The sequence below is a fragment of the Providencia sp. PROV024 genome, from assembly GCF_032709665.1.
Lineage (GTDB): Bacteria > Pseudomonadota > Gammaproteobacteria > Enterobacterales > Enterobacteriaceae > Providencia > Providencia huashanensis.
In genome coordinates, this window is sequence record NZ_CP120545.1 from 4,037,004 (window position 1) to 4,498,376 (window position 461,373).

The window sequence follows — 461,373 nt, forward strand, 5'->3', positions numbered from 1 at the left end:
GTTTAGTTTCGACATTATTAAACCAAGCGTATTCAACACCTTCGCGGCTGGTCCACACGTTTTTACAGGTCACTGAACAAGTGTGACAACCAATACACTTATCAAGGTTTAATACCATGCCGACTTGAGAACGAATTTTCATTATGCTTTCTCCTTTCCGCTCAAGGTCTGCTGGTAGTCATCACCTTCACCATCCAGCCAGTCAACCTGTTTCATTTTACGAACAACCACAAATTCATCACGATTAGAACCCACGGTTCCGTAGTAATTAAAGCTATAAGCAAGGTGCGCATAGCCGCCGATCATATGGGTCGGTTTCGGGCAAACACGCGTGACAGAGTTATGAATTCCGCCACGTTGAGCCGTAATTTCAGACCCGGGTAAGTTGATCAACCGTTCTTGGGCGTGATACATCATGATCATGCCATCAGGAATACGTTGGCTAACGATCGCTTTGGCGGTTAATGCACCATTACTGTTAAACGCTTCAATCCAATCGTTATCTTCAACACCCAGTTCGCGGGCATCTTCTTCGCTAAGCCAAACCACTGGCCCACCACGCCCTAATGTCAACATCAATAAATTGTCACTATAAGTTGAGTGGATACCCCATTTTTGGTGCGGAGTTAAGAAATTCAGTGCTTTTTCAGGGAAGCCATTAGGCTTTTTGCCCATTAATGGCTGAGCCGCCCGCGTATCAATTGGTGGGCGATACACGACGAGGCTTTCCCCGAAAGCACGCATCCATTCATGGTCTTGATAAAGTTGTTGGCGACCACTTAGCGTACGCCAAGGGATCATTTCATGAACATTGGTATAGCAAGCATTGTAAGACACATGTTCATCTTCTAAGCCTGACCATGTGGGGCTGGAAATAATTTTACGTGGTTGTGCAACAATATCGCGAAAACGGATTTTTTCATCTTCTTTATAACGCGCTAAATGGGTGTGGTCACGCCCAGTCACCTTACCTAACGCATCCCACGCTTTCACTGCAACTTGCCCATTGGTTTCCGGCGCTAAGGTTAGAATGACCTCTGCGGCATCAATTGCCGTTTCAATTTTAGGGCGGCCTTGATTTGCACCTTCTGGCTGGGTTTTATTTAATTTTTTCAGGAAATCAATTTCATCTTGTGTATTCCAATTGATGCCTTTACCCCCATTACCCAATTTATCCATGAGTGGGCCAAGAGAGATAAAACGTGCATAAGTACTTGGATAATCACGTTCAACACACATAATATGCGGTGCTGTTTTACCTGGGATCAGGTCACACTGGCCTTTTTTCCAATCTTTAACATCCAAAGCTTGGGCCATTTCTGCCGCACTATCGTGCTGAATAGGCAGAGTCACCACATCGATTTCCTGACCTAAATGCCCCTCACTAACCACCGAGAAGGCTTTAGCAATACCCTTATAGATTTCCCAATCGCTTTTTGATTCCCAAGCTGGGTCAACAGCAGCTGACAACGGATGAATAAACGGATGCATATCTGATGTATTCATATCGTCTTTTTCATACCACGTCGCTGTAGGGAGAATGACATCAGAAAATAAGCAAGTACTCGACATTCTGAAATCTAATGTCACAACAAGGTCAACTTTTCCTTCAGCAGCTTTATCTTGCCATTCAACTTCTTGTGGTTTTACGCCACCTTGTTGACCTAAGTCTTTGCCTTGAATACCGTTTTCAGTTCCCAATAAATATTTCAATAAATATTCATGACCTTTCCCAGCAGAACCAAGTAAGTTAGAGCGCCAAATAAACAAGTTGCGAGGGAAATTTTGTGAGTCATCCGGTTGTTCCGAAGCAAAGCGGATCTTTCCTTCTTTCAACTGGTTAACAGTAAAATCAACGGGAGAAAGCCCCGCTTCTTGTGCTTGTTTGGCAATCTTCAGTGGGTTCACATTCAACTGGGGTGCTGAGGGTAGCCAGCCCATACGTTCGGCACGTACGTTCATATCCACCAAGCTACCATTAAAGGCTTTTTTATCTGCTAAAGGCGATAATAATTCCTCAGTACTTACCGTTTCATAGCGCCATTGGCTTGAGTGATTATAGAAAAATGACGTGCTGTTCATATGGCGTGGTGGACGCTGCCAATCAAGTCCAAATGCTAATGGCAACCAACCTGTTTGTGGACGTAATTTTTCCTGCCCAACATAATGTGACCAGCCGCCGCCGCTTTGCCCAACACAACCACAGAAGATCAACATGTTGATAATCGCACGGTAGGTCATATCCATGTGATACCAATGGTTAATCCCTGCCCCCACAATCACCATCGCACGGCCATGGGTTTTCTCAGCAGTATCTGCAAATTCACGGGCAATACGAATAATGTTTTGGCGGCTAACACCGGTGACTTTTTCCGCCCAAGCAGGTGAATAGGCTTTCATATCATCGTAATCAACCGCACAGTTTTCATCACCAAACCCGCGGTCGATACCATAGTTAGCAAGCATCAAATCATAGACACTGGTCACCAAAGACTCACGACCATCGGACAGCTGAATACGTTTCGCGGGTAATTTGTGCAGTAAGACGTCTTTCAGTTCAACGCTTTGGAAATGTTCACTTTCTAAACCACCAAAATACGGGAACCCTACATTCACCAACTCATCATGCATATCTGCAAGGCTAAGTTTCATTTTAATGTCATGAGCATCTTGCCCTGCCCTAGGTTCTAGATTCCATTTCTGACTACCATCCCAACGAAACCCCATCGACCCTTGTGGTGCACACAATTCGCCTGTTTCTTCATCAAAGGCGATAGTTTTCCATTCGGCGTTTTTTTCTTCTCCCAAAGAATCAACTAAGTCAGATGCTCGCAGCATCCGGCCTGCCACATAAGAGCCATCATCACGTTTATCGAGCATAACCAGCATTGGCATATCCGTATATGTGCGTATATATTCACGGAAATACTCGGCTTCACGCTTGACATGGAATTCATTGAGGATCACATGCCCCATCGCCATTGCCATGGCGCTATCTGTCCCTTGTTTTGGGTTCAACCAATGGTCACATAATTTGGCAATTTCCGCGTAGTCTGGCGTCACTGCGACCGTTTTTGTTCCTTTATAACGTACTTCTGCAAAGAAATGGGCATCTGGGGTCCGAGTTTGCGGAACATTAGATCCCCAAGCAATAATATAAGACGAGTTATACCAGTCAGCGGATTCTGGTACGTCTGTTTGTTCACCCCACGTCATGGGGGATGCAGGCGGCAAGTCACAGTACCAGTCGTAGAAGCTCAAACATGCACCACCGATCAACGATAAATAGCGCGCTCCCGACGCGTAAGAAACCATTGACATCGCAGGTATTGGAGAGAACCCGACAATGCGATCGGGACCAAACTCCTTGATAGTTGCCACATTTGCTGCGGCAATCAGTTCATTCACCTCTTGCCAACTTGAACGCACAAAGCCCCCGCGTCCCCTCGCCTGCTTATAGCTTTGCGCCTTTTGCGGATCACTGATGATAGAAAGCCATGCATTGACAGGGTCTTGATGTTCAGCTTTTGCTTCGCGCCACAGTTTAAGTAAGCGCTTACGCATCATCGGATATTTCACGCGATTAGCACTATATAAATACCATGAATAGCTCGCGCCACGCGGGCAGCCTCTTGGTTCATGGTCGGGTAGATCTGGGCGAGTGCGAGGATAATCAGTTTGTTGCGTTTCCCACGTGACAAGACCATTTTTGACGTAAATTTTCCAACTGCAAGAACCTGTGCAGTTAACGCCATGAGTAGATCGCACCACTTTATCGTGCTGCCAACGGCTACGATAACCATTTTCCCAGTCACGGTTTACGTTTAACTCTTGGCCGTGTTCACCTGAGAAGGTATCACCTAATTGCTTGAAATAACGAAATCTATCTAAAAACTTGCTCATTCGGATTGCCTCCAAAGAGACGGCGACTCGCGCCGTACATTGCTTAAAATTAATCTTTATTGCTTGTTATTATTTATGTGTACGCCCATAAACTAGCCAGGTGATAAACACACAGGAAAGATAAAACACAAAGAACACTTTCATTGCATCGGCGGGAGACCCAGTCAACGTTAAGGAGGTACCAAACGCTTTTGGAATAAAGAAACCACCGATGGCGCCTATTGCTGAGATAAAACCCAATGCTGCGGCACTTTCTGTTACTGCTTCTTTTTGTGCTTCTTGCTCTGAAGCACCTCGGGCAATGGCTTTATCCATAGTTAATTTACGAAAGACCACGGCTATCATTTGAAAAGTAGAGCCACTGCCTAACCCAGCGGTTAAAAACAGCACCATAAACACCCCATAAAAAGCACCAAAAGAACCACCTTGTCCGTTTTCAGGCAGGGTGAAAAATAGCAAGCCAGAGAAAATCGCCATCACAATAAAGTTAAGGAAAGTCACTTTGACTCCACCAAAGCGGTCTGACAGCATGCCGCCTAATGGACGAGCTAATGCACCAAGGAAAGGGCCAAAAAAGGCAAATTTGAGGATAATAATGTCGGGAAACTGGGTTTTAGAAAGCATGGCAAAACCAGCAGAAAAACCGATAAATGAACCGAAGGTAGAAAGATACAACAGGCTCAAAATCCATAAATGGCCGCGTTTAAGCACTGGCAACTGCTGTTTTAATGACGCTTTATTCGCCGCTAAATCATTCATGCCAAACCATGCCATCACTGTAAATAACAATAAAAATGGCACCCAAACCCAAGCGGCATTTTCTAGCCATAAGGTTGAACCATCGGGCTGTAATGCCCCAGTTCCACCCGCAAAGGCAAAAACACCCACCCCGACGATAAATGGTGCTACCAATTGCATTACGCTTACACCTAAGTTACCTAACCCCCCATTCAGACCTAGTGCTCCCCCTTGACGCGCTTTTGGGAAAAAGAAACTGATATTCGCCATGCTCGATGCGAAATTAGCCCCAGCAAAACCACAAAGAAGGGAAATAATGACAAATATTTGATAAGGCGTAGTTGGGTCTTGGATAGCGTAACCAAGCCAAATACAAGGGATCACCAAAAATAGCGTACTAATGGCTGTCCAGCGTCGCCCACCAAAAATAGGAATAACAAAAGAATAAGGTACTCGTAATAAAGCCCCTGACACTGAAGGCAATGCTGTTAATAAAAATAATTGGTCAGTGGTAAAGTTAAAACCCACTTTGTTTAAATTCACTGCAACGGCACTAAATAACATCCAGACGCAAAATGCGAGCAACAAACAAGGGATAGAAATCCACAAATTACGCTCTGCAATTCGTTTTCCTGTTTGCTGCCAAAATTGCGTTTCTTCAGGACGCCAGTCCTGAATAACACTATTGGCATTTTGCTGTGCAACTCCACTATTAACATTATCTCGTTGAGACATAAATCACCCCGATAAACACAATTTCTTATCGCAGTGTGTGGCGAATATGTCGCCACGAAGCTGATCTAAATCAAGACAGATTTAAATCAAATTTTGTGCGTTTTTTGGATAAACCACCAGAGGAGTATGGGGAGTACAACCATTTAATCATTTGAATTAAATAAATAAAATTCGTTAAATGGCCGTTTTTACTGTTTGAATTTAGGCTAAATGACTCAGCGGGATATTAAGGAGTAACACCGAAGTGGCATATTCAATTTTGCACAATAGAGGAACAATACACACGTTATAGAAAAGAATGAATAACCAAATAAAAAGGAACGAATTATTTATGCCAACGACTTATCACCGATTTTCAATCATTAACCAAGTCATCGGGTTAATGCTATTGATTGCCGTACTCGGTATTATTGGCATGGCTATTTCTAATAGCATGATTACCAGCGTTCAAGGAAATGCTCACGCAATTAATAAATCAGGCGCATTACGAATGCAAAGTTACCATTTGCTTTCTCTCACCCCATTAACCCCATATTCCGATACCTATTTAAACGAACTCGAAAACAACTTATTAAGCCAGGAATTAACTCAAGTGATCGAGGTAGAAAATTTAACAGACCAATTTACTCAGCTTTATCATTATTGGGAAACAAATTTAAAACCCGCACTTATTAATGCAACGTCACCAAATGATGCCCGCTTTGAAGTCATTACGTTTGTTAATAAACTCGACGAGTTAGTCCGTAATATTGATGAAAAAACAGAGAGAAAAATAACTTATGTCTCAATAACACAAATGGTTTTTATTGCCCTCGTCGCATTTCTACTTTTGCTTACCATATGCCATCTTAGAAAAAAAATTTACTACCCTTGGCTGAAACTATTAAATATGGTCAATGCCATTAGCCATAAGGACTTTAGTCAGCGTTTTTCTGCGGGTAAAAAACAAGATGAATTAAGCTCCCTTGGGCAAACTTTAAACCAAATGTCAGACGAGTTAGCACAAAGTTACCACCAGCTAGAATCACGTGTCGAAGAAAAAACCGCCGATCTCCAAAGTAAAAACAAAGTGCTACTGTATTTGTATCAATCTAATCGCATATTACATTCCATTGAACCATTAGCAAACCGATTAGAAAAAGTCTTGGTTGAACTCAAGAACCTAACACCATTGCAAAATATTAGTTTACGATTATATGAAGAAGATAATGACCGTTGCTTTCATGAATTCCATTGTGGCAGCCTTCTATCACCAGAAACCATACAACCTACAACAATAATGTCTTGGGATATCTCCGATAACTTACACCGTTACGGTGTGATATTGGCGGAGATCGCAATAGATCAGCAATTATCTGATGAACAAAATAATTTAGTTCTCATGCTAGTAAAGCAAATCGCGGGTATGTTAGCGATGGAGCACCAACTAGAACAACAGCAACAATTGCTCATTATGGATGAACGTTCCGCTATCGCAAGAGAACTGCATGATTCTATTGCCCAATCATTATCTTGTTTAAAAATGCAAATTAGCTACCTGCAAATGCAACCCGGACCACTCCCCAAACAGCATCAAGATTTACTTCATGAAATGCGCAATGAAATTAACTCGGCTTATAGCCAATTACGTGAATTACTCACAACCTTTAGGTTAAAACTAACAGAGCCTGGGTTACTGCCCTCTTTAGAAAGCACCATTCAAGAATTTAGCCAACGCATTGGTTTTGACATTGGTTTAAATTATCAGATCCCAGCAAAAAGTATTTCACCACATCAAGCTATCCATATTATACAAATAATTCGAGAAGCCTTGAGTAATATCCTAAAGCACGCTAATGCTAATTGGTCTCAGGTTTCATTAGTCGAAAATGCAGGGCTAATTACGGTAATGATTGAAGATAATGGGGAAGGCATTCAACTTCAGCCTGCAAAAAATAATCATTATGGGCTGATTATTATGAGAGAAAGAGCCCTAAGCTTAAACGGGGAATATTCTATTACCCCAAGAGCTCAAGGGGGAACCATTGTTAATGTCATATTCCCTGTGAGTGTGTCTTAACCAAATTGGAGCAACTCGTTCATGAAAAATAAAAATACCACCATTGGGCAATCCACCATTTTACTTATTGATGACCACCCAATGCTACGTAACGGAGTTAAGCAATTAATCAGTTTAGAGCCCACATTACGGGTAATTGGTGAAGCTGATGACGGGGTGACAGGTATTAAAATTGCCGAAGAACAAGACCCTGACTTAATTTTATTAGACCTCAATATGCCCGGTATGAATGGTTTTGAAGTACTTGATGATTTGCGTAGCCGAGAACTTTCTGGCCGAATTATATTGTTTACTGTCTCAAACTACAGCGAAGACTTAATTAATGCTTTAAAGCGGGGGGCGGACGGTTACTTATTAAAAGATATGGAACCTGAAAAACTGATTGTTGCCTTAAAAGAAGCCGCCAGCGGTAAAATGGTAGTTAGCCCTACTCTTGCCACCGTATTAGCTGAATCATTAAGAGACAATCGAACCTCTGCGGACCATAATTTGTCGTCGTTGACCCCAAGAGAAACCCGTATTTTAAACTTAATAGCACAAGGCCTTTCAAATAAACTGATCGCTAATAAATTGCAAATCACAGAAAGTACAGTAAAAGTACATGTAAAACATTTATTGAAAAAACTAAATTTAAAGTCACGGGTCGAAGCTGCAATATTTGTTTTACAGCAAAAATAATGCCTATTAAGATCAAGTTAACGCATCCAACCATGGCTGTTGTTTCGGATAACGCCGACGATAGCCATGCATAGCAACAGACAGTTGAATAAGGTCAGTAAACTTTGTCGGGTCTAAGCCTGTTTGCTTTTTAATTTGTTGTAATCGATAACTTAATGTATTTCTATGAATACCTAACTGTTGCGCCGTGCTGCCAACCTCGCCATTTTGCGATAAAAATAACTCTAGGGTTTCAAGCAAGATATCCCCCGAGTCATGTAATAATATTTTATTGCAAATATCTAAGAAAAAATTAAATAAATAGCTATTCTCCAACTCATTAAATAAACACAGAGAGGCCATTTCTTTAAATAAAAAAACTTGTTTCTCAGGAACTGTTAACCGCCCTACATCAATGACTGAACGTGCGAAATGAACAGCATCTCTCACATGTTCTTCCGTATCAGCTTGAACCCCAACACCAATATAGTACTGGCTAAGTTGACTATCTAAAATAAAATGTAGATGAGAAATAAAGGATTCGTTTTTATAAAATGTTGATGGAAATAACATCAAAATTTCACGGCTATTTAATAGTAATACATCACTTTTTTCCATTGCTGACAATTCAGTAATAATGGAATCCAGAATTTCTGGCCGATATTGAATCGCTTCGATATTAATAATGACCGGGATTGTAGGCAACGAAAATGAAAAGCCCGAATTGTGTAATTTCAATAAAGCACTACGACCTTGCATTGGCGTAGTACTTTCAATAAATTGCACAAATAGCATATCACGTAAACGATGCTGCCAATTAATACTACGCCGCTCAATTTCCTGTTTAATTAATAACTCTGCAGTGAGTATTGCTAATTCGGCATAACGTTGAATAATAACCGGGTCACCACTGACACCAATCACTAATTCAACGTTATCTGCCACCATAATTGGATGATTAATACCAGGCGCGACATTGGAATAGCGACTCGCCTCATTTTCATTATAAATGGTGATCCGTTTACCACAGCGAATAACTTCCACCGCGACTTCATGAGTCTCACCAATACGTTTTTTTTCACCTGAGGCGATAATTACACCCTGACTATTAATCACATTGACGTTGTGATGGATTATCCCCATTGCACGAGTGACAATATCATTAGCTAATTTTTCAGTCAGTAGCATATTACCGCCTCATCTTAATGTTTTATTTGCTTACTATGGCTAGATAATACAGTACGTAACAAATTTTCAGCCGTATCAGCTAAATAACGTTCTCCATTAACCATTGCCTGCTCAAGGGAAACTGGCCCCGGACAAAGTGACCACATGGCAGTGATACCATGTTGATATAAAATACGGCTATCTTCACTGTACCCCCCACATAGTGCGATTGTTGGTACCCCATAATGACTTGCCATACGAGCGACACCAACAGGAGCTTTACCATTGGCACTTTGGCTATCAAGCCGCCCTTCCCCAACGATAACAAGGTCGGCTTGCTGAATATACGACTCCGCACCAAGTAGCCCCAACACCAAGTCGATCCCCTTCTCAAGCTTAGCGGAAACAAACCAACGTAGCCCAGCCCCTAATCCGCCAGCAGCGCCGCTCCCCGCATCCAATGAGAAATCCTTCCCTGTAATTTTTGTCATTAATTGAGCGTAATGAGCCATGCCTAGCTCAAGCTTATCTAACATCGCTTTATCAGCGCCTTTTTGTGAGCCATAAATATAGGTTGCGCCATTTTTACCTAATAACGGGTTTTCAACATCACAAGAAACATTAAATTCGACATCCGCTACACGAGGATCGAATTTATCAAAGTTAATCTTTGCGATATTTATCAAATTTTCGCCATTAATGGGAAATTCGATAAGCTGTTGGTCATTATCATAAAACTCTGCGCCTAAAGCTTGTGCAAAACCCGCACCACCATCATTAGTTGCACTTCCACCAATACCGATAATAATGCGTGTGCACCCTAAATCGAGTGCATGTTTTACCATTTCACCTAAGCCATAAGTCGACGCTTTTTCAACTTGACGATGTTCTGCTTGAACCAGTTCTAAACCACAACATTGCGCCATTTCAATAAAGGCCGTCTTTCCTTCTAATACTAATAATCGTGCATCAACCTTACTTCCATATGGGCCAGTACAACTAAAAGTATAAGGTGTGACACCTGATAATACTGGGCTGTGCTCTAGTGACTCCAACAAACCTTCTCCACCATCAGAGATAGGTAATAACGTCACATCCAACTCGGAGGATACACGCTCGAAACCCTCTGCAACAGCCTGACACGCAAGCTGTGCTGAACAACTTCCTTTAAAGGAATCAAGTGCGATAACAATTTTCATGCAGACTTTCCTATTGTAAATGGCGATGTTGTATTACTTTACTTGTATTGAGGTAGTAGCTTCCACTTTTGCACTATCCCCTATACTACCAGTATTGACCCGTGAGGCGATAATGGTGCCGATAACAAGTAAACCAACACCAAACCATAATCCAGATGTAGCAGTACCAGTATAGTCCTCAAAAAATCCGAGAATAAATGGGCCAAGAAAACCACCAAATAACCCCAGACAATTTAACAATGCCAAGCTACCTGCCAGCATACTGCCACTCATATAGGTTGGTGGAAGCGAGAAAATAATAGATTGGACAACAAAAAACATAAATGCGGTTAAACAGAATCCAATTAAACCGACAACAGGCCCGCCCATAGCGCCAATCACTAGTCCGATAGCCATAACAGCATAACCTGAAATTAAAATGCGCGATGAACGACGAGGTGTATTGGCTTTTCTTGCCACAAAAATGCCACCAATCGCTGCTGAGATCCAAGGTATAGCTGTTAATAACCCAATTTGAATTGGTGTTAACTTGCCATATTCTCCAATAATTGTTGGTAAGAAATAACTTAAGCCATAAACTGAAAATTGATGAGTAAAATAAATTGCGACAATCATCATGAAGGCTTTATTTTTAAATGCTGCCATCAGTGAAAATTTACTATTACTCACACTAATACTGTTTTTATCTTGTTCATGTTTATATTTAATATAATTGCGATCATCCTCATCTAACCATTTTGCATCTTCAGGTTTATTGGGTAAAACAAACCAGACAACAAAAGCTAAGATCACCGCAGGTAAACCTTCAATAACAAACATCCATTGCCAACCATGGAAACCTAATAAGCCATCCATACTTAATAATAAGCCACTTAACGGCGCACCGATAATATTGGCTAAACAGACACCAAGTAAAAATAGCCCTGTTGCTTTGGCACGCTCTTCTTGGCTAAACCAATATGTCATATACAAGATAACACCGGGATATAACCCTGCTTCAGCCGCACCAAGTAATAAGCGTAAAATATAAAATGAGGTAGGCCCGGTCACAAATGCCATCGCAGCAGATAATAACCCCCAAGTGATCATGATCCGTGTGATCCAAAACCGCGCTCCCACTTTTTCCATAATCAAATTACTTGGGATCTCAAGAATCGAGTAGGTCAGAAAGAACAGCCCTGCACCAATACCGAATGCAGTTGCTGACAGCCCTAAGTCAATTGACATGGCGTGCTTTGCCATCCCAATATTTGTTCGGTCAATAAAACTAATAATATAAGCTAAGATCAGTAAAGGCATCAGGTTGCGATATATCTTTGCGTTCGTTTTTTTACCCTGCGCAACATAATCTAAATTTGCATTTGTAGAAAACATAGATAAGATCCTCATGTTGTGGTGAAACAGGTATAGTTCTTCGTCATAAGTGACTTACCTGTTGTTATTACTTCAGCAACAGCCCGACGCCCCACGTCGGGCTTTCTGCTTGCAATATTTCTTATTCTTTTTCAAACAACATTGATATCCCTTGACCACCACCGATACACATGGTCACTAGCCCAGTAGAAACCTGACGACGCTCCATTTCGTACATTAATTTTACAGGTAGGATTGCTCCACTAGCGCCAACAGGGTGACCAAGGGCAATTGCGCCGCCATTCACATTGACTCGAGAACTGTCTAACGACAAATCATTCATCACTGCGATTGCTTGTGCGGCAAAAGCTTCATTTAACTCAATAAGGTCAATATCTTTGACGTCCATCTTGAGTTTATCCATCAAGCGGCGTGTTGCAGGTGCTGGGCCAAACCCCATAATGGCAGCCTCACAGCCCGCAACGGCCCAATCAACCACTTTCATTCTAGGTTTCAAACCCCGTTTTTCAGCTTCTTCGCGTCGCATCATGACTAACGCAGCGGCTCCATCATTAATCCCTGATGAATTAGCCGCAGTAATCACGCCATCTGCCTTAAATGCGGGACGTAATTTGGCAAGCTTCTCACGTGGTGTATCGCGCGGGTGTTCATCCGTATCAAAAATACGCGTTCCCTTACGCCCTTCTGCGATTTCAACTGGCAAAATTTGCGTTTGAAAATAGCCTTCTTCAATGGCTTTCAATGCTTTTTGCTGACTGTTCCATGCGAAATCATCCATTTCTTCACGGGAAATATGAAATTGCTCGGCCACATTTTCTGCGGTCATACCATTATGATATGGGCCTTCAGGCCAAGTAAGAATTGATGTTAAGCCATCTTCTAAAACATCATTCCCCATGCGATAACCGTAACGCGCTTTGCGCAGGTAATAAGGCAGCATGGTCATATTTTCTGTACCACAAGCCACAACCACATCTGATTGACCAGTTTGTAACAACATCATGCCATCAGCTAACGCTTGTAACCCTGAACCACATTGGCGATTAACAGAATACGCGGTCGTTTCTTTTGGTAAGCCTGCTCGCAATTGGCAAATACGGGCAATAAACCCACTTTCTGCGATTTGCCCCACATTCCCCACAATCACTTCATTAACATCTTCAGGGGCGATCCCTGCACGCTTTACCGCTTCACGAATAACTAACGCACCTAAATCATGTTGGTGAGTGTTCGCAAAGCTACCACCCATCGTCCCAATTGCCGTTCTCACACCACTTACAATCACAATGTCATTTGCTTGTTTCATATTTCCTCCTACAGCACCATGCCGCCGCCAACATTAATCACTTCGCCATTGATATAACGCGCTTTATCGGAAGCCAAAAATGCCACACATTGGCCGACATCACGCGGGTCGCCTGCAAAGCCTGCTGGAATTTTACTGATCATGATGTCCCACACTTTTTCGGGAACACCACGAGTCATATCGGTATCAATAAACCCTGGGCAAATCGCATTCACAGTGACCCCTTTACGTGCCAATTCGCGGCAGGCCGTTTTCGTTAGGCCAATGACACCTGCTTTCGATGCCGCATAATTTGCCTGCCCAACATTCCCTAACCAGCTTGCAGATGAAATATTTACAATGCGTCCGCTGCCTTGTTCGCGCATGAGTTTTGCAGCCTCTTGCATGCAATTAAACGTACCTTTTAGATTGATATCGATAACTTTATCCCAATCATCATCGGTTAATTTATGCAGCATGCCATCACGATTTATCCCTGCGTTATTGACTAATACATCAATGGTGCCAAAATGTTCTTTTGTCTTTGAAAACAACTCATTAACCTGGTCACGCTTCGATATATCGCATGGGATGAAAACAGCTTCATAACCCTTTTCTTGTAATTGCTTCGCACTTTCTTCGCCAGAGGACATCGAAAGGTCAGATATCACCACTTTTGCACCTTCTTCTGCCAATACTTGTGCAATGGCAAACCCTATCCCTCTCGCTGATCCTGTAACAATGGCAACTTTATTTTTGACTAACATGCGTAAATCCCTCTTTAATATTGAGACTATAAATATGAAATCAGATCAAAAGGCGCTTCTTTAAATAATGAAGAGCACATCACTTTTAAATCAGGGGAGATTTCTGGTACAAAATCCATATGAGCAAGAATGTCACGCTCAAGGTCAATTCCCGGGGCGATTTCTACTAACACAGGGACTTTCTCACCCAAGGTAAATACCGCACGCTCCGTGACAAAATGCATAGTTTGGTTAATCTGACGCGCCACATCTGCGTTCCAAGAAATCTGCCTAACGTTATCCACCAACTTGCGGATATCACCTTCACGAATAATCTTTAACTGCCCATTTTCACAACGAATATCTAACCCTTTAGCCGTAAATGTTGAGCAAAAAACGACGTGACGAGCATTCTGCGTGATATCGATAAACCCACCTGCACCCGGGCAAATATTGCCAAGCAAAGTAGCATTAACATGGCCATTGGCATCCATTTCCCCCGCGCCCATATAGGTGATATCTACCCCTGCACCGTTGTAATACAACATTTGGTCTTGGTGGCTGATCATGGCAGAAAGGTTGCGGCCAATACCAAAATCGATTCCCCCCGCTTGAACACCGCCCCAAATACCAGATTCCACAGTGATATCTACGCGTTTGGTCGCATTTTCTTCTTGGATAATTGAACCGATCACATCGTTAGGTATCCCTGTTCCTAAGTTGATCACACAGTTTTCCGTGAGATAACGGCAAGCGATGCGCCCGATCAACTTACGAATATCAAGAGGTAACGGCGTGGTTTGCTGCACTGGCGTTCGAATATCGCCGCACAATGTGGGATCAAAGAACCAACTTGAGGACTGACGATGATCTTCTTCAGGGTTATCACAAACCACAATATGGTCAATAAAACTGGCTGGAACAGTGACACGCTTCGGGTGCAAAGTCCCCTCTTCAACACAATACTTCACCTGAGCAATGACTTTCCCACCAAAGCGTTTTGCCGCTAAAACAGCATGCAATACCTCCAACGACATGGCTTCTTCATCTGTGGTCAAATTACCTTTAGTATCCGCATGTGTACCGCGGATCACGACAACATCCAATGGAATTTCGGGATACCATAACCACGCTTCCCCTTTGAAATTAACTTTCTCCACAAGGGACGGAAGCGCTAATGTTTTCGCATTCATTCTTCCCCCCTCTAAGTCAGGGTCGATAAAAGTCCCTAGCCCAACTTTGGACAAGCGCCCCGGTAGACCAGCCGCCATCGCACCATATAAATGCACCATCTGCCCTTGAGGAAGGCAGTAAGCCTCAACCTGATTATCGTTGATCATCTGCATCCAGCGAGGGGCTAACCCCCAATGTGAACCAATAATGCGTTTCACCATTCCTTGATGAGCAAAATGTTGATTACCCCGAATACGGTTACATTGCCCTGCCGCATGGACTAAAGTTAATTGTTTTGGAGAGCCTTCAGATAAAAAACGTTGCTCAATTGCCGATAAAATAGATTCAGCAGCACTCGTTAAGGTCATTCCCACAGTACAAACTGTATCGCCATCATTAATTAATTTAGCGGCTTCCTGTTTAGAGATAAATTTATTATTCATGATAAAAACCTGCCTAAAGGCTAATATTTCGTAGCCTTTTATTTGATTAATTAAAAACTAATTTAGATGTTAGTTATTTAAAGAGTAATATCGTTTTTTCAAATCTTTTTTACTTATTTTCCCATTCCAAGTTCTAGGAAAATTACGTGTAAATATAATTTTTACAGGAACTTTATAATTTGGAACCCGCTCCTTTAGCCATTCAATAACTTCTTTACTGGTTAAACACACTTGCATTTCTGGAATAATAAATGCGATCGGTTCTTCACCATAAATTGCGCTTTCTATAGGGATAACAGCAACCTCATTGACACCAGGGTAATTAGAAATAAGGTCCTCCATTTCAATGGAATATATTTTTTCACCACCTCGGTTAATCATATCTTTGATTCTATCTTGAATATAAAGGTAGCCCTCATCATCCATATAACCGATGTCCCCAGTAAAAAACCAACCATCTTTAAATGAAGATTTATTCGCAGGGCAATCAGGCCAATAACGCTGGATCACAACATCCCCTTTAACCCAGATATTACCGGTACTATTTGCGGGTTGATCATCACCTTTTTCATTACGGATCGCCACTTGAATCCCCGGTACCGGCGTACCAGAACTTGCTTTTTTATTACTGCTACGAATATCGTCACGGTAAACTGTTGCAGGAGACGATGTTTCCGTTAAGCCATATATAGAATGAATAGATGTCTTTGAAAAAATATATGATAATTCTTTAATTGTGCCTTCATTTAAATGGCCCGCACCACATGCAATCATTCGCAATGTATTAAATCTTTCTAAATTGATACTTTTATTTTCTTTTATTTTTTGAATTAATAATATAAATACTGTTGGTGAACCATGTAAAAATGTTATATTCGACTTCGCAATTGAGGAAATAATCTCTTGTGCATTAAATTTTTTATGTAGATAAATTGTCCCACCAATATGAATAAATAAGGCTAAAATAGCTGAAAGCCCTGTAATGTGGTAAATAGGCACAGCAAGTATTGTTTTATCTTTCTCAGATAACTGTAATGTTTCCTGATATGCATATATTGCAGATAATATATTTTTATGGGTAATAACAGCACCTTTAGGGGCACCCGTTGTACCTGAAGTAAAAATAATTACAGCAGGGTCATCATTGTCAACCTGATTAATAAAGTTAATTTCATCAGTTAATGTTAAGGCACGCCATTGTGAAAGGCTCATACCTTTTACACTTAATGGAGCTAACCAAGGTTGATAACTGTCATCCCAAAAAATTGCCTTCGCATTGATATTCAGTACATGTTCTTTTCCTTCAAACTCTTTCATTTTAGTACTTAAAGGAATAACTTGCAGCCCTAACCCCACAGCAGCATAAAATAATTGGCAGAATTCAATGGTATTTCCCCAACCTAATACAATGCGGTCACCTTTATTCAATTGCAAACTGGATGTTAACCAATGCATCGTTTGGTTTACTTTAACCAGTAGCTGGTGATAACTCCAATTTTGCTCTTCAAATACAATGGCTATAGCATCTGGTTGTATTTTTGCTCTATTTAATAAGCTTTGATAAATATTTGAATTTGATGCAAGCATGAGACACTCCAACACAACTGAATATGGCTGATATACTATCAATGTATAAAATGCCACCTCATAAATTAGTGCCAATGTTCACATATTGTTCACACCTTTTTTTTATTTAAGTTAGCTATCTGCACAATCGGTTTGTTAATTATTTTTTACTTAAGTGCCTTTTTTGGCGTTAAAGATGATGATAAATTGAACTATTTGACTTTGGGTATGATTTTCAAACCTCAGTCTTAAGTATATTCATCCCATTTATTGACTCGCTATTGTGCGCATGAACAATCCCCCCACCTAAAGGTAATCTTTGTGTAAATGACTAACTGACTTTCTTAGGTGGCTATTTCATGCATTCTGTGCGGTTCAAGCACCTCCCGCAGTAAAATACGATAAAAAGGTGGCGAATTCATCGCAGATTGCTACAGTGAAGATCATTCAACATAAGATTATTGAAGAGAAAAATCGCCCCCTTTAAAACGGTTAAGGAGATAACTCATGGCAAACTCCCCTTATGTTCCCCCTAAAGTCTGGCAATGGGAACAAGGCAATGGTGGAAAATTCGCGAATATAAACCGCCCAATTTCTGGTGCTACTCACGAAAAGGCATTACCTGTAGGTAAGCACCCACTACAGCTATATTCCTTAGGAACGCCGAACGGACAAAAAGTCACTATCATGTTAGAGGAGCTACTAGCCCTTGGCATTAAAGAGGCTGAATACGACGCTTGGCTAATTAATATTGGTGAAGGCGACCAATTTAGTTCTGGTTTTGTTGAAGTTAACCCTAACTCAAAAATTCCCGCATTAGTAGATAGAAGTGGCGAAGAACCTATTAGAGTATTTGAGTCAGGTTCGATTCTGACGTATTTAGCCGAAAAATTTTCTGCGTTATTACCGACAGCCCAACCAGAGCGTGCCGAAACCTTCTCATGGCTATTTTGGCAAATGGGTTCAGCGCCTTTCGCAGGTGGCGGTTTTGGGCATTTCTATGCCTATGCTCCTGAAAAATTCGAATACCCAATTAACCGTTTTGCGATGGAAACCAAGCGCCAACTCGATGTATTAGACAAGCGCTTAGCCAACCATAAATATGTCGCCGGTGACAGCTATACGATTGCAGATATTGCAATTTGGCCATGGTATGGTGCTCTAGTAAAAGGCTGGTTATACGATGCGGCTGAGTTTTTATCTGTCCATGAATATAAAAATGTTATTCGTTGGGCTGATGAAGTTTATGCACGCCCAGCCGTGCAACGTGGACGCCGAGTGAACCGTCTACAAGGTGACCCGGCACAACAAGTCCGCGAACGCCACGATGCGAGTGATATTAGCGAGTAATGTATTAAATGACTCTTGCGTGCAAGTAAGCACTCACAAACTTACTTGCGCTTAATTTTATGACTTTCTGCTATATCGCTGTTCTACCCATTGTGCGCACAGCATTAAGCTTAAGCTAATTAATACCGCCAAACAGGCCATTGCCATCCCACTACCTATCGAGCCTTGTTCAAACTGACGCCAAACAAAAATAGATACGGTTTGCATACCCGCTGGGGCTAGCAATAATGAAGAAACTAACTCTCGAGAAGCCACGGCAAAAACTAACATCATGGCTGCGACTAAACTCGGTAATACCAACGGGAAAAGTACCAAACGTAATGTCGTGATAGCTGAAGCACCATGTACCCTTGCAGCATCCGTTAAACTTCCGCCGATTTGGGTTAATGCGGCACTGCAATAACGTACAGGGTAAGGAAGAAGCAAACAACTATAAGCAAGTAGTAAGATCCCCCATGTATGATAGGGTGTTATAGGCCAAAAGGGCTGGTTCCAAGCCAAAATCATCCCTACCGCAATAACAATGCCAGGAATAGAAATTGGCAGTAAAGAAAGCGCATCGATAACAGCAGCACCACGAATACGTTGTGATACAACGATCCAAGCCGATAAGAAACCTAATATCCCTGTCAATATTGCTGTTACAGTCGCTAAAGAAACGCTGGTCAACAATGCTGAAAGAGCCTCTGTTTGCGAGTCAATTAGCCCTGAGAAATGCCTTAACGTCAGGTTATCCCAAGCCAATCCACCTGAAACCGTGGCGGAAAATGCAGTACCAAACATCGCTAATAAAGGCATTCCCACCGCCAAAAAAGCAGTAAATGTAAATATCCCAACAACTGGCCAACGCCAGCCACCTAACGAGCGAGTCACTTGTGCTGCCGCTTTTCCTGTCGTCGTGACAACATTTTTCCCAGAAACAATAGAACGCTGTAAGGTATAAGCCAAAATTGCCATACTCGCCAGCACCAGTGATAACGATGCTGCACCGGGTAAATCAATTGGCCAATCCGCTAAGCGTTGTTCAATATCCGTCGTTAATACTCGAATACCATTAGGCGCACCAATTGCTGCTGGGATACCGTATTCTTCAATCGCTAGAGTAAAAATGAGTAGTAACCCAGCAGCAATCGATGGTAATGATAACGGCAACGTCACTTTAAAAAAGGCCTGCCAAGGGGTAGCGCCATGAACCTGAGCCACATCAGCAAGTCTATTACCATTCGCAGCCATGCTTCTCGATACGGCAAAATACAATACGGGGAATAAATTTAAAGCCATAATCCCCATCATGCCACCTAATGAGAAAATGGCACTTCCTGGGCTCAGACCAAAAAGCTGCTGAGAATAGCCATTGGGTTGCAGAGTTAACATCCATGATAACCCCGCAATATAAGGTGGTATCAAAAAAGGGATTAGAAACAGTAAATCCCAGCCTTTTGCGAAAGGGATATTAAATAAGCCTCGTAGTGCCCCTAAAGGGATAGCAATCATTGCGCTGATGACAGCGACCCCACCACCTAACAACAAAGTATTTTGCAATAACAGTGGAAGCTCTGGCTCATTCAGTAAATGAATAATTGGTTCGAATGGTTGTTCAAATATTCCCTGCCCTAATTGGGGGAAAACTGCCTGTAAAATAATGAAGCTCAAAGGGATCACGACTAAAATGATTAATGCAATGAGCACCAATAAAGGTAAAAAACGAATTTTTATCATTAGAAACAACACTCCTGCCGGGTATTATGCATACCCAGCGGTTTGCTAATTAAAATTACCTTGTTGCATTATTTAACGGAAAAGTGCGCTTAAACGCGTTAGCACTTCACTACGTTCTGCGTTATCTACTGTTGCTTCTGGTAATAATTTGAGTGTTGAAAAATCAGGCCGCTTCCCTTCAATATCAGCCCTAGCAGGCATTAACCAAGCGTTAGCGACTATCGTTTGCCCTTCTGGAGATAATACATAATCAATGAAGGCTTTGGCTTCATCAGGTTGCTTAGTACTGTTTAAAATCATCATCGGGCGAGGCGCAATTACCGTACCGCTACTAGGGAAAATGACTTCAATCGACTCACCATTGGCAATACTGCTATATGCCACATAGTCTACCGCACCAAATACTGCCGCTTTTGCCCCTTGCAATACAGGAGTAAGCGCCTGCGCATTCGGCCCAGAAATCACCATTCCATTGGCTTTTAATTCAGAAAATAATGTCCAAGCAGCCTGTTGTTTGGCATTTTGTAACCCTAAGACTAAATCTAATGATGCACCAGAAAGTGCAGGGTCAGGCATCGTGACTTTATCTTTAAAAGCAGGTTGAGCAAGATCCTGCCAATCTGTAGGTTTTGGTGTGCCACTTTGGCTATTCCACACAATACCCAATGCAGAAACACCTTGGGCGACATAATAAGGTGTTTTAAAACGTGCAGGCACTTGCTGGGCATTTGCGCTTTCATAAGGCAACAACCAACCTCTTTGTTGCAAATCCTCTGCCGTATCCCATGATGCAGAAATCAACACATCAGCACGGGGATTCGCTTGTTCAGCTTCAAGCCTTGCCATTACTTTCCCGGTTGTAGCTTGAAAAACATTCACTTTAGTGCCTGTTTGTTTTTCAAACCCCGCCGCCAATTGTTTCGCCATAGCGCCAGGCCCTGCGGTATAAACCGTAATTGCTTGGGAAGGAATGGAAAATAATGCACAGGAAAGGCCAAGACTCATTGTGATACCCTTTAGTGAAAATCGGTTCTTTGACAGTAAATTTTGCATAGCGGTCTCTCTCTTCATAATGTGGTCAAACTTTCAATATTTCCATTGCGCATATGTGCAACTTGATGTGCTAGTGCATTAGCCTCTGCGGGGTCATGTGTTACGTATACAGCGGTAGTCCCTAATGCTCTTAGTAATTGAGCCATTTCTGCGCAAAGTGATTGGCGTAATGCAACATCAAGATTTGACAAAGGCTCATCGAATAACAAAATTTTAGGCTCAGCAATAATGGCACGAGCTAAGGCAACACGTTGTTGCTGCCCCCCTGATAAATCAGCGGGTTTCCGCTTAGCAAAATCCACTAACCCCACACGCTTTAAAGCTTCCATAACATGATTTTCGATTTCTAGACGACTGAAACCGCGCATACGCAAAGGGAATGCCACATTTTGAAATACGCTCATATGCGGCCATAACGCATAATCCTGAAATACCATGCCAAGATTGCGCTTTTCAGGAGGAACAAGGCGTTGAGAATTCGCCACCAGTTGATCACCAAAATAAATCGCACCGCCAGAAGGTTGTAATAAACCCGCTAATAATTTAAGCAAAGTACTTTTACCGCAACCAGAAGGCCCTAGTAGCGCAAGGATCGTGCCTTTTTCTACAGATAAATCGATGCCATTTAGTACATATTGGTGTGAAAATGCCTGAGATAAACGTTGAATTGAGATCATCGGTAAGCCCCCCGTTTCCTGCCTACATGGCAAAAGACAGGGAGACTCACTCAAGGAAGAGAGAGTTTGTCGCATAACTATTTGTATCCTCTTTGGGACTTAATCGTTATGGATGATGCTACGGCTTGAATACGTCAAATTGATGACAATTTTATGATTGGATGATGACAGCCTAATTCATGCAAAGATCGCATTTTCATATGGCATCATAAAAAATTAATATTCCATTTTGACAGAATAAAAGTACTTTTTACGAATTAAAAGAAACATAAAAAACACAGTTAAATAACAATAAGAAAACACGAAATTTGATATTAATCACAATTTAAACATTATTATTTAATGAGAGTAATATTAACTCTAATGAATTTTTTACAAACCATCTAAAAACAATATTAATTTCTTATTTAATGATGTTAGCAATCACATAAAACCTTGTTTATTGAAAAAAGATCAACAATCACCCACCTTATTGATGAATTAATTTCAAATGGATTCTATTCACTACTGACTATTGATATGCTTGATTTATCATAAAAAAACCAAGAAAAACATTTTTATTACAAGTTAATAAATTTATTTATTAACAATAGATTCTATTTCGCCATTATTAATAAACCATAAATATTAGAACAATAAATATTTAAAAATTTATTTTTATAGGTACTCCAATTATTTTTAATAAAATGAGGTTCACCTAATATGTCAAATAAAGAAAAAGAAAATGCTCTATTAGATTCCGAATATGAACATGTCCCAGTCCCTATTGAACATCGAAAAAGCTTTGCCTCCGTTTCTGCCGTTTGGTACAGCTTCCCTCTAGTATTAACCAGCGCAGTGATTGGCGGTGTCGTTACAGCAATGCTCGGTTTCAAAATGGGGGTCACTGCAATCCTCGTGGGTAATTTACTTTTATGTTTAGTTATTGGTTCCTTAAGTTATTTAGCAGGAAAAACCGGGGAAAACTTTGCTATTTCGGCTAAAAAAACATTTGGACAGCGTGGATATATTGCAGTTTCAGGGTTGCTGGCAACCGTCGTTATAGGTTGGTTTGCTCTGATGGTTGGCCTAACTGGCGACACAATGTTTCGTTCATTTGGACAGAACCTATTACTGATGACTATCTTAGGTGGTGTGCTTTATGTTGGAGCCACATTCATAGGCATAAAAGCATTAGCCTTTCTAGGCTATATTGCAGCCCCGATGTATTTAATCCTCGGCATTATTTCTGTTGTTATTGCTATGAAAAATGGCTCATCAGATATTATTAATTATCAGCCTGCGGTTGGTGCTGGCGTACTTTCATTCGGTGTCGCTGTAACGATGATCTTCTCCACCTTTACCGATTCAGGTACTATGACCGCAGATTTCACCCGCTGGGCAAAAAATGGTAAACAAGGTTTTTTAGCTGCATTTACCGCCTTCCCAATTTCCAAGTTCTTTGCAGAAGTGATTGGCGCAATAATTGTAGCCACCGGAGTGGTATTGCACCCAGAAGTGACTGGCGGAGATTTTATTACTATCCTAGCCAATGCTAGCCCGTTACTTTCTATTTTGGCTATCATTTTTGTTTTTGTTAACTTAGGCGTGGGCTGTACTCATTGTTTATACAATGGTGCTGTTGGTTGGTCACATATTACAAAAGGAAAAATGAGAACCTTAACGATTATCCTTGGTGTGATTGGGATTATCGTTGCGGTGACAGGGATTTGGAATGCATTCCAAACTTGGTTAAATTTACTTGGATTGATTGTTCCACCTATTGCGGCAATTATTATCATGGACCAATTAGTCTTAAAAAGAAAAAACGATGAGTCAAAAAATTGGCAACCTTTAGCTTTTATCTCTTGGATATTAGCATCAGGAATTGCATTAATTGTGAATGCCTACGCTCCTGAGTTATCAGTCGTGGTTGCAGGGTTAATATCTTCTTCGCTCATCTACCTTATTGGCCATAATTTCACTAAATAGATAAACACAATTGGGGGAGAACTATTCCCCCAATCCCCCTCTCAAATCGGATTCATTTAATTATGATTCATTACAATGATGTGGCGACTCTTTTCCCTGTTAAATGTCCCCCCACATACCGTTGATAGCGTGTAGGCTTTAATTTAGTTAAGTCGACTAATATCAAACCATCAACACAGTCATTAAAAGCTGGGTCTGAACCAAAATCCATAAACTGTACGCCCCCAGGCTCACACAGTTCTGTATATTGCTTATAAAGTGTCGGAATCGAACAACCGATATTATTGAGTAAGCTCTTTAATTTAATTAAATCTTCTTGGTAGTTATCTCCCGCAAATTGGGCAAGCACTTGCGGTAAGGAAGCGGGATAAGGCTGGCGTGATTGTGCCATTGTCTGTTTTGCAGAAAAATAGAGCCGATAAAATGCAATTAATAAATCCCTTGCAGCTACTGGCATCGCACCAGAAATAGACACTGGACCAAATAAATAACGATATTGTGGGTACTTGGCTAAATAGGCGCCTATTCCCAACCATAAATAATCTAAACCTCGTTTGCCCCAATATTTAGGCTGAATAAAACTTCTTCCTAACTCAATCCCTTGAGCAAGAATAGGTAACATTTTTTGGTCATAGTGAAATAAGCTATAACTGTAAATACCGGCTAACCCTTTCACAGCCAATTGTTTCTCAGTTGGGATAAAACGATAGGCACCCACAATATCCAGCTCATCTTCATCCCAAAGGATCAGATGACAATAGTCATCATCGTAGCTATCTAAATCACGACGTTTTCCAGACCCTTCACCGACAGCGCGAAAAGCAATTTCCCGTAATCGGCCTAACTCACGAAGTATAGGCGACCTGATATCTTGATTTCGTTGATAAAGATAAATCATTTTGCCATCAGGCAATGTCCCCAAATGCTCGCAAGCAACTAACGCTTTTTTTAATTCTGAACGGTCTTCAGGTAGTGCAATGGCTGATTCACTAGTAAATAACCCCGCTTTACCCTTACCCAGTAAATACACATGACGACGAAATCGTTCTGCTAATTCATGAGCCTTCATATGCCCATTATGCCAATGTGTAAATGGTATACGCCCACCAATCCGTATTTTTATTTGTTTACCTTGTTGCTTAAACATTTCCCTGACTAACATTAACGTTGATAAAGGGCGATAAACCATCGAGGTGAGATAAAATAAATAACTATTACGCCCTTGAACATGAATGGGAACAATAACAGCCCGGGCTTTCGCTGCTAAACGCAAAAAACCACTACGCCAATGTCCATCACGTATACCTTTGCGGCTAACCCTAGAAACCTCCCCCGCAGGGAAAATAATCAAAGCCCCTTGGTTATTCAAGTGTTGTTGCATATTGGAAACTTGTTGGCGACTAGTTCTACTCTTTATATTGTCAACAGGAATAAACAAGCTACTTAGTGGCTCAATATAACTCAGAAATTGGTTAGCTACGATTTTAACGTCGGGACGAACTGTAGCCACCGCTCGTAATATCGCGAGGCCATCCAAAGAACCAATCGGGTGATTTGCCACTAAAACAACTGGCCCCTGAGTAGGGATATTTTCTAAATCTCTTTCGGCAAATTCACTGCGAATATCAAAGTACTCCATAACCTGTTCTATCAGGTCAAAACCTTTTAAATGTGGGTAATTAAGCGCAAATTGATTAAATTCCTTTTCGAAAAGCAAGCGCTTCAATATACGACGCTTCCATACTGAAGGTAGCTGCTGTGGGTAAATATCGTGGAGCAAGGTATCGACACTAAACATAATGCTATCTCCTAGCTTAGTTACAAGGAACTTAAGTCAGGCTCATGACAATGAAATGTCTTTTTTATGACAAAATAATGAAGCGATAAAAAAAGATAATGTCAGTGGGGGTTAATAAATATATTTTACAATTATTCCGATACAACAATAACGAGAGAAAATAGAATTTATTTTAAAAATTAGAAAAAATTTACATATTATATTCAATATTAAAATATGCATTTAATTTACAACAATATCAAAAAAGCATAAAAATATATTTTTCTACTTGCATTTACTTAGATTAATTAAAAATAAAGGGGAAGCCATCATTAAAGGTAACTTGTTTTTAAAATTTAGACTTTCTCACATCATGATGTAAGCCACAAATTAATTCACATATAATTCAATCAAGTACAATAATTAAAATTGATTATTTTTCTTTTTAGTTTGATTGATAGGCAAATCTTATTTCAGCAATCGTTTAAACCGATGGCCATCGTTGATAAAAATCAAGAACCTTTCAGCTTTATTTATCCATCATAGTCCGGCTGTAGAATTATATTAATTAAAAATATTTAAATATATTTGACCGCAATCTTTCAAGGATAGTGTAATGAAAAAGCTTACTCGCATTACGGTCGCTGTCATATTTTTGCTTTTACTCGGATATTTTGGGTTATCTGGTTACGTTTGGTATCACGATAATCAACGTAGACAAAATAATGACATTCAGACATCTAAAATTGCAGAAAATAATCAAGTCCTCCGTTTTTTTGACGAAAAAGGATGCGATTACTGCCATACTCCATCAGCTGATTTACCCGCCTATGCATCATTCCCCATCGCAAAACAATTGATGGAATATGATATTCAACTCGGCTATAAATCATTTAACCTCGAAGCCGCACGCGCTGCTCTTATCGCTGGAGAACCTGTTCCACAAAGTGAATTAAACAAAATTGAGTGGGTTATGCAGAACCACACGATGCCGCCAACTCGCTATGTCGCACTTCATTGGGCGAGCAGTGTCAGTGATGAAGAACGAACTAAACTTCTTGATTGGATAGCCAAGCAACGAGCAGAACATTACGCAAGTGAAGATATGGCTGCTGAACATCGTAATGAACCAATCCAGCCTATTCCCAAATCACTGGAAGTCGATGACAAAAAAGTCGCTTTAGGTTTCCGCCTCTACCATGATGCGCGTCTATCTGGCGATAGTACTATCTCTTGTGCCCATTGCCATGCGTTAAATGCCGGCGGGGTTGATGGTCGTAAAACATCAATTGGTGTTGGCGGTGCAGTAGGACCTATCAATGCACCAACGGTATTTAACTCCGTATTTAACGTTGAGCAATTCTGGGATGGACGAGCACCTGACTTACAAGCTCAAGCCGGTGGGCCGCCATTAAACCCCATTGAAATGGCCTCAAAATCTTGGGATGAAATCATTGTTAAATTGGATCAGGACCCTGTTTTAAAAAGCGATTTCAATGCCGTCTATCCTGAAGGTTTTACAGGCGATACCATTACCGATGCCATTGCCGAGTTTGAGAAAACATTAATTACCCCGGATTCTCCATTCGATAATTGGTTAAGAGGCGATAACGGTGCACTGACCACTCAACAATTACATGGCTACCAACTATTTAAAGAGAATAAATGTGCAACTTGCCATGGGGGAATTATTCTCGGCGGTCGCTCTTTCGAACCTCTAGGCTTGAAGAAAGATTATGAATTCGGTGAAATAACTGCACAAGATATTGGCCGTATGAATGTGACTTCCGATGAACGCGATAAGCTACGTCAGAAAGTCCCAACACTGCGTAATGTCGAGCTAACCGCACCTTATTTCCACCGTGGTGATGTGGCAACCTTAGACGAAGCCGTTAAACTGATGCTGCGTTATCAAGTGGGTAAAGAACTCCCACAAAAAGATGTCGATGATATTGTGGCCTTCTTGAAAAGTTTAACGGGTGTGTATACACCTTATGTACAACAAGGCGAAACAACACCCTAAGCTACAATAACAATTAATAGAAACCAATAGCACCAACCCTATAACTGGGTGGTGCTATTTTTTACTCGGCGTTTTCCTTGTAATACACTGTTTTTGCTAAAACAGGCTGTGTGATTTGTTGCTGATAACCAGCAAGCGTCTCTTTGGTCAATTTCGCTACTGCAATATAAAAAGCACTGTCTGCTGTATCCGCTAAAGTATCCAAAAAATGTTCAGACCAAGGTAAAAGATGCCACGCGAGTAGCTCTTCAAGATCGTCTCGCCTATTTTGCTCTGCTAACCAAGCCGCTAACATCAAGACCAAGCCAATATGGTCTTCAGGCTCTTTTTGGGTCGTCACAGGTTCAATGCCTTTTGTACGCATCCATTGACGAAGCTCAACAGTTGAATCACCGAAAATAATATTTTCTTTATCTAACCAAACTGAGCCCCAAGGGGGAGCTGGTAAAGCATAAGGCCCGATAAATAAACGCTGCCAGGCCTCGTTCAAGGGTTCTTCATCGTGAATACTGGACTGAAAAAATTGACTTATGGTAGTTAAAGACGGTAAGTCAAATGGCCATTCTTCATGCCATGTCGGTTCCTGCAAAATAGCAACAATATCCGTATTATTTTCACTATCTGGGGCGAAATAAAATAAAGAACCGAGAACGCGTCCAGTAATTGCTACCTGTTCAAGAAATCGCGTGTCTTGCATATTCATTGTCTCTGCGGTGGTCAGCGTAGGGACCCCCCTACGCTGAAAAGTTTACTATTAAGCAACAGCCATACCGACTGTCATATGTAAACCATAGAATAGTCCACGTCCAATCAATTCACCAAACAACACCAATAATGTGCCGATCAACAAACTTACCGCAGAAGGTTGACTTTGACGGAAAATTGGCAAGATCCACAACAACAAGCCAAGGCTTGTAGCCACTAAACGGATCATTTGCAATAAGCCGTAGTCAGGGACTAAATCACTCGCTTTTTGTACTGAGCTAGCGATTAGCGCTATTTCACCACTTTGTAGTAACACCGATGCGATAGTCACAATATAGGCAATAATACTGATTGCCGCTAACTTACCGCTATGAAGGGGAAATTTAGCGATTCGCAGTAACAATGTCCCTAAGATAGGCCCCACCACAAACACCGTCATAAAGAAGCCGATAGTGGTATGTGGCGTGTCCCATGTCGGTACAGTACTAATCATATAGACGCGAGTCATAGCCCAGACAAAGACTAACCCCATTAGCATTGTAAGGATCAACCAAATTTTACCTAACCCCTCAGGCATTTTCTTCAGCGCAGATAGCAGCCACCAAAGCCCCCCGAGGGCAAAAAAGATTGAACCAAACAGCACTTCATTACTTAATGAAGATGCAAATACACGGTTCATCGAGTTAAAGGCCCGTAATGGTGACCCCATATGCATCATAGAGGCTAAGAAGCCTAGCCCCATTAGCACCCATAGCACTAGCATGGCATTAACAATGCGCTGTTTTTGCTGTTTATCATCAGTCGATAGCCATGCAAGTCCGGTCACAATCGCACCACCTGCTATACTTTGGCCTAAAACGGTGAATAAAATCAGCGGCCATTCATGTAATCCGTTGCCCATCTTAGACCTCCCGTGGATTGGCTAAATGACCCGTCGTATCATTGACAGGGCGACTATTGGCGTTAGGTTTAATCACAATATTTGGCTTGGTATAATGCGCTTCAGGTAATGGCGCTATCTCAGCCAAATTGCCGTGAGTTTTACGTAACTCGTCAATAGGACCAAAATCGAGGGCTCGCAGTGGGCAAGATTCTGCACAAATCGGTTTTTTCCCTTCTGCCACTCGCTCATAACAGCCATCACATTTTGTCATATGACCTTTTTCCGCATTAAACTGCGGTGCACCATAAGGACAAGCCATATGGCAATAACGGCAGCCAATACAGACACTTTCATCTACGACCACAAAGCCGTCTTCACGTTTATGCATCGCACCACTCGGGCACACCTTGACACACGCAGGGTCTTCACAGTGGTTGCAGGAGATTGACAGGTAGTAACTAAAGACGTTTTGATGCCATACACCGTTATCTTCTTGCCAATCTCCCCCTGTGTACTCGTAAATACGTCGAAAATTCACTTCAGGAGATAAATTTTTGTAATCTTTACAGGCTAATTCGCATGTTTTACACCCCGTACAACGGGCTGAGTCAATATAAAAACCATATTGGGTTGTCATGATTTATCTCCTCCCTATACCCTAGCCACTTCAACAAGATTACTGTGCTGAGGGTTACCCTTTGCCAGCGGTGACGGACGCTGCGTGGTCAATACGTTAAGGCTCCCACCGTGGTCTATCTTGTTTTCATCTGGTGCATACCAAGCCCCTTCCCCCATCGCCACCACCCCCGGTATAATCCTTGGTGTTACTTTGGCATTGATATGAACCTCACCCCTATCATTAAAAATACGCACCATATCGCCATTTTTGATGTTGCGACGTTTTGCATCAATCGGGTTAATCCACATCTCTTGTAAACAAGCTGCCTTAAGCACATCGACGTTGCCATAAGTTGAGTGAACTCGTGATTTATAGTGAAAACCACTAAGTTGCAAAGGATACTTATCCGTAAGTTTGTCATCATGGCTTTCAAAGCCAGGAGAATACATTGGGAGAGGAGAAATCAGGTCGCCTTCATCCAATGTCCATGTCTTCGCGATATCCGCTAAGCGTGATGAATAGATCTCAATTTTGCCCGATGGCGTATTTAGTGGGTTAGCAATAGGGTCTTGTCGGAAGGCTTGGTGTGCCACCACATGTCCCTGCGGATTCATTTTTTTGTAGATCCCTTGTCGCTGGAAGGTCTCAAAATCAGGGAGTTCTGGCAGTTTTTCTCTTGAAATTTCATATAAATGGCGTAACCACTCTTCTTGTGTTCGCCCTTCGGTAAATTTCTCTTCCACCCCCATACGACGTGCAATTTGCGTACACATTTCGTACACAGTTTTACTTTCAAAGCGAGGTTCAATTGCCTGACTGGCAAAAATGACATAGCCCATATTACTGGCAGCACCATCTAAACAAAAATCCATTTGTTCCGAGGCCGTACAGTCTGGCAGGACTAAGTCTGCATATTTTGCCGAAGCCGTCATATGATTATCAATCACAACAATCATTTCACACTTTTTATCATCCTGAAGAATTTCATGTGTTTTATTAATATCTGAGTGTTGATTGATTAAACTGTTACTCGCGTAGTTCCAAATAAATTTAATTGGCACATCTAGTTTGTCTTTACCCCGAACACCATCGCGAGTTGCGGTCATTTCAGGGCCGCGTTCAATAGCATCTGTCCATAAGAATACAGAGATACTGGTTTTAACTGGGTTTTCAAGGGTTGGCATGCGTTCAAATGGAATATCGTAATTCCCTTCGCGGGCCCCTGTATTCCCCCCGCTAATTCCCACATTGCCAGTCAAAATCGGCAACATCGCAATAGCTCTCGCTGTCTGCTCACCATTTGAATGGCGCTGAGGCCCCCAACCTTGGCTAATATAAGCTGGTTTTGCTGAACCGATTTCACGCGCGAGTTTAATGATTTTATCAGCCGGAATACCGGTGATTTGCGCAGCCCATTGTGGTGTTTTTTCTACACCATCATCCCCTTGACCTAAAATATACGCTTTATAGTGGCCATTTTTCGGCGCATCCGCAGGGAGGGTTTTCTCATCATACCCAACGCAGTATTTATCTAAGAAAGGTTGGTCAACCATGTCTTCTGTGATTAACACATGAGCAAGCCCCGCGACCAATGCAGCATCAGTACCAGGTCGGATCGGTATCCATTCATCTTCGCGCCCTGCTGCCGTATCAGTATAGCGAGGGTCAATAACAATCATGCGTGCATTCGAACGCTCACGCGCTTGCTCTAATTGATAAGTAATACCACCACCGCTCATTCGCGTTTCAGCTGGGTTATTACCAAATAGCACCACTAACTTAGAGTTTTCGATATCAGAAACACTGTTTCCTGCCCCACTGCCATAGGTATAAGGCATCGCACAGCTAATTTGTGCCGTACTGTATGTGCCATAGTGGTTTAAATAACCACCTGTACAATTCATTAGGCGTGCAATAGGTGAGTTGGCCGGCGGCCACGAACGAGCAACCGTCCCCCCTAGAGTCCCCGTACCATAGTTCAAATAGACTGCTTCATTACCGTAATCGGCAATGATACGTTTTAGATTGTCACTGATTAAATCGTAGGCCTCTTCCCAACTAATTTGCTTAAACTTCCCCTCACCTCGCGCACCAACACGCAACATTGGGTATTTCAAGCGGTCAGGGTTATACACACGGCGTCGCATAGAGCGGCCACGTAAACACGCTTTTACTTGATGTTTGTCCCCGTAAACATCATCGCCTGTGTTGTCGGTTTCGACATACTTAATTTCACCGTCGACCACATGCATCCGTAACGGGCAACGGCTACCACAGTTAACCGTACATGCGCTCCAAACAATTTTTTCCTTGGGTGTCATTGTTTGTGATGCAGTTTCATTCGTATTCGCGGCACTGCAAAAGGGTAAACTTAATGCACCACTGGCAAGCGCTAGCCCACCTGCAGTACCTGTTTGCATTAATTTCCTACGGCTGATTTCCGATTGGAGCAACCTATCAGATAATGCTTTATCCATATCTGCCTCACTTAACATTGCTTCTTAAAGTTTAAATAGCTTTATTAAAATTTTTTTGTATTTAGCTAAGTTATGTAATTTCAATGGTTATTCTATAGACAGGTCAGAATGGAGCCTTGTGCGCGATCAATAATCCATTACAAAATGTAAGGTTTATTGACACAAAAAATAACTAAAGTTAAATTTATAAAGTTAATCCACTTTCTGTTAAAAAGTTAATTTAATCTCGATTAATCTATTACCTTTATTAAGAAGTATTAGTTAATATGCCTAACTATACATTTAATTTAAGTCAATTGATTTTATTTTAGATAACTATTAGAATAAAAAAATATAAGAACCCACCTCAATATTAAATTTTATTTCATTGTGCAAATGAACAAATGATTTAACAATTGAATATATAATAAACATTGCCATCTTCACATTATTCCAGCGTTATTCCCCTACTATTAAGATTCTCTATAACTAATTAACCCAATCGTGTAAGTAATCACACTCCCGAAACCCATTAAATAACCCTAGTTTAAATAATGTTATTAGTAGGATTTGAAAAATGAAAATAAATATATTATTGGATTTAAAAAACAATTTAGGGGAAGGCCCTATATGGGATGTAGAACAACAACGTTTATATTGGATTGATAGCTTAGATGGACGAGTATTTTCATGTACAGAAAAAGGAACTGAAATTAAATGTTGGGATGTTAGGCAAAAAATAGGCTCAATGGCTTTATGCAAAGACGGTCATTCGGCTATAGTCGCCCTAGAAAAAGGAATATATATTCTTGACTTTATAACAGGTGAAACTCATCTTCTGCACGCACCTGAAAGTGACAAACCTAACAATAGGTTTAATGATGGAAAAGTCGATAGACAAGGACGCTTTGTTGTCGGCTCTATGGACATGCAAGAAGATAACCCATCAGGGGCGTTATATCGATTAAATACAGACCACTCACTCCATAAAATAGAACAAAACATTATTGTTTCTAATGCACCTTGTTGGTCACCAAACGGTGATATTTTTTATTTTGCTGATACATGGACAGGGGAAATATGGAAATATGATTATGACGTATCGACAGGTAATATTAATAATCGCCAGACATTCTGCAAAGTCGATACATCAACAGGAGGCGCTGCAGATGGAGCAACTGTTGACAGTGAAGGCTACCTTTGGAATGCACTCGTTTATGCAGGGAAAATCGTGAGATATAACCCCGACGGCGATATTGACAGAATTATCGAAATGCCAGTTAAAAAGGTCACCAGCGTCGCTTTTGGCGGCGAAAATTTAGATATTTTATATGTTACTTCAATGGCAAGGCCACCATTACCTCGCTTCCCTGAAGATGGTCAATTAAGAGGAAGCGTATTCTCAATACATAATCTTGGTGTAAAGGGCATAGCTGAAAAAAGATTTGGTGGGTAGATAAACAATTTGCTAATCAAAATTTAATATCAATTAACCTCAAATTATTATACTTATAAAAGAGCTATAATTATGATTAAAAATAATGTTTCAAATAATAAAATATCCTTTAAGAATATACATCGCTATTCATGGGTTTCATTATTCATATGTTGGCTTATTTGGTTATTGAATGCTTATGATAGAGAAATGATTTTAAGGTTAGGTCCGGTTATTTCTCAAGAGTTTAATTTAAGCCCTGAAGAGTGGGGTAATATTGTTGCTATTATCATGATAGCTCTCGCTATTCTTGACATACCAGGTTCTGTATTAAGTGACCGATATGGCTCCGGTTGGAAACGAGCTCGTTTTCAAGTTCCTTTAGTTTTAGGTTATACCGCAATTTCATTTGTTTCAGGTTTTAAAGCAATTAGCCATAACTTAACCTATTTTATTCTATTGCGTTTTGGGGTTAATTTAGGTGCAGGCTGGGGTGAACCTGTTGGCGTCAGTAATACTGCTGAATGGTGGCCTAAAGAAAAAAGAGGGTTTGCTCTCGGTGTACATCATACGGGCTATCCTATTGGGGCTTTATTAAGTGGCGTTGTCGCAAGCTTTATTATTTCTGAATTTGGCGAAGCAAATTGGCGCTATAGTTTCTTTATTCCATTAATCGTCGCACTGCCTATTATGATTTTTTGGGCAAAATATTCTACCGCTGCAAGGATTTCAATATTATATCAACATATTGAAAAGTCAGGGATGACAAAACCTGCTGAGAATAGCAGTACTCAAGTTCAAAAAGGTGAAGGGTTAAAAATTTTCCTGAAAACACTAAAAAATAGAAATATTGCCTTAACCGCCGGGAATACCCTATTAACTCAAATCGTCTATATGGGGATAAGCATGGTATTACCTTCTTATCTATATCATGTTTCGGGGTTATCTTTAGCGGCTTCTGCGGGTTTGAGTATTATTTTTACATTGACTGGCGTGGTTGGGCAAATTGTTTGGCCATGGTTATCGGATATCTTAGGCAGAAAAAGAACATTGATCATCTGTGGTTTATGGATGAGTATCGGGATTGCTTTATTTTACTTCGCAACCTCAATGCCAAAAATCATCGCAATACAACTGTTTTTTGGCTTAGTCGCTAACGCTGTTTGGCCTATTTACTATGCCATGGCATCAGATAATGCAAATGACCAGTCCATATCCACAGCAAATGGTATTATTACCACATCAATGTTTATTGGCGGTGCGTTATCACCGTTATTAATGGGCTGGTTAATCAATTTAGGCGGGGGTTGGAATAGTTCTTTAGGCTATATTTATACCTTCTTTGCGATGGCTGCATGCGCATTATTAGGCGTTATATTACAACTCTTTACGACCCATGCACCATTAAATAACAACCATCAAACCCCAGTAGCAAGTTAACGCTTCATTTTTGACAATAGTAAGTATAGAACCACTTTGTATATAAGTGGTTTTGTACTTAAACGACATTAAGTTATTTCTTCAATCAGTTTTAACTATACGTGAAACGCTTTTTTAGTGGCGTCTAAATAAGGCGCCATTTTAATTTTATTCCCCCTCTTCTCTCACCCCCCATTCTCTCACATTTTCTAACACGACCAGCTTAGTCTGCACTTTACTCTGCGTATGTCAGCTTGAGTTTCTTATATGAAACAAAACATCATCATAACCTAGACACACCCCACATACAACTCGCGACCATACAAGCCCATAAAAAACGCTTATTCCAAAATAGCCATTTTTGGATTATCTGCCTGTTTAACATCGCTTTTCTTGTTTATCTTTGGGGGATGAATGGCTGGTTACCAAGCTATTTAATTAAAGGGAAATCAATCCACTTAGAGCATGCAGGGGTCTTATCCTCTCTCCCCTTTATCGCCATGTTGTTTGGCGAAGGAATAGGCGCATGGTTGTCTGACCGCTATGACCGTAGAGCTTTAGTGTGTTTTGTATCTCTCTTAGGTGCGGTATTGGGCTTAGCTGGAGTGCTATTCCTCACTGATACCTACAGCATCATCCTCATGATGGCATTTAGCATGTTTATGTGGGGAGCAGGTGCTCCCAATATCTTCGCTCTACTCGCTAAAGTCACACAAAAACAAGTCAGTGCATTGGCCGGTGGCATATTCAATGGCCTAGGAAACCTCGCTGGCGCGGCGGCACCTCTGCTGATGGGGGTGCTGATCACCGCCACTCACACTATGGATAGCGGGCTGTTATTTATCGTAATTATTGGTTTAGTCGGCAGCCTACTACTTCTGCCTCTACTGAAAAAATACTAATCACTCTGTGTAGGAGATAACGCTATGTCACAACCTCAAATCAAACCCCAAGATATCCCAATGGCACAATGGATAGAATCACGAATTGCTCGCCTTGAAGGCCGTAAATATGACTGGAACGCCTTGAAATTCCAAGCTGATTACGACCCTAAATATCGTCGTGCCCAAATGCGCTACATCGGTACTGGTGCAACAGGTGTTGCTAATGACGTGAATACCGTCCCCGCAGAGAACTTCACTTTCTCCACCATGGTATTACCTGCCAAATGTGAAGGCCCCTTACATTTACATCCTGATGTTGAAGAAGTGTTTTTCATGCTGAAGGGCACTATTACGCTATTTGTTCGTGATGGTGACGAAGAGTATGAAACGGTTCTCAAAGAACGTGACCTAATTTCTGTTCCAGCGGGGATTTACCGTGGTCTATTTAATCATGGAGAGGAAGAGGCATTAATGTGCGTGATGATTGGCACACAAAAGCCTGCAATCCCGACTTACCCAGAAGACCACCCGTTATCTAAAGTGAAACGTAACTAACCGGAGTTATCAGTGATGAATTTGCCAATCGAAAAACTTCCTGCACAACAACTGGCTGATTTTGGCCAATACCGCCTTAATTGGCGCTGTTCAGGTCATGGGCATGCCGTCGTTTTATTGCACGGGATCAGCTCTGGCTCAGCCTCATGGGTAAGCCAACTGGCTTCTTCATCACTGACCGACCACTATCGACTGTATAGCTGGGATGCTCCCGGCTATTCGGGCAGCTCAATGCTCAACACAGCGAAACCAACTGCTGTTGACTATGCTACAGCATTAAAAGCTTTTTTAGATAGCCTAAAAATACAACAGGTCGTTTTAGTCGGGCATTCACTCGGAGCCTTGATGGCTAGCGCTTTTGCCGCACAATATTCTCAGCAAGTAAAAGGGTTATTTTTAGCTAATCCAGCTCAAGGCTATGCCTCTAAAAGCCCTGAACAGCAAGCTTCCGTGTATCAACAACGGCAGATGATTGTAACTAATTCAGGGTTACAAGCCTATGCTGAAAACCGAGCCGCCGCCCTACTATCACCCAATGCAACCCCAGAAAAAATCGATTGGGTGAAACAAAATATGGAAAAACTTAATCCCCAAGGCTTTCTTGCGGCAGCATGGATGTTAGCCCATGACGATATTAGTTTGTATTTAAAGGGTTATAACGGGCCAATCGAAATACTGGCAGGCGCTGATGACACCATTACGCCACCACAACAAGTACAGCAGCTCGCGATACAACAAGAGTGCCCTTTTTGGTTGATTAAACAAGCGGGACATGCCAGTTACCTTGATACCCCCACACAGTTTAATCACCATTTGAAACAATTTTTAGAGACGGTATACAACCCAGTCGAATAAAGGAATCCTTATGAATTTACAGTTAAATAACCGTATTGCTGTCGTGACTGGAGGGAGCTCTGGTATTGGTTTTGCAACAGTCAAACTGTTACTCGACGAAGGTTGTAAAGTTGCTTTTTGTGGTCGAGATACTGAAAAACTACAACACGCTCTCAATACATTACGGTCTCTCTACCCTCAAGGGGAATTTATCGCACAGCGCTGTGATGTCCTCGATAAGGCACAAACAGAAAACTTCGCTCAACATGTTTATCAACACTATGGGCAAGTTGATCTTCTGATTAACAATGCGGGTCAAGGCTATGTTGCAAGCTATGCTGACACTCCTGAAGCCGCTTGGTTACATGAAGCACAATTAAAATTATTTGGTGTCATTAACCCAGTAAATGCTTTTTTACCTTTCTTAGAACAATCCAATATTGCGTCAATTACCTGTGTTAATTCGTTATTAGCGTTACAACCCGAGCCCCATATGGTCGCCACATCTGCCGCACGCGCTGCTCTGTTGAACATGACATTAAATTTATCGAAAACATTGCTACCCAAAGGGATACGCGTTAACTCAATTTTGCTCGGTATGGTCGAATCAGACCAATGGCGGCGTCGTTTCGAAAACCGGAGTGATAAAAGCTTGGATTGGCAGCAATGGATTGGCGATATCGCTAACAAGCGAGGGATCCCGATGCAACGTTTGGGGAAACCAGAAGAACCAGCCCGTGCCTTAGTTTTTTTAGCTTCACCGATGGCTTCGTTTACCTCCGGTGCCGCTTTAGATATTTCGGGTGGCTTTAGCCATCACATTTAAAGGGTTAATTATGAAAACATTAATGTTGATTGGTTATGGTGCAATGGCACAAGAAGTGATTGCTCGTTTACCTAGTGGAATAACCCTTCGCTGGGTTGTGGCTCGCCCTCATCACCATAACGCAATACAAGAACGCTTCAAGGGCGCGGTGCTCCCTATTGATAGCCTTGATGACTTTAACGAACACCCCGATTTAGTGTTGGAGTGTGCTGGTCATCAAGCGGTACAGCAGTATGCGCCAACCATTTTACAAAGGGGCTGGACTCTTGCCATTATTTCCACTGGTGTACTGGCTGATGCCACTTTCGAAAACACACTAACCACATTAGCAAAGCGTCATCAAAGCCAACTAATTCCTCTCTCAGGCGCGGTTGCTGGGCTTGATGGTTTACGAGCAGCCAAAGAGGCGAACATTACCCACGTCATTTATCAGTCACGTAAAAGCCCTGCCAGTTGGCGCAATGGTGCTGCTGAGCGTTATATCGACTTATCGAGTGTCTCTGAAGCTACCGCCTTTTTTAGTGGTAGTGCGCGAGAAGCTGCCTTGAACTTCCCAGCCAATGCTAATGTTGCCGCTACCGTTGCACTGTATGGCATAGGTATGGATGCAACTCAGGTACAACTCATCGTTGATCCGGACACCACCAAAAATTCGCATCAAATTGATGTAAGAGGGGATTTCGGGCATTTTTCTATTGAGTTAAATGGCAACCCCCTACCTTCAAACCCAAAGACATCTATGCTTGCAGCCCTAAGTGCCGTTGAAATTTGCCGCCGTATTGCTGAGCAACAGGTAAGCTAATAGGAGCCTAATCATGAATAAAATGGATATTTTTGTGGGGGGAAAATGGCAACAAGGTCGTGGACCTGAAATGCAATCACGTTTTCCGGGTGATAACCATGTCGTTGCTACTCTCAACAGTGCCAGCCTTGAAGATGTCCAAGACGCCGTAAACGCGGCGGACAAAGCTTGGCGAGAACCTACCTGGCGCAATATGCCTGCGCATCAACGCGCGGCTATCTTATATAACGTCAGCGCATTGATTGATGAGCAGCGTGAAACCTTAACGCAATTACAAACTTTGGACAACGGGAAGCCGTGGGCTGAAGCGCGTGGTTTAGTCATGAGCGCAGCCGCCACCGCACGTTATTTTGCCGCCGTTTGTGAGGTTTCTGGAGGGGAGCTTCCACCTCGACGCCAACCAGACTTGATGACAATAAGCACTTACCAACCCATCGGAGTGATCGCCGCCATCACACCGTGGAACTCCCCCATTGCCAGCGATATGCAAAAAATTGCTCCGGCGCTTGCCGCAGGTAATGCGGTTATTTTAAAACCTGCAGAAGCCACGCCACTAATTTCATTAAAATTGGCAGAACTCTTTGAACAAGCAGGGTTACCAAGTGGCTTACTCAGCGTATTACCGGGAAAAGGCTCTATTGTGGGTGATGCATTGGTTCGCCACCCGTTAGTGCGAAAAATCTCTTTCACCGGGGGGACAAACACGGGTCGCCAACTGGCTCATATTGCGGCTGATAAACTGATCACGACCTCCCTCGAACTGGGTGGGAAATCCCCAACAATTGTGCTAGCAGATGCTGACCTAGACATTGCCGCTCATGGAGTCTGTTACGGTATTTTTAGTTCAATGGGGCAAGCTTGTATCGCAGGTTCTCGCTTATTTGTTGCCCGCGATATCTACCAACCTTTTATGGAAAAATTAACCCAATTAACCCAGAACTTGATTATTGGCGACCCAAGGCAAGAACGCATCCATGTGGGGCCTTTAATTTCAACGGCTCACCGTGATAGCGTCAAAACCTACGTTGAACAAGCCGTCCAACAAGGCGGTCATATTCGCCTTGGCGGTACCGTTCCCACAGACCCCGCACTACAAAATGGCAATTATTTCTTACCGACCATTATTGAAGGCCTCAGTAATCAATCTAGTGTTTGCCAAGAAGAAATCTTCGGCCCCGTCTTAGTGGTGATCCCCTTTGATGATGAAGCCACATTGATCCAAGAAGCTAATGATTCCGTTTATGGGCTGGCTGCGGGGATTTGGACTCGCGACTATACTCGCGCCTTTAAACTGGCGGATGCCCTTGATGTAGGAACAGTTTGGGTCAATACCTACAAAGTTTTTTCCATCTCAACCCCATTTGGGGGCTTTAAAGAAAGTGGCATTGGCAGAGAAAAAGGCTTAGAAAGCCTAAAAGCCTATATGCAACAAAAAAGCCTTTTTTTGGCACTTAACCCACAACCAAACCGTTGGTGTGAATAGCTTATCCGTTAAAGGATTACGGCTGCATTTAGGAGAATACAATGTCTGAAATGATTACAGTTGGCGAAGCTATCGCCAGAACACTTGAACAATACCAAGTCACAACGGTTTACGGGATTATTTCTATTCACAATTTACCTATTGCCGATGCGATTGGCCGTCGTGCTAAAATTGACTTTACCCCAAGCCGTGGAGAAGCCGGAGCAGTAACTATGGCCGATGCACACAGCCGTTTTAGTGGCTTAGGCGTCGCGCTAACGAGTACGGGGGCTGGAGCAGGAAATGCAGTGGGGTCAATGATTGAAGCTATGAATGCTTGTTCACCAATGCTCCACATTACTGGGCAGGTTGAAAAAGCCTATTTAGATATGGATGCAGGGTTTATTCATGAAACAGCGGATCAACTGGGTTTCTTGCGTTCAAGCTCTAAACAAGCATTCCGTGTACATACACCAGAACAAGCGGTGGCGACACTGCATAAAGCAATCCAAGTTGCGCAAACCGCCCCATGTGGCCCTGTTTCGATTGAAATCCCCATTGATATTCAAAGTGCTCAAGTGCCATTGTCCTTATTAAGTGCCCCACTTTCTGTGCCAACTTTGCCCGCAATTTGCTCATCACAGATAGAAGCCATTTGGGACAAACTTCAGCATGCACAGCGCCCATTATTGTGGGTCGGTGGCGGTGCATTGCAGGCGGTAGAAGCCGTTAAACGCTTGGCTAACCAAGGTGTCGCCGTAATCAGCAGCACCCATGGAAGAGGTATTTTATCGGATGATCACCCGTTCAGCCTGCGTGCTTTTCATAATGCGGACTCAATTGATACATTAATGCGTGAATGTGATTTGACGCTGGTCGCGGGCTCCCGGTTACGCAGTAATGAGACTAAAACTTGGTCATTACCATTACCTCACCCCATCATCCAAATTGATATTAACCCGTTAGCGGCAAACCGCAATTACTTAGCCGACCTCAATATCACAGGGGATTGTAAAGGCCTGCTTAATGCGCTTGCCGATAAAATTGAGCAAGCTAACCGCCCAGTTTCTTCTGCATGGAAACAGCAAATACAACAAGCCGTTCAGTTGGCAGAACAGCAATTAAGGGCACAATGCGGGCCATACAGTGAACTCAGTGATGCTGTCGAGCAAGCCTTACCCGAACATGGTATTTTTGTGCGGGACATTACTGTATCAGGCAGCTTATGGGGCAGCCGTTTATTAAAAGCTACACAGCCGATGCACAATATTCATTCCTTAGCGGGTGCCATTGGCTTAGGCCTTGCGATGGCCATTGGTAGTGCGAAAGCCAACCCAAATACCGCAGTGATTGGCTTAGTTGGGGATGGCGGCTTGATGTTAGGGGTCGGTGAGCTTGCGACTATGGCTCAAGAACAACTACCGATTGTGTTGATAATCATGAATGACCAAGGTTATGGTGTCATGCGTGGTATTCAGGAAAAATATTTCTCAGGTCGCCAATATTATAATGAGTTATTAACACCATCATTTAGCCAACTAGCACAATCGATGGGGATCACCGCCCTAACGGTAGATAAACCCAGCGAATTCCAACCTATACTTCATCAAGCTGTTGCTTTAAAGCGGCCAGTTGTCGTTGAAGTATTAATGAATCATATCGGTAAAATGAATTTCTCGGGCCCCCCGCAGAAAAAACTATTTTAACCTCTAACTTCTTATCGAGCGCGGCACTCCGTCGCGCTTTACAAATCCATTAAACAAAAAACTCTCCTATGTCTGATACAAATTACTTTCCTAGCTGATTCACCACATTTTGCTCAATATGGCAAAAAATCCGCTCCTGACAACAGGTTAGTATTTGTTAGGTTATTATGTATTTTACATTGAGAGTGGATAGTGGAAATTATATTTAAATAGAAGTTAGGGCATCACCATTTTTTTCCTTATAATACAAAGCATCGTTTCTAAATTTTATTGTTCTATTCACGAATTAACCCAATAATGATTTGCCCGCTCAAAAAAGCAAACAACCTTGAGAAAGACTGGCTGTAATATTCTTATAGTTTAAACTAGGCTTTTCCAAATGATGCCAGGAGACAATAATGAGTAAAGAGCAAGTAAACAGCAGCTTGTTCAATGATGATCCTGTATTACACGCAACATGGCTATATTATCAGGAAGGCAAAAGCCAGACTGAAGTCGCTGCCCTAATGGGCCTTTCGCGTGTCACCGTCATCAAATATCTACAAACTGCTAGAGAAAATGGTTTAGTTCAGATCAATTTAGATACCAATGTCTTTGGCTCAATTGATGCCGCTTTACGTATTCGTGATAAATTTGGTTTGTATCGAGTTATCATTGTGCCTGATGGCGAGCATGCCGGAAAACGAACAGACTCAAAATTGATGCGTTCCAGACTTTCCCGTGCTGGAGGGATGTATTTAAACCAAGTTATCGAGAACAATGACGTTCTTGGGGTTGCTTGGGGAAGAACCATCCATGAGATGAGCAAAACGATGACACCAAATTCATGTAAAAATGTCACCGTGATCCAGATGCTAGGTTCCATGCCTTCTCAGCCAGACCTGACAATCCTCGAATCGTCGTCACAAATAGCGTTTAAACTGTCAGGGAAAGTGGCTTCTCTTCATGTCCCAGCGGTTGTCTCCAGTGCAAGGTTAGCCATGGAATTACAAGCTGAACCCATCATTCGTGCTAATTTTGAAGTATTAACTCACTGCACAAAAGCCTTCTTTGTTGTAGGAAGCGCACTGGATGAAAACCCGTTAATTCAAGTCGGTGTCCTAAGCAAAAAAGAAATGCAAAACTACCGAGATGCAGGGGCCGTCGGCGTCATTTGTGGCCGGTTCTACGACAAAAATGGAGTACCTGTTATTGCTGAAGTTGACCAACGGATACTAGGAATAAGCCTTGCCCAATTAAGGCAAATTGAGCGTAAAATATTTCTGGCTGGGGGCGAGAACGGCTATGCTGCAACCTTAGGGGCATTACTCGGCGGCTATGTCACAGACCTTATTGTTGATGAAGGAACAGCTGAGTTTTTATTATCCTGCGAGCTGCCCAACGTTGATTCATCCCCATCCTAAAGAGCAAGGTGCCGCACTTTTTACGGCCCACCTAATAAAAAAGAATATTTACCCCACTATAGACATAATGGGGCAAAATATTTACTGATTTGCCGCTATGATAAGGACAATACCGGCGATATACAGCAAAAACATAGCTAAGAGTAACTTATTCGTGCCAGCTGGTGCGCTGGCGAATTCACGCCAAACAAATACCCCCCAAATCACGGCAATCATAGTAGCTCCTTGCCCTAATCCATAGGATATTGCATACCCTGCTTGCCCTGATGCGATTAGGCTCAGCCCTAAACCAATACACCAGATGATTCCGCCCAACCAACCACAGAGATGGTCCCTTAAGCTACCAGAGAAATACATTTTCCCTTTAACTGGTTCTCCTACGATTGGTTTTTTCATTACCAGTGTATTAAGGACAAAGTTAGATAAAAACAAACCTAAAGCAAATAATACAAGTGCAGAATAAGGTGTCATCAACCCCGCTTCTGGTTCACTTAAATTACCTGATATCGATTGAGCGAGGAAACGGAAAAATGACCCCATAATGATACCGGCAAAAATAGCAGTTATCAGGCCTTTATTACGGCGACTTTTATCCGATGATTGAGTAACACGGCTGTAAGTAATCGCAGTTAGGATGATTGCGGCGACTACACAAGCAACCCCTAAGAACAAAATAGTTGGGTCCCCCTGAGGGCTACCAATATAAGTTGTGATAACACCGAGAACTAATGCAAGCCCAACACCGACAGGGAATGCAACAGCCATACCAGCTAAACTAATTGAAGCAACAAGAAGAATATTTGAAACATTAAAAATCATACCTGCCAATATAGGAAGAAAGATAATATTGATATCCGCCTGCTGAATATCAGAAATAAAACTACGGCCTTCTTCACCAATTGACCCGAGAGTAAAAGCAAATAATAGAGAACAGAATAAAACACCGAGAGAATAGTCCCAATAAAAGAGAGGGAACTCCCATTTCTTATTACTGACTAGTTTTGTTGTGTTAGCCCATGACCCCCAACAAATCATCGTGATAAAACACATAATTATTGCTATAGGATATGATTCCACGATAAACATGAATAACTCCTTGGGATAATTATAATTAATCGTTATAGGTAGAGGTTGGCAGCCATTTTATAAAATGGCTGCTATCGATGAGAACAAGTTGAATTTAAGCGTCAGTTTTTAAACCGTACGTTTTAAATTTACCGATGACTATTGTCATTTCTTCTTTAGATAAAGTGGGAACTTTGCTGTGTAGTCCGCCTATTTTGATGTAGAGATCTGCTAGAGTTTCTGTTTCTCCAGCAAGCCACAACGCTTTTTCCAGTGTTGTTTCCATCGCTATCATGCCGTGGTGTTGCATCAAAAGTGATTTGCTAGATTTAATTCCCTCAAACACACTGTTTGCAAGCTCAGCACTACCAAATGTATGGTATGGAATACAAGGAATATGGTCCGTCCCTGTCACCGCTATCATATAATGAATTGCGGGGATCGCATGGTTCATTATGGATACCGCGGTACAGTTCACCGCATGTGTATGAATAACCGCATTTAATTCAGGTCTGGCTTGGTAGCAAGCCAGATGAAAGAGCCATTCACTTGATGGTGTTTTTCCAGACTCTGATACCCCCTGACCATCAACAAAAACAATCATATCGGGTGTCATTTTCGAATAAGGTATACCACTTGGTGTAATGAGCATTCCATCAAGATACCTCACGCTGACATTACCCGACGTCCCTTGATTCAACCCAGAAGCATTCATTTCCTGGCAAGTAACGATAATATCTGCCGCTAATTTGAGTCTTTCCATCTTAGTTCCTTAGAAAGCGTGCATATACCCCATGCGCACTCAATTAAATAACCGAATTTTTTAGGTCGGCGAACATGTTGGTTAATGCAGGTTCATTCGCTGCACAAACACCACGCTCCGTGATCAATCCAGTAATATATTTAGCAGGCGTGACATCAAAGGCGTAATTACCACATGTGGTGCCTGCCGGCGCAGTATTAACCCAACTTAGTTCACCCTCGGGGTTGATCCCATATACATGTGACTGTTCAGCACCATTGCGTTGCTCTATGGGGATTGTTTTCCCATCCTTAAGCGTCCAGTCGATAGTTGGAGATGGGAGCGCAACATAAAATGGAATTTGATTATCATAAGCCGCCAGCGCTTTTAGATATGTTCCAATTTTATTACAGACATCCCCCTGCGTTGTGGTTCGGTCAGTACCAACAATGCATAGGTCCACTTCGCCATGCTGCATCAGGTGACCACCGGCATTATCAGCAATTAATGTGTGAGGAACTCCGTGTGAACCCAATTCAAATGCAGTAAGGCCACCTTGATTACGCGGGCGAGTTTCATCTACCCAAACGTGAATACGAATCCCTTCTTCATGAGCCTTATAAATTGGCGAAAGTGCGGTCCCCCAATCGACCGTGGCAAGCCAGCCTGCATTACAGTGAGTCAATATATTTACGACACTGCCTGCCGGTTTTTTACTCGCGATTTCCCGAATAATTTCTACGCCATGGAGCCCAATTTGCTCACACAACTCGACATCTTCATCGGCCAGTTTTCCGGCAAGCTCCCAAGCAATGTCCCTACGCGTCTGTTCAGGAGCATCCTTCAAGCTTTCCATCATTCTATCGAGTGCCCACTTTAAATTGATAGCAGTAGGTCGGGTCTTGATTAACAAGTCATAACTTGATTGTAGATTTTTATCACTCGGGTCCTGTTGCATACCTAGTGCCATTCCGTAAGCAGCAACAACCCCAATCAAAGGCGCCCCACGCACCCACATTTCTTGAATAGCAGTTGCTACTTTTTGTGCGGAATCGAGCGTGAGTACTTCAAATTTAAAAGGCAGTTTAGTTTGGTCGATAATTTCTACTGATTTTCCATCTTTAGAAACCCAAACTGTACGATAGTGTTTCCCTTCAATATTCATGAATTCCTCTTACTGTTTTTTAGCTAATTGGATAACTGAAGCCATCTCTTTATAAAGACTGGCATTGACAATAAGCTCGCGAGCCATGGTAAGTGCGCGTTTTTCGCATTCAGCACGAAGAGCAATGTCTTTAATTTGTTTAAACTCTGCCACCCCTGCGAATCCAATTATGCGGCGGTTCATTTCCATTCCCGCATTGACTAAGGAATCTTCAAGTAGTGTGGCAAAGAATTGGTCTTGGGCTTCCTGTAAAGCTTGGCGGCCGAGTTCATGTTGATAGAGTTCTGAAGGCCACGCGTCCCCTTGTGTTTTTGTATTCCATAATTGGCGGAATTCTCGAACAAAAACAGACCAAGTTGAATCGACTTGGTCAAGTAACCAGTTTTGATATTCAACACGACTTGATGGATTTTCATCCCATGCTGGTCTAGAAAAGAAAGCCATCAGTAAATTGCCAATATAGTTACCAATATCAAACGCCATTGGTCCCATAAATCCAAATTCAGGGTCGATAACTTTTGTATCACTCTCGGTGACCATTACTGAGCCTAAATGCAAGTCACCATGTAACAATGATTGTGCTTCAGTCATAAATTTATATTTATAACGCATGGCAACTTGGATCATTTCTTTATCTTGCCACATCTTTTCTACTGCTTGGTCTAGCTCAGGGGATAGCCAATTATTACGTTCGGCATTGAAATATGGCTCAGTGAAGATCAGATCTTCAGTAATTTTACAAAGCTCATGATTCAGAGAGAATTGAGCGGTCAGCGCTTTTTTCTGATCGGCTTTCATACCGATATCTGAGGTATAAAAAAGAGTTTTGGCAATAAATGTCCCAATATCTTCAGCAAGTTTTGGGAATTTTTTACCTGCCATCACTTCTTTACGCAGGATGATATGAGGTGAAAGGTACTCCATCGCAAACAGTGCCATTTCTTGGTCATAAAAATAGACTTCAGGAACTAATTCATGGCCTGCACAGCGAGCTTCTTGAGATAAAATATTGTATTCAAAACCTGCTCGAGTCAGGGACAATGGCCAGCTTTCCCCTCCAGCCCTGACCCATGGTAGTGCCTGTTTTACCACAATTGTTTTTTGTGTCCCTTCAACAAGAAACACCATATTCAAATTACCATCACCAACTTCATTTACTTTCCATTGATTAGGCTCTCCACCTAACTCGCATGACGAAGTCAGTTTGGAAGCTAAATAAATTGGTAGTGTTTCACACGTCAGCGGCTTGTAGCCTGCTGGAATTGAGTCCAACATAACAAATCCCCTTACTGTTGTTTAATCGCCTTATGCTTTACATATGCAAAGTATACATTATCAATTGTAAAAGTTAATGTGATCTATGTTCACTTTTTGAAAGCCAATAAATTGAGACACAGGTAAGATTTAGCCTAAAGACGATAAAAACCACCCTAAGCATGATTATCTTATGTTTTATATACAGTTCATTTGTATAGTTATATAGAGGATAATCCTCACTGCTACAGTGGTTAAATTTTCTCAGTATTGAGCGCTAAATATTTCTTATCTAATTTACGAACGCTTCATTTTTAAGGATAAAACTGAATTTGATTTTAAGGCGGGGTGGTCATGGCTAGGTATATATAGGTTATTAGAGTAAAAAGAGGGGCTTTTAGCTATATTCATTCAGAGTATTTGCTATTTAAATACTCTATTTTTAGTCATTATTTTTATACCCACAAATCTCCCTATATTGAAAATTCATTAGCTACATAAATACACAACAAAATAAATGATTAAGTACTGATATACATCATCCTCCCTAATGAGGGATTTCACATTCCCCCCTCATCAGGAGGGGATGGTAGGTATATTTAGGCAGGGCTGGTTTTGAATTGCATTCAATTTTCTAAATAGTGTTTTTTCTCTAAACTAAACAATATTGAATACAATTACTGTGCTACCTGAATGCTGTCCTGCTGTTGGAGCTGTGCCGCTTAATACCGATTTAATTTTTAAGGCCACTGAATTGGCAACCGAAATACGACTACCGTTTGTGACACTAACACGAGATTTTACACCGCCACCTAAATCAATATCTGGAGATGGGACTTCAATTGAAACTGTTGCGGCTCGATTACAGCTTAGTTGAATAGTAGCTTCTGCTGTATGCCCATTAACTTGCCCAGCATTTAAAGTACCGTGTGTAATATTAGCATCACCATTTACGTTACATTGGACATTAACAGGCGGTACTGGTGTACAAGGGGAACTATAAATTGAAAAAGGCCTCCCTATTCCTCCGAATCCACCTGACCTTACAGGGATTGCGCCTATACAAACATCCCATTGGCTTGGTTGCCAATTCCATTGCCATGCTGCTATTCCTGTTGCACCAAATCGGCGAACAAAAGCATCATTCGCCATCTTCCAAGTCATTCCTGCTGTAACAGGTATACTTCGACCATTAAAATCAATAATACTTCCATTTTGATAGTATAAAACCACACCATAGCTACATTGAGAACCTGCACAAGGTATTACTGTATTTTCAGCAGGATTATTGCTTCCAGTTGTAAACCACGAAGCGGTAACTAATAAAGCGGCTGATTGACTGACGTTTGAAAGCATCGTACGATCAGCGTGAGCGATGCTCGAAAATAAAAAAATAAGAATAAAAATAACTTTTGGCATAATAAATATTACCTTCAATTTTCAATAACCATTTAATTATTATTGGTATTCAACCACCAAAGTGGCGCTTGCAGTAAACGTGCCGCCAGTCAATGTGCTATGGCTCATTGTAAAAGGCGCGGCTGTCAACTTGGGTCTTAAGCTGTAATTAAAATTAGCCCAGCCATTTAAATTTAATATATTATTTCCAAATCGGAATATAATTGATAAATTATCTCTACTTGTCCCTAACATTGTGGAATATATGCCATCACTCCCAACTATTCGTAGCTTTAATGCAGGGTTATTTGCACCATCAGAACAATTTAAATTAAAAGGAATTTCCCTTTGATATTCTAAACCATTAATTTTAGGTACAGAAATATCACCAAAATCAATAGTAATAGGTTGATTTGGATTTATCGATGATGTGATATCACAAGTCTGCTGTAAAACAATCACACTAACATTCGTATTAAATATTGCAGCATTAACGTTAAAATTAACAAGAAATATAAGTATGGATGTTATACCATTTACAAATCCCCTTTTACATTTTCTAGATTTATTCATTTAAATCACCTATTGGTCTTTCATTAGAATTCAAATACGACATTTTTAAAATTTACTTGTATATTAATTGAAATCCAAGGTGTAATAGAGCATAGCCGTAAACTCACCAGGTATTATTTTTGTTTCATTTTGACTTTCAATTTTAACAAAGGCATTCAATTGAATCGCCATTGTTCCATTTGAAATGGCAATAGGAGATAACACTGAATTCATAGGTATCTTTTTCCCAGAGCTATCCATTAAACCTATGACAACACCTTTCGCTGTACTACTAGGATTTAGCATTAAATAGCCATCCGAAGTTACATTACCAGCAGTACCCTGAACTGATAGTGAAATTGTATTGGCAATAGATACATCACAATCTTGTAAAATAATAGAAAATGGTTTTAGTGATGTTTTTTCATGTAAATAAAGCTGTTTATCAACAATAACACCAAACTCAACTACAGTTGGCGTACTCTCATCTATTGTACAAGGTAATGAAATTAACGTGCCTTCATACTGAACTGTATTATTATTATCTCCAAATGAGGCTGCGCATAGCATCATTAGAAAACCCCAAAATAGGCCAGAGTTTATTTTTTTCATATTAATTTCCTTAGGGGTAATTAATGGAAATTGTTGCTGTTGCTGTAAATTTCCCTTCTATTATCGGTGTAGTAGGCTTGGCTATTTTTACGGGTATAGAATATAGCGGAATCTGTAATTTACCATTATTTGTCATAGTAAGTTTTTTCTTATCATTCGGTGCAATAACGGTACTATCTGTTGCGTTATATAAACGAATCCCTATACCAGCTCGGGAAGTTTCTAATGCTTTTTCATCAAATAATACTGGGTTCCCCATATAATTTAGCTCTAAAGACACGTTACTGCCTAAATTAGCTCCACAGTCAATATTTAAAGACCAATTTTTTTGGAACCGTTTACCATCAATACGTTGAATCGCTATCTTACTAAATTGAATATTAACTGGTTTATTGATGCCTTCTGTTCCATAAATATCGCATGGAGGTGTATCAATAAGATTTCCTTTAAATGATAAGCTCGTAGAGTTATTAGAAAAAACATTAGGGCTATTTAATATTAAAAATATAAATAAGAAATAGTTTATCATCTTAGCAAAAATGTTAACTTTTTTTATCATAGGAAAACCTTTATAGATACACTGAATAATAAATTTTAACCTTATTCATACTCCGCTAAAAGCGTTGCAGTTGCAGTAAAACTACCCGCTGTAATATTAGCTGCTTTAGCATTAATTACTGGATTAGCATAGATAGGGTCTCGACGGCTATTTGGAAACTTTATAGGATCAAGATTTACACGAATTGTAGATAAATTTGTAGATCCACTATAAAATGAAATACCTAAATTTGTATTGCTCGTTGTAAGTAAATTTGTATTAAAACTAGCAGCAGTCCCCTTTATACTTAATGAAAGCCCTGTATTATTTGGCGCATCACAAGTCAATTTATATTTAATCTCCTGCATATAATTCATTCCAGTTATATTTCTAATAACCATATCTTGAAAGTCAATAGTAATTTCATTACCATTTAACCCTGTAATTTCACAAGGTGGGTTTTGAATTAAGTTTCCTTTGAAATTAATCCTTACAGAATTCGCTGCTAATGCAGATGGAATTTGTATACTCAAAATAGATACTAGTGTCGAAATTATTAAAATACTTATACTCTCTTTCATATGAATTTTACTCAGAGTTAATCATAATTTAATTGGAAGCTAATAACCGATGAAAATTTACCTGGCGTCATATTCATCGAGGTTCTAACAGGAATCACACTGTAAGTTAAAATACTTTGCCCTTGTGGAACTAATTTAGGTTTTGTATATTCCCCTAGAGTAATAGTATTTCCTTGTTTATCTTTCAGTACTAAGCCTAAGCCTTCAATACCTCTAATTGAGATATACTTCGACATATTTTCACTTTTAGTTGTGACGAACCTTATTGAAAACCCAGGTTGGTCATTACTCCATGTCATATTACCAGAGTACGGATCTAACATGTTAACGGGTGTTGCAAGGCAATCAAGTAGTTCAATATAAAACGGATACTCATTTCCCATAGAATGAATACTGGGAAAATCTGCTGTTTTTAAATCGCTAATTTCAATATCTTGATACATTGAATGCATTGCAATACGACACGGACTTTCTGTTAGTATTCCTTTCACATGCACTTGCCCATGCTGCCCATCAACATCCCAATGATTAATTGGAAATTGATTTTCTGCAAATGTCATTCCGGATATAGAAAATAGTAATAGAACAGGATTCCATTTTTTTTGAAAGACATTCATCTTATATTCCTTTTCTTAAAGAGTATCAGGATTTCTGTTCTTCTACTTGACAGTTCATTTCTTGGCAGCGGAAATGTAATTCAGGTCTACCACCGTAATCATTGATATAAATCAGTACGGGGTTATTACCTAAAACACTTGTACTTACACCTAATTTTTCGCTACCAAATGGTGCGATCATTATTGGAGCAAAATCATTTGGATCGGTTTTTAATCTGTCTGAAAATGCATTTAAAATTGTGACGTAATATGCCGTTGGATTTTTGACAATGACCTCATGTCCTGATTTCTCTAATGTGATTTTTTCTTGCCATGGTTTTTCATCATCTTTTGGAACGATAGCTGCTGGGCGATAAAATAATTTTATTCGCGTTTGTAACGCAATTTGCAATACATTATCTTTATCACTTTTAGGTGGCACTTCGCGCAAGTTAAAATAGAATAGGCTTTCTCTATCTTGTGGTAACTCGTTTATCGTTGGCATTAAATCAATTTTAATTTGGCTAGATTTACTAGGCTCTAAACGTTGAATTGGTGGCAACGCAACTAATGGCTTAGTAATTTTCTCACCAGTTTGGTTTTCTAACCAACCTTGAGCTAAGTAAGGTAGCTCAGGATTATTATTGTTTATATTTAAAGTGACAGATTTTTGATTACCGTCAAAAATAATGCGAGTGCGATCTAAAGAAACACCAGCGAAAGACATGTTTGCCAATAAAATGCTGGATAGCCCTATTAATAAACTGTGGGATAATTTATATTTCATAATTTATATACCTTTACTTTTTCTTTATTTAGACATTAGATTATTGGTGATTTTCTCGAACACAAAGTGCCAATAACCCTCCCGATAAGTCATCCAACTTTTTGGGAAAAACAATTTTACATTCTTGGTTAGAAGATAAATTTACTCGCATTACTTCATCGGCATTAATTCCACTCAAATAGGTATTCCCTTCGTCGCCGACAATACCGGTGTTTTGCCCTTTACTATTTTTAACTTGGGAACCAAAAGCGGGATATGTCCCATCTTCTAACCTGATAACGACCATACCTTTTAATCCTGATAACACATCAAAGTGTCTATAACCGACGGCTCCTTCCGTTAATGTTGCTTGTTGCACTGACTGCTGCGCATCTGCATTATCGGGTAAGTTATTTAAATCAATTTGTATATTATTTCGGTTGTAATTACTCATGTCGCTAATGACTGCTTTACCAAATAAATTCGTTTTAACTGCAATACCTGAGCCACGAATAGGAATATCAGGAACACCATCTGTATCAACCAAGAGCCGAGTTCCCCCTGCAAGGCTAGAACCATGGAATGCCCCACCTTCTGGTGTTATTGTTAATCCGCCATTTGCACTAAACCCAGCGGCACGATACTGATTCATCGCATAGCTAACGTTAGTAGAAAGCCAAGCATCATTTCCTTGATATGAAAAGTACCCACTTGTTGTCGCGCCTTTACGATTGTTTCCGATGTTAAATTGATAATTCATTCTTTCTGTTAATGTATCGAAATAGGATGCATTATTTGAAACATTGTCATGACTTATATCCATCGAATAACCGAGGCTTGCAGAGCTTCCCCAAGGTATAGAGACTGAAAAATAAATGCTATCGTCACTTTTTGAGTCTGTTTGCTGCCTATTTGCGGAAACAGTTGCACTAATATTTTTCCAACTGCCTATATCAAAATATTTTGATAGCATTAAGCTGTAATAATCATTGGCTGGTCGGTCCCAATAGGTTTGGTGGTTATAGTTAAAGTACAAAGAAAGACCACTTTCAATAAAGTTCTTATTAATTGATAACGTATATAATTCTTTGCTAGAGCCATAACGCATACCTGTTACTCGAAAATCTAAAAAATCACTCATATTCATAAAATCTCGTTCTGAAAAACGATAACCAGCAAAGTTAATTTGACTGTTATATTCCTCAAAACGCTTTGAATAATTCAGACGATAAGATTTACCTTTTAACGAACCATCGTTAGGAATATTTGCAATAGACTGCGTGATATCAAATGAAAGCGCGCCAAAAACCAACAGGTCACGACCAATACCAATAGATGTTGATTTATAGTCTTGACTACCTAATATTCCACCAAATAATGACCAGCCATTACTGACTCCCCATGAAAATTCTCCCATACCGAAGCTCACGCCTTGACGGTGGCCTTGGTTATCAATAGGTTTTCCCGTTGCAAATTTATATTGAACCTGACCTGGCCGTGTTAAAAAGGGCAGACTGGCGGTATCAACATCAAATGTTTGTGTGGTCCCATCTTGCTCAGCAACTGTAACATTCATTTTTCCTGTAATTGCATCACTGAGGTTTTGAATACGAAATGGGCCTTGAGCGACCTGTGTTTCATAAATCACTCTTCCTTGCTGACGTATAGTAATTGTGGCATTTGTCTTTGCTGTTCCAACTATTTCTGGTGCATAACCACGTAAGTTAGGCGGCAGCATGTTCAAATCAGATTGCAATCCAAGCCCAATAAACTTAAATGCATCAAATACACCTGAATTTAAAAAATCCTCACCTAGAGTTAATTTTGCTTGCAAAGCGGCTATCGCTCGATAAGCATAGATACGATTCCAATCAAAATTATGTTGAGTTGTTTTTTGTTCTCCAGTTGTACGATTGATTTGAGATTGCCATTCACCACGGAATCTCCATGCACCTAAATTAATACCCGCTACACCATTTCCACTTAAAGATGATGATGTTTGATCTTGTTCAAGCGAATCGTTAATTGCTCCATTTATATTGTAGTCAAATAATAAAGCCGAAATACCATGATCCCAACGACTAGGAGGGTCCCAGTTTTCATAAATTTGTTCTAAATAGGCCTGAGGGACATTAATATTAAGTGAAGAGGTAGATAGATCCCCTTCAACAGACATCCCATCTAAACTATTTAAATTTAAGCATTGGCCACCCTGTTCCCATAATGCTTTATTTAAGGCTTCTTTTGTTAACCCTAATCTTTCGACAATATCTGGGGAAAGGCAAGCCACACTACCTGAATCTGAAGTTTCACTTTCATTAAATACAACTGACATTTCAGATAATGAATGACCATTAATATTAATTTTCAAGTTATACGTACCAGGCATAATAAATCCAATACGATTAAACTGTTCTAAATCAATATTGTTTCTATCTTCTACATCTAATACATCAGTATTAAATTCAATTACCCTAGCAAATGTGGTAGTCAGCATACTGCTATAGAGCATTGATATGATCAAGCCTTTTAATATATATTGTCGTATTTTACTTTGCTTAATAGGCATATTAATTTCCTGACTACCCAAAAATAAATGTCAAATATCTTCAGTGATAATCAACTTTAAATTTTATTGTTGTTCTATATCCACCTGACTTTAGAGATAAACCATTTCTCATAAGCTTCACACCATATTTTAAGTTTGATTCCCCAGGTATTATTGAGTGTTCTTTAAGAGGAACACTGGGATATATTAAATTTCCTTTTTCATCTTCTAGAGACAACGATATTCCTTTTGCGTGACCAAATAATTCGAACAAATTATTTTTGGCTGGTCCATCGAATGTTAATGTGAAATAATTCCAATGCTTTCCTGATAACGTTTCTAAATGGCAACCAATTAATTTAATTGAAAAATACTTTATTGGACTATGACCATATTGATTTATAAGACTCATTGGAATTACACCCATATCTATTGATTGGTCATAAGAGTCCATTGAAATAGCACATGCTGTTTCTAAAATGCTTCCTTGCATATTTACCTTACCAATAATAGTATTGTTATCAGCCAAAGAATTATTGGCTCCTATAATTAATAAAATTAGGAAGCCCGTGATTTTCCTGATAACAATCATTGGTGGTATGTCCTTTATTTAGTATTTAGCGTTTTCCTGATAGGTCAGCACTTAATATTTTGCAGAAACTTAGTTATAAGAAAGAACAAAGTTTGTAGTTGCTTCAAATTTGCCTGGGTTAACTTGTGCACCTGAAACACCTTGCAAAGCAGCTTGGAATCTTAGTGAATTATCCCCTGCAACAAAGTTTTGGGTTGTAGAGCTATTCAGGTCAATTTTATTTCCTGAAACTGTCATTAATTTAACACCAGCACCTTGTCCATCACCAGTAATTTGAATTAAACCAGTATTATTACCAGAATTAACCCATTCAGTACCGGTGAATTTTACATTAACAGTATTATTGTAAGTTAATTCAACTTCTTCACCATCTTCATTTGTACCTTTATATTTTGCATTTAAAGTACAACCTTCCAGTTTAATTGCGAATGGTTGAGCTGAAGACATACCACCTGATTCAAGTGTTGTATTAGAAATTTGTCCTAATGGTACTTCTTGGTTTTCATCACCTGGTGCAATTGAACATGGCGCTGTAATAATTGAACCACTGAAATGAACTTTACCAGTACCTGCATCAACTGCTAATGCTGACGCACTCATTGCACCAAAAACCATTGTTGCGATAACTAACTTTTTCATATATTTACCTATATAAATTAAAATAAATTAATAACCGAATGATTATTAACATTGACACTAAGCTCATACCTATTTATAGGCATGAGTAAAACCCTTAATTACTCTAATTAAGGAAATCAGTTTTAAAATTTAAAATTAGACAATTAAATTTTGTTCGAAAAATTATTTGCAATAACGTAGTAATAATAATCAGACCAATCCTTGCCAAGTGCATGCAAATAGTTATTTAGCATATCGATCGATATATTACACAACCCATTCTCATAACGAGAAACTTGCTGTTGACTCAGGTATAATAATTTTCCAACTTCAGTACCAGACAAACATTTTTCTATTCTAGCTGATTTTAAAAACTTACCTGTTTCTTTTGTAATATCTAATCCATTGATATATTTAACTTCACTTTTTATCTTATCTACATTTTCTACAAACATAGCCAAGTCTCCTAAAAATATATTTTAATCAATAATCGATTAGCTTAAAACCATAGCCAGATTCTAAATAATAAATTCTAATATAATAATAAGTCATTTAACGGAGGAGTATTTTTTAACTCAACTCATTTGATGTCGCTTACTATAGATTTATCCAATATTGGAGTAAAAGTGTTTTAAGCAATGAAAAGCGAGCTTTTAGATAGGCGCGACCTATTGAAAAATATAAAAACATATATTATAACCTATTAAAATTAATTATAAGTTATTATAATCTTATATATCAATGGGTTGAATAAATTTAGTTAATCACGTTATAAATTATGTTTTCGTTAACATTGTCAAATTTAATATTTAGTACTCATATCTTCACCTATCATACTTGCAATTTGTTACAGTTATTCAATAAAAGATATATGATAACTTTATTAAAATAACTTATATAGATAGTCAAAATATGACAATTACACTATAGAATAAATATTACCTTTAGTTTTAGTTGATAAAATAGATATTTGTTTTAAGACTACCTACAAAGAAACTGAAGGGGTAAATAAGACTTTTGCTTTTCTGTCATATTAGTACCGTAGCTAAATTTTAAAGCCTAACAAAGCTCATCTATAAAGGTGATTTTACTTGCTCGTTCTTTCTGTCTAAAGAAAATAAGGAAATGGAATAAATGAATCATTTCAACGGAAATGTTGGAATGTAGAGGGGATTATTTAGTGTAACTCAAAGTAGATACAAACACGGAAAACAGGTAACCCATTGTTTATTAAATTTTAATTATCCCCAGAGTAGGATCATATGACTATAGTATTCTAGGTGTAAAAAAGTACTTCTTATAAATCGAATTAAAAAACCAAACTTTATTAAAACTTAAAACTATTAGTCTAAAAAATTTATTTTTTTAGACTAAACAGCTAGCTAACCTCTTTGAAAACCTTCCTTTCTAACTGACACCACTCCATTTTCGTGTAATAATTTGGTTGTTATTCATATTAATTGTTAAATCAATCATTCATGCTTTAGATTAAGAAAACCACAAATCAATGTGTTGTAAAATCGTGAGGTAGTGCTTAATATAATTAACAGACTGACTGTAAGTGAAATTTATAAACTTAAAAATCATTTTTAACAGAGTAAAAATTATAAACAATGATATATATATTGAACAATTGTATAGAATATGATTCTGAAACTGGTGAGATAATTCAGCTAGGCTCAAACAGCGAAGTGGCCAAGCTTACACCTATTTTAAATCGTATTTTCAGAGTATTAGTCGAAAATAATAACATGATCATCCCAAGAGAAGAGCTTTTAAAAAAAGTTTGGGATGAGCATGGTTTGACTGCCTCAATTAATACATTAAACCAATATATCAGTGCTCTGCGAAAACTACTTTATCAGCACCTTGAGATAGATAATGCAATTTTAAATATTCCTAAAAAAGGTGTTATTTTATCTTCAGAACTCATTATTACACAACGTAACACCGAGCTTGTTCGCCATAGTGAAGAAAAAGGAGATACAGAAAAACTTGATGGAAGGGATAAACTACCTTTAATTGAGCTTAATACACATAATCAAGTCGCGGTATCTTCCGTTATAGCTAAACCCCGAGTATGTTATACGTTAAAGCGTAATTTCTCATTGAAAATTATACTTGGCTTCAGCGTCATTTTAACACTGGCTTCAATGTATAATTTATTTTTTGGTGCATTAAGCTTTGACAAAGTTAATACGTACCTTGTCAGTACAATAGGGTCATGCCCTGTTTATTCATTTAACAGTAATTTTGACGATAAAAATAATTCAAAAGATATTGATAAACATGTAAAAGAGTTTAATTTACAATGTAATAACAGCGCCATTTTTTATTACTACAGTAACCATAGTAATGCTCAAGTAGAAAAACAAACCCTACTGACTAAGTGCGAAGATAATAAAATATGTATTTCAACTCGAATAAATTGGTAGGTTAAGAATGAGAAAAATTACTATTTTATTGTGTGTCATTGCATTATTGTCAGTTGGCCTATTTTTTTATTCTGTGACTGTAGAGGACAACAAATACTGTAGTGCACAAATTAACTCAAATTTTGAGTCTCCCTTATACCCTAAAGCTGGATATGAAATTGACTTAAGGATCGTCCATCAAAAGGATAATAGCGGCTATATAAAGTTGGTTGGTTCAATTTCCACGGATAAAACCTATTCCGTGAATAGAGTCGTTCACTATACTAACTCGACTATTGATGAAATCGATAATATCAAAACGAAAATTACATTAGTGAGAAAGGCAAAAAATGATAATGTGAGTGATGAAGTATTCAATCACTATTTAAAAGCATTTTCTTTTGGTACAACCAGTTACTCGAAGATTAATCAAATCTCCCCTGGAAGGTATCTCTTTTCCAGTGCATTTGGCCCTTACTTTATTTGTGGGGAACAAAAAGAAAACGAGTTGCCTCCTATCTGATATCAATAAAGCATATTGAGAGAAGATATACGGACTGAAGTGTCATAGTCAATTGGCTACCTGAATAGAGGTGTTATTAGTTCAAGGTGACCTATATGACAATGCAAACTCGACGTAATTTCAGTGCAGAATTTAATTTGAGACTAGTTTTTCCCTTGACCAGAGCTATTCCGTGGTCAAAGCTACTAACACTATAAGTGCTAGTAAATTTACTATGGATAAATGAGTTAACCAGTTAAAGCAAAGTTTATTTCAACAAGGCAATTGCTGGGACAATGCGCCAATCAAACGTGTTTTAGGTGCTTGGGTATGATAATAGGCTATCGAAGCTTTGTTGAAACTCAGCACCAAATCACCCGATACATGATTGGGTATGCAGGTAATCGATCTGAGTTGATCTTAGCGTCAAAAGTAAGGACAAGCCTTGCAAGCACTGGATTTCAGATACAAAAAAAGACGTCTGTTGATGCCTCTTGGTGTTCTTATGGTGCGAAGGCCGGACTCGCATTTTATAGGCAATGCATTGTTTTTATTTGCTATAAATTTATAGGGAATTTTTTGTATACTTATATGTATACTCACCGACTAAAATCATTAAAGAGCAGGTATAAAGTTTAAGATTATGTGACCCGCTTTTTAATAACTTAAATACAACGATTGTTTGGCATAATTACTAGCTCTTGTATGGTAAAATGATATCACAAGGAAATACCTATGATAATGACTAGAGGATTCTTATGGATATCAACGAGCTTCAGTATAGTACCTTAACTGATGAAAATGGTGTACCCATTATCTATGCAAAAGAGTGCTTATCTTTTCCTGATGAAATATCGTTTCCAATCGCAAAAAAAGAAGATCTAAGTAAGATTAGTAACTTAGTCTCACAATCTATGCAAGGGGTTATCAATACAAGTGGACGTACCATTGAGCTTGTATTTAAACCTGAAATTCAAAAAGGCCTAAAAGATGGCTCACTAAGAATGATGCGAACTAAAACTGGTGAAGTACTCGCTGATGCAGTTCACAGTAGTGGAGCTAAAGTTGGGAGGGTGGCAGGAAAAGGACGAATAGTCGAGGCTGGAAAACTAAAACAACTAGCCACAGGATCTTTTCAGTTAATGAGTTTAATTGTAGCTCAAGCTCATCTAGCAGATATCAATAAAAACTTAACAGATATAAAACTAGCGGTTAATAGTTTAAGAGACAAAATTGATAGTCATAATGCAGCAGAAGTCGAAGGCCGCATTGATTACCTTCAAGGAATTATTGAAAAGATGCAACGTGGTGATTTTGACTATGAAATGTCTTTGCAGATAAAGGTTAAGATTGAAGATATTGTTGCTGATGCCTTTGTATTACAAGCTAAGTTATTAGCTGACCTACAAAATATTAAAAATGAAGTAGTTAGCTTAACGAATTTAGATACTTTTGGGACAGGTGGTACTTACCAGAAATTGAAGGAAATATCAGAACAGATCCCCCCTTTAATTACTCGCCGTAATGTTTTTCTTAAGATGGCATCATTGTTGGCATATATACAAGCCTGTATTGATCCATTAAGTAAAGATTTTAGCCAATTTGATTTAAAGAAAGACGTTTGGAATGCTGCTTTAAGTAACCTTATTGAAATAATAGCCACCAAAGCTAATAATTTGTTATCTAAAGCCAAGTTTAACAGTGATGAAATTCTTAGCCTTCGCCGCAGCTTTATTCTTAACACGCTAGAACTTATTAATAATAATGCAACCAATAATTACGAACAATTTGAAAATTCATTAATTAAGCTTAAAAATAATCATCAAAAAGTCTTATCACAAAATGGTAAATTACGACTTGTCGTTAGTCATGATGATAGTGGACATATACAACGGGCAGCTATTGTTGATTAATAATCAACAACTTAAATTCTAATGCTGTTTTATTTTATCTAAGTCCTATGCACAAAGTGACATTCAATTATAAAGGCATACCATCGATATTTTAGTCGACGTCATGCCTTTTATAATGTCATGAATATAAATCAATCTCCAAAATACTCGTACATTTTTTCAGTCATCACCCATAGCGCCTTATTTAATTTAATATCCCCATCAATGCCATTCACCGATCGAGTGCGAGCTCGCTTGCCTTTAGCATTCCTGCCTGATAATCCCCCTTTGATTAAATTCTCCTGCAAACGTTGGTAGACGGTCCAAAGATCATCTTTCTTATCTTCCCGGCGACGAGGCTGTAATACTTGCTCCTCTGTAATTGGTTGATATTCCGCACCAAAACGATAAGTTAAAGCCGCATGTGCCAAGGCTTGTTGCGCTGGTGGCGGTAACAATAATGACTGCATTTGTTCTCGCTTCTCTGCTACCGAATCAAACGTTTCAAGTACTTCATAAGCCCCCTCAATCACCTTCCCTACCACATCGCCTTTATGGGGTACACGCACTTCGCCAAACGTATCGCCGCAAACTAAACCGTTGGAGCATACAGCTCTAAATAGACCCGGCAACATTTGATAACTACTTGAGCCATCATGACTATTAAGTAGGATAATTTCAGGCACTTGGCTACCTGTAATTTGATCATGGCGTCTGAGGCGCAACATATGCTTAGTATGATCGCGACGGCTTTCATCCCGCACACGAGTTTGACAAGCAAAGAACGGGTAGAAGCCTTCCTTTTGAAGACTATCCAATAAGGTAATGGTTGGGATGTAAGTATAACGTTCACTTCTGGATTCGTGTTTCTCTTCTGAAAATACGCTAGGTACTGTGCGGAACAATTCTTCAATGGTTAACGGGCGGTCACGACGAATGCTATTTGCCGCACCAAAGCGAGAAGCTAAACGAGACATAGGGGGACTCCTCAGTGATAACACTGATAAATTAAAATAAGATAAAGGAAATAAGTGAGGTGATAAGCTGGTGGACGCTGTATTAAAGCGTTATCAATAACTTAGTCAATTAGGTGAAAGATTTGTGCTTGCTCGGGATGTTGCATCGCATAGTCACGAAGTTGGTAAAAATACTCTACCAGCACAGCACTCTCGGTTTTAAACGACCAGATGCTATACACCATTAGACAGACTGCGATACCGGCTGCTTCAGGGCTTAACTCAGCTTCATTTCCGTTATGCGGGTTAAACATATGCAGGGAGGTTTCGAGCATATCAGGCCAGATAAATGCGCCGCCATTAGACAGCATACTGAACTCCCAGAAAGCACCTTGATAGACCTCACACATCTTATCCATCAGATTAAAGATATCGCCTTCAATACGTTGCCAATCAGGTACTGTGCTGAAATAGAAACGCCAGAAGGTACTACGACCACGGGAATTGACGAGGTTGGTTTTGATAACAGTTGATTTTTGCTCTTGTAAGGTAAACATAATAGAACTCCAATTCAGTCGATATTGATAGACAGTAATAAGCAAAAAAGCCCTACACCTTGCGGTGCAGAGCTTTCTAGAAATGATAGGTATATTGAGTATCATTTTTAGTGACTCATTCTGATGATTGATTCACTAAAATAATATAGATATAAAAATAAATGTAAGTTAATTAATGGGTTAATCTGATGATGCTTTTATAATGAATCAGATTCGGGGATCCCTTCATCTGCTAATTGATAACCGATGTTATTCACGACGGTTTTGGGATCTAGTTTAATCTCAACAAGGTGCTTTCCTGTCTCTACGGTTCCTTTATAGACATCGAGGGTGCTAAAAGGCTGACCTTCTTCATTACTGCCATCACTGACAAGATAGGTAGTATCACCATTACGTATAGTAAACTCACTGATGCTATAAACCCGATTACTTTGACTAGCAAATGAAGTTCTGTTTGCAGGTACAAAGATATCCATCTCTTTTTTTTCTACCCCCACTTTACCAAAAGAATAAGATACAGAAGGTGAAACAATGCAGATCTCAACTTCCTTCTTATGGTTCGCTGTTTGAGCGTAAAACACAGGTTTAGCACAACGAGATAGATGAGCTTGGCGTAAGTCCTTATGAGGAGTTGCATAGCTCAATGGAATAACCAATAAAGAAGTAAGAACAATTAACGGTAGTTGGATTGATCGTTTCATACATTTTCCTTTTCGTAGATACCCTGTCAGAATAACATAGTGGATCATAAATAATTCTACCATCATACTATTTGCCGCACCAAAGCGGGATGCTAAGCGAGCCATAATGAATTTCCTTTAAAATAAAGTAGATAGATAAGAAGTCGGCGTAAATAAGGGCGAGGTTAATCGATTAAATGGAAAATAGCGGAACGTTCAGGATGTTGCGCCGCATAATCACGCAATTGATAAAAGCGATCGACGAGGGTGTCACTTTCCGTTTGAAAGGACCATAAACTGTACATCATCAAACACACAGCTATGCCCGCTGCTTCAGGACTGAGTTCCGCTTCGTTACCATTATGCGGATTGAATAGCATAAGCTCCTCTTGATTCAAATCGGGATAAATAAAAGCGCCGCCATTAGATAAAGTGCAATATTCCCAATACCCGCCGTGGTAGTCCTCACAAAACTGGCCCATGGTAGTAAAAATCACCACTTCAAAGGTTGAAAAGCCTTTAACGTTGCCAAAATGAGTTTGCCAAAAATGCGTGCGCTGGCGGTTGGAAGCGGGTGTTGAGATGATGGGTTCAAGTGTCATAAAAAAGCCCTTCTGTGGATGTTACGAAATAAAAAAGGCAGACCGATTGGTCTGCCGTTATGTTGAATTTACATTGAAATAGTTGAGTTTTAGTGGTCACTAAATAGCCCGTTGAGTAGTCGTTCAATGGCTCCCCCCAATAAGGTTGTGCAAGCAAGCGTCGCCCCAAGTCGAGCCGCTTGAATTTCCGTGTCGGAATACTCGCCTTCAAGCGCAAGTTGTTCATTGACCGTCTTCTGGGCGTAGTAGGTGATAGACACCAGTGTCACAACACTCACAGAGGTGGCGATAAGTTTAAAAATGGACATAGATTACCCTTTAGTCAGGCGTTCACTGAATATGAACGCCGAATAGTGTGTGAAAACTCAGTATTGATATCGGGCGATATCCGGTTTTTGAAAGGATTGTGTTTGGTAGTAAAATAACGCTTTTGCTATTCCGTTAATAATTTTAGGGGTTTCAAGTTTACCTTGATACGCCCATGCGACGGCATCTGTTCTTGCTAAACGGCTCAATGTTTTTTCCATCATAGGGGTAAAATCCTCCTGCCCTTGTTTATCCTCTAGGTTATACAGAACATGCGTTAGAACAGGCTTTTCAGGGTTAACGAGGCTCCAAATAAAAACTTGGGTGATTGACCAGTCATGTGCATTTTGTTGTGCACGTTTTAGGTCTGTGATGTATTGCTCCGTGATTTGAATGGCTTCATTTTGCTGGTGTCTAAATTGTGTTAACGCATTGGCATTGTGTTGCTGAAGCTCAGAGACCTTTTTCCGGAGCATTGCCTCGACATTTTCCGTTTGGTTTAACCACGGTAATAAATACAGACCAACATCAGGGGCGTGGTCATTCAATGTCTCCGTTAACGTATTCCACGCTTTAAGCTGGCGCTCTGCTTCCTCTGACGTAGTATAACCGGCATTAAATGCAATCGGTGTCGTCATTGCATAGGGCTGGTCAACATTGTCACGGAGCAGTGACCAGTCATGTTGAGACAGTGTTGTGATGACCTGTAAAACCTGTGTAAGCCTCTGCTCCTCAAGGGTTGAATCTGTTTTCGGTGTTTCCGCATTGGCAAAGCGCGGTATGAATTTAGTCATACCGTCTATTGTCGTTTGATACCAGTTATTTAAATCGTGGTTAATGGCGTTTTGTAATGCCCCTTTAGCTAACTGACACTTATAGACCACCAAGGGCCTTTCTTGTTCATCCGTTAAGGTTTCCCATGTTGGCGAAACACAATCTTTACGATGGTTGAGTACCCCGCCGAGTGTGACACTGCGGTCGTAATCATAAATCAATCCTTGAACACGCAAAATGTCTTGGGAAACAGTTTTAGCAGTCGTTGAGGTTGCATCATCACATCCCAGCAAGAGTGCGCTGCTGATGCAGACGGTATAAAAAATAGTTTTCATCTTAATACCTTATAATTTAACGAGTGATTGAATATATTGGTAATGGGGCAAGGCTTGAATAAACGCCTCTTCACATAACCGTTGGTTGAGGTCTTCACGATAACGAAAGCCCCGCGCCGTCATGACCACGTCTTGCAAGGCCATCACATCAAAGACATGAATGTGCTGCGCGATATCAGCGGCGAGATACCAATGACCGTGGTAATAAATCAACTTATACGGGGCGACGTTCGTGATGCTTTTTCCTTGGTGGGTAAATTGCAGTAAACGCCGTTTTACAATGGCTTGTGTCAGGATATAAAAGCCCCCGAACAGCGAGGGACGCTGCTCAGGAGGCGTATGATAGACAATGAACGGTGAATCAATTGTCGGGTCGAGCAGAACCGTTAACAGCTTCCTGTCTAAGGCCGGAAACAGTGAGGTGATATGCGTAATGGCGGCAAAACGCAATATGTCCTTATCGGTACGAAAGGGACGCTGTGACGCGGCTAATCGATAGCCACCTTGGTGATATTCCAAGTCCAGATACTGAAGGCGTTCATTAAAGTCACGCCGTAGGGTACGGGTTGAGACATTGAGCTCTTCTGACAGCTCGGATAAATAGACGGTTTCTCCTCGAAATAATTGACTAATAATAAACGCCAACCGAGACGCAAGCCGGTCATGGCGAGACACAGAAGTCGACATGATGTTGTCCTTATTAAAATAGCTCCGGCAAGCGGATAGAATGGGATTGATAAACCTTATTGCGATAAGGCTTTTTGTCGTAAGTACGCCACAATGATGCAGGCGGGAACGGTGACCCGATAAGCGGGTCCCGCTAAGTCAGCGACAAGCCATGCCGAGCTCACGGCAAGACCAATCGGCCCCGCAATCAAGGAAAGTGCTCGGTGTGCGGCAAAGAGTGTGCCAATGGTGGCAACCCCGCCGAGCGCATTAATTACACCAATGGCTGAGAGTGTGGCCACTTCCAGTGCGGCAATGCCAGAGGTACGGATAGCCGCTTGAACCGCAATCAAAATCAGTTGAGGTGTGGGGTTGGTGAGGTTAAGTTGCATATCACGAGAGAAGGCTTGTAGCTCTTCTGTGGTCAGCTCATTTAAGCTTTTTTCTAATACTTTCAATAACAAATTTAATTCCAAGGTTTCGGTACTTCCCTCCTTCGGATAATTGACATCAAGGTGGTCACAGACATCCTGTAAGATTTCACGGTACAACACGCCCTTATTGCCTCGAACGAGACTCATCAAACTGTTAGCTCCAAAGGCTTGCAACTCTGCCGCAATCGACATCCAATATTGCTGGTGCTCCGGATGGTAGAGTTGATATTCAGGCGAGCTGGTTAAGGTTTCAGTCCAACGCTTTTGCCCGTCTTTGCTGTCGTGAGTCAGTACAGACACAAGCAAGCCTAGTTCTTCATTGCTGCATTCACGTAAAAACGCTAAATCGGTATCTAATCGGTAAGTTGCCATCAGTGTTATTCCCTAGCTTGAAAAAGAGAACACCACGATAACAACCTCACCGGACAGGTTATGTCCGGCTATTTGACTTTTTTTCAAGAGAGAAATGAAGGGAAATGACAGGGTGTGTCACTACATCTATGTAATTTATTGATATATCTGTTATTTTTTAATATCATGGCAGTACTGTATATTTGAAATTTTCTTGAGTTAACACCAAGTACAACGACTAGGATAAATCAACTAAAGAAAGCTTCTGAATAATTAGTTGGTTGTGTTCATCATTTTTGACCATGATATTCTTTCTCAATTAACTCCGTAACCATATCGACAATGGTCTTATTGTAGGTTTGGGCTAACTCATCCAAGTGATTTTTTACATCAATGTCCAGCTCACAATTTAATATTTTTATATTGCTTCGCCCTTTTCGGTATGCACGCTGACCCCACGCTTTTTTCATATCCGATAACAACATTCTTCGCTCACTACGATGTCTAAAGCTCCATGAGCGTAGTGCGGCATAAATAACCAATGGTAGTTCACCTTTACCACTTGGATTAAATAATTCAAGGGTATTAATCCCCCCGTAACTACGCTCAGCTCTTTCTTTATCATCATATTTTTTTAAGTATTCCCATGTCCAAATAGCCGCATCTATTCCTCCATCGCTTAGCCAAGACATCTCTTTGACTTTTTGAGACTCCTCATGCCATTTTTTCTTAGCCTCGTCCATGAGCATTTTTTTTGTATTTTCCAAGAAAATAGAGCAATCTAAAAAATAGGTAATAGCATAAAATCTATCTAGATGAGAAGATTGCATATCTTCAATAGAAAGTAGCTCAAACCAATTTTTACGTCTGTTACCATTAAATTTTGACAAATAAAAGCCAGAATTCATTTCATCAATATCATGGATATATTTATTGATATCACGGTTTCGCAATATACCCCAAAAAAATGCACATGCATTTTCATCATTAGAAAACCAAGAAAGATTAGAACTTGGAAGTATATTTTTTTCTGTAGACTCTATGGCTATTCGCAAATATTCATTATCACTAAAGTCTCTTTCCTTAATAAGAAGGTTCAATGCAGTTTTAATCAGTGTGAAGTTACTAGCATCTAAGCCATACACATTTAAAAAATTAAATCTTTCATTACCCAGTAACAATCGAATAAAGAAAACTGCTTTTCTAGCATCTTTATTTTTTATTAAATCTTCAATATAAGCATTAATATCCATTTAAATTAAATCCCCTACAGTGTAGTTAGTATGATTTTATTATGTATTAAAATTGGATTTTATTATGTGATGTTGTAGTCAACTTGAGATAATTATGAGTAATAATATGAAGATTTATTGTAGTAAAATTGTAGTTAAAAAAGACCTTTTAGCACAGAAAGAAAAGCAAGTTTCTTAGTTCAAAGGGGACTAACTTGCTTACCTTAATAGCTAAGAAATTGAGTCATAATTCCGTGTGTAGAATACGCTTTTGTGTTTAATTGACCTTGAAGTAACGGTGTTAAAGCTAGGATTGTTTATTATTATGTAATTATGTAATTATGTAATTGATTTGATGTGTTCAATCAGTGGCTTGATATACATGAAATAGCTTACATATAAGCGTATTGATTTTAATGAGCAAAAAGGTAAATCCATAGCTAAGTAAAAAAATCAGGTTGTTTACAATCACAAAGCTAGACCTGTGTTTTAAATATACGTATCATTTAATAAAACCATTAAACCAACCTTGCTTTTTCACCTTTAAATACTAATCCTAACCTTAAAAATACCTATGTAAGCGATCCTCGTAAAACTTCTCCCCCCTTTTAAGCCATTCACTAACTATCATTATCAATCATTACTTCACGACTTGGACAAATTAAAAATCAAAAATAACTTTCCAGCCTGATGATACGAACCATTATTCGATCACAGGCAAATAAAATGACAAATCGTGCACTACACTTAAATCAAGTTGTTCTCTCAACCACGTTTGAACATGACCGTTTAACGCTCACTCGAGACCACTCGCTGCGTGAGTTAGTGTCTCTACTCATGGGAAATATTAAACACCTTTCAAAACGTCTAACTCATAAATTAGATTTATATAAAGGCATTCCCTTGTCGCCCAATAACCCACGATTGCAGCTCACCTCGACATCTCCCAAAGGTGAGCTCTTTTTAGAAACACTCAAGTTCACCCGTTACATTCAATCAATGAAAATATCGCAAATACAGCACTTGCATCCCACTCTTGTGCTCTTGGTCTCTCTTGTCAGCAAATACCGCCTAAGCGATATACTCATAGACAAAGATAAATACTGGTTGGTAGATACCCCTGAACACCTTCAGTGGCTTAACGAGGCCTTCCATGAGTTCCAAAGCACGTTAAAGAGCCCTGACTACAAAAAGCAAATCCGTACCTTTGAACAAGGCGCTCAGAAGAACTACCGACGAGCTCAGCAATACATTGACTCGTTGTATCAACGTTACTCCAAACTGTTAGTTGTACGAGTAGATCTGTCTTACAAAAGTGGTATTTGCCACAGAGTCAGAGCTCACCACCTGCGCCAGCATCGCCAAGCCCTGTACAAAGCCATTAATAGCAACCCACTCTTTTCATGCTGCGTCGGGTATATCTTGAAATTGGAATTCGGTATGGAAAAAGGCTTTCATTACCACGCCTTGTTTTTCTTTAACGGTCAGAAAGTGAGGCAGGACATCACGCTGGGCAAACTCATTGGTGAATTCTGGCAAGAACGTATTACAGACATGGCAGGCTTATACTTTAACTGTAATTACCAAAAAGAAAGATATCGCGAACTGGGGATTGGTTTACTGAAACGTACTGATGAGGGTAGCAAGAAAGGATTGCTCAATGCAGTGAAGTATTTATGTAAAGCCGACGCATGGATCCGTCTGGCTGTGCCTGAACTTAAACGCACCTTCTGGCGAGGAGAAATCAAACCGAGAAAACGTCAGTAGTTAACAGACAAATTATTTTTTACACATCCGGTTAATGATGTGGAGTGATATCCACATCCCATTTTTCGATATCGCTCCTGCTTTTTATCCACATTAAAAACAGGAGTTTTACCATGAGCACGCAAACTGAAAATATTGCATTACTTGATGACCAATTTATTGACATGAAATTTATCACCACACTAACGGGGTTAACGGATAAGTGGTTCTACAAATTAATCCAAGAGGGTGAGTTCCCCAAACCTATCAAGTTTGGTCGTATGTCGCGCTGGTTAAAAAGTGAAGTCGTACAATGGCTACAAGCACGCATTGATGAATCGAGAGGAGCCAACACAACTCTTGAATCCTAAGGCGCTAGAGCTAGTCGCCGTGCATTTTCCATAGCATACCCACCCATTACCCACTAACTCACTTTCAACCACACCTGGTGCGATTGAATGCGTTCTAGGCAACGTTGCATCCTAAACATACGAACCTGACTCGATACGCATGCAGCCTATGCTCAGTGGTCTTCTAAGTTTCAAGGTGGGTTGCCGAGTGTGGATCCTGAATGTTAGGTACTCAGAACGTTTAGTTTAAATTTTACAGAAGGAGCACAACCATGCTTAAATTACATGAAGTCAAAATGTCTCTCGCCCTAACACAAAACAATCGATTCGCCGGAGCCACCCAAGAACCGAGTTATTCACGAGAAAACTATTACTGTGCTCACTGCGGTGAGCCCGTCACACTGCACAAGACGCCAACGGAGTCATGGTTTACCCATTTTGATCCTCAGACCGCAGAGCACTGTCCGCGGGTCATCAGTAAGATCAAGAGCTTAGAAGACAAGGCACGACTGAGCACACAGGTTCGATCAGTGTCCCCTATTTTAAAGATCACGGATTGGTTTTGCGTGCAGTGTCGTGAGTATTTTACAAGTAATCAAAAATGTTGCCCGAAGTTCCATGAGGGGATTTGGTGTATTCCTGCCCAGAATGTAACAGAGGAACATCAGCCTAAAACAGAAAAATCGTTTCCATTATGACCTTTTAATGCTCATGGTGTTAGGTTAATCAATCACGCTTTCGCTAAATGTGACCACGGTACTGCCACCAAAATTAAGCCTACCCTGATAAGCTCACCGAAGAAGAGGAGTTAAGGAAGAATTTTCATATCGAGGAACGGCTGTTACGCTATCACACACGGCCAATAATTATTTATCGCCAGTGGTGTATGAAAATTCCTTAAGAAAAGTGTCCTGATTTAGTTGCGCAGAACAACCAGCCTAGGCAGAAGTTGCTAGACGTGTTCGAGAGAATGAATTGCGTCAGTTAGCATTCTAGCGTGAGCTTCTAGCAAGGCCAAAAAAGAAACATTCGAACAATGTCAAGCCAATTTTTATAGCCAACAAGACGACTTGTTGATACTATGAGACCTACTGAAAAACAGTAGGTTGCTTGATGGCATTCAATCGATGGCTTCCTAGTTTTAGATGATTAGGGCTTGTCCCAAATGGATTGAGAGGCTGACAGTGCAAGACAACACTGGACTTGAAGAGCTTAGCCAAGCACAGAGAGAACGACTCGCTCATATTGATTTCACTTTGTTATTTAAAGGTGAAGCTGGGCGTAGTTATTTAACCGAGCGCTTTAGCGTAGCGCCGTCTGTGGCAACACAAGATTTTGCGCGGTACAAAGAGTTGGCTCCTAACAACGTTATGTATGACGAAAAGCGCAGAGTGCACTTGAAGACGAGCACATTCCAGCCGTTGTTTGATTATGACATTGTTCGAACTCTTGCGACGATAAGCCAAGGGTTCGGTGATGGCTTTCTTGGCAAGGTTAGGCCACCTATGGCTTGTGAAGCACCATTTCATCTCAATAAGCCGAAATTGGAAGTGGTAGCGGCGATTAGTGAAGCCATACATAAACGCGCGGTGATTAATATTGAGTACACCTCATTGTCGAGTGGTCATGGGAGCAGGCAAATAGTTCCTCATACCTTGATTGACAATGGCTTGAGATGGCATGTCCGAGCATTCGATAAAAAGCATAGAGAATTTAGGGATTTTGTGTTAACCAGAATAAGTGAAGTTGAGTTGTTAGAAGATGAGGTTAACGACGAAGTTGAGACTCTTCAGTGGGATAAGCAATGGAACCGAATCGTTGAACTAGAGCTGATACCTCATCCAAAACTAGCACATCCAGAAGCTGTATTGATAGACTACGCAATGGAAAACAATAGGTTGCGTGTAGAGGTAAGAGCTGCGTTCGCTGGATATTTACTGCGTTTATGGAATATCGATTGTTCAAAGAATAGCAAGAGCAATGGGCGAGAGTTCCATTTAGCGCTTAAAAATCCAGAAGCACTATACGGCGTTGACAATGCTGCACTCGCTCCTGGATATAGCGAATCGTGAGATGAATTTATGAATATAAAAGAATATTTAGGCGATCTTATCGGAGGCAGTTTATTGATAACTGAATCTAGAATAATCGCAGAATCGCTACTGAAAAAACTTCCAGAAGATGAGTGGAAGTCGCTGATCGTTGAGCAAAATGTTCTTCAGAAAAAATCCGGTCAGACGGCTATTCGTTATGCCAGAACAATCCGTTGGCGTATTGAAGTCCTGGGTGATGAGTTTATGACTGATCTTTTAGCCGCGAGTGAACGTGCCTATGTCCAAATGCTGATGATGTCATTACTCATTCATTCTCCGGTTGTCGCTGATTTTATGCGACATACCTTAGCCGAGGCTCGTCGCACCTATAAACCCTCTTTAACCGCTGATGCATGGTCTGAGTTTTATGACACGAGAGTGCGGACATATGCCGAACTTGGCGGTTTTTCTGACTCAACTGTCAAAAAAATGGGTAACAACGCAATTAAGGCATTGGTTGATAATGGCTACCTGAGTGATAGCAGGACAAAGAAAATACAACCTGTTTACCTAATGCCAGAAGTTAAAGACTGGTTAGTTCGTCTGGGCCGGGAAGATTTGATTGAGGTAATGGAGTGCACAATATGAAGGCTCTCCAGACCAGGCTTGATCTTATACAGGAACGAATTGAAAGCCCTAAGTTTTTGAAAAACGATGGCTTGGGCAATGAAATTGGATTTTGGGTATTTGACTATCCAGCCAAGTATGAACTGCTTGTACGAGAGCACCTTAAGCACGTTGACGAAAAACTCAACAAGCGTGGTTACCGCTTTGTCCATCTCAATATTTTTGAAGTCTTGATAGATATGCTTGAGGAGCGAGGCCTTTTCGACCGAGCTTGCCAGCGTGAATTGCAAGTCGGTGTTGATGGTCTTCGAAAAACACTAGCCGGGCCTCTGAGCCAAGAGAAAGTGGCAAGGTATATCGCGGACAAATATAAGCCATCAGAACTTGAGTTTGTGTTGCTGTCAGGCTTAGGCAGTGCGTGGCCTCTTGTCCGAGGACATGAGTTACTTAGTGCTCTGCAAGACGTTATGGGTAGCACGCCATTAGTGCTTTTCTATCCGGGTGAATATAGCGGAAGGGATTTGCATCCTTTTGGCATGATCGAATCTAAAAACTACTATCGCGCTTTCAAACTTGTGCCTGAAGACGGTAAAAAAATTTAAGAGCAGGGAGCCTCCCGAATGAAAATTGAACAGATTTTTTCCAAGAAGTTGACGCGTGACATTAATGGCGTTGTTAAAGCGGAACAAAAAGACAATGACAGTGTGTATGTCGAGCTTGATGAGTATGTTGTAACCCGAGAGCTAGATCGTCACTTTCGTGCGTTCTTTGAAGCTTATGTACCATCTGTTGCGAAAAGCCACGGTGATATGTCAGGTAAAATTGGCGTATGGATTTCTGGCTTCTTTGGCTCGGGTAAATCGCACTTCCTGAAAATTTTATCTTATTTGCTTGAGAATAAATCTGTTGAAAAAGATGGCCAAGGCCGACAAGCGTTTGAGTTTTTCAAAGACAAAATCAACGACGCCATGCTGTTGGCGGACATCCAAAACGCTGTTACCAAAGACACTGATGTTATTCTTTTTAACATCGATTCGCGAGCCAATACGGACGACCGAGAAAATGCCATTCTTAAGGTTTTCCTCAAAGTCTTTAATGAGCGTGTAGGATACTGCGCTGACTTTCCTCATATTGCGCACTTAGAACGCGAGCTTGATAAACGTAATCAATACGCATCTTTCAAGGACAAATTTGCTGAGTTGACTCAATCAACTTGGGAAAAGGAGCGTGACGCCTATGACTTCTATCGAGACGAACTTTCAGAAGCACTCGCTCATGCCAGTGAGCAATCATTAGAGTCTGCCAAAGCGTGGGTTGAGCAGGTTGAAAACAATTTCCCGCTAGATATCCGAAACTTCTGTAAGTGGGTTAATGAATACTTAGATCGCACTGGGGATCGTAACCTTCTTTTCTTAGTCGATGAAGTCGGTCAGTTTATCGGTAAGAACACGCAAATGATGTTGAAGCTTCAGACCATTACTGAAGATCTTGGCACATATTGTGGTGGCAGAGCTTGGGTCGTTGTTACCTCTCAGGCAGACATTGATGCTGCCATTGGTGGTATGGATAAGCGCGATGGCGATGACTTCTCTAAAATTCAAGGGCGTTTTAGTACCCGCTTACAGCTGTCGAGCTCGAATACCTCGGAAGTTATTCAAAAGCGTTTGTTGTCCAAAACGGAAGAAGCTCGTACACACCTCATCGATGTCTTTGCTGAAAAGGGCGACATTCTTCGTAACCAGCTGACATTTGATAAAACGACAACCGCGTCTCTAAAGGGCTACACCGACGCTCCGTCTTTCGTGGACAACTATCCGTTTGTGCCTTACCACTACACGCTGGTTCAAAAAGTGTTTGAGTCAATTCGAACAAAAGGCGCGACGGGTAAGCACTTAGCCATGGGTGAGCGTTCATTACTTGATGCTTTCCAATCAGCTGCAAAACAGATGAAGGACTCTGGCCTTGATGTGTTAATCCCGTTTTACAGTTTCTACGCACCGATTGAAAGCTTTTTGGAGCCAGCGGTTAAGCGAACGATTGACCAAGCCTGTGAGTTGGATTCCTTAACAGAATTCGATGGCAAGATTCTAAAAACTCTTTTCTTGATCCGTTATGTGGACGTTGTCAAAAGCACACTAGACAACCTTGTGACGCTGTCAATTGATCGAATCGATGCAGATAAAATTGCGCTGCGTAAACAAATTGAAGAGAGCTTGAATCGTCTTGAGCGCCAATTGCTGATTGCGCGTAATGGTGATGAGTTTATTTTCCTGACCAACGAAGAAAAAGAGATCGAAAACGAGATCCGTCACACTGACGTTGAAATGTCAGAGGTCTCTAACAAGCTTTCAGCAATCGTATTTGACGGTATTTTGAAAGGTAATCGTGCCTATCGATACCCGATTAATAAGCAAGACTTTGCGGTGAGCCGTTTTTGCAATGGTCATCCAAAAGATGGCACCACGCTGGAAGACCTAGTCATTAAAGTCATTTCACCTTTGGATTCGCACTTTGAAAATTACTCCCACGATCAAGCGTGCATCAATCATACGCTTGAGGCTGATGGGTGCGTGCTCGTCAAGCTGGGCGAACATAAGCGTCTTTGGGATGAGCTGACAACCTTTATAAAAACTGACCGATTCTTAAAACAAAATTCAGGACAGCGACCAGAGCAAGAACACCTTCTCCGCGAAAAGCAGATGGAAAATATTGAGCGTGAAAAACGCTTAAGAACGGATTTTGAAGCTTTGTTTGCAGAGGCTGACGTTTACGCTATCGGCACAAAACTACCGAAGAAATCAGCAACGCCAAGTGCCATCGTCGAAGAAGCATACAAATACGTTATCGAAAACACCTTCGCTAAATTGAACATGCTCAAGGCAACGCCTGGTGAAGTTTTGCGTGAACTACAGGCGGTTCTTGTTGCTGATGATATTGCTCAGATTGGACTGGATCTTCAAGCGGATGAATGTAACCCAGAAGCTACGCGTGAGGTTGAGCAGTACGTAACGCTAAAAGTCGAGCGTAATGAGCCTGTTTACTTACGTGACATCGTTGCCCGCTTCGGCAAGCGCCCGTATGGCTGGCCAGACAATGAAATCTTATTGCTCACTGCAAGGCTGGGTTTGGCTGGAAAGGTATCTTTTAGTACCCAAGGCACAGATCTGGCGTTGAAAAAAGCTTACGAGCCGTTTACCAGCGTGCGTAAACGCGGCGAGATCCGTGTACATAAAATCAGGCAACATGACGAGCGCCAAATTAAAAAGGCTGCTGGTCTTGTTAAAGAGATCTTTTCAAAAACCTTTACCGGCTCTGGTGAAAAGGAGCTCTACGAATTAGTGCGCGATGAATTACTGGCTTGGAATGAAGAGCTTAAATCATTCAGAACCAAGTCACAGACAGGCCATTTCCCAGGTAAATCTCAAATTGACGATGGTCTTGCATTGGTCGCGGGTATTCTTGAGCAAACTTCAAGCTTCGCTCTTATCGCCCGATTCTTAGAAGACGCTGATGCCCTTGAAGAGTTTGCTGAGGACTTTGAGGATCTTGATGACTTCTACAATAGCCAATTTCAAACTTGGCAAGCCCTTGCGGGCGCATTGAACGAGAAGTTTAAGGCCAATAGACCCGCGTTAGAAAAAGACAGTGAAGCATTAAAAGCGCTCACTGAATTAGAACGCATTTACAATATGCCCTCACCGTATGAGCAGCTGCGCCACATTAATCCGCTTATCGAGCAGGTGGCAAAAGTTAACTCAACATTGGTTGAAGAAAAACGCACTCATGCCTTAGAGCGTGTTGATCTGCGCATCGGACGTGTAAAAGAAGCGCTAGCTGAAGCTCATGCACCGTCTGAACTACAGAACCAAGCACTACGCCCGTTACAAATGTGCAGGCAGTGCATTGAAGCAACCTCTTCAATACCACAAGTTATCAGTGAGCAAATTGAAGCGGAAGGTTACGAGGACGAAGCCTATGAGTTGCTGAATGGCTTTATCGAAGATCAACGCAAAAAAGCTGAAGCTGAGCAAAGACGTCGTGAACTCGAACAGGAGAAACGCGAAGAAGAAGCAGCGAAAGCCGGTAAGGCAGCTCCAGCACCTGAGCCAGCCTCTGAACCAGTGCAGCCACAGCCGGTTGCAAAACGTACCGTAACGATTAACCCAACTGATGCCATGGCAAAATCAGTAACAACCGGATTCATTGAAAGTGAAGCCGAAGTTGATGCCTATCTTGCCGCTTTAAGAGAACAGCTGATTGCTGCTGTCAAAGCTGGCGACCGAGTGAGAATTAAGTAAGAGGCAACGGATAGCTATGTATCAAGCGGGTGGAACAATAAGATCATTACTCGACAAGGTTGCTGAGCAGGAATACCTGTTACCGGCCATCCAGCGAGAGTTTGTATGGCGACCAGAACAGATCTGTCGTCTATTTGATAGCCTGTTGCAAGGTTACCCGTTTGGGACCTTTCTATTCTGGAAGATAAAACCAGAGAACCGGGTTAGCTATCAGTTTTATCAGTTCATGCAGCATTACCATGAGCGAGATAACTACCATTGTGAAAATGTCACTCAGTTACCGGAACGTGAGTTTATTGCCGTCCTAGATGGACAGCAGCGGATTACTGCTTTGAACATCGGCCTACGCGGCTCATTTGCGTGGAAGCTGACAGGTAAATGGTGGAGCAATGATGACGCCTTCCCTGTGCGCAGGCTTCACTTAAATCTGTTAAGCCAGCCCGACTTAGAAACTGGGTCGATGTATGACTTTGAGTTCCTGACCGACGATAAAGCCTCTCTGGATGCTTCTGAACAATACTGGTTCCGTGTAGGCCGGATCATGGAAGAGGAAGAAGATGCACTTATCGATGAAGTTGCTGATGATGCCCGGTTGAGCTCGGAGCAACGCAAAGAGGCTCGCTCAACTCTTCGTCACTTGTATCGAACCATCCATGACAAAGACAAGATTTCGTTTTATGAAGAAAGTGATCAGAGCCTAGAACGTGTTCTGAATATCTTTATCCGCATGAATAGCGGCGGTACTACCTTGTCCTACTCAGACTTACTACTTTCAATAGCAGTAGCCCAGTGGAGCTCGTTAGATGCCCGTGAAGAAATTCATGCATTAGTGGATGAGATGAACCGTGTTGGTGATGGATTCAACGTATCAAAAGATCTCGTGTTAAAAGCAGGCTTAATGCTCTCTGACATCGGTAGCGTGGGCTTTAAGGTTGAGAACTTTAACAAGGAAAACATGGCGATTCTGGAAAAGAACTGGATGCCAATTCGTGATGCGTTATTGCTCTCAATGCAGTTGCTGGCAAGTTTTGGTTTTAATGCACAAAACCTCAGAGCAACAAGTGCCATCCTCCCGTTGGCCTATTACCTGCACCACCGAAAGTTAACGGCAAGCTACCTTTCTAGGGTTGAATATGCGGTCGATAGAGAATGCATCAGAAACTGGCTTATTAGGTCGTTGTTGAAAGCGTCAGGCATCTGGGGAAGTGGTTTGGATACTCTGCTTACTATGCTTCGCTCAGACATCAAACAATCGGGTGATACGGGTTTCCCGCTAGCGAAAATTGAAGCGACCATGCAACAGCGTGGTAAATCGTTGCGCTTTGACCCAGAGGAAATCAGTGAACTAGCACAGTTGGATTATGGTAATCCGCGTACCTTTGCCTTGTTGACATTGTTGTTCCCTGGATTCGATTTTTCACGACACTTTCATGTGGACCACATCTACCCCAAAGGTTTGTTTACACGTAACAAGCTTGCAAAAGTTGGTGTCCCAGCTGAACAGCTAGATGAACTCATCGAAGCATCTAACAAGCTGCCAAACCTTCAGCTGTTGGAAGGGACTATCAATAATCAGAAGCGGCAAAAAATGCCCCATGAATGGTATGCGCAGCAGTGGCCTGATGTGAATGCAAGACAAGCACATCTGCAATCACAAGCCATAACATCATTACCTGAACAACTAAACCAGTTTATGGATTTTTACCGTGAGCGTCAGGAAACACTGCTTGCCCGCATTAGAACTGCATTACAACCCGCAAGCAGCATAGAGACATAGTAAGAGGCGCAAGATCATATGAATACGAACAACATTAAAAAATACGCACCAAAAGCGCGCCGCGAATTTATGGATGCGGTTGCTAAACGATTAAACACCTTTGGTATCACCGCGAATAAAAAAGGCGAGCTACAAATTGCAGAGGCGAATCTACAAGGTTCTGTACTTCAAATCGCCGGTAACAGTTTTGACGGTAAACTGGCTGAGCCCAGAAAACGCATAGTGGCCAGAAGCCAGAAGCTGGGGTATGCACAACTTATTGAACAAATAGCTTATACCTGGTTCAACCGTCTGTGTGCTATTCGCTATATGGAAATCCATGACTATCTAGGCCACGGTTTTCGTGTTTTATCGCACCCAGACAATCCTAAAGGCTTTGAAATTATCGACCATGCGCAAGATGCTGCGGATGAACTCGGATTAGATAGAGCTCGCATTATCGAACTCAAGCTTGCGGGCAACAAAGACGAAGAGCTTTATCGTGAACTGCTGTTGGGCCAGTGCCATAAGCTTCATGAAGCGATGCCTTTCTTATTTGACGCATTGGACGATGAAACTGAGCTTCTTCTACCAGACAACCTAACACGTACCGACTCAATTCTGCGTGGGTTGGTAGACAGCATTCCTGAAGAGGACTGGCAACAAGTCGAAGTGATTGGTTGGCTTTACCAGTTTTACATTTCTGAAAAGAAAGATCAGGTAATGGGTAAGGTGGTCAAGAGTGAAGACATCCCTGCCGCCACCCAGCTATTTACACCCAACTGGATTGTGAAGTACCTGGTACAAAACTCAGTCGGTCGTCAATGGCTGCAAACCTACCCAGACTCTGCCATTAAAACGCAGATGGAATACTACATTGAGCCTGCTGAACAATCTGACGAAGTTAACCAACAGCTAAAGGCTATTACGCCAGAATCTATTGAACCTGAAACCATCAAAGTACTCGATCCCGCTTGTGGTTCGGGCCACATATTGATTGAAGCCTACAACGTACTAAAAGCGATCTACGAAGAACGTGGTTTCCGCTCTCGTGACATTCCAAAGATGATTCTGGAGAACAACCTCTACGGCCTAGACATAGATGATCGTGCAGCACAGCTATCTGGCTTTGCGCTGATGATGATGGCTAGAGATGACGATAAGCGTATTTTTACCCGTAATGTGCGACTCAATGTACTTTCATTGCAGGAAAGTAACCATATTGACCTGCCGACCTTATGGAAAGCACTCAATCTATCGGGAAGTTGGCAAAGCGGCACATCACAAGGCTTGTTCTCAGATGATAATCAAGATTTAAGCTCCTTCAATGCAGACAACCGCTACCAACTGCTGAAGCGAACGTTGGCAAGGTTCACTCAGGCCAAGACCTTCGGTTCTTTGATTGATGTTCCAAGCGATGAGCATGAGCAGCTAAAAGAGCTACTGAGCACGCTTGTCGAGCTTCAAGAGTCAGGTGACTCAATGCAAAAGCCTGCGGCGAAGCAATTGATTGAAATTGTGCATCAGGCATTGGTTCTGTCCATTCGTTACGATGCTGTTATTGCGAATCCTCCGTATATGGGCAGCAAAGGTATGAATGCAGACCTTAAAGACTTTACTAAAACGCAATACCCTAATAGTAAATCTGACTTATTCGCCATTTTCATGGAGCGAGCATTCACATTACTATTTCGAAATGGGTATAACGCTCAAGTCAATATGCAGTCTTGGATGTTTCTATCTAGTTATGAGCAACTAAGAAGTAGTTTATTAGAAGAGCAAACTTTCATCACTATGGCTCATTTAGGGCCACGGGCTTTTAGTCAAATCAGTGGTGAGGTTGTTCAGACTACAGCTTGGGTTATTAAGAATAATCACGTAGAGAAATATCAACCTATATTTTTTAGATTAGTTGACGGAAACGAAGAAGAAAAAAGAAAGGCGTTGTTGAATCGGGAAAATAAGTATTCGTCATCCGTTCAGTCTGATTTCAAGAAAATTCCTTGTAGTCCTATTGCTTATTGGGTTAGTGAGAAATTTAAAAAGATATATGAAAATGATTCTGTTAGTAGCGTAACCATATCTGATGGCCAGAATAAGACAGGGAATAACGATGTATATTTACGATGCCACTGGGAAGTTAATTCCAATGATGTCGGAATAGACCGTAAATGGTTATTTTATGCTAAAGGAGGTGGTTTTAGGCGTTGGTATGGGAATTTAGTTGAGGTGATTGATTGGTCGGAAGGTGCAAGACTACATTATAGACGAGATAAAATTTGTAGAATTATTCCTGATTATCTTTGGTATGAACCAGGAATCACATGGGGTTTAATCACATCCTCAAAACCAACATTCAGAACGCTACCTGATTTCGCTACATTTGACGTAGGTGGTTCATCGATATTTTTTAAAAATCACGATGATATTGACTTTTTCCTTGCGTTATTCAACTCGACTGTTGCACTTAAAGCTTTGCTAATCAGCAATCCAACACTGAATTTTCAAGTGAAAAACATTCGGGATCTTCCGATAATGGCAGCAAAAAGTAGAGCTGATTTAATTTCATTATCTAAAGAAGCCCAATCAATTTCAAAAATTGATTGGGATTCGAAAGAGACCGCTTTCGAATTTAGTGGTTTTCCTGGAATTAGTGAAATCATAGAGAAAAGGAAATGCGGCCTAATAGCTTCCTACATGAAGGAAATTGAGTTGCGAGGGAATAGGTTAGTTGAAAGATTAAAATTTATTGAAGAAAAAATAAACCTAGTTATAGCATCGGAGTATGAATTAGTTGATGAAATAGATTGCTCCGTTAGTAATGAAGAAGTTAGTTTGAATTGCAATCCAAGTTACATTGGAATAAGCCTTGCTAGCGGTTATGATTCAATGAGAGCGATAGTTTTACCTGAATTGATAAGCTATTGTATTGGTTGTCAGATGGGTAGGTTTACACTTAACTCAGTAGTTAAGGATAATAGTGATGAATTGCAAAATGTAGATCCATATTCAGTTGATGATGACGGTATCATTCCTTTAACCGACCAAGAATGGTTTAGAGACGACGCAACCAATCGTTTCCGTGAGTTTGTTCAAGTCGTTTGGGGTGATGATCATCTGCAAGAAAACTTGGATTTCGTTGCCGAATCACTATGCCTAAATGCCATTAAACCGAAAAAGTCTGAATTAGCGTTGGAGACGATTCGCCGTTATTTATCGACTCAGTTCTACAAAGACCATCTGAAGACTTACAAAAAACGCCCTATTTATTGGCTGTTTAGCTCAGGCAAACAGAAGGCTTTTGAGTGCCTGGTTTACCTGCACCGTTACAACGAGGGCACGCTTTCACGTATGCGTACCGAGTATGTCACCCCGTTACTAGGCAAATACGATGCTTATGCAGAGCAGCTTGAGAAGCAGATTGAAACGGCAGATTCAACCAGTGAAGCAAACCGCTTCAAGAAAGAGTTGGATGCCTTAATCAAGAAACAGGTCGAACTACGAGAGTTTGATGACAAGCTAAAACACTACGCTGATATGCGTATTTCACTGGATCTCGATGATGGCGTGAAAGTGAATTACGGCAAGTTTGGCGATCTGTTGGCTGATGTTAAGGCCATTACTGGTTCGGCCCCGGAGGTTAACTAATGCAGATTAGCGAATTGGCACAAGGTGTCGCTGCCAAGCTCGAACAAAGCCGCATTGTGTTTTGGTACGACCCAGAGCAAAGCTTTACTGAAGAGCTTGAGCATTTAGCTAATTCTTTATCGCTTGCAAAAGAATCAGGTGATAAAGCGGCAGATATAACTGCTAGGGTACTGCCAAATGATTTGACCATCCTCAATATGGGCAATGAGTCTGTATTGGCAGTGAAAAAACGCATTGAAGTAGATGAGCGTGAAGCTAAATTCCTTATCTATTTTCCAAGCGTTGAGCCAGAGCCTGATCGTGATTGGTTGCTAGACGTGCGTTTGTATAGCGAGCAGTTTTTTGCTGATCACAGCTCAATGATGCTTAATGAGCTAGGTATCCCGAAAATGGCGCTTCGCACGCACATTCGTAAGCGCCAGAGTTTTTTTGCCAATAAACAGCGCATAGCCGGTTTAAAAAAGTGGGTGACTGAGAACGAAGACGAACTGTCGTTAGACAGGAAGATGATGGCAGTGGTTGTAAAAGCTGATTCTGCGTCTTTGTCGGACATTCTGCTTGGGTTACTACGCGAGTATGCGGCTTATATCGAAGATGAAAGCCTTGGCCAACCTTTATGGAGCCAGCTAAGTAAGTTTGATCTTGAGACCTCACTCTGGGCATATCTGAGTGAAGGTTTTGGCTATACAGTCGAGGAACCAACCTTCTCAGACTTCGTGTTGAAATTATTCTGTACTGAATTCTGGAGCCAAATTGAAGGTGTTGAACGCGATTGGTTGCTTAACAATGTTCTAAAAAGCGCATCAGGCCGGGCGACAGCCTTGGCGTTTATGGTGAGCTGGCGCGACAGCCGGTCTTTCGCCGTTTACTACGAAAGCATCTCTAAGGTGCTTAGCCAACAGTTGGAAATTTCGACTCGTGCTGGCCAGTACCATCCGGTTGAGCTTATCGAATGCGAAACGTTCGAAGCTGTGGAGCAGGCCATAATCCGTGGTTTAGTTCGTGATTTGCTCGATAACAGTAAAGCGCTAGACCGGGTTCAGTTTGATACGGTCTTATCAAGACGTCTTGCTAGCCACTGGACATTGTCACGCAAAGAATACTTCGCAATTTATGAAGCTATCCGCAACGCTGAAGAGTTAATGCACTTGCGAAATCGCTATGTGGACGGGTTCCACTTTGATAACGCGAAAGCAATATACGACGCCTATACCACAGACATTTATCGTTTTGACCAGGCTTACCGTTTGTTCAATGAGCATGTGCACTCTGTATTGAGTAAAGGTGCAGACATACTGCGTCAGCTCGACGACGAAGTCGAAAGCATTTATACCAACTGGTACTTATATGAGCTTGGCCTTGCCTGGGATCGTCACTTGGCTAATGAGAAATTACTTGAAAAGTGGCAGATTTCTGGCGTACCGCACCAGTATGACTTTTATGAAAAAGAAGTTCGCACACGACTGAGTCTGAAACAGACAAAACGCGTGTTTGTGATCATCTCTGATGCCCTGCGTTTTGAAATTGCGAATGAGCTTGGCGCTATCATTAACAACGAGAAGCGATTTAAGGCTGAGGTGTCTACGCAGTTGGGCGTTTTGCCGAGTTATACCCAACTTGGGATGGCGGCATTATTGCCTCATAAGGCGCTCAGTTACCAGCCAGAGCAAGGCACGGCTGTTTATGTGGATGGTATTTCTTCACAGGGTCTAGACAATCGCAACGCCATCCTACAAAAAGTAGGTGGTATGGCAGTGAGTTCTAAGGAACTGATGAGCTGGAGTAACCAGGAGGGGCGTGACAAGGTTCGAGACGTAGAAGTCGTTTATATCTATCACGATACCATTGATGCGATTGGTGATAAGGCTGCAACTGAAGAGAAAACGTTTGAAGCCTGTCGTAGTGCCATTGAAGAGCTAAAAGACCTCGTTGGGCGGGTCATCAACCGTCTAAACGGCAGCCGAGTTGTGATCACCGCTGACCATGGCTTCCTCTTCCAACAGAAAGCACTTGTAGCGGCTGATAAAACCTCATTGAAAACTAAACCTGCTGGCGCGATAGAAGCCAAGAAGCGTTACATCGTTGGTAATAACTTGCCTTCAGATGAAGCCTGTTGGAAAGGTTCAATTAGCGATACGGCTCATGGCTCTAGTGATACCGAGTTCCTGCTTCCAAAAGCGGCTCAACGCTTCCACTTCGTTGGTGGTGCCAAGTTTGTGCACGGTGGAGCGATGCTACAGGAAGTCTGCGTACCGGTACTACATGTGCGAGAGCTACAGAAAGAACAAGCAGCAAAACATGAGAAACAACCGGTAGGTGTTGTAGCAGCCACTCAGCCCATCAAATTAGTAAACAATATCGACAAGGTCAGATTTATTCAGACAGACCCTGTAGGCGAGCGTTTTGTCGCACGGTTGTTGGATGTCTATATCGTCGATGCACAAGGTAATGAAGTATCCAGTCGTGAAACGATTAACTTTGATAGCGTGAGTAAAGTGATGGATGAGCGTACTCGTGAAGCTAGGTTAAAGCTTATTGGCTCTCAGTTCGACAGGAATGCTCAATACACATTAGTACTAGAGAATGCGGAAATGAGAACGCGCTATAGCCAATACGCGGTAACCATTGATTTGGCATTCCAAGATGATTTTTTCTAAGGCTGGGGTGAAACATGACAACTGATTTTTCACAAGATCATAAAGACGAAAAAAATCAGGTGCAAAGCGCCGACTTAGACGCATTGCTCAATCAATATTTTAAAGGCCGTGTCGTTCGAAAAGATCTGACAAAGCAATTGAAAGAAGGCGCTAACGTCCCTGTCTATGTGCTTGAGTATTTACTAGGCATGTATTGTGCGTCCGATGACGACGAAGTCGTAATGCAAGGCCTTGAGAATGTGAAAAAAATCTTGGCTGAGAACTATGTCCGACCAGATGAAGCGGAGAAAGTGAAGTCACTGATCCGTGAACGCGGCACGTTTAAAATCATCGACAAAGTAAGCGTTAAGCTCAATCAGAAAAAAGACGTCTATGAAGCTGCGTTGTCTAACCTGGGGATCAAGGATGCCCTTGTACCGACCAAAATTGTACAAGACAACGAAAAATTATTAACTGGTGGTATCTGGTGCATTATTACCGTGCAGTATTTCTTTGAGGAAGGTCAGAAGACATCACCTTTCTCCATTATGAGTTTAAAACCGATACAAATGCCGTCCATGAACATGGATGAGGTGTTTTCAACCAGAAGACATTTTAGTACCGATCAGTGGATGGATGTGTTGCTTCGTTCCGTGGGTATGGAGCCAACCAATTTAGAGCATCGGGTGAAGTGGCATCTTATTACTCGCATGATCCCATTCGTTGAAAACAACTACAACGTTTGTGAGCTCGGACCAAGAGGGACAGGTAAAAGCCATGTCTACAAAGAGTGCTCACCAAACTCATTGCTTGTCTCGGGTGGACAAACAACTGTGGCGAACTTGTTCTATAACATGAGCTCACGCCAAGTTGGGTTGGTCGGAATGTGGGATGTTGTCGCCTTTGATGAAGTAGCGGGTATTAATTTTAAAGACAAAGATGGTGTCCAAATAATGAAAGATTATATGGCGTCAGGGTCTTTTGCCCGTGGTCGTGATTCAATCGAAGCGAAGGCTTCCATGGTATTCGTCGGTAACATCAATCAAAGCGTTGAGACACTGGTGAAGACTAGTCATCTATTGGCACCTTTTCCTGATGCCATGATTGACACTGCTTTTTTTGACCGTTTCCATTCCTATATCCCTGGATGGGAAATACCGAAGATGCGTCCTGAGTTTTTCACCAATAGTTACGGATTAATCACAGACTATCTTGCTGAATACATGCGTGAAATGCGCAAAAGAAGTTTTGCGGATGCTATCGATAAGTTCTTCAAACTCGGTAATAACCTTAATCAGCGTGATGTAATTGCTGTACGCAGAACGGTTTCGGGCTTGTTAAAGCTACTACACCCCGACGCACAGTACACAAAAGATGATGTAAGAGCCTGCCTGACCTATGCGCTGGAAACTAGACGTAGGGTCAAAGAGCAATTGAAAAAGCTTGGCGGAATGGAATTTTTTGATGTGCACTTTAGCTACATCGATAACGATTCATTAGAAGAATTCTTCGTCAATGTTCCGGAACAAGGTGGCAGCAAGCTAATTCCTGAGGGCTTACCTCGCGCTGGTGTTGTGCACTTGGTTACTCAGGGAAGCACTGGGCAGCTTGGGTTATATCGCTATGAAACCCAGATGATGGCTGGTTCTGGTAAACACTCAGTGTCTGGCCTTGGTTCGAATACCGCAGCGAAAGAAGCTGTGCGTGTTGGCTTTGATTATTTCAAAGGTAACCTGAATAGAATCAGTGCGTCGGCGAAGTTTTCTGATCATGAGTATCACCTCCATGTTGTTGAGCTACACAATACAGGGCCAAGTACAAAGTCATCGCTCGCTGCATTAATTGCGTTCTGTTCAATTCTGATGAACCGACCGATTCAAGAGCAGATGGTTGTTTTGGGTGAGATGACATTAGGTGGTGTCGTCAATCCTGTTCAAGATCTTGCAGGAAGTCTTCAATTAGCTATGGACAGTGGCGCAAAGCGTATTTTACTCCCAATGGCCTCAGCCTCAGATATTCCAACGGTTCCTGCTGAGTTGTTCTCAAAATTCCAGATCAGCTTTTATGCAGATCCCGTCGATGCCGTGTTTAAGGCGCTTGGGGTTAATTGATTAGGTGTCGTTTGACGCGCCATTTTATGGAGTCATTACAGGTATGTTTACCAAAGCTCGTTTCTTTAAATGTGCATTGCAGGTGAATCCGGCAGGATACATAAAATATCGTGGGCAACAGCAGACCATCACGGAAGATGAATATAACCAAAATCTGCTTGCGGCATCACTGGAAGCGGGCATAGAGGTCATTGGATTAGCTGATCATGGTTCAGTAGATGGTGTTGATAAAATCCGCAATCTTTTTGTTGAGAATGGGATTGTTGTTTTCCCCGGATTTGAGATTGCGTCAAGCGAGAAAATTCACTTTGTTTGTCTGTTTGATGAAAACAAAACTTCGCAAGAACTTGAACGGATTTTGGGGCGTCTCGATTTACTTGATCCAGAGGATGGTATATTGCCGACCAACCTCACAGCAATTCAGCTGATTGATAAAGTGAATGAGATAGGTGGATTTATCTTTGCCGCACACTGCATAAATGATGATGGTGTGCTCAGTCGAAAAATGAACCATGTTTGGAAACATAAAGGTTTGATGGCAGCTCAGATACCAGGCGACAAGTCGATTGAAGATCTCAAAGGAATAGAAAATGATTTCTACCGTAAGGTCTTCCTCAACAAAGATCCTAACTATAAGCGCGAGCGCGAAATGGCTGCTATTAACTCCTCAGACGTTGCAAAACCAGAGGATATCAAAGCATCGGGGGCTTCTTGTTTGATTAAAATGACCAACCCTTGCTTTGCTTCCTTTAAGCAAGCCTTTTTAGATGCAGGTTCGAGGGTTCGTTTGAATTCAGATAAGCCAGAAAGCTATGCTTCGGCAATTGAGCGTATTCGATTTGTTGGTGGCTATCTGGATAGCGTCGATATTGAACTATCGGACCATCTCAATGCTGTGATTGGTGGTCGTGGCACTGGTAAGTCAACCTTGTTGGAATGTATTCGCTATGCTTTCGGATTAGAACCTAAAACACCTAACGCAATCAAACAGCACAAAAGTGTCATTGATACTAACCTTGGGAAAGAACGAGGTTTAGTTGAAATTACGTTGCGTTCATCAGTTATGCACGCTCGCAGATTCAAAGTAAGCCGAAAACACGGTAGTGATCCGGTGGTGGTTGACTCCCAAGGAAATATATCCCCCTATCTTCCAACGGATCTTTTGCCTGGTATAGAGCTTTACGGGCAAAACGAAATCTATGAAATGACACGAGATGAACAAAGTCGTCATCAGCTCATCGAACGTTTTCTTGAGGGCGAACATGAAAAGTTTGATGCAGATATCGCTGACGTTTTAGCAAAGTTAAAAGATAATCGAGAATCCATCAAGCGAGTCCTAGGTCAGAAAGATGACATTGAAGCAGAGGTCGAGCGCTTACCTAAGTTATTGGATCAGGCAAAACAGTATCAAGCATTAGGTATAGATGAAAAGCTGGAGCTTATTCCAAAACTTGAAAAAGAAAAACAATTGAATGATCAGATTGGTGAGGATGTTGCAAGCGTCCAACTGGCTATCGATGCGCTCAAAGACAGTTTGCAAGATACCTTGTATTTAAGTGATACCAATTTGGATGGCTTACCTCATGCTGAGCTCTTGAAGCAGCAGCGTGAAGTTTTGAATGCCCTGAAAACGGGCGTTCAACAGACATTAGTACAGTTAGAACAGCTAACTTTAAATGCAAATCAACAGTTGTTACCGGTCAAGCAATCTTTATCAGGAAAGCAGCAGCTTGAAGAGCAAAAACTTGAGTTGGCTTTTAAGGATATACCTGTAAGCCAGGGTAAAACTGGCCGACAAATTGGTGCTGAATATCAGACTCTGTTAAAACAAATTGAGCAGATACGCCCTAAACAAACCACCTTGCAAGATCGCCAGACACAAATTGACGAATTGTACAACTCGCGAAAGAAGCTGCTTCTGGAGTTAGAACAACACACAAGTGCGCGTGCGAGTAGTATTACTAAATCTGTTAAAAGGTTAACAAGAAAACTGGAGCAGAAGGTACGGCTTACCCTACAGCCAGAAGGTGGCCGCCAAGAACTTGTGAATTTTCTGACTGGGTGCAATTTAGAGGGGGTTGGGCCTAAACGTCTCGCCTGGGTATTAGAAGGGAACTTCTCTCCAAGCAGTTTAGCCTCGACTATCCGTCAAGGAGAGTCGGAGCTAGGACGAAAGTTTGGCATATCAGGCACTGTTGTTTCAGCTTTAATTCGTCTTCCAGAAGTAAAACTAATGGAACTGGAAGAATTGCAGTTACCGGATACCATGGCGATTGAGTTAAATGTGACTCATGGAGAACGAGAAGCTGTATTTAGGTCAATTGATGAATTATCGACGGGACAGCAGTGCACTGCTGTTTTGCACTTATTGCTGTTGGATAATCAAGACCCATTAATCCTTGATCAACCTGAAGATAATTTGGATAACGCATTTATAGCTGAAAGGATAGTCGCAGAACTACGTAGGGCTAAACTGAGTCGTCAGTTTCTATTTGCAACCCATAATGCCAATATTCCTGTTTTCGGTGATGCTGAATGGATTGGCGTTTTGAGCGTAGAAGAAAATAAAGGGCTAATTCTTCCAGAGCAACAAGGTGCGATCGATGTTCCCAATGTTCAGGCTTTAGCCGCAGATATATTAGAGGGCGGGAAAAGTGCATTCAATCAGCGTCGTGAGAAATATGGATTCGTGTAAGCATTGGATTGAAGCTCTGCAATTATACCGTCAGGTAAAGTCTATTTAATCTCTGACGTCACCGACATGCGTAACCCTATGATCATCTATGATTACCAACCGAGCCGCAAAGTGCAGTGCGTCCAAAACTTTTTAGCCGATTACTCTGGCTATTTACTCTCGGATGGCTACAGCGCATACGACAAGCTGGAAAACGTTACTTAAGCCGCTTGTATGGCGCATGTGCGCAGAAAGTTTACCGATGCCCAAAAAGCTTCACCATCGAAAAAAGCGGGTAAGCCCGAGAAGGCGCTTAACTTTATTAGCAAATTATATGGTGTAGAAAAGAAGGCAAAGGGACTCAATACGGAGTCTCGTCATAAACTAGACAAGAAGAAGCTAAGCCCATTTTAGATGAGTTCAAGCAGTGGCTTGAAGATCAAAACGTTTTACCAAAAGGATTACTCGGAAAAGCGATTACCTACACTAAAAACCAGTGGCCTAAACTACTCACTTACCTAGCAGATGGTGATATTAGTATCGACAACAACGTGACTGAGCGAGATATCAGACCGTTCACAACGGTCGAAAAAATTGGATATTCTCAATTTCGGTCGGAGGAGCAAACGCCAGTGCAAACTTGTATAGTCTGGTGATGACTTGTCGCGCTAACGATATAAATCCGTATTATTACTTCCAGCACCTGTTCACTGAGCTACCAAAGCGTAGCCCGACAGATGAAGTGTCGGATCTTATGCTGTGGAACGTGAAAATTAGTGGAACGGGGTAAGGCTTCACTGGTTCATTAACCGCTTACAAGATAAATATCCATTTAATGGTTTGAATTAAATAAAAAAAGAATACCATAATAGCCATCTTCACGGATATCCGTAAAGATGGCTTAAAATAGAGTTTAGTTTGATTAACGTTCTAGCTTATGGATGTCATTGGGGTACCTCGACATTCTTTATTTCCCGCCTTGAGGGATGAAAGCGGTTTGACTCTCATGTTGTTGTCCTATCTACCCACCCGTATGATAAACATATCCTCCACTGTGAAAAATTCCGCCTTGTTCAAGACAAACATCACGTCCATAGCGTTCATAGTCAAAGTAATGGGATAAATGACCCAGTTGTGCTAAATCATAACAACCACTTTCTTCTATCCAGTAATAACCTAAATCATATTCATTATTGACCCCCGCTAATTGCTGGAAAGAATCCAAGTTATCCGCTAAATGAATTAAATCATGGATTGAACTCGTTGAAGAACCGATTTCAATTGCCGCCTGATAAAGGTCAATTTCATCAGGCGATAACATGGCTAATTGCGTGGCTAACTCGTTCAACTCATCTAAAAGACTGTATTCTGAAATGTAAGAAGAAAGGCCATCAATGGAGGATTCATAGTCGGTCAAAAAATACTCTTCATAGTGAATACCATCAATGCCAATCCGCATTAAACAGTGTTCGATCTCTTTTGAGGTTGCCGGAAGTTCAAGCCACTCACCAACTAGTTCACCTTCGTTATATTTTCCTAAGTTAGTAATAAAAACAGAAATCATTCCCGATTTTAGGCATGGGGAAGCCGTCGCAGTTATACGCATATTCGTGTCCTATTATTGATGTATTGTGATTTAATTAATGGCGATATTTTGATAAAGGGATCTATTTCCCTTTAGAAGATGATATTGATATAAAAAGCCAATCAGCTGAAAAACAGGCAACTCGCTTTAAAAATGATTAATGACGTTTTAGAGCAGGATAATGAGTTGCCTTACAATCCCGATAAGATGTTATGCTTTTTACCATGATTTATTTTTGCGCGGGTTAAAACGAAAAAAGCCCCTGTCCAATAAACTAGGGTCAGTTCAATCATCACGCTATGAGGCTATTTTCAGCAAAATGATGAAATGTTTTTGGCATGATTTAGACTTTATGGAACAATTGGGTATTATAGTCAGATTAGACCGCATCAATATAACGGTGGCTTAACGCCCAATGAATCAGAACGATTATATTGGGAAAGCTCTAAAACTGTGACCAATTTTTGTTGACCACTACACCCAGACGACCGTAAAATTCAGGATTATCGTTCAGCCTATAACGATATTCGTGATTGGCAGCGAAAAGAGCGAGCAGCGAATCAAAAAATATCGCTATCAACCAAATGTATATTCACACTCGATACATTCATAACGATCAAATACCACGCATCTAAGGTTGCACCAGTGACAGCCCCAGCAGTAGCTCCAGCTACTAAACGTCCAAATAGAGCGCCTACCGCAGCACCAGCAATCGTCCCTACAACAGGAACAGCAGAGCCGATAGACGCTCCAGCTAGTGCACCTGATACGCCACCAGCAACAGCTCCTGTCTTTTTCCCTATATGACGTTCACGAATGCGAGTTGAATCGCAGGCCGGGCAACGAATGTAATTTTCCATGATAATTTCCTTTTAGGTTGATTTAAAAGCAAAAAAGCCCCAGTCCGTGAGGACAGAGGCTTTCAGTGATAAAGCTTCTTTATTGAATGAGATGTATTACGATAAATCGTGGTTAGTTATCATGCGTTTTGACGATTAAAATTCCCATGAAGAATATTTCCACCATTTCTCAATGAATCGATATAGTCGGCATACCACTGCATCATTTCTCGTCTACCTTCAAGATATTGCGCATGGTTATAGGTTCCACGTATCGCATTTTTATTGCTATGCGCCAGCTGTGTTTCAATCCAAGCGCTGTTAAAACCTTTCTCACGATAATCCTCATCTCGTGGCGGAGACCGTGTCCTGTTAGCCTTCCTTCATACCTAAGCAATTAAATCGCTTTCTTGACTAACCAGCTTTTGATGAGTATCTAGCAAGGTATGCAAAACTGTATCTGCAAGCCTCACACTATCTCATTGCCTAATTTAGCAAAACTAAACGGCGAAATTTCCCTTTCCCTATTCGCATCCAGATAATCAGCCCACCATTGCACCATCAGTCGTCTTTCCTCAATATGCTCAGCCTTATGAATATAAGCAGCTCTTACTGAATTGCGTTCTTGGTGGCTCATTTGCCTTTCTACTGCATCCTTCGACCATAGCCCTGACTCAATCAACGAGCTACAAGCCATCGTTCTGAAACCATGTCCACAGACTTCGGTCTTAGTGTCATAGCCCATCACACGTAACGCGTTGTTAACAGTGTTTTCACTCATTGGTTTTCTAGGATTGTGATCGCCGATAAAGATCAGTTCGTGGTTGCCACTGAATTGATAGATCTGTTTTAAGATCTCAATGGCTTGTCGGCTTAAAGGGACTAAGTGAGGAGTACGCATTTTTGATCCACGATGAGAGTGCTTAACCCCTTCTATCGCTTCGCGTTCAGCAGGGATCGTCCACATGGCATTATCAAAATCGATTTCATCCCAGCGAGCAAAGCGCAATTCACTGGAACGAATAAAAACTAACAAGGTAAGTTTGACAGCAAGTTTAGTTAAAGGTCTTCCCTTATAATCATCGATACGTTGTAAGAACTCGGGTAGACGTTTAAGCTCTAAAGCGGCTCTGTGGACTCGTTTACCTGTCGCAACTGCACCCGCCATGTCTTGCGCTGGGTTATAGTCGATTAAACCGCTTTGTACGGCATAACGCATTATGGCTGTCACACGTTGTTGTAAACGTGCTGCAACCTCAAGACGTCTAGACATCTCTACGGCTTTAATCGGTTCAAGGAGATCACGAGTGTTTAGTTTGGCAATATTGCGTTTACCAATAGCAGCAAAGATATTGTCCTCAAGGCTTTTAAGGACTCGATGGCTATGCCCTTCTGACCACTTTTTATTGGTCGCGTGCCAATCACGAGCTACCTTCTCAAAGGTGTTAAATTCCTTTTGCTGTTCTTCCTTTAATTCTTTCTTGAGCTCGCGAGGATCGATACCTAAAGCGACTTGCTTTCTGGCAGCATCCCTTCTTTCTCTTGCATCCGCTAAAGAAATTTCAGGGTATACACCAAAAGCCATCAAGTGTTGTTTACCGCCAAAGCGAAAACGGAAACGCCAATATTTAGAACCATTGGGGTGAATATAAAGAAACAAGCCATCACTGTCTGTCAGTGTATAAGCTTTATCTTCAGGTTTAGCTGCACGAACTTTTGTATCGGTTAATGCCATATTCTTTATCCTCTTCACCCCAGAGTGAGTATATAAACGAGATATCTCAGATTACAGTCGATGATTTCGAGTTACATAAACAACTAAGTATCTACGCCAAAGGCTGCGCCTGCATTGCTTTAGCATTGGTAATTCGAGATATAATGAGTATACAAACATTATCGAAGCGAAGATATACTCAGTTATATACTCACTCGGAGGTTGATGTGGGTTGAGTTAAGTTGACATACATTGACTGAAAACGCGGGGGAAGCCTTGCAAATACTGGATTTTAGATACAAAAAAAGACGTCAGTTGACGTCTCTTGATGTTCTTATGGTGCCGAAGGCCGGACTCGAACCGGCACACCCGAAGGCGGTTGATTTTGAATCAACTGCGTCTACCAATTCCGCCACTCCGGCACTGAAGTGATGTGTTTCTTGGAAAACGCTGCCATTATACTTGCCTTGTGTCTACTGGCAACACTTATTCTTGAAGATCAAGTCTGTTCGATTAAAAAAAACGCATATTGCTAAAATCACATGATAAGAGAAAGAAAGCTTCTTTTGTTTATATCTTCATTAGCCGATATGGTAGCTTTCCCTAACTATTTTTCTTATCACAACGCTGGGTCACTGGCGATAGACAATTATTTTTGTTAGTTTATCCGCAATCTAATACAAACATTAAGGCTTTATCATGGGTTTTGTTGGGTGGATAGCGACAGGGATCTTTATTGGCATCTTAATTGGTGTGGTAATGAAAATTTTCGCTAAGAAAAAATAAGATTGGCTGAATAGCCATTTGCAAACAATCATATCGGCTGGCTTCAAACATGAAGAAATCATTACTAAAAATTCTGTCAGTATCTGCGTTGTCTTTAGCCTTGATGGCATGTTCAACAACGACCAAAAAAACACCAAAATTTCTGCAAACGAATGATATTGCATCTACTGACTGGCAGGTTTTTGAAGGAGATAGAAGGACCTACGAACGCGTTGCTAAAATTGTCGATTTATATGCCAATCGTATTTTTAACGAAAGCGACGCCAGAGGTATGGCAATAATTGTTATTGATAATAACCAAGTTTTATCCCGTTATTATGGCGAAACAGCACCCGGCAATGGTAAAAAACCGGGGCCAAATTCACTCATTCGCATAGCATCAATTACTAAATTGATGACGAGTGAAATATTAATCAAGCTTGAACAAGACAAAAAGTTATTAATTACTGACCCGCTGCAACAATATGCCTATCATGGTGTTACTGTGCCTGATAACGCCAGTGGGCAGCCGATTCGCCTCTACCACCTTGCAAGCCACACCAGTGGCTTACCTCGTGAGCAACCAGGCGGAAAATGGGGGCGTCCTGTATTTATTTGGCCAACCCAAGATAACCGCTGGACATGGTTAAAAACAGGCAAATTAGATGCGACGCCAGGCACTGAGGCATCCTATTCTAACCTTGCATATGACTTATTAGCTGATGCCATGGTGAAAGCATCAGGTCATTCTTACCCACAATTGTTTAGTCATTATGTCACCTCCCCAGCCAAAATGACCAATACCACCTATACACCCAATAAAGCTCAATGTGCACGTTTAATGGAAGGCACTAAACCAAGCCCTTGCCATAATACACTTGCAGCAGCAGGAAGCGGTGGTGTGTATTCAACCCCAGCAGATATGCAAAAGTGGATGCAACAATTTTTATCGACAGATAAGAGCTTAAGGAAAGTCACCGCGGCTCGTGAGCAAGGCATCTATTTCCCTCGCGAAAAATTGTTAGAAATTAAAGGAATGGACGTCGCTGGCCATGCGGATGGGTTAGGCCTTGGGTGGGTTTATATGAAACCGAAGAATGGCACTCCAGGAATTTACCAGAAAACAGGCGGCGGCGGTGGGTTTAATACCTATATGGCGATGATCCCACAGCAAAACATTGGGGTATTTGTCGTCATGACCCGAAAAGATAGCAGCAAATTTAGTAAGTTAACTATTGGCGTTAATGAACTCGTCGCTTCGCTATCTTCTAACCACGCATATGGAAAACATTGAAGGAGTACCGCCAAAGCATTACAAACAATGGCGAGTTACACCCCGACCCTAAAACGTGGATTTACCCGCATTATCTCATTAATTGCGACAACAGCCTGATATATTCAGGCTGTTTTTGATAATTTTACTACCCATTTTTAAAATCAATTCATTCAAATTCCCGATAATCTTTTAGCCTTCCATTAACACATCCAGAGCTAAAATGAAAACAAAAAACCACGCGATAACATTAAGTTGTCAGGCTACACAATGCCCAAAAATTAGCCAATTTGAATTGATAGAAATTTTGAATAGTATTAAAGGCCATTGTACTAAAAAACCAGAGTACGTAGAGAATAGGTCTATTGCTACTCAATACCCCTACAAATATTTAGATGGCTCAGAATTACAAGCTATCAAAGCTTACCGACAAGAAGAAAGGCGAATATATCGGGAAAAGTGCCAAACGGCTTTTAAATTTAAACGACAAAATAGTATGAAAGGTGGTTTTTTTTCACTTGCTCAGCAATTAGCAAACCGGAGTCGCCAAAATATTTTAGCTATTGATAACCAAAGTCATATCTCAGGAGCCAGAAAAAAGTTATTTCAACCCCAAACAAGGGTAGTCGCCTTTATCAGTGCATTAGGTTACGCAATAGTTGGTTAATAATAACAGTATTAATGCCTTATTATTCAAGCTATTTCTTATATTTATAATCGTTTTATGCAATGTTGTAAGCTGATTCAAGGCTAATCTTAATCCCTCTTCTACTTGATGAATAGGAATTAAAATGCGTACTTCTCCATTTTTTTTACATCATATAACACGGCCCTGTACCATTAAACAGGGCAACGTTTCTGAGTTGGTTCTCCAACTTAGAAGAATCCATAACCACCAAAACATATTCCCTGCCCCGCAGAAACCGACATCAGTAGAAATAAATCTTGGATCACTCAATTCTCATCCTTTAAAAAACAATCAAAAGAAATTAGAACAAACACCTGAATATAAAAAACTTGTCTGTGAAGCACGAAAAAAAGTACAAACCTCATTCACAGAGCAAGAATGGAAAAAAGCTTATCTTATTCGCCAGTCATATACGGCGAATGGCGGTATTTTTTCTTGTGCTCAACAGTTAGCGAATAAAAGTCGATTGAATGTTATTGGGATTAAAGGTGAATATATCAGTACATCTGCAGATAATAGGCAACAACAAGTTTTATTCCGTCCTCAGAATAAACTATTAAGAATTATCAGTAAGTTAGGAAACTTATTACTAAGTAAATGACGACAAAGAAAAAGGCTGTGATACCCGAAGATACACAGCCTTTAATGACCTATAAAACGCTATTTTCGTTTCACTAATAAAACAATACTGACAATTAGGAACAATAAGCTTGGCAAGATAGCTGCAATAATCGGTGGTACTGAATAAACAAGGCTCCAGTTACCAAACCCTTGGTTTAGTACATAAAATAAGAAGCCGCCCACAATACCTGAAATAACACGTACCCCCATTGGTACAGTGCGTAATGGCCCGAAAATAAACGAAACGGCCATTAACATCATGACAGCGGCAGAGAGTGGCGCCAATATTTTTTTCCACATACTTAATTCATAAACAGCAGCAACTTGACCACTTTCTTTCAAGTAAGAAACATACTGATATAAGCCACGAATAGATAACGAATCCGCATTCAAAGAAACTATCCCTAGTTTTTCTGGGGTAAGGTTAGTTTTCCAGTCAACCGTCAACCGCTGTGAACCCGTAATTTTTTTCTCACTGCTTAATATTGACTCATCCACTTGAGATAACACCCACTGTTTATTTGCCGTGTCATACTCCCCACTTGAAGCAAACATCACCGAGTTAAGTTTTTGTTGCTTATCAAAACGGTAAATCGATACATCTTGAATCGATGTTGCGTTATTAATACGCTGAATGTGTATAAAGTCGCGGCCATCTTTTGCCCACATTCCCTCGTCAGTAACCACTAATGAATTACCAACGATTTTTTCTGCACGGTAGTTTCTCGCCCATTGCTCACCGGCTGGTGCAATCCATTCACCAATGAACATCGCCACGATAACCAGAGGGATAGCCGTTTTCATCACCGCAAGGGCAATCTGTAAACGGGTAAAACCAGAAGCTTGCATGACCACCAGCTCACTACGTGAAGCGAGTGCACCTAAGCCCATTAACGCCCCTAATAAGGCCGCCATCGGGAAGAAAACATCAATATCTTTTGGTACCGTAAGTAAAGTAAAAACCCCCGCGCTCAACGCAGTGTAATCACCATCACCCACTTTACGCAGTTGCTCGACAAATTTAATAATCCCAGCGAGTGAAACCAATAAAAAAAGCGTCACCAAAATAGAATTTAGGATGGTCCGACCGATATACCTATCTAAAACACCAAACATCAGGCAACCCCTTTACTCAATTTAAGACGCATACGGCGCATAGGAACAGTGTTCCATGCATTGAGGATCACCGCTAAGACTAAATACCCTAAGTTCACTGCCCACATGGTATACCTTGGGTCAATATCACCTTTATCTGCACTATTGCGTAACGTACTTTGCAGCAAAAAGAAGATGAGGTACAACAGCAGCGCAGGTAACATACTTAGCACCCGACCTTGACGTGGGTTCACTTCACTTAGAGGTACCACCATTAAAGCCATGACGATAACCGAGAAAACAATCGTTAAACGCCAATGAAACTCTGCATTCACTTCAGGTGTATTTTCATTCCACAATTGCAGCATATTCTTTTGCTCAACGCGGTCATTACGAGCCTCACCTGTTTGATGATCGACTATGGCTTGGTAATTGACAAAGTCAGTGATACGAAAATCACGTAATAATGCCGTCCCCTCGTAACGGGTCCCTTCATTAAGAATGACCACTTGACGGCCATCAGGGTCTTCCTTCATATAACCACTTTCGGCAACCACTACAGAAGGGCGCTGTTCATTCGCAGCACGTAACTGCGCTAGGAAAACATTTTTGAAATTACTCCCTTTTACATCACCAATATACAAAACATAGTTGCCGTCTTTTGTGGTTTTAAACTGCCCTTCCACCATTGCGGCTAAACCTGGGTTAGCTTTAGCATCCGCTAACACTTGTTCTTGATATTGAGATGACCACGGTAGCATCCACGTAATATTGGCAACTGCCACCATGGCGGTAATCATGGCCAGCACTAACGCCGCTTTGACCAAAACACTTTTCCCTAAACCGCAGGCGTGCATTACCGTAATTTCACTTTCAGTATAAAGCTTACTGTAGGTCATCAATAGCCCAAGAAATAGGCTTAAAGGTAAGATAAGTTGCGCCATTTCAGGCACACCTAACCCCAGTAAAGGAAGTACTAAGTTTGATGGAATATTGCCCTGAACGGCAGCGCCCAGAATATCTATCGACTTCTGGCTAAAAAAGATTAGCATCAATACAAAAAGTATGGCTAACTGACTTTTCAGGGTTTCCCGTACCAAATATCTAATAATGATCACGCTTATTACGCCTGTGAAAACTTGTCTTTTGGGTAGAAAATGGCTAAGTTCGTTCAATGTCTGCCATTTACTAACATATACTCTAGTTTATTGTATGGCTAGAATGATATAAAAGCATTCTCTATACTGATTAAAATATCAGAACATGCTTAATATTCGCGAAACCAAATATACTCGCCATACTTCGTAGTTGTATCGCGATAAACAGCATACAACTTGGTTTATTTCGCGTATAGATGGTCAGTTTAACATAAAGAGTTCATTCTCTATGAGGTAGATCATGCGAAACGCTAATTCTAGCGGGAGCATCGGCCTTTGTCTTTAAGATTCAGGAGAACGCATGGAGTTTAGTGTAAAAAGTGGTAGCCCGGAAAAACAACGCAGTGCATGTATTGTTGTCGGAGTCTTTGAACCACGCCGTCTGTCCCCAATTGCTGAACAGCTGGACAAAATTAGTGACGGATATATCAGCGCCCTGCTGCGCCGCGGCGAACTTGAGGGTAAAGTAGGGCAATCCCTGCTACTCCATCATGTACCAAATGTTCTGTCTGAACGCATTCTGCTTATCGGTTGTGGTAAAGAGCGCGAATTAGATGAACGCCAATTTAAACAAATTATTCAGAAAACAATTAGTACTCTGAATGAAACAGGCTCAATGGAAGCCGTATGTTTCTTAACTGAATTACATGTAAAAGGCCGCAATAACTACTGGAAAGTACGTCAAGCAGTCGAAACAGCAAAAGAATCGCTGTATGTGTTTGACCAACTAAAAAGTAATAAAACAGAGCACCGTCGCCCACTACGCAAACTGGTGTTTAATGTCCCAACACGCCGTGAATTGACCAGTGGTGAGCGCGCGATTTCCCATGGCTTAGCCATTGCTTCAGGGGTTAAAGCTGCGAAAGACTTAAGTAACATGCCACCAAACATTTGTAATGCCGGTTACTTAGCCTCTCAAGCTCGTCAACTAGCAGATATTTCAGATAGCAAACTAACCACTCGTGTGATTGGTGAAGAGCAAATGAAAGAGCTGGGAATGAATGCCTATCTAGCAGTGGGTCAAGGTTCACAAAATGAATCACTGATGTCCATTATGGAATATAAAGGCAACCCAGATGCGGACAGCAAGCCAATTGTTCTGCTCGGTAAAGGGTTAACCTTTGACTCAGGTGGTATTTCAATCAAACCAGGCGAAGGCATGGATGAAATGAAATACGACATGTGTGGTGCGGCAAGTGTGTATGGCGTGATGCGTTTTATCACTGAATTGCAACTTCCAATCAATGTGATTGGGGTACTAGCAGGTTGTGAAAACATGCCTGGTGGTCGCGCTTATCGTCCCGGCGATATTTTAACTACCATGTCAGGGCAAACCGTTGAAGTACTTAATACTGATGCGGAAGGTCGGTTAGTTCTGTGTGATGCACTCACCTATGTTGAACGCTTTGAACCTGAGCTGGTTATTGATATCGCTACCTTAACAGGGGCTTGTGTAATTGCGTTAGGTAGCCATTATACAGGGTTGATGTCAAACCATAATCCACTAGCTCATGAGCTGTTAAATGCCTCGGAACAAGCGGGTGACCGTGCATGGCGCTTACCACTAGCGGATGAGTATTTTGACCAAATCACCCCTAATTTTGCTGATTTAGCGAATACAGGTGGTCGTCCAGCAGGTGCAATTACCGCTGGCTGCTTCCTATCTCGCTTTGCCACTAAATATAACTGGGCACACCTTGATATTGCAGGTACCGCTTGGCGTTCAGGTGCCGCGAAAGGGGCTACTGGTCGTCCGGTCGCGATGCTAGCGCAGTTTTTACTAAACCGCGCGGGTTTAAATGGTGATGAGTAATCCCATTTAAATGATTTAGCTGTATCTCGTCCATAAAAATATCCCGATGAGCAATAGTGATTCGGGATATTGTTTTTTGGTTTTCAAGGCACTGAGAAAGCCATTTTGAGGCAGCTATAAAAAAGGATATAATTAAGCATAGATATATACTGCGCTTGGTTACCAAAATACACCCCTGCAAATTGAAGGGTAGCGATTTAAACTATACCCTAGATAATTCAGTTTGTAGGTAGGCGGCAAGCGACTGAGACCTTAGGAGCATACCTAAGTAGGTGACTAAGGCGAAAGAGCGTAGCCAACACCCCTACAAACTGAAGTATGACGGGTATAATGGGTATATGAAAAAAGGTACATTTTACCAACTAACACAAGCCTCACCGCTTCCTGATCTTGAAGCCCATGAATGGCTAGCTTGCGAGCTTGCTGCTCAATTGTGGCGTAATGGGAAGCGAGTTCTGATTGCTTGCGAAACGCAGCAACAGGCAGAAAAAATAGATGAAACCTTGTGGCAGCGTGACCCACATCAGTTTGTTCCCCATAATTTAGCGGGTGAAGGCCCTCGTTATGGTGCGCCTATTGAAATTTGTTGGCCTGCCAAACGGGGAAATACGCCACGTGATATACTGATTAATTTACAAAATCAGTTCGCAGATTTTGCCACGGCTTTCCATGAAGTGATAGACTTCGTACCTATTGATGAAACTTTAAAACAGTTGGCGCGTGAGCGGTACAAAATATACCGTAGCGTCGGCTTCAATTTGACTATGGCGGCGCCGCCAACTTACTGAATACAAAAGATAATGGAAAAGAAACCAGATAGCCCAATGAATGAGCCTTCGCTCGATAAAACCTATAACCCCGCAGAAATTGAGCAATCACTGTATGCTCACTGGGAGAAAAGCGGTTATTTCAAACCTAATGGGGATACCACCCAAGATAGCTTCTGTGTCGTCATTCCACCACCGAACGTCACTGGTAGCCTGCATATGGGGCATGCCTTCCAACAAACCATCATGGATACCATGATCCGTTACCAACGTATGCAAGGTAAAAATACCTTATGGCAAACAGGTACTGACCACGCAGGTATCGCGACTCAAATGGTCGTTGAGCGTAAAATTGCGGCAGAAGAAGGCAAAAACCGTCACGATTACGGCCGTGATGCATTTATTGACAAAATTTGGGAATGGAAAGCAGAATCTGGCGGCACTATTTCTCAACAAATGCGTCGGCTAGGCGACTCTGTTGATTGGGAACGCGAACGCTTCACCATGGATGAAGGCTTATCTAAAGCTGTTAAAGAAGCTTTCGTTCGTCTCTACAAAGAAAACTTAATTTACCGTGGTAAGCGCCTTGTTAACTGGGACCCAAAACTGCACACCGCAATTTCTGATTTAGAAGTCGAAAACCGTGAAGTTAAAGGTTCTATGTGGCACCTGCGTTACCCATTAGCTGACGGGGCAAAAACCGCCGAAGGCAAAGACTATTTAGTCGTTGCTACTACACGTCCTGAAACCATGTTGGGAGATACTGGCGTTGCTGTTAACCCAGAAGATCCTCGCTATAAAGATTTGATTGGTAAAGAAATTATTCTACCAATTGTTAACCGCCGTATTCCTATTGTTGGTGACGAGCACGCCGATATGGAAAAAGGCACGGGCTGCGTGAAAATCACCCCAGCTCATGACTTTAATGACTACGAAGTCGGTAAGCGCCATCAGTTAACGATGATTAACATGATGGATTTAGATGGTAACGTACGCAGCGAAGCTGAAGTTTTCGATACTAACGGTAACCCATCAACCGCTTATAGCAGCGAAATGCCTGAAGCATACCGTGGCATGGAGCGCTTTGCAGCACGTAAAGCTATTGTGGCAGAGTTTGAGCAATTAGGCCTACTCGTTGAGGTGAAACCTCATGACCTCACCGTCCCTTATGGCGATCGTGGTGGTGTCGTTATTGAGCCAATGCTAACTGACCAATGGTATGTACGTACTGAGCCTTTAGCCCGTGATGCCATCAAAGCTGTCGAAGACGGTCGTATTCAGTTCGTTCCTCGCCAATACGAAAACATGTATTTCTCGTGGATGCGTGATATCCAAGATTGGTGTATTTCTCGCCAATTGTGGTGGGGTCACCGCATCCCCGCGTGGTATGACGAAAAAGGCAACGTCTACGTAGGTCGTGACGAAGACGAAGTTCGCCGTGAAAACAACTTAGGGGCAGATATCACACTACGTCAAGATGATGACGTTCTAGATACTTGGTTCTCTTCCGGCTTGTGGACATTCTCCACCCTCGGCTGGCCAGAAAATACAGATGCACTGAAAACTTTCCATCCAACCGATGTATTAGTCAGTGGGTTTGATATTATTTTCTTCTGGATCGCCCGAATGATCATGATGACCATGCATTTCATTAAAGATGAAAATGGCGAGCCACAAGTTCCATTTAAAACTGTTTACATGACAGGCCTGATCCGCGATGAAGAAGGCCAAAAAATGTCGAAATCCAAAGGGAACGTTATTGACCCACTGGATATGATTGACGGTATTTCTCTGGAAGATTTACTCGAAAAACGCACAGGCAACATGATGCAGCCACAATTGGCTGAAAAGATCGCTAAACGCACCCGTAAAGAGTATCCAGAAGGAATTGAAGCCCACGGAACCGATGCACTGCGCTTTACTTTAGCGGCATTAGCGTCAACAGGTCGTGATATCAACTGGGATATGAAACGCCTGTCTGGTTACCGTAACTTCTGTAATAAACTCTGGAATGCGAGCCGTTTCGTGTTGATGAACACGGAAGGTCAAGATTGCGGCCAAAACGGCGGAGAGATGAGCTTTTCACTCGCTGACCGCTGGATCATGGCACAATTTAATCAGACAGTGAAAGCTTACCGCGATGCGTTAGACACTCACCGTTACGATATCGCAGCGGGTATTCTGTATGATTTCACATGGAACGAGTTCTGTGACTGGTATTTAGAGCTGTCTAAACCTGCGGTTCATAAAGGTAACGAAGCACAAGTTCGTGCGGCTCGTTTCACTTTAATTGAGGTATTAGAAGGCCTACTGCGCCTTGCACATCCTATCATTCCGTTTATCACTGAAACCATCTGGCAACGCGTCAAAGTAGTGAAAGGTATCGACGCTGATACTATCATGCTACAAGCGTTCCCTGAGTTCGATGCGGCTAAAGTGGATCAACTCGCGCTGAGTGACCTTGAGTGGATCAAAGAAGCGATTATCGCCGTGCGTAATATTCGTGCTGAAATGAATATTTCTCCAGGTAAACCGCTCGATGTAATGCTGCGTGGTGCTTCTGCCGATGCGAAACGTCGTGTCGATGAAAACCAGAACTTTATCAAGTCAATGGCTCGCTTAGAAAGCATCTCAGTATTAACTGAAGGTGAAGAAGCGCCTATATCTGTCACCAAACTAGTTGGTGGTGCTGAGTTACTGATCCCAATGGCGGGTCTAGTAGACAAAGACGCCGAACTGGCTCGTTTAGATAAAGAGCTGGAAAAGGTGGTTAAAGAGATCGAAACCATTGAAAACAAACTAGCAAATGAAGGTTTTGTAAGCCGTGCACCTGCTGCGGTAGTGGAAAAAGAGCGTGAGCGTTTAACCGCTAATATTGAAGCGAAAGCGAAAATTGAAGCGCAAAAAGTGACAATTGCCTCTTTATAACGGTTCATTAATTTAGCCGACTTGAAAGCCCTTATTGGTTTACTAATAAGGGCTTTTTCTTGCTGAATAATTCGAGTATCATCAAACGACTGCGTTCGCAGTTCTCAGATTGAAGTTCCCTTCTGGTTCTCTCTACACTGAGTTGTACACAATAATAATCAAGAGTTTCACATGACAACACAAAACTATAACGTTCGACTTATTGAACAACAAGATAATGCAGGGATTGCCGCGGTGATCCGTGAAGTTTCTGCTGAACATGGTTTAACTGCAGATAAAGGCTTTGCCGTTGCAGACCCCATCTTAGATACCTTATTTGAGGTATACAACAAACCCCGTAGCGCTTATTGGGTGGTAGAAATGGATGGGGAAATTGTCGGTGGCGGCGGTGTTTCACAACTGGCAGGCGGCGATAACGAAACAGCGGAATTACAGAAAATGTATTTATCTTCCGTATTACGTGGCAAAGGCTTAGCCAAAAAAATTGTGCAGATGTCACTGGAGTTTGCGAAACAACAAGGTTATACCCGTTGCTATTTAGAAACCACCAAAGACTTACAAGCCGCAATTAAGCTATACGAAAAGTTAGGTTTTGAATTTATTGATGCCCCTTTAGGTAATACAGGCCATAGCGACTGTGAAATTCGTATGTTAAAAGCGTTGTAATTATAAAGCTTATAAGGGTAGTCAATATGCTATCCTTATTTATCTAATATTCTTTAGATAATAGATTTTTTATGATCCCACATTTATATCGAGAACCTATTTCATCACTATGTTCTTGTAAAATAATTAGTTCCTTCTCTAAGTTAATTAATTTTTCAATATTTTCTCTCACATTAATTAAATGCGTATTAATAACAGATTCAACTAATTGGCAATCATTACTATTATTATCCAATAAGTCTAATAGTTTTTTTATTTCGCGATGAGACATATTAAGACTACGGCAGTTTTTAATAAACCTTAGTCTCTCAATGTGATTTTCACTATAGCTTCGATAGTTATTATCATTTCTATTAGGAGGAATAATTAACCCCTCTTTTTCATAGAAACGTATAGTCTCCCTTGGAATGTTGAATAGTTTTGATAATTCACCTATTTTCATTATTGACCACCTAAAAACGGATACAGCCCATTGTAAACTTTCAATAATACTAATCCTTACCATCATTGTAATGTCAAGAAAAAAACATATTTTTTCATTTGTCCACTATATTATTAAAATATATAATTAAATTTATTAGTATCGTATTTTTTTGGTTCTTTTGGTATATAGAATTAGCCAGATGACTAGCTAATTCTATTCCTTCTTCTAAAACCTATTCACTAAACTATGCATGATATCTTAGCATTGTTTCTCTCCTATATTTAGCAGGGGTCACTTTCAATTCTCGCTTAAATGCTCGTGTTAGCCCTTGCTGACCATCAAATCCATACCTGAAAGCGATATCAATGATTTTATCATTGGTTTCTTTCAAATCTGTTGATACCCTTAACAAGCGGCTGATTAAAAGATATTGTCCTAAACTCACACCAACCGTATTTTTAAAAATACGTTGGAAATACCACTTTGAATATCCTGCTCTATCAGAGATTTCCGCTATCTGTAGTGGTTTATCTACATTCATATCGATCCACAAAAGAATATCTTGTATTACATTTTCTCTAATGGTTTGATGACTCATCGCTCATCTCCTTAATAAAACCGAATGGCTTTACTGATAAAATGTGACATGTCCTCGAAGTTGATTTTCACCGCTTGCGCCAACAATTTTATAGCGGCTCGCTCCTAACTTTTTAGCTTCTTGCTGAGCCTGCATTTCAATTGATGACAAACTAGCATCACCAACAAAAGTCTTTGTTACTAATATTTTTCTGTGAGGTTCTGTTGAGGAATTATTTTCAATTATTTTATTTGATACCGGCTGAAAGTTAACCTTATTACCGGAAGCCAAACCCTGGTAACTAAATAAACTTAACGCTAATAAAACTATCATCTTCTTCATCATTAACCCTTATTTAAGTATGTATTTAAATTAATGATTATTATTAAAAACCTTAAAGTAGATACAAGGTCAATAGCTTATTTCTATTTTTTCACAGTATATTTTAGTCAATTAATCATAATTGAATTAATTAAAGGTTCCTTTTCGATTTTTAATATCCTATTAAAGCCTTATTAAATTAAAACGGTTGACCTTACAACTACTGTAACCTTTACCCTGCCCAAATATTTCTTATTCAAGTTTTAAGCTAACAATGAGATCAATTAATTAGGTAAGGTTTATTATGAAAATAAAAATCGGGATATACGCTACATTTGTTGTAGCTATGGGCATAAGTGGTCTAGTTATTGCTCAAGACGCAAATAATGATAACAAATCAGAAACAGCAAGTTCCACCATACTTCCCAAAGTGCCTGTAGCAGAAGTTATTCAACAAGAAATTGTCCCTTCCTCTGAATTTACAGGCTATTTAGCGTCTCCCAAAATCGTGGATTTACGCCCTCGGGTTGGTGGACGCATTAATTCGATAGAAATTCCAGAGGGGAAACTGGTTGAAAAAGGGGATTTACTCTTTCATATAGATCCGCGACCCTTTCAAATAGCACTACTTGATGCAGAAGGAAAATTAAGCCAAGCAGAAGCTTTAGCCATACAAGCTCAGCGAAATTACCAGCGCCTCAAAGGATTAGTCAATAAAGGGGCGATTTCCCGTAAAGACTATGACGATGCCCTTTCTATACTTTCGGCTAATAATGCGCAAGTAAAATCCGCCAAAGCAGCCGTAGAGTCCGCTAAATTAAATTTATCTTATACCCAAATTCGTTCACCGATTGCGGGTCGAGTTGATAGAGCATTTATTACTGAAGGTAATTTAGTGACTGGTGGGGATACGAATGAGGCGACTCGCTTAACCACGATTGTTTCTATTGACCCAATATATGCTTACTTTGATATTGATGAAACTACCTTTCATAAACTAACAAGTTTACAGCCGTCAACAATAAAAAATAGCGCGACAGCTTTACCTCCAGTGACCATACGGTTACCAAATGAAAAACATACGCAATATACTGGCACCCTTAATTTTATTGGCAATCAAATCGAGAGAACGACTGGCACAGTAAAAGTCAGAGCGGTTATCGCCAATAAAGATGGCAAATTGATACCCGGTACGTTTATTCGTGCACAACTGCCTATAGGAGAAAAAACACCTTCAATTTTAATTGATGACCAAGCGATTGCTTCTAATCAAGGGCAGAACTACGTCCTCGTTCTAGATAAAAATAATAAGGCAGAATATCGCCCTGTGGAACTAGGCGCCATGATTGGCGGCCTCCGAGTCATTAATCACGGTTTAACTGCTGGTGAGAAAATTATTATTAAAGGCCTTATTAGACCGGGTATGGAAGTCATGCCTAATCCTATTCCTATGCATCCCTCATTAGCAGCAGAAGCAACTCAGTCAACCACGAACAACAAACATCTGACCGTCAATGAAGTCGAGGAGAAACAATAATGAAGTTTCCTCATTTCTTTATACAGCGCCCTATTTTCGCTATGGTTTTATCAATATTTATAGTGATAGCTGGGGTATTAAGCTTTTATAAGCTTCCCCTAAGCGAATATCCATCGGTAACACCGCCGACAGTTCAAGTTATTGCGAGTTATCCTGGTGCCACCCCAAAAGTGATTGCAGACACCGTTGCCTCCCCCATTGAGCAAGCAGTAAATGGCGTCGAGGGCATGCTCTATATGAGCTCACAGATGTCAACCGATGGAAAAATGGTGCTCACAATCTCGTTTAGACAAGATGTTGACCCCGATATCGCGCAGATACAAGTACAAAACTTAGTATCACGCGTTATTCCCCGTTTACCCCAAGAAGTTCAGCAAATTGGCGTTACCACAGAGAAAACTTCACCGGACGTACTAATGGTTGTCCATATGTACTCGCCTAATAATGTCTACGAACCTCTGTTTGTTTCTAACTATGCATTACTCAATGTCCGTGATGAAATCGCAAGACTACCTGGAGTGGCAAGCGCATTAGTATGGGGTGAAGGTGAATATGCGATGCGAGCATGGATTGACCCAACAAAAATAGCCTCATTAGGGCTAACCGCAAATGATGTCGTTGCCGCTATTCGAGAACAAAATGTCCAAGTTGCTACAGGCTCTATTGGGCAACAACCGAATGCAACATCATCATTTCAAGTTAGTATAAACGCCCTTGGACGACTCACAACTGAAGAACAATTTGGCAATATTATTATTCACTCAGGAGAAGATGGACAAGCCACCTATTTAAAAGATGTCGCTAGGCTAGAGCTAGGTGCCGATAATTATTCACTTCGTAGTTTGCTGAATGGGCAAAATGCAGTCGGGCTACAAATTGTGATGAGCCCAGGGGCAAATGCATTAGAGGTTGCCGAATCAGTCAGAGAAACTATGGCGCGTTTACAAGCTAACTTTATCGAAGGAATCGATTATAAAATCGCCTATGACCCAACCATATTTGTCAGTGCTTCTTTAAAATCTGTCGCCATCACACTGCTTGAAGCCACCATATTAGTTGTCCTGGTTGTTGTTTTGTTTTTACAAAGTTGGCGTGCTTCTATTATTCCATTAGTCGCTGTACCAGTATCCTTAATCGGCACATTTGCCTTTATGTACCTGTTTGGTTTTTCTCTAAATACGTTATCTTTATTTGGTTTAGTTATCTCAATAGGAATAGTTGTCGATGATGCTATTGTCGTCGTCGAAAACGTTGAAAGGCATATTTCAGAGGGCTTAGCCCCAAAAGAAGCCGCATTTAAGGCAATGAAGGAGGTTACAGGCCCAATCCTTGCGATTACCTCAGTTCTAGCCGCCGTTTTTATTCCCACCGCATTTTTGTCTGGCCTACAAGGAGAATTTTATCGTCAGTTTTCATTAACCATTGTTATTTCGACAATTATTTCAGCAATTAACTCGCTAACGTTATCCCCTGCCCTTAGCGCGATTTTGCTCAAATCCCATGATAAAAATACAAAGTTAGATTGGCTTACTCGTATTATCAATGCAATATTTGGTCGTTTCTTTACAAAATTTAATATTTTTTTCAATACATTATCTAACAAATACGTTCTAATCGTACGCCGTTGTATTCGAGGAAGCTTAATTGTTCTAGTGCTATATCTGGGGTTTGTTGGGCTAACCGCATTAGGCTTCAAAGTAGTGCCTAATGGTTTTGTTCCCGCACAAGATAAATACTATTTGATTGGCGTTGCTCAATTACCATCCGGTTCATCTCTCGATAGAACAGAAGCCGTTGTCAAAGAAATGTCACGCCTTGCATTGATGGAACCAGGAGTTGAAAATGTAGTGGCTTTCCCTGGCCTCTCAGTGAATGGGCCTGTTAATTTGCCTAACTCTGCCCTCATGTTTGCCATGCTCAAGCCTTTTGATGAGCGAACTGACCCCTCCTTGTCTGCAAATGCGATTGCAGAGCGCTTAATGGGCAAATTCAGCCAGATACCTGACGGATTTGTTGGTATATTTCCTCCACCTCCTGTGCCTGGACTTGGTTCAATGGGGGGTTTTAAAGTACAAATCGAAGATAGGGCTGACCTAGGTTTTGATGCATTAGCACAAGTGCAAGAACAAATCCTTATGAAAGCGATGCAATCACCCGAGTTAACAGGAATGATGGCTAGTTTTCAGACTAATTCCCCACAAATAGATGTAGATATTGACCGTGAGAAAACCAAGTCTCAAGGAATAACACTGACCGATATCTTCGATGCTTTACAAATCAATTTAGGTTCTCTCTACGTCAATGACTTCAATCGCTTCGGTCGTACCTATCGTGTTGTTGTTCAAGCTGATACTCCATTTAGAATGGACCCAAAAGATATTGAACTGATCAAAGTGCGTAATAAACATGGCGAAATGATCCCTTTAAGTGCATTAGTGACTATTACTCGTACAAATGGCCCAGACCGCGTGATCCATTATAACGGCTATCCTTCCGTTGATATTACTGGCAATGCAGCTCCAGGCTATACCTCTGGTCAAGCAACTAACGCAATGGAGAAAATCTTACGTGATACCTTACCTGAAGGAATGGATTTTGAATGGACAGATTTAACTTACCAAGAACAATTAGCGGGTAATTCTGCTCTCTATATTTTCCCATTAGCAGTACTATTTGCCTTCTTAATATTAGCTGCCCAATATAACAGTTGGTCGTTACCATTCTCAGTATTACTAATAGCCCCAATGGCACTACTGTCAGCAATTACGGGAGTCTGGTTGCTCGGCGGGGATAATAATATTTTCACACAAATTGCCTTTATTGTACTGGTCGGTCTTGCGGCGAAGAATGCTATCTTGATTGTTGAATTCGCAATAGTGCAAGAGAAGCAAGAAAAAGATCCACTAACCGCTGTATTGGAGGCTTCGCACCTAAGATTGCGCCCTATTTTGATGACATCTTTCGCCTTTATTGCTGGAGTTATTCCACTGGTACTAGCCACTGGAGCAGGCTCTGAAATGAGACAAGCAGTGGGGATCGCGGTATTTTTCGGCATGTTAGGCGTCACCTTCTTCGGCTTATTGCTAACCCCTGTATTTTATATGACGATACGGAGATTAACGTCCAAGAAATCAACATAACGTATATTTTATCCGATAAGGAAGCTCACTAAGCACAAGTAGTTTGGTGAGCTTTTTATTTAATCACCAAATAAAATTCATTATAAAACAAAAAAATAAAGGAAATTATCATTAATATAAATAAAAATTAAAAAATAGCACTTGACCTTACCCTTAAGGTAAACGTTAGTCTTTACTCAATAAAGACATTCAAGAGGGTAGGTCCATGACAACAAATATCTCTAATACCTCAGTCAATAGACTGAGCTTGCCAGTAGAAGGCATGACCTGTGCATCCTGCGTTGGTCGTGTTGAAAAGGCATTAAAAGCGGTTACAAATATTGATACGGCTGTGGTGAATTTAGCAACAGAACGTGCTGATATCACCTTTAAAGGTTATGTTGATCCAGACGTAGCAATCCGCGCGATAGAAAGCTCAGGTTATAAAGTGCGGGAAGAAACAACCGAACTGGCGATCGAAGAGATGACCTGCGCATCGTGTGTCGGTCGCGTTGAAAAAGCATTATTACAAATACCGGGTGTAATTGAAGCGAATGTTAACTTAGCAACAGAACGCGCCCGTATTCGCCATTTATCTGAAGTGGTCACTATCGCCACTTTGGAAGAAGCCATTGTTCAAGCTGGCTATAAACCTCGCCGTTTATCAGATACAACGACCAATGCAAATGACCAAGCCAATGAGCGCCGTGAAAATGAAGAGCGCTCTCTACGTCGTGCGTTGTTCACTGCGGCTATATTTACCTTACCAGTATTTATTATTGAAATGGGTTCACACTTTATTCCAGGTATTCACCACTGGGTATCAGAAAACCTTGGGCAGCAACTCAATTGGTATATCCAATTTATATTAGCAACCCTTGTTTTGTTTGGTCCTGGTTTGCGCTTTTTCCAAAAAGGGGTTCCAGCACTATTACGCGCTGCGCCTGATATGAACTCACTTGTTGCTGTAGGTACTGCCGCGGCTTATGGGTATTCAGTAGTAGCAACGTTTATCCCCCAAGTTCTCCCAGCTGGCACCGCAAATGTGTATTTTGAAGCAGCTGTCGTTATCGTAACGTTAATTCTACTTGGTCGCACATTAGAAGCGCGAGCGAAAGGAAAAACCTCCCAAGCGATTAAACGCCTTGTAGGGTTACAAGCTAAAACGGCTCGTGTAGAACGCGATGGAAAAATGATTGAGATCCCTCTGGATCAAGTTATAACGGATGATATTGTTTTCGTTCGCCCTGGTGAAAAAATCCCTGTAGATGGTGAAGTCATCGAAGGCGCTTCCTATGTTGATGAAAGCATGATCACAGGAGAACCTGTTCCTGTATCTAAAGAAGTAGGTTCTGAAGTTGTTGGCGGCACAATAAATAAAACAGGCGCGTTTAGTTTTCGCGTCACTAAAATTGGTTCAAACACTGTATTAGCCCAAATAATTCGTTTAGTTGAAGAGGCACAAGGGTCAAAATTACCTATTCAAGCGTTAGTTGATAAAGTCACGATGTGGTTTGTACCTGCCGTTATGACAGGTGCCGTGATCACATTCTTTATTTGGCTAATATTTGGCCCAGACCCAGCCCTGACCTTCGCATTAATTAATGCTGTTGCTGTACTCATTATCGCATGTCCATGTGCAATGGGCCTCGCAACACCGACATCTATCATGGTTGGAACAGGAAGAGCGGCTGAATTAGGTGTTCTATTCCGCAAAGGCGAAGCATTGCAAGCTCTACGCGATGTCACTGTAGTTGCTCTTGATAAGACGGGGACATTAACAAAAGGACGTCCAGAGCTCACTGACCTAGTCCCTGCAGATGGCTTTGAATATGATGAAGTTTTATCCTTGGTCGCTGCAATTGAAACCCGTTCTGAACATCCGATTGCGGAAGCAATTGTCAACGCAGCAAACGAAAAAGGTCTGACATTTGCGGCAATTGAAGAATTTGAAGCTGTCCCAGGATTTGGTATTTCAGCCAGAGTAGATGGTCGAGCAGTCTCTGTTGGCGCCGATCGCTTTATGAAACAACTCGGATTAGATGTCAGTCACTTCCAGCAATCTGCGCTACGACTAGGAGAGCAAGGAAAAAGCCCATTGTACGCAGCTATTGATGGTCGCTTAGCTGCAATTATCGCCGTAGCTGATCCCATTAAAGAAACAACACCAGAGGCTATTAACGCGTTACACGCTTTAGGTTTAAAAGTTGCCATGATCACTGGTGATAATGCAGCGACTGCCGCAGCTATCGCTAAACAGCTTGGGATTGATGAAGTTGCCGCAGAAGTATTGCCAGATGGTAAAGTTTCAGCCCTAAAACAGTTCCGTAACAATGGTAATAAAGTCGCATTTGTTGGTGATGGTATCAACGATGCCCCAGCATTAGCCGAAGCAGATGTTGGATTAGCAATTGGTACAGGAACAGATGTCGCTATTGAAGCCGCAGATGTCGTATTGATGTCAGGAGATCTACGCGGTGTTGTTGATGCCATTGCATTAAGCCAAGCAACTATTCGTAACATAAAACAGAATCTGTTCTGGGCATTCGCTTACAATGCGCTATTGATCCCAGTAGCCGCAGGCTTGCTATACCCAATTAACGGAACTTTGCTTTCACCTATTTTAGCAGCCGCCGCAATGGCACTTTCTAGCGTATTCGTATTAGGTAATGCCTTACGTCTAAAACGCTTCCAAGCCCCTATGAAAGATAGTATGGCTCAAACTCAATAAAGGACTTAATCGCCAGACTTTATAAAGTCTGGCTTTACTCGTAGAAAGGAGTTAGCTATGACACTTTCATCAAAAGAACAAATATTGATTTACACCACGCCAACTTGCCCTGACTGTCAACAACTTAAGGATTGGTTAGCTAAAGAACAGCTCTCTTTTGAAGAACGAGACCTTACCGACCCCAAAATTATGGCTGAAGCTAAAGCTCGAACAGGTGTACGTGTTGCTCCCATTATCATCATTGGGGAACATATTTTTTACGGTACTTTTTCATCGCAAAAACCAAACATATTAGCAGCACTCAAACTACCTAAAGAAAATAGCTAGGTATTTTATTTCTAAAATACCTATTCTATTGAGGAGATAAGATTATGAATATCGGTCAAGCCGCTAAACTTTCTGGCATCTCAGCAAAAATGATCCGCTATTATGAGCAGACTGGGTTAATCCCCAAAGCAAAACGGACTAATGCAGGGTATCGCTATTATAGTCAAACAGATATTGATAGCCTAAACCTCATTCGTCGCGCCCGAGCCCTAGGTTTCCCGACTGAACAGATTTCAGTTCTACTATGCTTATGGCGCAATAGAGAACGTGCTAGTGCTGATGTTAAAAATATGGCACTTACTCATCTTCATGAATTAAAAAGAAAAATTAATGATCTACAAGGTATCGCAAATACTCTCGAAGTACTGACAAAACATTGCCACGGTAATAGTGATCCTGACTGCCCTATCATTGAAAACTTAGTGAATCCAGCCGAATACCTTGAAACTCCAGTCACTAAAAAAGGACAACTCGCAAATTATTCAGTAAAAAACTGATTGACCTTCCAATAGGGTAAAGCTGTATATTTATCAAAATGTTAATAATAGGAGTTAGAAAATGATTAACCTTACAATACCTAAAATGGCTTGTGGTGGCTGCGCTAAATCAATTACCAAAACTGTGTTAGATATTGATGCTAATGCACAGGTAGAAACGGACCCAACGACAAAAAAAGTGCTAATTACCAGCCATATAGATGAAAGTATTTTCCGTACAGCGCTCAGCACCGCGGGATACCCGGCAGATCCTAAATAATTTAGTAGGGAGTAATAGCTAATATATTTCAGACTGCAGACAAACATATTATGTTTGGCGAAAAATCGAATAGGTTATTGAATATTAGTCAATCTTCAAGGGCATGAATAACAAACGCCTTGTTGAAATAACCTTTTGTACATCCAGTTCAACTATTTTATTTTAAAATGCCTGCTTTTGGTCATTTTTCAAAGGCAGGCTCATTATCACAGTCTTAGATGTTAGAATTAATGAACGCGATCTTCGGGCTCGATATCATCACCGTCTTCGTCATCATATTCTGCGTCTGGGTCTTCAAAATAAGTGCCCCAACCATCATAGTTGACACCCATTTTTTCCGCCAGCTTCATTAGCTGTTCAACTTGTGCGTCAATAAGTTCTGCGTTTAATGCGCTTTCGCTGATCACATCGCAACACATCAACGTTTCACCTGTTTCAATTTCTAACTCTTCCGCATCCGTCACTTCATAACCTAGCTTGAATGCTTCAACTGCTGCTTTTTCTAATAACGCAAAGTTGTCCGCAGAGAAATGATGCTCAATTGCATACAATGCATCAGGATCGCTACCATCTTCTAACAGTTCCTCGATAATTAACCGAGTTTCTTCATACTGCGCATCGAGTTCAGCTTTATCTACCATATCCACACCCCTTGTTCCATTATCGCTAGTCTCGCCCCATTCTCCCATAGGGTTGACAGTGAAACCATACATTTAAAAATAATTTCTTTTTCACTTGGGGTTGATTTTGAATTTTTATGGATATAAATTGAATATTAATTCAACATAAAAAGGCCGTAATTTATGAACCTCTTATATAGCAAGCATTTTTTAAGGCTACTTGATTTTACATCTAGCGAAATTCATTCACTGTTAAAACTCTCAGCTTGGTTAAAATCAGAAAAAAAAGCCGGTACAGAACACCCTCTCCTCGCAGGTAAAAACTTTGCCCTCATTTTTGAAAAAGACTCTACTCGCACACGTTGCGCATTCGAAGTTGGTGCGTTCGACCAAGGCGCTAGAGTGACCTATTTAGGGCCTTCGGGTAGCCAAATCGGTCATAAAGAAACCATGAAAGATACCGCACGGGTGCTAGGGCGGATGTACGACGGCATTCAATATCGGGGATTTGCTCAATCAACCGTAGAAGTATTAGCCGCGCACTCGGGAGTGCCTGTATGGAATGGATTAACCAACGAATTCCATCCCACACAGTTATTAGCCGATCTGCTGACCATTCAAGAACACCGACCAAATACGCCATTCTCAGAAATTAAATTTGCCTATTTAGGCGATGCACGCAATAACATGGGCAACTCGATGTTAGAAGCTGCGGCTCTCACAGGTTTAGATTTGCGTTTAGTCGCCCCGAAAAGCTGCTGGCCGGAAGAAGAGCTGGTCAATGCTTGCCAAGAGATAGCGAAAAAAACAGGTGCAAAAATTACGCTCACTGAAGATGTGGCTGAAGGCGTTAAAGGAGCTGACTTTATCTATACTGATGTTTGGGTCTCGATGGGAGAAGCCAAAGAGGCTTGGGCGCAGCGTATTAATTTATTAAAGCCGTACCAAGTGAATATGGATGTGATTAAGCTTACAGGCAACCCGAATGTGAAGTTCCTGCACTGCTTACCCGCTTTCCATAATGAAGATACCACGCTTGGGGCTCAGCTAGCGAAAGAGTTCAATATGTATGGTGGGCTAGAAGTCACGGAAGAAGTCTTTGAATCCCCTTATAGTATCGTCTTTGACCAAGCAGAAAACCGCTTACATACTATCAAAGCCGTAATGGTCGCAACATTAGCCCCTGAACTACCGGTAAATATCTTCTAAGATTGGCAATCACCATCGGCACGAATATCATGCCGATGGTGCCATAATCAAGCGTTAAGGGCGCTCACCTTTTGCTAAACGCTGGTTAATGGAATCGATAACTGAAGGTAAATCGTTTAAAGTATCAATAACATAATGAGCTCCTGCGGCAAAAAGTTTATCAGCCGCCTGCTGTTTCAGTTGGCTAACGGCCTCTTCTGGCATACTTTGGTACTCCTCCCATGTTTTGCCAAATTCATTACCTGAAACAGACAACCCAACACTCCACATTCCTGCATTGCGGCCTTCTTCAATACCGGGCACTGCGTCATCAACTTTTATACAGGAAAATACTGCTTCTACGCCTAGTTCAATCACATTTTGCAATGCCATCCAAGGCCCCGGACGCCCTCCCGCTGGGATATCATCACTTGCGACCCAGTAATCAGGGTGATAACCGAGTTTTTGTGCTGCAGGTACTAATTTCTCCATTACTGCGCGAGGGTAACCAGAACAAGAACCAATTTTAATATTTTGCTGGCGTAAAGTAGTGATTGTGTCGGAAACTCCAGCTATTGGTGCTGCAAAGTCGACAACTTTGGCAATCTGCAATGGCATAAATGCCGCATAGATTGTATCGATATCTTCACTGGTCATTGAGCGCCCAAATTTCACCTTCCATAAAGTGTCAATTTCAGGTAATTTCCCAAGTGCTTCAATATGTTGCCACTTACCTAACCCCATAGGAATACGGGCTTGTGCTAAGGTGATCTCAATATCAAACACACGCTTAAATGCTTCAATAAAAATTTGCGTGGGGGCAAAAGATCCAAAATCCACCGTAGTACCTGCCCAATCCAGAATAACAGCCTGAATGCGGTTCATAATTCTTCCTTATTGTTTCCAGTAAATGGCTTTTTCTATCGCTAACAATAATGCGTCAATATCTGTTTCATACACTTCGCCAATGTTTCCAATACGGAAACAATCACTCTGTGACACCTTACCTGGGTAAATAACAAAACCTTGCGATTTTAATCGCTGATAGAACTCTTTAAATTGGTAATTAACTGAACTTGGTGAGTAAAATGCGGTGATAATCGGTGAATGGTTGCTATCATCTAATAATGTTTTAAATTCGAGAGCTCGCATACCTGCGACTAGTTTTCGCTGATTTTGCCGATAACGTTGGAAACGAGCGGTTATCCCCCCTTCAGCTTCAAGCTCTTTAAGAGCCTGAGCAAAAGCTAATACCGTATGCGTTGGTGAGGTAAAACGCCATTTACCATGGAAATCCTCCATACAACGCCACTGGGCATACAAATCGAGAGATAATGAGCGAGAGCACCCCTTACAATTTTCAAGTGCTTCAGTGCGTGCTATCACAAATGCAAAGCCCGGTACTCCTTGAATACATTTGTTTGCCGAACTTATCAAGAAATCAATATTTAGTTGCCCAATATCCATTGGGATACCGCCAAAGCTACTCATGGCATCAACGATATAGCGTTTTTGATACTGCTTCGCTAGCGCGGCGACTTGCTCTATCGGGTTTAAAATCTCCGTCGTCGTTTCACAATGTACCATCGCAATGTGTGTGATCTGGCTATCTTGTTGTAGTAATTGTTCTATCCATTCAATATCTGGCTTTACCACCTCACCACAATCATAGAGATGATGTGTAATCCCTAAACGCTGTGCCATTTCAGCCATCCGTGCGCCGTATGCACCATTACTGATAATCAATAATTTATCTTCTGGGTGTATCGCACTTCCTAAAACCGCTTCCACCGCATAGCTGCCACTGCCCTGTAATAATACCGATGAGTAGCCTGACTGCGCCGTTGATAGGGCAACTAGCTGTTGGCGGACCTTTTGTACTACCTCTAAGTTATAGTCGTCATCCCATGTACAACTATCAAATAACATGGCCTGCTTCACCGTTTTAGAGGTAGTTAGCGGACCCGGTGTTAACAGCAAATAATTTTTGGTTGTCATTCAATTCACCTATTGGTCTATACCAGATTTCTATTATAATGGTCTTAGGGAGATCAAAAGGTCAAAGGAAAAGTGCCCGTGCAACAAAAAATTCATATAACTATGTATAATGTGGAAGAAATAATCAGCGGAAATAACAATGAAATTATCAACGGATGAAATGCCTCAGTACCTGCTAATTAAGGCTCAATTACAAAAAAGAATTCAGAATGGGGAACTAAAAAGTGGCGATAAGCTCCCTTCTGAGCGCGAGCTTTGTGCTATTTTTGGTACCACGAGGGTCACTATCCGTGAAAGTTTGGCGCAATTAGAATCAAGCGGCGCAATTTATCGTTCTGAACGCCGTGGCTGGTTTGTCACTCCTGAACGCCTTTGGTTAGACCCAACACAAAATACTAATTTTCATAAACTTTGCCTTGAGCAAAACCGCCAGCCTAAAACGACCTTGTTAGATGGCCGAGTTGTCACTGTCCCCCTTGACGCCATGAGTCCGTTGCAGCTCCAACCTTTCGAGCAAATATACTTACTCACACGCCTACGCTTTGCCGATGAAAGGCCTGTTTGTTATTGTGAAAATCATTGCCTACCAGCCCGAGTCCCCGAGTTACTACGCCATGATCTCAATGGCAGTTTAACCGAGGTATATGAAACCCATTTCGGGTTGATATATACCAGTATGCACTTGTCATTCTACCCAACAGCCATGCCTCCTCAAGCCGCTTATGCACTCGGGGTCGCGGTGGGTCGTCCCGCATTACTACTGCAGCGTTTGAACTATGATCAATACGGAAGAGTTCTAGATTACGATGTGGAATATTGGCGTCATGACAGCCTGAGAATTGAAGTCGATACATTGTAAAACCAACATCAGTAAAATATTTTCACTATTTAGCTCTGTTTCATCTTTTTGTCATATAAACCCGTTAGCGTAAAAGAATCTGGTATATACCAGAGTGCATTTTACCCTAACAGGAGAAGACAATGAAACAAACTCACTTAGCCTGCCTATTGATGGCAACCTTTTGTTCAACAACAGTATTTGCCGATAATGTTGTCACGGTTTACTCAGCTGATGGCCTACATGACGGTAATAATAGTTGGTATAAAAACCAATTTGCAGCTTTCACCAAACAAACAGGCATCAAAGTGCAATATGTTGAAAGTGGCTCTGGTGCAATAGTTGAACGCTTAGCGAAAGAACGTACCAACCCACAAGCCGATGTGCTAATCACTGTTCCTCCGTTTATCCAACGCGCCGCTAAAACTCAACTGTTAGCAAAATTTACTCCAGAGGCTGCGGCCAGTATTCCAACTTCAAATCACTATTACACGCCATTGGTCAATAATTATTTAACCTTTATCTATAATGCTAAGTTACTAAAATCACCACCAGAAAATTGGGCTTCTCTTCTCGACCCGCGTTTTAAAAATAAGCTGCAATACTCTACGCCAGGGCAAGCCGGTGACGGTACGGCTGTCATGCTGCAAGTTTTTCATAGTTTTAATGGCAAAGATGCAGGGTTTGATTACCTCGGTAAATTACAAGCTAATAACGTAGGCCCATCCGCCTCTACCGGTAAACTGACCGCACTAGTTAACAAAGGTGAGCTTTATATTGCCAATGGCGATTTACAAATGAATTTATCCCAAATGGCGCGCAACCCAAATGTACAAATTTTCTGGCCAAAAGATGATAATGGGGAGCGTAGTGCGCTCGTTTTGCCTTATGTTGTTGGCCTAGTACAAAACGGGCCTGAAACAGAAAATGGCAAAAAATTAATTAACTTTTTGTTAGATAAACAATCACAAAGCCGTGTGAGTGAGTTGTCATGGGGAATGCCTGTTCGTTCCGATATCACGCCTTCCGATAAACAATACCGTACAGCTGTGAAAATGCTTGAAGGTGTTAAAACATGGCAACCAAATTGGGATGAAGTCGAAGTTTCACTTTCCAGCGATATTTCACGTTGGCAAAAAGTCACTGATGGTGAGTAATTTGTGATGCTAATGAAACATAAACTCACTGCCGCAATGCAGCAAACAGAACACTCAGGGATCACACTAGAGTCCTTGCGTGTTTCCTATCATAACAATGTCGTGCTTAAGCCGTTAAGCCTAACCATTGACCCCGGAGAAATATTAGTACTAATTGGCCCATCAGGGTCAGGAAAAACCACTGTATTGCGTGCTATTGCAGGGTTTGCTCAACCCGATAGTGGAAGGATATTATTAGGTGATACCGATATCACCCACCTCCCTCCCTATCAACGCGGGCTTGGGATGGTGGTACAAAACTATGCACTCTTTCCTCATATGAAGGTGGAGGATAACGTAGCGTTTGGATTACGCGCCCAGAAACAACCTAAAGTCTTGATCAATGAACGGGTCACCGAGGCTTTGAAGATTGTTGGGATGACAGATTATGCGACTCGCTACCCTCATCAATTATCGGGAGGGCAACAACAGCGGGTGGCGATTGCGGTACGTCCTCGCGTTTTATTACTCGATGAACCTCTCTCTGCGCTTGATGCACAGATTCGCCATAATATGGTAGAAGAAATTGCACGCTTACACCGTGAACTACCTGAATTAACTATTCTTTATGTCACCCACGACCAAACAGAAGCCCTCGCCCTAGGCGACAAAATTGGTATCATGAAGGAGGGCTATCTCGTCGCCCATGGTGAAAAGAATGCCTTATATCACCGCCCACCAAACCGTTTTTCCGCTGAGTTTTTAGGCCGTGCCAATATTTTAAATGCTACCGCCCTCGGTTTTTCAGCCAACCCAGCAATTGTCAATGTGAGCTGTAGTGGTACATTGCTGGAAGCTTATACCCCCGGTATGCGAGCAAGCACACACAAATGGGTATGCATCCGCCCACAACATATTACGCTAACGCCAAGAAACGAAACGAGCAATCAATTGCAGGCTGTTTTACGATCAATTCGCTGGCAGGGGGACTTGACTCATTTAGTCTGTGATGTTGCGGGCGAAACAGTCAGTGTTGCGGTAACGCACTTAGCTTCACAGCCCAAAGTAGGCGATAAACTCACCTTATGGTTTTCGCCTACTGATACCGTATTGATTGAGGAATGACATGTCATATATCAGTGTGCCAAAACGGTCAAGTATCTCTCTAAAACCCATTTATTGGATAATACCGCCATTGCTGGTGTTAGCCACACTCTTTTTCTATCCGTTATTGTTAATCGCCCAACAAGCACTACAAAATGAAACTGGTGTCTGGGGGCTAGATGCACTCTGGCAACTAATTGAATCTAAACGTTTCATTAATGGTCTATGGAACACCCTGCAAATCGCGTTTTTTGCTACCTTAGGCTGCCTTATCGTAGGGAGCATACTTTCCCTGATATTAGTGTTTATCCCCTTTCCTGGTAGCCGTTTTATTACCCAAGTTATTGATACATTTATTGCATTACCCACCTTTTTGATTACTCTCGCGTTTACTTTTATTTATGGTTCCGCTGGGCTACTAAATGGCACGTTAATGGCATTATTTGATTTCGAACTACCGCCAGTTGATTTCCTATATTCTATCAATGGGGTCATTTTAGCCGAGATCACCGTATTCACGCCGTTAATTATGCGCCCATTGATGGCTGCTCTACGGCAAATAGATAAAAGCCAATTAGAAGCTGCGAGTATTTTAGGTGCGCACCCCGCTCGTGTTATTGCTCAAGTGATTTTTCCAGCCGCACTTCCCGCCTTACTTGCTGGCGGCAGTCTTTGCTTACTATTAACCACCAATGAGTTTGGGATCGTTTTATTTATCGGCGCAAAAGGCGTGAATACCTTACCTATGATGGTGTACAGCAAAGCCATACTAGAGTCTGATTATGCGGTTGCCTGTATGATTGCTTTAGTAAACATCTTACTTTCTCTCGGGTTATTTTTTCTCTATAGAATGGCTACAACTCGCCTCGGAGTAAGGAATTAACTATGTTGATTTGGTCTAAACAAGGTCGAGCCGTCGCAACCTTGATTGCTATTAGCTTGTTTTCACTATTATTTTTGCTGCCGTTAGTGATGATTTTAATGTCGAGTTTCAGCCAGCAATGGAATGGTATCTTGCCTTCAGGGTTTACATTTGAGCATTTTGTCAATGCATTCAGTGGCCCAGCTTGGGATGCTATTCTTTCTAGTTTAATTATTGGGTTTTGTGCCAGCCTATTTGCCCTATTTTGTGGGCTTTGGGCCGCATTGGCGCTCAGACGACAGAGCGGGAAATGGCAAAAATTACTCGGTATCGCATTTTACTTACCAAGCGCAATACCTTCAGTCTCTATTGGTCTTGGTATCCTTGTTGCATTTAGCCAAGGATATCTACAAATGAACGGGACATTTTGGATTGTATTCAGTGCCCACTTTGTATTAATTTCAGCCTTCACATTTAGCAATGTTTCTACTGGGCTAACCCGCATTTCCCCTGATATTGAAAATGTCGCCTTTAGTTTAGGTGCTTCACCTTGGTATCGACTATGTCACGTCACTCTACCACTCTTGATGCCTTGGATGATCTCAGCATTAGCATTAAGCCTGTCCCTATCTTTAGGGGAGTTAGGCGCAACGATGATGTTATATCCCCCCGGTTGGGCCACCCTGCCCGTCTCAATTTTTAGCTTAACCGACCGTGGTAATATCGCAGATGGCTCAGCACTGACCATTGTACTGGTCGCCATCACCTTATTATTAATGTTCAAGCTAGAAAAAATAGCGACTAAGTTAAGTCAAAAATAAGAGCAACCCCCAATAAAAGCTCGCAATGAGCTTTTATTCATTTTTCAATATTTTGATATTACCAAAGTTATAATTATATATTCAGCTCACCATTTAAATTAACATTAATAACAAATTCATTAACATTAAAATGGTTATTAACCAAAAAATACAAATGCAATATTAAATATAATACTTAAGTAAACAAACATAGTTATTAAAATATAAATCATTTATATCAAAATATTACCTAAGCATTTACTCTTAAAATAATTAAACACATAAACCACTACAGTTTAAAAAGAGTCTTTTAATGGGAATTATTTTTTAAAACAAAATTAAATGTTTATTTAAATATCGTCTATTTAATATTTTTAATAACTTCATTAAAATAAAATACTTCTCAAAATCAATAAAAGGATTTTTATTATGCACTTGCTAAAAAAAAGTGGTTTAGCGCTATTACTGTGTGTTTCTTTACCTGCGTTATCAGCTGTTCAAAATATGCCAATTAATATTAAAGGCACCTTCTCAAATGTCACCCAACCTTGTAATGATGCAAAGCTTGAAAACAGAACAGATTTTGGTGCGATCAATACACTAGAAAAAGTCGGCGATGAAACTGCATTCCATAGTTCTGGCTATTTAAGCTTCACATGCCAATTCCCTGCTAATGCTAAACTCACTTTTGTCGCAAATAACGCACCAAATTCACCTGAAACATTTAAAACATCAAGTGATGCATTCGGTGTAAAATTAAAATATAACAATATTATAGTTAAACCTGGTCAAAGTGATGACTTTAAAGTGGTAAAAGGTGGGAACGGTATTTCATTTTCTACCAGCCTAACCCGTTTAACCGCTAATGGTCCCAATGACTTTGGTAATCATACCTTTGACATTACGGCTAACTTAGCAATTACCTATCAGTAATATTTATTACTCCTCTATATGATTGTGGCTGGGTTAATTCATTACTCAGCCACGTAATAATAATTTATATGAAAATAGATAAAATGCATGATTTATCATTTGAGAAACATTATGAATTCCGTTATTTTTTTTAAAGTTTTCATCTCTTTTGGGCTACTCCTCAGCGCTATTTCTATTTCACAAGCAGCAACGCAAAATGTACCTATCCATATTAGTGGCTCATTTTCAATGACACCCACTATATGTCATATTTCTGACAACACAATCGCAAGCCATCGCTCATTATCTGTTAGCCATAGTAATCGTATAGGCGAAGAAACCGCACCACATAAAATCGCACTCAATATTGACTGTAATGCTACCGTCAACGCGAAGCTATCGTTTAACGCAGCACCGGCCGCCAATTCAAATACACTATTTCAAACTTCAAGTCATGCGTTTGGTGTGAAATTAAGTTGGCAAGGAGCACCTATTCTCCCGAATAAAAGCGTTGATATTACGATGATAAAAAATCAAAAAAGTTATTATATCGATGCCACTATAATCAGGGTTGCGCCTAATGATACCGGCGACTACGGTGAGCACTCATTTAACATTGCAGGGAACTTAGCGGTAGATTACCCGTAATACAAAAACAATAACTACAATCAGTAACTCCACCCTCATCTCGCTGATTTTTCCGCTTTTATTCAGTAGGCGAGTTTTCGCTCTAAATGCAAAAATTAAAAAAATTTATTTTTCTTTATGCAAACGCTTGCGTCAAAGAATGAGATGCGTATAATGCGCCACAATTTGCCGGGAGAAACTATGAACGCTGCTGCTGTATTTTTTACAGAGAACACCTCCAACACACTGCCTTCAGGCGGTTTGGACAGCCTGTTTTTCCCCTTCGTATTTCCAAGAAAGCCCCTCAATTGAGGGGCTTTTTTTTGGCCTATAGACCTAACATGTCTTGCTGACACAGGAGAACAACAATGCCGAACCCTTTATACCAACGCGATATCATTTCAATTAATGATTTAGATCGTTCAGACCTTGAACTCGTACTCAACGTCGCCGCTTCCCTGAAAAAACAGCCACAACCTGAACTTCTAAAACATAAAGTCATCGCAAGTTGTTTTTTTGAGGCTTCAACGCGGACACGTTTATCATTTGAAACCGCTATTCACCGCTTAGGCGCTTCGGTTGTTGGTTTTTCTGACAGTACCAATACATCATTAGGCAAGAAAGGCGAAACGCTGGCAGATACCATTTCGGTGATTAGCCAATATGTTGATGCAATTGTAATGCGCCACCCACAGGAAGGGGCATCTCGACTAGCCAGCCAGTTTGCAGGGCATATCCCTGTCATCAATGCAGGGGATGGCTCGAATCAACATCCTACTCAAACCTTACTCGACCTGTTCACTATTCAAGAAACACAAGGTAGGTTAGAAAATCTACAAGTCGCCATGGTTGGTGACCTCAAATATGGCAGAACAGTGCATTCTCTGACCCAAGCGTTATCAAAATTTGAAGGCAACCACTTCTATTTTATTGCACCTGAAGCTCTGTCTATGCCAAATCATATTTTGCATATATTAGAAGAGAAAGGCGCAACTTATAGCCTGCATAATAATATTGATGAGGTCATGCCAGAGCTCGATATTCTGTACATGACACGCGTACAAAAAGAGCGTCTGGACCCATCAGAATACGCCAATGTTAAAGCCCAATTTATTCTTCATGCTGCTGATTTACATTGTGCGAAACCGAACTTAAAAGTATTACACCCTCTGCCACGAATCGATGAGATCACTGTCGATGTCGATAGCACACCTTACGCTTACTATTTCCAACAAGCTGGCAATGGGATTTATGCACGACAAGCATTGTTATCACTGGTTTTAAATAAAGAATTAGCTATCTGAGGAGGAAATCACCATGACACACGACCATAAATTACAAGTTGAAGCGATCAGCCACGGCACCGTTATCGACCATATTCCTGCTCAAATTGGTTTCAAGCTCCTGAAATTATTTAAACTGACAAAAACCGATGAGCGTATCACTATTGGCTTAAACCTGCCTTCTAGCAATCTGGGCAAAAAAGATATTATTAAAATTGAAAATACCTTTTTAACTCCAGAACAAGCTAACCAATTAGCAATGTATGCCCCTGAAGCCACTGTCAATCGTATTGAAGACTACCAAGTGGTGGAAAAATTAGAACTCACCTTGCCTGACTATATCGATAACGTACTGATTTGCCCAAACAGTAACTGTATTAGCCATAATGAGCCGGTATCCAGCAGTTTTCGTGTGAAAAAAATCGACAAAGAAGTGGCTCTGACCTGCCAGTTTTGCGAAAAAGAATTCGATAGAGACGCTGTGATCAATAACCAATAGGATATTTCAGCGTAGACTGCGGTGTTGTTCAGGCGTGATCCATGTTTATAATAGCGCCTGATGACCCATACAGTTATACTCAAATTATATTCAAATCCGCACATATAGCCGCAGGTTGAAATAACATGAGTATCTTCTCTTTACGTGATGAAACGGAGTAATTATGTCATTCGAAATCAATACAGAAAATGCACCAGCAGCGATCGGTCCTTACGTTCAAGGCGTAGATTTGGGCAGTATAGTGATGACATCAGGCCAAATTCCTGTTGACCCTAAAACAGGTGAAGTCCCGGAAGATATTGCCGCACAAACACGTCAATCCCTAGCTAACGTCAAAGCTATTTTAGAAAAAGCGGGCTTAAGTGCAGCTAATATCGTGAAAACAACGGTGTTTGTAAAAGATTTAAATGACTTTGCGACAGTGAATGCCACCTATGAAGAATTTTTCAAACAACACAATGCGCCATTCCCTGCTCGTTCTTGCGTCGAGGTAGCCCGCCTACCTAAAGATGTCAAAATTGAAATCGAAGCTATTGCTGTTCGTAAGTAACCGCTAATTTGCTTTAAACACCCCATCATCTTTATATGGGGTGTTATTTTGATAATACCGATACAGCTTATCCTTTCTTAAGTCTAGCGAACAAAACTATAATTTAAGTTAAATTAGCACTCCCTGATGATAAGTATTTATTTTTAACTTCCCCGCTTTTGATATTCATACAATTAATTTTTTTCCTTGTTTTGGATCAAACTTATTGCTGCTAAAAAAAAGCAATATCCTACATATTGTGCTTTAATTATATCAATTGGCACAATATGTAGTATTTATTCACATTTTATCCACAGAAGAGTCGTAATAATCAAGATCAAAAATACTTTGATTAACGCTGTGGATAACTTAGCAAGGAGAATGACAGTGGGAACGGTTGTGATTAAAAGAGATGGTTGTCAGGTCAACTTTGACCTTCCACGAATTCAGGAAGCCGTTAAACGTGCTGCTGCCGCAGTAAATGTTAAGGATGACGATTACTGTCTTCAAGTTGCAACTATAGTTAAAGAGCAACTTTGCAGCCGAAACCAAGTGGATATTGCCGAGATCCAAGACGCCGTAGAAAACCAATTGATGGCTGGGCCGTATAAGGACTTAGCACGCGCTTATATTGAATATCGCCACGATAGGGACAGCGAACGCGAAAAACGTAGCCAGCTGACTCATGATATTCGAGGCCTTATAGAACAAAGTAACGTCTCGTTACTCAATGAAAACGCAAATAAAGACAGTAAGGTCATCCCAACTCAGCGTGATTTACTCGCAGGGATCGTCGCAAAGCACTATGCTAAACAACATATTTTACCTCGTGATGTCGTGATTGCCCATGAAAAAGGCGAAATCCACTATCACGACCTCGACTATGCCCCTTTCTTTCCAATGTTTAACTGTATGTTAATTGACCTTGAAGGCATGTTAACTAACGGCTTTAAAATGGGAAATGCCGAAATAGAACCCCCGAAATCTATTTCTACCGCAACAGCAGTAACAGCACAAATCATTGCACAAGTTGCGAGTCATATTTATGGCGGTACAACAATTAACCGTATTGACGAAATTTTAGCGCCATATGTCGCAATCAGCTACGAAAAACACCTAAAAGTCGCCAAAGAATGGGGAATTGCAGACGCAGAAGGCTATGCCCAAAGCCGTACCGATAAAGAATGTTATGACGCCTTCCAATCATTAGAATATGAAGTTAACACACTACACACCGCGAATGGCCAAACCCCATTTGTCACCTTTGGTTTTGGTCTTGGCACATCAAAAGAAGCCCGATTAATTCAGCAATCTATCCTCAGAAATCGTATTGCAGGGTTAGGTAAAAACCGTAAAACAGCCGTTTTCCCTAAACTCGTATTTGCGATTAAAGATGGCTTAAATCATAAGCTAAGTGACCCTAATTACGATATCAAACAACTCGCTTTAGAATGCGCCAGTAAGCGCATGTACCCCGACATTCTTAATTACGATCGTGTTGTTGATGTCACTGGCTCATTTAAAACACCAATGGGTTGTCGCAGTTTTCTGGGTATATATGAAGAAAATGGGCAACAAATTCATGATGGACGCAACAATCTAGGAGTTATCAGCCTCAACTTGCCTCGTATTGCTATCGAAGCACAAGGCAGTGAAGATGCATTTTGGGCATTACTGGATGAACGCCTCGCTATCGCGAAAAAAGCCTTAATGACTCGTATTGCCCGCTTAGAAACAGTGAAAGCCCGCGTTGCCCCAATCCTCTATATGGAAGGTGCTTGTGGTGTAAGGTTAAAAGCTGATGATAATGTTGCTGAAATATTTAAGCATGGACGAGCATCAATTTCCTTAGGTTACATTGGGTTACATGAAACAATCAATGCACTCTTTGGTTCAGAAACGCATGTGTATGACAGCGAAAAACTGCGCGAAAAAGCAGTGGCTATCGTCAACCGCTTACGCCAAGCTACTGATGAATGGAAAGTTCAAACAGGCTACGGTTTCAGCTTATACAGCACACCAAGTGAAAACCTGTGTGACCGTTTTTGCCGTATCGACACCGCTGAATTTGGGGTTATTGCTGGTGTCACAGATAAAGGCTACTACACCAACAGCTTCCACTTAGATGTTGAAAAACAAGTCAACCCATACGACAAAATTGACTTTGAAGCCCCTTACCCTGCTCTCGCGAATGGCGGTTTTATCTGTTACGGCGAATACCCGAACTTACAACATAATGTTAGGGCGCTGGAAGATGTGTGGGACTATAGCTATCAGCACGTCCCTTATTATGGAACCAACACACCAATAGATGAATGCTATGAATGCGGCTTCTCTGGTGAGTTTTCCTGTACCAGTAAAGGGTTTACTTGCCCTGCTTGCGGAAACCATGACACCAACCGAGTTTCTGTTATTCGCCGAGTTTGCGGTTATTTAGGTAGCCCAGATGCTAGGCCCTTCAATGCGGGGAAACAAGAAGAGGTGAAACGTCGTATTAAGCATCTAGGTAATGGTCAATTAGGTTAATATGATGAATTACCACCAATATTACCCCGTTGATGTTGTTAATGGTCCAGGTACCCGCTGTACACTGTTTGTTTCTGGCTGTGTGCATCAGTGCCGCGGTTGCTATAACCAAAGCACATGGCGGGTGGATTCCGGCGTACCATTCACCCAAGAAATGGAAGATCAAATCATTCAAGATTTGCAAGACACGCGTATTCGTCGGCAGGGCTTGTCCCTGTCCGGTGGAGACCCGCTACATCCCGCCAATTTGCCAGCGATACTCAAGCTAGTGAAGCGAGTAAAAACAGTCTGCCCAGATAAAGACATTTGGGTATGGACGGGATACAAATTGAATGAGCTTACCCTTGAGCAACAAAAGGTGGTCAGTTTTGTGAATACCTTGATTGACGGTAAGTTTGAGCAACATTTGCACGACCCACGTTTAATTTGGCGTGGCAGCGCAAATCAGGTGATCCACCATTTGCGCTAAGCTTCTCGGGTCCAATGTAATTTTGTACCAAATCCCAATTTATTATCCACCATTTTGACATTGTCTAAGTGAAGCTGCCAAATAGGCAGTTTCGCTGTCAATGCCACAGGAAAACGACGGCAGTACTCTGTTCTAGCTAGTTGTTCTGGTTTACTTTCCAACCTTGCTATTTTGCCGATAAATTGAATACCTTGTATCTGATTGACCGTTTTCGATTGTGTCGAAATCGTCCCAGCGACTTGTGGGTTAGCTACCATCAATTGTCCATGTTTCGAACTGGCATCAGTCATTAAAATCAACGACATAGTTTTCGCATCAAATGCATAATAACAACTGGCAGGCCAGATATCATTGTGATGATGAGCAAATAAGGAAAAAACGTGTTGGCGGGCGATATAGCGCTGGATGTGTTGTAAGGTTTGTTCAGGGGTCATAGCGGTTTCCATATAAACCCGTTCAGAACAAGCTCTTGGAGATAACCCCGTGAGCTTGCTTAAAATGTTCTGAACGTAGGCGTAAATTCGCTATTACTATAGCCTAACTAATTAGAAAATGGTTCTAATTAACTTGGCTTTTTAGGCTATCTCACCTAAGTCTTTACTCTAAATAATTCAAGTTGTAGCTAGGCGGCAAGTAAACGAGGCGCTAGAGGCATACATAAGTATGTGACTAGTGCGAATAAACACGGCCAACAACGCTACGGCTCGAAGTATGACGAGTAAATTTATTTATAGATAGCTGCTGTACCACTCATTGAATTCTCACCGCCAGCAGAAATGACACGGAATGAGGTCGCACCAGCTTCATCAGCTTTTTTGGCTAATTGTGCGGTAAGGTCATTTACGCTCACAGCACCTGTTACAGATACATAACCTGCAGCCGGTTGGCTAGAATGTTGAACTTCATCAGCTGCCATTGAACCAAATGAAACAGCACCTAAAGCTAAAGCAGCAGCGAATAATGTTGATTTTTTCATGGTATGTTCCTTTTAACAAACTTGATTTTTAGTTGGGATTTTTACTGTCCCTCTGTGATATGGATCATATTATGCGCTTTAACTCAGAATGAAAATTAGCTAATTTTGCTATAGTTATTCAAATTATTTGAATCAAAACCTAACTTGAGGTTACGGATTTGTGACAGTTTTATATCATTTTTCATTTAAAATTTAATATGTTATAAACATCTTTCTTAACGAATATATTCGTTGTTAACCTATTGTTTTATCTCAACACGCCAGCACAAAATGATAAAAAATACATCAAAAAAAAGCGAAGATCAGCAAAGTAATTGGTATCTTTACTTAGTAAGAGAGAAAAATAATGCCTTGTATTGTGGTATCACGACAGATGTGCAACGCCGTTTTGAACAACATAAAGCGGGTACAGGCGCAAAAGCATTGAAAGGGAAAACGCCACTTATATTAGCTTTCTCGTGTTTTGTCGGTTCACGATCAACTGCCTCACAAGTGGAATATCAAATTAAGAAGTTGAATAAAAAGGTAAAAGAAAGGCTGGTCATTGACCAGCCTGATAATCTCATTGATTACTTAGCTAACTATAAATTACTGAAGTGTGAAGAATAAGTCACTAGGCCTTGATGAGCCCCTATTTCGCCATTTTCGAGCCCACATATCAGGAAATGGGGTTGTTGTTCAGGCCATTGGCAATTCACTCCTTGTTTTGAGGCTGGTTCAAAACCAAAACGTGAATAGTAACGCTCATCCCCTAAAACGACGACAGCACCATAACCAAATTCATTCAGGCTATCTAACCCTTCATAAACCAATTTTTCACCAATGCCTTGGCCTTGGTGAGCTTTACTAACCGCTAAAGGAGCTAACCCAACCCATTGTACGTCTTCACCATTGACATCAACAGGTGTAAAGCCTACATAACCAATGACTTCGCCGTTGTCATTGGTCGCAACAACACCAAGCGTTAATAAGCCGTCTTCTCGCAAGTGCTGAACAAGGTTAGCTTCCGCTTCTGTTGGAAAAGTTTCACGCAATAGCTTATCAATTCCCATTGCATCGACTGGGATTTCAACTCGAATTAACATGAAGTTAACGCAGGCGATTTTTGCTCTACGTCCTCGCTATCATGAACCGTTTTAATCACCTCAGCCAATTGCAGTAAAGCAAAACGCAGCGGAGCCGGCATATTTTCCAATTCAAAAGCATCCATTAAGTTTTTAACGTATAAACCTAATTCGGTGTCCCCTTCAATCACCAAGCGACGTTGGAAAAATAAAGTATCGGGATCTTCTTTACGTGCTGCTATCAAAATAAGGTCGTTTGCATTACCACTAACGCTGACATCAGCTTGTGCGTTCTGTTTAACGGCTAATTGGCCATCTTGCAAACTGATAAACCACACCAATGATAAGTCACGAACTTCAACTTTTAGCCATTTATCCTCGAGAAAATCGAGTTCCCCTTCTTTGACTGACTCACGAAATTGCCAACTTAGTAGCTGTTCAAGCACATGGCGTTGCACAGCAAATGGGGTCACTTTTAAAGGTAATTTCAAAAATGAAGGACCTTTTGTGATGAGTTGAGAACGAATTTTACCTAGCACAGTACTGACTCCCGTCTTAATTGTCTGCCCGTTTTCGGGTAACTACTCAACAACAGTAGCAGCTCGAATTATTTAGGGTAACATATTGTATATTCAATTAGTTAAACAAAATATTTGTAGTTAATAACCCCAATTACTGAGATCATCAATACACTATTTAGCTCACGATGAGTTATCTTGCCAAAAAAACACCTTATTGGTCTGATCCTATATCAATTTTTGCCCATGTCACCCATATTTATTTTTAACAAAATGGATGGTTTCTATTGGTGGCTTTTACCACAAATCATGATCAATAAATAACCAAAAATGACTTAATATCCAGATTTATGAAACGGGTCTCATTTTATTCTTTAGTGCCCTAACTCACAAAAAAGTCACTCACTAATTCAGTCACCCACAGCCTTAATTAACGAATACTGATATCCATTAACAATTTCTCTGCTCTAAATCAAAATCTATAACAGTTCCCTTGACTAGAATGTCCGTTGTTAAATTTTATACAGGGATAGGCCAATGGAATTACTCTGCCCAGCAGGGAATTTGCCTGCGTTGAAAGCCGCTGTCGATAACGGCGCAGATGCTGTTTATATTGGGTTAAAAAACGATACCAATGCGCGCCACTTCGCAGGGCTCAATTTCACTGAAAAAAAGCTGCATGAAGCAGAGCGCTACATTCATAACCATAATCGCAAATTGCATATTGCGATTAACACATTTGCACACCCTACCGGTTATGAACGTTGGCAAAACTCCGTCGATCTTGCTGCGGATTTAGGGGCTGATGCGTTAATCTTAGCCGATATCGCGATGTTAGAGTATGCAGCAAACAAGTACCCGCATATCGAAAGACACGTATCGGTTCAGGCTTCAGCCACCAATACAGAAGCGATCCGCTTCTATCAGCGAAACTTTCAAGTACATCGTGTTGTCCTTCCACGCGTTTTATCTATTCATCAAGTAAAACAACTCGCTAGAAATAGCCCTGTGCCGCTTGAAGTGTTTGCTTTTGGTAGTTTATGCATCATGGCTGAAGGCCGTTGTTATTTATCTTCCTACTTAACGGGCGAATCACCAAACACCGTAGGCGCTTGCTCACCAGCTCGTTTTGTTCGTTGGCAGCAAACAGAAAATGGTATGGAGTCTCGCCTGAATGACGTCTTAATCGACCGCTACCAAGAACATGAAAATGCAGGCTACCCTACTTTGTGTAAGGGGCGTTACCTTGTCGATGGTCAAAAATACCACGTCCTAGAAGAACCAACTAGCCTCAACACGATTGAACTGTTACCAGAACTCATGGCCGCTAGTATTGCTTCGGTTAAGATTGAAGGCCGCCAGCGCAGCCCTGCTTATGTCACGGAGGTAACACGGATTTGGCGCCAAGCGATTGACCGTTACAAAGCCAACCCTGATAACTTCACCACCGACCCTAAATGGCTAAAAGTATTAGGTGGGCTTTCAGAAGGCAGCCAGACGACTTTGGGTGCTTATCATCGCAAGTGGCAGTAATTGAAAAGGTAAATATTATGCAGTACTCATTAGGATCGGTTCTTTATTACTGGCCAAAACACACATTAAGTGAATTTTATCAGTGCGCAATCGAAAGTGAAGCCGATATTATCTACCTTGGAGAAACGGTTTGCAGTAAGCGCCGAGAAATGAAACCCAATGATTGGATAGAGCTCGCCCAACAACTGGCCAAGAGCGGCAAACAAATTGTTCTGAGTACCCTTGCCCTTCTTCAAGCCCCTTCCGAACTTAAAGAAATCAGCAAGTTAGTTGATAATGGTGAGTTTCTCGTTGAAGCCCATGATTTTGGTGTGGTCAACATGTTAGTCGAAAGAAACCTTCCTTTTGTCGCTGGGCACGGGTTAAATTGCTATAACGCACAAACTTTAAATATTTTATTACGCCAAGGTATGACGCGCTGGTGTATGCCTGTAGAGCTATCTCGTGATTGGCTAATTAATTTGCTCAATCAATGTGATGATATTGGTATCCACGGTAAATTTGAGGTGGAAGTGATGAGCTACGGTCATTTACCTCTGGCCTACTCTGCCCGCTGTTTTACGGCTCGTTCAGAAAATCGGCAAAAAGACGAATGTGAGACTTGCTGTATTAACTACCCCCAAGGGCGCAAGGTTCTTTCTCAAGAACAGCAGCAAGTATTTACCTTAAATGGTATTCAAACACTCAGTGGCGCTTGCTATAACCTCGGCAATGACCTGTATTCAATGCATGACCTTGTGGATATTGTGCGCATTTCACCTGAAGGCATTGAGACCCTTGAGGTAATCAAGCAGTTTAAAGCCAATGAAAATGGGGAGATCCCGTTGAATATTATCAACCAAAATTGCAATGGTTACTGGCGACAAATTGCAGGGTTGTCGATGGTGCCTTAAGCCTATTACCCACCTCATAACCGCCTATCCTCAGTGTAATGCAAATGCATTGCACAATGCATTTGCATTACACTGAGGATAGGCTGGAAATTTTTGAAGTAAATAAAATGATTGATATAAACCCAAGCACTGTTTCTTTACGTGCAAAATCCCGCCTTACCGAACGCAGTCAAACAACTATCCCTGCGGCCATACATGATGCTTTACACTTACAACCTGGTGAAATAATTGAATATTCGCTATTAGCAGATGGTAATGTCATTATTTCTAGGCAAACAAACGCCCATGAGGACCCTATAGTTTCTCAATTTCCTAGAAAAAGATATGAAAGAAAATCCACGACACATTTATCCTGTGCCTGTAGCATTATGGAATAAGGTCAATGAGCTTACTGCGGATATCGACATTGATTTAGATGCACCACTTACTGATAGTTAATCATGGAGTCACAGGGAAAGTTAGAAATTAACGGATGGAAAATTTTTTTCACTCATGTTTCTTAGAACAGTTAGTTGCATTAGTCAGTACAGTACAAACCTTAAAAAAATCTGCCCCAATAGGCTATAAAAAGAAAGCTCCCACAAAATTACTCGCTGCAATTAATAAAGTGATAACAGAACGAATTGCAGTCAACCCACTTGACCCAATTTTTTACCAAGGCAATACCTTAGGAACGAAACACAAACATTGGTTTCGGGCTAAATTTTTACAGCAGTTCCGTTTATTCTTTCGTTGCAGTGAAAAAGATAAAATCATCATTATTAGTTGGGTAAATGATTTCAGTACATTACGTTCATATAGTTCCAAAAATGATGCCTATCAAGTATTTGCCTCAATGCTAAGCCCTCCTGATGACTGGGAAACCTTAAGCCAAGAAGCAAAAATGGCAACAAAAGCCGTTGATCCTAACTCAGCAATAGGTTTCCTACTCAAAAATAACGATTAATGCCGATGCCTACGCCAACGGTTAAACATATGGCTAATATGGCGTAACTCTCCATCTCTTAGCATGCCAATAAACACACCAATAACCGTATAAATTACACCAAGTGTTAGCATCATAACGATATCCATCAACACCTCACTAAACGGCAATCCCATTTGGTTAAGGCCTGCCATGGCGTTTGTGGCCCATGTTGATGGCAATGCTGAAGCAATCATACGTACCCAATCTGGCATCGCTTGTAATGGCCAAATAGTGCCTGACATATAAAACACTGGCGTAGTGATAAACGCTAACGTTAAATAGATCATTTCAACACTGCGCAAGCATTCTGTTACCAACTTGCCTAGGCCAATAACCGCTAATAGGAACGGGAAGGTAAATATCCAAATTAAGTACAGCGGTGCTTCTTGCCGGAAGCCCAATACCCATGGCCAAAGTGCAAAAAAGACCGTAGATAAAAACAACCAAATGGGAATTAACGCAGATAATGCTCCCAAATAAACGGCTAAAGGCGGTTTACCTTTCGGTGTTGAACGGATCGCAATACTGACGCGCACACAAGCGATCAACAAGGAGTGCTGTAACAACATCACCAATAAACCTGGGAAAACAATGGCCGCAAAGCTGACTCCGGGGTTATACAACGGCTCAGTTTCACTGCGGACTGGGGTAATGATAACTTTGGCTTGTTCTTTGCTATAACCTGCTTTTGTTAGTAATTGCGTATTATAAGCGTTTAAAAGAGTTTGATATGCTTTTGAAAGCTCTTGTTGAATTTGGCCGCTAGCGAGGCGGTTAGTCGCATCACCATAGACAGGGACAGTAATGCTTTTACCACTTAGTAAATGCTGCTGAAAATCGGTTGGAATGATAATTATCGCAAATAATTTTCTAGCGATCATATCCTGACGAGCCTGCGCAAGGTTATCATAACCATGCAATTGTACTTTTGGCGTCGCGTCTAAATCACGGATTAGTTCGCGGCTAGCAGTGCTATGGTCCATATCAATCACGGCAACAGGCAAATCCCATAAAACAGGTTTTGCATAGACCAAACTCATCACGCACAATGAGACTAAAAGTAGTAGCCACATCGGCTTTTCTAACATACCCAGTAGCACTTTACGGAAAGTCGCAAAATAGACCGCCATTAAACTTCCCCTCCTTGAGTTGCAAGCCGCTTAACCAAGCGTTTACGAACTAAAAAGGCAATTACGACAGGGTAAATTAATAAAAACAAACAAACTTCTACAATTCGACCAAACGAAATTTCCCGTAAGAAAATATCGAACATTGCATTAAGTGTATGCGTAAGGGGTTCAATATTAGAAATAATTCGCGCGGGTAAAATCATCGATAATTCAGGCACAGCCATTCCTGAGAACGCTAAAGCGATACTCACTAGCATCCCTATTAAGCTATAAGCCATAATAGCACTAGAGGTAAAGCTAAATAGTAATACCCCAATACTTTGTGCCGCTATCACATAAAAGAAGCCTACCACCAGCATATACAATGGGTTACCCACCACTTTAGCATCAAAAATGGTCACGAGTGCAGCAAGTTCAATTGCCAACAATGTCGTGAAAAATAACGTATACGGGGCCATCTTCCCTAATAGGGCAGTAGCGAAAGGTTTAACGCTTTGTAAAGTGCTCCCTCGCGACATAGTATAAATAGTCGCTGTGACGACAAACAGCTGTAACATATGAATAGTCGCAGCAAACTGCTGGTAATAAATATAACTACCACTCGGATTGAACAAGCTGTCATAAGAAAGTGTCACTTGCGCCAACGGCGGTAGTGCTTTCCCCATCGACCTCGCCAGTTCTTGGCGATACTTTGCATTTAGCTCCGCAACTAAGCCGCTAAAGTCTTGAATTGCATAACTTCCCGATGCGTAAAATAAAGCGTTGTAGTACATACGCAGTTCAGGTTGGCGCCCTCTTAACACATCCTCTTCAAAATCATGGGGGATGTACAGTAATGCATAATCTTTTGAGCTGCCTAATCTTTTTAAGGATGTATTCAGATTGTCATCGATAGTTTTTACATCTGCGTGAGGGCCTGAATTCAAGTCGCGAATAATTTGCCGAGATACTGGACTATGGTTGTCATCTACCACTGACACAGGCAAATCCATCAGCGTTCCTTCTGAAAAGTTAGAACTCACCAACGTAAACAACATCAATGGAAACAACCAGCTCAACCAGTGAAAAACAGGGCTACGGATAGCCATTTTAGTTTCACGGCTAAAAGCATGCTCGAAGCCTTGCCAAGCGAACTTTAATTTCATGGCAACACCTTTTACTTATCCCAGTGCCATAGCACACTCATACCGGGCCGCAGCCCATCAATTGGCTCTAATGGATATAAACGAATTTCAAACGTTTTTAAATCAAAGTCACCAGTTGCACGGGTTGCACGCTTTGTTGCGTAATCACCTTTTGGTGCAATATAACGAACCTCAGCCTCAATCACCTTATTGCCTAATGCGGGCACATCAAGTTGAACTTTATCGCCTTTTTTCACATTGACTAAAATATCTTCTCTCAAGTTATAAATGAAATAAGCCTGAGGTAAGCGAATTAATGAAATTAACGGGCTGCCTGCATTGAATAGTTCACCTATTTCTGCTGGGATAGGGCCGACTTCACCGTCAACAGGCGCTCTAACTTGTAGGTCATCAACCTGTACTTGTAGCTCTGTAAGTTTTTGTTCTGCTTGATTCAGAGCTGCTTCGTATTGTTTTCGTAACTCAACACGATCCCCATTCTGCCCCTCTTCTAACCGAGCTTTTGCACCTTGTACTTGAGAATATGCAACATCTTTAGCTTTACGGGCATTATCAAGTTCATTTGCTGAAACATACCCTTTGCTTTTTAAATTACTCAAACGCGCATATTCGCGAGAAGCATTTTGATATTGTGAGTTTGCTTGCGCTAATGTGGCTTTAAGGTCCCGAATAGTCTCTGCTCGGGTCCCGTTAATCGATTGTTCGAGCTGAGCTTTTGCTTGGTCCCTTGCCGCTTTTGAGGCTTCGTATTGCGCTTGCAACTCAGGGCTTTCTAATGTTAATAAAAGCTGCCCTTGTTTGACATCGTCCCCACGCTCGACATGGCGTTCAACCACTCGCCCCTTCGCTTTTGAGGTGACAATAACTTCAGGTGCATCCACTTCTCCCTGCAACAATAAATATTGATTATGGGAATGAAAAAGTGCAGCTGCTGCTATTAAAATGAGCATCAGCAAAATCAGTACTATTGTTCTTTTTTTCATTATTTATGTGAACCTTAAATAATAACGGGGGAAACTATCATCCCTAGAGTATGACAAGAAAATTAAATACAGCGTTAATAAATTCGTGCGCAAGATCACGAAAAGGTAGGGCATTGTCTAATATTGAATCGATTTTTTTCTTATGTCAAATAATGATGAATGTCCTTTACTCAAATGTCGATTACTTAACCAATGACTTACGGTATAATCACTCGCCAAATAAAGACTAAAAATAGACGCTAAAGTGAATAACTCCCGCAATGCAAAATATAACGAGCCATGTTCTAAATAGTTCACATTGTGGGTAGCGACAAGAGAAGACATCTTGGGGAGCGTACATCAGTATATGACCCAAAGAGCTGAACGTAGTCAACCTCCCATAACGTGCACATGACGAGCCATGCTCTAAATAGTTCACATTGTGGGTAGGCGACAAGAGAAGACATCTTGGGGAGCATACATCAGTATATGACCCAAAGAGCTGAACGTAGTCAACCTCCCATAACGTGCACATGACGAGCCATGCTCTAAATAGTTCGCATTGTGGGTAGGCGACGAGGAAACGAGACCCTAGGAGCATACAAAAGTATGTGACTAGGGTGAGATGACAAAGTCAACACCCCCACAATGTGAAATATGACGAGCATGTACGAATTTGATTTAATATTACTCCTACTCCAGCAAATGTGCGTCTACCTTGTTATCGCATGGGCGCTCAGCCGCACCCCACTCGTCATTCCCTTATTGAAAGTCACTATCCGCTTACCCCACAAGGTGATGTGCTACCTGATTTTTTCCGTATTTTGTATTATCGGGACATATTTTGGCTTACATATCAATGATTCCATTGCCAATACTCGGGCAATTGGTGCGGTATTAGGTGGGCTACTTGGCGGCCCTGCTGTTGGGTTTGCCGTTGGTTTTACTGGCGGAATACACCGTTATTCATTAGGAGGGATGAGTGCATTTGCTTGCATGGTTTCGACCATTGTCGAGGGGCTCATTGGTGGCTTAGTCCATCGTTACTATATGAAACGTGGCGAAATTAATAAAATTTTTAACCCAGTTACTGCCAGTTGTGCGACTTTTGTAGCTGAAGTCCTACAAATGCTGATTATTCTATTACTTGCGCGCCCTTTCGATGAAGCCCTTGAGCTGGTGAGAAGTATTGTCGCACCGATGTTAGTCGCTAACACCATTGGTGCAGCCATGTTTATTCGTATTTTACTTGACCGACGCGCAATTGTTGAAAAATACACCACCGCTTTTTCCGCACAGGCCCTTAAAATTGCCTTAACGACCGAAGGTATTCTACGTAAAGGCTTTAATGCGGATAACAGCATGAAAGTTGCCAAAATTATTTACCAAGAACTGGAAATTGGAGCTGTTGCCATTACCGATCGCGAAAAAATACTCGCCTTTATTGGTATTGGGGCAGACCACCACCGACCTGGAACACCAATCTCATCGACACAATCAAGACAAGCCATTGATAATAATGAGGTTGTCTATGCCGATGGGAATGAAACACCGTATAAATGTTCCCTCAGCCCAACTTGTAAACTTGGCTCGGCACTCGTCATTCCCCTACGAGGCGAAAATGACCGAGTGATTGGGACCATAAAACTCTATGAAGCCAAAAATAGCCTATTTAGCTCAATCAACCGTACATTAGGTGAAGGGATTGCCAGCTTGTTTTCAGCTCAAATTTTGGCAGGGCAATACGAACGCAATAAACAATCGCTGCTACAATCAGAAGTAAAATTGCTCCATGCCCAAGTAAACCCTCATTTTTTATTTAATGTACTCAACACGTTGCAGGCCGTGATCCGCAAAGACAGCCAACAAGCGGGGCAATTAGTGCAATATATTTCGACCTTTTTCCGTAATAACTTAAAACGTCCGGAACAAAATGCCACTTTGGGAGAAGAAATTGAACATATCAATGCTTACTTACAAATAGAAAAAGCTCGTTTTCAAGAAAACTTACAGATTTACATCGACATTCCAGAGGAAGTTAAACATGTTGAACTCCCTGCATTTACCTTACAACCTCTTGTTGAAAACGCAATTAAACACGGTACCTCACAGTTATTAGAGACGGGATATATTACAATACGTAGTTATATCGGTAGCGAACACGTCTATATTGAAATTGAAGACAACGCAGGGCTCTACCAATCTGCGAAGCAAAGTGATGGCTTAGGGATGGGCTTGGTCGATAAACGTTTGCGTTTAAAATATGGCGAACAATACGGCATTAGCGTAGAGCATGAGCCAGAAAAATTCACACGAATGAAAATCCGCCTACCGTATTTGGCGGCACCATAATAATGATAATGTAACCCTATGAATGTATTAATTGTTGATGATGAACCACTTGCGCGGGAAAACGTCCGTTGCCTCCTCGAAGAACACGATGATATTGAAATCATTGGCGAATGTGCCAATGCGATAGAAGCTATTGGGATAATCCATAAAAAAAAGCCTGATGTGGTCTTTCTCGATATCCAAATGCCGCGCCTAACTGGCCTTGAAATGGTGCGCATGTTAGATCCTGAAGACCGCCCCTATATTGTCTTTCTAACCGCTTTTAATGAATTTGCTATTCAGGCTTTTGAAGAACATGCTTTTGATTATTTATTAAAACCCCTTGAACCAGAAAGATTGGAGAAAACATTAAGCCGGCTCCGTCAAGGTAAACAAAAACAAAACCTTGAGCTACTGGGTAATAATGAACCACTTAAATTTATTCCGTGTACTGGTCATAGCCGTATTTATTTGATGAAACTCGATGAAGTATTGTATGCAACTTCTCGTTTGAGTGGCGTCTACGTCATGAGTACACAAGGGCAAGAAGGCTTTACTGAACTCACATTACGCACCTTAGAAACTCGTACACCGCTAGTGCGCTGCCATCGCCAATACTTAGTCAATATGACCCAATTAAATGAAATTTTATTTGGCGATAGTGGGCAAGCCGAGTTAGTGCTTAGCTCTGGCGAACGCATCCCCGTTAGCCGCCGTTACCTCAAACCACTAAAAGAGGCATTGGGTTTGGTCTAAATGGCTCTTCGACTTCTCACACATGCACTTGGTGTATAAATTAATAATAAATTTGTACATCAAAACAATTTTTCTATAAACAGAAACATAAGTTTAAAAAACACACAATACGTTATTCTGTATTCCGTGTTGTGTGTTCACCATTTATAGGAACAAAATATATCTAATACAATGTCGCAAAAAGCAGCACGTGAAGGCCTTGGTAACCCTGAGCTCTTTAAGGGGAGCGTTTTTGTAACAAAAAATGGGCAGTCTGAGCTTTTTATTCAAACTAGTGTGGAACGTGAAATAGAGCTAAAAGAAAGAGAGCGCCAAGCAAATGCACTGCTAAAATTGGTGATGGCAGCAAAAGATGATGTTAAAAATAAAAGAACCTTATCACCAGAAGAAGCGCTAGAAAAATTACGTGCAGCAAGAAAATAATGAAAGGAAATTGTGATGGAACAACCATATACGGTCACCCTCGCAGAAACTGCATTATGGTCACTACAGGATGTAGAATCGTTTAAAAAACAATTTTATGAGTAGTATTCAAGCTGCAGCGTTTGTTGATGAGCTACTTCTATCATCCGTAAAAGCAATATCAGAAGATCTTAAACCTTATCGCCCAAATCAAATGTTAGCCAATAATGGTCTACTTATTCGAGAGTGAATCGATATAACTAGCCAATATCGCTGTTTATATGAATTTGATAAGCAAACAAATAACGTCGTTATCCTACTTTTTATTAGCACAGCACAAGATTTAGAAAAAACGCTTTATCGCCACTATATACTTAAATAAAAATGACTAATAAAAAAACCCGCACTTCAAAGTACGGGTTTCGTTTTATTGGGATTAAACTCCCCAAAACCTAGCTATTACGCGTTATGGCTGCTGCTACGACGACGAGGTGCCGCATTAGTACCATCTTGGCGAGGTGCTGCATTGCCACGGTTACCACCGCCACGGCGTTCACCACCACCGTTGCTACGACGCTCACCACCACGGTCATTGCGACGACCTGCACCGAAACCTCCCTCGCTACCACCTTCACGACGAGGACCACCACGACGCTCACCACCGCCACGACGCTCAAACGGTTGTGCATCACCAATCAGTTGCATTTGCATTGGTTTATTTAATACACGTGCACGGCTTAAGTGAGTTAACACTTCGCTTGGCATACCTTTTGGTAACTCAATGGTTGAGTGAGTACCAAACAGTTTGATATTACCAATATAACGGCTACTGATGTCCGCTTCGTTAGCAATCGCACCAACAATATGACGAACTTCCACACCGTCATCGCGACCAACTTCGATACGATACATTTCCATATCGCCAACATCACGGCGCTCACGACGACCCCCACGCTCCCCACGCTCTGCACGGTCAAAACCATTACCATTGCTATTGCGGTCACGACGGTCACCACGGCGATCATCACGGTCGTTGAATTCACGACGCGGACGACGAGGTGCATCTGGTGGTAGGATCAGGGCGCGTTCGCCTTGAGCCATTTTCAGTAACGCTGCTGCTAGAGTTTCCATATCAACATCTTCTGATGGAGACATTTTCGCTAACAGTGAACGATATTGGTCTAAATCGCTGCTTTCTAATTGTTGCTGGATTTTTTCAGCAAATTTTTCCTGACGACGTTGACTTAACAAATCTGCATTTGGCAGTTCAACTTCAGGAATAGTCAGTTTCATCGTACGTTCAACGTTACGTAACAGGCGACGCTCACGGTTCTCAACGAACAGTAAGGCACGGCCCGCACGACCTGCACGGCCAGTACGACCAATACGGTGAACATAAGACTCAGCATCCATAGGGATATCATAGTTAACGACTAAGCTAATACGCTCAACGTCTAAACCACGAGCTGCCACGTCAGTCGCAATCAAGATATCTAAACGACCATCTTTCAGGCGCTCTAATGTCTGCTCACGCAGAGCTTGGTTCATGTCACCATTCAGCGCTGCGCTGTTATAGCCGTTACGCTCTAATGCTTCTGCGACTTCTAATGTTGCATTTTTAGTACGGACGAAAATAATCGCCGCATCAAAATCTTCTGCTTCTAAGAAACGAACCAACGCTTCATTTTTACGCATACCGTAAACAGTCCAGTAGCTTTGAGCAATGTCAGGACGTGTGGTAATGCTTGCCTGAATACGAATCTCTTTAGGTTCTTTCATAAAGCGACGCGTAATACGGCGAATTGGCTCAGGCATTGTCGCAGAGAACAATGCGGTTTGGTGCTCTGCTGGAATTTGGCTCATGATGTTTTCAACATCTTCAATAAAGCCCATTCGTAGCATTTCATCAGCTTCGTCTAAGACTAAGCCTTTTAATTTAGAAAGATCTAAAGTACCACGCTTCAGATGGTCAAGAAGACGGCCAGGTGTACCCACAACGATTTGTGGACCTTGGCGTAACGCGCGCAATTGCACGTCATAACGTTGGCCACCGTATAGAGCAACGACGTTAACGCGGCTCATATGTTTAGAGAAATCGCTCATCGCTTCAGCTACCTGAACAGCCAACTCACGAGTTGGTGCCAGAACTAAAATTTGCGGAGCTTTTAAATCTGGGTCAATGTTTTGCAGTAATGGCAAACTAAATGCAGCGGTTTTACCACTACCGGTTTGTGCCATACCTAATACATCGTTACCATCCATTAACAATGGAATACATTGTTGCTGGATTGGTGATGGTTTTTCGTATCCCAGGTCGTTCAGTGCTGTCAAAATAGATGCTGATAAACCTAAATCAGCAAAAGAAATATCGGTCTCAGTAGTCATGTAAAGGTGCCTCATACATAATGGCAGCCAGTTTACATAACCATGCGAAAATCATTTCGGTCATTTTCATTTAAAATGTGAACTGGCTCAAATTGTGTTTATTAAACGAACAAATAGGCCGTCACCCCGAGGGATGATGACTTAAAAATTAATCATGAAATGTTCGTCAGCTATTGCTGGCCCGATTCTAAAAGGTCGTCTTGTTCTTGGCCTAACAGCGCCAATTCCAACAATGCATAGCGGTGTTCAACAAAGCTGTGAGCGTTGTTAGCTACCGTCAGTTTGAATAACGCAACTGCGCTATTCTTATCCCCCAGACTTAGGTAATGCTTACCTAAATAGAAGTTAGTTTCACTGAGATGCTCAGCGAGCGAAGTGTTATCCGTAGACGTTTCTTTCAAACGCTCCATCAATGTTGTTTCATTGATATTGCCAAGATAGAATTCTACGATATTCCAGCCCCATTGCCCTTTCTCCGCTTGGTTGTAACGAGCAGCAAGATTATCTTGTGCCGTACGCGGGTCTATGTCTTTTTCTACAAGATAAAGCCATAAAACACGAAAAGGATCATTTGGATCTATCTGATAATACGCCAGCAGATCATCCTGCGCTAGTTTGTACCGTTCACCGTAATATAAAGCGATGCCACGATTCATCCGCGCGAAATTGTAAGTTGGATCAAGCTCTAAAACAGAATCAAACGCTTCATAGGCAGCATCATAGTTCCCTGCCTGCGTAAAATATATCCCTAAAAAATTAAAAACTTCAGGAATATCAGGACGTATGGCTAACGCAGTTGAAAAATCATTACGCGCCAGCGCCCTTAAACCTAGACTATCATACAACACACCGCGCTCATATAAAAGCTGTGCGTATTCGTCATCGGTTAAAGACCGGCTCGCAAGGATTTGTTCCATACGAGCCAATATCACTTCTTGTTGCAATGAAGGTTGAAGTGGAACGGCAAAAACCTCGTTCTTTCGCCAATCTTTGCTGCTACATCCAATAATAACAAAAAAGATAAGCGCCAAGAGCACACGCGGTAACGTGCGATAATCTCTTACCCGAAGACAGATACTGTTCAACATACTCCGCCCTTACATTACCACGCATTTACAACAAATTATGGTTTCAGCAAATTTAGGCTGATAGCGCTCTAAACAAATAGAGCGCAGCTAGGTCAACTTATTCTGCTGAGTCCTGAGGTTGCGAACTTGGTTCCTCAGTTGCTACCGCTTCTTTCATGCTAAGGCGGATACGGCCTTGACGGTCGATTTCTAATACCTTAACTGGGACTTCTTGACCCATTTGCAGATAATCAGTCACTTTCTCAACACGCTTATCTGCGATTTGAGAAATGTGTACTAGACCTTCTTTACCGCCACCAATAGCAACGAATGCACCAAAGTCAACGATACGAGTCACTTTACCTGGGTAAATACGACCAACTTCAACTTCAGCAGTAATATCTTCAATACGGCGAATGGCTTCTTTCGCCTTGATACCATCAGTTGCAGCAATTTTCACTGTACCATCATCTTCGATTTCAATCGTAGTGCCTGTTTCTTCCGTTAATGCACGGATGACAGAACCACCTTTACCGATGACATCTTTAATTTTGTCTGGATTGATACGAATCGTATAGATACGTGGTGCAAATTCAGAAATTTCTTCGCGAGGACCATTAATAGCTTGTTCCATCGTCCCCAAGATGTGCAAACGTGCGCCTTTCGCTTGGTTCAGAGCAACCTGCATAATTTCGCTGGTAATCCCTTCGATTTTGATATCCATTTGCAGTGCACTGATACCATCACGGCTACCGGCAACTTTAAAGTCCATATCACCTAAGTGGTCTTCATCACCTAAAATGTCAGATAGGACAACAAAATCGTCACCTTCTTTCACCAGCCCCATTGCAATACCAGCAACAGCAGCTTTAATTGGCACACCTGCATCCATTAATGCGAGTGAAGCGCCACAGACAGAAGCCATAGATGATGAACCGTTAGATTCAGTAATTTCAGATACAACACGGACAGTATATGGGAAATCTGCGTGATCTGGCATTACAGCTAACACACCACGTTTCGCTAAACGACCATGACCAATTTCACGACGTTTCGGTGAACCTACCATACCAGTTTCACCAACAGAGTATGGAGGGAAGTTATAATGGAATAAGAAACGGTCAGTGTATTCGCCCATTAACTGGTCGATAACCTGTGCATCACGCTCTGTACCTAAAGTTGCAGTTACCAGTGCCTGAGTTTCACCACGTGTGAACAATGCAGACCCATGAGTACGTGGCAGAACACCGGTACGCACATCAAGTGCACGAACCATGTCTTTTTCACGACCGTCAATACGAGGTTCACCACGGATAACACGGCTACGTACAACTTGTTTTTCTAAGTTACCTAAAATATCAGCAACTTCAGAAACATCAACGTTTTCATCTTCAGCAACTAATGTAGCAATGACTTCATCTTTGATTAAATCAACTTGCGCGTAACGTTCTTGTTTCTCAGTAATGCGGTAAGCATCACCCATACGGCTTTCTGCTAATGCCGCAATGCGGTCATTTAATGCTTGGTTAACTGGCTCTGGCTGCCAATCCCATTTTTCTTTACCTGCTTCTTTGACCAACTCATTGATGTTTTGAATAACAATTTGTTGTTGGTCGTGGCCAAATACGACCGCACCTAACATTTGTTCTTCGCTTAACAAGTCAGCTTCAGATTCAACCATTAAGACCGCGTTATTGGTACCTGCAACCACTAAATCTAAACGGCTGTTTTTCAGCTCATCAGCTGTTGGGTTAAGAACATATTGGTCATTGATAAAACCAACACGAGCAGCACCGATTGGGCCATTAAATGGCGTGCCAGACAGCGCAAGAGCTGCAGATGCACCGATCATCGCAACGATGTCAGGGTTAACTTGTGGGTTAACAGACACAACTGTAGCAATGATTTGAATTTCGTTTAAAAAACCTTCTGGGAACAGAGGGCGCAGTGGACGGTCAATTAAGCGTGCGATTAACGTTTCGCCTTCACCAGGACGACCTTCACGACGGAAGAAACTCCCTGGGATACGGCCTGCTGCGTATGTACGTTCTTGATAGTTAACAGTTAAAGGGAAGAAATCTTGACCTTCTTTAACTTTCTTCTGAGCAACCGCAGTAACAAATACCGCAGTGTCATCCATGTTAACCATAACAGCGGCTGTCGCTTGACGCGCCATCATTCCCGTTTCAATCGTAACGGTATGTTGACCATATTGGAATTTACGAACAATAGGATTTAACACAATATTACCCTTTTTGTAAGGCTATCTGAGCATCTCGGATAGCATTGGCTTATTCTTCCTACAGCCTCGCGACTAATGAGAAGATTGATATTCAAGTCATCAATGTTCTCATTAGCCGCGCGAATCGGATGTAGCGAAGAGGCATTATTAAAACAACTAATTACAAACCATAGCTTAACATTTAAGTTAAGAACAATTCGAGTATTACTTCAACTTTCAAAATAACTTTTAGAAGAAAAGGGGCCTGTGGCCCCTTTTCTCTGAAACTGACTCTACTCGTCATACTTCAAGTTGCAACGTTGTTGACTACACTCACTCGTACTAGTCACATACTGATGTACATTCCTAGCCACTCACTCATTGGTCGCCTAGCCGCAACTGGAATTATCTAGAGTAAGATTAGCGGCGCAGACCTAAACGCTCAATCAGAGCAGTGTAGCGTGCGATATCTTTACCTTTCAAGTAAGCTTGTAAGCGACGGCGTTGTGCAACCATACGCAACAGACCACGACGGCTGTGGTGATCTTTTTTGTGCTCTGCAAAGTGGCTTTGCAGATGGTTGATTTGTGCAGTCAGCAGAGCGATTTGTACTTCGCTTGAACCAGTGTCATTTTCACCGCGGCCGAACTCAGCAACGATTTTAGCTTTCGCTTCATTACTTAGAGACATAATAAACTCCAAAATGATTAATGTAAGTGATGAGAGCCAATCTCTAATTTAGCATCTCAAGATTAAGCGCCGCTATTCTACGCTGCTTATAACAGCAAAGCAATAAGCGCCACTATGCGGATTGTTCATTTTCCACAACCAAACGCTTTGGTGCCACACGGCCATCTTCGCTAATCAGAGCAATACCGATAAAACGCTGCTCTTCACCGCAAGTCACTCGGACCATGTCCCCTTCAATGAGACCTTCAACATTCGCCCTAACAGGTTGACCCTGTTTAAAGTAAGCCGCTGTTTCTTCAGTAATATTGATAGCTGGGAAATGAACAACCGCGGTATCCATTGGCAATAACAAGCTATCCAGTAATGATTCAAAAGAACCTTCTCCTGCATCTACTTGTGCCCGCAAAGCGGCTAATTGCTCTAATGTTACCATGCGCTCATATGGGTAATTAGCGACTTGAATACGCCGTAGATAAATCACATGAGCGCCACAGCCTAACATTTCGCCTAAATCATCAACAATAGTACGAATATAAGTCCCTTTCGAGCAATGAATTTCCAGTTCTAACTCATTATTTTCTAAACGAATAAACTGTAGTTCATACACAGTAATTGGACGAGCTTCACGCTCAACCGTAATCCCTTTACGTGCATATTCATACAATGGACGACCTTGGTGTTTTAATGCGGAATACATCGAAGGTACTTGCAGTGTATCGCCTCGGAAAAACGCTAAGGCGTCATCTAACTGTTGCGGCGTAAACTCAACGTTACGCTCGCTGATGATTTCGCCATGAGAATCCGATGTATCAGTACGTTGACCTAAACGAGCTACTACACGATAACGCTTATCTGAATCGAGTAAAAATTGGGAAAACTTCGTTGCTTCACCAAGGCAAACGGGCAACATACCTGTTGCTAACGGATCAAGCGCCCCTGTATGCCCAGCTTTATTAGCATTAAAAAAGCGCCGCACTTTTTGCAGCGCATCATTAGAAGAAATATCCGTAGGTTTATCCAGCAGCACTACACCGTCGATATCACGGCCGCTACGACGACGCCCCATTATTTTTCCTCTTTATCATCTGCATCAGCACGACGTTTTTCATCATCGCGAATGACATTCGAAACGAGGTTAGACATACGCATACCATCAACCAAAGAACTATCATAAGAGAATGTCAGTTCAGGAATAACACGTAAGCGCATGGCTTTACCTAATAAAGAACGAATAAAACCTGAAGCTTCATTCAGCGCTTTAATGCCTTCTTTTACCATATCAGACTCATGTTCTTCATGAGAGATATTTAAAAACGTAACGAATACTTTACCGTATGCCAAGTCCCTAGACAGTTCAACACCAGAAACCGTTGCCATACCAATGCGAGGATCCTTCACTTCACGTTGCAAAATGATTGCAATTTCTTTTTGCATTTCTTGTGCAACGCGCTGAGAACGACTGAATTCTCTTGCCATTGTTCTATCTCCTGACAAATTGGGGGGCTAAGCCCCCCAATGGAAAATAAAGTATGAAGATATTTACCCGATTCGCTTTATAACAAAGTGATATTACGGGTATCTATAAAATTAACCGTCGATCGAACGCTTAACTTCAATAACTTCGAAGACTTCAATCATATCGCCGACACGAACATCGTTGTAGTTCTTAACACCGATACCACATTCCATGCCGTTACGAACTTCAGCAACATCATCTTTAAAGCGACGCAGAGACTCTAACTCACCTTCGTAGATAACCACGTTGTCACGCAGTACACGAATTGGGTTATTACGCTTGATGGTACCTTCTGTAACCATACAACCTGCAACAGCACCAAATTTCGGTGATTTAAATACATCGCGGACTTCTGCAAGACCAATGATTTGTTGTTTGTATTCAGGTGCCAACATACCGCTCATTGCTTGTTTGATTTCATCAATCAAGCTATAGATAACGGAATAGTAACGTAAATCAACGCTTTCACTTTCAATGACACGACGCGCAGATGCATCTGCACGGACGTTAAAGCCAAGAATGATAGCATTTGATGCCGCTGCCAATGTTGCATCTGTCTCAGTGATACCACCAACGCCAGAACCGATGATTTTAATTTTAACTTCATCAGTTGACAGTTTCATCAGAGAGTCAGTGATCGCTTCACAAGTACCTTGAACGTCAGTTTTCAGCACGATATTCAGTTCAGAAACTTTACCTTCTTCCATGTTCGCAAACATATTTTCCAGTTTAGATTTCTGCTGGCGCGCTAATTTAACATCGCGGAATTTACCTTGACGATATAGAGCAACTTCACGGGCTTTTTTCTCATCACGAACTACTGTCGCTTCATCACCAGCAGATGGGACGCTTGATAGCCCCAAAATTTCAACTGGCATAGAAGGGCCTGCAGATTGAACTTCTTTACCTAATTCGTTACGCATTGCACGAATACGGCCATATTCAAACCCACATAAGACGATATCGCCTTTGTTCAGTGTACCTTCTTGAACTAAGATAGTTGCCACTGGGCCACGACCTTTGTCTAAGTAAGATTCAACAACAACACCGCTTGCCATTCCTGCATAAACTGCTTTCAGTTCTAAAACCTCAGCTTGCAGTAAGATAGCATCCAGTAGGTCATCAATACCTGTACCTTTCTTAGCTGATACGCTAATGAACTGAGTATCACCACCCCAATCTTCGGAAATAACACCGTATTGAGATAACTCATTTCTGACGCGGTCTGGATCAGCTTCTGGCTTATCGATTTTGTTGACTGCAACCACAATTGGTACACCCGCTGCTTTCGCATGCTGAATAGCTTCAATTGTTTGTGGCATAACACCATCATCGGCAGCAACAACAAGGATAACGATATCCGTTGCTTGTGCTCCACGAGCACGCATAGAGGTAAACGCGGCGTGACCTGGGGTATCTAAGAAGGTAATCATACCTTTATCGGTCTGTACGTGGTACGCACCGATATGCTGAGTAATACCACCGGCTTCACCTGATGCCACTTTCGTTGAACGAATGTAGTCAAGTAAAGACGTTTTACCATGGTCAACGTGACCCATAATAGTAACAACTGGTGCGCGTGGTTCTTGTAATGCAGAGCCTGTATCACGGTCATTCATTACCGCTTCTTCTAGCTCATTTTCACGACGCAGAATAACTTTGTGACCCATTTCTTCTGCAACAAGCTGTGCAGTTTCTTGGTCAATCACTTGGTTGATAGTCGCCATAGCGCCCATCTTCATCATTGTTTTGATGACTTGAGAGCCTTTAACCGCCATTTTATTAGCAAGTTCGCCTACAGTGATCGTTTCACCAATGATAACATCGCGGTTTACCGCAGCAGCTGGCTTAGTAAAGCTTTGCTGTAAGGAACTGCCTTTACGTTGTTTACCTTTAGTACGACCTGAACGACCTGCTGCACGCTCTTCTTCGCGATCAGCTTTCTCTGAAAGCTTGTTACCTTTTTTCTGGCGAGGTGCTTTAGCGGTACGGTTACGAGAACGACGGCCTTCTTCTTTCGCATCATTTTCATCTTCAGCGGCACGAGCGTGCGTAGAAGTGGTTGTATGATAATCGCTGTCTTCTTCAGTTTTAGTTTCAGCCGTCCATTTTTCGCCATTTTCTTCAGCCATTTTACGGGCTTCTTCAGCAACACGACGCGCTTCTGCTTCAACTTTACGTTGAGTTTCTTCTTCAGCTTTGCGTTTTAGCTCTGCAGCTTCAGCTTCACGGCGTTGTTTGTCGGCATTAGTTTCAGACGATTTGCCTGCTTTTTGATGATTTTCGCTTGGTTTCACTTTTTCTCTTTCCGCTGCTTCGCGCGTAGCTTTATCTGCTGCTTCACGTTTTGCTTTATCTTCGGCATCACGTTTTGCGTTTGCTTCTGCTTCGCGTTTTGCAGCTTCTTCTGCTAATCGCTTAGCTTGTGCTTCACGTTGTGCCAGTTCTTCAGCTTCGCGCTGTGCCTGCTCTTCCGCTTCACGCTGTGCCTGCTCTTCCGCTTTCGCTTCTTCAGCGTCACGGTTCACATAAGTGCGTTTTTTGCGGACTTCAACATTTACCGATTTGCTTTTGCCACCGGTGACCGGAACACTCAACGTACTACGAGTTTTACGTTGTAGTGTTAACTTACTTGGCTGACCCGCCGCCCCGCCTTGTTCGCGGTTTAGGTGGTTCAGTAAAGCTTCTTTTTCTGACTGGCTAACAGAGTCATTCTCACTTTTTTTGATCCCTGCTTCAGCAAATTGCTGTACCAGGCGATCAACTGTGATTTGAATTTCCGTTGCCAATGTTTTTACAGTTTCTGTCATGCCGTTCCTTCCTGCTACAGTGTTTACGCATCGTTACCGAACCAGCAAATATTACGTGCGGCCATGATGAGCGTACCTGCTTTCTCATCATCCAGACCTTCAATATCAATCAGGTCGTCGATGCCCTGCTCAGCAAGATCTTCCAGTGTACAGATTCCACGAGTAGCCAAGTTATAGGCAAGAGTACGATCCATACCGTCAAGATTCAACAAATCTTCTGCTGGCTGATTATCACCTAGGCTCTCTTTTTGAGCCAACTCAATTGTGGTGAGGGCAGCTTTCGCTCTTTCACGTAGAACTTCAACGGTATCTTCATCAAGACCGTCAATTTCCAGAAGTTCATTAATAGGCACGTAAGCCAGTTCTTCTAACGTAGAGAAGCCTTCTTCAACAAGTGCAGTGGCGAACTCTTCATCAATATCAAGATGCTTGGTGAATGTATCAATAGAAGCATGTGCTTCTGCCTGATGTTTTGCATTTAGCTCTTCTGCGGTCATGACATTCAGTTCCCATTTGTCATCACCACGGTGTTTTTTCAGCAACTGAGCAGCTAGACGAACGTTTTGACCGTTACGCCCTATTGCTTGTGCCAAGTTACTGCTTTCTACGGCAACATCCATCGTGCATTTGTCTTCATCGACGACGATAGATGCAACATCAGCCGGAGCCATTGCATTAATAACGAACTGAGCTGGGTTATCATCCCATAACACAATATCGATTCTCTCGCCGCCTAACTCACTAGAAACGGCTTGAACTCGCGCACCACGCATACCAACACAAGCACCAACTGGGTCGATACGTTTATCGTTAGTTTTTACAGCGATTTTTGCACGAGAACCTGGATCACGCGCAGCGGCTTTAATTTCAATAATTTCTTCGCCAATTTCAGGCACTTCAATGCGGAATAATTCAACCAACATTTCCGGGCGAGAACGCGTAACAAAAAGTTGTGCGCCGCGAGCTTCAGGACGGACATCATACAGGACTCCGCGTATGCGGTCACCTGGGCGGAAGTTTTCACGTGGCAACATATCTTCACGCAGAATAACCGCTTCAGCGTTATTACCTAAGTCTAACGTGATGTTTTCACGGTTAACTTTCTTCACTTGAGCAGTGATAATTTCGCCTTGTTGCTCACGGAATTGGTCAACAACCATAGCACGTTCAGCTTCACGAACTTTCTGAACAATAACTTGTTTTGCAGTTTGTGTTGTAATGCGGTCAAACACAACAGATTCGATCTGGTCTTCAACATACTCACCTAGTTGCAGTGAAGGGTCTTCGTATTGCGCTGCTTCTAATGTGATTTCGCGAGTTGGCATTGTCACTTCATCGACAATTAACCAACGACGGAACGTATCAAAATCACCGGATTTACGGTCAATCTCAACACGAACATCGATTTCTTGCTCATATTTCTTTTTGGTTGCCGTCGCTAATGCCGTTTCCAGAGCCTCGAAGATTTTTTCACGAGGGAGGGATTTTTCGTTAGAAACCGCTTCTACAACAGCCAGAATTTCTTTATTCATCCTAGTTGCCTCATTGAACTTTATTAAAAGTGGGGTACCAAGTTAGCTTTCTGGATGTTGCCGAGGGCGAACACCTCATCCTTACCATCTACAGTAACCGTAATCATTTCACCGTCTACGGCTTTGATAATTCCTTGCCATTTACGGCGGTTCTGCATTGCTATACGCAAAGTTAACGCCACCTCTTCACCAACAAAACGCTCGTAATGAGCGACTGTGAATAATGGGCGCTCAAGCCCAGGTGACGATATTTCAAGGTTATAAATAACAGAAATTGGATCTTCGACATCCAATACTGCACTAACCTGATGGCTGACATCAGCACAATCGTCAACAGTGATGCCTTCTTCACTATCAATGAAGACACGCAGTGTCGATGTGCGACCACGGACAAACTCTAAGCCAACAAATTCAAAGCCTAGCGCCTCCACAGGTGCTGAAATCATCTCTGTTAATTGCTGTTCTAATGTGGACAAGCCCACCCCCAGACATAAAAAAAGGGCTATAAAAGCCCAGTTAATTCGATTGTCAAATAACAAAAAACCCCGAAATTCGGGGCTTTATGCAACTGGACCCTGTAGTGCACGGGTTCACCATATTCTTATTATACCTGCAAAGTCTAGAGAAATCGATGAGAAATTTTGGGAGCTATTAGATAACTACACTTGATTGCTACATCTGACAACAACTCTGACTACGATACTGACAAGGTATGTTGAATAAGAAATGGTTGCGGGAGCCGGATTTGAACCGACGACCTTCGGGTTATGAGCCCGACGAGCTACCAAGCTGCTCCATCCCGCGTTCGAAAACGTGACATATTCTACACTGATAACTCGTAAACTACAAGCTATCAAAATAATGGTGCCGAGGACGGGACTTGAACCCGTACGCCCGTTTTGTAGGCACTACCACCTCAAGGTAGCGTGTATACCAATTTCACCACCTCGGCACTGAGGCGAGGTTATCAATTTAAAATCAATAACCTCAAATTTTTAACTTCTTGCTCATTTCTGAGCTTACTACTTAATGATGACAATAACTGCCTTCATTCGGAATCTTTAACACTTAACGAGGAATATCGCTCGTTGGTGTAGCTGGTGCTGCCGGCACGTCTGTTGGTTGCTCGACTTTCGCAGGTTCACTAATGTTTTCCCACTTACTACCACTACCAGTTCCATACTTATTTGCAGTCATATTGCCAAGTATTAAACTGATGATGAAAAACACAGCAGCCAAGATTCCAGTCATACGAGTCATGAAGTTACCTGAACCCGATGAGCCAAACAGTGTTGCAGAAGCACCCGCACCGAATGATGCACCCATGTCAGCACCTTTACCTTGCTGTAACATAATCAGAGCAATAAGTCCGATAGCTGCTAGCAGGAAAATAATTAAAAGAGCTATGTACATTTGAGTTACCTATTCAGTTACGGTGCATAGCCTAATGCTATGACCTTTATCACTGCACACCCGCCCAATTCCCCGCAAAAGGACACTCTTACAGGATTGAGCAGGTGCGAATACTACCCAAAGCTGAGCCGACAAGCAAGTCTATTTTAAACTCTATCGATTATTTGCGGAAAAAAACAACAAATTTTCGAAATATTGCTCAGCTTTATTTATTACAATCAACCTGCGGCTTTAACTGCATCCGCAATACGATTCGCCATTGCAGTTACATCCGCTTCATTTTCGCCTTCAACCATGACACGAATTAACGGCTCTGTACCCGATTTTCTGAGTAACACGCGGCCTTTACCTGCCAGTTGCTTTTCAACTTCTTCATTAGCAGCAATAACCCCCTCATTTTGTAGAGGGTCGTGTGTGCCTTTGAACCGAACATTAACCAGCACTTGAGGTAATAATTTCATACCACTACATAAGTCATGCAAACTCATATGGTTACGTACCATAGCGCTCAAAACTTGTAGGCCAGCAACAATACCGTCACCCGTGGTGGTTTTATCCAGTAAAATTACATGGCCTGAGTTTTCCGCGCCCATGCGCCAGCCTTTTTCCTGTAATTTTTCGAGCACATAGCGGTCACCCACTTTAGCTCGTTCAAATGGAATGCCTAACTGTTTCAGGGCTATTTCTAAGCCCATATTGCTCATTAATGTACCGATTACCCCGCCTTTTAATTGACCTTGGCGTAGAGCTTCTCTAGCGACAATAAATAAGATTTGGTCGCCATCCACTTTTTCGCCCATATGGTCAACCATGATAATACGGTCACCATCACCATCAAACGCTAGGCCGACGTCTGCTTTTTCTTCTAATACTTTTTGCTGTAGTTGTCGAACATCAGTAGCGCCGCATTCTTCATTGATGTTGATCCCATTCGGGTCACAACCAATAGTAATGACTTCCGCACCTAACTCACGAAATACATTGGGGGCAATGTGATAAGTCGCACCATTAGCACAGTCAATAACGATTTTTAGGCTGGATAAGCTTTGCTCATTTGGGAACGTCCCTTTACAGAACTCAATATAACGCCCAGCAGCGTCTACAATCCGATTAGCGCGACCCAATTCTGCTGATTCGACACAAGTGATCGGTTTTTCCATTTCAGCTTCAATGGCTTCTTCGACTTCATCAGGTAACTTAGTCCCATCAATTGAAAAGAATTTGATGCCATTATCATAATAAGGGTTATGGGAAGCGGAAATAACGATCCCCGCTTCAGCGCGGAAAGTACGTGTTAAATAAGCCACCGCTGGCGTCGGCATTGGCCCTGTAAAAGATGCTGATAGCCCAGCGGCCGCTAGCCCAGCTTCTAGAGAAGACTCCAGCATATAACCAGAAATACGCGTATCCTTACCGATAATAATTTTACGTGAGCCATGACGAGCAAGGACTTTCCCTGCTGCCCAACCTAATTTTAAAACGAAGTCAGGAGTAATTGGGCTATCACCCACTTTGCCACGGATACCATCGGTACCAAAATATTTACGCTCACTCATACGCTTACTTTTCCTTTTCTGACAGAGTCATCTGTACCACTTGCATCGCTTGCACTGTTTCTTTGACATCATGAACTCGAATGATGTGCGCTCCTTGCATTGCAGCAATAACTGCGCAAGTAAGGCTGCCTGCGAGACGCTCTTGAGGTGGAACATTCAATAATTGCCCAATCATAGATTTACGTGACATACCAGCCAATAGCGGTAGTCCGAAATTATGAAATTGTTCTAAGTTTGCCAATAATTGATAATTATGCGACAAGTTTTTACCAAACCCAAAGCCTGGATCAAGGATAATTTGCTGCCTATCGATTCCAGCATTCACACAACGTGCAATTTCGGCCTCTAGATAGTCTTTAACTTCGCGCACAACATTCTCATAATTTGGGGCGGCTTGCATTGTTCGTGGCTGGCCTTGCATGTGCATAATACACACAGGTAACCCAGTTTGAGCAGCAACATCTAATGCTTCCGGCTCATGAAGTGAGCGAATATCATTAATCATATGCATCCCTGCCTTTGCCGCTTCAGACATCACTTGCGCTTTCGAAGTGTCAACAGAAATCCACACATCAAAACGTTGGGCAATAGCCTCTACTACAGGGATCACCCTATCGAGTTCTTCGCTAACAGAAACTTCAGCTGCCCCAGGACGAGTTGACTCACCACCAATATCGATAATGGTTGCCCCTTCTTGCACCATCCTAGCTACATGCTCTAATGCATCATGATAACGATTATGAGTGCCACCATCTGAGAACGAATCAGGAGTAACATTCAGAATCCCCATCACTTGCGGTGTGGATAAATCAAGGACACTGCCTCTCGCTTTGATTTGCATTGTTATTTTCCTTAACGAAAAAAACCCCAGCGAACTGGGGCTCTCGATTACCTTACTTTTCCGATAACTTATTGTGGCTTGTTATCGTTATTGTCTGATGGGTTTGATTCATCAGTATTGTTGCTTGGCTCTTCAGCATTATTTTTTGGTTCTTCAGTTTGAGGTTTATCAGCAACTTTATCGCCATTTGACGCACCTTTGCCAAATGTTCCAGTCACGTTACTGACTTTTTTGTCCTCATCCCAACCTGCTGGTTCACGTACTGGACGACGATTCATTAAATCATCAATCATTGGCATATCGATAGTTTCGTATTTCAACAATGCGTCTTTCGTTGCATGCAGAATATCAATATTGTCTTCCAGTGTTTTATAAGCCAATTGGTAGCAGTGGTCTAAGATTTTCTTAATTTCTTCATCAACAATACGTGCTGTTTCATCAGAAATACCTGAACCATTACCCGCAGAACGACCTAAAAATGCAGGGCCTTCTTCTTTTGAGTATTGCATTGGACCTAAACGGTCTGAGAAGCCCCACTGAGTCACCATGTTACGCGCTGTATTCGTTGCAAACTGAATATCAGAAGAGGCACCCGTGGTGACTTTATCTCGCCCGTAAATCAGTTCTTCTGCGATACGACCCGCATATGCTGTCGCAATCATCCCTTCCAGTTTTAAGCGGCTACGGCTAACTTCATCACCTTCTGGTAAGAAGAATGCCACACCCAGCGCTTGACCACGTGGAACGATTGTGACTTTGTGAACAGGGTCATGCTCTGGCATTAAATGACCGATAATCATATGGCCACCTTCATGGTAAGCCGTTGATTCTTTTTGTTCTTCAGTCATCATCAGAGAACGACGCTCAGCACCCATCCAAATTTTATCACGAGCTTTTTCAAATTCGACCATAGAAACGACACGCATATTTGCGCGAGCTGCGAACAATGCCGCCTCGTTCACTAGGTTGGCTAATTCTGCTCCAGAAAAACCAGGGGTTGCACGAGCAAGGATGAAAGTATCAACACTTGGGTCGATAGGAACACGACGCATATGCACTCTCAGAATTTGCTCACGGCCACGAACATCTGGCAAGCCAACAACAACCTGACGGTCAAAACGACCTGGACGTAATAACGCTGGGTCAAGTACGTCTGCACGGTTAGTTGCGGCAATAACAATAATACCTTCGTTACCTTCGAAACCATCCATTTCAACTAGCATCTGGTTCAGGGTTTGTTCACGTTCATCGTGACCACCACCTAAACCTGCACCACGTTGGCGACCGACAGCATCGATTTCATCAATAAAGATGATACAAGGCGCAGCTTTTTTCGCTTGTTCGAACATATCACGAACACGAGAAGCACCAACCCCCACAAACATTTCCACGAAGTCTGAACCGGAAATAGTAAAGAATGGGACTTTTGCTTCACCCGCAATAGCCTTTGCAAGTAATGTTTTACCTGTACCAGGAGGCCCTACCATCAGGACGCCTTTAGGAATTTTACCGCCAAGTTTCTGGAAGCGAGCAGGTTCACGTAAAAACTCTACGATTTCACCGACTTCTTCTTTCGCTTCATCACACCCTGCAACGTCTGCAAATGTTGTTTTTATCTGATCTTCCGTCAACATGCGGGCTTTACTTTTGCCGAATGACATTGCCCCCTTGCCGCCGCCACCTTGCATCTGGCGCATAAAGAAAATCCAGACACCAATCAACAGAAGCATTGGGAACCAGGAAATGAAAATAGATGTCAGTAAGCTAGGTTCTTCTGGTGGTTCACCAACGACAGTCACATGCTTATTCAGCATGGTGTCTAACAGCTTCTCATCCTGCATAGGAAGATAAGTTGTATAGCGGCTATTATCAGCCTTTCTGACGTTCAGTTCACGACCTGTGATACGAACTTCACGTACCTGATCCTGGGCTAACTCATTGATAAACGTAGAATAATCAACTCTGCGACTATTCGAATCGCTTGGGCCAAAACTCTGGAACAAGGACATCAGAACAACTGCGATGACTAACCAGAGAATCAGGTTTTTCGCCATGTCACTCAAGGGATTAACCTCATATTACAACTGTGTTAACAAATAACGCTCAGGGTACTATAGTTTTAGCCCTGTCGCTACAATGTATACTTCACGTGACCGTGCCCGCGAAGATTCAGGTTTACGAACTTTTACTTTCGTAAACAGGGAGCGGATATCCCTAAGGTAATCGTCAAAGCCTTCTCCCTGAAACACTTTAACAATGAAACTCCCCCCAGGCGCCAATACAGCACGGCACATATCCAATGCTAATTCAACCAGATACATAGAGCGAGGAATATCGACCGCAGGTGTCCCACTCATATTTGGGGCCATGTCTGACATGACCACCTGTACTTTTTTGTCGCCTACTCGTTCTAGCAAAGCGGCGAGCACTGCCTCGTCACGAAAATCCCCTTGAAGGAAATCAACGCCAACGATTGGGTCCATCGGTAATAAGTCACAAGCAATAACACGCCCATTATGACCTATTTGGCTGACAACATATTGTGACCAACCACCAGGGGCTGCTCCTAAATCAACAACGGTCATACCTGGTTTAAATATTTTATCACCTTGCTGGATTTCCTCCAGTTTAAACCATGCACGTGAGCGTAGCCCTTTTTTTTGTGCTTGCTGAACATATTTATCACTAAAATGTTCTTGCAACCAGCGACTTGAGCTTGCCGAACGTTTTTTATTGGCCATTGTGTCTTCCAACTATACTAAAAGATCTACACCTATGTTGCTGCTTCTTTACCATCGAACAGATATAATTGATGGTGATAGATATCAGATGGCGGTAGAATAAGCCATTTTCAATACTAACCAAGCAAAAAATCGATGAATCTTAATAAAAAACAAATTCAGCACCTAAAAAGTCTCGCTCATCACTTAAACCCTGTCGTTATGATTGGCAACAACGGTTTAACCGAAGGTGTCTTAGCTGAGATTGAACTCTCACTAGCGCATCATGAGCTTATCAAAGTCAAAATCGCAGGCGAAGACCGTGATACTAAAAATTTGATCGCTGATGCGATTGTTCGCGAAACTGGTGCAGTAAATGTACAAATCATTGGTAAAATTCTTGTTATTTACCGCCCTTCGGCGGATCGCAAAATCATTTTACCTAAATAATAACCCATCATTTATATAAAAATGCCATTGAAAGCATGTTTTATATGTTGAAAAAGGCCGCCTGCGGCCTTTTTCTTTAAATCCGGGGAAATAATATAACCAATTCAGTAAAATAGGAATCAGATATACTCAACTTTAAGAATTTCGAACTCTACATCCCCACCTGGGGTTTTGATTGAGACGACATCGTCAACCTCTTTACCGACTAAACCACGTGCTATTGGTGAATTGACTGAAATCAGATTAACTTTAATATCAGCCTCATCATCACCAACAATACGATACGTTAGCTCTTCGTCGGTATCAACATTTAATACTGTCACTGTTGCGCCAAAGATCACTCGACCGTTATTAACCATTTTGGTTACATCAATCACTTGTGCGTGAGAAAGTTTACCTTCGATTTCTTGGATACGGCCTTCACAGAAGCCCTGCTGCTCACGAGCCGCATGATATTCTGCATTTTCTTTTAAATCACCGTGCTCCCGCGCATCAGCAATTGCGGCGATAATTTCTGGGCGGCGAACAGATTTCAGGAACTCCAGTTCCTCTCTTAGTTTGTCCGCACCAAGTACTGTCATCGGGATCTGTTTCATTAATAAATACCTCGGTTCAATCCTATCTAAAAATAAGTATCTTCCTGATTTTGTAACAACAGCACACCGAACACCTCTGTATAACAGGGGGGTGTTCTAGGTAAAAAAAACTCAATCAGACTTATGTACTCATTTATCTTATCATAATGTACGCTATTTTAACTGAGACTTAATAGCGGGTCACCGTTTACTTTATTAGGCATTACACTTTAGTATGTGCTGTATGTCCACCCTAATGCGTGAAATATATGTCATTATTAACTTTAACCAGAAAATGGATAATCACTTTAGGGATCACCCTAGCCAGTAGCCAAGCTTTGGCGATCCCAATTGATGAATACAAGCAGTATCTACCTGACGGCACTAACCTTGCTCTGGTCGCGCAAACGGTGGGAAGTAATACCCCATTAATTGATTATAACGCCCAGCAAATGGCTCTTCCAGCGAGCACCCAAAAAGTGGTGACGGCACTTGCAGCATTGTTGCAATTGGGGCCAGATTACCGTTTTGTTACCAATTTTGAAACGAGTGCAAAACTGAGCAACAATACACTGACAGGTGACTTAGTCATCCGCTTCAGTGGTGACCCAACGTTAACTCGCCAGCAAATTCGGAACATGGCAAATGCGTTAAAACAGCTAGGGATCGAAAAAATTGATGGGGATTTGATCGTCGATATTTCCGCATTTACCAGCCACGATAAAGCACCTGGCTGGGTATGGAATGATATGACCCAATGCTTCAGTGCGCCACCTGCCGCCGCTATTATCGACCGCAATTGTTTTTCTGTATCCCTATACCCTGCTGAAAAAGCAGGTGATTTTGCCTTTATCAAAACAGCTAGTTTTTATCCTGTTAACATGTTCAGTGAAGTCAAAACATTGGCAAAAGGCTCTCCCGAAGCCCGTTATTGCGAACTTGACGTCGTACCCGGTGAGTTAAATCGCTATACTTTAACAGGTTGCCTTACTCAACGTAGTGACCCCTTACCTCTCGCTTTTGCGGTGCAAAATGGAGCTAGCTACTCAGGGGCAATTGTCAAAAATGAGCTCACTACCGCAGGCATCGAATTAGTCGGTCATATAAAAAAACGGACTCAGCCAACAGCTCAATCACAAGTGTTAGTCAAAACAGAATCTAAGCCCTTACATGACTTATTGAAAGTAATGTTAAAGAAATCCGATAACATGATTGCCGACACCGTTTTTCGTACCATTGGTCGCGAATATTATGGTGTTCCAGGAACATGGCGCTCAGGGTCTGATGCCGTAAGGCAAGTTTTGAAACAAAAAGCGGGGATCGATCTTGGCAATACTGTCATGGTCGATGGCTCAGGGTTATCACGCCATAATTTAATCACCCCGGCAACGATGATGGAAGTTTTGCAGTTTGTCGCTAAAAACGATCAACAGCTCGATTTTATCTCTATGCTCCCCTTAGCAGGTCATGATGGGACATTACGCTATCGTGGTGGTTTTGATGAGGCGGGCGTTAATGGAAAAGTGTCTGCCAAAACAGGTGCATTACAGGGGGTTTATAACCTAGCCGGCTTTATTACAACAGCCAGTGGGCAACGCGTAGCATTTGTACAGTTTATTTCTGCTTATGCCGTACCACAGAGCCAACAACGCAGTCGTCGTGTACCGTTAGTGCGCTTCGAAAGCCGTTTGTATAAAGATCTGTACCAGAAAAATTGATCAATCAAAATTTGGTAATTAAAAAAGGCGCCTTTGCGCCTTTTTTATGTCTCAACGATAACTATTTCTGGTAAATGATTTCGACGCCTTCGTCGTCATCTTCATCCCAATCGTCATCCCAGTCATCGTCAATATCTTCAGCACCAGAAAGCTGTTCTTTGTGATAATCATCCCACATGAACTCGACTTTTTCTGGTTGCGGAGCATCTTCAGTGGTTGCCATATCGCGTGGCTGAGTATTCATAAATTCCATGATGTCCCAACAAAGTGCTTTTACACCTTCATGGTTAACTGCTGATATCATGTAATATTTATCTTCCCAACCCATTGCTTTAGCAATTTCTGCTGCGCGTTGTGCGGATTCTTCTTCACCTAAGATATCGATCTTATTAAAGACTAACCAGCGAGGCTTCGCAGCCAGTTTTTCACTGTATTTTTCTAGTTCACTGATGATGATCTTGGCATTTTCGACAGGATCTGATTCATCAATAGGACAGATGTCGATCAAGTGTAATAAAACACGACAACGTTCTAAGTGTTTCAGGAATTGGATCCCAAGACCTGCTCCTTCCGCAGCGCCTTCGATCAACCCAGGAATATCCGCGACCACAAAACTTTGTTCGTTATCCATACGCACCACACCTAGGCTTGGCACTAAAGTTGTGAATGGATAATCAGCTACTTTTGGCTTAGCGGCTGATACAGAACGTATAAATGTTGATTTACCTGCGTTTGGCATACCCAACATGCCTACGTCAGCTAATAGCATCAGTTCTAACAGTATTTCGCGAGTTTCGCCCTTCGTCCCCATAGTACGTTGACGTGGAGCTCGATTTACTGAAGATTTAAAACGTGTATTCCCAAGGCCATGAAAGCCGCCTTTAGCAACCATATGGCGCTGTTCATGGCGGGTCATGTCACAAAGGATTTCATTAGTGCCTAAATCGCGTACACGCGTTCCTACAGGGACTTTAACCGTGATATCTTGACCACGCTTACCGGTACACTCACGACTTTGACCATTTTGCCCACGTTCTGCACGAAATGATTTTTCAAAGCGATAGTCGATCAGGGTGTTGAGGTTTTCATCTGCTTGCAAGTAAACATCACCACCATCACCACCATCACCTCCGTCAGGTCCCCCTTTCGGAATGTATTTTTCACGGCGGAAGCTGACACAACCATTGCCACCATCTCCTGCCACGACTAATATTTTGGCTTCATCTACAAATTTCATAATTCTCTCTCCGTTTCTGAGCCATATAACGCTGGATGGCTGTTTTACTCAGAGATGGCGTATTTTTTAATACGAGTGCACTTCATTAGAAACAAAATGCCTGAATATAAAAAGCCCCGCAAAAGTTTTTTGCAGGGCTTTAATTCTGAATTAAAGATCAGAAAACTTATTCAGCTTCGATGCTGATAAATTTACGATTGTTTGGACCTTTAACTTCAAATTTAACTTTACCATCCGCTAATGCGAATAGAGTGTGGTCACGGCCACAACCTACGTTGTTACCTGCGTGGAACTTAGTACCACGTTGACGAACGATGATGCTACCTGCTAATACAGCTTCACCACCAAAACGTTTAACACCTAAACGTTTTGCTTCTGAGTCACGACCGTTACGAGTCGAACCACCAGCCTTTTTGTGTGCCATTAATCTGCTCTCCTAAATCTTAAGCGATGACAGTGATCTTAACATCAGTGAACCACTGACGATGACCCTGTTGTTTACGGCTATGTTTACGACGACGGAACTTGACGATTTTTACTTTTTCGCCACGGCCGTGTGCAACAACTTCCGCTTTCACTTTAACGCCTTCAACGACAGGAGCGCCGATTTGGATCTCATCGCCATTAGCAACCATCAGAACTTGATCAAATTCAACAGTTTCACCTGTTGCGATGTCCAGCTTTTCTAGGCGGACAGTTTGACCTTCGCTAACTCGGTGTTGTTTACCACCACTTTGGAAAACCGCGTACATATTAACTCCGCTTTCCGCGTACCCGTTAAATATCTCAATTCCAGAGCACGCTATAAAATATTCACAATAGGGCGCGAATTCTACGCAAAAAAGCATCAGAACACAAGCCTATAATGCGGTTAGATGACAAAAAATACGACTTTTTTCTCAATAACCGTTTTTGAGCATTGATTTCACGCTTATTGCTTCAATTGTTACTTATTTAAACATTTTTTGCATCACACCTGATAATCTTATTATTAATAATGTTATGCTAATACCATAACTGTTATATCGGTCTCCCGATTTTTTATTCAGGGAATGAACCAAAAACTAATAATATGAATAAATTACGATGAATTTAGAATCTATTATTGAACTAACAACTGAAGATATGTCTGCGGTAAACGAGGCTATTCTCAGTCAATTGAATTCAGATGTTGCGCTAATTAACCAACTTGGTTATTACATTGTCAGTGGTGGTGGCAAAAGGATCCGGCCAATGATCGCTGTGCTTGCAGGGCGAGCACTCGGCTATTCTGGTCATAAGCATACCCAAGTCGCAGCCTTGATCGAGTTCATTCATACCGCAACGTTATTGCATGATGATGTTGTCGATGAATCCGATATGCGTCGTGGAAAACAAACCGCTAATGCCGTTTTTGGTAATGCGGCAAGTGTTCTTGTCGGTGATTTTATTTACACTCGATCCTTCCAGATGATGACAGATCTTGATTCAATGCGGGTGTTAAAGCTGATGTCTGAAGCGACTAATGTGATCGCCGAAGGGGAAGTATTACAGTTGATGAACTGTAACGATCCCAATATTACTGAAGAAAACTACATGCAAGTGATCTACAGTAAAACGGCGCGTTTATTTGAAGCTGCAGCTCATGCTTCTGCTATTTTAGCCAATGCGACGCCAGAGCAAGAAAAAGCCTTGCAAGATTATGGTCGTTATATTGGTACGGCATTTCAACTCATTGATGATCTTTTGGATTACGATGCAGATAATGCGCAATTAGGTAAAAATACAGGTGACGATCTTGATGAGGGTAAACCAACGCTCCCTCTTCTTCACGCCATGCAACATGGTAATGAAGAAGAATCTGCTTTGATCCGCCAAGCGATCGAGCAAGGCAATGGACGCCACTTATTAGATACCGTCCTCGCAACGATGAAACGTTGTGGCTCCCTTGAGTATACCTATGCCCGCGCACAAGAAGAGGCACAAAAAGCCATTGATATGCTAGATGTTATTGATGATTCTATCTATAAAGAAGCATTAATTGGCCTAGCGCACATTGCCATACAACGCCATTCCTAAGATTCACTCATGCGATGCGAGAAAGAGGAGTTATTTTTCCTCTTTCTCTTCTTCACCAATTTGAGCAAGAAGTGATGATAAGCCGTAACGCAAGATATGTTTGACAATTTTATTGCGTTCAGCCTCCGTCAATTGGTAATAGGCTTCTGACCAAATTTGCAGTGCATCTATTCTTTGGCTTTGGTAAGTCACCGATGGCTCACATAAACTGAGTTGCCCTTGAATTTCATCAGGTAAGCTCTCTACATAATATTCAACAGCCTTACCTTGAACGCCCCGTTTGCGACGATGCTTCCAGCCTTCTCGTCTTGCCATTAGGTTTACCCCCTGAGGCGATGTAGGGAGACCTTCTAGCCCTGCTAATTCTTTTGCAGTGAACCACAATTTTTTCATATTTTCACTTTCACGCTTATATTATGAAACCTGCTGTTGCAGCTTTACCAAATCGTCAACTGTTAAAAAATTTTAGACTCAATATAATATTATTTTTATATACTAATTATTTGCATCTTAAGTATTTGTAAACTATTTATTATTAATTAAATCGATTAGTGCTAAAGCCCCTTCACGCATAATGAATGTCAAAATAATGTCACGCTCCTCGTTAGAAAGCTGGTTATATGCCTCCTGCCAAATAAACGAATTATCATTTCGTTTGACTTGATAAGGTGCAGAAGTTTCATTCACAAACTGGCTTTCAAAAATATCGATAGGCAAAGAACTAATATGATATTCCAACGCTTTTCCTTGAATCCCCCGCCTTTTACGGCTGACCCAATTTTCTCGCCTTGCCATCGCATTTATGCCTTGAGTCGTCATGGGAAGCCCTTGCAACCCAACCAACTCCTTTGCAGTTAGCCATTCCTTGTACATGCTGACCCTCCTAGTCATGATGACAATTTATTTCTAGTTGCTGAAAACTATCTATATTTTCTTAAAAACATTAACTCATTCATTTTATTTATAACTGCAAATAATAATATACAAATAATATTTGTTATTAGTATTCTAATTTCTTTTAATAACAGATAATTAAATGATTTACTCGCTAATAATTTAACTAATTTTATTGAGTAATTTATATATATTACTAATACAAGTAACGGATAACATTAAATACGCCATTTCCACTACTAACTCGAAAGAGTTAGTTTTAATTTCAAAGTTTTATCCTAATTCACAATTATTAACACTGACTTTCTATTTAGTTTCACAAAAACCCCGACAGTTTCATAAAATGAAGTTTTTAGAAAAAACTGGAAATTATTTTGGGAAATTTCTGTTATTTTATTTCCAATAACAGGGAGTTTGTACTGAATGTATCACAGTTTCCCGTTACTCGTACCATTAACTCTACATTATTCTGAGCGAAAAAAGGACTAAAAAATGATTTTACGGAAGTCGGACTGGCATCCAGCAGACATCATCGCCGCTTTACGTAAGCGTGGAACAACTCTGGCCGCTATTTCTAGAGAGGCAGGTCTTAGCTCTTCTACGTTAGCGAATGCACTATCACGCCCTTGGCCTAAAGGGGAATGGATCATTGCCAATTTTTTAGGTATCCATCCTTCTGAAATTTGGCCTAGTCGGTATTATGACCCTATCTCGGGGAACTTATTAGAAAGGAAAGTCAGAGATAAAACACAAGTAGAAAGCTAAAAAAAATAATGAATATAAAGCCATTGTTATGAGTTATTATCGGTGGCTTTATATTCTTATACTAACTGATTAATACTAATTGATTAAGTTGAGACAATTTTTATCTAAACCCAAAAACCTTATTGATGGGGCGTTATATTAAGTCATCTATATTTCTTCACTCGATTTGCAATCTCAATATTTCCCCTACAGCCCATTAACTAACAATAAGATGCCCATATCATTAAGCAGCCAAAAACCACTTGCTTACATCATCGATTATAAATGAGTAAAACAATTAGCCCCTATACAATATTGGCTGGCGTCTATTTTGCATCCATTACTATGGGAAATAAGTACTCATAGATCTTCATTGGAGTCAGTACATGAGGTGAAGAATACCCTGGCGTGGCGTGACAAAAAATAAAAAGGTTGAGTTCTATAGACTTGAACTCAACCTTTTTTTAGTTAGAAAAAATTAATTGGCATTAGCCGTTAATAAATTTTTCGCCTAACTCAATGTCTGCTTTTAATACACTTAACATTTCTTTTAGCGCATTTTCTTCAAACGCACTTAATTTACCCACTGGTAAGTGTTTTTCGATACCATTTTTACCTAAAACAACTGGTTGTGCGAAGAAGCGTGCGTGCTCACCATCACCTTCGGTGTAAACACATTCAACAATATTGCTTTCGCCTTGTAGGCCGCGAATTAAAGATAAGCCTAAGCGTGCTGCTGCTTGGCCCATAGACAGAGTCGCTGACCCGCCACCGGCTTTAGCTTCAACAACTTCTGTACCTGCATTTTGGATACGCTTAGTCAGAGCTGCAACTTCTTCGTCAGTGAAGCTAACACCTTCAATTTGTGATAATAAAGGAAGAATTGTCACACCTGAGTGACCGCCGATTACAGGAACTTCGATGTCATTGACATTTTTGCCTTTTAATTCAGCAACAAAAGTATTAGAACGAATAATATCCAGTGTTGTCACACCGAATAAACGATTCTTGTCGTAAACACCTGCTTTTTTCAGTACTTCTGCTGCAATTGCAACTGTAGTATTCACAGGGTTAGTAATAATACCAATTAACGCTTTCGGGCAAGTTTCAGCGATTTGTTGGACCAGATTACGAACAATACCCGCGTTAATATTAAACAGGTCAGAGCGATCCATGCCTGGTTTACGCGCAACACCCGCTGAAATAAGAACAATATCTGCACCTTTTAGCGCCGGTTTTGCATCTTCACCAGCAAAACCTGTTACTTTAACATCAGTAGGGATGTGGCTTAAGTCAGCAGCAACACCTGGCGTTACTGGTGCGATGTCGTAGAGGGAGAGTTCTGAACCTGCTGGGAGCTGGTTTTTGAGAAGAAGGGCTAGAGCCTGACCGATACCACCTGCTGCACCTAGGACTGCAACTTTCATTCTGAAACTCCTTAATTTGTACTTTAAAAAGATATCACTTTATTTGTTATACACTTAACACATTACGTATAAAAAACAATTTGTTAACAGATAGAGAGAGAGTTTAACGCTAGAGAACTTGTCTACTAATTGCCAGTATTCTAAACAAATTCCTTATCTGTTAATGAGATAACGGGCACTTTTTTAACAAATAGTTTTTCTTACTATTGATTTTCGCACAATAAGTTGTTTTTACTGTTTATTATTCAAACAAAATCATTTTTATTAACAACAATTTTACAATATTTATTGCGTAAGTTCATTAGCCTATTATGCTGACGCTTAACTATGGGCAAACAAGATAAATTAATGTTTATCATTAACCTCTCCATGGCTCTTTAACTCAAGGGCACATTGAATACTGTTTATAAAATCATCATAACGCAATTTTGTTGCATAAAAATGCACTTTTACGGATAATACAACTCAGTTTAATGCCGAAGAATGGGTTAATTATGCGCACTCCGTCTAAACAAGAAGACTTGGTTAAGGCTTTTAAAGCCCTATTGAAAGAAGAGAAATTCAGCTCACAAGCTGAAATTGTCACAGCTCTCCAAGAAGAAGGCTTCGAAAACATCAATCAATCAAAAATTTCCAGAATGCTGACAAAATTTGGTGCGGTTCGCACCCGTAATGCAAAAATGGAAATGGTGTATTGCCTACCGACAGAGCCCGGTGTTCCTACTGCTACCAGCCCTCTCAAAAATTTGGTGTTGGATATTGACTATAACCCTTCAGTTGTCGTCATTAGAACTAGCCCAGGTGCCGCACAACTTATTGCACGTTTACTAGACTCTTTGGGGAAAGCGGAGGGGATTTTAGGCAGTATCGCGGGAGATGACACGATTTTCTCTACGCCTGCAAATAACTTCACAACGCAAGAACTGTATGAAGCTATCTTAGCGTTGTTTGAACAAGAATTATAATTTTATCGATATTCATTGATATGAAGAGGGAAGTCTTATTTCCCTCTGTTTTTTCTGCCCCCTAACTGCTTTGGGACTTCGCTGTGTTATTCGACATTTTCCGTAACCTCGTACATTATGGTTTCCATTTTTTGATGCCAATTCTATTTGCTTATTTATTTTGGCGAAAAAATTGGAAGATCGCAGCGTTAATCATGATAGCGACTATGGCTATCGATTTAGACCACCTATTAGCAGATCCAATTTTCGACCCTGAGCGTTGCGGTATTGGCTTTCATCCTCTTCATTCCCTTTGGGCTGCTATTGCTTATGTGGTGTTATTATTTATGCCTTCATGGAAGCTCAAGGCTGTCGCTGTAGGTTGCTTATTCCATCTTTTTACAGATTCATTAGATTGTTATATGGGCAGTCTCAAAAAAGAAATGAATGCCCCAATCACGTTGAGCTTAGCTGTCACACAATGCCCTATTTCTGTGCCTTCCTTGAGTGTTAATTAAGCTTTCATTTATACCATAGATATAATTCCAAAGAACGATAGTCATCCATAGCAACAATATCTAATGTTAATGAAACAATTTATTAACAATTGAGGCCGTGGAATGATCAAAAAAACACTATTAGCCGTTGCATTAAGCAGTGCAATATCAAACTTTGCTTACAGCGCCCCCCTTGAAAAACCTAATATTTTAATCATTATCGCCGACGATATGGGGTATTCCGATATCAGTCCTTTTGGCGGTGAGATCCCGACACCTAATTTACAAACAATGGCAGAACAAGGTGTCAGAATGAGCCAGTATTACACCTCACCGATGTCTGCACCTGCACGCTCCATGCTACTCACTGGCGCCACCAATCAGCAAGCTGGTATCGGTGGAATGTGGTGGTACGAAAATACAGTCGGTGAACCAGGCTATGAATTACGGCTAACTGATCGCGTTGTTACCATGGCCGAGCGTTTCCAAGATGCTGGCTATAACACACTGATGTCAGGGAAATGGCACTTAGGCTACAGTTCTGGCTCCAAGCCAACCGATAGGGGTTTTAACCAAGCTTTTGCCTTTATGGGAGGTGGCACTAGCCATTTTGATGATGCAGTTCCTCTTGGTACCGTTGAAAGTTTCCATACCTATTACACGTTAAATGGTAAGAAAACCGCTTTACCTGCGAATTTTTACTCCAGCGAAGCTTATGCACAACAACTTGAAAAATGGATCAAAGAAACACCCAGTGAACAGCCCATTTTTGCTTATTTAGCCTTCACGGCTCCCCATGACCCCCTACAAGCACCAGATGACTGGACCCAGCGTTTTGACGGTCAATATGATGAAGGCTATGGGAAAATTTACCGGCAGAGAATCAACCGATTAAAAGAAATCGGGATTATTACAGATAAAACGCCGATGCCTCACCTTGATTTAGATAAAGAATGGGAACAACTCACCCCCGAAGAAAAACGCTATGCCGCTAAAACCATGCAAGTCTACGCCGCCATGATAGCTAATATGGATGAACAAATTGGCAATGTATTCCAGACGCTAAAAGAAACTGGGCGAGATAAAAACACCATCATTATTTTTGCCACTGATAATGGAGCTAACCCTGCTCAAGGCTTTTATTACGAGGGCGACCCTGCATTTTGGACGCAATTTGATAATAGCTACGAAAACTTAGGTCGTAAAAATTCATTTATTTCAGCAGGTCCTCATTGGGCTAATGTTAGCAATGCTCCGTATGCCAATTACCATAAAACTACTAGCGCACAGGGTGGCATTAATACCAATTTCATTATCAAAGGCCTTGGTATCCATAAAGCGGGTAGTATTGATAATACCCCTATGGCCGTTTATGACATCGCGCCAACCTTATATGAATTTGCCAATATTGACCCCAATAAAAAAATTAAAAATATCAACCCAGTCCCCATTAGAGGAGTTAGCTTTAAACAACATTTTACCCAAGATATCCCCGTTAAAACCCGCTATTCATTTGCCATGGAATTACATAATCAGGCAGCCTTGGTTGAAGGTGATTGGAAACTACGCCGCCTTGTTCCAAACTCGGCAAAAGCAGAAATGGCGCCATGGGAGTTGTTTAATTTAAAAAATGATCCGCTAGAAACGCAAAACGTTGCAACACAACATCCGAAGATCCTTGAGAAACTTCGTCAGCAATATGAACAATTTGCTAAAACTGGCATGGTGATTGAAGCCAAAGGAGAAGCCATTGATTATATTGGTTATGATGAAAAAACAGGTAACTATATTGGTATCGACCCCAAAACGCATAAACGTATTATTCCCTCAGTGAATCAATCAGGGGAATAATATGAAAATCGCCTTTTATGATAGCCTTTCTTCGTTTTCACCGCCCACAAGGGCGGTTGTCCCTTTTCATATTTTGCTTAAACCTGTTGGGGCGGGTTGTAACCTGAAATGTGATTATTGTTATTATCCAGAAGACCAATTACCTAGACCTAAACCCATGATAAAAGAGATGTTAGAACCTTTTATCCGTAATTATATTGCTTCTCAACCAACCTACAGCAAAGAAATTAATTTTGTGTGGCAAGGTGGAGAGCCCCTACTTGCTGGGTTAGATTTTTATAAAAAGGCCATTGATTTGCAGCAAAAATATGCACCAAAGCATGTGAAAATCTCTAATAGTCTACAAACCAATGGTACCTTGCTCACCCCTGCATGGTGCCGCTTTTTAAAGCAGCATAATTTTATTATTGGTGTGAGTTTAGATGGACCAAAAGAAATACATGACCGCTATCGTTTAGACAAAAAAGGCCAGCAAGGTAGTTACAACGCCGTCCTAAAGGGCATAAGGCTTCTACAAGAGTTTGATATTGAATTCAACATCTTGACGGTTGTACATGATGCCGTAGCCAATCAAGCACAAACCATCTATGAGCACTTTATTCAGCTTGGTGTAAAATTTATTCAATTCCAACCATTAATGACCGAAGGTAGTGCGCTTGAACATCAATTTACATTGACGGCTCATAATTGGGGAAAATTTTTAACTGATATCTATTTACACTGGAAATCTCAACGCCACGTTGGCAATGTACATGTGATGAACATTGAGCACGTTTACAGCCAGTATTTTACCCATGTTAGCCAGACTTGTGTCCACTCAGAACGCTGTGGTACTAACTTGGTCATGGAAGCTCAAGGGCAAATATTTGCCTGCGACCACCAAATCAATAGTAGCCATCACATTGGCAACATCTTAGAACAAACACCTTTGAGTGAACTCGTCCTCAATTCTATAGAGCTACCTTTTGGGCAAAATAAAAGCACCCGCAGAGAATGCCAATCTTGTACGGTAAAAGCGGTTTGCCAAGGCGGATGCCCAGCGCATATCAATTCGATGGGGAAAAATAAGTTATGTGAAGGCTATTTTCAGTTTTTTAATACTGTTATGACACCGCTGAGGAAATATGAACGTAGTATGCGAGGCGTTCAACAATGGCGGCAAGAAATAGGGTTTTAACGAAAGTTAGTATTAACCAAAAGCCCCTATCTCACAAACTATGATAGGGGGCTTATTTACAGATAAATACGGTTTAAACCATTACTCATCTAATTCTATTTCGGCTTTAGCCTTTAAACCCGCAAGCAATTTGCCATGAATGCCACCAAACCCGCCATTGCTCATCACGAGAATATAGTCGCCAGGTTGAGCCGTCTCAATGACCATATTTGTCAAAGCGTCAATATCAGCGCTCCAACGAGCAGGTTGCACGCATTTCTCTGCAATATCCGTTACCATCCACGGAATATTAGCTGGTTGGAATAAAAAGACTTCATCTGCACGGCCCAAGGCTGGCGCAATATCATTTTTGTTAATCCCCATTTTCATGGTGTTCGAACGAGGTTCGAGTACGGCGATAATGCGTGAAGTCCCCCCCACTTTGCTACGTAATGCTTCTAATGTTGCCAAGATAGCGGTTGGGTGATGAGCAAAATCATCATAAACACTCACACCATTCTCAACACCACGCAGCTCTAACCGCCGACGTGCATTGATAAACTTATCCAAAGCAAGGCAAGCTTCCTTGGCGGGGACGCCGACATGATGTGCTGCGGCTATCGCCATCAATGCATTTTGAATATTGTGATTGCCCACTTGTGACCAAGTGACTTCACCCACTTTCTCTTGTTGATAGTAAACCTCGAAATGGCTACCATCATGATTCAATTTTACTGCCTGCCACTCACCATGCTCACCACCAACAAGCTCCTGTTCACTCCAACAGCCCATACCAATGACTTGTTTTAAGTGATTGTCATTATCTGGTGTGAAAATTTTGCCGCTGGCTGGAACGATACGAACCAGATGGTGGAATTGCTTTTGTATCGCCTCAAGGCTTTCGAAAATATCCGCATGGTCAAATTCAAGGTTATTCAGGACTAACGTTCTCGGGCTGTAATGAACAAATTTAGAACGCTTATCAAAAAATGCACAATCATATTCATCTGCCTCAATAACAAAAAATGGGCTTTCCCCTATTTTTGCCGACACATCAAAGTTACCGGGGACACCACCAATTAGGAAACCAGGCTTATAACCACAATCTTCTAACACCCACGCTAACATACCCGCAGTAGTGGTTTTTCCATGCGTCCCTGCCACCGCGAGCACCCAGCGTTCTGGTAATACATGGTCATGTAGCCACTGAGGACCTGAAGTGTAAGGTAAGCCTCTTTCTAATACAGCTTCAACACAAGGGTTACCACGCGTCATGGCGTTACCAATAACCACCATATCCGGTACTGGGTCGAGTTGTGAAGGGTCATAACCTTGAATGAGTTCAATGCCTTGATTTTCAAGCAAAGTGCTCATTGGTGGATACACATTTGCATCAGAGCCCGTGACTTTATGGCCTAGAGAACGAGCCAATATTGCTAAGCTACCCATAAAGGTACCGCATATACCTAAAATATGTATGTGCATTCTTTTTCATCCAATTAGCATGAGGTTTGTCACTATTCTACCCATCAATAGCAGGTTTATAAATGCATTAACCTATTAATCTTTTTTTTATTTAGTTAAACTCTCTGCGCGCGAGGGTACAATACCCCGCAAAACCTTTGTCAATTTTATTCAGGACCTTCGTCATGAAAACATTAGGCGAATTCATCGTCGAAAAGCAACAAGATTTTCCTCATGCAACAGGTGAGCTGACATCATTACTATCAGCAATCAAACTGGGCGCTAAAATTATCCATCGTGATATTAACAAGGCTGGGCTGGTAGATATTCTTGGCACCAATGGTGTTTCGAATATTCAAGGCGAAGTCCAGATGAAGCTAGACCTGTATGCAAACGAAAAACTGAAAGCGGCTTTAAAAGCCCGCGGAGAAGTTGCCGGTATCGCCTCTGAAGAAGAAGACGAAATTGTCATTTTCGAAGGAGATCGTGCTGAAAACGCAAAGTATGTCGTTTTAATGGACCCATTAGATGGTTCTTCAAATATCGATGTAAACGTTTCCGTTGGGACAATTTTCTCAATTTATCACCGTATTACACCAATTGGGCAACCAGTTACTGAAGCGGATTTTCTACAGCCAGGTCATCGCCAAGTTGCTGCCGGTTATGTTGTTTACGGTTCTTCTACTATGTTGGTATACACCACTGGCGTTGGCGTCCATGCATTTACCTACGATCCTTCTTTAGGTGTTTTCTGCCTTTCTCATGAGAAAGTCATGTTCCCATCAGAAGGTAAAATGTACTCTATCAACGAAGGTAACTACATCAAGTTCCCAATGGGTGTTAAAAAGTACATTAAATACTGCCAAGAAGAAGATAAAGCGACAAACCGTCCTTATACCACCCGCTATATTGGCTCTTTAGTCGCAGACTTCCACCGTAACTTGCTTAAAGGGGGGATTTATATTTACCCAAGTACAGCAAGCCATCCGAATGGTAAACTGCGTCTTCTGTATGAGTGCAACCCTATTGCATTCTTAGCTGAACAAGCCGGCGGTAAAGCAAGCGATGGCGCTAACCGCATCCTGGATATTATCCCTAGTGAATTACACCAACGTGCTCCTTTCTTCGTAGGAACAGAGTCAATGGTGGAGAAAGCAGAATCATTCATGCGTGAGTTCCCTGACACCGAATAATTCATATAACTAGCTAATAGGCGGGGCTTCCCGCCTTTTTTGCCCCTTTTTTTCTCCAACTAGTGAGTTTTCCCCCCTTTTACGGCTATAATGTCCCCACGTTATCTACCCTGAGATTTAACTTGCATGGAAATAAGTCATTAATACCGTTTCCACCAGCAGCTTAAAAGTCAGCAGGTAAATTCATTATTCACACAAAGGATACACTTAAATGGGCCTGAACAATGTACCGGCAGGTAAAGATCTGCCAGAAGATATCTACGTTATCATCGAAATTCCAGCTAACGCAGACCCTATCAAATATGAAGTTGATAAAGAATCTGGCGCGCTGTTTGTAGACCGTTTTATGTCAACAGCAATGTTCTATCCATGCAACTACGGTTACATCAACAATACTCTGTCTTTAGATGGCGACCCAGTTGATGTGTTAGTCCCTACTCCATACCCATTACAGCCGGGTTCAGTTATTCGTTGTCGCCCAGTTGGGGTTTTAAAAATGACTGACGAATCAGGTGAAGACGCTAAATTAGTTGCTGTTCCACACACTAAATTAAGCAAAGAATACGACCACATTAAAGATGTGAACGATATCCCTGAACTACTGAAAGCACAAATTACCCATTTCTTTGAACACTACAAAGATTTAGAAAAAGGTAAATGGGTTAAAGTTGACGGTTGGGATAACGTAGAAGCCGCTAAAGCAGAAATTATTTCTTCTTTCGAACGCGCTGCAAAAAAATAATTTTCCCTTAGGGTCATTGATTGTTAAAAGCTCTGGTAAATACCAGAGCTTTTTTATTTTATTAACAAACTACAAAGCCTAAATGGCTAAACGTTTATTCTTCTTCATTACGTTTAAGCCAGTCACCACTTTTTATGCGGCGCAGACCATCAACAGAATGTTTATATAGATAAATCCAAGCATTGCCATATGGCGTCGAAATTAGCTCCCTCGCATAATCTTGGGAGTTTTTCTTTAGCTCATCTAGCTCCGTTAAGATAGATGGGTTAATGCGATATACCTCGCACTCTATCACCCCATCCCCCTTAACCACCGCAGGATAAAACCCAAGATCATACAGTTCATAGCCTTCTAGCTTATGCTCCCCTAACAGTTGAGCATAAGTCATCCAGTGATGATTACCTTGCTTTTGCCTTAAGCTGCCATAAACAATTACACGCATAATCTAAAACTCAAATTGGTAAAGGAGATCCAAGGCCTGGTTAACACCAGACACCGCTTCTAAATACAGTTTTGGCATCAATCGATAACGTAACGTTAACGTCGCCAATGAGTCAAAGATACCAACACCATACTTCACTTGTAAATCATTAGTGATCTTACCACTCACCACAACTTGGGAGCTATCCCCCACACCTTGGGTATCAACAGCCAAATCAGATACCCCAAATGTTTCACCAATCTTGCCAACTAATTGCCCACTTTGTGCAACACCAAGGCCAATAAGCATTGATGTCATTTGTGAACCATTTGCATCACCACTATCTAACCCTTCCCCTCTTAACAGATAAGAGAGTGCTTCTTGTTGCGTTTTGGCAGGTTCAGAGAATATTTCTACCTTCGGCTTATCTGCAAGCCCTGTTACCTTAACACCCGCAATAACATCATCAGCAGTGTTATCTGGGTTACGGATAGCTTCTAAATTTAAGAATGGCTGATCGGCAGGGCCAGAGAACTGTATTTGGCCTTTGCGGACGATTAAGTCTTGCCCATAAGCGCGGAAACGCCCTGCAGGAATATCAACTTGACCATTCAAACTGAGGCCATGCTTATTTTGAATCACTTTCAACAAGCCAGTCAAACGAGCTTTCAAACCAAACGCATCTAACCGAACATCATTACCAATTTTAATATCTAGATTGGTTTGAATTGGGATTGATGGCGCTTTTTCTTCTATTGGTTTTAAATCACTATCTAGCATAACCACATCAGATGATGCGCTAACCGCAGATTCAGGTAATTCCTGAACAGTAATTCTTGCCCAAGGGATTGTCACAGAACCATTCAAGGTTAATAAGGATGGCGATGCATCAAACACAATATCCGGCTGTACATCAATCTTAATCATTGGTGGCAGAGAAACCCGTAAGTTATTACCACGCGCCATTATTTTAGCTCGCCACGCATCAATGTTACGCCAATCAGCATCACCATCGATATTCAAATAACCTTCCGGTGTATTGATTTGCCCATTCATCACAGAGCTAGTGCCATTAAAATTAATACCTAAATGACCACTTTTAATATCAAATGGGATCATCGCTGAGCGAACTTCTAAGCTAGAAAGCGATAAATTACCATTTAATAATGGGTTATTTGCTGAGCCCCCTAGCCGTAAATTGGCACTCAAGCGGCCATTAGCCACTTCTTTTTGACCAAGCAGCGGTTTAATTAAATCTAAAGTAATCGAATTGATTTCTACATTACCCGCTAACAGACGGCGTTTTTCAATATCTGAAATTTGAATATTGCCGCGCATCTGGCCGTTATTCTGCAAACCAAACAACCAATTAACGTCTGCCTTACCATTTTTGAGCCCTGCACTTAACGTTAAGGTATCAAATACGATAGGTAAACGCGTCCCGTCAACAAACTGTGTTGCTTTAACGTCATTGCCACGTAAATCTAACTTCACTTGCGGCATACTGCCATCGTCTTTCCAAATAGCGTTTGCTTTGCCACTAAAGACACCACTAACACGTGTATCTTTAGGCATAAACGGTTTAATCATTGCTAAGTCAAAGCGTTCTAATACAATGTCAGCACTGCCGCTTTTACCTGCTTTAATTGGTTTTGGCACACATAAACGCGCATCTGGATTTACCCAGCAATGACGACCAATTGTCACTTCTTGCGTTTGATTAGCGTAATTAAGTGACATGGCTTGATTCAAGCGCCACTCACCGACAACAGTATCAAATAACGTATTGGTCAGGTTACCTTTCCACACTTCTGTTTGGCGGTCAAAGCTCCCTGCGAGTGATAACTGCCCTGAGACAGGTTCACCTTTAACATTCAGCTTCAGTGTATGCTGCTTTTCACTACCTTTCGCGTCAAGATTCAGGTTACTAATGACCATATCACCTTGCTTTAATTGGCGTAAGACAACGGATAAATCGCCTTTTATCTGCTCACCAGTAGCAACATTACCCTTAATAACCACGTTATCAATAGCGAGATCATTTTGCCATTTCACACCGCGAGCGGTTAAGTCAATTAACGCTTCTGGCGTTTGCAAATTACCCCGTAATTTCACATCACCAACAATCACCCCCCCTAAACCGGGTAGTAGACCATTGAGCCCAGGTGCGTTAATTTTTGCATCAAGATTCCATTTATCAGCAAGCGTCCCTTTTACATCAATATTATTTTTGCCTAGTGCTAAATTAAAATTAGGGATGTCCCACTGACCGGCTGCATTGCCTTTTGCCTGCCCACGCGCTTTCAGTAAGTTATTTTTTACATTACCATCCAGCATAATTTCAGGGACTTGCAATTGCCAGCTCCCACCGTATAGGCTACCGCGCGTAACAATTTTACCGTCGACCTTCGCTGGCCACTCGGGATATTGTTTAGCGGTATTGATACCTGACAAGGTTAGCACCGCATTCCAACTGATTGCTTTACTCCAGTCAGCCACCCCTGTGATGTCCGCATTCCCTTGTAAAGCGGATAAGCGTAAACGCGTAAGGTTAATTTGCTCTTCATTACCTTTGGCGTCTAAGAGTAAGGTTGATGGAGGAAGATCTTGCCCAGTAATAGCAGAACGCAAAGACATATCATAAGCGGATGGGCGGCCATTTAAACGTAGGCGTGTGCCATCTAACTGGTACTGTGCATCACCGACTAAAGGCCATGTCAGCTTATCGCTTTTTAGTGTTAATAAAATTGGCAAATCCGCTTGTGATAAGTCAGTTTCTGCATCTAACGTCGCATTAATTGGGCCTTGCAGATTCAATGCCAATTTTAGTTCATCAATTAAGCCGCCCTTTAAAGACAAATCTATTTTTTGCCCATCTAAATCCTCTAAACGGCTCTCTCCCAATATTGATAAAGATACTGGCCACTTATCTTTCAACATTGCTGTTCCAGATAAAGCCACATTACCTTGTGGCGCATCAACTTTTAACTGTTTAACCAGTACCTGCTGCCCCTCATTAGACAAGCTAAGATGTAATTGGTTAATCTTAACGTCAGCCCCACCAGTTAATTGAAAGTTCGATGCATTAATCCCCTCAACATTTAAATTAACAGGTAAAATTATTTCAGGTAATTCAGCCAGTAGCGGTTTTGAGAACAATTCTTTTAGTTCATCTGCTAACGATTTTTGCTCGTTAATCGGCACAGGATCGGGTTGTTTTTCTTCCGTCGCCTGATCTTGTTGCGTTTCAGGTAAATGAATTGCCAAGTCAATAATATCTGTCGGAATAATTGTGATAGCTTTATCTTCCCACGTTACCCCTGTGGTAAATTTAGCTAAATCAATATCCATACCATCAACATTGACGTGAGTTGAAACTAACGAAAGCTGGTTTAAACGAATGGTTAGCGGTGCTTTGAGTTCAGTTAGTGGCTCTGAAGCAGGTGCTTCTTCTGATGGCGGTAACTGCGCCGTATCAACATTTACCATTACATTATCAGTGCTAAGGTTATCAATACATAATTCACGGCTTTTCAGGCAGCCTAGGCGTAATGCTAAATGTAATTCCCCTGCATTAACATCAATGCCTGGCATTTGATACTTCACGCCAGTCAACGTTAAATTACTGATATCACCATCTATTTTATCAATCGTTAATTCAGGAACAAAGCGAGTCGCTGAATTTAAAGCAAAATGAAGACCGGATTGGGTGCCAATTACCCAACTTAATGCCGCAATAATAAGAACTAGAATTAATAAAATGGAAAGACTTATCCATTTTAGCCATTTCAACCACCTCATAATTCAGTCCCCAAACCGATATAAAATTGTATTTTGTCGTTATTTGAATCACCGATTGGTGTTGCAAGGTCAAATTTAATCGGTCCTACTGGAGAAACCCAGCGAACACCTATACCTGCGCCAGTTTTAAAATCACTCTTTTTAATATCATTTACTGCTTCGCCGCTATCAATAAAAGTGGCGCCCCACCAATTACCCGTGAAATTATATTGGTATTCAACAGAGCCAACAGCCAACTTAGATGCCCCTGTCAGTTTACCTTTACTGTCTTCTGGGGAGATTTTTTGATATCCATAGCCACGTACACTACCATCACCACCAGCGAAGAAACGCAAGTCTGGCGGGACTTTGTCAAAATCATTGGTTTCAATCCAACCTATATTACCTCGCACCACAAAACGGTGCCCCTCCCATGGGGTTCTTATCCATACATTTTTAGCTTGCAATACAGCAAAGTCGATATCTGAACCCCAAATTTTATTCGAATAATCAATTGAATAACGTTGGCTATCCCCCCAACTTGGCATCACACCACCACGTTGACGAATACGACTAACATAAGCCCCTGGATACAATAGCATTGTCGTATTAGTGACATCAGCTTGGGTAAAGTTACTCAGCATCCAACGCATATTCACGCCATATTGCCAACCGGAAGAGTAGTCCCAGTTACGAGATACGTTTAAAGTCGTAGTATTTGATTGTGTATCATTTAAATCGGTGCGTTTAAAACCGCCTTGAACGGCATAGTATTGCTCTAAAGGATTGGCTTTTAATGGAATTTTATAACTAGCGTCAATCAATTGCTCTGGTTGAGAAAGGCTGATACTTGATGTAAAACTTTGCCCCCTTGAATTGACCCAAGGTTTATTCCATGTCGCTTTAACGCGCGGGCCGACATCAGTTGCATAACCGCCACCAAGTTCAATAAAGTTTTTGGCGCGGGGGACCATCACACCCTCCATAGGTAACACATCGGAATCCGCCTCACGCGCTTTTGCGATGTCCGGAGTGACAATCGCAGAAGAGAACCAGCCAGTTTCTGCTAACCGACGGTTAAACTCAGCGAGTTGTTCGGAGGTGTAATATTCCCCTTTTTTAAACGGAGCGAGATTATTCAAATAATCTTCACGAATTTGCGACCCTTGATAAGAAATGGCGCCAAAGCGATAACGCTCCCCACTATTAAAATCAAAATCCCAATAAGCAGCATGGTGGTCAAGAGAAATACCTAATTGGCTTTTCTCCATCATTGCATCAAAATAACCTTTACGAATAGCTAGGCTGCTAAAACGACCTTTGAAATCTTCATATTCACCATCATTTTGGATAATACCCAGTTTTGGTGTGTATTTTTTAACCATCTTTTCATAGTCAGGGTCGGTTTTTGCACCACCTTGTAATTCAACTGTCACCCCTCTCAATAAAATGGGTTCTCCAGGAGTTACTTTAGCAGTCAATACAGAACGAGCAGGCGGGGTTTTTTCTTCATAACTAAACTCAACGGAAGGTTGATAATAACCTAAAGGCTTTAAACCTTCTTGAATTGCTTTCTCAACACGGGCTCGAAAACGACCATTGGGTACAACTTCATCTTGAGATATATTAGAAAGTTGTACTCGCACGTTTTGATTAAGTTGGCCTTCAAGCCCTTCAATATTAAGGCGAAGGTTCGCTGCGTGTGCCACTGGTAGTGCCGCAGTTAGGCAGAGAAAACAAGCTAGTGGGTATTTCGACACGCCTACTCCTAAGGTGGTTATTCGATTGACTAAATACTTCATATCAATTTATTTTGAGTAAAATTAGCCGGATACACAAGTTTTTATCCCTATTTTTAGTTTTTTTGTGCGGTCAATATACATAGGAATCATTATGCCATTTAATAAATTTCACTCTGCAAATATTGCACAACCTCTGCCCGGCAGAGCAACCGCTATAACTTACTCACCATATCATGCGGTTAACCATCATTCGATTGAGATTATTCCTAAGAATATGGAAATCGCTTATTTTGCTATGGGGTGCTTCTGGGGTGTAGAGCGTCTATTTTGGCAGCAATCTGGCGTTTATTCCACTTCAGCAGGATATTGTGGTGGGTTAACACCAAACCCAACCTATGAGGAAGTGTGTTCAGGGCTAACAGGGCATGCGGAAGCCGTCCGGGTCGTTTTTGACCCACAAACGATCGATTACACCCAATTATTAACCTTATTTTGGGAAAATCACGACCCTGCTCAGGGGATGCGCCAAGGTGGCGATATTGGCAGCCAATACCGCTCGGCCATCTATACGGTTTCCGATGAACAAGACCAGCAAGCAATGAAGACCTTGCAAGCATACCAAGCAGCAATGAAAGCACAAAATGATGTACGTCAGATTACAACTGAGATTACGCCATTGGAAACCTTCTATTTCGCAGAGGATTACCACCAGCAGTATTTATACAAAAACCCAAATGGTTATTGTGGCTTAGGGGGTATTGGTGTTTGCTTACCCCCCTCATTAAATAATTAAAACATAAATTATTAGTTTTTAATTTGTTTTTCATTCTAGATAAATCATGTTGTAGATAGATAATAAATTACCTGAGCATAATCGAGTACACGGCTCAGGCAATAAAGTAAACACCGCCCTACAACATGATTTATGATGAATATCTAGCCAGATAAATATACCCGATGCTATACTCATCGAACATATCAATTATTTTGCGCATAGTGCGCTACTATATATTTACTTATTGAATATATTTTCTACCCGAGATGATACCTACTGAGATCATTAAAAATGAATCAATCTTAGTGTTGAAGGGTGTCAGGAAAACCTATGATTAACAGCTTATTGATCGTTCTTTTATTATGTGCAATTAGCGCATTCTTTTCTTTGTCTGAAATTTCATTGGCAGCTTCCCGCCGTATTAAACTTAAGCTAATGGCAGACGAAGGAAATATTAACGCGGCCCGAGTACTCAAATTACAAGAAATGCCTGGTATGTTTTTTACCGTCGTGCAAATTGGCTTAAATGCCGTTGCCATTCTTGCAGGTATTGTGGGCGAGTCAGCTTTTTCACCTGCATTGTATGATGTATTTATTCAGTTTTTATCCCCTAACTGGGCACAACAAATCGCTTCAATCATTTCTTTTACCATTGTGACTAGTTTATTTATTTTAGTGGCGGATTTAACACCAAAACGTATTGGCATGGTGAAACCCGAAGCAATCGCCATCCGTATTGTCAATCCAATGCGCTTTTGTTTGGTGGTTCTCAGCCCTTTTGTCTGGTTCTTTAATGGCCTTGCCAACCTCATCTTCAAGCTATTCAAGTTACCTATATCGCGCAATGAAGATATCACCTCTGATGATATCTTTGCCGTCGTTGAAGCAGGCGCGGTCGCTGGGGTATTACGTAAGCAAGAACATGAATTAATTGAGAATGTTTTTGAGCTTGAATCTCGTACTGTGCCATCAGCGATGACACCACGTGAAAGTATTATCTATTTTGATAAAGACGAATCAGAAGAAAGTATTAAACATAAAATCTCAACTCAACCACATTCTAAATTCCTCGTTTGTGCTGGAGGTATTGACCATGTCATTGGTTACGTTGATTCCAAAGAGCTACTTAATCGCGTATTGAATGGGCAAAGTCTAAGTTTAAAAGACGGTGTACATATTCGTAATACGCTAATGATACCGGATACCCTTTCCCTGTCAGATACACTAGAAGCATTTAAAACGAATGCTGTCGATTTCGCCGTTATTCTTAATGAATATGCGCTTGTTATGGGTATCATTACTATCAACGATGTGATGATTACTTTAATGGGCGATTTAGTTGGCTCAGGGCAAGAAGAACAAATTGTGGTACGTGATGAGAACTCTTGGTTAGTTGAAGGGGGAACCCCTATTGAAGATGTCATGCGCATTTTAGATATCGATGATTTCCCTGACTTTAGTAACTATGAAACCATCGCAGGCTTTATGATGTACCGGTTAAGAAGGATGCCAAAGCGTACAGATTACGTTAAATATGCGGGTTATAAGTTTGAAGTTGTCGATATTGATAACTACAAAATCGACCAACTACTGGTAACTCGCCTCACGGCAATACCAGCACCAGTAATTGTACAACCGGGAAAAAACACGACTGAAACGGCTGATGCAAAACGACAAACCAAAGATACTGAACACTAATATTTAGTTGCAAAGCCGTTTCATTTCAATGCGCCACCTTGAGTGGCGCTATTGTTAACCAAACCTAAGTTTGATTAACGCTACCCTAACTCCGCCTGTAATAATAATACCTGTTTGTTAACCTCACTCATCACATTGTAATGGCGCTTATCACTGACTTTAGGTGGTAAAATTTTCCCATAATTAAACTCAAATGCCCCAAAATCCTTAATATAGAGCCTGCCACGGAATAACGTTTTGACGTAAAGAGCAATCTTAAATGGGTTATAACGGTTAAAAATTTTCATTAGAACTTAGCCTCCCCTTTGTTCTTACGATATTCAATAACTCATACCGTACAATAATCATAGACCAGAAATTTCCATTTTGGTTCTAAAATTGCAGTTTTATTCAATTTGCTGACATAACATGACAGTGTCAAATAACTGTTAAATCCTTACAAACCTTGTCTTTATTCTGAATTTTAAAAAAATGTTAAATTCTCTTTTGAAACTCATCCGATGAGCTATGCTATAAGTATCAATTATAGAATTGGTACTTAGGTTCACCTCTCTAACAAGGCTAAAGCAAAATTTAAGGGGTATATATGATTAAAAATCTTTTAGTGTCGATTTTTTTACTCGGAATATCAACCGCCGCCACTGCTGCTAATATTCAATTAAACCAAACAGTTCCTGCCGTTTCTATATCTGACAAGGGGGAGCTCATCATAAACGATGAAGGGAAACTGGATAATCAGCCATGGAAAAGCCAGCAATTAATTGGCAAGGTACGCACTATCCAACATATTGCGGGCCGCTCTTCAGCGAAAGAACTTAATGCACCGTTAATAGAAGCTATCAAACAAGCCAAACTCCCTCACGATGCCTATCAAACCACGACTATCGTGAATGCGGATGACGCTATTTTCGGTACAGGTGTATTTGTTAAAAATAGTGTTGAAGACAGTAAAAAAGAGTTTCCTTACTCTCAATTTATTGTTGATAGTGACGGTGTCGTCAAAAATGCATGGGGGTTAAAACCTGAAAGCTCCGCAATTATCGTATTGAATAACCAAGGGAAAGTATTATTTTTCAAAGATGGTGAATTAACCCCTCAAGAAATTGAAAAAGTGATGAGTTTACTTGTTTCCAGCTTAAATCAGTAACATGACATACATCTTATGTAGTGTCCCTTAAGTGCACACTACATAAGCCCATTAGCAATCATAAAACAGCGAACACAAAAATAGTCAGTTATTCTAAAATTCCTCAATATGCCATATGCATAATTATAACCATTTCATTAATAACTACTCATTATTATATGGTTTATTGATAGTTTTATTAACCAACACATATTGCTTTAAAAACTTCCCAATAAAAACAATTTATAACCAAGGTGGTTGTGTTCTTTGCATTACCCCATTCTACCTAATTAATAATAACGCGTTATATCTTAGCGACGCTGTAACTCACATAAATTTAATAAACCAACCAATATACTTTAACGCAAAAACCGCCTTTATCACTGTTAGCAAAAATAACCTGTAAGTTATGCAATTGAGCAATTCGCTTAACAATAGATAGCCCTAAACCACTCCCTGTTTTTTCTTGCCCCGCAGGCCGATAAAAACGTTCTCCCAAGCGTTGTAAAACTTCTGGGGTCACCCCATCACCATCGTCTTCAATTTCAAGGTGGTCTGCGTACAACGTTAGCGTTACTCGCCCTTTCGCTTTGCCATAGCGTATTGCATTATGAAGTAGGTTTCTGAGCAGTACACTCAATAACAGTGCTTGGCCTTTTAATGTCGGCGGTTCGCCTTTAATAATACTGATCACCGTGGTTCCTTGAGCCTGCGCCTCCGGCTGAATATCATTGATTGCAGTTTCAATCAGAGATAACCAAGATAATTCAGTAATATCTTCAAGTTGGGATATCGATTCTAACCTCGATAATGTGAGCAATTGGTCAACAAGACGAGATGCACGGTCAATCCCTTCGGATAAGTTTGCTACTGCATGGTGGCGAATATCAGTGTCATTCCCTGCAATTTGTACCACCTCCGCTTGCACTTTTAAGGCTGCGAGAGGACTACGCAGCTCGTGGGCAGCATCAGATGTAAACTGCCTTTCTCGCGCAAACATATTATTGATTCGCTCAAACAAACCATTCATTGAGTCTATGATTGGCTTTGCTTCGGTTGGAATACGTGATACTTCAATAGGTGTTAATTCATCAGGCTGACGATAGCGCAATTGGTTTGCAACTTCTTTTAAAGGCCGCAAAGCACGGGTTAAAAGCCATAGAAATACGACTAGCATCAACGGCAATGCCACCAACCAAGGCATAAATTGCGCCACCATGATATCCGTTGCCATTTCTTGCCGATATTCCCACTCTTGGCCAACCACGATAACATATTGCCCATCTTGAGATTTTAACCAAACAAAACGCCACGAGTCATCGCTTCCTGTAACTCTCCCATCAGAAAAGCCTTCCCTTGCAAAGTTAAATACAATCTTTTTCCCATTATCACCATCATTTAAAACCATCTGCCCCTTAAGCGTAAAAATAGCAAAAGCTAATGCATCATCATCTTGATCGCCTCGATTTTTCCGCAATAATTTTTTTGTTTTCTTTAATGAAGGTTTAGACAATTCAAGATCTGAAGGCAATACAGACAAACGTTTAGCAAATGCCATTTGTTGTGTATCAAATAGCTCATTAATGGTCTTATACGTTTGATACCAAGCTAGTGAACTCGCGATACCCCATGTCACCAATGCTAATAACAGCAACATTAAGGTAAGTTTTAGCCGAAGACTAAATGTTTTCATTATTCATCATCACCTAATCGATAACCGACACCATGAACAGTACGAATAAACGTATTACCTAACTTGCGTCTTAAATGGTGAATATGTACCTCAACTGAATTACTCGATACTTCCTCTTCCCAGTTATACAGTTTCTCTTCTATTAAGCCTCGCGATAGAATTTTATTTGGGTTATGCATAAATAGAGATAATAATGCCAATTCTTTCCCTTTAAGTTGAACAGGCTCCCCTTTAACAGTTACCGTCATCCCAGACGGGTCCATTTCCACATCTCCATGAGTCAATTTAGGTGTTAACTGACCACTTCGTCTGCGGATCAATGCCTGCAAACGAGCCATAACTTCCATTAAGGCAAAAGGTTTGCACAGATAATCATCCGCTCCACGTTGTAAGCCTTGTACCCGCTGCTCCAGAGCATCTCTGGCTGTCAAAATTAATACCGGTTCATCACGCCCCTGTTTGCGCCAATGTGCCAAAATGTCCATGCCATCAATATTCGGTAATGAGAGGTCAAGTACCACGGCATCATAGGGAGCATCAAAAAGAGCAAGTTGCCCCAGTTTTCCATCCATAAACCAATCAACAGAAAAGCCCAGTTGAGTTAACCCTACTTTTAACCCATCACCAATTAGCCTGTCATCTTCGATTAATAGAATACGCATAACCCCTCCGTATCAGAATATTATTATATTTATCCCATCAGTAATGAAATGACTAGCTATTATTTATTAAATTAAAAATATAATGCATCAATTAAGTTTCTTAAGATCCTGTTAAGATTTACCTGCTTTAATAACTTCCATATAAACAAGTTTACGTCTTATTTGGAGAAACTGATCATGAAAAAATTACCTTTAATTACATTAATTGCAGCTCTTGCAACAGCCCCTGTTTTTGCTGCAAATGGCGGTTTTGACGGTCCGGGTGCTGTCACTAATAATACAACGCAAACCAATCAAAATGGGGGCTTTATTGGCCCTAATAGCGGAGAAACAACCGTCGCAAAAGCACTAGAGATGTCTGATGATAGCTGGGTTATTTTACGTGGTAATATCGTTAAACAACTTGACTATAAACATTATGAATTTACTGATGGCACAGGCACCATCAACCTTGAAATCAGTGAAAAACGTTGGAATGGTGTTAATGTCACACCAAAAGATAAAGTCGAAATCCGCGGTAAAATCGATAAAGATTGGAATTCAAGGGAAGTTGAAGTTAAACAAATTCAGATCATTAAATAACCCATCATATCCCTTCGTTAGCATACTTCAGGGTTGTACCTGAAGTATGCTATTACTTCATCGCCAAAATCCTATTTTATACCAATATTAACAATGCTAGATTAGACATAAATATAATTGTTATTTTGGATCATCCAATGTCACTGAAACACCCCCAACTACGTAATATCAAAGAAAAACTGCTTTCCGATAATTGGTATATCTTAAAAAAATACACCTATGAATTACAAAGAAGAGATGGAAACTGGCAACAACAAGAGCGTGAAGTCTATGATAGAGGCAATGGCGCAGTCATTCTGCTCTATAATAAAATAAAAAACAGCATTATCTTGATACGCCAATTCCGTATGCCTATGTACATAAATGGTTACCAGCATTTCCTGATTGAAGCTGCCGCAGGCTTGCTTGACGATGCTTCACCGGAAACCCGTATCATTGCCGAAGCAGAGGAAGAAACTGGCTTTAAAGTCGACAAAATAGAAAAAGTCTTCGAAGCATTTATGAGCCCCGGTTCCGTTACCGAGAAGCTATATTTCTATATTGCTGAGTACAACGACAATAACCGCAGCAATGCAGGTGGCGGGTTAGCTGAAGAAGGTGAAGATATTGAAGTCTTAGAATGGCCATTTCCTAAAGCGTTAGAAGCTATCAAAACTGGCGAAATTGTTGATGGTAAGACTATTATGTTAATACAACACCTAGCATTGAATTCAATTCTAAAATATTAATTTTTATAAAGAGCTAAAAGCCTTTATTACTATAGCTATAAGATAAAACGAGTAAAACTTCCAGGGATTAACAAACCGTGGTCACGATAAGCCAAATTAAAATAATTCATTAATGCTTTTTTGAACCCCGTTTCTGTCGAGTATGAAAAAACACCATTATTAGAATCAAACAACTCAAATTGTTGGTTAGATATACGTTGAACCATAATTATGTGCCCTTCAGAAAGAATTGAACCATCTGACTTTCTTATATACGCCCTTATTAGTGCAGTATCACCCGGATTTAGCTCCATCACATTATCCTCTAATTTTTTGACTAAATCATGGTGCTCTCCCCTATATCTTACAGTCGGTTCTCTATGATATTTCTGGGTTTTAAATAAAGAAGGCTGAGTTTGTTTTCTCTCTATACTATCAAATACCTTCCCTGAGAAAGAAGCAGGCTTTTTTAAATCCTCTTTTAAGCTAGCAACAACAGAAAATAAGTGTTTTTGTGGGTCAACGCTTTCTTCTAACCGTTGCAAGATCTCTAAAGATAACCCATGACATAAGCCATCAGGGTGTTTTTTCTTTAATAGGTTAGGGAAACTAAATTGATCTAATTTAGCATATCGAAATGCGGTTGTTGCTAAATCGTCTCCTCCTCGATTTACCCTAAACTTTGAATATTTAGCTAATGGATTGAATAATCTTTCTGCCGCAATACCTTCTAATGTATTAATTAAATCTAACCATTTGCCGATAACCTGCACCATCAACCTTGGTGCTTTAGCAAGATTAAGTGATAAATATATTTTTCCAACCATCAAATTTTTCTTTGCCTGCTCTATATCGGCACCACGATCTGAGTTTTCAATTAGCTGCATATCTAAATATATGTTTGCTAATTTTAAAGAAATGCCCGCCATAAATTCAGCGGATATAATCCAAGGTGATGATACCCCTGTAGTTGTTAACATCATGATAACTTCAGCAGACTCAATCAACATTTTCTTGACGTCATTACTTAATTTTGCTGTTTTTTCATATGATGTATAAATAACACCGTTTAGATCAGAAAAATTTTTTTCAACTCCACTTTTTAGTAGCAATCGATAAGGGTCAATCTCAGGCTCAGTTTTAAACTGAATATTGGGGCTTCTTTCAATAAAGGTTAACCTATGCTGCCACTTCTGATTTAGTCGGTTATCTATATGTTTAATATTTTCTAAATTATTTTTGCTAAACCCCTCTTGGTCAATTTTAGTTAAATGCTTATGAATAAATTTAGCTAACTTCTTATTTTCGTGGAATGTACTAGAAATAATAAGGTCATTATCTGGAAGTGAAAAAATTAGGTTATGATGTTCACTTCCAAGAGAAAGTAAACCAGGAACAACTTTACCCTCAAATAAAACGACACTAGGCTTGATTAATCCACTAATAAACCCTTCAATAATATGTTGATAGATCTTAGGTTCTTTTGATAATTGTTGAGATGATTTTGATAAAACATGCAAAATTTTACCATGTACACTGAATTTAAAATCATCAATAAAATCAATGTCATCTATTTTTTTAAATGCAGAATTCTCAATTTCTGACATAACTGAGTCCGCAATATTTAATCGGCTTTTTTTATCATTTAATAATTTGAGTAATGTTTCATTCTTCGCATCATTATTTTTACTATTTATTTTTAAAATACTTTGAGAGCCTCCCACATGAATAAAAATAGAACGATCTGCTTCCCCCAGCAAAACCTTCCTTAAGCTAAATTCTTTTATTGTATTAGAAAACGAAATACTTCCTTTAAAGTTAGCTCCCTGATAAAAATGAACCTGCCAAACTTTATCGAGATCAGTACAATCAATACTTATGCCATTAACTAATAAACCAGATAATATTAGCTTATCTAACTCTTCTTTAGCATTCTTAACATTATTTTCTAGCTCCAATTCATTTACCTGCGTTACTTTTAATTCAGCAGCTATTCTTTCCATTTGAGTCTCTAGACTAAGTTGCGATTTTAAATCATTTTGAGACATCTCAATACTTGCCGCTGCTTCCATAGAATTAATTTTAGCAGTGAGCAATTTATATTCTTTTCTTGCATTAGCTAGCTTTACTTCTGTACTATATTTTTCAGAACTAATATACCTAAAGGCAATTGGGTTACTATTTTTAGGCAATGATTCCAAATGCTGGCTATATTCCTTACATTCTAAATCAATTTTATTTTTTTCTGCATACAAGTAATCTATTTTTTTATAGAACCCCATCCAAGCTGTAGAAAAATTGGGGTTATCAGGGTGAAGTAATAAATTAAGCACAGACAAATTTTCAGTTTCTTTGGTTAACCTTGCTTCCTCCCTAGCGATATGCTGCTTTAATTTTTTTATTTTACCTTCATTGTTTACTAACCTACTATTTTCTCGACCTAAATAGTTTATTGGCTGTCCAAATAATGCTTTAAACCTATGGCTAAAAGCTTTAGCCTCTGCTTCTTTTAACATATTTTTAGACTTATTTATTATTTTTATTCTACGTGACTTGTCCTTTTCAAATCTATTTTTTAATAAGTTAAAATCTAATGGCCAGCCTTTAGCCTCTAACTTAAAAACCAATGAGCCAATATAACTTTTTTTACCTATAAAACCAGTTTCTCTTTCCCTTAAGTGATCTAGGTATGCATTTGTTTTCATATCAAATTTTAGGTTAAGTGATTCGGAAACACTTCGTCTTTTCCTATGAAAATGAATAGTATCATTATAATTTCTTTCACCCCTTTCCATCCCCATCAAATTTGTTGTATTCTCCTCATGACCACTACGATGAATGGCATTATTTTTTTGCAGATCCAATAATAATAAGCTACCAACTATTAACCCCTTGTTACCTTTCAACGATAATTTATGATTAATATTAGGCTGAGTTTGAATTGGAGATTGAGTTACCTCAATAGCTTCGCGATGGATATGTTTCCCAATATCTAAAATTTCTTTTAATGCCTTATTAGCATCAACCTTCTCGGATTTTTTTACTATTCTCCCATTTAAGTTTATTCTGTTAGGAAAATGTGTAGTATTAGTTATATTTTTAATTATTAAAGGAAAAGATGAAATTGCATTAGTTATCTTATCAAAAATACTAGTTTCATTACTTCGCAATGAGGATTTATATGATATTTTATCCATTATCTAACTTTTAAAAATCAGTTAACATTTGGTTTTTACAATACATTATGGATATAAAAATTCTTATATAAAACATCAAAAATATTATATTTTGTATAATCAAACCACAACCCAACCATAGAAAAACCTAATGTAAATATACTTAAAGATATTTTCTAAGCATAGAAAATCTATCCAAGACATATTTAACACCATCCTAAAAAGACAATCAAATTAAGATTTAAAAATTAAATTTATTTAATATTAATGGTAAAAAACTAAGTTTCACTGTTGTTATTAAGCTATATTTAGATAATCAGATAATATTTTTGACCTGAAGCCTAAAACACTTTAAATTTAAAACTATATCAAATTTAAATATTATCTTTTTAAGAGCTTTGCTTGTTATATCTAATGAATATCGAATAGTTGTGATACATTTCTGTACGTCATTAAGGAGCTAAACAAAATGATACGCTGTGTTCGTATGTGGACGGGAGAAGATGGAAATTCTCTATTTGAAGAAGGAACTCTAGAGCTTGGTCGTGTTCCTAATGCAGATGGTGATAACCAAACTCTTCCTATAGCTGTTAGTGAACTTTCTTTTCGTGAAACCGTTTCAGGCGGATCTTTCGATTGGCATAAGGACCCCGTTCCTCGTTATGTCATCACTCTTACCGGTACTTTAGAGTTTGAAACTAAAGATGGCTCTAAGTTTGTCATTAACCCAGGTGATATTCTGTTAGCGCAAGATAATACTGGGACGGGTCATAAGTGGCGGCTTATTGGTGATGAACCATGGCGTCGTGCTTATGTTGTCTATCAAGAAGATACTCAGCTTTGCTTCACCCCGACTAAAAATTAGAGGTCATAATGGATAAACCTATTGTAGAGAATGTCGATATAGCCCTCATCGGCGCTGGTATTATGAGCGCAACCCTCGCTACATTTCTCAAAGAGTTAGAGCCTTCGTTAACAATTTCTATTTTTGAAAGATTAAACGATTGTGCTCAGGAAAGCTCTCATCCTTGGAATAACGCAGGAACCGGCCATGCGGCAAACTGCGAAATGAACTATACGCCACCTAACCCCGATGGCACTGTAGATATAAGTAAAGCACTTGAGGTTAACACCGAATTCGATTTATCGCGCCAACTATGGTCATACCTTGTCACAAAAGGCAAAATAAAAAACCCTCGCGATTTTATTCACCCTTGCCCACATATGAGTTTCGTTTGGGGTGAAGACAATGTGAAATTTTTACAGCAACGCTTTCGCCAGATGTCCGCTCACCATTGCTACCATAATATGGAGTACAGTGATGACCCCAAGCAGATCGATGACTGGGCTCCATTATTAATGGAAGGGCGTGAAAGCGATGAAAAAATTGCGGTCACTCGTGTCGCGACAGGAGCCGATGTCGATTACGGCGCTCTCACCCACCTATTAATTGCACAACTTAGCGAACAAACCGGTTTTTCTCTTCACTATAAGCATGAAGTCATTGATGTTAAACAAACAAAAGATGGTCGCTGGAATGTAGAAGTAAAAAATTTAATTACTCATGAAAAACAAGTTACTTCGGCAAAATTTGTTTTTGTAGGAGCCGGTGGGCGTGCTATTGAATTATTACAGAAATCAGGCATCCCCGAAGGTAAAGGGTTTGGTGGTTTCCCTGTCAGTGGTATCTGGTTACGTTGTGATAACGAACAAATTGCAGGGCGCCATCATGCTAAAGTTTATGGGAAAGCGGATAAAGGCTCGCCACCAATGTCAGTACCTCATTTGGATACCCGTATAATTGGGGGTAAACGTTCATTATTATTTGGGCCCTATGCAGGCTTTTCTAGTAAGTTTTTAAAACATGGTTCTTATCTCGATTTATTTGAATCGGTTCATCTCAATAATATCGAACCCATGTTAGCGGTCGCCAAAGATAACTGGTCACTTGCTGAATATTTGGTGGGGCAAGTGCTACAAACTTCTGCTCACCAGTTTGCCATGTTGCAAAAATTCTACCCTGATGCTCAACATGAAGATTGGAAAGAAGTCGTTGCAGGGCAACGAGTGCAAATTATAAAACCAGATCACGATAAGAAAGGGGTTTTAGAATTCGGTACTGAACTAATTACCAGTGCAGATAAATCCTTCTCTGTATTAATGGGGGCTTCTCCGGGGGCGTCAACGGCTGCTTTTATTGCGATAAACGTACTAAAAACCTGTTTCGATGAGCAACTTAAAGCAGAGGGATGGGAAACACGCTTAAAACAAATTATTCCAACTTATGGGGTTGATTTAAAACAAGATGCAAAAGCCTGTTTAGATATCCGGGCAGCAACGGCTAAAGTACTGCAATTAGACAACTAGCACTCCGAATAGTTGGCACTTGAATGTTTAAGCGCCAACTATTGGTTTTAATTATCTAGAATAAAATAACACGAAAACCTGGGTTTAAAAATGATTCCCTTGGCGTGTAATCCAGTACTTTCCCATGCCAATCAACCACTTTCGCACCCGCACCAATAGCCACAGCATGACCTGCCGCAGTATCCCAAATATTGGTTGGCCCAAAGCGTGGATAAAGCTGCGCCTTGCCTTCTGCAACTAAACAAAACTTTAATGAGGAACCAATTTCCACCGTAGTGTGTTCGCCCATTTGGGTTAAATAATCCATCAGTTCGCTATCTTGATGGGAACGGCTGATCACAATGACAGGGGGTTTCATATCCTGAACATGAATACGCTGTTTATGACCACCTTCTTCTTTCCATGCTTGGCTCCCCTCTGCGTAATATAACAGCCCTTTCGCGGGGGCATACACAACCCCCATCACAGGCACTCCATTTTCAATCAATGCAATATTAACGGTAAAGTCCCCATTGCGATTGATAAATTCTTTTGTGCCATCAAGTGGGTCTATTAGCCAATAGCGTTGCCAATGTTGACGAACTGACCAGTCAACAAGGTCTTCTTCCGAAAGTTGTGGAATATCTGGAGCAATACGAGTGAGCCCTGCTGCAATGACTTTATGAGCTGCAATATCCGCTTCTGTTACAGGGGAATTATCACTTTTATGTTCAACCTGCAAAGGCTCTTGTGCATTGTAGGTTTCCATAATGGCATAGCCTGCTTCTTGAGCTAGTTCACAAATTTGTTGTAGCATTTTAATCACCTCTCAATCACCCTTTACAGCAAGATTAGCAAGCGTGAAAAGTTTACGCTATAAAAAAAGCCTCACCGTTGAACCAACAATGAGGCATTTATCTAAAACTTAAGCAAATTTACTTAAATTATAAGATTTCCAATAATTCTACTTCAAACACTAATGTGCTAAATGGAGGGATAGAAGCACCCGCACCGCGCTCACCATATGCTAATTGATGAGGGATATACAACTCCCATTTAGACCCTACAGGCATCAGTGTTAATGCCTCAATCCACCCAGGGATCACGCCACTCACTGGGAATTCTGCTGGCTGACCACGTTGAACTGAACTATCAAATACTGAGCCATCAATTAAACGACCCGTATAGTGAACACGAACACGGTCTGTGCGTGAAGGAATTGCACCATCACCTTGGTTAATTACTGAGAATTGCAAACCAGATTCAGTGGTTGAAACACCCTCACGTTTTTGGTTCTCATCAAGGAACTGTTGGCCTTCTTCTGCTAATGCAGCCTGACGTGCAACACGAACAGCATCGGCGCGTTCATGAACTTCACGCAGTGCTTTATGTAGTGTTTCAACAGGCACTGATGGCATATTGCCTTCTAAAGCATCAACAAGCCCTGCCAAAATCGCATTTGGCACTAAACCTTCTAAGCCTGACTCTAATAATTGCTGCCCAACTTGTAGACCAATGCCATAACTCGCTTGTGCTTCTACTGAATCGAAATTTTGGTTTGCCATGAAAACACCCATATGGTTTTGAGAAAAAAGCAAGGATAGCAGCCTGACACTTATGGGTAAACCCAAACAATCGATCTAAATAATAAAAGCAGCTGATTAGCGATAAATTAACTCAGTGTTCTCTGAAAAATCGAGTCAGGCCCTTAAAATACAATAAAATGGTGTTAATATCGTGGAAATATGAACAAATTTACTCATTGCCTCATCAAGGAGGAGTGATGTTTAAACTTTCAAAATTTCACCGCTATGGTATTGCTACTTTAGTTCTCATTGTCGTGGTAGCCCTACTTTGGCCCGCGGAAGATAAACCGTTAAACACAACTGCACAGAATCAACCTATTGTGGTCCCACCGCCAACCACACCTGATATTACACCTGACCCAGTCATCCCCTCTCCAACCCAAGAACCTGAAACCCAAGGAGAAAGCGCACCACAATCGTTACCCTCAGAGCCCGAAATAGTACCTGAACCCATTGACCCTGCACCGGTTGAGCCACCAACGGCAACCGCGCAACCGCCAAGTGAAGAACCTAATACGGTGAGTTCATCAGCCAATAAATGGCAGAATTATCGCGTACAAAAAGGCAAAACACTCGCCCAACTATTTCGTGATAATAACCTGCAAGCCAATGATGCCTTTACCATGGCTCGCGTTGAAGGCGCAGAAAAGCCATTAAGTAATTTGCGCCAAGGGCAAAAAATTCGTTTGAAAGCAAATGCAAAAGGCGAAGTCCAACTATTGGAAATTACCGCATCTGATGGGAAAACTTATAGCTTTGCTAGGTTAAGTGACGGTGGCTATTACCGTACGCCATAGTAAATAACGATGGGCAGCTTAATTCACTGTCATTAAGCTGCCCGATAAGCGACATCCAACCACTATTTCCCTCTCACCTACCTGCTTTTGCTGTATACTTAAAGTTCTTTCAACCTAAAATATACACATTAACAAATTATTATGCTAAAAAATAAATGGGTTAAACTTTTTTTGGGGCTTTTTTTCCTATTGTTAGCCATCATTATTGGTTATATTTCTTGGATTAAACTCAATGCTAATGCACTCTGGAATATCATTAATAGCCAATGCATTCCCCAACAACAAACTCACTCAATCACTCCCCCTTGCCTAAAAGTCGATACGGAAAATCAGTATGTGTTATTTAAAGACAAAAAAGGGCCATTACATAACTTAGTTATCCCTACCAGTAAGGTTAAAGGGATTGAAGCAAAACAATTAATAACGGCAAATGTGCCTAACTATTTCGCTTTAGCTTGGCAAGAACGGGCCAGTTTATTGCAACAATCAAAAAAAGAGATCCCTGATGATTTATTAGCTATTGCCGTTAATTCGCAATATGGGCGTTCACAAGACCAATTACATATTCACCTTGCCTGTTTAAAACAAGAAGTCCACCAGAAACTAAACCAATTTTCGTCAACGATAACAACAGACTGGGCTTTTCTACCAACTGAGCTCGTTGGCCATCATTACTTAGCAAAAAAACTTCAATCTGAATTTAACGATGCAAAAAATCCATTCAATCAACTGTATGATTATGTTGTGAAACATCACGACGAGATGGGAAATTATGGTTTAGCGATGGTACAGCTGAAAGATGGCTCAAAGGTGTTGCTAGCAAATCGGTTGGATATCACGGAGTTGAATTTAGGTTCAGCGGGGGAAATACTCGACTACCAATGTTTAGCAAATCAATAAAGTTTAGCGTTTAAATACATTAAAGCTAATTCCAATGAATTACTTAGAATATAGGTTATAGGGAAATAGATCCCCTAGAAAGCAAAAAACACCGGGCTATGCCGGTGTTTTTTATTGCACCACTGATAAATCAACAGTGCATACCATCATTTTTGATTACTCAGCAACGATGATAACGTTCAGCTCTGCGAAAACATCGCTGTGTAACTGGAAGTGAACTTCGTGGTCACCAGTAGTACGCAGAACGCCGTTTGGTAGGCGAACTTCGCTTTTCGCGATTGCAACGCCAGCTGCAGTAACTGCATCAGCGATATCACGAGTACCGATTGAACCGAACAGTTTACCTTCGTCACCAGCTTTAGAAGCTAAAGTTACAGAACCCAGCGCAGTAACTGCTGCTGCACGAGCCTGTGCTGCTGCTAGAACGTCAGCTAATTTAGCTTCCAGTTCAGCGCGGCGAGCTTCGAAGAATTCGATGTTTTTCTTAGTTGCAGGAACAGCTTTGCCCTGTGGAACTAAGAAGTTACGAGCATAGCCCGATTTAACGTTAACCTGATCACCTAGGCTACCTAGGTTAGCTACTTTATCAAGCAGAATAACTTGCATTACCTTATCCTCTTAAGTCGTTAATGGACTGTACCAATTACTGATGACGATCAGTATATGGTAACAGAGACAGGTAGCGAGCGCGCTTGATAGCACGAGCGAGCTGACGCTGATATTTTGCACGAGTACCGGTAATACGGCTTGGTACAATTTTACCACTTTCAGTGATGTAGTTTTTCAGCGTTGCGATATCTTTATAGTCGATCTCTTGAACGCCTTCCGCTGTGAAACGGCAGAACTTGCGACGACGGAAATAACGTGCCATATGGCTAGTCTCCAGAATCTATCAAATCAATCTGCTCGGCATGGAGGACTATCTTGCTAATTCCATTGCGCCCTTGATGAGTGCTAATGAAACCGCTTACTGTAATCCAACTGCCGACCGTTATACTGTGAGTATGGGCTTGTAAGGTTTGTCCGCTGGCGATAATGGGCATTCTGCACCATGCTTGCCTTGACAACCCCGCTTCCTGTTGCTTCGAACGATGTTCTAAAACAAACTGGCAGTGAGGAATGCCTGACGGACTCACTTTTCGAATCAATGCTTTACAGACTATGCCTGTGAGCACTAAACGATTGGTGGTCACCTGCGCAATTACTCTTCAGAATCCCCAGCTTCTTCAGCTTCTTCTTCCTGATATTCATCAGATAGGTCACGGCCACGACGTTCGTCTTTAGCTTTAACCATTGGAGAAGCTTCTGTTACTGCGTGTTTTAAGCGCATAACCATGCTGCGGATAACGGCATCGTTGAAGCGGAAGTTAGTTTCCAGCTCATCAATCGCTTCCTGTGGAGCTTCTACGTTCAGAAGAACATAGTGAGCTTTGTGCAGTTTGTTGATTGGGTAAGCCAGTTGACGACGGCCCCAGTCTTCCAGACGGTGGATCTGACCTTGTGCGTTAGTGATAACAGCACTGTAACGCTCGATCATGCCCGGAACCTGTTCGCTTTGGTCAGGATGGACCATAAAAACGATTTCGTAATGACGCATTAGTAGTTGCTCCTTACGGATTATTAGCCTCCTGTCTGGGTTAACCGCGGCCCGCGGAGGCAAGGAACTTATTGAGTGCGGCTAAAAAATTGACGCGTAACTATACCCATCCCTGAGATAAAACTCAAGTGATGGATGCAGTTATTACCATAATATTTATTTGCTAACACCCGCCAGACGTTGGCGAACGGCTTCAAACAAGCAAACCCCTGTTGCAACGGAGACATTCAGTGACGAAACTGAACCTGCCATCGGGATACTGATTAGCTCATCACAATGCTCCCGAGTTAAACGGCGCATACCTTCGCCCTCTGCTCCCATCACTAGAGCAATAGCCCCCGTTAGCTTGCTTTGATACAAGTTATGGTCAGTTTCTCCCGCTGTCCCCACAATCCAAACATTGTACTCTTGTAACAAGCGCAAGGTTCTTGCCAAATTTGTAACTCGGATAAGCGGTACATTTTCGGCCGCTCCACAAGCAACTTTTTTGGCTATTGCATTCAATTGAGCAGACTTATCTTTCGGTACAATAACTGCATGAACACCAGCCGCATCCGCACTACGTAAACAAGCCCCTAAGTTATGAGGGTCTGTCACGCCATCGAGTACCAATAAGAATGGCGACTCAGTATTGTCGAGTAAGTCGGGCAAGTCACCTTCTTGATACTGCTTACCCGGCAACACTTTCGCAATAATACCTTGGTGAACCGCCCCTTCAGTTTTCCCATCCATCCACTGACGATTGGCAACTTGAACGACAACACCTAAGGCTTCGATTTCACGCACGAGTGGCATTAATCGACGGTCTTCGCGGCCTTTCAGAATATACACTTCTTTAATGCGTTGCGGTGAACGCTCAAGTAAGGCTTTCACAGAGTGAATGCCATAAATCATTTCGCTCATAAATTTCTTATGTATTGATAAAAATGTAAAAGTGGCGCGTTTACGCCACTTTCGTTAATTAACAAAGTATTACAGCTAAGAAAGACCTATCCATCTTGTTTTGGTATTTTCTTTGCAACACGTTTTGCTTTTAATTTAGCCGTAATTTTCTTGGTTTTATCGGAAGGTTTTTTACTCTTTCCTTTACCTTTCACATCTGGCTTAGCATCACCTTTATTGGCTTTTTTCTCAGAACGACGGAATGCAGAATCAGGCTCGAAGTTTTTCTCTTTGCTTGCATCCCCTTTTTTACGGGTTGAACGCGTCGTATTTTTGACATCTTTCTTCATTCTGTCCCGAGTCGTTTTACCAGGGTTTTTAGCCTTGCGAGTTGTTGAAATCAAAGCAAAATCAATTGTACGCTCATCCATGTGCACGGCTTCAACACGGATTTCCACTTCATCACCAAGACGATAGGTCGTACCCGATGACTCACCAATTAAACGTTGACCAATAGCATCGTAACGATAGTAATCGTTATCCAAGGTAGAAATATGCACTAAGCCATCAATAAATAAATCATTCAGACGAACAAAGAAACCAAAACCGGTCACACTGGTAATTAACCCTGTGAAAACTTGACCAACTTGATCCTGCATAAAGTCACATTTCAGCCAGTCTGCGACGTCACGAGTTGCTTCATCAGCACGGCGTTCAGTCATCGAACAATGCTCACCTAATTGTAGCATACTGTCCATATCAGAATGCCAGCCACCCGTTTCAGTCCAACGTTTATCCGAATGACCGTGCTCTTTAGCCAGCAAATACTTGATACCACGGTGTAATGTTAAATCCGGGTATCGGCGTATTGGCGACGTAAAGTGGGCGTACGATTTTAAACCTAAACCAAAGTGACCGCGATTTTCTGGGTCATAAATAGCTTGTTTCATTGAACGCAGGATCATAGTTTGCAGCAATTCATGATCAGGGCGCTCTGCCACTTCATTCATGACCTGAGCATAGTCTTTTGGCTCAGGTTTCATTCCGCCGGGTAAAGTTAAACCTAATTCACTGAAAACAGAGCGTAAATTCATCACGCTCTCTTCTTTCGGGCGATCATGCACGCGATATAACGCGGGCTCTTCGTTTTTCTCAACAAACCGAGCTGCCGCAATATTAGCTAAAATCATGCACTCTTCAATCAATTTGTGTGCATCATTACGCTCAACCGGCTCGATACTTTCAATGCGGCGTTCAGCATTAAAAATAAATTTCGCTTCTTCAGATTCAAAAGAAATCGCACCACGCTCAATACGTGCGGAATCTAATGCTTTATATAGTTGGTGCAAATGCTCAATATGTGGCACGAGTGCTTTATAGTGTTCACGTAGCTCTTCATCACCTTCTAAGATTTTCCATACTTTTGTATAAGTTAACCTTGCATGAGAGCTCATAACAGCTTCATAAAATTTGTATGAAGACAGTTTTCCTGATGCAGACACCGTCATTTCGCACACCATACACAAGCGGTCAACACCTGGGTTTAATGAGCACAGACCATTTGATAGCACCTCAGGCAGCATAGGGACTACTTGAGATGGGAAGTATACCGAATTACCGCGGCTACGTGCTTCGGTGTCTAGAGCTGTCTGCGGACGAACATAGTAACTAACATCCGCAATTGCGACCCATAAGCGCCAACCTCCGCCTTTCTTCGGTGCACAATAAACGGCATCATCAAAGTCGCGGGCATCTTCACCATCAATTGTCACTAAAGGTAAGTCGCGTAAATCAACGCGCCCTTTTTTGGCTGACTCAGGGACATGCTCACTGAGGTCAGCAACTTGTTTTTCAACTTGAGGTGGCCAAGAATGTGGAATTTCATGGGTGCGTAATGCGATTTCAACCGCCATTCCGGTTCCCATCGTTTCACCCAGTACTTCAATAATATTACCGACAGCTTGAGAACGGCGTTGTGGACGAGTGACTAACTCAACAACTACAACATTCCCCATACGAGCGCCATTAATTTTGTCTTTAGGGACCAAAATATCAAAGCTAAGGCGGCTATCATCAGGTACAACAAACCCCATGCCTGACTCAATAAAATAACGGCCAACAATTTGGTTATTACGGGGTTCTAACACGCGGACAACACGGACTTCCGTGCGCCCTTTGCGATCTTGCCCATAAGGTTGAGCCAAAATGATATCGCCATGCAAAGCGCGTTTCATTTCATCTTGAGACAAATAATAGTCTTCTTTTTTACCATCAACGCGTAAGAAGCCATAACCATCACGGTGGCCTATTACCTTTCCTTTTAATAAATCTAGGCGTTCTGGCAACGCATAGCACTGGCGGCGTGTAAAGACCAGTTGACCATCACGCTCCATCGCCCTTAACCGGCGACGTAAAGCTTCTAGTTCATCTTCAGTTGATAAGTTCAATAATTGTGCGATTTCTTCGCGTTTGGCAGGAGCTGTACGTTTAGAGATAAGGTCAAGAATATATTCTCGACTTGGAATTGGTGACTCGTATTTTTCTGCTTCTCTTTCCTGAAAAGGATCTTGTGACATCGTTACCTCCGTTGTCATCAGAATTCATAACTACTGCGAATATTAATCAAGCAGTAATTGATAGAGCGGGCTGTTATCTTTTACCATGTCCGCCAGCGTATATTGATCAAGTTCTTGTAAAAACTGCTGTATTGCTTGGTGTAATACACCTTTCAAACGACACGCAGGTGTTATGTGGCAAAATTCACCACTACAATTAACAAGTGTTAGGGGCTCTAATGCCCTAACCACATCCCCTATACGAATAGATTCAGCTGGTTGCCCAAGTGTAATCCCGCCATTTTTACCTCGGGTGGCTTTTATATAACCTAGGTGACTGAGTTGATTAATAATTTTCACCATATGGTTACGAGATACACCATAAACTTCGGTGACCTCTGTAATACTGGTCATCTTCCCCTCACCGAGAGAAGCCAGATAAATCAGAGCTCGTAATCCATAGTCTGTAAAACTCGTTAGTTGCACAATCACCTCAAAATTTTGGCTTTAACGCATTTGGCCACAAAGCGATTAGTCTAAAAAAGCTTTTGGCTTAAAAAATGTGACTTACCTTAAAATGCATATTTTCTATTTTACTCCCAGAAACGTTACTTTCTGCATAAAATAGAGCACGTAAGTAAATTATATAGACTTAAATACAGTTTAGCGTATTACCCAAATCAAATATGCACTTAATTGCACAAAATACATACAGAAGATTCAATTTTATCAATCATTATGCGGATATTATGTGAAATTTGGAATGCTTTATCAAAGAAGATACATCACAAGGCAGGAAATGTGGATAAGGCAGTAAAAAAACAGCGCCTGTATTAGGCGCTGTCAGTGTTATTACTCAACGTCAAATGGGTCACGTAAGATCATTGTTTCTGAACGATCTGGACCGGTTGAAATAATATCAACTGGAATACCGGTTAAGTCTTCAACACGTTTAATGTAATTCAAAGCAGCTTGTGGCAGTAATTCTCTTTGTTTCACACCAAAAGTTGTTTCTTTCCAACCCGGCATTGATTCATAAACTGGCTCTAAACCATCCCACTCGTCTGCCGCCAAAGGCGTAGTTTCAAGTATTTGGCCATCTGGACGACGGTAACCGACACAAAGTTTAACTTCTTCTAAACCGTCTAACACGTCCAGTTTAGTCATGCAGAAACCTGACAATGAGTTGATCTGTACCGCACGGTTAATAGCAACGATATCTAACCAACCTGTACGACGTTTACGACCTGTAGTCGCACCAAATTCTTGGCCTTTCTCACGCAGGAAGTCACCCACTTCATCAAATAGTTCAGTTGGGAATGGACCAGCACCAACACGTGTAGAGTAAGCTTTAATGATACCCAGTACGTAGTTAACATAGCGCGGACCTAAGCCTGAACCTGTCGCAACACCACCAGCCGTTGTATTTGAAGACGTCACATAAGGGTAAGTACCGTGGTCGATATCCAGTAATGTACCTTGCGCACCTTCAAACATCACTAATTCATTCTTCTGATTGGCTTTATAGAGCAGATCAGAAACATCAATTACCATGCCAGTCAAGATGTCAGCAACAGCCATAATATCATCTAACGTTTTCTGGTAATCAACAGCAGGTTCTTTATAGTAATGAACCAGTTGGAAATTATGATATTCAACGATTTCTTTTAATTTTTCTGCAAACGTTGCTTTATCAAACAAATCACCAACACGTAAACCGCGACGTGCAACTTTATCTTCATAAGCAGGACCAATACCACGACCCGTTGTACCGATCGCTTTAGAACCGCGTGCTTTTTCGCGCGCATTATCTAATGCAATATGATAAGGCAGGATCAGTGGGCAGGCTTCAGAAAGACGTAAGCGTTCTCGAACAGGAACACCGCGGTCTTCCAATTCTTTCATTTCTTTCATTAATGCATCTGGCGCTAGAACTACACCATTAGCAATAATACTGATGACATTTTCACGAAGAATACCGGATGGAATTAAGTGGAGAACGGTTTTTTCACCGTTTACAACAAGAGTATGGCCAGCATTATGGCCGCCCTGATAGCGAACTACATATTTAGCACGCTCTGTCAGCAAGTCAACGATCTTGCCCTTCCCTTCGTCACCCCATTGGGTGCCCAGTACGACAACGTTCTTACCCATTTTGAAATACACTCGGTTGCTTAAAAATGAATTCTACCATCAAAAATGAACTGTTCCAGTGATATTTTGGCATTACAAAAATTTTTTTCTGGAAAGCAAGTAAAATGGTATTTTTATTTCTGCCGTAAACTCAAAGTGAATATCATCAGTTGAGCAGCTTAAATTTTCCCTGAAAAATCCCACACTTAAAACGACAGGCGAAAAAAAGCCCACCGAAGCGGGCTTTTCTTTAATAGCTTAACAGTTATTTTGCTAGGTTGCACGCAACTTAGCTTATTTATTAATCTGTCGCGCGAAGCTTAGTAGGTGCTTTCATAAAGCGGAAGAAATCGGTATCAGGACTCATTACCATCACGTCTTCACCACTCTTGAAGCTTTGCTCATAAGCACGCAAGCTACGAATAAATGCATAGAACTCTGGGTCTTGGTTGAATGCATCAGCAAACAGTTTCGTTGCCATTGCATCGCCTTCACCTCGATAAGTCAGAGCAGTACGTTCAGCTTCTGCTAGGGTTTCAGTTACAGTTTTATCTGCAACTGCACGAATTTTAGTCGCTTCTTCCTGACCTTGTGAACGATGCTGACGAGCTACCGCTTCACGCTCTGCACGCATACGAGCATAGATAGCTTCAGAAACTTCATTTGGCAGTTCAATACGTTTAATACGTACGTCAACGACTTCAATACCTAATGCAGCCATACTATTTGCATTAACAACCAGTGGCTTCAGGTTAGTTTCTTCTTCTACACGTTTTGCTGCATCAGCAATCGCTGCATCCGCATCTTTCGTTGCTTCGTCTGTAGCAGAACCTTTATTCAGTGCATCACGGACATCAATAGTTAAACGACCACGAGAGTCTGTAATGATATCTTTAACGCTTAAACGACCAAACTCAGAACGTAAACGGTCACTAAACTTACGTTTTAATAGTGTTTCTGCTTGATATGGGTTACCGCCACCCGTCGCTACATAGTAACGGCTGAAATCAGTAACGCGCCATTTCAGGTATGAATCCACCATTAAATCTTTGTTTTCACTCGTCAAATAACGGTCAGCTTGAATTTCCAGCGTCTGAATACGTGCGTCTAACATTTTAACCGTTTCAATAAATGGCACTTTAAAATGTAGACCCGGCTCATAAATGATCGGCTTGTTTTCAGAGTCACGCAGAACCTTACCAAAACGCAAAACAATACCGCGATCCGTTTGAGGCACAATAAAGATAGATGCGTATGCAACTGCCAAAATGGCAATAACGATAACAATTAGCGATTTACGCATGATTATTGTCTCCCTACTCTAACTGCATCACCACGGACAGCGTTATTTGGCTGCGTAGAAGTTGCGCCTGAAGATGACGAATTATTACTTGGTGTCGTCATTCTTGCTGATGGAGCCACTTTTGGTGCTTGTGCTGCATTACCATTACGCATAATTTGATCAAGCGGCAGAACTAGCATGCTGTTGCTCTTATCATTCGCGATGATTTTACGTGTATTGCTCAGAACTCGTTCCATCGTATCAATATAGAGACGCTCACGAGTTATCTCTGGCGCAGCACGATATTCAGGTAACATTTTGGCAAAGCTTGCCACCTCACCCTCTGCTTTGAAGACCACACTCGCTTTATAAGCTTCTGCTTCTTCAATCAGCTTTTGAGCATTACCTTTTGCCAATGGAAGAACTTCATTTCGATAAGCATGAGCTTCACGAATTGTTTTTTGTTCTTCTTCCCTTGCTGCAATTACGTCATCAAAGGCTGCTTTAACATCCTCTGGTGGACGCGCGGCTTGGAAGTTGACATCGAGTAATGTGATACCCATTTTGTATGGTGCGATTGTTGCTTCGAGCTCTTTTTGTGTGACATCACGGATAAAAGCACGATTCGTAGTCAGTACTTGCTCCATCGCAGACTGACCAATAACACCACGCACTGCGCTATCTAACGCCTGACGTAAACTGTTGTCTGGGTTCGTTACACTAAATAAATATTGTGCTGGGTCGGTAACACGATACTGAACGTTCATTTCAACGCGGATCACGTTTTCATCTGATGTTAACATCATGCCATTTGTAGCTTGTTCACGAACAGTTTCTACGTTAACAGGTATAACCCTATCAATAAACGTAGGTTTCCAGTTCAAACCAGGCCCAACAATGCCACTATATTCACCAAAACGTAAAACTACACCACGGTCACTTTCTTTAATGGTGTAGAAACCTGAGCCGGCCCATACAACAACGATGGCAGCAAGAGCTAACATACCTAAACGGCCACTAATTGGTGATGATTGTTTGTTATCACCATCACCGCCACCGCTGCCTTTATTTCCACCAAGCTTACTGCCTAGTTTACGAAAGAGATCGTCGAGATCATAAGCCCCACGTTTCCGACCACCTTTGTTCCCGCCAGAGTTGCCGCCTTTATTGCCGCTTCCCCACGGATCGCGGTCTTGTCCGTCATTACCGGGCTGATTCCACGCCATGTTTTAGCTCCATTCTTTATGATTGATTTTCAGGGCTAAGAGCGATAGGGCTCTTAATATCAATTCCATTGCCTAACTATACAATTATATAACGTAGTCAGGTAATTGCTGCTCTTGTTTGCATAGACGTCGCCAATCCACCATTGGCATACGCACCTCAAGGCCGATTGAGCCGTCCTCTTCCAACCACTCACGTTCGATAGATTGGAGTTGATAAAAACGGCTTCGCAAACGACCTTCATTAGGTGGTAAACGCAATTCAACATGTGCGATCTCACCTGAAAGACGTTCCGTCAATGCTTGTAACAGCAACGGGATACCATCACCCGTTTGTGCTGAGACCCAGACACGAACAGGTTTGTTATCCTCATCTCTGTCGATACGCGGGATAAAATCTTCCAGCATATCCACTTTGTTCATCACTAAAAGTACGGGTATTTCATCCGCTTCTATTTCTTCCAACACGCTTTCAACCGCATGGATATTTTCATCCAAACGATTATCTGCTGCATCGATAACGTGCAGCAATAACGTTGCTTCACGTGTTTCTTGCAGGGTTGCTTTAAATGCCGCAACCAAATCATGTGGCAAATGACGGATAAAACCCACAGTATCTGCAAGAACCACGGCGCCAACATCTTCTACATCAATACGGCGAAGCGTTGGGTCAAGTGTTGCAAATAGCTGATCAGCAGCATAAACATCCGCGGCCGTCATACGGTTAAACAGGCTGGATTTACCTGCGTTGGTATAACCCACAAGGGATATAGTTGGAATATCCGCCTTGCTTCTCGCTTGACGCCCTTGTTCACGCTGTTTTTCCACCCGGCTAAGACGAGATAAAATTTGTTTGATTTTGTCCCGTAATAACCGCCGGTCTGTCTCAAGTTGAGTTTCACCGGGACCACGTAAGCCAATCCCGCCTTTTTGTCGCTCAAGATGCGTCCATCCTCTCACTAAACGAGTCGATAAATGCCGTAATTGAGCCAATTCAACTTGAAGTTTACCTTCGTGTGTGCGTGCGCGTTGAGCAAAAATATCTAAAATTACCCCTGTACGGTCAACCACCTTACATTGGCAAATCCTTTCGAGATTACGTTCTTGAGCAGGGCTTAGAGTATGATTAAACAACACCACATCTGCACCACTTTCCTCAACGGCTTGGGCTATTTCTTCTGCTTTTCCTTCACCAACAAAAAACTTTGGATGAGGAGCTTTACGACTGCCCGTAACTATTTGTACTGGCTTTACCCCAGCAGATGTCACAAGTGACTCGAATTCTGCCAGATTATCAACGTCTTTTTCTTGAGAAAAAAAGACATGGACTAATACCGCTAGTTCACCGCCTTCATACCTATCAAACAAGGTGTAACCTCTTAGGCTAAACAATAATTGCAAAGGAAAAACATAGGTATAGTCTCCCTACCCATGCTTTCCTTGTCTTTTAGCGTACAAACTTACTCAGTTACTTCGCCATCTTGCGCTGCCGAAGCACCTGAATGGTAATTACCATTACCAGTACCAGTGCTGCCACCAGTACCGCTATGGTGGGAGACAGGGCGAGCAGGGACAACAGTAGAGATAGCGTGTTTATAAACCATCTGACTAACTGTGTTTTTTAATAAAATGACAAATTGGTCAAAAGATTCAATTTGCCCCTGCAATTTGATGCCATTAACGAGATAAATAGAGACCGGAACCCTTTCACGACGTAATGCGTTCAGGAACGGATCTTGCAAAGATTGCCCCTTAGCCATTCTATGTTTTCCTTATTTTGTTGTTTTTAAAAGAGAATCTTTAAGATTCCAAAATTAACTACTCAAAAATTGCGCTTAACGTTCTAATTGTACACAAACATCAGTCCTATGCACATACAACCTGCATAACTGTGTCAAGCGCTTGCTGAGGTTGTTCACTATCTAACCAGTGAATATTTTCCCAGCCTCTTAACCAGGTAATCTGGCGTTTTGCCAATTGGCGAGTTGCACAGACCCCCCGATAAATCATTTCATCATGGCTAATTTCGCCATCTAAGTATGACCACATTTGCCGGTACCCCACACAACGAATTGAAGGGAGATCGACATGTAAGTCACCTCGTTGATAAAGCGCTCGCACTTCATCTTCAAAGCCCGCGTTTATCATCTGATGAAAACGTTGTTCTATACGCTCATGTAAAATTTTACGATCTTGTGGCGCAATAGCAAACTGAAACACATTATAAGGCAATTCTTCACCGGCTGTTTGTGTCATTTCAGTCAAAGTTTGTCCCGAAATGAGATATACCTCTAAAGCACGGGATAATCTTTGTGGATCATTAGGGTGGATCCTTGCTGCCGCAACCGGGTCCACCTCAGCCAAACGACGGTGAATTTCATCCCACCCTTGTTTTTGTGCAATTTGTTCGATTTCTGAGCGAATAGCAGGATCTGCAGAAGGTAATGGTGAAAGCCCTTCCAACAATGCTTTGAAATACAGCATCGTACCGCCTACTAATAATGGGATTTTACCTTGTGCTGTAATTTCCCCCATTACATTTAATGCGTCACGGCGAAAGTCGGCAGCACTATACGGGAGAGCTGGATCGAGAATATCAATCAAACGGTGGGGAGCTTGGCTGAGTTCTTCTGCCGTTGGTTTTGCTGTACCAATATCCATTCCACGGTAAATTAATGCCGAATCGACACTAATTATTTCCACAGGCAGATGCTTGCGAAGTTCTATCGCTAAAGCGGTTTTACCTGAGGCCGTTGGACCCATTAAGAATATTGCATCAGGTTTTTTCTGAGTTACTAAATCACTCATTTGTTAGTGTAGCTACCACGGATTGTAAATTAATTAATTGTAATAATGTTGATGGAGGATTTCTCACCCACTGCGGACAAACCCGCTCAACATCAGCCAGCAACTGGACAGCCTGAGCTAAACTCCAGCTTTCATCTGGTTTCACCTGTGAAATCGCTTTAGCGAGCCATTGTGCGATATCTTCATCGGTTACGCTTTCTTTTGTCGATAAAAAACCGAGCAAGTCAGAAAAAAGCTGTGATAAATTTTGTGTTCTTAGTGGTAACGATACCGTATGAATTGTTACTTTTCCATGAAATATCGTGGCTTCGATACCAAATATTGTCAATTGTTCCTTGTACCGCTGTAAAACCTCTATTTCATCACTTTTAAGTGACAATTTTAGAGGGATTAACAATGGTTGAGGCTTTAAACCACCTTCCGCAGGTGACAATTGCGCAAGTTTCAATAAATAATTAGCTTCCGTTAAGGATAGCAGGATTAACCCTAATGAAGACTCAATTAATGCAAAGTTTTTTGCGTAAATTGTCAATACTTTGCCAAAAAGGTAGTCATCCGCATTTTTTGCTACAGATTGTGACGTAACTTGCGGGTTATCTATAGTTTGCCTTTCTGGAAATAGCGTTTTTTTATCTTCAGGGGCAACAGGGATCGACATTAAGCTTTGGTAAAGGCTACCTGCTTTTTTGTCGTAGGCCGGTGCGAGGTTTTTTGATTCTGTCTTTATGGCCCCTGAATATGTCGCTTTTGGCTGTGATAGCAAAGGCTCTGCAACTTGCTTTTCCCTGCTCTCCTTTCCGTACGACTCGTACGACGGTTTCAGTGGCTCCCGAGCGTCATATTCAGTTTCAGCAGGCTTCGTTGAAGAAGATACAGAAGAAAAATAATTATCCCCTGCTGAGGTACGGTTTTCAAATTCTGCATTTGCAGGTTCAATACCAGGCAATTCACCAATTGATGCTGCTTCTAGTAGTACAGTACGAACAGCCTGATAAATAAAATCATGGACTAAGCGAGCCTGATGGAAACGTACTTCATGTTTTGCCGGATGCACATTAACATCAACCTGTTTCGGGTCAATGGTCAAATAAAGGACATAGGCAGGCTGCTGGTTTTCTTCTAAGTGCCCTTCATAAGCTTGACGTATTGCATGATTAATCAGCCGGTCACGCATCATTCTGCCGTTCACATAACAATATTGTGCTTCACTAACTGGCATATTCGATGGTGAAACCACCCAGCCTTTAATAGCAAGGTCACTATGTTCCCAAGATAAGCTCAATGCGCCTTGCATAAAAGCGGTACCACAGATGGTACCAAGCCGCCTTTCTTGTTGAGTTTCATCATGGGCAGCACGATATTGCTTCACCAATTTGCCATTGTGCGTCAGGTTAATAGCAACATCAGGGCGAGATAACGCAATACGACGAACAATTTCATCGATATGGCCAAATTCCGTTTTTTCTGTACGCATAAATTTGCGCCGTGCTGGCGTGTTATAGAATAAATCTAACACCTCAACGGTTGTGCCATTTGGGTGGGCCGCGGGCTTAACTAACACTTCCATATCCCGACCTTCAGCGTAAGACTGCCATGCTTCTGTTTGATCTGCTGGTTTTGATGTTAAGGTCAAACGTGAAACCGAGCTAATACTAGCAAGAGCCTCCCCTCTGAACCCCATACTCATAATCGCTTCAAGGTCATCTAACGTTGCGATTTTACTGGTTGCATGACGTGCTAAAGCGAGGATCAGCTCATCTTTGCTAATCCCACAGCCATTATCACGGATGCGGATCAGTTTCTCTCCCCCACGTTCAATATCGATATCAACCCGTGTAGCCCCAGCATCAAGGCTATTCTCAACAAGCTCTTTCACTACTGAGGCAGGCCTTTCAACCACTTCACCTGCGGCAATTTGGTTTGCGAGTTGAGGAGAGAGAATGTGTATTGCCATGACCCAAAACCCCTTAGCGTGGTGCCGCTTGTATTGGATTCGCAAGGAAATATTGGCGTAACCCTAAATGAATAGCTTCAGCAACTTTGTCTTGATATTCATTGGATTTCAACAATTGCTCTTCAGCTGTATTACTGATAAACCCTGTCTCAACTAAAATTGATGGAATGTCAGGGGAGCGAAGTACACCAAGGCTTGCATGTTCTGGTGTTTTTTTATGAATATTGCCAACTTTCCGTAGTTGTTCGATAACTTTAACCGCAACATCATAACCAACTCGTTGGGAATGACCAAATTGCAGGTCTAAAACCGCTTGGCTTAAGTAAGGATCAGCACCACTAAGCGCATCACCTGCCCCACCTAATAGTTCCGATTGTTTCTCACGTTGCTCTAACCAGCTACCTAATTCACTGTTTGCACGCCGGTTAGATAATACCCATACAGAAGCCCCACGAGCACGGCTATTCGGCGCAGAATCGGCATGTATAGACACTAACATGTTAGCGCTTTTTTTACGTGCAACCTCAGAGCGACCGCTGACTGAAATAAAGTAGTCGCCATCACGCGTCATTGCGGGCTTGAACATTGGGTCCGCCTCAAGGCGCTGATATAACTTGCGTGCAACACTGAGCGTAACATCTTTCTCTCTGTAACCATTTTTACCAATTGCCCCGGGGTCCTTTCCTCCGTGCCCTGCATCAATCGCAATTACAACTTGTTTAGAGCCTTTTGGCAGTTGCTTATTATTAACGGGAACAGGTGTTGCAACAGGGGCTGGCTTATTCATTTTTAATGGTTTATCCGACGCACTATTTGCCACTGGAGCCGCTGCACTACTCGTCCGATTTAGTGATGCTGAATTTGCTGAATTACCGGTATAAATGGTAAATATTAATTGGTATTGGCCAGAAACTTGCTTAAGTTGCACTTTAGTTTTTGCAGCCCGAGACAACTCCAAGACGACCCTTTTATGTTGATTATCTGACGGTTGGCTCGAGCGCACCAATTTAACTAAATCACCCGCGGGGACTTTAAGGGGGAGCCCAATGATCTCGCCCCGTTGTTTTAGATCAATAACAAGGCGCTCAGGTGAATGCAATGGAAAATACGAGTAATCAGGCTTACCATCGGTAAAGCTTAGGGTCACTTCTGCCTGTGATGGGCTATTACTGACTTGAATATTAGACAACGTCGCTGCCTGTGCTTTCGCAACAAACAACCACACTATCGATAACATAAACAGGAAGAAAACAGTAAAAAAACCCTTTTTTGTTATTTTATGTATTGATGCATTCAACATGAGCAATAGCTTCCTTAAAGTAGGGATAATGCTTCTAACAACGACTCCCCATTTGCAGACAAAGCAATAAAGTGAGCCTGACGCCCTTCACCTTGATAGGTTAGATGGAGCTCAAGATCCGCTTCAGGCAAAAAACCTTTACCTTGCTGCGGCCATTCAACCAAACAGATCGAATTTTCAGAAAAATAATCACGGATACCCATGAATTCAAGTTCTTCGGGATCGGCTAAGCGATAAAGGTCAAAGTGAAAAACCTGACGACCCGCTAATTCATATGGCTCAACCAATGTATAAGTTGGGCTTTTTACATGACCTTGATGACCAAGAGCCTGCAAGAAACCACGGCTGAAGGTTGTTTTCCCTGCCCCAAGATCTCCAAACAAGTGGATCACGGTATTTTGCTGGCAAGCTTTAGCGATAGTGCAACCTAGCGCAACAGTTTGCTCTTCGTTGGCAAGTTGTATTGTACGTTCTTTCATATTGTTCTTTGATTACGTCATTAGTGAACTATCTAGCCTGTTTAGGCCTAAGATCTTTTGCATTATTGTTCATCGCGCAATAATGGATAACAGATATAACAATTAATATCATTATTACTGCTTATCTTAACCCAAGCCGGGCCATTTTTCTTAATTAACATGACTTGAATGATGAGATCAGAAATATCCTATAATAGTTCTAAATTATTGAGGCATTTTTTTCCTGTATTTTGATGAAAAACACAGGACATGATAGAGTGCCTGCCGTTTTAACCTTTACCATAATAGGATCTATGGCGACATACCTCGATCTCAATCTTCTGGCCCAGAATATCAAACAATGGGGCATTGAAGCGGGCTTCCAACAGGTGGGGATCTGCGATACAGATCTATCTGAAGAAGAACCCAAGCTGCAAGCATGGTTAGACAAACAATACCATGGAGAAATGGAATGGATGAACCGCCACGGTATGATGCGTGCTAGACCTCATGAATTACACCCCGGCACATTACGCGTCATCAGTGTACGCATGAACTACCTTCCAGCCAAAGCCGCATTTGCCAGTACACTGAATAACCCAGAGCTAGGCTATATTAGCCGTTATGCTCTTGGCCGTGACTATCATAAGCTATTGAAAAAACGTTTAAAAGTACTTTCTGACCGTATTTTAGCCTATTGTCGCGAATTTGATGGGATGATGCTAGCAAATGGTATCCATGTTGACGACCTTAACTTTAGGCCTTTTGTCGATTCAGCACCTATCTTAGAGCGTCCCCTTGCCGTTAAAGCAGGCTTAGGCTGGACAGGGAAACATTCTCTCGTATTAAATCGTGAGGCAGGGTCTTGGTTTTTTCTAGGCGAGTTATTGATTAACTTACCAGTGCCTATTGATCAACCTATCGAAGAGGGTTGCGGCCGCTGTGTGGCTTGTATGACGACCTGCCCCACTGGCGCGATTGTCGAACCTTATACCGTAGATGCAAGGCGTTGCATTTCTTACCTTACTATCGAGTTAGATAGCGCTATTCCTGAAGAATTTAGGCCATTAATGGGAAATCGCATCTATGGTTGTGATGACTGCCAATTGATTTGCCCATGGAACCGTTTTTCACAGCTTACCGATGAAGAAGATTTCAGCCCGAGACGAGCGTTGCATACCCCTGAACTTCTTGAGCTTTTTTCATGGACAGAAGATAAATTTTTAACGTTGACAGAAGGATCGGCGATCCGCAGAATTGGTTATATCAAATGGTTACGCAATATTAGCGTAGCATTAGGTAATGCCCCCTACCAAGATAACATTGTACTTGCCTTACAAAACCGTTTAGGGATCAACGGGATGCTGGATGAACACTTCCACTGGGCAATCCAACAGCAGCTCAATCGACGCAACGAAAATCAAGTAACAATTCAAACTTCACAACAAAAGCGTCTTGTACGCGCCATTACTAAAGGTTTGCCTAGAGACGCCTAAAAAAAGCGCGGCTATATATTCAAAAAAAAGAATTGTCAAACAGATGTGAATAAAATAAAAAAAGGCTTAGCTACCAATAGGTAAAGAATTTGCAAGTCGTGCTCAACACATTTTAGAAAAATATATCCCACCACTAAAAATCAATGGGTTACGAAAGAGTAATTAACAAGTCATATCTTGATAATGTAAACAAAAACAACCTATCATCCTGTGGATAACTCTGTGCAATAAGTTATTTCAAACGACAATAATCGTCCATTAAGATTGGCGAGGCTGTGGATAACTTTTCAATGAGGTAATAAGAGAAAAAAACTGATTTTACGTTGATTAATCGATATAAAGTGACTAAAAGACCAAGCTACCATGAAAAAAGAGTAAAACCCGGTAAAAAATAATTTTTTGTCTAATAGGCTAACCTAACCACTTTTAAATAAAACACCAAATAGAACACCCTATTAGCAAGGGGTGGCTATTCTATGGCGACCGGATGATGAATGCAAGTAAAAATCGGAATAAGATCTGGAAAAGATCGTTTAAGCCGCGTCGATCCTAGCTTGTAGAAATTATATGTACCAAAAAGCAGTCGATCGTCAGAATTTATAACGATACGTGATTTCACTTAGATTTAAGTGTGAGTAAATAATACGAAAGAGTAATAAGAGAAAATAATACGATAAGAAAATATTGGAGCGGGAAACGAGACTCGAACTCGCGACCCCGACCTTGGCAAGGTCGTGCTCTACCAACTGAGCTATTCCCGCATTTGGTGGGTATTGCTATCACTAAAACACTAAGAAAGTTTGGAGCGGGAAACGAGACTCGAACTCGCGACCCCGACCTTGGCAAGGTCGTGCTCTACCAACTGAGCTATTCCCGCATCACGAAAATAGTGCTTTAGCTAAAACACCAAGAAAATTTGGAGCGGGAAACGAGACTCGAACTCGCGACCCCGACCTTGGCAAGGTCGTGCTCTACCAACTGAGCTATTCCCGCATCACCATTTCTAGGTATTCCACGTGCCGACTTAACTACAAAAACTTCATCGGTACGGGGAGCGCATTATACGAAAAATTCAGATTCTAGCAAGCCCCTAGACCCAAATTTTTAATTTTTTTATTCGTTTGCCGACAAAATAGTCACAATGGTGATTTTATCAACAAACGTTGTAAAAATCTGATTTCAATACATTAACATTGGTAACTTACTCAACAATAATACTTATACCAGCCTATTGACCGCAGATTTATAAACCTTTTCATCCTTTAATAAATGTCTCTCGATAATAAGCTAGCTCAGCGACTGATTCACGAATATCATCAAGGGCTTGGTGAGTATTTTTCTTAGTGAAACCCGCTAAAATCTCAGGTTTCCAACGGCGAGCAAGCTCTTTTAGCGTACTAACGTCAAGGTAACGATAGTGAAAATAGCGTTCTAATTCAGGCATATAGTTGAACAGAAAACGCCTATCTTGCCCAACACTATTGCCACAAATTGGGGATGCCCCCTGAGGAACCCATTTTTCTAAAAACTCAATAGTGGCTAACTCCGCTTCACGCTCACTCACTGTACTTTTACGTACGCGCTCAACTAACCCACTGTTGGTGTGAGTATTCACGTTCCATTCGTCCATTAACGCAAGTTGCTCATCAGTCTGATGTACTGCAATTACGGGGCCTTCTGCTAAAATATTAAGATGACTATCTGTTACAATAGTGGCAATTTCAATAATGCGATCACGAACGGGGTCGAGACCAGTCATTTCTAAATCGATCCAAATTAAATTATTCTCATTCTTTTGCATGATATACCCTAACTGCATTCTATGAAGTTAAGGTATGATAGCACTGTTCATGCCTTAAGTGACAGGTATTGCCTTAGCAAGCTCTACTAACAACTTACTGTATAATTGATATTCTAAACGACTACCAATAGCGAAGAGAGGACAGGTGGCTAAACAGAAACTTTCCAAAGGCCAACAGCGCCGCGTTCAGGAAAATCATCAAAAAAGGCTTAAAAAGCAAAAAACAGTTGAGATTGATGATAGCCAATTAGGCGAAGCGCAAGAAGGCCTAGTCATCAGCCGGTTTGGGCAACATGCAGATATTGAGGCTCTCGACGGCACAATACAACGCTGCAACTTGCGTAGGACCATTTCATCTCTGGTGACTGGGGACAAAGTGGTATGGCGCCCTGCCTTAAACACACAAAGTGACATTAAAGTTAATGGTATCGTTGAAGCTGTGCATGACCGCCACTCAGTATTAACTCGTCCAGATTATTATGATGGTTTAAAGCCAATCGCTGCAAATATTGACCAAATCGTGGTGGTTTCAGCGATTTTACCTGAACTGTCTCTCAATATTATCGATCGCTATCTTGTGGCTTGTGAAACTATCGGAATTCAACCCATTATCGTGTTAAACAAAGTCGATTTACTCGATACAGAGAATCGCGAATGGGTAAGCGATTTAATGACTATTTATCGTGATATTGGCTACCAAGTTCTCGAGGTCTCTAGCCATACTAATGAAGGAATGGAAGCACTTACTAACATACTAGCAGGTAAAATGTCGGTATTTGTAGGGCAATCCGGTGTCGGTAAATCTAGTTTACTAAATACGTTACTTCCGCATAATGAAGAGGCGATTCTCGTTAATGACGTTTCAGACAACTCTGGGTTAGGCCAGCACACAACGACAACAGCGCGTTTGTATCATTTTCCGCTAGGTGGTGATGTGATTGACTCCCCCGGAGTTCGTGAATTTGGTTTGTGGCATTTAACCACGGAACAAGTGACGAAAGGATTTGTCGAATTTAAAGAATACCTTGGTGGTTGTAAATTCCGTGATTGCAAACATTTGGATGATCCTGGTTGCTTGCTGCGTGAAGCCGTAGATACAGGGAAAATTGCCGAATCACGCTTTGAAAACTACCATCGCATCTTAGAGAGTATGGAACAGGTCAAACCCCGCGGTAACTTTACAGCGAAAGACAAGTGAAGTTAGTGAGCGCTTACAACCTTGTTGTTTACGGCTCTAAATAGTTCTAAGTAGTGTTCGGCAGTAAAATTGGGTAACCCCAAAGACATGTATTTCCCTGTCACTTAGGTACCCCCTACTACCGTTTGAAATATGGCGAGTAAACTGTGTACAATAGCCGCCCTTTTGCTAACATACCTTTAAAAACCAGAGGTTAACGTGCTAGATAAATTTAAAATTCGCTTGCAATATATGCTTCCAAAACAATGCCTTACTGAATTCGCAGGCTGGTTTGCGAGCCGAAATGCAGGGTTTCTGACACAATGGGCAATTAAGCTGTTTGTAAAAGCCTATAAAGTGGATATGAATGAAGCCCAAAAAAGTGAATTGACCGCTTATTCTACCTTTAATGAGTTTTTTATCCGTCTGCTAAAAGAAGATGCACGCCCAATCGTTGAAAAAGATAATCAACTTGCCCAGCCCGCAGACGGTGCGGTGAGTCAACTTGGTTCAATTAATGATGGCATTATTTTTCAAGCAAAAGGCCACAATTACACCGTTGAAGCATTACTCGCTGGGCAATATCAATTAGCTGAGCATTTCCGCGGTGGCCAATTTATTACGACTTATCTATCGCCAAGTGATTACCATCGTGTCCACATGCCATGTGATGGTTTGCTCAAAGAAATGATTTATGTCCCTGGTGACCTATTTTCTGTGAACCCACTGACGGCACAAAACGTCCCGAATCTGTTTGCGCGTAATGAGCGCTTGATTTGCGTTTTTGACACTCCAGTTGGTTTAATGGTGCAAATTCTTGTTGGTGCAACCATCGTAGGTAGTATAGATACAGTCTGGAGCGGCTGTGTGAATGCGACTCGTGAAGGTGTAATCAAGCGTTGGGTTTACCCTGAATTAGGTTCTGAAGGTGCTATTTTCCTGAGAAAAGGCGAAGAAATGGGGCTTTTTAAACTTGGTTCAACGGTGGTTAACTTATTTGAAGCCAATAAAATCAGTTTTAACCCATCGCTGATCCCTGGTTATGCTACACGTATGGGTGAATTACTCGCTGAAACTGTAGCAGATCAAGTAGCAGAAGAACCAACTGAAGTTAAGTAAATCACTCATTCCTTAAAGGAGCTCCTTACTGTGCGTTTGATTATCAGTTTTTTTGTTAGTCTGTTAATCGTTTTTTCTTCCGTTGCGGCGCCTACGGCGGCGCAGGATGAAGCACAGATTAAGCAGGAGCTCAAACAACTTGATTCGAGTAAAAACCCCAAAGATGCAGAAATAGCTCAAGCGTTACAAGGCGCACTCAATTGGATAAACGAAACTCGTGATTCTGAAGCTAAAGCAAAATCTTATCAAAAAGCTATTGATGATTTCCCTAATATTATTAAGGAGCTAAGACAAAAGCTACTTAACGAAAGTGATCAACCTGCCCCTATCCCAGTTGGGATTAGTTTAGGGGAATTAGACCAGCGTATTATTCAACTCAGTAGCCAATTACTGGACCAAAGCCGTCTAACCCAACAGGAGCAAGATAAAGGCCGAGAGATCAGTGAGTCATTAAATGTACTGCCACAACAACTTTCTGAAGCAAGGCGTATACTCACTGAAGCAACATCACGCTTTCAATCCCTTAGTACTCCATCAACGCCTTTGGCTGAAGCCCAGTATACCTTAGCTCAAGCGGAAGTAAGTGCTCGCAAATCAGCCGTTAATGAATTAGAAATGGCGCAGTTGTCCGCCAATAATCGCCAAGAAATTTCACGTATTACTTTAGAGTTATATAAAAAACGTTATCAACGCATGGAGCTTGAGCTTCAAAAATTACGTGACTTTCAAAATACTCAACGCCAACAAAAAGCCATTTTAGCTTTAGAACATACAGAAATGTTGGCTGAACAAGGTGAATTAACGCCCTTTTTGAAAGAACAGCTTGATGTCAACCGTAAAATGTCACAAGAATTAACGGCTCAAGCTCAACGTATGAGTGCGATTACCACCAGCCAATCGGAAATCTCTACCAGTATTCGCGATGCTCGCCAAGCATTAACAACCATTCGCGAGCAAGCTCAATGGATCAGTAGTTCGAGTACTCTAGGGGAAGCATTGAGGACACAGCTTTCTCGTTTGCCAGATATCCCTAAAAGCCAGCAACTTGACCGTGAAATGGCTGATTTACGAGTCCAACGCTTAAATTACGAAGATAGCCTTGATAGACTAACTAAAATTGATACCCGCGAACAAGAAACGGCTAATGAGCTAAATGCAGCCCAAATTCAGGTTTATCAATCTTTAATCAAAACACGTCGGGAGCTATTAACCTCGTTGATTTCAGGTCTTGACGCTGAAATGTTAGAACTGACAAAGTTAAATGTTGCGACAGGGCAATTAACAGATGCATTAAAAGAAGTAAAAGATGCGTCTAACCGCTACCTATTTTGGGTAGCTGATGTCCCGCCAATTAGCATCAGTTATCCCGTATTGCTAGTCACAGATATTACCCAGTTACTGTCACTTGATACCTTGTCCCAGCTTGCTGGCGCACTCAGTGTTATGGTGACAACCCAAGATACTTTTTTATATCTTTTAGGTTCAATAGCACTGGTCATTTTTAGCATCAGTACTCGCAAACATTACCAAGCATTCCTTGATCGCTCCAGTTTACGTATCGGTAAAGTGACGCAAGACCGCTTCTATTTAACCATCCGTACTATTTTCTGGTCGATTATTGTGGCACTGCCATTACCAATGATGTGGTCCGCTATAGGTTATGGGTTACAAAGTGCATGGCAGTATCCGATGGCCGTTGCCATTGGTTTTGGCGTGAGTGCAACCACACCACTTTTATGGCTGTTTATGATCAGTGAGACCTTCTCTCGCCCAACGGGGTTATTTATTTCCCACTTTGGCTGGGACAAAGACGCTGTCAAACGAGCGATGCGTTATTACCGTATGGCTATTTTTGTTATCGTCCCTCTCGTTATGGCCATTATTACCTTTGAACATTATAGTGATAGGGAATTTGCGGCAAGTATTGGCCGTTTCTGCTTCATCTTTTTGTGTATCGCATTAAGCCTAATTACTAATAACCTACGTCGCTCACAAATTCCGCTGTATATAGATAGACATGGGTCTGGGGAAAATATTGTTAATAAAGCACTATGGTGGATGATATTACTCGCCCCCATCATTGCCGCATTTTTCTCTATTTTAGGCTATTTTTCAACATCACAAGCCCTACTCGCCCGCTTAGAAACCTCCGTGGCAATTTGGTTTGTGATCCTCATTATATATCACACCATTCGTCGATGGATGTCGATGCAACGCCGTAAGCTTGCGTTTGAGCGTGCTAAGCAGCGCCGTGCAGAGATTTTGGCACAACGAGCCAAAGGTGAAGATGATAACCAACAAGCAAGTGCCAGCAGCGAAGGGAATATTGATATCGAAGAACAGGTCATTGACCTTGATACTATCAGTACCCAATCTGTTGGGCTGGTACGCTCAATTTTAACCATGATAGCCTTGGTATCACTTATTTGGCTGTGGTCAGAATTACACACTGCATTTTCTTTCTTAGAAAATATTCGCTTATGGGATGTGACTTCCACAGTAAATGGTGTTGATACTATTCAGCCTATCACGATGGGTTCTATCTTTATTGCCATTTTAACGATTATTGTAACGGCTCAATTAGTTCGTAACCTTCCAGCTTTATTGGAACTTGCAGTATTACAGCATTTAGATTTAACGCCAGGTACTGGCTACGCTATCAGTACACTAACCAAGTATGGTATCACCCTTATTGGTACCATTGTCGGCTTCTCTATGTTAGGGATTGACTGGTCAAAACTTCAATGGTTAATCGCGGCAATGGGGGTTGGGCTTGGCTTCGGTTTACAAGAAATTTTTGCCAATATTATTTCTGGTTTGATGATTTTATTTGAAAAACCAATTCGTATCGGGGACACCGTGACTATTCGTAACTTAACGGGTAGCATCACCAAAATCAATACCCGGGCAACGACCCTAACAGATTGGGATAGAAAAGAAATTATTGTGCCGAACAAGGCTTTTATTACCGAGCAATTTATTAACTGGTCACTTTCTGACACTATCACCCGTATCGTTATGACCATCCCCGCACCATCAGATGCCAACAGTGAGTTAGTGACTAACACTATTTTACGTGCAGCGAATCGCTCTACGATGATCTTAGATAACCCAGCGCCAGAAGTGTATTTGGTTGATTTACAGCAAGGGATTCAAATATTTGAGTTACGTGTCTATGCAGCTGAGATGGGGCACCGCTTACCGGCTCGTCATGAGATCCACCAAAATATTTTAGTTTCCTTTGCTGAACAAGGGATTACCTTACCATTCCCACCATTCCAAGCGAGGGTCGATGTGCGCGATAACTCACTGCAGAGTGCAACTAACAACCTCTCTGGGCGTAATCCTGCTCGTAAGTCTGGGGAGTTGTAAACCGATTATGTCGCTAGAGCCACAGCATCAAGATGAGCTAATTAAGCTGAGGATTGCCCAACTTGAACGAGTTGGGTCAATTTTATTCTTTTTGATCCCATTAATTATCTTATTAATCGTTGGTAAAAGTTTCGCATTTAATACACTCTACCTATGGCAAGCTTATTGCTTAGTCTACATTGTGATATTTCGCATGATGACGGCGACGCTTTCTTCTAAAGAAGTACAGCTGAGTATCCGACGGGGGTGGGGTTATAACCGCTTTTATCGGTTGAGTTGGAGCTACCTGATATTGTCACTACTTATAATGGCAGGGGCCAGAATTATCTCCGGCCCATCAAACTAACAATCAACTGGCTTTTTTCCCGTAGGATTTAATATAACTTTCAGCCAGTTTCTGCGCTTGTTGTAAGTCTGCGCTCTCTAATTGCTCTTCAATTTTACTTTGCAAACGGCGGCTCTCCGCATTGCCACTATAAACTGCGGTAGATAACCATGCATAAGCTTGCTGTAAGTTTTTCTTAACACCACGCCCTTCTGAATACATCACCCCTAAACGGTCTTGGGATTTGGCATCTTTTTGTTTGGCGGCTTTTCTAAACCAAAAGACAGCTTTTTCATCATCTAAATCAACACCACTGCCAATCGAATACATCTGAGCAATATGGAATTGGGCAATAACATTACCGCCTTGAGCGGCTTTTCTAAACCAAAAAGCGGCCTTTTCTAAATTTTGCGGGACACCCAAGCCTTGGGCATACATCATTGCCATATTGGTTTCAGCGCGAGTATCACCATTTTCCGCCGCTTGTTCATACCATAACATCGCTTTATCATAGTCACGACGAACACCAAAACCATTCACAAACATGGTGCCAAGCCTAAACTGTGCGTCAGAATTCCCTTGGTTCCCAGCCCGAACAAACCAATCCGCTGCGGCTTTCGAGTCTTGAGAAACCCCGTTACCTTTAAAATAACGTTCTCCAAGTTGGAATTGAGCTTCAGGGTCACCTTTTTGCGCTAATTGTTTAATCTGCTCTATCGTGGGTTCTTGCTCTGTGGTTGCAGCAGTAGGAGCTGTACTCGGTGTTGCAATTAATACTGAGCTATAAAAAACAGAACTCACCAACAATGCTAACGCAATTTTTTTCATCCTAAGAAACCCTCAACAGTGCTATATCCATTAATATCGACCCAAACACCTAGACCCCTAGTGTAAATTTTCTCTTTGTGAGAAAAAATAGGAAAAATGACCTAATTGACTTAAAAAGCACGTTTCGCCGAATTTCAGTCCCAACTGGCTAGCTTTCTAAATTAAGTATAAATAAGTTGGGTAAATACCATACTTACCCAACTTATTACTGAAGGGCTTACCTCAACACTATACGTTACTTAAGTATTTGTTTCTTAAATAACGAGCAACAGCATCATCACTATTTGAACCGATCACTTCCATCGTCGGTAACGCATCCTTCAGTAACTGGTGGGCATTTTGCATAATACAACCCTTTCCAGCCATGGTAAGCATCTCTTTGTCATTCATGCCATCACCAAATGCGATACAATCATTTGTAGCATAGCCATGTAACCCAGCAACTTGCTTCAAGGCCTCACCTTTAGAAACTGCCCCAGCCATAACTTCAAGACAGCTACGCAAAGAAAATGTGACATTCACTTTATCTTTCCAGCGATCCTGAATTCGCTGCTGCAAATCCACTAATAGATCATGATCTTCACTGGTGTAATAAACTTTGCAAACTTCTGAGGTTTTAAAGTTATGTCGATCAAACAGTTGATAATTAAACACCGATTCTTTGAAAAACTCTTTTTGCTCTGGGCTTTCTCGGTTAATAAACCAATCATCACCATGATAATAGTTAGTGACGAGCTCTGGGTTATCAAATTCCATTAGGCAAAGCTCATGGGCGATTTGGGCATCAACATTGTGCTCAAAAATCAAGTCACCCTGTGTGTTATGAATACGAGCACCATTTGAAGTGATCATATAAGCATCGATGCCTAAGCCATCGCGGATTTGTGCAACGTCCACGTGATGGCGCCCAGTAGCAAACACAAAATGAATATCTTGTGTTTCAACTAACTGTTTTAATGTGTCTTTGGTATAAGACGTTAAGTCATGATTGGGAGATAGTAATGTCCCATCTAAATCGGAGGCAACTACTGGATATTTCATATTCAAACCCTAACTAATACTGCTCAAAAAAATCACAGATAGCGTTGAGTGCCATAGCTCTTAACGCATCCACTTCAAATAGGATTTCATGGTGTGCCCCTTCAATGACGAGAGGTAATTTTTCTTCTCTTCCTATTTGCGCTTTTTGCCGACTTTGGCAAAAAGCTTGTAGCTCTTTATTGCTGACCACTTTTTCTTCGCTGGCTTCCAACACCATCAGTGGTACATCAATGTCCCCCGCTTTCGCAATTAGCTCATCGCCCATCGCAAAACTCTCACGCAACCAGTGGTATGTTGGCCCACCTAAACGTAATTCGGGGTAATCCGCATAGTAACGCAAATAACGCCGATAACGCTCTGAGCTGTGTGTTAATACATTGATTAAATAAGGTAAAGGCTGCCACTTACCTGTTGATGCCGCATAATCATTACGCACACTCTCACGTGATTCTGCCCTATCAACAATAAAACTCGCCATCCAACGAGGCATTGGCAGATTGATACCAATCATCGGTGCGCACAGAGTCGCAGCATCAAAGGTGAGGCTATCGCGCAATAAATACCCTGCAAGAATTGCGCTCCCCATAGAATGCGCCAATGCGTAACATTTTGGGTAATGGCGATACTTAACCTCTAATTCGATAAATTTTTCAAAATCATCAATATAGTCAGTGAACTTTTCAACATGCCCTTTTTGAGGGTCTGTCAGCATACGGCCTGAACGCCCTTGACCACGATGATCTATAATAAATACGTCATAGCCTAAATGATAAAAATCATATGCTACTTCAGGATACTTCACATAACTTTCACTTCGACCAGGTGAAATGACGACCGCTTTATGGTGGGTAGGATGAATAAACCGGACATAATGAATAGGGATATCATCAACACCAAGGAAATTAAATTCTTCACGGTGCTGCCAGAAATCTAAAAGGGGGCCGTTGGTAAAGGCAGAAAATTGAGTTTCTCGATTCAGCCAACTTTCTTTTAGGCTTTCAGGCGTCATCCGGTAGTTTCCTTATTTATTCATTCATAACCTTCAAGATGGTCTCGGATAAGCGTCATAAATGCATCCCCAAAACGTTCAAGCTTACGCTCACCAACGCCATTAATTAACAGTAACTCAACCGAAGAGGTTGGTGTATGTTCGGCCATTTCGATAAGTGTCGCATCATTAAATACCACAAATGGTGGGATATTTTCTTCGTCTGCTATCGATTTACGTAATTTACGCAATTTCGCAAATAGCTTCTTATCATAATTACCATGATAAATTTTGTTTTGTTGATTACGGCTTTTTGCCACTAAAACACGAGGAACTGCGAGTTGTAATGCACTTTCACCTCGCAATATTGGCCTAGCGGCTTCGGTGAGTTGCAGTGCAGAAAAGTGCGTAATGTTCTGAGTGATCATGCCTAAATGTACCAATTGGCGGATCACACTAACCCAATGCTCATTACTGTGTTCTTTACCGATACCATAAACAGGCAGCTTGTCGTGCCCTAAATCCCGTATCCGTTGATTATTCGCACCACGCAACACCTCAACAATATAGCCGATACCAAAGCGTTGACCAACACGATAAATACAAGAAAGCGCTTTTTGTGCATCAATTAACCCATCATACTGTTTCGGTGGGTCTAAACAAATATCACAATTACCACAAGGCTGCTGTCGATTTTCGCCGAAGTAGTTCAGTAAGACTAAGCGACGACAGGTCTGAGCCTCCGCAAAAGCGGCTATCGCATTCAGTTTATGCCGCTCGATATCCTGCTGCATACCTGCGGGTTTTTCTTCAAGGCAACGACGCAGCCATGCCATATCTGCTGGGTCATAAAATAGAATGGCTTCGGCTTCAACGCCATCACGCCCCGCACGACCCGTTTCCTGATAATATGCTTCAATATTACGAGGAATATCAAAGTGAGCAACAAACCGTACATTGGATTTGTTGATGCCCATTCCAAAAGCCACTGTTGCAACCACAACTTGTAAGTTATCTTTTAAAAAGGCGTCTTGTACCCACTCTCGTTGTGAAGCCTCTAGCCCCGCATGGTAAGCTGCAACACTCAAGCCTCGTTTTTGCAGGCGCTCGGTGGTTTCCTCAACTTTATTACGGCTATTACAATAAACGATCCCCGCCTTCCCTTTTTGGCTTTTAATAAAAAACCAAAGTTGATCCAAAGGCTTATATTTCTCTACTAGGGTATAACGAATATTTGGTCTATCAAAACTGCTCACATGAACCAAAGGATCACGCAGCTCTAATAAGCGAATAATATCTGCTCGAGTTGTTTCATCTGCGGTGGCCGTTAATGCCATAACGGGGATATCAGGCAAAGATTGCCTTAACTGACCTAATGAACGATATTCAGGGCGAAAATCATGCCCCCATTGTGAAATGCAGTGCGCTTCATCAACCGCCAGCAAACTGATATTCCAATTCGATAATTGGCTCAGAAAATAATCAGTCAGTAACCGCTCAGGGGCAACATATAATAATTTAATGTCACCACGGCTACATAATTCCATGATTTGGCGCTGTTCTTGGGAGGTTTGCGATGAATTTAGACAAGCCGCACTGACACCGTGTAACCGCAATTGGTCTACTTGGTCTTTCATCAGTGAAATAAGAGGAGAGACCACCAAGGTAACCCCTTCTTTTACTAAAGCAGGCACTTGGTAACATAAGGACTTGCCGCCCCCTGTTGGCATTAACACTAAGCAATCACGATTATCAAGGATAGCCCCAATAACTGCATCTTGCCCAGAGCGAAATGACTGGTAACCAAATGTACTGTTAAGCACATTTTCAGCCAGCGAAAGTTGGTTAATGACACAAGCAGTTGACACAAACTTCCTCAATCTATAAAACAAGTCGCTGCCCAGTTGAGCAGCGAATTTGTTGATTCATCAAAAGATATTTAGCTCTAACTAACAAAATCAGGTTGAGCTAACCTTAGATTACAACATATCGTTTAACATAACACCGATACCAAATCGAGTTTGGCGATAGTTGTAGTCTATCATTGACTCGCCATATCCGCTAAACAACTGAGTATAAATTCGCACATGTTTACTAATTGGATAGCTCCAACCTAATTCAGCACCGCCATAACCGGTGTTCCAGTTATAACGACCCGTGGTTGTAAACACACTGTCACCCAGCGCATAACCGACTTTCAGGCGGTAATATCCCATATATTTTGTGATATCTGAGTTATCATCGCTACCTTCGCTTTCATGAATACGGTACCAAGGTTTTAGGTCAACTTGCCAATTGCCATTTTGTGCCATCATCCTTGCATATACCCGATTCCAGCTACGTGAGGTTGGGTCGGAACGACCATTTGATTCATGGTTAAAACCAGTTTCAATTTCACGCAAATTCCAGCCACCCAGTTGATAATCGGTTAGCCAGCCGACAAAAACCTGCGGCTCATAATTGGTTTCACGAAAAGGAGAAGATTCTTTTTTATTGCTCAGTTGCCACCAAGAACGTTGTGTATACGAGACCGCGAGAATGGAATCATCCCCTGCAATCCCCTCCCATAAAGGAAAGGCTAAACTTAATTGAAATTTAACTTCATCTTTTAATGCATCATCCCCCCAGTTGTAGCTCGAAATCGCATTTTTATTTATCGAGGAAGTATAGGTGTAAATGATGTAATTTGATTCATACGGATACAACACAAAAGGGTTATCATAATTTTGTAATAACCCTGAAATAATGCTCCCTCTGATTGGTGTGTTGCTCGTTGTATCCTGATTTGACTGGGAATTAATTTCAGTCGCAGATAGAGAAGCAGACCAAAAACAGAGCACGGCACTCAATAACACTGCTAAAGCACGCATTAGTCATTCCTATTTTCAACATCGTCAAAAAAAAGTTTGTCCTATTTTACACATAAAACCCACAGACTGTTGAAAGATTATTCATACGTTTGTTAGAGACATATTTTATACATAATGTTAACTTATCATTTACATTTTATTCAAAGGATGAACATGATGAATGACCGTATCTATACCTTAGAAGAAGCCAGTGAGCTAATGAGCCATGCATTTATCTACAAAATGCCTTTTAACCAATTACTCGGCATTAAACTGGCCAATATGAATGATGATTTTGTTCAGCTAACAATTGAAAACCGCCAACAACTCATTGGCAACTTCACTCAAAATATTCTACATGGTGGTGTGATTGCCTCTATTTTAGATGTTGCTGGCGGAATGGTGTGTATTAACCGCATATTGCAGCGCATTGACCCGCTATCACATACAGAAATTGTGGATAAAATGTCGCGAATGGGCACAATTGATCTACGCGTGGATTATTTACGTCCTGGACGTGGTGAAGTATTTACCGCGAGTGCCAGTTTATTAAGAGACGGCAATAAAATAGCCGTCACCCGTTGTGAATTACATAATGAAAATAACCAACATATTGCGACTGCGACCGCTACTTATCTCGTTGGTTGAGTTAGTGTTGTAAATAATTAGTCACTTAGTAAACTATTAACTTGTAAAAAAACCTGAGCAATGTCACATTAGTGGCATCAAAAATCGAGCCGCACAAAAAACGGCTCGGTATCTCTGTATAAATTTCTTTTAGTTTTTAATTCAATTTCAGAGCCAACAATGAGCCAGCAAAATACTACCAAAGGCGTATTATGTGCCTTAGGCGCCTATTTTATTTGGGGTGTCGCACCTATTTATTTTAAAAGTATCCAAGAAGTGCCCGCAGAAGAAATCCTGACTCATCGTATTATCTGGTCATTTTTCTTTATGATTTTGTTATTAACCGTTTCACGACATTGGAATTATGTCCGTCAAGTACTCAAGCAACCCAAGAAAATATTACTTCTCGGCGTGACAGCGACAACAATTGCTTGCAACTGGTTAATTTATATTTGGTCTGTTAATAATGGTTATATGTTACAAGCAAGCTTAGGCTACTTTATCAACCCATTAGTTAACGTATTGTTTGGTATGTTATTTTTACAAGAGCGCTTCCGCCCTATGCAATGGTTTGCCGTCGCGCTTGCCTTAACTGGGGTATTAATCCAACTTTGGCAATTCGGTTCAGTCCCCGTTATCGGCTTAAGTCTAGCTGTAACATTTGCAACGTATGGTTTATTACGTAAAAAACTTGGCGTAGATGCTCAAACAGGGATGACATTCGAGACATTATGGCTACTACCTGTTGGCGTTATTTTCTTATTATTTTTTGCAGATAGCCCTACCAGTAACATGGCTGTCAATGATTGGCACTTGAATATTCTATTGATTGCCGCGGGTGTTATTACGACGGTGCCATTATTATTATTCACAGAGGCAGCAAACCATTTACGGTTATCCACCCTTGGGTTTTTCCAATATATGGGGCCAAGTATTATGTTCTTGCTGGCGGTCTTTGTGTATGGCGAAGTCATGACCACTGAATTATTAGTAACTTTTGGCTTTATCTGGATTGCATTAGTTTTGTTTACATTAGATGCTTTATATACTCAACAAAAGCTGAGGAAGAAATAAATTATCGCAATTTATATAAAGCTGCATAGTGGATAAACAGTGCCAATTTCAAACACCGACTTTGTTTTTAATATAAAAAGAAAGTCGGTGTTTCATTATATGGAACAAAAATAATTAATTTAATTAATGCAATGATGATAAAAAAGAATATTAATTTTTTATTATGAATAATACTTAGAGTTAATCAAAACCAGATAGATTAATTCTCACACCCCATAACGAAATCAAAAATAATCATATAAATCAATTAATTACAATAACCTCATTTGGCTTGATTTTATTCTAAAAATAGCTATCATTTAACCTATCTTAAATTCTCATCAATTAACTGACTCTTCTATAAACAACTTATTGATATAAAAGTAATTCTATATTTTTTTCAATTAATGATTGCTTAATAGGAACTTGGTAATTATATTGTACGCCGCTTGTATTCACCCCAGCGGATGGTGATGGTCCGATTCATCACTGACGTTTCATTAAAGTGCGCACGATGACATTTAATTAAAATGTCCTGGTGCGAGGTTTTCTGAAATTGAATATGACGCGTAAGTATTAAATAAAAACAGTGTAGTACTATAGCCAATGTTATAAAGACCAAGCTATATGGCTGCATTTTAGGTTCACTCTCCCTGAGTATTCAGACAGAGTTAACGTTGTTAAGGGCTTTTGGGAAGGGCTTCAAAATGCAACAGAATACCGTTCAAATGAAACGCGTACTAACCACTCCTGCGTTAGTTTTTTTCGGGCTGGCCTATATGGTACCACTCGGAATTTTCACCACCTATGGGCAAGTTACTGTATTAAGTGAAGGGCATTTGCCTGTCGCTTATTTGATTACATTAGCCGCTGTCTTTTTTACTGCCATGAGCTATTGCAAAATGACTAGCGCACTTCCACTTTCTGGATCTGCCTACTCATATGTACAAAAAACTTTCGGCGGCACACTTGGCTTTTTAGTTGGTTGGGCACAATTGCTCGACTACCTATTCCTACCAATTATCAACTACATCGCGATTGGGATCTTCGTTCATGAAGCTTTCCCTGATATTCCAATGTATGTGATTATTTGTAGCACCATCACAATTGTTAGCATTATGAATATATTGGGGATCAAATTAGTTTCCTCAATGAATATGCTAATCATTTTAATGCAATTTGTGTTTATCGCTGTATTTTTATACCTAAGCTTTAAAACATCATTTGTATTAGATGCAGATGCCTTATTGGCGCCAATTACGGTTATGGCAGATCAAGCCTCTGGGCTGTTTGCAGGTGCCGCAGTGCTGTGCCTAGCCTTCCTTGGCTTTGATGCAATTTCAACCATGGCAGAAGAAACCAAAGATGCACGCAGCGCATTACCTAAAGCAATCCTATACACTGTGTTTATCGCTGGAACGCTATTTGTCGTTATCTCCTACGGCGCACACCTCGTTTATCCAATGTGGCAGGACTTTATTCCTAATACCGATGTTGCTAGCCTTGCTGTGATGAAACAAGTCGGTGGCGCAATGATGGCATCGAGCTTTATCACCGCCTATGTTATTGGTGTATTTGCCTCAGCGATGACCTCACAGGCCAGTATTGTGCGGATTTTCTATGCGATGGGCCGTGAGGGCGTACTGCCGCGTTCTTTATTTGCTTATTTACATCCAAAACTCAATACGCCTGTTTATTCCATTATTTTTGTGGCTATCGCTTCCCTGCTTTCATTAATTTTATCCCTAAGCATGGTTGCATCGATGATAAGCTTTGGTGCTTTGATTGCCTTCACTTTCGTGAATTTATCCGTAATCAAACATTTCTATATTGACCGAAAAGCGTCATTAGATAATACAAAAATTGTCACATGCCTGATAATGCCGTCCATTGGTGTTATCTTAACCTTATGGTTATGGACAAGCCTTGATAGCGAAGCCTTTAAAGTCGGTTTATGGTGGTTAGCTGCTGGTGCTGTTTATCTCACCCTGCTCACCCATGGCTTCACTCGTCGTCCTCCTGCAATTTCTGATGACGAAACTGAGATGATTATTAACTAATCATTTCATACTTTATAAATAATTACGGGGGAGCATTTGCCTTCCCCGTTGTTTTTTAGCTTTGTTGCTTCTAAAGCACTACTGATACAGACGGTTTACTATGAATAATCCATTTGCTGATGTTATTTATTTTAACGGTTATATCTACACCGCAGATAACCAGAATCGCGTAGTTGATGCGATTGCGCTCCGTGACGGCTATATTCTCGCAACAGGCACCTCAGATGAACTTCATCAATATGTTGGTCCTGAAACAGAAAGTATCGATTTAGAAGGCAAAATGATGATGCCCGGCATTATTGATGGCCATATGCACCCATTTTGGGGTGGCATTCAATTGTTCGGCTGCCATTTGAACTATGAATCTTTGACTATCGATCAAATTTTAGAGCGCGTTCAAGACCATTTAGATAAAGACCCTCGTACCGGTGAAAATGATTGGCTAAAAGTAACCGCTTGGCTACGCCAAGGAATGCTCCCTGCAGGGGTTGATATGTACCGTGAAGACATGGATAAACTGAACACTCAGCGCCCTGTCGTCCTGTTTTCCAATGATTGCCATACATTGCTCGCCAATAGCCGTGCACTCGAACTCTTTGGCATTACCAAAGAAACCCCTGAGCCCCCTGATGGTAAAATTGGTAAATATGAAAATGGCGAGTTAAACGGTATTTTAGAAGATGCCCCTGCCATGCGTGCAGCCGACAGCATTCCTTCTATTCGCGATGACCAAGCTATTGAAGTTGCTGAATTAGTTCAAAAAGTATTGAATCAACAAGGCGTGACTATGGTCATGGATGCTCGGGTTTCTGAACAACAACTCGAAGCATTTTCACAATTACAACAACGCGGTGATTTAACGCTCCGTTTCCAAGCGGCTCGTGAAATTACCCCAGATGAAACTCCTGATGTGGCATCCGTTGCTAGCGCGGTGGATAAAGCCGTTGCATTTGCCAAAAAATGGCACCAAGCAGATTGGACACCGGCTCCAGGAATAGGATTGAATAATATTAAGATGTTTGTTGATGGCGTGATGCAGTTTCCAACCATGACCGCGTCATTATTACAACCATATCGTATTAATCAAGGTACTGATGATGCCCCTAATTGGGTCGAAACTAATAACTATGGCGACCTCTACTTCACTGCCGAAATCCTTGATGAACTGATGGAAAAAATAGCAGCGGCAGGTTATGACCCACACTTACACACTGTCGGCGAAGGTGCTGTGTCAATTGTATTAGATGCGATTGAAAAAATGCGAGCGGCACACCCCGAAAAAGATATTCGCCCAGGCTTAGCCCATAACGAACTAGTACATGCAGATGATTATGCACGCTTTGCCCGCTTGAAAACCATCGCTTGCCTATCTTTCCAATGGGCAGCACCAACACCTGAGCTCGCTGCTTTTGAAAAGAAAATGCTAGGTGATGAACGTTTTGAACAATTAGAACCTATCGCTAAATTTGTCGATGCAGGTGCTGTTGTTGCTTTTGGTAGTGACTGGCCAATTGATGATTTTGACGAATGGTATGACTTAAAAGTGGCAGCTACACGACGTGGGCGTGATATTAATGGTCAAAAAGCGCCAAGACTGGATAATGACCGCAACCTTACTGTTATCGAAGTTTTGCGCTCAGCAACTATTGATTCTGCTTATGCGCAACACCGAGAAGATGTACTTGGTTCACTCGAAGCAGGCAAATTTGCCGATATGATAGTGCTAGATCGCAATGTATTTGAAATCCCAGCCGATGATATTGAAAATGTAAAAGTATTGCGCACAATTATCGGTGGAAAAACCGTTCATATCGCTTAATTATATTTTTCTATTATTTAAATGAATAAATACCCCAATACTAATAGTAGCGTTGGGGTATTTTAATTAGGTGCTTAAAACCACAAACCTAACTGTCTAGGTTTGGATCGAGCCTCGTTGGTTAATAATAACTAACGGGGCTTTTTCATTTCTGATCCAAAAAATAAGTTTGAACCAGAAAGGCTCAAGCACAGAATCACAGCGTAACAAACTTTTATATTCCTCACACCTGTTATTACGATAATAAAAAGTATATTTTAAAATTAATAATCATATAATATAACAATAAACAATCTCGTTATAAATTATCGAAAAATATTAACGAGAATATATTATTATAAGAAAATGACTAAAAATATTTCTTTGTAAAAATAGCGCTTGCAAAAGAAAAAAGTTATAGCTAGTATTCCCAACGTTTTATATTCATCAACTAACTGCAAGGAGGTTTACAATGTCAAAAATTAATCAAACTCTTTGCGGGCACTGTCAAAAATAGCCATTCTTTAAAAAAAGATCCTATTCATATTGGCCCGCTAAATAACCTTATTTTTAATATTTAAATGAGTAAATAGCTTATGGGCAATACCCTTCATTTCGTTAGCGAACACGTTAGTTATATCGCAACGAAAAATACATGGATTGAAAGCAAAGCGATCCAACAATTACAAACAACGGCAAACTTACCAGATATGATATCTGTTGTTGGTATGCCTGATCTTCATCCAGGCCGAGGATATCCAATTGGTGCGGCATTTTTCTCTACTAAACGCTTCTATCCTGCATTAGTTGGCAATGATATCGGCTGCGGTATGAGTCTGTTTAAAACAGATATTAAACAATCAAAAGTTAACCTCGATAAATTAGAAAAACAGCTATCTCAGATGTCAGATCATGCCTCATTAGCATGGCTCGAAGAACATGTGCCAGACACAATGAGAACATGTGAATTTATGGCATCATTAGGCTCTATTGGTGGTGGGAATCATTTTGCAGAGTTCCAAGCCATTGACCAAGTATTGCACCCTGAATTATTTGCTACGAGTGGGTTAAATAAGCAACAGCTACTGCTATTAGTTCATAGCGGCTCGCGTGGTTTAGGCCAATCAATTCTTCGACAACACGTTGAAAAATATAACCACAATGGGCTTCTATCAGGCACTCGTGATGCTGATAATTACCTTAAAGCTCATCAAGGTGCTTTACATTTTGCGCAGGTAAATCGCCGTCTTATAGGGCTACGCATGCTGCAACAGGTTAAATCAACTGGTGAACTAAGCCTAGATGTTAACCATAATTTAGTCGAGGCATGTCAAATTAATGGCATAACTGGGTGGTTACATCGTAAAGGAGCAACCCCTTCAGACCGAGGGCTGGTAATTATTCCTGGTTCGCGTGGCGATTACAGTTATTTAGTCGCACCACAGGGAAATGACGCTTGCCTGAATTCCCTCGCTCACGGCGCTGGGCGCAAATGGATGCGAGGGGAGTGTAAAGGCCGCCTATCTCATCGCTACACACCTGTTCAATTATCTCGAACAGAACTAGGTAGCCGTGTCATTTGCGCCAATAAACAACTGATTTATGAAGAAGCCCCACAATCGTATAAATCAATTGATACTGTGATTGAAAGCATGGTGAATATTGGAGTAATCCAAGTGGTGGCTAGGCTTAAACCTATCATTACCTACAAAACCAGTGGGGAGTGTTAATCATGTTATTACAATTTTCCTCTGCACAAGGCCCTGAAGAATGCTGTATTGCGGTTGAAAAAGCACTAGCCTGTTTTCTACAAGAAGCGAATAAACACCAAGTTACAGTCAATTTGTTAGAGTCTGTCCCATCGAAACAAGGGTTAAAATCTGCATTAGTTTGCCTGGAAGGTGAAAATACAGAAACATTAGCCAATACTTGGTGCGGCACTGTTCAATGGCAATGTCAAAGCCCCATCAGGCCTCGCCATAAACGGAAAAATTGGTTTCTCAATGTCACGCGTTTTTCAGCGATCAAACCTATTGAAGAAAGTGAGATTGAGTTTGAATTTACTAAAGCCCAAGGCGCGGGTGGGCAACATGTAAATAAAACGTCTTCTGCAGTTAGAGCAAAACACATTGCCACAGGTATTGCGGTTAAAGTCCAGTCTGAGCGTAGCCAACACGCAAATAAGAGACTCGCAAGGCAATTAATCCAGTGGAAACTCAGTGAGTATTACTCACAACAACTGAGCTCATTAGACAAACAGCGACATCATTCCCATTACCAAATAGAAAGGGGAAATGCTACGATCACTTTTGTTGGAATAGAGTTTAAGCGAAGTAACTAACTAATGGGGGTCCACTCTGAAAGGTGGACCCCCAACGTGACCTATTACATACGATATTGATGTGGAATAAAGATCTGGCAGCCGTGAATAGTAAAATCTGCTGACAGGTTGTTATCTAAAGAGTGACTTTCTACTGGCTTTAGTGCCGCCATGTGGTTCGATAATAAAGTTTCTTGTGTACCCTCTCTAAACCCTTCGATAACTGGTGCTAAATTCTGTGGCTCAAGTACTTTACGATAGGCTTTAGCCTGCTCCTCTATAGTTTGCGGTGGGCTTTGGGGAAGAAACGCGCTACTTTGATTCGCTTTAATCAACGATGAAATCTGTACTTGCTCTTGGGGATTGTAGTCTTTCTTGATGATATCAACATATTTAATGACTTCACTATTTATTTCTTTAAATAGATATTTCATTTCTATATTATTATTGAAGCTTGATAGAAAAGCATGTTGAATAAGCGGCGGTTTTGAGGCGTAAATTTTAGGTAGAGTGTATGTTATATCCGATATTTTACCTATCCCCTCCTGAAACTTATCAAGCGTACTTATTAGCTTTTTATCTACTGCAACATCATTATATTCACTTAATTCATGAATTAAATTTTTAAAAAGTAAATGTTTAATTTTATTTTCACTATAAAAACTCATTGATTCAAAAATATATTTTACTGTAGACTCTCTATTTTCTAATACTAATTCATCTGAACTTAAAGGTTTTAAATCAATTAGTTTATAAAAATTTTTAATCTGTTCAGTTTCATACTTTAAAAACTTCTCTTCAATAACTTTGAATTGATTATTTAATTCTTTAATCAAATTTTTTACGTTATCAAGCGTTCCATAATTAGATTTCATAATAAAACTCCTTTTTAAAGTTAAGCTACTATTAACGTAGTAAAATAAAATATCGTTATTAACGTTAAAATACAAATTTATAGTTTGTATGTTTTAAAAGTTTATTGTTGAAATCTTGATAAGATAGCTTACTATCTAACAGTATCTAGAATATGAAAAAACTAATTAAGATACTGTTTCAGTTAAAAACCAACCGGCTATACTTTCACGTATCAATTTAGTTGGTAAAACCTCATGGGGAAACTCTTCTGACATAAAAAAGACCATACGCCCCGCAATCGGCTCTAATGTAAACAGTTGATTACCTGTTTGGTCGTAAACCACCAATTCACCACCATCACTAGGTTGCCATGATTCATTCATATATAAAACCGTCGTGACCTTACGCCGCCCAACACCCCTAGGGTTATCGACATGTCTCTTATAAAAACCACCCTGTGAATATCGGCAAAAATGCGTTTCAAAACCGCGTAAACCTAGGTAAAGTTGACGGTTGATTTCCTGTCTTATTTGTTCCATTTTCTCCATATAATCACAAATAGGAGCCCCCATTTCAGGTTCTAACCAAACTGTTTGGTCACCTCGAATTGCTTTATTCCCCTGTAACAAATTACGGTGACCAATACGTGCATCTTGCAGTGTTTCTGGAATGCAATCCTTGATAGCTTTTATATTAGGCGGGATCAAGAAACCGTCCCACACATACCAGCCCTGTGTAGAGAGTGAATCAATAAGTTTATTAATTGACATGATAAATACTAGAAAGGTTATTCGGTAAAACTTTATACGCTAAAAAAACAAAAAGATAAAATTAAAAGCTTAAATCTTATTGATTAAACTATCGAATCAATCTTTCTAACTAAAAACCCTTTATTTTTCATTATGTAAGTATTTTTAATCATTTGATTGAATAAGGTACCTATATAAATAAGTACCTTACACTAATAAATTATTTCGATTGATTTATTTTACAGATTAAAAATCAAACAATATTATCAGTGTGTTATTCCACACCATGCCGTCTTTCCAAAACAACTGTGCTTAGCAACAAAAACGAGAGGTTTATGTTGAGTTTCAACCAGTGCCTCTACAGATGAAGTCATTTCCTGAGACGGCTCTAGCGCCGCTGTCATTTCAATAAGGGCATCTGGTTTAGCTGTTCCAATAAGTGTATTTGGTTTCGCTGTTCCAATAAGTGCATCTGGTTTCGCTGTTCCAATAAGGGCATCTGGTTTCGCTGTTCCAATAAGGGCATCTGGTTTCGCTGTTCCAATAAGGGCATCTGGTTTCGCTGTTCCAATAAGGGCATCTGGTTTCGCTGTTCCAATAAGGGCATCTGGTTTCGCTGTTCCAATAAGGGCATCTGGTTTCGCTGTTCCAATAAGGGCATCTGGTTTCAGCAACGCCTCTAACCAATCACCCTTAATACCCGGATATTTCGTGCTAACTTCGTTCAGTTCAATCTGAAGAGAACTAAGTTCCTTCTCCACTAATTCACTATCCCTATTAACTACTGCAATAAAATCAAAAATCCGACGTTTTAACCCACCCACATTAACAAAGTTGACTGCCTTATATGTACTTGTTGGTTTGATAAATGTCTTTATATTTTTTTCTTTCTTGTTAAAAAACTCGCCTAGTGATTTAAGCTCGTCTCTCTGCTCTTTGTCTCTGACCTTTATTTTCTGTTTAACCTCATCCATAATTTTGTTCATTTTGACTCGATTAGGATGCTCAGACTGCTCTAATTGTATTTTTACTAATTCCATATTATTTGACATTTCATCTATACTGTTTTTATATCTCATTAATAAGCCATTTATATCTTTAATTTTATTTTTTATATTTATCAATCTTTCATTTAGTGCAGAAATACGTTTACTATCCATATAATTAAGCTCCATTTATTATCATTACGTTAGCCATGAACTACAATTTAATATTAAAAGATAAAAATAAAAAAACAAATTAATAGATCATATAAAAAATCAAAACAAATAAACTAAATAGTTTTAGAAATACATAATATAATTATTATATTATATATAACACCACCTAGAACGGTGGTGTTATATTTGAAATTTATGGTAACTATAAATTCTCTAGCCGTGCATATGAAGCCACTAGCCATTTAATCCCTTGTCCTTGAAAGGCTATCTGTAAACGACAATGTTCACCGCTGCCTTCTAGGTTAATAATAGTCCCCTCACCAAATTTAGGGTGCATTACCCGCTGCCCTAGCGCATAACCTGAATCATTTTGACTGATTGGTGTACCAAGGCGTTGATGGCTAACCGGACGAGAAACTGTGGCTCTTAGGCGAACTTCTTCGACACATTCAGTCGGTAGCTCACCAATAAAGCGTGATGGACGGTGATAGACTTCTTTACCGTATAACCGACGACTTTCTGCATAAGTAATGGTAAGTTTTTCCATTGCTCGGGTAACCCCCACATAAGCGAGCCGACGCTCTTCTTCAAGACGTCCGCTTTCATCCATTGACATTTGGCTGGGAAACATCCCTTCTTCCATTCCGACAATGAATACAACTGGGAATTCCAAACCTTTGGCTGAATGCAAAGTCATCAATTGAACAGCATCTTGGTTGGCATCCGCTTGCCCTTCCCCTGATTCAAGAGCTGCATGTGATAGAAATGCCTGTAATGGCATTAAATCTTGGTCTTCTTCTTGGTAGCTAAAGTCACGCGTTGCATTCACCAACTCTTCCAAGTTTTCGATACGCGCTTGGGCTTTTTCGCCTTTTTCCTGCTCATACATTGCACGCAAACCAGAATCGTGAATAACCCTGTCTGCTTGAACATGCAATGGCATATCTTGCGTTTCTTTCGCCAACGCTTCAACTAACTCTAAAAAACGCTCTATTGCTGCCGCAGCTCGCCCTCCAAGTACTTGCTCACGAAGTAAGTACTCACAACTTTCCCATAAAGTTAATTGTTGATCTCGTGCTGTTTGGCGAACGGTATCCAAAGTACGTTCACCTATTCCTCGTGTTGGCGTGTTGACCACACGTTCAAACGAGGCATCATCATTACGATTTGCTATCAGCCTTAAATAAGAAAGTGCATCTTTAATTTCCTGACGTTCAAAGAACCGTTGGCCGCCATATATGCGATAAGGCATGTTAGTTTGAATTAACGCCTCTTCAAGTACACGCGATTGGGCATTACTACGATATAACATGGCACAATCTTTTAACGCCCCGCCATTTTCTTGCCATTGTTTAATACGCCCAACAATATAGCGGGCTTCATCTAATTCATTAAATGCACAGTAGAGTGAAATGGGTTCACCATCCCCTCCTTCTGTCCATAAATTCTTGCCTAGCCGATCACTGTTATTCGCAATTAAAGCATTCGCCGCTTTTAATATATTATTTGTCGAGCGATAGTTTTGCTCAAGACGAATTGTTTCTGCACCGGGGAAATCATTAAGAAACCGTTGGATATTCTCTACTTGGGCACCACGCCAGCCATAAATTGATTGATCGTCATCACCAACAATCATGACCTTGCCTGTTTCCCCTGCTAATACTCGAATCCATGCATATTGAATATTATTAGTATCTTGGAATTCATCCACTAAAATATTAGTAAAACGTTCACGGTAGTGTTGTAATACATGGGGTTTATTCAACCACAATTCATGAGCCCGAAGTAACAGCTCAGCGAAATCGACCAAACCTGCTCTATCACAAGCCTCTTGATACGCCTGATATACTTTCAACCACGTCGCTTCAACAGGGTTACCATAGCTTTCAATATGTTGGGGCCTTAAACCTTCATCTTTTTTGCCGTTGATGTACCACATTCCTTGACGTGGGGGCCATTGTTTTTCATCTAAATTCATTGCTTTAAGCAAACGTCGAATTAAGCGATATTGGTCATCACTATCTAAGATTTGAAAATCCTGCGGTAAATTGGCATCCATATAATGTTGGCGCAACAAGCGGTGTGCTAAACCATGGAATGTGCCAATCCACATTCCACCTTCACTACTGCCAATCAACTGATTGATTCGATGACGCATTTCTGCCGCTGCTTTGTTAGTAAACGTCACTGCCATAATAGAAAATGGTGATGCATTTTCCACCGACATTAACCAGGCAATTCGGTGTACCAATACGCGAGTTTTACCACTGCCCGCCCCCGCGAGCACAAGTAAATTAGTACGCGGTGCGGCAACCGCTTCGCGCTGTTTGTCATTGAGACCTTCAAGCAGATAAGAGACGTCCATAATTACCATCAAAGCAAAGCAGTGGAAAATACCACTGTGAGGTTGTTAACAAAGGGGAATAAAAACGTAATTTCCCACTTTGTGTTATCAATCAAAAACCAATAAATTGATTTTCCTGATTTATTTTAAATGACCTATTCGACTTACTACCAACCTTAATAGGTTTGGTAGCAGCACGACAATAGCAAATACCACTGTGTTTTTATACAGAGAAATGATTATACCAATGATAAAAGAGAAGCCAACTGAGAAATTTCTACATGCGGCAATAAACGCACGTCTTTCTCCCCCATTAGGGTTTTTTGGTCAAGGTTAATCCAGCAGGCTTGCATACCACTATTGATTGCGCCTTCAACATCTGTCAGTAGATTATCCCCAACATGAAGAATGAATTTCGGTTCAAGATCAAGGCGCTGTGCAGCTAAACGGTACATATCACAATAAGGTTTTGAACGGCCATCTGGCCCGGCTTTTAAAACAAACTGAAAGTATTGGCCTAACCCACACGCTTCAGGTTCTGCATTACCATTGGTTATCGCAACTAACGGTAATTTTTCAGCTAATTTGGCAAGTGTTGCGTGTGTAGATTCAGGGATATCTATTTTATTACGCCAGTAAGTGAAATGTGCCATGATGTCATCTGCCCCTTTTTGTGCATCTTCTCGCGAATAGCCATAATGGCAAAACATCATTTTTGAAGAAAGCCAGCGCCAACGGGAAATATCATGGCAGATCTCAGGCTCTTGTTCTTCCACAAGGCGGCGAAAAGCATAGAGGTCATCATTGCTAAAATGATTGAATCGAGGGTCGTATTCACGAACAAAACGTAAGACTTCCTCTTCCGTTTTATCAATAACTGGGTGGTTATCATAAAGCGTGTCATCCAAATCAAACGTAATCGCCATAATTGGTGACAGTGGGCGGTAAAAATGCATTAAGGTTTCTCCCTCTTTGCCCTCGGATGAGCCACATCATAAACGTTGGCTAAGTGCTGAAAATCAAGGTGCGTATAAATTTGTGTTGTTGATAAGTTCGCATGACCAAGAAGTTCTTGCACCCCACGTAAATTACCACTTGATTCAAGGAGATGTGTCGCAAAGGAGTGGCGTAATTTATGAGGATTAATGTGACTATTAACCCCCTGTTTTATTCCCCATTGTTCAAAACGTTTTTGTACATTTCGATTCGAAATTCGTTTCCCACTTTGGGTTGAGATAAAAACAGCATCATCTTCTGGCTCATATAACTCACGCATTTCTAACCAACGATGTAGCCAGCTCACCGCTGTTTTTCCCATTGGAATTTTTCGCTCTTTACTTCCTTTTCCCATCACCCAAACTTCACCAGTGCTTAAATCGAGGTGACGAACATCAAGACCAACAAGTTCAGATAAACGCAATCCAGCACCATACATCACTTCCAGCATAGTACGGTCGCGCACAACTAGTGGATCACCGCTATCCATATTTAGCAGTTGGGAGACCTCATCTACATCCATATTCTTAGGAAGACGTTTTTTGGATTTGGGTGCTTGAATTGCTTTGGCTGGGTTTGCAGGCAACGCCTCTTGATGCACCATCCAATCCAAAAAACTTCTCAATGACGATAATCGTAAAGCCATACTTGCAGCCTGTAGGCCTGATTTGCGACTTTTAGCCGCAATATTCCGTACGATAGCTGTATCAACTTTTTGCCATTCAGTGATTTTCAATGAGGTTAGCATTTCAACAATAACACTCAATTGACGATGATAATTAGTAATAGTGACAGGGCTTAACCGACGTTCAACTCGCAGATAACGTAAGAAGGCCTCAACTTGCATCATCAGCCCTTTCGGCTGAGACTCTACAGGCGTTCTATCCATTGGCATAATAACCTCGGGAGAATTTGAGCCACTTTTTCCAACATAACCGTCCCCATACCATGTTGATAATGCTCGCGGTCGCGGCTAGTAAAAATAACCATGCCCGATTCACCATGATGACCAAATAATGAGATAGCCACAGAGCCGACATTGAGCGCATCTGGTAAAAGCAATTGGATTTCAGGGCCATTTAAACGACCAAGATAGTTACGTTTATCGCCAAATCGTTGAATTCTGATAGGCTCAAAAACACGACGCGAAATCACCAGTTGATGGGCATCTAAAGGGGCTGATAAATACCAACTATCACTGAATAAACGAACCGATGCGCCTGATAAACCTAATTTTTTTGCCCAGCGATTTAAAGTAAGTAACATTTCTTGTAAGCTTTTGGCTGATGACATGTCTATCACCAGAACCAATAACTCATCAAAAAGCTCTATATTTTCATGCGCTTGCTCTACCATAAAACGGATATCTTGCTCAAGCTCTTTGATTTTCAAACGTTGGCGATTCATCACTAATTCAGGTAATGAGATAGCACCTTGTACAACATGTGGAACTTTCAACTGCTCCAATAATTGTGCATTACGAAGAAAAAAGTAAGGATTTTCCTTTAGATATTGCACCACATCGAATTCATCAAGTTGATGTTTTCTCTTCAGTGCTTTTTCGGTTTTATCCATATTCCCCTCTTCAACTCGGTAAAATTATCGCTGTGTGACTTTTATAGCTGGATGACCCCATCGTAGACATGAGTTGCTGGGCCTGTCATATACAACGGAGCCCCTGGGCCTTCCCAAGTTATATTTAACGACCCGCCGGGTAAATCAACACGTACTCGTTTCGCCAATAACCCTTGAGTGATCCCAACAGCCACTGCGGCACATGCTCCACTACCACATGCTTGAGTTTCACCTGCACCACGCTCATAAACGCGCAAGCGAATATGCTCAGCATTAATAATTTCCATGAAACCAATATTAGCGCGTTCGGGAAAGCGCTCATGGCTCTCTAAAGCTGGCCCTAAAATTTCAACCTCTGCGGTATGAATACTTTCAACCTGAATGACGCAATGTGGGTTACCCATTGAAACAACCCCACATAACACTGTACGTTCTTGAGCTCGAATAATATAGGTTTTTTCTTCTTTAATAGCGCGAAATGGCACCCTTTGAGGCTCAAAATCAGGCTCTCCCATATTAACGCAGACATCATCATTTTCATTTATGGTTAATGTCATCCGGCCTGATTGGGTACTAACTTTAATTTTTTGCTTATTAGTCAGACCTTTAAGCCGAACAAAACGCGCAAAACAACGCGCCCCATTACCACATTGTGACACCTCACTGCCATCCGCATTAAAAATGCGATAATGAAAGTCAAGGTCAGGGTCATAGGGGGCTTCAACTAATAATAGCTGATCAAAACCGACACCAGTATGCCTATCTGCCAGCCGGCAAATAAGTTCTGGCGAAAAATACACATTTTGTGTGACACCATCGACAACCATGAAGTCATTGCCTAAGCCATGCATTTTAGAGAATTGCATTTCACGCTCCATAGCGGCAACTTACTGGTTATGATTTGTTGTAGCAGGCTCTTCGGTTGAGCTGCTTGGCGCTGTTGGTTGCACATCAGGCGCCTGAGCAGGAGCAACAGTTTCTTCCGGCGGGAAATAAAGAGGGCCTTTCAAGCCACAACCAGATAAGGTAAATAACATAACAAGTGCACTAAGCCCAAATAAACTTTTTTTCATTCTTTTTCGCCTGTGATACTAACTTTTGACATCTGATATTTTACACAATAACAGGAGTGACCTAGCAAATCACGTCTGTTTATCAAGCATGCTTATATTATATACTCTAGGCTAAATTTAATCTGAAATTTTTAGTCAGCGCACTGAGATTGACCCCAATGCTTGATCCCTCCTATAATTTTAATTAACTAATTGTGAGCAAACAGGATTTTAACCGTGAATGACAGTGAATTTCACCAGCTAGCAGAAGCGCTACTGGGCTCTATTGAAGAGCATTTGGACAATTACGATGGTGATGCCGATATCGATTGTGAGATAAATGGCGGTGTTATGACACTCAGTTTTGAAGATGGCAGCAAAATCATCATCAACAAACAAGAGGCATTTCACCAAATTTGGCTAGCGACCAAACAAGGCGGATACCATTATGATTACAAACAAGGGGAATGGGTCTGTGACCGTTCTGGCAATGAGTTTAAAAACCAGTTAGCGGAAGCCATTGCTTTCCAAAGCCAACAGCCATTTTCGTTCTAGTTTTAAACAACTATCACTAAAAGTAATGCGCTTGTGGGTGCCCTGATTGGCTTAAATGCATATCATGCCCCACTTCGTCATCATCCTCTGATGTAAATGGCCACGTTGCGCCCGAAAAGGCAACCACTTGGTTTTTACCGTCATGATTAATAATTTGGTAAAATTGCGGTAAATTGAAGTTGATAAAATTAGCACCATAGGTAAAGCGGTCATGGGAGGAGGAGTAGAACTTACTGACATCACGCACCAAGTCTTCTTTGGAACCTTCACAGTGAGAGTAAATCTCCACACGGTTAGCTTCATCTAATACGTAAATATTAAAACCTGTGTTATCCGCCGTATTTTCGAAGAAAAACTGTACAATCCCTTCACTCGCATAACCATCAACAACAGCTGGCAAATGGTTATCACTTTTTGCCTGAAGTTTAACCGGCCAGCCATGTAACTTGTTATGGGAAATTGCGCCATAGAATTCAACCGCATTTTCTAGTTTTTGTACTGAGACATTCAGGCGTTCAAAAAACAGCCCCCAAGTCTGCCCTGCTATGCGGAGCGCTTTAAAGCGCCCAGGGTCATTACTATTACTTGATAAACGCAGTTCTACGCATTCCGATATCAATTGCTGTACACGAGTACGAATAAGCCCCCGTAAGTGCTCACTATAACAAAAGACCTCAACAGCTTCCGGTGGTGATGCGTCTTGGTGCATTTTACCTAAAATCGTTTTTAACGCTTCTAGCATACACTGCTCACCGCTGAAATGGAGCGTCCTTACCTCATTCCATGAATTACGATACAACAAATCAATACTACCAATGAGACACTGCTGTGACTCGCCAAAGCTGAAAATATCTAATTTCCTAAAATCGACATGAACCACTTGCTCTGAATAAACTTGAGTCGGGTCTTTTTCTAGGTTAACGATTATTGCAAGGTGGCGAATTTCACAGGGGCTATATAGCGCTTTTGGTGTTGGAGCCGGCAACCTAATTGGGAAATGATTTGAGACGTCATGCATAAGTTCAAGCAGTTTTCTTTCGTCACACTGCGACTGCCCATTATGCATATAAACTTGTGTCGTTTCAGTTAGTAAGCCATTAAAATATGCCCAGGCCACTAATTTATTTAAGTAACGGTTATATTCCAGAGGCTGGTGCCCAATAATCGCATCAATATTCGGGGCTTGGTTGTACAAATACCAACCACTACGATTTGCACGCCCTGCTGGCACATAAATAAAAGTGAGGTGCTCTTCGCTTAAATCCGGTGAAATCTGAGGGTTAACTAACGTCACTTTACCCGGAAGCGCTTCAAAGGCTGCGTATAATTTACGAGTTAATACCCCAATATCTTGTGGGCTTGCACTAACGCTTAAATTATTTCGCCGCGCAAAGCGAATTAAATTACGATAACTTTGCATCATGGTGTCGAGTAGCTCATTATGCGCTTCACGGACACGCTCAATTTTCCATTGGCTGCGTGTATCTAGTACTGTTAAACGTTCTGCTCCCCAGCCCCATGATGCCACCAATTGGGATAAGACATCTCGACGCCAACCAGAAAAAGCATTGCTATCTTCTTCAGAAAGTTTTTCACAAACTTTAAGGTAAAAACAACGACGTATAAGGTCAAGACGAGTTAAGTCGTTTATTTCAACAAGATACCTTGTGACGCGTTCAAGCATTAAACAGTAGGAATCCAAGCCATAACACACGATTTCACCGGCATGTAAATGGCGTTTAAACTCCATAGCCAGTAGTTTGCCATTAGGATAATCCCATGAATAAGACTCTAATAAGATACTTTTTAATACTGCTTTATAAGGGGAATCAACACTTTTATAAAGTTGCCACAAGCTTGCACCAAAGTATTCTGCGGCTGAAAGTTCACTCAATCCGCCTAAATCCAACCACTCATTTGGCGTTAATACACCTTGTGCATATAACCCCATAACATATTCATCATAATGTTGTTCTTCTTCAACAGGTACCATCGCCCACAATAAGCGTTTGCCGGCCATTCGAACCGCAGTACGATAAAACTCATCTAACAATAGAATATGTTGCGTTGAACCACAGTTTTCCCCGCCTATATGCCCACTCGCATGATGGCGAAAACGATTCTCATCGATTAGAAAAACGGTTACATCAATGCCTAAAGACGCTGCCCACTGTTCAATTAATGTGCATTTCTTTTGTAAAAAACGTTTTTCTTCGTGATCTAACCAAGAAGGGTGACAAACCCAAACATCGATATCTGAACAATGGCTTTGCCCTACAGAGGAGGTACTGCCCATTGAATAAATCCCAGTTATGGGTAATTCACCATTAGTGGGCTTTTCGATTGGTAGGAAGCGTTCAAATTGCCCCAACCACTTCATTTGTTCTGTATCTGGAGAGAAAAAGCAGACGCCATGGGGTACATTACCTTCAATAAAACCAGGCATCATTGGATGATGATAATGAAACAAGACAGGCAGCAGGTTATAAACCTTCGAAAAGGTTTCACTCATAGATGCTGTTGCGCGCTCTAACCGTAATTGGTTTATCGCATCAAGTCTTTGCTTTAAGGTTTCAATATAGAGATACAAGAGTTACGCCTGACTGAATGTAATACAAATCTGGGAATTTCCCAGCACCCAACAGATAGAGATAGATTTAAAAAAGTTTTCAAATGAATTGTCGGAAACGTGATCAATTTAACACCTTGCAGCAAAAGGGTAAAGTAGATCACATTATTTTACGTGCTTATTTTTGATACTAAATGCTTTTCAACATATTGTATAAAAAGGTTTTTATTTTTTAATGCATCAGAATATCCCTTGTTTTTCAATGGAATAATACTTTTGATGCAAATTGAACAACAAAACCACTATGTAAAATGCCATGTAAGCGTAATACATGCAGCATCTATGCTTGAACGCTTCAACATGAACAGATGAAACCTACAGGTAACCCAACAAAAAAAACAGCACGAAAAGCTAAAATAATTCTTTGGTTAGCACGCATCACCGGAAAATATTTATCAAGAGACCATCGAAAAGTAACATCACGATTTGTCAGTGTATGGGCCGAATTTCATGTTGAGTAAGTGAAGGTGGGTAAAGAATGTAGTGGAATGAACCAAACAACAGCAAACACTAAGATAGCCACACAGCGGTGGCTTTGAGCTCAGCTGGAAAAAATATCCTTAACATGTTAAAACTAACGTCAATTGTATGGTTAATCTACGGCGTTCTTCGCTAGAGAAAACAGTAAAATGACATCAACAAATATTGTGCGCATTGCTACGCGCAAAAGCCCTTTGGCCTTATGGCAAGCGCATTTTGTCAAAGATAAGCTAGAGCAATTACATCCTAACTTGCAGGTTGAGCTGGTTCCGATGGTGACAAAAGGGGATATCATCCTTGACACTCCGCTCGCAAAGGTGGGGGGAAAAGGCTTGTTTGTCAAAGAACTTGAACTGGCTTTATTAGAAGGGCGTGCAGATATTGCCGTTCATTCAATGAAAGATGTTCCTGTTGAATTTCCTGAAGGCTTGGGCCTAGTCACTATTTGTGAACGCGAAGACCCTCGAGATGCCTTTGTTTCAAACCACTATGACAATCTTGATGCGTTGCCAAAAGGCAGCATCGTTGGGACATCTAGCTTACGTCGCCAATGCCAATTAAGAGAACTTCGTCCGGATTTAGTCATTCGGGATCTCCGCGGTAACGTAGGCACACGGTTATCTAAACTCGATAATGGTGAATATGACGCTATTATCTTAGCGGTAGCAGGGCTAAAACGTTTAGGGTTAGAAGCACGTATACGCACAGCTCTTGCACCGGAACAATGTCTCCCTGCTGTTGGTCAAGGGGCCGTTGGCATTGAGTGTCGATTAAACGATAGTGTTACACGAGAGCTGCTCGCTAAGCTTAATAATGATACGACTTCTATTTGTGTTCTTGCTGAACGCGCAATGAATATGCATTTAGAAGGGGGCTGCCAAGTCCCTATTGGTAGTTATGCTATTTGGCAAGACGACAAAATATGGCTACGTGCTCTTGTTGGCGCACCGGATGGGAGTATTATTATTCGTGGAGAAAGGCTTGTCGCCCCAAATGAAGCATGCCAAGCGGGTGTATCACTCGCGGAAGAACTCCTCGAACGCGGTGCAAGGGAAATTTTAGCCGAAGTTTATAACGGGAACCCACCTGCATGAGGGTTCTTGTTACACGCCCTGAACCCACAGGTTCGGAGCTAATAACGGCAATCACCGCTAAAGGGGGAGAAGCCTACTCTTCCCCTTTGATCAGTATTGGACCAGGCGCTGAATTAAACACGCTAGTTTCACGCCTTGATCACCTCAATACAAACGACTTAGTCTTTCTTTTATCTAAAAATGCAGTCGAGTACGCAAATTTAACACTTGAACAAATGGGACGTAACTGGTCAGATAAGCTATCTTACTATGGTATTGGTCGCTCTACCGCCCAGTTTTTCAAGAAAGTAACCGGGAAGCCAGCCCATTGGGCTGAACAAGGGGAAACCAGCGAAGTGCTACTCACGCTTCCTGATCTCCAGTTTCTCGAAGGGAAACACGCCCTTTTATTGCGTGGAAATGGTGGCCGAGAACTTCTTGCTTCAACATTAAGGGCTCGAGGTGCGCAAGTCGACTATTGTGAATGTTATGCAAGGCACCCAATCCCTTACGAAAAAAACGAATTTAATCGCAAATGGTTTCAAGTTGATATCACTGACATTGTGATAACCAGTGGCCAAATGTTAGCTTTACTAGAAGAATTAATCGCTGAAGAGTATCAAAATTGGTGGTTTACCCGCCGCTTACTCGTTGTCAGTGAACGGATTGCAGATCAAGCTCGCCAAGCTGGATGGCAGAGGGTCTGTGTAGCTAATAGTGCAGATAATAATGCTTTATTAGAAGCATTAATTTCAACCGACATGGGATGCTAATTTATGACGGAACACGATAAAACAACCGAGACGGTTACCCCAGAAACAGGTGCAAAACAACAGCACTCCGAAAAAAAAACCTCTTCGGAACAAAAACGTTCTGGTCTCATTGGCGGAGTAATTGCTATCGCTATTATCATCGCCATTGGTGGTGGTCTTTATTATTTCACTCAACAAAACAATGCAACTTTAGTAAATGAAAACAATGAACTAAAACAGCAATTGAGTGATTTAATCGAACAACAAAATTCAGATAGACAACGTTTAGATGCCCTAATTACCGCGAATACTGAGATGAAAAACCAATCTCGCGAGTATGAAGATAGGCTCAATCGTCGCATGCAAGAACTGCAAGCTCACGTGACTGCCCTTTCCAGTAGTGATGTTAAAAGCTGGCTGATTGCACAAGCTGACTTTATGGTAAAAATGGCAGGAAGAAAACTGTGGAACGACCACGACCCTGTCACAGCAGCTGTCCTATTAAAAAGTGCAGACTCTAGTTTGGCTGAAATGAACGACCCAAGTCTGCTCGATATTCGCAAGTCAATTAACAATGACATGGCAAAATTAGCCGCCATCAATCAAGTCGACTATGACGGTATTATCTTACGCCTAAACCAACTCAGTAATGACGTTGATAACTTACGTTTAGCCGATTTAAACAGTGGTGATGCTAAAAATGAAGATAATGCCGAAGTCAGTGATGACATTTCTGATTGGCAACAAAACTTATCTCGTAGTTGGAAAAGCTTCACTAACGATTTCATCACCGTCAGGGCTCGTGACGGTTCTGAAGCACCACTACTAGCCCCAAATCAAGACATTTACCTTCGTGAAAACATTCGTTCACAGTTGCTAATCGCAGCTCAAGCCGTTCCTCGCTTCCAAGAAGAAACATACAAACAGTCGCTTGAGCAGGCTTCAACATGGGTAAGAGCTTATTTTGATACTGAAGCGCCGGAAACGAAAGCGTTCTTATCAACCATTGACGAGCTAATTAATCAACCGATTGATGTTGAAATGCCTGACGCCTTAGAAAGCCAAGAAAAGCTAGAGAAAGTCATGCAAACGCGAGTGCGTAGCTTACTTGCTCAATCCTCTGACAGTACTAAGGCAAATGATGGTGCTGTTGATGCCGCAGCAGATGCCGCAGTTCCCGCGACTGAGACACAAAAAGCAGAACCAGCAGATACACCACATCCTTTTGAGTCAACTGAGCCTGCTGGAAATAGGGGGTAACAATGATTAAGGTACTGATCCTATTTATTGTTCTTATCGCAGGTGTCATCTTAGGGCCACTATTAGCCGGTCACCAAGGCTATGTTTTTATTCGCACCGATAACTACGACATTACAACCAGTGTAACGAGCCTGATATTGGGCTTTATTTTACTCCAATTCGTGTTGCTATTTCTTGGTTGGTGTTACCGCCGCTTTATGAGCACCACATCACGGACTAAAGGTTGGGTAAGTGGTCGTAAATATCATAAAGCACACACCCAAACGCAAAAAGCCCTACTCAAGTTAGCTGAAGGTGATTTTGAGCAGGTTGAAAAATTGATGAGCAAGCATGCTGATTTTTCCCAACAACCTGTAATCAACTATTTAATGGCAGCAGAGGCGGCACAACAGCGCGGTGATGAATACCGTACCCACCAATACTTAGATAGGGCAGCAGAAGCCGCAGGTAATGATCAACTCCCTGTTGATATTAGTCGCGTTCGCATCCAATTAGCTGAAGGCGAAGTACACGCGGCTCGTAACGGCATTGATAAACTTCTCGATAAAGCACCGAGGCACCCAGAGGTTTTACGCCTAGCCGAACAAGCTTATTTACGTTCAGGGGCTTACCAAGCACTGATCGAATTATTACCTGTAATGGCCAAAGTACAATTACACACTGAAGACGAGTTAGACGCATTAAAACTGAAAGCTTACAAAGGGTTAATGAACCAATGTATGGCTGAAGGTGGGAGTGATGGCTTGAAGGCTTGGTGGAAAGCTCAGCCTCGCCGCGTCCGCCATGAAACTGCATTGCAGGCTTTTTTAGCAGAACACTTAATTGAATGTGGCGACATTAACAGTGCTGAAAAAATGATCATTGACGGCTTAAAGCAGCAATATGATGAGCGCTTGTTATTGTTAGTGCCGAAGCTTAATAGCGAACACCCTGAAATTATTGAAAAAACGCTTTTACATCTGCAAAAGCAAAATGGGGCAACGCCATTACTAAACAGTACATTGGGGGTTTTGTCACTGCAGCATGCTCAATGGGATAAAGCAGAAACTTATTTCAAAGCTGCCTTAGCTCAACGTTTTGATGTACAAGATGCATCATGGTTAGCTGATGCTTTCGACAAATTACATAAACCGAATGAAGCAGCAAAAATTCGCCAAGAGGCCTTAATACACTCATTGAACCAAGAGCGTTCATAAAAGGCTATATTAATTATAATAGCCCCCAAGAAGTTACCTTAGGGGCTATTTTATTTAGTATACAAACCTACCCGTTAGTTTATCGTTAAGTAAAATAACGGGCTAATTCATATTTGTTAGCCCCATATATCCAATTAGATAATAGGACGAAGAACGATAATACCCGTCTTGGAGGATATATATTCTAGGAAGTTTGTATCAACAACCTTCATATTCTTTGAAAGTGATGATGCATTTCGGTACAAAACCTGATTATCCTTTCTAATCACAATACCTGTGTGGGAAACATCTAACCCCTGAATTGGTGAATAAATACCAATATAATCGCCTGTTTTTAAGTTATTAAGAACCATTTCATTAATTGCATGAGTAGGAATATAGGTTACCTTTCTTGAGTGAATACCTAATCCTTTAATAAACTCACTACCATCTGCTTTTTGATTTAATTTTTTTTCAACTGTAACCGACTCAGAGCTAATTAATGCTGTCACATCTGTCGCATTTTGTGGTGATACCGCATACCAGTCAGTAAAAAAGTGTTTTCTTTTATAATAAGCAACATCACTGTCTTTATAACGCGTATTCACAAGGGCGCTTAAAAACGTATTCCTACTGTTTGATTTGCTTAGTGCCGCGACATAATCCAGATAAGTAAAACAGTCAACACCTTCTAAATTAACAACAAGTACTTCACTGACGTTTGGTCCACCAACTAATGTGTTGGCGACATACGGCATCCCCAGAAAAACACTAGAAACTTGCTCAATAAGATTGCCATAGGGTAGACCTTGATTTGGTATTATTACTTTATGAATAACCTGATCCAATGCTAATTTAGAATCATCACTCATATCTAATAAATAATTTGGCTGGTTAGTTGATGAAAAAGAGACTGCACAAAAAGAAAGCAATGCAAAAAATAAAAATTTCATTTTAAATACCTTTCCTTGGGAAAATGAATCATCAGTTAAAGATGATTTATTTTTACTGACAAGGTAAAGTAAGAAATTGTTTATTTAAGGTTTAATTTAAATACTAATAATGTGTATTTTTAAGCGAAAAATAACAGCGTTTCACTTTAATTCAAACGAATGTTTTACACTGTCAAAAATAAAGAAACAAAATACAAATATCACGCTAGGTGACATAATCATAAAAAAATAAAACCACTTATGTGCCAAGGTATAAACAAATTTTGTGATTACTATGTCATAAAGGAAATACATAGTGTATAAAGCATAATATACATCTTGGCTTGAATGAATGTGGGATATCTATATGAATGTAATTAAAACTATTTGGCGTTGGGTTATTGCAAGTCCAAACCGTTTACAAATATTTTTTGATCTTCTTCTGCTAGTTTTATCGCCTTTTGTTTTTATCCTATTTATTGGCTTTAATACAGAAGACCTCAGTAAAGACATTTTTATTATTACGTTCATCATCCTCTGCTATACCTACATTACTCGCTGGTTCAGCAAATGGTTTAGTAAAGGCAAAAAATAGTCTCTTATCTTGTTTAACAGCCTCTTTCACGTTTTCAGTAAAGGGGCTAAGTCGCTTGTATTGCAGAAAAAAAACACCTGCACAAGGCAGGTGTAAAATACAATCAGGTCTACAGACGGATGGTGCCTCACTCAACGTTTCGCCCGTTCGTTGATGGTAAGAGGATGAGCTCTTGATCATCTAAGTTGGACAATAGGCACCGATAATCGGCTTTGCGTCATCTCTGGGTTTATGAAGCTTTGCTGTCATAAGAAGTGAGATGAGCATCTACATCTATAATAATGCAGGATGCGTGCCAACTTTTATAAAAGCTATATTTTTGGGCCTATTTTTTTTTATTTCTCTCTACCCCTCGGATTGACTCGCTATTTTTAATCATCAATCCAACCTAGCTAGATAATTTCTCTCTATGATTGTCCCTTCTCATATTTCGTTACACCTGCTTGTCTCAATTTAGAGACATCATAAATTCATTATTTATTTTTTCTTATAAATCAACGATTAAAATGTCTCCTTTTGGAGACAAGTAAGTAGAGGGTTGTATCAAGATCACGACACTTATCTTCTTCTCAAGAAAAAACAATAAGTTAAATAGCAACTCTCACAGTTCCAAAATATTACCTGTTTTAAAAAAACTTATGTGAAAACACAATCAACAAAAGTGATCCAACTGAAGAGGAAAGAAAAGAAGTTTTGACAAAGAAGCCAATAAAAAGACCAGACAATAAAAAGCAAAAACCCCGCTATTAAGCGGGGTTCTTTAAATTGGTCGGCGAGAGAGGATTCGAACCTCCGACCCACTGGTCCCAAACCAGTTGCGCTACCAAGCTGCGCTACTCGCCGAAATTTTTGTAGTACTGATTTTTATAGCATTAGTTATCTTTTTTCGTGGTGCGAAAGGGGGGACTTGAACCCCCACGTCCATAGGACACTAACACCTGAAGCTAGCGCGTCTACCAATTCCGCCACCCTCGCAATGTCACAAAAAAAATGGGGTGGCTAATGGGACTCGAACCCACGACAACTGGAATCACAATCCAGGGCTCTACCAACTGAGCTATAGCCACCATAACTTCACTTTTTTCAAAGCGTTGCTATTCTACTACATACAACGTCATTTTGCCAACCGTAGCGGCGTACTAAAAATGGTGCGCCCGACAGGATTCGAACCTGAGACCTCTGCCTCCGGAGGGCAGCGCTCTATCCAGCTGAGCTACGGGCGCTTAACGCCGTTGCGGGAGAGGATAGTACGGATTTATCCTCTCGCTGTCTAGTCCTTTTTGAAATAAAAATATCGATTGCTTGCCTTTTATCCATTTCGCTGAGAAAGAGAGCATATTCACCCCCTCAGACAACCAATTTCCGCTAAAAATACCCCAAAATACTTTAGCTAGTCCTGTTGATTTTCTCTATTCACCCAGCGAATTAAAAAATAAAGAACCGAAACCACCAATAAAAATATTGCCCCTACGATTAATGACAAGCGTGTATCTGGGTTAATCGCCATTCCAATCAACACACAAGCCAGAAAAAGTAATGTGGCATAATTCACCCATGGAAATAGTATCGACTTGAAAGTGTGCCCCTCAAGCTTTTCTTTATTTTGCTGGCGAAAGCGGATCTGGCTAGTAAGAAGCACTAACCATGGCACCATCCCCGGCAAAACACTAGCACTATATACATACACAAATACCTTCTCAGGGTTTGGAATAATATAGTTGAGACTAGAGCCTGCAACCAGACACAAGATAGTAAAGCCCACACAACGCCCAGGAACGCCATTTTTTGTGAGTTTTAAAAATGAACTTGGTAATTGTTTATTTTGTGCCAATGCGTATAGCATCCGCCCACCGCTATACATACCGCTATTGCAACCTGATAACGCAGCGGTCAACACCACAAAATTGATGACTGCTGCCGCAGAGACAATACCAACTTTTGCAAAGGTCAAAACAAATGGGCTTCCTTGTTGACCCACTTCAGTCCAAGGAAAAAGCGTAACAACGATAAAAATCGCCCCTACATAAAAAATCAAAATACGCCATAAGATATTATTAATGGCTTTTTTCAACGTGACTTTGGGGTTCTTCGCTTCCCCTGCTGTAATCCCTACTAATTCAACACCCTGATATGAAGCTACAACAATGCACAAAGCAAATAGAAAACCTTTCCAGCCGCCAGCAAAAAAGCCCCCATGCTCTGTTAAGTTCCCTAAACCGATAGGTTCAAAGTTATTACCAATACCAAAGAATATTAGCCCTAAACCAATCAAAATCATGACCACAATCGTGGTGACCTTGATCATAGCAAACCAAAACTCTAATTCCCCATACAAACGTACAGCCGCTAAGTTTGCTAAAGCAACTAATACCACTGCAATAATAGCAAAAACCCATTGTGGTACCTCAGGAAACCAGTATTCCGCATAAAAACCGATTGCGGTGATTTCTGAGATCCCAACGGCAACCCACATAAACCAATAACCCCAAGCAGTCAGGCATCCCCAAAATGGGCTAAGGTATTTATAACCAAAAGAAGCAAAAGACCCCGTGACAGGCTCAAGAAATAGCATCTCTCCCATCGAGCGCATGATGAAAAAAACAAAAATACCCGCGATGATATAGGCTAATAGAACAGAAGGCCCAGCCCATTTTAACGTGCTGGCTGAGCCCATAAACAGCCCAACACCAATGGTTCCACCAAGTGCAATAAGCTCGATATGGCGAGCTTCTAGCCCACGCTGAAGTCCCTGTTGTGGATTTTCCATAAATACCCCTGTCAAAAATTACCATGGTTAAATTACAGCGTTAATTAAAGCTTAGTAGTCATCACCACTGTAATCCGTCGAAAAATGTCAGTTAGGCAAATTTTAAAAACATATTGTGAGGAAAATTGAGCACAAACCGACATTATTGCTTTAATTTTTGAGGGATTATAGAAATATTTGAAGAAAGAGACCAGCAATTACGCAAGTCTCTTTATTGGAAGAGTTACAACTTACCACCGTAATAGTAGCCTAAAAATTTCAGCAGCTTAAATTGACGAGTGATCCGTGATGGCTGAGATAACAAACGATATAACCATTCTAACCCTAAGTTTTGCCATACTTTAGGGGCGCGTTTGACATGACCAGTAAACACGTCATAAGTACCTCCCACGCCCATATACAAAGCTTCAGGGTGTACCTGTCGGCAGTCACGCATGAAAATTTCTTGCTTTGGAGAGCCCATTGCAACAGTCACTATTTTCGCACCGCTCGCATGGATACGTTCAAACAACGCATCCCTTTCTTCTGCAGTAAAATAACCGTTTTGAGACCCGACAATATTCACGTTCCACTGAGCGCGAAGCTTACTTTCTGTCTGCTCTAAAATTTCAGGTTTCCCACCGACTAAAAAAACGGGAGTGCCTTCTTTTCCTGCTCTTTCCATCAGGCCTTCCCACAAATCGGCACCTGCAACACGAGAAACGTCCGCTTGTGGGTATTTACGGCGAATAGCACGTACGATACTAATACCATCAGCATACAAGTACTCTGCTTGGCCTAGTAAGGTATTTAACGCGGTATCTTTTTCAGCGATCATCACTTTTTCCGCATTAATCGCAACTAGTGTTCCCGTTTTGGTTTCTCCATCTGCAAACAAATAATCTAAAAAATGGGCCATATTTTTGAAGCCCCAAATATTATGACCACGAATGCAATATTGTGGAACGGATGAAGCCTGAGTTGATAACGGTTCCATGATACTCCTTTAGCGACTTTCACGCTGTTGGCTTCTCAAAAGAGAAGCTGTTTTTATGCGGATAAGCCCCGCAGTTTCAAATAGCCAATACAATAATTTTGCTAAAATCAGACAAAGTCCAAATATTAAGCAGAAGAAAACCACTCGTGAGACGAAAGAATCGACCCCTTCTCGCGCTAAAACAATAATGTTAAAGATGGCGCCGAAGCAAAAGGCCTGCATAATGGCGGCTTTATAACGGTTCGGTTCTTTTAGGCTCATGCCATAAATCCAGTCAAACCATTTTATAATTAAGCCAACGGCTATCGCGCCCAGCGGAATAAAAATCACACCGCCCATCACGACCAAAGAACCGATAAGCGTCGGTGAAATCGCCAGTCCTGAGTGATTATTTAGCACTTCCCACGTAAAATAATTAGCAGAGTTCAAAACGGTATCTGGCCGTTCTGGCCAAACCCAAGATGGGATAAAAACATAGAAGTCACGGATAATTGGCGCAAGGCCTTGGAAATCCATTTCATCATAATGGCTGAGTAGCAGAGCCAAGTTTTCCCACGGTGAGAAAGTATCTCGGGTCAAATATAAAAAAGTGTAATAAGCTTCTGCTCCGTTCACATCAAGGCCATAACGTTTAAGAGCAAGCCAGAACATACCAACAATACTAGCTACCCCTGCTGCAGCTAGCATCCACAAGGTGATCCAACCACGCACGATACCGATGAATAAAAACAAAGCAAAAGCGATGATAATATTCGCTCTTGTTCCACCCACGATAACATACGTTAAAAAGCCAAAGGCAACGGTACTCACAAGGAAGAATACCCAACGCTTTTGGGTTGGTCGTAAGAAATAAACGATCAACATCGCAGGAATAAAGAAATAGAAAAAGCGTTTTAGTGCGACACCGGACACTTGGCTAGAAAAGATTTGGCTATAAGATTTCAACTTAAACAATAAGAAACCATTTTGCATGAAGAAGATACCAACTGTTACTACAGCTATTAATATCAACAGCATACACGTTAGATTGGTTTCAACTTTGTTCATGCTAAACAGAGCACGCCCTGATACCTCTGTACGCTTCGAAATCCGCGTTTTATAGGCAACGTAATAGATTGCATAAAAGCTGGTCGCAGCTAACTGTGCATAAAGCAAATAATCCGCCGGTACCACTGCGACATCAAATTGGAATACCAAAGCGCAAGTTAGCGGAAAGCCAAAATAAAATGTTAATAAATACAACATTGAAAAGAAAATATTGAAATTAAAGCGAACACGCACAAACTCTTTATAAAGCAAAGTACCAATAAAAATAATTGATATCAGGTAGACAAACGCTAAGCCACCTAATTCTGCATGTGTCATGCTCGCTCCTCCGCGGCACTGAGAACATCTTTCCAACCCTCAGTGAAATTAGGAGCAAAGAATTCAATATGTTGTTTATCAAGTAAGCTCATTTGACGTTGAGCCTCATCCACCAGCGAGGTTGTCAGTTCATCACCATAGAAAAATACAGGTACATTCTGCGCAGTTAAATCCTGCCAAAATGTATTTTGCCTGCTTATCACAAATGGAACCCCAAACTGGATAAGTAAACAGACCGTCCCCACACCTTGTTGGCGATTAAAAATAAAATAGCCAAGGTCACAAGACTTCAGCAAATTAAGGTAATCATCAAATTCCATACGGTCTTTTAGAATTTGCACTTGCCCTGCGGTGAACTCACTGTTTGCTGCTTGTTCGACTTGCTGTATATAACCTTGGTTATTCGCTGGGTAGCCCATTGGGACAATAACGTTAACCTTATCGCCAAATTGCTGTTTAATCGCGCTCAGAGCCTCTACATGGCGATTAGAACGATCACCTGAGTTACCGAGTAAGATAGTTAATTGCTCACCTTCACGGGGCTTACGCTCAGTAATCGTCAATGCAGGGTCCATTCGAGTCGGAAAATACAAGACCGATGCAGGCACTTTCGGATTCGATTGATGGAAATAACACAAATCGCCACGTGTTGCCCCAACATGGCCGACTTTTTTCTGAGCCAAACGGCGCAGAATATAAAACAATTTAAACTTTAATGAGTTAGATTCCTCATAAAGATCAGCACCCCAAATATGCCACCAAAACTGATGGGATTTAATTTGGCCAAATAGCAATGCTAGCCAAATTGGTGCGTTAAATTGCCCATGGAAGAAAAACCGGGTCCGACGCTCAGCTTTTGCCCGCTGGATCACGCAATTAGCAACCGACTTTTTACTACTAAAAACTTCTATTTCGAGCTGTGGATATGCGTCAGCAAGCTGCGCATCATCACTTACGACCATAAAATGCGGTTTTGTTGACGGTGCCGTTTCTTGGCAAATTACGTTATTAAAAAACGTCAATACCGTCTGATTATGGTGTGGGAGGTTTGATCCCAGTACATGTATTAAGGTTGTCATGCTCGCCTACGGTAAATCAAAAATACGCAACAACAGAGAGTAAAATATACAATATAGGTGGCCATATATGCCTGCGTGGCCCCAACAGCGCCATGCTCTGGAATAAACCAATGTGCAAAAACCATCAATAGCACAAACTGGCTCACTTCAGTTAAAACATAAAAACGTAATGCGGCTTTGGCAATCACTAGATAGCCGAATACATAAGCCCCTACTTTCAGTACATCTCCAACTAACTGCCAAGCAAAAAGGTCTCTCATTCCTATAAATTTTTCAGAGAATAGCAACCAAATCGCAAAGTCACGCAATAACCAAACTGTGAAACTCACTGCGGCCACTGCGGGTAAGACAAACTTCAATGCTTTGATGATCTCTGCTGAGATTTCACTTTTATGCTGCAAACGAGATAATGTTGGCAGCAAATAAACCGAAAATGTGGCGGTAATAAACTGTAAATAGGCATCAGAGATAGTAGTAACCCCTGTCCATAAGCCAACGTCATCCCAACTATAGGTTTGGGCCAGTAAATTTCGCATCATGATATAGGCAACTGGCAAAGTCACCGCAGTTAACATTGCCATGACGGTAAATTTACCCAAATTAGTCGCAATCGCTTTGTCCCATGCAGGTTTTAGCGATGACAACGCAAACTGTTTGCGTTTAATAACCATACCAGCCGCAGGTAATACGACCAATGCTGGCACCAATGCTAACCCTGCGAGTGCCCCTTCGTAGCCACCCACTAAATAGCATAAATAATAGGCAAAAACCCCAATTATGCTACCTAAAATAATCGCTAATGCATTAGCAGATGCGTCCCTATAGCCTTTTAGAATAGCCAAGAAATAATTTGAATAACCTATCCCCATTTGAATCAAGGCAACTACTTGAATAACAGAGCTATATTTCTCACTATCAAATAGCGCTACACTAATTGGCACACTGCAAAGTAAAAAAACAATCGCCAATAAGGTCGAAAAACCAAGGATAATCGTTGATGACGTCCCGAGTACTGCACGCAGTTTCTGTGGGTCTTGATGATGTTCCGCCACATATTTTGTGACACCATTAAAGATCCCTGCACCAGATAGTACCCCTAGTACCGTAATTAACTGACGGAAATTCCCCGCCAGCCCGACGCCACTAGGGCCAAACGAGACAGCAAATAATTTGACAATTAACAGGCCTACCCCAATTTTAATTAGGGTAGAGCCAGCAGTCCAAACCGATGCTTTAGCTAACGACATTAGGCAAAGAACGCTTTGATTCGCTCAATGACGACTTGTTGCTCGTCATCCGTCATATTGTAAAACATCGGTAAGCGTACTAAACGGTCACTTTCAGACGTTGTATATTGGTCTTCACCATGAAAACGACCAAACTCCAAGCCCGCAGGGCTCGTGTGCAATGCCACATAATGGAATACAGTCAAAATACCGTGAGATTTCATATAGTCATTAAACGCCGTACGCTCTTCCACATCCTTAAGCTTAATGTAGAACATATGGGCATTATGTTTCATACCTTCCGGTACTGTGGCTAAAACTAAACGCCCTGCTTCTGCCAGAGGTCGTAGCGCGTCGTAATAACGTTGCCAAAGCAGTAAACGGCGATCATTAATTTTGTCAGCTTCTTCCAATTGAGCCCACAAGTAAGCAGCTTGTAAGTCGGATAACAGATAGCTTGAGCCAATATCACGCCAAGTATATTTATCGACTTGCCCACGGAAAAATTGGCTACGGTTGGTCCCTTTTTCACGGATCACTTCAGCACGATTGATTAAATCTTTATCATTTATCAATGTTGCCCCACCCTCACCACCCGAAGAGTAGTTTTTGGTTTCATGAAAACTATAGCAACCGATATGGCCAATGGTACCCAGCGCTTTACCTTTGTAGGTTGACATCACACCTTGTGCGGCATCTTCAATAACGAATAAATCATGCTTTTTGGCAATGTCCATGATGGTATCCATTTCACAGGCTACACCTGCGTAATGAACTGGCACGATTGCTCGCGTACGCTCTGTAATCGCCGCTTCAATTTTAGTTTCATCAATATTCATTGTGTCTGGACGGATATCAACAAAAACAATTTTTGCGCCGCGCAGCACAAATGCGTTAGATGTTGATACAAACGTAAAACTAGGCATGATCACTTCATCGCCCGGCTTAATATCGATTAGAATCGCCGCCATCTCTAATGAAGCAGTACAAGAGGGTGTTAATTGAACTTTCGGGCAGTCAAAACGTTTTTCCATCCACTCTTCACAACGTTTAGTAAAACCACCGTCACCACACAGTTTGCCACTTTCCATGGCTTGTTTCATATACTCTAATTCAGTACCTACAATTGGCGGTTTATTAAATGGAATCATGTTGTCCCCTGTATAACCAATATGCAGTGCTTGCAATGGCAGCACCACTACGTGAATAAAGATTTAATGCAGCAACATTACTGATTTGAGTGGCAACATTTAACTGTCTTTTTTGGTGTTGTACACACCAATCAAATGCGGCTGACATCAACTTACGACCCACTCCTTGCCCTGTCGCTTCTGGCACTTTCGCTAACAGCCCAATACGTGCTGTGTCTGCATCAAGATGGCGTAAACTCACAAACCCTAAAATTGTGCCAGATGCGTCTTTAACTAATAAACAAGTGTGATCAAACGTACCAAGTACTGATTTTTCTATCCATAAAGCATAAAACCGCCCGCTATCACCTTCATTATACCAAGGTGCTCGGAAGCGACTTTTGCTAAAGACAGAAGCAGCAGCTTGTTTCAGTGCAGGGATATCATCCACTTGCGCTGTAACAATATTATCTGCCGCTGTTAAACCTGCTTTAAGATAAGCATTTTCTGTGCCAATAGTGAGAGCAAAGTCAATTTCACCTTCAACAAAAGAAAACCCCATACTTGCTAAGTCATCGATTAGCCCCGTTTCAGATGCCGTGACTTTAGCCTGTACGATATCAAACTTATCCATTTGATAAGCAAGAATAATATTGGAGTTTTCCCCCGTGAAATTTAATTTTGCGGTCGAGCGTTGAAAAAAATCGCTCTCCCATTGCAAACTATCAATACTGGCGCGGACGGACACGTAATAAATCCTCTAAGTATTGCCCATAACCGGTTTTTTTCAGTTGCTCTGCTGAAGCCTGAACTTGCTCATCAGTAAGCCAGCCATTACGCCATGCTATTTCTTCTAAACAAGCAACTTTAAAACCTTGACGTTTTTCAACAGTTTGTACAAATGTGCCCGCTTCAATTAAGCTGTCATGCGTACCAGTATCTAACCAAGCAAAACCTCGTCCTAATAGCTCAACATTCAACTCACCGCGTTCTAAATACATTTGGTTAATTGAAGTGATTTCTAATTCACCACGCTCAGAAGGTTTTACTTGCTTAGCAAATTCAACGACTTGTTGGTCGTAGAAGTATAACCCTGTAACAGCCCAATTAGATTTTGGTTTTTTAGGTTTTTCTTCGATGGAGAGCACTTTAAAATCATCAGTAAACTCCACCACACCAAAACGTTCAGGGTCCATGACTTGGTAGCCAAATACGGTTGCCCCCTGCTGCCTTTGCGCGACTGTTTTTAATTTCGGGCTAAATGAATGACCAAAGAAAATATTGTCACCCAGCACTAAGCAACATGAATCCCCATTGATAAATTCTTCACCAATAATAAAGGCTTGTGCTAAACCATCCGGTGATGGCTGCTCCGCATAGCTCAACTCAATACCAAATTCATGTCCATCACCTAATAAGCGTTTGAACATGGGTAAATCGTCAGGTGTCGAGATAATTAAAATCTCACGGATCCCCGCTAGCATCAGTACTGATAGCGGGTAATAAATCATGGGCTTATCGTAGATAGGCAATAACTGTTTAGAAATGCCACGAGTGATTGGGTGCAATCGCGTCCCCGACCCTCCTGCTAATATAATACCTTTCATACTTTCACCTAATTGCCAAGACCTAAGCGCTCGCCGGCATAGGAACCATCTTGCACACGACGCCACCAGGTTTCGTTATTCAAATACCACTGCACGGTTTTGCGAATGCCAGACTCAAATGTTTCTTGGGGCTTCCACCCCAATTCACTCTCAATTTTTTCAGCATCAATCGCATAACGCATATCGTGGCCCGGCCTATCTTTCACATAGGTAATGAGATCACGGTAGTGAGCAACGCCTTGTGGTTTCTGTGGTTGTAGCTCTTCCAATAACTCACAAATCGCTTCTACCACTTCGATATTACGGCGCTCATTATGCCCGCCGATATTGTAAGTGGTGCCCGGTTCAGCTGTTGTTGCCACTAAATGCAATGCACGCGCATGGTCCTCAACAAATAACCAATCACGAATTTGCTCCCCCTTACCGTATACAGGTAATGGCTTGCCCGCTAATGCATTGAGAATAATTAATGGGATCAATTTCTCAGGGAAATGATATGGACCATAATTATTCGAGCAATTAGTGATCATGGTTGGTAAACCGTAAGTCCTTTCCCATGCCCTTACCAAATGGTCACTCGATGCTTTAGACGCAGAATATGGGCTACTTGGTGCATAAGGTGTTGTTTCAGTGAAGAACCCTTCTGGGCCTTCTAAATCGCCATACACTTCATCGGTGGAAATATGATGAAAGCGGAATGCAGCTTTTTTTTCTTCATCCAATGCAGACCAGTAGGAACGCGCGGCTTCTAACAGTGTGTAAGTCCCTACTATATTGGTTTCAATAAATGCAGCAGGGCCATCAATGGAGCGATCAACATGGCTTTCAGCAGCCAGATGCATGACTACATCTGGTTGATATTGTTCAAATACTTTGTCTAGTGCCGTTCTATCACAAATGTTCACTTGCTCAAAAGCATAGCGGGGATGACTGGCAACAGCCGCTAAGGACTCTAAATTGCCAGCATAAGTTAAACAATCAACCACGACCGCACTGTCGCCAGTGTTCTCAATGATGTGACGAACAACCGCAGAACCGATAAACCCTGCGCCCCCAGTAATTAATATGCGTTTCAACGCCACACTCCTTTTGTATCAACAACCCATTTTTGTGGAATAGCTGAACCTTGAATACCTTTAAACATATTGTGATCAACTAACATGAGGATCACATCCGCTTCATTAACGGCTTGTTCAATCGATACTAATTCAGAAATACCTTTTAAAGAGGTTGGTAATTCATGGATATGAGGCTCAACCGCATAGGTTTTACCCGGGTTCCAGTTCGCCACCATTTTAGTAATGTGCATCGCTGGGCTTTCACGTAAGTCATCAATATTCGGTTTAAAAGATAAACCGAAGCACGCAATCGTCACTTCGTTGGCTTTTTTACCCGTTTCCACTAAACAATCTGCAACCGCAGCTTTTACTTGATCAACTACCCAAATAGGCTTGCCATCATTGACCAAGCGCGCCGTATGAATTAAGCGGGATTGTTTTGGATTTTGCGATACGATAAACCATGGGTCAACTGCGATGCAGTGCCCTCCAACACCCGGTCCCGGCTGAAGAATATTAACGCGAGGGTGGCGATTAGCGAGGCTAATTAGTTCCCACACATTGATATCTTGTTCAGCACAAATCAATGATAATTCGTTTGCAAAAGCGATATTAACATCACGGAAGCTATTTTCCGTTAGTTTACACATTTCAGCTGTTCTAGAGTTGGTAATAACACATTCACCTTCAAGGAAAATGTTATACAACTCACTGGCTCGTAGGGAAGATTTTGGCGTCATTCCACCCACGACACGGTCGTTTTTAATCAATTCGACCATGACTTGCCCCGGTAATACACGCTCAGGGCAATATGCAACATCGATATCTGCCTCTTCACCAGCTTGATGAGGGAAAGTTAAATCAGGACGAGCCTCTGCCATCCATTGTGCCATTTGCTCAGTCGTTCCCACTGGGGATGTCGACTCAAGGATCACTAAATCGCCTTTTTTCAGCACTGGAGCGACCGACTCTGCCGCAGCCCTAACATAAGTGAGGTCAGGCTCATGCTCACCTTTAAACGGTGTTGGCACAGCAATAAGATAAGCATCGGCAGGCTGTGGTGTAGTAAAGGCTTTCAGGTGACCTTCTTCAACGGCTTTTTTCACCACAACATCCAGCTCAGGTTCGACAATGTGGATTTTCCCCTGATTAATGGTGTCAACGGCGTGTTGATTAACATCTACACCAACCACTTGCTTTTTACGTGATGCAAAGGCTGCTGCTGTCGGTAAACCAATATAACCAAGGCCAATAACAGAAATAGTTTCAAAACTCATAATTTCACCTGATTACCTTTTAATGCTGCAAGAATACGCTGACATGCATGACCATCCCCATACGGGTTATGTGCGCGGCTCATTTCATGATATTCCGCGTCATCTGTCAGTAACCGATTAACTTCTTCCACAATTTTTTGTGTATCTGTCCCCACAAGGCGAACTGTACCTGCATCAACTGCTTCAGGGCGTTCTGTGGTGTCTCTCATAACCAAAACCGGCTTACCGAGAGAAGGAGCTTCCTCTTGAATACCGCCAGAATCCGTCAAAATCAAATAGGAATGATTCATCAAGTAAACGAACGGTAAATATTCTTGAGGGCTAATTAAAATAATATTATCAATGTCATGCAATATACGTTTAACTGGTTCACCCACATTAGGGTTCAAGTGAACTGGGTAAACAACTTGGACATCTGGGTGTGCTTGGGCAATCTCTGCTAATGCATGGCAAATACGTTCAAAACCACCACCAAAACTTTCGCGACGATGGCCTGTAACTAAAATCATTTTTTTGTTTGGGTCAATAAATGGATAATTAGCTGCCAATTTTTCCATCATATACTGGTCGCTCATCACTTTATCGCGCACCCACAATAGTGCATCAATAACCGTATTACCCGTGACAAAAATATGGCTATCAGGGATTGACTCTTTTAATAGATTTTGGCGCGAATTTTCAGTTGGAGCAAAATGATACATGGCCAAATGGCCTGCAATTTTACGGTTTGCTTCTTCAGGCCACGGTGAATAAAGATCACCAGTGCGTAACCCAGCTTCAACATGCCCGACTGGGATACGATGATAAAATGCGGCGAGGCTAGTCGCCATCGTTGTTGCTGTATCTCCATGAACCAAGACAACATCAGGTTGGAAATCAGCAAAGACAGCTTTTAACCCCTCGAGAATACGGCATGTAATATCGGTTAAATCTTGCCCAGGTTTCATAATATTGAGATCATAATCGGGAGTGATCTCAAACAGTTTCAGTACTTGATCTAGCATTTCACGATGCTGAGCGGTGACACATACTTTTGCTTCAAAAAATTCATCCGCAGCAAGTGCATGAACCAACGGTGCCATTTTAATAGCTTCAGGCCGTGTGCCGAATACAGTCAATACTTTCACAGTGACTCTCTTATATTTATCTTTCGCAGTGTGCTGCTTTTGTAATCTTAATGACTTCATAATGCCACTGATGAAAACATCAGTGGCATATCCCAAAATCAAGATGGGCGACGGCGAGCAAGTACCACTCCGGCACCAACTAACAACCCTATGGCTCCCCAAAGAACCATCATAAAGGCTCGACGAGGACTATCGCGTTTTACGGGGTCTTCAGGAGTCCGCAGGTAGCGATATGCTTGGAAATTATCTTGGAGAGTTGGTCCTACGCTCAATGTTGATAACATGGCAATATTTTGATCATAATCGGTATCATGATCAGGACCTGTAGCTTTCAATGTTTCAATTTGTGCCTGTAATAATGGGGCACCTAACATGAACATTTTAGAGTCAGGGAGTTCATCCACTGGTGTTGTACTTTGATTACGCACAATACCTTGTTTTTCCGCGACTTTAAGTGCTTGTTCTAAGACATTCAGACGTCTTTCATAAGCCGCGTTGGCAACCATATCTTCACGCTTAACTAAGGCTTTCATGGATTGCATTTTAGTTGCCCAAGTACCTTTAATTTCATCGTTCAGGTTCGTTGTTGCGCGTTGATTCGCAAACTGAGTGTACTGGCGCAATAATTGATTCGCATCTGCTGATGTTTCAGCCACTAACTTAATACTATCTGTTAGGTTTTTGATTTCATCGGCGGGAGTAAATTCAATATTATTGATGAGTTCATCCAATAATGCAGCATCCGCTTTTGGGTCATTTTCCAAACGTTGCTTATAGTAATCAGTACTCAACCAAAATTGACGGCGTGTATCATAAGAACCAAGTTGTTTTGTAAACTCTTGGTACGCTTCTTTTGCGATCGTCGGTAATTGCCCTTCTTGCCCGGTATTATTTATACGGGAATCGAGGTTGCGCAGAAATTGCTGCTGAGAGTAATAGCTTCCCAGATTATTTACAGTTGGTAAATCCGTGATTGCGGTTGCGCTCCACTTGGGTTGCATAAAATAAGATGCTCCCAATGCAATTGCAGCAAAAATAACTGCAAATGCAATGATCCAAATTTTGCCTTGCCACAATGAGCGGCATAAACCACGGATATCCAATTCCGGCTCTATTGGTGTTTGATGCTGACTCGGTTGTGTTTCTGAGTTATTCACTGCACAGAACCTCTATTTTCGTTTTGTCGTTACCGTACTGCACCTCGACGGACTCTACGTCTAACTCGTTTAATAAAACGGGCGACTTTCCAAGCTCGTTTGATGCAATAACCATACATCATAAATACAAGCAAAAATAATGCCAACATTACCCACTCTGGTACAAATGTTAACCTTTCGCCAATAATTCCGATACATGCCAAGATAGCTGCAGATAAAGTAATCAATACAAATGCACCTTTTGGCGTGAAACCGGAACGCATAATCAAATGATGAATATGTTGGCGGTCTGGTGAGAATGGACTCATACCTTTACGAATTCGGCGATACATAATGGCAACCATATCCATTAATGGGATCGCAATAATCCATAAAGCTGTTACTGGGTTAATAGGGTGAACTTCTTCCTGAGTTGAAGCGACTAAGATCCAAATAATGGTGAAACCGATCAAAGTACTTCCTGCATCCCCCATAAATACTTTAAAACGACGCCCTAATACGCCTAAATTTAACAGAATATAAGGAAGGATAGCTGCAATAAAGGCAAAACACCAAAAGGCTAATGCAAAATTACCATTTTGATAAAGTAAAAAGCCGAGTGCCCCAAAGGAAACCGAAGATAACCCCCCAAGTAACCCATCAATACCATCAACCATGTTAAATGCATTGATTGCAGCCCATACGGCAAAGAGAGTGACAATATAACCAAATGGACCAAGAACGAGTTCCCATGGCCCAAATGCATGGCCTAATGATTCAAGTTTTAGCCCTGCTGCTGTCATCATAACAACCGCAACAATAGCTTGGATCCCTGCCCTTAATTTTACACTGATATCAAACCTATCATCTAGCGCACCGATAAAGACCAATAAACCTGCACAACTGATATACAGCCATTTATGAGGTATATACTCTTCAGTTATATAAAACGCAAAACAGATCCCAAAGAAAACGGAAATTCCCCCAACAAGAGGAACTAATCCTACGTGCTTTTTCCTGAAGTTAGGCTTATCAACTAACCCGATTTTTATCGCAACAACTCGGGCCAGAAAAATAAAGGCTAACGAAAACAAGAAAACGTAGAAGAGGTTAGTTACAAAGTGTATGGTGTCCACTGTTCGACTCTCTTAATCTTTATATTTAACTTTCAAAACTAAATTTTTTTTGGTGAATGCCGATAAGTAAGCAAGCGCCAATGCATTATCATCTTGGCAATAAAATCCGCTATAAGACGAATCTTCATTCGTACAAAGACTCCTATAACATTATCAATATACACACTACACGTGTGTTTTTAATTCGATAACGAAACATTTCCAAGTTTATACTTTATAGCTGCAATATGCATGCCATAAAATCAATACGCTAAAATAGAGTTAATCAATTGACCATTAAATAATCATTTAAAGATTAAATAATAAAACGCCCTAAATAAATTTAATTTCAATCACAAAAATATATAAAACCAATTAATTTCTTTAAATTCAATGGACTAAAAGAAACCCATTGTTTTGTATGTCTTTAATTATTGTAGCGTAGAGAATATACACTTGTTTAACTAATACAGCGTGTAAATAAAGAAATAAAACATAGGGTTAATTTATCTAAACTAACACCATACAACAATAAATATCATTTATAGCTTATTTTATAACTTCATTTTTTGTATTCAGCAAAGATATGGGTGCAAAAAAATAGGTGCCAATAATGGCACCTATTTATAAGATTTGAAAATCTTAGCTGCTATGCTCTTTTCATGAAGTCAAAAAACTCTTCATTTGTTTTAGTCATTGCGAGTTTACTAATGAGGAACTCCATCGCATCGATTTCACCCATAGGATGAATAATCTTACGTAAGATCCACATTTTTTGTAGCTCATCTTGCGACGTCAGCAACTCTTCTTTACGGGTACCAGAGCGGTTGTAATCGATAGCAGGGAATACACGTTTTTCTGCAATCTTACGAGAAAGATGCAATTCCATGTTACCTGTACCTTTAAACTCTTCATAGATAACTTCATCCATTTTAGAGCCGGTATCGACTAACGCAGTCGCAATGATTGTTAGGCTTCCACCTTCCTCAACGTTACGAGCAGCACCAAAAAAGCGTTTTGGGCGATGTAATGCGTTGGCATCAACCCCACCGGTTAATACTTTACCGGATGAAGGAACGACGGTGTTATATGCACGAGCAAGACGCGTAATGGAATCAAGTAAGATAATAACGTCTTTTTTATGTTCAACCAGACGTTTAGCTTTTTCAATCACCATTTCAGCAACTTGAACGTGACGTGCAGCTGGCTCATCAAAAGTCGAAGCAATAACTTCACCTTTAACTAAACGCTGCATCTCTGTCACTTCCTCTGGACGCTCATCAATAAGCAGTACCATCAGAACGCAATCAGGGTGGTTATGTGCAATATTTGCTGCAATATTTTGCAGTAACATTGTTTTACCTGCTTTAGGTGGAGCCACGATCAAACCACGTTGCCCACGACCGATTGGTGCAGCTAAATCCAGTACACGCGCAGTTAAATCTTCCGTAGAACCGTTACCGCGTTCCATACGCAGACGACTATTGGCATGTAATGGTGTTAAGTTTTCAAAAAGGATTTTACTGCGGGCATTTTCAGGTTTGTCGAAGTTAACTTCGTTGACTTTCAGGAGGGCAAAATAGCGTTCACCTTCTTTAGGAGGACGAATTTTTCCTGAAATTGTGTCACCTGTACGTAGGTTAAAACGGCGGATTTGGCTAGGAGAAACGTAGATATCATCAGGACCTGCGAGGTAAGAACTATCAGCTGAACGGAGGAAACCAAATCCATCCTGCAATATTTCCAGTACGCCGTCGCCGAAAATATCTTCTCCACTTTTTGCATGCTGCTTCAAAATAGAGAAAATAATATCCTGCTTTCTCATACGGGCTAAGTTCTCTAGCCCCATGTTTTCGCCTAACGTAATCAATTCTGATACTGGCGTATTTTTTAATTCGGTAAGATTCATAATGGTGGGTTCTTTAACTCGGGGTAATTCTCGAACTATGAACGTAAATTGACGGCAACTTAATAACTAAGTGCCAGTTTAACTTTATACAGCCCTGTTGGTAACGGATTCATCATACGCTCACAACAATGCATAAAAATTTTTGCTAGTCATTACTAATGATTTTTCTAACATGTGACTACGATTCACCTGAAAGATGTTCGGTATATTATTAGAAACACACACAACATTAGCAATAGTTTTTTGTACATTTAGGACAACATCTATCCCAATATCGCAAATTTAACGCCAGAACCGCATTAAATAACACATTTGAACTGAACGTTAACTTTTCCCAGTTTGTTACTATCCCCTAAGATCTAATAACATTAGATTACATTACTGTAGCTTATGCACTATCTTTAACTAAGATGAAAAACACATTGGAATAAATGATATTGAATGCAGCAGTAGCTTGAACTCAACGTCTAAATTCTCAATTTTCATATTTAAAATCATTGTGTCATCAGTTTTTGATCATTAACAATTATTACGAAACAATTATCACAATACAGAACTAACAAACTAGATATATAAGATAAGAGCAATGGAATACAAAGTAATTCATATGGGTGCTATACGAGGAATAATGATAACTTATCATGCTTAAGTGAAGACGTCTAGCGGCTCTCTAGATAAAATAGATATACCGCTAAACGTTTTGGCTTGTATATAACGATAACTTACAGATTTCCGTCTAGAAATTCTTTCAGTTGCGTTTTTGATAATGCGCCCACTTTGGTTGCAGCAACTTCACCATTTTTGAATAAAAGAAGTGTCGGGATACCACGAATTCCATATTTTGGGGCGGTAGCCGGGTTTTCATCAATATTCAGTTTTGCGATGGTCAATTTGCCTGTATATTCATCAGCAATTTCATCAAGAATAGGCGCGATCATTTTACAAGGACCACACCATGCTGCCCAGAAATCGACGAGAACAGGTGAACTTGCGTTCAAAACTTCAGTTGCAAAACTTGCATCAGTTATATGTATAATTTTATCGCTCATGTTGTACTCCAAAAATTCATCTTTTGCAGACTTAGTGTAACATTATTGGCAGCAGTATGCTTTATTTCAAAAGATACACTTTCGTAAACCAACCGTTAACTGATATTCTAACATACTATGAGTAAAGCACACTTGACAGAAAAGAAGTTTTCCGACTTCGCATTGCACCCTAAAGTCATTGAAGCTCTTAATAAAAAAGGCTTCGATTATTGCACGCCAATTCAGGCGTCCACTTTGCCTTTTACTGTCGAAGGCAAAGACGTAGCGGGTCAAGCGCAAACTGGTACAGGTAAAACGTTAGCATTTTTAACGTCTACATTTCATTATTTATTAACTCATCCCGCTATTGAGGGGAAAAAAACTAACCAGCCTCGCGCGCTAATTATGGCACCAACTCGTGAACTGGCAGTTCAGATATACTCAGATGCTAAAGAGCTTGCTGAATATACTGGCCTGAAAATGGGCCTAGCCTATGGTGGTGATGGTTATGATGAACAATTAAAAGTTCTACAAAATGGCGTCGATATTTTAATTGGCACAACGGGTCGTCTTATCGACTATGCCAAACAAAACTACGTCGATTTAAGCGCAATCCAAGTCATTGTTCTCGATGAAGCTGATCGCATGTATGACCTTGGGTTTATTAAAGATATTCGTTGGCTATTTCGCCGTATTCCGGCTGCAACAGAAAGGCTTAACCTGCTGTTCTCCGCAACACTATCTTACCGCGTCAAAGAATTAGCATTTGAACAAATGAATAACCCTGAATATGTTGAGGTAGAACCTTTGCAAAAAACAGGTCATCGTATCAAAGAAGAGTTATTTTACCCTTCTAATGAAGAAAAAATGCGTTTACTCCAAACCTTACTTGAAGAGGAATGGCCGGAACGTTGTATCATTTTCGCTAATACAAAGCATCGTTGTGATGATATTTGGGCTCATTTAGCTGCAGATGGTCACCGAGTGGGGCTACTTACTGGGGATGTCGCACAGAAAAAACGCCTACGTATTTTAGAGCAATTCACACAAGGTAGCCTTGATATTCTCGTCGCAACTGACGTGGCTGCTCGGGGTTTACATATTCCATCTGTAACTCATGTTTTTAACTATGATTTACCTGACGATTGTGAAGATTATGTTCACCGAATTGGTCGTACTGGCCGTGCTGGCGAAAGTGGTTGCTCAATCAGCCTCGCGTGTGAAGAATATGCACTCAACTTACCGGCTATCGAAGAGTATATTCAACACTCAATCCCTGTGAGTAAATATAATAGCGAAGCACTATTGGATGATTTACCGGCACCAAAACGCCGTCATCGTCCTCGCCCTGGGGGCCCTCGCCGCAATTCAAATTCGCCGCGTCGCCACAATGGCCCACGTAATAACCATAAACGTCCAGGCTGAGTAAAAACGATATGCTGAAATCTTCTTCTCTTTATGCTGCCATCGATTTGGGTTCAAACAGTTTTCATATGCTAGTAGTGCGCGAAACTGCTGGCAGCATTCAGGTTATTTCTAGGGTTAAACGCAAAGTTCGGCTTGCGGCTGGGTTAGATAAAAACAACCTTCTTTCTGAACAAGCGATGGAACGAGGCTGGCAGTGTCTGCGCCTATTTTCGGAACACCTACAAGATATTCCGAACACGCAAATTCGAGTCGTCGCCACAGCGACATTACGCTTAGCTAAAAATGCTGACCTATTTATCGAGAAAGCCAGTAATATCCTAGGAAACCCCGTTAAAGTTATTCAAGGAGAAGAAGAAGCTCGCCTAATTTACCAAGGTGTCGCACATACGACAGGCGGCCCTGATCAACGTTTAGTCGTTGATATTGGCGGGGGCAGCACTGAGCTAGTCACAGGGACTGGTGCTAAAGCGGAGCAACTTTATAGCCTTGAAATGGGCTGTGTTACTTGGCTTGAACGCTATTTTAGCGACCGAAGTTTAACAGAAGAAAATTTTTCTGCAGCCCAAACCGCTGCACAAGAAGTCATCGCCCCAATTGCTGACGCCTTAAAAACCCATGGATGGAAAATTTGTGTTGGAGCATCAGGAACAGTCCAAGCAATTCAAGAAATTATGATTGCTCAAGGCATGGATGAATTAATCACCCTCTCAAAGTTACAACAGCTTAAGCGTAAAGCAATTCAATGCCAAAAACTTGAAGAACTTGAAATTGAGGGTTTAACCTTTGAGCGAGCCCTTGTTTTTCCAAGTGGATTATCGATTCTAATCGCAATTTTCGAAGCTTTGGGGATTGATAACATGACACTAGCTGGGGGCGCTCTTCGAGAAGGGCTCGTCTACGGTATGTTGCAATTACCTATCGAGCAAGATATTCGAGCCCGTACTGTTCGTAATATTCAACGTCGCTTCCAAGTTGACATTGAGCAAGCGAGTCGAGTTCGTCAACTTGCGGAGTACTTTTTCCTACAAGTGGCAAAAAATTGGGGGTTAGATACTCGTTGTCGTGATTTATTATCAAGTGCTTGTGCTTTACACGAAATAGGCCTCAGCGTTGATTTCCGTAAAAGCCCTGAACACGCCAGCTATCTAATAACACACCTTGATTTGCCCGGTTTTACCCCTGCGCAAAAACGGTTACTCGCAGCACTATTAAGAAACCAACAAGGCCCTGTCGACTTAGCATCTTTGAGCCAACAAAATGCATTACCCATACAGCAGGCATACTATTTATGCCGTTTACTGCGGCTAGCCATTATTTTTTCTAGCCGTAGACGTGATGATACATTACCAGCTTTGAGACTCAATACGGATGCTAATGGGTTAACAATTATGCTGCCTTATCGTTGGTTAGCAGAGCACCCTTTGCGCGCAGAAAATTTACAGCAAGAAGTCCAATGGCAAGGTTATGTAAATTGGCTATTAGAGCTAGAAGAACGTAATAGTTCAAATTGAGAGTTCTTTCCACACTAGGGGAAACCTAGTGTGGAACCTAATTAATTGTTATTCTCTGTTTTCTTATTTAACCCTAAGCGCGCTTTAATATCTGCTAATGCCGATTGCCCTTTTTGCATACGCTCCTGCGCACTAACCACTTTGCGTTCCTGCTCCCACAACACATCATCCTGAGGTAACTCAAGTAAAAATCGGCTCAGTTCAGGGCGGATTAATTCGCCATATTGCCGACGCTCACGACAATGAGAAAAAAACAGCTCTTTTTGTGCTCGAGTGATCCCTACATAAGCCAAACGGCGCTCTTCATCAATATTATTTTCATCGATACTACTTTGATGTGGCAGTAACCCCTCTTCCATACCAACAAGAAAAACATATGGAAATTCAAGACCTTTAGATGCATGCAATGTCATAAGCTGAACTTGATCGGATTCTTCATCGTCTTCTCCACGCTCCATCATGTCACGTAGCGTAAAACGTGTTACCACTTGGCTCAAAGTCATTGGGTCATTAAGTTCATCGCCTTCAACCATTTCACTCATCCATGTGAACAATTGGTTGACGTTTTTCATTCGCATTTCAGCCGCTTTAGTACTCGTGGATGTTTCATATAACCAGCTTTCGTAATCCATTTCTCGCAATAAATCACGTACAGCAATCAAAGGCTCTCTTTGCGAAGTTTGTACAATTCCATCCATCCAATGTGTAAATCGTTGTAATGCTTCTAAGCCTTTACCTTTTAGTGTTTGCTCTAGCCCCAAATCAAAGCTAGCTTGATATAAGCTTTTACCTCGTTGGTTCGCCCATTCGCCTAGTTTTTGAATTGTCTTGGGGCCAATCTCCCGACGCGGTGTATTCACTATACGTAAAAATGCACTATCATCCTCAGGGTTAGTTAGTACTCGCAAATAAGCTAATAAGTCTTTGATTTCAGGGCGTGAAAAGAATGATGTCCCGCCGGAAATACGATATGGGATGCGGTTTTGCATCAACATTTTTTCGAAAATACGTGATTGGTGATTACCACGATACAAAATAGCGTAATCTTTATATTCTGTTTTATTGATAAAATGATGAGCAATCAGTTCCCCAATAACTTTTTCCGCTTCATGGTCTTCATTATTGGCAGTTAAGACTTTTAATGGTGCGCCATATCCTAATTCAGAGAATAACTTTTTCTCAAACACATGGGGGTTATTCGCAATTAAAATATTCGCAGCTTTCAAAATTCGCTCAGAAGAACGGTAATTTTGCTCAAGTTTAATGACATTCAACTTAGGGAAATCTTGGCTAAGTAAAACAAGGTTTTGTGGGCGAGCACCACGCCATGAGTAGATTGATTGGTCATCATCCCCCACAACGGTAAACCTTGCTCGCTTTCCTACGAGTAATTTAACAAGTTGATATTGACTCGTATTGGTATCTTGATACTCATCCACCAGCAAGTAACGGATTTTTTGCTGCCAGCGTTCACGCACTTCTTCATTATGATATAACAACAAAGTGGGTTTGCTGATAAGGTCATCAAAATCCAGCACATTACAGCTTTTTAAATGTAACTCATAGCGGCGATAACACTCGGCAAAATGATGCTCTTTCTCACTACGAGCCTGCCCCACCACCTTTTCTGGTGAAAGAAGATCATTTTTCCAATTAGAGATCGAAGAGATCAGCTGTTGTAAAAGATCCTTATCTTCTTCAAGCAAATCAAAAGTCAGCTCTTTAAGTAGTGCTAGCTGGTCTTGGTCATCAAACAATGAAAAATTGGCTTTAATACCCAATGCCTTATATTCACGTTTAATAATTTCTAGTCCTAATGTATGAAAGGTAGAAATGATCAAACCACGGGCTTCTTTTTTCCCTAATGTTTGAGCAACACGCTCTTTCATTTCGCGAGCCGCTTTATTGGTAAAAGTCACCGCTGCAATTTGCCGAGGTTGATAGCCACACTGGCGAATTAAATGCGCAATTTTATTCGTAATAACACGTGTTTTGCCTGATCCTGCCCCTGCCAATACAAGGCAAGGACCATCGACAAATTCAACTGCCTGTTGCTGGCCTGGGTTTAATCGCATGGTTTTTCTACATCACCTAGTTATTCAAAATGGAACTCGCTACAGATTGTAGCAGAAACCCAACCAACTCTTGAGCAACGATCCCGTCTATTTATAAAAAACAAAAAAACCACACTATTCACTAGAACAATGTGGTTATATCAATAATGCATTTTTCTAAACTATTCGTGTTAGAGGAAGGCGGCAAAGGAGGTTAGCCCAAGGAGCATACATTAGTATGTGACTTGGGTAACCGAGTGCTGCCAACGCACCTATCACGCGAAGAGTGACGAAAAATTAGGTTATCCCAAGGAGCATATATTAAGTATGTGACTTGGGTAACCGAGTGCTGCCAACGCGCCTATTACGCGAAGAGTGACGAAAAATTAGGTTATCCCAAGGAGCATATATTAAGTATGTGACTTGGGTAACCGAGTGCTGCCAACGCGCCTATCACGCGAAGAGTAACGAAAAATGAGTTAGCCGACCGCAATCTTCTTCATATCCGTCATATAACCACGTAATGTCTTACCGATTTTCTCAATAGGATGATTACGGATTGCTTCATTGATATCACGTAACTGCGCGTTATCAGTTCCATTATCAGCAACTGGTTTTGCTAAATCCCCTGCTTGCAATTTAGTCATAAAATCTTTTAGCATTGGAACAACCGCAAATGAGAATAAATAGTTACCGTACTCTGCAGTATCTGAAATAACAACGTTCATTTCATACAGACGCTTACGTGCGATAGTATTGGCAATCAACGGCAACTCATGCAGCGACTCATAATAGGCTGATTCTTCATAGATACCTGCTTCTAACATCGTATCAAATGCTAACTCAACGCCTGCTTTAACCATCGCGACTAACAGAACTCCATGGTCAAAATATTCTTGCTCAGCAATTTTACCTTCATACTCAGGGTAGTTTTCAAATGGTGTTTTGCCGGTCTCTTCACGCCATGTCAGCAAGTTTTTATCATCATTTGCCCAGTCTGCCATCATATCTGATGAGAATTTACCTGAAATAATGTCATCCATATGCTTTTGGAACAATGGCGCCATAATGGTTTTCAGTTGCTCAGATAATGCATACGCACGTACTTTTGCTGGATTCGATAAACGGTCCATCATCAACGTGATACCACCTTGCTTCAGCGCTTCAGTGATAGTTTCCCAACCAAATTGAATCAATTTACCTGCATAACCCGGCTCTACGCCATCTGCAACCATTTTGTCATAACTTAATAACGCACCGGCTTGCAACATACCACACAGGATAGTTTGTTCGCCCATCAGGTCAGATTTAACTTCGGCAACAAATGAAGATTCCAGTACCCCTGCACGATGACCACCTGTTGCTGCCGCCCATGCTTTAGCAATGGCCATACCTTCACCTTTAGGGTCATTCTCTGGGTGAACAGCGATCAATGTCGGAACACCGAAACCACGCTTGTATTCTTCGCGAACTTCTGTACCTGGGCATTTTGGAGCAACCATCACAACAGTAATATCTTTACGGATCTCTTCACCTACTTCAACAATGTTAAAGCCGTGAGAGTAGCCCAGAGCCGCACCTTGTTTCATCATAGGCTGAACAGCACGAACAACAGTAGAGTGCTGTTTGTCTGGCGTTAAGTTAATAACTAAATCTGCTGTTGGGATAAGTTCTTCATAAGTCCCAACTTTAAAGCCGTTTTCCGTTGCTTTACGCCATGAAGCACGCTTTTCACTGATCGCTTCAGCGCGCAATGCATAAGCAATATCTAAACCAGAATCACGCATATTCAGGCCTTGGTTCAGACCTTGAGCACCACAACCGACGATGACGATTTTTTTACCTTTCAGATAACCTGCTTCGTCTGCAAATTCTTCGCGCTTCATAAAGCGACACTTGCCTAATTGAGCCAACTGCTCACGCAAATTCAATGTATTAAAATAATTCGCCATTGTCATACTCCATTGTTCTGTTGTGTTCGTTATGTCAGGCAGTTATTTGCCTGTCGCTCATTTTGAGCGGTTATGGATTTACTATATGCGATGTTTTGCATTGCTTAAATTGATATATTAACAATACAATGTTGCGATATTTGCAACACCATTAATTACTTCATCGAGGGCAAAATGGATATCCGTGATTTAAAGCTATTTTTACATTTGGCGGAGAGCTTACATTTCGGGCGCACCTCTAAAGCGATGCATGTCAGCCCATCAACTCTCTCTAGGCAAATACAGCGCCTAGAAGAGCAGCTTGGCCATCCATTGTTTGTAAGGGATAACCGTTCCGTAAAGCTAACTCAGGCTGGTGAGCACCTGAAACAGTTTGCTCAACAAACATTATTGCAATACCAACAACTTCGACATGCCCTTAACCAACAAAGCCCCTCGCTGAGTGGAGAACTACGTCTATTTTGTTCTGTTACCGCGGCTTATAGCCACTTACCTCAAGTGCTCGATAAATTCCGAGCATTGCACCCTCTAGTGGAAATAAAACTCACAACAGGTGATGCCGCTGATGCAGTCGAAAAGGTCGAAACAAATGAAGCCGACCTTGGTATTGCAGGGAAACCAGAGCGCTTACCTGACAACGTCCGATTCACTAAAATTGGTGAAATCCCACTGGTATTGATTGCGCCATCACTGCCATGTGCCGTACGAACGATGGTAACCGAAGCCGAACCTGATTGGTCAACAGTACCGTTTATCTTGCCCGAGCATGGGCCATCTCGTAAACGTATTGAACTCTGGTTTCGTCGCCACAACATAAACAACCCAGTTATTTATGCAACTGTCTCTGGCCATGAAGCAATAGTGTCAATGGTGGCTCTCGGTTGTGGTATCGCCCTAATCCCCAGTGTGGTTGTCGACAACAGCCCTGAACCAGTCCGTAGCCGTATTTCACAGCTCGATAATATCTCGATGGTCGAACCATTCGAGCTCGGCGTCTGTTTATTAAGCAAACGCCTTAGCGAGCCATTGATTAAAGCCTTTTGGGAACTGCTCCCAGACCAATCAATCTAAAACTTTTTGGTTATCTTGTGGCGCTAGGAAAAAGCGGAAAGACGGATTTCCAGTTTCATCATGATATTCATAACCTAGCGCATCAAGGTGCCGGTCAAAGCGCACTTCTGGCCCAGAAAGTTCGAATGCGGCAAGTACACGCCCGTAGTCCGTACCATGGCTACGATAATGAAATAGCGTTATGTTCCAATATGTTCCGAGTGTTTCTAAGAACTTCAATAATGCCCCCGGAGACTCAGGGAACTCAAAACTGTATAAGCGTTCATCTAGTGGCTTAGAAGGACGACCACCAATCATGTAGCGTACGTGTAGTTTTGCCATTTCATCATCAGATAAGTCATCGACTTCATAACCATTATTTCTGAGTTCTTGGATAATCTCACCACGTTCCCCTTCACGGCCGCTTAAACGCACCCCAACGAAGATACAAGCACGTTCTGGGTCGGCATCCGTATAGCGATAATTAAACTCAGTAATTGACCGATGGCCGAGTAACTGACAAAAACGTAAAAAACTGCCTTTTTGCTCAGGGATAGTCACCGCTAACAAGGCTTCGCGTTGCTCACCAATTTCGCAGCGTTCAGAAACATAACGAAGGCCATGGAAATTCATATTCGCGCCAGAAAGAATATGCGCTAATCGCTCACCTTTGATATTGTGCTGCTGAACATACTTTTTCAACCCAGCTAAAGCCAATGCGCCTGAAGGCTCTGCGATTGCGCGGACATCTTCGAAAATATCTTTAAGGGCTGCGCAAATAGAATCACTATCAACAGTTATGACGTCATCAACATATTGTTGGCACAGCCTAAAAGTTTCATCACCAATACGCTTTACTGCAACTCCCTCAGCGAATAACCCAACGCGAGGTAAATCAACAGGATGACCAGCTTCCAATGCCGCTTTTAAGCAAGCAGCATCTTCCGATTCAACACCAATAATTTTAATTTCTGGCATCAACTGTTTGATTAAAACAGCAACACCAGCAATCAAACCACCACCACCGACAGGAATAAAAATACGGTCTAAGTGCGCGTCTTGTTGTAATAATTCCAGAGCAATGGTCGCTTGGCCTGCAATCACAGAAGGGTGGTCAAAAGGCGGGACGAAGGTATAACCCTCTTCTTGCGCCATCGCAATAGCTTTAGCTTTGGCTTCATCAAAATTAGCACCGTGCAAAATAGCCTCACCGCCAAAACTGCGCACTGCATCAACTTTGATATCTGCCGTTGCCACAGGCATAACAATTTTTGCTTTTACACCAACACGGTTTGCTGATAATGCAACACCTTGGGCGTGGTTTCCTGCTGAAGCAGTCACTACCCCTTTAGCTTTTTGTTCTTCTGTTAGGCTAGCGATCATGGCATACGCACCACGTAGCTTAAAGCTATGCACGGGTTGTCTATCTTCACGTTTCACTAAAATTGTATTACCTAAACGCGAAGATATTTTATCCATTTGCTGAAGAGGCGTAACTTGCGCAGCTTCATAAACCGGCGCACTTAGCGCCGCTTTTAAGTAATCCGCTCCAGTTGGAGTTGCGGGTAAGGGTTTTGCTGCAGCCACAATTAGCCTCCCAACTTCGACTTATCACGCACCGCACCTTTATCAGCACTGGTAGCGAGGGAAGCATAAGCACGTAACGCAAAAGAAACTTCACGCTGACGACCACGTGGAGTAAAGGCCTTATCACCACGAGCTAATTCAGCCTCACGACGTTGGTTCAATTCACTTTCGTTAACATCAAGCACCATTGTCCGGTTTGGAATATCAATATCAATAATATCGCCATCATGAACTAATGCTAATAGCCCGCCGCTTGCCGCTTCTGGTGAAATATGACCGATAGAGAGACCGGAGCTCCCCCCCGAAAAACGGCCATCCGTGATTAATGCACAGCTTTTGCCTAATCCCATTGATTTTAAGTAAGAGGTTGGATAAAGCATTTCTTGCATACCCGGACCACCTTTAGGCCCTTCATAGCGAATAACAACCACATCCCCTTCAACGACTTTACCACCCAGAATGGCTTCTACTGCGTCATCTTGGCTTTCAAATACTTTGGCTGGGCCACGGAATGTTAAGCTGCCTTCATCAACCCCTGCTGTTTTCACAATACAACCATCTTCGGCAATATTGCCGGACAAGACGGCTAAGCCACCATCTAAGCTATAGGCGTGTTCAATGCTACGGATACACCCATTTTCACGATCAGTATCCAATGACGGCCAGCGGCAGTTCTGTGAAAACGCTTTTGTCGTGCGGATACCGGCAGGGCCCGCGGAAAACATCGACTTCACACCTTCGTCTTTGGTTAACATCACATCATACTGCGCCAATGTCTCTTGGAAGGTTAACCCTAAAATATTCGTTACATTTTCTTGCAGCAAGCCTGCGCGGCTTAATTCACCTAAAATACCGATAACACCACCAGCACGGTGAACATCTTCCATATGATATTTTTGCGTACTTGGTGCAACCTTACACAAATGAGGAACTTGACGTGATAATCGGTCTATATCGTCCATGGTAAAGTCAATATCGGCTTCCTGTGCTGCTGCTAACAAATGAAGTACCGTATTCGTTGACCCTCCCATAGCAATATCAAGAGTCATCGCGTTTTCAAATGCAGATTTATTAGCGATATTGCGTGGTAACGCACTTTCATCGTCTTGTTCGTAGTAACGTTTAGTTAATTCGACAATACGCTTACCCGCATTAATAAAGAGTGTTTCGCGGTCTGCATGTGTCGCTAATAATGAACCATTACCCGGCTGAGAAAGCCCCAGCGCTTCCGTTAAACAGTTCATTGAGTTTGCTGTAAACATTCCTGAACATGAACCACAGGTTGGGCAAGCAGAGCGTTCGATTTGTTCACTATCTGCATCGCTAACATTTGGGTTAGCACCTTGGATCATTGCATCGACTAGATCGAGCTTGATAATTTGGTCTGAAAGCTTGGTTTTTCCAGCTTCCATCGGCCCACCTGAAACGAAAATAACAGGAATATTTAGACGTAATGCCGCCATCAACATACCCGGAGTAATTTTGTCGCAGTTTGAAATACACACCATCGCGTCGGCACAGTGTGCATTCACCATATATTCAACTGAATCAGCAATTAATTCACGGGAAGGTAAGGAATACAACATTCCGCCATGCCCCATGGCAATCCCATCATCAACGGCAATCGTATTAAACTCTTTCGCAACGCCACCCGCATTTTCGATTTGCTCTGCAACTAGTTTGCCTAAGTCACGTAAATGCACATGGCCAGGAACAAACTGTGTGAATGAGTTAACAACTGCAATAATGGGTTTTCCAAAATCAGCATCGGTCATACCTGTCGCGCGCCATAATGCACGAGCGCCAGCCATATTACGACCATGAGTTGTTGTTGCTGAACGGTACTTAGGCATATCTTTAACTCCCGTGTTTAAAACAGGCGGGGAACGTCCGCCTGTAACATCTATTTCAATTTAGTTATTAAGGGTTTACTTGATCTAACCAGCCCCATTTGTCTTCAGTTGCTCCAGTGAACAGGCCAAAGAATGCTTGCTGAATTTTTTTCGTCACAGGGCCACAGCGGCCAATTCCTACTTGAATGCCATCAACACTACGAACAGGGGTGATTTCTGCTGCGGTTCCTGTCATAAAGACTTCATCTGCTAAATACAGTGATTCGCGAGACAGTGTCTGTTCACGTACTTCAATGCCCATATCTTTTGCTAGTGTTAGGATTGCATCACGCGTAATCCCCGGTAAAGCTGAAGAGGTAAATGGTGGGGTGTACAAGATACCGTCTTTCACTTCAAAAATATTTTCACCCGCACCTTCTGACAGATAGCCATGAACATCTAGTGCGATACCTTCTTGATAGCCATGGCGACGTGCTTCGCTACCAACCAACAAAGATGATAAGTAGTTACCACCCGCTTTTGCACCTGTAGGAATAGTATTTGGTGCGACACGATTCCAAGAAGACACCATTGCATCAATACCTTGATCAAGTGCTTCTTCACCTAAATAGGCACCCCATGGGAAAGCAGCTAAAATAACATCGGTGTTGTAGCCTTCTGGTGGGTTTACACCCATGCCGACATCACCAATAAATACTAATGGACGAATATACGCACTGACTAAGTTATTTTTACGCAGCGTCTCACGACATGCTTCCATTAATTCTTCAACGCTATAGCTGACAGGCATACGGTAAATTTTTGCTGAATCATGCAAACGTTGCATGTGTTCACGATGGCGAAAGACCACAGGACCTTTATGTGAATCATAGCAACGGACGCCTTCAAACACAGATGTACCATAGTGCAGAGCATGAGACATTACATGAACCTTTGCATCAGCCCATGGCGTCATTTCACCGTTAAACCAAATAAAGTCAGCTTTCTTAGTCATTTGTATATTCCTTACATTGCACTTTGTGTGCTTAATAGTCGTGATTCTTGTTGTAGTACTTCAACTTCCGTAATATCTGAGAGCTTAGTTAACTGAGCACAAAGTTGCGTTAACGGCCTCGGACTACTTACGGTCAGTTTAATGTTAACATTATCGCCATCTATTGACTGGCCCATATTCATGGCACTAATACGAAATCCGCGATGACGGGTGACCCTTAATATACGCTCTAAAACCTCAGGACGGAAACGGGCCGATATTGAGAGTTGATGTTGTATCATAATGGTTTCTCCATCATTTTTTCATTACTAGCCCCAGGTGGAACCAATGGCCAGACATTTTCTAATTCATTAATGGACACTTGTAATAAATAAGCGCCCTCACTATTTAACAGCTCATCAAGGGCAGCATTCACTTCAGATTTGTCAGTAATACGTCGGCCTTTAATGCCAAATGCGCTAGCTAATGCGATAAAATCTGGGTTATCTGTCAAAATAGTTTCACTATAACGCTGCTCAAAAAACAGTTCTTGCCATTGGCGAACCATGCCTAAGCGTTGGTTATCAATTAACAGAATTTTTACGGGAAGCTGTTTACGTTTAATGGTTCCAAGTTCTTGGACATTCATCATAAAAGAACCATCACCAGATACACAGACAACAACATCTTCAGGTCTTGCAACTTGGGCTCCAATTGCCGCTGGGATACCAAACCCCATCGTGCCTAAGCCACTTGATGTTAAAAAATTCTCTGGGCCATCGACGGTGATATGTTGTGCAGACCACATTTGGTGTTGTCCGACATCCGTCGTAATCACCGTATTTGGCTTCATTTTATCTGATAGTTGTTTCAATAAGAGTGGCGCATAGATGAGCTCTCCAGGGTGATCATAACGCCAACCAAATTCTTTCTTCAGTTGCTGAACTTCCTGCTGCCAAGGAGCGATTGATTTTTTAAGTGCCAGTTCAGGTAATAAAGCCTTCGCATCACCATGTAATGCAACGTGAGTTTGCCTTAGCTTATCCAGCTCAACGTGGTCGATGTCAAGGTGAATGACTTTAGCATTCGGAGCAAAAGTATTTAATTTACCTGTGACTCGGTCATCAAAGCGAGCACCAACAGCTATCAGTAAATCACAGCGTTGTACGGAAATATTTGCTGCTTTAGTGCCATGCATACCCAACATCCCCAAATAATTTTCATCAGATGGGTGTGCAGCACCTAAGCCCTTCAATGTTGCAACAGAGGGAATACCTGTAAATTCAATAAATTTTCGTAATTCACTAACAGCTCCAGACATCCCAACACCGCCACCAATGTACAACATCGGTTTTTCGGATTGTTGTAATAATGCTCTTGCTTGCTGGATTTCAGATAATGGAGAGGTCGTCTCTTGTTCAACAGGCATTAGGAATGGAGATAGTTCAGCATGTTGTAGTTGAATATCTTTCGGAATATCAATCAGTACAGGTCCAGGACGTCCACTATTTGCGATTGCGAAAGCTTCAGCAAGGATGCGAGGTAAATCTTCTATCGCTTCAACTAAAAAGCTATGTTTAGTACAGGCCAAAGATAACCCTAAGACATCAATTTCCTGAAAAGCATCTGTTCCGATAAACTCAGAGGCAACTTGACCAGTGATAGCAACAACCGGAACCGAGTCTAACAAAGCATCCGCCAATCCTGTAATAACATTTGTTGCCCCAGGCCCTGATGTCGCGATACACACACCTGTTTTACCTGTTGAGCGCGCATAACCTATTGCTGCTATCACTGCGCCTTGTTCATGCCTACACAGCAGATGTTCCACACCACCGTCATATAACGCATCATAAACTGGCATAATTGCACCACCAGGATAGCCAAATACCGTATCAACACCTTGTGCTCGCAATGCTTGAACTAACCATTGTGCTCCGTTCATGCTTTATCTCCTGTCCGTCCACTTCTTATCTATTTGTATTTATTATGTTTTATCTATTTTATTTGCTTTAACAAACTTTAGTGTCAAAAAAAACCCCGCGCCTTTCGGTGCGGGGTTCTCGTGAGATCTGGCTGTTATTTTAGCCTTCGTCGTCCAAGTGCAGCCCCGCACGGTGGGATAATAATCACCACCACACGAATAATAATTAGGCTAACTGCTTGGATAAATGCGTTCATGAGTTTTAATTTTTCAACATTCTTAATTATCTTTATTAAAGAGGTATCATTTTAAAATCACTTTGACAACTTTTATTTAATTTATTTATTTTCAAAATATTTAACTACTTTAAAATCATAATGTTAAATAAAAATAAGAATAAAAAACCATTAAAAAGGTAATTTCACAGTAATTTTAAATGTAATTGATAGCACAATCAGCTACATCATCCAGACCCCACAAATAAAAGCAGGTAAAAATACACCTACCCATTGATTAGTTTTATTGATGCCTATCCAAGGTATCTCCATTCTTAATTCTTTATTAAATAACGGCAACCTTTGTTATACCAACATTTCGAGCCGTTTTCTAAAAAACTGAAACAGCTATGAAACTAAGTAATTAAATTATCGAACCGCTTCGCAAATACAACAAAACAGCTCTACAAATCAATTTATTCTCAACAGAATATTACTCTGTTAACTCAAATAATATTGGAGGGCTTATGACATTGGCGATTGTTTATACTAGAGCATCGATTGGCATGGAAGCTCCACTTGTCACTGTTGAAGCTCATATTAGTAATGGGCTTCCTGGCCTAACACTTGTTGGTCTCCCTGAAACCGCCGTCAAAGAAGCTAGGGATCGGGTAAGAAGTGCTTTACTAAATAGTGGGTTTGAATATCCCGCTAAAAAAATGACCGTAAATTTAGCGCCTGCAGATTTACCAAAAGAAAGTGGGCGCTACGACCTTGCAATTGCAATTGCTATTCTTGCATCATCTGGACAAATTCCTAATGAAACATTAAATCAACATGAGTTTTTAGGTGAACTGGCATTATCTGGTCTGATACGTTACGTCAACAGTGCCATTCCTGCAGCACAATCAGCATTAGAACAACGTCGAGTATTAATACTTTCAATTGAAAATCAGCACCAATTAAGCTTACTCGCTGACAATAGCGTCCATTTTGCAACATCTTTGTTAGAACTTTGCCACTTCTTACATGGTAAACAGGTCTTAGCCAGTAACCAACAAATCCACGAAGCCCCCTCATCGGCTCGATATGAAGGTGATATCAATGATATTATTGGGCAAGAACAAGGAAAACGTGCATTAGAAATTTGCGCCACAGGTGGTCATAATTTACTTCTACTAGGCCCCCCTGGTACAGGAAAAACAATGCTAGCCAGCAGGTTAATGACTTTATTGCCTCCATTAACGCCTCAGGAGGCACTAGAGGTCGCTTCATTATATAGCCTGACTGAAACCACTCGTGATAAAGTGAATTGGCCTATAAGGCCTTTTAGAACGCCTCATCACAGCACATCAATAGCTGCATTAATCGGCGGGGGCTCTCTTCCAAAACCTGGCGAAATCTCTCTTGCTCATAATGGCATTTTATTTTTAGATGAATTACCTGAATTCAGTCGTTCTGTCCTTGATTCATTAAGAGAACCTCTTGAGTCAAAAAGAGTGAGTATTTCTCGTGCAAAAGCAAAAGTTTGCTACCCTGCAAACTTTCAACTCATTGCTGCACTTAATCCAAGTCCAACAGGTCACTACCAAGGTGAAATGAGCCGCTCATCTCCCGCCCGCATATTGCGCTATCTTTCGCATATATCAGGTCCTTTTCTAGATAGATTTGATATTTCGATTGAAATACCATTATTACCTATCGGCTCATTAAGCAATCAAAATTATCAAGGTGAAACTAGTGAACAAGTCAGGCAAAGAGTGATCACGGCTAGAAATAGGCAACTTGAGCGTGCAGGAAAAATAAATAATTTACTCACGTCGAGAGAAACCACACAATTTTGCCCGCTAAAGGCTAAAGATGCGTTATTCTTAGAGCATGCGTTAAATAAGTTAGGGCTTTCTATTCGGGCTTGGCACAGGGTATTAAGGGTTTCTAGGACCATTGCCGATCTTAATGCATCTGAGCATATAGAACGGGCACATTTATTAGAAGCCCTTGGGTACAGGACAATGGATAAGTTATTGCTTCATTTGCAAAAACAAGTAAGCTGAGCGGGGTAGAGAAGAGAATATTAATTATCGGATAAAAATAAAGGGACCGAAGTCCCTCTTAACATACGATGACAATATTAATCATCTGTATCGGTGTAGTCTTCCGATGGGTCTATCTGAGGTTTGCCGCCTGATAAAGTATGGAAACGTTTTGGACGGTTAATACGACTAGAATATTTTGCCCAAACTTTTTCTTCAGGGGTAGCTGGTTCACGCTCGCCGCGACATACAGCAACGAAAAGTTTTTCTTCTTCTGTCTGTGCCGCACGTTTACCAGTATCTAGCTCATTAAAAGCTTGGCCTAGGCGTTCTAGTAACTGGGCTTCCTTGATGGTGAAATCACCATGACGAGAAAAGCCACGTGGGTAATTTTTGTTATCAAAAAAACGATTAGTCGTGATGAAGCTATCTGCCATCTGACACACTCCTAACTTATTACAGTCAAACTCTATATGGCGCGGAGTATTAGACAGCATAAGCAATCTGTAAAACAAAACATTTAAATCATCACGACAAAAAAAATTGGAGATGAGTGTGGACAGCGAGTTATTGAGAACTTTTTTAGAAGTTAGTAAAACTAGGCACTTCGGTAGAGCCGCAGAATCACTCTATTTGACACAATCAGCAGTCAGCTTTCGTATTCGACAATTAGAAACTCAACTCGGAACAAGTCTCTTTACCCGCCATAGAAATAATATCCGCTTAACCGCAGCAGGTGAAAGACTCGTTCCATATGCTGAATCATTGATGAATACATGGTTACAAGCCAAAAAAGAAATATCCCATGCATCACAACATACAGAGCTTTCAATTGGTGCAACAGCATCTCTTTGGGAAGGCTATTTAGTAGACTGGATAGAAGCTCTTTATAGTCAACACGATGAGTTACGGCTTGAAGCAAGGGTTTCTACACGTCAATCATTAGTCAAACAGCTTCATTCAAGAGAATTAGATTTATTAATTGCAACTGAACCGCCCAAAATGGATGAGTTCGAAAGTACCATTATTGGTACTATTGACTTACAACTGATGGCTTCACAAAAAAATGTTGCATTAACAAAATATAATTATATCAAGCTTGAGTGGGGGGCCGATTTTCAGCCTAAAAGTGAATCCATATTAACGCAAGATGATACGCCAGTAATGATAACCACCTCTGCTCATATTACCCGTCAATTACTTCCTGTATCGCTTTCAGCTGCATTTTTACCTGCACATTGGGTATATCAATACCCAGGCTTAAAAACTCTCTCAGAAACTTCAATAAGTAAACCTCTCTATGCTGTCTGGTTACAAAAAAATGATCAGCAAGCGCTTATTAATCAGTTGATTAAAACACCAATAAAAAACGCTCTATTGACCGAAGAAAACCCAAAAGACGAGTAAGTTTTACTCGTCTCTATACTATTGCTGAGCTGCCCGTATTTACTAATAACGCCTAGCGGGTATCAACTAAAGGGTTAATATGAATAAACGTTGCTTTAATCACTTCTGGTGAATAATACAAATTTATGTCAAAGCTCATCAATGAAAGTTAAGAATAATAGCGCTAGGTCATTAATGGCAGAAGCCAAAAGCAATGTAACCGTCCATTAGTATATGGTTTATAACGTTTTTTAGTCTATTGATTACTAGTTATCTTAAAACAACAAAAAAACTCATGCATCCCTCTACTTTAGCTAACTTATCCGTCTTATAACTATGATTTTATTCAACTGAAACTTTAACCTTTATCTGTGAGCACAGTATAAAAATTTCAGAGTAAATAATTAGTTAAGCCACTAATAGATTAGCTAACTAAAACAGCAAAAGAGCACAATTATTAAACAATGATATAGGTAAGTAGATAATTTTTGCGTTTAAAAATTAAATAATAAAAATTAAATAAATAGTCAGAAGTATTGAGCTATTCATGGATTAGTAAGGGGATTATTAATATAAATGGAAAGGAGTTATTACGTGGCAACCGGATGGTATATAAAGAAAAACCCGATTAAGGTAATCGGGTTATCAATAGATACTTCTTTTATTATTACTTAATTGGTAACTGGCAGGGGCGGAGAGGCTCGAACTCCCAACACCCGGTTTTGGAGACCGGTGCTCTACCAATTGAACTACGCCCCTAAATTAAGTGGCGGAACGGACGGGACTCGAACCCGCGACCCCCTGCGTGACAGGCAGGTATTCTAACCAACTGAACTACCGCTCCACTTATTCTTTTCGCCTTTCGGCAATTTACTGCTTCTTATAAGCAATAAATTTTTAATTAATGTCTGGCAGTTCCCTACTCTCACATGGGGAGACCCCACACTACCATCGGCGCTACGGCGTTTCACTGCTGAGTTCGGCATGGGGTCAGGTGGGACCACCGCGCTATTGCCGCCAGACAAATTCGGTTTGTTCCCGTTTAGCACATTTCGTCACTAAACCAGAACTGCAATCTTGAACAAGCTGCCATGTCCCTCGCCTCTCGGCTTCTCACGCTCATTGAATCAACGTCATCTCAATCTCTAAAACACCTTCGGTGTTGTCAGGTTAAGCCTCACGGTTCATTAGTATTGGTTAGCTCAACATATCGCTATGCTTACACACCCAACCTATCAACGTCTTAGTCTTAAACGTTCCTTTAGGACCCTTAAAGGGTCAGGGAAGACTCATCTCAAGGCAAGTTTCCCGCTTAGATGCTTTCAGCGGTTATCTCTTCCGCACTTAGCTACCGGGCAATGCCATTGGCATGACAACCCGAACACCAGTGGTGCGTCCACTCCGGTCCTCTCGTACTAGGAGCAGCCCCTTTCAATCTTCCAACGCCCACGGCAGATAGGGACCGAACTGTCTCACGACGTTCTAAACCCAGCTCGCGTACCACTTTAAACGGCGAACAGCCGTACCCTTGGGACCTACTTCAGCCCCAGGATGTGATGAGCCGACATCGAGGTGCCAAACACCGCCGTCGATATGAACTCTTGGGCGGTATCAGCCTGTTATCCCCGGAGTACCTTTTATCCGTTGAGCGATGGCCCTTCCATTCAGAACCACCGGATCACTAAGACCTACTTTCGTACCTGCTCGAGCCGTCACTCTCGCAGTCAAGCTGGCTTATGCCTTTGCACTAACCGCATGATGTCCGACCATGCTTAGCCAACCTTCGTGCTCCTCCGTTACTCTTTGGGAGGAGACCGCCCCAGTCAAACTACCCACCAGACACTGTCCGCACCCCGGATAACGGGGCAACGTTAGAACATCAAACATTAAAGGGTGGTATTTCAAGGTTGGCTCCATGCAGACTGGCGTCCACACTTCAAAGCCTCCCACCTATCCTACACATCAAGGCTCAATGTTCAGTGTCAAGCTATAGTAAAGGTTCACGGGGTCTTTCCGTCTTGCCGCGGGTACACTGCATCTTCACAGCGAGTTCAATTTCACTGAGTCTCGGGTGGAGACAGCTGGCCATCATTACGCCATTCGTGCAGGTCGGAACTTACCCGACAAGGAATTTCGCTACCTTAGGACCGTTATAGTTACCACTTACGGCCGCGTTTACTGGGGCTTCGATCAAGAGCTTCTCCTTACGGATAACCCCATCAATTAACCTTCCAGCACCGGGCAGGCGTCACACCGTATACGTCCACTTTCGTGTTTGCACAGTGCTGTGTTTTTAATAAACAGTTGCAGCCAGCTGGTATCTGCGACTGGCTTCAGCTCCATGGGTAAACCACTTCACCTAGCGCCAGCGTGCCTTCTCCCGAAGTTACGGCACCATTTTGCCTAGTTCCTTCACCCGAGTTCTCTCAAGCGCCTGAGTATTCTCTACCTGACCACCTGTGTCGGTTTGGGGTACGATTAGTGATAATCTAGAGCTTAGAGGCTTTTCTGGAAGCGGGGCATGAGCTACTTCGCCACCGTAGTGACTCGTCATCAGACCTCAGCATATAGTGAACCGGATTTGCCTAATTCACCTGCCTACATCCTTAAACCGGGACAACCGTCGCCCGGCCAGCCTAGCCTTCTCTCCGCCCCATCGCAATTATCACCAGTACGGGAATATTAACCCGTTTCCCATCGACTACGCATTTCTGCCTCGCCTTAGGGGTCGACTCACCCTGCCCCGATTAACGTTGGACAGGAACCCTTGGTCTTCCGGCGTGCGGGTTTTTCACCCGCATTATCGTTACTTATGTCAGCATTCGCACTTCTGATACCTCCAGCATACCTCACAGTACACTTCACAGGCTTACAGAACGCTCCCCTACCCAACAATATTTACATATCGCTGCCGCAGCTTCGGTGCATAGTTTAGCCCCGTTACATCTTCCGCGCAGGCCGACTCGACCAGTGAGCTATTACGCTTTCTTTAAATGATGGCTGCTTCTAAGCCAACATCCTGGCTGTCTGCCTTCCCACTTCGTTCCCACTTAACTATGACTTTGGGACCTTAGCTGGCGGTCTGGGTTGTTTCCCTCTTCACGACGAACGTTAGCACCCGCCGTGTGTCTCCCGTGATAACATTCTTCGGTATTCGTAGTTTGCATCGAGTTGGTAAGTCGGGATGACCCCCTAGTCGAAACAGTGCTCTACCCCCGAAGATGAGTTCACGAGGCGCTACCTAAATAGCTTTCGGGGAGAACCAGCTATCTCCGGTTTGATTGGCCTTTCACCCCCAGCCACAAGTCAATCCGCTAATTTTTCAACATTAGTCGGTTCGGTCCTCCAGTTAGTGTTACCCAACCTTCAACCTGCCCATGGCTAGATCACCGGGTTTCGGGTCTATACCCTGCAACTCATTCGCCCAGTTAAGACTCGGTTTCCCTACGGCTCCCCTATACGGTTAACCTTGCTACAGAATTAAGTCGCTGACCCATTATACAAAAGGTACGCAGTCACCCTGATAAATCAAGGCTCCCACTGCTTGTACGTACACGGTTTTCAGGTTCTATTTCACTCCCCTCGCCGGGGTTCTTTTCGCCTTTCCCTCACGGTACTGGTTCACTATCGGTCAATCAGGAGTATTTAGCCTTGGAGGATGGTCCCCCCATATTCAGACAGGATAACACGTGTCCCGCCCTACTCGTCGAGTTCACAACACTAATATCTTCAGATACGGGGCTATCACCCTTTACTGCCGGACTTTCCAGACCGTTCTCCTGATACTAATGCTGATTAAGACTCTGGGCTGCTCCCCGTTCGCTCGCCGCTACTAGGGGAATCTCGGTTGATTTCTTTTCCTCGGGGTACTGAGATGTTTCAGTTCCCCCGGTTCGCTTCGTTTGACTATGTATTCATCAAACGATAGTGCAACGAATTGCACTGGGTTTCCCCATTCGGAAATCGTCGGGTATAACGGTTCATACCTTACCGACGCTTATCGCAGATTAGCACGTCCTTCATCGCCTCTGATTGCCTAGGCATCCACCGTGTACGCTTAGTCGCTTAACCTCACAACCCGAAGTGTCTTCTTATCAGACGACACTTAACGTCATGGCTGCGCGTGGTGAACTTCTTCGTTGGGTAGTGCTCGCAATGCTCACGTACTATTGTACGCTGCGCTTGCTGTGCGCTAGCCGCCTTGAATTTCACACTGCTCGCTCATGCCACTCGTTGTGTGTTTGAAAAACACTTCAAGTTGAGATTTTTGAGAGACTCACATTGTAAGCGATAAACAATGTGCGTTGTTTTCAATTTTCAGCTTGTTCCAGATTGTTAAAGAGCATAATTGTTAAACCAACTACAACGTAATTGGCTTAATCATTATTGGGGACATCGTCTTTCACTCGATATCGGCGCAATTGGCGTCCCTAGGGGATTCGAACCCCTGTTACCGCCGTGAAAGGGCGGTGTCCCTAGGCCTCTAGACGAAGGGGACACAAGATATTGCACATACTGCTGCGTTCTCATGCAAGTTAACTTTTTTCAAGTAAGTCTCCCACGTATAGCCTATTGCTTACTTTCTATCAGACAATCTGTGTGAGCACTTCACAAAAACACTTCAATGGTAAGGAGGTGATCCAACCGCAGGTTCCCCTACGGTTACCTTGTTACGACTTCACCCCAGTCATGAATCACAAAGTGGTAAGCGCCCTCCCGAAGGTTAAGCTACCTACTTCTTTTGCAACCCACTCCCATGGTGTGACGGGCGGTGTGTACAAGGCCCGGGAACGTATTCACCGTAGCATTCTGATCTACGATTATAGCGATTCCGACTTCATGGAGTCGAGTTGCAGACTCCAATCCGGACTACGACGTACTTTATGAGTTCCGCTTGCTCTCGCGAGGTCGCTTCTCTTTGTATACGCCATTGTAGCACGTGTGTAGCCCTACTCGTAAGGGCCATGATGACTTGACGTCATCCCCACCTTCCTCCGGTTTATCACCGGCAGTCTCCTTTGATTCCCGACCGAATCGCTGGCAACAAAGGATAAGGGTTGCGCTCGTTGCGGGGACTTAACCAACATTTCACAACACGAGCTGACGACAGCCATGCAGCACCTGTCTCAGAGTTCCCGAAGGCACCAAAGCATCTCTGCTAAGTTCTCTGGATGTCAAGAGTAGGTAAGGTTCTTCGCGTTGCATCGAATTAAACCACATGCTCCACCGCTTGTGCGGGCCCCGTCAATTCATTTTGAGTTTTAACCTTGCGGCCGTACTCCCCAGGCGGTCGATTTAACGCGTTAGCTCCGAAAGCCATCCTCAAGGGAACAACCTTCAAATCGACATCGTTTACAGCGTGGACTACCAGGGTATCTAATCCTGTTTGCTCCCCACGCTTTCGCACCTGAGCGTCAGTCTTTGTCCAGGGGGCCGCCTTCGCCACCGGTATTCCTCCACATCTCTACGCATTTCACCGCTACACATGGAATTCTACCCCCTCTACAAGACTCTAGCTGACCAGTCTTAGATGCCATTCCCAGGTTAAGCCCGGGATTTCACATCTAACTTAATCAACCGCCTGCGTGCGCTTTACGCCCAGTAATTCCGATTAACGCTTGCACCCTCCGTATTACCGCGGCTGCTGGCACGGAGTTAGCCGGTGCTTCTTCTGTCGGTAACGTCAATCGTTGATAATATTAGCATCAACGCCTTCCTCCCGACTGAAAGTACTTTACAACCCTAGGGCCTTCTTCATACACGCGGCATGGCTGCATCAGGCTTGCGCCCATTGTGCAATATTCCCCACTGCTGCCTCCCGTAGGAGTCTGGGCCGTGTCTCAGTCCCAGTGTGGCTGATCATCCTCTCAGACCAGCTAGGGATCGTCGCCTAGGTGAGCCATTACCCCACCTACTAGCTAATCCCATATGGGTTCATCCGATAGCGCAAGGACCGAAGTTCCCCTGCTTTGCTCCTAAGAGATTATGCGGTATTAGCCACCGTTTCCAGTGGTTATCCCCCTCTATCGGGCAGATCCCCATACATTACTCACCCGTCCGCCGCTCGTCAGCGGGAAGCAAGCTTCCCCTGTTACCGCTCGACTTGCATGTGTTAGGCCTGCCGCCAGCGTTCAATCTGAGCCATGATCAAACTCTTCAATTAAAAGTGTTTGATGCTCAAAGAATGTTTACTGTCGCCTGATTTCCAAAGAAACCAGATTACCTATTAGTTCATATATATGAATTAACGTGTTAGTCACTCTTCAAGACTTAAAATCAAATATTTTTTTGATAGTGTCCTGTGAGTGCCCACACAGATTGTCTGATAAATTGTTAAAGAGCGTTGCGACATTTCTTTTGGAAATTTGACTCAGTTTTTATTAACTTAGGTCGTTGTCGCGAGGTGACGTATATTACGTTTTTTATTTAGAAAGTCAAGCGTTTATTTTCAACTTTTTCTTTCTCACCTCTGTTATCACAAGGCTTCGAGGTTTTCTTCGAGCCGGTTTATCGTGACAACGGATGCGCATTATAGGGAGGTATTAGAATTACACAACCTTTTTTTTAAAAAAAAATGCCGTTTGGGGATAAAATCATCACTCTGTGTTTTTTAGCTTCATTATGGTTATAAAAAAAGCTAATTTCTGCCTATAATCCTACTTTAATGAAACTTGTTAGATACTCCCATTGTTGATGAACTAACTATTTTAGTTTCTAACCTTTATATTGATATTTTTAATGGTCATAGAAATGAACAAACTTTTACGCCCTTATCTAGGAATATCCCCTTCTGTCGAACCAAGTGTCTTTATTGACCCTTCCGCAGTTGTGATTGGAGATGTACGTTTAGCTAATGATGTCAGTATTTGGCCACTTTCAGTTTTACGTGGTGACGTAAATTATATATCTATCGGCGCAAGGACTAACATTCAGGATGGTTGTGTTTTGCATGTTACTCATAAATCAAGCAGCAATCCTACTGGTAACCCGCTAATCATTGGCGAAGATGTCACCGTAGGTCATAAAGTGATGCTACATGGCTGTACTATAGGAAATAGAGTGCTAGTTGGAATGGGCTCAATTATCATTGATGGGGCTATCATCGAAGATGATGTCGTTATTGGTGCTAACAGTTTAGTGACTCAAGGGAAAAGACTCGAATCTGGCTACTTATATACGGGAAGCCCAGCAAAAGCCATCCGAAAATTGACTGATGCTGAGTTAGGCCATTTACGTTATTCAGCAAACAACTATGTCGAATGGAAAAACAACTATTTAGCCTCTGATAATACGTAAAGCCCATGTGCGCCATCGTGGCCTTGTTCAATCAAGGCTTCAAACTCTTCTTCTATATCCCATCGATGCTGCTGAAATAACCTCAGAGGAGTTTCTTCTTTACCATAGCGTTGAAACAATAATGACTGAGGAACTGCACATTCAGCAAGCATTCCGCTAATCAATACAGGAAAACGTACTTGCTTGGATAATTCATCCCACTCTTCTCTATCAGGAAATTGAATTTGCTGGTTCACCCTTTCAATTCCTTATATAAAGCAGATAGAACTGGCGTAATTTCAGGGAGAACACCATGCCATAGCTTAAAAGAAAATGCAGCTTGCCCTACAAGCATACCAAGGCCATCCGCTATTTTTGTCACCTGATGTTCACATGCAAAAGATAAAAATGGCGTCAATGTAGATTGATAAAACATATCGTAACAAGCAACTTGTTTGGTAAATATCAGTGAGTTTATTGTCGGGATATCACCACTTACACCCGATGAAGTTGCATTAATAATTAGATCAAAATCAGGAGAGGTGATCTGTTCGATCTGCATCCCTTTTATGTTACCTAGTGAAGAAAACTCATTAACTAATGTTTCTACTTTGGCATACGTTCTATTCGTTAGAGTAATGTTACATCCATATTCCAAGAGGGGGAGTAGCGCTCCCCGAGTTGCCCCACCAGCTCCGATCATTAGTATCTTGCTATTCGGATGAATAAATTCTAAGCGTTGGAGGTCTAACAATAGGCCCATGCCATCGGTATTATCACCAAGCAGGCGGTTATCATCTAACTTCATCACAGTATTAACTGCGCCACAGGCTTGGGCTCTTTCCGTTAACTCAGAAACAAGCTGATATGCCCTTTCTTTAAATGGCAAAGTAATGTTTGCACCTTTCCCCCCCTGAGAAAAAAATTCGGCTAAACTGAGCTCAAAGTTATCTACAGGCGCTAAAATTTTTTCGTATTCAAGTAGTATACCTGTTTGCTCCGCAAACATTTTATGTATAGATGGTGATTTACTGTGTTGAATCGGGTTACCAAAAACCGCAAACATTTCCATGAACATTACCCTTTACGATACAATTGACCCGTTTTAGCATCCCTAATTTCAGATGGGTTTTGGCGACCGCCAACCACCCCATCCAAAACAGGAATACTTTTGTTGAATTGAGCAATAACCTCATTTGTTGTTCTACATGGCTCTAGCCCACTTAAATTAGCGCTTGTAGACACCAACGGTTTACCATATTCACGACATAATTTTTTTACTAACTCGTGAGTAGTAACCCTCACCGCTAAAGTATCAAATTGGCCAGTTAACCACTTTGGTGTAGAGGCTTTCGCGGGTATCACCCAGGTTACAGGGCCCGGCCAAGTTGCGAACATCGCTTGCTTTTGCTCTTCCGTGAGTTGTTTATCATCAACATAGTCTTTTAATTGTTCGTAACTATCAGCAATCAGAATTAAACCTTTCTCCCAAGGGCGTTGCTTTAGTTCTAATAACTTGTTGACTGCATTTTCGTTATCAGGGTCGCAACCTAATCCAAAAACAGCTTCCGTTGGATAGGCAATAACTTCCCCTTTTTGTAATGAAACAATAATACTTTCAATTGCAGGTGTAGATTTATTTGGCATAGTTTTAACTCGTTATTCTTCTTGTTGCTTACCGCAACGTTTACTGGCACAAAATAATCTTACTCCTTGTCCCCCCTTTTTTTCCATCAATAATGGATATTCACAATACAAACATTTACCAGTCACAGGTTTATTATTTAATATAAACTGACAGTTAGGATAATTATCACAAGCATAAAAAGTCTTCCCAAAACGGGATTTTCTTTGCAATAAATTTCCTTTTTGGCATTGTGGGCATGGAATTTTAGTTTCATCCGGCTTATCAATTAGCTCAATATGTTCACACTCAGGGTAGTTACTACAACCTATGAACATGCCAAATCGGCCTTGTTTCAGCACTAAATCATGACCACATTTCGGACAAGATTGCCCGTCTAAAACTTTAATGATATGGCTTTCCACCATTGCCCTAAGTGGGCGCATATAATTGCACTGAGGATAACTTGAGCAACCTAAAAAAGGGCCGTGTGTACTATTACGGATCACCAATATAGAGTTACATTCTGGGCAATATTCATTTTTTTCTGTATCAAAAGGCAGCTGTTTCGACATATCATTCTCTACTTTCTTTAGCCGATAAAGCTAAGTTAATCTAATATACCCACCAGCACTTGAGCAAATCACTCCATTAATTTCCATTTCAGTTAAAATAGAAATCACTTGAGTGATTGGGACTTGTGTTTGTTCTGCAATCACATCTACTGGTGTAGGTTTGTACCCCACCATACCTAAAATTTTATTTTCTACCACATTAAACTCAAGTGGGTTTTCATTTATAGGTAACTCCGTTTGAATCCAATTTAACCCATCAACTAAATGCTGCAAAACATCATTTGGTTCTATTAATAAATAAGCCCCCTGTTGTAATAACCAATGATTCCCTCCAAACGCAGGGTTACCTAATGGAGCTGGTAATGTAAAAAGATCACGATTTTGTTCAATTGCATATCGCGCTGTTATTAATGAACCACTTTTCATACCTGCCTCTATCACAACAACTGCTTTACTTAACCCACTAATGATACGATTTCGCTGCGGAAACTGCTTGGGTAATGGGGGAGTGCTAGGCCAGTATTCGGAAATTAGTGCCCCATTCATTTTAATATGCTCAGCTAACCCATAATGTTGTTTTGGATAAATATTTTCTAGACCACTTCCCAGAACTGCGATGGTTTTACCATCATTGTCAAGCGCAGCTTTGTGGCTTATTCCATCAATACCGATTGCGAGTCCACTCGTGATAGTCACCCCATGCTGCACAAAGTCTTTAGTAAATATATTGGTCCATTTTCGACCATATTCGCTAGCTTGCCGGCTACCAATTAAAGCAACCTGTGGCGTTGCTAACAATTCACTTTGCCCTACCACAAAAAGTAATAGGGGAGGACGATAAATTTGCTTTAAGAGATGTGGGTAATTAGGGTCAAGATAAGTAATTAATTGATGATTTTGATTAGCGAGCCATTTTTGTACTTTTTCGATTCGATTCATTGGAACATGAAGAAATTGCAATTGCTGCATCTCATTCAGACCACAGTCTCGTAAGGCTTGATGACTAACCTTATCTAACAGGGTTAACTCATTAACTATTTTTACTGCACGCTGAGGTAATAGCTTTTTTACCTGTGACATTCTCAGCCAGATTTCTTGAGTATTCATTTTGTCATCCTGACTAAATTAATAAATAGGTTCTTCAGTGAACAAATGATAACCAATACTGTCAATATGACGGAGAAATGTCTAGAATAGTCATTAATTCCCATTCACTTTTTGGAAACTGCTCGAAAAATTTATGTCAGTCTTAAACGTGTTACATTACCCAGACGAACGCTTACGCACAATTGCTAAGCCGGTCGAAAAAGTTGATGCCTCTATTCAGCGCATCGTTGATGATATGTTCGATACCATGTATGAAGAAGAAGGTATTGGGCTCGCAGCAACACAAGTCGATATCCACCAGCGTATTATTGTTATTGATGTTTCTGAAACCCGTGATGAACGTCTAGTACTTATTAACCCTGAATTATTAGATAAATCAGGAGAAACTGGTATCGAAGAGGGTTGTCTTTCTATTCCTGAACAGCATGGGTTTGTGCCGCGAGCAGAGCAAGTAAAAGTTAAGGCTTTAGATTACAACGGAGAGTCTTTTGAGCTTGAAGCGGATGGTTTATTAGCTATTTGTATCCAACATGAAATGGATCACCTTGTTGGTAAGCTGTTTGTTGATTATTTATCCCCTTTAAAACGTCAACGCATCCGCCAAAAAGTTGAAAAACTGGATAGACAAAGAGCAAAAGAGGCTAAAAAATAGCTAGCTTGGTAACTATAAACAGGGAAATTAACGTGTCAGAACCATTAAAAATTATCTTTGCGGGTACTCCGGATTTTGCTGCTAAACATTTAGCCGCGCTTTTAGAAACGAATCACCAAATTGTTGGTGTACTTACTCGCCACGATAAACCTGCGGGTAGAGGGAAAAAACTAACACCAAGTCCGGTTAAAGTTCTAGCTGAAGAGCACCAACTTCCTGTTTTTCAACCTGTATCGCTTCGAGATGCTGAAAATCAACAATGGATCAAAGAAAGAAACGCAGACCTAATGATCGTCGTTGCCTATGGGTTAATTCTGCCACAAGCTGTTTTAGATATTCCTCGTTTAGGCTGCCTAAATGTTCACGGCTCTTTACTACCTCGTTGGCGAGGAGCTGCTCCTATTCAACGTTCTATTTGGGCAGGTGATGCTGAAACGGGCGTCACTATTATGCAAATGGATGCAGGTTTAGACACAGGTGATATGCTTTATAAGGCAATTTGCCCGATTACCCCCCACGATACAAGTGCTACATTGTATGAAAAGCTAGCGATAACTGGCCCACAAGCATTGATCCATACCGTAGATATGTTGTCGTTAGGCCAATGTGTCCCAGAAAAGCAGGATGATTCGCTGGCTAATTATGCCGAAAAATTATCTAAGGAAGAAGCGCGTATTGATTGGCAACAAGATGCCAGCCACATCGAACGCTGTATCCGCGCATTTAACCCTTGGCCTATGAGTCATTTTACGGTTGAAGAGCAGCTAATCAAAGTATGGCAAGCTGAAGTAATCTCTGGGACTCACAATAAACAGCCAGGAACAATCATTAGCGCCGATAAAAAAGGGATAAGCATTGCCACGGGTAATGGCATACTGAATATCACTCAGTTACAACCACCAGGCAAAAAAGCAATGAGTGCGCAAGATATACTAAACTCCCGTCGTGAATGGTTTACTCCAGAGCAAATTCTAGATTAATAAATCTGTAAACTGCCTGATATCATCAGGCAGTTTTATTTTAGCAACTACAAAGTTCATCTTCTTTTATGAAAAATACATATAATTTGCGAAGTATCGCAGCAACAGCAATCAGTCAAGTTCTTGATAATGGACAATCCTTAAATACTGTGTTGCCCGATTTACAACGCAATATCAATGATAAAGATAAAGCACTATTACAAGAGATTTGTTTTGGTGTCTTACGTTACTTACCTAAACTAGAATGGTTCATTGGCCAGCTTATGGAAAAACCATTAACAGGTAAGCAAAGAGCGCTTCACTACCTCATCATGGTGGGTATTTATCAACTTCTTTATACTCGAATTCCGGCGCATGCCGCATTGGCGGAAACAGTCAATGGCGCTGTTGCCTTAAAACGCCCACAACTAAAAGGGCTGGTTAATGGGGTTTTGCGTTCATTCCAGCGCCAACAAACACAATTAGAAGAACGCATTGCTAACAACAGTAGCCAGTATTTACATCCGAGTTGGTTATTGAAACGCATACAAAATGCCTATCCTGATGAATGGCAATCAATCACAGATGCAAATAACCAACGCCCACCTATGTGGTTAAGGGTCAACTCTCAGCACCATACCGCAACTCAATATCTTGATTTACTCAAACAGGCTGACATAGCTGCGGATGTACATGCCACGCATACCAGTGCTATTCGTTTGCATGAACCAACCGCAGTTTCTAAACTACCGGGCTTTGAAGAAGGTTGGTGTACAGTGCAAGATGTGTCCGCTCAAGGTTGTGCTGAACTATTACAACCCCAAGATGGTGAAAGCATCCTAGATTTATGTGCAGCACCTGGTGGGAAAACTACACATATTTTAGAGTTAGCGCCAAAAGCGAAAGTACTCGCGGTAGATATTGATGATGCTCGCCTTAAAAGGGTAAAAGAAAATCTAACACGGCTACAACAACATGCAACAGTTGTTCAAGGTGATGGTACTCAACCAGAAAAATGGGCGAAAGAACAGCAATTTGACCGCATTTTACTAGATGCACCTTGCTCTGCAACTGGTGTAATAAGGCGCCATCCTGATATTAAATGGCTACGCCGTGATACTGATATCAATGAACTTGCACAGCTACAGGCTCAAATACTTGAAGCTATTTGGCCTTATTTAAAACCAGGCGGGACTTTGCTATATGCGACTTGTTCAATTATGCCTGAAGAAAACAGCCAGCAAATAGAAAATTTCCTAACTAAGCATACTGATGCATGCCTAAATGATGGAACCAAATTAGGGTTACAAATATTGCCAACTACCGATGGTGGTGATGGCTTTTTTTATGCACGCTTAATAAAAAAAGTACAATAATAAGTCGTTAATTACCTGATATAGGAATATGCAATGAAGATCATTATTCTAGGCGCTGGGCAAGTTGGTGGGACACTTGCTGAAAATTTAGTTGATGAGAACAATGATATTACAGTAGTTGATACAGACGGAGATCGCCTACGTCAGCTACAAGATCAGTTTGATCTGCGTGTCGTTAATGGCCATGGTTCTCATCCTAGAGTCCTTCGTGATGCTGGAGCCGAAGACGCAGACATGCTAGTTGCCGTCACTAACTCTGACGAAACAAATATGATTGCTTGCCAAATTGCATATAGCCTATTTAATACACCTAATAAAATTGCTCGTATTAGGGCAACCGAATATATTCGTGAAGCGGATAAGCTCTTTCTACCTGAACAGATCCCTATTGATTATTTGATATCGCCAGAGCAGTTAGTGATAGATTACATTTATAAATTAATCCAATATCCAGGTGCGCTCCAGGTCGTTAATTTTGCGGAAGGTAAAGTCAGCATTGTGGCAGTAAAAGCCTATTATGGGGGATCACTTGTAGGCAACGCCTTATCCAGTTTACGTGAACACATGCCTCATATCGATACTCGTGTCGTGGCAATATTTCGTCAAGACAGACCAATCCGCCCACAAGGCTCAACTATTATTGAAGCGGGTGATGAGGTATTTTTCGTCGCTTCAACACAACATATCAGAGCAGTCATGAGTGAACTACAAAGACTGGAAAAACCTTATAAACGTTTAATGATTGTTGGCGGTGGTAATGTTGGTGCAGGTTTAGCTAGAAGGCTTGAAAAAGACTACAGTGTAAAATTAATTGAGCGAAACCAACAACGTGCAACAGAACTTGCTGAGTTATTGCATGATACTATCGTTTTTTATGGTGATGCATCTGATCAAGAGTTACTAACGGAAGAACACATTGAACAGATGGATGTATTTATTGCTCTTACAAATGACGATGAAGCTAATATTATGTCTGCCATGCTAGCAAAAAAAATGGGCGCTAAAAAAGCAATGGTACTTATTCAACGCTCAGCTTATGTTGAACTTGTGCAAGGTGGGGTTATTGATATTGCAATTTCACCACAGCAAGCGACAATTTCAGCTTTATTAAGTCATGTGAGAAAAGCCGATATCGTGAATGTTTCATCATTAAGAAGAGGTGTTGCTGAAGCAATCGAAGCAATTGCACACGGCGATGAGAATACATCTAAAGTTGTTGGTAAAAAAATATCAGAGATTAAACTTCCGCCAGGTACAATTATTGGGGCAATAGTTCGCGAAGAAGAAGTAATTATTGCTAGCGATTACCATATTATTGAACAAGGCGACCATGTCATCATGTTTATTACAGATAAAAAACATGTCCCTGATGTTGAAAAACTATTCCAGCCAAGTCCATTCTTTTTATAAAAAATAAAAATGTATAAATATTTGTAGCTTATTAATTCTAGCGACTATAATTTGTTAACCTAATACACATTTTGTTTCAATTAAGGTATTTATTAAGGGGTCGTCGAATGAGCTTTTTAAAAGATTTCCGTGAATTTGCCATGAAAGGCAATGTAGTAGATATGGCTGTCGGTATTATTATTGGTGCTGCTTTCGGTAAAATTGTATCTTCTCTAGTTGCTGATGTCATCATGCCTCCACTAGGTTTAATCATCGGAGGTGTTGATTTCAAATCATTTAGTATTGTTCTAAAAGAAGCGCAAGGTGACTTACCAGCCGTAGTACTTAATTATGGGATGTTTTTACAAACTGTATTTGACTTTATTATTGTCGCCTTTGCTATTTTTATGGCAATTAAAGCAATGAATAAAGTTCGCCGTGCAAAAGAAGCTGCTCCAGCTGAGCCTGCACCACCATCAACTGAAGAAGTCTTATTATCAGAAATTCGTGATTTATTAAAAGAACAGAATAAAAAATAACTAAAAGGCCAGTGGTAATAAGTAAATAAACCTATTACCACTGGCCTCCCAGTTACCTGCCTTATTATTTTTCCCTTTTCTTGTATAACTTCCTTTACCTTTTTTATTTTTCTCAACTCTTTGACGAAATAATGGGTCATGAAGTAATGCTACAATTGCATTATCTTTAATCTCACCACGCTTATGTTGATATTTACTCATGATATACCTTCATATAATTAGTGGGTTTTATATCCTTAATAAACTTTAGAAGCACCTTTTTCTAAAATCTCCATAATTGAACAATAGGTTGTTGCATGTTCCTCACCACAACATGCTGAACTAAGCATCTTCAGTGAATCGCGCATAATAATAAGCTCTTGTATTTTTTTTTCAACTTCTAGTAACCTAACATCAACAATTTGCTTGGATTCTTGGCATGTATGATGTTCCGGATCAACTCTTATTGAAAGTAACTCTGCAATAGCATCCAAAGTAAACCCTAACTGTTTTGCATAGCGAATAAAGCGTAATCGCTGCAAATCCTGTTCTGTAAATAGCCGATAGCCACCTTCAGTTCTTATTTTATGTCCCATCAAACCTTGTTTCTCATAAAAACGGATGGTGTCTGGAGTGACATCAGCTAATTTAGCTATTTCGCCAATCTTATACATACTCATGAACGCTTACCTATAAATAAGGGTTAACAACAAAAAATTCAAGAGCACAAAATCTGCTTTGGAAAAGTAAGAATAGCAGGTACAAAAAAACCGGGCAATATACCCGGTTTTCTTGAAAGCGACGACAGATTACTCTGCTGCTGCTTCTTGAGACTCAACAGCACGGTCAACAAGCTCGATGTAAGCCATCGGAGCATTGTCACCTGTGCGGTAGCCACACTTAAGAATACGAGTGTAACCACCTGCACGAGCTGCGAAACGAGGTCCCAGTTCATTAAATAATTTTGCAACGATCTCGTTATCACGAGTACGTGCGAATGCCAGACGACGATTAGCTACGCTGTCGGTCTTGGCAAGAGTAATCAGCGGCTCAACGACGCGACGCAGTTCTTTCGCTTTAGGCAGAGTCGTCTTGATGATCTCATGACGAACTAAAGAACCAGCCATGTTACGGAACATAGCTTGGCGGTGGCTGCTGTTGCGGTTCAATTGACGACCACTCTTACGATGGCGCATGACCTTATCCTTCTCAGTAAAACCTTAACCTGTGATCTTAATCATCAGCAATACTTGCTGGTGGCCAATTTTCTAAGCGCATGCCCAGAGAAAGACCACGAGATGCCAAGACGTCCTTAATTTCAGTAAGAGATTTCTTACCGAGGTTAGGCGTTTTAAGCAACTCAACTTCTGTACGCTGTACCAGATCACCGATGTAGTGGATAGCTTCTGCTTTGAGGCAGTTAGCAGAGCGGACAGTCAATTCCAGATCGTCAACTGGGCGCAGTAAGATAGGATCGAATTCTGGCTTCTCTTCTTTAACTTCCGGTTGACGTACATCACGTAAATCAACGAATGCTTCAAGTTGTTCAGCTAGAATGGTCGCTGCACGGCGAATCGCCTCTTCAGGATCGATTGTACCGTTAGTTTCCATTTCAATAACTAACTTATCCAAGTCCGTACGTTGCTCAACACGAGCTGCTTCAACATTATAGGCAATACGCTCTACTGGGCTGTAGCAAGCATCGACTAACAAACGACCGATTGGGCGCTCATCTTCTTCCGAATGAACTCGGGCAGAAGCCGGCACATAACCACGACCACGCTGTACTTTAATTCGCATATTAATAGATGCGCTTTCGTCAGTCAGGTGGCAGATGATGTGCTGTGGCTTGACGATTTCGACATCACCATCATGGATGATGTCGGCTGCAGTCACAGGGCCAATGCCAGATTTATTCAAGGTTAAAATAACTTCATCTTTCCCCTGAACTTTTACCGCCAGCCCTTTCAGGTTGAGGAGAATCTCCAGGATATCTTCCTGTACACCTTCTTTGGTGCTGTACTCATGCAGTACACCATCAATCTCAACCTCTGTCACCGCACAACCCGGCATAGACGAAAGCAGAATACGGCGCAGTGCGTTACCAAGAGTATGGCCAAAGCCACGCTCTAAAGGCTCAAGGGTCACCTTAGCGTGCGTCGAACTCACTTGCTCGATATCTACCAGGCGCGGTTTTAGAAACTCTGTCACAGAACCCTGCATTGTGTCCTCTCTTTGGTGCTAAGCTTTACTTGGAGTAAAGCTCGACGATCAGGTGTTCGTTAATGTCCGCAGACAAGTCAGTACGTTCAGGAATACGTTTGAACACACCTTCCATTTTAGCAGCATCAACTTCCAGCCAAGTTGGCTTCTCACGCTGTTCAGCCAGCTCTAAAGCAGCCTTAATACGAGACTGTTTTTTAGCTTTCTCACGAACGCTGATAACGTCATTCGGGGAAACCTGATAAGAAGCGATATTAACTACGCGACCATTTACCATGATAGCCTTATGGCTAACCATTTGACGTGCTTCTGCGCGAGTTGCGCCAAAGCCCATACGGTAAACTACGTTATCAAGACGGCCTTCCAGCAAAGTCAGCAGGTTTTCACCTGTGTTGCCTTTCAGACGTGTTGCTTCTTTATAATAGTTACGGAATTGACGCTCCAGAACACCGTAGATACGACGAACTTTTTGTTTTTCACGTAACTGAACACCATAGTCAGACAGACGCGGTTTACGCGCTCCGTGCTGGCCTGGTGCCTGTTCTAATTTACACTTGGTGTCAATCGCGCGAACACCAGACTTCAGAAAGAGGTCTGTTCCTTCGCGACGGCTCAGCTTGAGCTTAGGACCCAAATATCTAGCCATTTTCTTTCTCCAACAGTCCTAAAAAACGATACGTATTAAACGCGACGTTTTTTCGGTGGGCGACAACCGTTATGAGGGATAGGAGTCACATCAGTAATATTAGTGATGCGAAAACCTGCGGCGTTCAGAGCACGAATTGTTGATTCGCGACCCGGACCCGGTCCCTTAACCATAACTTCCAAGTTTTTAATTCCGTATTCTTTCACAGCTTCTGCGCAACGCTCTGCTGCAACCTGAGCTGCAAACGGAGTGGATTTGCGAGAACCACGGAAACCGGAACCACCGGCAGTTGCCCAACCTAATGCGTTACCTTGACGATCAGTAATAGTAACGATTGTGTTGTTGAAAGAAGCATGGATATGAGCCACACCGTCTGAGACTTGTTTTCTTACACGCTTACGTGCACGAATTGGTGCCTTTGCCATTATTCAGTACCCCGACTTATTTCTTGATCGGCTTACGCGGACCCTTGCGGGTACGAGCGTTAGTCTTAGTACGCTGTCCGCGCACAGGAAGACCACGACGATGACGTAAACCACGGTAACAACCAAGGTCCATTAGACGCTTGATGCTCAGGGTAATTTCACGACGTAGGTCACCTTCTACAACATACTTGGCAACTTCGTCACGCAGCTTGTCGATTTGTTCTTCAGACAGTTCACTGATCTTAACATTTTCAGCAATACCAGTTGCTTCACAGATAGCCTGTGAACGTGTTTTGCCGATTCCGAAAATCGATGTTAAAGCGATTACGGTATGTTTATGATCAGGAATGTTAATGCCTGCTATACGGGCCACTATGCACTCCTAAGTTAAAATATACATTACTGTGCTGAAAAGCCCGTTTTCAGGATACTCAAACAATAATGTATCTTAGATAAAAAAGATTGGCTGGCTAATTTAGCCAGCTCAACCCAACTTTGCAAGAAAAAAATGCTTTTTCTTAGCCTTGACGTTGTTTATGTCTTGGCTCAACACTGCAAATTACACGAACGCTACCATTGCGACGGATAACTTTGCAGTTACGGCATAATTTCTTGACGGAAGCACGAACTTTCATTTTTACTCTCCGTAACTTCTAAGCAAACCATAATCACACAGAGTGATTATTTACCTTTCAGGTTTGCTTTCTTCAATGCAGACTCATACTGACTTGACATCATCAGAGTTTGCACTTGAGCCATAAAGTCCATGATAACAACAACCACGATTAAGAGGGAAGTACCACCAAAGTAAAAAGGTACTTTCATTGCGTCACGCATGAACTCCGGGATTAGGCAGATGAAGGTAATATATAATGCGCCAACTAATGTCAAGCGAGTCATTACCTTATCAATGTACTTGGCCGTTTGCTCTCCCGGACGAATTCCTGGTACAAATGCACCGGACTTCTTCAGGTTATCTGCTGTTTCTCTTGGGTTGAAAACCAACGCCGTATAGAAGAAACAGAAGAAGATGATCGCAGATGCATAAAGCAACACATATAACGGTTGACCAGGCTGCAAATACATAGAAATAGTCGTCAGCCAGTCCCAGCCAGTTCCATCACCAAACCAAGAAGCTATTGTACCCGGGAATAGTATGATACTGGAAGCAAAAATTGCAGGAATTACACCCGCCATATTCACTTTTAACGGTAAATGTGTACTTTGTGCTGCATAAACACGGCGCCCCTGCTGACGTTTAGCGTAATTAACGACAATACGACGTTGACCACGTTCCATAAACACAACAAAGAAAGTAACCGCGAATACTAATACTGCAACCAACAGCAACAGGAGGAAGTGCAGGTCGCCTTGCCGAGCTTGCTCGATGGTATGGCCAATAGCCGGCGGTAACCCCGCAACAATACCAGCGAAGATAATGATAGAGATACCGTTACCAATACCTCTTTCAGTTATCTGTTCACCTAACCACATTAAGAACATTGTCCCTGTGACTAAGCTAACAACAGCCGTAAAGTAGAATGGAAGACCCGGATCAATAACCAATCCTTGCATCCCTGGCATATTCGGTAGACCCATTGCAATACCAATAGATTGGAATATTGCTAATACCAGAGTACCCCAACGAGTATATTGGCTTATCTTCCGACGACCTGCTTCTCCTTCCTTCTTAATCTCTGCTAATCGTGGATTAACCACAGATAATAATTGGATGATGATCGACGCCGAAATATACGGCATGATCCCCAAAGCAAAGATAGAAGCACGGCTAAGAGCACCACCAGAGAACATGTTAAACATTTCAATGATGGTGCCTTGTTGCTGTTCGAGCAATTTGGCAAGCACAGTGGCATCAATACCAGGGATTGGAATAAAAGAACCAATTCGGAATACAATTAGCGCACCAATTACAAACAAAAGTCTGCGTTTAAGTTCGCCAGTTCCACCCTTGGCACTTTGAAAATCTAATCCTGGTTGTTTAGCCATCTGTCACTTATTCCTCAATTTTACCGCCGGCAGCTTCGATTGCAGCGCGAGCACCTTTAGTAACACGAAGGCCACGTACAGTAACTGCACGGTTCACTTCGCCAGACAGAATAACTTTCGCATATTCAATCTGGATGCCAACAACGTTCGCGGCTTTCAGTGCGTTCAGATCAATAACATCGCCTTCAACAGCAGCAAAATCAGACAGACGAATCTCTGCAGTGATCATTGCTTTACGTGAAGTGAAGCCGAATTTCGGCAGACGACGATATAAAGGCATCTGGCCGCCTTCGAAACCACGACGTACGCCACCGCCAGAACGAGATTTCTGACCTTTGTGACCACGGCCGCCGGTTTTACCCAGACCAGAACCGATACCACGACCTACGCGTTTAGGCGCGTGCTTGGCACCTTCAGCCGGAGACAGAGTATTTAAACGCATCTCTTACTCCTCAACTTTAACCATGTAGGAAACCAAGTTGACCATACCACGTACAGCAGGAGTATCCTCGCGCTCTACTGTATGACCAATGCGACGCAGACCTAAACCGACCAGTGTTGCCTTATGCTTAGGCAGACGACCGATTGAACTGCGAACTTGTGTAATTTTAATAGTCTTAGCCATGGCCGATTACCCCAGAATTTCTTCGACGGATTTTCCACGCTTAGCTGCGACCATTTCTGGAGACTTCATGCTGTCTAAAGCATCCAGTGTTGCACGAACCACGTTGATTGGGTTTGTGGAACCGTAGGTTTTAGCCAGTACGTTGCGAACTCCAGCTACTTCTAAAACAGCACGCATTGCACCGCCGGCAATGATACCGGTACCTTCGTGAGCAGGTTGCATAAACACACGAGAACCAGTGTGTGTACCTTTCACAGGGTGGAACAATGTGCCGTTGTTTAGAGCAACGGTTTTCATACTGCGACGGGCTTTTTCCATCGCTTTCTGGATTGCTGCCGGAACTTCGCGCGCTTTGCCGTAGCCAAAACCAACGCGACCGTTACCATCACCAACTACAGTTAGTGCGGTAAAGCTGAAAATACGGCCACCTTTAACGGTTTTTGCTACGCGGTTTACCGCGATCAGCTTTTCCTGCAGTTCGCCAGCTTGTTTCTCGATGTGAGCCATCTTACACCTCTACCTTAGAACTGAAGGCCAGCTTCACGGGCAGCATCTGCCAGTGCCTGGACTCTACCATGATATTGGAAACCAGAACGGTCAAAAGCAACAACTTTGATGCCTTTTTCCAGTGCGCGTTCTGCAACTAATTTACCAACAATTGCTGCTGCGTCTTTGTTTCCAGTAAACTTAACTTGTTCATTGATAGCTTTTTCTGTAGTAGAAGCTGCAACCAATGTTTCAGAACCGTTCGGTGCGATAACCTGCGCATAAATATGGCGTGGAGTACGATGTACCACCAGGCGAGTCGCACCCAACTCTTGGATCTTACGGCGTGCGCGGGTCGCACGACGGATACGAGCTGCTTTCTTATCCATAGTGTTACCTTACTTCTTCTTAGCCTCTTTGGTACGCACGATTTCATCGGCGTAACGAACACCTTTACCTTTATAAGGTTCAGGACGACGGTAAGCACGCAGTTCTGCTGCAACTTGGCCAATCACTTGCTTATCCGCACCTTTCAGTACGATTTCAGTTTGTGTTGGACATTCAGCAGTAATGCCTGCTGGCAGTGCGTGTTCAACCGGATGCGAGAAACCTAAAGACAAGCTTACAGCATTGCCTTTGATTGCTGCACGGTAACCAACACCGACCAGTTGAAGCTTTTTAGTGAAGCCATCGGTAACACCAACAACCATTGCATTACACAGTGAACGAGTAGTACCCGCTTGTGCCCATGCATCCGCGAAACCTTCGCGTGGTGCGAAAGTCAGCTGATTGTCTTCGTTTTTAACTTCAACTGCATTATGGATAGTACGACTAAGCTCGCCGTTTTTACCCTTAATCGAAATAACCTGACCGTTGAGTTTTACCTCTACGCCGGCAGGAATGACGACGGGTGCTTTTGCCACACGAGACATTCTTTCCTCCCGAATTAAGCTACGTAGCAGAGAATCTCGCCACCAAGACCAGCTTGGCGAGCTGCACGATCAGTCATGACACCTTTAGAGGTAGAAATAACAGCGATACCTAACCCAGCCATAACTTGTGGTAGCTCATCTTTTTTCTTATAGATGCGCAGGCTTGGGCGGCTTACACGCTGAATGCTTTCTACGACAGCCTTACCTTGGAAATAACGTAAAGTCAGTTCCAATTCTGGCTTGATGTCGCCTTCAATTTTAAAATCTTCGATATAACCTTCTTCCTTCAGCACTTTGGCAATTGCCACTTTCAGCTTGGAGGAAGGCATGGTGACCGCAACTTTGTTCGCGGCCTGACCGTTACGGATACGGGTCAGCATATCCGCGATGGGATCTTGCATGCTCATCTGTCTTTACTCCCGTGATTCAAATGGAATTACCAACTTGCCTTTTTAAGGCCCGGGATTTCACCGCGCATTGCGGCTTCACGGACTTTAATACGGCTCAGACCAAACTTCCGCAGGAAACCATGCGGACGCCCTGTTTGACGGCAGCGGTTACGCTGACGAGAAGGACTTGAATCACGTGGCAGTGTTTGCAGCTTGAGAACAGCGTCCCAGCGATCTTCATCGGATGCTTTAACATCAGAGATGATAGCTTTCAATTCTACGCGTTTTGCGAAGAACTTCTCAGCTAATTTAGCACGTTTAACATCACGCGCTTTCATAGATTTCTTAGCCATGAGTACCCTGCCTTACTTGCGGAACGGGAAGTTGAACGCTGCTAACAGTGCGCGACCTTCGTCATCTGATTTCGCAGTAGTGGTGATAGTAATATCTAAACCACGTACGCGATCCACTTTATCGTAATCGATTTCAGGGAAGATGATTTGTTCACGAACACCCATGCTGTAGTTACCGCGACCATCGAAAGACTTAGCGGGCAAGCCACGGAAGTCACGAATACGTGGTACAGCAATAGAAATCAGACGCTCAAGGAACTCCCACATGCGTTCGCCACGCAGGGTTACTTTACAGCCGATTGGATAGCCCTGACGGATTTTGAAGCCTGCAACAGATTTGCGTGCTTTGGTGATCAAAGGTTTTTGACCTGAGATCGCTGTTAAATCAGCTGCTGCGTTATCCAGCAGTTTTTTATCAGCAATCGCTTCACCAACACCCATATTCAGGGTGATCTTCTCGACCCGAGGGACTTGCATGACAGAAGTGTAGTTAAACTCAGTCATGAGTTTATTAACTACTTCGTCTTTATAGTAATCATGCAGTTTCGCCATCGTATACTCCAAAAATTACTTGATAGTTTCACTGTTAGATTTGAAGAAACGGACTTTTTTGCCGTCTTCGAATCTAAAGCCTACACGGTCAGCCTTACCGGTTGCCGCGTTAAAGATTGCAACGTTAGAAACTTGAATAGCCGCTTCTTTTTCAACGATGCCACCTGGTTGGTTCAGAGCCGGTACAGGCTTCTGATGTTTTTTAACCAGATTGATACCTTCAACGATAACTTTACCAGAAGAAATAACCTGCTTTACTTTACCGCGCTTACCTTTGTCTTTCCCAGTTAGCACGATAACTTCGTCATCACGACGGATTTTCGCTGCCATAGTTCGCTCCTTAGAGTACTTCAGGTGCCAGAGAGATAATTTTCATAAACTTCTCGTTACGAAGTTCACGAGTTACCGGCCCAAAAATACGCGTACCGATTACTTGCTCGCTGTTGTTATTTAATAACACACAAGCATTACCATCGAAGCGAATGACAGAACCGTCAGGGCGACGTACACCCTTCTTGGTGCGCACCACTACCGCTTTCAGGACATCACCCTTTTTAACTTTACCGCGTGGAATTGCTTCTTTAACGGTAATTTTAATGATGTCGCCGACATGTGCATAGCGACGGTGCGAGCCACCTAGAACCTTGATACACATTACGCGACGTGCACCGGAGTTGTCGGCCACGTTCAGCATAGTCTGTTCTTGGATCATTTTAGTGCTCCGCTAAATGTCAACTACTACTGAGCCACCTCATTATGAAGAGGCCGTTCAAATATACCCATACTACGAGGGCGCGGCATTATAACACCACATCATCGAGTTGGACAGAAAAAAATAAACGGCTCAATCAAATAAGAGCCGTTTATTCATCAGAAAAGTCTATTCTATTACAGAACAGCTTTTTCTACAACGCGAACTAAGGCCCAAGACTTAGTCTTAGACAGTGGACGAGTTTCGCGGATTTCTACCACGTCACCGATTCCACATTCATTGTTCTCGTCATGTACGTGCAATTTAGTCGTACGACGGATGAATTTACCATACAGAGGGTGTTTCACCATACGCTCGATAGCAACAACAATAGATTTCTCCATTTTATCGCTAACTACACGACCTTGCAGAGTACGGATTTTATCGCTCATTACGCACCTGCCTTCTCAGTCAGTAAAGTCTTCACACGTGCGATATCACGACGCACTTGTTTCAACAGATGAGACTGTTGTAGCTGACCACTTGCAGCCTGCATACGTAAATTAAATTGTTCACGTAACAAGTTCAAAAGTTCAGCATTCAGCTCTTCAACGCTTTTTTCGCGCAGCTCTTGTGCTTTCATTACATCACCGTCTTAGTTACAAAGGTGGTTTTGATAGGCAGTTTCGCTGCTGCCAGAGAGAATGCCTCACGAGCCAGCTCTTCAGGCACACCGTCCATTTCGTATAAAACTTTACCAGGCTGGATTAAGGCAACCCAATATTCTACGTTACCTTTACCTTTACCCATACGAACTTCGAGTGGTTTCTCAGTGATTGGTTTGTCTGGGAACACACGGATCCAGATTTTACCTTGACGCTTAATAGCACGGGTCATAGCACGACGTGCCGCTTCGATCTGACGTGCAGTCAGACGACCACGGCCAACAGCTTTAAGACCGAAAGTGCCGAAGCTAACATCCGTACCTTGCGCTAGACCACGGTTGCGGCCTTTGTGCACCTTACGGAATTTTGTACGCTTTGGTTGTAACATCAGCGACTCTCCTTACTTGCGGCCTTTACGCTGCTGCTTTTTAGGTTGAGCAGCTGGTTTCTCAGCTTGTTCAACAGCAGCCATACCACCCAGAATCTCACCTTTGAAGATCCATACCTTAACGCCGAGAACACCGTAAGTGGTGTGCGCTTCTGAAGTGTTGTAATCGATATCAGCACGTAATGTGTGCAGTGGCACACGGCCTTCACGATACCACTCGGTACGAGCGATTTCAGCACCGCCTAAACGGCCACTGACTTCAACTTTAATACCTTTAGCGCCCAGACGCATTGCGTTCTGTACTGCACGCTTCATAGCACGACGGAACATAACACGACGTTCCAGCTGTGAAGAAATGCTGTCAGCAACTAATTTTGCGTCCAGTTCTGGTTTACGAACTTCGGCGATATTGATTTGCGCAGGAACACCAGCGATATCCGCTACTGTTTTACGCAGTTTTTCAACGTCTTCACCTTTCTTACCGATAACGATACCTGGGCGAGCAGTGTGAATAGTCACACGGATGCTTTTCGCAGGACGTTCGATAACGATGCGAGAGATTGACGCTTTTGCCAATTCTTTATTTAAGTACTGGCGTACTTTAAAATCGCTGTCTAGGTTGTCAGCGAATTCATTGGTATTCGCATACCAAGTAGAGTTCCAAGGTTTGACAATACCCAGGCGAATACCATTAGGATGTACTTTCTGACCCATTGCTAGTCTCCAGAGTCTCAGCGATCGGACACAACCACTGTAATGTGGCTGGTGCGCTTAAGAATACGATCTGCACGGCCTTTCGCACGCGGCATGATGCGTTTCATAGTTGGACCTTCGTCTACGAATATTTTCGCAACTTTCAGGTCATCAATGTCAGCGCCATCGTTTTGCTCTGCGTTAGCAATTGCAGATTCAAGTACTTTCTTCACTAAACCAGCAGCTTTCTTGTTGGTGTAGGTCAGAATTTCCAGAGCTTGCGACACTTTCTTACCGCGAATCAGGTCGGCAACTAAGCGAACCTTCTGGGCAGAAGAACGAGCGTGGCGATGCATAGCTAAAGTTTCCATCTCTTCCTCCTATCCTTAACGTTTCTTAGCTTTCTTATCTGCCGCGTGGCCGCGATAAGTGCGAGTCGGTGCGAATTCACCCAGTTTGTGACCAACCATTTCGTCGGTTACGAAAACTGGAACATGCTGACGACCATTATGGACAGCGATGGTCAATCCGATCATATTAGGAAAGATCGTTGAACGACGGGACCAAGTCTTGAGAGGCTTCTTGTCTCCGCTTTCCACCGCTTTCTCTACCTTCTTCAGCAAGTGCAGGTCAATAAAAGGACCTTTCTTGAGAGAACGTGGCATGGCTTATCCTCTAATTATTTTTTAGAACGATGACGTACGATGAATTGATCAGTACGCTTGTTGCTACGAGTTTTCTTACCTTTGGTTTGAACGCCCCAAGGTGTTACAGGGTGTTTACCAAAGTTACGGCCTTCACCACCACCATGTGGATGGTCTACTGGGTTCATCGCAGTACCGCGAACGGTAGGACGAATACCACGCCAGCGACTAGCACCAGCTTTACCGAGAACACGTAACATATGTTCAGCGTTACCAACTTCACCTAAGGTTGCACGGCAATCAGCTAAAACTTTACGCATTTCACCAGAACGCAGACGTAAGGTGACATAAGCACCATCACGAGCAACGATTTGAGCGTAAGTACCTGCTGAACGCGCTAACTGTCCACCTTTACCTGGTTTCAGTTCGATATTATGAACTGTAGAACCAACAGGGATGTTGCGCATAGGCAGTGCGTTACCAGCTTTGATTGCTGAATCAACACCAGATTGAATCTGGTCGCCAGCTTTCAGGCCTTTTGGTGCAAGAATATAACGACGTTCACCGTCTTTATATAGTACCAGTGCAATGTTCGCAGAACGATTTGGATCATATTCCAAACGCTCAACAACCGCAGGGATACCGTCTTTGTTGCGTTTAAAATCAACTAAACGATAATGCTGCTTATGGCCACCACCGATATGACGGGTAGTGATACGGCCATTGTTGTTACGACCACCGGATTTGCTGTTTTTTTCTAACAGCGGAGCATAAGGTTTTCCCTTATGCAGCTCAGGGTTAACCACTTTAACAACGTGGCGACGGCCCGGAGACGTAGGTTTACATTTAACAACTGCCATTGTTCTTTACTCCTCCGACTTACTCTGCGCCGCTAACGAAGTCCAGATTCTGGCCTTCTTTCAGCGTAACGTAAGCTTTTTTCCAGTCACTGCGGCGACCGGAACGCTGACCGTGGCGTTTAGTTTTGCCTTTAACCAGCAAAGTGTTAACACCTTCAACTTCGACTTCAAACAGTTTCTGTACAGCAGCTTTGATTTCTGCTTTAGTCGCGTCTTTCGCAACTTTGAGAACGATGGTATTGCTTTTTTCCATCGCTGTAGAAGCTTTTTCAGATACATGCGGCGCGCGCAGTACTTTTAGCAGACGTTCTTCACGGATCATGCCAGCATCTCCTCAACTTGCTTCACAGCATCAGCAGTCATAACCACTTTGTCGAAGGCGATCAGGCTTACTGGGTCGATACCAGCTGCATCACGAACGTCAACCTTGTACAGGTTGCGCGCTGCTAAAAACAGATTTTCATCTAATTCAGCAGTGATGATCAGCACATCTTCCAGAGCCATATCTTTCAGTTTCTGTGCCAGCAGCTTAGTTTTAGGCGCTTCTACAGAGAACTTCTCGACAACGATCAGACGATCTTGACGTACCAATTCAGACAGGATGCTTTTTAAAGCACCACGGTACATCTTCTTATTAACTTTTTGACTGTGGTCCTGTGGTTTAGCTGCAAAGCTAACACCACCAGAGCGCCAAATCGGGCTCTTTACTGAACCAGCACGTGCACGACCAGTGCCTTTTTGACGCCATGGTTTTTTACCTGAACCAGAAACTTCAGCACGAGTTTTCTGAGCACGAGTACCTTGACGAGCACCAGCTGCATATGCAACAACTACTTGGTGAACAAGCGCTTCATTGAAATCACGCCCGAAGGTAGTTTCGGAAACAGTCAGCGCGCTTTGCGCGTCTTTCATTACCAATTCCATTCCTATCTCCTCGACGTTAAGCCTTGACAGCCGGTTTTACGATCAGGTTGCTACCAGTTGCTCCTGGAACAGCACCTTTGACCAGCAGCAGGTTGCGCTCAGCGTCAACACGTACTACATCTAAGCTTTGAACAGTTACACGTTCATTACCTAGTTGGCCTGCCATTTTCTTGCCTTTAAACACTTTGCCCGGAGTCTGGTTCTGACCGATAGAACCCGGAACACGGTGAGACAAGGAGTTACCGTGAGTAGCATCTTGAGTACGGAAATTCCAGCGCTTAACTGTGCCGGCAAAACCTTTACCTTTAGATGTACCAGTAACGTCGACTTTTTTAACGTCAGCGAAAATTTCAACGCTAATGCTTTGACCTGCTGCAAACTCAGTACCTTCTTCAGTACGGAATTCACGCAGAATACGGCCAGCTTCAACGCCAGCTTTAGCGAAATGACCTGCTTCAGGTTTAGTTACACGGTTAGCTTTTTTGCTACCAGTAGTAACCTGAATTGCATTATAACCGTCAGTTTCTGCAGTTTTAACCTGAGTAACACGGTTATTTTCAATTTCGATAACAGTTACAGGGATAGAAACACCATCTTCAGTGAAGATACGCGTCATTCCCACTTTCTTACCGACTAAACCAATCATTGTTTCAACCTCTCAATCGTTCGACGACCTGATTAACCCAGGCTGATCTGCACGTCAACGCCGGCAGCCAGGTCCAGACGCATCAGAGCATCAACGGTCTTTTCGGTTGGCTCAACGATGTCAACCAGACGCTTGTGAGTGCGAATTTCGTACTGATCACGCGCATCTTTGTTAACGTGCGGAGAGATCAGAACGGTAAAACGCTCTTTACGTGTCGGCAGCGGGATAGGACCACGTACTTGCGCACCAGTGCGCTTAGCAGTCTCTACGATTTCCGCAGTTGATTGATCGATTAAACGATGATCAAAAGCTTTCAGGCGGATACGGATTCTTTGGTTCTGCATGAGACCAGAGCTCCAACTATTTATAAACGTAAAATGATTACTCCTCGTACCCATTTCGATTGATGGGAGAGTGTAATCGTTCTTGATGTAACTCCCAAATCGGGAGTATTGTCTAAATGAGTAACAAATCGTTAACTCAATACTGAGATTTCAGTCCTAAAATATAGGGCTTACTCATCAGTAAGCCCGCGCATTATACGTAAATTATCGCTAAACGCAAGCAATCGGGGAAAATATGTGCGAATTTTTTTAAGGTGGGCGCTGAGCGCTGGTATTAAAAAAAGCCCTCAATGTTGAAAACTCAATTATTGAGGGCTTTTATTAACTATAATTTTTTAGTTAAACAATGTTATTGAGCATTACTCTTCTTTGATTTGTGCTTGAAGGTAGTTCTGTAGTCCTATACGAGTGATCAACTCAAGTTGCGTTTCAATCCAATCAATATGGTTTTCTTCGTCTGCTAAAATTTCAATCATTAAATCACGACTGACGTAATCATGAACAGAGTCCGCATATTTGATAGCTTCTTTTAGATTTTTTGCGCCGTCTATCTCAAGTTGTAGGTCTGATTTCAGCATCTCTTCAACATCTTCACCAATATTTAACTTGCCAAGATCTTGTAAATTAGGGATACCTTCGAGGAAAAGAATACGCTCGATGTATTTATCGGCATGTTTCATTTCATCAATTGATTCATGGTATTCCATCTCATTGAGACGAGTTAGCCCCCAATTTTTGAACATACGGGCATGTAAAAAATATTGGTTAATTGCAACTAGTTCATTGCCCAATAATTTATTTAAATGGGCTATCATTTTTTTATCGCCTTTCATGTGTACCCTCCATCGCTTCCAGTATTTTAAGTGTAGTACTGAAATAGATAGCTGGGTAATATTTATACGACGATTTAAATGAAAAGTTAGTAATTTAATTCTTACGAGTGACTAGATTACAACCTAAGCAACTTCGACAGCGCAGATTTCTTCAAGTAAAACCTGTTCTTCATGCAAGATTACCTTCGTCTGCCTAATACATTTTCCGCATTCGAGGCCTACAGGTAAAATTTGGCGTAACCCTTTAAGGGAGGTGACCTGATATTTTCTTACTACATTTCTGATCTGTTTATCAGTAATTGCTTCACAGAGGCATACGTACATGATGCTTAACCTGTATAAATCACATACGAATATTTTAAATGAAAATGATTTGTATTTCAATTATCATTGCTGATTATTTACACAATATACTTTAGTGCCGTATTTAGAATTGACTTGTGGGGTCACTAGGCATTTCTTTCAGCCTAACGAGTGCTAAAACTAAAAAGGCACCTGAACGGTGCCTTTTCATTAAAACCTTTAGTGGTTAGGTATTATGCAATAATTTTTGCAACAACACCCGCACCTACAGTACGGCCACCTTCACGGATTGCGAAACGTAAACCGTCGTCCATCGCGATTGGGTGGATCAGGGTAACGATCATGTTGATGTTATCACCTGGCATTACCATTTCTACGCCTTCTGGCAGTTCGATAGTACCTGTTACGTCAGTTGTACGGAAGTAGAACTGTGGACGGTAACCTTTGAAGAATGGAGTATGACGACCACCTTCATCTTTACTCAGAATATAAACTTCTGATTCGAACTGAGTATGTGGCTTGATTGAACCTGGTTTAGCCAATACTTGACCACGTTGAATTTCTTCACGTTTTGTACCACGTAACAGAACACCAACGTTCTCACCTGCACGACCTTCGTCAAGCAGTTTACGGAACATTTCAACACCAGTACAGGTAGTTTTTACAGTGTCTTGGATACCAACGATTTCAACTTCTTCACCAACTTTGATGATACCACGCTCAACACGGCCTGTTACTACTGTACCACGACCTGAGATTGAGAATACGTCTTCGATTGGCAGCAGGAATGGCTTGTCAATTGCACGCTCTGGCTCTGGAATGTAAGAATCCAAGTGCTCTGCTAATTCAACAATTTTCGCTTCCCACTCTGGGTTGCCTTCCAGCGCTTTCAGAGCTGAACCACGAACAACTGGAGTGTCGTCGCCTGGGAAATCGTATTGAGACAGAAGTTCACGAACTTCCATTTCAACTAATTCTAACAGTTCTTCGTCGTCTACCATGTCACATTTGTTCAGGAAAACGATGATGTATGGAACACCAACTTGACGACCTAACAGGATGTGCTCACGAGTTTGTGGCATTGGGCCATCTGTCGCAGCAACAACCAGAATTGCACCGTCCATCTGAGCAGCACCAGTGATCATGTTTTTAACATAGTCGGCGTGTCCTGGGCAGTCTACGTGTGCGTAGTGGCGAGTTGGAGTATCGTACTCTACGTGAGAAGTAGAGATGGTGATACCACGCGCTTTTTCTTCTGGTGCGTTATCGATTTGATCGAATGCACGCGCTGCGCCGCCGTAAGTTTTAGCCAGAACAGTAGTGATAGCTGCTGTCAGAGTAGTTTTACCGTGGTCAACGTGGCCGATAGTACCAACGTTAACGTGCGGTTTTGAACGTTCAAATTTTTCTTTAGACATTAGATTGTCCCTCTAAGACACGGAATCGGTGGTTAAACCACATCAACCAAGCAAGAATTTCGCTTGTTATTTCAGGAGACAAAACAGGGAGATAATTGAGAACATAAGGGAAGTGGTGCTGATAGGCAGATTCGAACTGCCGACCTCACCCTTACCAAGGGTGCGCTCTACCAACTGAGCTATATCAGCACATCTTGGAGCGGGCAGCGGGAATCGAACCCGCATCATCAGCTTGGAAGGCTGAGGTAATAGCCATTATACGATGCCCGCAATGAACTCGGCTACCTGAGTTATCAGCTGTTAAACTGTTCCTCAAAATTTTCTTTGGAAAGAAAACTTCTTGGAGATGGTGGTGGGAGAAGGATTCGAACCTTCGAAGTCTGTGACGGCAGATTTACAGTCTGCTCCCTTTGGCCGCTTGGGTATCCCACCTATCCAAATTTTTAATGGTGCCGGCACCAAGAGTCGAACTCGGGACCTACTGATTACAAGTCAGTTGCTCTACCAACTGAGCTATGCCGGCATCAAGTGCTGCGCATTCTAGGAAGAGTGAGCGCATGTTGCAACAAAAAAATTAAGTTTTTTGTTCATTTGCTTATATTTTGTTCGCTTTTTGCATTTTTGCTGTTTTTTTAGCTCTTTTAAGATTAAAACATCAACAGCAGCCATTAACTATAATCCATTATTATTTGTTCAGCAAAGGGGGAAAAAAACTTAAAAAGTTTCAAAGGGCTATTTTTTATTCAAAATCACAGTTTTATCCCAGCAAATAGCAGATCGTTTTTTAATCATTCAGTATCATTTTTTCTGCACACTTCAAAAAAAACTCATAAAAAATACAAAAAAACCTACGCCTCACCTTTATCACTCGCTATGATGCTAGCAAATTTTATGGATACGGGTGTTTAGGCAACCTGTCCAACCTGCATAAAATAGGCAGATGTTGGTTTATGAAAAAGAATGAAAATTTTATTACTACGCCATACTTAGAGTTTGATAGAGAACACTGGGCAACTTTACGTGATTCAGTTCCTTTGACACTGACATCAAGCGAGCTTTTTGAATTAAAGGGGATTAATGAAGAGCTCTCTATGGAAGATGTTATCGAAATTTATCTACCTTTATCGCGTCTATTGAATTTTTATATCAGTTCAAATTTACGACGCCAAGCAGTTTTAGAGCAGTTTCTAGGAACAAACGGAGCAAAAGTTCCATACATTATTGGTATTGCTGGCAGTGTTGCCGTAGGTAAGAGTACAACGGCTCGTCTATTGCAAGCATTGCTGACGCGCTGGCCAGAACACCGTAAGGTTGATTTGATCACCACTGATGGTTTTCTACACCCTAACCAAGTTTTGAAAGATAGAAATATCATGAAGAAAAAAGGGTTTCCTCAGTCTTATGATATGCGAAAACTGGTTAACTTTGTGTCGCAAATAAAATCAGGTGCGCGCAATGTTAAGGCACCTGTGTACTCCCATCTGACTTATGATATCGTTCCTGATCAAGAACAACTAATTGACCAACCCGATATTTTAATTCTTGAAGGGTTAAATGTTTTACAAAGTGATATGGATTATCCACAAGATCCACACCACGTATTTGTCTCCGATTTTGTTGATTTTTCAATCTATGTTGATGCAGCACCGGAGCTATTAAAACAATGGTATATCGGTAGGTTCTTGAAATTTAGACAAGGTGCATTCTCTGATCCAGATTCTTATTTCCATAGCTACTCTAAATTAACAGAAGATGAAGCTATTAATATTGCTGGGTCAATTTGGGATGAAATTAATGGGTTAAATCTTAAAGAAAATATTTTACCCACCAAAGAAAGAGCAAGCCTAATAATGACTAAGGGCGAAAACCATTCTATTCAAAATGTCCGCCTAAGAAAATAGTTAATAATATATTGGCCGGTTTGTTACCGGCCAATATATTACTCATTGGGCCTCAATGATATTTCACCGCCAATATAAGGAATGATTTCACCATTATTTTTTTGTAATAATAATGCGCCTTGCTCATTAATCCCACGTTCAACACCCGTAATTATATCATTACCAATCAGTAACTTAACATCCCTATTCAAAAAGTTATCTAATTTAAACCACCTATCTAAAAATGGTTTTAACCCTTCGTTTTCAAATATAACCAAAGACTCTCTTAATGCTTTAATTATATTTACAGATAATTCATTACGCTCTATATCTTCAACTTCATCTCTTAATGAAGACCATTCTTGTGTTATTGTATTTGAACTTTCAATATTGTTTTTATTCATACCAATATTAATTCCAATACCAATAATAATATGAGCAGCATCCCCTGTTTTACCTGTTAATTCAACTAAAATCCCAGCCAGTTTTTTATCATTCATGTACAGATCATTAGGCCACTTCACTTTTACTTTTTCTTGGCTAATTTTATTTAATGTTTCTGCAATTACGATACCCACAACTAGGCTTAGCCCTATTGCCGCAGCAGGACCTTGGTCCAACTTCCAATACATTGATAAATAAAGGTTACAGCCAAATGGCGATACCCATTGCCGCCCTCTTCTACCGCGCCCAGCACTTTGATACTCCGCTAAGCAAGTATCTCCCGATTTTAGGCTTGGAATGCGCTCTAACATATATTGGTTTGTTGAATTAATAACAGGCTCAACAATAATGTTAACATCACTAATTTGCTGCTTAATGACTGCTCGGTTTAATAAATTAATTTGGTGAGGTAGTTTATAACCTTTTCCTGTAACAGTTTCGATGTTTAAGCCCCAAGAGCGCAACGTTTTAATATGCTTATTGATAGCAGCCCTCGTCATTCCAAGTTTATCACCGAGTTGTTCACCAGAGTGTATTTGAGCATCTGCTAAGATATCTATCAGCTGTAAGGGGATTGATGCCTCTTTCATTGAATATAATCCATTGCGTTAACCTCGCCATGACGACCAATAAATCGAACTTCCGGTTCTAAGATAATACCAAAACGCTTAGCAACACTTTGACTCACGTATTTTGCGAGATTAACAACATCCATCCCAGTGGCTTGATGTTTATTAATTAAAACAAGTGCCTGCTGAGTATGAACTGCTGCTCCTCCTATCTCATGCCCTTTTAAGCCACACTGGTCAATAAGCCAGCCTGCTGCCAATTTTACACTACCATCATCTTGAATATATTGAGGACAACTTGGGTTTTGTTGCTTAATTTTTGCAGCTTGTTCAGCAGAAACAACAGGGTTTTTAAAGAAACTACCTGCATTGCCGGTAATTTTAGGGTCAGGTAATTTATTTCTACGAGTTTGGCACACGGCATCAAAGACTTGCTTAGGTGTTACCGTTTCGGGGTTAAACTGTGCCAAGTCACCGTAAGTCAACTTAGGTTCCCACATTTTCGCGAATTTCAGCCCAATACTGACAATAGCATAGCCATATTGATACTTATGTTTAAAGATACTATCACGGTAGCCAAATTGGCACTCACTGGCTGTAATACGCGTTTCTTGATTTGTCTCAAGCGACAAGATATCTACGTAATCACAAATATCTTTTAACTCAACGCCATAAGCACCGATGTTTTGTATTGGGGCGGAACCTGCACACCCAGGAATTAAAGCAAGGTTCTCTGCACCGTAAACCCCTTTTTGCAACAATGCTTCCAATAGCTGATGCCAATTTTCACCCGCTTGGACATGTACGTGCCAATAATCGCCACACTCTGCGATCTCAATGCCTTTTAATTGATTAATAATGACAATACCGTCAAAATTCTCTACAAATAAGACATTGCTCCCCCCTCCAAGTAATAGTACAGGCAAATTATCACTTTTCGCTTTGAGCCATTGCTGATGGAGCGATTGTTTATTTTCTACTATAAAAACGGATAATGCTTTTGCATCAATACCAAAGCTATTGAATGGCTTGAGTTCAGAAGTTGGATTCATTACTACCTTCAGGGAAAATATAACGATAATAAAGTAAGTCTATCAGTCAGACTTAATCGTGGGTAGCTAGAATAATAAAATAAGATAATTTGAGATATTTTATATAGAGGCCGCTATTTTTTAGCAAAATTTAAATAGCAAAAAGCCACCCATTGGGTGGCTTCTTTATATTTAAAACCTAGCAGTTCCCTACTCTCACATGGGGAGACCCCACACTACCATCGGCGCTACGGCGTTTCACTACTGAGTTCGGCATGGGGTCAGGTGGGACCACCGCGCTATTGCCGCTAGGTAAATTCTTTTTAAATGCCGATTATATGGTGCTGATACCCAGATTCGAACTGGGGACCTCACCCTTACCAAGGGTGTGCTCTACCAACTGAGCCATATCAGCAATATGGTGCGGTCAGTCAGTACTGACACAACCTTAAAATTTAGTGTCTGGCAGTTCCCTACTCTCACATGGGGAGACCCCACACTACCATCGGCGCTACGGCGTTTCACTGCTGAGTTCGGCATGGGGTCAGGTGGGACCACCGCGCTATTGCCGCCAGACAAATTCGGTTCGTTCCCGTTTAGCACATTTCGTCACTAAACCAGAACTGCAATCTTGAACAAGCTGCCATGTCCCTCGCCTTTCGGCTTCTCACGCTCATTGAATCAACCTCATCTCTCAATCTCTAAAACACCTTCGGTGTTGTCAGGTTAAGCCTCACGGTTCATTAGTATTGGTTAGCTCAACATATCGCTATGCTTACACACCCAACCTATCAACGTCTTAGTCTTAAACGTTCCTTTAGGACCCTTAAAGGGTCAGGGAAGACTCATCTCAAGGCAAGTTTCCCGCTTAGATGCTTTCAGCGGTTATCTCTTCCGCACTTAGCTACCGGGCAATGCCATTGGCATGACAACCCGAACACCAGTGGTGCGTCCACTCCGGTCCTCTCGTACTAGGAGCAGCCCCTTTCAATCTTCCAACGCCCACGGCAGATAGGGACCGAACTGTCTCACGACGTTCTAAACCCAGCTCGCGTACCACTTTAAACGGCGAACAGCCGTACCCTTGGGACCTACTTCAGCCCCAGGATGTGATGAGCCGACATCGAGGTGCCAAACACCGCCGTCGATATGAACTCTTGGGCGGTATCAGCCTGTTATCCCCGGAGTACCTTTTATCCGTTGAGCGATGGCCCTTCCATTCAGAACCACCGGATCACTAAGACCTACTTTCGTACCTGCTCGAGCCGTCACTCTCGCAGTCAAGCTGGCTTATGCCTTTGCACTAACCGCATGATGTCCGACCATGCTTAGCCAACCTTCGTGCTCCTCCGTTACTCTTTGGGAGGAGACCGCCCCAGTCAAACTACCCACCAGACACTGTCCGCACCCCGGATAACGGGGCAACGTTAGAACATCAAACATTAAAGGGTGGTATTTCAAGGTTGGCTCCATGCAGACTGGCGTCCACACTTCAAAGCCTCCCACCTATCCTACACATCAAGGCTCAATGTTCAGTGTCAAGCTATAGTAAAGGTTCACGGGGTCTTTCCGTCTTGCCGCGGGTACACTGCATCTTCACAGCGAGTTCAATTTCACTGAGTCTCGGGTGGAGACAGCCTGGCCATCATTACGCCATTCGTGCAGGTCGGAACTTACCCGACAAGGAATTTCGCTACCTTAGGACCGTTATAGTTACGGCCGCCGTTTACTGGGGCTTCGATCAAGAGCTTCTCCTTACGGATAACCCCATCAATTAACCTTCCAGCACCGGGCAGGCGTCACACCGTATACGTCCACTTTCGTGTTTGCACAGTGCTGTGTTTTTAATAAACAGTTGCAGCCAGCTGGTATCTGCGACTGGCTTCAGCTCCATGGGTAAACCACTTCACCTAGCGCCAGCGTGCCTTCTCCCGAAGTTACGGCACCATTTTGCCTAGTTCCTTCACCCGAGTTCTCTCAAGCGCCTGAGTATTCTCTACCTGACCACCTGTGTCGGTTTGGGGTACGATTAGTGATAATCTAGAGCTTAGAGGCTTTTCCTGGAAGCGGGGCATGAGCTACTTCGCCACCGTAGTGACTCGTCATCAGACCTCAGCATATAGTGAACCGGATTTGCCTAATTCACCTGCCTACATCCTTAAACCGGGACAACCGTCGCCCGGCCAGCCTAGCCTTCTCCGTCCCCCCATCGCAATTATCACCAGTACGGGAATATTAACCCGTTTCCCATCGACTACGCATTTCTGCCTCGCCTTAGGGGTCGACTCACCCTGCCCCGATTAACGTTGGACAGGAACCCTTGGTCTTCCGGCGTGCGGGTTTTTCACCCGCATTATCGTTACTTATGTCAGCATTCGCACTTCTGATACCTCCAGCATACCTCACAGTACACCTTCACAGGCTTACAGAACGCTCCCCTACCCAACAATATTTACATATCGCTGCCGCAGCTTCGGTGCATAGTTTAGCCCCGTTACATCTTCCGCGCAGGCCGACTCGACCAGTGAGCTATTACGCTTTCTTTAAATGATGGCTGCTTCTAAGCCAACATCCTGGCTGTCTGAGCCTTCCCACTTCGTTTCCCACTTAACTATGACTTTGGGACCTTAGCTGGCGGTCTGGGTTGTTTCCCTCTTCACGACGAACGTTAGCACCCGCCGTGTGTCTCCCGTGATAACATTCTTCGGTATTCGTAGTTTGCATCGAGTTGGTAAGTCGGGATGACCCCCTAGTCGAACAGTGCTCTACCCCCGAAGATGAGTTCACGAGGCGCTACCTAAATAGCTTTCGGGGAGAACCAGCTATCTCCCGGTTTGATTGGCCTTTCACCCCCAGCCACAAGTCATCCGCTAATTTTTCAACATTAGTCGGTTCGGTCCTCCAGTTAGTGTTACCCAACCTTCAACCTGCCCATGGCTAGATCACCGGGTTTCGGGTCTATACCCTGCAACTCATTCGCCCAGTTAAGACTCGGTTTCCCTACGGCTCCCCTATACGGTTAACCTTGCTACAGAATATAAGTCGCTGACCCATTATACAAAAGGTACGCAGTCACCCTGATAAATCAAGGCTCCCACTGCTTGTACGTACACGGTTTCAGGTTCTATTTCACTCCCCTCGCCGGGGTTCTTTTCGCCTTTCCCTCACGGTACTGGTTCACTATCGGTCAATCAGGAGTATTTAGCCTTGGAGGATGGTCCCCCCATATTCAGACAGGATAACACGTGTCCCGCCCTACTCGTCGAGTTCACAACACTAATATCTTCAGATACGGGGCTATCACCCTTTACTGCCGGACTTTCCAGACCGTTCTCCTGATACTAATGCTGATTAAGACTCTGGGCTGCTCCCCGTTCGCTCGCCGCTACTAGGGGAATCTCGGTTGATTTCTTTTCCTCGGGGTACTGAGATGTTTCAGTTCCCCCGGTTCGCTTCGTTTGACTATGTATTCATCAAACGATAGTGCAACGAATTGCACTGGGTTTCCCCATTCGGAAATCGTCGGGTATAACGGTTCATATCACCTTACCGACGCTTATCGCAGATTAGCACGTCCTTCATCGCCTCTGATTGCCTAGGCATCCACCGTGTACGCTTAGTCGCTTAACCTCACAACCCGAAGGTGTCTTCTTATCAGACGACACTTAACGTCATGGCTGCGCGTGGTGAACTTCTTCGTTGGGTAGTGCTCGCAATGCTCACGTACTATTGTACGCTGCGCTTGCTGTGCGCTAGCCGCCTTGAATTTCACACTGCTCGCTCATGCCACTCGTTTGTGTGTTTGAAAAACACTTCAAGTTGAGATTTTTGAGAGACTCTCACATTGTTTAAGCGATAAACAATGTGCGTTGTTTTCAATTTTCAGCTTGTTCCAGATTGTTAAAGAGCATAATTGTTAAACCAACTACAACGTAATTGGCTTAATCATTATTGGGGACATCGTCTTTCACTCGATATCGGCGCAATTGGCGTCCCCTAGGGGATTCGAACCCCTGTTACCGCCGTGAAAGGGCGGTGTCCTAGGCCTCTAGACGAAGGGGACACAAGATATTGCACATACTGCTGCGGTATCTCATGCAAGTCCTACTCTTTCAAGTAAGTCTCCCACGTATAGCCTATTGCTCTACTTTCTATCAGACAATCTGTGTGAGCACTTCACAAAAACACTTCAATGGTAAGGAGGTGATCCAACCGCAGGTTCCCCTACGGTTACCTTGTTACGACTTCACCCCAGTCATGAATCACAAAGTGGTAAGCGCCCTCCCGAAGGTTAAGCTACCTACTTCTTTTGCAACCCACTCCCATGGTGTGACGGGCGGTGTGTACAAGGCCCGGGAACGTATTCACCGTAGCATTCTGATCTACGATTACTAGCGATTCCGACTTCATGGAGTCGAGTTGCAGACTCCAATCCGGACTACGACGTACTTTATGAGTTCCGCTTGCTCTCGCGAGGTCGCTTCTCTTTGTATACGCCATTGTAGCACGTGTGTAGCCCTACTCGTAAGGGCCATGATGACTTGACGTCATCCCCACCTTCCTCCGGTTTATCACCGGCAGTCTCCTTTGAGTTCCCGACCGAATCGCTGGCAACAAAGGATAAGGGTTGCGCTCGTTGCGGGACTTAACCCAACATTTCACAACACGAGCTGACGACAGCCATGCAGCACCTGTCTCAGAGTTCCCGAAGGCACCAAAGCATCTCTGCTAAGTTCTCTGGATGTCAAGAGTAGGTAAGGTTCTTCGCGTTGCATCGAATTAAACCACATGCTCCACCGCTTGTGCGGGCCCCCGTCAATTCATTTGAGTTTTAACCTTGCGGCCGTACTCCCCAGGCGGTCGATTTAACGCGTTAGCTCCGAAAGCCACTCCTCAAGGGAACAACCTTCAAATCGACATCGTTTACAGCGTGGACTACCAGGGTATCTAATCCTGTTTGCTCCCCACGCTTTCGCACCTGAGCGTCAGTCTTTGTCCAGGGGGCCGCCTTCGCCACCGGTATTCCTCCACATCTCTACGCATTTCACCGCTACACATGGAATTCTACCCCCCTCTACAAGACTCTAGCTGACCAGTCTTAGATGCCATTCCCAGGTTAAGCCCGGGGATTTCACATCTAACTTAATCAACCGCCTGCGTGCGCTTTACGCCCAGTAATTCCGATTAACGCTTGCACCCTCCGTATTACCGCGGCTGCTGGCACGGAGTTAGCCGGTGCTTCTTCTGTCGGTAACGTCAATCGTTGATGATATTAGCATCAACGCCTTCCTCCCGACTGAAAGTACTTTACAACCCTAGGGCCTTCTTCATACACGCGGCATGGCTGCATCAGGCTTGCGCCCATTGTGCAATATTCCCCACTGCTGCCTCCCGTAGGAGTCTGGGCCGTGTCTCAGTCCCAGTGTGGCTGATCATCCTCTCAGACCAGCTAGGGATCGTCGCCTAGGTGAGCCATTACCCCACCTACTAGCTAATCCCATATGGGTTCATCCGATAGCGCAAGGACCGAAGTTCCCCTGCTTTGCTCCTAAGAGATTATGCGGTATTAGCCACCGTTTCCAGTGGTTATCCCCCTCTATCGGGCAGATCCCCATACATTACTCACCCGTCCGCCGCTCGTCAGCGAGAAGCAAGCTTCCCCTGTTACCGCTCGACTTGCATGTGTTAGGCCTGCCGCCAGCGTTCAATCTGAGCCATGATCAAACTCTTCAATTAAAAAGCTTGATGCTCAAAGAATGTCTTACTGACCGTAACGTTCTTTTGTTCGGCTAACGTTGTCGGCTTCACATCGCTTCCCTTCGCCGTACCTAAGTACTGTCTCGGGTTACCTCTGTTTGCCTTCGCGTTATCCTTCCAAAATAAGCGTTACTACCTTATTTCATATATATGAATTAACGTGTTAGTCACTCTTCAAGACTTAAAATCAAATATTTTTTTGATAGTGTCCTGTGAGTGCCCACACAGATTGTCTGATAAATTGTTAAAGAGCGTTGCGACATTTCTTTTGGAAATTCGACTCAGTTTTTATTAACTTAGGTCGTTGTCGCGAGGTGGCGTATATTACGCTTTCCTCTGTGAGAGTCAAGCAATTTTTTGCTTTTTCTTTTCAGAATCTCTCGCTGCCGTTTCAGTGTTCATCGCGCTTTGCGTTGTCTTGTTCCCGGTCAGTGGTGGCGCATTATAGGGGGTCAGAAAAATCTGGCAACCCTTTTTTTCATATTTTTTTTCGTTCGCTCAGCTTTCCATCAAATTTAACTTAAATAGCTAGTTTTTGCAGCGTTTTGAACCCTTCAAGCTCAAGAATAGGCTGTAAGTCTTTTACGTTGGCATCCATTAATAAACAATATGCGAAATCGTCTTCATCAGAATTCATCGTCTCAGCTTGGTTGTTAATTAGCCAAGCCGTTCTTCTTGCTATTGCAGAACCTGAATCAATAAACCTTGTGCCATCGGGAAGTACCTTTTCTAGTTCCTCTATTAATAGAGGGAAATGAGTACAGCCCAAAATAACGGTGTCTGGGGGTTCTGGCATTCTGAGCCATGGCCTGACAGTTTGAGCAACTTCGTCTAATGGTAATGTTTCCCCATGCAGCTTTCTTTCTGCTAGTTGGACCAATTCCGCAGACCCTAAGGAAATCACTTTGCAGTCTGTTGCGAAACGATCGATCAGCTCTTTAGTGTATTCACGGTTTACGGTGCCTTTCGTTGCCAATAAACCAACCACACCATTACGTGTTAGTTTGGTAGCCGGCTTAATTGCGGGAACCACGCCTACAACAGGAAAGGAGAAATGGGCCCTTAAATTAGGAAGGCTGACTGTACTTGCCGTATTACAAGCAATAATTGCGATCGTTAAAGGATGCTTTGCAGCTATCGAATTTACGATTTGATAGACCCTATCAATAATAAACTCTTCACTTTTTTCACCATAAGGGAAGGCTTCATTGTCGAATGCATAGATATAGTGGGCATTCGGGATCATTTTTTTGACTTCACGATAGACAGATAACCCGCCCACTCCAGAGTCAAACACTAGAATGGTCGGGCGAACAGATAGGGTGTTATCAGAAGTTGTAGCTTCCAGTGAGGAAATATTCTCTTCCAGCGGTGCGATAACCATACGCGGTCTCATAGTCTTTATCGAACATATTAGCTATTTTACCACGAATTGTGAGATGTGAAGTGATTGGATACGCAGCTGTGAGATCCCAAAGGCTAACACCGCCTTGTTTTACACGTCTAGAAGGAAATTGGCTATAGTCATTATCATAGCGAGAGCCTATATATTGGTAGGTTAGCCCCATATCTACTTTATCAATAGCCCAATCTAGCTGGTATTTAACTTGCTGCTTAGCCCGTCTCTCCAGAATCTTATCCGTCTTTTTGTTACGTGGATCAATATATTGATAGGTTACTTGGTGATGAAGAACACCTGTTTCGAACTCACCAACCCATTCAATACCTTTAATTTCAGCTTCGCCAATGTTCTCATAAGTGCTAGTCGGATAACCTGATTTATATGCAATCAGGTTATCAATATCATTATGGTATGCATTGACCTGCCAAAAGAGTGGTCCTGTCGTTCCTTCAACCCCTATCTCCCACTGCTTACTTTCTTCAGGTTTTAAGTTCGGATTACCTAGCGTTGTTCCGTATGCCGATGAAGAATACGCATATAATTGGGTTAGATTAGGTGCTTTATAGGCAGTTGCATATGAACCAATAAGTTTATAACCCTCATAAAACTCCCAACTAAGACCCGATTGCCATGTTGTGTGCCAATTAAATTCAGAGTGATGGTCAGAACGTATAGCGGCTTCTGCTGTTACAGAATCAATAATCGCATATTGCCCTGTGAGGTATATCCCGGTGTTATTTAACGTCTGTTTTTCACTGATCATCGCATAACTGCTAGGCTCAATACTTTGACGTTGATAATCAACCCCCGCACTAATATTACCTTTATCTAATAGGTAACTATTACCCCATTGAATATCGTACTGTTTGGACTCATCAAGATTTGCAGATTCACTATATTGTCCTTTTCTAGGATCAAAGTTGTAATCTTTTGAATAACCATAACTCCCCATCAATGATGACGAATATTTACCCTGATGATATTTCAAACCGGTTTCATAAGTACGGCTATAAAGCTTGCGGGTATCCACACTTAATCCTGCATACTCGGATACGTCATAATTTGTACGGTTGTCATAACCATACGCTCTTGCATACGCTAATATTTCTGAAGAAAATTGATGTTCAATGCCTAACCATAATGACTTACTCAGGAAGCCATCTTTATCATATTGTCTTGGGCTAACATCTTTTGGCGCTAAATCAAACCCTTTGGTATGAGTATAAGCTCCGGCAGCTGTTACGGTTGTATTTTCACCAATCTTTTGCTGAGTCGAACCGTTATAGTTTTGGTAACTGTGTGAGCCAATACCTGCATTTAAAGTTGTGCCATCGTTATCACGGCGAGTAATAATATTCACTACACCACCAACAGCATCAGAACCATAAACCGCTGAGCGTGCTCCGCGTATATATTCAATGCGCTGTACCAGAGAAATTGGAATTTGGCTCATATCAGATGAGCCTGAAATACCCGCTTGATTCAAACGAACACCATCAATTAAGACCAAAACATGGCGAGATTCAGTTCCACGAATAAATAGTGAGCTTTGTTGACCCATTCCCCCACTTTGCGCAATATCCACACCTGGCAAACGCCTTAATACATCAATCACGGTATTAGATTGCCAATGGTCAATATCTTCACGGGTCACGACCGTGACAGGAGCTAATATAGAAGAGATAGGTTGTTCAAAACGGTTTGCTGACACAACTAGCTGATCAGATTGACTATTTCCACTTGCCAAAGAAGGAATACTACATAGCACTGCCAGAGCAGCGGCCGATAACGGCAGCAACTTTTTATTATTCATTATGATTACACTCGGAAAATCAATTAAATTAAGATTCCGCGAGGTTGAATATAAGATCCGCGCGAATATTCAACGAAGCGATTAGATGTGTGGCAGGTATCGGACTTTTACCGTTGCGCGTCAGTTTTGGATTCCAACCAAATTCCCTGCTCACTCAAGGCATTATCCTAAGAGGAATAACAATCAGTGTCTACGGATGAATAATGAAAACTGGACATCTTCGCTGCTTGCCCTACAATTTCGCCCCTGATACGAATTTTTTACTGTTTTATGGGGCCAAACATGCCAAACACGTTGCATACAGAAGACTACGAACTGCAACTCGCAGAGAAAACTGACCGCTTAAAAGCTATGATGGCTCCTTTTAATGCTCCCGAACCTGAAATTTTTTCATCACCGGCGTCCCATTACCGGATGCGTGCAGAATTTAGAATTTGGCACGAAGGCGATGACCTGTTTCATATTATGTTTGATAAAGAGACGAAAGAACGCATTCGTATCGAACAATTTCCGGTCGCAAGTCAGCTAATTAATGACATGATGGCAACGCTGTTACCATTAATTCAGCCCAATGAGTTGCTACGCCACAAGTTATTCCAAATCGATTATTTATCCACACTGAGTAATAAGCTGATTGTTTCACTGCTATATCATAAAAAATTAGGTGAAGAGTGGGTCATTGAAGCTAAGGCGTTAAAAGAAACGCTGACTAAAAAAGGGTTTGATGTACAGCTTATCGGTAGAGCATCAAAGACAAAAATCATGTTAGATAATGATTATATTGATGAAGTTTTACCTGTAAATGGTAAAAACATGGTTTATCGCCAAGTAGAAAATAGCTTCACTCAACCGAATGCACAGGTCAATATAAAAATGTTGGAATGGGCTATTGGTGCAACAAAAAATTCAACAGGTGATTTATTAGAGCTTTATTGTGGTAATGGGAACTTTTCATTGGCTTTAGCGCAAAATTTTAAACAGGTATTAGCGACTGAAATTGCCAAACCGTCGGTTGCTGCTGCTCAATATAATATAGAAGCAAATAATATTGAAAATGTGCAGATTATCCGAATGTCCGCTGAAGATTTTACTCAAGCAATGCAAGGTGTGCGTGAATTTAAACGCCTTGAAGGAATTTCACTTGCAGATTATCAATGCAATACCATTTTTGTTGACCCGCCACGAAGTGGGTTAGATAAAGAAACTGTAAAACTAGTTCAAGGTTATGACCACATTGTCTATATCTCATGTAACCCTGAAACCTTATGCGATAATCTCAATGAACTGACCCAAACCCATAAAATTGAAAAACTAGCGTTATTTGACCAATTCCCCTATACCCACCATATGGAAAGCGGTGTGTTATTAACCCGCCGTTAGAAAATAGCAGCGACAAAAAACGCCGTATAATACGGCGTTTTTTAGTTTATTAATTCACTTTAATTTTCAATTTCTTGTTCTAACGCTAATTCTTGTTGTTCTTTTTTACGAGCTTTCCAACTGACATACATCCATAAAGCTAAAATCACAATGATAGTCGAGGGAATAAAATTTGAGCCAACCTCTGGATTTTGAACACGTAAAATCGCGGCATAGCCAAATATCCCAACAAAGAAACTACCAGCAACAAATTTTGGTAACCCCATCGGCATAGCTTGGTGTAAATAACGTTGGTGCAAACAATAAACAGCGAGTACTAATGTTAAAATGGGAAAGAAAGAAAAATCGACTAATGAGTTAAACAACGTAGAGAAAGTCCCATGAGTCGCAAGCCCAATTACAAGTGCCAGCAGTAATGTACTTCTTTCGTAACTTTTTTGATCCGTCATTGATTCTCCTTATTATTTGGTTAGGTCTGGGTCAGTTTGATTCTGTCGTTCTTGTTCACGGCGGTACCAATAGTAGGCGCCTTTAGCGATCATTCTTAGTTGCAATACCAACCGTTCTTCAAGTTTTCTTCGTTTTTCTTCATCTATATCAAGCGCTTCAGCACCAGCACTGAATACAATTGTCACCATTGCTTCTGATTGCATCTCAGTAAAATGACGCGGCATATGGCTTTCTAATTCAAGGTAATCCGCTAATTCAGCAATAAAATGTTGAATTTCCCTTGCCACTGCAGCACGAAACTCAGCCGAGGTACCGGAACGCTCTCGCAATAATAACCGAAAGGCGTTTGGGTTATTACCAATAAACTCCATAAAAGTTGAGACTGATGTGCGGATCACACTCCCACCTTTCGCAATACGCTGCCGTGCTTGACGCATCAGCTGGCGCAACATCAGACCGCTCTCATCTACCATTGTCAGACCAAGTTCATCAACGTCTTTGAAATGGCGATAAAATGAAGTTGGCGCAATACCCGCTTCCCGAGCGACTTCCCGTAAACTAAGGCTAGTAAAGCTCCGTTCAGCACTTAATTGGCTAAAAGCAGCTTCGACGAGTGAACGACGTGTTTTTTCTTTTTGTTTTGCTCTAACGCCAATAGTGTTGCTCACGGTGATCCTAATTTCTATGTCATTAAACGTTAATAATTACATCAAAGATGTAAATAAGGAGTGCTATTCACCCCCTAGCATACCTGAAATTTCTTCATCTGGTTGAGAGAAAAATCGACTCTTTATTACAATTTAGCCATTTTCAGAATTTCGCTTACTATCTTTGCTGTTTTCTTATATAGAAACCATCATCTTCACCACTACACCCTACCCGAACAAGAAAAAATAGTTTTACCAAAAATGCACTCGATATTGTTCCCCCAGAATTTCTAATTTATCGCAAAACGGCAAACGAATGGGTTTAAATAAACAGACATAAATCCGTGTTTTGAATATGCAAAAGAAGGCGATGGAAAAAGAGAAATTAGGTTAAGGAAGCAACTGATGTTACTATAATGTAGTCACTTCGTATTAAAAACAGGTCTTACCTTATGCAACTTACCCATTTTGATGCAATAGTCATTGGTTCCGGCCCTGGTGGTGAAGGCGCTGCCATGGGACTGGTAAAACAAGGAAAAAACGTTGCTGTTATTGAACGTTATAATAATGTCGGCGGAGGCTGTACCCACTGGGGAACCATTCCCTCAAAAGCCCTCCGCCATGCAGTTAGCCGTATTATCGAATTCAACCAGAACCCCCTTTATAGTGATAATTCCCGTAACTTAAGCTCCTCTTTTTCTGAAATCCTCAGGCATGCCGAAACAGTTATTAGCCAACAAACGCGTATGCGACAAGGGTTTTATGAGCGTAATGGTTGCCAAATGTTTTCTGGTGAAGCAACTTTTATTGATGAGCAACATGTGAGTGTCCGCTATGCAGATGGAAGCTGCGATGTTTTAAGTGCAGATAAAATTGTGATAGCAACAGGGTCTCGCCCATACTGCCCTTCTGACGTAGATTTTAACCATTCCCGAATTTATAACAGCGATACCATTCTCAACCTAACCCATGAACCTCGCCACGTCATTATTTATGGTGCGGGGGTTATCGGCTGCGAATACGCATCTATTTTCCGTGGATTGGGAGTCAAAGTTGATTTAATTAACACTCGCGATCACCTACTGGCTTTTCTTGACCAAGAAATGTCTGATGCCTTGTCGTATCATTTTTGGAATAGTGGCATTGTGATCCGCCATAATGAAGAATATGAAAAGATTGAAGGTTTAGATGATGGGGTCATTGTTCACCTTAAATCAGGTAAAAAAGTCAAAGCTGACTGTTTACTGTACGCCAACGGAAGAACAGGTAATACTGACGGTTTAGGTCTCGCCAATGTAGGAATCGAAGCGGATGGCCGTGGTTTAGTTAAAGTCAACAAAGCCTACCGAACAACAAATGAACACATTTATGCTGTTGGTGATGTGATTGGCTACCCAAGTCTGGCGTCTGCTGCCTATGACCAAGGGCGAATTGCAGCTCGTGCAATCGGCGGTAGTTTAGGTAATGCACATTTAGTTGAGGATATTCCAACGGGGATTTATACCATCCCTGAAATTAGTTCTGTTGGTAAAACAGAACAAGAACTGACGGCAATGAAAGTACCTTACGAAGTTGGCCGAGCGCAATTTAAACATTTAGCTCGAGCTCAAATTGCTGGGATGAATGTCGGCAGTTTAAAAATACTATTTCATAGAGAAACGCTACAAATATTAGGTATTCACTGTTTCGGTGAAAGGGCGGCTGAGATTATTCATATCGGCCAAGCTATTATGGAACAAAAAGGTGAAGGTAATACCATTGAATATTTCGTTAATACCACATTCAATTACCCTACTATGGCAGAAGCTTTCCGTGTCGCTGCATTAAATGGCTTAAACCGCTTATTTTAATGATGTGCAATTATGGTTGCCTGTTTTTCTGGCAACCATCATATCTTTTTGAGATGTAAACAATTAGCGAGCTTTATTCCTAAACTCGATTCTTATAATAGTGATCCATCGAGTTATAAATGGTTTCTGCTAATTGCTCATAGCGACCTCTTAATGGAGACCCCGGACGATAAACTAAAACAATCGTACGTTTCGGTTCTGGCTCAATGCAATTCAAATAGCAAACGCCATCACGGCAAACTTCATTTGGTACCGCTAAATCAGGTAATAGTGTAATCCCACTTCCTGCGGCGACCATGTTGCGTAACGTTTCTAAACTAGTCGCCCTAAAATGCGTATCCTCTTTAGCGCCCGCTTGGAAACAAAAGCCCATAGCTTGGTCACGCAAACAATGGCCATCTTCTAGCATTAATAGCTTTTCACCTGATAATTCACCCATTTCAATGGTGTCACGCCCATGCCATGGATGGCTTTCATAGATAGCTAATTTCATGGGTTCTTCAAATAAAGGGACAACAATAAAAGGATCTGTTTCTTTCACTTCCGCTAAAATTGCACAGTCTAATTTACCACTATCTAACTGAGCCAGTAATTGCTGAGTTTGTGCTTCATGTAAGTAAATTTCTAATTTAGGGTGTGCTTGGTGCAATTGAGGAATGATATGTGGTAATAAGTACGGTGCCACTGTAGGTATCAAACCGATATGCAATGGGCCAGACATACTCTCGCCTTGCAACGCGGCCATTTCTTGCAGTACTTTTATTTCTCGCAAAATAGTTCGAGCCTGTTCAACGAGTAATAAACCTTGTTGAGTAAAAAGAACTTTACGACTAGTTCTTTCTAGTAGCATAACACCAAGCTCTTCTTCTAGCTTACGAATTTGTCCACTCAATGTTGGTTGGCTAACATGACAAGAATCCGCGGCACGTCTAAAGTGTTTATGTTCAGCTAGTGCAACAAGGTACTCCAAATCTCGAATATTCATATTTCTATTTCCTTTCGTGAATTCTTTGCCAAACCAAAGATAGATAATACCAATCACTATATCGATATTAGTTTGTTATATCTATTGATATATTAAAAAAACACCGTATTTCATCCCATTTCTGCATAAATAACCCATTTAGTGAAATAAATAGTAACGCCTAGAAACAAAATGAATCAATTTTGTTCCCCCATTTTTCACAAAACAAAAATAGGAATCAAACAATTATAAATTGTATTTATGACATCAAATTAAAGTAAACCTTTCTTCAATTTTATATGAGTACATAAACAAACCTCCCCCAAATAATAGTTTATATCTAGTCTAGTCGCTTCTAGAAAGCTTTCATCCGTGATAATGACACGAGGAGCTAAAATACTATGGATGCTACTATTACCACACTTTATCCCCTCACAAGTTAAAAAATACCCTATTAAATGATTAAAGAATGTCGCCACACTGTCGATACCCTATACAGCATACTAATGATAACAAACCTGAGTATTGAAGAGAGCTGAAACGGCCAAGTAAGCAAATGAGGCGGCTGAAAACAAATAACAACAAAAGGCGTAATAGAGATCAGCAATGTGATGTAGTAAAGAGGCAACCCACTTAGCCTTCTCTTTTTGTAAATACAAAAAAAGAGTTGCACCTTAACATGAGCAACAACTAATAGGGCAAGCAAGCAAAAATAAAGACGTCAAACATCAATTTGGGGAGTTCCAATATAATTGGATGTAATATTGAAACATTTATATTAATCACAATGTAGTTTTAAGCGAAATAGCTCGAAAAACAAGGGAGCTTTACTCTCCAAAAGTTTAAAAATGGGCTTGGCTAGCCTTTTTTTAGAAACATTTTGTTATATTTGTTTTCATTTATTATTAATCTTTGTAAGTTTCTGTTTGAAAGTTAATTCAAAATCTCAATGTAACCTGACTACTTTATATATAAATAGAGCTCTACTCGCTGTCACTATTAAAAAAATCACAGCAGATTAAACCATCAAAAAGAGAACCAAAACCACAAACTCAGAACATTAAACACCAAAAAAGACAAATTAATAGATGATAATAAAAAACCTGCTATAGGACATTAAACAGGATAGATTCTATACAACCCCTATTTCTATTATATTTCCACACATTTGAATTTTCAAATTTACACCTTTGGCGCGTTTTTCGTTTTATAATTCTTCCCATAGCAAGACATGAACAAATTGAATCAACCAAATTATATAGACTTTAAATTAGGAATTAACATCATGACTATTAAAAGTATCTCTTCAGTATTAGCATTAACTTTAGTCGCTACTTCATTATTCACTACAAATGTACAAGCTAAAGAAAATCAAACAACAATTAATTTTAAAGCTGCTATTGTTGCTTCACCATGTACTTATGATATCAATAATAATAAAACAAACTTAAATTGTTTTAATAATGAAAAAAATAAAATGGAAACTAGCAAAATTGATTTTTCTAAAGAGCAAAAATCCACAGAGTGGAAAAAATTAGATAATAACCGTAGCATTTATCAATTTAAATGGACTAATGAAGATAAAGGCCATGCACTACTATCAGTACAACATGCATAATCATTAAACGACTTTTTATTAAATAACCAAAACAATATAACCAACTGATTTTAAACAAATTCAGTTATAGGATTCTATTATGAAAAATTCAATGGCGAAAAAAACATTTCATTGTTCAATAACAGCTTTATTATTAGTGACAGCTTCTAGTATATTTAGTGCTTATGCCGCTCAGAATCAAGATTCTGGCACCATTAATTTCTATGGCGCAATTGTCCATCCGAATTGTACAAATGATATCACTGAAACACAGGTTAAATTACATTGTATGAATAATAATACAGAATCAACCACCGAGAGTATTGAGCTAAATAATATTACTCAAAAAAGTGGCTGGAAGGTTATTAATGATGGCAGAAATGAATATTCATACAATTGGGTTAACGAGGAGAAACAACTAGGCATGCTAACCGTTAAATATATTTAATAGAACTGTGTTATGGGAATTGGGGTAGTCATGCTACCCCCCATTTTCTGATGACAATGACCGATTAAAGCCCCAACCTTGTTTTTGCCTCCACAATCGCACTCGCCACCTGCTTCTGAGATACCCCACCTTTTGCTAACCGCTTATCTAAGCATGATTGCAGCGATAAAATTTCATACACATCCAATTGAATAGTATCACTGAATTTTTGCAGATCACTTAATGCCATTTCTTCCAATGCTTTACCTTGAGCAATAGCAGTAACAACCGCTTCACCCACAATATGGTGCGCTTCACGGAATGGAACGCCTTTCGCTACTAAATAATCCGCCAGCTCAGTCGCATTTGCATAGCCTTGTTTTGCTGCATCTTCACAACGTGGGCGACGAATTTGAATACCATCAAGGACTAACGCTGCCATATGCATACAATCTAACCATGTGTCTAATGCATCAAATAAGCCTTCTTTATCCTCTTGCATGTCTTTGTTATAAGCAAGCGGTAACCCTTTTAACGTCATCATCATACCCGTTAATGCACCTTGAACTCGCCCACATTTACCGCGGATCAATTCCAGTGCATCTGGGTTTTTCTTTTGTGGCATTAATGAAGAGCCAGAGGTTACTTTGTCAGATAACTCAACGAAGCCTGCCTCACCACTATTGAAGAAAATCAAATCTTCAGCAAAACGCGATAAATGCACCATGCCAATGCTGGCATCGGATAATAATTCGAGTACGTGATCTCTGTCTGAAACGGTGTCTAAACTATTGCGTGTCGCAGATGCGAAACCAAGCCAAGAGGCAAGTTGCTCTCGGTCAATATCATACGCTGTCCCCGCCAATGCACCACACCCTAATGGGCTAACGTCTAGACGCTTTAGTGTGTCTTTTAAGCGGCTTTCATCACGCGCTAACATTTCACTATAAGCTAAACACCAGTGGGCAAATGTCACGGGCTGAGCGCGTTGTAAATGAGTATAGCCTGGCATCACTGCGTCTTGGTTATTTTCGGCTGTGATGACTAATGCTTTTTGTAGCTCAGTGACCGCTTCTAATAATAATGCGACTTGGTCTTTACACCATAATTTTAAATCTGTCGCCACTTGGTCATTACGACTACGACCTGTGTGTAATTTTTTACCTAAATCACCAACTTTATCAATCAGTTTACCTTCAACCCAGCTGTGAATATCTTCTGCATCACTTTGCAGTATAATTTCAGGGTTATCTTGCACTTCTTTTAACAATGCATTTAGCGCTTGTTCTAAAGATTGTTGTTCGCTCTCAGTCAGTACACCAACGGTGACTAATGATTTTGACCATGCGACTGAGCCAATAATATCTTGTTGCGCCAAGCGATAATCAAAACGCAGTGAATCATTAAACTGTTTAAACCGTTGATCCGCTTGCTGGCTAAAACGCCCACCCCATAGTGCCATAACTAATCCCTACCTGATTGATAAAATAAGTTTTGCTCCCGACAACACTAAACGCTGCCGGGGATCTAGCCTGTTATATTCCCAATAATTCGAGGTGCAGCTAAGCGACAAGTCAATGTGTACAATCAACGCCACTGCAACTTGAAGTATGACGAGTATAGGTTACTTAGCTTTATTCTGTTCTTTCAACGCACGGATACGTGAAGACAGAGAATAAAGACGGATAAACCCGCCTGCGTGGCTATGGTCATATACCTCATCTTCACCAAATGTGGCGAATTCTTCAGAATATAGGCTCTTGTCCGCTTTCTTCTGAATTGCCGTGACTTGCCCTTTATATAATTTCAGAACAACTTCACCGGTGACATCTTGTGCTAATGATTCTGCCGCAGCTTGTAGCGAATGGCGTAATGGCGCAAACCAACGCCCATCATAAACCACATAAGACATTTCTAAGCCTAATTGCTCACGCCATTTGTAGCTATCGCGGTCCAGAACTAATTGCTCAACGCCACGCAGAGCCGCCATCATAATGGTGCCCCCTGGGGTTTCATAGCAACCGCGAGATTTCATGCCGACTAAACGGTTTTCAACGATATCGATACGGCCAACACCGTGTTTTGCCCCTAGCGTATTCAGTGTTTCTAGGCAACCTAGTGCAGATAATGTTTTACCATTAACTGAAACTACCTCGCCGTGTTTCACGCCCACGGTCACCAGTTCAGCTTCATCTGGCGCATCTTGTGGGTCAACTGTCCATACCCAGCAGTCTTGGTTTGCTGCATTCCATGTGCTTTCTAATACACCACCTTCTGTAGAGATATGCCACGCATTTTCATCACGGCTATAAATTTTTTCAAGGCTAGCAGTCGTTGGGATATTGCGCTCTTTTAAATAATCGAGCAGCGCCTCACGTGAGCGAAGATCCCACTCACGCCATGGAGCAACCACCTGTAATTGCGGCGCAAGCGCAGTATAAGTGCTTTCGAAGCGTACTTGGTCATTCCCTTTACCTGTTGCGCCATGGGCAACCGCATCAGCCCCTACTTTTAAGGCAATTTCCACTTGGGCTTTTGCAATAATAGGACGAGCCATTGAGGTACCTAATAAATAACTACCTTCGTATAACGCACCTGTTTTAAGAACTGGGTAAATATATTCCTTAACGAATTCTTCGCGCAGATCAACAACGTAACACTCAGATGCGCCTGATTGCAGAGCCTTTTTCTCAACACCGACTAAGTCTTCTCTGTCTTGCCCTACGTCAGCAACGAAAGCAACCACTTCGCAGTCATCATAGTTTTCTTTCAACCATGGAATAATTGCCGATGTATCGAGACCACCTGAGTATGCTAATACGATTTTTTTAATGCCCTTTTTCATAACGTACCTATTCCGCTCAATTAATATTTATTTCCATGGCTCATTTATGATGCCAAGATCCGAGTTCCGATAGCTGTCCCATTAAACAGCTCAGGAAGTTGTTCTGCATGACGCCAACTTGCGATATCAACCGAGCGCTGTAAGGCCGTTGCGGCATCAAGTGCAGCATTCACCTTAACAATCATTCCATCAGTGATGATGCCTTGCTCAATTAATTTTTGGGCTTTTTGTGTCGTCATTTCATCAATTTTCTGGCCTTTACCATCCAAAATACCGCTCACATCAGACAGTAAAACCAGATCTGCATTTAATGCTTGCGCGATAGCGGTGGCTGCTTGGTCAGCATTCACATTCATCAATTCACCCTCTGGGGTGACCCCTATCGAGCTAACAATTGGTAAATAACCTGAATTCAAAAGTAATTTCAATAAATTAGAGTTACCTGGCTTTGCGTTTCCAACATGCCCTAGCTCTTCATTTAATTGAGTCACTATGGCACTTTGACCGTCACCCAGCGACAAACCTACCGCAGGTAACTGATATTTTATCGCCCACGCTAGCAAGGTTTTATTAGCTGTTCCCGCTAAGGCACCCGTAATAATATCGATTTGGTCTGCAGGCGTGACACGCAACCCTTGTTTTTTCACGACAGGTAATTGTAGTTTTTGCATTAGTTCATCTACTAAGCACCCACCACCATGAACAATCACTAGCTCACGTTGATGTCGCTGGCGATAGCTTTGGATTGCCGTAAACAACTTTTCAAGTGCCTCGGTGCTATCAAGTAACACTCCGCCCAATTTAATCACTAAGGGTTGCATGGGTTTGATCCTTATTAAAATAATGACTGAGTTTCATTAAAACCAAAACGAATATTCATGCACTGAACGGCTTGTGCAGCAGCACCTTTAAGCAGGTTATCTTCTGTACCGACTAAAATCAGGTGTTCCCCTTTCAATACATAGCCGATATCACAAAATGGCGTACCAACAACTGATTTCAATGCTGGAACACCTTTTTCATACAAACGGACTAACGGTTTGCCTTGATATGCCTCTTTAAAAGTTTTACCGACCTGCTCTGCGGTCACACCGGCTTTTACTTTGCAGGTGATAGTCGCCAATATTCCTCGTGAAAAATTGCCCAGATGAGGAGTGAAAATGACATCCCGACCTAAATGAGTCGCAATTTCTGGCTGATGACGATGCGTAAAGATGCCATATGGCTGTAAGCTAACTTCACAAAAACTGTTGGTCATCGATGCCTTACGGCCCGCACCTGAAACACCGCTAGTTGCATTAATTACTGGCCACATTGCGTCATCCAGTAATTGCGCATCAATTAATGGCTTCAGCGCTAACTGAGACACCGTCGGATAACACCCCGGAACAGCAATTAACTGAGCTTGTCGAATTTTATCCGCCTGCCATTCAGCTAAACCGTAAACCGCTTGCATTAACCATTCGGTATTTGTATGTTCAAAGCCATAGTACTGCGTATAAAACGCAGGGTCTTGAACGCGATAAGCACCGGATAAGTCAAACACCACACAACCCGCCTCAAGAAATTGAGGCGCGATGTCATGGCTCACTTCATGTGCAGTAGCGAGAAAAACAACATCAATACCTTTCGCAGCCTCTGCAACATCAGTTAATGGCTGTACCGGAAGGTCAATAATACCCTTATACTGAGGATGCAAATCAGAAAAACGTTTATTTGCATCTGCGCTTTGCGCAGAAACCATTAATCCCTGAAGATTTATTTCAGGGTGACGCTGCAAATAAGCGGCTAATTCTGCTCCAGTATAGCCACTGGCCCCGATAATGAGTGTGTTCAACATATGCTTTCTACCTTGTACTCGTGACCCAAACAGTTTAATGTGTATTTTTATTCAAATAAAGTGCATGAATATTGATACTATTATGGATAAAGGCTGTCAACAGTGAATATTAAATTACCTGCATTTATTGAGATTTATCGTCAATTAATTGCCACTCCATCGATTAGTGCGACTGATTCTCATTTGGATCAAAGCAATAAAGCCCTTGTGGAACTTTTAGGTGGTTGGTTAGAAACTCTCGGTTTTTCGGTTAACATCCAACCTGTGCCGGAAACACGTGATAAATACAACTTACTCGCTTCTATCGGTGAGGGTAACGGTGGGCTAATGTTATGTGGCCATACCGACACAGTACCATTCGATGAGGGCCGTTGGAGTAAAAACCCATTCGAGCTGACTGAGCACGATGGTAAGTTATATGGGCTTGGTACCGCAGATATGAAAGGTTTTTTCGCCTTTATTGTTGATGCGTTAAGAGATATGGATTTAACAAAACTCCAACGCCCACTGCATATCTTAGCAACTGCTGATGAAGAAACGTCAATGGCAGGTGCACGTTATTTTGCGGCTAACACAGCACTACGCCCTGATTTTGCTATTATTGGTGAACCTACGTCTTTACAACCTATACGAGCACATAAAGGGCATATATCGAACGCCATTCGCATTACTGGGCAATCAGGGCATTCCAGTGACCCAGAGCGTGGTGTTAATGCGATTGAATTAATGCATGAATCGATTTCTCATTTGATGACGCTCAGAAATACATTGAAAGAGCGTTTTAATAACCCTGCTTTTGTTATTCCATACCCAACTATGAACTTTGGGCACATTCATGGAGGGGACGCGGCAAACCGTATCTGCGGCTGTTGTGAGTTGCATATGGATATTCGCCCACTACCAGGGCTGACATTGCAAGATCTGGATGAAATGTTAAATCATGCCCTTGAGCCTGTCAGCACCAAATGGCCAGGCCGTATAGCAATAGAATCAATGCATCCACCAATTCCTGGCTATGAATGCCCAACAGATCACAAAATGGTTGCTGTGATTGAACAGTTACTAGGGCAAAAAGCAGATACCGTAAATTACTGTACTGAAGCGCCATTCATTCAAGAACTGTGCCCGACCTTAGTACTTGGCCCAGGTTCGATTGAGCAAGCACACCAACCTGATGAGTTTATTGATATGCGTTTTATAGAACCGACTCGTCAGCTAATTAGCCAAATGATAGAACACTTCTGTTTTACTAAACAAAATCAATGATTGCCTTAAAAACGCATGGCTATATTTAGCGCCATGCGTTTTTATCATGAATTTTTTTCCTGTTACCTTTGAAAAAACCTCAGCGTCTATATTTAATTTAAGGGTTGACTATCGACCAATATCCGGTAATCTCTATTTAGCCGTCTAAACGTATAGACGCGTACATGGATGTGATTATTTATAAAGATCATAACTCACAAAGATAATAATGAGTCTGCAAATTGCGAGGTTACAGGGTATGAGTTTTTTTCACGCAAACCAGCGCGAAGCGCTAAATCAAAACTTAGCTGAATTAGATGGCCAAATTAATGTTTCATTTGAGTTTTTCCCACCTCGCAGTGAAGAGATGGAGCAAACACTTTGGAAATCTATCGATAGACTCAAAACCTTAAAACCTAAATTTGTATCAGTGACCTATGGTGCCAACTCAGGTGAACGCGATCGAACCCATAGCATTATTAAAGATATCAAAGATAAAACAGGTTTAATTGCAGCCCCTCATTTAACCTGTATCGATGCGAGCCGTGATGAATTAAAAGGCATTGCACGTGACTACTGGAATAATGGTATACGCCATATCGTAGCTCTACGTGGCGACCTACCCGATAACAGCAATAAACCCGATATGTATGCAACTGATTTGGTTGAACTATTAAAAGGTGAAGCCGACTTTGATATTTCAGTCGCTGCTTATCCAGAGGTTCACCCTGAAGCGAAAAGTGCCCAAGCAGATTTAATTAGCCTTAAAAAGAAAATTGATGCAGGTGCTAGCCGTGCAATCACCCAATTTTTCTTTGATGTTGAAAGCTACCTCCGTTTTCGCGATCGCTGCGTTGCAACAGGTATCGACGTTGAAATCGTCCCAGGTATTTTACCCGTTTCTAATTTCCGTCAGTTAGAGCGTTTTGCCAAATTAACCAATGTACGCATTCCCGCATGGATGAGCAAAATGTATGAAGGGTTAGACAACGACCCTGAAAGCCGTAACCTTGTTGGTGCGTCAATCGCCATGGATATGGTCAAAATTTTGAGCAGAGAAGGCGTGAAAGATTTCCATTTTTATACCCTTAACCGCTCTGAACTTACTTATGCAATCTGTCATACGTTAGGAGTTAGGCCTTAAAGGGCGAGTTTACAGCACATAAGTTCATTAAAGGGGCTAGTTGCCCCTCACCCTATAAATAGACTAAACCAAGGCTGGGTTAGGAACATTAACGTGAATGAATACGGGTTGTTGCTCATTCTCAAATTGTTCTATCGTAAATTTTTGATAATTTAAATTGTTATACCCTCTAAATAAGAGTATCCCCCGCTGCAAATCAGTCAATACTGTCCAAACTGAAAACTCGGTTAGGTAAAGCTTGAAGATATCATCTTCCCCTAATAATGGATCAACAGAGGCATTTTTAGGCCGGTCAAATTTATTCATGACGTGCCCTAATTCTACGAGCTGAACATTGGGGTCTGATACTTTATGATAGTAAGTTGAATAATAAACTGCCCGAACAAACCGCCCAACAGAGGTGTCAGCATTTGGCACTGCAGCAAGAGCGATACCACTATCAGGCTGGGAGAGTTTCATATTACCTAACGTGCTTGATGACACATCAACATTTGAGAGTTGGGTATAGTTATTAAGGTTAGTGAGATGCCAAGGAAATTCAGGGCCATTCGTCATACAGCGAGTTGGGTTGTCATAAACGTGCAAAACCCCCTTTGATACTTCAACCACGATACACGCCCCCGTTCTGTCATAAAAAGCATAATGAAAAGGGCTTGGCATATTACGCAGCAGTAATAATTTTTGTGACCAAAATGCCGTTTTAGGGATCGCTTTTTTCAACTCAGCGACTGTGGCGTATTGAGATAATGCCCACTCACCAATTGATGCAATCGGTACTGCTTTAGTATATTTTTTGGGGTTAAGGGGGGCTAATTCAGAATCTGTGATCATATTTAAACTAAAAGCTAACCCTCCGGAGTTAACGCCTTCAAGAACATCCCTTTCCCCTAAAATACTCACTGGCGCAGTAATTGCGATAAAAGGATACTTCACTTTATACTTTAGTCCTAAAGAGCCATCAGGGGCTTTACGCTGAAAAATATGGTTCTTCGGGTAATAAGTTAAAATTGACTCAGGTTCATCTGAAGAGAACTCTAATGTTCTACCGTGATAAACGTAATTATTTTTATCTGTGATTGCCAGAGATGTACAAGCAAACGCGCGAGGATTTGTGTTTTTTTCTAACATGTGAGCAGCCTTATCAAATAATATATTTGCCTATTACCATAATTACGATGAATAAAACCCATGATATTTAATAAATTAACCTGACTTATTTAAGGTATAATACATTCTGGCGTTTATATCCAACAAAATGAATATAAAAATAAAACAGAAAGGGGGAATTTAGCGTTAAATCTTTTTTAGAGCATCACATTAAATTTAAATTTAATGAAAACTAAATTTGAATTATTCGTTAATAATCATCACAATTATGAAATATGTAATCCATTTAATATGTTATAAAAACCCAACACTAATTAGCATCATCAGATAACGACAAACTAACTCATAAAGAATAAATTTACAGAAGTTAACCCCAAAATTTTCACTCATGATGAGTTAAGCAGCTAAAATTTCAGAGTAAACATGACTTAAAAAGACACCTAACCAATATTAAATATATTACTTCCCCCCATCCGCCATAGTTATAACCTTAATTTCATTCTAATTAAGATAATGGCTATTCAATTAATTTTTTTTAGTTTAAATCTTTGGATATTTAAAGAAGAGCGCGTATATTTAATATTGCTCTCAATATTAAATATCACATAATTACCACTTGGTTATTGAGGAAATTAAAATATGAGTAATCGTTCATTGAATCCAAAATATAATGGGATGGATGACGTTTATGCGTCATTAGAGTTATCAAAATCATTACCAAAAACTAAATTTCCATCAAAAGAACAAGAACCTCGCAATGTATTTAGTGCAGTGCGAGATGAATTAATGTTAGATGGTAATTCACGTCAAAATTTAGCAACATTCTGCCAAACTTGGGTAGATGATGAAATTCGTGACTTAATGGACTTATCTATCGATAAAAATATGATCGATAAAGATGAATATCCACAAACTGCCGAAATTGAAAACCGTTGTGTACATATGCTAGCGGATCTTTGGCATTCGCCAGATGCAGAAAATACCCTCGGCTGCTCGACCATCGGTTCTTCTGAAGCAGCAATGCTTGGAGGGTTAGCCTTAAAGTGGCAATGGCGTAAAAAACGTGCAGCAGCAGGAAAGCCAACAGACAAACCAAACATGATCTGTGGCCCTGTTCAAGTATGTTGGCATAAATTTGCCCGCTACTTTGATGTTGAACTCAGGGAGATCCCACTTGAAGGCGACCGCCTGATTATGAACCCTGAGGAAGTGCTTAAACGTGTAGATGAAAATACGATTGGTGTAGTACCAACGTTAGGCGTGACATTCACTTGCCAATATGAACCTGTTAAAGCAGTTCATGATGCATTAGATAAGTTACAAAAAGAAACGGGCTTAGATATTCCTATCCATGTCGATGGTGCAAGCGGTGGGTTCCTAGCACCATTTTGTGCGCCAGATTTAGAATGGGACTTCCGTTTACCTCGCGTAAAATCGATTAACTCTTCCGGACATAAATTTGGTTTAGCTCCATTAGGCGCAGGCTGGGTAGTCTGGCGTGAAGCGCAAGACTTACCTGAAGAATTAATTTTCAATGTAAACTATTTAGGTGGCAATATGCCAACCTTCGCGCTTAACTTCTCTCGCCCAGGTGGCCAAATTATCGCTCAGTACTATAACTTCCTGAGGCTCGGTCGTGAAGGCTATGCAAAAATTCATAATTCTTGCTACGCAACTGCGCAATTCCTAGCCCGCGAAATCGAAAAGTTAGGTCCATTTGAAATGATTTTCGATGGTGATAGCCAAAAAGGTATCCCAGCGCTGGCTTGGAAGTTGAAAAAAGGCGAGACCACCAGCAATTATTCCCTCTATGACATAGCAGATAAACTACGTAGTCGTGGATGGCAAGTCCCTGCATATTCAATGCCAGCAAACCGTGAAGACCTCGTTGTTCAACGTATCTTAGTTCGTCACGGAGTAAGTTTAGACTTAGCCGCATTGTTAATTGAAGATTTTAAACGCACGCTAGATTATTTCGAAAAACACCCAGTCAATAAACCGCTAACAGAAGATGAAGGCGGCGGTTTTAACCACAGTTAATTAGCTAGTCATTAGCTCTATTATTTATTAGCCAAAGAATGTCATGTTCTTTGGCTTCTATTGGGATCAGTCCTGTAAGACTGATTGTTTATAGACTTTAGGAGAACTCGTATGGCGACAACAACGACAGCTCCAGCCGCAAAACAGCTCACATTACTGGGTTTTTTTGCCATTACAGCCTCAATGGTAATGGCTGTATATGAATACCCAACGTTTGCAACATCTGGTTTTAGTTTAGTTTTTTTCCTATTGTTAGGCGGATTGTTATGGTTCATTCCTGTCGCATTATGTGCCGCAGAAATGGCGACAGTGGAAGGTTGGGAAGAAGGCGGTGTGTTCGCATGGGTTTCTAATACACTAGGTGAGCGCTGGGGATTTGCTGCAATTTCATTTGGTTACCTACAGATTGCTATTGGCTTTATCCCAATGCTGTACTTCGTGCTAGGGGCCTTATCTTATATTCTAAATTGGCCAGAATTGAATACGGACCCTGTAACCAAAACTATCGGGGCATTAGTCATTTTATGGGTGCTAGCTTTCACTCAATTTGGCGGGACCAAATATACTGCGACCATCGCTAAAGTAGGTTTCTTTTTAGGTATTTTACTTCCTGCACTCATTTTAGTGTTTTTAGCCATTAGTTATTTATCCAGCGGTGCCCCTTTAGCCATTGAAATCAGTGAAAAAACCTTTATTCCTGATTTTACCCAAATAGGGACATTGGTCGTTTTTGTTGCGTTTATTTTGAGTTATATGGGAGTTGAGGCTTCCGCAACCCACGTTAACGAAATGAAAAACCCAGGTAGAGACTACCCAGCAGCCATGTTTTTACTGATGATAGCAGCCATTTGTTTAAGCTCTATTGGCGGGTTATCTGTTGCTGTTGCTATCCCAAATAGTGAAATTAACCTGTCTGCCGGTGTAGTTCAGACATTCAACGTACTTGTTACACACTTTAATTCTTCCCTTGAATGGGCAGTGCGAATTATTGCAGCTTTATTATTGCTTGGTGTCTTAGCGGAAATAGCCTCATGGATTGTAGGGCCTTCGCGAGGAATGTACGTTGCGGCACAGAAAGGAATTTTGCCGCAAAGTTTCGCCAAAGTGAATAAAAATGGCGTCCCAGTCACACTGGTTGTCTCTCAATTATTAATTACAACTGTCGCGATTATCGTCCTCACCAATACTGGCGGCGGCGGGAATATGTCATTCCTTATTGCATTGGCACTGACGGTCGTTATTTATCTCTGTAGCTACTTTATGTTATTCCTTGGTTATATGCATTTAGTCTGCAAGCAACCTGAGAAGAAACGAGCGTTTAATATCCCTGGTGGCAAAGGTGTTAAATTACTTGTTGCCTCCGCTGGGTTTATTATTTCTATCTTAGCGTTTATTGTTTCATTCTTCCCACCAAGCTCATTACCCGGCGGAGTAAGTGATAATACTTACGTCACGCTACTTGCCGTCAGCTTTATAATTATCTTCTTACTGCCATTTGTAATTTATGCATTCCATAGCAAACAAGGTAAGAAAACCAATGTGGCGATGGTACATATCAAAACGCATAATGCACCAGTTAACCACTTCTTTATTCACCCTAGAGCGCGTTCTACCTATCATCTAGTGCATGATGATAAGCAAGATAGTAACTCCCCTAAGTAAGATGAAATAAAGATAAAAAAAGCTGCCGAATGAATTGGCAGCTTTTTTCTTAAATACGGCTGTAATACCCCTAGCCCGTATTACGCATCCCAGCAGCAACCCCTGCAATAGTGACCATCAGCGCTTGTTCTACGCGTGGGTCTGGGTGTTCTTGTTGGCGAGACCGGTGTAATAGTTCGGCTTGTAAAACGTTTAACGGGTCAGTGTAGACATTACGTAGTGCAATAGATTCAGCAATCCACGGTAAGTCCGCCATTAACGCTTCGTCTTTCGAAACCGCTAGCACACTTTTTATATCCTCCGACAGCTGATCACGTAGTTTTTGCCCCAACGGCCATAAACGTTCTTCCACTAAACGATGATCATAGTACTCCGCCAGCCATAGGTCTGCTTTCGCATAAACCATCTCTAACATAGCTATACGTGTATTAAAGAATGGCCATTGCTGCCACATTTCATCAAGAATGTTTTGTTTGCCTTCTTGTTCAATGACATGTTTCAGTGCTGCGCCCGCACCCAACCAAGCAGGAAGCATCAAGCGGTTTTGTGTCCATGCAAAAATCCAAGGAATAGCACGTAATGTTTCAACACCACCAGTAGGTCGACGTTTCGCTGGCCTTGACCCTAGTGGCAACTTGCCTAGTTCTAATTCAGGCGTAGCAGCACGAAAGTACGGAACAAAATCAGGCTGTTCACGTACATAGTCACGGTACATTGCACAAGAAACATCCGATAATGAATCCATCACCGATTTCCACTCGTTTTTCGGTTCTGGTGGCGGTAAGAGATTAGCTTCTAAGATTGCGCTTGTATACATTGCTAAACTACTGATAGTGACTTGTGGTAACCCGAATTTAAAGCGGATCATTTCCCCTTGTTCTGTAACACGCAAGCCACCTTTTAAACTCCCCGGAGGCTGAGACAGCAATGCAGAATGAGCCGGAGCCCCCCCACGACCGATAGTGCCACCACGTCCGTGGAACAGGGTCAGTGTCACACCTTCTTTTTCACACAGTTTAATTAACGCATCTTGTGCCCTGTATTGTGCCCACGATGCTGCCATTACCCCTGCATCTTTAGCTGAATCTGAATACCCAATCATCACCATTTGGCGGTCATCGATCAGCTCGCGGTACCATTCAATACTGAGCAGTTTTTGCATTACGCTTTCGGCATTATTTAAGTCTTCTAAGGTCTCAAATAATGGTGCGACAGGTAAACGAACTGAAGCGCCAGTTTCATTAAGCAATAATTTAACCGCTAAGACATCTGAAGGTACTTTAGCCATTGAAATTACATAAGCCGCAATCGAATCATTCTTCGCATTCGCAATAACACGGCAGGTTTCAAATACCTCTTGTGTTTCTGGGCTAGGCTGCCAATCTTGTGGAATTAATGGGCGGCGTGATTGCAGCTCGGACAGTAAAAATTGCTGTTTTTCCTCTTCCGACCACTGTGAGTAATCCCCCAGCCCTAAATATTGTGTGAGTTCTGCAATAGCCTCTGTATGGCGAGTACTTTCTTGGCGGACATCAATACGTACCAACTGTAAGCCAAAACTACGAATACGACGTAAGGTATCCAGCAGTTGCCCATTGGCAATAATTTTCATATTGCAGGCAATTAACGATTGATAACAGGCATATAGCGGGTCCCATAACTGGGCATTATCTGTCAATAAATCGGCGGGAGGCAAGGCTTGCTCACCTTTTACACGGCGCTCTAAATATTCTAATGTTGAGAATAATTGGCTACGCAAATTTTTAGCAATTTGGCGATACGGTTCATCCACATCATCGCCTCCAGCTAATGCACGTAACTCTGGGGTTGCCTCCGTCATGGACAGCTCAGAAACTAAAACCTGAATGTCTTTTAGGAATAAATCTGCTGCTTTCCAGCGACTTAGCAGTAAAACTTGACGAGTGACATCCGCCGTCACATTTGGGTTACCGTCACGGTCACCGCCCATCCATGACGTGAAACGGATTGGATTGGCTTCGACAGGTAAAACAGCGCCAATCGAGTCTTCGAGTTGTTCGTTAAATTCACGTAAAAATGCAGGAACCCCTTCCCACAGTGAATTTTCGACCACTGCGAAACCCCACTTCGCTTCATCAATTGGCGTTGGACGAATTTTACGAATTTCATCGGTATGCCATGATTGAGCGACTAATTGGCGCAGGCGCCGCATAATATTATTGCGCTCATAGTCCGCAATATCATCATGATCAAGCTGAGATAAACAGGTGTTTACTTCAACCAGTTTGTGGATCAACGTCCGACGTGCGATCTCAGTGGGGTGAGCGGTTAAAACTAATTCGATAGAAAGCTGTTCAACTGCTTTTTGAATGTCTGTATCAGTAAAGCTTTTTTCTTTTAAGCGGCCAAACAGATTTTTCAATGCGACGGGGTTACTTGCCGCTTCACCATGAGGTGAAATACTGTGGTATTGCTCAGCGACGTTTGTTAGGTTTAAGAATTGGTTAAATGCCCTTGCGACGGGTAGCAACTCATCATTAGAGAGGTTTTGTAATGTCATCAGCAGTTTTTGGCGCTGAACTTCATTACCTGCACGGGAAGATTTAGAAAGCTTACGAATGGACTCTACTTTATCGAGTATGTCTTCGCCTAAAGCTTCCTTGATGGTATCGCCGAGTAACTTACCTAGCATACTGACATTACTGCGCATTGCGGAATATTGCTGATTCATGAGACTCCTGACCTTGTGCTTCTGGCAGAATGCATCCCGCATGACTCACGGTTAACAGACTGCTACCTGTTTCCTGTAACAAAATTTCAGTCGGCTGCGTTAGAATTATCATTTTGTGATGCAGACCGCTAAATTTACCCTTCAATGTATATTCATATCAGAAAAAAATGACTTTGGGGGATTTTTCTGAAATTTAATTACAGATTCATTTTTATTAATTTTTCTTATTTAAGTATTGTTTCAGCGCAATATATCGTCGATTCAGCACTTTTAAGACATGAATAATGCTTAAGAATTAAATCATCAGAATAAAAAGACAGAAAAGAAGGCTGTAGATTAAAAATTTTCATGATGTATTGGTGCCAAATTTACATTTAAAGCACCAATACATTTAAACAATGATTACAACAATTGAGAAAGGCGGTTTAAATCAGATTGAATAGCCCCAGCAGTCACATCTCGCCCTGCCCCAGGACCTCTTATTACTAATGGGTTATCTCGATACCAGCGACTTTCTATCGCAAATACATTGTCACCCGGTAATAATGAAGCCAATGGGTGATTCGGTTGTACTGCCTCAACACCCACTTTAGCTTTACCTTTTACTGCATCAAACCGCGCAACATAACGAAGTACTAACCCCATTTCCTGTGCCGCTTCTAAGCGCTGTTGCATCTGTTCATTGATCACAGCACTATTTTCAAAAAACTCATCTAATGAGCCGGTTTGAGCTTGTTTAGGGACTAATGACTCAACACGTACGTCATTAGGTTCTATATCGTAACCAGCTTCACGGGCTAAAATAATTAACTTGCGCATCACATCTTGCCCAGAAAGGTCAATACGTGGATCAGGTTCTGTTAAACCTTGTTGCCACGCTTGCTCAACTAACTCACTGAACGGAACCGAGCCATCGAATTGCAAAAATAGCCATGATAATGTCCCTGAAAAAATACCGCTAATCGTCAGGATGGCATCACCACTTTCTTTTAAATCTCGCACCGTATAGTTAATCGGCAACCCAGCTCCAACTGTCGCATTATAAAGCCAGTGACGACCTGTTTTTGAAAATGCATCTCGAATTTGGCGATACTGAGCTGTTTGTGCGGCCCCTGCAATTTTGTTAGCACTAATAACATGAAAACCATAGCTGGCAAAATCAACATAGCTATCAGCCAAAGTTTCACTGGCGGTAACATCTAAGACAACTAAATCATCATAAGGGTGAGAACGCATCCATAAAAACAAGTTGTCATCTTCATGTTCCACCGCCTCGTCATCAAAAAATGCCAAAGCGCGACTAGGGTCGATCCCCTGATAATTTAATAAACTACGGCGGCTATCCACCACACCAGCCAACACGAAGTCAAAGTCACTACGAGCAGAAATATTAGGTTGCTCCGCTGCAAAAAGTTCCAACCAACGCGCGCCAATATTCCCTTTACCAAAGAGTACTAACCCTATACGTTTTTCCGCACGGAACAAGCTTTGGTGCATACCTTGGATTAAATGTTCAGTTTGGTTTGTACGCAATACGGCAACCAAGCTAATCGCATCTTCAGAATGCCAAATAAATTCAACAGGCTGCCCCTTCAACTCCTCATAAAAACGGTGGCTATGCAGAGGTTTTTTGCCAACACCCGCCCCCACTAAAGCAACCAAAGAAAAACCTTCACGCAGTGATAATGACCCCGGTAACCCGGCTTCCTCTAAGACATTCAACGCACTTTCAACAAGTTCTGAGGTATAACATAATTGAAGTAATGCACGGTCATGGTGAATACCAAGAGCTAATGGACGTAATTGGACCCGTTTTAATAGTAAGTCCACATCCTTACAGATTTGTTTGAAATCCCGCCCTGCAGCAATACGTAGTTCAATTAAGCAAACATCATCGTGACTTGTGACAATTTTAGCCCCAGCTCCTGATGCTAATACACGCTCTATCTTGGTTGAGCCTTGCTCTGGTTGGTAACTACACCTTAATTGCAAATCAATGTTACTGACAGAAACGGGCTGCAAGGTACGAGTATGTAAAACTGGCGCCGCTAAACGCGCCAATTCGCTAGCTTCATCAAGACGTAATAAAGGCAATAAACACGCATCTTTAACCTTACGAGGGTCTGCACTGTACACCCCTGCAACATCACTCCAAATGGTGACTTTATCAACATCGGCGAGCGCACCAACCTGTGTGGCTGAATAGTCGCTACCATTGCGCCCGAGTAATACGGTTTCGCCTTGCTGGTTACGGGAGATAAAGCCAGTAACAACAATACGTCGATTAGGTAATTGAGTTAATTGTTGTTGTAATAAATACCGTGATTGTATTTCATCTACCTGAGGCTGTGCAGCGCGTTCAGCACGTAAAAATAAACGCGCGTCTAACCAAGAACTTGCCATATCAGCTTGAGATAACACTTCAGACATAAGGCGCGCAGACCAAATTTCACCATGACCGACGACTTCTGCGTAAGTGACATCACTATTCGGCTTATCCAGTAAAACACTGAGTCGTTCTAAATCCTGAATGAATAATTGGCTTAATTCTTTTGCTTTTGGTTCTGGCAAAAGAGATTCAATTAAATCCAGTTGATAGCGGCGTAATATTTGCTGAGCTTGATGAGCCGAAATACGGTCAATCTGACTTAATTTCAACCAATTGATTAGTTGATTGGTTGTACTACCCGCAGCGGAAACCACCATTAAATCACCGGGTTGGCTATAGTTAGCCATAATAGCCGCGACTCGTTGATAACACTTCGCGTCCGCTAAACTACTACCTCCAAACTTATGTAACTGGCGGTGGCAAGGTGCCACCTCAACCGCTGTTAGTACACTCATCAAAAAACTCCGCTAACGTTGTGCCGCAACCTGAAATGCTTGCTCTAAATCTGTAATTAAATCCTGAGGGTCTTCAATCCCGACCGAAATTCTCAGCAAGCTATCCGTAATACCGGCTTGTGCTCGAGCTTCAGCGGACATCCCCGCGTGGGTCATTGTTGCCGTATGAGAAATCAGGGTTTCTACACCACCTAATGATTCTGCCAATGTAAATAAAGACAAGGCGCTCAGAAAACGACGTAGTTGTAATTCATCACCAGCAAATTCAAAACTTAACATTGCCCCAAAACCTTTTTGCTGCTTAAGTGCAATTTGATGCCCTGGATGATCTTCCAATTCAGGATAATACAATTTTTTCACTAAAGTCTGTGATTTAAGATACTTTACGATTTCTTGTGTATTCCTCTGCTGTTGTAAGATACGTGGCGATAAGGTTCGAATCCCTCGCAATAGTAAATAGCTATCAAAAGCCCCTCCAGTAACACCAATATTATTTGCCCACCACGCTAATTCTATTGCCCATTTTTCATCTTTGGCAATAACAACTCCAGCCACAATATCTGAGTGGCCATTAAGATATTTAGTGCATGAGTGGACAACAAAATCCGCCCCTAATGAAAGCGGTTGCTGTAAAATCGGGCTTAGAAATGTATTGTCAACAACGACTAATGCCCCTGCTTCATGAGCCAAATGAGCAATATGCTGTATATCAAAAATTCTTAATAGTGGGTTGCTCGGTGTTTCGATTAACACCAATTTAGGCTTTTTATCTAATGCCTTTTGCAATGCACTTTCGTCACTTTGGTCGACAAACTGTACTTGATAAGCCCCACGCTGGCTTTGGCTATTAAATAACCGGTAACTTCCCCCATAACAATCGTGGGGAGCTACAAGTAAATCACCCGGTTGTAAAAATACCGTACATAACAGATGAAGCGCAGACATACCGCTATTCGTCATTACAGCCCCACTTCCCCCTTCGAGCTGTGCTAATGTTTTTTGTACTATATCCCGCCCTGGGTTTCCTCGACGTGAATAATCATGAACTCGCGGCTGATTAAAGTCAGTAAAATTATAGGTACTGGACAAATAAATGGGAGGCACAACGCAACCAAATTGTTGATCTTCATTTAATCCATTATGAATTGCGATAGTTGACGGTTTGTAGGCCATAAACGCTTCTCCTGATTTGTGATTGCTCAAATCATACCCATGAGATGTTTAGACGTCAACATATCTAGACGTCTAAACCTCTTTACGTTTATATCAAGTAATGGAATAATCAGCCTTAATGATTATGTGCTCATTGATAATCAATAGCACAAATAGACTTAGCTGGTTAATTTCACAGGAAAAATTGTGGTAAACTAGGACAAGTTTCTTCTTACTTATATGCAGACACGCCCTATTTGAAGCTTAGAATAAGTTTCTCTTAAAAAGAATATGCATATTATTTTTAATTATTACTGAAAATATCCAAGGTAACTCATGGCTGAATGGAATGGTGAATATGTCAGTCCGTATGCTGAACATGGCAAAAAGAGTGAGCAAGTAAAAAAAATTACAGTATCTATCCCGTTGAAGGTACTAAAAATTTTAACTGATGAGCGTACACGCCGCCAGATTAATAACTTACGTCACGCTACAAATAGTGAATTACTGTGCGAAGCATTTTTGCACGCATTCACGGGGCAACCGCTGCCGAATGACGAAGATTTACGCAAAGAACGTAATGACGAAATCCCTGAAGCGGCAAAAGAAATCATGCGTGAATTAGGCATCGACCCAGAAACGTGGGAGTACTAACTCAATTTTTGCCTCAGTAATGCAATACGTTTTTCACTACGTCGCAAACAGGTATTCCCTGCCAGTGGCGTAGCGCTCTTCTTATCTTATCTAAAGGTGATTACACTTAATCGCTCATCCCAAGCCACGCTAAAATTTTTCTTTGGTCTCACACCTAACACCAAGATTTCTCTGAATTAGTTCACTTTCAGAATTGCCCGCAGGCTTATTTCCCCAACTTCTCTACACTTCATCACACCAATCTATAACCACACCCAATAATTAGAATTATTAAGGATAGTGTAATGAATAAATATAATCAGGTCTTAATCGGCTTACTCGGCGGAGCACTACTCATCACCGCAGGATGCACAAACCACTCAACTAGTTATACCAAAGAATATAAAGAAACTGCTAATAGCGATTTATCAGCGAAAAAATTAGGGACAAAATGGGGGGAAGATGTTAATTCTGCTGTACAAACGGTCAAAGCCTCACGTTTAACCAACACACCTTTTGACACCGCCATTATTTTTTACCGCGGTGAACGTGTCCCAAGCCATGTTCAAACCATCAATTATATTCCGTTGTCCCCCATAGAGATCAAAATCACTGATGGAAATGACCGTAAAATGCCAATTTACCGTAATAACCAAGGACAATATATTTTGCCCGCCCAAGAGGGACAGCGTTATCAATTGACTATCGCCAATACCGATAGAAATAGAACCTACGAAGTGGTCACAACCGTTGATGGTATTGACGTACTAAATGGCCGTGCAGGTTCATACCAAAATAATGGATATTTGATCCGTCCCAAACATGAGGTCACCATTGAGGGCTTTCGCAAGAATCAGGACCAAGTCGCCGCTTTTCGCTTCTCAGCACCAGAAGATTCTTATGTAAATCAAAATGTTCAAGGTGACGAACGGAATATTGGCGTAATTGGTTTTGCGATTTTTGAAGTTCGGGAAGAATTAGCCGACTGCGAAGCAAACCCTTTCCCCGCAGAGACACAATATGCTCCAGCCCCGTGTAAAAAACGCTAAATACGCTTAAAACGCACCCCATAAAGAGTGCGTTCTTAAATATTGGCCGCGTTTAAACAAAATAAAATACTAATAACCACCATAACCCCCTCCATGAAACCGTTAATTATCAACTATTAACAAAGAATAACGATAATCATATCGTTTTTCACCCAATTTTGACTTATCTTAAATCAAACGCTTAATTTGACTTATAATAAAACCTTATTTCCAATAAACTAACTAAACGGTATTTTTAATGAAAAAGATAATTGCAGTATCTCTTTTAAGCGTCGTTTCTAGCGTAGCGATGGCATCGAATAGTGGTTTTTATGTTTCTGGTAAAATGGGAACATCAATCTTAAAACTTTCCGACCAAAAGTGGGAAAGTATTGATGACCTTGGTGAGTATGATCGTGCCAGTGGTGGAAGCAAAACCAAAGGCGTGTTCGGTGGCGGCCTTGCTGTTGGTTATGACTTATATGATATGACCTCTTTACCTCTTCGTACTGAGCTCGATATAACCCTTAGAGGGAAAGCATCTTCCAAATATAATCTAGCGAGTAGCTCTTGGGACAATGGCAATGGTTCTTTCTATTCAGATAGTGATGATGCAAAAAATGATATCACGCTAAATACTTTCATGGTCAATGCCTACTATGACTTCAAAAATGAAACTAATTTCACACCTTATGTATCTGTGGGCTTAGGGTTAGCGAGCATTAAGCATAAAGCACAGTATTCCTACTCTGAAACGAATTCCGGTGGTAGCGAATATAGTTCATCGTCTAAATCAAAAACTAATAGTAATTTTGCTTGGAGTTTAGGATTGGGTTCACAGTATGCAATCAATGACAATCTATCATTAGATTTAAGCTACCGCTTCTTAGATGCAGGTAAATCTGAGGTGAGCTCTTACACTGACGGTGCCAAAGATAAATCAAAAGTGAAAGTCAGAAGCAATGACATTATGCTTGGTGTGGTTTACCGCTTCTAACGGTTTATTCTACCCATAAAAAAAGGGAAAATATATTTTCCCTTTTTTTGCATTTCACAAGTTCGATTATTTTTTAGAACCTGGGATGCTGAAACGTTGGTTAAAGCGATCAACACGACCACCAGTCGCAACATCACGCTGTTTACCAGTATAGAACGGGTGGCAATTACCACAAACGTCCAGGTTCAGCGAGTGACCAGCAGTTGAATTAATTTTCATAACATTACCGCAAGAACAAGTTGCAGTAACTTCTTCGTATTTAGGATGAATACCTTTTTTCATGGGAGAACCTCTATTAAGGCCGTGTCGCCATTCCAGCCCTAACGCCGGACACCACACGTCGTGTTGATTGAATTTAATATTATTGGCAAAAATAACTACCAAAGGCGGCGGATCATACAGAAATTCTGTTTATCACGCAATGAAAACCGAGTAAATTTTGTGTTACTCTAGTCCGCTCTTATTATTATCATCGCATAAAAAACAGACGGAAATCCAGCTATGATCGTCGTTCAGGTGGCATTACCTGTTCCTTTAAATCGCACATTTGATTATCGCCTCCCTGATAACATGGCGCTTCCCGTCATTGGGAGCCGTGTCATGGTGCCGTTTGGCAAGCGCCAAGCACTGGGGGTTGTGGTTAAACATAGCGATAAAAGTGAATTTGCTGAAGACAAGCTCAAAGCTATCGAACTGGTTCTTGACCAGCAAACTCTATTTCCTGACGATGTTTGGCAATTATTATTATGGTCTGCCCAATATTACCATTACCCAGTTGGTGAGGTTCTTTTCCACGCCCTACCGACATTACTGCGCCAAGGTAAAGCCGCAGAATTCACCCCTATTTGGCAATGGCAAGTTACTGAGTTAGGCCTTGCGGTTGACCTTAATGAGCTAAAACGTTCACCTAAGCAGCAGCAAGCACTCGCCCTTTTACGTCGCCGGTCTGTGTATCGCCATCAGGTCAATGAACTTGAAATCAGCGAAAGTGCCTTACAAGCCTTAAAAAAGAAAAGCTATATAGAACTACACCCTGTTCAGCCTACCGCGGAAAAATGGCAACCTAACTTTACAATATGTGGTGAGAGGCTACGCCTTAACAGCGAACAGGCCACCGCGGTCGGAGCGATCCGTGCACAAGATGACGAGTTCTCACCATGGCTGCTTGCTGGGATCACAGGTTCCGGTAAAACAGAGGTCTATTTAAGCGTATTAGAAAATGTGCTTTCCCAAGGTAAACAGGCTTTAGTTCTCGTTCCCGAAATTGGCTTAACCCCACAAACCATTAGCCGTTTTCGTGAGCGTTTCAATGCCCCTGTAGATGTTCTACATTCGGGGTTAAATGACAGTGAACGTTTAGCCGTTTGGCTACGAGCTAAACAAGGGCAAAATGCAATTATTATTGGCACTCGTTCTGCCCTATTTACCCCATTTGCCCACTTAGGCATCATCATTATCGATGAAGAGCATGATAGCTCTTATAAGCAACAGGATGGCTGGCGTTACCATGCTCGAGACCTCGCGGTCTTTCGCGCCAAAAAAAATAATATTCCGATTGTGATGGGGACCGCAACACCGTCACTGGAAACCCTTTTTAATGTTCAACAAAATAAGTATCGTCAATTAAACCTCACTATTCGGGCTGGGAATGCTCACCCTGCAGTACAACATCTAATTGACTTAAAAGGCCAACCCTTAAAATATGGCCTATCACACTTGCTAATCCAACATATTAAAGAACATTTAGCGAAAAATAATCAGGTGATTTTATTTTTAAATCGTCGGGGCTATTCCCCGGCACTGATTTGCCATGAATGTGGCTGGATTGCCGAGTGCCAACGCTGTGATCATTACTACACCTTACATCAGAATTTTCACCAATTACGTTGTCATCACTGCGACAGCCAACGCCCGATCCCTCGCCAATGCCCACAATGTGGGTCAACCCACTTGGTGCCCGTAGGTATGGGAACAGAGCAACTTGAAGAGGGGATATCGGAGCTTTTCCCTGACACGCCAGTGACCCGTATTGACCGTGATACTACTAGTCGTAAAGGCGAACTTGAGCAACATTTAAACCAAGTTCACGAAGGTGGGGCAAGGGTCCTTATCGGCACGCAAATGTTAGCTAAGGGCCACCATTTTCCAGATGTTACCTTAGTCGCGCTATTAGACGTTGACGGCGCACTATTTTCGAGTGACTTTCGTGCAGCTGAGCGTTTTGCCCAATTATATGTACAAGTTTCAGGCCGTGCGGGTCGAGCTGGTAAGCAAGGGGACGTTTTTTTACAGACTCACCACCCAGAGCACCCTCTGCTACTCAATTTACTTGAAAACGGCTATGACGCTTTCACAAAAGAGGCAATGGAAGAGCGCCGTATCGCCATGTTACCACCTTACACTAACCATATTTTGATCCGCTCCGAAGACCACAATAACCAAGATTCACGCCTTTTTTTGCAAAATGTACGGCAATATATCGCAGAGCACCCGCAAAGTGACGCTAAACTGTGGATTTTAGGGCCATCGCCGTCGATTCAAGCCAAACGAGGTGGACGATTCCGCTGGCAATTATTGCTCCAACACCCTTCACGGTTATATTTGCAGCAATTTATGGCAAAACTACTGCCTGAAATCCTTCAGCAGCCAGAAAGCCGTAAAGTAAAATGGAATGTGGACGTCGACCCGACTGATTGCTAACCTCATTCCTTAAATTAATAATTTGAATACTCATGAACAAAGTATCTCTAGATATCTCTGTGTTTCAACAGCCGATTTTTAGGAATTTCCTCTCAAATTTTTTTTAAATTTGCGAAGCAGCTCTAAAAAATGACGTAAGTCACACTTTTTATGCAAACTAGGTAACAGATATTATTGTGAAACCAATTAGAATAACTTCTAATCATAAATAATGACGTGCTTTCGCCATTCAAAAAAAGCAAACGATTAAATCAATCTAAGGAAGGCGTTGTGGAAAGTAAAAAACACAATAATACGGCAACAATGAAAGACGTTGCCAGTGCTGCGGGCGTTTCGACAGCGACAGTCTCTAGAACCTTGATGAACCCAGAAAAGGTTTCTTTGCAGACAAGGCAAAAGGTCGAGCAAGCCGTGATGGATGTTGGCTATTACCCCCACAACCTTGCTAGAAGTTATAAGCGCAATGAATCAAAAACTATTCTTGTACTCGTTCCGAATATCCGTGACCCTTTCTTTAGCGACGTGGTTTGTGGTATCGAAGAAATTGCAGCACAAGAAGGCTATTTTGTGCTAATTGGTGATTGCAAACATCAACAAAAACAAGAAAATGCCTTTATTAACCTGATTATTACCAAACAAATCGATGGTATGGTATTACTCGGCTCTAATATCCCCTTTGATGTCTCCACTGAAGAACAAAAAAACCTACCGCCAATTGTTATGGCGAATGAGTTTGCCCCTGAATTAAAGCTCCCTACCGTTCATATTGATAACCTTACGGCAGCATTTAACGCGACCCATTACCTACAAAAGCAAGGCCACCGGCTGATTGCTTGTATCGCAGGTCCCTCTCATATGCCGTTGAGTGAGTATCGGTTAGAAGGTTATAAAAAGGCGATGTTGCGTACTGGCGAAAAGTTACGCGAAAACTATATTATTCGCGGCGATTTTACGCACGAAGGTGGCGCAGAAGCCATGAAAACGTTACTTTCACTTCCTGAACCCCCAACTGCCGTTTTTTGTCACAGTGATATCATGGCCATAGGGGCTATGTGGCAAGCGAAGAAAATGGGGTTACAACTCCCAGATGACCTTTCTTTCGTTGGTTTCGATAACTTAGAACAAGCAAAATACACTTTACCCGCATTAACGACTATCGACCAACCGCGTACTGAAATCGGCCATCATGCTATGCAACTGTTACTAGAACAGATCCACGGTAACAATGTCACCCCAGGGTCTCGTCTCCTAGATTCTGATTTAATCATTAGAGAGAGTACAAAAGCGCCTAAAAGCTAGGGGTTATTGAACTTTAATGGTACATTTTTATTCGTATTAAATGTATTTTGCTCAAGGCGAGCGATTCACCGTCTAGTCACCTAGGCAAGAAGTGCTTAACACAGAGAAAAATTACATTTAATCGAACCCGAAGGTCTATTTTTCTGAATTATGTAGCTTACCGAGCATGGTTGTACTAAACCTAACCATGTAGCTGGTTTTAACACCAAAACGCGCTGTAAAAATCATCAGCAAAGATGAACAGCCCCTAGTCAAAGCCACTCAGGTTAAGTAACATGTTAAGCCAAATGACGACAACAATTAATAATTAGTGAATTAATAGCGTGGCACAAAAAGATTATGTAGCTCGAGGGCGCTCATCCGCTCGTAAAAAAGGCAAAGGTAAATCGAAAAAAGCACAGGGACTGCCAATGACTACTTTGGTCGTTGCTGTGGTGATTGTCGTGCTATTCGTTGGTGGCCTGTTTTATATCACCCAAAATAAAAAGGATACCCTACCACCACAATCTGTCGTACCAACTGCACCTACGGGCAGCACACTTCCGCCCAAACCTGAAGAGCGCTGGCGCTATATTAAAGAACTCGAGCGCCGCGGTGTTGATATACCAAGCTCTCAGCAGCCTAATACCGGTACTAATATTCTGCGTCCATCAGATTTAACACCTGAACAACGTCAATTATTAGAGCAAATCGATTCTGACCGGCGCCAACCGGTAACTAACTTACAAGAAATCCCTGCTAACGGTAAACCAGTGCCGCGGTCTCAGGTCATTATCAATGAACCGGCTCAACCTATAGAGCCAGTTCAACGTAAGCCTGTTGTGAATAACGAACCGAAAGTAGAATCTCGACCAGCGGCACCGGCCTCATCGACACAAAATGTACCGGATAAAAAACCAGCGAATAATCTGCAAAATATGTTAGTTCAATGCGGGTCATTCCGTACAGCAGAACAAGCAGAGTCGGTACAAGCAACACTCGCCTTTTCAGGTATTGAAAGCCGTATCTCTAGTGGCGGTGGCTGGCACCGTATCGTATTAGGCCCTTATTCCAAGTCAACCGCAGAGAAAATGCGTGACCGAGCAGCAGGTGTCGGTGTATCAGGTTGCATTCTTCGTGCTTCAGGGGGTTGAAAATCCTAACCTCCCACCCCATGTACTGTTTTAATGTACTCATGAGCGGTTGTTTTTATCTTCAACACAATTCAAGTGCTAGCTAATTAAACAGCTACCACTTGAATTTTATCTTTTGGAAATTAAAACCAGCTGCATTCTTTTTGTAATAAAACCAGGGGCTAACTCATGACAACAATCGTAAGTGTTCGCCGTAATGGCCAGGTCGTAATTGGTGGTGATGGACAGGCGACGATGGGTAATACCGTCATGAAAGGCAATGTCCGCAAAGTTCGCCGCTTATACAATGACAAAGTCATTGCCGGATTTGCCGGTGGCACCGCAGATGCATTCACACTTTTTGAACTGTTTGAGCGTAAACTCGAACTGCACCAAGGCCATTTAACTAAAGCGGCCGTTGAGCTTGCAAAAGATTGGCGTACAGACCGTATGCTACGCAAGCTAGAAGCGTTGCTCGCTGTCGCAGATGAACACACCTCGCTTATCATTACGGGTAATGGTGACGTGGTACAACCTGAAAATGACTTAATTGCCATAGGTTCCGGTGGTCCATACGCGCAATCAGCAGCACGTGCACTGTTAGAAAATACAGACTTGAGCGCAAAAGAAATTGCCGAAAAAGCACTCGCCATTGCTGGCGACATCTGTATTTACACCAACCACAATGTCAACTTTGAAGAAATTTCTTCAAAATCATAAGGATTGCTAGCATGTCCGAAATGACTCCACGCGAAATTGTCAGCGAACTCGACAATCATATTATTGGCCAAAACAAAGCCAAACGCTCTGTAGCAATTGCTCTGCGTAACCGCTGGCGCCGTATGCAGTTAAATGAAGTGTTACGCCATGAAGTTACCCCAAAAAATATTCTGATGATTGGCCCAACAGGGGTAGGTAAAACTGAAATTGCTCGCCGCTTAGCAAAATTAGCGAATGCACCGTTTATCAAAGTTGAAGCGACAAAATTTACAGAAGTCGGTTATGTGGGTAAAGAAGTTGACTCTATTATTCGTGATTTGACTGATTCTGCCGTCAAAATGGTGCGTTTACAATCTATCGAAAAAAACCGCTATCGTGCAGAAGAAATGGCCGAAGAGCGTATTTTAGATGTGTTGATCCCACCGGCAAAAAACAATTGGGGTCAATCTGAACCCACTGATGAACAATCACCTGCGCGTCAAACATTCCGTAAAAAATTACGTGAAGGCCAGTTAGACGATAAAGAAATTGAGATTGAAGTTGCGGCCACCCCAATGGGGGTAGAGATCATGGCGCCTCCGGGCATGGAAGAAATGACTAACCAGTTACAATCCATGTTCCAAAATTTAGCGGGTCAAAAACAAAAGCCTCGTAAGATGAAAATCAAAGAGGCGTTTAAACTATTAGTGGAAGAAGAAGCCGCTAAATTAGTTAACCCAGAAGAGCTAAAAGAACAAGCTATTGAAGCCGTAGAGCAAAACGGTATCGTGTTTATCGATGAATTCGACAAAATCTGTAAACGTGGCGGTCAAAGCTCAGGTCCAGACGTATCCCGTGAAGGGGTTCAGCGTGACTTATTACCATTAATCGAAGGCTGTACCATTTCGACTAAGCACGGTATGGTAAAAACCGACCACATTCTCTTTATTGCATCAGGTGCATTCCAAGTATCTAGCCCATCAGATCTAATCCCTGAACTGCAAGGTCGTCTACCTATTCGCGTTGAACTGCAAGCACTGACCACTGAAGATTTTGTCCGCATTTTGACAGAACCAAATGCCTCCTTAACTGAGCAATATAAAGCGCTAATGGCAACTGAAGGCGTCAATATTGAATTTACAGCAGACGGTATCCGTAAAATTGCAGAATCAGCATGGCAAGTGAATGAGTCAACTGAAAACATTGGTGCTCGTCGTCTGCACACGGTACTTGAACGTTTAATGGAAGATATTTCTTTCGATGCAAGCGACCGTAATGGCCAAACTATCCAAATCGATGCTGAGTACGTCAAACAACACTTAGACGAACTGGTTGCTGACGAAGACCTGAGTAGATTTATTTTATAATCTTATTAATTATCAGGTTTTCATGTATCCTTAATATACATCGACTAAAGTGCAGCTTTTATCGCTGCACTTTTTTCTATGAAATATTAATCCTACTGCTTTGAAATTCAACAATATTTATCATTGCGATAGGCTAGTTAAATTTTTAAGAACACGACTTTAAATAATTCAGATTGTAGAAAACCAAAATAACATCAGCCCGATGTGACTAAAGTAGCTGGAATATAGCAAGTAACCTATACGAGTATGTGACTAGAGCAATAAAGTACAGCCAAGATCACTACAATTTGAAATATGACAAGTATGAACCTGTGAAGTAATTAAATGAACTCACCAAATACAATAAGCCGTAAACAAGCTTGGATTGAAAGCCTACGCCCCAAAACCCTCCCTCTCGGGGTGATTGCGATTGTCACAGGCTCCGCTCTAACCTATTTAACAGGCAACTTTAAATGGCCTGTGGCGCTTTTAGCCCTTATTACCGCTGGACTATTACAGATTTTATCTAACCTTGCCAATGATTATGGTGATGCTGTAAAAGGTTCCGATACCGAAGAGCGTATTGGCCCACTACGTGGTATGCAAAAAGGCGTTATCACGCAAGCTGACATGAAAAAAGCGTTAAAAATCAATATTACGGCGGCCTGTATTTCTGGGTTACTGTTAATTATTGTCGCGTGTGAAAAACCCGAAGATGCTATCGGTTTCGTAGCCCTAGGGTTAATTGCCATCGTTGCGGCCATTACCTACACTGTTGGTAAAAAACCCTATGGCTATTTAGGGCTGGGGGATATATCGGTACTCATCTTCTTTGGCTGGCTAAGCGTGATTGGGACTTACTACTTACAGGCAAATAGTTTCAATATCATCACCCTGTTACCCGCCACAGCTTGCGGGTTGCTATCAGTTGCCGTATTAAACATTAATAATATGCGTGATATCGAAAATGATATCAAAGCAGGTAAAAATACATTAGCTGTGCGTTTAGGGCCGCAGGGTGCACGCATTTACCACGCAATTATTATTATCGTTGCCATTTTATGTTTAGTGTTTTTCAACCTGATTTACTTACAAGGTTGGAGTGGCTGGCTATTCTTACTTGCGGTGCCAGTATTGATGAACCATTTACGCCGTGTTCTTAGCGACCCCACACCAGAAGGTATGCGTCCTTTACTTGAAAATATGGTAAAAGCGGCACTGATCACCAACGTGTTATTCTCTATTGGCGTGGTGATGAGCAAGTAATCATCATTATTTGCCTATTTTTTGACTTTTCCCGCCTATTTTTAGGCGGGTAACTTTGCCAAGTACTGTTCAAAAGGGATATACTGGCTACCTCTTGCAGCAAAAAAAGACCTAAATCCTATGAATTATGATACTTCCGAACTCTGCGATATATACCAAGAAAGCGTTAATGTGGTAGAACCTCTTTTCTCCAACTTTGGTGGGCGTACTTCATTTGGCGGTCAAATCATTACAGTTAAATGCTTTGAAGATAACGGCCTACTGTATGATTTGCTGGAAGAAGACGGTACCGGCCGTATTCTGCTAGTTGATGGCGGTGGCTCTGTCCGTAAAGCGCTTATTGACGCCGAAGTAGCAAGGCTTGCTGTTGACAACCATTGGGAAGGCATTGTGATTTATGGCGCGGTTCGCCAAGTCGATGCACTAATGGAACTTGACCTTGGCATCCAAGCTATTGCCGCTATGCCAGCAGGTTGCCCTGATGAGGGCATTGGCGAAAGTGATGTCCGCGTCAATTTTGGTGGCGTCACCTTCTTCTCTGGTGATTATCTGTATGCGGATAATACCGGCATTATTCTTTCTGAAGAGCCACTAACCTCGTCTGAGAACGACGGTTTTATCGAAGATGACAATATCGACGCATAATCCGTTAAAAATTATAAAAATAAGGGCTGCAAATTATTGCAGCCCTTATTTTTATACTCTACAACGCAAGGTATGACGAACGTTTCTCTAAATAATTCGTGTTGTAGGTAGGCGGCAAAGTCGATAAGACCCTAGGAGCATACATAAGTATGTGACTAGAGCAAAGAGACGAAGCCAACACCCTACAACGCAAGGTATGACAAAAGTTTCTCTAAATAATTCGTGTTGTAGGCAGGCGGCAAAGTCGATAAGACTCTAAGAGCATACATAAGTATGTGACTAGAGCAAAGAGATGAAGCCAACACCCTACAACGCAAAGTATGACGAAAGTTTCTCTAAATAATTCGTGTTGTAGGCAGGCGGCAAAGTCGATAAGACTCTAAGAGCATACATAAGTATGTGACTAGAGCAAAGAGATGAAGCCAACACCCCTACAACGCAAGGTATGACGAAAGTTTCTCTAAATAATTCGTGTTGTAGGTAGGCGGCAAAGTCGATAAGACCCTAGGAGCATACATAAGTATGTGACTAGGGCGAAGAGACGAAGCCAACACCCCTACAACGCAAGGTATGACGAACGTTTCTCTAAATAATTCGTGTTGTAGGTAGGCGGCAAAGTCGATAAGACCCTAGGAGCATACATAAGTATGTGACTAGAGCAAAGAGACGAAGCCAACACCCCTACAACGCGAAGTATGACGAAAGTTTCTCTAAATAATTCGTGTTGTAGGCAGGCGGCAAAGTCGATAAGACCCTAGGAGCATACATAAGTATGTGACTAGGGCGAAGAAACGAAGCCAACACCCTACAACGCAAGGTATGACGAAAGTTTCTCTAAATAATTCGTGTTGTAGGTAGGCGGCAAAGTCGATAAGACCCTAGGAGCATACATAAGTATGTGACTAGGGCGAAGAAACGAAGCCAACACCCTACAACGCAAGGTATAACGAACGTTTCTCTAAATAATTCGTGTTGTAGGCAGGCGGCAAAGTCGATAAGACCCTAGGAGCATACATAAGTATGTGACTAGGGCGAAGAAACGAAGCCAACACCCCTACAACGCGAAGTATGACGAAAGTTTCTCTAAATAATTCGTGTTGTAGGTAGGCGGCAAAGTCGATAAGACCCTAGGAGCATACATAAGTATGTGACTAGGGCGAAGAGACGAAGCCAACACCCCTACAACGCGAAGTATGACGAAAGTTTCTCTAAATAATTCGTGTTGTAGGTAGGCGGCAAAGTCGATAAGACCCTAGGAGCATACATAAGTATGTGACTAGGGCGAAGAGACGAAGCCAACACCCCTACAACGCGAAGTATGACGAGAAATTACACTTCTTCCATCTTCCCTAACAAAGTACGCAACCTTTCCTGCCATGCTTGCTGCTCTTGTTTGAGTTGTTCATTTTCTCGCACTAAAGACTCAGTACCTGACTTTGTCGTTTCTAGTTCTTGGCTTAGTGCACCATTTTTATCTTTTAATTCATCAATTTCCATTTGTAACAACGTGATTGTATCAATCGCTTGTTGAACTTTGGACTCGAGTTTCTCAAATACTTCAAATGACATTTGTTAGGTCTCCCTTATCTGCTTTTACACGATTGTAAGTAGCATGATCCCCTGTGTCCAGTTCCTTCCATCTGAATACTAATAACCATTGATAAAAAATACTGGTCAGATCACACCATAAAGGTCGAACTCGTCACTATTTTTGGTTGTTTTCTTTCGCTTTAGTGATGTAACACACATTTTTCAATTTCGATATTTCTCGTTTATGTTCTTTAACGATAAATTTACAGCTAATGATTTTCGATTAGAAAGTCTTAACTAAAAAAACATTACAATAATTTTCATTTTCGTAGGATAGAAACATATGAGCCAAATGACGACTACATCACTCACTGGTCAGTGTATCTCAGAGTTTTTAGGCACTGCACTGCTAGTATTTTTCGGTTTAGGCTGTGTTGCCGCAGTTAGGATTGCAGGGGCGCAACTTGGTCTCTGGGAAATCAGTATTATCTGGGGCTTCGGTGTTGCCTTAGCCGTTTATCTTACAGCGGGAACCTCAGGTGCTCACTTAAACCCTGCGGTGACCCTTGCACTATGGCTATTCGCTTGTTTTGATAAGCGCAAAGTGATCCCTTATATCATCGCACAAATGCTAGGTGGCTTCTTTGCAGCGGCATTAGTCTACTCTATGTATTCCCCCGTTTTTTTCGATTACGACCAAGTTCACCATATTATTAGGGGTACACAAGAAAGCTTATTTACCGCAGGGGTATTCTCTACCTACCCTGCACCACAAATCAGCGTTCCTCATGCCTTCTTCATTGAAGTGGTTATTGCTGCCATCTTAGTGTGCTTAATTATGGCGCTAACTGATGATGGTAATGGCGTACCTCGTGGCCCACTTGCTCCACTATTAATTGGTATTTTAATCGCAGTTATCGGCGGTTCATTTGGTGCACTAACAGGGTTCGCCCTCAACCCTGCTCGCGATTTTGGGCCGAAAGTTGTGGCTTATCTTGCAGGCTGGGGTGACATCGCGCTCACAGGTGGCCGTGATATACCGTATTTCCTTGTACCATTGACAGCACCTATTGTTGGTGGTCTGCTAGGGGCATTCGCCTATCGTAAACTTATTGGTCGCCACCTACCGTGCATGGTATGTGAAGAAGAGACCAAAACAGAAAAGTTATCCGTTAAAAACACCAAATCTTCGGAACAGGCTTAAATTATGACGACAGAAACCACTATTGCGAAAAAATATATTGTCGCACTTGACCAAGGCACAACCAGTTCACGAGCGGTTGTACTCGACCACGATGCAAATATTATTAGTATTTCACAACGTGAATTCACACAAATTTATCCTAAGCCAGGCTGGGTAGAACATGACCCTATGGAAATTTGGGCATCACAAAGTTCGACCTTAGTTGAAGTTCTTGCCAAAGCAGATATCCGAACTGATGAAGTCGCTGGGATTGGCATTACTAATCAACGAGAAACGACTATTGTCTGGGAGAAAGCAACAGGTAAGCCTGTTTATAATGCGATTGTATGGCAATGCCGCCGCACAGCTGACTTTTGTACTCATCTCAAACAAAATGACCGTGATCTAGAAGAATATATTCGCCAAAACACAGGCCTTGTCGTTGACCCTTACTTTTCCGGCACAAAAGTTAAATGGATTTTAGACAACGTAGAAGGGGCTCGTGAACGCGCAGAAAAAGGGGAATTACTGTTTGGAACCGTTGACACATGGCTAGTTTGGAAAATGACACAAGGCCGTGTCCACGTCACCGACTATACCAACGCATCCCGTACTATGATGTTTAATATCCGCAACCTAGAATGGGATGATAAAATTCTTAAAGCCCTAAATATTCCACGCGCCATGCTCCCAGAGGTTCGTCCATCATCAGAGGTTTATGGCCAAACCAATATTGGGGGGAAAGGTGGAACGCGTATCCCAATTTCAGGAATGGCGGGTGACCAACAGGCGGCGCTGTACGGCCAACTGTGCGTCAAGCCTGGCATGGCTAAAAATACCTATGGAACAGGCTGTTTCTTGCTGTTAAATACCGGAGAAACCGCGGTACGCTCTAATCACGGCTTACTAACGACCATAGGATGTGGTCCGAAAGGTGAAGTGAACTATGCACTTGAAGGTGCGGTTTTCGTCGGGGGCGCTTCCATTCAATGGCTACGCGACGAGCTAAAATTAATCGATGAAGCGACTGACTCCGAATATTTTGCCACTAAAGTGAAAGACAGTAATGGTGTCTATGTCGTTCCTGCTTTTACAGGGTTAGGAGCCCCTTATTGGGACCCTTATGCGCGAGGAGCAATTTTTGGCTTAACCCGTGGTGCTAACCGTAATCACATTATTCGCGCAACGCTAGAATCTATCGCCTACCAGACTCGTGACGTACTTGACGCAATGCAAGCAGACTCTGGCGAACGTTTAAAAGCACTACGTGTTGACGGTGGTGCTGTCGCCAATAACTTCCTAATGCAATTTCAAGCGGATATTCTCGGGACCCCTGTTGAACGCCCAGAGGTTCGTGAAAGTACAGCACTAGGTGCTGCTTATCTTGCAGGGTTAGCCGTTGGTTTCTGGAATGACCTTGATGAACTACAAAGTAAAGCGACTATTGAGCGTGTCTTTAAGCCTGGTATTGAAACGACAGAACGTAATTTCAAATATGAAGGGTGGAAAAAAGCAGTAGCACGAGCTCAAGAGTGGGAAGACCGTGGTTAATTATTGCCACTAACACTTTATTGTTTTTTAAGGCGGTGCTTCGGCACTGCCTTAAACGATTAACTGATATATTGTGTTTGGCAGTAAACTGAATAGTTTTTGAAAATAAACGAGGAAAATCAATTTATTGACTTTCGAATGGTGAGACAAGGCAGGGAAAACCAATTAGCTAATAAATAGAAAGCCAATAATCAGACTAATAATAAATTAGAAAGCCCATATGAGTTTATCTAAAATCACCTTGAACTACATGTATTATTACTTATTCTTTCAAGGAAAATGGGTATGGAACACCTCAAGAAACCTACAAATTATTTATATAAACTAACCACATCTACGCTTGTTTCAGAACAAATACAGCAAAAAAAACTACAGTTTGGCTATTATAAACAAAACAGCCGAGTAGCAATAATAAAAAACGATTCTGACTTAATTCGTGGATTAAAAGAAAACCCGCGCCAATCTACCACCAGCCAAGCTACTTTTACTTTTTTCAATTGGTTAATGAATTCGCCGCGTTTATCCGGTGGAAACAAGCCCAATTATGTACTGAGCACCGTTGAACAGTTTCAATTTTCAGGCTCTGAATTCCACCCCAGCCATAATTTATTTGTTGATAGTTCCAATTCACCAACTAAATGGCAAGAGGGGGATGCACGTGCCGCAGACCAAATCGCAGACCTCTTATTACCCAGTGGGCAATGGCACCGCCACTATGATACGGTCGTTGTTTCATCTAGCAGTAATGATAAACAAGTCGAGCTACTACGCCATTACCTCGAATTGACTGGCGGTAGCTTACTCATCATTGAAAATGACGATGTTCCCCCCTCTCCATCAATGCAAAAATTTATCAATGAGCTTTCATTAATTGATGTTAATGATAAAAACAGTGCAAAAACTGAAAAAGAAAATAATGCGCCACAAGGAATATTAGTTAGCACTTACCAAATTAAAGGTAAAAATGATATTGAAAAAAATACCCATATCATTTCCAATTTTTCGCAGCAGAACTCAGTAATTACCGAACAGACTTACCGAACTGGTTGGAATTATAGCGGGGAAATAACGTTTACCGATTCAGGTGACTGGACCTTATACCTAGATACTTCATTATTACAGGAGTGCGCGACATTAAGCATAGGCTCAAGAGACATTCATATTATACCTTCGAATGAACATCAGGCTATCTCCCTTGGGCATATAGATAAAAATGGCACAATAAATTTTAGCATTAAGACAATTACAGAAACATCACCACCTAAATTTGACTTATTATATCGTTCAGGGCAATCACCAATAGAGCGTATTCCAGAAAGTGCCTTTAGCTATATCCAATCTAAGACTGACATAACCAAAACAAACAAAAATACACCGTCATTTAACCCACATGGCTTCCAACAAGTGGTTTCCTTACCTCATTCAGCGATCAACTCAATACTGTTAACAGATGAAACCCTTCAACAATCAGAATATTTTTCAATTGTCCTTAGCAGTGAACATCAAAATATAATTCTAAAATTAGATGACATCGCATTAATATCACGGTCTTCTTGGCCTGAATTAGCCCAAGAAATTGAAAATAAGATCAACCATCAACTGAGTCTATTATCCCACCCATTAGTAAAAGTCAGCTATAAAAATAACCAAATAATAATTGTTGGAGAAGGTATTTGCATTTCCCAATTTCAATTAAAAAGAAACGTGCCTGTTCCCTATGTTGATGTTCCCAATACCGTTTATAAAAAAATAGAAGATAATGCAATTATTCAATCCATTAGCATTGATAAAGACCAAATTAATAACTGGACACACCTTTCACTAAAACTCACGGATAAAGATAGCCATATTACTGAGATTTATCGTGAAGAGTTTAAACTGACAGAAACCCAATTCACCTCCCCTGAACAATTTGCACAATACCTGCAAGACTATATCCACCAGCACATTGATGATAGTGACATTCGTGTCAACTGGAATAAAAAGACATATCAGTTAAATATTACTGATTTACAAAACCGGAAGCTCGACCTCCTCCAATTTGGTTATCAAGAACAAATCCTCCCTATTGTTATTGTTGAAAACCCAACATCATCATTAGACCCTTTCATCGTAGGTGCCGTCACAGGCGATCTCCCTACAGATGAAAACATTGTGGAGTATCAGTTAATTGAAAAACCACAATTTGGCGACGTTTTGCTAGATGAGAGAACCGGGAAATGGCAATACCAGCCAGATAATCACTTTAATCACCACGGAGTAGAGCAATTTGATTTTGTTGCCGTAATGAAAAATGGGGATATCTCTGCCCCAATATCCGTTCAATTACAAATGGAAGCCCCTCCACTGGTTTCCATCCCTGGGAAAAAAACCTTTACCATCCAAGACCCTATCTATAATGAGCCCAGCCCCAAAAAACATCCTAAACCCCATGACATGCAAGTACATAATATTCAACTCGCACAGACTCACCTGCAGGCACCAGATACCCCCTATTTCTGTTTATCCGCCAACCGTTGGGCATTGGTTAAAGTCGATGTGACTAGTCAATCTTCCGCGAAATCACCTGATTTTGTCGCGATAGTCAGCACAAAGGAGGGAAAAGAACTAGGCCGAGTAAGGTTAGTGGGCCCCGAAAGGCTACCGCAAACGTTATTACCAATTCCCATAAAAATGAGTGTTCCTGCTAATGATTTGCATCATCAAAGCTATACCGCCCCATTAAAAAGCGAGTGGGTACAACCGGGGGTTAGAATTCGCATTTTAGCCGATAATACCCCGATTCTTATGCCTTATACCGAGGAAAATGGTAATTTCCAATTAAACGTAAAACCCAATCACTCAATAACCTCACATATCCATACTACTAGCCTTTATCAACAAGGGCATGGCACTTACACCTACTCCCCCCTAAGTTGGGGGATAGAAGCCGCCGCTAGGCTACCAATCAAACACTTTACTCTCTATAGTTACCCAGCTGTTTCGCAGTCCCCAGCACTAAACCCTTATATTAATGGCTACCTTACCACCCGTATTCTGTCAAACCCTAAATATGATAACCCCAAAGTAATTCCGCAATTTACCGCTTCACAGATTCATTGGGCATACATGAATAGCTCCAAATTAGCAAAATTAACCTCATTCAATTTTGAATTTCATTACTCCGCTATCGAGCCTTTAATACCTGATGGTGCTTTTTTCTGGTTGTTGGGGATAGCTTCACCCAATTATGGCGGGGGATTGGCAGATTCGGGGATTTTATGGCATGAAATATATGGCCATGGCTTAGGCTTACCGCATACTAATAATAAAGAAGTATACCCATTTAAGGAGTATAGCAATGGGGTAAACATTGCCTATGACCAACAACAGCAACGGTATATTACCTATAAACGGCTATCGGTTAACGGTGGTGTTACTGAGGTCAAGCCAGCAATGTACCCCACCTCGCCTATGGAACTCTTAGCCAATAACGATGCTTTTCTTCCTCACTCTGATTATTTCGTAGCAAAAATCCAAGATTTTCTCATCCAAAAAGCTCATCAAAACAAGTACTCTAAACACTATATTCAGCGTGATACCCCAATATATTGGCTACATAGGCAATTTACGCGAATGACGGATGGTACCCTTCATCCTTATAGTCGGCTGAATATCATCAAAACAATCGCTAGCACCATAAATACCCCTCATGATGAATTCATCACAAAATCTCTTGATGGTGACTACTCGGACTATTCATTCAAAGTTACTTACGCAACGCACCACGGCTTACTCTCTGAAACAAAAGATATTTTTATATTTGATAACCAATTGAACTTAAAAATTGCTGACAAGGGGGAATTGGTTAAACTGGAAGTTAAAGAAGCGGGCAACAAAGATGCAGCAAAAATCATTTTTCAATATAAAAACCCTGAATCACTGGCAAATCGTTTGTTTTCTAACAGTAATGGGCAAACGCTACCAGAAAAATTACAGCTAGATAATTATTGGCGTGGCACTAAGCTGTTTTGGTCTGCAACCGAACATGATTTGGTTAATGCTAAGACTGGTCAGGTAAATTTATCGCGTATTGATAAACATAGTAAACTACGCGCTAGCTGGGTCGAAAACGGCCAATTACACCAACAGGATTTTTCATTAAGTGACCCATTTGGTGAGGATGAAATACAACTGGCCATACATGAATTTAAGCCGATTAACCACCTTGATATTCAAGTAGATAAACGTTTTATTTCTAATCGCCAACTTAATGTCCCCTCAGAAAGAAACTTACTATCTGATGTACATATTCATCAACTGGTTAACATTAAACAACTTGGCCTAACTAATAGCGAACATACATATTGGGTAACACTACAGCTTTATAATGAGCAGGGTAGAATTGAAGAATATACACCAAAAGAACGCTGGTATCTTTCTGTAGACCAAGACATATTGACTATCAACGGAACCATCGACAGTACCCCGGGCTTAGAATTAGTTGGAATCAAAGTGTATATCGACCAACACTTGCAGGATAACGTGGCACCTAGCTCAATTTGGCTCTACCAAAACAGCATAGACCAATTGGCAGAAAATACCGCGTTTGTAAATTATGACCGCCCAGTCGAATTTAACTCAATAGCAGAACAACCGGCGCTGCTATCAACAATTGATCAAAAGGATAACTTATCGCTTTTTCCTGGAGCAATACTGCCACAACCTACGCAGATTGTTTCGCCTTTAATCGCCTAATCACCCAATAAACCTAACGGCACTGCCGCCTAATATTGCAAATAAAGTGGGACAACCTATCGTTTCCCACTTTATTTTATCCATTAAACAGTTCGTTCTGTATGACCCATCCGTTTAGCTAATGGCAGCCAACACAATAAAACCAGTATGGATGTTAAAAACATTAAAAGCCCAAGGCTAAACTGCCCATCCTGTGGTAACAATGCAGAGATCCATGTTGCAACCCCTGAACCTACATTTTGCAATCCCCCTACCAGCGCTCCGGCAGCACCCGCTAAATAAGGGAATGGCTCCATTGCCCCCGTTGTTGCTAAAGGAAATAGCATCCCTGCACCAAAGAAAAAGACGGCGGCTGGCACCAACAATGTCCATGTATTCATAATACCAAACCAACTTGGTAGCCACATCATGATACCTGCCAGCAGGCAAATTAATACGGCGTGCCACATCAGGTGATAAAAGGTTTTTCCTTCACGCCCTGCATACCAAGCACCAAAAAAAGCGGCAGGGATCGGCAGAATAAATAAAATGCTCACGGTGATACTACTTAACCCCAAAACTCCCCCCATTAATACACCGCTACTCGACTCAAACACGGCTATCCCTGCTAACGCGCCTATCAGCATTGCTAAATACGATAAAAATGAGCCGTTTGATAATAGCGCTCGGTATGAATCAACCATTCTGTGTTTTTCAGGCGAAACTGGGCGGGTTTCAGGTAGCCAACGGTACATACTTAATAACACTGATGCACCTAAGATAAACAGGAAAATATAACAGGCATGCCACCCCCAAAAATGGGCTAATATACCACCAAACATGGGTGCCAATAATGGGCTAACTAATACCCCCATATTTAATAAACTATTTGCATAGCGCAACGCAGTGCCTTTATATAAATCACGCGGCATAGTCCTCGCCATCACACCAGCTACGCCAGTACCTAGCCCCTGTAAACCGCTGGCAACTGTTAATGTCGTCAAGGTTGGAGCAAAAATCGCCAAGATGGTGGAAAATAAGAAAATTGTCAAACCGAACAAAATAACAGGTCGGCGGCCAATTTGGTCGGACAACGGACCATACAATAACTGTGAAAAACCATAAGAAAATAAATAAGCGGCCATTACCTGCTGAACAGCCCCGGAAGGCTCATTAAAATACACCGCTATTTCAGCTATCACAGGGACATAAATAGTTTGTGTCATTTGGCCGACAGCCGCTAATGCAATTAACATTAATAACAGATTGAAATGTTCCAGCTTTCTCATTTTTCTCTCAAATATATCAAAACCCCGGATAGACAATCCGGACACACAATAACGCTGTATTATTTAAAAATAATACAGCGACTATTTAGACATTAAATTATCAATATTTAATTGTTGTTCTGCGCTTTAAACCTGCTTCAGGTAAATAGCAAACAACAGATTTTGTCCTACTGTGATTAAGATAACAAAAATTACCCTTTATTCGTAGTAGCAGTACATTTTAGTTTATTTAACAATGGCAGTAATATTCGCCAACACTGTCAAGATAACTGTACATTGAAATTGAAAATAAGCCATATTTAAGAATAAATCACTGGGACACATTATCGATAAGCATAAATAGTGAACTGATTTAGTATTAAATCCTAATGATCCATTCCCTAGCTAATTCATGTAATCAATATGTCGTTTTAGTTAGTTTATTTTGAAATACTAAGAGGTGGAATTTATGGCAAATTGGGTAACTGGGAAAGTCATTGAAGCCAAATTTTGGACTGATGCATTATTTAGCCTTGTCATTGAGGCGCCAATTAAACCTTTTACAGCCGGACAATACGCTAAATTAGCACTGGAAATCGAGGGAGAAAGAGTTCAACGAGCCTATTCCTACGTTAACGCACCGAGCGATAACCGGCTTGAATTTTACTTTGTGATTGTTCCTGGAGGGAAATTAAGCCCACAACTTGCAAAATTAAAGCCTAACGATACCTTACAAATCACGGATGAAGCTGCCGGATTTTTTGTCTTGGATGAAATACCAGAATGCAAAAATTTATGGATGCTTTCAACCGGAACTGCCATCGGGCCGTTTTTATCCATCTTACAAGAAGGTAAAGACTTAGCGCGTTTTGATAATATCATCTTGCTACATGCAGTACGTTTTGCAAAAGATTTAAGCTATTTGCCTCTCATGAAAGCTTTAGAACAACAATTTCATGGGAAAGTTAAGGTTGTCACTGTCGTGAGCCGTGAACAGTGCTCAAACTCTCTCCATGGGCGTGTCCCCGCTCTCATTGAAAGCCATGCGCTAGAGAATGCAGTGGGTGTAACCCTTTCTCCTGATACCTGCCATGTCATGTTATGTGGTAACCCTGAGATGGTAAGAGATACGCGCGAAATGCTGAAAAATAGCCACGGGATGGTTAAGCACCTACGCCGAAAACCCGGCCATATTTCTAGTGAACAATACTGGTAAACAGGCCCAATGGACCCGCAACATTAGCAATCATGTAAAAGTACTACCCTGAGAGATGCTCAGGGTAGTTTTGGCTCCATAGCCTCACGCTATAGATACTCAACGGGTTCTGTTTTCTCACCATACTGATTCGCACTTTCCATTCCCAAAAAAGCGCCGCAATCTAAAACCATGATCATGGTAATTAGCAAAGGTAAAAAACGGCCTATTCCCCATTGCCATATCGGCTCAAATTGGCTGACATCTATCGAAAACAGGGCAAATGCGAGTACGATTAACCCGAACCAGCCCCCTGACTTACCTCGGTCATGTAAACGCTTCACAAAAATCGCTGCTAGGGGATAAAGTAATACAATAAAGAAAACTAAAGAGAATATTTCAGGCAATAAAAATACATTTTGTAATAGTGCAACAGCCGTTATTAAAATAAAAGTGGCGGCAATACCTACCCAAAATGGCCGGCGACCGATACGACCTTTGAAGGAAAAAGCCCATTGTTGTAATGTCATTACCTATAATCCTGATACAATATGAAAACCCAAAGAATGAGTGTCAAAAAAATGCCCCAAACCTTATTTCGTTCTATATACGCCATCATAACCATTTTTGCGCTTAGTGTGCCACAATTGGTCTTGGCTCAGAAAGTGCCAACAATGCCAGATACCGACGTTGAAGTCGCCTATTTAGCTCCTGATGCCCCTTCTTTTGACCTCACCATTCCTAAATTGCGCAATCAATTTAACCAAACTTATAAAGATTTATATCTTCACGAATATAAAGTGATTGCCAGCCAAGACATTTCCGCACCTTATATTCGGGCAGCTTCTCGTATAAACCAATACATATACTCATCCGCGGTTTTAGAGCGTGGAAGCGAAAAAATTAAGAGCTTACAAATTACGCTACTCCCCGCAGAAAATAGCCAAGAAGCACAAGCAAACCAACAGTTAATGGAACGCTATACCATCGCAATTATCCACCAATTTGCCCCCGATGTCCCACTTGATAAAGCTCCTGAACTCACTGAGGCATTAAATAAAATTATGGCAGACAAAAACACAAACCGGGCTGAAGAAGCTCGCTTCGGGGTATTGAGGTATATTTTAGTAAAAAGTGACAATAATGTGCTTACTTTTGCTGTTGAACCGATTAAGCTAGAACAACAAACGCCCTAAACGGGTAGTGATCACGCTCTCAGAATAAGCATGATAAAAAGCAAAGCTATTATCATCTATTGTTCTTATAATACGAAAGGTGAATGGCGACAAAACTGTCACATTGCGCGTACAACATCAGCGCGTAATGAATAACTTATTGATTAATCATTCAAACTCTCTGGTTGGAGGAAACAACATGCGACATCCATTGGTAATGGGTAACTGGAAACTAAACGGCAGCACCCATATGGTCAATGACCTGATCGCAGGTCTGCGTAATGAACTTAGCAGCGTTGATGGCTGCGATGTAGCAATTGCGCCACCAGCAATCTACCTGACTCAAGCTAAACATGCATTGGCAGGTAGCCGTATTGCATTAGGTGCACAGAACGTTGACGTTAACCTGTCTGGCGCATTCACAGGCGAAACATCTGCTGAAATGCTGAAAGATGTCGGTGCCAAGTACATTATTATTGGTCACTCAGAGCGCCGTACCTATCACAATGAAAGTGATGAATTTGTTGCTAAAAAATTCGCTGTATTAAAAGAACAAGGTTTAATCCCAGTTCTGTGCATTGGTGAAACAGAAGCAGAAAATGAAGCAGGTAAAACTGAAGAAGTCTGTGCTCGCCAAATCGATGCTGTACTGAATTCATTAGGCGCAGAAGCATTCGAAGGTGCAGTAATTGCTTATGAACCAATTTGGGCTATCGGTACTGGTAAATCCGCAACTCCAGCCCAAGCACAAGCAATTCATAAGTTTATCCGTACTCATATTGCGAAAAAAGATGCTGCAATTGCTGAGCAAGTGATCATCCAATACGGTGGTTCTGTGAATGCAAGTAATGCTGCTGAGTTATTTACTCAACCAGATATCGACGGCGCTTTAGTTGGTGGTGCATCACTAAAAGCTGACGCATTTGCAGTCATTGTAAAAGCAGCAGCTGAAGCGAAAAAAACTAAATAACCTTATTAGGTTATTCATGTTTATTCTTAACCGCCATTTATTGGCGGTTTTTTATTAGATAATAGTTATATTTAATGGAATATATTAAATACTTTCTAATACTTTTTGTTCACATAATAAAATATAGCTTTAGATTTAAAACCTGAAGTTATTTAAATTTAAAATAATTAAAATTAATCTTCAAATTAATTAATAAACAAATGATTAAGAAAAACCAGAGAGCATAATTAAGACAACATTCAAATATAAACAAAGTAAAAATAAAACCATTAAAATCAATTGACTATATAGACTTACTCTTTTCCATTACAAATATCATTCCTCATAAATCAAATAATAACAGTAGACTAAAAATAAAATATAATTCAGATTTATCCAACTTAAAAAATCAACAATGATTATTCATCTCATCATAAAGGATAAATATGAAATATATAGTTAGTCTAATTTATAGCATCATAATTATATTCCCGACTATTTGCTTTTCTGAAAAAAACCAGGATGCTTGGCATATAAAAACCAATGTTTATCTAGAAATAGAAGAATATCGCGGTCAACGTGATGCATTCAACAATAAAGTCTACGATAAAATCAGCACTGTTGGGAAATTAAAGCTAACCAATCCCGCATCAGACTGGCATTTTGCTCTAGAACACAGGGAATCATTAAGAAACCATGGGCGTAATTTTAGCCCATCTCGGGACGCTTATATTCGCAACCGAACCCAATTTGATATCACAAAGAAATTGGTTAAATCAAAACAATCTGATCTCGACCTTAGCTTCCGCTATCGTAAAGAATCCAATGACTCTGCTCCAGGCACCAAAGCTCGCTCATCAAATCGCTTATATGCATTAACGCCATCAGGTAACTATTATTTTAACGATAATTTGTCATTTAATTTTTGGCTTTCTTATCTTTACTATAGTAACTATTTTAATTCCAATAGTTATGAAGCAGAAACAGAATATGGTATCACTTATCAACATTCCGATGCATTGAAAGCCAAACTAACCGTTTATATAGATAAACTATGGGATAACAGTTTCAGTGACCGGTTTATACAGTCACAGCTTCGGGCATATTTTCCCATTACTCTTAATGACAATTGGCAGTTTACACCTTACTTTCGCTACTATTTAAGCGAACACACTCATGATGAAAACCATTACTTAACGCAAAAAGCTAAAAATGGTTTCCGAATTGGTGCTGATGTGGAATACCATGTTACTCCCTCATTAACGTTATGGGGAGGTGCCGCTTACGAACCCACTACATGGCAATATTCTAAAAAGAATGACATCACCTCTGGCGATAATAATAAACAAGTACTCTATCTTGGAAAAATTGGGGTAAAATATACTTGGTAACCCTTAATTCATAGGGCTTAGTTATTTTTTATAGAAAAATAAGCCACGTTGCTTTTATATGTGGCTTTAATATTTTTGCTTGCCATTTACTAATTTTATAAAATTAAATCAAATAAAAACCAAATTGTCCGATGAAACAATAAAGCATAAACAAGATACAAAGATATATATACTATTTAACCATATTTAAGGCTTAGGTCACACAACGAAATAATCCCAAAATGAAATTATTCCAGGTAATAATAAACTATTCCGGGATAATTATTGTTTAATATCATACAAATGAATCTGCTATATCTAAGTCACTATTTCCTCGCTATTCCCATTACCTTAAAATGAAGAATAGTATCAACTGTGATTTTTCTCACATCATAAATAAATTTTGGCACTTATTATTCCTCGAAAAATAACCTAGAGAAAATAATATGAAAAAGCTTACCTTACTGGCTGCATGCCTTTTCAGTGCATGGTCAATCGCCGACCCAATGACACAAGCCCAGCTCAATGATTTATGGAAAAATAAACAAAAATCAGCTGAAGAAATCGTTAATAACATGTCTGAAGCAGAAAAAATCGGCCAGTTATTTATGTTGGATTTCAGATATTGGAATAACGATAGCAATGGTGACCCAGCCCCATTCCTTGCTATGAATGATGAAGTCTCTAAAGTGATCAACCAATACCATTTAGGGTCTGTTATTTTATTCCGTGAAAACTTAATAGATACACCACAAACCGTTGAACTTATTAATCAATTACAATCATCTCGTAGTAATTTACCCTTATTTATCGGTACCGACCAAGAAGGCGGATATGTAACACGCTTGAGAGTTGGGACTGAAATGCCGGGAAATATGGCCTTAGGCGCGACTCGTAACCCCGCACTTGCTGAACTGACAGGGATGATCCACGGATATGAGTTATCTAGCCTTGGGTTTAACATCAACTTTGGCCCTGTCGTTGATATTAATAACAACCAAAATAACCCTGTGATTGGTGTCCGCTCATATTCTGATGATAAAAACCTAGTTGAAACATTGTCCACCAGCTATATAAAAGGGATACATAAATATAACCTACTGACTTCTATTAAACATTTCCCAGGACATGGTAATGTTTCCGCCGATTCCCACGTTGATTTACCTGTGGTGAATTCTGATACAAAAACGTGGCATTCTACTGAACTCGCCCCATTTAAATATGCTTTAGCACATGGCGCAGATGCGGTCATGACCGCTCATATTATTGTCCCTGCCCTTGATGACCATAAAATCACAACGTTGGCGGGGAAAAAAGTTGGCACCCCAGCAACCTTATCCAAACCTATTTTACACGGTATCTTACGCGATGAGCTAAAGTATGATGGGCTAATTATCACTGATGCAATGGACATGGGGGCAATAGCTGACAACTTTGACATTAATTGGGCCGTCGAAACATCACTGTTAGCGGGTTCCGATATTGTATTAATGCCAATAAAGATGTGGGATACAGAAGCAATTACACGCCTAGATAACATGTATCGTTACTTAGAAACACAAGCGGCGAAAAACCCTGAGTTAAAAAAACGTATTGATGAGTCGGCGAAACGAGTCGTCTTGAAAAAACTTCAACAAGAAATTACGGCGCAGCCTATTAACCTCACTGAGGCTAAACAAATTGTAACGTCTAAAAGCCATAAAGACCTAGAAAATATGGTTTCTGAACAAGCAATTACATTAATTAAGAATGATAATATTCTGCCCTACCAGCTAAAACCTCAAAACCGTATCTTAGTTATTTCTGATGAAAAACCACGTAATGCGTTAATCCAGAAACAGTTAAGTGATATTGCGGAAGAAACAGACGTAATCATTAATAGCAGCGACAATGTAATAAAACTAAATGAAAATACGCTATCAAAAAGCGAGGCTAGAGATATCGTTAAAAAACAAGATTTAATTTTACTGACAACCTATAACCTGAAAGATACCCCAACAAATGCTCAGCTAATTATTGATGCTGCTAATAACGCAAATATACCGCTTGTTGTTATTTCTTCACGTAATCCATATGACATTGCCTATTTAAATGATGTTAAAGCTAACATTGCTATTTATGGGATCACTGGCTTCGATGTGACTAATAATAACCGCAATTCGTTGGAAACTAATATCCGTAGCGGGCTACGTACGCTGTTTGCTAACCGCGCTGCACAACCTCTAAACCCACCTCAAGGGTTGCTCCCCGTCAATATCAAAAACCCACAAGGGGACAAAATCCTATTCCCTTATGGTCATGGTGAAAACTACCACACCACATATTAATTCTTATTAACAAATTAGCCTTTATACCTCCACGGTATAAAGGCTAGATACTCACGCCCGTCATAACGGCACTAAAAATAAAAAACACATAAAAAATAAAGGGTTAAAATGAAAACTTCACTGAATGGTTTATTTCTTACCGCACTATCTGGGCTAACAGCATCTGCTTTTGCGGCAGAGCCAGTAAACAATGATTATTGGCGAATATCTTCTAACGTATATATGGAACTCGAAAAATTTGAAGGCCACCATAATACTAATGATCGCAAAGTTTTTGATAAAACCAGCATGATAGGCCAGCTATTTTTAGTTAACCCAGAGTCAAAATGGAGCTTTTTCCTTGAGCACAAGGAATCATTACGTAGCTATAACCACGACTTTTCAACTTCAAAAGATTCGTTTATTCGTAACCGTACACAAATTGGTGCAACGCGAAAAATGTATTCAAGTGATATTGGGCAGTTCAACTTAAATGTAACTTACCGAAAAGAATCAAATGATTCTGCACCGGGTACACAAGCACGCCCATCGAATACCATGTTTTGGTTAATGCCTAGTGGAACCTATAATTTTAACGACAAATGGGCATTTAACTTCTGGGATGCGATATACCACTACGATAATTTCCATGCAGCGAATAGTTATGAGTGGGAGTCTGAACACGGTTTAGTCTATAAAATCAATGATTCTGCAACCGCAAAAGTGTATATGTATACCGACTGGACATGGGATAAAGACTTCAATAAGACGTGGGAACAAAACCAAATTCGCGGCTACTTCCCAATAACACTCAACCAAGATTGGAGCGTTATGCCCTATTTTCGCTACTATTTAAATGAACATAACTATGATAGTAACAAACGTACAACGCAAAAAGTGAAGGATGGCTATCGCGTCGGAACTCAAGTTTTCTATAACTTAACACCAAAACTCACTCTTTGGGGTGGCTTCGCCGTTGAGCCAAGCACTTGGGAAAACCCTAAAAATGCAGGGATCACCTCTGGAAGCAACAACCGCCAAACCTTCTATCTTGGCCAATTAGGTGTGAAATATCAGTGGCAATAAATTAACCTCATTCCTAGTCTGCCCCTCACAGGCTAGGAATGATATCCCACTGATTATTAGTTAGACTCAAAATAGTTCGCGCTAAGCTCCCCTAGATGCATACACCAGTGGTTAATCAACGTAGCCAACAGCACTACAGTGTGAAATATAAAACGTATTAACGCTGAATAATTTCATCAAACACCCCACCATTGGCAAAATGCGTGCTTTGTGCCGCCTGCCATCCGCCAAAGCTTTCATCGACGGTCAGCAATTTAAGCTCAGGAAACTGCTGACGATATTTTTTAGCAACTTCACTATTTCGTGGGCGATAATAGTTTTTCGCAGCGATTTCCTGCCCTTGTAAGGAATATAAATGGGCTAAATAAGCTTCAGCAACAACTCTGCGGTCTCGTTTATCAACGGTTTTATCCACCACAGCGACTGTTGGTTCAGCTAAAATAGAAATGCTGGGTGTCACTATTTCAAACTGGCCATTTTCCCCTAATTCATTGATAGCGAGTAACGCTTCATTTTCCCAAGCTATCAATACATCACCGATCCCACGCTCAACAAAGCTATTCGTTGCACCACGAGCGCCGGAGTCTAATACTTCAACATTTTGATAGAGCCGCTTTACAAATTGTTTTGCTTTTTCAGAGTCTTGTTGGTTTTTATCTAAGGCATAGCCCCATGCGGCTAAATAATTCCAACGAGCCCCCCCAGATGTTTTCGGGTTAGGCGTCACCACAGAAACATCCGGACGAATTAAATCATCCCAATCTTGGATATTTTTGGGGTTATCTTTGCGGACTAAAAAAACAATAGTCGATGTATAAGGAGCTGAGTTATCAGGAAGTTTTTTGGCCCAGTCTTTATCAATACGGCCACTTTGCGCGATAGCATCCACATCATAAGCTAATGCCAATGTCACCACATCTGCTTCTAAGCCATTCATCACCGATATCGCTTGCTTACCTGACCCACCATGAGATTGGCGAACAGTCACACTATCGCCGGTTTTATTTTTCCAATAATCGCTAAACTCCTGATTATATTGTTGATAAAACTCTCGGGTTGGATCATAAGATACATTCAACAACTGAATATTTTTCGCCCAAGTGCCTGTAGTTAATACTAATAGCAACGCTGCTGCCAATCGAGACTTTGTCACCTGCCATGAATGCGTCATCTTTTACCCCATCAAGTTTTAGATAAGGAAGAGGCTGACAGATAGAATCAATTACGAGAAATAATTAAAAAGAAAAACTTATGCGTATGGGGAATATGTAGAATAAAAAACAAGCGGGTCGCAACAAGACTACAAAACGAATATTAACTCAACAACCTAGCTGTCTAGGGCGAAAAATAGCATCAAACCTGCACAGTAGAAACCAACCATGCAGGAGAGATTTGCAATTACAGAGGGATTAATACAATTTTTTCGCTGTATCGAACCAGTCTTTCTTGAAGACCCTTTTCATATTCATTACAGCATCAATAATATCATGGTGTACTAATTTCTCATTTTGGATACCAACACAACGCCCGCCATAGCCTTCAAGCAGCAACTGTATTGAATAAGCCCCCATGCGAGAAGCTAAAATACGGTCATAAGCCACTGGGGAGCCACCGCGCTGAATATGGCCAAGAACCGTTGCACGTGTTTCGTGATGTGTCTCTTGTTCAATATATTTTGCTAATTCACCAACATCACAAACGTGCTCAGTGATAGCCACAATCGCATGGCGTTTGCCTTTTTCGATGCCGCGTTTAATCTCTGATAACAGCTCTTCACGGTCAAATGCCATTTCCTGTTCTGGTAATACCAAAAACTCACAACCGCCGGCAATGGCTGCGGATAGCGTTAAGTCACCACAATAGCGCCCCATCACTTCAACAATAGAAATACGTTTATGGGATGTTGAGGTATCACGTAGGCGGTCAATCGCTTCAACAACGGTTTCAAGCGCAGTAAAATAACCGATAGTGTAATCCGTACCCGCGACATCATTGTCGATTGTCCCCGGCAGGCCAATACATGGGAAACCAGCTTCTGTCAGTGACTTAGCCCCTAAATATGAACCATCACCACCGATAACCACTAATGCATCTATATGGTTTTTCTTCAGATTTTCAAACGCAACAGCGCGCACTTTTTCATCACGGAATTGTGGGAAACGTGCTGAACCTAAAAAAGTACCACCACGGTTAATCATATCCGACACACTGTATCGGTCTAATTGTTTCATTCGGTTTTCATACAACCCGAGGTACCCATCAAAGATACCCATGACCTCTAAGCCTTCGCCTAACGCTGCGCGTACCACGCCGCGGATCGCTGCATTCATGCCCGGTGCGTCACCACCACTCGTTAAAACCCCAATTCTTTTAATCTGCTTGACCATGATGACCTCTGATTAATGAATATAAAATTGCAAATCTATAAACTCATTGAGTTACTTAATTTTTTCGTGCTAACTGCGTTTAACTACAAAGCTGAATTGATTCACCTAGCGAATAATACGGCAAATAGGTGATTATGCCTCTGCTTTCCATCAAGCTTTTATGCTTTATTGTGATCTAGTTTACATAATTCTAGCTGATGACCCCAATAGGTAAATATTTCAGCACTAAATAAATGTAATGCCCTAGACTAACCAGCTATAGCCCTAGATCGCATCTTAGTTTGAAATAAAAATTAAGTATTGATGATAACACTTAAATTCATCCTATGCTGTATCTGTCAAACAAAAGAAAAGCACCTTACGGTGCTTTTGAATAAACGAACAAAAACGAAAACGAAATACCTTTATGTATAGTAATATCGCGTTAAATGGAAAAAAATTGGAGCAGCAAAACACAGTGAGTCAATTCTATCTAACATCCCCCCATGCCCCTCAATAATAGCGCCGAAATCTTTAATTCCGCTATCCCGCTTAATCGCTGACATGCATAAACCACCAACAAACCCCATAATCGTGATCGCTAATGACATCAGCCCGGCAACCCACCAGCTAAAAGGTGTCACCCAATAAAGGGATATCCCGATCAACACAGAAGATAAAATGCCACCGACAAAACCTTCTATCGTCTTATTTGGGCTTAGTTTTGGCACAATAGGGTGCTTACCCATCAGTTTGCCAAATACATATTGAAGCACGTCTGAAATCTGCGTCACGATGATCAGGAAAAGTAATAATTTTGCATTTTCCCCTTCATAACCTTCAATATTTAACATCAACAAAGCAGGAACATGGCTTAAACAGAAAACAGCGACTAGCATTCCCCATTGAATTTTAGCGGTACGTTCAAGAAAATGAAAAGTATCCCCAGCTAAGGCAATTCGGGTCGGTAAAAACAAAAAGACAAAAACAGGAATAAAAATCGAAAATAACCCATACCATTCAATACCAACAAGCAAGTATTGCAACGGAATGAACACGAAGAAGCACCAAAATAGGGCTTCATGGTCACTTCTACGTGTTGGCGTTAACGTAATAAACTCTCTTAGTGCGAAGAATGATATCAAGGCAAATAAGATCACCACACCAATATTACCTAACACAACGGCAAGCACACAGATAATGCACATAACCCACCATGCACGTATACGCGCATTTAAGTTATCAATGGTTGGGTTACTTTTCTCACCAGAGTAGCGATAAGCTAAAATGCCGCCGATCACACTCGCAAACACTAATATACCAAATACACCAGATAATAATAAAACGAGCTCACTGTCCCAAATACTCATGGCATCAACTCCTCAAGTGCTGCTTTTGCGCGTTGCAAAAACACCGTTTTATTTTCATTTTCCATTAGAGGTGCCAATGGCTGACCCACCATTGCAGAACAAATTATTGGAACAACAAGTTTGGTGCCTTTAGGTAATACCCGATTTAAGTTTTCCAAATACACGGGAACCACTTCAACGTCAGGATATTTTTTCGCAAGGTGATAAAGGCCGCTTTTAAATTGGCTCAACGTTTCGCCATCACCCCTTGTCCCTTCAGGAAATAAAATCAAAGAATGCTTAGCATCCAATACCGACTCAAGCGGTTGCAAAATAGCATTTTGTGCAGGTTTGTCCCCTTTTCTTTCCACCAATACTGCACGAAATACTTTATTAACAAGATAGCGGCGAAAAGGTGTTTTATCCCAATAGTCCTTCGCCGCTACAGGGTGAACAAAATGGCGCATAAGAGGGGGTAAACCAGACCAAATAACTAGGCCATCAAGGTGGCTTGAGTGGTTTGCATAATAAATACGGGGTGTCATTGATGGCTGGCAGCCTACCCAACGAGTGCGAACGCCTGTTAATAAACGACAAGTTCCCGATAACAACATGCCCATTCCCTTCGCGAGAAGAGAAATTTTCTGCACTTTTTCCATCTTTTTTCCTTGCTAGCGTTTTATCACAAGTAAAACTGCAAAATTACGAAAAAAACTGAATATCGTTAATTGGTTAAGATAGAGAGTCAATAACAAGAGTACAACGGGGTAAGTTCTGATTTATATCATCAAATAATATAAGGACAGCGATACTAAGACAAACAGCAGGGAATAACAAAGGTGTAGCGGCATGTATTTACGCCGCTACACTGAGTAGACAAAATTAATAATTATTTTTTGTCGGCCGCAATACGGTCACGAATATTTTGCGCACGTTCGCTTGATGGTGGGTGAGAGTCAAACATACTTGTCTCTTGGCTACCCATTTTGGCTAGTTTTTCAAAACCAGTCACTAAACCTTCCGTCTTAATGCCACGTTTTTTCAGCAGGTCATAAGAGAAGTTATCTGCTTGGCTTTCTTGGTGTTGAGAGAACTGAGAATTAACCAGTTTTTCACCTAGAGCAGCCAATTGAGATGCACTTAATTGTTCTGCAACGCCACCCACTGATGCAGCTGCTGTACGTGCTGCTACGGCACCGTATGCAACTTGCATAGCTTTACGTGTATGACCTAATGCAACGTGGCCCATTTCATGGCCTAAAACGCCTTCGACTTCGTTATCATTCATAACATCCATCAAGCCGCTATATACACGGACACAGCCATTTGCCATCGCCCACGCATTCACATCGCTAGTCAGATAAACTTTATAATTTACTGGAGTACCGTCAACTTCATTACCCAGTGCTTTTGCGATTTTATCTAAACGTTTAGCGTATTTGCTAGAAGCAGGAGCAATTTTGTTTTGTGCATCCATCTCTTTACAAGATTGATCGCTTAGCTGTTTAACATCTGAATCACTCAATGTTGCTGCTTGGAATAACTGCATACCAGAGTTAGTCAGCATCCCTTGGTCTAAGTTTTTACAGCCCGTTAAGATGGCAGCAGAAACAGCGACCGCCACAAGTGCCTTCATTTTCATAGAACATTTTTCCTTTAGAATATATAAGTATTATATTTTTTAGTAATGCTAAAGCCTATAAATTCTGCGGAAAATAACAATAGGAATAAAGCCATAATTATTCAATATATGAATTTGATAATGTTTTTATTAAAATTGCAAATTTGTCAGAACATTGTTCTGACAAATAACACTTTAAACATTTAATTCACAGAAAATATGCGAATATAGAGTCATCATAAATTGCAACTACCTAATAAATAACTCAATTATACAAAAATCACTTTCCTTATTTTGTTCAAGACTAAAATTCAAGACCCGCTCATTCCCTTTAACCAATAAGGTTTCAGATTGATTTAAATAAACGTTTTCTAAATTGATTTCCATATTTAAACTATGGCTATTATTAAATATTAAAATTTCGTTGGCATCACTATGCCAAGAATTAGCTGACGTTGAATTAACCCATTGTAACCGAGCGGCATATTTTTCAGGGTTATAAATCAAGTTAAAATCACGAATGGGGCCGTTAATTAGTTCGGCATGTACGTCACTTTCACCATAAAAAGCAAAGAATGATTTAGATTTTAGTGCAACTGGCGCATTATTATCGACATGTAAAATAAGCCCATCCCCCTCTAGTACACCAATGATACGCTGCCGCCCCATAAAATGAGAAAATGGCCCCGCCGTTTTTACATCAGCAATCGACACTCGCCAATCAAAGTCATCTAAACCCTCACCATGACTACGAGCCACTTCAAGGGTTGAACCTTGGCCATTTTTCCAAGGCATATTGCGATAATCTTGTGTTGTTAATATCTGAATCATAAGGTGAACCCTGCTTTTGATGGATACGTTATTTTATCATAGCACCCTGATTGAATTGCTAACTATAGCTAACAACTATAAATCAAAAGCGAGTGTTGCGATAAAAAAAAGCCCCTAACAGGGGCTATAAAAGACAGGGATGGTGTCTATGGCAAGGAAAAACTTCACTTATTGCTACTTCACTACTTACATAAAAACTCAAAATATAAAACTAACTAACTTGCATTACTACGATACTTACTGAAACTGCATCGCTTGGTATTCAGCCATCTTGTGTTGGTGAATTTGCTCAAGTTCTGCTTTCTGTTCTGGCGTTAACAACTGGTATAATTCATGATGAATTCGTGCCATTTCAACACGTTGTTCCAGTTCTCTTTGCATTCGTTTTTCAAGTTGCTCGCGAACCGCTTTGCCATCAAAGCTATCCGCTATAATTAATTTGTGCAGTGCTTCACGTTCACGAATGGAAGCCGTGTTATCAACATGATAATGACGCTGCGTTGCCATTAAATCACGTAATTGCTGACGTTGTTTCTCATTTAACGTGATACCATTAAACATAAAGGTGCTGGCGCGTTCTTCACTGCTAAACATTTCATGATGCTGAAATGGCACAACGGCATGCCCTGTTGATGAAGTTTGCTCAGATTGCATTTGTAGCATCAAAGGTGCCGAACTTTCATTTGCCGCACTTTGCGAAACTTCTGCAAAAGCAACTGTTGGGCCAAACACAAATGCAGAAGCTAAAACTAACATTGCGGTTTTATGTACTGTATTATGTACTTTGCTATGTGTTGTTCTCAGCATTTGGTTCCTTGTCTATGAACTGTGCTCGTGATTCAATGTGAATGAATATACACCTGTGGCTGCAAACTAGCGTCAGAGCATGTAAAAGAACGTAAAGTGATGGAATCGTAAAGATTGTTATCGTATTTTGGCAGTTGGAGGACATATAAAATGCATAAAATCCTATTAGTTGATGACGACCGTGAACTCACGTCGCTATTAAAAGAACTGCTAGAAATGGAAGGCTTCAATGTTGTCATCGCTTATGATGGTGAACAAGCATTACAACAAATTGACTCATCCATTGATCTACTCTTACTTGATGTCATGATGCCGAAAAAAAATGGTATTGAGACATTAAAAGAACTGCGTCAAATACACCAAACGCCGGTGATCATGTTAACTGCCCGCGGCAGTGAACTAGATAAAGTACTGGGCTTAGAATTAGGTGCAGACGATTACTTACCAAAACCATTCAATGACCGCGAACTGGTTGCCCGCATTCGTGCTTTATTACGTCGCTCAAACTGGAGCGAACAAACGCAAGGCGACAACAGCAATACCCCTGTCTTGCAAGTTGATAAGCTGCAGCTTAACCCTGGTCGCCAAGAAGCTAGCTTTGATAACGAAATTTTGGACTTAACAGGGACTGAATTTACTTTGTTATATCTGCTTGCACAGCATTTAGGCCAAGTAGTGTCTCGTGAGCATCTTAGCCAAGAAGTTCTCGGGAAACGCTTAACACCGTTTGACCGTGCAATCGATATGCATATTTCAAACCTACGTCGTAAACTTCCTGAACGTACTGATGGCCAGCCATGGTTTAAAACCCTGCGCGGTCGAGGGTACTTAATGGTTTCTGCCACATGATCAACAGCTTAACCGCCAGGATCTTTGCGATTTTCTGGTTCACCCTCGCACTAGTATTAATGCTAGTGCTGATGGTGCCCAAGCTCGATTCTCGGCAAATCACCGTCCTTATGGAAAGTGAACAACGCCAAGGGGAAATGCTTGAGCAGCATATAGAAGCAGAACTTGCGCAAGCTCCAATGAATGACTTACTTTGGTGGCGTCGTATCTCTAATGCCATCAAAAAATGGGCACCGCCTGGGCAACGGTTGATTATCGTCACCAGCGAAGGTCGTGTTATCGGTGCAATGCCAAGTGAAATGCAAGTTATTCGTAACTTCATTGGGCAATCAGATAACGCCGATCACCCCAAAAAGAAAAAATACGGTCGCGCTGAAATTTTAGGGCCTTTTTCTATCCGTGATGGAGAAGACCACTATCAACTGTACTTAGTTCGCCCATCTAGCAGCCCGCAATCTGACTTTATTAACTTATTATTTGATAGGCCATTCTTATTACTGATTGCCACAATGCTAATCAGTGCTCCGCTCTTATTATGGCTATCTTGGAGCCTCTCACGCCCTGCCCGTAAATTAAAAATGGCGGCAGATGACGTTGCCAAAGGGAACTTGCGGCCCCACCCTGAACTGGAAGCCGGTCCACAAGAGTTCCTTTCTGCGGGGAACAGCTTTAACCAGATGATCAGCGCTCTTGATGGCATGGTTAGTGCTCAACAACGTTTAATTTCTGATATCTCCCATGAATTACGCACTCCGCTGACACGGTTACAATTGGCAACCGCATTACTGCGTCGTCGCCATGGTGAAAGTAAAGAACTTGAACGCATCGAAACAGAAACGCACCGTTTGGACAGCATGATCAATGACTTGCTTGTTCTGTCCCGTAGCCAGCACAAAAACGAAATCCTCCGTGAAAACATCAAGGCAGATGAACTTTGGGGTGATATTTTAGATGACGCAAGTTTCGAAGCGGAACAAATGAACAAAACGCTTGATGTAACTTCTCATCCAGGCCCTTGGCCGTTGTACTGTAACCCTTCCGCGGTGGGTAGTGCATTTGAAAATATCGTGCGTAATGCTTTGCGTTACTCAAACACCCATATTGCTGTTGATTTTAAAGAAGAAAACAACGGTATTCTGATCACTGTAGATGATGACGGCCCCGGTGTTAGCCCTGCTGACCGTGAACATATTTTCCGCCCGTTCTACCGCACGGATGAAGCTAGGGACAGGGAAACTGGTGGTACTGGGTTAGGTCTTGCTATTGTTGAAACAGCCATAACACAACACAAAGGTTGGGTGAAAGCCGATGATAGCCCACTTGGTGGTTTAAGGTTACAAATTTGGTTACCTGAACACGGCCGTTAACCTAACGCTTAGTTTGGACCTTAAAGCCTTCTATTTTAAATAGAGGGCTTTTTTATTTCTACTCACAAAACATGTACTCAAAAACTATTATGGAATATTCTTATATTGGATGCAAAAGCAACAATCCCTAAACACGCCACCAATATAAAATGCTTTTTATCTAAAAAAACACAGAAATGAAAGAATATTATTGAGAAATAAGGAAGATTTTAGAGATATAAAATCGCAGTAATGTATATCGCTATATATCTTAATGTGTTATTACTTCCTATGCCTAATATATTAATCTGATATTCTATTTTACGTGATTTACGCGTGGTGTTTAATAGAGCGGCAAGAAGGCACAGAAGCCCAACTCGCTTCAAATTAAGATACTTATAATATGTGCTGATACTAATCACGTTTTAAATCGATTTAATTTATTGGTTCTTATTTATTAACCTGTTCAATATTAGGCGAACTCAACTTCAAATGGATTTATCAATGAAAAAATTCAAGCTCACCAAGCTGGCTATGCTTGCTGTACTGAGTGCCATAAGTACACACAGCATTGCGGGGGGATTAGTACTACCGGATAACAATTTACGTAGTGATTTGGCTTGGCTTTCAGAGCGTAACGTTATTCAGATTAGTTTATCAACTTGGCCACTATCCCAAGAAGAAATTACACGTTCTTTAAATAATGCGAATATTACTAACAGCGAACAAGAAGCGATTATTCAACGTATTAAAAAGAACCTAAACCGCACTAAAAACAGTGTTCAGTTGGAAACGCACTTTGCATCTAGCCACAATTCTATGCCGCAAGGCTTTGCACAAAGCGAATATAGCGACATCCGTTATACCGTTTCAGGCAACTATAGCACTGACGATGTAGATTTAAACCTCACCGCCAACGGTGAACGCGCCCTACGTGTTGAAAACGGTTCAGACTATAACCTGAATGGCTCTTATGGTGGCGTAAAAATTTGGAACCAGTGGGTCACCTTTGGTGAGATCCCTCAATGGTGGGGGCCGGGTCATGATGGTAGCTTAATTCGTACCGATGCCGCTCGCCCTGTCACGGGCTTTTTGCTGCAACGTGCTGACCAAAGCCCATTTGAAACCCCATGGCTTTCTTGGATTGGTTCATGGCAATATCAATTAACCGCTGGGCAAATTAAGCAATACTCTTCCCAACCCAATACCAAACTGATTGGTTTGCGTATGACCATGAACCCTACTGATTTCTTTGAACTCGGCGGTTCACGCGTCGTGATGTGGGGAGGCGATGGCCGCCCTAACAATTGGAACTCGTTCTGGAACGCTATGGGTGGTAGGGATAATACTGGCGACTATAATGATGACCCCGGTAACCAATTAGCTGGTTTAGACTTTAAACTAAAACTTTACCCATTAATTGACCTCCCTGTCAGCGTTTACGGGCAAATGGTCGGTGAAGATGAAGCTAACCTTTTCCCATCGAAAAATGCCTTTATGGGCGGTATTGAGGGCTACCACACCCTATGGGGCCAACCATTAAATTGGTACATTGAAGGCGCCAATACCCATACAGAGTGGGATAAAGACGGCGTAATGTACCGCCACTTTATTTATAAAAATGGTTATTACCAACAAGGTGCATCACTAGGCCACGCGATGGGCGGTGACGGCCGTATGCTCACCACCAAAGTAGAATATACCCTTGATGATGATAACCGTGTTAGCACCCGCCTAATGTATGCGAAGGTGAATAAATCTAATTTCAATGGTAACAAACTGTTCCCTAAATCAGAAACTATCAAAGGTGCAGACTTAGGTTGGTGGCATAACTTTGAGAATGATATCAGCACAGATGCCAAAGTGTGGGTTTCTAAAACAGATTATGAAACTCGTAATGACCTAGGTGCCGCTGTTACGGTAAACGTGCCGTTTAAATGGTAAAACACACCTATTTCGCGTAACTTTCTTTTAAACGGGTTATGTTTTATACATAACCCGTTTTTTATATGTTAAATATTTCTATTTTCAAACAAATATACATTAACTTCTTAGATGTTATCTAACCATTCAGTTAATTAATATAATCAATTACCCATACTATTCATCTGTTAACACTCTTAATTCGGATAATTTTAGATATATTTCCATTGTAAATTAATTTGTTACATATCGAAAGCAATGATATATAAGGAGTAACCTAACTAAAATATTTAATCGTGCTCAGAATGTGATAATGGAATTATAACCTGATAATTTAAAATAACTTATTCAATGGATACGCTTATTAGGACTATTCTCTAAGGCTATCACAGTGATAGTCACTATATATATTTAGTGGTATTATTAGGCGCTTTTACTTGACCGGACAGGGCTCGAAGCATACCCTTGGTCGGTCAAAAAACGATAAGCAGTGCTTATCAATTGAACAGGTTAGCAAAAAATGTAACGTTTTCAATTGATAAGTATGCATTTACAATTTCAATGGTGCTCTGGGACCCGATAACCCAGTGCGGTAGCTATGGTTATTATAAAAGCAATTAAACTATACAGAGTTAAACTAATAATAAGAATTTAATATGATATTTCTAAGTATAATATGTATTATTCAATCTGTTTTCATGCTCTCATTCAGCATAAGTAAATTATCCAAAAAACGATATAATGCTGCCATTTTATACTACCCTATATTCTTTCTAATATTCCCGTTTCATAATATACTGGATATCAGCTTTGGCTTACCTGAATATAAAAGCTCCATCTCTTCACTTGAAGATACCTTATATAATGATGACGCAAGCATAATATATTATATATTTATATTTATAATGAACTTTATTTTTTTTATTTTCTTTATTGGAAAAAAACAATCTATAAGTATAAACAGTATAAATGTAAATAAACTTGCTATAATATCTCTTTGGTTAATTGCATTTTCAGGCCCTCTATCGCTTTTACTAACCAATAATCCTAGCACATACCTAGTGTACGGTGAAATACGAAATTATATTGGCCAAGAGCAATATGATGAGTATAGCTTTGTTTGGATATTCAGTTTCTTTTCCAGCATTTCTGTCATTTCATTAAGATTTATTTACGGTAAAAAAATCAGCATTCTATTATCCATTATACTAATATCATTATTAATTATAGACTTATATATAAATAACAAAAGATTCATCTATGGCCTTATCATTGTTTATGCCGTAATTTCATTTTTTTATAGTACAAAGAGAACCTTTAAATCTCTAAACGTTTTGTTATCTATTATAGTATTTTCTGTATTATACATAACATACTCGTTTAATTATAAATACGACTATAGCCAGACAACTTCAGAAGTTTATGCATCTACTAGGCATGAACTAAGCCGTGATGATGTATTACGGTATGTAATTCAAGAAAAATTACTTGGTGAAAAAAATATTGTTGAATACCCTGGTCAGACATACTTAAGCATAATCTTTGGTTTTGTTCCAAGAAAAATGTGGACTGATAAACCATATCCATATGGGCAATACCTCACAAACAAGGTTCTTCATAATAATGTTGGTCCAGCACTAGGAACTTGGACAATTACGACTAGTTTGTATGATGAAGCTATAGCGAACTTTGGTTGGTATGGGTTCATATTTATATTTATATTTATAGTCACCATATTAAATATGATTAACAAACATAAATCATTATTAGTAAGATCACTATTGTTTGTAATTTTAGTTTTTTATTCATTTACTAATGTAAATTGGTTTTTGCCAATTGTTTATTTTGTGATTTTGTTGATTTCACTCAATGCCGCAAAAAGTATTTCAATAAATCCACACAGGATAAAATAATGAGCATTCATATTTTTAAGGGAGCGACTTATACTCTAATAGGAAATTTGTCATTTGCTTTTTCACAATGGGCAATTCTAATTATAATCAATAAAATGGGAACAACTCATGATGTTGGTATTTTCACTCTTGCTCTAGCTATTTTAAATCCAATATTTATGATGGCCCAAGGAGGACTTCGTTCATACATAGTAATTGATACCAATAGGGTCTTCAATTTTACAACTTATTTTCAACTGCGAGTTCTGTTTTCTATTCTAGCTCTAGTTATATCATTATTATTTGTATTCAAAGAAAATTATCTTTATTCAGTATTATTACTAGCACTATATAAAGTCTTCGATAATCTTTTTGATATATTCTATGGTGAATATCAAAGAAAAGATACAATGAAAAAAATTGCAATATCACGGACAAGCAGAGGGCTAGCTAATTTGATTTTTTTCTTGCTATCATATATCTTAACTAAGAATTTAAACATTGCTTTATTGAGTTATGTTTTATCATCATCAATAATATTTATCCTTTATGATTATAGAAATTATAACTTTAAAAAAGAAGAATCTTATGCACCCACAAATGTATTAAAAAAACTAGCAATACTATCTTTTCCTTTAGCTATAACTGCAATGTTAATCTCATTAAATACTAATTTACCTAGACTATTCTTAGAAAACAACTCGGGGCTTACTGAATTAGGTGCGTTTGGTAGCTTCATGTATGTGATTACCGTGGCTCAAATAATAATTCAATCAATTTGCCAAGCTTTTACTCCTAAAATTGCACATGCATATAATGAAAATAGGGCCGATGACTTCATCAAGACCGTAAAGTTACTTATGTATTTTACAATATTTATTTCTATTGTATTTTGCTTGTTCGCCATACTATTCAAAGATATAATTTTCATTCTCATTTTCAATGCTGAATATAAAATATTTTACTCCTTATACAACAATATAATCATAATATCTCCATTCATATTCCTCTGTTTGGTTCTTGGAAACATTAATACAGCTAGACGACGTATAAAGTATCAACCAGTAATATTTTTAAGTATACTAATTATTAATATACCCACCAGCTTTATACTTATAAAACATTTGAGTGCAAATGGAGCTGTCCTTTCTTCTTTAATAGTATCTATATTAACCATTATAATTTTAAGTATTTATTCCATTAAGGGTCGAGAAGGATGAAAATTCTATTCGTTATAGGTCAATTAGATATAGGGGGAATTGAATGCTGGTTAGATGATTTAACCAATTTAATCCACCTAAAAAAACCAGATGTAGAGATATATGTTCTTGTAGATAAGCCTCATAAAGGTGTATTAGAAGATAAATTCTCACAAAGAGGGATAACCATTTTAAGAGTTAACTCCAGTAAAATCAGTAAAGTGTCATATATAAAGGATCTTTTTTTTATACTTAGAAAATATAAATTTGATGTTATTCACTCCAACGTGAGTTTCACTAATGGTATCAACTTGCTATTAGCATTTATAGCCAGAGTTCCGACTCGAATATCTCATATACATAGTAATAGGAATAATCAAAAACAACAAAAGCTAAAAAAACTAAATTATTTCTTTCTAAAAATACTTATTGAGCTATTTTCAACTCATAAAATTGCCGTGAGTGAACAATCAAAAAATAACTACTTATCACATCAAAATGTCCTTATAATGCCTTGTGGTATTAACCTAGGGAAAATAGTAAATCATGAAGATATTAAAGCACGTAAGGACTGGGACAATAATAGTATCCTATTATGTTCCGTTGGAAGGCTGGAGCCAGTAAAAAACCTTGAGTTTACAATTAAATTAGTCTCAGAACTTCCTATACATTATAAATACGTAATTGCTGGTGAAGGTTCTCTCAGAAAAGAATTAGAGCAGTTAGTTAAAAACTTAAACTTACAAGATAGAGTTGTATTTATTGGTAACATAACCTCTACAATAAGTTTTTTAAAAACAAACGCTAATATTTTATTATTCCCATCCCATCATGAAGGATTCGGTATAGTTGCTATAGAGGCTCAGTTAGCGGGAATTCCTGTTATAGCCTCAACGAATGTCCCTATATCCACAAAAATTTCCAATGCTATATATTATATTTCTTCTAATGATAAAACAGCATGGATTAATAAAATTAAGCACATGAACACAAAAAACATAAAACTTACTATAGAGCCCGATATATTTGACATAAAAAATAATTATAACAGATTAATTAGGATATATACAAAAAATGACAGGTAAAGAGAAATTTAAAAAATTCAAATTCATTATAAAAATATCAATAAAATTAGTCAGCCTCCTTCCCCGTCCCCTACGAGTTTTTTTATATAATATTTTTATGTCAATGCCATCAATAATGGGTGTTGCCATAAGATATATCTTAGTTAAAACTCTCATAAATCAGTGTGGCGATAATGTTTATATATCTAGGTGGGTCACCATAAAAAACTTTGAACGCATAAACATAGGTAATAATGTGAGTATTCATGAATATTCATATATAGACGGTCTAGGCTATATTGATATAGGAAGCAATGTATCTATTGCTCATAATTCATCATTAATATCATTTGAGCATACCTTCAACCAAAAAACATCAATAAAATATCAAACACTATTACTAAATAAAATATCTATTTCTGATGATGTCTGGATTGGTTGCGGCTGCAGAATACTGAGTGGCACAAACATCCATTCTCATACCGTTATTGGAGCTAATTCTGTTGTAAAGAATATTATTAGTTCTGACTCACTATATGCTGGCTCACCAGCAAAAAAAATTAAAGATATTTAAATGAAAGCATTATTCGTTCATGACCACATTTTTCATTATAATAACAATGAAAAATTACTATTTTCAGCTGGGAAATTAAACAACCAATCTTTTTTTAGATATTTAGAACACTTTAATAGTTTAACTATTCTATCTCGGTATAACTTTGTAGATTTGACTGAAGAAACTAATACATCAATGAACTTAATCGATGATAAGAGAATAAACTTTATACCTTTCGAAAATCAATCAACCTTTAAGAATAGATTTATAAACAGGCAAAAAAATAAAGCACTAATAAAAAATATAATTTCAAACTTCGATGCTATTATATTACGAGTTCCAAGTGAGATTAGTTTCCTTACAGCTGAAGTATGCCGTCAAGAAAACATTCCTTATGTTTGTGAAGTTGTTGCCTGTCCTGTCGATGCAATGAAAGGACTTAACACTCTAAAATCTAAAGTATATTTACCAATAATTAAGCACTCTATGATTTCTACTGTAAGTAATGCATTTAGTTCGTTATATGTAACTAGTCATTTTTTACAGAAGAGATATCCTACAAAAGGTCAATCCACAACAGCATCGAATGTTGAAATAGATACAATATCTAAAACCCCTAAACAATTATCAAAAAAAGAAGAATATAATATAGCTTTAATTGGAAATTTAGATAGTGATCACAAAGGCTATCCAATACTTTATAAGGCCTTATATGAACTAGATAAAATATTAAATTTCAATATTAATGTTTTACTGATTGGGTCGGGTTCTAAATATAAAACAGTACATCAATACTCAAATATAAAAATAATATATACCGGAAACCTCAAAAAAAATATGATACATCAAGTTTTAGCTAGTGATGTTGATTTATATATACAACCTAGCAATCAAGAAGGTCTCCCAAGAGCTACAATTGAGGCTATGAGTCATGCATTACCGTGTATTGTTAGTAATGTGGGGGGATTACCTGAAATAATTAATGCCGAATATACACATGGTTCATCAGATTATATGATGCTATCTAATCTAATATTGAAAATATTAACCAACACTCAAGAATATAAAACTCAATCTATAGCAAATCTACAGAAATCTTCTAATTATTTATCTGAAAAACTATCACCTATCCGATATAATTTTTACAGAACTTATTATAATCATATTAAACAAATGCGAGCTCTAAAATGAATATACTAGTTACTGGTGCATCTGGATTTATTGGCAGTAAAGTCGCTGAACAACTTCTAAAGAATAAACACCAAGTTATTGGAATTGATAATAATAACTCATATTATGATGTAAACCTAAAATTAGCCAGATTAGAAAATATCCGCCACCCTCAGTTCACCTTTATTGAGTGTGACCTTTCTAATAGGCATGAAATAAATGCAATTTTTGAACAGTACAGCTTTGACTATGTTATTCACCTTGGTGCTCAAGCAGGAGTTCGTTATTCTCTCGAGAACCCCCACGCATATGCAGACTCAAATTTAATTGGCCATTTAAATATCCTAGAAGGTTGCCGCTCTAAAAATATTAAACATTTAGTATATGCCTCATCTAGCTCTGTATATGGATTAAATAGTAAAACGCCTTTCTCAACAACTGATTCCGTTGATCATCCAGTTTCTTTATATGCTGCAACTAAGAAAGCCAATGAACTAATGGCTCATTCATACTCACATTTATATAATATACCAACTACTGGCTTACGTTTCTTTACTGTTTATGGCCCATGGGGCCGACCAGATATGGCTCCATTTATTTTCACAAAAAAAATACTAAATGATGAAGTTATCGATATCAATAATAGTGGTGATATGTGGCGTGATTTCACTTATATTGACGATATCGTAGAAGGAATTATCCGTATTTCTGATGTTATCCCACAAAGGAATGACAATTGGGCAGTAGAAACTGGTTCGCCTGCAACAAGTTCTGCGCCTTATAGTATATATAATATTGGCCACGGTTCACCAGTTAATTTAATGGATTTTATTAAAGCAATCGAAAATGAACTAGGAATTGAAGCTAAGAAAAATTACAGAGAAATGCAGCCTGGCGATGTATATAAAACATTCGCAGATACACAAGATTTATTTGACGTCATTGGCTATAAGCCTGAAGTTGATATTAAGGAAGGTGTTGCTAGCTTAGTTAAATGGTATCGTGAATATTATGGTAAATAAGGTGATTACTAAATGATTGCCATAACTGCTAATACAAGTTGGTATATTTATAACTTTAGGCAAAATACAATCAAAGCACTAATTACTGCTGGTTATGACGTTGTGGCTATTGCTCCTAAAGATGATTATTCTTCTCGTTTAGAAAGTCTCGGTTGCAAATTTATTCATTTATCTATTGACCAAGGAGGAAAGAACCCTTTTAATGATATAAAAACATTATTTCAGTTCTATCGTTTATTTAAAGTTAATTCAATTAAATGCGTTTTAAACTTCACCCCTAAAAATAATATTTATGCGACTTTAGCTGCATCATTCCTTAAAATAAAAACAATCAATAACATTGCCGGTCTTGGTACTCTTTTTATAGAAGAAAATTTATCGTCTAAAATTGCTCGTATCCTATATAAACTAAGCCAAAAAAGAGCATCTAAAATATTTTTTCAAAATGAAGAAGATCGCTCTCTATTCTTAAAGGGTGGGTTTGCCCCTGAAAATAAAACAGAAAGATTACCTGGTTCAGGTGTAGACTTGACTCGCTTTAATATTTCACCAGCATCTGATGATGGTGTTGTTAGGTTTCTACTCATCGCGAGAATGCTATACGATAAAGGTGTCGGGCACTATGTCGAAGCAGCAAGAGAACTGAAGCAGAAGTATAAGCAAAATGTAGAGTTCTATTTGCTCGGTTTTTTAGGTGTCAATAATCCTTCTGCCATCACTGAATTAGAGATGAAAACATGGGTTGATGAGGGAGTTGTCATATATTTAGGAACATCTGATTCAGTTGAAAAAGAAATTGCTAAAGTAGACTGCATGGTTTTGCCATCATTTTATCGTGAAGGAGTACCTAAATCACTTCTTGAATCAGGGGCTATGGGTAAACCCATCGTAACAACTGATAATGTTGGTTGTAGAGAGACTGTTGACCATGGTATAAACGGTTTCCTATGCCAACCTCGTTCTACCGAAAGCCTTGTTTTCTCTCTTGAAAAAATTATTTTGATGACACATGAGCAACGCTTGAAGATGGGTCTAGCAAGCCGCGAAAAAATGGCCTGCGAATTTAACGAACAAATTATTATCGATAAATATCTACAAACTATCCACTCTTTGTCACCACAAAAAAAATAACCCTTTATAAACAATAAGTTATATTTATATCAGGATTTAAAATGAAAATAGCAATCGCAGGGACCGGCTACGTCGGCCTATCTAACGCCATGTTACTGTCACAAAATCACGAAGTGGTTGCAGTCGATATCATCCCTGAAAAAGTGGCAATGCTAAACAATCATCAATCACCGATTGTTGACGCTGAAATTGAGCAATTCTTAACGGAGAAAACGCTCAATTTCCGTGCCACAGAAGATAAAAACGAAGCCTATACGGGCGCGCAGTATGTGATAGTGGCGACGCCAACAGACTACGACCCAAAAACCAATTACTTCAATACTCAATCGGTTGAATCTGTTATTCATGACGTGAATAACATTAACCCCGCAGCGACGATTATTGTGAAATCCACCATTCCTGTGGGCTTTACTGAGCGTTTACGTGAAGAGTTTGGTTACACCAACGTGATTTTCTCCCCTGAATTTTTACGTGAAGGCCGTGCTCTGTGGGATAACTTACACCCTTCCCGCATTGTGGTCGGGGAGCGTTCTGAGCGTGCAAAGGTTTTTGCTGATTTACTGCTAGAAGGTGCAATTAAAAAAGACGTTCCGGTGTTATTTACCGATGGAACCGAAGCCGAAGCCATTAAACTGTTTGCCAATACCTATTTGGCGATGCGAGTGGCGTACTTTAATGAACTCGACACTTATGCAGAAAGCCGTGGCTTAAATGCACGCCAAATCATTGAAGGTGTCTCTTTAGACCCACGTATTGGCAGCCATTATAACAACCCATCATTCGGTTACGGCGGTTATTGTTTACCGAAAGATACCAAACAGCTACTGGCTAATTACGATGACGTGCCAAATAACTTGATTAATGCCATTGTCGAATCCAACCGTACCCGTAAAGACTTTATCTCTGATGCATTAATCTCCAAAGCACCACACAAAGTAGGGGTTTATCGCTTAGTGATGAAAGCGGGCTCTGATAACTTCCGTGCTTCAGCGGTACAAGGTGTGATGAAACGCATCAAAGCTAAGGGCATTGAAGTGGTGGTGTATGAACCTGTTTTAAATGAACCTGAGTTTTTCCGTTCAAAAGTGGTCAATGACTTAGCGGAATTTAAGGCTCAGTGCGACATTATTTTAGCCAACCGTATGGTGCCTGAGCTGGAAGATGTAGCGAGTAAAGTCTATACCCGTGACTTGTTTGGTAACGATTAGTTTGTAATAACTAAATTCTATTTTTAGAATCGCATTTTTTGCCTAATATAGTACATCAATATAAACTATTCCTCATTGTAGTAATACGTATAAGTGGGAATGATGATCCCCATCATCACTTATACCTTATCTAATCATTTTTTATCATAGGATGGTACCGTGTTTAGGAAGCCCCTCCCACTTACACTATTAACTATCAGTATTTTATTGACTGGCTGTACCGTCACCCCCGGTGCCTATATGTCAACCTCAGGCAAAAATGTGGTTGATACGGGTGACCGTGATATTACCAAATTGGTGGATATCTACCCCATTTCCCCAAAACTCTTGGATGATATGTACACTGCTCCAATTATTGCTAAACCAAATTCTCAGTTAGAAAAACAACTCACTAACTATGAATACCGTGTGGGTGCGGGTGATGTATTAACCATTACGGTTTGGGACCACCCTGAACTGACCATTCCTGCAGGTTCTTACCGTAGTGCGCAAGACTCGGGTAACTGGGTACATTCAGATGGCACCATTTACTACCCGTATATTGGTAAAGTGAAGGTCATCGGTAAAACCGTAACAGAAATCCGTACCTTAATTAGTAGTCGTTTGGCCACCTATATTGAATCCCCACAAGTGGATGTGAGTATTGCCGCCTTCCGCTCACAGAAAATGTATGTGTCAGGTGAAGTGGCAAAACCGGGTACTTTGCCAATTACTAACGTGCCACTGACTATTTTAGAAGCCTTTAATAATGCGGGCGGCTTAACCGAAAAAGCCGATTGGGATAATGTAGTTTTAACGCGTAATGGCAAAGAAACTCGAATTTCACTGCAATCCCTTGTGCAATATGGGGATTTAACCCAAAACCATTTAATGCTATCAGGTGATGTCCTGTATGTGCCGCGTAATGATAGCCAAAAAGTATTTGTGATGGGGGAAGTCGGCCAGCCAACCACACTGACTATTGACCGTGCAGGTATGAGTATCACTGAAGCCCTAAGTAAAGCGAGTGGTATTGACCAAAATACCGCTAATGCAACGGGTGTATTTGTTATCCGCCCAATTAAAAACCAGCCAGCAGAAGATAAAGAACTCGAAGCGTTATTACCGAAAAAAATGGCAGCGGTGTATCAGTTAGATTTATCCGATGCCACCTCACTTGTAATGGGTACTGAGTTTAAATTACAACCGTATGATTTAGTGTATGTGACTGCGGCGCCTGTAGTACGTTGGAACCGTTTAATCACCCAATTATTACCAACCATTGCCTCTTATAATCAATTAACAGAAGGCACTAAACGTATTCACGATTGGTAATAGCTATGTTTAACCATATCCTAGTTGTTTGTATGGGTAATATCTGTCGCTCTCCTACGGGGGAGCGTTTATTACAACAGTATTTTCCCGAAAAAACTGTTCATTCTGCGGGCATTATTGCTAAAAATGATAGACCCGCGTATGACAGTGCCATCCGCATTGCACAGCAACATAGCCTTTCTTTGGAAAACCATCAGTCCCGTCGTTTAACCAGCGAATTATGTAAAAAAACCGACTTAATCCTAGTGATGGAAAATGACCATATTGCTAAAATCCACCAACTGTTTCCTGAAACCCGTGGCAAAGTGATGTTGTTTGGCCAGTGGATTAATAAAACCGAGATCCCTGACCCCCATAAACGCAGTGATGAAATGTTTGAACATGTTTATCAGTTAATGGAAAAAGCCGCGATTGCTTGGCAAGGAAAAATTTAATTTTATTTATTGGATGACTAAACATTTAACCTATTATGAACACAACAAAAAATAGCTCCCCTGCTGCAGATGAAATCGACCTGCTCGCTCTGTTTAAAGTTTTGAAATCCAACTATATTAAAATTGGGTTTTTTACCGTTATTTTTGCAGCTATCGCCATCGCATACAGTTTACTGGCAACCCCCATATACCAAGCTAATGCTACATTACAATACGATAAATTAGGTCAGGTATCATTACTTGACCAAATGAGCGATGTAATGCCATTTGGAAACAGCAACAACCAAGTGGATTCAGAGATTGAAGTGATTAAATCCCGCATGGTGTTGGGTAAAACGGTTGCAGACCTAAACTTAGATACGCAAGCCGCTCCTGAGGGCTTCCTCAATAAGTTGCTGGGTAAAGTTGCACCTGTTGATATTGCCCTATTTCAGCTACCTGAAAGCCTGATTGGTCAGCCATTTACATTAACCTATTTGGGGGATGACCAATACTCCTTAAATATTGATGGACAAGTACTGCAAGGCAAAGTAGGTGAGGTGCTACAACAGGGCGAGATTAGCTTATTGATCTCAAGCTTTACTGCAGAAACTGGCGAGGAATTTACTTTAGTTAAAAATGCCCGCTACTCGACGATTGAAGACTTACGCAATACCTTAACCATTGCTGAAGTGGGGAAAGGGACTGGGATTATCAGTTTGGCGATCAAAGGGGCTGATAAAACTGAGAATATTAAAATTCTCAATAGTATTATCCAAAACTATGTCGACCAAAACACAGAACGTAAAAAAGAAGTCACTAATAACACCTTAGTGTTCTTAGAGGGTTACTTACCCACCATTAAAAAGAAATTAGATAACTACGAAAACCAGCTTAATGCGTTTCGCAAAAAGAATGAGTCTATTGACCTCTCCTTAGAGGCTAAATCTGCCCTAGATAGCGCATTGCAGGTAGAAGAAAAACTCAATGAACTAACCTTTAAAGAAGTTGAGATCCAGCAACTGTATACCCGTAACCACCCCGCTTATCAGTCATTACTCGATAAACGCCAACAACTGTTGCGCGAAAAAGAAAAAATCAGTAAAGCCATTCAAAAACTGCCAAACACCCAACAAGAGATTGTCCGTTTAACCCGTGATGTTGAAGCAGAGCAAGCTATTTACACTCAGTTGGTGGCTAAGCAACAGGAGCTGAGTGTATTAAATTCAGGTATCACTGCGGATGTACGTATTATCGACTCCGCGGAGTCACAACCAAATGCTGTAGCGCCAAAAAAATCACTGATTGTTGCTCTTGCCACTATCCTTGGCTTTATTATCGGTTGTGCATATGTGATTGCTCGCGAGTTCTTTAATAATAAAATTAAAAGCACTGAAGATATCGATGCGCTCGGGATTAATGTCTATGCCACTATCCCATTCTCTGCTTATGAGAAGAAACTGATTGAGGCTGGCAACAAGAGCCCATTGGCAATAGAAAACCCAGCAGATACCGCAGTAGAAGCAATCCGTTCCTTACGCACCAGTGTGTATTTTTCGGTGATGAACCAAGGTAACAACCTAGTTATGGTCACCAGTGCCTCACCCGGTGTCGGGAAAAGTTTTGTTACCTCCAATATGGCGGTGGTACTGGCTAACGCAGGTAAGAAAGTGTTATTAATGGATACCGACTTACGTAAAGGCCGCTTGCACAAAGCCTTTGGGTTAAATAATAAAGCCGGGTTATCTGAGTATTTATCTCAGTCAAACCTAGAGTCACCCACCATTCACTCTAATGTAATTGAAAATTTAGATGTAATTTGCCGTGGTAAAAACGTCACTCACTCCTCTGAGTTATTAATGGGCGAGCGCTTTAAACAGTTGCTCGATAAAGTAAAAAACCAATACGATATTGTGGTGATCGATACCGCCCCAATCTTGGCGATCACCGACTCGGCGATTATTGGTAAATATGTCGGTACTTCATTACTGATTGCTTTCTACGGGGTAAATACCGTGAAAGATGTGGATTTATCACTGAAACGCTTTAAGCAAAATGATATCGAAATCACCGGTGTGATCCTCAACGGTATTGATGCAAGGTCTGACGACTATAACTACCACTACGAATATTAATTAACATTCAGGGATAACAAAATGCAGAGACAACAAGTTTTAGTCACTGGTGGTCTTGGCTATATTGGTAGCCATACCTGTGTACAAATGATCCAGCAGGGAATGCAGCCGCTTATTTTAGATAACCTGCATAATGCTAACCTTGAAGTGCTAAACCGCATTGAAGCTATCACAGGTGTTAAGCCGGTCTTTTACCAAGGTGATGTGCGCGATAGCCAAGTATTAGATACCATTTTTGCTAATCACAAAATTCATTCTGTCATTCACTTTGCTGGGTTAAAAGCGGTTGGTGAGTCAGTACAGAAACCGATTGAATACTATGATGTTAACGTCAATGGCACATTGGTATTAGTGGAAAGCATGAAAAAAGCCGGTGTTAAAAGCCTGATTTTTAGTTCATCGGCGACAGTATATGGTGAACCCGAGCATATTCCATTAACGGAAGAGGCTTCTGTTGGTAATACGAATAGCCCTTATGGCACCAGTAAATACATGGTTGAGCGTATTTTGACTGACTTAAACATTGCAGATAACGAGTGGTCTATCTCATTACTACGCTATTTTAACCCTGTCGGTGCGCATAATTCAGGTTTGATGGGGGAAGACCCGAATGGTATTCCAAATAACCTGACGCCATTTATCGCACAAGTGGCAGTTGGTCGTCGTAAAGAGCTCGCTGTGTTTGGTGGTGATTACCCGACTAAAGATGGGACCGGCGTTCGTGACTATATTCATGTAATGGATTTGGCTGATGGGCATATTGCTGCACTAAATAAAGTTAGTCAGCAAGCAGGGCTTCATATTTATAACCTTGGTACAGGTACAGGCACCAGTGTATTAGAGGTGGTGGCTGCATTTGAAAAAGCGGTTGGTAAACCAATCCCTTATACTATTTCAGACCGCCGCCCTGGTGATATTGCTGAATATTGGTCAACCCCGGCAAAAGCAGCACAAGACTTAGGCTGGACGGCACAGTATTCTATCCAAGATATGGCAGATGATGTTTGGCGTTGGCAGTCTATGAACCCTAACGGTTATAACAGCTAACCTCAACGAGTTAATTCAGAAACGAGCCTTTATGGCTCGTTTCTTGTTTTTAGAGTGCAAATAATTTTTAACCTGCAAATAAAAGTTCCACATGAAAACAAACCCATTTGCGCGTAAACTCTACCCATCATTTATTTCATCATTACAAATATCAGCTTAACGTTATGCCACACATCGTCTTATTCGAACCAGAAATACCACCTAATACCGGCAACATCATTCGTCTTTGCGCTAATACCGGTTTTGATTTACACCTTATTCACCCATTAGGCTTTACTTGGGATGATAAGCGCCTACGCCGTGCAGGGTTGGATTACAGCGAGTTTGCTGATATCAAACATCACCATGATTATTACGCATTCTTAAAAAGTGAGGGGTTAAACCCCGATAATAACCAGTCAGAAAGTGGTGCTCGCGTCTTCGCCTTAACCACCAAAGGTAAACCCAGCCACAGTAATGTCAGTTACCAACAAAATGACTATTTGATGTTTGGCCCGGAAACACGCGGGTTGCCACCCTATGTTCTCGATAACATGCCAATGGAGCAAAAAATTCGTATTCCAATGCTAGCCGATAGCCGCAGTATGAATTTATCCAACTCCGTGGCGGTTGTGGTGTTTGAAGCATGGAGACAGCTGGGGTATGCAGGGGCGTTGCTAAAAGACTAGCCCCCTAGCCATACTTCAAGCAGTATGGGTGTTGGCTTCACACCAATACCCAAGCAATGTGCCGCTCGAATTATTTAGAGGGATAGGTGACTTTTCTGAACATAAGCGAGATATTTTAATGGGAGAGCCTTTTACTAAACAAACTGAGCAATCCACGAATACCCCATTAGGTCGTATCGATGAAACCACTTATTTATTACGTTCACCTGCTAATGTCGAACATTTAAATAAATCGATTACTCAGTTTAAAATGGGATATATGTTTAAAAAATATACTGCTGAAGAATAACAACGATAGTGAGCAACTCACTACCTATTACGCCTTCCCGCAACTCAAATCCCATCACCATCTTCAAAACCATAAATACTGCCGTTAAAGTTTTGGTCCATTTCTAAGGACGGCATTTCGCTACTTGGCTTACCAACAACCTTCGCAGGGACCCCTGCAACGGTAGTATGTGGCGGAACAGGATGAAGAACAACCGAACCCGCACCAATTTTTGCGCCGCGACCAATTTCAATATTACCTAAAATTTTTGCCCCCGCGCCAATCATCACCCCTTCTCTGACTTTAGGATGACGGTCGCCACAGGTTTTCCCAGTACCGCCGAGGGTAACCGATTGCAAGATAGATACATCGTTTTCCACAATAGCCGTTTCACCAATTACAATGCCTGTTGCGTGGTCAAGCATAATACCGCAACCAATACGAGCTGCGGGGTGAATATCGACACCAAATGAAACAGAAATTTGATTTTGCAGGTAAACCGCCAGCGCTTGGCGGCCTTCTTTCCACAACCAATTCCCGATGCGATAGGCTTGCAAGGCGTGGAAGCCTTTCAGGTACAATAATGGAGTGGAATATTTATCAACGGCAGGGTCACGTAGGCGAACCGCAGCTAAGTCCATTGCTGCGGAGAAAATCATGCCTTCGTCATTGCGATATGCTTCTTCAACGATTTCGCGGACTTCAAGAGCAGGCATGATAGGTGAACTGAGTTTATTCGCTAACATATAGCTAAGTGCGCTACCCAAGTTATCATGCTTTAATAATGTCGCGTTAAAAAAACTGGCTAGGAGTGGTTCGCAGTCAGCAAGCGACTTCGCTTCTTCTTTAATGAAGCCCCAAATTCTATCCAATTCTTCACGCGACATAATCACTCACCTATCTATTTTTATAATTACCTATTATGTAACTTCTTAATGCGGTTAATTTTATTAATCATGCAGTTTTGGCATATCAGCAATTTCATCTTTGGTCACTCGCCCCAGTAATGCTTGCGCCGCCTCTAGTACATTTTTATGGCAATAGAGGATTTGATAGATTTGCTCTGTAATTGGCATTTCCACCCCAGCACGTTCAGCAAGAGCACGGACTTCTTTAGTATTCCGATAACCTTCAACCACTTGGCCAATCTCTTTTTCTGCCTGTTCAACCGTTATGCCATCGCCTAACATCATACCAAAACGGCGGTTACGAGACTGGTTATCAGTACAAGTTAACACTAAATCGCCAAGCCCTGCCATCCCCATAAAGGTTGAAGGGTCAGCACCGAGTGCTGCACCTAAGCGGCTCATTTCAGCAAGGCCACGGGTGATCAAAGCAGTCCGTGCATTGGCACCAAAGCCCATGCCATCTGAAATACCCGCCCCGATAGCAATCACATTTTTGACTGCGCCACCAAGTTGCACCCCAACCATATCTGGGTTTTTATAAACCCGAAAGCTTTTACCACAATGGAAAAGTTGTTGTAGGTCATCACCAAATTGGCTATCACTTGCCGCCACCGATATTGCTGTTGGCAAGCCTGCTGCTAGCTCTTTTGCAAAGGTAGGCCCAGACAAAACTGCTAGAGGAATTTCATTGCCTAATACCTCACGTGCCACATCTTGTAACAAACGACCGGTATCCCTTTCTAAGCCTTTCGTCGCCCAAATAATGCGCGAATCTGCTCGTAAATAAGGTTGGATTTGTTTTAGTACATCACCAAAAACATGGCTAGGGACGACTATCAAGATATTCGAGCTCGCCTCAACGGCACGTTTTAAGTCCGTTTCGAGAGATAAACTATCAGGGAAAGAAACGCCAGGCAAAAAAGCCTGATTGCTACGATCTTGTTCTAATTGACGAATGTGTTTTGGGTCATGACCCCATAACACGACCTGATGTGCATTACGCGCCAACGTAATGGCTAAAGCGGTGCCGTACGAGCCGGCACCGATCACTGTCATTGAAGCAGTATCCATTAAGCGTCCTGTTGAGCTTCTGAGTTCTGCGCTTGTTCACCTTGTTGCTGCTGTAAGTAGTTCATGAACAGTGCATCAAAGTTAACTGGCGCTAAGTTCAATTGTGGGAATGTACCACGACCCACTAAGCTAGTAATCGCTTCACGTGCATATGGGAACAGGATATTCGGGCAGTATGCACCTAAGCAATGCGCCATTTGAGTCCCATCAATACCTTCGATAGAGAAAACGCCTGCTTGTTGAACTTCACACAGGAATGCGGTTTCTTCACCTAACGTTGCCGTGGTCGTGACACGTAAAACAACTTCATAAACGCCTTCTGACAGCTGATTTGAAGATGTATCTAAATCCAATTTAATTTCTGGCTGCCACTCTTGTTGAAAAATATGAGGCGCGTTAGGTGCTTCAAATGAAACGTCTTTTGCATAAATACGTTGAATTTGAAATACCATTTCTGAGTTGTTTTGTTCTGACATAGTTTAGTACCTTTTAACTTCCATATGAGTTTTCCCTGTTATTCTTCGAGTTACAGGGGTGTTCGCTGCATTGCGCTACCCAAGTCACATACTGATGTAGGCTGCTTGGATACCTTCATTTGCTGCCTGCCTGTAGCCCAAAATAACCCAAGGAAAGCCTTGTTTCTTAAGCCACAGAAGGTGTTCGCTGCATCGCGCTACCCAAGTCACATACTGATGTAGGCTCCTTGGATACCTTCACTTGCGCCTAACTGTAACCCAAATAATTGCATTTTGAGTTACAGAAGACTCTCTGCATTGCACTACCCAAGTTACATATTAATACATGCAACTCAAGATTAACTATTATATATGGTAACTACTTCTTACCACGAGCTAATGGAAGGTTTTCACCTGCCCAGCCAGCAATCCCTTCTTTTAGGACAAAAACTTTTTCAAAACCGTATTGCGCAAGTTGCTCAGCAGGTTTAGCTGATTCCATTCCACTCGCAGAAACAATAATGACGGGTTTCTGTTTATGTTTTTCTAATTCGCCTAAATTGTTATCTTTAATTTCAGACGGTGTTAAGTTAATAGAATCAATTATATGCCCTTTGCGGAAATCGTCACGAGTACGCAAATCCACAACAACTGCCTCTTCTTTATTAATCAGTGTAATCGCCTGTGAACGAGCAATCACTTTCGTTTTAGAGAAAAGACCTTTAAAAGTCATTACGACCACAGCAACTAATAACGCTATCCAAACCAGACTCAATAACATGTTCCGGCTTACAAATTGCATGATTTCTTGGATCATGGGGGGCAATCACTCCCGTTAGTTAAAAACGAATATCAAAGGGTTCAGAGTATACCTTTGTGTTGAGCTAATTACAGCCAATTCACACAAACTACAGTGTTTTTTTTGCGGTAAAGCACGCAAAATGAATACCGAACCACTGGAAAATAACATTTGTATCGCGAAACTGTACGCAGACATTTTAACATAAACATGGCTAAACGGGTCTAAGTGATGGATTAAATAGGGGTTCAATAATAAAAAAATGATTGAATACTAGCTATACAAAATAAATCAGTGATAATAAAACTATATAATTTAACTTAATTAACCTTTATCTCAGGGCAAAAATCCGAATTTGTAAATGTTTTCAATACTATTTGTTAGAGAGTGCTGGAAACCATAACTTGCAGATGAAATAATCAGTTATCGTACTTAATTGAGGTGAACTATCACAATGGCCAATATACATCATCGAATGAAAGCATCATTTCTTCGTCAGGCTATTACTGCTCTATTGGGTTTAGGGCTGTTTACTCTCATCCCTGCCCACACCGTATTTGCCAATCAGATCACCGAAAATAAAGGGCAATTACACGATTTACTGAAAAATATTGCCGAAAAAGAAAAAAGTGTTAAAGAACAGCAAGCTAAGCGCTCGGCACTGCTTAATCAACTCAAGCAGCAAGAACAAAGTATTTCGGCTGCTGGCCGTAGTTTGCATGAAACACAAAACCAATTAAAACAATTAGATAAAGAAATAGTTTCATTAAATAATAATATAAAACAACTCCAAATAAAGAAACAACAGCAAGAAAAACTGCTGGCGGACCAACTTGATGCAGCCTTTCGCTTAGGGAAGCATCAAGGGCTTACCTTAATGTTTAAAGGTGAAGAAGGTCAGCGTGAAGAGCGCATTTTAGCCTATTACAGTTATTTAAATCAGGCTCGTGAAAAAAACATTGCCGCACTGGAAGAAACAACTCAAACGCTACAAGAACAAAAGCAACTGGAACAGAAAAAACAAGCGGAACAAAAAACAACTCTTGCGCGTCAACAGCAAGAAAAGCGCAAACTCGATAATGCCCGAGCTTCGCGCCAAAAAACATTAAATGCGCTCGAAAGCACATTAAAAGAGGACCAAAAAAACCTTGCGGTTCTAAAACAAAACGAAGCAAGGCTACGAGACAAAATTGCACGTGCTGAGCGGGAAGCAAAAGCAAGAGCTGAGCGAGAAGCCCGTGAAGCTGCTCGTATCCGTGCACAAGTAGCAGAAAAAGAACGCCAAGCAAAACAAAAAGGTTCAACTTATAAACCGTCAGAAAGTGAACGCTCACTTATGTCTCGAACAGGTGGATTAGGGCGCCCTGCTGGGCAAGCAATTTGGCCAGTTCGCGGTTCATTACTGCATAACTATGGTGATGTTATCTCTAGTGAATTACGCTGGAAAGGTATGGTTATTGCGGCAAATGAAGGCACGCAAGTAAAAGCCATTGCAGATGGCAGAGTGTTACTGGCCGACTGGCTACAAGGTTATGGGCTGGTTGTGGTCGTTGAACATGGTAAAGGTGATATGAGCCTTTATGGATATAACCAAAGCGCATTAGTGAATGTTGGCCAAGAAGTTCGAGCGGGTCAGCCTATTGCCTTAGTCGGTAGTAGTGGTGGCCAAGAACGCCCTGCTTTGTACTTTGAAATCCGTAGACAAGGTAAAACCGTAAACCCTCGACCTTGGTTGGGCCGATAGCAAAACGTTAAATTTAAAAGATTAGGATAAAATTATGTTGAAGTACTTACCCTTTAGATTACTCATTGGATGTTCTTTGTTAATGGTGTGTCTACAGGTGAGTGCTGCAAAACTGGCTATCGTTATTGATGACTTTGGTTACCGAGTCAAAGAAGATAACCAAATTTTAGCGTTACCAGCCGCGGTCACTATTGCTATCTTACCAAGCTCTCCACACGGTCGTGAAGTGGCAGAAAAGGCCCATCAGCAAGGGCGGGATATTTTAATCCACATGCCAATGAAGCCATTGAGTAACCAGCCCTTAGAAAAAGATACATTATCCCCCTCAATGAGTGCAGAGGATATTGACCAACTCATTAAGAATGCGATTAAACGGGTACCCTATGCAAAAGGTATGAATAATCATATGGGTAGCGAGATGACATCGAGCTTACCGGGGATGCGTAATGTCATGCACAGCCTGTCACAATCGAATTTATTTTTCTTAGATAGTGTCACCATTGGTAATACACAAGTGAAAAATGCGGCGAAAGAATACGGTGTGCCAACCTTACGCCGCCATATTTTTATCGATAACCACCAATCGGAAGAAGAAACCCGCAGTCAACTTAACAAAGCCGTTGCCTATGCACGTAAACATGGCAGTGCCGTTGCGATTGGCCACCCTCACCCATCCACAGTACGTGCTTTGCAAAAGTACCTTCCACAGCTCCCTGCGGATATTGAACTTGTTGCGGTTAGTTCGCTGCTTAGCCCACAACCAGCCGATAAACAACCTGCAAAATCACTCAGAATGCTATCGGAAGAAGCGAAGCAACCACAAAATAGTGAATCTTCCACTCCGCCATCCGCAACACCGGAAGAAGAAGTACAAGTACAACCCGAGCCCGAACAAGAGGTGACAACGGTTGAAGCTCCCCCCGCAGAATTAGGTCTTTGCGAGTTTGAAACACCAAAGAATAAACTACAAGGAATTGATTTTATTATGTTTGTAGTCGAAGGGATTTATCACGACAAGGCCTTACAACCTCTTTTATTAAAAGACTAAACAACCCAAGTCATAAGCTATTCAACAGGTGGTAGTCCCCTTCTGGCGTGGAAATAATGCAGAAGGGGAAAAGGGGCATTACGTTATAAAAGTTAATCCCAATTTAATATAACTTTACCAGACTGCCCTGAGCACATGATATCAAAGCCTTTTTGGAACTCGTCAATCGGAAATTGGTGAGTAATAATCGGTGATAAATCTAACCCTGATTGTACTAGGGTCGCCATTTTGTACCATGTTTCGAACATTTCCCGGCCATAGATCCCTTTAATAAACAGCCCCTTGAATATGACTTGGCTCCAATCCGTCGCCATCGAAGCTGGGGGGATCCCTAATAATGCAATTCGCCCACCGTGGTTCATGGTATCTAACATGGTTTGAAAAGCGGCTGGGGCACCTGAAACCTCTAATGCGACATCAAAGCCTTCTTTCATACCAAGTTCGTTCATTACATCTTTTAAATTTTCACGACTGACATTGACCGCTCGTGACACCCCCATTTTTTTCGCTAATTCAAGACGATAGTCATTAACATCTGTGATCACAACATGGCGGGCACCAACGTGTCGGCAAACTGCGGCAGCCATAATACCGATAGGGCCCGCGCCTGAAACCAGAACATCTTCCCCAACCAAATCAAAGGATAGTGCGGTATGAACTGCATTGCCAAAAGGGTCAAAAATAGCGGCAATTTCATCAGGGATATTATCGGGAATTTTAAAGGCATTGAATGCGGGGATAACTAGGTATTCAGCAAAGCAGCCAGTACGGTTGACCCCCACGCCTATAGTATTACGGCAAAGATGGGTACGGCCACCACGACAGTTTCGGCAATGACCACAGGTAATATGCCCCTCACCAGAGACCCGGTCACCAATATTAAAACCTTTCACTTCCTGCCCAATGGCAACAATTTCCCCTATATATTCATGACCGACCACCATAGGGACAGGGATCGTTTTTTGCGACCATTCATCCCAGTTATAGATATGGACATCCGTACCACAAATAGCGGTTTTACGAATTTTTATCATCACATCATTGTGCCCAAGTTCCGGTTTAGGAACATCTGTCATCCATATACCTGGCTCTGCTTTTAATTTGGACAGTGCTTTCATAGACGGCCTTATTATTTGATTATGTTTAGTTTTTTACCTATGCGGGTGAATGCTTCAACGGCGTGTAAAATATCCTCCTTACTATGTGCTGCAGACATTTGGGTACGTATCCTAGCTTGGCCTTGCGGCACAACAGGATAGAAAAAGCCGGTAACATAAATGCCTTCATTAAGAAGCTCTTTGGCGAATACTTGGGCTAACTTCGCATCCCCTAACATAACGGGGATAATTGCGTGATCAGCCCCCGCGAGCGTAAAACCAGCCAATGTCATTTTCTCCCTAAATAACATGGCGTTATTCCATAACTTCTCACGTAAATGTTGCCCTTCACTCATCATATCGATGACTTTAATGGATGCAGCAACAATGGCTGGCGCAAGGGAATTGGAAAATAAATACGGGCGAGAACGCTGACGTAACCATTCAACGACCTCTTTTCTCGCAGCGGTATACCCACCAGATGCTCCCCCCAGTGCTTTTCCTAATGTTCCTGTAATAATATCGACGCGCCCCATGACATTGCAGTACTCATGGCTACCACGGCCATTTTCCCCCACAAAGCCGACTGCGTGAGAATCATCAACCATGACTAAAGCTTGATATTCATCAGCAAGGTCGCAAATTGACTGAAGGTCAGCGATGACACCGTCCATCGAAAATACGCCATCTGTGGCAATTAGAATATGCCGAGCCCCCGCGCTTTTCGCTTCTTCAAGACGTGTTTTTAACTCGGCCATGTTGTTATTACTATAACGGTAACGTTTTGCTTTACTTAGCCTGACACCATCAATAATTGAAGCATGATTTAATGCATCTGAAATAATTGCATCTTCAGGCCCTAGTAATGTTTCAAATAACCCACCGTTTGCGTCAAAACAAGAAGAATACAAAATAGCATCTTCCATACCAAGAAAGTCAGCGAGCTTGTGTTCGAGAACCTTATGGCTGTCTTGGGTACCACAAATAAACCGTACAGAAGCCATTCCAAAACCATGGCTATCCATTCCTTGCTTTGCCGCCTCAATCAATGCAGGATGGTTCGCCAGCCCAAGGTAGTTATTTGCGCAAAAGTTAATCACTCGCTGGCCACCGATAATTTCAATGTCAGCATCTTGTGAAGTGGTAATGATGCGTTCATTTTTAAATAACCCATCCGCTTCAATTTGCACCAATTGGTCTTGGATCTGCTGGTAAAATTTATCTGACATGATTTGTTCCTGTATAATGACTATTAATAGAGTTTAATAATAGTCTCTGTTGGTAGCGACATTCACAGCACAAATAAGTTAAGTTTGTAGGCAAGATCACGATAATGGCCTTGTTCTGATTAACACACTAGTTCAAATCTCTATTAACAATACTGCTGTCGATGGAAAGAGGTGTTATTATAGTCACCCATTGTTATTCTATTTTTTTAACCCATTTGAGGTATATCCAATGATCATAGTCACTGGTGGAGCTGGCTTTATTGGCAGCAATATTATTAGAGCTCTAAACGCAATTGGCCGCACAGATATCCTAGTAGTCGATAATCTGAAAGATGGCACTAAATTTGCCAACCTTGTTGACCTTGATATTGCCGATTACGCAGACAAAGAAGATTTTATTGTTAGTATCATTGCCGGTGATGATTTCGGCGATGTGGACGCGGTATTCCATGAAGGTGCTTGCTCATCAACCACTGAGTGGGATGGCAAATATATGATGGATAATAACTATCAATATTCTAAAGAGTTACTACACTACTGTTTAGAGCGGGAAATTCCCTTCTTATACGCCTCATCAGCGGCGACATATGGCGGCCGTAGCGATAATTTTATCGAAGAGCGCCAATTTGAAAAACCGTTGAATGTATATGGCTATTCAAAATTCCAGTTTGACCAATACGTTCGCGAAATTTTGCCTGAAGCGGGTTCGCAAGTCTGTGGCTTCCGTTATTTCAACGTCTATGGGCCAAATGAAAACCATAAAGGCAGCATGGCAAGCGTTGCTTATCACCTAAATAAGCAAATTAATGAAGGGCAAAGTCCAAAACTGTTCGAAGGTAGCGATGGTTTCCGCCGTGACTTTATTTATGTCGGTGATGTAGCCGCGGTTAACTTGTGGTTCTGGGAAAATAATGTTTCAGGTATTTTTAACTGCGGTACAGGGCGAGCGGAATCTTTCCAAGCCGTTGCTGATGCAGTCACTGAATTCCACAAAGATAAAAATGTCGCTATCGAATATATTGAATTCCCTGAAAAATTAAAAGGCCGCTACCAAAGCTTCACACAAGCTGACCTCACTAAGCTACGTGCCGCCGGCTATACTGCACCATTTAAGACGGTTGCAGAAGGTGTTGCTGAATATATGCAATGGCTAAATAAAGACGCGTAATTATTATTTATGAAAATATTGGTGATCGGCCCTTCTTGGGTAGGGGATATGATGATGTCACAGAGCCTTTATCGCACAATAAAGGCGTTACAGCCCCATGCGCAGATTGATGTGATGGCGCCACAATGGTGTCGCCCTTTACTTGCCAAAATGCCCGAAGTCAGTAACGCAATTCCTATGCCGCTAGGCCATGGGGCACTTGAAATTGGTGAACGTCGTCGATTAGGCAAAAGTTTGCAAGCAAATGGCTATGATCAAGCTATTGTGTTACCCAATTCTTTGAAGTCTGCATTTGTGCCTTTCTTTGCAAGAATCCCCAAAAGAACCGGGTGGCGGGGAGAAATGCGCTATGGCCTACTCAATGATATTCGCCCGCTAAATAAAGACGCTTTTCCTTTAATGGTGCAGCGATATGTTGCTCTAGCTTATGATAAGCAAACTATTCAATCAGCTTCCGATATTCCGACACCAATTTTACCGCCTAAACTGGTGACAGTGCCGCAAGAAGTCACTGAAACCCTGCAAACTTTTGGGGTTGATGGTTCTCGCCCTATTATTGGTTTTTGCCCTGGTGCAGAGTTCGGGCCAGCCAAACGTTGGCCTCACTATCACTACGCTTCTCTCGCTCAAACATTAATTAGCGAAAAAGGCTATCAGGTGCTGCTATTTGGTTCACAAAAAGACCACGAAGCCGGTGAAGCCATTCGTTTAGAGCTGACTGATGATGCGAAATTACATTGCCATAATTTTTCAGGAAAAACATCTTTAGAACAAGCTGTGAATCTGATCGATGCCTGTACTGCCGTTGTCAGTAATGACTCTGGTTTGATGCATGTCGCAGCAGCGCTAGGTAAACCTCTTGTCGCCTTATATGGCCCAAGTAGCCCTGATTTCACCCCGCCATTATCAGATAAAGCAGAAGTGATCCGCCTAATTACGGGGTATCACAAAGTGCGTAAAGGTGACGGTGAAAGTGGTTATCACCAAAGTTTGATTGATATCCAACCTCAATTAGTTATCGATGCGTTAGCTCGGTTAAATATAGGTATTGAATAATGAGAGTATTATTAGTCAAGACATCTTCAATGGGAGATGTTTTACACTCATTACCAGCACTGACCGATGCACAACAAGCCATACCCGGTATCCAATTTGATTGGGTCGTTGAGGAAGGCTTCGCGCAAATTCCGACATGGCACAGTGCCGTTAACCAAGTGATCCCTGTGGCCATTCGCCGCTGGCGAAAAAATTGGTTTTCTGCACCGATCAGGGCCGAACGCGCAGAATTTCGCAAGAAATTACAAGCAACACAGTATGACGCCATCATTGATGCTCAAGGGTTATTAAAGAGCGCTTTTCTTGTCACCCGTTTAGCAAAGGGTGACAAACATGGGTACGACCGCCATAGTATTCGCGAGCCGTTAGCCAGTTGGTTCTATGACCACCGTTATGCAATTAGTAAACAACAACATGCTGTCGAACGCATCCGCCAACTGTTTGCCAAAAGCCTTAATTATGATTGCCCAACACAGCAAGGGGATTACGCCATTGCACGCCATTTTTTACAATCATCTGAAGATGGGCAAAGCCCTTACGTCGTCTTTTTGCATTCAACAACCCGCGATGATAAACACTGGCCAGAAGAAAACTGGCGAGAACTCATTAGCTTAATGGCGAATAGTGGTATTCAAATTAAACTGCCGTGGGGTGCGCCTCATGAGCAACAACGTGCAGAGCGGTTAGCGAAAGGCTTTGATTTTGTCGAGGTATTGCCAAAACTGACTTTAGCTGAGGTTGCACAACAAATTGCTAATGCTAAAGCGGTGGTTTCTGTCGATACTGGGCTTAGCCATTTAACTGCTGCCTTGGATAAACCCAATTTCACCCTGTTTGGGCCCACTGACCCGGGGTTGATTGGGGGATATGGGCAAGGGCAGCATGAAATTAAGTCTATTAATAATATGATGATATCTATTGAGCCCGTGAAGGTATTTAATCACCTAAAAGTGGTTATTTAGATATATTTCCTATACTTTAATTTCCATAAATAACATAAACCAGTATAGCTTATCGGCAAACCTTATGAATAAATCAATAACTATCGTGACTGCCTTTTTTGATATTGGTAGAGGTAATTGGAAAAAACGAAATAATAGCTCTGAGAAATTTGACCGTACAAATGAAACATATTTTAGTTATTTCAAAAAGTTAGCAAAATTAGAGAACAACGTTATTATCTTTACATCACCAGATTTAAAAGGAAAAATATTATCTTTAAGGGATGGTAAACCCACTCAGATCATTACGCTCGATATCCACAAAAAGTTCAAATTTATCTTAAAAAAGATATCAGATATCCAAAATAGTAGCTCATTTAAAGGGTTAATTGACCCTAGTTTAATCAATAACCCTGAATATTGGTCAAGTGAATATATTTTAGTCACTAATTTAAAAGTTTTTTTTGTAAAAAAGGCTATCGAAATGCAACGTATAGATAGCGAATTAGTAGCATGGATTGATTTTGGTTATATACGAAACAATAAAACACTATATGGAGTTAGTGATTGGTATCATCCCTTTAACAAAGACAAAGTACATTTTTTTACTATCAAAGATACTTTAGACTTATCAAATGAGCAGGCTGTACTACATGCTGTTTTAAACAATGACCCCCATATTATTGGTGGCGTACTCGTTGCGAGTATAGAAAAATGGCCTGAGTTTTATAAACTCGTATCTAAAACACAAAAGGATTTTATAAAATCAGGCATCATTGATGATGATCAGGGCGTTTTTTTAACCTGTGCAAGTCAAAATGCTCATCTTTTCCAATTAAATTTTCTAGGACGGATGAAATGGTTTAGGACTTTTAGATTATTCCATAAAGGCTCAAAAATTAATTACTTAATACGTTTAGGCATCTTACTAAGAATAATTAAATAACGAAATATGGTTGACTTATAAAAAATTGTCTTGAAAGCCAATGAAGAGCCCCAAAAAAGTTGGACAACCAATTACTGGGGGTCACTTCACTAGGCGGTTTTCTCTATTTCTCTGGTGCAATAAACCCAAAGCACATGGTTTCAGGTGCAGCATCCGGTTCAGAACGGTAAATCACATCTTCTTTTTCTATCGTAAATTGCGGCCAAAACTTACGTACTTTAGCAAAGTTCTCATGGGCACAATCATCATATTTTTTGCCGAGTAGCAATGCACCATGCTGGCGAATTTCCGCTTCGGTAATATCACGATTATATACATTTGGTGGCATATGTTTTTCCATCGACCAAGGTTGGATCACATGCGGCCTATCTTTTGCGTAAATGATAAACCATTGATACTGGTTATCTTCCCCACCAACATATTTAACTGGCGTACCATATCGCTGATACCAACGTTGCTCACCTTCTGCAATCAGGTCTTTGACACCAATAAATTTTTGCCCTGCTCCACGGATGTTTGCCGCTTGCACCGTGATATACCCGACTAACACTAAAGCACCAAAAACGGCAAAGCCCACTAATGATTTTTTAAAGGGTTTTTTCGGCAGCACCGTGATCGAACCAACAAATAACGGTGCGCAAACGGCCATAAATGGTTGTAACCATTCGGTGATCCGACCGCCATCATGGAATGAAAACCAGCCATAAATCACAATAAGTGGAAATAAGATAATAAAATTAGCCATTCTATTGGCAATAGGTTTCGGCCAGCCTAACTTACCGCCACCACGATAAACGATCACAGCAGCAATGATTAGTGGGTAAAAAACACTAAGCGCAGCTTGAGTTGTATGCAAATTGAAACCAGGGTCAATTTGCGAATCAACCCATTTAAACGCAGAAAAATCACTCGCCATTAACCAAAAGAAATTCGGTAATACCAGCCCAAACCAAAGGGCAATTGCGAGATAAAACACGGGGTGGCGATAACTTTGGCGAACCTGCTTTACAAATAGTGTTAACAAGAAAACAGAGCCAACTAAAGCTAAAGTTGAGTATTTCCCCATCGTGGCCAACCCTGCAAACAAGGCAAAAGGTAGCCACCATGCAGGGTTGTCATCTACAGCGCGTAGAAAGAAGTAAATAGTCCATGGCCATAAAGTCACTAAAATATAGTTATCATTATATGGAATGATATCGAAATTAATTACACCTGATAAATTTAACATCAGCATCGCAAACCAAGCTAGGTCACGACGCCCTGTTAAATGAAAAGCGAGTTTCCACACACCAAGCAAACCAAATGCAATACCCGCAAAATGGATAAAATACCAATAGAAGCTATATGATATCCCTAAATAAATTGCAGGCCACATCAATACCCCAACAAACCATGGGTTTTTAGGGGAGCCCCATTCGCCATTCATTCCCCAATTCACTGCTTCTACAGTGTCATAAGGTACCGTTGGGTCAAAATAGAAACTCGCTAAGATCCAAGCGATAGCGTAGCCTATAACCCATAGATAGACATATTTATTTGATATTGATTGATTGATAGCAGGCATATAGTCTTAAAAGATAAGAAAAAATTTCAACATTCCATTTGGGTGCGACTTCAAGTGCAATAAACCAAACTAGAACGGCTCAATAATAAACGGTGCAGTCTACTATAGTTTAGGAATAATACTAAGGTATGCCATGAAATATTCACAGTTTATTGCTGTAATGTTCAAGTTTCTACTCGAGAAAAGACTTTATTGACGACTATTGTTCTTTCGGAGGCAAATAAGGTTGCAGTAATTTCAAGAGGCGCTGTAAGGCCCCTTGATTTTCATGCAGCACTTCTGCAGCATGTCGACCATAATATAACCGGTAATCTTCATCAGAAAGCAAACTGGTCACTGCTTGAACCATCGATTCACTATCTGTTACCGTAATTAAACCATCTGCTTGTTTTAATTTCCCACAGATATCTTTGAAATTGAACGTATGAGGCCCCATTAAAACAGGTAAAGCATGAGCAGCGGCTTCAAGAGGGTTATGCCCCCCTGTTTCAACTAAACTTCCCCCGACAAATGCAATATCCGCAATACCGTATAGCAGCATTAACTCCCCCATCGTATCGCCAATAACCACTTGTATATCAGATGTTGGGACAGTATTGGCACTACGGCGAATAAATGTTAAACCTGCTTTTTGAGTGAGTTCCTCTGCTTTGGCAAAACGTTCAGGATGACGAGGAACCAGAATTAATAGTAAGTCAGGAAAGCGGGCTAACAATTTTTGATGTGTTTCTAATACAATTGCTTCTTCACCTTCGTGTGTACTCGTAGCAATCCAAACAGGGCGGTGAGCAGCCCATTGCCTACGCAATGTTATTGCCCTAACAGCCAATTCAGGTGTCACAGAAATATCGAACTTTAAGCTCCCCGTCACATTCAGTTGCATTCGCCTTAACCCAAGTTGAACAAAACGCTCGCCATCCTCCTGGTGCTGGGCAGCAACTATCGTGACATTACGCAGCATCCGTTTTACAAAATTGCCGAGCTTTTGATACCCCCGAGCGGAACGCTCAGATAACCGTGCATTGGCAATAACCAAAGGAATTTTACGTTTATGGAGCTGATTTATCATGTTTGGCCATAACTCAGTTTCCATGATAATCACAAGTTTAGGGTCTACTTGTTTAAGAAAACGGCGCATTGAACCGGGAAGGTCATAAGGCAAGTAAACGTGGTCAACATCATCACCAAAAGCAGAAAGTACACGCTCAGAGCCAGTTGGCGTCATCGTCGTCACAGTAATTGGTAATGAGGGATAGTGATGGCGAAGTGCGCGAACAAGAGGAACCGCCGCGAGAGTCTCCCCAACAGAGACTGAATGGAGCAAAATACCTTGAGGCCTTACTTTCCCCGCGCAAAAACCATAGCGCTCGCCCCACCGTTTACGATACGCAGGCGCTTTACGGCTGCGCAGCAATAGGCGAACCCATATAAATGGCTGGATAAGATAAAGAAGTACCTGATATAAACGCAGCAATAACATTCGTTCTGATTCACTTACCAAAATTGGCGCTATCTTAGCATAAAGCTCAAATAAAAGTGTGCAGAATATGCACCTAAAAATGATAACAGACCACTATCTACAGTTGCAACCATGCCAGATAGCCGATAATGTTAATTACTATCAACGCTTATTCATGCTGTTTTTTAGAATAAGTAATAGCAAACAAAGAGATACTATCGCCATGAAACACAAGGCTATTTACCCTGGTACGTTTGACCCGGTTACATCTGGACATGTTGATATTGTTACTCGTGCAGCAGCAATGTTTGACCATGTCCTACTCGCTATTGCTAATAGCCAACGAAAGAACCCAATGTTCTCACTTGATGAACGTGTTGCTCTTGCTAAAGAAGTCACTTCTCATCTTAATAATGTAGAAGTCGTTGGTTTTTCTGAACTAATGGCAAATTTTGCACAAAAGAATGGGGCCAATATTCTTATTCGAGGTGTTCGCTCGGTCGCCGATTTTGAGTATGAGTGGCAACTGGCAAATATGAACCGCCACTTTGTGCCGGATTTAGAAACCGTATTTTTATTACCATCACAAAGTTTATCCTTTGTTTCTTCATCTTTAATAAAGGATGTTGCACTTCATGATGGTGATATTTCTTCTTTCTTGCCCCCAGTCGTTGCTGAGGCAATGTTAAAGAAGCTCAATAAAAAATAGTAAGTACCCACTACTTTTGGCATTGCGGGCAAAAAAAGGTGCTACGTTGGCCCTGTTTAATACTTTCAATTGGTGTTCCACACATTGAACAGGGTTCGCCTTTTTTGCCATACACGAACAGCTCTTGAGCAAAGTAGCCCGGCTTACCATCCGATTGCAAAAAATCTTTCAACGTTGTGCCACCTTGTTCGATAGAGCGCTGTAAAACTTTTTTAATTTGTTGAACTAATTCAGCAACCTCTTCCAAAGTTAGTGTATTGGTAATTTTTTCGGGTGAAATTTTTGCCGCAAATAAGGCTTCATTAGCATAAATATTACCAACACCAACTACAACTTTGTTATCCATTAACCAAGGCTTGATAGCAACTTTCTTTTTTTGAGCTAATTCATAAAGATAGTGAGGATTAAAAGCATCAGATAGCGGTTCAGGGCCTAAATGCGCAAGTACAGAGCTGGTTTCTAAGTCATCACACCAAAGCCAAGCGCCGAAACGCCGAGGGTCGGTATAGCGAAGTACTTTGCCATCACGCATAATGAGGTCTACATGGTCATGTTTTTCTTCAGGTAATTCTTCCGTTAAAATTCGGACACTACCAGACATACCAAGATGCACAATAATCCACCCTGTTTGCAATTCAATCAGCAAATATTTTGCACGGCGTTGAACACTCAAAACCGCTTCATCTGATAAACTTTTAATTTGTTCACTAACTGGCCAACGTAAACGACCGTTACGTACAATGGCATAAGATATTGTATTACCAACCAAATGGGGTTCGATACCACGACGGCTTGTTTCGACTTCTGGTAGTTCTGGCATGCTTTATACCTATATTGACCCAATTAAAAAGTACACTGTATCAAATACCTATTCTAAGGCACCACCTGTTATAACACGAAGCTGAACACTTTGGTAAATAAGCTGATTGATATTTAAGTACCGATTCATAAACAGAAGTTATCATAAAGTATTTACATTTAAAGCACTTTCCCTCATGATAAATAAGTGTAATTTATTAATATAAAAACTTTGGGTAATCAGCATAAACTGTTAAATAGAGTAAAGGCTATTTTGTGAATATAAATAACAATGTCACCAATCAACTCCCTTTTTTATTATTATTTTTAGTCACTTTAGGAATGTTTACCAATGATACCCAAGGCGTATTAAATTTTTCTGCTGCTTTACTTTTTATATATACCTTATACTCAATTTTTAAATATAAAATTAATATTAAAAATGACCTTATTACATTAATCAAAAATAGGAAAATACTTTTTTTATTTGGGGCCTGGGGGTTATTATGTGCGGTCATTTTCACCTATCCAAGCTTCACTCATGAGGCCGTTAAAGAGTTTTTTAATGACTGGCGCTATATTGTCATTATTACATTGTTTTTAATCGTTTTTAAAAAAGAGATGTCAAAATCAAATAAAACGATTATTTATGCCCTTATTGCTACCCTTGCGTTTACTATTTTTATCATCCCCATACTAAAACAATTTAAAAATAGTCAGTTGCCTCTATACCTACAACTTAGGTATGGCTTTGCGCACTATATGACATTACTATTCCCATTCACTTTCAGTGCTGTTTTTTTATTTAAAAAAATATTACTTAAATTGTTAATGTTGACCCTATCTGCCTGTGCATTTTTATTCCTACTCTATACTGGAAGTCGTGGTGGAGCATTGGCTGTCGTGATAGAAGCATTTATGATTTTATGTTTATTATCAGCAAACTACAAGAAGTTCCTTATTAATATAATTAGCCTTGGCGTATTAGCTGTAGCTATTGTTTTTACTTCTTATCATTACATCCCACAGGTAAAAAATAAAATAAACCAATCTTTATATTCTGAAAACTTAACATCTAACCGTGATAAAATCATTGAAACACGCTACCCTATTTTTACACAAAGCCTTGCTAGTCAGCTTGCTGGTGTTGGTTATGGTTCTGTCGCGTACAATCAGTTCTTACTTGATAATAAAGCCCCAACTAACCAAGGTGGAATGGGATATTCACGTAAGTCAGGTGAGTCTTTCTATAACAATGATGAGCCCTTTTTCTTAAATATCATCTATAACATTGGTTTTATTGGCTTAGTTTTATTTTTATCTGCATTTTTCATTAATATGAAAGACCTATTAAAAGACATTCGAAGGGGAAAAAATATTCTTAATGTTGGGATCTTTGTTTCTTCTATTGGTTACTTTTTGGTGTATTGTCTATTTGAGTTTATCTTTTTAGATATTTTCATCTTATATAATATATTAACTGCCATTTTAGTCAAAAAATGTCTATCGAATTAATTAGATAGATAGTTTTCTCATCAAATACTTTATGGTTGTAATAAGAAAACCAATATAATCGCCATTTCTTCTTAAATGTGATTTTTTTCTTGATAACTGTTTATAACCTTCCGGTTTTAGTAAAGGGACATTTTTCCAAGGGGAGTTATCCCTTGCAGACTCGAAATAAATACACTCTGAATAAAATTTAGCCCATTCATGAAATGGCTTTGTTAAACCGACAAAGTGAATAAAAACAACCTGCTCAGAGATTTTAGGGAGGTCTGATTTTTTGGTTATATGCCAATCTAAAGAAAACATAAAGTTAAAATTCTCACTGATATTGATCACTTTATTATTTAATAAAATATTCAAAGCATCCTGATCTGGGTGCGTAAAGTCATTTTTATTAACCAAATCAATGACTTGATTTGGAATGTTATATTCTGCCATCCTTTTTATCGACATATATAAAAAACCAGAATTAAAATACTTTGACATATCCATGGGTAATGAATTTTTATCGCTACGGAACTTATCTTTAACGGCATATAGATAAGTACTCTCATTAAATTCTAATGAACCCAGATATGATAACTCCCCTTTACAGATAATATCGGCATCCAAGTATAATAGTTTATCAAGCCCTTTTGTTGCTAAGTATGAAATGATAATTAAGCGAAAATATATTGCGGAACTCCAGCCTTTTGATGGTAGAGGTAAAGATTTAAATTTTTCGTTATCAATAAGATATATACTTAACCTATGTTGCGTATGTTCCATTAATTGATGAAACAACCTCTCATCGCTTAAATTATCAACAAAGAGATGAAAGTGGAAAAAATTTTCTTGGTTGTTAAGCAGAATCGAGGAAATCGATGTCCCTACACCGTATAAAAAATTTTCATCTACGCCATATGAAATGTGAAAGTAACATTCATTACTAATGTTGGTATCTGAGTTAATTTCTATCTTTGATTTTATCATCTCATTACATAACATTTTAAGGTTCCTACTCCTCACATTTTTACAACTTCAGATTAGCTAAGCTTAATTGAGTTTTAATAATATACACCAATAGTATAAACTAATTTTGCCCTGATTTATGTTAATTCACTCAGTTTTACGATTATCTCTTTCAATAGAAAAAACCACATATATAACAAATGGTTATATTGAGTATTTTGAGGGGCAAACTGCCAAAACCAGCACTTAGTATCGTATAATTTTATTGCACACCAAATTTGATGACTTGCATTGTGCAATATATCAACAGTAGATGTCTTGACAGACCACGTTTAGTTGAAAAACTCCATGAAATTGTTAAGTCTAAACAGCTAGCTTTAATTTTATTAAACAATTTGGCTGTAATCTATATAAATATTCTGTATTTACACTATAATCGGATTATGGGGTAGCGTTAGGAAAATACTAATCTTAATTATTAGTATTCATAAACCAACTAAATTTTACTTTGCGATATAACAATGAAACAAAGCATTGAGCTAAAAAAATATATACTCATCATACTTGCGCTGGTTATTTTAGCGACATTATCCAAAGTTATGCTGCTCGGCACCGGTAATGCACACCCAACGGTTAGGGAAATAACACTAGTCTGCTTTTTAATTATTATATTAAGCTCATCAAATAAAGCTTATTGGTATATTGGCTTCCCTATTATTATAGTCAATGCACTCTATACACCAATTGGCCTCAACTTTGGGGAGCCAACCTACCAATATATTTCATCTGTAGTCGCTACAGATGCAATGGAGTCCCAAGAATTTTTCACACAAATCCCTATAAAAAATTATCTTTTCGCAATATTTATTATTGTTGCTTTTATTTATTATAGGAAAATGACCATTAAAAACGGCATATTTTTTTATAAAAATAGAACATTGCTTGTTTGCCTAGCCATTATTGCATTGATAAATCAATCCCCTTTTAAATTTTTTGATAATATCTATCACTCTATATTAAATGTAAAAAATGAAGTCAATAACTTAAATGAATTTACTAAAAAAAGTGAATGGGGAGATTCAACATTAAAAGTAGGTACTCCACAATATGATGATTATGTTTTAATTATTGGTGAAAGTGTTCGTCGTGATTATATGAATGCCTACGGCTACCCAATTAAAAACACACCTTTTATTAGTAAGACAAATGGAGTCATTGTTGAAGGATTAACTTCCGGTGGCACTAACACGGTGGCATCTTTGCGAATTATGCTAACCCAATCCCAAAAAGATGAATGGTTACCGAATTATGGCTTAAATTTTGTCGACTTAGCAAAATCAGCAGGGTACAAGGTGTATTGGCTATCAAATCAAGGGTTTCTTGGTGAGTTTGATACACCAATTACATTTATCGCAAAAAGAAGTGATATTAAAAAATTCAATAAAATGGGCGCATTTAATTCTAAAGATACTAGTGATTTTAGTTTAGTAAATGTATTCCAACAAGTGTTAGATGAAAAGGTCAATAAAAAACAAAAGAGACTCTTTGTCATTCATTTATATGGCTCACACCCCGATGCTTGTGCTCGAATTGAAGATTATAAAAATAACTACAGGACTAAAGATAATCAGTTCAATAATATCTCTTGTTATGTTGCTAGTATAGAAAAAACAGATAAAATACTTGGCCTAATTTATAATTCATTAAAAGAGCAACAAAAACAAACTCATCGTAGCTTCTCCATGTTGTATTTTGCTGATCATGGACTTTCTCATTCATTAATAGATGACCAGATTAAATTAAATTTAAGCCATGTTTCGGCAAAAGTATTAAATATCCCACTCATGATGTTTAATTCTGACAGTAACACAAAAGAATATATCAAAGTTCATAAATCAGGGAAATTTTTTACTACAGGATTAGCGAACTGGTTAAACATCAGAAATAATAAAATAGATCCTAACTACACCCTATTTTCTGGGAATGATAACGAATCTATACTGAAAAGCCATTTCAGTAAATTAAGAAGTGGTGAAGATGATGATATTCCTATAGACATAAGGTATAAATAGACTATAAGGTTAGCAAATAAATTTGCTAACCTTCATCTTCACTTAATTAATCTATATTTAATTAAGCTACCTATTCCCTTTAAAATTTTCCCTTGATGGATTTCATGTTTATATCTTTCTTGATATTCAGGCTTCTTTATTGCCAACACTAGTGATTGAGCTTTCCATGGTGAACTATCAAAAGCTATTTTAAATGTTTGGCTTGCAGGGTAATCGACAGCCCAATAATGCCAAGGTTTAGTTGCGCCAGTATAGTGAATTAACTTAGTAGAATCTGTAATATAATCTCTATAATTTATTTTTTCTAGTTCATTTTTTAATGTGTAAATACAGTTATAATCTCTAGAAAGATAAATATTATTACATTTAAATAAAATATTTAATGCATCTTGATCTAAATATTTTAATGGCTTGCCTGTATGATTGTGAGTAATTAATTCAAATGCTTTTTTTGTGAAATTAATACTATCCCATTCTTTCAAATTAAGAAAAATTACTCCGGCATTAAAATATTTATTTTTTATATTTTTTATTCCTAGGCGAGATTCACAAGATTCCTGCATAGCAGGAACATCAGGTATTACAGCTGAAAATTCATCTTTAAATACTATCTTAGTATAATGAGATAAACTTCCTTTACAAAATACATCTGCATCCAAATACAGTATTGATGAAATAGTATCGCATAAATAATCAAAGATAAAAAATCGAAAATAAGTAGCATACGACCATACAGGTGATGTTGGTAATTTTTTTAATTCATCAGAGTTTAAAATATATATATCAATACTCACATTATTATTTAATGCCAACGATTTGAATTTTAACAAAAAATCATCATCAATGAAATCTGTAAATAAATGAAATTTCAATTTAAGATTTCTATTATTTATAATAATAGAGTTCATTGAAATTCCTGAACCAAATAGAAAATTATTATCTACTCCATAAGCAATATTTAATTCTGCTTCAGAATCCTGACTTCCAAATTCTATTTTTTCCTTTATTAAATCCACTCTAGCACCTGTTAGCCTTTTATTTTACTAAAAAAATATTGAATATATCCAATAAACCACTGTAAATATTTTTTTTGCGTTATTTTATGCTTCGCACAGTAACGCAAATGATTACTACTTTTAGCCTTCAGTAACGGAATGTCTTTCCATGGCGATGCATTTTTTGCATTAATAAAGGGCTGAGCTGTTGAGTAATTCGCCCATTCATGCCAAGGCTTAGTTGGGCCAATATAATGAATTAATACCGTTTCTGAAGTAATTGGGTTCTCTTTTTTACCCTTTTGAAGCTCGTAGTTTATACTATATTGGGTATTATATTTTCCATCTAAATAAATAACTTTACCCGTCAGTAGCATATTTAAGATATCTTGATCAAGATACGATATTTTCGCTTTGACTTCTTCTTGAGAAAGTAACTCCATTGCTTTCTCTGATATATTGTACTTAGCCCAATTAACTAAATTAATGACTAAAAAGCCAGCATTAAAATACCCTGATGTAATGCTAGGTACCCCTAAGGCTGTTGCCCTTTTTTCCCACCAAGCCATATCCCTTTCAGGTACCACCGCTGCGATCTCATCACCAGTAAATTGAATACTCAATAATGGTTGCAATGAACCCTGGCACATAATATCCGCATCCATATAGATTATTCTTTCTAGCTGATTTGCAAAATAATCAGCAATAATAAATCTAAAATACGTAGCATATGACCAATTTTTAGTACTTGGCAGTGTTTTTAGTTGTTCGCAATCAACTAAATAAACCTGAATACTGGTTTTATACTGTTCAGCTAGTTGTTGAAAAAGGCGGCTTTGCTCATCGTCAAAATAATCAGTAAAAATATGAAATGAAAAAGAAATATCTCTATTTGTTTTTAATAAAGATGCAATTGAAATTCCACAGCCATATAGAAAATTACGGTCAATCCCATATGAAATATGCAAGCTATCATCACTAACGACCGCGCCAGTTGAGGATAAATCAATTTGCTTTGTTATCGCATTGTCCTTATTGAAAAACATTTAGTTTATCTCTCTTATCTCAATTTCATTTACAATGACTTTCTTATTGTACGTTCTTTAATTTGCTCTGCTTTACTTTCAGCTTTGGCTATTAAGTGCCTTTCCCGCTGCAAAATTGTTCTTAGCGGCAACTCAAAGTATACCTTCATAAACCGAAAAATATCACGCTGAGTTAGCCCAATGTTCAATGAAGAATAATATAACCCAATTAAATCTTTATTGCGCCAACGAATGGGAACCGAATTTCTAAGTTGTGCACGATGTAAGTCAATAACGGATATTTTTAAATCGTCTTCATTGCCCGTAAAAGGTAAATGAAGTAAAAAATGGCAAATATAGCAATCTCGGTGGTTAATACCTGTCGCGTGCATCTTACGTACCATGTCCGCAACCCGACGAATAATCATTTGCTTGGTACGAAATGCCGGAGGCTCATCTAGCCAATTTGCACAATAATCCTCTAAACTCACCGTCGGGGTCAAATCTTCAGTGATAATAAATGAATGTCGGCGAAGAGGGTTAAGCCCTTTTTGCCCGAATGCCCGCCCATTCATAGTATCAACGCCCACTTTAGTAAGTTGATGGATAGCATTCCATTCTCTATCAGCCCCTAAAACAGGTAAACGGAAAGAAAATAGATTTTTTAAAACTTCTTTTAGTGTTGTGCCATAGTGGATCTTTATAAAATAGCTTCGCCCTTCAATTTCAAAACGTAATGTTTTACGCGACTCTAATGCACGGAAGACTTCACCATGTAATTTATCGCTTTCAAAAAATGGATCTTTATTTTTCCATAATTCACTGAAAGGCGTTTTTAATTCAATCATTTGAGCACCCTAAAATAATATCCGCAGCCTTTTCTGGTAGGCTATACAAATCTTCTGTATCTGCAAAATACTGTGCATTTCGAGCCCATTGTACAAGCTGAACAGAATTTTTTAGGCTATTTTCTAATGCTAAGTTTAAAGCTGATTGCTCAAATGGTTCTTTGATAACCATACCGCATTGGGCTTGCTCAATAAATGAAGCGTAACCACATACTTCCGTCACTATAATAGGTAATCCTGCTGTAATAGCTTCTAATAACACAATACCTGCTGCTTCTTGATAAGCTGGATGCATTAATATATCGGCAGCTGCCATTAATTCGGCAATATCATTACGACCACTAAAGAAAGAAACTTGCTGCCCAATCCCAAGTGTTTCAGCTAAACGTTGGTATTTTGCTGGTTTATCTTGCCCAACCACCATCAGCAGCGTATTTTTTTTAATATCTTCAGGGAGCGCAGCAACCGCTTTTAATGTTCTATCAACACCTTTACGCCTAAAATCAGAACCCACTTGCAACAATAAAAATGCAGATTCTGGTATTTGATTTTTTTGGCGATAGACCTGTTTCGCATTCGGTATTTGCTGGTCGTATTTTATACTTTTAGCAATACCTGGAGGAAGCATATGGAAACGTTGGTTCTCTGTCCCATAATGCGTTTTAAAATGGCTAATTTGATGTGGCGTTAACATCAATAATTGGGTGGGCTTACCCACTGCAAAAACAGCTTTTTCAAATGCTGCGTAATGCTTATAACGCGGGGTTAGCTTATAAAAGAAACCTTTTTCTTCCGCAACTTTTTGGGCATAGCACACATCAGCAGCATAATAGATATCTAAGCCCGGCATTTTATTAAAACCGACAATACGGTCTACTGGGTGATGCTGCAAATGGTCTAAAACCCAATGGCAATATTGAGTATTACGGCCATGATTCGTGTTTGATGTCACCGGTACAATGATAATTTCAAAGCCATCAGGCTGATCACCGTCCCATGATTGGGTATACACTCGAACATGGTGACCACGTGACTGGCATTCAGTAGCAATACGCAGAAAATCCCGCTGTAGACCACCATACGGGAAATATTTATATAAGCAGAATGCCACATTCATATTAATACCTTTTCATCATGGAGCGGATATTCATGGGTAACATTTTTTCTGTTGCGTTAATTACATCTAACGCTGGAATAATGGATAAATACTTTTTATTGCGGTCTAGCTCATCTCTGGGTGGCATCGATTCATAGTCACCGGCCCAGAATTGAACAACATTATCACTCCAAGGGCGCCAAAAAATATGATTTGTCGCGCCAAAAAGGCACACGATAGGTGTGTTTACCGCTGCAGCAATATGCATTGGCGCAGAATCCACACCAATAAATAAAGCGGCATGAGCAATAAGAGCCCCTAACTCAGGGAACGTTGTTTTCCCCGCAAGCTCAGTAACAGGTTTTGTATTACAGCCATCTGCAATCTGATTAATACATTCAAGGTCTTCTTTACTCGGCCCTGAAGTCAAAACAACTTGGTAACCACGAGACTGCAGTGCATCAATGACCGCTGAGAACTTTTCATTATCCCAACACTTAAAAAGTTGACGGGCTGTTGGTTGGATAACCACATAGCTACTATGGACGCCTAAGCTTAATAACTTTTCGTCAATATTTTTCCAATCTTGCGCCGAGTATGACATCGTTAGATGCGTTTTTAATTCTTTTATTTCTAACGGCTTAAGTACGGATAAATTATTTACAACAACATGTTCCCCTTCAGGTGGGGTCAAATGAGTAAAACTGTTACGCCAATATTGAGAGTCTCGATGAGTAAATTGATGAGAGATTTTCAATTCAGCAGGGATAGCCCTAACCAATAAGCTAACCAACCACTGATCAGCTAAATTAACAACTAAATCGTATTTATTTTTACGTAGCTTTAGCATTAGCTTGATAAAATTACAGGCTTTACTCAATCCAGAACTATTTTTACTCGCCATGCCATATAAGGCATTGATTTCAGAGTTTTCAGAGAGGATGGGAATGGTATCCTGATAAAGCAAAACATCAATTTCTGCATCAGGATATTGGTGTTTTAATGAGCTGATAACAGGTGTAGTCAGCAGCATGTCCCCATGAAACCTCATCTTGATCACAAGAATTTTTTTAAACTGTTTTTTCACCAGGCACTCTTAATCAGGTCTATATTATGTGTAAAAGACGATAGATATTTGACAACGAATATCATTATTAATTCAATAATTACTAGCTATGTTACTACTTTCAGAATAATGGTCATAGCCTCGAATGCGCATATCCGTAACTAACCAATTTTTAAGCAAAAAAAAACTCAGCCGAAGCTGAGTTTTTAACGCAGATAGCAAAATTACTTGATTTTTGCTTCTTTGTAGATCACATGCTTACGAACAACTGGATCGAATTTTTTCATTTCCAGTTTTTCTGGCATTGTGCGCTTGTTCTTCGTAGTGGTATAGAAATGACCTGTACCTTCAGAAGAGACCAGCTTGATTTTCTCGCGAATACCTTTAGCCATTTTTTAGCTCCTTAGTACTTCTCACCACGGGCACGCAGTTCAGCAAGAACCGCATCAATTCCCTTTTTATCGATCACACGCATACCTTTAGCAGATACACGCAGTGTTACGAAACGTTTCTCAGACTCAACCCAGAAACGGTGAGAGTGCAGGTTTGGCAAAAAACGACGTTTGGTCGCGTTTAATGCGTGTGAACGGTTGTTACCGCTCATTGGACGCTTGCCAGTAACTTGGCAGACTCGTGACATGTCTATTCTCCAAAAATCTAATCAGCTCGAGCTTTTTTGTTCTGGGTATGGCCGCCTCGTCAGGCTTAGGAGCCCATCTCAGCAAACTTTCATTGACTGAAAAAACCGTTTATACCTGAGTAAAAAATTTACTGAGATAGGCCCTTCTCGCCAAACCCAAGATCCTTAAAGGTGGCGTAGTATACGCTTTCAATCGATTTCACTCAAGCCCAACACAACGAAAGTTGTCATTTTTTAGGCAAAAAAATAATTTTATAGCCATCCCCGCTCTACAAATGAGACGCATTGTTTGTGCCCGACTACAAAATGGTCAAGTAATTTCACGCCCATAAGAGAGCAAGCTTGTTGAATTTGTTCAGTAACTTGTTTATCAGCCATACTCGGTTCAGGATTACCCGAAGGATGGTTATGAGCCAGTATAATTGCGCTAGCATTCATTTTAATAGCAAAGCGAATAATTTCCCTCGGATGTACCTCAACTCTATTTAATGTGCCTTTAAACATTTCTTCATGGCAAATAATTTGATTTTGATTATTTAAAAACAAAACAATAAAAACCTCACGCTCCCGGCCCGCAAACAAATCTAACAACTTTGACTTCAATAATTCAGGCCCGCTCATTACATCTTCATGTAAAAATTGCTCAGAAAAAAAACGACGAGCCAATTCACTTATTGCTTGTAACTGTGTAAATTTACAGTTCCCCATACCTTTACACTGCATCAACTTTTCGTAATCAGCTTGGATGAGTAAATATAAGGAACCAAATTCTTTGATCATACGTTTGGCTAACTGTAAAACGGGTTCCCCTTGGCTTCCTGTTCGCAAGAAAATCGCTAATAGTTCCGCATCCGATAATGAGGCGGCCCCGTATGCAAGTAGTTTTTCCCTCGGTGGTAACTCCTGATGTTCTCTCATCCCTTTATTCCTTCGCCCCAAAACCCTTTTCGAACCTTTTTATATAGCTTAGAAAACGTTAACAAGCCTGCCTATCCGTGTTTGAGTAACGCTTCGCAAAAATAACAATCTGATGTCAAATCGAGCGCGCCACCTAAACTGATGATGTGGTAATATGCCTTCCACATTGAGCGAATCGGATAAAAATAATGAATCAGCTATCACTATTAGGTAAGCAGGTAGTTATTGGGATCAGCGGGGGCATCGCTGCCTATAAAATCCCTGAGCTGACACGTCGCTTGCGTGATCAAGGTGCAGTAGTGCGAGTCGTCATGACTCAGGGCGCAAAGGCCTTTATTACCCCTTTAACTTTGCAAGCTGTTTCAGGGCATCCTGTTTCTGATGACCTGTTAGACCCAGCAGCAGAGGCCGCAATGGGTCACATTGAATTGGCTAAATGGGCTGATATAATTATTTTAGCACCAGCAACTGCGGATTTAATTGCTAAACTTAGTGCTGGAATGGCAAATGACTTACTAACGACGGTCTGTCTCGCCTCTTCAGCTCCTATTGCCGTTGTGCCAGCCATGAATCAACAAATGTATCGGGCGAGCGCCACACAAGACAATTTAATCAGATTGCAACAACGCCAATGTATGATTTGGGGGCCGGATGACGGTAACCAAGCTTGTGGTGATATTGGCCCAGGCCGTATGCTTGACCCATTAGCAATCGTTCGTCTCGCAGCTGAACATTTCAACCCTAAGCTTGACTTACAAGGCATTAAATTGATGATTACCGCGGGCCCAACACGTGAAGCATTGGACCCTGTTCGTTTTATCAGTAATCACAGTTCAGGGAAAATGGGGTTTGCTATTGCACAAGCAGCTAGTCAACGTGGTGCCGAAGTGACATTAATTGCAGGCCCTGTAAACCTTGAAACTCCAACAGGGGTTAATCGAATCGACGTCATTAGTGGTTTAGATATGTATGATAAAGTGCATCAAACCATTGCTGAACAAAATATTTTTATTGGGTGTGCTGCCGTTGCAGATTATCGCGCCAAAACGATCGCCGAAAATAAAATAAAAAAACAAGGCGATGAAGTTATGATTACACTGGTCAAAAACCCAGATATCGTAGCGAGTGTGGGTAACCTGAAACAAAACAGGCCCTATGTTGTTGGGTTTGCAGCAGAAACCCAAAATGTGGAAGAATATGCACGCCAAAAACGGCAACAAAAACAATTAGATTTAATTTGTGCCAATGATGTATCCCTTGCGGATAACGGGTTTAATAGCGATAACAATGCATTACACCTTTTTGATAGCAATGGTGATACTCGTTTGCCTCATTGCAGTAAAACTGAATTAAGCCACTACTTACTTGACGAGATACTTCAACGTTATGAAAAAAATTGACCTAAAAATTCTTGATAGCCGTATCGGTACTGAATTTCCTCTGCCGACCTATGCAACTACAGGCTCTGCCGGTTTAGATTTACGTGCATGCCTTGACGCACCGATCGACTTAGCACCGGGTCAAACAGAATTGATTCCAACAGGTTTAGCTATTCATATAGCAGATGAAAACCTTGCTGCTGTGATTTTACCTCGTTCAGGCTTAGGCCATAAACACGGGGTGGTACTTGGTAATCTAGTTGGGTTGATTGACTCCGATTACCAAGGGCAGCTTATGGTCTCTGTATGGAACCGTAGCGATAAATCTTTTACAGTTGAACCTGGTGAGCGTATGGCACAAATGGTGTTTGTTCCCGTTGTTCAAGCTGAATTTAATATTGTTGATGATTTTGATGCAACTGAGCGCGGTGCAGGTGGCTTTGGTCATTCTGGCCGTCAATAAATAAAACCCCCTGATGTTTAATATGCTATATAGAACCGGCACTAGGTTCTATATTTATCAATAAAAACAATCAGTCATATAATCAACAACAGGGGAAAGCTCAAAATTGCTTATAAACTCTACATTTTTAAAACCTATTTTGCTGCGTAAGTCTCTTTACTAAAAGCAAAATTTTGGATAGTTTGTTTTGCTGTTTTAGCAGGGGTCTTATTAGACATGGCAGAAAAAGCGACAACAAAAAAACGTAACAGGCGTGATGAGATCTTACAAGCTCTTGCGTTAATGTTAGAAAGTAGTGATGGTAGCCAGCGTATTACAACGGCAAAACTTGCGGCCACCGTTGGTGTGTCAGAAGCTGCGCTATATCGTCATTTTCCAAGTAAAATGAAAATGTTCGATAGCCTCATTGGGTTTATAGAAGACTCACTGGTTTCGCGCATCAATCTGATTTTAAATGATGAAAAAGATACTATTATCAGAATCAAGTTAATATTAGCGCTAGTTCTAGGCTTTTCAGAGAAAAACCCAGGGCTAACGCGTATAATGACTGGTCATGCGTTAATGTTTGAGCAAGATAGGCTACAAGACCGTATTAACCAATTGTTTGAACGTATTGAATCGCAATTACGGCAGGTGTTGAAAGAGAAAAAAATACGTGATGGCCATGGGTTTATCCATGATGAGTCATTACTTGCCTCTCAACTATTAGCCTTTTGTGAAGGTATGCTCTCACGTTTTGTACGCTCTGAATTTCGTTATCGGCCAACGGTGGAGTTCGAAGCACGCTGGCCTTTAATTCTAGCTCAGTTACAATAACCGATTATTTATACTACTCACCCCGCCCGTTATTGGGCGCGGGGATTTTTTTATTCAATTCCGTATTGTTCTCGGTAAGCCTTCATTGCCACTAAATGTTCCTGCATCCCCTCTTTTTCAGAAAGATAGGTAATTAAATCACTCATCGTAATGATTGAATAAACCTTGCAGTGATAATCGCGTTCAACTTCCTGTACCGCTGAAATTTCACTTTTGCCTTTTTCTTGACGGTCAAGGGACAGTAAAACACCATTCAACGTCGCTTTATGCTGTTTAATAATTTCCATAGACTCACGGATAGCGGTCCCTGCGGTAATCACATCATCAACGACCACGACTTTTCCCTGTAATGGGCTCCCCACGAGTATGCCCCCTTCGCCATGATCTTTTGCTTCTTTACGATTAAAGCAATATGGCATATCAATATCATGGTGTTCTGCTAGTGCGACTGCGGTTGTCGTTGCGATTGGGATACCTTTATACGCTGGCCCAAAAATGACATCACATTCTATTGCGCTATCTTGTAGCGCTTGCGCATAAAAACGACCGACAAGTGCCAAATCACGTCCCGTATTAAATAGCCCTGCATTAAAAAAATAAGGGCTTTTGCGACCTGATTTCAGCGTAAACTCACCAAATTTAAGCACCTGTTTTTTCATGGCAAGTTCAATAAAATCGCGCTGATAGGCTTTCATTGGTCATTCTCCTCATGGATTACTGTTTAATATCTGACAAAACGAATTAGAGACTATTTGTTATAAGTACCGTACTTAAAAACAAGGGTCGATCTCTAAGCATAAAAAAGGCGACTATTTAGCCGCCTAACGAATCATTAACTTATTTCAGCGCTTCTCGCTGAGCTTCAAAAATCGTTTCTAAGCCCGTTTTAGCAAGTGCTAATAACGCGAGTAACTCCTCATGGCTGAACGGTTCACCTTCTGCGGTGCCTTGTACTTCAATCATACGGCCGTCATCCATCATAACAACATTCATATCGGTTTCTGCGGCGGAGTCTTCAACATATTCAAGATCACACAGTGCTTCTTGATTAACAATTCCAACAGAAACTGCTGCAACCATCGATTTTAATGGGCTCTTAGCTAGCTTACCTTGCTCTACCATTTTGTTCAGAGCATCAACTAAAGCAACGCAAGCGCCTGAAATCGCAGCGGTACGAGTACCCCCATCGGCTTGGATCACATCACAATCTAGCGTTATGGTGTATTCGCCTAATTTTTTCAAGTCAACCGCAGCTCGTAAAGAGCGGGCAATTAACCGCTGAATTTCCATCGTGCGGCCTGTTTGTTTTCCTCTCGCCGCTTCTCGTTGATTACGTGAATTAGTGGCTCGCGGTAACATGCCATATTCAGCGGTTACCCAGCCTTGCCCCTGCCCTTTTAAAAAGCGTGGAACGCCTTCTTCAACAGTTGCATTACATAACACCTTAGTGTCGCCAAACTCAATAAGAACAGAGCCTTCTGCATGCTTGGTATAGTTGCGCGTGATATTAATCGGGCGCATTTGGTCTGCTTGTCTATCTGCTGGGCGCATGGTGTTATCTCCATTATCAACTCAAATTGGGACGCATTATACGTCCTTAAAGCGATAATGCCTATCCTGTCATCCCTCATAGCGTTATAATCCCCCTAATTTGATGATGATAGGAACGAATTATGATCCGAAGTATGACCGCTTTTGCCCGCCGTGATATCAAGGGTGAATGGGGGAGTGCGGCCTGGGAGCTGCGTTCCGTAAACCAACGCTATTTAGAAACCTATATTCGCTTACCTGAGCAATTTAGAAGCCTTGAACCGGTTATACGTGAGCGTTTACGTTCTCGACTAACTCGAGGAAAAGTAGAATGTAACCTGCGTTTTGAGCTAGATGGGGCAAATCGTGGTGAATTAATTCTTAATGAGGGGCTTGCTCGCCAATTAATTAGTGCCGCTAATTGGGTAAAAAATTATAGCCATGAAGGTGAAATTAACCCATTGGAAATTTTACGTTGGCCTGGGGTGATGTCAGCAGGTGAGCAAGATTTAGACGCCATTAGCGAACAATTAATGGCAGGCTTAGATGAAACCATTGATGCTTTCATTCAAAGCCGTGAAGCTGAAGGCGCGTCACTGCATGCATTAATCGAACAACGCCTCGATGGTGTACTAGTTGAAGTAGCTAAAGTCCGCCAACATATGCCTGAAATTTTACAATGGCAACGTGACCGCTTGCACAGCAAGCTTGAAGAAGCAGAAATCCAAGTGGATAACAACCGTTTAGAGCAAGAGCTTATTTTGTTAGCCCAGCGTATTGATGTTTCTGAAGAATTAGATCGCCTAGAAGCACATGTTAAAGAAACACGTAATATTCTGAAGAAAAAAGAGGCAACAGGTCGTCGCCTTGATTTTATGATGCAAGAATTTAACCGTGAATCAAATACATTAGCGTCGAAGTCAATCAATAGCGAAGTCACTAACTCTGCCGTCGAGCTAAAAGTATTGATTGAGCAAATGAGAGAACAAATTCAGAATATTGAATAACCCTCTTCAATAACTAAAAAATTAAGCCAATTGGTACTTGTATTGATTGGCTTAATTTTTAACAGCTTATCCGGGTATCCCCGCTCGTATTGAACGGGGTTTACGCCACTTTTGACTAATTGGCTTTGGCTTCTTTCAAGCCAGTGTTTTTATCGTGATGATAATGGAACGTAAATTGGAATATTATTGCTAATACTACGGTATAAGATGCAAAGACCAACCAAATCATTTGCCAATCTTTAACCCCATCTACCGTATAATAATCGACAACTAACCCACTTAAAATAGCGCCAAAATACGCACCAACGCCATTCACCATCGTCATAAATAAACCTTGAGCACTTGCCCGCATTCTTGTGTCGACTTCTCTTTCGATAAAGATAGACCCTGAAATATTGAAGAAATCAAACGCACAGCCATAAACAATCATTGACATGATTAAGAACATTAAGCCAATCGCAGATGGGTCACCAAACGCAAAGAAACCAAACCTTAATGTCCAAGCAAACATACTCAATAACATGACTGTTTTAATGCCATAGCGTTTTAAGAAGAAGGGAATTGCTAAGATAAAACCCACTTCAGCCATCTGAGAAATCGACAATAATATCGATGGGTACTGAACAACTAAGCTATCTTGGTATAGCGGGTTCAGGCCGAAATCATGCAAGAATGGGTTACCAAACGTATTGGTGATTTGTAAAACAGCACCAAGTAACATAGCGAATAAGAAAAACACCGCCATAATCGGTTTTTTAAATAAAACGAGCGCATCTAAACCTAGCTTACTGATCCAGCTACTTGAAATGGCTTTTTTATTGACATCAATTTTTGGCAAGGTTAGTGAATAAAGCGCTAAAAGTAGTGAACAACCACCTGCAATATAAAGTTGCATACTACTTAGCTCAAATTTCAATAAGCTAATACTCCACATCGCCACAATAAAACCAATGGTACCAAATACACGAATAGGCGGGAAATTACTGACCGAGTCTAACTGATATTGGCTTAATGATGAGTAGCTAATACTGTTCGAAAGCGCAATGGTTGGCATGAAAGCCATCGCATTAATCAGCATCACCCAAAACATCACTGTCGAGTTGGTTACTGTAGCTGCATAAAATAAAGCCGCAGCGCCAATCAAATGACAAATCATATATAGCCGATTTGCTGGAATATATTTATCTGCAATTATCCCGATAATACCGGGCATTAAAATAGCGGCTACACCTTTCGAACTATAAACCATACCGACTTCTGCACCTGAGAAACTCAATGTTTTCATCATGTAAGAGCCGAGTGTAATCAACCAACTTCCCCAGACAAAATATTGTAGAAAAAGCATGATTTTTAAGCGGGATTTAATATTCATACGAAGCTCCGTTTGGAGTTACATTTATTCGTTTTTATTTTCAACTCAGCAATGGCGACACCCATAAGAATGACGACAACACCAACAAACTGAATGAATTCAAGAGGTAAATGCAATACCGTTACAGACAATAAAATAGTAACGGGAAGTTGCATTGAGCTAACAATGGTCGCTAGGCTGGTGCCAATAAGTGGAGTGCCCTTGGCAAACATCCACATACCAAAAAAGGAACCAAAAAAAGCGAGAGGTAATCCATAAGAGAAAAATAACGATTGAAACGTTGAAGCACTTAGCAAAAAGGTGGGTGGTACAACGATTGATGTCAAAATAGCTCCGCCTGTTACCATAATTGCAGAACGCATCATTGGGTCAGTTTTTATTGCTAAGGCCCCACTAACATACACGCGGATAGCATTTGATAATGCGGCTAATAGCCCTAATAACACACCAAGCCAATGAAACACCACCGTTTCACTATTCAGTAACCCTGTCGCCAGTACTGTTCCGATTAATATGACGACAACAGAAATTACCGTCATGAAAGGCGGTATTTGGCGCGTCACTACCGTATTAATTACTACCCCCATCCAGGTAAATTGCAAAAATAACACAACACCAAGAGCAGGCGATAAATACTGTAGCGATGCATAATACAATAGCCCCGTTAAGCCTGTTGTTGTCCCCGTGAGTAACATCAACAACCCCTGCTGACCCGTTGGCCAGACTAAACGAACTCTTTTTACCCATGCGCCAACGACGACAAAAAACCAAAGTAATATCGCACCAAGTACCGTTTGGCTACCGATGACATCATTAAGGGAATACCCAGCACGATAAGCTAGAATGACTAACGTCGAAAGAATGCCATAACTACAAGCGCCTAAAGAAACTAGAATTAAACCTTTGAGTTTCATTTCAATATTCATCCTGCCTATACTTACAACATTCTTTATATTATTTTGAGAAAAAGAAGCTTAAAAAATTAGAAGCGTTCAATCACACCTGTCACTAACTTCAAGAAAGTTGCTTTGACTTTTTCTGCCGTTTCAATCACTTCGTCATGGCTGAGAGGTTGTTCTAAAATACCGCACGCCATATTGGTTAAGCAGGAAATCCCGACTGTTTTAATTTGTGAATGGTGAGCAACCAAGGCTTCAGGTACAGTAGACATCCCAACGGCGTCAGCGCCTAACGTTCTGATCATGCGAATTTCGGCAGGTGTTTCATAAGTTGGCCCTGTCCACCATGCATATACGCCCTCACGCACACTGACCCCTTGCTCTGTGGCAACATCTTTAATCGTTTGACGTAACTCTTTGTTATAGACTTCGCTAACATCCAAGAAGCGCACACCTAATTCAGGGTTATTTGGCCCAATTAATGGGTTGTTCGCCGTCAAATTAATATGGTCTGTGATAATCATCAGATCGCCTGGGTTAAACTCAGTATTCACTGCACCGCAAGCATTAGTAATAATCAGTTTTTCGACACCCAGAGCTTTCATTAAACGCACAGGGAAAGTGACTTGATCAAGGGAAAAGCCTTCGTAATAATGAAAACGCCCTTTCATAGCAACAACATTTTTGCCTGCGATAGTCCCTATGACTAACTCGTTGGCATGACCAACCGCCTCTGATTTCGCAAAATGGGGAATTTCACTATAAGGAATATGTACCGCATTTTCTAATGTGTCGGCGAATGGCCCTAATCCTGACCCTAAAATAATGCCAACAGTAGGTTTCATATCTGTGCGAGACTGAATAAAACTCAAGCTTTCTAAAATATCTTTTGTATGATGCATGGCGGTCTCCAAATTGACATCGACTAAAAATTGTTAAAATCGATCATAAAGCAATTTAAAAACAGAACAGCGATCTTAATCTCATTTTAAGAAAAAGTATTTCGGTATGATGTGTCGGACGAAACAGTATTTTATGCGTAGATTTGCTAATCTCTAGCGCAAGAGTTGGCAATAGAAAGGAGCGGGGCGCTTGTTACATACACTATTAAATGAATTTCGCACCTCAAAAAATTCAAAAACACAAAAACTCAAAGTCCTCTATCGGTTGATTCTTAACCATGGTCCAATTAGAGCTGAAACCTTGGCATCATTGGCCAGTATGAAGCCTGCCACCTGTGCAAGGCTGCTCGATGAGCTGAGTAAATGCCAATTAATTTCGACCTCAGAACTCGGAGAATCAACTGGTGGGCGTAAACCCATTCTGTATAGCATCAATCCTGCTGATGGTTATTTAGTTGGGATTGAAATGAGTGATATCTACTCGACCATTGTTTTACAAAACCTAAAGCTGGATATTTTAGGCATGGTCAAAGTGAAATATGAACACTTAGAAACAGCAGAAAACATGCTAGATCATCTGCTAAATAAGGTTAACACCCTGCTTGAGGAACACCATCTCAAGCTTGAAAGCTTGCTTGGCATAGGGATTGCTATCGACCATATTTTAGAGCGCGATAAACTACCTTATCACCAATATAGCGCCCGGATACAAGAGCTATATCGTTATATTACTGACAAAGTACCTTGCTTTGTATTACTCGGGAGTGGGATCAGCTTTGCGGCTTTTGCTGAATATCGCTTACGCTATACCTCTGATAGCCAAAGGTTTTTATTCACTACTTGTGATACTGACATCCGCAGCTGCACCATAATTAATAATCACTACGCCCCTGCGCCTATCAGTACCGCCCAAGCATTTGGTCACACCACGATTGATATCAATGGCCAACGCTGTGAATGTGGGTCATTTGGCTGTTTAAAGCAGTATAGCTCACTATCTGCGATTAAAACCCGAATAATAAAACAACTTCGCTTAGGAAAGCCCTCAGTTATCAATGAATTAGTTAATCATGAATCTGAGATTAATTACCATATTATTTTCAAAGCGTTAACCTTGAATGATGCATTGTGTCTTGAGGCACTTGAAGAAGCTGCCTATTATTATGGTATTGCGATTGCTAATGCCGTTTTGATCACGCAAGCGGATGTCGTTGTATGCGGGGGCACATTAACACCTAAAAACCACTTTTTTGCGGTGACTAAAAAATCCATTGAAGACAAACTGTCTATTTTCCCGCATATTAAAACACGTATTTACCCAGCAAATGACTCTTATGAAATTGTCGCTCAAGGGGCTGGGGGGATGGTGATACAAAACTATCTTTCTGATTATTAAGCTATTTCATTAATGATTATAACCTGTAAACTGCATGAGTTATTCTACAGTTTCTATTATGCGAGAGGGGCACATGGCTGAATTTGAAAGTATTGACAACGTAACAAAATCAAATATATTACAGCAACTTAAGTCTGCCTCTCCCCTTGTCCACTGCATGACCAATGATGTCGTTCAAACCTTTACAGCCAATGTACTTCTTGCCTTGGGTTGTTCCCCCGCCATGGTCATTGAGCCCGAAGAAGCGGAGCAATTTGCTGCCATAGCCAGTGGG

At 41.2% G+C, this 461,373-nt stretch carries 407 protein-coding genes, 19 tRNA genes, 7 rRNA genes, 4 pseudogenes and 1 riboswitch (2 of these 438 running past the window's edge); of the genes and pseudogenes, 173 read left to right on the plus strand and 264 right to left on the minus strand.

Features of this window, described 5'->3' with window-relative positions:
• The 3 genes from narH to P3L56_RS18655 all read right to left on the minus strand — a co-directional run.
• A protein-coding gene (narH, locus tag P3L56_RS18645; RefSeq protein ID WP_129466499.1) for a nitrate reductase subunit beta crosses the window boundary here: on the minus strand, window positions 1-142 show its 5' end (the start). The gene continues 1,400 nt to the left of window position 1, outside the view; only the first 142 of its 1,542 coding nucleotides appear in the window; it begins with the start codon at window positions 140-142; its stop codon lies off the left edge, out of view.
• Window positions 142-3,903 (minus strand): nitrate reductase subunit alpha, encoded by a 3,762-nt coding sequence (locus tag P3L56_RS18650; RefSeq protein ID WP_210831517.1) that lies wholly within the window; start codon window positions 3,901-3,903, stop codon window positions 142-144. The genes narH and P3L56_RS18650 overlap by 1 nt, the downstream gene beginning before the upstream one ends.
• A 69-nt stretch (window positions 3,904-3,972) precedes the next feature.
• Window positions 3,973-5,376: a NarK family nitrate/nitrite MFS transporter gene (locus P3L56_RS18655; protein ID WP_042845590.1), complete on the minus strand. Its 1,404-nt coding sequence runs from the start codon at window positions 5,374-5,376 to the stop codon at window positions 3,973-3,975.
• Between the two features lie 331 nt (window positions 5,377-5,707).
• Between P3L56_RS18655 and narX the strand changes: the two genes are divergently transcribed.
• Window positions 5,708-7,435, plus strand: a complete 1,728-nt coding sequence (gene narX, locus P3L56_RS18660) for a nitrate/nitrite two-component system sensor histidine kinase NarX (RefSeq protein ID WP_210831516.1) — start codon at window positions 5,708-5,710, stop codon at window positions 7,433-7,435.
• A 21-nt stretch (window positions 7,436-7,456) separates the two neighbouring features.
• Complete coding sequence (gene narL, locus P3L56_RS18665; RefSeq protein ID WP_042845594.1) at window positions 7,457-8,113, plus strand: two-component system response regulator NarL; 657 nt, start codon at window positions 7,457-7,459, stop codon at window positions 8,111-8,113.
• Between the two features lie 12 nt (window positions 8,114-8,125).
• On the opposite strand, the gene P3L56_RS18670 is transcribed toward narL, so the two are convergent.
• The 7 genes from P3L56_RS18670 to P3L56_RS18700 form a co-directional block, all read right to left on the minus strand.
• On the minus strand, window positions 8,126-9,280 hold the full coding sequence (locus P3L56_RS18670; protein WP_042845596.1) for a CdaR family transcriptional regulator: 1,155 nt from the start codon (window positions 9,278-9,280) through the stop codon (window positions 8,126-8,128).
• 14 nt (window positions 9,281-9,294) lie between these two features.
• Complete coding sequence (locus P3L56_RS18675; RefSeq protein ID WP_210831515.1) at window positions 9,295-10,458, minus strand: glycerate kinase; 1,164 nt, start codon at window positions 10,456-10,458, stop codon at window positions 9,295-9,297.
• A gap of 33 nt (window positions 10,459-10,491) precedes the next feature.
• Window positions 10,492-11,832, minus strand: a complete 1,341-nt coding sequence (locus P3L56_RS18680; RefSeq protein ID WP_071548650.1) for an MFS transporter — start codon at window positions 11,830-11,832, stop codon at window positions 10,492-10,494.
• 121 nt (window positions 11,833-11,953) lie between these two features.
• A complete protein-coding gene (locus P3L56_RS18685; RefSeq protein ID WP_071548651.1) occupies window positions 11,954-13,138 on the minus strand; it encodes a thiolase family protein in 1,185 nt (394 codons plus the stop codon).
• Window positions 13,139-13,146: 8 nt separating this feature from the next.
• A complete protein-coding gene (gene fabG / locus P3L56_RS18690; protein ID WP_071548652.1) occupies window positions 13,147-13,884 on the minus strand; it encodes a 3-oxoacyl-ACP reductase FabG in 738 nt (245 codons plus the stop codon).
• Between the two features lie 26 nt (window positions 13,885-13,910).
• Complete coding sequence (locus P3L56_RS18695) at window positions 13,911-15,479, minus strand: acyl CoA:acetate/3-ketoacid CoA transferase (RefSeq protein ID WP_210831514.1); 1,569 nt, start codon at window positions 15,477-15,479, stop codon at window positions 13,911-13,913.
• A 69-nt stretch (window positions 15,480-15,548) separates the two neighbouring features.
• Complete coding sequence (locus P3L56_RS18700) at window positions 15,549-17,066, minus strand: class I adenylate-forming enzyme family protein (RefSeq protein WP_272686040.1); 1,518 nt, start codon at window positions 17,064-17,066, stop codon at window positions 15,549-15,551.
• A 486-nt stretch (window positions 17,067-17,552) separates the two neighbouring features.
• Here P3L56_RS18700 and yghU point away from each other — a divergent pair, with 486 nt between their 5' ends.
• The gene (gene yghU / locus P3L56_RS18705; RefSeq protein WP_198860952.1) at window positions 17,553-18,395 is read left to right on the plus strand and encodes a glutathione-dependent disulfide-bond oxidoreductase; all 843 of its coding nucleotides are present in this window, start codon (window positions 17,553-17,555) and stop codon (window positions 18,393-18,395) included.
• Between the two features lie 57 nt (window positions 18,396-18,452).
• On the opposite strand, the gene P3L56_RS18710 is transcribed toward yghU, so the two are convergent.
• The 3 genes from P3L56_RS18710 to P3L56_RS18720 form a co-directional block, all read right to left on the minus strand.
• Entirely contained in the window at window positions 18,453-20,114 is a 1,662-nt protein-coding gene (locus tag P3L56_RS18710) for an ABC transporter permease (RefSeq protein ID WP_166686578.1), read from the minus strand.
• A 72-nt stretch (window positions 20,115-20,186) separates the two neighbouring features.
• Entirely contained in the window at window positions 20,187-21,119 is a 933-nt protein-coding gene (locus P3L56_RS18715; RefSeq protein WP_370661197.1) for an ABC transporter substrate-binding protein, read from the minus strand.
• A 62-nt stretch (window positions 21,120-21,181) separates the two neighbouring features.
• Window positions 21,182-21,844: an ABC transporter ATP-binding protein gene (locus tag P3L56_RS18720; protein WP_247605595.1), complete on the minus strand. Its 663-nt coding sequence runs from the start codon at window positions 21,842-21,844 to the stop codon at window positions 21,182-21,184.
• A 702-nt stretch (window positions 21,845-22,546) separates the two neighbouring features.
• Between P3L56_RS18720 and P3L56_RS18725 the strand changes: the two genes are divergently transcribed.
• The gene (locus tag P3L56_RS18725) at window positions 22,547-23,815 is read left to right on the plus strand and encodes a cytosine permease (protein ID WP_042845612.1); all 1,269 of its coding nucleotides are present in this window, start codon (window positions 22,547-22,549) and stop codon (window positions 23,813-23,815) included.
• A gap of 70 nt (window positions 23,816-23,885) precedes the next feature.
• Here P3L56_RS18725 and P3L56_RS18730 read toward each other — a convergent pair whose 3' ends face one another.
• Window positions 23,886-25,613: a lysophospholipid acyltransferase family protein gene (locus P3L56_RS18730; RefSeq protein ID WP_042845613.1), complete on the minus strand. Its 1,728-nt coding sequence runs from the start codon at window positions 25,611-25,613 to the stop codon at window positions 23,886-23,888.
• 595 nt (window positions 25,614-26,208) lie between these two features.
• Between P3L56_RS18730 and P3L56_RS18735 the strand changes: the two genes are divergently transcribed.
• Window positions 26,209-27,615 carry a cytochrome c peroxidase gene (locus P3L56_RS18735; protein WP_166685003.1) on the plus strand — a complete coding sequence of 469 codons (1,407 nt, stop codon included), beginning with the start codon at window positions 26,209-26,211 and terminating at the stop codon, window positions 27,613-27,615.
• A 61-nt stretch (window positions 27,616-27,676) separates the two neighbouring features.
• Here P3L56_RS18735 and dmsD read toward each other — a convergent pair whose 3' ends face one another.
• Genes dmsD through P3L56_RS18755 form a run of 4 tightly spaced genes read right to left on the minus strand, consistent with a single transcriptional unit; the run spans window position 27,677 to window position 32,299 of the window.
• The gene (gene dmsD / locus P3L56_RS18740; protein WP_042845935.1) at window positions 27,677-28,312 is read right to left on the minus strand and encodes a Tat proofreading chaperone DmsD; all 636 of its coding nucleotides are present in this window, start codon (window positions 28,310-28,312) and stop codon (window positions 27,677-27,679) included.
• Window positions 28,313-28,369: 57 nt separating this feature from the next.
• The gene (locus P3L56_RS18745; protein WP_042845615.1) at window positions 28,370-29,221 is read right to left on the minus strand and encodes a DmsC/YnfH family molybdoenzyme membrane anchor subunit; all 852 of its coding nucleotides are present in this window, start codon (window positions 29,219-29,221) and stop codon (window positions 28,370-28,372) included.
• Window position 29,222: 1 nt separating this feature from the next.
• Entirely contained in the window at window positions 29,223-29,840 is a 618-nt protein-coding gene (locus P3L56_RS18750) for a DMSO/selenate family reductase complex B subunit (RefSeq protein WP_042845616.1), read from the minus strand.
• A gap of 14 nt (window positions 29,841-29,854) precedes the next feature.
• Window positions 29,855-32,299 (minus strand): DMSO/selenate family reductase complex A subunit, encoded by a 2,445-nt coding sequence (locus P3L56_RS18755; protein WP_042845937.1) that lies wholly within the window; start codon window positions 32,297-32,299, stop codon window positions 29,855-29,857.
• Between the two features lie 556 nt (window positions 32,300-32,855).
• Here P3L56_RS18755 and P3L56_RS18760 point away from each other — a divergent pair.
• From P3L56_RS18760 to P3L56_RS18805, 10 genes and pseudogenes are all read left to right on the plus strand, one after another.
• A complete protein-coding gene (locus tag P3L56_RS18760; RefSeq protein WP_048605952.1) occupies window positions 32,856-33,734 on the plus strand; it encodes an SMP-30/gluconolactonase/LRE family protein in 879 nt (292 codons plus the stop codon).
• A 72-nt stretch (window positions 33,735-33,806) separates the two neighbouring features.
• On the plus strand, window positions 33,807-35,153 hold the full coding sequence (locus P3L56_RS18765; protein WP_048605950.1) for an MFS transporter: 1,347 nt from the start codon (window positions 33,807-33,809) through the stop codon (window positions 35,151-35,153).
• A gap of 320 nt (window positions 35,154-35,473) precedes the next feature.
• Window positions 35,474-36,034: pseudogene (locus P3L56_RS18770) on the plus strand (MFS transporter); the annotation flags it as partial.
• Window positions 36,035-36,058: 24 nt separating this feature from the next.
• A complete protein-coding gene (locus P3L56_RS18775) occupies window positions 36,059-36,571 on the plus strand; it encodes a cupin domain-containing protein (RefSeq protein ID WP_042845626.1) in 513 nt (170 codons plus the stop codon).
• 15 nt (window positions 36,572-36,586) lie between these two features.
• Window positions 36,587-37,426, plus strand: a complete 840-nt coding sequence (locus P3L56_RS18780) for an alpha/beta fold hydrolase (protein ID WP_048605943.1) — start codon at window positions 36,587-36,589, stop codon at window positions 37,424-37,426.
• A gap of 10 nt (window positions 37,427-37,436) precedes the next feature.
• Window positions 37,437-38,231 carry an SDR family oxidoreductase gene (locus P3L56_RS18785; RefSeq protein WP_042845628.1) on the plus strand — a complete coding sequence of 265 codons (795 nt, stop codon included), beginning with the start codon at window positions 37,437-37,439 and terminating at the stop codon, window positions 38,229-38,231.
• A 10-nt stretch (window positions 38,232-38,241) separates the two neighbouring features.
• Window positions 38,242-39,033, plus strand: coding sequence for an aspartate dehydrogenase (locus P3L56_RS18790; protein WP_042845630.1), 792 nt, complete (start codon window positions 38,242-38,244; stop codon window positions 39,031-39,033).
• A gap of 13 nt (window positions 39,034-39,046) precedes the next feature.
• Window positions 39,047-40,516, plus strand: a complete 1,470-nt coding sequence (locus P3L56_RS18795) for an aldehyde dehydrogenase (protein ID WP_129466529.1) — start codon at window positions 39,047-39,049, stop codon at window positions 40,514-40,516.
• Window positions 40,517-40,557: 41 nt separating this feature from the next.
• Complete coding sequence (locus tag P3L56_RS18800) at window positions 40,558-42,201, plus strand: thiamine pyrophosphate-binding protein (protein WP_210831648.1); 1,644 nt, start codon at window positions 40,558-40,560, stop codon at window positions 42,199-42,201.
• A gap of 398 nt (window positions 42,202-42,599) precedes the next feature.
• A complete protein-coding gene (locus P3L56_RS18805; protein ID WP_210831649.1) occupies window positions 42,600-43,604 on the plus strand; it encodes a sugar-binding transcriptional regulator in 1,005 nt (334 codons plus the stop codon).
• A gap of 81 nt (window positions 43,605-43,685) precedes the next feature.
• Here the strand turns inward: P3L56_RS18805 and P3L56_RS18810 are convergent, their stop codons facing one another.
• From P3L56_RS18810 to P3L56_RS18880, 15 genes are all read right to left on the minus strand, one after another.
• Window positions 43,686-44,690, minus strand: coding sequence for a multidrug DMT transporter permease (locus tag P3L56_RS18810; RefSeq protein ID WP_042845635.1), 1,005 nt, complete (start codon window positions 44,688-44,690; stop codon window positions 43,686-43,688).
• 94 nt (window positions 44,691-44,784) lie between these two features.
• The gene (locus tag P3L56_RS18815; RefSeq protein WP_042845637.1) at window positions 44,785-45,432 is read right to left on the minus strand and encodes an L-fuculose-phosphate aldolase; all 648 of its coding nucleotides are present in this window, start codon (window positions 45,430-45,432) and stop codon (window positions 44,785-44,787) included.
• Window positions 45,433-45,475: 43 nt separating this feature from the next.
• Window positions 45,476-46,576, minus strand: a complete 1,101-nt coding sequence (gene mtnA / locus P3L56_RS18820) for an S-methyl-5-thioribose-1-phosphate isomerase (protein WP_048605932.1) — start codon at window positions 46,574-46,576, stop codon at window positions 45,476-45,478.
• Between the two features lie 9 nt (window positions 46,577-46,585).
• Window positions 46,586-47,851 carry an S-methyl-5-thioribose kinase gene (mtnK, locus tag P3L56_RS18825; protein WP_166685010.1) on the minus strand — a complete coding sequence of 422 codons (1,266 nt, stop codon included), beginning with the start codon at window positions 47,849-47,851 and terminating at the stop codon, window positions 46,586-46,588.
• Window positions 47,852-48,487: 636 nt separating this feature from the next.
• Window positions 48,488-49,249, minus strand: coding sequence for a hypothetical protein (locus tag P3L56_RS18830; RefSeq protein WP_166685011.1), 762 nt, complete (start codon window positions 49,247-49,249; stop codon window positions 48,488-48,490).
• A gap of 39 nt (window positions 49,250-49,288) precedes the next feature.
• Complete coding sequence (locus P3L56_RS18835; protein ID WP_166685012.1) at window positions 49,289-49,801, minus strand: fimbrial protein; 513 nt, start codon at window positions 49,799-49,801, stop codon at window positions 49,289-49,291.
• Window positions 49,802-49,864: 63 nt separating this feature from the next.
• Window positions 49,865-50,392 (minus strand): fimbrial protein, encoded by a 528-nt coding sequence (locus P3L56_RS18840; RefSeq protein ID WP_166685013.1) that lies wholly within the window; start codon window positions 50,390-50,392, stop codon window positions 49,865-49,867.
• A 10-nt stretch (window positions 50,393-50,402) separates the two neighbouring features.
• Window positions 50,403-50,951, minus strand: a complete 549-nt coding sequence (locus tag P3L56_RS18845) for a fimbrial protein (RefSeq protein ID WP_052219323.1) — start codon at window positions 50,949-50,951, stop codon at window positions 50,403-50,405.
• 41 nt (window positions 50,952-50,992) lie between these two features.
• Entirely contained in the window at window positions 50,993-51,511 is a 519-nt protein-coding gene (locus P3L56_RS18850; RefSeq protein WP_166685014.1) for a fimbrial protein, read from the minus strand.
• A 17-nt stretch (window positions 51,512-51,528) separates the two neighbouring features.
• A complete protein-coding gene (locus P3L56_RS18855; protein WP_166685015.1) occupies window positions 51,529-52,128 on the minus strand; it encodes a fimbrial protein in 600 nt (199 codons plus the stop codon).
• 25 nt (window positions 52,129-52,153) lie between these two features.
• Window positions 52,154-52,894, minus strand: a complete 741-nt coding sequence (locus P3L56_RS18860) for a fimbria/pilus periplasmic chaperone (protein WP_042845648.1) — start codon at window positions 52,892-52,894, stop codon at window positions 52,154-52,156.
• A 40-nt stretch (window positions 52,895-52,934) separates the two neighbouring features.
• Complete coding sequence (locus P3L56_RS18865; RefSeq protein WP_198860960.1) at window positions 52,935-55,442, minus strand: fimbria/pilus outer membrane usher protein; 2,508 nt, start codon at window positions 55,440-55,442, stop codon at window positions 52,935-52,937.
• A 40-nt stretch (window positions 55,443-55,482) separates the two neighbouring features.
• Window positions 55,483-55,950 (minus strand): fimbrial protein, encoded by a 468-nt coding sequence (locus P3L56_RS18870; protein ID WP_166685017.1) that lies wholly within the window; start codon window positions 55,948-55,950, stop codon window positions 55,483-55,485.
• A 132-nt stretch (window positions 55,951-56,082) separates the two neighbouring features.
• Window positions 56,083-56,652 (minus strand): fimbrial protein, encoded by a 570-nt coding sequence (locus P3L56_RS18875; RefSeq protein WP_042845650.1) that lies wholly within the window; start codon window positions 56,650-56,652, stop codon window positions 56,083-56,085.
• Window positions 56,653-56,795: 143 nt separating this feature from the next.
• Complete coding sequence (locus P3L56_RS18880) at window positions 56,796-57,086, minus strand: helix-turn-helix domain-containing protein (protein ID WP_048605919.1); 291 nt, start codon at window positions 57,084-57,086, stop codon at window positions 56,796-56,798.
• A 1,158-nt stretch (window positions 57,087-58,244) separates the two neighbouring features.
• Between P3L56_RS18880 and P3L56_RS18885 the strand changes: the two genes are divergently transcribed.
• The 3 genes from P3L56_RS18885 (at window position 58,245) to P3L56_RS18900 (ending at window position 61,460) form a co-directional block, all read left to right on the plus strand.
• On the plus strand, window positions 58,245-59,066 hold the full coding sequence (locus P3L56_RS18885) for a transcriptional regulator (RefSeq protein WP_198860961.1): 822 nt from the start codon (window positions 58,245-58,247) through the stop codon (window positions 59,064-59,066).
• 7 nt (window positions 59,067-59,073) lie between these two features.
• Window positions 59,074-59,568 (plus strand): FidL-like protein, encoded by a 495-nt coding sequence (locus tag P3L56_RS18890; protein ID WP_042845652.1) that lies wholly within the window; start codon window positions 59,074-59,076, stop codon window positions 59,566-59,568.
• Window positions 59,569-60,305: 737 nt separating this feature from the next.
• Window positions 60,306-61,460 carry a hypothetical protein gene (locus P3L56_RS18900; protein WP_181489905.1) on the plus strand — a complete coding sequence of 385 codons (1,155 nt, stop codon included), beginning with the start codon at window positions 60,306-60,308 and terminating at the stop codon, window positions 61,458-61,460.
• Between the two features lie 131 nt (window positions 61,461-61,591).
• Here the strand turns inward: P3L56_RS18900 and P3L56_RS18905 are convergent, their stop codons facing one another.
• From P3L56_RS18905 to P3L56_RS18945, 9 genes are all read right to left on the minus strand, one after another.
• On the minus strand, window positions 61,592-62,416 hold the full coding sequence (locus tag P3L56_RS18905; RefSeq protein ID WP_272686038.1) for a DUF932 domain-containing protein: 825 nt from the start codon (window positions 62,414-62,416) through the stop codon (window positions 61,592-61,594).
• A gap of 101 nt (window positions 62,417-62,517) precedes the next feature.
• Window positions 62,518-62,952: an antirestriction protein gene (locus tag P3L56_RS18910; protein ID WP_247047283.1), complete on the minus strand. Its 435-nt coding sequence runs from the start codon at window positions 62,950-62,952 to the stop codon at window positions 62,518-62,520.
• A gap of 197 nt (window positions 62,953-63,149) precedes the next feature.
• Window positions 63,150-63,758, minus strand: coding sequence for a hypothetical protein (locus tag P3L56_RS18915; protein ID WP_272686037.1), 609 nt, complete (start codon window positions 63,756-63,758; stop codon window positions 63,150-63,152).
• Between the two features lie 59 nt (window positions 63,759-63,817).
• Complete coding sequence (locus P3L56_RS18920) at window positions 63,818-64,234, minus strand: antirestriction protein (RefSeq protein ID WP_004261417.1); 417 nt, start codon at window positions 64,232-64,234, stop codon at window positions 63,818-63,820.
• 89 nt (window positions 64,235-64,323) lie between these two features.
• Entirely contained in the window at window positions 64,324-64,542 is a 219-nt protein-coding gene (locus P3L56_RS18925; RefSeq protein ID WP_269723564.1) for a hypothetical protein, read from the minus strand.
• Window positions 64,543-64,599: 57 nt separating this feature from the next.
• Window positions 64,600-65,649, minus strand: coding sequence for a hypothetical protein (locus P3L56_RS18930; protein WP_272686036.1), 1,050 nt, complete (start codon window positions 65,647-65,649; stop codon window positions 64,600-64,602).
• A 9-nt stretch (window positions 65,650-65,658) separates the two neighbouring features.
• Entirely contained in the window at window positions 65,659-66,336 is a 678-nt protein-coding gene (locus tag P3L56_RS18935; protein WP_272686035.1) for a helix-turn-helix transcriptional regulator, read from the minus strand.
• Between the two features lie 56 nt (window positions 66,337-66,392).
• Complete coding sequence (locus P3L56_RS18940; protein WP_210814464.1) at window positions 66,393-67,121, minus strand: DUF3944 domain-containing protein; 729 nt, start codon at window positions 67,119-67,121, stop codon at window positions 66,393-66,395.
• 269 nt (window positions 67,122-67,390) lie between these two features.
• Window positions 67,391-68,353, minus strand: a complete 963-nt coding sequence (locus P3L56_RS18945) for a hypothetical protein (RefSeq protein WP_272686034.1) — start codon at window positions 68,351-68,353, stop codon at window positions 67,391-67,393.
• A gap of 705 nt (window positions 68,354-69,058) precedes the next feature.
• Here P3L56_RS18945 and P3L56_RS18950 point away from each other — a divergent pair.
• From P3L56_RS18950 to tnpC, 13 genes and pseudogenes are all read left to right on the plus strand, one after another.
• The gene (locus tag P3L56_RS18950) at window positions 69,059-70,099 is read left to right on the plus strand and encodes an inovirus-type Gp2 protein (RefSeq protein ID WP_272686033.1); all 1,041 of its coding nucleotides are present in this window, start codon (window positions 69,059-69,061) and stop codon (window positions 70,097-70,099) included.
• A 113-nt stretch (window positions 70,100-70,212) separates the two neighbouring features.
• Window positions 70,213-70,449, plus strand: a complete 237-nt coding sequence (locus P3L56_RS18955; protein ID WP_272686032.1) for a helix-turn-helix transcriptional regulator — start codon at window positions 70,213-70,215, stop codon at window positions 70,447-70,449.
• 275 nt (window positions 70,450-70,724) lie between these two features.
• Window positions 70,725-71,126: a putative zinc ribbon protein gene (locus P3L56_RS22650; RefSeq protein ID WP_410480082.1), complete on the plus strand. Its 402-nt coding sequence runs from the start codon at window positions 70,725-70,727 to the stop codon at window positions 71,124-71,126.
• Between the two features lie 447 nt (window positions 71,127-71,573).
• Window positions 71,574-72,500: a WYL domain-containing protein gene (locus P3L56_RS18960; RefSeq protein WP_272686031.1), complete on the plus strand. Its 927-nt coding sequence runs from the start codon at window positions 71,574-71,576 to the stop codon at window positions 72,498-72,500.
• Window positions 72,501-72,509: 9 nt separating this feature from the next.
• Window positions 72,510-73,109 (plus strand): DUF1819 family protein, encoded by a 600-nt coding sequence (locus P3L56_RS18965; RefSeq protein WP_272686030.1) that lies wholly within the window; start codon window positions 72,510-72,512, stop codon window positions 73,107-73,109.
• Window positions 73,106-73,690, plus strand: a complete 585-nt coding sequence (locus tag P3L56_RS18970) for a DUF1788 domain-containing protein (protein ID WP_004249341.1) — start codon at window positions 73,106-73,108, stop codon at window positions 73,688-73,690. Before P3L56_RS18965 ends, P3L56_RS18970 begins: the two co-directional genes overlap by 4 nt.
• Before the next feature lie 18 nt (window positions 73,691-73,708).
• Window positions 73,709-77,386 (plus strand): BREX system P-loop protein BrxC, encoded by a 3,678-nt coding sequence (brxC, locus tag P3L56_RS18975; protein ID WP_272686029.1) that lies wholly within the window; start codon window positions 73,709-73,711, stop codon window positions 77,384-77,386.
• A gap of 16 nt (window positions 77,387-77,402) precedes the next feature.
• Entirely contained in the window at window positions 77,403-79,163 is a 1,761-nt protein-coding gene (locus P3L56_RS18980) for a DUF262 domain-containing protein (RefSeq protein WP_272686028.1), read from the plus strand.
• An 18-nt stretch (window positions 79,164-79,181) separates the two neighbouring features.
• Window positions 79,182-82,790 (plus strand): BREX-1 system adenine-specific DNA-methyltransferase PglX, encoded by a 3,609-nt coding sequence (gene pglX / locus P3L56_RS18985; protein ID WP_272686027.1) that lies wholly within the window; start codon window positions 79,182-79,184, stop codon window positions 82,788-82,790.
• Window positions 82,790-85,447 carry a BREX-1 system phosphatase PglZ type A gene (pglZ, locus tag P3L56_RS18990; protein ID WP_272686026.1) on the plus strand — a complete coding sequence of 886 codons (2,658 nt, stop codon included), beginning with the start codon at window positions 82,790-82,792 and terminating at the stop codon, window positions 85,445-85,447. Before pglX ends, pglZ begins: the two co-directional genes overlap by 1 nt.
• 14 nt (window positions 85,448-85,461) lie before the next feature.
• Window positions 85,462-87,537 (plus strand): protease Lon-related BREX system protein BrxL, encoded by a 2,076-nt coding sequence (gene brxL, locus P3L56_RS18995; protein WP_272686025.1) that lies wholly within the window; start codon window positions 85,462-85,464, stop codon window positions 87,535-87,537.
• A 43-nt stretch (window positions 87,538-87,580) separates the two neighbouring features.
• Window positions 87,581-90,232, plus strand: coding sequence for a TrlF family AAA-like ATPase (locus tag P3L56_RS19000; RefSeq protein ID WP_272686024.1), 2,652 nt, complete (start codon window positions 87,581-87,583; stop codon window positions 90,230-90,232).
• 75 nt (window positions 90,233-90,307) lie between these two features.
• Window positions 90,308-91,001: pseudogene (gene tnpC / locus P3L56_RS19005) on the plus strand (IS66 family transposase); the annotation flags it as partial.
• A 231-nt stretch (window positions 91,002-91,232) separates the two neighbouring features.
• Here tnpC and P3L56_RS19010 read toward each other — a convergent pair.
• The 5 genes and pseudogenes from P3L56_RS19010 to P3L56_RS19030 all read right to left on the minus strand — a co-directional run bounded on the left by P3L56_RS19010 (window position 91,233) and on the right by P3L56_RS19030 (window position 94,771).
• Window positions 91,233-91,817 (minus strand): antirestriction protein ArdA, encoded by a 585-nt coding sequence (locus P3L56_RS19010; protein ID WP_272672323.1) that lies wholly within the window; start codon window positions 91,815-91,817, stop codon window positions 91,233-91,235.
• Window positions 91,818-92,356: 539 nt separating this feature from the next.
• Window positions 92,357-92,656, minus strand: coding sequence for a hypothetical protein (locus P3L56_RS19015; protein WP_272686023.1), 300 nt, complete (start codon window positions 92,654-92,656; stop codon window positions 92,357-92,359).
• A 119-nt stretch (window positions 92,657-92,775) separates the two neighbouring features.
• A pseudogene (locus tag P3L56_RS19020) lies at window positions 92,776-93,023 on the minus strand (tyrosine-type recombinase/integrase); the annotation flags it as partial.
• A gap of 81 nt (window positions 93,024-93,104) precedes the next feature.
• On the minus strand, window positions 93,105-94,370 hold the full coding sequence (locus tag P3L56_RS19025) for a tyrosine-type recombinase/integrase (protein ID WP_272686022.1): 1,266 nt from the start codon (window positions 94,368-94,370) through the stop codon (window positions 93,105-93,107).
• Between the two features lie 316 nt (window positions 94,371-94,686).
• Window positions 94,687-94,771, minus strand: a tRNA-Leu gene (locus tag P3L56_RS19030).
• Between the two features lie 413 nt (window positions 94,772-95,184).
• On the opposite strand from P3L56_RS19030, the gene ampH reads away from it, so the two are divergent.
• From ampH to P3L56_RS19045, 3 genes are all read left to right on the plus strand, one after another.
• Window positions 95,185-96,408: a D-alanyl-D-alanine-carboxypeptidase/endopeptidase AmpH gene (ampH, locus tag P3L56_RS19035; RefSeq protein WP_042845677.1), complete on the plus strand. Its 1,224-nt coding sequence runs from the start codon at window positions 95,185-95,187 to the stop codon at window positions 96,406-96,408.
• Window positions 96,409-96,610: 202 nt separating this feature from the next.
• Complete coding sequence (locus P3L56_RS19040) at window positions 96,611-97,054, plus strand: hypothetical protein (RefSeq protein ID WP_129466590.1); 444 nt, start codon at window positions 96,611-96,613, stop codon at window positions 97,052-97,054.
• A 124-nt stretch (window positions 97,055-97,178) separates the two neighbouring features.
• Window positions 97,179-97,676 (plus strand): hypothetical protein, encoded by a 498-nt coding sequence (locus tag P3L56_RS19045; protein WP_198860977.1) that lies wholly within the window; start codon window positions 97,179-97,181, stop codon window positions 97,674-97,676.
• A gap of 59 nt (window positions 97,677-97,735) precedes the next feature.
• Here P3L56_RS19045 and lptG read toward each other — a convergent pair whose 3' ends face one another.
• The gene (lptG, locus tag P3L56_RS19050; RefSeq protein ID WP_071548680.1) at window positions 97,736-98,812 is read right to left on the minus strand and encodes an LPS export ABC transporter permease LptG; all 1,077 of its coding nucleotides are present in this window, start codon (window positions 98,810-98,812) and stop codon (window positions 97,736-97,738) included.
• A complete protein-coding gene (gene lptF, locus P3L56_RS19055; RefSeq protein ID WP_042845684.1) occupies window positions 98,812-99,909 on the minus strand; it encodes an LPS export ABC transporter permease LptF in 1,098 nt (365 codons plus the stop codon). Before lptF ends, lptG begins: the two co-directional genes overlap by 1 nt.
• A 340-nt stretch (window positions 99,910-100,249) precedes the next feature.
• Here lptF and pepA point away from each other — a divergent pair, with 340 nt between their 5' ends.
• The 4 genes from pepA (at window position 100,250) to P3L56_RS19075 (ending at window position 106,122) form a co-directional block, all read left to right on the plus strand.
• Window positions 100,250-101,761, plus strand: a complete 1,512-nt coding sequence (pepA, locus tag P3L56_RS19060; protein ID WP_042845685.1) for a leucyl aminopeptidase — start codon at window positions 100,250-100,252, stop codon at window positions 101,759-101,761.
• Between the two features lie 338 nt (window positions 101,762-102,099).
• Window positions 102,100-102,549, plus strand: coding sequence for a DNA polymerase III subunit chi (locus tag P3L56_RS19065; RefSeq protein ID WP_034782118.1), 450 nt, complete (start codon window positions 102,100-102,102; stop codon window positions 102,547-102,549).
• A 36-nt stretch (window positions 102,550-102,585) separates the two neighbouring features.
• A complete protein-coding gene (locus tag P3L56_RS19070; protein WP_181469352.1) occupies window positions 102,586-105,456 on the plus strand; it encodes a valine--tRNA ligase in 2,871 nt (956 codons plus the stop codon).
• Window positions 105,457-105,627: 171 nt separating this feature from the next.
• Window positions 105,628-106,122 (plus strand): GNAT family N-acetyltransferase, encoded by a 495-nt coding sequence (locus P3L56_RS19075; protein WP_042845687.1) that lies wholly within the window; start codon window positions 105,628-105,630, stop codon window positions 106,120-106,122.
• Between the two features lie 43 nt (window positions 106,123-106,165).
• On the opposite strand, the gene P3L56_RS19080 is transcribed toward P3L56_RS19075, so the two are convergent.
• From P3L56_RS19080 to P3L56_RS19090, 3 genes are all read right to left on the minus strand, one after another.
• Window positions 106,166-106,564 carry a MerR family transcriptional regulator gene (locus P3L56_RS19080; protein ID WP_166686953.1) on the minus strand — a complete coding sequence of 133 codons (399 nt, stop codon included), beginning with the start codon at window positions 106,562-106,564 and terminating at the stop codon, window positions 106,166-106,168.
• A 226-nt stretch (window positions 106,565-106,790) separates the two neighbouring features.
• Window positions 106,791-107,144: a helix-turn-helix domain-containing protein gene (locus tag P3L56_RS19085; protein WP_042845689.1), complete on the minus strand. Its 354-nt coding sequence runs from the start codon at window positions 107,142-107,144 to the stop codon at window positions 106,791-106,793.
• Window positions 107,145-107,174: 30 nt separating this feature from the next.
• Window positions 107,175-107,465 (minus strand): DUF1471 domain-containing protein, encoded by a 291-nt coding sequence (locus P3L56_RS19090; RefSeq protein WP_226619061.1) that lies wholly within the window; start codon window positions 107,463-107,465, stop codon window positions 107,175-107,177.
• 283 nt (window positions 107,466-107,748) lie between these two features.
• Here P3L56_RS19090 and P3L56_RS19095 point away from each other — a divergent pair, with 283 nt between their 5' ends.
• The 6 genes from P3L56_RS19095 to P3L56_RS19120 all read left to right on the plus strand — a co-directional run bounded on the left by P3L56_RS19095 (window position 107,749) and on the right by P3L56_RS19120 (window position 115,914).
• Entirely contained in the window at window positions 107,749-108,981 is a 1,233-nt protein-coding gene (locus P3L56_RS19095; protein ID WP_048605884.1) for an efflux RND transporter periplasmic adaptor subunit, read from the plus strand.
• A complete protein-coding gene (locus P3L56_RS19100; RefSeq protein ID WP_272686021.1) occupies window positions 108,981-112,121 on the plus strand; it encodes an efflux RND transporter permease subunit in 3,141 nt (1,046 codons plus the stop codon). The genes P3L56_RS19095 and P3L56_RS19100 overlap by 1 nt, the downstream gene beginning before the upstream one ends.
• A gap of 205 nt (window positions 112,122-112,326) precedes the next feature.
• Entirely contained in the window at window positions 112,327-114,831 is a 2,505-nt protein-coding gene (locus P3L56_RS19105) for a heavy metal translocating P-type ATPase (protein WP_272686020.1), read from the plus strand.
• 57 nt (window positions 114,832-114,888) lie between these two features.
• Window positions 114,889-115,158, plus strand: a complete 270-nt coding sequence (locus P3L56_RS19110; RefSeq protein ID WP_042845694.1) for a glutaredoxin family protein — start codon at window positions 114,889-114,891, stop codon at window positions 115,156-115,158.
• A 44-nt stretch (window positions 115,159-115,202) separates the two neighbouring features.
• Window positions 115,203-115,655, plus strand: a complete 453-nt coding sequence (gene cueR, locus P3L56_RS19115) for a Cu(I)-responsive transcriptional regulator (RefSeq protein ID WP_042845696.1) — start codon at window positions 115,203-115,205, stop codon at window positions 115,653-115,655.
• A gap of 61 nt (window positions 115,656-115,716) precedes the next feature.
• Window positions 115,717-115,914: a heavy-metal-associated domain-containing protein gene (locus P3L56_RS19120; protein WP_272686019.1), complete on the plus strand. Its 198-nt coding sequence runs from the start codon at window positions 115,717-115,719 to the stop codon at window positions 115,912-115,914.
• A 227-nt stretch (window positions 115,915-116,141) separates the two neighbouring features.
• Here P3L56_RS19120 and rraB read toward each other — a convergent pair whose 3' ends face one another.
• Window positions 116,142-116,555, minus strand: a complete 414-nt coding sequence (rraB, locus tag P3L56_RS19125) for a ribonuclease E inhibitor RraB (RefSeq protein ID WP_042845698.1) — start codon at window positions 116,553-116,555, stop codon at window positions 116,142-116,144.
• A gap of 162 nt (window positions 116,556-116,717) precedes the next feature.
• On the opposite strand from rraB, the gene argF reads away from it, so the two are divergent.
• Window positions 116,718-117,743 carry an ornithine carbamoyltransferase gene (gene argF, locus P3L56_RS19130; RefSeq protein ID WP_210831876.1) on the plus strand — a complete coding sequence of 342 codons (1,026 nt, stop codon included), beginning with the start codon at window positions 116,718-116,720 and terminating at the stop codon, window positions 117,741-117,743.
• Window positions 117,744-117,797: 54 nt separating this feature from the next.
• Here argF and phnX read toward each other — a convergent pair whose 3' ends face one another.
• Together phnX and phnW are read right to left on the minus strand one after the other, a co-directional pair.
• A complete protein-coding gene (gene phnX / locus P3L56_RS19135; RefSeq protein WP_042845701.1) occupies window positions 117,798-118,607 on the minus strand; it encodes a phosphonoacetaldehyde hydrolase in 810 nt (269 codons plus the stop codon).
• 9 nt (window positions 118,608-118,616) lie between these two features.
• Window positions 118,617-119,720 (minus strand): 2-aminoethylphosphonate--pyruvate transaminase, encoded by a 1,104-nt coding sequence (gene phnW, locus P3L56_RS19140; RefSeq protein WP_272686018.1) that lies wholly within the window; start codon window positions 119,718-119,720, stop codon window positions 118,617-118,619.
• Window positions 119,721-119,859: 139 nt separating this feature from the next.
• On the opposite strand from phnW, the gene phnR reads away from it, so the two are divergent.
• The 12 genes from phnR to nrdG all read left to right on the plus strand — a co-directional run bounded on the left by phnR (window position 119,860) and on the right by nrdG (window position 131,305).
• A complete protein-coding gene (gene phnR, locus P3L56_RS19145) occupies window positions 119,860-120,579 on the plus strand; it encodes a phosphonate utilization transcriptional regulator PhnR (protein ID WP_042845704.1) in 720 nt (239 codons plus the stop codon).
• 122 nt (window positions 120,580-120,701) lie between these two features.
• Complete coding sequence (phnS, locus tag P3L56_RS19150; protein ID WP_198860980.1) at window positions 120,702-121,715, plus strand: 2-aminoethylphosphonate ABC transporter substrate-binding protein; 1,014 nt, start codon at window positions 120,702-120,704, stop codon at window positions 121,713-121,715.
• Window positions 121,716-121,721: 6 nt separating this feature from the next.
• The gene (phnT, locus tag P3L56_RS19155) at window positions 121,722-122,819 is read left to right on the plus strand and encodes a 2-aminoethylphosphonate ABC transport system ATP-binding subunit PhnT (RefSeq protein ID WP_272686048.1); all 1,098 of its coding nucleotides are present in this window, start codon (window positions 121,722-121,724) and stop codon (window positions 122,817-122,819) included.
• Window position 122,820: 1 nt separating this feature from the next.
• Entirely contained in the window at window positions 122,821-123,681 is an 861-nt protein-coding gene (phnU, locus tag P3L56_RS19160) for a 2-aminoethylphosphonate ABC transporter permease subunit (RefSeq protein WP_042845711.1), read from the plus strand.
• A gap of 2 nt (window positions 123,682-123,683) precedes the next feature.
• Window positions 123,684-124,481, plus strand: a complete 798-nt coding sequence (gene phnV, locus P3L56_RS19165) for a 2-aminoethylphosphonate ABC transport system, membrane component PhnV (RefSeq protein WP_048605876.1) — start codon at window positions 123,684-123,686, stop codon at window positions 124,479-124,481.
• Between the two features lie 408 nt (window positions 124,482-124,889).
• Window positions 124,890-125,393 carry a fimbrial protein gene (locus P3L56_RS19170; protein WP_129466602.1) on the plus strand — a complete coding sequence of 168 codons (504 nt, stop codon included), beginning with the start codon at window positions 124,890-124,892 and terminating at the stop codon, window positions 125,391-125,393.
• Window positions 125,394-125,504: 111 nt separating this feature from the next.
• On the plus strand, window positions 125,505-126,020 hold the full coding sequence (locus P3L56_RS19175) for a fimbrial protein (protein ID WP_166685220.1): 516 nt from the start codon (window positions 125,505-125,507) through the stop codon (window positions 126,018-126,020).
• A gap of 347 nt (window positions 126,021-126,367) precedes the next feature.
• On the plus strand, window positions 126,368-127,303 hold the full coding sequence (gene pyrB / locus P3L56_RS19180) for an aspartate carbamoyltransferase (RefSeq protein WP_042845716.1): 936 nt from the start codon (window positions 126,368-126,370) through the stop codon (window positions 127,301-127,303).
• 13 nt (window positions 127,304-127,316) lie between these two features.
• Window positions 127,317-127,781: an aspartate carbamoyltransferase regulatory subunit gene (gene pyrI / locus P3L56_RS19185; protein WP_042845717.1), complete on the plus strand. Its 465-nt coding sequence runs from the start codon at window positions 127,317-127,319 to the stop codon at window positions 127,779-127,781.
• Between the two features lie 163 nt (window positions 127,782-127,944).
• Window positions 127,945-128,331 (plus strand): 2-iminobutanoate/2-iminopropanoate deaminase, encoded by a 387-nt coding sequence (gene ridA, locus P3L56_RS19190; protein WP_042845718.1) that lies wholly within the window; start codon window positions 127,945-127,947, stop codon window positions 128,329-128,331.
• Between the two features lie 360 nt (window positions 128,332-128,691).
• On the plus strand, window positions 128,692-130,836 hold the full coding sequence (gene nrdD / locus P3L56_RS19195; protein ID WP_208292493.1) for an anaerobic ribonucleoside-triphosphate reductase: 2,145 nt from the start codon (window positions 128,692-128,694) through the stop codon (window positions 130,834-130,836).
• Window positions 130,837-130,840: 4 nt separating this feature from the next.
• The gene (gene nrdG / locus P3L56_RS19200) at window positions 130,841-131,305 is read left to right on the plus strand and encodes an anaerobic ribonucleoside-triphosphate reductase-activating protein (RefSeq protein ID WP_210831684.1); all 465 of its coding nucleotides are present in this window, start codon (window positions 130,841-130,843) and stop codon (window positions 131,303-131,305) included.
• On the opposite strand, the gene P3L56_RS19205 is transcribed toward nrdG, so the two are convergent.
• Together P3L56_RS19205 and P3L56_RS19210 are read right to left on the minus strand one after the other, a co-directional pair.
• Complete coding sequence (locus P3L56_RS19205; protein WP_048605889.1) at window positions 131,302-131,739, minus strand: YhbP family protein; 438 nt, start codon at window positions 131,737-131,739, stop codon at window positions 131,302-131,304. The two genes, nrdG and P3L56_RS19205, sit on opposite strands and share 4 nt — an antisense overlap.
• 290 nt (window positions 131,740-132,029) lie before the next feature.
• Window positions 132,030-132,281 (minus strand): DUF1471 domain-containing protein, encoded by a 252-nt coding sequence (locus tag P3L56_RS19210; RefSeq protein WP_042845722.1) that lies wholly within the window; start codon window positions 132,279-132,281, stop codon window positions 132,030-132,032.
• Window positions 132,282-132,551: 270 nt separating this feature from the next.
• Between P3L56_RS19210 and P3L56_RS19215 the strand changes: the two genes are divergently transcribed.
• Window positions 132,552-132,890, plus strand: a complete 339-nt coding sequence (locus P3L56_RS19215; protein WP_048605870.1) for a GIY-YIG nuclease family protein — start codon at window positions 132,552-132,554, stop codon at window positions 132,888-132,890.
• Here the strand turns inward: P3L56_RS19215 and P3L56_RS19220 are convergent.
• Together P3L56_RS19220 and P3L56_RS19225 are read right to left on the minus strand one after the other, a co-directional pair.
• Window positions 132,863-133,366 carry a GNAT family N-acetyltransferase gene (locus tag P3L56_RS19220; protein ID WP_048605868.1) on the minus strand — a complete coding sequence of 168 codons (504 nt, stop codon included), beginning with the start codon at window positions 133,364-133,366 and terminating at the stop codon, window positions 132,863-132,865. The genes P3L56_RS19215 and P3L56_RS19220 overlap by 28 nt on opposite strands.
• Complete coding sequence (locus tag P3L56_RS19225; protein WP_210831685.1) at window positions 133,360-133,884, minus strand: SCP2 domain-containing protein; 525 nt, start codon at window positions 133,882-133,884, stop codon at window positions 133,360-133,362. The genes P3L56_RS19220 and P3L56_RS19225 overlap by 7 nt, the downstream gene beginning before the upstream one ends.
• Window positions 133,885-134,400: 516 nt before the next feature.
• Here P3L56_RS19225 and P3L56_RS19230 point away from each other — a divergent pair.
• From P3L56_RS19230 to P3L56_RS19245, 4 genes and pseudogenes are all read left to right on the plus strand, one after another.
• On the plus strand, window positions 134,401-135,396 hold the full coding sequence (locus P3L56_RS19230) for a peptidase U32 family protein (RefSeq protein ID WP_042845728.1): 996 nt from the start codon (window positions 134,401-134,403) through the stop codon (window positions 135,394-135,396).
• Window positions 135,397-135,413: 17 nt separating this feature from the next.
• The gene (locus tag P3L56_RS19235) at window positions 135,414-136,289 is read left to right on the plus strand and encodes a U32 family peptidase (protein ID WP_042845730.1); all 876 of its coding nucleotides are present in this window, start codon (window positions 135,414-135,416) and stop codon (window positions 136,287-136,289) included.
• Window positions 136,290-136,396: 107 nt separating this feature from the next.
• A pseudogene (locus P3L56_RS19240) lies at window positions 136,397-136,727 on the plus strand (type II toxin-antitoxin system PrlF family antitoxin).
• Between the two features lie 34 nt (window positions 136,728-136,761).
• Entirely contained in the window at window positions 136,762-137,235 is a 474-nt protein-coding gene (locus tag P3L56_RS19245; RefSeq protein WP_395347772.1) for a type II toxin-antitoxin system YhaV family toxin, read from the plus strand.
• Here the strand turns inward: P3L56_RS19245 and P3L56_RS19250 are convergent.
• From P3L56_RS19250 to P3L56_RS19260, 3 genes are read right to left on the minus strand one after another with little or no spacing between them, the layout of a single operon-like run.
• On the minus strand, window positions 137,232-138,386 hold the full coding sequence (locus tag P3L56_RS19250) for an ABC transporter permease (RefSeq protein ID WP_129466607.1): 1,155 nt from the start codon (window positions 138,384-138,386) through the stop codon (window positions 137,232-137,234). The genes P3L56_RS19245 and P3L56_RS19250 overlap by 4 nt on opposite strands.
• The gene (locus tag P3L56_RS19255) at window positions 138,386-139,531 is read right to left on the minus strand and encodes an ABC transporter permease (RefSeq protein WP_042845732.1); all 1,146 of its coding nucleotides are present in this window, start codon (window positions 139,529-139,531) and stop codon (window positions 138,386-138,388) included. The genes P3L56_RS19250 and P3L56_RS19255 overlap by 1 nt, the downstream gene beginning before the upstream one ends.
• A gap of 11 nt (window positions 139,532-139,542) precedes the next feature.
• Complete coding sequence (locus P3L56_RS19260) at window positions 139,543-140,514, minus strand: HlyD family secretion protein (protein WP_042845733.1); 972 nt, start codon at window positions 140,512-140,514, stop codon at window positions 139,543-139,545.
• Between the two features lie 645 nt (window positions 140,515-141,159).
• Between P3L56_RS19260 and P3L56_RS19265 the strand changes: the two genes are divergently transcribed.
• The 4 genes from P3L56_RS19265 to P3L56_RS19280 all read left to right on the plus strand — a co-directional run bounded on the left by P3L56_RS19265 (window position 141,160) and on the right by P3L56_RS19280 (window position 144,232).
• Window positions 141,160-142,845: a sensor histidine kinase gene (locus P3L56_RS19265; protein ID WP_048605862.1), complete on the plus strand. Its 1,686-nt coding sequence runs from the start codon at window positions 141,160-141,162 to the stop codon at window positions 142,843-142,845.
• Between the two features lie 18 nt (window positions 142,846-142,863).
• Window positions 142,864-143,580 (plus strand): two-component system response regulator BtsR, encoded by a 717-nt coding sequence (btsR, locus tag P3L56_RS19270; RefSeq protein ID WP_042845734.1) that lies wholly within the window; start codon window positions 142,864-142,866, stop codon window positions 143,578-143,580.
• Between the two features lie 159 nt (window positions 143,581-143,739).
• On the plus strand, window positions 143,740-144,003 hold the full coding sequence (locus P3L56_RS19275; protein WP_166685241.1) for a hypothetical protein: 264 nt from the start codon (window positions 143,740-143,742) through the stop codon (window positions 144,001-144,003).
• Window positions 144,004-144,100: 97 nt separating this feature from the next.
• Window positions 144,101-144,232, plus strand: a complete 132-nt coding sequence (locus tag P3L56_RS19280; RefSeq protein ID WP_269820007.1) for a hypothetical protein — start codon at window positions 144,101-144,103, stop codon at window positions 144,230-144,232.
• A gap of 209 nt (window positions 144,233-144,441) precedes the next feature.
• On the opposite strand, the gene P3L56_RS19285 is transcribed toward P3L56_RS19280, so the two are convergent.
• The 16 genes from P3L56_RS19285 to rlmE all read right to left on the minus strand — a co-directional run bounded on the left by P3L56_RS19285 (window position 144,442) and on the right by rlmE (window position 162,754).
• Complete coding sequence (locus P3L56_RS19285; RefSeq protein ID WP_166685221.1) at window positions 144,442-146,367, minus strand: DEAD/DEAH family ATP-dependent RNA helicase; 1,926 nt, start codon at window positions 146,365-146,367, stop codon at window positions 144,442-144,444.
• A gap of 170 nt (window positions 146,368-146,537) precedes the next feature.
• Window positions 146,538-147,455, minus strand: coding sequence for a lipoprotein NlpI (nlpI, locus tag P3L56_RS19290; protein WP_225833090.1), 918 nt, complete (start codon window positions 147,453-147,455; stop codon window positions 146,538-146,540).
• A 97-nt stretch (window positions 147,456-147,552) separates the two neighbouring features.
• Window positions 147,553-149,676 carry a polyribonucleotide nucleotidyltransferase gene (gene pnp, locus P3L56_RS19295; RefSeq protein WP_048605846.1) on the minus strand — a complete coding sequence of 708 codons (2,124 nt, stop codon included), beginning with the start codon at window positions 149,674-149,676 and terminating at the stop codon, window positions 147,553-147,555.
• Between the two features lie 399 nt (window positions 149,677-150,075).
• Window positions 150,076-150,345, minus strand: coding sequence for a 30S ribosomal protein S15 (rpsO, locus tag P3L56_RS19300; RefSeq protein ID WP_004905890.1), 270 nt, complete (start codon window positions 150,343-150,345; stop codon window positions 150,076-150,078).
• A 112-nt stretch (window positions 150,346-150,457) separates the two neighbouring features.
• The gene (gene truB, locus P3L56_RS19305) at window positions 150,458-151,411 is read right to left on the minus strand and encodes a tRNA pseudouridine(55) synthase TruB (protein ID WP_042845737.1); all 954 of its coding nucleotides are present in this window, start codon (window positions 151,409-151,411) and stop codon (window positions 150,458-150,460) included.
• Window positions 151,411-151,821, minus strand: coding sequence for a 30S ribosome-binding factor RbfA (gene rbfA, locus P3L56_RS19310; RefSeq protein WP_042845738.1), 411 nt, complete (start codon window positions 151,819-151,821; stop codon window positions 151,411-151,413). Before rbfA ends, truB begins: the two co-directional genes overlap by 1 nt.
• Window positions 151,822-151,932: 111 nt before the next feature.
• Complete coding sequence (infB, locus tag P3L56_RS19315; protein ID WP_042845740.1) at window positions 151,933-154,671, minus strand: translation initiation factor IF-2; 2,739 nt, start codon at window positions 154,669-154,671, stop codon at window positions 151,933-151,935.
• A gap of 23 nt (window positions 154,672-154,694) precedes the next feature.
• A complete protein-coding gene (gene nusA / locus P3L56_RS19320) occupies window positions 154,695-156,203 on the minus strand; it encodes a transcription termination factor NusA (protein WP_210831502.1) in 1,509 nt (502 codons plus the stop codon).
• 23 nt (window positions 156,204-156,226) lie between these two features.
• Window positions 156,227-156,679: a ribosome maturation factor RimP gene (gene rimP / locus P3L56_RS19325; RefSeq protein WP_042845961.1), complete on the minus strand. Its 453-nt coding sequence runs from the start codon at window positions 156,677-156,679 to the stop codon at window positions 156,227-156,229.
• Window positions 156,680-156,930: 251 nt separating this feature from the next.
• Window positions 156,931-157,007 (minus strand) — tRNA-Met (locus P3L56_RS19330).
• 58 nt (window positions 157,008-157,065) lie between these two features.
• A tRNA-Leu gene (locus tag P3L56_RS19335) sits at window positions 157,066-157,155 on the minus strand.
• Window positions 157,156-157,271: 116 nt separating this feature from the next.
• On the minus strand, window positions 157,272-157,616 hold the full coding sequence (gene secG, locus P3L56_RS19340) for a preprotein translocase subunit SecG (protein ID WP_042845742.1): 345 nt from the start codon (window positions 157,614-157,616) through the stop codon (window positions 157,272-157,274).
• 218 nt (window positions 157,617-157,834) lie between these two features.
• Window positions 157,835-159,172: a phosphoglucosamine mutase gene (gene glmM, locus P3L56_RS19345; protein WP_048605844.1), complete on the minus strand. Its 1,338-nt coding sequence runs from the start codon at window positions 159,170-159,172 to the stop codon at window positions 157,835-157,837.
• A gap of 4 nt (window positions 159,173-159,176) precedes the next feature.
• Entirely contained in the window at window positions 159,177-160,013 is an 837-nt protein-coding gene (gene folP, locus P3L56_RS19350) for a dihydropteroate synthase (RefSeq protein ID WP_071548692.1), read from the minus strand.
• 68 nt (window positions 160,014-160,081) lie between these two features.
• Window positions 160,082-162,067 (minus strand): ATP-dependent zinc metalloprotease FtsH, encoded by a 1,986-nt coding sequence (gene ftsH / locus P3L56_RS19355; protein WP_042845747.1) that lies wholly within the window; start codon window positions 162,065-162,067, stop codon window positions 160,082-160,084.
• A gap of 57 nt (window positions 162,068-162,124) precedes the next feature.
• The gene (gene rlmE / locus P3L56_RS19360; RefSeq protein ID WP_004905912.1) at window positions 162,125-162,754 is read right to left on the minus strand and encodes a 23S rRNA (uridine(2552)-2'-O)-methyltransferase RlmE; all 630 of its coding nucleotides are present in this window, start codon (window positions 162,752-162,754) and stop codon (window positions 162,125-162,127) included.
• A 135-nt stretch (window positions 162,755-162,889) separates the two neighbouring features.
• On the opposite strand from rlmE, the gene yhbY reads away from it, so the two are divergent.
• Window positions 162,890-163,183, plus strand: coding sequence for a ribosome assembly RNA-binding protein YhbY (gene yhbY / locus P3L56_RS19365; RefSeq protein WP_004905914.1), 294 nt, complete (start codon window positions 162,890-162,892; stop codon window positions 163,181-163,183).
• Window positions 163,184-163,302: 119 nt separating this feature from the next.
• On the opposite strand, the gene greA is transcribed toward yhbY, so the two are convergent.
• Window positions 163,303-163,779: a transcription elongation factor GreA gene (greA, locus tag P3L56_RS19370; RefSeq protein WP_042845748.1), complete on the minus strand. Its 477-nt coding sequence runs from the start codon at window positions 163,777-163,779 to the stop codon at window positions 163,303-163,305.
• Between the two features lie 248 nt (window positions 163,780-164,027).
• Here greA and dacB point away from each other — a divergent pair, with 248 nt between their 5' ends.
• Window positions 164,028-165,476: a serine-type D-Ala-D-Ala carboxypeptidase gene (dacB, locus tag P3L56_RS19375; RefSeq protein ID WP_042845749.1), complete on the plus strand. Its 1,449-nt coding sequence runs from the start codon at window positions 164,028-164,030 to the stop codon at window positions 165,474-165,476.
• Between the two features lie 61 nt (window positions 165,477-165,537).
• Here dacB and cgtA read toward each other — a convergent pair whose 3' ends face one another.
• The 3 genes from cgtA to rplU form a co-directional block, all read right to left on the minus strand.
• A complete protein-coding gene (gene cgtA / locus P3L56_RS19380; RefSeq protein WP_042845750.1) occupies window positions 165,538-166,713 on the minus strand; it encodes an Obg family GTPase CgtA in 1,176 nt (391 codons plus the stop codon).
• 166 nt (window positions 166,714-166,879) lie between these two features.
• A complete protein-coding gene (gene rpmA, locus P3L56_RS19385) occupies window positions 166,880-167,137 on the minus strand; it encodes a 50S ribosomal protein L27 (RefSeq protein WP_004905922.1) in 258 nt (85 codons plus the stop codon).
• A 19-nt stretch (window positions 167,138-167,156) separates the two neighbouring features.
• Window positions 167,157-167,465, minus strand: coding sequence for a 50S ribosomal protein L21 (gene rplU, locus P3L56_RS19390; protein ID WP_004905925.1), 309 nt, complete (start codon window positions 167,463-167,465; stop codon window positions 167,157-167,159).
• A 334-nt stretch (window positions 167,466-167,799) separates the two neighbouring features.
• Here rplU and ispB point away from each other — a divergent pair, with 334 nt between their 5' ends.
• Window positions 167,800-168,771 (plus strand): octaprenyl diphosphate synthase, encoded by a 972-nt coding sequence (gene ispB / locus P3L56_RS19395; RefSeq protein ID WP_042845751.1) that lies wholly within the window; start codon window positions 167,800-167,802, stop codon window positions 168,769-168,771.
• A 30-nt stretch (window positions 168,772-168,801) separates the two neighbouring features.
• Here ispB and P3L56_RS19400 read toward each other — a convergent pair whose 3' ends face one another.
• Entirely contained in the window at window positions 168,802-169,164 is a 363-nt protein-coding gene (locus P3L56_RS19400; protein ID WP_042845752.1) for a DNA-binding protein, read from the minus strand.
• A 132-nt stretch (window positions 169,165-169,296) separates the two neighbouring features.
• The gene (locus P3L56_RS19405) at window positions 169,297-169,644 is read right to left on the minus strand and encodes a DNA-binding protein (RefSeq protein WP_042845753.1); all 348 of its coding nucleotides are present in this window, start codon (window positions 169,642-169,644) and stop codon (window positions 169,297-169,299) included.
• Between the two features lie 513 nt (window positions 169,645-170,157).
• Here P3L56_RS19405 and P3L56_RS19410 point away from each other — a divergent pair.
• On the plus strand, window positions 170,158-170,430 hold the full coding sequence (locus P3L56_RS19410) for a helix-turn-helix domain-containing protein (RefSeq protein WP_042845755.1): 273 nt from the start codon (window positions 170,158-170,160) through the stop codon (window positions 170,428-170,430).
• A 467-nt stretch (window positions 170,431-170,897) separates the two neighbouring features.
• On the opposite strand, the gene mdh is transcribed toward P3L56_RS19410, so the two are convergent.
• The gene (gene mdh, locus P3L56_RS19415) at window positions 170,898-171,836 is read right to left on the minus strand and encodes a malate dehydrogenase (RefSeq protein ID WP_042845761.1); all 939 of its coding nucleotides are present in this window, start codon (window positions 171,834-171,836) and stop codon (window positions 170,898-170,900) included.
• Between the two features lie 494 nt (window positions 171,837-172,330).
• On the opposite strand from mdh, the gene argR reads away from it, so the two are divergent.
• The 4 genes from argR to P3L56_RS19435 all read left to right on the plus strand — a co-directional run bounded on the left by argR (window position 172,331) and on the right by P3L56_RS19435 (window position 176,305).
• Window positions 172,331-172,801: a transcriptional regulator ArgR gene (argR, locus tag P3L56_RS19420; RefSeq protein WP_042845763.1), complete on the plus strand. Its 471-nt coding sequence runs from the start codon at window positions 172,331-172,333 to the stop codon at window positions 172,799-172,801.
• A gap of 83 nt (window positions 172,802-172,884) precedes the next feature.
• Complete coding sequence (locus P3L56_RS19425) at window positions 172,885-173,298, plus strand: DUF6122 family protein (protein WP_052219328.1); 414 nt, start codon at window positions 172,885-172,887, stop codon at window positions 173,296-173,298.
• Window positions 173,299-173,403: 105 nt separating this feature from the next.
• On the plus strand, window positions 173,404-175,128 hold the full coding sequence (locus P3L56_RS19430) for an arylsulfatase (RefSeq protein ID WP_071548887.1): 1,725 nt from the start codon (window positions 173,404-173,406) through the stop codon (window positions 175,126-175,128).
• 1 nt (window position 175,129) lies between these two features.
• Window positions 175,130-176,305, plus strand: coding sequence for an anaerobic sulfatase maturase (locus P3L56_RS19435; RefSeq protein ID WP_129466614.1), 1,176 nt, complete (start codon window positions 175,130-175,132; stop codon window positions 176,303-176,305).
• Window positions 176,306-176,386: 81 nt separating this feature from the next.
• Here the strand turns inward: P3L56_RS19435 and mpl are convergent, their stop codons facing one another.
• Window positions 176,387-177,769 carry a UDP-N-acetylmuramate:L-alanyl-gamma-D-glutamyl-meso-diaminopimelate ligase gene (gene mpl / locus P3L56_RS19440; protein ID WP_042845766.1) on the minus strand — a complete coding sequence of 461 codons (1,383 nt, stop codon included), beginning with the start codon at window positions 177,767-177,769 and terminating at the stop codon, window positions 176,387-176,389.
• 164 nt (window positions 177,770-177,933) lie between these two features.
• On the opposite strand from mpl, the gene fbp reads away from it, so the two are divergent.
• The gene (gene fbp, locus P3L56_RS19445; RefSeq protein ID WP_042845769.1) at window positions 177,934-178,941 is read left to right on the plus strand and encodes a class 1 fructose-bisphosphatase; all 1,008 of its coding nucleotides are present in this window, start codon (window positions 177,934-177,936) and stop codon (window positions 178,939-178,941) included.
• 211 nt (window positions 178,942-179,152) lie between these two features.
• On the plus strand, window positions 179,153-179,683 hold the full coding sequence (gene ppa, locus P3L56_RS19450) for an inorganic diphosphatase (protein ID WP_042845770.1): 531 nt from the start codon (window positions 179,153-179,155) through the stop codon (window positions 179,681-179,683).
• 94 nt (window positions 179,684-179,777) lie between these two features.
• On the opposite strand, the gene P3L56_RS19455 is transcribed toward ppa, so the two are convergent.
• The 3 genes from P3L56_RS19455 to P3L56_RS19465 are packed head-to-tail and all read right to left on the minus strand — an operon-like array spanning window position 179,778 to window position 185,644.
• Window positions 179,778-180,125: a gamma-glutamylcyclotransferase gene (locus tag P3L56_RS19455; RefSeq protein WP_042845772.1), complete on the minus strand. Its 348-nt coding sequence runs from the start codon at window positions 180,123-180,125 to the stop codon at window positions 179,778-179,780.
• Between the two features lie 3 nt (window positions 180,126-180,128).
• Complete coding sequence (locus tag P3L56_RS19460) at window positions 180,129-183,905, minus strand: translocation/assembly module TamB domain-containing protein (RefSeq protein ID WP_210831725.1); 3,777 nt, start codon at window positions 183,903-183,905, stop codon at window positions 180,129-180,131.
• Window positions 183,902-185,644 (minus strand): autotransporter assembly complex protein TamA, encoded by a 1,743-nt coding sequence (locus P3L56_RS19465; RefSeq protein ID WP_071548697.1) that lies wholly within the window; start codon window positions 185,642-185,644, stop codon window positions 183,902-183,904. The genes P3L56_RS19460 and P3L56_RS19465 overlap by 4 nt, the downstream gene beginning before the upstream one ends.
• Window positions 185,645-185,777: 133 nt before the next feature.
• On the opposite strand from P3L56_RS19465, the gene msrA reads away from it, so the two are divergent.
• Together msrA and P3L56_RS19475 are read left to right on the plus strand one after the other, a co-directional pair.
• Window positions 185,778-186,419, plus strand: coding sequence for a peptide-methionine (S)-S-oxide reductase MsrA (gene msrA / locus P3L56_RS19470; protein ID WP_042845775.1), 642 nt, complete (start codon window positions 185,778-185,780; stop codon window positions 186,417-186,419).
• Between the two features lie 312 nt (window positions 186,420-186,731).
• Entirely contained in the window at window positions 186,732-188,099 is a 1,368-nt protein-coding gene (locus tag P3L56_RS19475; protein ID WP_042845776.1) for a hemolysin family protein, read from the plus strand.
• 80 nt (window positions 188,100-188,179) lie between these two features.
• Here P3L56_RS19475 and P3L56_RS19480 read toward each other — a convergent pair whose 3' ends face one another.
• The gene (locus tag P3L56_RS19480) at window positions 188,180-188,386 is read right to left on the minus strand and encodes a DUF1107 domain-containing protein (RefSeq protein ID WP_042845777.1); all 207 of its coding nucleotides are present in this window, start codon (window positions 188,384-188,386) and stop codon (window positions 188,180-188,182) included.
• 299 nt (window positions 188,387-188,685) lie between these two features.
• On the opposite strand from P3L56_RS19480, the gene P3L56_RS19485 reads away from it, so the two are divergent.
• A complete protein-coding gene (locus P3L56_RS19485; protein ID WP_131680919.1) occupies window positions 188,686-189,246 on the plus strand; it encodes a YtfJ family protein in 561 nt (186 codons plus the stop codon).
• A gap of 316 nt (window positions 189,247-189,562) precedes the next feature.
• Here P3L56_RS19485 and qseC read toward each other — a convergent pair whose 3' ends face one another.
• The gene (gene qseC / locus P3L56_RS19490; RefSeq protein ID WP_198860985.1) at window positions 189,563-190,918 is read right to left on the minus strand and encodes a quorum sensing histidine kinase QseC; all 1,356 of its coding nucleotides are present in this window, start codon (window positions 190,916-190,918) and stop codon (window positions 189,563-189,565) included.
• The gene (gene qseB / locus P3L56_RS19495) at window positions 190,918-191,580 is read right to left on the minus strand and encodes a quorum sensing response regulator transcription factor QseB (protein ID WP_042845780.1); all 663 of its coding nucleotides are present in this window, start codon (window positions 191,578-191,580) and stop codon (window positions 190,918-190,920) included. Before qseB ends, qseC begins: the two co-directional genes overlap by 1 nt.
• A 177-nt stretch (window positions 191,581-191,757) precedes the next feature.
• On the opposite strand from qseB, the gene P3L56_RS19500 reads away from it, so the two are divergent.
• Window positions 191,758-192,162: a YgiW/YdeI family stress tolerance OB fold protein gene (locus tag P3L56_RS19500; protein WP_042845781.1), complete on the plus strand. Its 405-nt coding sequence runs from the start codon at window positions 191,758-191,760 to the stop codon at window positions 192,160-192,162.
• Window positions 192,163-192,299: 137 nt separating this feature from the next.
• A complete protein-coding gene (locus P3L56_RS19505) occupies window positions 192,300-192,890 on the plus strand; it encodes an NUDIX domain-containing protein (RefSeq protein WP_198860986.1) in 591 nt (196 codons plus the stop codon).
• Between the two features lie 35 nt (window positions 192,891-192,925).
• Here P3L56_RS19505 and P3L56_RS19510 read toward each other — a convergent pair whose 3' ends face one another.
• Complete coding sequence (locus P3L56_RS19510; protein WP_272686017.1) at window positions 192,926-196,066, minus strand: hypothetical protein; 3,141 nt, start codon at window positions 196,064-196,066, stop codon at window positions 192,926-192,928.
• Between the two features lie 448 nt (window positions 196,067-196,514).
• On the opposite strand from P3L56_RS19510, the gene P3L56_RS19515 reads away from it, so the two are divergent.
• Together P3L56_RS19515 and mqo are read left to right on the plus strand one after the other, a co-directional pair.
• Window positions 196,515-196,910, plus strand: coding sequence for a cupin domain-containing protein (locus P3L56_RS19515; protein ID WP_042845785.1), 396 nt, complete (start codon window positions 196,515-196,517; stop codon window positions 196,908-196,910).
• Window positions 196,911-196,918: 8 nt separating this feature from the next.
• Window positions 196,919-198,412: a malate dehydrogenase (quinone) gene (gene mqo / locus P3L56_RS19520; protein ID WP_131680921.1), complete on the plus strand. Its 1,494-nt coding sequence runs from the start codon at window positions 196,919-196,921 to the stop codon at window positions 198,410-198,412.
• 55 nt (window positions 198,413-198,467) lie between these two features.
• On the opposite strand, the gene cysQ is transcribed toward mqo, so the two are convergent.
• Together cysQ and P3L56_RS19530 are read right to left on the minus strand one after the other, a co-directional pair.
• The gene (cysQ, locus tag P3L56_RS19525) at window positions 198,468-199,208 is read right to left on the minus strand and encodes a 3'(2'),5'-bisphosphate nucleotidase CysQ (protein WP_042845789.1); all 741 of its coding nucleotides are present in this window, start codon (window positions 199,206-199,208) and stop codon (window positions 198,468-198,470) included.
• Between the two features lie 127 nt (window positions 199,209-199,335).
• Window positions 199,336-199,956 (minus strand): peptidylprolyl isomerase, encoded by a 621-nt coding sequence (locus tag P3L56_RS19530; protein ID WP_042845791.1) that lies wholly within the window; start codon window positions 199,954-199,956, stop codon window positions 199,336-199,338.
• Between the two features lie 218 nt (window positions 199,957-200,174).
• On the opposite strand from P3L56_RS19530, the gene P3L56_RS19535 reads away from it, so the two are divergent.
• Together P3L56_RS19535 and P3L56_RS19540 are read left to right on the plus strand one after the other, a co-directional pair.
• The gene (locus P3L56_RS19535) at window positions 200,175-200,774 is read left to right on the plus strand and encodes a LysM-like peptidoglycan-binding domain-containing protein (RefSeq protein ID WP_131680922.1); all 600 of its coding nucleotides are present in this window, start codon (window positions 200,175-200,177) and stop codon (window positions 200,772-200,774) included.
• A 189-nt stretch (window positions 200,775-200,963) separates the two neighbouring features.
• Entirely contained in the window at window positions 200,964-201,674 is a 711-nt protein-coding gene (locus P3L56_RS19540; protein WP_240669282.1) for a CDP-diacylglycerol diphosphatase, read from the plus strand.
• A 156-nt stretch (window positions 201,675-201,830) separates the two neighbouring features.
• Here P3L56_RS19540 and rplI read toward each other — a convergent pair whose 3' ends face one another.
• The 16 genes from rplI to tsaE form a co-directional block, all read right to left on the minus strand.
• A complete protein-coding gene (gene rplI, locus P3L56_RS19545) occupies window positions 201,831-202,280 on the minus strand; it encodes a 50S ribosomal protein L9 (RefSeq protein ID WP_042845797.1) in 450 nt (149 codons plus the stop codon).
• A gap of 37 nt (window positions 202,281-202,317) precedes the next feature.
• The gene (gene rpsR / locus P3L56_RS19550) at window positions 202,318-202,545 is read right to left on the minus strand and encodes a 30S ribosomal protein S18 (RefSeq protein ID WP_000135199.1); all 228 of its coding nucleotides are present in this window, start codon (window positions 202,543-202,545) and stop codon (window positions 202,318-202,320) included.
• Between the two features lie 4 nt (window positions 202,546-202,549).
• Complete coding sequence (gene priB / locus P3L56_RS19555) at window positions 202,550-202,867, minus strand: primosomal replication protein N (protein WP_042845802.1); 318 nt, start codon at window positions 202,865-202,867, stop codon at window positions 202,550-202,552.
• A gap of 8 nt (window positions 202,868-202,875) precedes the next feature.
• Complete coding sequence (rpsF, locus tag P3L56_RS19560) at window positions 202,876-203,271, minus strand: 30S ribosomal protein S6 (RefSeq protein ID WP_042845804.1); 396 nt, start codon at window positions 203,269-203,271, stop codon at window positions 202,876-202,878.
• A gap of 156 nt (window positions 203,272-203,427) precedes the next feature.
• Window positions 203,428-204,174, minus strand: coding sequence for a 23S rRNA (guanosine(2251)-2'-O)-methyltransferase RlmB (gene rlmB / locus P3L56_RS19565; RefSeq protein WP_071548703.1), 747 nt, complete (start codon window positions 204,172-204,174; stop codon window positions 203,428-203,430).
• A gap of 86 nt (window positions 204,175-204,260) precedes the next feature.
• Entirely contained in the window at window positions 204,261-206,729 is a 2,469-nt protein-coding gene (rnr, locus tag P3L56_RS19570) for a ribonuclease R (protein WP_210831398.1), read from the minus strand.
• Window positions 206,730-206,771: 42 nt separating this feature from the next.
• Window positions 206,772-207,194: a nitric oxide-sensing transcriptional repressor NsrR gene (gene nsrR / locus P3L56_RS19575; RefSeq protein WP_004907407.1), complete on the minus strand. Its 423-nt coding sequence runs from the start codon at window positions 207,192-207,194 to the stop codon at window positions 206,772-206,774.
• Window positions 207,195-207,560: 366 nt separating this feature from the next.
• Complete coding sequence (locus tag P3L56_RS19580; protein ID WP_042845810.1) at window positions 207,561-208,862, minus strand: adenylosuccinate synthase; 1,302 nt, start codon at window positions 208,860-208,862, stop codon at window positions 207,561-207,563.
• 280 nt (window positions 208,863-209,142) lie between these two features.
• Window positions 209,143-210,144, minus strand: a complete 1,002-nt coding sequence (gene hflC / locus P3L56_RS19585) for a protease modulator HflC (protein WP_042845811.1) — start codon at window positions 210,142-210,144, stop codon at window positions 209,143-209,145.
• 2 nt (window positions 210,145-210,146) lie between these two features.
• Window positions 210,147-211,349: an FtsH protease activity modulator HflK gene (hflK, locus tag P3L56_RS19590; RefSeq protein ID WP_042845813.1), complete on the minus strand. Its 1,203-nt coding sequence runs from the start codon at window positions 211,347-211,349 to the stop codon at window positions 210,147-210,149.
• Window positions 211,350-211,433: 84 nt separating this feature from the next.
• A complete protein-coding gene (gene hflX, locus P3L56_RS19595; protein WP_042845815.1) occupies window positions 211,434-212,714 on the minus strand; it encodes a ribosome rescue GTPase HflX in 1,281 nt (426 codons plus the stop codon).
• 92 nt (window positions 212,715-212,806) lie between these two features.
• The gene (hfq, locus tag P3L56_RS19600; RefSeq protein ID WP_210831397.1) at window positions 212,807-213,106 is read right to left on the minus strand and encodes an RNA chaperone Hfq; all 300 of its coding nucleotides are present in this window, start codon (window positions 213,104-213,106) and stop codon (window positions 212,807-212,809) included.
• Window positions 213,107-213,212: 106 nt separating this feature from the next.
• Window positions 213,213-214,154 carry a tRNA (adenosine(37)-N6)-dimethylallyltransferase MiaA gene (gene miaA, locus P3L56_RS19605; RefSeq protein ID WP_042845818.1) on the minus strand — a complete coding sequence of 314 codons (942 nt, stop codon included), beginning with the start codon at window positions 214,152-214,154 and terminating at the stop codon, window positions 213,213-213,215.
• On the minus strand, window positions 214,147-216,108 hold the full coding sequence (gene mutL, locus P3L56_RS19610) for a DNA mismatch repair endonuclease MutL (RefSeq protein ID WP_166685229.1): 1,962 nt from the start codon (window positions 216,106-216,108) through the stop codon (window positions 214,147-214,149). Before mutL ends, miaA begins: the two co-directional genes overlap by 8 nt.
• A gap of 13 nt (window positions 216,109-216,121) precedes the next feature.
• Window positions 216,122-217,408 carry an N-acetylmuramoyl-L-alanine amidase AmiB gene (amiB, locus tag P3L56_RS19615; protein WP_042845820.1) on the minus strand — a complete coding sequence of 429 codons (1,287 nt, stop codon included), beginning with the start codon at window positions 217,406-217,408 and terminating at the stop codon, window positions 216,122-216,124.
• A gap of 14 nt (window positions 217,409-217,422) precedes the next feature.
• Entirely contained in the window at window positions 217,423-217,887 is a 465-nt protein-coding gene (tsaE, locus tag P3L56_RS19620) for a tRNA (adenosine(37)-N6)-threonylcarbamoyltransferase complex ATPase subunit type 1 TsaE (protein WP_042845821.1), read from the minus strand.
• Window positions 217,888-218,180: 293 nt separating this feature from the next.
• Here tsaE and queG point away from each other — a divergent pair, with 293 nt between their 5' ends.
• Window positions 218,181-219,362 carry a tRNA epoxyqueuosine(34) reductase QueG gene (gene queG, locus P3L56_RS19625; protein ID WP_042845822.1) on the plus strand — a complete coding sequence of 394 codons (1,182 nt, stop codon included), beginning with the start codon at window positions 218,181-218,183 and terminating at the stop codon, window positions 219,360-219,362.
• A gap of 685 nt (window positions 219,363-220,047) precedes the next feature.
• On the opposite strand, the gene P3L56_RS19630 is transcribed toward queG, so the two are convergent.
• The 4 genes from P3L56_RS19630 to orn all read right to left on the minus strand — a co-directional run bounded on the left by P3L56_RS19630 (window position 220,048) and on the right by orn (window position 221,163).
• Window positions 220,048-220,123 (minus strand) — tRNA-Gly (locus P3L56_RS19630).
• A gap of 40 nt (window positions 220,124-220,163) precedes the next feature.
• Window positions 220,164-220,239 (minus strand) — tRNA-Gly (locus P3L56_RS19635).
• A gap of 40 nt (window positions 220,240-220,279) precedes the next feature.
• Window positions 220,280-220,355, minus strand: a tRNA-Gly gene (locus P3L56_RS19640).
• A gap of 262 nt (window positions 220,356-220,617) precedes the next feature.
• Window positions 220,618-221,163, minus strand: a complete 546-nt coding sequence (gene orn / locus P3L56_RS19645) for an oligoribonuclease (protein ID WP_042845823.1) — start codon at window positions 221,161-221,163, stop codon at window positions 220,618-220,620.
• Window positions 221,164-221,308: 145 nt separating this feature from the next.
• Between orn and rsgA the strand changes: the two genes are divergently transcribed.
• The 4 genes from rsgA (at window position 221,309) to P3L56_RS19665 (ending at window position 227,177) form a co-directional block, all read left to right on the plus strand.
• Entirely contained in the window at window positions 221,309-222,361 is a 1,053-nt protein-coding gene (gene rsgA, locus P3L56_RS19650; RefSeq protein ID WP_042845824.1) for a small ribosomal subunit biogenesis GTPase RsgA, read from the plus strand.
• 198 nt (window positions 222,362-222,559) lie between these two features.
• Entirely contained in the window at window positions 222,560-223,459 is a 900-nt protein-coding gene (gene asd / locus P3L56_RS19655; protein WP_129466646.1) for an archaetidylserine decarboxylase, read from the plus strand.
• A 30-nt stretch (window positions 223,460-223,489) separates the two neighbouring features.
• Window positions 223,490-226,831, plus strand: coding sequence for a miniconductance mechanosensitive channel MscM (gene mscM, locus P3L56_RS19660; RefSeq protein ID WP_042845826.1), 3,342 nt, complete (start codon window positions 223,490-223,492; stop codon window positions 226,829-226,831).
• Window positions 226,832-226,838: 7 nt separating this feature from the next.
• Window positions 226,839-227,177 carry a hypothetical protein gene (locus P3L56_RS19665; RefSeq protein ID WP_048605800.1) on the plus strand — a complete coding sequence of 113 codons (339 nt, stop codon included), beginning with the start codon at window positions 226,839-226,841 and terminating at the stop codon, window positions 227,175-227,177.
• Between the two features lie 3 nt (window positions 227,178-227,180).
• Here the strand turns inward: P3L56_RS19665 and P3L56_RS19670 are convergent, their stop codons facing one another.
• From P3L56_RS19670 to pldA, 5 genes are all read right to left on the minus strand, one after another.
• Complete coding sequence (locus P3L56_RS19670) at window positions 227,181-227,984, minus strand: tetratricopeptide repeat protein (protein ID WP_129466647.1); 804 nt, start codon at window positions 227,982-227,984, stop codon at window positions 227,181-227,183.
• Window positions 227,985-228,212: 228 nt separating this feature from the next.
• On the minus strand, window positions 228,213-229,025 hold the full coding sequence (gene yigL / locus P3L56_RS19675) for a sugar/pyridoxal phosphate phosphatase YigL (protein ID WP_042845830.1): 813 nt from the start codon (window positions 229,023-229,025) through the stop codon (window positions 228,213-228,215).
• Between the two features lie 13 nt (window positions 229,026-229,038).
• Window positions 229,039-230,034, minus strand: a complete 996-nt coding sequence (gene pldB, locus P3L56_RS19680) for a lysophospholipase L2 (RefSeq protein WP_042845831.1) — start codon at window positions 230,032-230,034, stop codon at window positions 229,039-229,041.
• 20 nt (window positions 230,035-230,054) lie between these two features.
• Complete coding sequence (gene recQ / locus P3L56_RS19685; RefSeq protein ID WP_048605799.1) at window positions 230,055-231,881, minus strand: ATP-dependent DNA helicase RecQ; 1,827 nt, start codon at window positions 231,879-231,881, stop codon at window positions 230,055-230,057.
• A 111-nt stretch (window positions 231,882-231,992) separates the two neighbouring features.
• A complete protein-coding gene (gene pldA / locus P3L56_RS19690) occupies window positions 231,993-232,883 on the minus strand; it encodes a phospholipase A (protein WP_198860988.1) in 891 nt (296 codons plus the stop codon).
• A 156-nt stretch (window positions 232,884-233,039) separates the two neighbouring features.
• On the opposite strand from pldA, the gene P3L56_RS19695 reads away from it, so the two are divergent.
• The 6 genes from P3L56_RS19695 to prfH all read left to right on the plus strand — a co-directional run bounded on the left by P3L56_RS19695 (window position 233,040) and on the right by prfH (window position 240,741).
• Window positions 233,040-233,510 carry a thioesterase family protein gene (locus tag P3L56_RS19695; RefSeq protein WP_042845835.1) on the plus strand — a complete coding sequence of 157 codons (471 nt, stop codon included), beginning with the start codon at window positions 233,040-233,042 and terminating at the stop codon, window positions 233,508-233,510.
• 159 nt (window positions 233,511-233,669) lie between these two features.
• On the plus strand, window positions 233,670-234,563 hold the full coding sequence (gene rarD, locus P3L56_RS19700; protein ID WP_042845837.1) for an EamA family transporter RarD: 894 nt from the start codon (window positions 233,670-233,672) through the stop codon (window positions 234,561-234,563).
• A gap of 686 nt (window positions 234,564-235,249) precedes the next feature.
• Window positions 235,250-236,602, plus strand: a complete 1,353-nt coding sequence (locus P3L56_RS19705; RefSeq protein WP_198860989.1) for an APC family permease — start codon at window positions 235,250-235,252, stop codon at window positions 236,600-236,602.
• Between the two features lie 100 nt (window positions 236,603-236,702).
• Window positions 236,703-238,421: an amidohydrolase gene (locus tag P3L56_RS19710; RefSeq protein WP_042845840.1), complete on the plus strand. Its 1,719-nt coding sequence runs from the start codon at window positions 236,703-236,705 to the stop codon at window positions 238,419-238,421.
• 575 nt (window positions 238,422-238,996) lie between these two features.
• Complete coding sequence (locus P3L56_RS19715) at window positions 238,997-240,130, plus strand: RNA ligase RtcB family protein (protein ID WP_048605796.1); 1,134 nt, start codon at window positions 238,997-238,999, stop codon at window positions 240,128-240,130.
• Window positions 240,130-240,741 carry a peptide chain release factor H gene (gene prfH / locus P3L56_RS19720; protein WP_226693414.1) on the plus strand — a complete coding sequence of 204 codons (612 nt, stop codon included), beginning with the start codon at window positions 240,130-240,132 and terminating at the stop codon, window positions 240,739-240,741. The genes P3L56_RS19715 and prfH overlap by 1 nt, the downstream gene beginning before the upstream one ends.
• A 44-nt stretch (window positions 240,742-240,785) precedes the next feature.
• Here the strand turns inward: prfH and P3L56_RS19725 are convergent, their stop codons facing one another.
• From P3L56_RS19725 to lptM, 9 genes are all read right to left on the minus strand, one after another.
• Window positions 240,786-241,595, minus strand: a complete 810-nt coding sequence (locus P3L56_RS19725) for a hypothetical protein (RefSeq protein WP_129466649.1) — start codon at window positions 241,593-241,595, stop codon at window positions 240,786-240,788.
• A 165-nt stretch (window positions 241,596-241,760) separates the two neighbouring features.
• A complete protein-coding gene (locus P3L56_RS19730) occupies window positions 241,761-242,345 on the minus strand; it encodes a 2OG-Fe(II) oxygenase (protein WP_042845847.1) in 585 nt (194 codons plus the stop codon).
• 245 nt (window positions 242,346-242,590) lie between these two features.
• Window positions 242,591-243,484, minus strand: coding sequence for a hypothetical protein (locus tag P3L56_RS19735; protein ID WP_316927688.1), 894 nt, complete (start codon window positions 243,482-243,484; stop codon window positions 242,591-242,593).
• A gap of 202 nt (window positions 243,485-243,686) precedes the next feature.
• Window positions 243,687-245,849 (minus strand): DNA helicase II, encoded by a 2,163-nt coding sequence (gene uvrD, locus P3L56_RS19740; protein WP_048605792.1) that lies wholly within the window; start codon window positions 245,847-245,849, stop codon window positions 243,687-243,689.
• Window positions 245,850-246,067: 218 nt separating this feature from the next.
• Window positions 246,068-246,784, minus strand: coding sequence for a 5-amino-6-(5-phospho-D-ribitylamino)uracil phosphatase YigB (gene yigB, locus P3L56_RS19745; protein WP_042845853.1), 717 nt, complete (start codon window positions 246,782-246,784; stop codon window positions 246,068-246,070).
• Window positions 246,784-247,713 carry a tyrosine recombinase XerC gene (xerC, locus tag P3L56_RS19750; RefSeq protein WP_042845855.1) on the minus strand — a complete coding sequence of 310 codons (930 nt, stop codon included), beginning with the start codon at window positions 247,711-247,713 and terminating at the stop codon, window positions 246,784-246,786. The genes yigB and xerC overlap by 1 nt, the downstream gene beginning before the upstream one ends.
• Complete coding sequence (locus P3L56_RS19755) at window positions 247,695-248,399, minus strand: DUF484 family protein (RefSeq protein WP_129466652.1); 705 nt, start codon at window positions 248,397-248,399, stop codon at window positions 247,695-247,697. The genes xerC and P3L56_RS19755 overlap by 19 nt, the downstream gene beginning before the upstream one ends.
• A gap of 41 nt (window positions 248,400-248,440) precedes the next feature.
• Complete coding sequence (gene dapF, locus P3L56_RS19760; protein ID WP_042845859.1) at window positions 248,441-249,265, minus strand: diaminopimelate epimerase; 825 nt, start codon at window positions 249,263-249,265, stop codon at window positions 248,441-248,443.
• 21 nt (window positions 249,266-249,286) lie between these two features.
• Window positions 249,287-249,472: an LPS translocon maturation chaperone LptM gene (lptM, locus tag P3L56_RS19765; RefSeq protein ID WP_042845861.1), complete on the minus strand. Its 186-nt coding sequence runs from the start codon at window positions 249,470-249,472 to the stop codon at window positions 249,287-249,289.
• Window positions 249,473-249,688: 216 nt separating this feature from the next.
• On the opposite strand from lptM, the gene cyaY reads away from it, so the two are divergent.
• Window positions 249,689-250,006: an iron donor protein CyaY gene (cyaY, locus tag P3L56_RS19770; RefSeq protein ID WP_042845862.1), complete on the plus strand. Its 318-nt coding sequence runs from the start codon at window positions 249,689-249,691 to the stop codon at window positions 250,004-250,006.
• A 16-nt stretch (window positions 250,007-250,022) separates the two neighbouring features.
• Here the strand turns inward: cyaY and P3L56_RS19775 are convergent, their stop codons facing one another.
• Complete coding sequence (locus P3L56_RS19775; protein WP_042845864.1) at window positions 250,023-252,596, minus strand: class I adenylate cyclase; 2,574 nt, start codon at window positions 252,594-252,596, stop codon at window positions 250,023-250,025.
• 668 nt (window positions 252,597-253,264) lie between these two features.
• On the opposite strand from P3L56_RS19775, the gene hemC reads away from it, so the two are divergent.
• Genes hemC through hemY form a run of 4 tightly spaced genes read left to right on the plus strand, consistent with a single transcriptional unit; the run spans window position 253,265 to window position 257,396 of the window.
• Window positions 253,265-254,209, plus strand: a complete 945-nt coding sequence (gene hemC / locus P3L56_RS19780) for a hydroxymethylbilane synthase (RefSeq protein ID WP_210831944.1) — start codon at window positions 253,265-253,267, stop codon at window positions 254,207-254,209.
• Entirely contained in the window at window positions 254,206-254,961 is a 756-nt protein-coding gene (locus P3L56_RS19785) for a uroporphyrinogen-III synthase (protein WP_042845868.1), read from the plus strand. Before hemC ends, P3L56_RS19785 begins: the two co-directional genes overlap by 4 nt.
• 3 nt (window positions 254,962-254,964) lie before the next feature.
• Window positions 254,965-256,200, plus strand: coding sequence for a uroporphyrinogen-III C-methyltransferase (gene hemX / locus P3L56_RS19790; RefSeq protein WP_210831945.1), 1,236 nt, complete (start codon window positions 254,965-254,967; stop codon window positions 256,198-256,200).
• A 2-nt stretch (window positions 256,201-256,202) separates the two neighbouring features.
• Window positions 256,203-257,396 carry a protoheme IX biogenesis protein HemY gene (gene hemY / locus P3L56_RS19795; RefSeq protein ID WP_129466654.1) on the plus strand — a complete coding sequence of 398 codons (1,194 nt, stop codon included), beginning with the start codon at window positions 256,203-256,205 and terminating at the stop codon, window positions 257,394-257,396.
• 134 nt (window positions 257,397-257,530) lie between these two features.
• On the opposite strand, the gene P3L56_RS19800 is transcribed toward hemY, so the two are convergent.
• Entirely contained in the window at window positions 257,531-258,328 is a 798-nt protein-coding gene (locus tag P3L56_RS19800) for a DUF1460 domain-containing protein (RefSeq protein ID WP_272686014.1), read from the minus strand.
• 346 nt (window positions 258,329-258,674) lie between these two features.
• Between P3L56_RS19800 and P3L56_RS19805 the strand changes: the two genes are divergently transcribed.
• Complete coding sequence (locus tag P3L56_RS19805; protein WP_042845873.1) at window positions 258,675-258,902, plus strand: hypothetical protein; 228 nt, start codon at window positions 258,675-258,677, stop codon at window positions 258,900-258,902.
• A 766-nt stretch (window positions 258,903-259,668) separates the two neighbouring features.
• Here P3L56_RS19805 and P3L56_RS19810 read toward each other — a convergent pair.
• From P3L56_RS19810 to trxA, 19 genes are all read right to left on the minus strand, one after another.
• Window positions 259,669-259,745, minus strand: a tRNA-Pro gene (locus P3L56_RS19810).
• 46 nt (window positions 259,746-259,791) lie between these two features.
• Window positions 259,792-259,877: transfer RNA gene (locus P3L56_RS19815), tRNA-Leu, on the minus strand.
• A 16-nt stretch (window positions 259,878-259,893) separates the two neighbouring features.
• Window positions 259,894-259,969 (minus strand) — tRNA-His (locus P3L56_RS19820).
• Window positions 259,970-260,048: 79 nt separating this feature from the next.
• Window positions 260,049-260,125, minus strand: a tRNA-Arg gene (locus P3L56_RS19825).
• A gap of 167 nt (window positions 260,126-260,292) precedes the next feature.
• Window positions 260,293-261,669, minus strand: a complete 1,377-nt coding sequence (thrP, locus tag P3L56_RS19830) for a bifunctional threonine/serine APC transporter ThrP (protein WP_166685238.1) — start codon at window positions 261,667-261,669, stop codon at window positions 260,293-260,295.
• Between the two features lie 223 nt (window positions 261,670-261,892).
• Window positions 261,893-262,645 carry a lipopolysaccharide N-acetylmannosaminouronosyltransferase gene (wecG, locus tag P3L56_RS19835; RefSeq protein ID WP_042845875.1) on the minus strand — a complete coding sequence of 251 codons (753 nt, stop codon included), beginning with the start codon at window positions 262,643-262,645 and terminating at the stop codon, window positions 261,893-261,895.
• 9 nt (window positions 262,646-262,654) lie between these two features.
• Entirely contained in the window at window positions 262,655-264,010 is a 1,356-nt protein-coding gene (gene wzyE / locus P3L56_RS19840) for an ECA oligosaccharide polymerase (protein WP_042845876.1), read from the minus strand.
• On the minus strand, window positions 264,007-265,089 hold the full coding sequence (locus P3L56_RS19845) for a TDP-N-acetylfucosamine:lipid II N-acetylfucosaminyltransferase (protein WP_272686013.1): 1,083 nt from the start codon (window positions 265,087-265,089) through the stop codon (window positions 264,007-264,009). The genes wzyE and P3L56_RS19845 overlap by 4 nt, the downstream gene beginning before the upstream one ends.
• Window positions 265,086-266,336 carry a lipid III flippase WzxE gene (wzxE, locus tag P3L56_RS19850; protein WP_042845879.1) on the minus strand — a complete coding sequence of 417 codons (1,251 nt, stop codon included), beginning with the start codon at window positions 266,334-266,336 and terminating at the stop codon, window positions 265,086-265,088. The genes P3L56_RS19845 and wzxE overlap by 4 nt, the downstream gene beginning before the upstream one ends.
• The gene (rffA, locus tag P3L56_RS19855; protein ID WP_042845881.1) at window positions 266,336-267,466 is read right to left on the minus strand and encodes a dTDP-4-amino-4,6-dideoxygalactose transaminase; all 1,131 of its coding nucleotides are present in this window, start codon (window positions 267,464-267,466) and stop codon (window positions 266,336-266,338) included. The genes wzxE and rffA overlap by 1 nt, the downstream gene beginning before the upstream one ends.
• Window positions 267,453-268,193, minus strand: a complete 741-nt coding sequence (rffC, locus tag P3L56_RS19860) for a dTDP-4-amino-4,6-dideoxy-D-galactose acyltransferase (RefSeq protein WP_166687219.1) — start codon at window positions 268,191-268,193, stop codon at window positions 267,453-267,455. The genes rffA and rffC overlap by 14 nt, the downstream gene beginning before the upstream one ends.
• Window positions 268,171-269,052, minus strand: a complete 882-nt coding sequence (rfbA, locus tag P3L56_RS19865; RefSeq protein ID WP_048605787.1) for a glucose-1-phosphate thymidylyltransferase RfbA — start codon at window positions 269,050-269,052, stop codon at window positions 268,171-268,173. Before rfbA ends, rffC begins: the two co-directional genes overlap by 23 nt.
• 8 nt (window positions 269,053-269,060) lie before the next feature.
• Window positions 269,061-270,128 (minus strand): dTDP-glucose 4,6-dehydratase, encoded by a 1,068-nt coding sequence (rffG, locus tag P3L56_RS19870; RefSeq protein ID WP_210788863.1) that lies wholly within the window; start codon window positions 270,126-270,128, stop codon window positions 269,061-269,063.
• The gene (wecC, locus tag P3L56_RS19875) at window positions 270,125-271,387 is read right to left on the minus strand and encodes a UDP-N-acetyl-D-mannosamine dehydrogenase (protein WP_042845888.1); all 1,263 of its coding nucleotides are present in this window, start codon (window positions 271,385-271,387) and stop codon (window positions 270,125-270,127) included. Before wecC ends, rffG begins: the two co-directional genes overlap by 4 nt.
• Window positions 271,384-272,514 (minus strand): non-hydrolyzing UDP-N-acetylglucosamine 2-epimerase, encoded by a 1,131-nt coding sequence (gene wecB / locus P3L56_RS19880; RefSeq protein WP_048605856.1) that lies wholly within the window; start codon window positions 272,512-272,514, stop codon window positions 271,384-271,386. The genes wecC and wecB overlap by 4 nt, the downstream gene beginning before the upstream one ends.
• A gap of 98 nt (window positions 272,515-272,612) precedes the next feature.
• Window positions 272,613-273,671 carry an ECA polysaccharide chain length modulation protein gene (wzzE, locus tag P3L56_RS19885; RefSeq protein WP_042845890.1) on the minus strand — a complete coding sequence of 353 codons (1,059 nt, stop codon included), beginning with the start codon at window positions 273,669-273,671 and terminating at the stop codon, window positions 272,613-272,615.
• A 29-nt stretch (window positions 273,672-273,700) separates the two neighbouring features.
• Window positions 273,701-274,786, minus strand: coding sequence for a UDP-N-acetylglucosamine--undecaprenyl-phosphate N-acetylglucosaminephosphotransferase (wecA, locus tag P3L56_RS19890; protein ID WP_042845892.1), 1,086 nt, complete (start codon window positions 274,784-274,786; stop codon window positions 273,701-273,703).
• 628 nt (window positions 274,787-275,414) lie between these two features.
• Window positions 275,415-276,674 carry a transcription termination factor Rho gene (gene rho, locus P3L56_RS19895; protein ID WP_042845893.1) on the minus strand — a complete coding sequence of 420 codons (1,260 nt, stop codon included), beginning with the start codon at window positions 276,672-276,674 and terminating at the stop codon, window positions 275,415-275,417.
• A 722-nt stretch (window positions 276,675-277,396) separates the two neighbouring features.
• Window positions 277,397-277,723, minus strand: a complete 327-nt coding sequence (gene trxA, locus P3L56_RS19900; RefSeq protein WP_042845895.1) for a thioredoxin TrxA — start codon at window positions 277,721-277,723, stop codon at window positions 277,397-277,399.
• A 117-nt stretch (window positions 277,724-277,840) separates the two neighbouring features.
• Here trxA and rhlB point away from each other — a divergent pair, with 117 nt between their 5' ends.
• Together rhlB and gppA are read left to right on the plus strand one after the other, a co-directional pair.
• Window positions 277,841-279,127, plus strand: coding sequence for an ATP-dependent RNA helicase RhlB (rhlB, locus tag P3L56_RS19905; protein ID WP_042845897.1), 1,287 nt, complete (start codon window positions 277,841-277,843; stop codon window positions 279,125-279,127).
• A gap of 11 nt (window positions 279,128-279,138) precedes the next feature.
• Window positions 279,139-280,641, plus strand: a complete 1,503-nt coding sequence (gppA, locus tag P3L56_RS19910; protein ID WP_129466658.1) for a guanosine-5'-triphosphate,3'-diphosphate diphosphatase — start codon at window positions 279,139-279,141, stop codon at window positions 280,639-280,641.
• A gap of 41 nt (window positions 280,642-280,682) precedes the next feature.
• Here gppA and rep read toward each other — a convergent pair whose 3' ends face one another.
• On the minus strand, window positions 280,683-282,716 hold the full coding sequence (rep, locus tag P3L56_RS19915) for a DNA helicase Rep (protein ID WP_042845901.1): 2,034 nt from the start codon (window positions 282,714-282,716) through the stop codon (window positions 280,683-280,685).
• A gap of 458 nt (window positions 282,717-283,174) precedes the next feature.
• Complete coding sequence (gene ilvC / locus P3L56_RS19920; RefSeq protein WP_129466659.1) at window positions 283,175-284,647, minus strand: ketol-acid reductoisomerase; 1,473 nt, start codon at window positions 284,645-284,647, stop codon at window positions 283,175-283,177.
• 174 nt (window positions 284,648-284,821) lie between these two features.
• Between ilvC and ilvY the strand changes: the two genes are divergently transcribed.
• Window positions 284,822-285,718, plus strand: coding sequence for an HTH-type transcriptional activator IlvY (gene ilvY, locus P3L56_RS19925; RefSeq protein WP_042845904.1), 897 nt, complete (start codon window positions 284,822-284,824; stop codon window positions 285,716-285,718).
• Here ilvY and ilvA read toward each other — a convergent pair.
• From ilvA to P3L56_RS19955, 6 genes are all read right to left on the minus strand, one after another.
• Window positions 285,710-287,284, minus strand: coding sequence for a threonine ammonia-lyase, biosynthetic (gene ilvA / locus P3L56_RS19930; RefSeq protein WP_042845906.1), 1,575 nt, complete (start codon window positions 287,282-287,284; stop codon window positions 285,710-285,712). The genes ilvY and ilvA overlap by 9 nt on opposite strands.
• 2 nt (window positions 287,285-287,286) lie before the next feature.
• A complete protein-coding gene (ilvD, locus tag P3L56_RS19935) occupies window positions 287,287-289,137 on the minus strand; it encodes a dihydroxy-acid dehydratase (protein ID WP_042845907.1) in 1,851 nt (616 codons plus the stop codon).
• Window positions 289,138-289,204: 67 nt separating this feature from the next.
• Window positions 289,205-290,131 carry a branched-chain amino acid transaminase gene (locus P3L56_RS19940; protein ID WP_042845908.1) on the minus strand — a complete coding sequence of 309 codons (927 nt, stop codon included), beginning with the start codon at window positions 290,129-290,131 and terminating at the stop codon, window positions 289,205-289,207.
• Between the two features lie 11 nt (window positions 290,132-290,142).
• Complete coding sequence (gene ilvM / locus P3L56_RS19945; RefSeq protein WP_042845909.1) at window positions 290,143-290,412, minus strand: acetolactate synthase 2 small subunit; 270 nt, start codon at window positions 290,410-290,412, stop codon at window positions 290,143-290,145.
• The gene (ilvG, locus tag P3L56_RS19950) at window positions 290,409-292,055 is read right to left on the minus strand and encodes an acetolactate synthase 2 catalytic subunit (protein ID WP_048605782.1); all 1,647 of its coding nucleotides are present in this window, start codon (window positions 292,053-292,055) and stop codon (window positions 290,409-290,411) included. Before ilvG ends, ilvM begins: the two co-directional genes overlap by 4 nt.
• Window positions 292,056-292,189: 134 nt before the next feature.
• Window positions 292,190-292,291, minus strand: coding sequence for an IlvGEDA operon leader peptide (locus P3L56_RS19955; RefSeq protein ID WP_071548712.1), 102 nt, complete (start codon window positions 292,289-292,291; stop codon window positions 292,190-292,192).
• A gap of 485 nt (window positions 292,292-292,776) precedes the next feature.
• Between P3L56_RS19955 and P3L56_RS19960 the strand changes: the two genes are divergently transcribed.
• A complete protein-coding gene (locus P3L56_RS19960) occupies window positions 292,777-294,303 on the plus strand; it encodes a YifB family Mg chelatase-like AAA ATPase (protein ID WP_129466660.1) in 1,527 nt (508 codons plus the stop codon).
• A 77-nt stretch (window positions 294,304-294,380) separates the two neighbouring features.
• Here P3L56_RS19960 and P3L56_RS19965 read toward each other — a convergent pair whose 3' ends face one another.
• A complete protein-coding gene (locus P3L56_RS19965) occupies window positions 294,381-294,719 on the minus strand; it encodes a DUF413 domain-containing protein (RefSeq protein WP_042845913.1) in 339 nt (112 codons plus the stop codon).
• A 112-nt stretch (window positions 294,720-294,831) separates the two neighbouring features.
• Between P3L56_RS19965 and hdfR the strand changes: the two genes are divergently transcribed.
• Window positions 294,832-295,689 carry an HTH-type transcriptional regulator HdfR gene (gene hdfR / locus P3L56_RS19970; RefSeq protein WP_042845915.1) on the plus strand — a complete coding sequence of 286 codons (858 nt, stop codon included), beginning with the start codon at window positions 294,832-294,834 and terminating at the stop codon, window positions 295,687-295,689.
• A gap of 662 nt (window positions 295,690-296,351) precedes the next feature.
• On the opposite strand, the gene P3L56_RS19975 is transcribed toward hdfR, so the two are convergent.
• The 6 genes from P3L56_RS19975 to P3L56_RS20000 form a co-directional block, all read right to left on the minus strand.
• A tRNA-Trp gene (locus P3L56_RS19975) sits at window positions 296,352-296,427 on the minus strand.
• 8 nt (window positions 296,428-296,435) lie between these two features.
• Window positions 296,436-296,512, minus strand: a tRNA-Asp gene (locus P3L56_RS19980).
• 62 nt (window positions 296,513-296,574) lie between these two features.
• A 5S ribosomal RNA gene (gene rrf / locus P3L56_RS19985) occupies window positions 296,575-296,690 on the minus strand.
• A 144-nt stretch (window positions 296,691-296,834) separates the two neighbouring features.
• A 23S ribosomal RNA gene (locus P3L56_RS19990) occupies window positions 296,835-299,739 on the minus strand.
• 351 nt (window positions 299,740-300,090) lie between these two features.
• Window positions 300,091-300,166: transfer RNA gene (locus tag P3L56_RS19995), tRNA-Glu, on the minus strand.
• Window positions 300,167-300,296: 130 nt separating this feature from the next.
• Window positions 300,297-301,831: ribosomal RNA gene (locus tag P3L56_RS20000) — 16S ribosomal RNA — on the minus strand.
• Together the 16S, 23S and 5S rRNA genes with 3 tRNA genes alongside form the textbook arrangement of a ribosomal RNA operon.
• 587 nt (window positions 301,832-302,418) lie before the next feature.
• Here P3L56_RS20000 and P3L56_RS20005 point away from each other — a divergent pair.
• Window positions 302,419-302,964: a gamma carbonic anhydrase family protein gene (locus P3L56_RS20005; protein ID WP_042847528.1), complete on the plus strand. Its 546-nt coding sequence runs from the start codon at window positions 302,419-302,421 to the stop codon at window positions 302,962-302,964.
• On the opposite strand, the gene P3L56_RS20010 is transcribed toward P3L56_RS20005, so the two are convergent.
• The 5 genes from P3L56_RS20010 to dprA are packed head-to-tail and all read right to left on the minus strand — an operon-like array spanning window position 302,940 to window position 306,249.
• A complete protein-coding gene (locus tag P3L56_RS20010) occupies window positions 302,940-303,200 on the minus strand; it encodes a DUF1488 domain-containing protein (RefSeq protein ID WP_042847529.1) in 261 nt (86 codons plus the stop codon). The two genes, P3L56_RS20005 and P3L56_RS20010, sit on opposite strands and share 25 nt — an antisense overlap.
• Window positions 303,197-304,015 (minus strand): shikimate dehydrogenase, encoded by an 819-nt coding sequence (gene aroE / locus P3L56_RS20015; protein ID WP_042847530.1) that lies wholly within the window; start codon window positions 304,013-304,015, stop codon window positions 303,197-303,199. Before aroE ends, P3L56_RS20010 begins: the two co-directional genes overlap by 4 nt.
• Before the next feature lie 5 nt (window positions 304,016-304,020).
• The gene (gene tsaC, locus P3L56_RS20020; protein WP_048605774.1) at window positions 304,021-304,590 is read right to left on the minus strand and encodes an L-threonylcarbamoyladenylate synthase type 1 TsaC; all 570 of its coding nucleotides are present in this window, start codon (window positions 304,588-304,590) and stop codon (window positions 304,021-304,023) included.
• Between the two features lie 12 nt (window positions 304,591-304,602).
• Window positions 304,603-305,142: a type I DNA topoisomerase gene (locus P3L56_RS20025; RefSeq protein WP_042847532.1), complete on the minus strand. Its 540-nt coding sequence runs from the start codon at window positions 305,140-305,142 to the stop codon at window positions 304,603-304,605.
• A 30-nt stretch (window positions 305,143-305,172) separates the two neighbouring features.
• Window positions 305,173-306,249, minus strand: a complete 1,077-nt coding sequence (gene dprA, locus P3L56_RS20030) for a DNA-processing protein DprA (protein ID WP_042847533.1) — start codon at window positions 306,247-306,249, stop codon at window positions 305,173-305,175.
• Between the two features lie 133 nt (window positions 306,250-306,382).
• Here dprA and def point away from each other — a divergent pair, with 133 nt between their 5' ends.
• The 5 genes from def to mscL all read left to right on the plus strand — a co-directional run bounded on the left by def (window position 306,383) and on the right by mscL (window position 311,164).
• Window positions 306,383-306,901, plus strand: coding sequence for a peptide deformylase (gene def / locus P3L56_RS20035; RefSeq protein WP_129467307.1), 519 nt, complete (start codon window positions 306,383-306,385; stop codon window positions 306,899-306,901).
• 32 nt (window positions 306,902-306,933) lie between these two features.
• Window positions 306,934-307,881 carry a methionyl-tRNA formyltransferase gene (gene fmt / locus P3L56_RS20040; protein ID WP_129467308.1) on the plus strand — a complete coding sequence of 316 codons (948 nt, stop codon included), beginning with the start codon at window positions 306,934-306,936 and terminating at the stop codon, window positions 307,879-307,881.
• A 68-nt stretch (window positions 307,882-307,949) separates the two neighbouring features.
• Window positions 307,950-309,236 carry a 16S rRNA (cytosine(967)-C(5))-methyltransferase RsmB gene (gene rsmB / locus P3L56_RS20045; RefSeq protein ID WP_166686087.1) on the plus strand — a complete coding sequence of 429 codons (1,287 nt, stop codon included), beginning with the start codon at window positions 307,950-307,952 and terminating at the stop codon, window positions 309,234-309,236.
• Window positions 309,237-309,269: 33 nt separating this feature from the next.
• Complete coding sequence (gene trkA, locus P3L56_RS20050; RefSeq protein ID WP_042847541.1) at window positions 309,270-310,646, plus strand: Trk system potassium transporter TrkA; 1,377 nt, start codon at window positions 309,270-309,272, stop codon at window positions 310,644-310,646.
• Between the two features lie 107 nt (window positions 310,647-310,753).
• Window positions 310,754-311,164 carry a large-conductance mechanosensitive channel protein MscL gene (gene mscL / locus P3L56_RS20055; RefSeq protein WP_042847544.1) on the plus strand — a complete coding sequence of 137 codons (411 nt, stop codon included), beginning with the start codon at window positions 310,754-310,756 and terminating at the stop codon, window positions 311,162-311,164.
• Here mscL and P3L56_RS20060 read toward each other — a convergent pair whose 3' ends face one another.
• From P3L56_RS20060 to P3L56_RS20245, 38 genes are all read right to left on the minus strand, one after another.
• On the minus strand, window positions 311,165-311,365 hold the full coding sequence (locus P3L56_RS20060; RefSeq protein WP_042847548.1) for an alternative ribosome-rescue factor A: 201 nt from the start codon (window positions 311,363-311,365) through the stop codon (window positions 311,165-311,167).
• 35 nt (window positions 311,366-311,400) lie between these two features.
• Entirely contained in the window at window positions 311,401-311,817 is a 417-nt protein-coding gene (gene zntR / locus P3L56_RS20065; protein ID WP_042847794.1) for a Zn(2+)-responsive transcriptional regulator, read from the minus strand.
• Between the two features lie 135 nt (window positions 311,818-311,952).
• Window positions 311,953-312,339 (minus strand): 50S ribosomal protein L17, encoded by a 387-nt coding sequence (gene rplQ, locus P3L56_RS20070; RefSeq protein ID WP_004907152.1) that lies wholly within the window; start codon window positions 312,337-312,339, stop codon window positions 311,953-311,955.
• Between the two features lie 37 nt (window positions 312,340-312,376).
• On the minus strand, window positions 312,377-313,366 hold the full coding sequence (locus P3L56_RS20075) for a DNA-directed RNA polymerase subunit alpha (RefSeq protein ID WP_004265491.1): 990 nt from the start codon (window positions 313,364-313,366) through the stop codon (window positions 312,377-312,379).
• Window positions 313,367-313,391: 25 nt separating this feature from the next.
• Window positions 313,392-314,012 carry a 30S ribosomal protein S4 gene (gene rpsD, locus P3L56_RS20080; protein ID WP_004265487.1) on the minus strand — a complete coding sequence of 207 codons (621 nt, stop codon included), beginning with the start codon at window positions 314,010-314,012 and terminating at the stop codon, window positions 313,392-313,394.
• A gap of 35 nt (window positions 314,013-314,047) precedes the next feature.
• The gene (gene rpsK / locus P3L56_RS20085; RefSeq protein ID WP_002919257.1) at window positions 314,048-314,437 is read right to left on the minus strand and encodes a 30S ribosomal protein S11; all 390 of its coding nucleotides are present in this window, start codon (window positions 314,435-314,437) and stop codon (window positions 314,048-314,050) included.
• Between the two features lie 16 nt (window positions 314,438-314,453).
• A complete protein-coding gene (gene rpsM / locus P3L56_RS20090; RefSeq protein ID WP_004907144.1) occupies window positions 314,454-314,810 on the minus strand; it encodes a 30S ribosomal protein S13 in 357 nt (118 codons plus the stop codon).
• A gap of 145 nt (window positions 314,811-314,955) precedes the next feature.
• The gene (gene rpmJ / locus P3L56_RS20095) at window positions 314,956-315,072 is read right to left on the minus strand and encodes a 50S ribosomal protein L36 (RefSeq protein ID WP_071548716.1); all 117 of its coding nucleotides are present in this window, start codon (window positions 315,070-315,072) and stop codon (window positions 314,956-314,958) included.
• A 46-nt stretch (window positions 315,073-315,118) separates the two neighbouring features.
• Window positions 315,119-316,444, minus strand: coding sequence for a preprotein translocase subunit SecY (secY, locus tag P3L56_RS20100; RefSeq protein ID WP_042847554.1), 1,326 nt, complete (start codon window positions 316,442-316,444; stop codon window positions 315,119-315,121).
• 7 nt (window positions 316,445-316,451) lie between these two features.
• Window positions 316,452-316,886, minus strand: a complete 435-nt coding sequence (gene rplO / locus P3L56_RS20105) for a 50S ribosomal protein L15 (protein WP_004265478.1) — start codon at window positions 316,884-316,886, stop codon at window positions 316,452-316,454.
• A 3-nt stretch (window positions 316,887-316,889) separates the two neighbouring features.
• Window positions 316,890-317,069, minus strand: a complete 180-nt coding sequence (rpmD, locus tag P3L56_RS20110) for a 50S ribosomal protein L30 (protein WP_004265475.1) — start codon at window positions 317,067-317,069, stop codon at window positions 316,890-316,892.
• A 6-nt stretch (window positions 317,070-317,075) separates the two neighbouring features.
• Window positions 317,076-317,576: a 30S ribosomal protein S5 gene (gene rpsE / locus P3L56_RS20115; RefSeq protein ID WP_004265471.1), complete on the minus strand. Its 501-nt coding sequence runs from the start codon at window positions 317,574-317,576 to the stop codon at window positions 317,076-317,078.
• Window positions 317,577-317,590: 14 nt separating this feature from the next.
• Window positions 317,591-317,944, minus strand: coding sequence for a 50S ribosomal protein L18 (gene rplR / locus P3L56_RS20120; protein ID WP_042847557.1), 354 nt, complete (start codon window positions 317,942-317,944; stop codon window positions 317,591-317,593).
• A gap of 9 nt (window positions 317,945-317,953) precedes the next feature.
• Window positions 317,954-318,487 carry a 50S ribosomal protein L6 gene (gene rplF, locus P3L56_RS20125; RefSeq protein WP_042847560.1) on the minus strand — a complete coding sequence of 178 codons (534 nt, stop codon included), beginning with the start codon at window positions 318,485-318,487 and terminating at the stop codon, window positions 317,954-317,956.
• A 14-nt stretch (window positions 318,488-318,501) separates the two neighbouring features.
• Window positions 318,502-318,894 (minus strand): 30S ribosomal protein S8, encoded by a 393-nt coding sequence (rpsH, locus tag P3L56_RS20130; protein ID WP_042847562.1) that lies wholly within the window; start codon window positions 318,892-318,894, stop codon window positions 318,502-318,504.
• Window positions 318,895-318,923: 29 nt separating this feature from the next.
• Window positions 318,924-319,229: a 30S ribosomal protein S14 gene (gene rpsN, locus P3L56_RS20135; RefSeq protein WP_004265458.1), complete on the minus strand. Its 306-nt coding sequence runs from the start codon at window positions 319,227-319,229 to the stop codon at window positions 318,924-318,926.
• Between the two features lie 12 nt (window positions 319,230-319,241).
• Complete coding sequence (gene rplE / locus P3L56_RS20140; protein WP_006816328.1) at window positions 319,242-319,781, minus strand: 50S ribosomal protein L5; 540 nt, start codon at window positions 319,779-319,781, stop codon at window positions 319,242-319,244.
• A 15-nt stretch (window positions 319,782-319,796) separates the two neighbouring features.
• The gene (gene rplX / locus P3L56_RS20145; protein ID WP_042847564.1) at window positions 319,797-320,111 is read right to left on the minus strand and encodes a 50S ribosomal protein L24; all 315 of its coding nucleotides are present in this window, start codon (window positions 320,109-320,111) and stop codon (window positions 319,797-319,799) included.
• 10 nt (window positions 320,112-320,121) lie between these two features.
• The gene (rplN, locus tag P3L56_RS20150; RefSeq protein ID WP_004265449.1) at window positions 320,122-320,493 is read right to left on the minus strand and encodes a 50S ribosomal protein L14; all 372 of its coding nucleotides are present in this window, start codon (window positions 320,491-320,493) and stop codon (window positions 320,122-320,124) included.
• Between the two features lie 176 nt (window positions 320,494-320,669).
• On the minus strand, window positions 320,670-320,924 hold the full coding sequence (gene rpsQ, locus P3L56_RS20155; protein ID WP_042847566.1) for a 30S ribosomal protein S17: 255 nt from the start codon (window positions 320,922-320,924) through the stop codon (window positions 320,670-320,672).
• Window positions 320,924-321,115, minus strand: a complete 192-nt coding sequence (gene rpmC / locus P3L56_RS20160) for a 50S ribosomal protein L29 (RefSeq protein ID WP_004265442.1) — start codon at window positions 321,113-321,115, stop codon at window positions 320,924-320,926. Before rpmC ends, rpsQ begins: the two co-directional genes overlap by 1 nt.
• Window positions 321,115-321,525, minus strand: a complete 411-nt coding sequence (gene rplP, locus P3L56_RS20165; RefSeq protein WP_004265436.1) for a 50S ribosomal protein L16 — start codon at window positions 321,523-321,525, stop codon at window positions 321,115-321,117. The genes rpmC and rplP overlap by 1 nt, the downstream gene beginning before the upstream one ends.
• A gap of 12 nt (window positions 321,526-321,537) precedes the next feature.
• Window positions 321,538-322,239, minus strand: coding sequence for a 30S ribosomal protein S3 (gene rpsC, locus P3L56_RS20170; RefSeq protein ID WP_004907131.1), 702 nt, complete (start codon window positions 322,237-322,239; stop codon window positions 321,538-321,540).
• Window positions 322,240-322,256: 17 nt separating this feature from the next.
• Entirely contained in the window at window positions 322,257-322,589 is a 333-nt protein-coding gene (gene rplV, locus P3L56_RS20175) for a 50S ribosomal protein L22 (protein WP_004265430.1), read from the minus strand.
• A 15-nt stretch (window positions 322,590-322,604) separates the two neighbouring features.
• Entirely contained in the window at window positions 322,605-322,883 is a 279-nt protein-coding gene (gene rpsS / locus P3L56_RS20180; protein WP_004265426.1) for a 30S ribosomal protein S19, read from the minus strand.
• Window positions 322,884-322,897: 14 nt separating this feature from the next.
• Window positions 322,898-323,722, minus strand: coding sequence for a 50S ribosomal protein L2 (gene rplB, locus P3L56_RS20185; RefSeq protein WP_006657016.1), 825 nt, complete (start codon window positions 323,720-323,722; stop codon window positions 322,898-322,900).
• A 19-nt stretch (window positions 323,723-323,741) separates the two neighbouring features.
• Window positions 323,742-324,044 carry a 50S ribosomal protein L23 gene (gene rplW / locus P3L56_RS20190; RefSeq protein ID WP_042847569.1) on the minus strand — a complete coding sequence of 101 codons (303 nt, stop codon included), beginning with the start codon at window positions 324,042-324,044 and terminating at the stop codon, window positions 323,742-323,744.
• Window positions 324,041-324,646, minus strand: coding sequence for a 50S ribosomal protein L4 (rplD, locus tag P3L56_RS20195; protein WP_042847571.1), 606 nt, complete (start codon window positions 324,644-324,646; stop codon window positions 324,041-324,043). Before rplD ends, rplW begins: the two co-directional genes overlap by 4 nt.
• A gap of 16 nt (window positions 324,647-324,662) precedes the next feature.
• On the minus strand, window positions 324,663-325,292 hold the full coding sequence (rplC, locus tag P3L56_RS20200) for a 50S ribosomal protein L3 (protein ID WP_042847572.1): 630 nt from the start codon (window positions 325,290-325,292) through the stop codon (window positions 324,663-324,665).
• 32 nt (window positions 325,293-325,324) lie between these two features.
• Window positions 325,325-325,636 (minus strand): 30S ribosomal protein S10, encoded by a 312-nt coding sequence (rpsJ, locus tag P3L56_RS20205; RefSeq protein WP_001181005.1) that lies wholly within the window; start codon window positions 325,634-325,636, stop codon window positions 325,325-325,327.
• A gap of 359 nt (window positions 325,637-325,995) precedes the next feature.
• A complete protein-coding gene (gene bfr / locus P3L56_RS20210) occupies window positions 325,996-326,469 on the minus strand; it encodes a bacterioferritin (protein ID WP_042847575.1) in 474 nt (157 codons plus the stop codon).
• A gap of 123 nt (window positions 326,470-326,592) precedes the next feature.
• On the minus strand, window positions 326,593-326,793 hold the full coding sequence (gene bfd / locus P3L56_RS20215; protein WP_042847577.1) for a bacterioferritin-associated ferredoxin: 201 nt from the start codon (window positions 326,791-326,793) through the stop codon (window positions 326,593-326,595).
• Between the two features lie 212 nt (window positions 326,794-327,005).
• Window positions 327,006-328,190: an elongation factor Tu gene (tuf, locus tag P3L56_RS20220; protein WP_042847578.1), complete on the minus strand. Its 1,185-nt coding sequence runs from the start codon at window positions 328,188-328,190 to the stop codon at window positions 327,006-327,008.
• Window positions 328,191-328,303: 113 nt separating this feature from the next.
• Window positions 328,304-328,379, minus strand: a tRNA-Thr gene (locus P3L56_RS20225).
• A gap of 6 nt (window positions 328,380-328,385) precedes the next feature.
• Window positions 328,386-328,460, minus strand: a tRNA-Gly gene (locus P3L56_RS20230).
• Window positions 328,461-328,537: 77 nt separating this feature from the next.
• Window positions 328,538-328,622 (minus strand) — tRNA-Tyr (locus P3L56_RS20235).
• Window positions 328,623-328,637: 15 nt separating this feature from the next.
• Window positions 328,638-328,713 (minus strand) — tRNA-Thr (locus tag P3L56_RS20240).
• A 17-nt stretch (window positions 328,714-328,730) separates the two neighbouring features.
• Complete coding sequence (locus P3L56_RS20245; RefSeq protein WP_257786024.1) at window positions 328,731-328,859, minus strand: hypothetical protein; 129 nt, start codon at window positions 328,857-328,859, stop codon at window positions 328,731-328,733.
• Between the two features lie 281 nt (window positions 328,860-329,140).
• Here P3L56_RS20245 and coaA point away from each other — a divergent pair, with 281 nt between their 5' ends.
• Window positions 329,141-330,091, plus strand: a complete 951-nt coding sequence (gene coaA / locus P3L56_RS20250; RefSeq protein ID WP_042849049.1) for a type I pantothenate kinase — start codon at window positions 329,141-329,143, stop codon at window positions 330,089-330,091.
• 38 nt (window positions 330,092-330,129) lie between these two features.
• On the opposite strand, the gene birA is transcribed toward coaA, so the two are convergent.
• The 10 genes from birA to btuB all read right to left on the minus strand — a co-directional run bounded on the left by birA (window position 330,130) and on the right by btuB (window position 341,086).
• The gene (birA, locus tag P3L56_RS20255) at window positions 330,130-331,104 is read right to left on the minus strand and encodes a bifunctional biotin--[acetyl-CoA-carboxylase] ligase/biotin operon repressor BirA (protein ID WP_042849050.1); all 975 of its coding nucleotides are present in this window, start codon (window positions 331,102-331,104) and stop codon (window positions 330,130-330,132) included.
• Window positions 331,101-332,135 (minus strand): UDP-N-acetylmuramate dehydrogenase, encoded by a 1,035-nt coding sequence (gene murB, locus P3L56_RS20260; protein ID WP_210831497.1) that lies wholly within the window; start codon window positions 332,133-332,135, stop codon window positions 331,101-331,103. The genes birA and murB overlap by 4 nt, the downstream gene beginning before the upstream one ends.
• A gap of 176 nt (window positions 332,136-332,311) precedes the next feature.
• Window positions 332,312-332,427: ribosomal RNA gene (gene rrf / locus P3L56_RS20265) — 5S ribosomal RNA — on the minus strand.
• Between the two features lie 26 nt (window positions 332,428-332,453).
• Window positions 332,454-332,529, minus strand: a tRNA-Thr gene (locus P3L56_RS20270).
• A 45-nt stretch (window positions 332,530-332,574) separates the two neighbouring features.
• Window positions 332,575-332,690 (minus strand): 5S ribosomal RNA (rrf, locus tag P3L56_RS20275).
• 146 nt (window positions 332,691-332,836) lie between these two features.
• Window positions 332,837-335,744 (minus strand): 23S ribosomal RNA (locus P3L56_RS20280).
• Window positions 335,745-336,101: 357 nt separating this feature from the next.
• Window positions 336,102-336,177 (minus strand) — tRNA-Glu (locus P3L56_RS20285).
• Window positions 336,178-336,310: 133 nt separating this feature from the next.
• Window positions 336,311-337,850 (minus strand): 16S ribosomal RNA (locus tag P3L56_RS20290).
• 541 nt (window positions 337,851-338,391) lie between these two features.
• Window positions 338,392-339,255 (minus strand): glutamate racemase, encoded by an 864-nt coding sequence (gene murI / locus P3L56_RS20295; RefSeq protein ID WP_272686264.1) that lies wholly within the window; start codon window positions 339,253-339,255, stop codon window positions 338,392-338,394.
• Window positions 339,200-341,086 carry a TonB-dependent vitamin B12 receptor BtuB gene (gene btuB, locus P3L56_RS20300; protein WP_272686265.1) on the minus strand — a complete coding sequence of 629 codons (1,887 nt, stop codon included), beginning with the start codon at window positions 341,084-341,086 and terminating at the stop codon, window positions 339,200-339,202. The genes murI and btuB overlap by 56 nt, the downstream gene beginning before the upstream one ends.
• Window positions 341,087-341,159: 73 nt before the next feature.
• Window positions 341,160-341,283: riboswitch (cobalamin riboswitch) on the minus strand.
• 85 nt (window positions 341,284-341,368) lie between these two features.
• Here btuB and trmA point away from each other — a divergent pair.
• Window positions 341,369-342,466 (plus strand): tRNA (uridine(54)-C5)-methyltransferase TrmA, encoded by a 1,098-nt coding sequence (gene trmA / locus P3L56_RS20305; protein ID WP_272686266.1) that lies wholly within the window; start codon window positions 341,369-341,371, stop codon window positions 342,464-342,466.
• Window positions 342,467-342,525: 59 nt separating this feature from the next.
• Here trmA and P3L56_RS20310 read toward each other — a convergent pair whose 3' ends face one another.
• Together P3L56_RS20310 and fabR are read right to left on the minus strand one after the other, a co-directional pair.
• Window positions 342,526-342,915, minus strand: coding sequence for a YijD family membrane protein (locus P3L56_RS20310; protein WP_042846651.1), 390 nt, complete (start codon window positions 342,913-342,915; stop codon window positions 342,526-342,528).
• 12 nt (window positions 342,916-342,927) lie between these two features.
• Complete coding sequence (fabR, locus tag P3L56_RS20315; RefSeq protein ID WP_042846652.1) at window positions 342,928-343,584, minus strand: HTH-type transcriptional repressor FabR; 657 nt, start codon at window positions 343,582-343,584, stop codon at window positions 342,928-342,930.
• Between the two features lie 431 nt (window positions 343,585-344,015).
• Between fabR and sthA the strand changes: the two genes are divergently transcribed.
• A complete protein-coding gene (sthA, locus tag P3L56_RS20320) occupies window positions 344,016-345,413 on the plus strand; it encodes a Si-specific NAD(P)(+) transhydrogenase (protein ID WP_042846653.1) in 1,398 nt (465 codons plus the stop codon).
• A 79-nt stretch (window positions 345,414-345,492) separates the two neighbouring features.
• On the opposite strand, the gene oxyR is transcribed toward sthA, so the two are convergent.
• Complete coding sequence (gene oxyR, locus P3L56_RS20325; RefSeq protein ID WP_042846654.1) at window positions 345,493-346,398, minus strand: DNA-binding transcriptional regulator OxyR; 906 nt, start codon at window positions 346,396-346,398, stop codon at window positions 345,493-345,495.
• A gap of 1,264 nt (window positions 346,399-347,662) precedes the next feature.
• Between oxyR and P3L56_RS20330 the strand changes: the two genes are divergently transcribed.
• Complete coding sequence (locus P3L56_RS20330) at window positions 347,663-347,995, plus strand: pilus assembly protein (protein ID WP_166685518.1); 333 nt, start codon at window positions 347,663-347,665, stop codon at window positions 347,993-347,995.
• Window positions 347,996-348,074: 79 nt separating this feature from the next.
• Window positions 348,075-348,422 carry a hypothetical protein gene (locus P3L56_RS20335; protein WP_166685517.1) on the plus strand — a complete coding sequence of 116 codons (348 nt, stop codon included), beginning with the start codon at window positions 348,075-348,077 and terminating at the stop codon, window positions 348,420-348,422.
• A gap of 64 nt (window positions 348,423-348,486) precedes the next feature.
• Here the strand turns inward: P3L56_RS20335 and argH are convergent, their stop codons facing one another.
• From argH to argC, 4 genes are all read right to left on the minus strand, one after another.
• Entirely contained in the window at window positions 348,487-349,863 is a 1,377-nt protein-coding gene (gene argH / locus P3L56_RS20340) for an argininosuccinate lyase (RefSeq protein ID WP_042846656.1), read from the minus strand.
• A 162-nt stretch (window positions 349,864-350,025) separates the two neighbouring features.
• Window positions 350,026-351,246, minus strand: coding sequence for an argininosuccinate synthase (locus tag P3L56_RS20345; protein WP_042846657.1), 1,221 nt, complete (start codon window positions 351,244-351,246; stop codon window positions 350,026-350,028).
• A 44-nt stretch (window positions 351,247-351,290) separates the two neighbouring features.
• Window positions 351,291-352,067, minus strand: coding sequence for an acetylglutamate kinase (gene argB, locus P3L56_RS20350; RefSeq protein WP_048605766.1), 777 nt, complete (start codon window positions 352,065-352,067; stop codon window positions 351,291-351,293).
• A gap of 14 nt (window positions 352,068-352,081) precedes the next feature.
• On the minus strand, window positions 352,082-353,086 hold the full coding sequence (argC, locus tag P3L56_RS20355; protein WP_048605764.1) for an N-acetyl-gamma-glutamyl-phosphate reductase: 1,005 nt from the start codon (window positions 353,084-353,086) through the stop codon (window positions 352,082-352,084).
• A gap of 102 nt (window positions 353,087-353,188) precedes the next feature.
• Here argC and argE point away from each other — a divergent pair, with 102 nt between their 5' ends.
• Window positions 353,189-354,352: an acetylornithine deacetylase gene (gene argE, locus P3L56_RS20360; RefSeq protein WP_042846660.1), complete on the plus strand. Its 1,164-nt coding sequence runs from the start codon at window positions 353,189-353,191 to the stop codon at window positions 354,350-354,352.
• Between the two features lie 238 nt (window positions 354,353-354,590).
• Window positions 354,591-355,475, plus strand: coding sequence for a methylenetetrahydrofolate reductase (gene metF, locus P3L56_RS20365; protein WP_042846661.1), 885 nt, complete (start codon window positions 354,591-354,593; stop codon window positions 355,473-355,475).
• Window positions 355,476-355,538: 63 nt separating this feature from the next.
• Here metF and P3L56_RS20370 read toward each other — a convergent pair whose 3' ends face one another.
• A complete protein-coding gene (locus tag P3L56_RS20370) occupies window positions 355,539-356,603 on the minus strand; it encodes a linear amide C-N hydrolase (protein ID WP_042846662.1) in 1,065 nt (354 codons plus the stop codon).
• A gap of 618 nt (window positions 356,604-357,221) precedes the next feature.
• Between P3L56_RS20370 and P3L56_RS20375 the strand changes: the two genes are divergently transcribed.
• Together P3L56_RS20375 and gadC are read left to right on the plus strand one after the other, a co-directional pair.
• Entirely contained in the window at window positions 357,222-358,622 is a 1,401-nt protein-coding gene (locus tag P3L56_RS20375) for a glutamate decarboxylase (RefSeq protein ID WP_042846663.1), read from the plus strand.
• A 111-nt stretch (window positions 358,623-358,733) separates the two neighbouring features.
• Window positions 358,734-360,284, plus strand: a complete 1,551-nt coding sequence (gene gadC / locus P3L56_RS20380; protein ID WP_272686267.1) for a glutamate:gamma-aminobutyrate antiporter — start codon at window positions 358,734-358,736, stop codon at window positions 360,282-360,284.
• Between the two features lie 70 nt (window positions 360,285-360,354).
• Here the strand turns inward: gadC and ppc are convergent, their stop codons facing one another.
• From ppc to metB, 4 genes are all read right to left on the minus strand, one after another.
• Entirely contained in the window at window positions 360,355-362,994 is a 2,640-nt protein-coding gene (gene ppc / locus P3L56_RS20385; RefSeq protein WP_042846665.1) for a phosphoenolpyruvate carboxylase, read from the minus strand.
• Window positions 362,963-363,106 (minus strand): hypothetical protein, encoded by a 144-nt coding sequence (locus P3L56_RS20390; RefSeq protein ID WP_155405705.1) that lies wholly within the window; start codon window positions 363,104-363,106, stop codon window positions 362,963-362,965. The genes ppc and P3L56_RS20390 overlap by 32 nt, the downstream gene beginning before the upstream one ends.
• Window positions 363,107-363,396: 290 nt before the next feature.
• A complete protein-coding gene (locus tag P3L56_RS20395; RefSeq protein WP_042846666.1) occupies window positions 363,397-365,838 on the minus strand; it encodes a bifunctional aspartate kinase/homoserine dehydrogenase II in 2,442 nt (813 codons plus the stop codon).
• Window positions 365,839-365,850: 12 nt separating this feature from the next.
• Window positions 365,851-367,011, minus strand: coding sequence for a cystathionine gamma-synthase (metB, locus tag P3L56_RS20400; RefSeq protein ID WP_042846667.1), 1,161 nt, complete (start codon window positions 367,009-367,011; stop codon window positions 365,851-365,853).
• Window positions 367,012-367,326: 315 nt separating this feature from the next.
• Here metB and metJ point away from each other — a divergent pair, with 315 nt between their 5' ends.
• The 3 genes from metJ (at window position 367,327) to P3L56_RS20415 (ending at window position 369,648) form a co-directional block, all read left to right on the plus strand.
• Window positions 367,327-367,644 (plus strand): met regulon transcriptional regulator MetJ, encoded by a 318-nt coding sequence (metJ, locus tag P3L56_RS20405; protein ID WP_004265315.1) that lies wholly within the window; start codon window positions 367,327-367,329, stop codon window positions 367,642-367,644.
• A 284-nt stretch (window positions 367,645-367,928) separates the two neighbouring features.
• Entirely contained in the window at window positions 367,929-368,672 is a 744-nt protein-coding gene (locus P3L56_RS20410; RefSeq protein ID WP_042846668.1) for a hypothetical protein, read from the plus strand.
• Between the two features lie 238 nt (window positions 368,673-368,910).
• A complete protein-coding gene (locus tag P3L56_RS20415) occupies window positions 368,911-369,648 on the plus strand; it encodes an outer membrane protein (protein WP_048605758.1) in 738 nt (245 codons plus the stop codon).
• A 66-nt stretch (window positions 369,649-369,714) separates the two neighbouring features.
• On the opposite strand, the gene rpmE is transcribed toward P3L56_RS20415, so the two are convergent.
• Window positions 369,715-369,930, minus strand: coding sequence for a 50S ribosomal protein L31 (gene rpmE, locus P3L56_RS20420; RefSeq protein WP_004265313.1), 216 nt, complete (start codon window positions 369,928-369,930; stop codon window positions 369,715-369,717).
• A gap of 219 nt (window positions 369,931-370,149) precedes the next feature.
• Here rpmE and priA point away from each other — a divergent pair, with 219 nt between their 5' ends.
• The 7 genes from priA (at window position 370,150) to rraA (ending at window position 378,715) form a co-directional block, all read left to right on the plus strand.
• Window positions 370,150-372,348 carry a primosomal protein N' gene (gene priA / locus P3L56_RS20425; protein ID WP_272678197.1) on the plus strand — a complete coding sequence of 733 codons (2,199 nt, stop codon included), beginning with the start codon at window positions 370,150-370,152 and terminating at the stop codon, window positions 372,346-372,348.
• 270 nt (window positions 372,349-372,618) lie between these two features.
• On the plus strand, window positions 372,619-373,647 hold the full coding sequence (gene cytR, locus P3L56_RS20430) for a DNA-binding transcriptional regulator CytR (RefSeq protein WP_042846671.1): 1,029 nt from the start codon (window positions 372,619-372,621) through the stop codon (window positions 373,645-373,647).
• A 323-nt stretch (window positions 373,648-373,970) separates the two neighbouring features.
• Window positions 373,971-374,780: a cell division protein FtsN gene (gene ftsN, locus P3L56_RS20435; protein WP_166685514.1), complete on the plus strand. Its 810-nt coding sequence runs from the start codon at window positions 373,971-373,973 to the stop codon at window positions 374,778-374,780.
• Window positions 374,781-374,948: 168 nt separating this feature from the next.
• Entirely contained in the window at window positions 374,949-375,479 is a 531-nt protein-coding gene (hslV, locus tag P3L56_RS20440) for an ATP-dependent protease subunit HslV (protein ID WP_004265304.1), read from the plus strand.
• Window positions 375,480-375,490: 11 nt separating this feature from the next.
• Entirely contained in the window at window positions 375,491-376,825 is a 1,335-nt protein-coding gene (hslU, locus tag P3L56_RS20445; protein ID WP_042846673.1) for an HslU--HslV peptidase ATPase subunit, read from the plus strand.
• Window positions 376,826-377,149: 324 nt separating this feature from the next.
• Complete coding sequence (locus tag P3L56_RS20450) at window positions 377,150-378,070, plus strand: 1,4-dihydroxy-2-naphthoate polyprenyltransferase (RefSeq protein WP_042846674.1); 921 nt, start codon at window positions 377,150-377,152, stop codon at window positions 378,068-378,070.
• Window positions 378,071-378,190: 120 nt separating this feature from the next.
• Window positions 378,191-378,715, plus strand: a complete 525-nt coding sequence (gene rraA, locus P3L56_RS20455) for a ribonuclease E activity regulator RraA (RefSeq protein WP_042846675.1) — start codon at window positions 378,191-378,193, stop codon at window positions 378,713-378,715.
• Between the two features lie 1,329 nt (window positions 378,716-380,044).
• On the opposite strand, the gene zapB is transcribed toward rraA, so the two are convergent.
• Window positions 380,045-380,284: a cell division protein ZapB gene (gene zapB / locus P3L56_RS20460; protein WP_042846676.1), complete on the minus strand. Its 240-nt coding sequence runs from the start codon at window positions 380,282-380,284 to the stop codon at window positions 380,045-380,047.
• A 304-nt stretch (window positions 380,285-380,588) separates the two neighbouring features.
• On the opposite strand from zapB, the gene P3L56_RS20465 reads away from it, so the two are divergent.
• From P3L56_RS20465 to P3L56_RS20475, 3 genes are all read left to right on the plus strand, one after another.
• Entirely contained in the window at window positions 380,589-381,449 is an 861-nt protein-coding gene (locus P3L56_RS20465) for an MIP/aquaporin family protein (protein ID WP_042846677.1), read from the plus strand.
• 3 nt (window positions 381,450-381,452) lie between these two features.
• Entirely contained in the window at window positions 381,453-382,979 is a 1,527-nt protein-coding gene (gene glpK, locus P3L56_RS20470; RefSeq protein WP_042846678.1) for a glycerol kinase GlpK, read from the plus strand.
• A gap of 285 nt (window positions 382,980-383,264) precedes the next feature.
• The gene (locus tag P3L56_RS20475; RefSeq protein WP_198861002.1) at window positions 383,265-387,716 is read left to right on the plus strand and encodes a hypothetical protein; all 4,452 of its coding nucleotides are present in this window, start codon (window positions 383,265-383,267) and stop codon (window positions 387,714-387,716) included.
• An 83-nt stretch (window positions 387,717-387,799) separates the two neighbouring features.
• Here P3L56_RS20475 and emrD read toward each other — a convergent pair whose 3' ends face one another.
• Entirely contained in the window at window positions 387,800-388,984 is a 1,185-nt protein-coding gene (emrD, locus tag P3L56_RS20480) for a multidrug efflux MFS transporter EmrD (protein ID WP_048605741.1), read from the minus strand.
• A 448-nt stretch (window positions 388,985-389,432) separates the two neighbouring features.
• Here emrD and fpr point away from each other — a divergent pair, with 448 nt between their 5' ends.
• A complete protein-coding gene (fpr, locus tag P3L56_RS20485) occupies window positions 389,433-390,179 on the plus strand; it encodes a ferredoxin--NADP(+) reductase (RefSeq protein ID WP_042846681.1) in 747 nt (248 codons plus the stop codon).
• Between the two features lie 89 nt (window positions 390,180-390,268).
• Here the strand turns inward: fpr and P3L56_RS20490 are convergent, their stop codons facing one another.
• Window positions 390,269-390,688 carry a DUF805 domain-containing protein gene (locus P3L56_RS20490; RefSeq protein WP_042846682.1) on the minus strand — a complete coding sequence of 140 codons (420 nt, stop codon included), beginning with the start codon at window positions 390,686-390,688 and terminating at the stop codon, window positions 390,269-390,271.
• Window positions 390,689-390,724: 36 nt separating this feature from the next.
• On the opposite strand from P3L56_RS20490, the gene P3L56_RS20495 reads away from it, so the two are divergent.
• From P3L56_RS20495 to P3L56_RS20515, 5 genes are all read left to right on the plus strand, one after another.
• Complete coding sequence (locus tag P3L56_RS20495) at window positions 390,725-391,354, plus strand: DUF1454 family protein (protein WP_181468839.1); 630 nt, start codon at window positions 390,725-390,727, stop codon at window positions 391,352-391,354.
• Between the two features lie 178 nt (window positions 391,355-391,532).
• On the plus strand, window positions 391,533-392,303 hold the full coding sequence (tpiA, locus tag P3L56_RS20500; RefSeq protein WP_042846683.1) for a triose-phosphate isomerase: 771 nt from the start codon (window positions 391,533-391,535) through the stop codon (window positions 392,301-392,303).
• A gap of 425 nt (window positions 392,304-392,728) precedes the next feature.
• Window positions 392,729-393,673: an OmpG family monomeric porin gene (locus P3L56_RS20505; protein ID WP_272659762.1), complete on the plus strand. Its 945-nt coding sequence runs from the start codon at window positions 392,729-392,731 to the stop codon at window positions 393,671-393,673.
• Between the two features lie 425 nt (window positions 393,674-394,098).
• Window positions 394,099-395,979, plus strand: coding sequence for a glycoside hydrolase family 3 protein (locus P3L56_RS20510; protein ID WP_272659763.1), 1,881 nt, complete (start codon window positions 394,099-394,101; stop codon window positions 395,977-395,979).
• A gap of 108 nt (window positions 395,980-396,087) precedes the next feature.
• Window positions 396,088-397,044, plus strand: a complete 957-nt coding sequence (locus P3L56_RS20515) for an OmpG family monomeric porin (protein ID WP_042846686.1) — start codon at window positions 396,088-396,090, stop codon at window positions 397,042-397,044.
• A gap of 157 nt (window positions 397,045-397,201) precedes the next feature.
• Here P3L56_RS20515 and P3L56_RS20520 read toward each other — a convergent pair whose 3' ends face one another.
• The 7 genes from P3L56_RS20520 to P3L56_RS20550 all read right to left on the minus strand — a co-directional run bounded on the left by P3L56_RS20520 (window position 397,202) and on the right by P3L56_RS20550 (window position 404,018).
• Window positions 397,202-398,215: a sulfate ABC transporter substrate-binding protein gene (locus P3L56_RS20520; RefSeq protein WP_042846687.1), complete on the minus strand. Its 1,014-nt coding sequence runs from the start codon at window positions 398,213-398,215 to the stop codon at window positions 397,202-397,204.
• Window positions 398,216-398,453: 238 nt separating this feature from the next.
• Window positions 398,454-399,431 carry a 6-phosphofructokinase gene (gene pfkA, locus P3L56_RS20525; protein ID WP_042846688.1) on the minus strand — a complete coding sequence of 326 codons (978 nt, stop codon included), beginning with the start codon at window positions 399,429-399,431 and terminating at the stop codon, window positions 398,454-398,456.
• Window positions 399,432-399,835: 404 nt separating this feature from the next.
• A complete protein-coding gene (locus P3L56_RS20530) occupies window positions 399,836-400,780 on the minus strand; it encodes a phosphatidate cytidylyltransferase (protein WP_042846689.1) in 945 nt (314 codons plus the stop codon).
• Window positions 400,777-401,418 carry a lysophospholipid acyltransferase family protein gene (locus P3L56_RS20535; protein ID WP_042846690.1) on the minus strand — a complete coding sequence of 214 codons (642 nt, stop codon included), beginning with the start codon at window positions 401,416-401,418 and terminating at the stop codon, window positions 400,777-400,779. Before P3L56_RS20535 ends, P3L56_RS20530 begins: the two co-directional genes overlap by 4 nt.
• A gap of 230 nt (window positions 401,419-401,648) precedes the next feature.
• On the minus strand, window positions 401,649-402,401 hold the full coding sequence (locus P3L56_RS20540) for a M48 family metallopeptidase (RefSeq protein ID WP_272659764.1): 753 nt from the start codon (window positions 402,399-402,401) through the stop codon (window positions 401,649-401,651).
• 228 nt (window positions 402,402-402,629) lie between these two features.
• Complete coding sequence (locus P3L56_RS20545; protein WP_042846692.1) at window positions 402,630-403,211, minus strand: HutD family protein; 582 nt, start codon at window positions 403,209-403,211, stop codon at window positions 402,630-402,632.
• Between the two features lie 237 nt (window positions 403,212-403,448).
• Window positions 403,449-404,018 (minus strand): Spy/CpxP family protein refolding chaperone, encoded by a 570-nt coding sequence (locus tag P3L56_RS20550; RefSeq protein ID WP_048605735.1) that lies wholly within the window; start codon window positions 404,016-404,018, stop codon window positions 403,449-403,451.
• 150 nt (window positions 404,019-404,168) lie between these two features.
• On the opposite strand from P3L56_RS20550, the gene cpxR reads away from it, so the two are divergent.
• The 17 genes from cpxR to P3L56_RS20635 all read left to right on the plus strand — a co-directional run bounded on the left by cpxR (window position 404,169) and on the right by P3L56_RS20635 (window position 423,244).
• Window positions 404,169-404,867 (plus strand): envelope stress response regulator transcription factor CpxR, encoded by a 699-nt coding sequence (gene cpxR, locus P3L56_RS20555; protein WP_042846693.1) that lies wholly within the window; start codon window positions 404,169-404,171, stop codon window positions 404,865-404,867.
• Window positions 404,864-406,234, plus strand: a complete 1,371-nt coding sequence (gene cpxA / locus P3L56_RS20560; protein ID WP_272686269.1) for an envelope stress sensor histidine kinase CpxA — start codon at window positions 404,864-404,866, stop codon at window positions 406,232-406,234. The genes cpxR and cpxA overlap by 4 nt, the downstream gene beginning before the upstream one ends.
• A 483-nt stretch (window positions 406,235-406,717) precedes the next feature.
• On the plus strand, window positions 406,718-408,157 hold the full coding sequence (locus P3L56_RS20565) for a capsule assembly Wzi family protein (protein WP_210831924.1): 1,440 nt from the start codon (window positions 406,718-406,720) through the stop codon (window positions 408,155-408,157).
• Window positions 408,158-408,792: 635 nt separating this feature from the next.
• Window positions 408,793-410,049 carry a hypothetical protein gene (locus P3L56_RS20570; RefSeq protein WP_272659766.1) on the plus strand — a complete coding sequence of 419 codons (1,257 nt, stop codon included), beginning with the start codon at window positions 408,793-408,795 and terminating at the stop codon, window positions 410,047-410,049.
• Window positions 410,049-411,248 carry an oligosaccharide flippase family protein gene (locus tag P3L56_RS20575; protein WP_272659768.1) on the plus strand — a complete coding sequence of 400 codons (1,200 nt, stop codon included), beginning with the start codon at window positions 410,049-410,051 and terminating at the stop codon, window positions 411,246-411,248. Before P3L56_RS20570 ends, P3L56_RS20575 begins: the two co-directional genes overlap by 1 nt.
• Window positions 411,245-412,312 (plus strand): glycosyltransferase, encoded by a 1,068-nt coding sequence (locus tag P3L56_RS20580; RefSeq protein ID WP_272659769.1) that lies wholly within the window; start codon window positions 411,245-411,247, stop codon window positions 412,310-412,312. The genes P3L56_RS20575 and P3L56_RS20580 overlap by 4 nt, the downstream gene beginning before the upstream one ends.
• Complete coding sequence (locus P3L56_RS20585) at window positions 412,302-412,865, plus strand: acyltransferase (protein ID WP_272659771.1); 564 nt, start codon at window positions 412,302-412,304, stop codon at window positions 412,863-412,865. Before P3L56_RS20580 ends, P3L56_RS20585 begins: the two co-directional genes overlap by 11 nt.
• Window positions 412,866-414,038, plus strand: a complete 1,173-nt coding sequence (locus P3L56_RS20590; RefSeq protein ID WP_272659772.1) for a glycosyltransferase — start codon at window positions 412,866-412,868, stop codon at window positions 414,036-414,038. It begins immediately after the preceding gene.
• On the plus strand, window positions 414,035-415,039 hold the full coding sequence (locus P3L56_RS20595) for an NAD-dependent epimerase (protein WP_272659773.1): 1,005 nt from the start codon (window positions 414,035-414,037) through the stop codon (window positions 415,037-415,039). Before P3L56_RS20590 ends, P3L56_RS20595 begins: the two co-directional genes overlap by 4 nt.
• Before the next feature lie 12 nt (window positions 415,040-415,051).
• The gene (locus P3L56_RS20600; RefSeq protein ID WP_272686268.1) at window positions 415,052-416,170 is read left to right on the plus strand and encodes a glycosyltransferase family 4 protein; all 1,119 of its coding nucleotides are present in this window, start codon (window positions 415,052-415,054) and stop codon (window positions 416,168-416,170) included.
• 41 nt (window positions 416,171-416,211) lie between these two features.
• A complete protein-coding gene (locus P3L56_RS20605; RefSeq protein WP_042846705.1) occupies window positions 416,212-417,378 on the plus strand; it encodes a nucleotide sugar dehydrogenase in 1,167 nt (388 codons plus the stop codon).
• A 159-nt stretch (window positions 417,379-417,537) separates the two neighbouring features.
• On the plus strand, window positions 417,538-418,692 hold the full coding sequence (locus P3L56_RS20610) for a polysaccharide export protein (protein WP_272659756.1): 1,155 nt from the start codon (window positions 417,538-417,540) through the stop codon (window positions 418,690-418,692).
• A 5-nt stretch (window positions 418,693-418,697) separates the two neighbouring features.
• Window positions 418,698-419,126: a protein-tyrosine-phosphatase gene (locus P3L56_RS20615; RefSeq protein ID WP_048605720.1), complete on the plus strand. Its 429-nt coding sequence runs from the start codon at window positions 418,698-418,700 to the stop codon at window positions 419,124-419,126.
• A 35-nt stretch (window positions 419,127-419,161) separates the two neighbouring features.
• Window positions 419,162-421,240 (plus strand): polysaccharide biosynthesis tyrosine autokinase, encoded by a 2,079-nt coding sequence (locus P3L56_RS20620; RefSeq protein WP_272659755.1) that lies wholly within the window; start codon window positions 419,162-419,164, stop codon window positions 421,238-421,240.
• A gap of 21 nt (window positions 421,241-421,261) precedes the next feature.
• A complete protein-coding gene (gene galE / locus P3L56_RS20625; RefSeq protein ID WP_272659754.1) occupies window positions 421,262-422,287 on the plus strand; it encodes a UDP-glucose 4-epimerase GalE in 1,026 nt (341 codons plus the stop codon).
• 164 nt (window positions 422,288-422,451) lie between these two features.
• Window positions 422,452-422,955, plus strand: a complete 504-nt coding sequence (trmL, locus tag P3L56_RS20630; protein WP_042846710.1) for a tRNA (uridine(34)/cytosine(34)/5-carboxymethylaminomethyluridine(34)-2'-O)-methyltransferase TrmL — start codon at window positions 422,452-422,454, stop codon at window positions 422,953-422,955.
• A gap of 28 nt (window positions 422,956-422,983) precedes the next feature.
• Window positions 422,984-423,244: a hypothetical protein gene (locus P3L56_RS20635; protein WP_240133605.1), complete on the plus strand. Its 261-nt coding sequence runs from the start codon at window positions 422,984-422,986 to the stop codon at window positions 423,242-423,244.
• Between the two features lie 44 nt (window positions 423,245-423,288).
• On the opposite strand, the gene cysE is transcribed toward P3L56_RS20635, so the two are convergent.
• The 4 genes from cysE to P3L56_RS20655 form a co-directional block, all read right to left on the minus strand.
• Window positions 423,289-424,110, minus strand: coding sequence for a serine O-acetyltransferase (gene cysE, locus P3L56_RS20640; RefSeq protein WP_042846713.1), 822 nt, complete (start codon window positions 424,108-424,110; stop codon window positions 423,289-423,291).
• 63 nt (window positions 424,111-424,173) lie between these two features.
• A complete protein-coding gene (gene gpsA, locus P3L56_RS20645) occupies window positions 424,174-425,202 on the minus strand; it encodes an NAD(P)H-dependent glycerol-3-phosphate dehydrogenase (protein ID WP_272686256.1) in 1,029 nt (342 codons plus the stop codon).
• Window positions 425,202-425,678 carry a protein-export chaperone SecB gene (gene secB, locus P3L56_RS20650; protein WP_042846715.1) on the minus strand — a complete coding sequence of 159 codons (477 nt, stop codon included), beginning with the start codon at window positions 425,676-425,678 and terminating at the stop codon, window positions 425,202-425,204. The genes gpsA and secB overlap by 1 nt, the downstream gene beginning before the upstream one ends.
• 358 nt (window positions 425,679-426,036) lie before the next feature.
• The gene (locus tag P3L56_RS20655) at window positions 426,037-426,474 is read right to left on the minus strand and encodes a rhodanese-like domain-containing protein (RefSeq protein WP_042846716.1); all 438 of its coding nucleotides are present in this window, start codon (window positions 426,472-426,474) and stop codon (window positions 426,037-426,039) included.
• A 436-nt stretch (window positions 426,475-426,910) separates the two neighbouring features.
• Here P3L56_RS20655 and envC point away from each other — a divergent pair, with 436 nt between their 5' ends.
• Window positions 426,911-428,200 (plus strand): murein hydrolase activator EnvC, encoded by a 1,290-nt coding sequence (gene envC, locus P3L56_RS20660; RefSeq protein WP_272659751.1) that lies wholly within the window; start codon window positions 426,911-426,913, stop codon window positions 428,198-428,200.
• An 82-nt stretch (window positions 428,201-428,282) separates the two neighbouring features.
• Window positions 428,283-429,248, plus strand: a complete 966-nt coding sequence (locus tag P3L56_RS20665) for a divergent polysaccharide deacetylase family protein (RefSeq protein WP_242680884.1) — start codon at window positions 428,283-428,285, stop codon at window positions 429,246-429,248.
• A gap of 92 nt (window positions 429,249-429,340) precedes the next feature.
• On the opposite strand, the gene tdh is transcribed toward P3L56_RS20665, so the two are convergent.
• The gene (tdh, locus tag P3L56_RS20670) at window positions 429,341-430,366 is read right to left on the minus strand and encodes an L-threonine 3-dehydrogenase (protein WP_042846719.1); all 1,026 of its coding nucleotides are present in this window, start codon (window positions 430,364-430,366) and stop codon (window positions 429,341-429,343) included.
• 11 nt (window positions 430,367-430,377) lie between these two features.
• Window positions 430,378-431,574, minus strand: a complete 1,197-nt coding sequence (locus P3L56_RS20675; protein WP_042846721.1) for a glycine C-acetyltransferase — start codon at window positions 431,572-431,574, stop codon at window positions 430,378-430,380.
• A 229-nt stretch (window positions 431,575-431,803) separates the two neighbouring features.
• On the opposite strand from P3L56_RS20675, the gene rfaD reads away from it, so the two are divergent.
• From rfaD to P3L56_RS20695, 4 genes are all read left to right on the plus strand, one after another.
• Complete coding sequence (gene rfaD / locus P3L56_RS20680; protein ID WP_042846722.1) at window positions 431,804-432,742, plus strand: ADP-glyceromanno-heptose 6-epimerase; 939 nt, start codon at window positions 431,804-431,806, stop codon at window positions 432,740-432,742.
• Window positions 432,743-432,751: 9 nt separating this feature from the next.
• Window positions 432,752-433,798 carry an ADP-heptose--LPS heptosyltransferase RfaF gene (gene rfaF, locus P3L56_RS20685; RefSeq protein WP_131680753.1) on the plus strand — a complete coding sequence of 349 codons (1,047 nt, stop codon included), beginning with the start codon at window positions 432,752-432,754 and terminating at the stop codon, window positions 433,796-433,798.
• Window positions 433,798-434,760, plus strand: a complete 963-nt coding sequence (gene rfaC / locus P3L56_RS20690) for a lipopolysaccharide heptosyltransferase RfaC (RefSeq protein WP_071548781.1) — start codon at window positions 433,798-433,800, stop codon at window positions 434,758-434,760. The genes rfaF and rfaC overlap by 1 nt, the downstream gene beginning before the upstream one ends.
• Before the next feature lie 64 nt (window positions 434,761-434,824).
• The gene (locus P3L56_RS20695) at window positions 434,825-435,685 is read left to right on the plus strand and encodes a WlaTC/HtrL family glycosyltransferase (RefSeq protein WP_071548782.1); all 861 of its coding nucleotides are present in this window, start codon (window positions 434,825-434,827) and stop codon (window positions 435,683-435,685) included.
• A 103-nt stretch (window positions 435,686-435,788) separates the two neighbouring features.
• Here the strand turns inward: P3L56_RS20695 and P3L56_RS20700 are convergent, their stop codons facing one another.
• A complete protein-coding gene (locus P3L56_RS20700) occupies window positions 435,789-437,249 on the minus strand; it encodes a glycosyltransferase family 39 protein (RefSeq protein ID WP_129467275.1) in 1,461 nt (486 codons plus the stop codon).
• Between the two features lie 199 nt (window positions 437,250-437,448).
• Window positions 437,449-438,729 carry a lipid IV(A) 3-deoxy-D-manno-octulosonic acid transferase gene (waaA, locus tag P3L56_RS20705; protein ID WP_042846726.1) on the minus strand — a complete coding sequence of 427 codons (1,281 nt, stop codon included), beginning with the start codon at window positions 438,727-438,729 and terminating at the stop codon, window positions 437,449-437,451.
• 202 nt (window positions 438,730-438,931) lie between these two features.
• Between waaA and coaD the strand changes: the two genes are divergently transcribed.
• Window positions 438,932-439,417 carry a pantetheine-phosphate adenylyltransferase gene (coaD, locus tag P3L56_RS20710; protein ID WP_042846826.1) on the plus strand — a complete coding sequence of 162 codons (486 nt, stop codon included), beginning with the start codon at window positions 438,932-438,934 and terminating at the stop codon, window positions 439,415-439,417.
• 10 nt (window positions 439,418-439,427) lie between these two features.
• Here the strand turns inward: coaD and mutM are convergent, their stop codons facing one another.
• Window positions 439,428-440,237 (minus strand): bifunctional DNA-formamidopyrimidine glycosylase/DNA-(apurinic or apyrimidinic site) lyase, encoded by an 810-nt coding sequence (gene mutM, locus P3L56_RS20715; RefSeq protein WP_042846728.1) that lies wholly within the window; start codon window positions 440,235-440,237, stop codon window positions 439,428-439,430.
• 254 nt (window positions 440,238-440,491) lie between these two features.
• Between mutM and P3L56_RS20720 the strand changes: the two genes are divergently transcribed.
• Complete coding sequence (locus tag P3L56_RS20720; RefSeq protein ID WP_272659748.1) at window positions 440,492-441,730, plus strand: O-antigen ligase family protein; 1,239 nt, start codon at window positions 440,492-440,494, stop codon at window positions 441,728-441,730.
• Here the strand turns inward: P3L56_RS20720 and P3L56_RS20725 are convergent, their stop codons facing one another.
• Window positions 441,731-442,711, minus strand: a complete 981-nt coding sequence (locus tag P3L56_RS20725) for a glycosyltransferase (RefSeq protein ID WP_166685533.1) — start codon at window positions 442,709-442,711, stop codon at window positions 441,731-441,733.
• A gap of 485 nt (window positions 442,712-443,196) precedes the next feature.
• Here P3L56_RS20725 and P3L56_RS20730 point away from each other — a divergent pair, with 485 nt between their 5' ends.
• Complete coding sequence (locus P3L56_RS20730; protein ID WP_198861025.1) at window positions 443,197-444,747, plus strand: phosphoethanolamine transferase; 1,551 nt, start codon at window positions 443,197-443,199, stop codon at window positions 444,745-444,747.
• Window positions 444,748-444,785: 38 nt separating this feature from the next.
• Here P3L56_RS20730 and P3L56_RS20735 read toward each other — a convergent pair whose 3' ends face one another.
• The 8 genes from P3L56_RS20735 to radC all read right to left on the minus strand — a co-directional run bounded on the left by P3L56_RS20735 (window position 444,786) and on the right by radC (window position 451,335).
• Entirely contained in the window at window positions 444,786-445,763 is a 978-nt protein-coding gene (locus tag P3L56_RS20735) for a glycosyltransferase family 8 protein (RefSeq protein ID WP_198861026.1), read from the minus strand.
• An 11-nt stretch (window positions 445,764-445,774) separates the two neighbouring features.
• Window positions 445,775-446,788, minus strand: a complete 1,014-nt coding sequence (gene waaO, locus P3L56_RS20740) for a lipopolysaccharide 3-alpha-galactosyltransferase (protein WP_198861027.1) — start codon at window positions 446,786-446,788, stop codon at window positions 445,775-445,777.
• A 29-nt stretch (window positions 446,789-446,817) separates the two neighbouring features.
• Window positions 446,818-447,615 (minus strand): lipopolysaccharide core heptose(I) kinase RfaP, encoded by a 798-nt coding sequence (gene rfaP / locus P3L56_RS20745; RefSeq protein WP_272659746.1) that lies wholly within the window; start codon window positions 447,613-447,615, stop codon window positions 446,818-446,820.
• Window positions 447,608-448,732: a glycosyltransferase family 4 protein gene (locus P3L56_RS20750; protein ID WP_042846736.1), complete on the minus strand. Its 1,125-nt coding sequence runs from the start codon at window positions 448,730-448,732 to the stop codon at window positions 447,608-447,610. The genes rfaP and P3L56_RS20750 overlap by 8 nt, the downstream gene beginning before the upstream one ends.
• Before the next feature lies 1 nt (window position 448,733).
• Window positions 448,734-449,798 (minus strand): lipopolysaccharide core heptosyltransferase RfaQ, encoded by a 1,065-nt coding sequence (rfaQ, locus tag P3L56_RS20755; RefSeq protein WP_166685537.1) that lies wholly within the window; start codon window positions 449,796-449,798, stop codon window positions 448,734-448,736.
• 203 nt (window positions 449,799-450,001) lie between these two features.
• Window positions 450,002-450,169, minus strand: coding sequence for a 50S ribosomal protein L33 (rpmG, locus tag P3L56_RS20760; RefSeq protein WP_004924244.1), 168 nt, complete (start codon window positions 450,167-450,169; stop codon window positions 450,002-450,004).
• An 11-nt stretch (window positions 450,170-450,180) separates the two neighbouring features.
• The gene (rpmB, locus tag P3L56_RS20765) at window positions 450,181-450,417 is read right to left on the minus strand and encodes a 50S ribosomal protein L28 (protein WP_042846738.1); all 237 of its coding nucleotides are present in this window, start codon (window positions 450,415-450,417) and stop codon (window positions 450,181-450,183) included.
• Window positions 450,418-450,669: 252 nt separating this feature from the next.
• Complete coding sequence (gene radC / locus P3L56_RS20770; protein WP_042846739.1) at window positions 450,670-451,335, minus strand: RadC family protein; 666 nt, start codon at window positions 451,333-451,335, stop codon at window positions 450,670-450,672.
• 188 nt (window positions 451,336-451,523) lie between these two features.
• On the opposite strand from radC, the gene coaBC reads away from it, so the two are divergent.
• The 3 genes from coaBC to slmA all read left to right on the plus strand — a co-directional run bounded on the left by coaBC (window position 451,524) and on the right by slmA (window position 453,993).
• Window positions 451,524-452,735, plus strand: a complete 1,212-nt coding sequence (gene coaBC, locus P3L56_RS20775; RefSeq protein ID WP_048605688.1) for a bifunctional phosphopantothenoylcysteine decarboxylase/phosphopantothenate--cysteine ligase CoaBC — start codon at window positions 451,524-451,526, stop codon at window positions 452,733-452,735.
• Window positions 452,722-453,177, plus strand: coding sequence for a dUTP diphosphatase (dut, locus tag P3L56_RS20780; RefSeq protein WP_042846741.1), 456 nt, complete (start codon window positions 452,722-452,724; stop codon window positions 453,175-453,177). Before coaBC ends, dut begins: the two co-directional genes overlap by 14 nt.
• 216 nt (window positions 453,178-453,393) lie before the next feature.
• Entirely contained in the window at window positions 453,394-453,993 is a 600-nt protein-coding gene (gene slmA, locus P3L56_RS20785; RefSeq protein ID WP_042846742.1) for a nucleoid occlusion factor SlmA, read from the plus strand.
• 50 nt (window positions 453,994-454,043) lie between these two features.
• On the opposite strand, the gene pyrE is transcribed toward slmA, so the two are convergent.
• Window positions 454,044-454,688, minus strand: coding sequence for an orotate phosphoribosyltransferase (gene pyrE, locus P3L56_RS20790; protein WP_042846743.1), 645 nt, complete (start codon window positions 454,686-454,688; stop codon window positions 454,044-454,046).
• A 142-nt stretch (window positions 454,689-454,830) separates the two neighbouring features.
• Window positions 454,831-455,544 carry a ribonuclease PH gene (rph, locus tag P3L56_RS20795; protein WP_042846744.1) on the minus strand — a complete coding sequence of 238 codons (714 nt, stop codon included), beginning with the start codon at window positions 455,542-455,544 and terminating at the stop codon, window positions 454,831-454,833.
• Window positions 455,545-455,666: 122 nt separating this feature from the next.
• Between rph and P3L56_RS20800 the strand changes: the two genes are divergently transcribed.
• Complete coding sequence (locus P3L56_RS20800; RefSeq protein ID WP_042846745.1) at window positions 455,667-456,530, plus strand: YicC/YloC family endoribonuclease; 864 nt, start codon at window positions 455,667-455,669, stop codon at window positions 456,528-456,530.
• A 115-nt stretch (window positions 456,531-456,645) separates the two neighbouring features.
• On the opposite strand, the gene P3L56_RS20805 is transcribed toward P3L56_RS20800, so the two are convergent.
• The 3 genes from P3L56_RS20805 to P3L56_RS20815 all read right to left on the minus strand — a co-directional run bounded on the left by P3L56_RS20805 (window position 456,646) and on the right by P3L56_RS20815 (window position 459,703).
• The gene (locus tag P3L56_RS20805) at window positions 456,646-457,902 is read right to left on the minus strand and encodes a nucleoside permease (RefSeq protein ID WP_071548790.1); all 1,257 of its coding nucleotides are present in this window, start codon (window positions 457,900-457,902) and stop codon (window positions 456,646-456,648) included.
• A complete protein-coding gene (locus tag P3L56_RS20810; RefSeq protein ID WP_042846827.1) occupies window positions 457,899-458,816 on the minus strand; it encodes a DMT family transporter in 918 nt (305 codons plus the stop codon). The genes P3L56_RS20805 and P3L56_RS20810 overlap by 4 nt, the downstream gene beginning before the upstream one ends.
• A gap of 68 nt (window positions 458,817-458,884) precedes the next feature.
• A complete protein-coding gene (locus P3L56_RS20815; protein ID WP_048605686.1) occupies window positions 458,885-459,703 on the minus strand; it encodes a purine-nucleoside phosphorylase in 819 nt (272 codons plus the stop codon).
• Window positions 459,704-459,893: 190 nt separating this feature from the next.
• Here P3L56_RS20815 and P3L56_RS20820 point away from each other — a divergent pair, with 190 nt between their 5' ends.
• Together P3L56_RS20820 and thiM are read left to right on the plus strand one after the other, a co-directional pair.
• Complete coding sequence (locus tag P3L56_RS20820) at window positions 459,894-461,099, plus strand: ROK family protein (protein WP_048605685.1); 1,206 nt, start codon at window positions 459,894-459,896, stop codon at window positions 461,097-461,099.
• A 73-nt stretch (window positions 461,100-461,172) separates the two neighbouring features.
• A protein-coding gene (gene thiM, locus P3L56_RS20825; RefSeq protein WP_080972684.1) for a hydroxyethylthiazole kinase crosses the window boundary here: on the plus strand, window positions 461,173-461,373 show its 5' end (the start). 576 nt of this gene lie beyond the right edge of the window; the window shows 201 of its 777 coding nt (coding positions 1-201); the start codon lies at window positions 461,173-461,175; the stop codon falls past the right edge of the window.

What these genes read in the sequence shown, in the direction of transcription:
- btuB (WP_272686265.1), bottom strand. Translation starts at nt 341,086, where the DNA reads ATGAATAATAAAAAGTTGCTGCCGTTATCGGCCGCTGCTCTGGCAGTG.
- rbfA (WP_042845738.1), bottom strand. Translation starts at nt 151,821, where the DNA reads ATGGCAAGAGAATTCAGTCGTTCTCAGCGCGTTGCACAAGAAATGCAA.
- P3L56_RS19100 (WP_272686021.1), top strand. Translation starts at nt 108,981, where the DNA reads ATGAAGTTTCCTCATTTCTTTATACAGCGCCCTATTTTCGCTATGGTT.
- phnX (WP_042845701.1), bottom strand. Translation starts at nt 118,607, where the DNA reads ATGAACCGCATTCAGGCTGTTATTCTGGATTGGGCAGGTACTACGGTG.
- P3L56_RS19010 (WP_272672323.1), bottom strand. Translation starts at nt 91,817, where the DNA reads ATGCGTATAACTGCGACGGCTTCCCCATGCCTAAAATCGGGAATGATT.
- P3L56_RS20725 (WP_166685533.1), bottom strand. Translation starts at nt 442,711, where the DNA reads ATGTTATGTAATGAGATGATAAAATCAAAGATAGAAATTAACTCAGAT.
- ridA (WP_042845718.1), top strand. Translation starts at nt 127,945, where the DNA reads ATGTCATTCGAAATCAATACAGAAAATGCACCAGCAGCGATCGGTCCT.
- envC (WP_272659751.1), top strand. Translation starts at nt 426,911, where the DNA reads ATGGCCAATATACATCATCGAATGAAAGCATCATTTCTTCGTCAGGCT.
- rfaD (WP_042846722.1), top strand. Translation starts at nt 431,804, where the DNA reads ATGATCATAGTCACTGGTGGAGCTGGCTTTATTGGCAGCAATATTATT.
- pglX (WP_272686027.1), top strand. Translation starts at nt 79,182, where the DNA reads ATGAATACGAACAACATTAAAAAATACGCACCAAAAGCGCGCCGCGAA.
- P3L56_RS18960 (WP_272686031.1), top strand. Translation starts at nt 71,574, where the DNA reads ATGATTAGGGCTTGTCCCAAATGGATTGAGAGGCTGACAGTGCAAGAC.
- P3L56_RS19080 (WP_166686953.1), bottom strand. Translation starts at nt 106,564, where the DNA reads ATGAAAATAGGTGAATTATCAAAACTATTCAACATTCCAAGGGAGACT.
- rfaC (WP_071548781.1), top strand. Translation starts at nt 433,798, where the DNA reads ATGAGAGTATTATTAGTCAAGACATCTTCAATGGGAGATGTTTTACAC.
- P3L56_RS18745 (WP_042845615.1), bottom strand. Translation starts at nt 29,221, where the DNA reads ATGGGCAACGGATTACATGAATGGCCGCTGATTTTATTCACCGTTTTA.
- P3L56_RS20245 (WP_257786024.1), bottom strand. Translation starts at nt 328,859, where the DNA reads ATGGCTGCTGTTGATGTTTTAATCTTAAAAGAGCTAAAAAAACAGCAA.
- P3L56_RS19400 (WP_042845752.1), bottom strand. Translation starts at nt 169,164, where the DNA reads ATGAAAAAATTGTGGTTCACTGCAAAAGAATTAGCAGGGCTAGAAGGT.
- hfq (WP_210831397.1), bottom strand. Translation starts at nt 213,106, where the DNA reads ATGGCTAAGGGGCAATCTTTGCAAGATCCGTTCCTGAACGCATTACGT.
- P3L56_RS18915 (WP_272686037.1), bottom strand. Translation starts at nt 63,758, where the DNA reads ATGGCTCGCTTAGCATCCCGCTTTGGTGCGGCAAATAGTATGATGGTA.
- murI (WP_272686264.1), bottom strand. Translation starts at nt 339,255, where the DNA reads ATGGTTATCGCACCGCTGGAAGAGAATATTTCCTCACTGGAAGCTACA.
- P3L56_RS19120 (WP_272686019.1), top strand. Translation starts at nt 115,717, where the DNA reads ATGATTAACCTTACAATACCTAAAATGGCTTGTGGTGGCTGCGCTAAA.
- rplI (WP_042845797.1), bottom strand. Translation starts at nt 202,280, where the DNA reads ATGCAAGTTATTCTGCTTGATAAAGTAGCTAACCTAGGTAGCCTAGGT.
- P3L56_RS18795 (WP_129466529.1), top strand. Translation starts at nt 39,047, where the DNA reads ATGAATAAAATGGATATTTTTGTGGGGGGAAAATGGCAACAAGGTCGT.
- P3L56_RS19580 (WP_042845810.1), bottom strand. Translation starts at nt 208,862, where the DNA reads ATGGGTAAGAACGTTGTCGTACTGGGCACCCAATGGGGTGACGAAGGG.
- lptM (WP_042845861.1), bottom strand. Translation starts at nt 249,472, where the DNA reads ATGAAAAAAAGTTTATTTGGGCTTAGTGCACTTGTTATGTTATTTACC.
- P3L56_RS20370 (WP_042846662.1), bottom strand. Translation starts at nt 356,603, where the DNA reads ATGTTAGAAAAAAACACAAATCCTCGCGCGTTTGCTTGTACATCTCTG.
- P3L56_RS20060 (WP_042847548.1), bottom strand. Translation starts at nt 311,365, where the DNA reads ATGAGTAAATATCAACATAAGCGTGGTGAGATTAAAGATAATGCAATT.
- P3L56_RS20540 (WP_272659764.1), bottom strand. Translation starts at nt 402,401, where the DNA reads ATGAAAATGAAGGCACTTGTGGCGGTCGCTGTTTCTGCTGCCATCTTA.
- rpmG (WP_004924244.1), bottom strand. Translation starts at nt 450,169, where the DNA reads ATGGCTAAAGGTATTCGCGAGAAAATCAAGCTGGTCTCTTCTGAAGGT.
- P3L56_RS18765 (WP_048605950.1), top strand. Translation starts at nt 33,807, where the DNA reads ATGATTAAAAATAATGTTTCAAATAATAAAATATCCTTTAAGAATATA.
- P3L56_RS19235 (WP_042845730.1), top strand. Translation starts at nt 135,414, where the DNA reads ATGCAGTACTCATTAGGATCGGTTCTTTATTACTGGCCAAAACACACA.
- P3L56_RS20475 (WP_198861002.1), top strand. Translation starts at nt 383,265, where the DNA reads ATGGAACACCTCAAGAAACCTACAAATTATTTATATAAACTAACCACA.
- P3L56_RS20665 (WP_242680884.1), top strand. Translation starts at nt 428,283, where the DNA reads ATGGTGTGTCTACAGGTGAGTGCTGCAAAACTGGCTATCGTTATTGAT.
- msrA (WP_042845775.1), top strand. Translation starts at nt 185,778, where the DNA reads ATGCCATTTAATAAATTTCACTCTGCAAATATTGCACAACCTCTGCCC.
- rpsH (WP_042847562.1), bottom strand. Translation starts at nt 318,894, where the DNA reads ATGAGCATGCAAGATCCCATCGCGGATATGCTGACCCGTATCCGTAAC.
- rsmB (WP_166686087.1), top strand. Translation starts at nt 307,950, where the DNA reads ATGAAAAATACATATAATTTGCGAAGTATCGCAGCAACAGCAATCAGT.
- P3L56_RS18720 (WP_247605595.1), bottom strand. Translation starts at nt 21,844, where the DNA reads ATGATCTCAATTCAACGTTTATCTCAGGCATTTTCACACCAATATGTA.
- P3L56_RS19090 (WP_226619061.1), bottom strand. Translation starts at nt 107,465, where the DNA reads ATGAAGAAGATGATAGTTTTATTAGCGTTAAGTTTATTTAGTTACCAG.
- argF (WP_210831876.1), top strand. Translation starts at nt 116,718, where the DNA reads ATGAACCTCTTATATAGCAAGCATTTTTTAAGGCTACTTGATTTTACA.
- birA (WP_042849050.1), bottom strand. Translation starts at nt 331,104, where the DNA reads ATGAAAGAGGCATCAATCCCCTTACAGCTGATAGATATCTTAGCAGAT.
- rpmD (WP_004265475.1), bottom strand. Translation starts at nt 317,069, where the DNA reads ATGGCTAAGACTATTAAAATTACACAAGTTCGCAGTTCAATCGGTCGT.
- P3L56_RS18800 (WP_210831648.1), top strand. Translation starts at nt 40,558, where the DNA reads ATGTCTGAAATGATTACAGTTGGCGAAGCTATCGCCAGAACACTTGAA.
- trxA (WP_042845895.1), bottom strand. Translation starts at nt 277,723, where the DNA reads ATGAGCGATAAAATTATACATATAACTGATGCAAGTTTTGCAACTGAA.
- P3L56_RS19670 (WP_129466647.1), bottom strand. Translation starts at nt 227,984, where the DNA reads ATGAAAAAAATTGCGTTAGCATTGTTGGTGAGTTCTGTTTTTTATAGC.
- P3L56_RS19725 (WP_129466649.1), bottom strand. Translation starts at nt 241,595, where the DNA reads ATGAAATCTAATTATGGAACGCTTGATAACGTAAAAAATTTGATTAAA.
- gpsA (WP_272686256.1), bottom strand. Translation starts at nt 425,202, where the DNA reads ATGGATACTGCTTCAATGACAGTGATCGGTGCCGGCTCGTACGGCACC.
- P3L56_RS18860 (WP_042845648.1), bottom strand. Translation starts at nt 52,894, where the DNA reads ATGAAATATAAATTATCCCACAGTTTATTAATAGGGCTATCCAGCATT.
- P3L56_RS18715 (WP_370661197.1), bottom strand. Translation starts at nt 21,119, where the DNA reads ATGAGTCTTGGCCTTTCCTGTGCATTATTTTCCATTCCTTCCCAAGCA.
- pldA (WP_198860988.1), bottom strand. Translation starts at nt 232,883, where the DNA reads ATGCGTGCTTTAGCAGTGTTATTGAGTGCCGTGCTCTGTTTTTGGTCT.
- slmA (WP_042846742.1), top strand. Translation starts at nt 453,394, where the DNA reads ATGGCAGAAAAAGCGACAACAAAAAAACGTAACAGGCGTGATGAGATC.
- P3L56_RS20615 (WP_048605720.1), top strand. Translation starts at nt 418,698, where the DNA reads ATGTTTAACCATATCCTAGTTGTTTGTATGGGTAATATCTGTCGCTCT.
- P3L56_RS20585 (WP_272659771.1), top strand. Translation starts at nt 412,302, where the DNA reads ATGACAGGTAAAGAGAAATTTAAAAAATTCAAATTCATTATAAAAATA.
- rpmC (WP_004265442.1), bottom strand. Translation starts at nt 321,115, where the DNA reads ATGAAAGCACAAGAGCTGCGCGAAAAAAGCGTTGAAGAGCTGAATGCT.
- P3L56_RS18695 (WP_210831514.1), bottom strand. Translation starts at nt 15,479, where the DNA reads ATGAATAATAAATTTATCTCTAAACAGGAAGCCGCTAAATTAATTAAT.
- phnW (WP_272686018.1), bottom strand. Translation starts at nt 119,720, where the DNA reads ATGACAACCAAAAATTATTTGCTGTTAACACCGGGTCCGCTAACTACC.
- coaA (WP_042849049.1), top strand. Translation starts at nt 329,141, where the DNA reads ATGAAAAAGAATGAAAATTTTATTACTACGCCATACTTAGAGTTTGAT.
- P3L56_RS19845 (WP_272686013.1), bottom strand. Translation starts at nt 265,089, where the DNA reads ATGACAACCTTAATACATGTACTGGGATCAAACCTCCCACACCATAAT.
- qseC (WP_198860985.1), bottom strand. Translation starts at nt 190,918, where the DNA reads ATGAAAACATTTAGTCTTCGGCTAAAACTTACCTTAATGTTGCTGTTA.
- P3L56_RS20515 (WP_042846686.1), top strand. Translation starts at nt 396,088, where the DNA reads ATGAAAACTTCACTGAATGGTTTATTTCTTACCGCACTATCTGGGCTA.
- pyrB (WP_042845716.1), top strand. Translation starts at nt 126,368, where the DNA reads ATGCCGAACCCTTTATACCAACGCGATATCATTTCAATTAATGATTTA.
- phnS (WP_198860980.1), top strand. Translation starts at nt 120,702, where the DNA reads ATGAAACAAACTCACTTAGCCTGCCTATTGATGGCAACCTTTTGTTCA.
- P3L56_RS19710 (WP_042845840.1), top strand. Translation starts at nt 236,703, where the DNA reads ATGAATAATCCATTTGCTGATGTTATTTATTTTAACGGTTATATCTAC.
- P3L56_RS18750 (WP_042845616.1), bottom strand. Translation starts at nt 29,840, where the DNA reads ATGACAACCCAATATGGTTTTTATATTGACTCAGCCCGTTGTACGGGG.
- P3L56_RS18900 (WP_181489905.1), top strand. Translation starts at nt 60,306, where the DNA reads ATGGATATCAACGAGCTTCAGTATAGTACCTTAACTGATGAAAATGGT.
- P3L56_RS20600 (WP_272686268.1), top strand. Translation starts at nt 415,052, where the DNA reads ATGATTGCCATAACTGCTAATACAAGTTGGTATATTTATAACTTTAGG.
- P3L56_RS20310 (WP_042846651.1), bottom strand. Translation starts at nt 342,915, where the DNA reads ATGACGGATCAAAAAAGTTACGAAAGAAGTACATTACTGCTGGCACTT.
- P3L56_RS19480 (WP_042845777.1), bottom strand. Translation starts at nt 188,386, where the DNA reads ATGAAAATTTTTAACCGTTATAACCCATTTAAGATTGCTCTTTACGTC.
- P3L56_RS19175 (WP_166685220.1), top strand. Translation starts at nt 125,505, where the DNA reads ATGAATTCCGTTATTTTTTTTAAAGTTTTCATCTCTTTTGGGCTACTC.
- dprA (WP_042847533.1), bottom strand. Translation starts at nt 306,249, where the DNA reads ATGAATACTCAAGAAATCTGGCTGAGAATGTCACAGGTAAAAAAGCTA.
- waaO (WP_198861027.1), bottom strand. Translation starts at nt 446,788, where the DNA reads ATGTTTTTCAATAAGGACAATGCGATAACAAAGCAAATTGATTTATCC.
- narX (WP_210831516.1), top strand. Translation starts at nt 5,708, where the DNA reads ATGCCAACGACTTATCACCGATTTTCAATCATTAACCAAGTCATCGGG.
- P3L56_RS19735 (WP_316927688.1), bottom strand. Translation starts at nt 243,484, where the DNA reads ATGGATAGTAAACGTATTTCTGCACTAAATGAAAGATTGATAAATATA.
- rplD (WP_042847571.1), bottom strand. Translation starts at nt 324,646, where the DNA reads ATGGAATTGGTAATGAAAGACGCGCAAAGCGCGCTGACTGTTTCCGAA.
- P3L56_RS22650 (WP_410480082.1), top strand. Translation starts at nt 70,725, where the DNA reads ATGTCTCTCGCCCTAACACAAAACAATCGATTCGCCGGAGCCACCCAA.
- yghU (WP_198860952.1), top strand. Translation starts at nt 17,553, where the DNA reads ATGGCAAACTCCCCTTATGTTCCCCCTAAAGTCTGGCAATGGGAACAA.
- P3L56_RS19040 (WP_129466590.1), top strand. Translation starts at nt 96,611, where the DNA reads ATGAAAACAAAAAACCACGCGATAACATTAAGTTGTCAGGCTACACAA.
- P3L56_RS19485 (WP_131680919.1), top strand. Translation starts at nt 188,686, where the DNA reads ATGATTAAAAATCTTTTAGTGTCGATTTTTTTACTCGGAATATCAACC.
- truB (WP_042845737.1), bottom strand. Translation starts at nt 151,411, where the DNA reads ATGGGGCGTCGTCGTAGCGGCCGTGATATCGACGGTGTAGTGCTGCTG.
- P3L56_RS20450 (WP_042846674.1), top strand. Translation starts at nt 377,150, where the DNA reads ATGAACTCACCAAATACAATAAGCCGTAAACAAGCTTGGATTGAAAGC.
- ppa (WP_042845770.1), top strand. Translation starts at nt 179,153, where the DNA reads ATGGGCCTGAACAATGTACCGGCAGGTAAAGATCTGCCAGAAGATATC.
- rplN (WP_004265449.1), bottom strand. Translation starts at nt 320,493, where the DNA reads ATGATCCAAGAACAGACTATGCTGAACGTGGCCGACAACTCCGGTGCA.
- P3L56_RS20805 (WP_071548790.1), bottom strand. Translation starts at nt 457,902, where the DNA reads ATGAATATTAAATCCCGCTTAAAAATCATGCTTTTTCTACAATATTTT.
- mtnA (WP_048605932.1), bottom strand. Translation starts at nt 46,576, where the DNA reads ATGAATATTGAAGGGAAACACTATCGTACAGTTTGGGTTTCTAAAGAT.
- ispB (WP_042845751.1), top strand. Translation starts at nt 167,800, where the DNA reads ATGAATTTAGAATCTATTATTGAACTAACAACTGAAGATATGTCTGCG.
- mscL (WP_042847544.1), top strand. Translation starts at nt 310,754, where the DNA reads ATGAGCTTTTTAAAAGATTTCCGTGAATTTGCCATGAAAGGCAATGTA.
- P3L56_RS18775 (WP_042845626.1), top strand. Translation starts at nt 36,059, where the DNA reads ATGTCACAACCTCAAATCAAACCCCAAGATATCCCAATGGCACAATGG.
- trmL (WP_042846710.1), top strand. Translation starts at nt 422,452, where the DNA reads ATGCCACACATCGTCTTATTCGAACCAGAAATACCACCTAATACCGGC.
- priA (WP_272678197.1), top strand. Translation starts at nt 370,150, where the DNA reads ATGATCGTCGTTCAGGTGGCATTACCTGTTCCTTTAAATCGCACATTT.
- fpr (WP_042846681.1), top strand. Translation starts at nt 389,433, where the DNA reads ATGGCAAATTGGGTAACTGGGAAAGTCATTGAAGCCAAATTTTGGACT.
- P3L56_RS20410 (WP_042846668.1), top strand. Translation starts at nt 367,929, where the DNA reads ATGAATAAATATAATCAGGTCTTAATCGGCTTACTCGGCGGAGCACTA.
- wzxE (WP_042845879.1), bottom strand. Translation starts at nt 266,336, where the DNA reads ATGTCGTTAGCTAAAGCATCGGTTTGGACTGCTGGCTCTACCCTAATT.
- P3L56_RS18880 (WP_048605919.1), bottom strand. Translation starts at nt 57,086, where the DNA reads ATGTTTGTAGAAAATGTAGATAAGATAAAAAGTGAAGTTAAATATATC.
- trmA (WP_272686266.1), top strand. Translation starts at nt 341,369, where the DNA reads ATGCCAAACACGTTGCATACAGAAGACTACGAACTGCAACTCGCAGAG.
- P3L56_RS18925 (WP_269723564.1), bottom strand. Translation starts at nt 64,542, where the DNA reads ATGTCCATTTTTAAACTTATCGCCACCTCTGTGAGTGTTGTGACACTG.
- cpxR (WP_042846693.1), top strand. Translation starts at nt 404,169, where the DNA reads ATGCATAAAATCCTATTAGTTGATGACGACCGTGAACTCACGTCGCTA.
- P3L56_RS19260 (WP_042845733.1), bottom strand. Translation starts at nt 140,514, where the DNA reads ATGAAAAAAAGAACAATAGTACTGATTTTGCTGATGCTCATTTTAATA.
- P3L56_RS19110 (WP_042845694.1), top strand. Translation starts at nt 114,889, where the DNA reads ATGACACTTTCATCAAAAGAACAAATATTGATTTACACCACGCCAACT.
- rpsF (WP_042845804.1), bottom strand. Translation starts at nt 203,271, where the DNA reads ATGCGTCATTACGAAATCGTTTTTATGGTCCATCCTGACCAAAGCGAA.
- P3L56_RS18950 (WP_272686033.1), top strand. Translation starts at nt 69,059, where the DNA reads ATGACAAATCGTGCACTACACTTAAATCAAGTTGTTCTCTCAACCACG.
- P3L56_RS19460 (WP_210831725.1), bottom strand. Translation starts at nt 183,905, where the DNA reads ATGAGGTGGTTGAAATGGCTAAAATGGATAAGTCTTTCCATTTTATTA.
- tdh (WP_042846719.1), bottom strand. Translation starts at nt 430,366, where the DNA reads ATGAAAGCACTGTCCAAATTAAAAGCAGAGCCAGGTATATGGATGACA.
- P3L56_RS19220 (WP_048605868.1), bottom strand. Translation starts at nt 133,366, where the DNA reads ATGTTAATTCGAGTTGAAATCCCAGTCGATGCAATGGGAATTGATAAG.
- P3L56_RS19940 (WP_042845908.1), bottom strand. Translation starts at nt 290,131, where the DNA reads ATGACTAAGAAAGCTGACTTTATTTGGTTTAACGGTGAAATGACGCCA.
- secB (WP_042846715.1), bottom strand. Translation starts at nt 425,678, where the DNA reads ATGTCAGAACAAAACAACTCAGAAATGGTATTTCAAATTCAACGTATT.
- P3L56_RS19070 (WP_181469352.1), top strand. Translation starts at nt 102,586, where the DNA reads ATGAATGAGCCTTCGCTCGATAAAACCTATAACCCCGCAGAAATTGAG.
- P3L56_RS18845 (WP_052219323.1), bottom strand. Translation starts at nt 50,951, where the DNA reads ATGATAAAAAAAGTTAACATTTTTGCTAAGATGATAAACTATTTCTTA.
- nlpI (WP_225833090.1), bottom strand. Translation starts at nt 147,455, where the DNA reads ATGTTGAACAGTATCTGTCTTCGGGTAAGAGATTATCGCACGTTACCG.
- P3L56_RS19215 (WP_048605870.1), top strand. Translation starts at nt 132,552, where the DNA reads ATGATAAAAAATACATCAAAAAAAAGCGAAGATCAGCAAAGTAATTGG.
- cgtA (WP_042845750.1), bottom strand. Translation starts at nt 166,713, where the DNA reads ATGAAATTTGTAGATGAAGCCAAAATATTAGTCGTGGCAGGAGATGGT.
- rfaF (WP_131680753.1), top strand. Translation starts at nt 432,752, where the DNA reads ATGAAAATATTGGTGATCGGCCCTTCTTGGGTAGGGGATATGATGATG.
- hemX (WP_210831945.1), top strand. Translation starts at nt 254,965, where the DNA reads ATGACGGAACACGATAAAACAACCGAGACGGTTACCCCAGAAACAGGT.
- P3L56_RS20395 (WP_042846666.1), bottom strand. Translation starts at nt 365,838, where the DNA reads ATGAGTGTACTAACAGCGGTTGAGGTGGCACCTTGCCACCGCCAGTTA.
- glpK (WP_042846678.1), top strand. Translation starts at nt 381,453, where the DNA reads ATGACGACAGAAACCACTATTGCGAAAAAATATATTGTCGCACTTGAC.
- P3L56_RS20800 (WP_042846745.1), top strand. Translation starts at nt 455,667, where the DNA reads ATGATCCGAAGTATGACCGCTTTTGCCCGCCGTGATATCAAGGGTGAA.
- cueR (WP_042845696.1), top strand. Translation starts at nt 115,203, where the DNA reads ATGAATATCGGTCAAGCCGCTAAACTTTCTGGCATCTCAGCAAAAATG.
- rph (WP_042846744.1), bottom strand. Translation starts at nt 455,544, where the DNA reads ATGCGCCCAGCAGATAGACAAGCAGACCAAATGCGCCCGATTAATATC.
- P3L56_RS19245 (WP_395347772.1), top strand. Translation starts at nt 136,762, where the DNA reads ATGGAAAATTTTTTTCACTCATGTTTCTTAGAACAGTTAGTTGCATTA.
- hemY (WP_129466654.1), top strand. Translation starts at nt 256,203, where the DNA reads ATGATTAAGGTACTGATCCTATTTATTGTTCTTATCGCAGGTGTCATC.
- zapB (WP_042846676.1), bottom strand. Translation starts at nt 380,284, where the DNA reads ATGTCATTTGAAGTATTTGAGAAACTCGAGTCCAAAGTTCAACAAGCG.
- lptG (WP_071548680.1), bottom strand. Translation starts at nt 98,812, where the DNA reads ATGTTTGGTGTTTTAGATAGGTATATCGGTCGGACCATCCTAAATTCT.
- P3L56_RS19085 (WP_042845689.1), bottom strand. Translation starts at nt 107,144, where the DNA reads ATGAGTCATCAAACCATTAGAGAAAATGTAATACAAGATATTCTTTTG.
- hemC (WP_210831944.1), top strand. Translation starts at nt 253,265, where the DNA reads ATGACATCAACAAATATTGTGCGCATTGCTACGCGCAAAAGCCCTTTG.
- uvrD (WP_048605792.1), bottom strand. Translation starts at nt 245,849, where the DNA reads ATGGACGTCTCTTATCTGCTTGAAGGTCTCAATGACAAACAGCGCGAA.
- rpsD (WP_004265487.1), bottom strand. Translation starts at nt 314,012, where the DNA reads ATGGCTAGATATTTGGGTCCTAAGCTCAAGCTGAGCCGTCGCGAAGGA.
- nrdG (WP_210831684.1), top strand. Translation starts at nt 130,841, where the DNA reads ATGAATTACCACCAATATTACCCCGTTGATGTTGTTAATGGTCCAGGT.
- P3L56_RS18685 (WP_071548651.1), bottom strand. Translation starts at nt 13,138, where the DNA reads ATGAAACAAGCAAATGACATTGTGATTGTAAGTGGTGTGAGAACGGCA.
- P3L56_RS18955 (WP_272686032.1), top strand. Translation starts at nt 70,213, where the DNA reads ATGAGCACGCAAACTGAAAATATTGCATTACTTGATGACCAATTTATT.
- P3L56_RS18655 (WP_042845590.1), bottom strand. Translation starts at nt 5,376, where the DNA reads ATGTCTCAACGAGATAATGTTAATAGTGGAGTTGCACAGCAAAATGCC.
- P3L56_RS18970 (WP_004249341.1), top strand. Translation starts at nt 73,106, where the DNA reads ATGAAGGCTCTCCAGACCAGGCTTGATCTTATACAGGAACGAATTGAA.
- emrD (WP_048605741.1), bottom strand. Translation starts at nt 388,984, where the DNA reads ATGAGAAAGCTGGAACATTTCAATCTGTTATTAATGTTAATTGCATTA.
- P3L56_RS19065 (WP_034782118.1), top strand. Translation starts at nt 102,100, where the DNA reads ATGAAAAAAGGTACATTTTACCAACTAACACAAGCCTCACCGCTTCCT.
- rplF (WP_042847560.1), bottom strand. Translation starts at nt 318,487, where the DNA reads ATGTCTCGTGTGGCAAAAGCACCCGTCGTCATTCCTGCCGGCGTAGAG.
- P3L56_RS20815 (WP_048605686.1), bottom strand. Translation starts at nt 459,703, where the DNA reads ATGCATCATACAAAAGATATTTTAGAAAGCTTGAGTTTTATTCAGTCT.
- rplW (WP_042847569.1), bottom strand. Translation starts at nt 324,044, where the DNA reads ATGATCCGTGAAGAACGTCTGCTAAAAGTACTGCGCGCGCCGCATGTA.
- waaA (WP_042846726.1), bottom strand. Translation starts at nt 438,729, where the DNA reads ATGTTATTGCTGCGTTTATATCAGGTACTTCTTTATCTTATCCAGCCA.
- rplE (WP_006816328.1), bottom strand. Translation starts at nt 319,781, where the DNA reads ATGGCGAAACTGCATGATTACTATAAAGACGAAGTAGTTAATAAACTC.
- P3L56_RS19015 (WP_272686023.1), bottom strand. Translation starts at nt 92,656, where the DNA reads ATGGAAAATTACATTCGTTGCCCGGCCTGCGATTCAACTCGCATTCGT.
- P3L56_RS20390 (WP_155405705.1), bottom strand. Translation starts at nt 363,106, where the DNA reads ATGATAATTCTAACGCAGCCGACTGAAATTTTGTTACAGGAAACAGGT.
- phnT (WP_272686048.1), top strand. Translation starts at nt 121,722, where the DNA reads ATGCTAATGAAACATAAACTCACTGCCGCAATGCAGCAAACAGAACAC.
- P3L56_RS20595 (WP_272659773.1), top strand. Translation starts at nt 414,035, where the DNA reads ATGAATATACTAGTTACTGGTGCATCTGGATTTATTGGCAGTAAAGTC.
- fbp (WP_042845769.1), top strand. Translation starts at nt 177,934, where the DNA reads ATGAAAACATTAGGCGAATTCATCGTCGAAAAGCAACAAGATTTTCCT.
- argB (WP_048605766.1), bottom strand. Translation starts at nt 352,067, where the DNA reads ATGCAACCCTTAGTGATTAAATTGGGCGGAGTGTTACTTGATAGCACC.
- P3L56_RS20550 (WP_048605735.1), bottom strand. Translation starts at nt 404,018, where the DNA reads ATGCTGAGAACAACACATAGCAAAGTACATAATACAGTACATAAAACC.
- P3L56_RS20605 (WP_042846705.1), top strand. Translation starts at nt 416,212, where the DNA reads ATGAAAATAGCAATCGCAGGGACCGGCTACGTCGGCCTATCTAACGCC.
- P3L56_RS18830 (WP_166685011.1), bottom strand. Translation starts at nt 49,249, where the DNA reads ATGCCAAAAGTTATTTTTATTCTTATTTTTTTATTTTCGAGCATCGCT.
- P3L56_RS20025 (WP_042847532.1), bottom strand. Translation starts at nt 305,142, where the DNA reads ATGTCGAAACAGCTGCCTTTTGATACAGAAAAAAATGAATATTGCCCA.
- P3L56_RS19730 (WP_042845847.1), bottom strand. Translation starts at nt 242,345, where the DNA reads ATGTCAATTAATAAACTTATTGATTCACTCTCTACACAGGGCTGGTAT.
- greA (WP_042845748.1), bottom strand. Translation starts at nt 163,779, where the DNA reads ATGAAACAGATCCCGATGACAGTACTTGGTGCGGACAAACTAAGAGAG.
- P3L56_RS19805 (WP_042845873.1), top strand. Translation starts at nt 258,675, where the DNA reads ATGAATGTAATTAAAACTATTTGGCGTTGGGTTATTGCAAGTCCAAAC.
- rpsC (WP_004907131.1), bottom strand. Translation starts at nt 322,239, where the DNA reads ATGGGTCAGAAAGTACATCCTAATGGTATTCGCCTGGGTATTGTCAAA.
- P3L56_RS18940 (WP_210814464.1), bottom strand. Translation starts at nt 67,121, where the DNA reads ATGGCAACTTACCGATTAGATACCGATTTAGCGTTTTTACGTGAATGC.
- cysE (WP_042846713.1), bottom strand. Translation starts at nt 424,110, where the DNA reads ATGTCGCGTGAAGAATTGGATAGAATTTGGGGCTTCATTAAAGAAGAA.
- secG (WP_042845742.1), bottom strand. Translation starts at nt 157,616, where the DNA reads ATGTACATAGCTCTTTTAATTATTTTCCTGCTAGCAGCTATCGGACTT.
- P3L56_RS18810 (WP_042845635.1), bottom strand. Translation starts at nt 44,690, where the DNA reads ATGTTTATCGTGGAATCATATCCTATAGCAATAATTATGTGTTTTATC.
- dut (WP_042846741.1), top strand. Translation starts at nt 452,722, where the DNA reads ATGAAAAAAATTGACCTAAAAATTCTTGATAGCCGTATCGGTACTGAA.
- P3L56_RS19705 (WP_198860989.1), top strand. Translation starts at nt 235,250, where the DNA reads ATGCAACAGAATACCGTTCAAATGAAACGCGTACTAACCACTCCTGCG.
- coaD (WP_042846826.1), top strand. Translation starts at nt 438,932, where the DNA reads ATGAAACACAAGGCTATTTACCCTGGTACGTTTGACCCGGTTACATCT.
- rlmB (WP_071548703.1), bottom strand. Translation starts at nt 204,174, where the DNA reads ATGAGCGAAATGATTTATGGCATTCACTCTGTGAAAGCCTTACTTGAG.
- argR (WP_042845763.1), top strand. Translation starts at nt 172,331, where the DNA reads ATGCGCACTCCGTCTAAACAAGAAGACTTGGTTAAGGCTTTTAAAGCC.
- P3L56_RS19960 (WP_129466660.1), top strand. Translation starts at nt 292,777, where the DNA reads ATGACATTGGCGATTGTTTATACTAGAGCATCGATTGGCATGGAAGCT.
- P3L56_RS18930 (WP_272686036.1), bottom strand. Translation starts at nt 65,649, where the DNA reads ATGAAAACTATTTTTTATACCGTCTGCATCAGCAGCGCACTCTTGCTG.
- tsaE (WP_042845821.1), bottom strand. Translation starts at nt 217,887, where the DNA reads ATGAAAGAACGTACAATACAACTTGCCAACGAAGAGCAAACTGTTGCG.
- rpsK (WP_002919257.1), bottom strand. Translation starts at nt 314,437, where the DNA reads ATGGCAAAGGCACCAATTCGTGCACGTAAGCGTGTAAGAAAACAAGTC.
- P3L56_RS18920 (WP_004261417.1), bottom strand. Translation starts at nt 64,234, where the DNA reads ATGACACTTGAACCCATCATCTCAACACCCGCTTCCAACCGCCAGCGC.
- P3L56_RS18850 (WP_166685014.1), bottom strand. Translation starts at nt 51,511, where the DNA reads ATGAAAGAGAGTATAAGTATTTTAATAATTTCGACACTAGTATCTATT.
- P3L56_RS18700 (WP_272686040.1), bottom strand. Translation starts at nt 17,066, where the DNA reads ATGCTTGCATCAAATTCAAATATTTATCAAAGCTTATTAAATAGAGCA.
- hflK (WP_042845813.1), bottom strand. Translation starts at nt 211,349, where the DNA reads ATGGCGTGGAATCAGCCCGGTAATGACGGACAAGACCGCGATCCGTGG.
- P3L56_RS19045 (WP_198860977.1), top strand. Translation starts at nt 97,179, where the DNA reads ATGCGTACTTCTCCATTTTTTTTACATCATATAACACGGCCCTGTACC.
- zntR (WP_042847794.1), bottom strand. Translation starts at nt 311,817, where the DNA reads ATGTATAAGATTGGCGAAATAGCTAAATTAGCTGATGTCACTCCAGAC.
- P3L56_RS20655 (WP_042846716.1), bottom strand. Translation starts at nt 426,474, where the DNA reads ATGATCCAAGAAATCATGCAATTTGTAAGCCGGAACATGTTATTGAGT.
- rplB (WP_006657016.1), bottom strand. Translation starts at nt 323,722, where the DNA reads ATGGCAGTTGTTAAATGTAAACCTACGTCTCCGGGCCGTCGCCACGTT.
- P3L56_RS19105 (WP_272686020.1), top strand. Translation starts at nt 112,327, where the DNA reads ATGACAACAAATATCTCTAATACCTCAGTCAATAGACTGAGCTTGCCA.
- P3L56_RS20570 (WP_272659766.1), top strand. Translation starts at nt 408,793, where the DNA reads ATGATATTTCTAAGTATAATATGTATTATTCAATCTGTTTTCATGCTC.
- P3L56_RS18670 (WP_042845596.1), bottom strand. Translation starts at nt 9,280, where the DNA reads ATGCTACTGACTGAAAAATTAGCTAATGATATTGTCACTCGTGCAATG.
- pfkA (WP_042846688.1), bottom strand. Translation starts at nt 399,431, where the DNA reads ATGGTCAAGCAGATTAAAAGAATTGGGGTTTTAACGAGTGGTGGTGAC.
- brxL (WP_272686025.1), top strand. Translation starts at nt 85,462, where the DNA reads ATGACAACTGATTTTTCACAAGATCATAAAGACGAAAAAAATCAGGTG.
- P3L56_RS20375 (WP_042846663.1), top strand. Translation starts at nt 357,222, where the DNA reads ATGAGTAATCGTTCATTGAATCCAAAATATAATGGGATGGATGACGTT.
- P3L56_RS20545 (WP_042846692.1), bottom strand. Translation starts at nt 403,211, where the DNA reads ATGATTCAGATATTAACAACACAAGATTATCGCAATATGCCTTGGAAA.
- P3L56_RS18890 (WP_042845652.1), top strand. Translation starts at nt 59,074, where the DNA reads ATGAGAAAAATTACTATTTTATTGTGTGTCATTGCATTATTGTCAGTT.
- rfaP (WP_272659746.1), bottom strand. Translation starts at nt 447,615, where the DNA reads ATGATTGAATTAAAAACGCCTTTCAGTGAATTATGGAAAAATAAAGAT.
- wecC (WP_042845888.1), bottom strand. Translation starts at nt 271,387, where the DNA reads ATGAGTTTTGAAACTATTTCTGTTATTGGCCTTGGTTATATTGGTTTA.
- rpsO (WP_004905890.1), bottom strand. Translation starts at nt 150,345, where the DNA reads ATGTCTCTAAGTAATGAAGCGAAAGCTAAAATCGTTGCTGAGTTCGGC.
- P3L56_RS20005 (WP_042847528.1), top strand. Translation starts at nt 302,419, where the DNA reads ATGAACAAACTTTTACGCCCTTATCTAGGAATATCCCCTTCTGTCGAA.
- cpxA (WP_272686269.1), top strand. Translation starts at nt 404,864, where the DNA reads ATGATCAACAGCTTAACCGCCAGGATCTTTGCGATTTTCTGGTTCACC.
- yhbY (WP_004905914.1), top strand. Translation starts at nt 162,890, where the DNA reads ATGAATCTTAATAAAAAACAAATTCAGCACCTAAAAAGTCTCGCTCAT.
- radC (WP_042846739.1), bottom strand. Translation starts at nt 451,335, where the DNA reads ATGAGAGAACATCAGGAGTTACCACCGAGGGAAAAACTACTTGCATAC.
- P3L56_RS19255 (WP_042845732.1), bottom strand. Translation starts at nt 139,531, where the DNA reads ATGAAATTAAAGTTCGCTTGGCAAGGCTTCGAGCATGCTTTTAGCCGT.
- qseB (WP_042845780.1), bottom strand. Translation starts at nt 191,580, where the DNA reads ATGCGTATTCTATTAATCGAAGATGACAGGCTAATTGGTGATGGGTTA.
- P3L56_RS19210 (WP_042845722.1), bottom strand. Translation starts at nt 132,281, where the DNA reads ATGAAAAAATCAACATTATTCGCTGCTGCTTTAGCTTTAGGTGCTGTT.
- rpsJ (WP_001181005.1), bottom strand. Translation starts at nt 325,636, where the DNA reads ATGCAGAACCAAAGAATCCGTATCCGCCTGAAAGCTTTTGATCATCGT.
- P3L56_RS20495 (WP_181468839.1), top strand. Translation starts at nt 390,725, where the DNA reads ATGAGTGTCAAAAAAATGCCCCAAACCTTATTTCGTTCTATATACGCC.
- gadC (WP_272686267.1), top strand. Translation starts at nt 358,734, where the DNA reads ATGGCGACAACAACGACAGCTCCAGCCGCAAAACAGCTCACATTACTG.
- P3L56_RS18785 (WP_042845628.1), top strand. Translation starts at nt 37,437, where the DNA reads ATGAATTTACAGTTAAATAACCGTATTGCTGTCGTGACTGGAGGGAGC.
- dacB (WP_042845749.1), top strand. Translation starts at nt 164,028, where the DNA reads ATGTCATTATTAACTTTAACCAGAAAATGGATAATCACTTTAGGGATC.
- P3L56_RS20415 (WP_048605758.1), top strand. Translation starts at nt 368,911, where the DNA reads ATGAAAAAGATAATTGCAGTATCTCTTTTAAGCGTCGTTTCTAGCGTA.
- P3L56_RS20535 (WP_042846690.1), bottom strand. Translation starts at nt 401,418, where the DNA reads ATGGAAAAAGTGCAGAAAATTTCTCTTCTCGCGAAGGGAATGGGCATG.
- pglZ (WP_272686026.1), top strand. Translation starts at nt 82,790, where the DNA reads ATGCAGATTAGCGAATTGGCACAAGGTGTCGCTGCCAAGCTCGAACAA.
- yigB (WP_042845853.1), bottom strand. Translation starts at nt 246,784, where the DNA reads ATGCATTTTTACCGCCCACTGTCACCAATTATGGCGATTACGTTTGAT.
- P3L56_RS18780 (WP_048605943.1), top strand. Translation starts at nt 36,587, where the DNA reads ATGAATTTGCCAATCGAAAAACTTCCTGCACAACAACTGGCTGATTTT.
- pldB (WP_042845831.1), bottom strand. Translation starts at nt 230,034, where the DNA reads ATGACGCCTGAAAGCCTAAAAGAAAGTTGGCTGAATCGAGAAACTCAA.
- trkA (WP_042847541.1), top strand. Translation starts at nt 309,270, where the DNA reads ATGAAGATCATTATTCTAGGCGCTGGGCAAGTTGGTGGGACACTTGCT.
- P3L56_RS18865 (WP_198860960.1), bottom strand. Translation starts at nt 55,442, where the DNA reads ATGCCTATTAAGCAAAGTAAAATACGACAATATATATTAAAAGGCTTG.
- rep (WP_042845901.1), bottom strand. Translation starts at nt 282,716, where the DNA reads ATGCGATTAAACCCAGGCCAGCAACAGGCAGTTGAATTTGTCGATGGT.
- rlmE (WP_004905912.1), bottom strand. Translation starts at nt 162,754, where the DNA reads ATGGCCAATAAAAAACGTTCGGCAAGCTCAAGTCGCTGGTTGCAAGAA.
- mtnK (WP_166685010.1), bottom strand. Translation starts at nt 47,851, where the DNA reads ATGTTGGACTCAATTCCAGCAGGCTACAAGCCGCTGACGTGTGAAACA.
- metJ (WP_004265315.1), top strand. Translation starts at nt 367,327, where the DNA reads ATGGCTGAATGGAATGGTGAATATGTCAGTCCGTATGCTGAACATGGC.
- P3L56_RS19755 (WP_129466652.1), bottom strand. Translation starts at nt 248,399, where the DNA reads ATGGATAAAACCGAAAAAGCACTGAAGAGAAAACATCAACTTGATGAA.
- pepA (WP_042845685.1), top strand. Translation starts at nt 100,250, where the DNA reads ATGGAGTTTAGTGTAAAAAGTGGTAGCCCGGAAAAACAACGCAGTGCA.
- rpmA (WP_004905922.1), bottom strand. Translation starts at nt 167,137, where the DNA reads ATGGCACACAAAAAGGCTGGTGGTTCGACTCGTAACGGTCGTGACTCA.
- P3L56_RS20505 (WP_272659762.1), top strand. Translation starts at nt 392,729, where the DNA reads ATGAAATATATAGTTAGTCTAATTTATAGCATCATAATTATATTCCCG.
- rplU (WP_004905925.1), bottom strand. Translation starts at nt 167,465, where the DNA reads ATGTACGCGGTTTTCCAAAGTGGTGGTAAACAACACCGAGTTAGCGAA.
- P3L56_RS18910 (WP_247047283.1), bottom strand. Translation starts at nt 62,952, where the DNA reads ATGTTTACCTTACAAGAGCAAAAATCAACTGTTATCAAAACCAACCTC.
- P3L56_RS20565 (WP_210831924.1), top strand. Translation starts at nt 406,718, where the DNA reads ATGAAAAAATTCAAGCTCACCAAGCTGGCTATGCTTGCTGTACTGAGT.
- P3L56_RS19405 (WP_042845753.1), bottom strand. Translation starts at nt 169,644, where the DNA reads ATGTACAAGGAATGGCTAACTGCAAAGGAGTTGGTTGGGTTGCAAGGG.
- galE (WP_272659754.1), top strand. Translation starts at nt 421,262, where the DNA reads ATGCAGAGACAACAAGTTTTAGTCACTGGTGGTCTTGGCTATATTGGT.
- P3L56_RS19410 (WP_042845755.1), top strand. Translation starts at nt 170,158, where the DNA reads ATGATTTTACGGAAGTCGGACTGGCATCCAGCAGACATCATCGCCGCT.
- wzyE (WP_042845876.1), bottom strand. Translation starts at nt 264,010, where the DNA reads ATGACACATGCAGAATTAGGTGGCTTAGCGTTTGTCTACCTGATATCA.
- wecG (WP_042845875.1), bottom strand. Translation starts at nt 262,645, where the DNA reads ATGGAACCGTTATCAACTCAGGCTTCATCCGTTCCACAATATTGCATT.
- xerC (WP_042845855.1), bottom strand. Translation starts at nt 247,713, where the DNA reads ATGGATAGAACGCCTGTAGAGTCTCAGCCGAAAGGGCTGATGATGCAA.
- P3L56_RS18805 (WP_210831649.1), top strand. Translation starts at nt 42,600, where the DNA reads ATGAGTAAAGAGCAAGTAAACAGCAGCTTGTTCAATGATGATCCTGTA.
- P3L56_RS20620 (WP_272659755.1), top strand. Translation starts at nt 419,162, where the DNA reads ATGAACACAACAAAAAATAGCTCCCCTGCTGCAGATGAAATCGACCTG.
- queG (WP_042845822.1), top strand. Translation starts at nt 218,181, where the DNA reads ATGGCGACATACCTCGATCTCAATCTTCTGGCCCAGAATATCAAACAA.
- rplQ (WP_004907152.1), bottom strand. Translation starts at nt 312,339, where the DNA reads ATGCGCCATCGTAAGAGTGGTCGTCAATTGAACCGCAACAGCAGCCAC.
- P3L56_RS19280 (WP_269820007.1), top strand. Translation starts at nt 144,101, where the DNA reads ATGAGTAGTATTCAAGCTGCAGCGTTTGTTGATGAGCTACTTCTATCA.
- ppc (WP_042846665.1), bottom strand. Translation starts at nt 362,994, where the DNA reads ATGAATCAGCAATATTCCGCAATGCGCAGTAATGTCAGTATGCTAGGT.
- sthA (WP_042846653.1), top strand. Translation starts at nt 344,016, where the DNA reads ATGCAACTTACCCATTTTGATGCAATAGTCATTGGTTCCGGCCCTGGT.
- nusA (WP_210831502.1), bottom strand. Translation starts at nt 156,203, where the DNA reads ATGAATAAAGAAATTCTGGCTGTTGTAGAAGCGGTTTCTAACGAAAAA.
- P3L56_RS20530 (WP_042846689.1), bottom strand. Translation starts at nt 400,780, where the DNA reads ATGAGTATTTGGGACAGTGAGCTCGTTTTATTATTATCTGGTGTATTT.
- hslV (WP_004265304.1), top strand. Translation starts at nt 374,949, where the DNA reads ATGACAACAATCGTAAGTGTTCGCCGTAATGGCCAGGTCGTAATTGGT.
- rraA (WP_042846675.1), top strand. Translation starts at nt 378,191, where the DNA reads ATGAATTATGATACTTCCGAACTCTGCGATATATACCAAGAAAGCGTT.
- P3L56_RS20580 (WP_272659769.1), top strand. Translation starts at nt 411,245, where the DNA reads ATGAAAATTCTATTCGTTATAGGTCAATTAGATATAGGGGGAATTGAA.
- P3L56_RS19000 (WP_272686024.1), top strand. Translation starts at nt 87,581, where the DNA reads ATGTTTACCAAAGCTCGTTTCTTTAAATGTGCATTGCAGGTGAATCCG.
- P3L56_RS19455 (WP_042845772.1), bottom strand. Translation starts at nt 180,125, where the DNA reads ATGCGTGTAATTGTTTATGGCAGCTTAAGGCAAAAGCAAGGTAATCAT.
- P3L56_RS20730 (WP_198861025.1), top strand. Translation starts at nt 443,197, where the DNA reads ATGAAACAAAGCATTGAGCTAAAAAAATATATACTCATCATACTTGCG.
- P3L56_RS18675 (WP_210831515.1), bottom strand. Translation starts at nt 10,458, where the DNA reads ATGAAAATTGTTATCGCACTTGATTCCTTTAAAGGAAGTTGTTCAGCA.
- P3L56_RS18650 (WP_210831517.1), bottom strand. Translation starts at nt 3,903, where the DNA reads ATGAGCAAGTTTTTAGATAGATTTCGTTATTTCAAGCAATTAGGTGAT.
- ilvD (WP_042845907.1), bottom strand. Translation starts at nt 289,137, where the DNA reads ATGCCTAAGTACCGTTCAGCAACAACAACTCATGGTCGTAATATGGCT.
- mpl (WP_042845766.1), bottom strand. Translation starts at nt 177,769, where the DNA reads ATGCACATACATATTTTAGGTATATGCGGTACCTTTATGGGTAGCTTA.
- P3L56_RS20465 (WP_042846677.1), top strand. Translation starts at nt 380,589, where the DNA reads ATGAGCCAAATGACGACTACATCACTCACTGGTCAGTGTATCTCAGAG.
- ilvY (WP_042845904.1), top strand. Translation starts at nt 284,822, where the DNA reads ATGGATATCCGTGATTTAAAGCTATTTTTACATTTGGCGGAGAGCTTA.
- brxC (WP_272686029.1), top strand. Translation starts at nt 73,709, where the DNA reads ATGAAAATTGAACAGATTTTTTCCAAGAAGTTGACGCGTGACATTAAT.
- rhlB (WP_042845897.1), top strand. Translation starts at nt 277,841, where the DNA reads ATGAGTAAAGCACACTTGACAGAAAAGAAGTTTTCCGACTTCGCATTG.
- rpmB (WP_042846738.1), bottom strand. Translation starts at nt 450,417, where the DNA reads ATGTCACGAGTCTGCCAAGTTACTGGCAAGCGTCCAATGAGCGGTAAC.
- P3L56_RS18835 (WP_166685012.1), bottom strand. Translation starts at nt 49,801, where the DNA reads ATGAATAAATCTAGAAAATGTAAAAGGGGATTTGTAAATGGTATAACA.
- infB (WP_042845740.1), bottom strand. Translation starts at nt 154,671, where the DNA reads ATGACAGAAACTGTAAAAACATTGGCAACGGAAATTCAAATCACAGTT.
- cysQ (WP_042845789.1), bottom strand. Translation starts at nt 199,208, where the DNA reads ATGCTACAACAAATTTGTGAACTAGCTCAAGAAGCAGGCTATGCCATT.
- P3L56_RS18790 (WP_042845630.1), top strand. Translation starts at nt 38,242, where the DNA reads ATGAAAACATTAATGTTGATTGGTTATGGTGCAATGGCACAAGAAGTG.
- glmM (WP_048605844.1), bottom strand. Translation starts at nt 159,172, where the DNA reads ATGAGTGAGCGTAAATATTTTGGTACCGATGGTATCCGTGGCAAAGTG.
- tuf (WP_042847578.1), bottom strand. Translation starts at nt 328,190, where the DNA reads ATGTCTAAAGAAAAATTTGAACGTTCAAAACCGCACGTTAACGTTGGT.
- btsR (WP_042845734.1), top strand. Translation starts at nt 142,864, where the DNA reads ATGAATGTATTAATTGTTGATGATGAACCACTTGCGCGGGAAAACGTC.
- folP (WP_071548692.1), bottom strand. Translation starts at nt 160,013, where the DNA reads ATGCAAATCAAAGCGAGAGGCAGTGTCCTTGATTTATCCACACCGCAA.
- P3L56_RS18735 (WP_166685003.1), top strand. Translation starts at nt 26,209, where the DNA reads ATGAAAAAGCTTACTCGCATTACGGTCGCTGTCATATTTTTGCTTTTA.
- rplP (WP_004265436.1), bottom strand. Translation starts at nt 321,525, where the DNA reads ATGTTACAACCAAAGCGTACAAAATTCCGTAAGGTGCACAAAGGCCGC.
- P3L56_RS18680 (WP_071548650.1), bottom strand. Translation starts at nt 11,832, where the DNA reads ATGTTTTCTACAAATGCAAATTTAGATTATGTTGCGCAGGGTAAAAAA.
- P3L56_RS19025 (WP_272686022.1), bottom strand. Translation starts at nt 94,370, where the DNA reads ATGGCATTAACCGATACAAAAGTTCGTGCAGCTAAACCTGAAGATAAA.
- P3L56_RS18855 (WP_166685015.1), bottom strand. Translation starts at nt 52,128, where the DNA reads ATGAATGTCTTTCAAAAAAAATGGAATCCTGTTCTATTACTATTTTCT.
- rpsQ (WP_042847566.1), bottom strand. Translation starts at nt 320,924, where the DNA reads ATGAGCGATAAAATCCGTACTCTGCAAGGTCGTGTAGTTAGCGATAAA.
- mdh (WP_042845761.1), bottom strand. Translation starts at nt 171,836, where the DNA reads ATGAAAGTTGCAGTCCTAGGTGCAGCAGGTGGTATCGGTCAGGCTCTA.
- dmsD (WP_042845935.1), bottom strand. Translation starts at nt 28,312, where the DNA reads ATGCAAGACACGCGATTTCTTGAACAGGTAGCAATTACTGGACGCGTT.
- P3L56_RS18710 (WP_166686578.1), bottom strand. Translation starts at nt 20,114, where the DNA reads ATGATAAAAATTCGTTTTTTACCTTTATTGGTGCTCATTGCATTAATC.
- rplR (WP_042847557.1), bottom strand. Translation starts at nt 317,944, where the DNA reads ATGGATAAGAAAGCAGCTCGTATCCGTCGTGCGACCCGCGCACGCCGT.
- thrP (WP_166685238.1), bottom strand. Translation starts at nt 261,669, where the DNA reads ATGGAAAATCCACAACAGGGACTTCAGCGTGGGCTAGAAGCTCGCCAT.
- phnV (WP_048605876.1), top strand. Translation starts at nt 123,684, where the DNA reads ATGTTGATTTGGTCTAAACAAGGTCGAGCCGTCGCAACCTTGATTGCT.
- P3L56_RS19530 (WP_042845791.1), bottom strand. Translation starts at nt 199,956, where the DNA reads ATGGCAAACCAAAATTTCGATTCAGTAGAAGCACAAGCGAGTTATGGC.
- argH (WP_042846656.1), bottom strand. Translation starts at nt 349,863, where the DNA reads ATGGCACTATGGGGTGGGCGTTTTAGCCAGCAAGCGGATCAACGGTTT.
- P3L56_RS19510 (WP_272686017.1), bottom strand. Translation starts at nt 196,066, where the DNA reads ATGGATAAAATATCATATAAATCCTCATTGCGAAGTAATGAAACTAGT.
- P3L56_RS19075 (WP_042845687.1), top strand. Translation starts at nt 105,628, where the DNA reads ATGACAACACAAAACTATAACGTTCGACTTATTGAACAACAAGATAAT.
- P3L56_RS19515 (WP_042845785.1), top strand. Translation starts at nt 196,515, where the DNA reads ATGATACGCTGTGTTCGTATGTGGACGGGAGAAGATGGAAATTCTCTA.
- bfd (WP_042847577.1), bottom strand. Translation starts at nt 326,793, where the DNA reads ATGTACGTATGCCTCTGTGAAGCAATTACTGATAAACAGATCAGAAAT.
- metB (WP_042846667.1), bottom strand. Translation starts at nt 367,011, where the DNA reads ATGGCCTACAAACCGTCAACTATCGCAATTCATAATGGATTAAATGAA.
- ampH (WP_042845677.1), top strand. Translation starts at nt 95,185, where the DNA reads ATGAAGAAATCATTACTAAAAATTCTGTCAGTATCTGCGTTGTCTTTA.
- P3L56_RS19205 (WP_048605889.1), bottom strand. Translation starts at nt 131,739, where the DNA reads ATGACCCCTGAACAAACCTTACAACACATCCAGCGCTATATCGCCCGC.
- metF (WP_042846661.1), top strand. Translation starts at nt 354,591, where the DNA reads ATGAGTTTTTTTCACGCAAACCAGCGCGAAGCGCTAAATCAAAACTTA.
- P3L56_RS19475 (WP_042845776.1), top strand. Translation starts at nt 186,732, where the DNA reads ATGATTAACAGCTTATTGATCGTTCTTTTATTATGTGCAATTAGCGCA.
- P3L56_RS20810 (WP_042846827.1), bottom strand. Translation starts at nt 458,816, where the DNA reads ATGAAACTCAAAGGTTTAATTCTAGTTTCTTTAGGCGCTTGTAGTTAT.
- phnR (WP_042845704.1), top strand. Translation starts at nt 119,860, where the DNA reads ATGAAATTATCAACGGATGAAATGCCTCAGTACCTGCTAATTAAGGCT.
- P3L56_RS20330 (WP_166685518.1), top strand. Translation starts at nt 347,663, where the DNA reads ATGACTATTAAAAGTATCTCTTCAGTATTAGCATTAACTTTAGTCGCT.
- ftsH (WP_042845747.1), bottom strand. Translation starts at nt 162,067, where the DNA reads ATGGCGAAAAACCTGATTCTCTGGTTAGTCATCGCAGTTGTTCTGATG.
- rplV (WP_004265430.1), bottom strand. Translation starts at nt 322,589, where the DNA reads ATGGAAACTTTAGCTATGCATCGCCACGCTCGTTCTTCTGCCCAGAAG.
- P3L56_RS19170 (WP_129466602.1), top strand. Translation starts at nt 124,890, where the DNA reads ATGCACTTGCTAAAAAAAAGTGGTTTAGCGCTATTACTGTGTGTTTCT.
- P3L56_RS18885 (WP_198860961.1), top strand. Translation starts at nt 58,245, where the DNA reads ATGATATATATATTGAACAATTGTATAGAATATGATTCTGAAACTGGT.
- P3L56_RS19250 (WP_129466607.1), bottom strand. Translation starts at nt 138,386, where the DNA reads ATGGCGGTCTATTTTGCGACTTTCCGTAAAGTGCTACTGGGTATGTTA.
- P3L56_RS20590 (WP_272659772.1), top strand. Translation starts at nt 412,866, where the DNA reads ATGAAAGCATTATTCGTTCATGACCACATTTTTCATTATAATAACAAT.
- P3L56_RS20700 (WP_129467275.1), bottom strand. Translation starts at nt 437,249, where the DNA reads ATGCCTGCTATCAATCAATCAATATCAAATAAATATGTCTATCTATGG.
- coaBC (WP_048605688.1), top strand. Translation starts at nt 451,524, where the DNA reads ATGAATCAGCTATCACTATTAGGTAAGCAGGTAGTTATTGGGATCAGC.
- rnr (WP_210831398.1), bottom strand. Translation starts at nt 206,729, where the DNA reads ATGTCACAAGATCCTTTTCAGGAAAGAGAAGCAGAAAAATACGAGTCA.
- rraB (WP_042845698.1), bottom strand. Translation starts at nt 116,555, where the DNA reads ATGGTAGATAAAGCTGAACTCGATGCGCAGTATGAAGAAACTCGGTTA.
- P3L56_RS19230 (WP_042845728.1), top strand. Translation starts at nt 134,401, where the DNA reads ATGGAATTACTCTGCCCAGCAGGGAATTTGCCTGCGTTGAAAGCCGCT.
- P3L56_RS20575 (WP_272659768.1), top strand. Translation starts at nt 410,049, where the DNA reads ATGAGCATTCATATTTTTAAGGGAGCGACTTATACTCTAATAGGAAAT.
- rpsS (WP_004265426.1), bottom strand. Translation starts at nt 322,883, where the DNA reads ATGCCACGTTCTCTCAAGAAAGGTCCTTTTATTGACCTGCACTTGCTG.
- P3L56_RS19285 (WP_166685221.1), bottom strand. Translation starts at nt 146,367, where the DNA reads ATGACTACTGAGACCGATATTTCTTTTGCTGATTTAGGTTTATCAGCA.
- rpmJ (WP_071548716.1), bottom strand. Translation starts at nt 315,072, where the DNA reads ATGAAAGTTCGTGCTTCCGTCAAGAAATTATGCCGTAACTGCAAAGTT.
- phnU (WP_042845711.1), top strand. Translation starts at nt 122,821, where the DNA reads ATGTCATATATCAGTGTGCCAAAACGGTCAAGTATCTCTCTAAAACCC.
- aroE (WP_042847530.1), bottom strand. Translation starts at nt 304,015, where the DNA reads ATGGAAATGTTTGCGGTTTTTGGTAACCCGATTCAACACAGTAAATCA.
- hflC (WP_042845811.1), bottom strand. Translation starts at nt 210,144, where the DNA reads ATGCGTAAATCGCTAATTGTTATCGTTATTGCCATTTTGGCAGTTGCA.
- mqo (WP_131680921.1), top strand. Translation starts at nt 196,919, where the DNA reads ATGGATAAACCTATTGTAGAGAATGTCGATATAGCCCTCATCGGCGCT.
- rarD (WP_042845837.1), top strand. Translation starts at nt 233,670, where the DNA reads ATGAGCCAGCAAAATACTACCAAAGGCGTATTATGTGCCTTAGGCGCC.
- P3L56_RS19800 (WP_272686014.1), bottom strand. Translation starts at nt 258,328, where the DNA reads ATGAAATTTTTATTTTTTGCATTGCTTTCTTTTTGTGCAGTCTCTTTT.
- ilvM (WP_042845909.1), bottom strand. Translation starts at nt 290,412, where the DNA reads ATGATACAACATCAACTCTCAATATCGGCCCGTTTCCGTCCTGAGGTT.
- yigL (WP_042845830.1), bottom strand. Translation starts at nt 229,025, where the DNA reads ATGAAATATCCAGTAGTTGCCTCCGATTTAGATGGGACATTACTATCT.
- P3L56_RS19665 (WP_048605800.1), top strand. Translation starts at nt 226,839, where the DNA reads ATGTCGCTAGAGCCACAGCATCAAGATGAGCTAATTAAGCTGAGGATT.
- P3L56_RS18760 (WP_048605952.1), top strand. Translation starts at nt 32,856, where the DNA reads ATGAAAATAAATATATTATTGGATTTAAAAAACAATTTAGGGGAAGGC.
- pyrE (WP_042846743.1), bottom strand. Translation starts at nt 454,688, where the DNA reads ATGAAAGCCTATCAGCGCGATTTTATTGAACTTGCCATGAAAAAACAG.
- tpiA (WP_042846683.1), top strand. Translation starts at nt 391,533, where the DNA reads ATGCGACATCCATTGGTAATGGGTAACTGGAAACTAAACGGCAGCACC.
- P3L56_RS18755 (WP_042845937.1), bottom strand. Translation starts at nt 32,299, where the DNA reads ATGGATAAAGCATTATCTGATAGGTTGCTCCAATCGGAAATCAGCCGT.
- P3L56_RS18815 (WP_042845637.1), bottom strand. Translation starts at nt 45,432, where the DNA reads ATGGAAAGACTCAAATTAGCGGCAGATATTATCGTTACTTGCCAGGAA.
- mutM (WP_042846728.1), bottom strand. Translation starts at nt 440,237, where the DNA reads ATGCCAGAACTACCAGAAGTCGAAACAAGCCGTCGTGGTATCGAACCC.
- rho (WP_042845893.1), bottom strand. Translation starts at nt 276,674, where the DNA reads ATGAATCTTACCGAATTAAAAAATACGCCAGTATCAGAATTGATTACG.
- P3L56_RS18965 (WP_272686030.1), top strand. Translation starts at nt 72,510, where the DNA reads ATGAATATAAAAGAATATTTAGGCGATCTTATCGGAGGCAGTTTATTG.
- P3L56_RS19505 (WP_198860986.1), top strand. Translation starts at nt 192,300, where the DNA reads ATGTCACTGAAACACCCCCAACTACGTAATATCAAAGAAAAACTGCTT.
- rplX (WP_042847564.1), bottom strand. Translation starts at nt 320,111, where the DNA reads ATGGCAGCGAAAATCCGTCGTGATGACGAAGTTATCGTGCTAACTGGG.
- P3L56_RS19715 (WP_048605796.1), top strand. Translation starts at nt 238,997, where the DNA reads ATGGGCAATACCCTTCATTTCGTTAGCGAACACGTTAGTTATATCGCA.
- rplC (WP_042847572.1), bottom strand. Translation starts at nt 325,292, where the DNA reads ATGATTGGTTTAGTCGGTAAGAAAGTGGGAATGACGCGTATCTTCACT.
- P3L56_RS19785 (WP_042845868.1), top strand. Translation starts at nt 254,206, where the DNA reads ATGAGGGTTCTTGTTACACGCCCTGAACCCACAGGTTCGGAGCTAATA.
- narL (WP_042845594.1), top strand. Translation starts at nt 7,457, where the DNA reads ATGAAAAATAAAAATACCACCATTGGGCAATCCACCATTTTACTTATT.
- rpsN (WP_004265458.1), bottom strand. Translation starts at nt 319,229, where the DNA reads ATGGCTAAGAAATCTATGAAAGCGCGTGATGTTAAACGTGCTAAATTA.
- ilvG (WP_048605782.1), bottom strand. Translation starts at nt 292,055, where the DNA reads ATGAACGGAGCACAATGGTTAGTTCAAGCATTGCGAGCACAAGGTGTT.
- hslU (WP_042846673.1), top strand. Translation starts at nt 375,491, where the DNA reads ATGTCCGAAATGACTCCACGCGAAATTGTCAGCGAACTCGACAATCAT.
- P3L56_RS20510 (WP_272659763.1), top strand. Translation starts at nt 394,099, where the DNA reads ATGAAAAAGCTTACCTTACTGGCTGCATGCCTTTTCAGTGCATGGTCA.
- P3L56_RS19500 (WP_042845781.1), top strand. Translation starts at nt 191,758, where the DNA reads ATGAAAAAATTACCTTTAATTACATTAATTGCAGCTCTTGCAACAGCC.
- pyrI (WP_042845717.1), top strand. Translation starts at nt 127,317, where the DNA reads ATGACACACGACCATAAATTACAAGTTGAAGCGATCAGCCACGGCACC.
- P3L56_RS20490 (WP_042846682.1), bottom strand. Translation starts at nt 390,688, where the DNA reads ATGACATTACAACAATGGGCTTTTTCCTTCAAAGGTCGTATCGGTCGC.
- murB (WP_210831497.1), bottom strand. Translation starts at nt 332,135, where the DNA reads ATGAATCCAACTTCTGAACTCAAGCCATTCAATAGCTTTGGTATTGAT.
- P3L56_RS18980 (WP_272686028.1), top strand. Translation starts at nt 77,403, where the DNA reads ATGTATCAAGCGGGTGGAACAATAAGATCATTACTCGACAAGGTTGCT.
- P3L56_RS18935 (WP_272686035.1), bottom strand. Translation starts at nt 66,336, where the DNA reads ATGTCGACTTCTGTGTCTCGCCATGACCGGCTTGCGTCTCGGTTGGCG.
- P3L56_RS20695 (WP_071548782.1), top strand. Translation starts at nt 434,825, where the DNA reads ATGAATAAATCAATAACTATCGTGACTGCCTTTTTTGATATTGGTAGA.
- secY (WP_042847554.1), bottom strand. Translation starts at nt 316,444, where the DNA reads ATGGCTAAACAACCAGGATTAGATTTTCAAAGTGCCAAGGGTGGAACT.
- P3L56_RS19695 (WP_042845835.1), top strand. Translation starts at nt 233,040, where the DNA reads ATGAATGACCGTATCTATACCTTAGAAGAAGCCAGTGAGCTAATGAGC.
- P3L56_RS19965 (WP_042845913.1), bottom strand. Translation starts at nt 294,719, where the DNA reads ATGGCAGATAGCTTCATCACGACTAATCGTTTTTTTGATAACAAAAAT.
- P3L56_RS20520 (WP_042846687.1), bottom strand. Translation starts at nt 398,215, where the DNA reads ATGACGCATTCATGGCAGGTGACAAAGTCTCGATTGGCAGCAGCGTTG.
- nrdD (WP_208292493.1), top strand. Translation starts at nt 128,692, where the DNA reads ATGACAGTGGGAACGGTTGTGATTAAAAGAGATGGTTGTCAGGTCAAC.
- P3L56_RS19535 (WP_131680922.1), top strand. Translation starts at nt 200,175, where the DNA reads ATGTTTAAACTTTCAAAATTTCACCGCTATGGTATTGCTACTTTAGTT.
- tsaC (WP_048605774.1), bottom strand. Translation starts at nt 304,590, where the DNA reads ATGCCAAATAAATCTACACCTGCAATTGAAAGTATTATTGTTTCATTA.
- hdfR (WP_042845915.1), top strand. Translation starts at nt 294,832, where the DNA reads ATGAGTGTGGACAGCGAGTTATTGAGAACTTTTTTAGAAGTTAGTAAA.
- gppA (WP_129466658.1), top strand. Translation starts at nt 279,139, where the DNA reads ATGCTGAAATCTTCTTCTCTTTATGCTGCCATCGATTTGGGTTCAAAC.
- fabG (WP_071548652.1), bottom strand. Translation starts at nt 13,884, where the DNA reads ATGTTAGTCAAAAATAAAGTTGCCATTGTTACAGGATCAGCGAGAGGG.
- P3L56_RS18725 (WP_042845612.1), top strand. Translation starts at nt 22,547, where the DNA reads ATGTCAAATAAAGAAAAAGAAAATGCTCTATTAGATTCCGAATATGAA.
- rfbA (WP_048605787.1), bottom strand. Translation starts at nt 269,052, where the DNA reads ATGAAAGGTATTATATTAGCAGGAGGGTCGGGGACGCGATTGCACCCA.
- dapF (WP_042845859.1), bottom strand. Translation starts at nt 249,265, where the DNA reads ATGCAATTCTCTAAAATGCATGGCTTAGGCAATGACTTCATGGTTGTC.
- amiB (WP_042845820.1), bottom strand. Translation starts at nt 217,408, where the DNA reads ATGTTGAATGCATCAATACATAAAATAACAAAAAAGGGTTTTTTTACT.
- def (WP_129467307.1), top strand. Translation starts at nt 306,383, where the DNA reads ATGTCAGTCTTAAACGTGTTACATTACCCAGACGAACGCTTACGCACA.
- P3L56_RS18730 (WP_042845613.1), bottom strand. Translation starts at nt 25,613, where the DNA reads ATGTTTAGTGTCGATACCTTGCTCCACGATATTTACCCACAGCAGCTA.
- rpsR (WP_000135199.1), bottom strand. Translation starts at nt 202,545, where the DNA reads ATGGCACGTTATTTCCGTCGTCGCAAGTTCTGCCGTTTCACAGCGGAA.
- rpmE (WP_004265313.1), bottom strand. Translation starts at nt 369,930, where the DNA reads ATGAAAAAAGGTATTCATCCTAAATACGAAGAAGTTACTGCAACTTGT.
- P3L56_RS19435 (WP_129466614.1), top strand. Translation starts at nt 175,130, where the DNA reads ATGAAAATCGCCTTTTATGATAGCCTTTCTTCGTTTTCACCGCCCACA.
- P3L56_RS20675 (WP_042846721.1), bottom strand. Translation starts at nt 431,574, where the DNA reads ATGTCAGATAAATTTTACCAGCAGATCCAAGACCAATTGGTGCAAATT.
- rffA (WP_042845881.1), bottom strand. Translation starts at nt 267,466, where the DNA reads ATGATTCCATTTAATAAACCGCCAATTGTAGGTACTGAATTAGAGTAT.
- mutL (WP_166685229.1), bottom strand. Translation starts at nt 216,108, where the DNA reads ATGGCAATACACATTCTCTCTCCTCAACTCGCAAACCAAATTGCCGCA.
- P3L56_RS19955 (WP_071548712.1), bottom strand. Translation starts at nt 292,291, where the DNA reads ATGAACGCATTTATCCAAGCAGTTAGCCTAATTATTATTCGTGTGGTG.
- oxyR (WP_042846654.1), bottom strand. Translation starts at nt 346,398, where the DNA reads ATGAATATTCGAGATTTGGAGTACCTTGTTGCACTAGCTGAACATAAA.
- bfr (WP_042847575.1), bottom strand. Translation starts at nt 326,469, where the DNA reads ATGAAAGGCGATAAAAAAATGATAGCCCATTTAAATAAATTATTGGGC.
- P3L56_RS20750 (WP_042846736.1), bottom strand. Translation starts at nt 448,732, where the DNA reads ATGAATGTGGCATTCTGCTTATATAAATATTTCCCGTATGGTGGTCTA.
- orn (WP_042845823.1), bottom strand. Translation starts at nt 221,163, where the DNA reads ATGCAAAAGAATGAGAATAATTTAATTTGGATCGATTTAGAAATGACT.
- P3L56_RS20335 (WP_166685517.1), top strand. Translation starts at nt 348,075, where the DNA reads ATGAAAAATTCAATGGCGAAAAAAACATTTCATTGTTCAATAACAGCT.
- rplO (WP_004265478.1), bottom strand. Translation starts at nt 316,886, where the DNA reads ATGCGTTTAAATACTCTGTCTCCGGCTGAAGGTGCCAAGCACGCGCCT.
- argC (WP_048605764.1), bottom strand. Translation starts at nt 353,086, where the DNA reads ATGTTGAACACACTCATTATCGGGGCCAGTGGCTATACTGGAGCAGAA.
- P3L56_RS20345 (WP_042846657.1), bottom strand. Translation starts at nt 351,246, where the DNA reads ATGAAAAAGGGCATTAAAAAAATCGTATTAGCATACTCAGGTGGTCTC.
- P3L56_RS19095 (WP_048605884.1), top strand. Translation starts at nt 107,749, where the DNA reads ATGAAAATAAAAATCGGGATATACGCTACATTTGTTGTAGCTATGGGC.
- P3L56_RS18875 (WP_042845650.1), bottom strand. Translation starts at nt 56,652, where the DNA reads ATGAAAAAGTTAGTTATCGCAACAATGGTTTTTGGTGCAATGAGTGCG.
- P3L56_RS18905 (WP_272686038.1), bottom strand. Translation starts at nt 62,416, where the DNA reads ATGTCTCGTTTAGCTTCTCGCTTTGGTGCGGCAAATAGCATTCGTCGT.
- ilvC (WP_129466659.1), bottom strand. Translation starts at nt 284,647, where the DNA reads ATGGCGAATTATTTTAATACATTGAATTTGCGTGAGCAGTTGGCTCAA.
- P3L56_RS18945 (WP_272686034.1), bottom strand. Translation starts at nt 68,353, where the DNA reads ATGGATATTAATGCTTATATTGAAGATTTAATAAAAAATAAAGATGCT.
- P3L56_RS19265 (WP_048605862.1), top strand. Translation starts at nt 141,160, where the DNA reads ATGTACGAATTTGATTTAATATTACTCCTACTCCAGCAAATGTGCGTC.
- P3L56_RS18840 (WP_166685013.1), bottom strand. Translation starts at nt 50,392, where the DNA reads ATGAAAAAAATAAACTCTGGCCTATTTTGGGGTTTTCTAATGATGCTA.
- rpsE (WP_004265471.1), bottom strand. Translation starts at nt 317,576, where the DNA reads ATGGCTCACATCGAGAAACAAGCTGGCGAACTGCAGGAAAAGCTGATC.
- P3L56_RS20075 (WP_004265491.1), bottom strand. Translation starts at nt 313,366, where the DNA reads ATGCAGGGTTCTGTGACAGAGTTTCTAAAACCGCGCCTGGTAGATATC.
- miaA (WP_042845818.1), bottom strand. Translation starts at nt 214,154, where the DNA reads ATGAGTGATTTAGTAACTCAGAAAAAACCTGATGCAATATTCTTAATG.